We start from the raw sequence: 461373 nt of genomic DNA, 5'->3' as shown, positions 1-461373 counted from the left end.
TATTTTTAAGCTTATCTTACAATATTTTTTAATATTTTACAACAATTTTAGCATAATTATTAAAAAATTTTAGCAATCACTGAGGGGGGATGATTACTGGTCGAGTAGCAAGGGCGCCTCGCAACGCCCGAGCCCTTACAGATCCGTGCTTGCGCGATAAACACACACGGCTCCTCATCTTAAGATTCGCGTCTTGCTAACCATAAATACTTACTCGAATTCTTGGTTGTATCAAAGGGAATACTTTGAGCAAGTTGTTGAACCCTTCCCATGTGTAGCTGCGTTTCTGGCTTCTGCGATTGAGCCATTTGAAGAGCGCCTTGAGCGCCCGGTAATAGTAGGTTTTGATGCTCTTGCTGTTATCCGTAATACCATAGTATTGGTAGTGGCCACGCAGTTTTGCATTGGTTTCTGCGATCATCGTTCTGACTGGCAGATGCCGATTGGTTCTTATCCAGTCGTTCATCTCTGCGTAAATTCCATCCTTTAATTTCTCCAAACTAAATTCTACTTTCCCAAGTGAAGGGGTGGAATTTAGTTTGAAAATTAAGTGCATTGATCAAACTATAAATAGCGCTTGTTAAAATCATCAACTTATCTTAAACTATTTGAAGAACTAATTTTATTGAGGTGATCTAATGAGTCAAGCTCTTAACTCCATCCATCCCAAACTTGCACAATATGTTCCTTTTGCTGATGCTTTGGCGGAAACACTTGGTGCCAGTTGCGAAATAGCTATTCATGAATTCTCTCACCCTGAAAGTTCGGTCGTATATTTGGCGGGCAATGTGGTTGGCCGTCAGATTGGATCTCCCATTACTGAACCATTACAATTGCAACTTCAGTTATATGGTGATAATGTTCCCAATATATGCAACTTTACGCGCAGGTTAAAAGATGGCCGAAACACGAAATGTTCCAACATATTTATTCGGGATGAACAAGGTAAAGTAATCGGCTGCTTTTGCATCAATTATGATCTATCATTAATAGAGGCAATGAAAAAGTTTACGGAGGAATGGATACCTCACGAGGATAAAACCGAAAATTTATCCGAAGAAAAGTATGGTGGCATTTCCCATATCTTGGAGCAAATCATCAGCGATACATTATCCAGGTATTCCAAACCTGTTTCATTAATGCAAAAAGAGCATAAACTAAAAATCGTTGAGGTTTTAGATGAAAAGGGTGTTTTCTTAATTAAAGGAGCTGTCGATGACGTGGCCAATGCGATTGGGGTGTCCCGTTATTCTGTCTATAACTATTTGGATGAAATTCGCGCCGCAAAAAAGTAGATTTTTGAAAGACCAAACCGCTTCCAAGTCTTATTTGAAAGTGGTTTGGTCTTTCTTTGGTTATTACTTTTAGTTCATGGCATTCTTAATGGCTGCGCAAGTGACGGCTGGACCTACCGACGCGCGGCGTTGCGGCCTGCCAGCCAGTCAAAGGTGGTGCTGCGCCCGGCGGCGGTACCGGCCAGCAGATTCCACATAGCTGCCATGAAAATAACCGCCTAAGCAGTCGCCTGCGACGTACAGGCCTTCGATGGGGTTACCGTCTTTCAGTAATCACCTCAAAAATACATTTTATGCGTTTTTTTGCATAAAAAATCAATATGCAATTATTGCATACTATAGAATGAGCTCGAGGTGATTCATAATGTATCAACGGTTGCGCGATTTACGGGAGGACCGGGATCTGACTCAGCAGGATTTGGCAGATTTACTTAAGGTGAGTCAGACGACTTACTCTAGGTATGAAAGCGGGGCACTCGATATTCCCAGCACTTCGCTGATAAAGCTTGCGCGGTTTTATAAAACCAGTGTTGATTATTTGCTGGGGTTGACGAATGATAGGAAGTCCTACCGTTGAGATGGATCTCGCTTCGTTTCATAATAATGTTCATTACAGATGGCCGCAGACTTAAACGGTTAAGCCTCAATACTATAAATAATACATTAGCGGCCAAAGGCACGGCTTAATAGGGAAACTTATTGAACTATACCCCAAACTGGTACGGAAATGCAAGAGATAGGCGTTGTCCCAAAAGGGATGACGCCTATCTCTTTTATGTTGATGACCGCTCGATCAATGCTGCATAGGTATTCCGGTGCAATAGACAGTTCAAACATGACATGTCCCCAAACACGACAACGTTGTCGCGTTTGGGGACAAATCCGATTTCCGAGTTTTTCTTAATTAAGTCCAAAACTTTTTTAGTCATAATCACAGCCTTCATCTTGAATGACCACGGCTTTGCTCTCAGGAAACGGCTCTCCATCCATGAATTCGATTTCTCCCTCCTGCTGTGCCTTTAACAGGATATCCATGGCATCAGCAACTTTAGCCGCCAGTTGAAAATACATTTTTTTATAGTCCGTCATTCCAGTCTCTACCCCCTATTTCAAGCAGCGGCAAGGCTCCGGGCCTTGACCCGGTCCTGCCGTCTGCTTTGATAGGGGAAATTAAAAAGCACATGCGAGGTTTTTTTCACCCTACACATGTGCTATGCTTCGTTATCTGCTGAATCCTAACACCTAACCCCAATCAATCGGAAACAAACCGGCTGTGAACAGAAAAGCGGTCCGCAAACCGGTATGCGAACAATTCCTTTCCGCTGCCTGGGTCAGGAATAGGCTGAATCTCCTGCTGCGTGAAGCCGCACAGTCTGCTCTGTTCCCTGCCGACACCTTACCTTATTACAGTTACTTCACCCGCGGCACAAGCGCTTTGCTTGTGCGGAAAGGGGCGGCATTGTATAATAAGGATGTCGTCGTGGACAGCTGGACTGTTACGTGTAGGTGCTGGTTCACCTGCTCGTGCCTGAGGGTGCTGCAACACTCTTAGGTCACGGCGACTTTTTAATTTCCACCTAGTGTTAATTATAGCTTTTTTGGGGGGAAATGCAAGGTGTGGGGGAGGGGGAATTTGGGGTGGATGTTCAGGCCTGTTAATTTCCAACTTTACAAACAAGTTTTCGCATTAGATAATAATAAATATTCTTTCCCCGTAATGCTCATATAAAAGGTATATCACTCTAGTATGCTAAACCCTTGGGGAATACTCCACTTGATATATTTAATCAATTTCAAAAACACGCTTGACTTTTAGTGTTTAATATGTAAAAATTAGAACATGTAAATATTGGGAGGGAACGTTCTATGGCAACTTTTACTTCTCTTAACATGGAAGACGATGCTCGCCATGCGATAGCAAATGGCATTTTCACCGCTGTCACAAGCGATATTCCTGAACTTGTTCAGGATTATAATCTTCCGACTTCAAATGGTGTGGGTTTATTCAGATGGAATTTTATCAATAAAAATATTTCCGAAAATCTAGGGGGGAGATTCCAACTTAGCTATGCTAAGCGCGGCCCTTGGAAATTCCTGCTTCTCTTCGAGCGTAATAATGGAATTACTTTTTCTATTATGACAGAAAAAAATCTCAGCAAATTACAAAAACGCTTACCAGAGGGAACTCATTATCTGGAATCCCTTATTGCCTCTAATACGGGATATGATATTGTTGAAGGACAACTTTCACTTGAATTTGAGCAAACTTCTCGTGACAGTGATGCAATCAATAAACTCCGAGAAGAATTGCTAAGCGAATTTGCCGGCATTATCAAAAATCATATATTAATTTTGTTCGACTACGATGATTCCCTTGTAATATCCGCAAGAGCAGTATTGCTAACCCCTGAGCTGGGTATCGCATATTCCGAAGATTGGAGTCATCTCCTAAATAGCCCATATATAATTGGCAAGACTTCTATCGTTGAAGATATGAGAGATGATGATAATGAACCTCTGGTTCGCATGAAAGGTCAAAAAGAAACTCCTTCCGAAGATTTGGTCTCAATTTCTGAAAAGCCAGAAACCGCAAACATATAGTATGAGGTAGAGTTGATTATGGATAACTTCAATCCATCGCGCCTTAATGAAGCGCGGTTGTACAGGAAAATGACAATTGAAGAATTGGCCAACAATGTTGGAGTAAAAAAACAAGCCATTTCACAATTTGAAAATGGGAAGAATTCTCCCGAATTCGATACATTAAGATCTATTAGTAGCGTTTTAAATTTCCCTATTCGCTTTTTTATTGAGGATAGTGACAGCAACATTCTTGTGGGAAACACATACTTTCGCGCCCCCTTTTCTAGCAATAAAAAGGATTTAAACTCACAACGCATCAAGGCAAGATATGTGGCCTATATTCAGAGTTGTCTATCTGAATATGTTGATTTTCCGCCGCTTAATTTGCCGCGCTTTGATGATATTGATAACATTGAACAAATCGCAAATCAAGCCAGAGATTTTTGGGGATTAGGTAGAGAGCCTATTTCCGATATGGTTGCACTTTTAGAGCGGAACGGTGTTATCGTATCAGAGTTCTCGACCGAAGGAAAAACTATTGATGCTTTTTATCAGTATGGTGAAGTTTTCGGACAAGAATACTACTGTGTCGTATTAGGCACTGATAAGTTGACATTTACCCGCCGTCAGTTTAGTGCCGCCCATGAATTGGCTCATATATTGCTACATGAAAGAAATAACGATATAGACGAACTGGATAGAGTAGAGTTTCGGAAGCGAGAAGATGAAGCAAACAAATTTGCTTCCGCCTTCTTATTACCTAAAGAAGCCTTTATACGTGATGTTCAGCCATATGCTAATAAACTAAACTATTACATCGAACTGAAACGGAAATGGAAAGTGTCAATTTCTGCAATGATTATTCGGGCGTTTGATTTAGAGGTTATTAGTTCAAATCAATATCAGTATCTAATGCGTCAAATGTCGCGTAATGATTGGCGTAGCCAAGAGCCTTTGGATGATTACATGGCTGTCAAAGGTCCCAAGGCATTAAAACAAGCAATTAATATGTTGATTCTAAACGATTACCTCACACCGAAGCAAATGTTTCAATTATTTGCAAAGTATAAAACGTCTCTGCCTAAAGATGTTATTGATGAAGTTCTTTGTTTAGAACCCGACACCTTGCCAGACGAACCCGATGAAAATTTAGAAGGAAAAATAATAACTTTGGTTCCGCGCATGAATCTTAGTTAGGATGGTGGTGAGAGTTAATGAGAGCAGTATCATTATTTGCAGGTGCCGGCGGAATGGATGTCGGATTTTCAGATGCCGGAGTGTCTATTGTCTGGGCCAATGAATTGGATTTAGACGCTGCGCAAACCTATATAAAAAATAATCCTGATACAATGTTGCGGCAGGGAGATATTAAGAGACTCAAAGAGGAACTCCAACAATTTGATGAAGGTAGCATTGATTTAGTATTTGGTGGACCTCCCTGTCAGGGTTTCTCTGTTGCTGGAAAAATGGACCCGGATGATGAGCGCAGCAAGCTTATATGGGAGTACATGGATGTTGTAAATATACTAAAACCCAAAATTTTTGTCATGGAAAATGTAAAAGCACTTGGTAAATTGCAGCGTTGGCAATCTGTTCGAGAAAAAATAGTTAGCAGGGCACATGACATGGGATACACTTGTTTTTATAAAGTCCTTAATGCTGCTGATTTTGGAGTGCCACAAAAAAGAGAACGTGTATTTTTCATTGGTTTTCTTGACACTGATGCAGACGTAGAAAAAATATTCGAAACAGAAATTATAAAGTTGATTAAACCACGAGTTACAGTGCGCGATTGTTTAAGGAAGCTTCCTCCGGCCGGCACAGAAGGCAACCCGATAACATGCACTGCTAAAATCTCATTAGCGGCTAATCCTGTTATGAGAAAATCGCCATATGCCGGTATGTTATTTAATGGGATGGGACGTCCATTGGATATAAGCAGTCAGGCTAACACTTTGCCCGCCTCAATGGGAGGGAATAAAACACCGATTCTTGATGAGTTGTTGCTAGAAGATCCGGAAGCTGAAAATTGGGTTGTACAGTATCATACCGAACTTGCCCAAGCTAACAAGAAGGTTAGCAGGATAGTGCCCTCCCATATTCGTCGAATTACAACTGTTGAGGCGGCTGCCATACAAACATTTCCTCCCACCTATCAATTTGTAGGAGAAAAATCCTCGATTTATCGCCAGATTGGGAATGCAGTTCCCTGCAATCTTGCATTTGCGATTGCAGAAGCAATAATATCTATCTATAATGAAGCGTATTTGACAAAGGCTCGTGTATATGCCTAAAAAAGAGAGCGGACTATGAGTAGACCGCTCTCCTTTTCTATATTGCTAACACCATTTTGATTGAATCATTCCACTTTACTTTAATAGCCGCCGGTACTTCTCTTGAATCTAAAAGAACCAACATCTTGCTAGAGAAAATTGTCCTCGCATTTGATGGGAGCGCAAGAAAATTATTTATTATGAGTTCAACAATGTTAGCAAAATTTACTTCGTAGCCTTGCGAAAATAGAGTTTTTGCAGCTTGATGCGCAGTATCGTCGGGTTCTGTATTAGTATATATAAACAGATATTCTTTGACATCATTCAGTATAATCTTTGTATTAAAAGTAGATACAATTCGTCTTTGGTCGAGCGGCCTTTCTGTTATCTCTATAGCTAAAAAAGTAGTTCCGTTAGACTTTATAGTCACGTCACCTTCTGCGCCAGTTGCATTATCTGCGACATTTATTCCTTGCCATGTTATTTCCCAATCCAAAGAATGTTGTTCTGAAAGCATTTGAAAAAATGCTATAGTAATAAGAACGGGAAACAGACCGCCACTTTGATGACTTACCAGGTCAAGGAGCAATTTTCTATATTGTTCTATGCTAAATCTTCCAGTTCGAGCTAAACGTATATATGAAGCATTGCGCAGTATAATAAACCTTTGCAACAAACACATAATAAAGTTTTCCGTATCTGCTTCTGTGTTACAGTTTTCTACAACATCTAGCAAATCTAACATAGCAGCATAGCCCACTTTATCCCGAAGCCCTTCTGCCGTCTCGGGTAATAGTTTTACGCTTCGGCGAAACGCTGCTAAGTAAGGGCCTTTGGAGCAAGGGAATAGCTGCTCTTGGAGAAAAGGATTTACACTATATTCATCAAGAGAGCGGCCGTTAAACGAACCCTCTCCGTGCTTTATATATGGAAGCCGTATATTTACACTTGAATCTATTAAGTGTATTAATGCGCAACCTAACAGCGCTTCTCGGTATGATTGAGTATTTGAATTAAATAATGCATCAAGGTTTTCTTTATTTTCCTCTAATGCCTTTTCAACATCATCACTAATGCTGTCAGATACTCGATGATATAGTGAAAGAAGTATTCTTTTCGCTTCTTGATAATCAACTTGAGCCATATAAAATCATCCTTAATATATTTTTTCAAACCTATCTTTTACAATACCAAGTTATGTTTATGGTGAATTTGATTTATAAGTGGCCACAACAACTCCATCCAAGGAGGAAGCTAATGTCTCATAGTGCTATCTTATCAAATATCGAAGCATTGTTCAATTTCTTTAAAAACCATTGACTGTCACTGTATTTCAAGTCTGTTATCAAGAATTTATTATAGCTACTACAGCGAAGGATATCATGGGTAAGATAGCGGACATTACTGATTGGAGTTCAATTCACCGAACATCTATTTGGCATTTTCTCTCCAATTGGGTATAGAATAAACCCTATCGTACGGTTCGGAGAGGGCGGGGTACTTTGTTGTTAATCAGCCCTATTCCATTAGAATCCTCAAGAAGGGATAACTGTTTGTTTCGCAAACCATGATAGGAAAATGGATAGTGTCGAGAGTGCTCGCAACTATTTTTTCAATGAGACTACTAAATGCTTCATACGATATCAGTTATAGTAAATTGTATTTATTGAATTTGAACAAAATTATGAGTAGCCATTTATTTGGGAATGGCGGCTGTATAACATATTCCAGAACCTAGATGGTTCACATGGTTTATTCCACCAAGTGCCATCCTTTTTCGGTATAATTAAAGTCTTTGAACGTACTAGTATACACTTTTTTCTTGCTCGACTCACAGAAACAAAGCAAAGTCTATGAGCTTCATCAATTTCTCGCTGAGAGGTGTTTTTGTAATATGGAAAGCTCCCTTCTTCCATGCCGAGCATAATAACAATATCAAATTCCAAACCTTTAGCTCCATGTCTTGTAGATAAAACAACTTGGTTCTCTGGAAGCCCAAGATTAGTGAACTGGCCTAACGAAAAATCCGTATAAAGTTCATCGCTTAGCAGCTCATTAAGTTTCTTTAGATTTTCGATTTCATCCGGATATATTTCCGAATCGTGCAATAAAGTCTCTATTTGCAGCGAATCAAGAACAAAATCAAACCACTGTACAAGCGTATTCGCATAGTGGCGGCTTTTATCCAGAATGGTATAGAGGTTCCGCTTGGCTAGAATCCCGTTATCATAATCAATTGATTGCCTGTGCTGCATTAACAAGAAGTCCCAATATTCAAAGATATCATCAAATAAGACTTTACGAGAAGATGACACCCATGCAGCGCAGTTTTCCATCCATTTTATAAAATCGCTTCTGATGAAATCTTGCTTGGCTAAGTAATAAGGAATTCCCTTACTCTGACAGAGCTTTCCTAAATCTTTTAATTGATTATTGTAGCCGGCTAGAATAGCAATCTCATGAAACGGTATACCTTCTGCAATACAGTCTTCAATAATACTAGTTGCAACCTGATATTGTTCGTCCATCCCTTCTTCGCATACAAAAAATTCAATGTTCGCCGGGTAATCTTTAAGTGCACCGCGTGCTTTGTAATTGCGTTTAATATTCAAAACAGTCTCCGATGCTTCGATAATACCTTTGGCACTGCGGTAATTGTTCATTAACCGAATACATTGATTAATAGATTTCCATTCGGATAATTCAACGAGATATTCTGGCGAAGCCCCTTGAAAATCATATATTGATTGATCTGCATCGCCAACAGCAAAAATCTTGATATTTGTACTTTGCAAAAGTGATAAAACCATTTCATGCAATGGCTTTCCCAAATCCTGATATTCGTCAATAACAAGCCATGGAAATTTTGCTTCTAGCGCTTGTTGCACATAAGCTTCATTTTGGATAAGCATGGTCGCGATTTTTACCATACTAATATAATCAATATAACCACGGCTGAACAGTTCTCTCTCAAATGCTACGGCAACCCGCAAAGCAACGTCATAACTAGGTATAGACACCTTACTGAACCCACTAATGTCACGAGTTCGCTCTTTATCCATCTCTTCAATAGTTAACTCATCAGGTATTTGTTTTTTTATACGCTGAAACAGCCGTTTTCTTTTCGAATCGGAAATAATTTTAATCGGATAAGGTATTCCATAATTAGGATATAGTTTTGCAAAAGGCATCAATACTTCCGATAAACAAAAGCTATGAACGGTTCCCAAAAATACATTACCACGTCTTTGGAGTCCCAGTAATTTCAAACGTTCCTGGAATTCACGGGAGGCTTCACGGCTAAAGGTAAGACAGGCTAATCCTCTTGGAGGGGTAATGACTTCGCTTAACAGACGCATAACTTTCAGCGTCAAGACCGTGGTTTTTCCACTGCCTGGACCAGCAATAACAACGGTGTTACCTGTGGAATTATACGCTTCAATTTGTTTTTCATCATCGCTAATTTGAGAAAGTTTGATTTTAAAGTACTCATTCATCAAGTTCGCCTCGGACTTCCATACAAATATATTCAATGGCGTCCTTAACGTAGTCTGGAACCATCGTTCTTGTACAAATGGAAGCTAATCTTTGCGAGAATCGCCCTTTGCCCACATTACTATGTGAAGATTCTATTTGAGCAAGGCATTTTTTGTAGTTCTTTGAAACCAGATTAGCTTTAAAATTATCTTTTTGTTGTTGCCCACCCTCTGTTAATTCATTAAAAACAGAACAAATTATTGCTCTATCTGACTCTTTACCAATTTTATTTAATATATCTGTTTCAAACGTATAGAAGCCGACAAAAATCCCATGTTTATTCAATTTTTCATCTTGTTGGGTAATATCAAGCTCCGCAAACCGTGCAAATTCATCTTCATCTATAAATAATTCATATAACTCTTCCATTCGTTCATTTCCGAAATACCCAAAATTTGCATGGCTTTCGTCCGATAAATCTCCAAATATCTTCTCTCCATTGACAGTATGATAATAGTCTCCGTCCGTTATAATTACGTTAGGTATGCCTAGCAAGTCGGCAAACTGTTTGTACGGCCAGAAGTTAGTTGAATTTATGTTACATACAATCACGCCTAAGCGGTCAAGGTCACACCCCAGGCGTTTTGCAAAACTAGGTACGAGATATTCTTCAGCAATTCCTTCTACAAAGATGATGCCTTTAGCTAAATATATTTCGCCTCTTTTTACGTCAATATATCTTTCTAAATCGGAAATTTCCTTATCCGGAGAGTTTAAGTTTGCCGCTGTATAGACTTCTGTGCCAGACTTATTTCCCACTAAGTGAATGATGGATTTGATGGGAGCCACGGACGAGATATGCGTTGAATGTGTTGTAATAATCAATGAGGCATTTGCTTCTAGCACGACATATTTATAGAGCAATCGTTGAAAAATTGGATGAAGGTGAGCCTCGGGTTCTTCAATGGCCAGAATTGTAACTCCGTTTGTATTTGAATTATGCTCATATAAAAAATCATAAAGTTGCGAGTCCACATCTTTTAAATCGTAGGTTAAATGGTAGCCGGTCTGATCGTCACCTCGATAATACCTTTGCACAATCTCGTCCCCGTCTTGTTCCGTCAACTTTTTGTAAAGAGTCGGAGATAAGTAAGTTTTAATCGTATCATCCTGGATCAGCAAAAGAGTAAGGGTAATGTACAAAACATTATTTATACCTAAACTTGTATTTCCGGACTCTCTTTTGTCGATTAATGGGCGCAGAGCGTAAAGCAGTCGAGACGCGTCAATATCCATTGTCCGCAACGAAATGCCAAATTCATCTTCTGAATATGAAATTATAGAGTTAAAGAGCTTACTGATCTTTGTTTGGAGGTCGTTAATCTCCGGAAGGTTAAGCATGTTTGCTCCGGACGATTTTAATGCTTCAGAAATCTCAATGAGATCTTCTTTTCTGATATCATATTTCTGCTTGATTATGCGTGTTAAAGGCGATGTTCTGGAGTTTCGCATTTCGGCTTCTACATCGCGTATCGCTTTGATTACTCGCATATTCAAATATTTCCTATCTCCATGCGTAAAAAAATTAGTTTCATCGTCTCCTTTGTAAATTATATAAGTATAATTAACTTTACCAGACGCATCTTCTTGCGGGAAAAATTTATAGGAGAGTTTTAATACTTTACGACCATCTAAATCGACAGTTGCGTCACTTAATTGGCAAAGTACGTTTTTTATGTGGAAATAATTATCTATGTACAATTCGATTAATATTTCTTGGTTGTTTTCCATAGGAGCTTCAAGCCCGTCAAAGAAATCAGACTCCTCAAGCCGCCTATCTTCATCCGAAAGACTGGGGTCAAGAATCAATTGCATAGCGCGTAATAAATTGCTCTTGCCGACGTTATTTTCACCGATAATAACTTGCCTATCGCTTAAATCAAAACCAACCGATGAAAAGTTCCGGTAATTCTTAATATGAATCTTGCAAATCTGAGGCTGATTCATATCACAAACACCTCCTAATATTGAGAGTTAAGATTTTGTCATTGAATATGCCAACAAAATAGCATTCAGTCTATTCCTTCTGATTCCTAAAATTATAATACCGGTATCAATTCTAGCACTCATTATCAGTCAATACCTCAAGAAATTCTTTGGTTTCTCTTTCATTCTAGGATCAACAAAATACTTCCACAATTGCTGTAAGTCTTCCGGCAGCCCTTCTTGCTGGGAGGATTAGGTCCAGACACATTAATTAATAATCAGATGGTCAAAATTTCGTCCGGACGTCTAGCTTTAACAAGCACATCATACTGGTCGTCCAACTCCTTTAAATAATTTTGGAGTATCATACCCTCCGCATATAGTATTTTTCCCACTGTCTCCGCTACTTTTAGTCCGTTCACAAGGATTATCGGATATTGATCGTCGATAACTTCCTGCTGCACACTGGCTGAAAAATAAGACGTTGTCACATAGACGCCGATCCAACCTCGCTTTAAACGTGCGACTGTTCTTGCGATATTTTGGCCATTTGTAGGTTTATTAGGCGTTTCACATTTTGCTTGTCCAAGAACAACCAATTTTGTACCGGCAAGCCCTTGCCCAATATCGAGTCTCGTTACAAAGTCAACTCCTCCGTCCGACGATTTTTGAGTAACCCATCCATGCGTCAATTCTGAACCCGACTCTTCAAAAATGTATTCCGTTACTCGTAAAGCTAATAACTCGAAACTATGACGCGAAGATTGATAATAATTGTAAATTTGGGTAAGGATCTTTTCTTCTTTTGTACCTGCACTCGGTTGCTGATCATGAGTTTTAACAATTGACAGAGCCGAAACTTTTCTTCTCACTTCGTGGAGATGACGCGATCCCCTTTTTATCCATTTTCTCCACGATTCAGGCGCCAATTTCAATGTCTCGCCAAATCCCAAATCCTTATCTCTTCGCGCATTTATCCATTGCCATGAAAAGTCCTCATTTTCTTTCTGTAAAGAAAAGACACACAAATCAAATACGTAGTTCGTAAAATAATTTCCGTTTGAATCATATTGCGTTACAAGTTCCGCTCTTTCAACTATGCCAAATCCTTGGAACAATAGATTTCCTTTGGAACGTCCATCAAATGGCACGCGGTTAAAGAAAATGATTGGCGTCGCTAATCTGCGATCCTCTTCTTTTGGTGAAGAATGGAGTTTAAACGCTTCAAGTAATAGTTTATTCCCCGCCGTCTCTTCCGGTCTCATAGTATTTGATTTATTGTCGCCATAATAACAAACGTAACCATAGTCGGAATCATAGGAGTCCTCCCATGGCGTTTGTTCGGTTCCTACCTTATGGGGGCTACTTGAAATAATAATAGCCGGCCGGCGAACTAGACCATCCGATCCAGCCACCTCTTGTATCGAGTGAATACCTCGCTGAAATATTAGTTGTGTCATTGATTTTGGATCGTTAGTATAGTAGAAATAATTTGGGAGTCCGTCGACAACGGGAAGAGACGGGTCCTTTTTTAATGCCTGGCTAGAATAGCGATATATTTTTCCGATCTCCATATTTTACGCCTTTCCGTAATCAATTTGATTGATTGTTTAAAGCTAATTGAGTCGTTAAACTCTTTTTGAATCCAATAGAACGAGGCCACACTCTCTCGGAAAATGTGTCAAAGCCGATAGGCATACTCAAAAAATAGAAAAGAGTTGCCGCTCAACCTTGTGAATCCATAAATCAATTACCGTCATTGATCTTATCAAGTTTGGACCCGATGCAAACCTGCAGATTCGAGTCGGCTAAGGAGTTTCACAATGTTTTTCTTCTTTAACTCGCACTCCCAAATGCGAAGAACCGTCCACCCTAGTTTTTCAAGATGCTTTGTTACGGTTTCATCGCGCTCCATATTTCGCGATATTTTACGCCGCCAAAATTCTTCGTTTTGCTTAGGTCGAGTGTTCCGACAATCGTGACCATGCCAAAAACAACCGTCTACGAAAACGGCAACCTTTTCATGATGAAAAACGAAGTCGGGTTTCCCGTATACCTTGTATTTACGTCGCCAACCTTTGATGCCGTAAATACGAAACAAAGCGATAAGTTTTTCCTCCGTGGACGCATTATTTGAACTCTTCACATGGCTCATAATCTCGGAACGCTTATCTCGGTCAAATATATCGCTCAAGTTATTCCGCCTCGTTCCAATTTGGTAAATATATAATCCGCTTGTCGATAGGCAAATTGCGGGGGTAACGCGTTACCAATCATTAAAGCGATGTCCGTTTTTGATACTCCCGGGGGAAATATATAATCCCGAGGGAACGTCTGTAACATCGAGGCTTCTCGCGCTGAAATCGCACGATCTTGTTCAGGGTGTAAAAAACGTCCCTTTGACGGATTTAAACATCCGCCGGTAATTGTCGACGAAACGTCGTCCCAGCGCAATCGTCCATATACGTCTCTAAAACCAATGCCTTCTCTTCTGTGGCATTGCAATATATACTCGTCCGGCAAATCGGTCCGACTGCCGCCGTCGTGCGGCACAAGTCTAATCATCTCCAATATGCGAGGAATATGATGCGCAACGATTGTCTGCGCATAATCGTCGCTTTCTTCGGGGGTCTCAAGATTCCCAATAACATCTCTGACGGTCGTAATACGATCGTCGCCTGCGGGAATCGGAATACGTCCGATTTTTGAGCCAATCATTACAAATCGTTTCCGTCTCTGGGGAACGCCGTAATTGGCTACGTTTACCACTCGATAATCCAATTCATAGTTTAAAGCGGCTAAGCGATTGCGTATTTCAACAAATAAAGGATAACTTTCAATCGCCGGCACGTTTTCAAATATAAAAACATGCGGATTAAACCTCTCCACATATTTAAAATATTCACTTACCAGCGTGTTCCGTGGGTCGTCTATAGGTTGACGACGATTATGGCGACGTATTGAGGAAAAACCCTGACACGGCGGACAACCGGCAAGCAGATGGATTACTTGTCCGTCGCAGGCTGCCGCCACCTCGTCTAGCGATAATTCCGTGATATCGCGCTCGAAAAGCCGTACTTCAGGGTGATTTGCCCTATAGACGAAAGCCGGGGCCGAGCTCTTCTCCACACCGGCCAGTACATTGAAACCCGCATCCTTAAGACCTTGGGTAACACCGCCGCATCCGCAGAACAGATCGATTGCATTATAAGGCATTAGGGGACTCCTCCTTGCTTATTCCGTCCAACCATGAAGAGAAAAACCCAACGTTTCGATCGGTAATGCGGCCGATCAAGAGCGTTCGATCAAGAAGGACGTTAAATTCTTCACAGCTGGTCTCCGGAAGCAACGCACAAGCATGACAAGCGGCTAAGTTCATAGCGTTTCTACCTTGACCTCCACTTTCTCCGCAAACCGGATCGTTGGAACACCAACGCGCGCTTTCTAACGCGGACGCAAATACCTTTCGCAGCCGGCCGGGCAAGCCCTGCCGTACCAAGCCTCCGAGCGTTCCCTCGGAATCGCCGCAGGCCGTATAGATAAAGATGCCGCACATCGGAAACTCGGGATGATCAAGGTCGCAGTATATGCGTTCCCGTAACGACGCGCTGTTGTAACCGCTCTCAAAGCTTAACCGTTGTATAAGTAGGTGAGACAGAGTGTGTAAAAAGATAAATTTAGGGTCGATTTTCATTCCGGATAAACGTTCGTTTAACGCGGCGTTTTTCCGCAACTTGGTTATTTGACTTTCAACATGATCATTGGTCGCAAGCCAATTTACTATGAAGTCATTATCAAATTGAATAAAAATCCCTTCGCCGCGCACTTCGTATCCGGGATACCATCGCGTATCCGGCTTCTTTACGCATTGAAATCGTCCCGCGTCTTGAGGCGGCATACCTAAAGACCCGGTGCTTGCCGGATCAAGGCGCGTGAACCCTACAAGAGCGCGTACCTCTCTGATTTTATGGAGTAAAGCTACCTGCGAGACACCCCGGATGTTGTATTCGTCACCGTTTCGCTCTTCTCTTTCAAAATCGTCATCGACGGACGTTTGAAGCATCGAGCCGTTAAGAGCGCTATATTCCGCCTGCCGATAAACCTCCGAGGACGCGTCGTTTTCGCCTTCGGTATCGAACTGCGTTAATAACGTTATTAATATCGGTCCGATTATTTCGGCTTCAATATGAACGGAAGAGGAAAGCTCACTCACCCAATCGTTTAATCTGGTGTTGATAAAAACCTCTCGGGTTCCCGGATTATACTTATCGTTATCTTTAACTTTTGATAAGAAATCTATATATTCCGCAGAGCTGATTATTTTTGTACGAAGACGATCGGAATACGGCGGAATCACTAGCGAACTGTCCACTTTGGGATAGTAAACGACGGAAGCGCCGCGCTGCTTTGCTTGCGGAATCCGCCCACAGCTTTCCCGCTCGTTACGCCAAGGCATGCGCCCATGGCAATCGTAACCCGGAATTCTACGCAAACCGTTTTTATCAAACGAATGTTCAAGGGTCGCTTTAGCCTTACAATTTTCGTTTTCGCAGCTTACCGTCAATCCCTCCAAACCCGCCGAAGAGTTGACGCCGGTCTTGAACTTAAGGTGCGGATCCCCGCAAACGTCTTTTTTCGCAACGGCGTGTACCCACTCAATCCAAGGAAAATCGTCTATATGACCGGCGTCGCAGGCTACGACAATACGGGCCGGAACAAGGTTTATCCCTTTGCCGCGGGGTCCTCTACACGCTTCGCCGAGGCACACAGGCTTTTCCATATCCGGCTTTTCTTCCGCGCGAGTTCCGCCTTTTTGTCTATATTCCTTTAACCAAAATGATAGCGGCTCCAACCTTCTGCATTTGGGACAAAAGTACCAGCGGGGGAACCGCGTATAGGCGATTCCTTGCTCATTAGGGTGACTTTTATCGTGAGGAATCGCGAAATAATCCACGCCTAGTTGACGTTCCAAGCGCTCGTCGCGAATAAGTCTGAGTTCCTCGCGAATGCGTCTAAGTTCATTATCATTTTCACTCCAATACTCGGGAGCGGCCGTCATAAGCGTTTGGTCTGGGAAATCGACCATTGCCCCGACGCCGTATTGAAGTATGGCTTGAGCGGCCCGGACGTTGTGAGTCACCTTTCCTTTCCCCAATTTCACTTTTTTCGGTTCGTTTACCACTATTATTCCTCCCATATCAGCATTCGAGCGGATAAACTTTGATCGACGTTTCTCATGGAAGTCAACGTTGCATACGACTGTTCCTCTTCCCACATGCCGAACGGGCGCAACAATCTATGCTCGTCTGACCCGGGTAATTTTCGCATGAAACTAAGTCCGTAATAGAACTTATCCGTAACCGGAATGTCTTTGGCTAACTGAGTCCATTCCTCAAAAAAACTTTCTACCCGAGCGGAAACCACGCTTATATCCGCTCGTTCCTCGGGACTTATGTGAGCATATACAGACTCTATACGTCTAAGTAGTTCTTGCTTAACCGTTTCCAAGAATGGATAATCACCTGTGAAATTTTTGGCATCTCCATCCCCAAGCAATCTACGATCACAGTTTCTTATGATTCCAACCAATACCGCATGTAGCGCTCTATCGAGAGAAGGCTTTGAAAACGGCGTTACGCTGGTAGGCTCCACATATCTATAAAAGGATTCATGGTAGGCGTGGAATTGCTCATAGTGAGAACGATCGCGACTTTTGGTCCCGTCATACAAAACACAAACCAGGCCGGGATTTTTGCGACCGACTCGACTCGTTGCCTGAATATACTCGCTTGTCAACTTCGGTTGGCCGACGACCGTCATTAGATTCAAACGATCCACATCCACTCCGACGGAGATCATATTAGTTGCCAACAATACGTTGATCGCAAAATTATTTGAGGCTTGCTTTTCTTTTAAATAGGTTGTCTTTTCCAGTTTTTTTAGGCGTTTTACGAGAGCTGTCGTCGGTACGCGACTCGTTAGTTCCTCCGCCATCGATATTTTGCGAATGAGTCGATCCGTCGCTATTCTACGGCAGAGTCTTTTCATGAAATCTTTGATGTCATCGTCGACAAGTCCCGAACATTTACCTAAGTCTCGTAAACTGTTGAAATAACCCGTAAGGGTCCAATACTGATCCTTAACCATATCGTCGGCATCAAGCATGGACACATATTGCAGTAAAGTCGACATAACCTTGGTTTGCAACATTGCTTTTGTTTTCCCAGATGGGAAAATCCCCACATACATACGTCCCGGCTGCTCGGCAACGTCAGCTTCTTTGGCAAAGAAAGAATCGGCCGCATCGATACCGGACGGGGGAAATTGAAGGACTGGACGATTATAAAGCTGTCTGCATTGATCGCCGGCACGTCGTATTGTGGCGGTCGAAGCGACGATTTTAGGACGAATCCCTTTTGACGAACACAATGAGTCAATTGCGGCTTCATATAGACCTACGATTGATCCCAATGGACCCGATATTAAATGCAATTCGTCCTGAATTATTAACTCCGGGGCTCGATTATTTGAATAAATGCTAAAAAATTTACCTACCTCTCCATTCCACGCCAACATAGCAAACTTATCGACCGTTGCAAATAATAATGTCGGAGGATTACGATATAGTTCTTGATCCACCACCTGTACTGGTAAATTGTTTTCAAATGGACATTGTGGACGAATGCAGTGCAAATAAAAATGTCTTTTATCGTACATTTCATATCCCCATTTTTCTTTGCCATGATCGCTTGCTTTTTCGGAGGGAACTAAACTTGCACCGCACCAAGGGCATGTAAGTACTTGGAACTTATTAAAATAGTCATTTCTATACTCTATGGACCCTTTGCTTTTGTTTTGTAAATCTCTGAGGTGTTCTTTGGCTCCTAGAGGATAATCGTGAGACGTATTTTTATTCGGCGTGTGATCTCCTCCAATCCACAAGCCGATGGAAATCGGCTCTTTCCATCGTTTATCACGCCGCCTACTATTATTCCAAAACTCTTTTCTAATTAAGTCACAGGCACATATTAGGGTGCTCGCCCGTGCAAATTGCTGAGAAGTAAGCAATCTTAACGTATATCGCATTAGAACCGCCGTTCCCTCGGAAGAATCGGGATACTTTAAGCGCCGGTAGAAAATAGTAAACGCCGTCAACGCTAAATAGGCTTCCGTTTTTCCTCCGCCCGTGGGAAACCAGATAATGTCTACGATATCTCTATCACGCTCCATTTGCTCGACTTGCATTAAAGGTTCGGTATCCGTTAAACCGCGTATATTCATTAAGAAGAATGCGGCTTGAAACGGACGCCAGATAAAATCTTTATATTCATTATCCAATCGAGCATAATCCACGCTTTTATACGGCGAATCCGTCGGTTCTTCATCGTCCGGCACGTCTTGAACGATTTTTCGATGTTTCATCTGCATTAACATGGCTCGGTTGGTCAACTCAAAGGCTCTCATCGCATCATCGTCATTACGTAGGCAGGTAATGCCGTCTCTCATTCGAGCGGCCGCTTTTTCACATAAGAGAATATGCTTGGCGGCAATCGCGTCTAATTCTTCGGAAAGGAGCTCCCTTTTCGCACCCTCTTTCAAATCCTCAATCCAGACTTCATAGGCCAATATTAAGGATTCCAGAGCGACATATTTATCTTCCGCGGAGTTCATCGATAAATCGGAAAAGTATTTCAGAGAAAGATATCTTTTCTCTACCCCTCTCTTAAACGCATAGTCGGGGTCCATCTGAGGAACTTCCGTCCTCGGCATGAGGTCCGTATATACATGCCACTCCCCACGATCGATATTCCAATATGCCGATATTCCGTGTCCGGAAGCGTAGCGCGTTCTCCTATGATAAAGAAGCGCAAGAGAACGCTCTTCCTCATCGGCGGAAAATCTCATATTATCGTCGTAAGGCATAATACGAAACGTCGGATTTTTTAAAGACGATACTTCAAGCTTCGGCTGGAATATCGTATTAGTACCGTCATACCGTCCACTCCCTCCATTGTACAGCATGATTGTAACGGTTCTCAACGCTAACCCCAAATCGTTTTTTACGGCGCGTAAATATGCGAATTCTACGCCGCAAATATTTTTGACCGGAGTTCCGTCAAGAGGTAACGTAATCGAATCCGAATGAGAAATCCGTTTAAACCCATATTCTTTATGGCATTGTGCAGCGAGTTTACAAAGCGAATCAAAGAGTATCGAATCGTTAAATTGGTGTAAATTCCATATGTTAATTATTTCGTGTTTATTAACCGACCGTTTCAGGCTAAGTCTATTCCCATCAAGACGTACTATTGATCCGAATACGCTATTTTCAATGTCCTCCGCCGATAAATTTCCCGTGTAAGGAACTAAACAATCCTCAAAAGTGGTATGTCTATATGTGGCAAACGAAACATCCACACATACCGAATCGACGTTTTGATCCACTATAAACGTCATGCCGATTGAAGAGGGTCTATCTTGTGTGGACAATGCCATTACTTCATCCATAGTGTCGTCGGTTTGACCCGGCATGGATGCCAGTGAGCCTCGCCGATCGTCTTCGTCCGGTACCTGACCTTCTTCGGGTTCATCGTCTTGCGCTTCGTCGGCATCGAGACGAGTGGCGTCGTTATCAACTCTCATTTGATCTCCCATCGGAAATAAGACGCCTACGTAATAACGCCTTTCCGGCATGTCGGTAATAACTTCCGTCTCTTTATCGGGTAAACTACAGGATGAGCCGTTCTCGATTGTTTCACCCGAACCGGGACCGACAATCTCCTCGTATAATTTTTCAAACAACATAGCTCGTGCTTCAATGCATTTTTCCCGCATCATATTACCTCCCAAAAGGTCGATTTACTAGATGGCTCGGCGCAAAGCGTTCGCATGGAACAATGCGTTCTATCGTAAGCTTTTTTGCGTACTTTTGAACGTCTCCAAGATAAGACGTCTCATCTCTTGAAAGGGAATCTTGCCCTTTACTCCTCCTAATTCCAGTCACGGATTGAATGATACTCGCTTGAACATAGTTAAGAATTTTTATCCGTTGACTTCTAATATGATCACAGGACTCTTTATAAAGTTGTGCGTGATCGGCGATCTCGTTGTTGTCCGCAGCTAAGCCGATCGCGATAAATGCATCCTCGTCCCGAGGGCCGACGATAATGCTGTCTTCGCGCAACCATGTGCCGATGGTAACGGCATGCCTTGGGTGGCCGAGATCTTTCATGGTCCCCGCTATGTCCCCATATGTAAGATTTTTACTACGCATATAATCGTTTAATATTTTCTTCCAATATTTCGATCTTTCGTAGTGTTCGGCTAACGTGCTATTCCCACGTAAAATAAGGCGTTTGAGAATGTCGTCTACGAAATCCGTTATTTTTTCACTGTCCGCTGAAAAAATAACAATGTCACCCGGCAGGAGATCAATAGGGGATTTTTCAACAAGCTTTTTTTCTTTCTCATCAAAAACGTACGCCGTATAATACTTAGAGAACAACGCCCACTCGCCGGTGTCAAATTGTACGAAACGTATCGCCCGCAGTGTTGTGGTTGAGGAATGGAGGTGGCTTAACGCCTCGCCGATCACTGCGTCCGTTTCAATATTTGTAAGTTCCCTTTCAAGGAATTCGATTTCGTCCAACCCATGCTCGTCAACTTGATCCTCCGTGTCAAACGACTTGGTATCCACCGTTTCCCCAAACATTTCCGGAGCGCTTCTTTTTGCCGCGCTATTGATCGCCGCAAGCGCTCGCTCGTGCATCCTTTGATAACAGTCGTTCTTAGCGACCTCGTCGCCGTATTCCAGAAGCATTGTTTCCGACGCCGCTTTGCCGGCAAGAGGATTAAATCCGTCTCTTTTTATATTTGGGGTTGCCGTGATTATTAAACGATCGAGGACGACATCTTGCGAAAGGCGGGAGGAAAGTATCACTCGCACTTGCGGAAAATCGGAACAAATTTCTTCGATTACGTTCATAAAACTTTTCTTCGGCACAACCACGCCGCATAATTTTCCTTCGTCACTCGCGATTTGTAAGCAACGAAGTAATTCGTCCTTTTTAAAGTTATGAGCCGATATGGATTTATACGCATTTTTCAAAGCGATGGCGACTAATTGCGCGTCTTCTCTATAGCCTTTATCTGATAACGAGTCGGCCAATTCGTATAATCTGCCGACTTGTTTTTGGGGAGAACGTATACGCACTCCGTTACTCTCAATGTACCGTTCATATTCATCCATAGTGAAAGCCGCTTGCTCAAATAAATTAATCAAACCATACGCACATAATATATACTCATCCACGTCCGGGGCTTTTTCACGTATATGAACAAGTTTTTTTAAAAACGTCTTGCAATACTTGAACTCCAAAAAGGCGTCCAGAGATTTAACCACATCACGCCGGATGCTACTATCAATCGTTCTATTGATTATGTCCATAATTGCGCGATCATCGGGGTTTTCAGGCTGATGGTATAGGTCGTCTATTGTCGATAGTAATATTTCCGGCGACCACACGACGGTCCGAGTATTGTCGGATATAACGGCATTGATCGAGTCGGATATTTTATCGGCAGACTGAATAATGATAATTCGACCGTTTTGTCTACGACCGATTAACTCCTTGATATCGTTAATCTCCGAGGCGGATTCAGTAGACTCGATATCGTCAAGAATAACCGCAAATATACGCTTCTCATAATCTTGATCGTCATGCAAGATTTCACGGGCAAGCGATATTCGATTCGTGAATAAGACCGTCGGAACACTTTTTCCAACTTCACCAAAATAAAACCTTTTCTCGTCTACCGAACGAGCCCATGCGGCCGGAAATACGTCGGCAAATCGAAAAACCCCTTCATCGTCGATGAACGTCATTCTATCCATGATATATTGGGCTTTGTCCCTAGAACAAACGACCAGGGTACAGAGCGGTTGAACTATCGCCTGGTTCCGATATGTACCGCCAACAAGGCCTTGAAGATATTCGGAGGCTTTTGCTACTTTTGCTAAAGAACCTCTGCTTCCTTGCGTACCGGTTTTTAACGAAGAGCCGTTATTCGGGCGTATATTAAGTCCGAAATCTAACGGAACCCTTGTCGTGCTATTCACGGCTTTTTTGTTATCATCGGACTTTAATATACATACATCGCCGTCTACGCCGACGAATCTATATCTTTCGATTCCGAGGCTTACCATTTGATCGGGATTAAATCGTCGATAATACTCCTTCACATTTACTTCGCCATAAAACACGCTTGCGAACGCGGCGCAAGCAATGGCACTCGGCAACAGCCTATCTGTTCCCGGGTGAACAACTAACAATTCTTTGGCTTGAGACTTATCATTGAAAACCCTTATGAAAAAATCTCGATTCGTTTGCATATATTTATTGCAAATAAGCGGGTACGAGTTAAGCGTTAAGGGGACGGCGCGCATTATAGAATACGTTTCATTAATGGCGTCCTCCATCATCTTCATCCTCTCTCTAGTTTTTCATCGTATTAATACGATTTCCGGTAGGTGTCGCTGCTGCCCTATTTTTAAAATTCATACCGGGAACAAACCTTATTACCTTTAGATAAATCAACCATACTAACTAAATTTTCAAGGGACCCTATTTAGAGTTTTTGCTTAAAAAGTAAATTAGACATACGGGTCAACCTTTGATATAGAATTATTTCTTAATTTCTATATCCTTCACAATTCACCAAATATTTCTATATTCCTCTTTAATCTTCTTAAATCCTGTTTAATTTTCAAAAAATATATCTGATTCACCTTAAAAACAACTTATAACTCAGTGGCTATTCAAATTTAATCTTAAGAATTGATATAGCACTTATAGATCAAAGTTGTTGATTATTAATTACCTTCTCACCTAAGCTCCTCTCCCGCCTAATAACTCCTGTAAATCTTTAACCAATTTCTCCTTATATACTAATCCCTAATCCAATCCGGTATTAAAGCTTAATTATCACCAGCTTGGACTTACTATTTACTATTTTCTCATACTAATGTAGAGAACTTTTTGGGACAGTATCACCATAATTTGCTGCTGCGGAAAATGATGGTAACCTCAGCCCAGCGTTTTTCTCGGGAGAAAATCTATTTCGATGCGGAATCGAAGCAAGCAGTCAATAAGCAAAACTGTATGGTGCAGAAAATCGACAATCAGGCGGATCCCATGTATTTTACGTCAATGTTGTCACCGCATTGAACGGCTGGACATCTGGTATCCGCGTGGTTTCTATATTAATTTTCCCCCGGAATTTCGCGGAACAGACAGCTGGAAAAGTCGCTGATGACCAGAGCTTTTAATCCAATATTAAGGTAAAGAAACCCATCCGATATCATAAGCTGATGATATCGAATGGGCTTCTTAAATTCATATGAATATAAGGTGCTTGGGACATGTGATGTGATGAGAGTCTACCGTTCCCCTAATTACCCGTAATTCGGCTCCAACTTTTCGACTACTGCTTCAATCGGTATAAAGTAGGGACAAGAGAACCCTATCACCCCTCACCAACCTCCATAATCTTATCACTCACCTTCTCATCATCCACGGCGCCCACCAGTTTTCCCTGAAACTCCCCGTCTTTGAAGAAAAGAATCTGGGGAACCCCTTTGAGGGAAAATCTTTGGTATAAAGCCTGTTCATCTTCCACATCGACATAATAAAACCCGAATTTGCCCTCGTAGTCAGGCTGCATTTCTTCCAGAATCGGAACTACTCCTTTGCAGACATGACAGGTTTTTCTCGAAAAGATCACCAGGCAGGGGCTCCCTTGATCATAAATAATCTCTTCAAAGCTCTTGGCATTTAATCGTTGTAAGGACATATCTTTCCAACCTCCTGTTGGCTTTAAATTTCTTCCGTAAGAATTTGATGGACAGGTGAGCCCTCGGACTGAGCCGGTAAACGAACGCCGCTCAGGAAAGCCATGGTCGGCGCGATATCTACCTGACGAATGACCCGTTCCGTTTTAAAGCCTTCTTTGATTCCCGGTCCGGCTGCCACAAAAATCGGGGAAAGGGATGTATCGGCATAGCCGTTTTGGGTGGATAAGGAGTCCGCGTGGATAACATTGAAGGTCTCTTCTTTGAAGTAGACGATATCCCCGCACTCCGGTCCGCTCAGACCGAGAATCACAGCATCCTTATTGCGCATAGCCAGGGCCACAACCCGTTTGCCGGTTTTGTGATCCCGGTATTGGTACAAATCGGAGATGATCTGGGTTTCCAAATCGTATTGGTCTTTAGGGTCAACGATTCCGTGCTCATCTCGGCCGATCAAGTTGATATAAATATGATTGCCGCGGCTGGCCACTGCTTTGGTATTGGCCCAATCAAATTCGTGAGTCCGGTTGCCGTTTTCATCCAGAAGCATTTTGGTATAACCCAGTTCTTCCATGACCGGTGTGGTGATGCCGCCGGCTTCACCCAATTCCACGCCGTGATTTTCCTGGCAGCTCAAGCCATGATCCGCAGTGACAATGATAGTCCAGCCTTCATCCAGATAAGGCAGGAATCTTCCTATATAATTATCGGTCTGAATGTACATTCTCTCGATAAATACCTTGTAAGCTTCTTCATTATTCTTCCACATCTCCTGATGCTTGGCAAAATGCCAGAACAGATGACCGCCATTATCCACATTATGCAGATGGGAATAGATGATATCATACTTATTATGTTTCATAAAATAGGTCAGGCAATCGGCCTGCCATTGTGAATAGTGGTCCCAGGTGGGAATAAATACTTTGTCAACCAGGATTTCGTTAGCGCCGTTCACTACCGGTCTGTTAGGAACATACCCGATATTATCGATAACTTCCTTGTACAAACTCTTGGGGTGGAATAAGTCATCCCGGCTCACATCCAAGGCCATACCGATCAGCATGGTGACCTGAGAACCGTCAGGACTGATGGTTAAGGCGTGGTAGTTTCTGTTGCCTAAAACAGGTTCTCCGTCATCATTCGTGATGGTATCCACCACATCATAAGCTGATTGTTCGGCTTTAAGAGTCACAAGAGGCTCGGCATCCTTCTTGGATTTATAAACCTGAACCGTATCGTAAACACCCTGTTCGTTTTGTAAAAGCAGGACCGGACGGCGGTCCAGGCCTTTGCCCAGGATAATAGTAAACTCCTTGGCGCCGGCGGGTGCATTAGCCCAACCTGCAGCTTCTTTGATCGGTGACTTGACTGAATCGGCAATCATTTTGGCCAGGACATTGACCTCATTTTCCTCTTCACAAGTAATGATATTTTTAATAACTTTGGCACCGCTTGATATGGCTGCTCTTAAATAACTGACTTCCCCATCATCTTCAAGTAATTCTTCCACATTCTCAATGATACAACCGGCGCCAGGGGTAATAGTGGAAGTATTCGGCAGGAATTGTACCTCTGTAAATTTATCTGAAGCAACGACTATCTTGGAAATATCTATACCGGCAATGCCAGTATTAATGGTCTGGGGCTGAGTACCGTCAACAACATGAAGGTTGGGACTATCCGAAGTGGCAGGCCATGAGCTGCCCGGCCAATGCCATACCAAGGTTTTCTTGTCGGCTTCTTCAGCATAAATATTCCACAGCGGTTCAGCTTTGCAGCGTCTGGAGTCCAGATTATAGACCAGACTATCCAACTGACCATGATTATGCCCAAAGAAGCAGGTAATGCCGTGGGTTCCCGGATAGGCGCCGGTAGACAAGGTTGTCCAGAGAGTCGGTGTAACGGTGGGCACGGCCCCTAATAAGACCAGATCGTCCCGGCAGGAGCCTCTGTCGATGAACTTTTGCAAATTGGGCATTTTGCCTTGGTCCAGGAACTTTTTGGCCAGCCTTGGCTCAAATCCATCGACTCCGATCACTGCGATTTTTTCTGTTAGAGCTTTCCTCTTCATTTTCATAATCATCCTTTCGTCATCTATACTATGCAAATTTTTCAGCTTATCCTGAGTTCATTGCCCAATGCCCCCGGAAATCATCTCTAAAAAAATTATACTATAGTTAATCTGGGGTGATAATTAACGATTAAGGAGGATTGATAAGCTATAGCTATCAATTAAATCAAGAGCTTTATTGGCCATGATGGACAAAACCATTAAATTTTGAACTTCTCCACCATGGTATTCAAGTTTATAGCGTGTTCGGCCTGGATCTGGGCGGCCTTAGCCACGTGCTCCATAACCTTGGCCATCTGGCCCATATTTTGGGCGATTTCCTGGGAACTGCCGGTGGTTTCCTGAACTGAAGCCGAAACAGTTTGAATGGCGTTACTCATTTGTTCGATGGCGGTAAGCATTTGTTCTGAAGTCGCAGCAAAGTCTTCCACCAGCGTTCCTACCTTATGGGCATCTTTGGCGTGCTGTCCTTCCGCCTCCACAAGCATCTCATAATCAGGAATGACCTTTTCCTCAATAAACTTTAAAACTTCCGAGGAATTTCGGGAAAGATGGCCAAATGCTTCTGTTACTTTACTGATCACTGCATGAATTCCAGCCACAGTCTGTGCCGATTGTTCGGCCAGCTTCCGTACCTCCTCTGCGACAACCGCAAAGCCCCTTCCCTGCTCTCCGGCCCGGGCTGCTTCAATAGCGGCGTTCAAAGCCAGGAGATTGGTCTGCTCAGCAATACCGTCGATGGTTTCAGCCATGATCCTGATTTCCTGAACCACTTCACCGTTTTTAATCGCTGCGATGATTTCTGCTTGTTTTTGCTGATAAATGCTCAGGGTCGCTCCTCTTGAAGCTTCAGCATTTTCACGCATCATCTGGGCCTTCTTCTCGATTTCCTGGACAATTCTGCTGCCCTCAGAGGCTTTCCCGGCAAGCATACCGGCGCCTTTGCTGATCTCCGTCCCCGAGGCTAGCATTTCTTCCCCAGAGGCAGCAGTCTCCTCCATTCCTGCCGCAATCTGTTCCGCCCCGGCATTGATGTTTTGTCCCTGAGCGTTCAGTTCCTCAGCCGACACCGATAATTCCGCTCCCACTGTCTTAAGGTCTTCGGCAGCTTCCTTAACATGTTCCAGGAGGCGGCTCATGTTACTGTCGATATCATCATAGGCTCGGGCTAATTGGCCAATTTCATCCTTCCTCCTGATTAAACTTTTTTGTTGATCCGTAGAAAAATCACCTTGGGCAAATAATTTGGCTTGCTCAACTGCAGCTAGAATCGGACGGCTGATCATCCTGCCTAGGATCAGGCTGAGCAACAAGGCCAAAGCAAAACCGCAAGCCGTCAGTATCATAATAATCATTCTGGCTTCAGCAAAATCCTGTTCCGAAGCACGCTGAAGATCTTCGTTGTATGCCAAGGAACAACGAATCATGCTTTCGATGATTCCTTCTACCTTAGCCTGCTGCAGACCGGCTTGCTGATTAAAGTCGCCGGCTAAGGCATAGTTTTTCAGTTCAACTGCTGTCATCGCCTTTTCTCTCAAGTCCCGGTAAACAGTTACCTCACTTTTGAATTCCGCTAACAGTTCTTTTTCTTCTTCGGTTAAGTTAAGCATTTGATACTGCTGGATCAACAGGTCGTTATCCTCGATGGACTGGGCAATAACCCTTCGGGAATCGCCGATCACTGCAGGATCTTCCGAAACCTGGCTCTTCCAGACTACGCTGACCATCTCCGCAGCCCCTTTATCAAAGCTCTTATTCAAGTCTTCCAAAATGAGAATAGGCTGGATGCCATCCTGGGTAATTCTTTTGAGGTTATCGTTGACTTTACCCAGGTTAATCAGCCCGGTTATGCCAACAGTCAGGATTAATAGGGCCATCAGCAAAAAGCATATAAAAAGTTTTCTACTTGTTTTTAAATTAATAAACCATCCCATTTCTACTGATCCCACTTTCTTTTTGAAGTACTTCAGGTAAACGTTCAAAAGAATGAGAATGGATTTTTACATAAAAACCCATTCTCATTAAACAATTACACTATTGGATCTCCAAAGAGTTACTGACGAACGCCTATGGAATCAAACAATTGGGTATAGCGTTCAACCTGTTCTTTAATTGAATTATTATAATCTGCAGTATTCATATAGCTGATATTGGCGTGAAGTTCTTTCATCTTGTCCATAAACTCCGGATCTTTTACCATTTCGGCGATGGTTTCATCCCATTTCTTCACGATATAATCAGGGGTGCCTTTCGGAGCACTTATACCCCCATACCAAGTCACGTTAATATCTATGCCAAGTTCCTGACAAGTAGGTACATCCGGGAATAAAGGGCTCCTCTCTTTGGCTGCGATAGCAAGAACTTTTAATTTACCGCCTGCAGCAAGAGGATAGGTTTCCTGCACGGACTGATCACCCAAAATGGCATGGCCTCCGGCGATCATTGTAATTCCCTCACTGCCGCTCGTTACAAGAATCGGTTGGGTTTCTTTGTAATCCACGCCAATGGCTTTACACAATTCGGCGGCAGTAAGTGCATTCATACTTGTCGCGCTTAAACTGGTATGGGTTAATTTTTCCGGATTCTGCTTAGTCCATTCGACAAGCTCCTTCATATCCTTAAAAGAAGAATCGGCCGCAACAGAAAAACACATGGGGTTTTCCACAAATTTAGATACAAAAATTCTATCCTCAAGCTTTATCGGTGGGTTTTTCATTCCGGCAACCATCAACACGGAAGAGGCAATATTATCTGCCACGACAGTATATCCGTCCGGTTTACCCTGCATTAAACCATACTGCAATCCGGTAACATTACCCGCACCGGGTTTGTTAACTACCAGAATAGGCTGATTCCATTTTTTGCTTACATAATCGGCAACAGCACGGGCTGTCAGATCCGTGAGACCTCCGGGACCGGCCGGAACCACCAGTTCTATTTGCCGTGTCGGATAAGGCGGTTCCTCCTTGGCAGTTTGTGATGGCCCCTGGGCGGATTGTGATGAGCACCCGGCAAGGATAACTGTCAAAAGCAAGATACCGATGACCCAAATCATTTTCTTTTTCATTAATAAATCCCCCATTATTATTTATTTTACTTCAAAACCAGAGTTGTCTATTCTGCTTTGAGTCCGCCGCCTGAGCTTAATGGAAATAACCAGAAAGATACCGGTGGCAACAAGGAGAGTTAAGGAAATCGGGCGTTGAAAGAAAATGAAGGGGTTTTCAAACGCCATCCCAAAGGACTGTAAAAGGGACCTCTCCAACATGGGGCCAAGGATAAAACAGATGATGAAAGGGACGACCGGCCAATTAAATTTGTTCATAAAGTATCCTAAAACGCCGAAGATCAGAGCGACCAGAACATCAAACATATCGTTGCGGACAGTATACGCTCCCACGATAGATATCAGTAAAATAATCGGAGCCAAGATACCATAAGGTATTTGCGTTAACTTAGCCCAAAGTCCAACCAGAGGAAGATTGAGAACCAGACACATCACATTCCCGATAAACATGCTGGCGATGACTGCCCAGACAAAGTCTCCATTCTGTTCAAACAGCAATGGTCCGGGGGTAAGGCCGTAAATCATCAGCCCACCTAAAAGAACAGCCAGAGGCGGGGAGGCCGGAATGCCAAGGGCGAATAAGGGAATGAAACCGGCTGAGCTTGTGGCATTATTGGCGGACTCAGGGGCGGCTACACCTTCAATGGCCCCCTTGCCGAACCGTTCCGGTGTTTTTGAACATTTTTTCTCTAAATCATAGGCCAGAAAGGTGGTTACCGCCGGGGAACACCCGGGCAATAATCCCATAAAGAACCCCAGGGCACCGCCGCGGAAGATGGATTTGATACTTTGCTTCAAATCTTTAAGACCTGGAAAAACCGAGCCGATATTGCCCATGGAGATGGCGATTTTCTTCTCCTCGATCCCGTTCAGCACTTCACTGATGGCAAACAAGCCGATGACGACGCTGATCACATCAAGGCCGCCCCATAAGGAGGTAGAGCCAAAGGTCAGCCGCGGCATATTGGTCATGGTTCCCAAGCCGATCAAGGAGAGAAGGTAGCCGAAAAAGCCCATGGCCAAGGCTTTGCTTATGGATGCTCCCCCTAAGCTTACGACGATGGTCAGGGCCAGCAACATCAGGGCAAAATACTCCGGCGGACCGAACTTAAGCGCCTGCTCGGCAAAAAGGGGTGCAAAAAAGGTCAGGGCAACGATCCCCATGATCCCGGCGATAAAGGAACCAATCGCCGCGATCCCCAGAGCCGGTCCTCCCCGTCCCTGCTGGGCCATGGGATAACCGTCGAGACAGGTGGGCACAGAAGCCACTTCCCCGGGAATGTTTAACAGGATCGCCGTGGAGGAGCCGCCATACATGGCTCCATAGTAGATTCCTGCCAGCATAATGATCGCCTGTGTCGGCGGCAGGACGGCGGTAAGGGGCAGCAAAATGGCAATGGCCGAGGTCGGCCCTAAACCGGGCAGGACGCCGACCATGGTGCCGACAAAAGCGCCCAGGGCAGCCATCAATATATTAGAGGGTTCCAGAGCCAAGGCAAATCCGGAGAACAACATTTGTAATGCTTCCATCTAAATACCCCCGTTAAAAAATAGTGATGAGCGGCTGTGGAAATGGGGTCTTCAGCCACATTACAAAGATTCCGTAAAAGACAATAATAAGCAGCGCCGAAAATACTGTACATCGCAGCCACCCATAATCACCGATGGTTCGGAATAAACCCAGGCCGATCATAAAGGTACTGGCCGGGTAGCCGATGACCTGCAATAACCCCCAATAAGCGAACACTAAACCCATCACGAACAGCATCTTTTTGCGCAGCTGTCCGGTGGGGAACTCCGCCTGTTCATCTCCCTGGGGCTTAAGCACAAAGAGGAACAGCCCTCCGAGAATAAGCAGTGCCACACCCAGAAAGCCGATAAATGTTTCGTCACCGACTATGGAGCGGCCAATATGCATAGGATACAGCCGGATCGCTTCATAAACAGCCAACCCGCCGATAACAAGGAGCATTCCACCGGCGATCCGGTCCGCCAGCAAAGTTTTCACGGCTCCACACCTCCTCCGCAAGGTGCTGGGGAAATTTCAACTGCGGTTTTACCATAACGTTGTATGTTCATAAACTTCCTCCCCTACATTTTGCACTGAGTCTGATCATGGGCTCTAAAGCTGCAGTCATATCACCTTCCCCATGGTTTGATTGATTGAACTGTTGATTAGTCCAAGGGATTACATTCACAACATAGTGTTTATTTATTTCCAATTATCTTTTATATGAATTATACTATAGTTAATCTGAGGTGATAATTAACGATTAGGAATGATTGATAAGCTATAGCTATCAATTAAATGGAGGTGATCAGATGGAAATGCGGCAGCTTCGCTATTTCGATTCTATAGTTAAATATGGAACAATGAGAGAGGCAGCAGCCAAGCTTTTTATAAGTGAACCTTCCATAAGCCAGCAAATCAGTGAATTGCAAAAAGAAATTGGCTTACCGTTATTTGAGAAGCAAGGAAGAAACGTCGTCTTAACTTCGGAAGGCAAACAACTTTTACCCTTAGTACAAGCCATCCTTGAAGCGGTTACAGAGCTTGAAACCGGTATTTCTGAAATACTAAATCCCGGATCCGGACTGATAAGGCTCGGTGTCATTCCTATTACAAGGCTGGATTTAGTTCCTAAAAAGCTCACAGAATTCGTTAAAATTTATCCTGATATTTGTGTTGAACTAATTGAAAGCGGGACATTGGAGATTATTGAGCGGCTGCTTAACGATACCATGGATGTTGCTTTAATTGCTGCAAACAGTAGAATAAAATCACTCATGGAATTGTCAGGTATTAAATATAAAGTAATATCCAATGCCAATTCGGTGGCGGTTGTCTCATGTTCTCATCCTTTAGCAAAGTATGAGAAGATTTCATTCAGCCAGCTCTTGGATGAGCGAATCATTTTGCGTCGTCAAGGGATTTATCGCGAAGAGATTGATAATTTTTTGGGAGACTCCGTAAAACATGATGGCATTTATTCCACAGACACCTATGAAACTTCTATCAAACTAGTCGATTCAAATCTCGGAATTGCCATAATGCCTGAAACCTTTATTAGCGCCTATGGATTAAATGAAGGCTCTAAAATAAAAATACTTTTCCTGGATGACTTCCAAGTATCCTTGGATATATGCTTTATTTATAAAAAGAGAAATTATTACCCATTGTATCTTACCAATTTCATGCGGATATTTACAGATACTCATGATTAATGTGCAGTAAGCCCACCGGAAAATCCGGGGGCTTACTGTTTTTCATCAGCGCTCAACGACAACGGCGATACCCTGCCCGCCGCCGATACAAAGGGTCGCCAGGCCAAGCTTATCCTTGCGTTTTTTCATTTCGTGCAATAAAGTAACGAGAATACGGGTGCCACTGGCGCCGATGGGATGCCCTAGAGCAATGGCGCCTCCATTGACATTCACCTTCTCCGCGGGAAAGCCCAACTCTTTGGCCACGGCCAGGGTTTGTGAAGCAAAGGCTTCATTGGCTTCGATCAGATCGAGCTCATCCAGCGTAACATCTGCCTTCTTCAAGGCCTTTTTTACGGCAGTGACCGGCCCCACTCCCATAATCGCCGGGTCCACCCCTGCCATTCCGTAGCCTTTAATGGTCGCTAGATAAGGGAGTCCCAGAGAATCAGCTCTCTCTTTACTCATCAGCACACAAGCCGCGGCAGCATCATTAATGCCGGAAGCATTCCCGGCGGTTACCGTGCCGTCTTTTTTAAAGGCCGGTTTTAACTTCGCTAAAGTTTCCACCGTTGTTCCCACCCGGGGATGCTCATCGGTATCGAAAATAACCGGTTCTCCTTTTCTTTGCGGGATCGCCACCGGGACGATCTCCTCTGTAAAGCGGCCTCTTTCCATCGCCGCCACAGCCTTGGCCTGACTCCAGGCCGCAAACTCATCCTGCTCCGCGCGGCTGATGCCGTATCTTTCAGCCACATTTTCTGCGGTAATGCCCATATGATAATCATTGAAAGCACACCACAGGCCATCCTTAAGCATGCTGTCCACAATGGTTCCATTGCCCATGCGTTGGCCCCATCTCGCCTGCTCCAAGAGAAAGGTCGCATCCGACATGCTTTCCATCCCGCCCGCTACAACACTATCGGCATCTCCGGCCATAATAGCCTGGGCAGCTAAAACGACCGATTTAAGTCCGGAACCGCAAACCACATTAATGGTTTGGGCTGTCGTTTCCACAGGCAACCCCGCTTTCAAAGCCACCTGGCGGGCAGGATTCTGCCCAAGTCCGGCTTGCAGAACATTGCCCATGATGACTTCATCCACTTGTTCTCCCTTAATACCTGCTCTGTGCACCGCTTCCTGAATAACCAGCGCTCCTAAATTGATGGCACCATATCCTTTCAAAGTGCCTCCGAATGAAGCGATGGGCGTACGAACCGCACTGACGATGACGACGTCCTGCAAATCTATCCCTCCCCGCTGTTCACGTATTAAAGCTTGCCTTCCAAATTTTCGTATTATCTGTACATATAGCCTCCGGCTACCAAAAGTTCCTCGCCGGTAACAAAGGAGGCTTCTTCACTGCACAAATAAGCGATAACGTCAGCCACTTCCGATGGTTGGCCCATTCGCTTAAATGCGGTTTTATTGATATATTCCTCAAGCGCACTTTCCGGCACGGCGCGCATCATCTCCGTATCAATCACCCCAGGGCGCACACAGTTCACGTTGATGTTATATCTTCCGCCTTCTCTGGCCAGACTCTTGGTAAAAGCAATCGTGCCCGCTTTGGTGAAAGAATAGTTGGCCTGCCCGGCTTCGCCGCTGGAATTGGTGGAAGACAAGTTGCAGATCTTGCCGTACTTTTTCTCTTTCATAATCAGCCAGGCTTCCTGGGTGCAGTTAAACAAACCTTTGCCATTCACGGCCATCACATCATCCCATTGCTGCTCCGTCATTTTATGAAAGATGGCGTCCCGCGTAATTCCGGCATTATTGACAAGGATATCCACCGTACCAAACTTCGCCATAATCGCTGCAAAAGCAGCCTTTACTTCGTCACCCCTGACAACATTGCAGCCTAGACCGATAACCTTTTCGCCGCTGGGATCAAGTTTCAGCGCCAGTTGCTGGGCGCCGGCAGCATCCACATCAAGAACCGCAAGCTTTGCTCCCTCCGCGTAAAACTTTTTGACAATCGCTTCCCCGATACCTTTGGCTCCACCGGTAATTACGGCAACTCTGCCCTCAAATCTTGCCATAAACAACACCTTCCTCTTTATGCTTTTTGTCTTTGAGATCCCTCTCAAATAACTTTTGAGTCAATCTTTAGTACAAGCAAAAAGCATGCCAGGTTACCAATGAAGTTCTTTGCTTAGATTTATCAAGTTTTTAGGATTTTTCCAACCGCACTTAAGGATACACCTCTTTGCCTATGGTAAATTTGCAATAAGATATGTAGCATAGCTACAACATGTCTTATTACCACGACTAAATGAAGTCGCTTAAATGGACTGAAGGTAAAAAGCAAGCCCCTCCGGAACCGGCTGGAGAGGCTTGCTTTCTTAATTTATGTTCAACTTTTTTCCCGCTCCCTCAGATGGGCGACCTGAACCTTTCGGTAGATCGCTGAGCGGTCGATACCTAATATCCGTGCGGCTTCACTTACGCACCCATGGCATTCCCGCAAGATATTCTTTATATATTCCTGCTCTACTTGACTCATGATCTTCCTGAGCGGGGCTTTGGAATTTACCTGAATGCGAAAGGTCCCGTTTTCCTCATGATCTTGGCCCGCTGCACGATTTCCCGGCCGATTTGACATGTCCTCAACCTGATAATCGATCACACGGCCCCTGGTCGTGATCACCAGGCGTTCAATCAAATTGCGCAGTTCGCGGACATTTCCGGGCCAGCTATAGTTCAGAAACCCATTGAGGGTTTCGGTTGAAAACACCTTGTCATACCCATATTTTTTATTTAATTCCTTCAGAAACATATGACTTATGGTCATAATATCCTCCGGGCGGTCGCGCAGCGGAGCCAGATGAAGAGGCACAACATTAATACGGTAAAAGAGATCTTCTCGGAATGTTTTATTCTCAACCATCTTCTCTAAATCACGGTTTGTGGCACAAATCAAGCGAAAGTCAATTTTGCGCGAAGTGATGCCCCCTATTCTTCTCACGTCGCCGTTCTCCAGGACACGCAATAATTTGGCCTGCAGGACAAGGGGCATCTCACCGATCTCATCCAGGAAGATCGTTCCCCGATCGGCCAGTTCAAATAATCCGGGTTTTCCTTTGGCATCCGCGCCGGTAAAGGATCCTTTTTCATAGCCAAACAGTTCAGCTTCAATCAAATTTTCGGGAATGGCTGAACAATTCACGGTGATAAAGGCTTCCTTGGCCCGGCGGCTGATACTGTAGATATACTTGGCCAATATTTCTTTGCCCGTACCGGATTCGCCGTACAACAGGACAGAAGACTCTGTGGGTCCTACCCAGTTCGCTTCCAGCACTATATTCTTCATGGCCGTACTCTCAGCAACCAAATGCTTATTTCTAACGCCTTGCTCTCTTAAGTACCGGACCTCCTCTTTATAGCGCTGAACAAGTTCCCGCTCTTTATCCAAAGTCTGGGCCAGTTTCACGAGGGTATCCTGGTCCCGGCTGTTGCTGATGACCATGGTGATATTGCCTAGCCTATCGAATAAGGGCCGGCTGGTGCACATCAGATTGACTCCATCCCTGGTTTTGATCGTCCCGGTCACGGTGGTTCTCTTTTCAATAGCTTCCAAGGCTATGGATTTATCCCAATACCCTTCTTCAACAAGCTCCTGGATATTTTTACCGACCATCTGGTTAATAGACAGGTTCAGCAGCCGTTCGGCCGTCGGATTGGCCATTAAGATATTCCCTTCAGCATCGGTAACAAAAATGGAATCATAAGAATTATCCATGACTTCCTCAAGGGAATAGGCGTTGCTATGCATAGAACTCGGCTCAATCATTGATCGTTCACCCTTTTATTAATTCTCATAATTCGCTTATAAAAACAATCGGTATAAATCATTATAAGTGATTATGATTTTTTGAACAATCCTTTCAGGTTTAATCCGTCGTACATATTACACATGTCGTAAAATAACCACATCCCACGTTGTAGTATTACCATATATCCCGTTACCATGGTCAATCACCTCAACTGTCAGAAATTCCTCTCTGCTGCGTTTTTCCTTGGCCGGCTCGATGGCTGGCACGGTTATTGCTATAGATTGAGTTCAGACAATAATTCTATAGCTGGAAAGGAGCGTCTAACCCATGGATTGGAGAGAAACGTATAAGAAGCGTTTAAGAACTGCTGATGAAGCCGTGAAAGTCGTTCAATCGGGCGATTTTGTTATACCCGGCCATGCGGCAAGCGAATCGGAGCTGCTGGTCAATGCTCTCGTCAAACGTTACCAGGAGTTGGAGAATGTGACCATTATCCAAGGGGTGTCCCTGGGCAGCTCGCCTTACTGCCAACCTGAAATGGAAGATCATTTTATCTTAAGATCCATATTCCTCGGCGCCAATACCCGAAAATCGGTCTGGGATAACCGCGGCACCTTCTTCACGCTGATGTTTCATGAATTTCCCCGGGCTTTCCGCGAAGGTCATTTGAAATCCGACGTCTTTTTGACCATGGTCAGCCCGCCCGATGAGCATGGCTACTGCAGTCTGGGCATGTCGGTCGATCACTCCAAAGAGCTGGTGAAATGCGCCAAAACCGTTATCGCCGAAGTCAATCCCAATGTTCCGCGGACCTATGGCGATACCCTCGTCCATGTTAATGATCTGGATTACATTGTGGAAAACGACAGTCCGATTCTGGAGCTTACCCGTTTTGCGGCCATGAACGAAGTCACGCAAGCCATCGGCCGCAATGTGGCGGCGCTGATTCAAGATGGCGATACCCTCCAAATGGGCGCCGGGACTATTCCGGATGCCATCCTTTATTACCTCAAGGATAAAAAAGATCTGGGTATTCACACAGAGATGTTTTCCGACGGTCTCATCGAACTGATTGAGGCCGGAATCGTCAATGGCTCCAGGAAAACCTTGAATCCGGGGAAAATCGTGGTAACTTTTGCCCAGGGGACGAAGAAGGTTTACGAATATATCCATAACAATCCGGTGTTTGAGTTTCGGGCCGTGGATTATGTCAATAACCCCTGCATCATCGCGCAACATGACAATATGGTGGCGATCAATTCCGCCCTGGAAGTTGACTTAAGCGGTCAGGTTTGTGCTGAAGCCATTGGTCCCCAACAATACAGCGGTATCGGCGGTCAATTGGATTTTATCCGCGGCGCCGGGGCTTCCAAGAATGGCCGGCCTATTATTGTTCTTCAATCCTCAGCCAAAAACGGAACGGTATCCAGAATTTCCTGCCAATTGAAGCCGGGAACCCCTGTAACGACCACCCGCAATGATGTTCGTTGGGTTGTTACCGAATACGGGGCTGTCAATTTATACTGCAAATCGGATAGCGAAAGAGCTGCGGCGCTGATCGGCATTGCCCATCCCAACTTCAGAGAACAGCTGAAACGGGAGTACCGGGCAATATATGGCCGGACTCTATAAAATCAGGAGGTAACTATCATGAGCTTTATAAAAAGTAAAGAGGATATCGTTTGTGTCAGTGCGGTTCGGACTCCTTTCGGTAAATTCGGCGGCTCAATGAAAGATATCGATGTGTACGAACTGGGGGCCATTGCCATGAGAAATGCCATGGCAAAAATCAGCCTGGATCCGGCGCTCATTGATGAAGTATGGTGGGGCAACGGCGATACCAGCAGCACCAAAGATCCCTTCACACCCGTGGTGGCGCGCCAAACCATGCTTAAAGCCGGAATCTCACCCGAGACCCCGTCCATTACCTACGACCAGGCCTGCACCTCAGCCCTGAGCACCGTTAAATACGGCGCGCTCAGCATCAAACTGGGGGAAGCCCAAATTGTCATGACCGGGGGTTCCACGAGTTTCAGCATGGTTCCCTTTTTGCTCCGCAATATTCGCTGGGAAGGCAAAAAGCATTCTTCCTTTCTGGTCGAAGACCCGATTATTCCCTTAGGCTATAAGGATTATGCACCTGTAGCAGTAGACTCCGGCAACGTTGCTATGGAGTATGGAGTATCACGGCAAGAACAGGACGAGCTGGCGCTGGCCAGCCATGTTAAATACGGCCAAGCCTGGGAACGGGGATTTTTCAAGAGTGAAATGGAGCCCCTGGAGATTACGCAAAAAGATAAAAAAGGGAAAGTCCTCTCTGCCAAAGTTTTAGATAAGGATGAGCAATTCCGCCCTGATATCAGTATGGAGAATCTCGCCAGATTAAAACCCATTTTCGACAACCCCACCTGTACCGCAGGCAATGCTCCGGGAATGAATGATGGCGCTGCGGCTCAAATTATTACGACCAGAGAACATGCCGAGAAATTGGGCCTGCCGATTCTGTATACCCTAGTCGGGATTTCTGCGATAGCCCTGCAGCCAAGAATTATGCCGGTATCCCCTGCTTTCGCTATTAAGAAATGCCTGGATGACGCCAAATTGACCATCGACGACATGAAAGTCATCGAAATCAATGAAGCTTTTGCCTGTGTCCCCTTGGTCTCCCTGAAACTCTTAGCCAATGAACGCTTCTTAAAAAGCGACTATAAGGCGATGGTCAAAGAAGCTTCAGCTCAAGCCATCTTGGATCATGATTCTGCGCACTATCTGAAGCTGAAGGAAAAGCTCAACCCGAACGGAAGCGCCATCGCTGTAGGTCATCCTAACACTGCAAGCGGTGCACGCCTTATGATGACAGCTGCCTATCATCTCCGGGAAACGGGCGGAGGCTATGCAGCCTGTGCAATTTGTGGCGGTTTAACCCAGGGTGCCGGAGCGATCATTTGGGTGGAGTAAGCAATTTCTGCGCCTGCTGCTGACCAACAAAGAAGCCCATCCGATATCATGAGCTGATGATACCGGATGGGCTTCTTATGATCATTACTCCGTCCTTTGAGGCTTCTCAGCCTCTCCGCTAAAGAACTTCACCACAGAGGCTTCTGCTATAAATCTGTACTATATCTTCAAACTGCACTTCTTCAGGATGATTCTTCAGTTTATCCTTATTGGAAAGGAAGTTCTGTGCATACTCCATTATTTCTTCCTCAGTTATCTCGACCCTTACATTGATCAGCTTTTTAAAGATTCCTTCCAGGTCTGCCAAGTCATCCAGCTGCAAAAGGTTCAGCATTTTTTCAATCTTTGTTTTATCCTTGAAAGATTTCAAATACTCCATGGTTAAAACACTATTCGCCAGTCCATGAGGCAGTCCCTTGTAATAAGTAAGGGGATAACCCATCCCATGGGGCAGGGATGTCCCACTTTGGGATATGAGCATACCGGCCAAGGTGGATGCCAGCATGATATTCGAGCGGAATTCCCGATCCAGTTCCTTGTCGAGTAATCTTTTAAAGCAGTCTTTAAATAACTCAAACCCTTTTTCAGCATAGATATCGGACATAGTCGTACTTTTGGAGCTTAAAAATCCCTCCACTAAATGGGTAAAAGCATCCAAGGCGGTGTTGACCGTTATATCATAGGGTAAATCATAAGTGTATTTATAGTCCAAAAAGGCGGCCTTGGGGAAGATAATCTGCCCTAAATTTTTCTTTGTCTTTTCTTTGTTTGAAGTGACTATGCTGTATTGAGTGACTTCCGAGCCTGTCCCCGAAGTGGTTGCCACAGCGACCACAGGTATGCTTTCAAGTTCCTTGCCGCTGAAGATATTATCCGCATCAATTTCAGGATTTTTTATAAATACTGCGATAGCTTTGGCAGCGTCCATAGGGGAGCCGCCGCCGATACCTATCACAAAATCCACCTGGTTTGCTTTGCCTATGCCGGCGGCTTTTTCAATGGTTTCTAAGGATGGATTCTCCTCTACTTCATCAAAGAGAAGGTATTCTACTCCTGTTTCTGAAAGGGCTTGCGTTACATCATCGTAAGAACCATTCTTTTTTGCCGAACTTCTCCCTGTGACAATTAATGCCTTACTGCCTATTGCTTTAAATATATCCTTATTTTTCAATACTGCATCTTCACCGAAATATAGTTCAGCAGGCATAAAGTATCTGAATTCCATAATATATCTCCCCTCAATCTACCGGATGGCTCCAGAGCCACCCGTTTTAAAGCCGGCCACCCATGGATTCTCTGTTTTAGGCCGAACTTCAATATTATATCATTATCATCTGAGACAAAGCCAATCTTCTTTAATCCTGGCGGTCCTCTTAAGAGACCATTTCATCATCCTTTACAGCGGGCGGTTTATTCGGTTCATGGGTTCCCACTGCTCCTTTATCGCATTTGTTGCCCCAGGCATCGATCAACGCTTCATTCCTGTAGATACAAATGACTTCACAGTTATTGGGGCAGCCCTGACATTCTACACCCCGGGTATCAAAATGCATCTCCGTCATACTGAAGTCAAAATCCTGCTCTTGGCCGGAGCTTTTGGCCAGCAAAGCCGCGCCTAAGGCTCCCATTAAGTGAGCATGCCGGTCTACATGGATGGTTTCCCCGGTTGCTTCTTCAAAGGCTTTAATCACCCCGACATTTTTGCTGACTCCCCCCTGGAAGACGATGGGGGCTTTGGTGTGTTTGCCCTTGCCGACGTTATTCAGGTAATTGGCCACCACCGCTTTGCACAGTCCGGCCACAATATCCTCTTTTTTATGCCCGATCTGAGCCTTATGCACCATATCCGACTCAGCGAAAACCGTACAGCGGGCCGCTATTTTGGTGGGATTCTGGGAGCGCAAAGCCATTTCCCCAAACTCCTCAACCTCCAGCCCCAGCCGCTTGGCCTGGGAAGACAGGAAAGAACCTGTTCCGGCGGCACATAAGGTATTCATGGCATAATCGACCACAATACCATCTTCGACGAGAATAATCTTGGAGTCCTGACCGCCTATCTCAAAAATGGTCCGGACATCGGGGTACACCGACAGGGTTCCCACGGCATGGGCCGTGATTTCATTTTTGACCACCTGGGCATTGAGGAGGGCCCCGATCAAGCGCCTGGCCGAACCGGTGGTGCCCACGGCCTTAACCTGGATATCCTGGCCTTCAATCTGAGCCTGGAGGTCCCCGATGACTTCTTTAACAGCGTCCACCGGGTTCCCTTCCGTCCATAAGTATTTCTCGGCCAATATCTTGTTGTTTTGGTCAATGATGACACCTTTAGTGGAAATGGAGCCGCTGTCCACTCCTAAATAACATTTTGCCATTGTTCTTTTTCCCTTCTCATCATAAGCATGTCATGGAATGCTTCTAATCTTGTGAGCACACCGGTCTCCGAGGTCTGAGCATCGAAACTGAAATACAGGACCGGCATCTTATAATCACTGCTGATATTCTGGATCATTGGCATGGAATTGACTTCAGGGGTACAGCCAAAGGGCTTAATATGAATGACCCCGTCATATCCGGCTTCGGCCAGCATTCTCGCCCGGGCCACACTGTCTGTACCGTCGGCGCCGATTTCATATTTCAGATAGTTCCCAGCCCACTCCAGCAAGTCACTGGATTTGGGATGATGGCGCAGTAAATAGGATATGGTGATGAAGCGGGTGACCTGGATGCCTTTTTTCGCTAGTTCCTTTTCGATATAACAGCTGCTGAAAGGCTCCATGAGGGTGTAGAGCTCTCCCACGATCCCTACTCTGAGGGGATTTTCCGGTTTATTGACCTCCTGCCGGCGGAACAGAGCATCGTATTTTCGATAGATCTTATCCAGACTCCGGAAGCCATCCACCGCTGGAAGCTCCTTGAGGAATTCCTCGTGCAGCAGCTCAAAGCTGCCCTCCTGGAGGGCAAAACCAATATGGTCCCGTATGTAGTGGTCGATGGAGTCCATGGCCTCGATCATTTTAAAGGTCAATTGAAAGTAGTAGGCGAAGCGGACAAAGGATAGTTGGGGATTCAGACGTTTAAAGCGGTTAAAAAAGGCCAGGGGATTGACATTTTGGTTGTCTATAATGCTGATAAACTCAAACTCATAACCCAGGTCTCTTAAGATCTGTTCCTGAATTTCACCATAATACCCGAACCGGCAGCCGCCCCCGGACTGGACCAGGATATTCGCTCCTTGTTCCAGGGCTTCAAGATAGTTGCCCAGGTTATATTTAAAGGGCACACATACAAAATCCGGACTGTACTTTGCGCCCAGTTCCAAGGTCTTTTTGGTGATTTGGGGTGGGGTCAAAACCTGAATATTTTCTAAGACATGCCTGATCAGAAATTCGATGGGGATATGATAATTTCCCATATGGGGAAAACTCATGATCTTTTCCTGGCTAGCCAATTTGCGCTTTCCTCCCGGCTTTTTTTCTTTCCATAATGATATCGACAAAGCTTTCAATTCTGGTCTGCAAGCCCGCTTCACCCTGAAGTTCATCCACGATGAGATTGGCCATGGGAACACCTTTTATTTTCCTCAGGCATAATTCATTGACCAGGGAATCGGGACCACAGGGGAAGGTGGAAATAAAGATGATCCCATCGATTTCCTTCTGATAATGATGAATCGCGCCGATGAGTTCTTTGTTGAAGGTCCAATACAGGGTGTCCGAGATGAGCCTTGATTTTTCGGAGGTTTTCTTTTTGTCGGCAACATCGGCATAAATCGGCACAATATCTAAGCTTTCCAGGTACTTGATGATGGGATACCCCACCGCCTTATCGTAGGTGTTATAATCATGGGAAATAATCAGGATCTTCAGCTTGTCTCCAGTCCGGATCAGGCTCTCCTGCTCCGCAGCCAACTGGTGTTCCTTATTTTTTTGGATTGCTTTTGCCTTAAGATAGGCTCTTAATACCTGGAGAGGGTTCTTGCCCAGTTCCTTCCCCATCTTCATAAACCCTTTGAATTCACTTTCTTGATGTGCCATATCGACGTTGTAGCTGAGCAGGTTAACCTCTTTAAAGGTATTTTTGACGATATCGTAGAGGGCGTTGAACTTGGTGCACACTTCTTCATTTTTGCCAAAACCTACGATCCTTGGTACTAAAATGTAATCTGCTTTTCCTCTGAGGTAAGCAAGATGGCCCATGTAAATTTTGGCGGAAAGGCAGCTTTCGTCGATGGAGGAATCGATGCCGTCTTTCAGGATTTTCTTATTGGTTTCCGGGCTTAAAATGACCTGGCAGTTTAATTCCGCAAAGAAATTTTGCCATAGGTATTGATATTTAAAGTATAAAAAGGCCCTGGGTATTCCTATGGTGATTTTATCTTTCAATAGTATGTCACTTCTTTCATGTCCGCTTTATTGATCAGGAGCTTTGCCGCTCCTTTATGGACATTCTAACCATTTATGCCAAGAATTCTACATCCTTTGTATTTTTTAATAGTCTTGCTTGTCTCTATTTATTTTCTGGAACAAGAACAGAAACGATTTATGCTTTAAAAAACAACGCCGGCCTATCTGCCGACGTTGTTTTAATGAGTCATTAGATTATATTCTATTTGGATTATGGTATAAATCGGTTGAACACTGGTATACCTAATTCCCGGTCCATGCTTAAGAAAAACTCCTCTTGGGAAAGGACTTTGCCTTGAGCAATTTCCTCTTCTCCTTGAGTCAGCAGCTTTAACAGCCCAACGGCATTTTTAAGCTTCTCGTAGGATTCCGTGTCCAGCAAGACAGCTCTGGCCTCCCCGTTTTGAGTGACATAGACTGGCCGGCGTGATTTGTTGACCTAGTCCAGTACCTCGGCTGCATTGGCCTTTATATAAGAAATAGGTCTAATATCTTCTTTACCGTTCAAGGCTTACCACCACCTATGCAAATATAGTGCCAAATTCAGTCCGATAAATCAAAGATTCTCCATTGAAGATTGCACATCAATCAGGTTACCTGGTTTTAACGGCAAAATAGGTTTGATCAAGAGCAATGATATTTTTTCAGGTATCCCTTTTTTGAATCAGATAATAGGCTTAGCGTGAAAGCATCATATCCTCAATGGATCTTTCGGCAACTGAAACCGATGTTGACCATTTTGCCAACTTTGACAAAATGGTCAGTCATAGCATTGTCACTATTCTGCAAGAAATTCTCCCTTATCACCGGCGGGGCTATAAAACCAAGCCTTTCGCCCGGGTTAAGGCCACATAATATATTTCATTCGTGTAGGATTTCTCAACATCAACCTTTTAGGCAGTGTTTTATAAAACCAGGGTAATAACGACTGAACGTCCACTAAGCCCTATGTCCAGTGTCCTGTCGGGTCTATATTCATGATCGGTTCGTTCATGCAGTACCCATAGAGATTCAAGCTCAATGAATCAGCCGGCTCGCCCGCATAGCCCTGTGGGTAACCAAAATTCGTAACCGGTTGCAAATTTCAGGGGACAAGCTTTTTAGACTTATACTCCTTCCAAGCAGAAAAATATTTTTGCGAAAAACACTTGATTACTCCTATTCTTTACATTTCCTCTTATTTGCTTGGTTACCGTTCAAGTAAGTATTTATTGTCTATCCAGCGTTTTCATTATTTTAATTGAAAGTGTTCTTGCATTATAACTTTGCACAATTCCATATAGCTCATCTCCGCTCTCTATTAAATCAAATACCTCTTCTGAATATACAGCTGGAATGTGCCCAAGCTTAAATCTATGATCAACTGAAAACACACTGACCGCATACATATCGTAGGCATTATCTCTATCCTGCTCTAGAAGAACAAAAGATTCCGGATTAATGGCGTTATTTTCATAAGCTTTGCTATAGTCATAGAAAAATATCCCGACCACGTTACAAGATAAATATTGATTTTTTTCAAACTCATGAGACATTTCCCTACGTACAGACCTGAATTTAGATACTTGGTTTAAGGTATAGTAATCAAAATTTTGGTCCAGCAACTTTGCCAGTTTGTCAGGATAAATTTTTACCAGCCATTTAGTGATGTCATCTTCACTCTTTCTTTCCTTATCTTCGGCATAAAACTTTGATAAGGTTATAGCGAGTTCTCTTGAATCAATCCCCCCAACGCATAATTCAATAGCGTTCCCATCCTTTGTACCGTATTTAATATATTGGGGCATAACACTTAATGTAGTTTTAAGGAACGTATTTTCACAGAATACCAACAAAGCGCTAAACGCCCAAGGAAGTTTATATTGAAACATTTCTCTTATATACTGGGTACAATTTTGTGTTTTTTCTTCAATGCTCCCATTTGTATGGCTAAAATAATTGTCTCTAATATTTATATATGTATCCCCGCTTAACCATTGTTTTAATACCCCATAATTATCAATTTTCTCAAAAGGCGACGTGAATTCTGGGCACGCTAAAATCTCAGAATATATCTCTTCGGATATTATATCTAAGGATGAAAAAATAGCCACATTAAATTCTTGGGATATCTTTTGGACAATTCTGTTTAATTTTATGTTTGTACTGTAAGATAGACCAGTACAATTACATTTTTTTAGGAAGTCACTTGGAATATTTGAAGCGACTTGATAAATTGCTTGTGTTACGGGTTTAATTATCTGCTTGGTAATTTCTGATGTATTAATAAAAAAGCAATTAACATATTCTTGATAAAATGATTCAAAATCATACGTTTCTAATTGTTCATAAAGCGAAAATACAAATACTTGTAATCTCTCAATCATTTTTTGTACATGTATTTCCTGAGAGATTCTTTTTCCTTCAACTATTGATTCTATCAAGTCTACAGTATCGTCCATATTGTTTGTTGCGTCCTCTAATGCGCTTCTTAATGGGGTTTCCAGCAAGCTTGGATTTGTAAACAATAAAATCTTTTCCTTAACATTATCTTTGTAATATTCATCATGCTTGAAAATAAGAATTTTACCTTCAGTATCAGTTAATGCCCTCCCGATTCTTCCAACGATATTTTTATAATCACTGTTATTAATTCCTCTACTACAATCATAATTAAAACAGCTTCCAATAATCAAAGTACTGACTGGCAAATTTACGCCATCGGCCAATGTTGTTGTACAAGCCAGAATCTTAATAACACCTCTTCGATAAGCATTTTCGATTGATGTTCTCACATCTTCCGGCAAATCTCCGTTATGGAATGCGACGCCATAATCAAGAGCTTTGCACAATCTATGATGCGCTCCTAATTTCTTAATGACTGTCCTTTTCAAGTCGTTTAATAACGGTTCATTGGTCATCTTTCCAAGATACTTGCTACTTCTATCAATAAAACTATTGATATCATCTTTCTTAAAAAAATAAATTAATATCGGTCGTTCATTAAGATTTGTAATGGCTTTCCAACAAAGATCAAACTTTGTATCAGAGTTATTAGAATCATAACCGTTTTTTGTCTTTTTTCCGTGAACTTCCTTGTAGAAAACTGAATCCATAACTGCACGATGGTGCTTATACCGGAGAAACAAAGAATATGGTTCTTGAATTACTTGTTTGGCCAAAATATTCTTTTTAGAATATACGAGTTTTTTACTTGAGGGAAGGAAATATACCCCATATAATTTTCTGGTAGGCGACCACTTGCTCAAATGAAAAGAGATATTATCATTTATAACACTTTGTTCGAGATTACTAATTATTGCTGACATCATTATAATTTTGTATTGATAAGTTCTCTGGAAAAACATAAACCACCCAATTAGCGTTTCAAGTAACCAACCCCGCTCTCCATCACCAGCTTTGTGAAACTCATCAAATATTATTAATCTGACCCAAGACAGTATTTCACTCTTTTTTCTTATAATTAAATCTAATTTCTCTGGTGTCAAAACGTAAACTTGGGGAGAAGTAAGATTTAATTCTTCAATCGTGTCAATATCAATTTCTCTTTTTATATCTATTCCAACTTTTCTAAATCTCCTAAAGAAGTTATTTTCTATTTCATGCGTCAAAGCTAAGCTTGGAACTACGTATATTGCTATTCCGGCATTTTTTATTAACGATTTAAATATGGAAAGCTCTGCAATCATTGTCTTACCGGCACTTGTTGGCATTGAAATTATAGAAATATTATTTTTGGGGTTATCTGAAAGGAAACTTTCATCTTCACTCTCTACTTTTATAAGAAATTTCTGAGAAGGCCATAACTCGTAGAGGTTTTTAGTATCAATTTGAGTAACTACTTTTAAGTAACTTTCTAAATCAGGCTCTAACTTCAGGAGATTGCGTATTGAACATCTATACATTTCTAAAGCAACTTTATAAATGAGTGAAAAAGCAAAGAAATATTGGGAATTACTGTTAAAAAGTTGGCTTTTATAGTCTGAAAACTTGACTATAACTTTTTCAACATCTCCTCCGAAAATCATATGTCTTGAAAATTCTTTGAGAATAGTAATTATTTGTGCGGATTCCAGCTCAGACTTTGGCCTTCGATATTTAACGATATATTTATATTCTCTCGACAAAAACTTCAGAAAAAGAAGATATATGAAATCTTTGCCCTGAATTTTACTTAGTTTACCAAACCCTTCTTTTGCAAGTACAATACCATTCGCTTGATTTTCAGATAAAGAATAACATATCGAAGAGAAAAGATTATATTCCCATTGTTCTTCAGGTTGAATAATTGACAATTTTGATAATAATTCAAAACAAAACGCCGCTACGGTCATGCCATATAAACGCATATTATTCTCAGGGCTTTCTGGTTCAAGATTAATATCTATCAAGGCAGAAAGTAAATAGAAACCAATTTTACTTATTATCTCTATGTCATTGTACATTTCCTGTTCCTGACTTTTTTGCCCGAGTAAATTACGTTTAATTACTTCAAAGTGGATTTTTTCTAGGGAAGCGCAAATATCTTTGATATCAGATTTATTTTCAATAAGACTTTTTAAATTTGAAAATAAGCCATCTAAATTTATAATTTGCTCCATATCTCATCTCTCACCTGCCTTATGATATTTTCAATATTATAAATACCAATTAGCTTTATCCTTCTACAATGAGGTGAATCAAAAACAGCATCGGCTAGCTCTGTCTTAAAACCTGAAAACACGCTCTTATGAATATTTCTATGATGGTAATTGTAATTAATAACACCGGAAAATCTTTTTCGAGGTGTAAACGTCTTTTTAATTCCGTAAAATAAAGTTAACATTTCATCGATAAATGTCTTTAATTCTTTATCTTCACATTGCGAATAGTTTTCTTTTATGCCCATATACATTTCGGAAAAAATTTTATTGGCACGTAACTTGAACATAGTCAATATGTCTGTTGGTCTGGTTCCAATACTGTTTTGCGTAGTTTTTATTTCTCCAACAATCATGTAATAACCATTGGCGTCTTTTCTTATCTCGACAAAGTCAATACCCGGCTCTTTAGATGAGAATTTAGGTTTACATGGCTCTATATGGATTTTCTCATCCTCTAGTAGCTGTTCTCGAATTATGTAATAAAAACATTCTCCAATATATCCAGTTATTGCATCATCATCAAAAGAGGAAGAATAGGTTCCTGTTTGGCTGTATTTGCTGTCACTAATAAAACCTTTGAAAAAACAATTTGCAATTCTTTCTTTTTGCTCGTCATCGTTAATTGAATATCCGTCAACTGCACGGTACATAGCATCTCTATCTTGCTCGTTTCCACATCGCAGTCTACATAGATACTTTGCGAACTCCTTGCAGAATGAAGACATATCAACCTTATCTTCAGGCTTCATATTAATTTCTAATTTGTGGCATTCATTAAAAACAGTATATTCACTAACATCAAACCATTGTTTAATATCTGGAAATTCCTTCACGGCATCCTCCACAATACTTATTAAACTATGCGCATCTCCGATAACAAGGAATAAACGTACACCATACAGCTAAAAGTTAATGTATAGGGTATGACTTTAGTAAATTCCAATTTCGACAATAATCCAGTAAATCCTTCCCAGCCATTACAGCTTATACTTGCAGGGAGGATAAGTTCTATGACGAGGAAAGTCGACTTTTAAGCAAGCTGGAATCGGCAACCAGAAGCCCAAAACACTGACTGAAAAGTTCTTGGCTTACCGTTCGGCATTGAGTCTGACAATGATGGACTGCGACATTCCCGGAATCACAGCCGATACCATCTGCAGGTTCCCCCTTTGCGTGACCTTTGCGTGACCTTTGCCGGAACGCACCGTTTTTCCCCCCAAAAACAGATCGGCATCGAGGATCTAGCCGGCGAAAAATGTGTCGTCTGGGGTTCCCCGGAACTGATTATGAGGCCGCTGTATGACGTGAGATTAATTTATTTATAAAAGCAGAAGAACTAAGCCACGGGCTTTATTCCTTCTGCTTTATTTTTGCATAGACGGTTTAACTTGTTTTTTCTCCTTATGAGCCAATTCATTGTAGCGGTAACATTTTATTTTAAAAAATGCCGGCATATCTGCCGACGTTGTTCTAATGAGTCATTAGGTTATATTCTATTCAGTTAAAGGGTAATGCCATAATATCTTCTTTACCGTTCAAGGCTTACCACCACTACAAATATAGTACTAAATATGGTCCGCCAATTCAAAGATTTCTTATACATTCCCCCATTGACTTTATTTACAAGTATTTATTGGAGCCGCTCCAGCCATCCTTTTTTACTTTTAAGAGATATGTACCCGAAAACTGAAAACGCAAGTGCTCCTATGCAGTCTACAATCAAGTCTTTCATTGTGTCTGCAAGAGCGGCCTGTCCTATGAGCGGCGTTCCGTTTTCAAGTGCGTATTTTTGCATGTTGGTTAAAAATAAGCTATCTATTGTAAATTCGTATATTTCCCAAACAACACCTAATGCCACTGCAAAACAAAAAGTAAAAATAGCCACGAACAAAGGTGAAAGATATACCGGGATTCTGTCAGTATTATTTAAGAAACTGATAAGCGTCAGACCCAATGCACCAAGCATGGCTCCGCTGAATGTATGTAAAATCGTATCCCAATGCGGTACTTTATAGTAAAAGGAGCGCACCTCTCCCAAATAAATGGCACAATAAAGGAATACCGCATAAGCGACAATCATACCCGATGGTATGACAATTTTGAACCGTTTTGCGATAAAGCTAGGCAGTAGCAATGCAAGCGTTCCAAAAATACATTGCAGCAACATTAGAGTATAATCGCCCTTAACTCTTGCGCTAAGTTCCCCCTGATCGGCAACGGTCGGCGCTTGAAAAATCTTTACTGTCACAAATAGGGTGGAAAGCACCATAGTAAAAAAGATAAAACCGAACAAGGTTTTTTGATTAAATAGTTTCTTTAACATAAATTTGATTTTCACTCCAATTTAGAATTCAATCGAACATAAATGCTTTGCCAAACTTAAATTCATCAATATCGATTTTTACTTTTCTCTCTATAATCAAGTTGTTCTACCGCCTTTCTTCAATAATATGGTATGTTTTTCACCAATATCATTTCGGCACTCTTAATGTGTGTTTAATAATTATACATCCCTCCTCGTATAATACCAAACTGGCTCCTCGTCTCTAATTATTTGTAAAATTACATTCTCCGTCAAAATAGAACTGAATTGTGTGTAAGTTAAAAGCTCCATATAAAGAAATAGTGCAAGAGGATATACCTCTACACTAGCTAGAATAAAAGAATTCAAAACCACTATTTCTTTTTTCGTAGTAAATGCCGGTTCCTTAATACACGGTACTAGCCTATAAAAAACTGACTACATTCCCTCATTTAAGCCGCTGCTGATTCTGGAAAAAATCCTGCCAAGGATCACTGCCCTCGATCCTCCGCAGGGCCTCCGCCATATCGACCCCATCTGGAGCCACCATATCCAGCTCCTCCCAGAGGATAGGCATGGACACCCCCGCTCCTTTTCTAGCTCTCAGGGAATAGGGGGCAATGCTGGTGGCCCCTCTGCCGTTGCGAATCCAGTCGATAAAGATCTTGTTGGTGCGCTTGGCCTTTCTCACGTTGCTTGTATAGCGATCAGGCCACTTCTGCTCCATAACCTGGGCGACGCCCCTGGCAAAATCGTGAAAGACCTCCCAGGAGACGGCGGGTTTTAAAGGGACCACCACATGGTACCCTTTGCCCCCGCTGGTCTTGAGATAGGAGTTCAGGGAAAGTTCGGCAAGAATATCTTTTATATCCCGCACACCCTGGCGCACTGTACCCAGATCCATTCCCTCATCAGGATCCAGATCAAAGACCAGTAGATCGGGTTTTTCCAGCTCATCAACACGGCTCCCCCAGATGTGAAATTCCAGGGTGCCCATCTGGGCTTCGGCGATCAGCCCGGAAATGTTCTCAATATAGAAGTAATCTTCTGTTCCCCCGTCACTGGTCAGAATCGGGATGGTCACGATTCCCTGGCTGCCGGGACCAGGATGCTTCTTATAGAAGCAGGTCTGGGCTACCCCTTTGGGACAGCGGACAATGCTGAGAACCCTGTGGCTTACATAGGGCAGCATCCGCTCCGCCACCTTTTCGTAATAGCGGATCACATCCACTTTGGTGATTTCGGGCTGGGCGAAGATCACCTTGTCCGGGCTGCTGATCTTGATTCCTTCGATGATAATGCTGTTGCTGTTGGTTTTCATGGGGCTTCTCCCTTTTTGAACAGGCTGAGGCTGTATTTCCTCATCTGCTTTTTCCCTTTGTATTTCCCGGGGATTCTTATCCCCCCGCAGGCCTTTGAAGCTTGCCTGCCTTAGCCGATCCTCTTTGGTCCATTCCGCAAATTGGATTTCCGCCACCAGCTCCGGCTCAAGCCAGGTGATCTTTTCATTAGACCTGGGCTTGGGCGCCGCCTTGAAGGGTGCCACCCTGCTCTTGATGCTCTTAAACTTTTCCTCAAGCTCTTTCATGTCGGCTTCGCTCAGGCCAGTACCGGCACGCCCGGCATAAACCAGTTCCTCCCCTTCATAGACCCCCAGGAGAAGGGAGCTTATCCCGCTGGTTTTTTTATGAGAAAGGGTATAGCCGCCGATGACAAATTCCTGCCTTTTAGCGCATTTAAGTTTGATCCAGTCGCCGTTTCTTGCTCCGCTGTAGAGGGAATCGGCTTTTTTTCCGATGATCCCTTCCATCCCGCCCTCGCAGGCCGCCAGGTAACTTTCTTTTCCCTTTCCTCTTACATGCCTGCTGTAGTGAAGGTTTGGGGGAGCATCCTCCATCAACCCCGCCAGAGTTTCCTTCCTGTCGATCAGGCTATGTCCCCGGAGGTCCGCCCCATCCAAGGCGAGAAGGTCAAAGAGGATATAGGTCAGATTTTTGGCCCGGGGGTTTTTCAGATAGTTTTGCAGGGCCTGAAAATCCGTTTTGCCCTCCGGATCTGTGACGACCATTTCCCCGTCCAGGATCATGGCCCTCCCCTCCGCCCAATCAAGGAGGGAAGAGGCTACATCCCGGAATCGTTCCGTATAATCATGGCCGTTCCTGGTTATCAGCCGGACGCTGTTTCCTTCAATATAGGCCACTATTCTGTAGCCGTCGTATTTCAACTCATAAAGCCAATCTTTTCCCTCAGGAATGGAATGGACTAATTTGGCCAGCTGCACCTCGATGCTGCTGAAGGGGTTCTGGGTGAACTTTTCGTCCTCCCCTTCTTCAATTTCCGCCATAGTGCGTCCGGTCCTGATGCTGGTGGTTAATTCGGCAATCCCGTCAGCAGTTTGGGCATATTCGTCTTTTTCTTTAAGTAAAAGCCAGTTGTCTTTTTTCTCTCCGGCCTTTTCTTTCATCCGCACCAGGGCCCATTTTCCTTTAAGCCGTCTTCCTTTTAGTACAAACTTCAGCACCCCTTCACGGAGTCCCTCATCCACATCTCCATAAGGTTCCCAGGAGCCTTCGTCCCAGAGCATGACCACACCGCCCCCATATTCCCCTTTGGGAATGGTCCCTTCAAAATTCCTGTATTCCAGAGGATGATCCTCCACCTGTACAGCCAGCCTTTTGTCCCGGGTATCGTAGGAAGGTCCCTTAGGCACCGCCCAGCTCAAAAGAGCTCCCTCCCATTCCAGACGGAGATCGTAGTGATCTCTGCGGGCCAGATGGTGCTGCACCACAAATTTCAGATCCTCCTGGGAGATTACTCTTATCCCCTCCGGCTCCAAGGTTTTGGCAAAATTCCTTTTTTGATTGTACGGATTGAGTTCTGCAGTCATAGCATCACGCCGGTTCCTTCTCTTTTTTAGCTAGTGTTTCCCATTGAAGAATAAGTATCCGATAACTTATGCATTCCCATGGCGAAAGCTTAAAAAAAATCAATATACCCCTTGGGGGTATATTGAAATTATTCAATCAACCCTTTATAATACTCTTATAAGGGTGGAAAACAAATCTAAGAGTAAAATACCGATCAGCTAAACAAAATACTGATAAGGAGGGTGATCACATGCATATTTCTGAAAAAGCAGCTGAAAAGTTAAAAGAAATCATTGCTGCCCAGGATAATCCCCAGGACACTCAGCTGAGAATTGCTTTCGGCGGCTTTGGCTGAGGGGGTCCGCAATTAAGTTTAACTCTGGATGAGTTAACTCACCAAGACGATATCTCCGTCGAATCCCAGGGAATTACCGTTGTCTTTAATTCCAGTTTAGAAGACTATATCTCAGATTCAGTAATCGACTATTCGGATAATTACTCTAACAGAGGCTTTTCGATTAGATCGGCAGGACTTTCTTCCTGTTAGCCAAAGTCCGCTAAAAGAACACGAAACAGGCGAGCTCAGGATCAGTACGCTGGAGGTTTAGGTATATTCAAATACTTAAACCTCTATTTTTTTATCCATTGCTAACCAGGATCAGGCAAATTTCTCAATGACGGCTACAGGCTCAAAATCCGTAAGCTTGCAGACCTCTTTGAAGTAGATCAACAGAACAAACATATCCCGCGGCTCTTCAAACTCATCCACATGCTCGATATTGATGTGTTTCCCGGCAAAGAATGTCTTAAGATCCAGGTCCTTGTTCTCTTCCTGCTCTATCAGGACCTTGTATTCATCGACCAGCTTCTGCAGTCTGACTTGGTTCTCATCATTGACCTCGATATCCGGAAAGCGATAATTCTTAGAGTTCTCCCCGAAGCAAATCATCTCCTTGAGGGTTGATTCCCTTTCCGCTGCAGCCTCTTCTTCAGGTCTTAACATCATATATTTCTTCGGCATCCTTCTATCCTTTCTCTATTCAATAGTATTTCATGATACTATACATTCGAGACAGCCCAGCAGTTCCCTCTTTACTTTTATCGATTTTGGGAAAGGCCACATGAGCTCCTTTGAATAAGGTTTTCCCATTTTTGAAGAATGATTTGCAGCCTTTTTCCCGTCTAAAGCGTATATAGGGTGAAGGAGGTGAAGGAAATGGCCTATAAGTCTGCCCGGCCGGAGGACTTTGAGGTGTTGGTAACCACCCATGAAAACAGACTTTACCGCACGGCACTGGCGATTACAGGAAACATCTCCGATACCGAGGATATCGTGCAAGAGGTGTTCCTGCGCGCCTATGAGAAGGCTCCCCCATTTGAATCGGCGGAGCATGAAAAGGCGTGGCTTCTGCGGGTGACCGTAAACTTGTGCAAAAGCCGTCTGCGCTCACCTTGGCACAGGCGAAGGGAGCCTTTTCTCAACTCTTATCCTGCTTCAGAACCAAAGCAGCATGAATTGCTGGAGCAGATCATGGCCTTACCTTCCAAATACCGCACGGTCATCCATTTGTTCTATTATGAGGATTACTCCATTAAAGATATTTCTGATCTGACCGGACAAAAGGAAGCTACCGTAAGAAGCCATCTGACTCGTGCCCGTCAGAAGCTCAAGCTTTCTTTAAAGGAGGACGATTATGAAAGCTTATAAGGAATACATGAATAACATTGAAGTTTCTGAGACCTTACATCAAAGACTTATATCCTGTGCCGGCAAGGCCCAGCCCCAACACCGGCCTCCTCGGATCAGGCGCTATGCCACAGCTTTGGCTTGTCTTGCCTTGGCCATGGTCAGTGTGTTTACCCTCCCCCGCTTAATGGAGCACCCTATAGCGCCGGGACCGAATAATCCAGGGGTTTCCCAGTCCGGTGATATCTTAAGCAAATACCCATTAATGTTTAATCAATCCCGCGACCACCTTGCAGCATCCAATATCGCAATTCCCGGTCATTTTTGGCAGGAGCTGACTGCGGGCGAACTTGATGCTGTTTTCCCTGGCCTTACAAACACCCGGACTATCTCGGCAACCGCAAACTTTTCAAGTGATGGACATGAGGCCACTTTATTCAATATCGACGCCCGTGTGACGTCCCCATCCGGTCTTGAGACCACTATCCAGCTTGCCCCCGGCAATGTGCAGCTTGACTATGTGTTTGATGTGGAAGCCAAAACCTCGGATATTCTCGGCACAGAGGTTACGGCAGGATATTTTGAGACCCGGCCCAACAGTCGGGGGCAGCGGAACATCATCTACTTTGCTTCCTTCAAGCTTTCCGACCTGGCTTACTATGTCGAGCTTGGCGGCCCGGAAACTGAAAAGGAGTCTCTTAAGCGCGAAATCTCAGAGCTGATTGGCCTCCTGATCGAGGGAGGCAAGGCCGATCTTACGGTGCTGCATCCTGTCCTGCCCGAACTGCGGGAAGAGAGGCTCACACTGGAGGAAGCCCGGGCCGATGCAGATTTCGGTGTCTATCTGCCGGCGGCCCTGCCGGAAGGGTTTGCTTTTGAGGATGCTCTGCGCCATATCAATCAGATAGAGGATGCTCTGTTTGTTAATTGGACAAAAGGCATGGGCTATATCGATTGGCGGGTTTCCCTGCTGGAGGATAAGGACAAAGGGCGGATCACATTAATTGCTCATAGACAGAATTATGACCTATCCCTCTATCCCATTCCCCGGGCTGATTCTGTCCCTAAGGAGCTGAGAGAAATCGTGGATAATCCTATCTTCCTTAGGAATGAACTGACTCTGGATACAGTACGGGCAAGGGCCTATGAGGTTGCCGATGCCGGGGATGAGCCGGGTCAGCGGATGGGCTTCAGCGTGTTGTATGGGGATGTCCTGGTGGAGATCGGGGTTAAAGGCGCTTCGCCGGAGGTTGTATTTGGGATTCTGCAGGGGATTGGGAAGTAATATCCCTTGACAACACCTTGTACACTTTGTTACAATATCAAGGAGATACTTAGGAAAGCTTGCGCCCACAAACCCAAAAGAAAGACTTTTGTAATTTTCTACAAAAATAGCCCAGTTCTTTGTAATTTTTCACAAAGACTGGGCTTTTGCTTTGACCATAATGGGATCTTAACTAGCCGATCATGCTAAAGAATTCTTGTCCCTCTTGGCGGGTAATAAAAAGTGGAGGGCTTGGTTAAGCGCAACGTCGGCAAAGGAGCTGTCAGGCGCAGAATCTTGTCCGTCGGATTCCCCTGGATTTCCCTTAACTGCAAGGCTCCCGTGACGCAAGCCTGTACACAGTAAGGACTATTCCCTTTATCCAGCCGCTCATGACAAAGCTGGCACTTGCCGGCTTTACCGGTCTGAGGATTGAACTGAGGAGCGCCAAAGGGACAAGAGGCCACACAGGATTTGCAGGAACCGCATTTATCCGGAAAATGAAGGACGATGCCGTCCCGTCGCTTGGCATAAGCTCCGGAGGGGCAGACCCGCATGCATTCAGGATTAGCACAGTGATTGCAGGCTGTAGAGAGGAAGAAACGGGAAACCTGACCCCGGTCATAATCCGCATTCTCCACCTGCCGCAATTTCCGCCAGGTCAGGGAAGGGGGTAAGCGGTTATGATTAGCGCAGGCTTTGATGCACGCCCCACACCCCAGACACCGGTTCACATCCAAAAAGAAACCCAATTGCTTAGCCATATCTTCCCTCCTCAAGAGGTGGTTTTCCTGATTCCCACAAAGGTCTCGTTCAAGGCCAATCCATAAGCCCCTGTGGCATATTTCCCCATATCGGTTAACTCGCCAAGGTTAAGCAGGTTCAGATGGGGGGACTTTAAATTGGCTCGGTTCTCCTGATAGATCACGATCACTTCCGTTCCGATGCTTGGGTCCGGTTCTATAGTGACCGGGAGGCTCCCTCCCCGATTCCATAGGATGGCTTTGTCCCCTCTGTGCAACCCATAGGTTTCTGCGGTTTTGGGGTTGAGACGGGCTTTCGGAAAGGTGTTGTTCTCACGAAGACTTTCAGCGCCGCCGCTGCTCTCTTCGGAATACAGATACACCTGGGAGTTCAGCCCGGATAAATGATGAGGTGTAAGCAGACGTAGAGGAGTCTCCGCAGGTGGTTTGCGTGAAGGGCGGTAAATGGGCAAAGGAGGGAGGCCCCATTCCTGAGCTTTTTCCGAGTAAAACTCGTATTTGCCCGAGGGAGTTTGAAATTTCCGCTCCTGCCAGGCGGTCCCGGAATAGTTTACTCGTCTGGGGCCCTTAAGGAGGTCCTCTGCCGAGTGGATTCCCAGTATCTCCAGCATCTCCGGCCCGATGGCACCAAGGACCCACTCCTTTTCCGATCCTTCCGTAGGAAAGGCCGAGCTTCCCGGCGAGCTCTGATTAAGGCGTTTGGACAGGTCCCAGGTAATCTGTAGATCGGAGCGGGCTTCTCCCACCGGTTCAATGGCCGGTTCATTGATCCCGATATAATAATGCCAATAGCTGGCATGGAGATCCCAATGCTCATAATGGGTGGTCACAGGGAGAAAGAGGTCTGCGGCAGCGGAGGACCGAGTGTGAAAGAGGTCACTAACCACGATGAGCTCCAGGGTCTCGCTGAGTCTTTGCCACTCGGCATGATTGGCATCCTGCTGAAAAGGGTTGCGGCTGGCTATCCAGAGCATTTTCACAGGGGGATCGGCCTCTAAGGCCAGCTGAGGAAACTGATTAATATCCAGCTCCCGGTCCTGAGCATGGCCGCATTGGGAATGAGCTAAGGGCCCGGAAAAACGCCAGGTTTCAAAATGCCCATACTGAACTCCTCCGCCGGGGCGGCCGATATTCCCGGTCAGGGCACCTAAGGCATCGATGGCTCTCAGATTCTGCCCCCCGTTGGTATAACGCTGAAGGCCAAAGCCTGCCCAGATACAGGCCGGCTTCGTGGCCCCATACTCCAAGGCCAGTTCTTTCATCGTATCTATGGAAACCCCCGTCACTTCCGAGCATTCCTGGAGATCAACCTTCAGCTTCAGGTAATCCATGAATTCTTCATGCCCCAAAGAATAGTTCGGCAGCTCCGGGTCTGTGAGCTGATGGTCCACGATGATTTTTGCCAAGCCTAAGGCTAAGAGCCCATCCGTACCTGGATTTACCCGCACAAATTGATGAACCCGGGCAGCCGTAGCTGAAAAATGAGTATCCAGACAAATGACCTTGGCCCCGTGATCCATAGCCCGAAAAATGATCGGCATTTGATGAGCGGCATTCCAGGCGGGATTGGCTCCCCAGATCCAGATGAGTTTAGCCTTCTCCATATCCAGAGGGTCGGAGCAAAAAAAAGCCCCGAAATCAAAAACTTGAGCCTCTACCCCTGCCGACCAACAAGGAGATCCTACGGCTCGGGTCGTAGGCCCAAGACCTGTCATAAAGGCCTCTAAGGCATTGTGCATGATTCCGAAATTGCCGGAGTATTTGTTATGGGCTATGGGAAGAGTGGTCCTGTATTTTTCTTTGATGGAAACTATTTGCCGACTGATGATATCCAAAGCTTCATTCCAGCTGATCCGTTCCCATTGGCCCGAGAACCTTTTGCGTTGACGCATGGGATATTTGACCCGGTGAGGGCTGTAAACTTTATGGGTCTCATCCATAACCTTTGGGCAGAGCTTGCCACGGGTATAACCCTGGGAAGGATTACCCTCAATGGATACCAGTCTGCCATTGCGGGTCGTGCTGATGATACTGCAGGTATCGTAACAATTCCGGGGACAAATATGGTGATGTAAGGTGTCCATGCTGATCCCCCCTTGCGAAGTATCTCGTCAACCATAATTTCGCTAAGGGTGAGGGATTTCCTGCTTATTATTTATGGGAAGTGTTAATCCTGTCACCATTAGCTTAACCGCTGTTTCGCTGATGTGAATGGTTTCCTCGAAGCAAGCAGCGTTCGAATGATAAAATGTCAAATCACGATAGTTTACATATTTTGCCTCCCCAATCTCTTATTTACTCCTTACTTATGATATAATATTTTATAGCTTTTCATCACGGATAGGAGTGTTAATACGTAGATAGAGGACGCTTAAGATGGACCAAATTGATTTTGATCAAGGATCATTGACCGTAACTTGGGCCGGACGTTCAATTTCCTTACTACCCAAAGAATATGCTCTTTTGGAGTACCTGTACGAGCACTTGCAGCAGACATTTTCTCGAAATCAACTCTTAGATGCTGTATGGCCTTTAGAATCACCCATTGATCGAACTGTTGATGATCATATCTATCGTATTCGAAAAAAATTAACGCCTTGGCACCCCTTGGTTAGGATCGAAACGGTACGAGGGGTTGGTTATCGTTTAATCACGGAGCAGCCAAAGTCTGAGCATAATCTCTTACTTCATGCCCCTACTTTTACGCAGGAGATGCAAAAAATCAGTAAGCTCTACTTAAAATTCGGCCGCGGCGATGCTCTTCTTGCGCTCCGCCGTCACAAGGAAACTTTCGGTGTAGCATGGGATACTTCCTTTGAGATATTAATTCGCATACTGGAGGGAGATGTTCGTTTCCTTGTGGAAGATGAAAGCATCCCCTTTTCTGATCGAGCTTTTCACTTACTTTATTTGAATCAACTCCTCGATCCCCACGAGAATCGCCACTATGTGGAGGCTGTTTTGCAGAAAGAACTTCTTCCGAGGGTATGGCAGTACGAGCTGGAGAATATAATTATCATTTCGATGCTGATGGATTGGGGTGATTACGATAAGGCCAAAGCTAAATTAGACTTCTTATCCGCCGAAGTATCACGCCAAGGTTGGGATGGCCTGATACCCTACGTTGCCAACCTAAAAATTGAACATGATCTACATATTGGGGACTGGGAAAACCTCACAATTGATATAAAGGATGCGGAAAACCTGCTTCAGCAATATCCTTACCAGCGGGAGCAAGGTCAATTCACCATACTAAAAGGTATCGCCCTCTACAGGGTACTTCCCCATGATGCACTGTCCTTTATTGAACTGGGTCATTCACTTTTAACCGAATCGCACTTTTTGCCTCATTTGATCAGAGGCATAAGTACCGTGAGGTATTTTGCAAAAAAGTTCGAGTGGGAGACTCTATCGGGGCGTTATGACAACCAGTGGAACCAGCTGTCTCGCCGCATTGGGCTTGCTCAAAGCAAAGAAAAAATAAATGAGCTGCTACAAAAGCATTTAATACACCTCTGATATTCTTCTGACAAAGTTTTGTTACTTTGAAAGAAAGAACTATTGGAGGTTTTTTCGTGAGTATCATTGAACAGCCGTTTAGCAGTCCACTGTGCATTCGAGGTTTTCGCCGATTAATAGGCGGACAAGTACTCTCAGACCTTGCCAATTGGCTGGACTTTATTGCTTTGAGTACTCTTATTGTTTACACCTGGGGCTATGGTTCCGCGGCTATTGCCGCCTTATCGATCTGTATGGGGCTGCCGTGGGTTATTATCGGCCCTCTGTCAAGTGTAAGGATAGCACGTTTACCCGGAAGGCATGTCTTAGTCGTATGCGACTTGCTGCGGGCTGGGATTGTCTTTGGAATGATATGGGCACCCTCCCTTAACGTTCTATTAACTCTTGTGTTCTTAAAAATGAGTATAAGCGCAGTCTTCGACCCCGTTCGTCAAGGTGCCATTAAAGGTTTAGTGGAGCCGGGACTACTTGCAAAGTCTATTTCCCTAAGTCAGCTTTCCGTAAATTCCTCGAAAGTTCTTGCTCCCATAGCGGGAGGAACACTGATTGGTTGGTTCGGGGCTGAGTCAGCTTTCATCGTTGGGTCAAGCTTCTATGCTTTTTCGGCTTTATTGTTGTGCGGATTGCCTCAATGGGGAGTGCCGGAGGAAACAAAGCCAAGACAAAAGAAAGACCTGCGTGAAGCGTGGAACCATATCTCTTGTCGGCCTTTGTTAAAGTCCGGAATCCTCTATACTGCTGCAAGTTTCTTCTTAATCTTTTTGTATGATGGATTATTCATCATTTTGGCGAAAGCTGCCGGACTAACTGAAGGTCAATTCGGATTACTCCTTGGTTCTGTCGGCATGGGCAGTGTGGTCGGCGCACTATGTGCCGGACAGTGGAGAGGTTGGGAAAAAGATCCTTTATCTCGTATGACTTTGGCGGGAATGACATCAGGCCTGCTTCTTGCTTTTGTCGGTCTTAAAGCTTGGGGGACACTCCCTGGCACTCTGTGGTTTTGGGTTGTCTTATGTGTGTTGATAGGACTATGCAGCGCTCAGACTGCTGTGGCTTTTGGATATATTTTGCAAACCGAAACGACCGATGATACCGTAGGACCTGTGTCAGCTTTAGCTAACGCCCTGCAGACAGTCTCTATGTTGATTGCCCCGATATTAGGTGCTATGGCAGTTCCATTAATAACTCTTGGAGGGGTGTTTTTATCCGCGGGCACTCTTATGTGCGGGTTAGCTTTACTTTACCGGTTGATCTATATGGGTTGCAAATAGGATAGGGTCCATTTTTTCATCCTCGATAAATATTTTTCAATATAATTTTTCACTTTTTAGGTGTATAATTTCCATATATATACTTCTTTCTCAATTAAAATTAATAGATAAAAAGGGGGGAGCGCTATGAACCAACAATTAAGGGAATTGCAAGCAGAACTTCAGGAATTAAAAGACCGGGTTGCCTTTCTTGAGAAACAAGCAGGAGTATCTGGACCGTCCGCTTTAAAACAGCCCGTTTTACCACAAAGAGAGCTGCCCATAGAAGGTCAAAACGAACGACCGCCCATGAGACCCTCTCTCCCTCCCAAAAAAACAAGTCTAAAAGGAATGAGCGAGGAAAAACTCGCTGGCACCTGGTTTAACCGGTTAGGAATCCTGGCGATCATGTTGGCTGTCGCATTCTTTCTTAAATGGTCCTTTGATAACCACTTTATTGGCGAGTTGGGCCGCATCGTCATCGGTCTTGTTATTGGTTTAGGCTTCCTCGGAACCGGCGAATATTTTCAACGCAAAAAGTTTGTTATCTATGGTCAAGGGTTCACTGGTGGAGGCATCGCCATCCTCTACTTCTCTGTCTTCTCAGCATTTGTTTTTTATCATTTAATTTCCCAACCTGTTGCTTTTGTCTTGATGATTTTAATCACGCTAACCGCTTCCTTGCTCTCTGTCCGGTACGATTCCCCTGCCGTCGGCATCATGGGTATTGTCGGAGGCTTTGCCACACCGTTCTTATTAAGTACAGGTCAAATCAGTCAGGTTGTTCTTTTCACTTATGTTGCCATCCTTGATGCCGGGGTTTTATTGGTTGCCTATTTTAAAAAATGGCCAATTTTTAATTACCTTACCTTTCTGTTCACCTATATGTCCTTTATTGCCGGACATATCAGCAGTCCTGAGGCCTTTAATCCCCTGCGTTTCAATACGCTCTCTTTCAGCTATCTTACCTTGTTTTTCCTGATCTACTTAGCCATTAGCTTTACTCGAAATATCCGCTTAAAGGAATCCTTTCTCTGGGCGGACATCAGCCTAATTCTCCTTAATGCCATCGCCTATTTCTCATTATCATATCAACTGTTGGTAGACCATATTGAAGGCTGGATCGGATTCTGGGCAGTTTTCCTGGGGCTAATCTACCTAATCATGGGCGTGTTCATTTACCGACGGTATCCCGGAACCCGAAGCTTAAGCCTGACACTATTAGCACTTGCTGCCGGTTTCATTACCCTGGCAATCCCCTTGCAATTAGACGGCTATTGGGTCACTATATCATGGGCACTGGAAGCCGTGATCATTTTCTATCTCAATCTTAAGATCAATCCTCAGAAGATCCCACTGGCCGGTTTTTTGATCCTGACATTTGCAATTATTTCTTTGTTCACATATCCCTTTACGATTACGGGTGAGGAGTTATGGGTCTTCTTAAATAAGGCTGCGGTTGCGTTTCTTTTTGTTATCATCGCTACGGCCTCCATTGTATGGCTTTTTTACCGACACACCCGTAAATTCGAGGCCAAGGGGAATTCTATTTTCCTCCTCAGTCTCCAAGTTACGCTTAACCTGCTGATTATTATCTTCTTAACTCTGGAGATCAATGCCTATTATGATTATCTCTGGTCTTTGAATAGCGATGCGGATTACTCCCGATTGGACAGTTCTCAGAACTTGATCCTGTCGCTTGTTTGGGGCTTGCATGCTGCGATACTGATCGTTTTGGGATTCTGGCGCCGCCTAAAAGGGATTCGTTGGTTCGGGTTGGGCTTCTTGGGTATCGTGATTTTGAAGGTATTTCTTTACGATCTTTCTAACCTTTCCACGCCCTATCGGATCCTTTCGTTTATGGGATTGGGCATCATCTTGCTGGCTATATCCTGGATCTACCACCGTTATAAAAATCTGATCGTGGGAGATGATGATTTTGAGTAAATCCATCCCGCATATTCTGACCAGCTTTTCGCTGTGTATGATGATCTTGTCCGTAATCTTCCCCATTCCGGCATATGCTGCGATCAGTGACTTTCACTATCGTGCTTCAGTCACTGTTAATTCGACTGCCGCTTCCTATAATCTTCTGGAACTGACCGACGAAGTTCTCGGCCAAACTGAGATTGGATCTCCGGATTTACGCCTCTATAACGGCAATGAAGAGATTCCCTATGCACTCGTTACTGAACGAGATTTTGACATCGCTACCCAAGTTGAACGTGCAAAAATCCTCAATCAAGGAAAAGACGCCCAAGGAAATCTGCAACTTGAAGTGCTTGTTCCTTCAGGCCAATGGATCAAACAATTGGCAATCATCACCTCAGCTAAAAATTTTATCCGCAGCGTAAACGTTGAGGGTAGCCATAATCAGCAGGATTGGATCACGCTTACCGAAAATAGCACGATTTTTGACCTGACTGATGAACAGAAGTCCCGACACTTCGAAGTCAATCTCCCCCAAACGAATTTCCCCTATCTTCGACTAATCATTAATAATGATGGAAAAGGAGACTTCCATTGTGACGGTGTTAGTCTTTCTCTTCAAAACCAAGCTGTTGCACTGAACGCAACTGAACGATCCTTTTCCATGCTCGCTCAGAGCAATAATGATGGCGTTCAGGAATACACGTTTGATTTGCATCAAAGCCATCTTCCCGTGGAAGAATTAGAAATCATCACCGATGCCGTGAATTTTAATCGCAGAGCGGAGATCTATGCCAGTGACAACAATAAGGACTGGGATCAGCTTGCCCAGGGTGAACTCTTTTCCTATCAGCTGGATAAATTAACAGCTAAGCAAAGTATGCTCAAGCTCAACTCAAATGTCCGTTATCTTAAACTGAAAATTATCAATCAGGATAATGCCCCATTAGACATCCGGAGAATACGCATGAGTGGCACAAATCCGTTACTGGTTTTTCCAGTCAATCCAACAAAGGAAACCTCACTCTACTGGGGAAATCATCAGATTCAAGCCCCTATTTATGATATAGAAAAATTCAAGGGTAATATGGACTTTTCAAAAATTCCTCTAGCTTCCCTGGGAGCTGCAACAGAAAACGATGCTTACCAGTTTAAAGACATTCGCCCCTGGACGGAAAGAAATTCTTGGCTGCTGCAGGGGATTTTGGTCATCGTCGTAGTCTCTCTCCTAATCATCATCGTCCGCAGTATCCGTAAGATCTCTTCGGAATGATCCTATACCGCTAAAGCAAAAAACACCCCGGACCCTCCGTATCAACGGTATGGGTCCAGGGCTTTATAAGGGTTACATTAACGCTGTAATGTGTATTCCCACAGCACTGGCATAGAAGAGTCCTCTGCCCAGTAGTTCTCCTACCACACCGCAGGTGAGGGCGAGGAGAATGAGCTGGGATTGGGGATTATTCTTTTTGCTGATGGTATTGAGGATGAGGAGGATGGGGAGAATCCAGCCGGCTACCGCTCTCAGCCAGAATACAGGGCTGGTGAGAAGAACTTGGGCTGTGGTCGCTCCCTCGGGAGTGGCCTCTAGGAGTGAGAAGTAGAGGAGATAGAGGATGGCGCTGACGATGACACTGCCCAAAGCGATGCTGAGAATCTGCTTCATCTCCCCTGCAGCCAATGCCTTGCGGCCTAAAACGGCAGTGACCAGGGTACCCAGGATAATGCCGGTCATCAGGAAGAAGATCGTCGGTCCCAAGTTATTCCAGGCAGGAACCCGGGGCAGGGTGTAAATCAAGGCACTGCTGATAATACCCAGAAAGCCCAGGACCGAAGTAAGGGCTAAAATTCCGGTGAGCTTGCTCCCCGGCTTTCTGGAGAGGAGGGCCAGATAAGCCCAGGCTCCAAAGGTAAAGACGAAGAGAAGGATTTCCCGGCTTAACCAGGAGGTGCCCAGATGGGTTAAAGCCCGATAAGCGGCCAAGGGATGTCCTAAGTGGAAGAGGGAGGCGATCATCGCTGCCGCCAGGAGCACCCCAGAGACCAGGACGGAGCTTTGGATAAAACTTTGATACTCGGGGCTGGCCGGGACAGCCTGTTTACCCCGTTTTCTTTCCAGCAGCCAGAGACAGAAGATGATTCCCACGGATGTTTGACCAAGAACGGTAAAGAGCACTAACGGCCATTCCCAATGTCCCATTATACATCCCTCCTTATTTGCTTCCCTTGTTTCGGGCCGATAAACCGTATGGACGGATGGGTGACTGCCGGATCAGGCATTCCCGGCAAGGTGGTCAGAACGCCGGTCTTTAAATCCAGTTCATCAGTAATCTCCACCATCTGTAAAGCCTCCGGGATACAGGCAGCTACACAGGCCGGCTGCTCCCCCTGATCCAGGCGCTGATAACAGAGATTGCATTTTTCTACTTTTTTCACTGTGGTGTTGAATTGGGGACGGTCATAGGGGCAAGCCATGGTACAGAGCTTGCAGCCGATGCAGCGCTCCTGATCATGGATGACAATGCCATCCTCCCGTTTGGTATAAGCCCTGACTGGGCAGACCCTCAAGCATTCCGGGCTTTCGCAATGGTTGCAGCCTACAGAGATAAACATCCGGGTGGGGAGGGAAAAATCCTTTTCCCGAAGCTGATAGACCTGACGCCAACGGACCGAGGCATCGCTTTGATATTCATTCTTGCAGGCCATTTCACAGCCCCTGCAGCCGACACATTTTTCCGAATTATGCAAGAAACCTAATTGCTTACTCATGCTTCATCCCCTCCTTACGCCTTCTCAATAGCTACAAAGTTATCGTGGAAGGCAATACCATCCATACCTGTGGCTTGTTTACCCATATCAGCAGGAATAGCCTTCACGGTGTAGTTCACATTGAACTTGGAATCTTTGTACCAAGCCTCATAGCTGACGATGACATCGGGAGAGGTGGTCCTGGTCAGGTGTGCTTTAATCGTCACTTCTCCTATATCATTGTAAATCCTCACCTTATCTCCCTCGGCAATACCATGCTTAGCAGCAAGCTCAGGATGAATCTCGACAACGGGTTCAGGGTTGGCCGCCATCATCCAGTCAAGGTTTTGGAATTGTGAGTGGATTCCATGCTGAGGATGGGGTGTCATAAAGCGGATTGGGTATTGGGCAGGGGCTTTCATTTCTTCCACCCAAATGGGGATAGCAGGGAGGCCGTTACCGGCAGCTAATTCGCTATGAATCTCGATTTTCTTCGAGGGTGTACGGAAGTTGCCATCTGCCCAAGCGACCGTGAGACTATTCGCTTTGCGTGGACCATCCAGCAATTCTTTATAACTGGAAATTCCCAAGAGGGCATGAATTCCGTCATTGAATTCTTTTGCTGTCCATTCTTCGGGATCACCCTCTGTGGGGTAGGTACAGGATCCAGGCTCTAAGGCATTCATGGCTTTGGACAAGGCCATGGCGATTTCCACATCGCTCTTGCTCTCATACATAGGTTCAATAGCCCGTTGATTGATGCCTACCCAGTGGTGCCAGTAACTGGCCATAACATCCCAGTCCTCAAAGTGAGTGGTGGCGGGCAGGACGATATCGGATAACTCCACATTCTGATTAAAGAAGGAATCTACAGTGACCACCAGTTCCATGGAGTTAAACATCTTGATAATGTCATTGGTATCCGGGTCTTGGGAAACGGAGTTCCGACAGGCGAACCAGAGCATCTTTACCGGGGGATCAGTTAAGGCTTGGACGTCGGCAGCAAAGTTATTCATGTTAACGGCGCGATCCGTATAGGTTCCGTTAGCCCCTGGCATCCCCACTGAACCTTCCGGCGCAGGCATGACCATGGCATGATAGTTGAAGCCCCAGGTCTCCAGATGTGCGTAGTTGACGCCGCCGCCGGACTTGCCCACATTACCGGTCATTACACCTAAAGCATCAATGATTCGGACATTTTGCCCACCATTGGTGTGCCGCTGCATACCATAGCCCACCCAGATGGAGGCCGGTTTGGCAGTAGCATACTCATGGGCCAGTTGAATGATCACATCCTTGGGGACACCGGTTTTTTCCGCAGCCCAGTCCAGGGTGATATTCTTCTTGACATAATCTGCCCACTCATCGAAACCAATGCTGTTCGCTTTGACATAATCCCAATCCACCAGGTTATTATCTAGGATGTAGCGGGCCATGCCGAGGGCAAGGGCACCATCGGTACTGTTTTTGATCTGAATATAGAGATCCCCTTTGGAGGCAGTTGAGGTCAGAATCGGGTCAATGACAACTAATTTAGCTCCCCGCTCCTTGGCTTTCATAATGAAGGGCAGGGTGTGAATACCAGTCCAGGCACAGTTTGATCCCCAAAGGATGATGTAATTAGCATTGGCCATATCTTCGGGGTCATTATTGACAATGGTACCGAAGTCGTAGGTTTGGGAATCGATACCTGCCGGCCAACAAGGAGTTCCCACTGCTCTCGTAGTGTAACCAATACTGGACATGGTTCCTTCAATGCCATAGTGGGTAATGCCAAAGTTTCCGGAGTATTTATCCATACAGATAGGGAGGGTGGAACCGTAACGCTTTTTCAAATCCAGGATCTTCCCGGCAATGGTATTCATAGCTTCATCCCAAGTGATCTTCTCCCAGTTCCCTGAGCCCCGGGGCACTTGCTTCATGGGATACTTGATCCGATCCGGACTATACACCCGGCGGGTATAGTTATACCCTTTAAGACAAAGCTTACCATTGGTATAGGTACTCTTGGGATCTCCCTCTACTTTTTTTAGAACCCCGTCTTCTACAAAGGAGATCTGGGCGCAGGTGTCATAACAGTTGCGGGGACAGACATTGCGGAAGGTCTTAACTCCTGCTTCAGCCCCGGCAGCATTCACGAAATCCGATTTAGCCAGCATGTTAAAACCGAACAACCCGGCCCCGGCGGTGACTGCTGCAGTACCCCCGATAAATTGACGTCGAGTGATCTTCATAATTTACCTCCTTTTTTGTGCAACTCCATGTGTAGGATTGGATATTGGAACAAATCTCACCGAACAGGTACCACAACCCGCTGTATGATCTCTCCCAAAGCAAGGTAGAAGGGCTCTCTGGCTGAGGCGGATAGGGCCTTGACAAAACCGGGAAGCCAAGCGGCAAGATGCTCCTGACAAAAAGCATTGTAATTCTCGATATAGGCTTCGGCTTTTTTGGGTTGGTTTCTCTGTTCACGTTTTAAAGCCTGAGTCAGAAGATACGCGGCAAATTCCAGTTCTGTGGCGATGAAATCATCCGGTTCGTTGCTTTGACCTGCCAAGGACAGGCCCTGGGAGCGGTACCAGCGGCGGACATCCAGGGTGGATTCCTGCATCACTTGCCTTTCTCCATGGCGGTACACCGACTCATAAGGGGGTGCCGGAGGGGACTGGGGCCCTATGAACAGCCGATTAAATTCGTAGACCCATCTCTTTTTATCATCTTCTGCCTGGACCTTAAGCAGCTGATCAAGCAGCTCCCGATCCTCCTTCTGATCCCCTGCCTTTTCCTTTAACCACTTCCTATAGGCTTCAATTAACCCTGCCAGGGTCTGCTCGAGCTTCTCTCCCCCTGCGGAGAAAACCCGGCTGAGAGCCATCAGTGTCTCGACTCGGATAGCAAGATTCCGGGTGCGTGCCGTTCCTGCAAGGGGACACATCAGCTCTGCCATTGAAATCCCTCCCTCATTCTTAATTTAGTGAATTATTTCTTTTTCCTAACTCCACTTTACTTGTTTGTCTTTATAGAACTTCATGAAAATTTAACACTTCCTTCGTAACAAAAAACAAAACCCTTGCCTCCCATAAGGTGCAAGGGTAATTATTTGTCGAACTTTTTAGACTCTTTTGAAGGGAGAGATTTTAACAGAACGGTTTATTCCTGCCACAAGGACTTAAGCCGGCCTATTTTTAAGGCGATAAACAAATTCATCCGGGTTTCCAGGCTGCTCAGATCCCGATCCAGGACCTCGGCGGCCTTCTTCAAACGATAGCGCAGAGTATTGGGGTGGAGAAAGAGCCGGTCTCCCGCTTGATTCAAATCGCCGTCCGAAGCCAGATAAGCCAGCAAGGTCTCCTCCAGGTGCAGATTATTCTCTTGGTCGAATTTAAGCAAAGGCCCTAATACCTCATTGCGAAAATCCTCCAGCTCCTGCTGCTCAAGCTTGAGCAAAAGCCGCATAACCCCCAAATCCTGAAACAGAATCACTCGCTCCTGGAGATTAAACAATTGCCCCAGTTCCAATGCTGATTTAGCCTCTTGAAAACTACGGTGGATAAAGCGGGTGGAAGGATAAAGATTGCCCACTCCAAACATCATGGACCGCTCCTCATTCAGGCCTTCCAGTAAGATCAAGAGGGGGCTGAGAAGTCTTTTGGCTGTGGCCTCCCATTGACTGAGGGGAATCATCCCTTCCAAGGGATAAAGAAGGACGATCTGATCATTGCGTTCCAGGAAGATGGTCCGGGGCTGATTCCGCAGTACCATGGACACTGCATCCAAAAGTTCCTGAAAAGCCAGCTGGTCCGCCGAGTCCGGGTCGTAGCCGGGAATCTCCCCTACGATCACCAGATGAGGCTTGGTCAGATCCATGCCCCAAAGCTTGCCCCTTGATTGCACTACTTCCAGGGAATCGAAATTATTGTAGAGCAGGTCAAACAAAAAATCCCGATAGTGCTGCCGCTCCGTATCCTCCACGGATTGGGCTTTAGCCAGCTCAAAGTAAAGGAGAACCGCTGTCTTATAGAGGAACAACCTCCCCACAGGGTCCAGTTCCCCATGCTCTATTCCCAAACCGATGTATCCCAACACCCCCTGATGGCCTGCCAAAGGATACCAGCTTAAAGGGATGTCCTTATATTGTGAGTCGTTCCATTTTCCTATGCCCAATGGGGTCTCCATCGTTAAATCCATGGATTTGAAATGGGACAGCTTCGGCGTCACAAAAGAAATGGGATGAACGGGAAGGCATTCCCCTCCTTCCCAGGACAATACCTTAAAGCGTTTATCCAAAAGAAAGAGGTCGATTCCCAGAGTTTTGTTTAGTTCAGCAAGAATACTCAGCCCGTATCCCTGGGTAATCTGCTCGGTTAAATCCCTTGTGAAGGCTTCGCAGGCACCAAGAATTCTTCCTTTTTCCCGCTCCACCCAGTCCGTTGCCTGGGCGCAGAAATCTTCCCAGGTGGCAGAGAGTGCGCAGATAAAGCTGCCCTGAGTACACTGTGTCTTTTCCTTACCTTCTGTTATACAAAGACGAAGGTATTTCCCCTGATACTCCAGGTTCACATGCATACCGGCTAAGGGCAGGCTCAAAGACTTGCCTGAGGGCCCGCCCTCTTGATCCCCAAAGGACAGCGTTTGGATCGCCAGGGTCAGCATCTCTTCCTGAAAAAGGGGATCTTCACGAAGAGGTTCCAGCTTCTGCTGTTCAAGAAAACGCCCCAGGGTCACTCCCTCAGGTAAACTATGATCCAAGCCCCTCACCTTCCTACCGGTATTTTAATCGTATTCGCTTAAGCTTTCTCCTTTCGTTCCATAATTCCTGCTTCTTTCCTTTCACCGGTCCTGGGTAAGTATCCGTTTCGAGCTGAAGTAGGTAAGCAGGAAATACCCGCCGTAAAGCGCGATAATCAGAAGGCCGGAAGCTAAGCAGGAGGCCAGAATATTAACCTCCCCCACCCGCAGAACGAGTTCGCTGGCTACGATAATCGCGACCACGGAGTGGATCACGGACAACACAAGGGGCAGCGCGAAATAGAGGGAAACCTGCTTGAATAAACTGCCCGCCAGCAGCTTTCCGCTCGCCCCGAGCTTGGACAGCAGCTCATACCGCGCACGGTTGTCGCTGGCTTCGGAAAGCTGGGCGATGGCGAGAACGCTGGCGCAGGCAAGTATGAACACGATTCCGATATAGAGGGAAATATAGGTTATCCCCGCCACGGTAGAGCTTTCCTGGGCGCCATAATTGCTGCGGATGCTTTCGGCCACCGCCGAGCCCACCGAAATGGCGGAGATGGCAATAAACAGCATAAGGCAGACAAAGGACATGGACACATAGGCTGTGTTCATTCTGCTGTTAAGCTGTCCGAGGGTGAACAGGTTCAGCCCTTGGAAATAGACCCCTTCCATTCTGCGGACCAGCTTCAGGAAGAAGCCGGAGAAAGAGTAGAAGAACAGAAAGGTTCCGGCAGTGCCGAGAAGAACAGAAATCATCAGGGGCTTGCCTGAGTGGAGCATTCCGTTTTTGATGATGATGGAATAGGCGCTCCCAAGGATCGCCAGGCTGATGATAAACAGGGCGACGGATACGTTAAAGCGTGGAGCGCGGAACCCTGACATCTTTTTGTCGGCATAAATAAGGTCAATGAGCTTTTGTCTGCTGATGTTGGCCGTGTTGAAGACCATAACCAACAGAAAGGCGATGCCAAAGTATAAAGCGCTTTTCCACACTGCCGAAGGGGAAAAGGCCAAAGCAAACCCGGTTACGCTTACCCTGAACAGCTTGGCCGTGAGAAGGGCCAGCCCCTGGGAAAGCACGATGCCGAGAACAACTCCCACCACGAGGGACACCAGGCCGACCAGGGTGGTTTCCCAGATCAGGATGCGTGAAATCTTACCTTTCCCCATGCCCAGAATCAGATAGATCCCCAATTCCTTCTTGCGCCGCCGAATCAGAAAGGCATTGGCATAAAGGATCAAAAAGCCCAAAATCGCGGAAATGAACAGGGACAGATAAGACATGATCTTGTTTACGCCGAGAAGGGCCATCGCCTGGTTCTCGTTCAAATCCATCATGACGCTCCCGCTGTCCAGGGAATTGAAGATATAGAACATAGCCACGCCGGCGATGATGGTAAGAAAATACACCCCGTAATCTTTATAGCTTTTGCGGACATTGCGCACCGCTAACTTAAGCCCGCTCATTCCGCTTCCCCTCCCAAAACGGCCATCACCTCAATGATTTTGTCAAAGAAGTCCTTCCGTGTATCCACCCCGCGCCGCAGCTCGGTGAACAGCCTGCCGTCCCGGATGAAGAGAATCCGGTCGCAGTAGCTTGCGGCGAAGGGGTCGTGGGTCACCATGAGAATCGTGCTCTGCAGCTCCTGCACCATGGCGCGGAAGCTTTCCAGCAAGGCTTTTGCGGATTTGCTGTCCAGAGCGCCGGTGGGTTCGTCGGCCAACACCAGAACGGGATGGGTTACAATCGCCCGGGCTGAAGAGACGCGCTGACGCTGTCCCCCCGACATCTGTACAGGATACTTGGCCAGCACGTCCGTGATGCCGAGCTTTTCCGCGACAGCGCGGATTTTTCCATCCACCTGGCGGGGATTCGTTTTGGCGATCGTCAAGGCCAGAGCGATATTCTCATAAGCGGTGAGGGTATCAAGGAGGTTATAATCCTGAAAAATGAATCCCAGCTTGCGGCAGCGGAAATCAGCCACCTCCGAAGGCTTCAGCTTGGTAATGTCCTTTCCTTCAATCAATATCTGCCCCGCCGTCGCCCGGTCAATGGTGGAAATACAGTTGAGCAGGGTGGTTTTGCCGCTCCCCGATGAGCCCATCACTCCGATATATTCTCCCGGGAACACTTCAAAGCTCACACCGTTCAGGGCTTTCGTAATGTTGCTGCGGTTTCCGTATATTTTTTCTAAATGTTGAACTTGTACAATCGGTTGCATAAGAAGCTCCTTTCGGTTGATATGCTTACAGTATAAATCCCGCCCAACACATCTGCCATGGATGGACCTTACAGCAAACTTACACTAATGTCACATAAGAATTTCTTGGAAATGTAATGGCTATCTCGGTACCCTCATCCGCTGCCGCCGAGAGAGTGAGTCCCAATTTGCCACACAGTTCCTGGCAGAGATAGAGTCCCATCCCTGTGGATTTCCCGGTTATGCGTCCGTTTTCCCCTGTAAAGCCCCGCTCGAACACACGGGGCAAATCCTGAGGGGGAATCCCGATACCGTCATCCTTAAGGGTCAATACTCCGTCCCTGAAACTAAAGGCAATGGTTTGCGCGCCGTATTTCACCGCGTTATCCAGCAGCTGCTGCAAAATAAAGAGCAGCCATTTGGAATCGGTATAGACCATTCCTTCTGCTTGCAGATTTATTTTGACTTTATTGGCGATGAGGTATCCGGCGTTTTTCTTAAGCAGCTGGGCAATCAGGGTTTTCAATTCGGTTTTCCGAATGACATAATCCTTTTCCACGGAGCCGCTTCGGGCGTAAAACAGGGCTTGCTCCACATAGTTTTCGATCTTGTCCACTTCATCTGATACCTTAGCGTATCCATTGTTCTCACAGATCAGCTTTGCCGCGCTGATAGGGGTCTTGATTTCGTGGACCCACAGCTCTACATAGTCCCGATAGTCGCGGATTGCTCTCCCGTGTGCCCCAATCTCGTCGTTCATCGATTTACCGACAGCCTGCAGCACTTCCGCAAGGGCTGCTCCTTCATAAAATGTGGGAGCTTCCATAATTTCAGAGATATAGTGCTTTCTGTCCAAATCGTTAAGCTGGGAGAACAGCTCTTTATAGAATGCTCTTTTGGGGAGGTATTCCCCCAGCAAGGCGGCAAGGCTGCCGGAAAGATACACCACATTGACGACGATTATGGCGGCAGGGGGATCATTCAAGGCGTATAAAACAAAACCACCGATCCCGGCGGTTAACAAGACCATGATGATGAAGAGCAGCTTGTCTCTTAAAAAATCCCTTAATTGCATATCCTATACCCCTGTCCCCGTTTCGTTTGGATGACATCCACCGCCCCTATTTCCCCGAGAGTTTTTCTCAGGCGGTTGATGTTTACCGTCAGGGTGTTGTCATCGACAAATTCGTCCGTCTGCCACAGCTCCGTCATGATCTGTTCCCGCGGGAGGATTTTACCCTGACTTTTCATCAGCAAGGTCATAATCTTCAGCTCGTTCTTCGTGAGTTCCCTGGTCTGTCCATGGAAGCTGACTGTGCTCTCCCCAAGGTTGAGGGTCAGCCCTGCGGCCTGGAGAATGAGCTCGTTCTGATGGCCATATACGCGGCGCAGAACGTTCTCAATCCTCGCCAACAGGATCTGAACATTGTAAGGTTTGGTAATAAAGTCGTCCGCGCCGAGATGCATACTCAGCAATTCGTCCGTTTCCGTGCTCCGGCTGGTGACGACGATCAGCGGTACAGAGGATTGTTTGCGGATTTCCCGGCCGATATGATGCCCGTCATAGAAGGGCAGGTTCAAATCAAGGAGAATCAAATGAGGTGCGGCATTCAGCGCCGTGTTGACCATATCCTCAAAAGCATCCGGCGCGGCAACTTCATAGCCGTGCTTTTCCAGCAGGCTTTTAAGTTCGACCCGGATGATGGGGTCATCTTCAATAATCAGAATCTTGCTCATGGCAACTGCTCCATTCCCTATTCTCCATTCTCCAGCTCAATATCATCTGCCTAAGTCTATTTTTCTTGATATGTTATTTGATCGCAACGGCCTCAAAGGTTATCATCTGTTCCTCCTTCGCCGTAGTGTGCCCATTAATAATCTGAAGAAATCACAATATTTTTGAAGCCCACACGTTTAAGAAGTAACCCTTCACGCCACTTTTCATATCGTCCATGGGAAATGGTGTATTGGTTTATATAGTCAACTTCCACAAGTTTGTTTTCTAAGGTGATGATATCTCCGTTGGCTCCTTCGGGAAAAATAAATAATCCGAACTGAGTATATCATAAAACCCTAAAAAATTTAAAAACTCCCACCTTCCAAGCACCGGAGGCCCCCCCCGCTGTTTCATCGGCTGCAAAAACGGCCGAAACCGGCAGATATCCCACCGGTTTCGGCTTAATTTATTCTTATAGTATTAGGGATACTTTTATTGATCTACCGCTCCACCCCGCCGCTGACAATACTGTAATAAGCCCGGGAGGTAAAGAGATATACCATCACATAAAACAAGGTGAACACCAGATAGCAGCCTACCGTTACGGCAGCGAACAGACGCGTATTGGTCAGGCTGAACAGAGCCAGCAGCTTCGAAATCATCGGAAAGGCAAACGCTATATGAACGCCCGCAGCTGCAAGGGGAAGAAAGAAGATGGTCAGCACCTGGGAATTAATACTCTTCCTGATTTCTTTTTTTGTCATGCCTACTTTCTGCATGATGTCGAACCGGGCCTGATCCTCATATCCTTCACTGATCTGTTTATAGTACATAATGAGCACCGCTCCCAGTATAAAGACAATACCCAGCAAAACCCCGAGGAAAAGAAGTCCCCCGTACAGAGCATAGAAGTCGGCCCGGTCCCGGGCAGCGCACTGGGTGGATACCGCGGGAAACTCAGAGTCCTTCAGCTGCATCTCCCTGACCGACCCCGAAATATCTTCTCCCAGGGCAAACTGCTCTTCCTCAGAAAGGTTCAGATCAAACCCATAGTAATAGTGCAGACTGGAAGCATTATCCCCGTAGATCTCCTTTTGTTTCTCAAAAACAGCATCGATGGCGGCAAAATCCGGGACAACGATATAGAGGGAGGGAATAGTCTGCATAGCGTCCACACCGTTATCCACAAATTCCGGTACACTCTTTTTGATCTTCAGAGTACCGGCCCCTTCCAAGGTAAGCCTGTCATAGGGATAATCCGATTTAGTGCAGTACAGCAGAGCCTCGTTTTTGTCCAGAGTTTCCCTGGTCCCCGTCAGCCGGTTATAGTCCTCCAGGGGAATGATAAACAGCTGCCGAATGTCAGGCGGAAGAATCTGCCCCTTTTCACGATTGAAGCTCACCTGCTCCCCTTCCAGGTATCCGGCCACACCCAGATAGCGGTAATTGAGAATATTTTCCGGCTGGACGCCCTTCTTTTGCAGCGCCTCACCTAGTGCGTCAGTCACGGCAACCGTATAGGCCGGATCGACGGAATAGATATCAACCGCCACGTTCCGCGGATACCGGGAACGCAGGCTGTCTTCCGCCCCTATATACAGGCAGACTGTTGAAGACAGCATCACCAGAACCATGGTGGAGAGTATGCAGATGGAGGCCAGCCCGGCGCCGTTGCGTTTCATACGGTATACCATAGAAGAAACGGAAACAAAATGACTGGTCTTATAGTAATACCTCTTGTTTTTCTGCAAAAGTCTGCAGAACACCACAGAGCCGGCGATAAACAGCAGATAGGTCGCTATGATCACCATCACCACCGCCACAAAGAACCAGAGCAGGGCTTCCAGGGGCTGCTGGATGGCGAGGGCCAGATAATAAGCGCCGGCCAGAATAATGACTCCCAAAAAGGCCACCGCCCAATTGGCTTTGGGGGGCTTCTCACCTACCGTGTCGCTGCGCAGCAATTCCACCGGTTTGGAGACATGAATCTGCCGCAGCCCATTGAACAAAATCAGCAGAAAAATAGCGGCGAACAATGCCGCGGCCTCTAAAACAGAACCCCACTCCACCGAGAATCCGGATTGGATGGTGCTTTTGAGCACATGGGCCAGGGAAAGTTCGGCAACCTTGGCAAAAAGGATCCCGCAGAACAGGCCACCGGCCACCGAAACAACCCCGATCAGGAGGCTCTCCCAGGTAAGAATCCGGGCCAGGTTCCATTTTCCCATGCCAAGAATATTATAAAGGCCAAATTCTTTTTTCCGTTTCCTGATCAAAAAAGAATTGGTATAGAACAGGAAAATCAGGGAAAATACCCCCACGACCCCGCGGCCGAAGGACAGAATCATCTGCAGGGAGCCCCCGCCGGGCATGGCGCTGACGGAAGGATTTACGGTTAAAAAAGAGATAATGTAAAACATCATGACCATACCCATGCAGGTCAGGATATAGGGAAGGTAGATCTTGCGGTTTTTGGCAATGCCGGTCAGGGCCAGTCTGGGATAAAGTCCCTGTGTCATGGTCTGTCGCCCCCCGTCGCCAGCATGGTAAGGGTGTCGGATATCTTCTGATATAACTCCTCGTTGCTGCTGTTGCCCCGGTAAATCTGGTGAAATACCTCCCCATCCTTAATGAACAGCACCCGGCCGGCATGACTGGCCGCCTTGACGGAGTGAGTCACCATCAAAAGAGTCTGCCCCTCCCGGTTGATCTCCCCAAACAGGCGGAGAAGTTCATCGGTGGCCTTGGAATCCAGGGCTCCGGTGGGTTCGTCCGCCAGGATCAGCCGGGGATTGGTAATCAGGGCCCGGGCTACAGCCGCTCTCTGCTTCTGCCCCCCTGATACCTCATAGGGATACTTGGCAAGAAGATTCTTAATCCCCAGCTTCTCCGCAATCGGTGTGAGCCGTGCTTTCATCTCCGGGTAGGGCTTGCCAGCCAGCACCAGGGGCAGGAAAATATTATCCTGAAGGGAAAAGGTGTCCAGCAGATTAAAATCCTGAAACACAAAGCCCAAATTGTCCCGGCGGAAGGCGGCAATTTCAGACTCCCTGATCTTGCTCAGATTGTGCCCCTCAAGAACAACTGCACCGCCGGTAGGCTTGTCCAGGGCCGCCAGAATATTGAGCAGGGTTGTTTTGCCGGAACCGGACTCACCCATAATGGCCACATACTCTCCTTTTTCCACGCTGAAGGACACATTGGCCAGGGCCTGAATTTTCTGGCCCCCAAACCGGGTGGTATATACTTTTTCTAAATTATTGACTTCTAAAATAGTCATTAATTTTTCCTCCTCCGTTTTCTTCAACTATAGTGTAGCGACACGCCCACATTTCGCCCAATGACTTGTCTGAAAGTGAACGTACCACTACACTAGTTTAAGAAAACGGGGAAATATCCGCCATCGCTTTGGCTTACATTTCCCCGTTTAACCTTACCATTTTGAAAGGTTGCCCCTGCGGTTGGCATGGTGATCCCCAGAGAAGCCGCAGCTGTACGCCTAAGCAAATCGATGCTTATCGTGGCAGGATCTCCGGGCCCCTACTGGACCGTTTTGATATGCATGTAGAAGTCCCGCGTCTGGACTATGACGAACTCCACCAGCCGCCCGCCGGAGAAGAGTCACAGGCTGTTCAAGACAGGGTGCATAAAGCCCGGGAACGTCAGTGGTCCCGTCTGGGTGACATTAAAACCAATGCTGAAATGAACGCTGCAGAGACCATAGAATTCTGCAGCCTGGATAAAAGCAGTGAAGAGCCCTTAAAACGAGTGTTTAACCGCCAGCATTTAAGTACCCAGCCATGACCGGATTCTCAGGGTGGCTAGAACCATAGCCGATCTGGAGGGGGAAGCGAATATCCTGTCTCGTCACCTGGCAGAGGCATTTCAATTCCATGCTTTGGATCAGAGTCAGTTTATTATTAATTGATTTTTTATGCCAAATGTGCCTGCAATAATCCAGCGTTCGCTTGATTAACTTGGGTCTACTTCATCATAGACCGCTTTCACAACCTTAGTGTAATTGCCTTTGTTAACATCCTGTATAGAGGCATCCTGGTCTAGATCGCTCCCAGGGGCAAAAGTTGGCTCCTTCAATTTGTTCTTTTGGGTCTGCTTTGGATTCTTTTTCACGGTACTCCTTCCTTTCCTTTAGGTTGACATTCGCACAATTTGCAAGATGATTTTCTGATTTATTGAGGTCTTCTAATCAGGATTTTAAATAAGCCTTAGAGTAATTGTTTCTTCTTTTCTTGCCACCCTTGTACGTCAACAAGAATAGACCTAAATCCTTTTTTGTCAATTCTTTTGGTTGCACCTGACCACCATTTCCAAAAACTTTCACTGTCTAAATTAACAAGAACAGATTCTTCCACTCATAGCACCTCTGGTAAAGTAATATTCCCCAAGCATGAAAACATTAAGACATCTTCTTATCTACGGAATTGCAGGCCTTGTTATCGAGGTCTTTTATACAGGGTTAGCCGCTTTACTGCAAGGGGATCTGAGTATGCACGGGTTTACTTTCCTTGTTATGCTGCCGATCTATGGGCTGGGGGTTTTTCTCGAACCGGTTCATGACCGGATCCGCGAGCAGCCATGGTGGCTGCGTGGGCTCGTTTATTTAACCCTGATCTGGAGCATTGAATATCTCAGCGGTTTAAGCTCTACGGTTCTGCTCGGCACTTGTCCCTGGCACTATAGGGATCCGTTGAATATTAACGGATTTATTACGCTGAGAATGGCTCCGGAATGGTTCCTAGCCGGGCTTGGCTTTGAAGTGCTCCATAATACTTTAGAGGAGGCAGCCATCTAACTCTTTCCCGGGGGTATCTTTAAACGTTCACCTTTCTTTCTAAGCAAGACAGAAATGAATTACACTAAAATTGTAGCAAACAGGCTACCAAAGAACACTCAGCTACGGGCAGGTAGCTGAGTGTTCTTTTATTTTATCTTCTGCGATTAATAACAGAGAGAACTTAAATTCGTTTCTTCTGGTTTTTCGTTTCCCGCTTTCCCAATCTCCAATAGTTCTATGGTTAACTCCAATCGCTGCAGCAAACTCCTCCTTAGTCATGCAACTGATGAGCCTTGAATGGGGAAAGGCTGCTTTTGCTGGCGATTCGAGCGCTGGCCTTCACCGGCTGGGATATTTTAACCGATGCGAGGTTGCTGAGCAGGGCGAAGCGGGAGTTCCTGGCCAGAGGGTAAAGCCCTATTTGTGCCTTTCGTGTTATAACATATGAGATATGCACCTTTCTGTTTGGAATTATGGTGAGTTTGGTTACTCTTCCATTTTACCTATGTACGCACCTTTGCAAATAAATCATGGTACCTTCCTCCAATAGCACACATACATTATGGTTGAGAGAAAAAGGCCATTTTTTTTTTGCAAGGGTGTGATTTATTTTGATCATACATACGGTAAAACGGGGAGACAACATCTACTCCATCGCCAAACGTTATGGAGTATCCATGGAGCAGATCATCAGCGACAACAGATTGGATAATCCTGATCAGATCATGATCGGGCAGGCTATTGTTGTATCGTCGAACACTACCCGGAAATCAGGAACCATCGACGTGAACGGCTTTGCATTTCCCAGCATCAGCAGCAACACTTTAAACAATACCTTGCCCCACCTCACCTACCTGAGCTTTTTCAGTCACCAGGTCAGTGCCGATGGCAGCCTAAGCACGTTAGCGGACGCTTCGGCCCGGCAGAGGGCACGGCAGCAACGCGTCGCCCCCTGGTTCGTGATTACCAATCTCAGGGAAGGCGGGGGTTTTGACAGCGACATCGCTCACGCTGTTTTAGCCAGCGAGCAGGTTCAGAACACCTTAATTGAAAATGTGGTGAACAACCTCGCCCAGGAGTATACCGGGCTGGTAATTGACTTTGAGTATATCCATCCCCAGGACAGGGAGAGCTTTAATAACTTCCTGCGCAGGATAACCGACCGCCTTCATTCCCTGGGCTACACCGTCGCCACCGCCCTGGCCCCCAAAACAAGCGGAAGCCAGCGAGGACTGCTGTATGAAGCACACGATTATCCTGTACACGGGTCGGTTGTGGATCATGTTATTCTGATGACCTATGAATGGGGATACACCTATGGCCCGCCCCAGGCCGTTGCTCCGCTCAATCTGGTGGAAGGCGTGGTCAGATACGCCACGTCCGTTATGCCCAGCCGTAAGATCATGATCGGGATACCGAATTACGGTTATGACTGGACCCTGCCCTTCGTCCAGGGTTCGGCTGCCCGCTCCCTCTCCAACACAGCCGCAATAAAACTGGGCGTTGAGCAAAAGGTAGAAATCCACTACAGCACTACGGCTCAGGCTCCTTTTTTCCACTACTATGACGGCAATGGCCGGCAGCATGAGGTATGGTTTGAAGATGCCCGCAGCATCCAGGCCAAATTGGCGCTGGTCAATAAATACAAGCTGGGCGGAGTCAGTTACTGGACGATCAACAGCTTCTTCCCGCAAAATTGGGTTGTGCTCGAAGGGATGTACACGGTGAGAAAGGTACTCTAAAACTTATGCACCCTTCAGCGCCTTAGCCGCATAATCCCACATGACCTGATACCCTTAGGCATTGGGGTATTTTCCATCCTAAGGTTGCCTATTCTGTTTCCAATTCAGCGCTTTTCAGATCGATCCGGATCTCCGTACCCCTGCCGGGAGCAGAGCTTGCGCTAATGTCATGACCCAGATTGCGGCAGATACGGCGGCAGAGGTAGAGCCCTATTCCGCTGGCTTTCTTGTCCCTGCGCCCGTTAAAGCCGGTGTAGCCCTTTTCAAAAATACGGGGCAGGTCTTCCGGCGCGATGCCAATGCCGGTATCCCGGATACACAGGGTTTTCGGCGCTTCCAAAGTAATGGAAATTGTCCCGGACCGGGTGTATTTAAGAGCGTTGGACAGAACCTGCTCGATGACGAACAGGAGCCATTTTTCATCCGTCAAAACCCGGCTGCCAAGGGGCTCATATTCCAGCCGGATCTTCCGGCGAATAAACTGAGAGGCATATTTGCGCACAGCCTGTTTGAGTATGCCGTCCAAATCATACTCCCGGATCACATAATCCGTTGCGGGGCCCTCCAGCCGCAGATAGCAGAGGACCATTTCCACATACTGCTCAATGCGCTGAAGCTCCTCCCTCAATTCCCGGCTGTGGGCGGTATCCCCGTCTTCCCCTTGCAGGAGAAGCCCCATGGCGGCAATGGGTGTCTTGACCTGATGGGCCCATACCGTATAGTATTCCACAAGATCCGTATACCGCTCCCGCATTTGGTCGGTCAGCTGCAGCTTATCTTCATAAAGAACCCGGATGACAGCCTGATAGTCTTCCTCCAGGGGCCCCCAGGGCACGGGAAGTCCGGCGGCGGTCACCGTGATTTCCCGGCTCAGAGCCTCCAGCCGTCTATGCTTCTCATAAAAAGCCCCATAATCCCAAACCACAAGGATCAAGCCGACGAAAGCACAGATCACCGCTCCGTAACCCACTGCCCCCACCGGCAATTCATAAAGGGCAAACACCCCGGCAAATATGACGCAGAAGCCCAGAAAAGCCCCTATTATTTTGCGATGTGATTTCAGGTAAGAAAAAAACAAGCCCATAGACCGGCTCCTATCCCCCTCACTCTACCAGGTATCCCCATCCTTTTTTCGTAAGGATAAAGTCCTTCAATCCTGCGGCATCCAGCTTTTTGCGCAGGCGGGTCATGTTGACGGTCAGGGTATTTTCATCCACAAAGCTGTCCGTTTCCCACAGCCGCTGCATCAAAGTATCCCGGCTGACCACCCTGCCCTTGTTTTCCATCAGGGCCTGCAGAATACGGTAATCGTTTTTCGTCAGCTCAATATGCTGCCCTTGGTAGGTCAGGCTGGCGTCCGAAGTATTCAGCAGGGCCCCGCGATGTTCCAGTACCTTGACCTGCCCGGCAAAATGATAGGTCCGGCGCAGAATGGCCTGAATCTTTGCAGTGAGCACATTCAGATCGAAGGGCTTGGCGATAAAATCGTCTCCCCCCATGTTCATGGCCATGACAATATTCATATTATCCCCTGCGGAGGAAATGAACATAATGGGAACCTGAGACACTTTGCGGATCTCCCCGCACCAGTGATAACCGTTATAAAAGGGCAGGGAAATATCCAGCAGCACCAGCTGAGGGTCCAGTTCGGCGAACTCGGCAAGAACATTCCGAAAATCCTCCACACAGCGGGCTTCCAGACCCCAGGATTGGATATGTTTCCGGATAGCCTCCGCAATGGTAGCATCGTCTTCGACAATCAGAATTTTATACAAGCTATCCCCTTCTTACACATACAGGTGATTAGAATAAATGGTTTGAAATCTCACTATTTATCATAACTCTTCCAGGCGGGAAAGGCAAAAAAGCAGCTGGTTGTGGAATCCAGGCCGTGCGGATGGAGGATCTTCCATAATACAGCCCGTCCCAAATACGAAGGCGCCTTCGTATTTGGGACGGGCCGGCAGTATATTTCATTCACCCACGGATTTCAAAGGCATTCCGCTAATCTAACCTCAGCAATAAGGTTGCTTATTTTCTGTAAGCCCGACCAGGTAGTCGATACTGGTTTTATAAAACTCTGCGAGCTTAATCATGATATTCAGCGGAACATCACGCTCCCCTCGCTCATATTTGGAGTATAAAGATTGATCGCACCTTAGGTATTTCGCAATTTGTTTTTGAGTTAGGTCATGATCTTCACGAACATCACGTATTCTTAACCGCATCAGCATCACCAAAGCAAGTATATCTTAGGACTATAAGTCCTATTGACGTATTGGACTATTTGTCCTAAAATCATACAACAAAAGTCCCCTATGTGATTGTAATTATTATCGGCATTTATGATGACATTTGCCCACTTCGCATACAAACAGGCTAAAGCTTAACAAATAAAAAAAGTGCGTCTGCACTTTTTCAAAACTATAGTTTTTCATCAACTACCCACGTTATAAAATGGTCAACCAGTTTAAGTTTTTTCTCATCGCAAAGCTTAATCTTTTGATTGATTTGAGCAAGCAGGCTGTCATTCTCGTGTCTGACGATACCTAGCAAAAAGTAATCCGGAGTGATATCCAGGGCCTGGCATATTTTCATCAATGTTTCGATGCTGGGAATAGAATGGTTGTTTTCTATATTGGAAATGTGGTTGTTACTAAGTCCCGTAGCTTCTGCAACATCATCCTGGGTTAGGTTCAACACCTTGCGCCTTTTCGCAATCCGTTTGCCTAATTCTTTATAATTAATCTCCAAATCTTATCACCCTGTTTAACCTTATCAATTATGGATAATATTCTTAACAAAATGTAAGGGTATTTATACACTTGTACTTGTATCCTTATAGATATATAATGGTTTAAATACCTTTTTAGTTGTATCTAAAAGGCTTTGGAGGAGACGAGTATTGCTTACTATCGGTATTTGCGATGACAGGCCCTTGTGTCGCCAGCTATTGGAGGAATTCATCCATTTATATGAAGAAGAAAAGAGAGTTCTATTTGATATTTACCAATTTGGCAGCGGCGAAGAGCTTCTCGAAGAACTTCATAAGCCTGGTATGATTCTTGACCTTCTTTTTCTTGATAATAGCATGAAAAAGCTGACCGGCCTCGAAACCACCCAACGAATACGGCAATCCGATTCCATGTCAGCATGTAGCATCGTATTTGTAACGGCTGATGTTCACGATCAATTCATGCAGGTCCAACAAGTAGTAGGCAAGCCTATTACCCGGGAGTGTATTGATACACTATTAGACAAGGTTCTGGCCAAAAAGACGTAATAGTAAGCTTTACTTTTTAAACCTCATCTTCCATTTTCGCAAAAAAACACCTCCCACAATTTCAGCTTGACATGGTTTAACTATCATTTATTATAGTTACTATGTAAATGATAGGTAGGAGGACAATTATGAAATACGAGCCTAAAATCGAAAAAGAAATCATGTGCCCTATCGAATATGGACTTAATGTTTTCGGAGGAAAATGGAAAGCGAGAATTTTATGTGTACTCTCTACAAACACAGTGATTCGTTATAATGCCATCAGAAAGGAGCTCGGCAATATTACTGATGCGGTCCTTGCCGCTATGCTTAAAGAGCTTATTGCCGATGAATTAATTGAACGAACACAATATAACGAAATTCCTCCCAAAGTAGAGTATGCACTGACAGACAAGGGGCACTCAGTGTTACCGATTCTTCAAAACATCTGCCAATGGTCACGACAGCAGACCAAAGATGAATTGGAGAAAAAACTTCCCCCCTGTAAAACTTGCGACCAGCTTAAAAAATAGTTACTATTAAGTTTATTAGTCACTCATAAAATTCCTAATATATTGAGCGTTCATAGTGGGTTTGTTATACTCCAGTCATGGTCAAACCCATAAAAATTAACGCCAATGGAGGAATGGAATATGAGTGTAAAAGCATATCTTGAAATCACTATGGTGATTAACGAAACCAATCGCCCTGCGGCTGGAAAAGTCTATGCTGACTACCGACAGCCTTTCTTGCGCCAAGTTAAAGGCGCACTTACCAAAGATTTGCTTATCCGTAAGGAAGATGTGCAGGTTTTGCACGGCTTTGACAGCGTAGAAAATGCCCAAGCATACTTGAGTAGTGATATGTTCAAAAATGATGTTTTTGTTGGTCTTAAACCCCTGTGGAGTACAGACCCTGATGTAAAAATTTATACTGTCGCTTAAATTAAGTGCAATCGCCACAACAAAAACCGTTATGGCAGCAAAATTATAATGCCTTTTTATAAGCAATAACGCCATGCGGCGGTTTTGAACTGTTCAAAACCGCCGTTTTTCTATTGAAAAATATCCTTGCCACACCATGGCTGACAGATCCCCGTTTATATTCTCTCCTTCACTCCCTTCGCTAAAAAATCCATGATCTTATTTCTATACACTTCATAGGTCTCCGGCTCCTTGGCTGCGAACTCTTTCATCTCATACAGCAGCTCTCGATAATTCCGTACCATGCTCTCATATAAAAAGGCGATTTGATTGGCTTTAGCCCTGTGATAGGCAGCGTTAAGATTGTTGCTCATTCTTGTGATGGCCTTGGCGGATGTACTCTCTTTTTGGGATTTCAACTCCACGCTCAGCCTCCCGACTTTAGCCGTGACCTCTGCCTGAGACTTGCTTAACTCCCCGTTCTTTATCTTCAGGCTATCCAGCTCCTTGGTCAGCCGATCGATTTGATTTCCCTGATCCTCCACAGTTTCCTGAAGTTCCGTTCTTTCCTCCAAAGCCCGATCCCGATCTTCGACAGCCTGACGCCGCTCCTGAACCGCCTTTTCCAGCTGGCGGGTGGACATACTCTCCAGATCCAACTCCGCTATAAATTGAGTCCGCTCCTCTTCCGGGACACCCAGAAGGATAAAAGCCTGGGTATAGCTCAGATTAGGCAATGCCTGGGCCTCGGGGCCGGGAGCATTCAGTGGGGCCGTGCCGGCAGAGACCGACGGCTGACTCCCATAGGCATCAAAGACGCGCATCAATTTCTGGGCCGTTCTATCCGTGTAATTTACGGACTCCTCCAGCCACTTCAGCCACTCCCCATGGGGAAGCAGCTCCTTGGCCTCCCTCAGGCGGCGGCCGACCTCAATGGCACCGGCCAGAAGGATTTTCTCGGTCTGGTGCCTAATCGTGTTAATTTCAGCCGCGATTAAGTGCGGCGTCCGCCCTGTGGTCAAATCACCCATATGCTGCAAATCCTTTCCTTGGTTGTTTTTACACTCAGCATATGGAATTATGCCCCCGAAGGTGCAAACCTTTCTTAACACAGCAAGTCCCAAATACGAAGGCGCCTTCGTATTTGGGACTTGCCTAGTTGCCGCTTATATTATATTTCTTCATCTTCGACGATTAAATAGTTTGACAAGTCAGAAAACAGAAATGTATATAGCTAGGATAACATATCCAATTGACTCGAACAACACTTGCAGGTTAAATAGCCCTTGTGTGCCAACATAGAACACTGGTTGGTTTCCAATGTACAAAAATGGTGCAGGAGCTTTACCAATTCCAATAAAAAAATCATCGCATTCTGACGGAATAGACGGATATTTCCGAATATTTTGCCCATCGGATGAACTTTTCCTTCTCTAAACTTGAATGGCATGCGAATTGCATTGTAATAATAAAACAACATCCCGAAAGGGAAATAAAACTTACGAGGAGGATAAACAATGTCTGTAGTGCATCAAGTTTATGGCTACTACATGCCAACTGTCAACCTTATGGGAGCGGGTGCAGCCCAAGAGGCAGGGAAACAAGCAAAGATTTTGGGGGGCAAAGTTGCACTTCTGGTGACGGACGCTTTTCTTAATCAGAGCGGACTGGCCAAACAGATTGCGGAGATTATTGAAGCCGAGGGTGTTAAAGTTGTCATCTATCCTGGAGCAGAACCCAATCCTACCGACAAAAATGTTCATGATGGTGTCGCGGTGTTTGAAAATGAAGGCTGTAATATGATTGTTTCACTGGGAGGAGGATCTGCTCATGATTGTGCCAAAGGTGTAGGACTGGTTGCTGGAAACGGCGGCAATATCCGTGATTTTGAAGGAGTCGATAAATCCGAAAAACCAATGGTACCTATGATTGCTATCAACACTACGGCAGGAACAGCCAGCGAGATGACCCGGTTCTGCATTATTACCGATACGGATCGCCATATTAAGATGGCTATTGTGGACTGGCATGCTACCCCCAATGTGTCCATCAATGACCCATTGTTAATGATCGGAAAGCCTGCCCCTCTGACCGCCGCCACCGGTATGGACGCCTTAACCCACGCTGTTGAGGCGTACGTTTCCACTGCAGCTACGCCCATTACCGATTCAGCTGCTTTAATGGCGATTAAGCTCATCAGTAAGTACCTTCGTCGTGCTGTTGCCAATGGCAATGATTTTGAAGCCCGGGATAAAATGGCCTATGCTCAATTCCTGGCAGGTATGGCGTTTAACAATGCCAGTTTAGGTTATGTTCACGCCATGGCCCACCAGCTAGGCGGCTTTTATAATCTGCCTCATGGTGTTTGTAATGCCATACTTCTACCTCATGTATCCCGCTTCAATCTGATTGGAAACCTTGAGCGCTTCGTAGATATCGCAAAAGCTCTGGGCGAGAAAGTAGAAAAATTACCTGCCAGAGATGCAGCAGAAAAGGCTTTGTCCGCAATTACAACATTATCCCAAGACATCAGCATACCCAGCGGACTCTCTGAGCTTGGCGTAAAAGAAGAGGATCTCCAAACCATGGCAATCAATGCAATGAAAGATGCCTGCAGTCTAACCAATCCCCGGCTTGCTAAGCTCGATGATATTATTCAGATTTATAAAAATGCTTTATAAGTCTTAGCACTAAAAGGGGCGGCCCTGTGGCCGCCCCTATGCCCTTTGATTAAGAAAACTCCCTTTAACCTACAAATAATTTGCCGTAATGGACTCCTGACACTCCTTCAATTCACCGGGTGGTCCTTCAAACAGAATCTGTCCGCCTTTGCTGCCGCCTTCGACACCTACGTCAACAATCCAGTCGGCATTACGAATCACATCCAGATTATGTTCAATGACAATTACGGTGTTGCCCTTCTCCACCAGCCGGTCAATGATGGCCAAAATTCCCGTGATATCGGACATATGCAAGCCTGTAGTCGGCTCGTCCATGATATAGATATTGCCTTTTTTGCTCAATTCCTTAGCCAACTTTAAGCGCTGGCATTCTCCTCCGGACAGGGTGTCCAACGGCTGCCCCAGAGTCATATAATGAAGGCCCACATCCACAATGTGCTTCAGCTTGTTTTTGATTTCTTTCTGGCTGAAAAAATCAACCGCTTCAGCAATGGTCATCGCCAGTACGTCAACAATGGAGCGGCCATTATACTGATACGCCAGAACCTCTTGCTTAAACCGTTTGCCGCCGCATTCCTCACAGATCGTTTCTACCGAATCCATAAAGGAAAGATCGGTTTCAATATAACCCCGCCCTTTGCACCCCTCACAGGCCCCCTCCGAATTATAACTGAACAGCCCGGCGCTGACCTTATTTTCTTCCGCAAACAATTTACGGATTTGATCCATAATGCCTGTATAGGTGGCCGGATTGGAGCGCAAATTGGCGCTGACGGCGGACTGGTCGATGATAATGGCCTCCGGATATTCCTTAGCAAAGACCCCATTGACAAGGGTCGACTTGCCGGAACCGGCCACCCCTGTCACCACCGTGAAAATCCCTTTTGGTACTCTTAAGCTAATGTTTTTCAAATTGTGTAAAGTACTCTTTTTCGTTTCATAAAAATCGCTGCTGGTCCTTGGCTTACTCTTAATCGGCAGACTCCTGCCCATATATTCCCCGGTCAGGGTCTTGGACTTCAGCAGGTCGCCGTAAACACCCTCGAACATGATCCGCCCGCCGCTTACGCCCGCATGGGGTCCTACATCAACAATATGATCGGCCACCCTGATCACGTCAGGGTCATGCTCAACCACGATGACCGTATTCCCTTTATCCCGCAATTTGATCAGCAGTTCATTAAGTCTGTGTACATCCCTGGGGTGTAAGCCAATGCTCGGCTCATCAAAAATATACATCACATCCGTCAAGCTGCTGGTCAGGTGCTTGACCATTTTAACCCTCTGGGATTCACCCCCGGACAAGGTGGAAGTTTCCCGGTCCAGGCTGACATAATCAAGCCCGATTTGGATTAAATCATGCAACCGCTCCGTCAGATTTTTGATGATGGGTTGGACGTTAGCATCTTCAATCTTTCGGATTAAACCAAGAAGCTCATCCACCTGCATAGCCGTCAGATCAGCAATGGAATAGCCCATGATTTTCGATGCCAAGGTATTTTCGTTATAGCGTTTACCCCCGCAGTCAGGACACTGCATTTCCGTCGTAAACGGCGCGATTTTCTTCTGGGATGCCTCAGATTTTTCGTACTCGGTTTTGATGTGCTGCCGAATAAAACGCTCCACCAGACCTGCATAAGTGGTGTTCATTCCGTCAACGATAGCCGATTTGATTTTCTCCGGCTGATGATAGACCAGCTTGTGGTACTCCTCCGGAGAGTAATCCTTAATTTTTTTATCACAGTCAAAAAAGCCTGTAGAGGCATATATTTTCCACTGCCATGTCCCAGGGGTAAAGCCCGGCAGCAAAATCGCCCCCTCGTTCAAGGACTTTTCCTTGTCCAAGGCTTTCTCCAGATCCAGAGTAACCGTCCTGCCGATTCCCTCACAGATCTTGCACATGCCATTGGGGTCATTAAAGGAAAAATACTGGGAAGGCCCGATATGGGGCTGCCCGATCCGGGAAAACAACAGCCTGAGCAAGGGATTGATATCCGTGATTGTACCCAGGGTCGAGCGGGAGTTACCCCCGATCCGTTTTTGATCCACAATAATCGCTAATGAGAGGTTTTCAATGGCATCCACATCGGGATGACCATACTTCGGTAAAAAGCCCTGAATAAATTTACTGAAGGTTTCATTCAATTGCCGGCCCGCTTCCTGGGCGATCGTCTCAAAGACAATGGATGATTTACCTGACCCGGATACACCGGTAAAAATGGTGATCTTCTTTTTGGGGATGTTCAAGCTGATGTTCTTTAGGTTATTCGCTCGTGCGCCAACGATTTCAATAGAGTCATGTACCATATTGGGTCTCCTTATATAGAATATTAAGCTGCCCTCTCACAACCAGAAAATGAGAATTTCCTAATATTATGCCATATCTTGGAGTAAAATAATAGAAGGTTCCCCAAAAGTCATAATGGCCACCCCAACTATATAAGTAGTTATGTGTTACTTATCTTTAAATTTGTGTGAAGCCGCTTCTTCTTGAAAATAATCTGCAAAAGCATAATTAACAGCACATTAGCCACAGCAAAAACACCATAAGTCGTAAGATAGGTTCCTGTTACATCAGCCATAAAACCCACTAATGAATTACCTATGGCACCACCAAGGAATATCATAAGGAGTTAAGGTTGAGAATATTTTAACAAGAATCGGGTTGCCCAAACCGATTAGGATCGTTAATAAATAGGCTTTGGCCTGACTTCCATCCACTAAAAAGGCGGAGGCTAAGGCCAACCCCCACATAATAAACAAATACCAATTGGTAGCAATGATCCCAAAGCGGTCGATGATCGCCCCTGCCAAAAGCTTGCCGACGATCAATGCACCCCCGAAAAGTGAAAATACCACTGCAGTAAATATAGGATCATAACCGATAGAGATCAGAAAAGAGGGAAGATGATTATTGATAGGACCTATCATAATTCCTACAGAAAGTACCGTAATTATCAATCTCCAATATCTTTTCGAACGCAGAGTTTCTGCGAAAGTCATCCCTTTAACCTCAAAATATAAAGGCCCTTTCCAGGCCAAAGCCCTCAATCCAATAGGCTACTATAGGGGGAAAAATCATACTCCCAATACCGGAGCCCATAGCGCTGAGGCTTATGGCAATTCCTCTCTTGGTACTGAACCAGCGGGTAATTAAGAGTGATGCAGGAACCATGCCTCCGCCGCCGGAACCAATTCCCACCAACAAAGCAGCCGCATAACACTGAAGCAATGTTTTGCACCAGGCAAAAAGAAGAAAACCTTCAGCCATGCACAAACCAAAAATAAACATAGCTATTCTGGTACTATAACTCGATAGATTCTCCCACTGAACACTAAAATTAAAATACTGCCGACGCTGATCATGGACATAACCGTGGAAACCTGGATTTTCGTCAGGTCTAACTCCTCAGCCAAAGGTGTGACAAAGATCGAAAAGACGTTAATAGCCAAACCTACACAGCAAAACACCATAATCATACAACCGAAAACAATCAACCAGCCATAATGGAATTTCTTCTCAGGCTCATTCATACTGCACTTGCCAACATATATCCTAAACCGGCAAGGGCAAGATCTGCTAAAGTCATTTAAAACCCCTCCATCATTGCTAAAGTGGGACCCGCCATCCTTCCAACCCGCCTTTAGTTATTTATTCGAAATCAGACTGCCAGCTAGCGAACAATCATCAACTATCTGTATCTTACCACAAATATACCGTTAATAAATGCAGGGATCTTTCATTCTCCAATATTTAAAAAGAACACGAGGCAAACGGTTTTTTTGCTAACCTCGTGTCCTATTTTTTTAAACTCGGATAGTTTTTTGGCGGGAACGTGTAGGAGTCGAACCTACCTCGGCCGGATCATCCGCCCGATAACGGATTTGAAGTCCGCAGAATCCACCGGAATCCATTCGTCCCCTTAATTCCTTATATCATAGACTACTTTCTACTGACTTCATTTCAGCTTAAGCTTGTAACTGACAAAGTCTGAATTGTGACCTTACACTACATCACTTGATGTGGAGAGTCCCTCAACTACTAATACTTTTAGAAGACGTCGAGTGGAATACTCTTCTGCTCAGATAAGGCAGCACGAAGAGCAAGACTACTCCCAAGGCGAGAAGAACGATTACGGAAAGCCACTCCATCCCTCCACCCTGATGATAGAGCTGTGTTCCCACCGTCGGCAATTCCTGTCCTCCGAACACAAAATTATAACGGAGAGCAAAAACCCCTGCCAGACTGAATACCCCCACCAGACCTAAGGTCGCGGAAGATTGTTTGAGGGAAAGAAGGATCAGGGGCAATACGATACCCACCGCAATTTGAATTCCCCAGAAAGTAAAGGCCTTTTCCCCTGCCAGAAGATTCATGACCGTCAGCTCTCCTTGGGCTCCCAAGAAAAAGACGGTGAGCAGATGGAAGAAGACAAGGCAAACTTCCAGCACCACAAACCACACTTTTAAGGTGTGCAGGGCACTTTCATAGTCGGCCCCGGGAACCATCTCTTGAGTGAACACTTTCTTCGTCAGGCTGATTAAGCTCAAAGCCGCAACACAGCCGGATACTAAAAACAGAACCGGCAGCAAAGCGGAATTCCAAAGGGGTTTGCCGGGAACGACTGCTAAGAGGAAGCCGGTGTATAGCCCTAGGCAGACTGCCAAAACGGCACCTATTTTACCGAAAAGCTTCACTCTTTTCTCTTGGCCCTGCCACAAGAACCAAATATAGGGCACACAGACAATTCCATAGAACAAGAGGATGAAAGACCCCCAAGACATGATGGAGGTGGGATTAACATTAAAAAATAAATAGAGGGCTCTGAAGGGCCGGCCCAGATCCACAACTAAGGCGAGCAGCCCTGGAACCAAGGCTGCCAAGGCCATGAGCGCCGCAGGTTTGGCTAAAGGTTTGACAGGTTGCCAGCCAAAAACCGTACTTAACGCTGAGATTAAAAACAAGCCTGCACTTAGCCCTGCCAGAAAGAAATAGAGCACGATGAGAGGACCGAAGGCAGCGTGATGCTGTATTTCATAGACAAAGGAAAAATCCATTCTACTTCCTCCCTTCCAAATCCTTTAGGCTTATTCCGTCAAAGGCCTCGTCTAAGCCGATATAGAAAACACTGGGCTGAGTACCCAGCTCTGAGCGCAAGACTTGCGTCGGATGTTCAGCAAGCAAACGAGTAATTTCACTGTCAGGATCATTTAAATCTCCAAAAATACGGGCATGAGCAATGCAGTTGGAGACACAGGCCGGCATAAGTCCTGCCTTAATCCGTCCGATGCACAAATCGCATTTTTCCGCCATTCCTGTTTCCGGATTCAGGAAACGGGCATCATAGGGGCAGGCCGCAATGCAGTAGCGGCAGCCGATACATTTGTCAGGATCAATGACAATGATGCCTCCCTCATCCTTATGAGTCGCGTTGACCGGGCATACGGTTTGACAAGGAGCATCTTGGCACTGATTGCACAGGCGGGGAAGTTTCACTCTCGTCACATTAGGGTAGATACCTTTGTCTCCTTCAATAACCCAGGAACGATACACACCTTCCGGTATATTATTCTCCATTTTACAGCTGACAGTACAGGAATGACATCCGACACAACGGCGTAAGTCGATGACCATACCATAGCGCGGTTCCGAATTAGCACTCAACGCAGATTCCTCCTCTGCTAAAATAATTTTTTACATCTTGATCATCTTCATGGAGCCAAATCTCCAGGGTCTTGATTGCCTGAGAATAAAAACCGTTTTCCAGGGTCCTTAAAGCCTCGGCTAAACTGGGAATCCACATCAAGAGATGTTCAGCCATGAACTCCTTTTGAATCTCAAGCCATCTTTCGGCATTGCCCTCCCGTGCTTCTTTTCTGGCCTCATGTTCCTGTTGGCATAAATAAGCCATATACGCTAATTCAAACCCGACATGGTCTGCCAAGGGAATATTCTTAAGAGGGGAAAACAGCTCCAGGCGATAGGGATCAAACCCGGTTAACTCATATTGCTGCTTGATCTGAGCTGTCAGAGAGGTGTTGATCTTTCCGAAGGACGGTTTGGGCTTTTGTTTAAAACATCGCAGGGCCGATTCATAAGGAGGAACATATTTCCCGGACATCGGAACAAAAAAGCAATCATAGTAATCCTGGCGAAGTCTCTCCATTGTTGCCTGTGCCTCTTCTGGAATCCTTATGCCGTTCTTATCCTCTAAAAGCTCACCTGACAATGAGCTTGAGAGTTTTTGAATGGTGAGCCATTTTTCCAGTGTTGGTTCCTCCACGAGGAGACTGGCAAAAAAGGCATAGGAGTGAAAACGATCCCTTGTCCAGTCCATTACATCTTTCATTTTTCGTCCCCCACTACACCTTGAGGATTTTAAAGGCACCGCCATTACGGCTGGTTCCTCCGGTGGACATTTCACTGAATCCGAAGATCCCATTTTTAACTTTAGGATCGATTAAGCTGATTCCCGAAAGAAAGACTCCTTGCCCCGACCCGGGATAAGCTGACACTTCTTTCTCCCCTAAAGTGTATTTTTTGGCACCATACTCCCAGTGACCATAGCCATAGGCTATACCCACTGAACCTCTGGCGATCCCTTGTCTCACCTGTAAGATTCCCTCAGCTTCCCCTCCGGTAGCGGAAACCAGTCTTACTTTGTCACCGGATACAAGGGCCAATTGCTCAGCATCTTCCGGATTAATCTCTACCTTATTGGCTTGATTCAATTCCCTTAAAATCGAGTTTTCCAGCATAGTCACACTTCTGAATTTTGCTTTATAGGAAACGGCTTTAAAGGGCCATTCTGATTCGGGGAAAACCTGATCAAGGGAGGTGCCATCCGATAATGTCTCCGGATTATAAACAAGAGTACCTGTCTGGAAGTGTTTGCCTGTGAACGAGTTTTTGGCTAAAGCCATCTGCTCTACATACAGATTAAAACACCCTTCATGGGGATATCTTGTGCGATCTCCCTCATAACCTTTGCCAAATTCTTCGAACCTTCCTCCACGGGAAAGGATAAAAGCGGCTTTGCGGTGTTCTTCTAGTTTTAAGCAGTCTTTCCAGTTCTGCATGTAACTTTCCAGATCCTGAATTTTCATTTCCTCATCGGTAATATCGGGAACCGGTTGACCATCAAAAGCCACATTGGCAACGCCCCGCAGGAAGTAATCCTCCGGTGTATTCAGAGCATACGTATTTCCATCCGCGTCCTTTAAGGCATTCTCACCGAAGCCCGGCAAACCTATTGCTTTTGCTACATCAATAATATAATTTTCGTAGCAGGCATAGCGGTTGTCACTGAGCTTGGCCGTTAACGGTGTTACAACAGGCCAACGAAGGGTGGTTACCTTTTCTGAAGTATTTCCCTCACTATTGGCAAGCCCCCAACTTTCATAAGGAGTGGTATCAGGTATGATATAATCTGCCAACGAAGTTGTTTCACCCATAAAAGCGTCAATGGCAATGAGCAGGGGTACTCTTTCTACTTTTTTCAGCTCATCAATAATATCTTGCCGACCTGCTGCAGGAGTGGTCATCAAAGGATTGGACATCCAGACCATCACCACTTTGGCTTGGTATGGATAACTGTTGACCACGGAGAAAAGGGCCTGATTGTCCGAAGCGCTACCAATCGGATGCCAGGGTAATTTTGACGGATAAGGATTCTCCCCTTTGGCAACCTTTTGCTTATATTCAGGCGTCTTCTCATAAGGAACTCCAGTCCGGCTTATAAGAACCCCTTTACCTTTAATATTAGGCGCGTTAGCAACCGTCCCTAAGTCATAACGGGGACCAGCTTCAAGAGACTTATAAGCGACACGGCGTTTAAGCATACCACCCTTTAAGTTATAGCAGCCCACCATTGTGGCCAGGGTGTGCATAGCATTGGCTATATCATACCCATTAGCAGAGGCCGTATTACCCGTTCCATCGACCGCAACTTTAGTTCCATGGGATGTAAACTCTCTGGCTATTTCAATGATTATCTCTTCAGGCACTTTACATATTTTGGAGTAATCAGCAATTCCTTGACTGAAGACACTTTCTTTTAAAAGTGCAAAAGCCGTTTTAACCCGTATAGACCCACCGGACTTATCCTGTACTTCCCCGTCAAAGACCAGATCAGCTCTGGACACTTGATTATAGAGGACAGGCTGGTTCGTCTCCGGGTCGATGACCATGAAATAATCCACTTTTTTCGCCGGATTGGCGTTGGGAGGCACTTCCAAACCCAAATCCTCTGCCCGCAAGAGCTTGCGGTTGTTGGGATGATTCTCATCCACGATCACAAGATGAGAGGCATTGCACCAGCTGGCAAATCCTTTGCTCTTGGCGGCATCCAGATGAGGAGAACTTAAATAATCTTCATTATAGCGCTGATTATCAATAATCCAGTGCAGCATTCCCATAATAAAGGCTGAATCCGTTGTCGGTTTGATGGGAATCCATTTCGTATTTTTACCAACAGGAGAAATGGCACCACCGCACAAAACCGGATCGACTACGACTACTTTGAGTTTCCCTTCACCTGTTTGCTTGGCGACCTGCCTTGCAATAGTAGACATGGGCTTTCCACTATGACCGGGAAAGGCCCCGATATATAGGATAAACTCCGCATGGTTTACATCCGGTCTCATATTTTGACCGCTTGCTAGTACCTGACCCGCAGGTATTTTCGAACCCCCTCAGGTGTAGCCGTGGCCAAAATTATTGGGGGTACCAAAAGCACCGGTAAAACGGCCGGCAAAGGCAGTCCGTCCATCTCCCCGTCCTCCGAAGTGAACCAGTTGAAATGATTTGGGTCCTAATTCAGGATTCGACGTATCCATTGGGGCATTAGGGTTATAAACATTCTTTATCCCCTCAATAGGAGCTGTTTCTCCCAGATGGGCAAATGGAGTGCCCCCCTCCACCGTTTCCTTGACCGCTTCTTCCCAAGTGATAGGCTGCCATTTGGCTTCTCCCCGCTTATCCGCGCGTTTGAGGGGAACTAAAATTCGGTTGGGATCATGATGCGCTGTCAAGGTTGCATTTCCTCTGGCGCATAAAGCCGCTCTACCCTCATTCCCCATGTCCCGATAGGTACTGAAAGACAGATAGGAATCCAGGAGAGAAGTCTTCATGGAGAGATGGGGCTGAGCACTGGAAGGATTATAAGGATTGCCCATAACCCGGGTTGCCAGCCCTGTCTCCTTATTTATTTTTACTCTGTTTCCACATGAACTGTAGCAACCCAGACAAGCACTATTTCTCATTAAAATATTGGGGTTAACCTCCACACTCCCCAACGTTAAATCGATTCTTGCCTCTACCTCCTGACTGCTGGTCTTTTTCGGTATAAACCCTGGAGGCTGTTCGGCTATAATCATTCTGTCATAACCGAGGCCGCTTGCTGTGACAATACCCGCAGCTGCTGTGAGCTTGATAAAATCACGACGCTTCATAGATAAATCATCCTTTCTGCATAATAATTAAGACAGCATCCTATCATTAATGCAAAAAGCTTGCCAACTCGTATTAGAGGTAATAATCACAAGTGTAAGCCTCACCGCCCGGCAAAAAGCGCAAAATGACCCGGTCAAAATGACAAGCATGGGCATTTTGACCGGGTCGAGTAGCTTTACGCGCAACGCACCTTCGGGCGTGATCTCCTGAAACCTTCCACTGGAAGGTTTCTTGATCGGAGACTCACGTTCTCCATAGCTCCAGGGCTGGTTAACTCGCTTACTTAACAGCTTCGCCAAACCCCGCTACTTTCTGCATGTTAACCGATGGCTACACTACGTTAAGAAAGCGACCTTAACCTGACCGCCCCTCCGCTAAATCCGTTCGCTTTTGTGCGCAAAGCTACGCTTGCGGGTCTTTGGGGCTGTGTAGCTACACTGCTCAGGCCTGTAAGGCAACCCAAGGATTTTGCTTTAAGGCAGAGAACGAATTCTAAGCGAGCAGGTAAGCAATCTTCGCAAAAAGACAGCAGCGGAATCGGGTTGGAAACAGGACGTTTCCAACCGGCTATGAGGCAGGAGCCGCACCCGACGCAGCGGAGGTCTTGAGCGATTAGATTGCTCTGCGCGGCTTATGGAGTGAACGTCGAAAGCAAAATCCTGGAGAATTCTCCTTCAGGTTTTTTTATCCCAGGGATTCGATCCCATACTCTTTTACTTTGCGATACAAGGTTTTAAGACCGATTTTCAATTCCTGGGCTGCTTTTGTCTTATTCCCCCCTGTCATTTTCAGTACCTTTAGAATATGTTGACGTTCGCAGTTCGCCAGAGAAAGATCGACGTCTCCCAAGTCAGGAACCTCCCTCTCCATCCCCTCTTTAGGAATGGTTATCCTCTTTTTCATTTGAGGATGAAATAAATGCTCCGCTTCGATCGTTGAACCGTAGGAAAGTAACGAACCACGTTCAAGAATATTGGCCAGTTCTCTGACATTTCCCGGAAAATCATAGTCTAACAGCACTCCGAGAGCCTCCGGGCTCAGAGTTTTATTTTTCAGGCATTTCTTGGTTAGTAGATAGTCTGCCAGCAAAGGAATATCCTCTCTATGATTTCGTAAGGGAGGTACCTCTATTTGCACCACATTTAACCGATGATACAAATCCTCCCGAAACCGTCCAGCCGCAACTTCTTCTTCCAGTTTCTTATTGGTCGCGGCGACTACTCGCAACTTGACTTTACGGGATCGGGTAGCTCCCACACGAAAATATTCACCATATTCCAGCAATCTGAGCAATTTAGCCTGAGTACTCAATTCCATCTCGGCAATTTCGTCTAGAAAAAGAGTTCCCCCTTCAGCGATTTCAATTAAACCCATTTTGGCACCTGTCGCTCCCGTAAACGCTCCCTTTTCGTGACCAAACAACTCACTTTCGACAAGTTGATTCGGTAAGGCCGCACAATTTAACGCTTGAAAAGGCTTATCCTTTCTTGTACTCCAAAAATGCAGGGACCTGGCAATGAGCTCTTTGCCGCTGCCGCTTTCTCCCAGTACAAGAATGGTTGCTTCGCTGTCCTTCACCTTTTCCACCATATGAATAAGTCCTTTTATTTCCGGGCTTTGCCCGATAATCGGTTCGCTCCCGGTTTGACGTCTTAAAGCTTCGGAAAGCCCTGCCGCTTGCTCTGCCAAACGCTTTTTTTCATAAGCTTGGGTCAAGGTGAATTCCAGTTTGGTTGTATTGCAGGGCTTGGTAAGATAATCATAAGCACCTTGCTTGATGGATTGAATAGCCGTCTCCAGGCTGCCATGCCCTGTGAGCACCACAACTTCAACAAAGGGATCGGTCTCTTTGGCGTGTGTTAATAAGGACAGCCCTTCGCCGTCGGGAAGACGCTGATCCAGAAGAATCACATCATAACTGACCTTACCCAACCAATCCAATGCCTGTTCGATAGTATGAGCCAAATCAATATTGATTTTTTTCCTGGCCAGCCTTTGTTTCAGGAGTGTAGCATAATCCACTTCATCTTCAACGATCAGCAGTTTCATCTCATTGCACCTCTTTCGTATGCGGCAGCTTGACCGTTACTGTGGTTCCCTCCCCCAGCCTGCTTGCCATGGCAATCGTCCCTCCTGCCTGTTTGATTAAGCCATAGCTTACAGCGAGTCCTAACCCGGTTCCGAGTCCAGGCGGTTTGGTGGTAAAGAAGGGTTCAAAAACTCGTTTTAAATCCTCGCTGTTGATGCCTTCCCCATCATCTATCACTTTCAAGCAGACGCAGTCAGCCTCATTTTCCGTCACTAACTTCAAAACACCGCCCGGTTTCATAGCCTGAGCCGAATTGCAAAGAAAATTAAATATGACCTGTTGGATCCCCGGGCCATCTCCCCAAATTAAGGGAATAGTCCGATCTAAATCATACTGTACCTGCACTTGCTTTTTTTGCAGCATATAATGATTCAATTCCAGTGCTTTTTGGATGAGCTCATTTAAATTATAAAAGTCATAGGCATTATTCTGGTTACGCTCTTGACGAGAAAAATCCAATAGATTCTGGGTTATCTGAGAGCACCGGTCAGCCTGTCTGGCTATCAAATCCAGATAGCTGTCTATATCTTGTTCTTTCTCCGGTTGATCGGAGTTCGTTTTTTGGAGTTCATAACGCAATTCCTCGACGGAAAGACAGATGGTTGCCATAGGATTATTAATTTCGTGAGCTATGCCTGCAGCCAATAGCCCTACCGATGCCATTTTATCCGCCTGGCGTAAGGCACTTTCCAGTTCGCGCTTCTTCTTCAGTTCTTCACTCAGTTCATTAAAGGCTGTTAACACCTCGCCTATTTCATCCTGGCTTTGAATGGGCAGCACAAAACCTGCTTCTCCAGAGGTAATGCGCTTAACGCCTGTCTTTAAGATATCCAACTGCCGGAGGAAATAGATTACAAAAAACAAACTTATACCCAGAACAAGGAGCATCAAGATCAACGTGCTTAACCCAAAGGTATTTCTCAAATGGATATAGGATGAAAAGGCTTTTGTTTCCGGTTGTTCATAAACAACCGCCCAATCCGTTCCGCTCACTTTCGCATAAGCGCCAACTACCTTTTCACCGGTATAGGACACATATGTTCGAACCAAAGGATTTTCCTTAGTGAATTCTTCCTCTTCCTCCGTCAGAAAAGGAAGGCTTGCCTGTACATTTCTATTAGAGAGTACCTGGCTGAAATCCTCATGCCCAATTAAGTGTCCTTCTTGATCCACCAGGAAAAGGTATGCTCCGGAAGTCCCCGATACTTTAGATAAAAGATCCACAACACTACGCAGGCTGATATCTGCCACAATTGCACCCTTAACATCATTGCCCTGCAAAATAATCGGGATGGCCAATTGAAAATAAGGCTGGCCGTGACTATCTAACAACACTGGACCGATATAGGTTTGATAATCCTTGATGAATTTAAAGATGTTCTCAACATCTTTTTCCTGGATTGTCACACTTCCCCCAACATCGAATCGGGATACTCCAGTGATTTCATAACCTTTTGCATCAAGCAAACTCATTCTTTCCACATAGGGAAGATTGGTAAGACAGCTATAGAGCACACGCTCCTGTTCCTTGGTATCATGACCTATCAGAATATTGCCATTCGCTTCCGAGAGAACAGTTATAGCCCGCTCCGCTTCCTCCAGAAGGAAATTTATCTCTTTGACAACTCGGGAAGTCCCATAAGAATGCTGATATTTTACAGATTCCCAAAGATAATTTTTAGCTCGTGATAAGTTGTATCCTCCCAGAAAAAGCAAAGGAATAAGGGACATAATAATACTAAAAGCGAGGAGTTTAAAGGCAATGCTTTGGAAACGCTTTGCATATTTAGGAATATTCATCAATGGGAATCATCCTTCAACTTAAGCATTGTTTTCTATCGAATGAATTCTGACGCACAAGCAAAACCTGCCGGATCAATCTCAGCTTCAAAAGCCTCCGCCGCCTTGGTATTGATGATAAAATCAACACGAGCCGGCGCTTCCACAGGAATGGCCGCTGGATCCTGTCCTTGAAGTATCTTAGCGACTATTCTGGAAGCTTGAATTCCCTGTTCTCTATAATCCATCCCATAGGAGGCCAGAAATCCTTTTTTCGTCTGATTAGCACTCACCCCAAAGCTTGGGAGCATCTTTTCCTGAATAAGAGGGCTTATGGAATCCGTCACCGACTCCATCAAAAGGCTGCATAGCAGCATCACCCCATCCACTTCCCCAGGCTCGATCCCGCTGATGGCATTTAATGCCTCGACCTCATTCTCAACTCCCACCGGTATCACAGTCATGTCAAATTGAGATGCCACACGATTCAGAAAATCGATGGATGGATCCACTGGAGTGATAGTCTTATCATAGAGTACCATAACTTTTTGTACACCGGGCAGTAAACGTTTAAAATATTCCAAACGCTTACCCGATAATTGTAAATAGTAGTTATCCACTCCCGTTATCTTTCCCCCGGGTTGAGCGTAACTCTTCACAAGGCCAAGTTCTTCTGCGAAACCTACCCCAATGAAGACAATAGGGATTTGGCTGTCTGCCGCAGCCTGTTGGAGGGAAAGTGTCTCTCTTTCTCCCGTGCCAATTAATAGATCGGGACTTTGTCGAACCAATTCTTGGGCAAGCTTGGGAAGGTCTTCAATTCTATCTTTTGCACTGACTATTCTAAGCTGGATATTGACGTTTTCTTCATAGCCATATTTTTTTAATCCCTCGATCATGCCTTTAACTTTATCACTACGCAGATCAGAACCCATTAAGACGCCAACTGTTTTTAGAGGGGTTTCCTGAGGAAAAACATTCTGTTTGTTATAGCCGACCAGCGTAAAGCATAAAACAAAAAGCAAGACAAATAAGATTGCTTTATTTAAGCTAAATCTATAGTTACGGAATTCCATCTTGATGTTCCTCCCTTAAATTTCTTAATCTTTATCTATGTTGAGTTATGTGCAAACTTACGCAATTTGTCCAAATAATTTATGTCATATAGAGTTAAAATTTTAAAATGCTTATTATATCATAACGCGAAAAATTAGTTTATACCAGAGTCAGAGAACAATGCAGCTCACACCTAATTTGGGTAAGCATGAACTTGAACCATCTGAAGGCTTTTTATTTTTTCTCTACTCTGAGGGACAGGGTGTGCCCTACACCAAACTCGTTAAACCAGCCTTTCAATAGTGATATGATCCTGAATATTCTCCACCAAATAAATCTGAGCACGCTTCACCGTTTCCACAAGTTTTCTCTCATAATATTTTTTAGGCTCCCCTGCTGGCTCGGTTTTTCATAAAAAACCTTTCTGATATGCCAATAACAATCCCCTTAGTTAACTTAGGCTAACTAAGGGGATTTAACAAATACCTAAGTAGTGCTTGCTAAAAAGCACAAAATTCCAATAAAAACCTGATATCGCAAGGGTTTTGGTACATAGCTGTCGAATCCTAAGTGCATGGAAATATGAAGTTTAATTAAAAAAACCGTGCACTTAAAGATAGAACGATATACCGTAAACGGAGCCCACAACTTACTGATTAGGACGATCCGGGAAGTCCGCAAGCCGATAGACCAAGCCTGAAGCTTACAGATAGTGGCTTGATTGCTTAAAGCCAAATAAAGAAAATCAGGTAAAGGAGACCTATTTGATTTGGAGAGACCATTAATTGAAATCCGTAACCTTCGCAAAGAATACATTATGGGGGAAGAAGTTGTTGTTGCTTTAAAACGAATAAACTTCTCCATAAATCGCGGGGAACTGTGCTGCATATTTGGTGCCTCAGGTTCTGGAAAAAGTACGCTTTTAAATCAATTGGCAGGGATGGAAAAACCCTCTAAGGGGGGCGTAAAAATAGGCGGCGTTCCCATTTCGCATTTGAATGAAGATCAGCTTGCCGAATTCAGGCAAAAATATATCGGTTTTGTCTTCCAGTCTTATAATTTGCTTCCTATGCTAACCGCCACAGAAAATGTGGCCCTGCCCCTGATGTTTCGAGGTGTTCCGGAAGAAAAACGCAACGCCATGGCACGGAGCATGCTTCAAAAGGTTGGACTTGGGCATCGATTGCATCACTATCCCGGACAGATGTCGGGCGGGCAGCAGCAGCGGGTGGGAATTGCCAGAGCCTTTGTCACAAAACCTGCGGTTGTTTTTGCGGATGAGCCTACCGGGAATCTGGATACCAAAACAACCAAAGAAGTTATGACTATGATCAAAAACTTTGCCGGGACGTTTAAGCAAACCATCATCCTGGTCACCCATGACCCGGAAATGACAGTTTATGCCGACCGCATTGTGACACTGGTGGATGGCGAGATTGTCAGCAATGAAATAAAAAAACAAGCCGATTTAACCGGAATTAAGGAGGAATTATGAAAAGCACTCTGCAAAAATTGCGTTACATAATGGCTATGCTTTTGGCTGTAATTTTGATCGTTTCCCCCTTGACGACTGCTGCAGCATTAGGGGCCGATGCAACCGGTATAAAAAGCAACCTGGTTATAACCGGATATAAGGTTACTGATACTTCTGGAAACATCCTATCATCAGTCCCCTCGGGTTATCCGGTAAACCTGGAAATCACGGTGAAAAATCCAGGCATTAAGAGTTCTGAAGTATCAGGTTCTGCGGATATTGACGTATCCAAATTAGTGGATAGCTTTTCAGGGGATGGTAGTCCTGCAGTTACCATAACCTCTCAAAGCGATGCGCCGCTTGCCATGACCATCAAATTCTCTAATGTTAAGTATACCGGGTCCGGTAAAACCTTTAAGTTCATGGTTGGCTACAAGCGCTTATCCGTAGACTATGACATCACCGACTTATCTATAACGGAATGCGTTGATCAGGAAAACAAACCTGCCGATAACAAAGTAAACCCCACCCCCACCCTGCTGATAACCGGGTCTCTCAACCGGGACACCCTGAAACCCGATCAGCTCATGGATCTGACCATCAACATTGAAAACCTCAGCAACTCGATCCTTCAGGATGCGGTGGTGTCACTCACCCCTTCAGAATCGATTTACCTTGTGGCCGGTAAAACCACTTTCTTTTTAGATACCATTGGCGGCAAACAAACCAGGTCTTTTACCGTGAAAATCCAAACGGGGAGTGAGCTACCCCCGGCATCCCAAAGCGTTGGCGTGGATCTCAAATATAATTATGACAACGGGAATGCCCTCGTCCAAGGTACCGCCAGTGAAAGAGTCAACCTCATCAGCGAAGCCGATGAATCTTCTGAGCCCATTCTCTTCATCAGCGGCGTTCAAACGGACGAAGTCCTGAAAAGCAACGGCGAGCGGGATGTGACGATTCAAATCGTCAATATGAGCGATAAAGCCGTTTCCAAGATCAATGTTGTGCTCACTCCGTCGGACTCCATTTATTTTCCGAACGGCAAAAACTCCTTTTTCTTACCCAACATGAAAGGCCACAGCGAAGAACGCCTCACCGTGAGAATAAAGGCGGCGGGTGCGCTGACCTCGACGCTGCAAAGTATCGGTGTCGAGGTAAAATACTCCTATACCAGCGGCAGCAGCATTATCCAGGACACGGCCACCGGCAAAGTTGCTATTGTAACCGCTGACAAATCCCCTGCGCCCATTCTTTTTATCAGCGGCATCCAAACCAAGGACATCCTGAAAGGCGGCGAAGAGAAGGAGGTCACTCTGCAAATAACCAATATGGGGGAGACCACCGCTTCCGATATTACAGTTTCCCTCAATCCCTCAGACTCCATTTATTTCCCGGAGGGTAAAAACTCCTTTTTCTTAAAAAGCATTAAGGGCTACACGGAAGAAAGCATCACCGTCAAAGTAAAGGCCGCCAGCGAGCCGTCCTCATCCCTGCAAACCCTCGGTGTCGATGCCAGCTATTCCTATGACAGCGGCGGCGGTATGGTACCGGGCACGGCCTCCGGCAAAGTGGCTGTAGTGACTGAAAGCCATAAGGAAGCCGACGCCTCGGTCCCCTATCTCATTGTCAGCAATTACTCTTATGGGGGAGCTCCGGTAGCAGCCAATACAGCCTTCAAGCTGTCCATGGATTTTTACAATACCAGCTCTAACTTGAACATTGAAAATATTGTGGTAACCCTGGAAACAGGTGAGAATTTTTCTGTAGCCAGCTCCTCCAACACCTTTTACTATGAATCTCTGGGGGCGGGACAAACCCTTACCCAAGCATTGGATCTGCAGGCCTTGCTTGTCGCCAATGCCGGTCAAACCAGTATATCGGGTGCCAAAACCGTAGAAGTCAGTTTTAAATATGAGTATAACGCCGGCAGTAAACGCGCCACCAACACAATGAGCGAAAAATTGTCCATCCCCATTTACCTGCCGGATCGTTTTGAACTGGCGCAGCCCCAATTACCTGATTTCGTCTCTGTCGGGCAGGAGTCGGTTATTACTTTAAGCTATGTGAATAAAGGGAAAAATCCTATATCGAATGTCGAGGCGGCGATTGAGGATATTGCAGGGGAAATGGAAACGCCTGCCAAGGTCCAGCAGCTTGGCAATATTGAAGCGGGAAAAAGCAGCACCATCGGCTTTGCTTTTATCCCGTTACAGCCAGGAGAGCTGTCCTTCACCATCAAAATTACGTATGAAGACGCTAATTTAGAACCTGTCATCAAGGAATTTCCGGTGCTGGTCTCAGTTTTTGATGCGCCTCCCCCCATGGATATCGGAATGCCTGAAATGTATCCTGAACAAGAAAGCAAAATCCCTCTCCCTTGGCTGATTGGCGCAGCCATTGTCTTGCTGGCGGGTACAGGAATTGCCGTAAGGCGCATTAAGAAAGCCCGGGCACAAAAGAAAATAAGCGCCATCGACTTTTCCTGGGAAGAAGACGCGCCCGCCCAAGACCTGCCGCTGACGGAGGATAAAACCGACGGCAGCCTACCAAGCACAGATGAGTCTTCCAAATCAGAGGTATAGAGCATGACTTGGAAAGATATTTTAAAAATGTGCCTGCGCAATTTGCGCCGCCGCAAATCCAGAACCTTATTGACCGTGCTGGGGGTACTGATCGGGTGTTGCAGTATTGTCATTATGGTGTCCATCGGCATCGGCACGAAAGTCGCCCAGGAAGAAATGCTGGCTGAAATGGGAGATTTGACAATTATCACCGTTATGGTGCCCAATATGGGCAACGATCAAACTAAACTGGATGACGCCGGCATCAGAACGATTGCTCAGATACCCAATGTCATCGCGGTATCGCCTAAAATCTCTCCCGACGAACTGTTCAACGATATTTACTTTAAGATCTACGCCGGAATCGGTGACAGATATATCAACGATTGGCTCCCGGTGGCGGCCTATGATAGCTCCAGCCTGGAAAAGCTGGGATTCAAGCTTATGGATGGAGCATACCCCGCCAATACTAAGGGTGTGCTGGTCGGCGAAATGTTTGCTTACAATTTCCGAGATTCCTATCGGCCGGAAGGAAGCAATCGGGTTGACCGTTATGCCAATATCGATTTTGAGAATTTCGATATGGACCAACTCAAGAACAATATGCCGGACCCCTACTTCAACCCGCTCACGGCCCCCCTGACTCTGGTCCTGGAAAAGGAAGGCATCGCCAAGTACAGTATCCCCCTTGAAACAACCGGACGCATCAAAGAAGATTACAACAAAGGTTACGAAACCAGCGAAGGTATCTTGCTGGACCTGGCTTTTCTGGAACAGATATTAAAGGATTCCGGTGCAGCAAAAAACACCACCGAAAAGAAAAGCTATCAAAATGCTCTTGTTAAGGTAGACCACATTTCCAAAGTCGCCGAAGTGGAAAAGGAAATTAAGCGGCTTGGGTTTGATACGCGATCTATGGAAAGCATCCGTAAGCCCATGGAAAAAGAAGCGCGGCAAAAACAGCTGATGCTGGGGGGACTGGGGGCTATTTCATTGTTCGTGGCCGCTATTGGGATTACCAATACGATGATTATGTCAATCTCTGAGCGGACCAAGGAAATCGGCATTATGAAAGCGTTGGGCTGCTATGTAAAGGATATCCGACTCATTTTTCTTACGGAATCCGGTATTATTGGCTTCCTGGGAGGAGTTGTCGGCAATATCGTCAGTCTGATCATTTCACTGGTCATGAATTTTGTCTCGGAAGGTGCCGGCGGCAGCAAAATATCTATTATACCCCTCTGGCTTATCGGCTTTGCCGTTGTCTTTTCAATTTTTATCGGGGTAGGCTCCGGGTACTATCCTGCAAACAAAGCAGTGAAAATATCTGCTCTGGAAGCGATTAAAAGCGATTGATTCCCCTCGTGATGGGCACCCCCGGTCTTGGCTATACACTCCCGCGATCCGGGTACGTTAGGAACTTTCAACCCTTGGACTATATCCATGCAGGACGAACAGCTCTTGGGACCGTGCAAAAATTCAGTCTTAAAACTCAAAGTAGGGACAGACAATAAGGAACGGCCTTATCCAGCTGCAAAAGTGGGATAAGGTCGCCTGTTTTTAAATATTATACAGATGAAAGGGAAGCTGTGAAAATCAAGTTTTAACACAGCCCTCTAGTGTCCCATCGCCTTACCGGTTCATCGTAAGGTACTTAGATCTTATCCATTGGCTAAAGCAGCAAATGCACCTGATTGCGCCCCTTTGACTTAGATAAATACAGAGCCTTATCGGCACGCTTCAGTACGTCGGTGAAATCCCCATCGTTCTCTTTAAAAAAGGAAAACCCAATGGACAGGCTGAGACTGATCTCCTCCCCTCCCTCCACAGGAATTTTCAGGGAGGACACCATGCCCAGGATTCTTTCCCCAAAGGCCAGGGCATTTTTTTCCTGGAGCCCGTAAAAAATCACCACGAACTCATCCCCGCCCCAGCGAATGATTTTATCGGAACTTCGGATCATCCCGCTGATGGCCTTGACGACTTCGATCAAAGCCAGATCCCCCACGGAATGACCATACTGATCATTGATGTTCTTAAAATAATCAAAATCAAAGATCATAATCCCGGGGCTGCGACCGCTGGCCTGATACTCCTTAAATGCCCTGCTTAAATCATGAGTCCCGCTCCTGCGGTTGCCGGCCTTGGTCAGGGAATCCTGGTTCATCTCCGATTCCAGCATTTTTCTTGATTTCCCATAACGTATTTTCTCAATCAGCACTACCAGGGAAAAGCTGACAAAAAGGATGACTACAAATAACAGCACCAAGAGCAGGGTAAGCCGGGAAGCGAGGATGTGGCTTTTTTCAGTAGTCTGATCGATATAGGCTTGAATGTCATTCTGATAAACACCCATGGCAATAACCCAGTTGTAATCCTTATACAGTTTGGCATAGGTCAGCTTCAGGGACACTTTTTCACTGTTCAGTTCCTTAAAATAGTACTCGAAATACAACTCGCCATCTTTTTTTACTCCCTCAAGTTCAGTCAAATAGGGTCGATTCCCTTGGATATCGGTCATGTCGGTGGAGAGATACGCACCCTCGGTTTCCGGCAGATTCGGGTGAACCCGCCGGATGGCATAATCAGGTCCGCCTTCATAGTTGAGTATTTCATTGACCCAGATGTAGGTATTGTCTTCAAATCTTGAGTTTCTGATGATATCCGCCATCTCCGCTTTAACAAGCTCTTCCACATAGGTTTTGCTAACACCTAAAAGGATGTTCCTCTCTCCATGAGTCAGAATCGTGTAAGCAGACAAACCGGGGACTACGGCATTAAGGGTGCCCTCCCAGGTAGAACCCGCCAGATTCTGAGAATCATAAATCGCCCCGTTTTCCCCCATGTCCCACAAAATCACGGACATAAAGCTATAGTCCGGATTATCCCTGAAAAAGGAGATCAGGAAATCATTGAATTCCGCATCGGCAAGGCCCATTTTGAGGTTGATGGCAACCGCCGTTCTGCCCACAAGCTTCTCCATGGATTTCGCTCTGGCTTCTCTCCTATGGTCAATTACCGAAATCAGATTATCAATGGTATTAGCCAAAAAATTCTTTTTTAAGCTGTATACTGTTTTTTGGGTCTCCCCAACGTAAATAAGGCCGATTTTATCCAGTGAAAACAAATAAAACAGGATCATTACAAAACAGAGAATACTGCTGATTAGGATTGAGGTTAACGTATATTTGCGATTAATAGCGCAACTCTCCATTTCCCTGAGAAAAAAAGCTCAAGTTATTCAAGTTCATTGTAAACCAAGGAGTCCCTCCTGTCCAACAGCCTCCCACCAAACCATTTTAAAAGCTATAGGCGAATAGCCTTTCACTGCTATCCGCCTACTGCCCTTTTCCGAGTAACCCCTCTGAAGAGTTACTGTCTTTTTTATACCAATGTGCAGGCCTTCCCTATCCCTCGCCCTAAAATAACTCAGGGAAAATATCCTCAGGCAATTCCTCCCCATAATGAACATAGCTCAGTGTGAGCCCTTGGGGAGGTGCCGTGACTCCCCCCCGTGTCCGGTCAAGGGATGTCAGTATATCCGGAATCCCCTCCGGTTGAATGCGTTTTTTCCCCACATAAACCAGGGTTCCGGCAATAATACGAACCATGTTATAAAGGAATCCATCGCCGATGCAGGTGATCCGGATATCTCCCTGATTCTCCGCCACTTGGCACAGATAAAGGGTCCGTTCAAAGGTCTTGCTGGTTCCCCCTGCCGCTGAAAAAGCTTTAAAATTATGCCGTCCCACTAAATATTGAGCCCCTTGCCGCATCCTTTGCCAATCCAGCTTAACGGGCTCATGCAAAGAATACAGCCGAGTAAACACATCCGCTACAGGACGGTTATCGATCTGATAGTCATAACGTTTCCACTTAGCAGAGAAACGGGCATGAAAATCCTCGGCCGCTTCCTGAGCCGCCAGGATACGGATATCCCGGGGAAGCAGACTATTAAAGGCCTTGGGAATCTTATCCACAGGAATCCGGGCGCCTGTCCGAAAATTCACCACTTGACCGGCCGCGTGGACACCGGTATCCGTCCGGCCCGCTGTATTGAGGGTTACTTCTTCCTCCACCAGCTTAGCCCACACCGTTTCCAAAGTACCCTGAATAGTGGGACCATGGAATTCCGGTTGGCGTTGAAACCCATGGTAATGAGTCCCGTCATAAGCAACCTTTAGACAAATATTCCTCTTGTCATCCATCTGAGAGCTATCCTTTCTATCTTTAATATAGCATAGCCTTTCCTATTCATATTAAAACTCCCGCTCACCACCGTCAAGGCACCGTTGACCCCCCAAGTTCCCCCGCCTCCCCATTGCCCTAGGAAAAACGACCGTTCGCCCTCCGAAGGAATTCTTGTCCCAATCATTGTGCCCCGGATAACTTCCCGGAAAGCTCCTCTAATCCCGGCCAGCAGCCCTTTCATTCCCATTCCGTTTTCTTCCTTTTCCCTCTTTGATACAATGCAATAAACATTTTAACCTACGAACTATTGAGGATGGTATGAGAGAAGGAGGATCACTATGGAAGAAAAGAATCTTGAGGCTTTGTTGGAAGAAGATAGACAGTTCGCCCCCGGTGAGGAATTCCGCAAAAATGCGGTCATTCAAAGCGCGGAAATCTATGAGCAGGGGAAGAGCCTCAGCTTTTGGGAAGAACAGGCTAAACAGCTCTCCTGGCTGAACCCTTGGGAGAAAACCCTGGAGTGGAATCCACCCTTTGCCCAGTGGTTTGTCGGCGGGAAACTCAATGCCTCCGCCAACTGTCTGGATCGCCATCTCCATGATTGGCATCGCAACAAAGCCGCCATCATCTTTGAAGGAGAAAATGGGGATAGCCAAGTCCTTACCTATCAGGATCTCCATCGTGAAGTCTCTAAATTCGCCAATGTTCTCAAGGCCAATGGGGTGAAAAAAGGAGATCGGGTCACTATCTATCTCCCCATGATTCCGGAGGCCGTGATTTCCATGCTGGCTTGTGCCCGGATTGGGGCTCCTCACAGTGTGGTCTTCGGGGGCTTCAGCTCGGAGGCCCTGCGGGACCGGGTCATTGATGCTCAGGCTAAAGCCGTGATTACTTCCGATGGCAGCTTCAGACGGGGCAATACCATCCCCTTGAAAGATAACACCGATATAGCCTTGGACGGCGTGGACTGTGTAGAACATGTCTTCGTCATCCAGCGGACCAAGCAAGCCGTGCAAATGAAGGAAGGCCGGGACCTTTGGTATCATGAAGAAATGAAAGAAGCCTCGGCCGTGTGTCCGGCGGAGCCCATGGACGCAGAGGATATGCTCTTTATCCTCTACACCAGCGGCACCACAGGTAAGCCCAAAGGAGTAGTCCATACCACTGGGGGCTATATGGTGGGAGTATCCACCACCCATCGCTGGGTCTTTGATCTAAAGGAAGAGGATGTTTACTGGTGCACAGCCGATGTGGGGTGGATTACCGGTCATTCCTATATTGTCTACGGCCCTTTGGCTAATGGAGCCACCGTCCTTCTCTATGAAGGAAGTCCCGATTATCCCAAACGGGATCGGTTCTGGGAGATCGTCGAAAAATACAAAGTCACCATTCTCTATACAGCCCCCACTGCCATCCGAACCTTTATGAAGTGGGGCCCCCAATATCCACAAAGCCGGGATTTATCCAGCTTGCGCTTATTAGGTACCGTGGGCGAGCCCATCAATCCGGAGGCCTGGATGTGGTACTACAAATACATCGGCGGAGAACGGTGCCCCATCGTGGATACCTGGTGGCAGACTGAAACGGGCATGATTATGATGACCCCTCTGCCAGGCATTACCTCCCTAAAACCCGGTTCCTGCACCGTTCCTTTCCCAGGAGTCCGGATCGAAGTGGTGGATAACAGCGGCAATCCTGTTCCTAAGGGAAGCGGCGGCTACCTGGCCATTAAGGAGCCTTGGCCTTCTATGCTGCGCAATATCTACGGAGACCCGGAACGCTTCGAGCGGACGTACTTTGGCAACTGGCCGGGAGTCTACTTCCCCGGAGATGGAGCCAAGTGGGATAAGGACGGGTATTTCTGGATTCTCGGCCGGGTGGATGATGTCATCAACGTCTCCGGTCATCGGATCGGCACCATGGAAGTGGAAAGCGCTTTAGTGGATCACCCCTCTGTTGCCGAGGCCGCCGTCATCGGCAAGAACCATGAAGTTAAAGGGCAAGCTCTGGCCTGCTTCGTCACCTTGAAGGAAGGCATCGAAATCACCCCCGGTCTGGAAGACGAACTGAAGAAACATGTGGCCAAGAAGATCGGAGCATTGGCCCGGCCTGATGATATCTTCTTCACTGCCGAACTGCCCAAGACCCGCAGCGGAAAAATCATGCGCCGCCTCTTAAGAGATATTGCCGAAGGACGTGCTATCGGTGATACCACCACCTTAGCCGATGCCTCTGTAGTCAATACGCTTAAAGCCAATTACCAGGAGTAAGTCAACCCCATAGTGAGGAGTCCCTCACTACTATGAGGCCAGGGATTCCCCTGGCCTTTCTTTAACCACTGTGACCTTGAATTGCATGAGCCCTGACTCCTGAATCCTGTCAAAGATGACCCCAGTCATAATTTTATAAAGTACTAATATCTTACTCAGATCTAGCTGCATAGTAGTCTGACAAATCCCAACGTTCCCCAAAGGAAAGGAGAGAGATTATGAATAAGAATGTACGCGGGTGGACTGTAACCTTTGCCGGCACAGGCATCAACCTTGCCCTGGGAGTTCTCTATACCTGGAGTGTTTTCGCCGCTGCCTTGACCGAGCAGTTAGCTTGGTCGAAAACTGCTGCCTCTCTTCCCTATACCGTGGCCTGTGCCGTATTTGCCCTGATGATGGTTCCCGGAGGCCGCCTCCAGGACCGCTTCGGTCCCCGCTGGGTGGCTACGGTAGGAGGGCTCTTTGCCGGGGGAGGACTGATCCTCAGTAGCTTGACGGATTCTCTCTTCGTCCTTATCTTAACCTTTGGAATCATCGCCGGAATTGGGATCGGCCTTGGGTATTCGGCAGCAACCCCGGCAGCTGTAAAATGGTTTCCTCCTCAAAAGAAAGGCCTGATCTCAGGAATCGTCGTAGCCGGTTTCGGGCTGGCCTCCCTCTATATCGCTCCCCTGACCAATTTCCTCATCGGGAACTTTGGGGTCAAAAGTGCCTTCCGCATAGAGGGATTGATTTTCCTCTTTGCTATCGTTGCCCTCTCCCAAGTATTGGCGGTTCCCCTCGCTCCCACCCCCTCGGCTGCTCCTTCCTCCCGACAAACCGGCCCCGCTTCCTCAACCTCCGTACCTCCTCAAGCCGCCACCTCCCTCAATGTCTCCCCCTCATCTCCTGCCCCTGCAGCAAAAGCAGATTTTACCTGGCAGGAAATGCTTAAAGATTCCCGCTTCTATCTCCTTTGGGTTATGTTTGCTGCCGGTGCTACAGCAGGTCTCATGATCATCGGGCAGCTCTCCACCATCACCAAGCTCCAAACCGGGGTCTCCTGGGGTTTTGCCATGGTCGCTTTGCTGGCCATCTTCAATGCCGGGGGCCGTGTCTTGGCCGGTTGGCTTTCAGACCGGATCGGCAGAAGCTGGACCATGCGGATCTTTTTCAGCCTCCAGGGACTTAATATGCTGGCTTTCACCCTTTACAGCAGCCCCGCTCTCATAGCCCTGGGAGCTATTATGACCGGCTTAAGCTATGGTTCCCTCCTTTCCCTTTTTCCCTCAGCCACCTATGACTTCTTCGGCACCAAAAACGGTGGTGTCAATTACGGCCTGGTCTTTACTGCCTGGGGTGTAGGCGGGGTCTTCGGTCCCCTGATGGCAGGAGCGGTGGTGGATCTGACCAACAGTTATTTCTATGCTTACTTGATCTCTGCCTCCCTCTGTCTCGTCGCAGCTTTCCTGACCATCTTCTTAAAAAGTGGCCCCCTCGCACTGGAAAAAGCGTAGCTGTTCCATGCCAATACCCAATTTCGACCTATACAAAAGACCGTTGGTTCACCAACGGTCTTACCTCTTTTATACTCTGCTGCACACTTCCGACAAAACGGGGCAGGAAAATCCTTCTAAAAATAGAAGTAGTAATCAACTGAAAAGTAAATGAGGTTTTGAAGGAGTTGGCAAGTTGTTTACGATACCAATTGTCTATGAAGATAATCATTTACTGGTCGCTGATAAGCCACCCAATATCCTGTCCCAAAAAGATAGTACCGGGGATATAGATATGCTCACCTTGCTCAAGCAGGATATTAAAATGCGTTATAATAAACCCGGCAATGTCTATTTAGGACTGGTTCATCGTTTAGATCGGCCGGTAGGAGGGGTTATGCTCTTTGCCAAGACCTCTAAATCTGCGGCAAGACTTTCCGAACAAATCAAAAGACAGGAACTATCGAGAACCTACTTAGCTCTGATTCATGGCCAACCCTCCAAGCACCAAAGCACCCTGGTCCACTACCTGCTCAAAGACGATAAGCGCAATCTGGTATCCGTGGTCAGGAAAGACATGAAGGGGGCAAAAGAAGCCATTCTTGATTATCATGTTGTCCGGCAGCAGGCCGATATCAGCCTGGTCAAAGTCAAATTGCGTACCGGCAGACCCCATCAAATTCGTGTGCAATTTGCTCACCTTGGGCATCCACTCTATGGTGACCAACGTTATGGCCGGAACCCTAAAACCATAGGACAACAGATAGGCCTTTGGTCATATGAAATTTCCTGCCTGCATCCCATCACGAAAAAGAATATGAAATTCAACAGCTCCCCCTTCAAACATAAACCCTGGAGTCAGTTTCAATCCCAGTTGGATATTATTTGACATCACCTATAGTGCCATGGCTGTACAGATTCATCTATGTTTCCCTCAGAATTCAGCTGAAAATGACACCCCCGCGAAAAATGCGGGGGTGTTTTGTTAATTATTTTAATTGCGTTAGAAAAGCCGGCAGGCCACCCAATGCCCCGGAGAAATCTCTTTCAACTCCGGTGCGGTTTCTTTGCATACAGGCATTTCCTTAAAGCAACGGGAACAGAAGCGGCAGCCGTCTGGAGGGTTAATGGGGCTGGGCACATCTCCCTCTAAAATAATCCGCTGCTTCTTTTTCTCCGGATCAATGATAGGAATAGCAGAAAGCAAAGCCTGGGTATAGGGATGTAAAGGATTGGCATACAGCTCCTTCTTTGGAGCTATTTCCACCAGTTTTCCCAGATACATGACCCCGACCCGGTCGCTGATGTGCTTCACCACGTTCAAACCATGGGCAATGAAGAGATAGGTCAGCCCGAATTCATCCTTCAGATCAGCCAAAAGATTGAGTACCTGAGCTTGAATGGATACATCCAAAGCTGAGACCGGTTCATCACAGACAATGAGCTTGGGCTCTACGGCCAAAGCCCGGGCAATCCCTACCCGCTGGCGCTGACCTCCGGAAAATTCGTGGGGGTAGCGGTTTCTTTGATGCTGGGCCAGCCCCACACAGTTCAAAAGGTAAGTGACACGTTCCTCCACTTTATCTGCCGGCAATAAATTATTGATCACAATAGGCTCGGCTATGATGTCGCCTACGGTCATACGAGGGTTTAAGGAGGCGTAAGGATCCTGGAAAATCATCTGAATATCCTTGCAATAGGCTCGACGCTGATTTTCCTTAAGCTTGGTGAGATCCTTGCCTTCAAAAATCATGTTGCCACTTGTAGGACTGTAAAGGTTGACAAGAATTTTCCCCAGAGTGGTTTTTCCACAACCGGACTCCCCTACCAAGCCAAAAGCCTCTCCTTTATGAATGGTAAAAGAGACATCGTCCACAGCTTTCAGCAAACTGCTGGGCTTGCCGAGAAAATTGCTTTCTACAGGAAAGTGCTTAGAGAGATTTTGAATTTCCATTAAGACGCTCATTGGGCATCCAATCCCCCTTCCTTAGCCTCTTCGTATAAAAAGCAGCGCACCTTGTGCCCGTCGATCTCCAGAAGTTCCGGAACTTCCTTGGTGCAGCGTTCCATGGACCGGTCACAGCGGTCGGAAAAAGAGCATCCAGGAGGCATATTTAAAGGATTAGGAACCATGCCCTTGATCATATACAAGCGATCATCGCTGTCATCATCGATCTGAGGGATCGAGTTAAGCAGCCCCACCGTATACGGGTGGAGAGGTTTTTTGAATAAGGCCTTAACCTCAGCCTCCTCCACGATTTTTCCGCAATACATAACGATGACCCGGTCCGCTGCTTCTGAAACCACACCCAGGTCATGGGTGATCAGCAAGACCGCCATATTGAATTTTTCCCGCATATGATAAAGCAGATCGAGAATCTGGGCCTGAATAGTCACATCAAGGGCCGTAGTCGGTTCGTCAGCGATCAACAGCTGGGGCTCGCAGGACAAGGCCATAGCGATCATGACTCTCTGACGCATTCCCCCGCTCATTTGGTGGGGATAATCATCAGCTCGTTTTGCCGCCGAGGGTATGCCCACCATGTCCAGCAACTCAATGGTTCTGGCCAGAGCCTCTTTTTTGCTGATCTTTTTGTGGATCATAAGACTTTCCATAATCTGATCCTTAATCCGCTGGACTGGATTCAAAGAGGTCATGGGTTCCTGAAAGATCATGGAGATTTTGTTGCCCCGAATATCCTGAAGCTCCTTCTTGCTCATCCGGGTTAGATTCTGAGAGTCAAACAGAATATCTCCGCCGGCAATTTTGCCGGGGTTCTGTAAAAGCCCCATAATGGACAGGGAGGTCACGCTTTTACCGGAGCCCGATTCCCCGACAATAGCCAGAATTTCACCTTTATCTACAGAAAAACTGATATCATCGACGGCCCTCACCGTACCGCGCTTCAGTTTAAATTCCGTTTTTAAGTTTTTTACTTCCAATAACATCGTACTCATACCCCTATTTTATTCTGGATTTTGGATCAAGAGCATCACGAAGCCCGTCGCCCAATAAATTAAAGGCCAAAACGGTAATCGTGATGGCGATGCCCGGGAAAATCAAGGTATAGGGTGCGGTAAAAATGAAACCTCTTGCCCTTCCTAACATATCTCCCCACTCAGCAAAGGGCGGTTGGACACCCAGACCTAAAAAGCCAAGGGCTGCTGTATCCAGCACAGCCGTGGAAATTCCCAAAGTGGCCCGCACGACGATGAGGGATACGATATTCGGCAGGATATGTTTAAAGATGATACGGCTGTCCCTGTTGCCAATCACCTTGGCCGCCTGCACATAGTCACTTTCTTTGATAGAAAGAATACTGCCCCGGACGATGCGGGCATACTCCGGAATGGATACAAGTCCAATGGCTATGACCGCTTTATCCAGGCCCTTACCCAGAGCAGCCATGAAAGCAATGGCTAACAAGATGGAGGGGATGGCCAGGATCATATCCATGAATCTCATGATGATGGTATCCGTCCTGCCACCGCGATAGCCGGCGATGGCTCCCAGGACAACACCGACGGTGAGAGAGATTGAAACAGCCGCAACTCCAACAAAAAGAGAAATCTTCGTCCCATCCAGAACTCTGCTGAACAGGTCTCTGCCCAGCTGGTCTGTGCCGAACCAATGCTCGGCATTAGGATGAATAAAGCTTTTGGACATATCGGAATAGTTAGGGTCATAGGGCAAAACCTGGATCCCCAGGAGATTGCTCACCCAGACCACGAGAGAGATAAGAACCAGCATGATGATGATACATAAGCCGACCACTGCGGCCTTATTCTGCTTGAGTGTATCCCACATTTCCTTCAGCTGCGATTCTGGTTTTTCCACGTATTCAGCAGCCTGCAGATTGATATCTGAGCTTGAAACATTAGTGTTCTTCATACAAGCTACCTCCTACCTGGAATATTTAATACGTGGATCTAAAAAGGCATAGATCACGTCGACCAGCAAATTCATCAGTACAAAAACCGTGGCAATGAGCAGTACAACTCCCTGCACCACCGGAAAATCGGACTTAAGGATGCAGGCTACGGTATAGGAACCGATACCCGGCCAGGAGAAGACGGTTTCTGTCAGCACGGCTCCCCCGAGCAGACTCCCCAATTGGAGACCGATAACCGTGACGATCGGTATCAGGCCATTGCGGAAAGCATGCTTGCGTATGACCTTCCCTTCGGACACCCCTTTAGCTCTTGCTGTGCGAATATAATCCTGCTGCAGGGTCTCCAACATGCTGGAACGAGTCATACGGGTAATGATAGCCATGGAATACATGGCAAGAGCTACACCCGGCAAGATCAGATGCTGGAAGGCATCCATAAAGGCCTCCATATCTCCGGCAATCAGGCTGTCGATAAGATAAAACCCTGTAACATCCATAGGCCTCAGCAAAGGATCGATCCTTCCACTGGAAGGAAGCCAATGGAGAGTCCCGGAGAAAAGAATAATCAGCAAAATTCCCAGCCAAAAGATAGGCATGGATACCCCCACCAGGGCTAAGAACATACCCGCGTTATCAAACAAGGAATTCTTTTTCACCGCGGAGATAATACCAATAATAATTCCGAACACAGAGGCGATGATAATAGCAAATAAGGCCAATTCAATAGTGGCCGGAAAACGGGACATAATTTCTTCAATGACCGGTGCCTTGGTATAGTAGGATGTCCCTAAATTACCTTGCAGGGCACCTGCAACAAAATTCAGATATTGAAGGGGAATGGGGTCGTTCAAACCGTTGGCCTGCCTCCAAACATCCACTGTCTCCTGAGTCGCATGCTGCCCTAAGACAATGGGAGCAGGATCAGGTGAGAAAACACGCATAATCAGGAATACAATGATGGATACCCCTAATAATACTGGAATTAACATTAAGATTCGTTTAATGATATATTTTAGCATCTCCAACACCCTTCGGCTCTAAAGATAGAGAAAATCCGGTTTTGCTTATTATGAAAAAGCAAAACCGGGAACCGGTAAAGATACCGGTTCTCGGCAGCCTACTCTTTTTATTGCTTGGATACTCCGGCAAACGGGGTAACACCAGTTACGTGATATAAGAAGTTTTGGACATTTGGTCTGTACGCTGCAAGGGTCTGAGCATGGGAAATGGGGAGCCATGCTGCGTCTTCAGCCGCAATCTTCTCCAGCTCGGTGTAAATCTTATTGCGCCCTTCACCTGCAGGAGCTTTAATTCCTTCTTTAATCAGGTTGTTAAATTCAGGATTATTGTAACGGGCTACGTTCATAGTCGGGTCTTCATGAGCCAACAGATACATAAAGTTGTCAGGGTCCCCGTTATCCCCGATCCAACCATAGAAGCAAATATCATAATCTCCCGCTTTAACTTTCTCTTTATAAGTAGTCCAGTCAAAGGAATCGATGGTAACGGTTACATTGACTTTGGAGAGATAACCTTGAATTGCTTCAGCCAGTGCCTGACCGGTAGCCGCATTATAAGGTCTGGGATTGGTATAGGTGATGATATGAACCTTTGTTACTCCGGCAGCCTTGAGAGCTTCTGCAGATGCCGTAGGATCGTAGGAAACTTGAGCGATGCTTGGGTCATACCCTTCCATAAAGGTAGGAAGAATGGAGGTTGCGGTCTCGGAATAGCCTTGATAGAGACTAGTGACCAATTCCGGGACATTAATGGCTTGAGAAATAGCCTTGCGGACCTTAGCATCATTAAAAGGTGCTCTTGAAGTGTTATAAGCCATGTAATTGGTATTCATCCCGGGAGCTTGGAAGACCTTATTTCCTGCGCCGGTGATCTGATCAACGACGGTGGCATCAATTCCATCGATCATATCTGCTTCACCGTTATTTAAGGCAATCACACGTGCAGAATTGTCTTTAATGAATTTGAAAATGACATTCTTGGTCAATGCCTTATCGCCCCAATATTCATCACTGCGAACTAAAACGATGTTTTCATCTTTTGCCCAGCTCACAAATTTGTATGGACCGGTTCCTACAGGGGCTTGGTTCACATTGTTGTTATTATCCTGTAGGGCCTTGGGGCTAACCATGGGAGCACTCATAACCATTGCCAGGTTATTGAGGAAAGGAGTGCTGGGATCAGTCAAATTGATTTTAACGGTGTAGGTATCTACAACTTCTACATTCTTAACCGATCCATAAACAAAAGAACCATAAGCCATGTCTGGAGTGGCTTGGGGTGGGATTTGACGGTCGATATTGAATTTTACAGCTTCAGCATTGAAGTCTGTACCGTCATGGAACTTGACCCCCTCTTGAAGATAGAAAGTGTAAGCAAGACCATCGGGACTTACATCCCAGCTTTTCGCCAAAGAAGGCTCAACTTTTGTTGAATCCTTGTTGTACTGCAAGAGGCCCTCATAAATATTGATCATGACCTTCGCCGATTCACCATCATCGACAAGGGCTGGGTCGAGTCCTCTTGGCTCAGCACCCTGAGCATAGATTAGGGTTTCCTTTGCTTTGTCCACTTTTTCTCCTGAACCAGAGCCGCCGGTACTTGCACTGCTTCCGCCGCAGCCAGCAATGGAAACGCTGACTAGAAGCGCCGTGAGGGCAAGGGCGATAAACCGTTTTCCTTTTTTCAACTTCTTTCTCCCCTTCTTGTTATATATTAGTTGACCTTATTTTATTCTATCACTCAATAGAATTCTGTCAATAATCTAAATTTTTTCTACATTATAAAACTTTAGACTGATCTAAGGAAAATTCAGCTATGCTATATTATTTCTTAAGTATTTGGAAAAACGATTTATTCTTTGAAGGTCAGGCAAGTCCTGCTGCTCGAAATGATGAAGAGAATAAAAAGGAAGGCCTAAAAGCCTTCCTGCTTCTCCTAATGATTAAATTGCTCCGCTTGAGGAATCAGGATCCTATACATTTCCGGAGGGATACTGCTTTCCCAATGTCCCGTGAACTTTGCAACCCCAACTACCATAAACCAGGTCACGACAAGAATGATAGCCGCCCTTTTGGGGTCGAAGGCCAGTCTCTTACTGCTGAATGGAGGGGAGCTGAATTCCAAGGTCCCTTTTACCGGACAACTCTTAACACAGTTCAGACACCCTGAGCACTCCGGTGACAAAATATCTTTTGCTTTAGCTACTTTGAGTTGATTAGGACAGACTGCCGTACATTTTTGGCATGAGATGCATGTATCCCCATTTCTACGGATCTTCCAAGGGCTGAAAATACTGAGCAGGCTCATCAGCGCACCATAGGGACAAAGATATCTGCACCAGAAGTTCTGGATAACTGCCGAAAGCAAAGCAAGAACTGTAATAACGGTCATGCCCGTCACGGTAAGGTTTTTAAAAAAATCCAGCATTTTAACATCAGCGATCATATTATAAGGAGTCTGCAGAAAACCATAGGCACTGGGGCCATCCATGAAGATCAGGATAAAGGCCATGAAAAAGCTGAGAAGAATATATTTCAGAGAACGCAAAGGATAATCCAGCCAACGAGGAAGAACAAAATTCCTGCCCAAAAGCTTCCTCCCGATGATAGCCAATCCCTCGGATAAGGTGCCAATGGGACAGATCCAAGAGCAGAAGCTCCGTTTGAATACAAGAGAAAGGGCCATAGCCAATAATAAGATGACAAGTCCCGCAGGATGAATACTATCAAATATCCCTGTATACAGCCAGGATTTCAGAGCTACCAAGGCACTAATGGGCAGAAAAGCCTCCACTCCGGCCGGCCGGTGGACCAGCACGGTGGCGCTAGGATCGGCATAAGAGTTGACAAATCGAATGAATTGAATGCCGATAAACAAAATAACCAACACAAATAAAAACTGCACCGCCCTCCGCTCCAGGGGTGCCCGGTCTTGATTGAGCAGGTTCAATCCGGTTATTTTTCTCTTTTTAATATTCATACTGTCCATCCTTCTTCACAATCTTTACTCAAGTTTTTTCACACATCTCATTTTACTTAAAAATTCCATACCAAAGTGTGATTACAATCACTTAATAGCGTTTCTGCTGAGGATGGAAAACGTCTCGGGTCGTGTAGCTTTACGCACAACGCACCTTCGGGCGTGATCTCCTGAAACCTTCCACTGGAAGGTTTCTTGATCGGAGACTCACGTACTCTAAAAGTGAGCGAATTTAAGCGAGCGGAAACAAAACTTCGCGAAAAGCACGCAGCGGAGAAAGGTTGGAAACAGGACGTTTCCAACCGGCCATTGAGCACAAGTGCGAAAGCAGTGCTTTCGAGGAGCGATTTGGCCGGACGAAACCCGGATGAGGGTTTCGCCCAAGCCGCCACGCCACAGAGAAGGACTTAGCGGCGTAGGTCCTTTCGGAGCGGAGAGCTTGAGCGTTAGTTTTGTCCGCGCAGCTTATGGAGCAAACGGTGTAAAGCAAAATCCTGGAGAATCAGCTTTTCGGGCCTTTTTCAGAGCAGCATAATCGAACGAGAACGCAAAAAGCCAGGCTTAATATAGCCTGGCTTTTTTCATAGAGACCAAGAATCATGTTAATCTATCACTAGACGAGTTCAATAAGAACCATTTCTGCAGCGTCTCCGCGGCGAGGCCCGACTTTAACGATCCGGGTATATCCACCTTGGCGCTCAGCATACTTTGGAGCAATTTCTGTAAACAGTTTGGTAACGACATCTTCTTCCAACAGGTAAGACAGAGCATGTCTGCGTGCTGCGAGATCCCCTTGTTTGCCGAGAGTGATCATCTTCTCAGCAATCGCGTTTACCTCTTTGGCACGGGCTTCTGTGGTTTGGATGCGCTCGTGTTTTAAAAGGGAGGTCGCTAGGTTGCGAAGCATTGCGCCTCTGTGACCCATGTTTCTTCCCAATTTACGGTAAGCCAATGTTGTTCCCCTCCTTTTGCACCGAATTAGTCATCGGCTTTGCGGAACCCCAAGCCGAGCTCTCTTAACTTAGACTCCACTTCTTCCAAGGATTTACGACCGAGATTACGCACCTTGATCATATCCTCTTCCGTCTTCTGGGTCAGTTCTTCTACTGAGTTAATGCCGGCCCGTTTCAGACAATTGTAAGAGCGGACTGAGAGGTCAAGATCTTCAATCGTCATCTCCAGGATTTTGTCTTTCGCTTCTTCTTCTTTCTCTACCATGATCTCAACATTATTGAGCTTGTCGGTGAGGCCGATGAAGAGACGCAAATGCTCACTAAGAATTTTCGCAGCCAGGCTGGTCGCTTCTTCCGGTGTGATACTGCCGTTGGACCAGACTTCCAGGGTAAGCCTGTCATAGTCTGTGACCATTCCGACACGAGTGTCCTCAACGGTATAATTGACCTTATAGATGGGTGCGAAGATGGAGTCGATGGGAATGATTCCGATGGCTTGGTCTGGCTTTTTGTTCTTATCAGCCGAAACATAGCCCCGTCCTCTTTCGGCAGTCATCTCCATGAAGAGACGACCATCCTTATCCAAAGTTGCAATCTTCAAGTCCGGATTGAGAATTTCAATATCTGCATCAGTAATGATGTCGCCGGCCTTGATGACTCCTTCCCCTTCGGCTTCCAGACGGAGAACTTTGGGTTCATCCGTATGTCCTTTTATAGCAAGGCTCTTGAGGTTGAGAATGATGTCTGTAACATCTTCCAAAACCCCTGGTACAGTAGAAAACTCGTGGAGTACCCCTTCGATTTTTACTGATGTGACTGCCGTCCCTGGAAGAGAGGAGAGAAGAATTCTTCTCAAGGAGTTACCCAGGGTAATTCCATATCCCCTTTCGAGAGGCTCAACGACAAATTTAGCATAAGAATTATCGTCTGTACGTTCGACACATTCAATCTTGGGCTTCTCGATTTCTAACATCGGAATGCACCTTCTTTCTCGGGAACTTGATATCAACAAGCCATCCTAAGCTCATGATTATTAACGGGAGTATTTTTCAACAATAAGATGTTCTTGGATGGGCAGTTGAATATCTTCTCGATCAGGTAGTGCGATGATTGTTCCGGTTGCAGCATTAGCATCCAAGCTCATCCATTTCGGTGGAGTCCGATCCAAAGAGGATAGGATTTCCTTCATGCGTGGTGAAGACTTGCTGCCTTCTTTGACACCAACGATGTCCCCAACACGAACGAGGAAGGAAGGAATATCAACACGGCGGCCATTGACGGTAAAGTGACCATGACGCACCAGTTGACGAGCTTCCGGACGGGATGTAGCGAATCCCAGTTGGAATACAACATTGTCAAGGCGGCGCTCTAAGAGACGAAGGAGATTTTCACCCACGATCCCTTTTTGACGGTTGGCCTTATCGTAGTAGCTGCGGAATTGTTTTTCCTGAACGCCATAGATCCGGCGAACTTTTTGTTTTTCACGCAACTGAATACCATATTCAGTTGGCTTCTTGCCACGGCTTTGGCCGTGTTGACCAGGGGCATAGGCACGACGATCAATCGCGCACTTGCCTGTATAGCAACGATCTCCCTTAAGGAAGAGCTTCATACCTTCCCGGCGACATAAACGACAAACAGGTCCTGTATATCTTGCCATGATGACACCTCCTTATACCCTTCTACGTTTCGGAGGCCGACAACCGTTATGCGGAATCGGCGTCACGTCTTTAATCATATTAACTTCCAAACCGGCAGCTTGGAGAGCACGGATAGCAGCCTCACGGCCGGCACCCGGTCCCTTAACAAAGCATTCAACTTCTTTCATGCCATGTTCCATTGCCGCTTTGGCAGCAGTTTCGGCAGCCATTTGAGCAGCATAAGGAGTGCTCTTACGAGATCCTTTGAAGCCAAGTGCTCCCGCACTGGACCAAGAGATCACATTACCTTTTGGATCGGTAATGGTGACCATACTATTGTTAAATGTTGACTTAATATGGGCAACGCCAGTAGCGATATTTTTACGCTCACGGCGTTTTGTGCGTACAACTTTACGCGCCATCTCGGTAATCCCCCCTTATTACTTTTTACGTTTTGCGCCAACAGTCTTGATCGGACCTTTACGGGTACGAGCATTCGTCTTAGTACGTTGACCCCGTACAGGAAGTCCACGACGATGACGTAATCCACGATAGCAGCCGATTTCCATCAGACGCTTAATATTAAGGGATACTTCCCGACGCAAGTCACCTTCAACTTTAATTTCTTTATCGATAACTTCCCGGAGGCGGTTCACTTCCTCTTCGGATAAGTCACGAATACGAGTGTCCGGGTTGACGCCGGTTCTGGCGAGGATTTTTTGTGCGGTGGGAATCCCAATTCCATAGATATAGGTCAGTCCCACTTCAACACGTTTTTCCCGCGGTAAATCTACTCCAGCGATACGTGCCATCTAAACTTTACACCCCCATAAGCTGTTACACCATTGGGACAGACATCCCATGGCTGTTAAATTCATTCAAATAAACAAACCATCCGCAACAAACTCTAGTTAAGCAAGTAGACAGCTCCCGCTACATTGGATCTAACTCTAGGTCCAATCAGCCGCGCAACGGTGAGTCATTTTGTCTTACCCTTGCCTTTGTTTGTGTTTCGGGTTTTCACATATCACCATGACTTTGCCATGGCGCTTGATGACCTTGCATTTTTCACAGATTTTTTTCACAGAAGGCCTTACTTTCACTGTAATCCCCTCCCTTTGGTCCTTTACTTAAACCGATACACGATCCGTCCGCGAGATAAGTCATAGGGAGAAAGCTCCACAGTGACCCGGTCCCCCGGCAGAATACGTATAAAATTCATGCGAATCTTCCCGGACACATGAGCCAATACCTTATGTCCATTGGATAATTCCACTAAAAACATGGCATTGGGCAATGGTTCCAGGACCTTTCCTTCAACTTCAATAATATCTTCTTTTGACATGTTCAGCCCTCCTCCGGCACTCTATCGGGTGTACTTAACTCCGAGTTAATATCTCAGGGCCATTTTCAGTAATGGCTACTGTGTGTTCGAAATGGGCAGATGCTTTACCATCCTTCGTCACGACAGTCCAGTGGTCACTCAAAACTTTTACTTCATAAGTTCCCAAGTTAACCATGGGTTCGATAGCCAAAACCATCCCGATTTCGAGTCGTGGCCCTCGGCCTGGCTTACCGTAGTTGGGAATCTGCGGATCCTCATGCATCGCCCGACCGATTCCATGGCCGACATAGTCTCGTACAACGGATAGACCGTGGGCCTCTACATGGGTTTGTATGGCGTGCGATATATCCTGGAGGCGATTGCCCTTAATGGCTTTGGGTATACCCAGCATTAAGGATTCTTCCGTAACCCGCAGCAGCAGCTGCAGTTCTTCGGAAATGTCGCCTACGGGTAAGGTAATCGCTGCGTCTCCCACATATCCATCAAAAACCGCACCACAGTCAATACTGATAATATCTCCAGATTGCAGAGTCCTTAAACCGGGAAAGCCATGAACCACTTGTTCATTGACGGAAGTACAGAGAGAGGAGGGAAATCCGTTATACCCTTTGAAGGCAGGAACGGCACCGCATTTGCGGATATACTCCTCTGCGATTCGATCCAACTCCCCCGTGGTGATTCCGGGCCGTACGTTTTCACGCATCAGCTCCAAGGTATCCGCCACGATCTTCCCTGCCTTACGCATCACGGCAATTTGAGAAGGGTTCTTCAACTCAATCATGCCCATGCTCCATAGCGTCCACAATATCTTGCAATACTTGTGCAATATCCTGATCCCCGTTAATCTCCCTCAGAAGTCCCTTTTCCCGATAATAATCGATCAGGGGCTGAGTTTGATCATTATAGACCTGCAACCGGTTCTTGGCGGTTTCCAAAGTGTCATCGCTGCGTTGGTAAAGCTCTCCACCGCACTTATCGCAAACTGCTTCTGAAGCGGGTGGATTGAAAACCATATGGTAGGTTGCTCCACACTGCCGGCAAATCCGGCGGCCTGTCAGGCGCTCAAGGAGTTTTGCTTCAGGAACTTCGATATTGATCACGCCATCAAGGTTCATCTTGAGCTTGGCGAGAATCTTATCTAAGGCATCCGCCTGAGCGACTGTCCGTGGAAAACCATCCAATAAGAATCCTTTACTGCAATCGGGTTCCGCCAATCGCTCGGCGACGATCCCGATGGTTACCTCGTCAGGGACGAGAGAACCGGCATCCATATATTCCTTAGCTTTCATCCCCAGGGCAGTTCCTGCTTTAATAGCAGCCCGGAACATATCCCCGGTAGAAATATGAGGAATCTGATATCTCGACATTAAATCGGCAGCTTGTGTTCCTTTACCTGCCCCAGGGGGCCCCATGAGGATTGCTCTCATCAGGTAGTCCTCCTTACTTCATGAACCCTTGGTAGTGCCGCTGCATAAGCATGGACTCCAGCTGTTTCATGGTTTCCAGCGCAACGCTCACGACGATCAGCAATGAGGTTCCGCCCAGAGTGATGTTGGGAATTCCAGTCAGCCCGATGACTAAACTCGGAAGAACCGCAATCAAGGCGAGGAAGGTTCCCCCGGCTAAAGTAAGCCGGCTTAAAATCTTAGAAAGATAATCTGAGGTAGCACGGCCAGGGCGAAGTCCAGGAATGAACCCGCCATACTTCTTCAGGTTATCTGCCACATCCACCGGATTAAAGCTGACGGCTGTGTAGAAGTAGGTGAAGAAGATGATCAGCATCGCATACACGATCAGATAAGGAATCGAGGTCAGCGAGCCGTTCATGACCAGCCACTTATTGACGAATTGTACATAACCAGAGGTTGATGGCATCCAGGTTGCGATGGTGCTCGGGAAAGCGAGCAAGCTAATCGCAAAGATGATGGGAATAACCCCGGCTTGGTTGACCTTCATGGGAATATGTGAGGATTGGCCTCCGTAAACACGGCGTCCAACCACACGCTTGGCGTATTGAACCTGGATTCTCCGCTGACCTTCTTGGATAAAGACTACTCCGGCGATGATCCCCAGACCAATCACGATAAGTCCAAGTACGGAGAAAAGTGTAATCTCTCCAACATTGAGGAGTCCGGCGATACGTTTAATCGCATCCGGCACTCCGGCTACGATCCCGGCGAAGATGATCAAGGAGATTCCGTTACCGATCCCATTCTCAGTGATCCGTTCTCCCAACCACATCAGGAAAGCTGTTCCTGCGGTGAGGATCAAGGCCACTAAGAGGTAAATGAGCCATTCCATTCCCGCTTTGGGAATGATGAGGGCTCCCCGCAATCCAAAGGTCATACCGAAACCTTGGATGAAGCCAAGGATGACGGTTCCATAACGGGTATACTGGGTGATCTTCTTTCTTCCGAATTCCCCTTCTTTAGCTAAGCGTTCAAGAGAGGGGATGACGATCGTCAAAAGCTGAAGAATAATCGAAGCTGTAATATAGGGAGTAATACTCAGTGCAAAGACTGAGAACCTCCTAAAGGATCCACCGGAAAAGGTATCCAAGAAATCATATAAAGTCCCCGACCCCAACATGTTTGACAGAACGTCATGATTGATGAAGGGGATCGGAATGTGAGCACCAATACGGAAAACAAGAAACATGAGTAAGGTGAATCCGATTTTTGTCCTGATTTCTGGCAGCTTCCAGGCATTTCTCAGGGAATCGACAATCATCTTATTCCACCTCGACTTTTCCACCAGCAGCAACAATCTTATCTGCTGCGGTTTTGCTGACTTTGTCCACTTGGACAGTCAAGGCTTTGCTCAGTTCTCCTGTTCCCAATATCTTTACGCCATCTTTAACAGTTTTGATGAGTCCTACTTCAAAGAGGCTCTCATAACTGACAACCGCACCATTTTCAAAGCGTTCTTCCAAATCACGGACATTCAACACAACATATTCTTTCTTGAAGATGTTGGTAAAGCCACGTTTGGGGATCCGGCGGTAAAGAGGCTGTTGGCCACCCTCGAAACCGGGACGTACTCCGCCGCCGGCACGGGCTTTTTGGCCCTTATGACCTTTACCGGCAGTTTTACCGGTTCCGGAGCCAATTCCACGGCCTAAACGCTTAGGAGCTTTCGTTGAACCTTGTGCAGGCTTAAGTTCATGCAATTTCATGCTCGTCAACACCTCCTTTTATTCTGCGACGTTTTCCACCGCAACCAAGTGTGCGCATTTGCGGATCATCCCTTGGATATTGGGGGTATCGTCATGAACTACACTAGAACCCATCTTTCCTAAGCCAAGAGACTTGAGGACCTTGCGTTGGTTTTCTGAATACCCGATCGGGCTTTTTACGAGTGTTACTTTAATTTTCACTGCCAACCCTCCTAACCCAGAATTTCTTCTACGGTTTTACCGCGGAGTTTAGCAACGTCTTCCGCCCGCTTCAGAGATTTTAAGGCAGCCATCGTAGCGTTCACCATGTTGTGAGGATTTGCAGATCCCAGGGATTTGGTGAGAATATCGGATACACCGGCAGCTTCAAGAACGGCACGGACTGCTCCGCCGGCGATAACTCCGGTACCTTTTGTTGCAGGCTTAAGCAGAACGGATCCTGCTCCGTAGTTTCCTAAGATAGCATGGGGAATGGTAGTGCCGATCAAGGGTACTGATACCATATTCTTTTTAGCATCTTCAATGCCTTTGCGAATTGCTTCAGGTACCTCTCCGGCTTTACCAAGTCCAGCTCCTACATTACCGTGGCCGTCTCCGACGACGACCAGGGCGCTGAAGCTGAAACGGCGTCCCCCTTTGACAACTTTTGCCACGCGGGCAATATGAACGACTTTTTCAGTCAACTCTAACTTACTCGCATCGATTTTCGCCAATGATTTTCCCTCCTTTACCGTGTCTTAGAACTCTAGACCGGCTTCACGAGCTGCTTCTGCAACAGCCGCGATCCGTCCGTGGTAAATGTTTCCGCCACGGTCGAAAACCACTTTGGAAACTCCCTTTTCCAGTGCACGTTTTGCAATCAGTTCGCCGACTTTTTGTGCTCCTTCAACATTACCTCCAGCAAGCTCGGAAGCTTTGAACTCGGAGTCCAAGGATGAAGCTGCTGCTAAAGTTACGCCAAGATCATCGTTAATCACTTGGGCGTAAATATGATTGAGACTCCGGAATACAGCCAAACGGGGACGTTCTGTTGTGCCGAAAACGCTCTTCCGGACTCGCTTATGCTTCTTCAGGCGAATTGCTTTGCGGTCAATTTGCGTGATCAAAGGAAACTCACTCCTTTCATTTGTGCAAGAGTTTTTGCCCTTGCCTTACGTCTTACTTCTTACCGCCTTTTTTGGCACCGGTCTTACCGGCTTTACGACGGACGACTTCGTTCTCATACTTAATCCCTTTGCCTTTGTAAGGCTCAGGTGGACGTTCCTTACGGATCTCGGCGGCAAAATCACCGACCAGTTCCTTGTCCATGCCTTTAACAATGATTTTGTTTTGGGCAGGGACTTCCACTTCGATTCCCTCGAAAGGAATCAATTCCACGGGATGGGATTTACCCACCGATAGAACGAGTTTGTTCCCTTGCTTCGCAGCACGGTATCCTACCCCTACCATATCCAGACTCTTGCTGAAACCTTTCGTAACACCTTCAACCATGTTGGCGACAAGTGTACGGGTTAAGCCATGCAAGGAGCGGCTGAGAGGCTGATCGTCGGGACGAGTCACGACGATTTGTTGTTCTTCCAAGGCAATGTTGATGAGTGAATGCATTTCTTTCGTTAAAGTTCCTTTAGGTCCTTTAACGGTGACAACATTGCCCTCTATGTTGACGTCGACGCCACTAGGAATACTAATGGGCCGCTTGCCAATTCTGGACATTCTCTGCACCTCCGTAGTGTGTGATTACCAAATGTAGCAGAGCACTTCTCCGCCAAGGCCTTCTTGACGAGCCCGCTTGTCGGTCATAACGCCTTTGGATGTGGAGATAATCGCCACGCCCAGGCCACCGAGAACCTTCGGTACTTCATCTTTTTTCGCATAGACGCGCAGTCCGGGACGGCTGATACGCTTCAGTCCGGTAATGACACGCTCACGATTTGGGCCGTATTTCAGATAACAACGGATGACTCCTTGTTTGTTATCGGAAATATATTCAACATCTTTGATGAAACCCTCTTCTTTAAGGATTTCAGCAATCGCTTTCTTGACATTGGAAGCAGGTACTTCAACTTTATCATGATAAACCATGCCTGCATTACGAATGCGGGTCAAGAAATCTGCAATTGGATCTGACATTGCCACTTGAGTCTTCCCCCTTCCTTACGCCTCTTACCAACTGGCCTTCTTCACGCCAGGAAGTTCGCCTTTATAAGCTAACTCCCTGAAGCAAATCCTGCATATTCCGAACTTGCGGATATACGCATGGGGACGGCCACAGAGTTTGCAACGGTTATGGTGACGAACTGCATATTTCGGTTGACGTGCATTGCGCACGATCATAGACTTTTTAGCCACGCTCTAGGACCCTCCTTTTTCTACTTGCGGAACGGCATTCCCAGCATTCCGAGTAATTCACGAGCTTCCTCATCGGTTTTCGCCGTTGTAACGAAAATAATATCCATACCACGGACCTTATCGATCTTATCGTATTCGATTTCCGGGAAGATGAGTTGCTCTTTAATACCGAGCGTATAGTTACCACGTCCGTCAAATGCCTTATCGGATACACCGTGGAAGTCACGAACACGAGGTAATGCTACGTTCATTAAACGATCAACAAACTCATACATACGGTCGCCCCGTAAAGTCACTTTCGTTCCGATGGGCATTCCCGTACGGAGTTTGAAAGCTGCGATGGACTTTTTCGCCCGGGTTACGACGGGTTTTTGTCCGGTGATTTTCATCAGATCGCCGACGGCAGCGTCGATAGCTTTTGAGTTTTGGATGGCTTCCCCAACGCCCACATTAATAACCACTTTTTCGAGCTTAGGAATTTGCATCACATTTTTATAGTTGAACTTCTGCTGTAATGCAGGAGCTATTTCATTGCTGAACTTATCTTTTAGACGAGCCAACTAAGGTCCCTCCCTTCTCGATTATTTTTTGTCGGGCAGGTTCACACCGCATTTTTTGCAAACACGGACTTTTCCAGCCTCAGTTTCCTTCACGCTGACCCGAGTCACATTATTACACTCGGTGCAATACAGCATGACATTTGAGCTAGCGATGGGTGCTTCTTTCTCAAAGATCCCACCTTGGGGCATGCTTTGAGTAGGTTTGGTGTGGCGTTTTACGATATTGACTTTCTCAATAACCACACGACCCTTTTTCGGGAACACTTCCAGGACTTTGCCTTTCTTGCCGGCATCTTTTCCTGTAATGACCATAACCATATCGCCTTTTTTGACGTGTATCTTTTGCTTTACAGCAGCCACTTCATTCACCTCCACTGGTATGGGGCCTTAGATTACTTCCGGTGCGAGAGAAATGATTTTCATGAAATCCTTATCACGCAATTCCCGGGCAACGGGTCCGAAAATACGAGTTCCCCGCGGGCTCTTATCATCTTTAATAACTACGGCAGCATTTTCACTGAAGCGGATATAGGTGCCGTCTTTGCGTTTGATTTCTTTCTTCGTGCGAACAACAACCGCTTTGACGACATCTCCCTTTTTAACAACGCCGCCTGGTGTTGCTTCTTTAACAGAAGCGACGATTATGTCTCCAATGGATGCATATCGGCGCATCGAACCACCGAGCACCTTGATGCACATCAGTTCTTTAGCTCCAGAATTGTCTCCGACTCTGAGGCGAGTTTGAACTTGGATCATCTGTTGACCCTCCTTCCGAATTAAAAGTTCAGTTCTTAGAGAACAACGGCTCTATCTGTGATCTCAATCACACGCCAGCGCTTATCCTTGCTAAGGGGGCGAGTCTCCATGATGACAACGGTATCGCCGGTCTTGGCTTCGTTGTTTTCATCATGAGCCTTGAATTTCTTGGTTTGGGTGATCGTTCTATGGTAAAGCGGATGGCGGACTTTCATCTCAACGGCAACGACGACCGTTTTATCCATCTTATCGCTTACGACTTTGCCCATTCTAACTTTGCGTTGGGTTCTTTCCATGTTAAAAAGTCTCCTTTCCAACCTTAAGCACGGTTAATTTTTAGTTCGCGCTCACGGAGAATGGTCTTGCCACGGGCAATCCCTTTCCTAACTTCCCGGATTCTGGCAGGATTGTCCAGTTGTCCGGTAGCTAGTTGGAAACGCAAATTGAACAGTTCCGTTTTGTATCCATCAATCTCCTTAAGGAGCTCCTCATCGGTCATATCACGGAAATTCTTAGTTTTCATTTGCGTCACCTCCTTCTAATTCCTCGCGACGCGCAATCTTGCACTTAATCGGGAGCTTATGCATGGCAAGGCGAAGCGCTTCACGAGCGATTTCTTCAGGCACTCCAGCCAATTCAAACATAACACGACCGGGTTTTACAACGGCTACCCAATACTCCGGGGAACCTTTACCACTACCCATACGAGTCTCAGCCGGTTTCGCCGTAATCGGCTTATCCGGGAAAATCTTAATCCAAACTTTACCGCCCCGTTTGATATAACGAGTCATTGCAATACGGGCAGCTTCAATCTGGCGATTGGTAATCCATGCTGGCTCCATAGCCACTAATCCATACTCGCCGAAGGTAATGACATTACCGCGAGTTGCTTTTCCATGCATCCGGCCACGATGTTGTTTCCGGTGCTTTACTCTGGTTGGGACTAGCATTTATTTTCCTCCTTCCACCTGAGCGACCTTCTTGGCGGGAAGAACCTCTCCTTTATATATCCAGACTTTTACGCCAATCTTTCCATAGGTGGTATTTGCTTCAGCAAATCCATAATCAATGTCGGCACGAAGGGTATGGAGGGGAACTTTCCCTTCACTGTACCACTCGGTCCGCGCGATTTCCGCACCGCCTAAACGGCCGCTGCAGGAAATCTTAATTCCCTGACCGCCTTGACGCATAGTGCGTTGTACGGTTTGTTTCATTGCCCGGCGGAAGGATACACGTTTTTCTAATTGTTGAGCAACACTCTCAGCAACCAGTTGTGCATCAAGCTCAGGCTTTTTAACTTCCACGATATTGACAGCTACTTGTTTGCCTGTCATGGCTTCTAATTGCTTGCGGAGATTTTCTACTTCAGCACCGCCGCGGCCGATGACGATTCCCGGCTTAGCCGCATGAATCGAAACCTTAACCCGGTTCGCTGCCCGTTCAATCTCAACTTTAGGAACACCTGCTTGTTGCAATTTGCTCTTCACAAATTTGCGAACCTTCAAATCCTCATGAAGGAGTTCCAAGTAGTTTTTATCTGCAAACCAACGGCCTTCCCAGTCCCGGATAATTCCGACCCGGAGGCCTTTAGGATTTACTTTTTGACCCACGTTTTAACCCTCCTTCTTTTCGCCGACAACCACGGTAATGTGACTGGTCCGTTTCCGGATTTGATCCGCTCGTCCCATAGCTCGAGGTTTAATGCGCTTCAAAGTCGGTCCTTCATCCACGTAAATTTCTTTAACAATCAGAGCGTCGGTATCCATTTCATAATTGTGCTCCGCATTGGCTACTGCGGACTTCAGAACTTTAGTTACCGGCTCTGTAGCACCCTTTGGGGTGAATTGAAGAATCGCGAGAGCGTCGCTGACATTCTTGCCGCGAATGAGATTGACGACTTGGCGCACCTTACGAGGAGAGATCCGCACATATCTTGCAATCGCTTTGGCTTGTTGCATTTCGTTGACTCCTCCTTTTAGCGCAGGCCGCTGGACTTTTCACTGCCAGCATGCCCTTTGTAGGTGCGTGTAGGAGCAAACTCACCGAGTTTGTGTCCTACCATATCTTCGGTAATATAGATGGGAATGTGTTTCCGTCCATCATGAACCGCAATGGTGTGTCCCACCATTTGCGGGAATATTGTTGAACTTCTGGACCAAGTCTTCAGGACACGCTTCTCATTGGAGGCATTCATTCCTTCCACACGTGCGAGCAAGCGTCCTTCTACATAAGGCCCTTTTTTCAGAGATCTACTCATTTAATTGGCCTCCTTTCGATTACTTCTTGCCACGTCGTTTCACAATGAAGCGATTAGAAGGATTCTTCTTCTTACGGGTTTTCGCTCCAAGAGCAGGTTTACCCCAAGGTGTAACAGGGTTCCGACCGATTGGGTTACGGCCTTCACCACCGCCGTGTGGGTGATCGTTGGGGTTCATAACAGCACCACGAACTGAGGGGCGGATTCCTAACCAACGTGAACGACCAGCTTTACCGATGTTAATGTTCTCATGTTCAATATTTCCGACCTGGCCGATAGTTGCCCGGCAGTCGATATGAACCATGCGCATTTCACCGGAAGGAAGTCTCAAGGTAGCATATTTTCCTTCTTTAGCCATGAGCTGAGCAGAGCCACCCGCAGAACGGACCAGCTGAGCTCCTTTGCCAGGCTTCATTTCAATATTATGGAGCAGGGTACCCACAGGAATGTTTTTAATGGGAAGAGCATTCCCTACTTTAATATCGGCATCCGGTCCGGATACGACCATTTGTCCTACTTGCAGGCCGTTAGGAGCCAGGATATAAGCTTTATGACCATCCAAGTAATGAAGCAGGGCAATATGAGAGGAACGGTTAGGGTCATATTCGATAGCAGCGACTTTCGCCGGTACACTATCTTTATTGCGTTTGAAGTCAATCAAACGATATTTCCGTTTGTGTCCGCCGCCTTGGTGACGTACTGTCATCTTACCTTGGTTGTTGCGGCCGGCTTTACTTGTTAACGGCGCGAGCAAAGAGCGCTCCGGTGTTGTTTTCGTAATTTCTTCAAAAGTCGACACTGTCATTTGACGACGACCAGGAGAATACGGTTTAAATCCTTTTACTGGCATGGGTTTCCCTCCTTTGCATCAAGCTTACAGGCCAGCAAAGCCTTCAATGCGATCTCCAGCTTTAAGCGTAACAATCGCCTTTTTACGGTCTGCTGTTCTACCTACGTGTTTTCCGACACGTTTCTTTTTACCATTGACGTTGATCGTACGAACATCAACGACTTTTACTTTAAACATCTTTTCCACTGCATTCTTGATCTCAATCTTGTTTGCAGCTGTGTCCACCCAGAAGGAGTACTTGTTTTCCTCAATAAGCCCAACAGACTTCTCGGAAATCACTGGACGTTTGAGTACATCACGAGCATCGCGCATTACGCTAACACCTCCTCCGTTTTCGTTACCGCTGCCTTCGTCATGACGATGACATCGGAATTGAGAAGATCGTAAACATTCATGCCTTCTACTGCAGTGGTTTTGACTCCTACAATATTGCGGGCAGAACGCTCAATCGTTTCAATAAATTCATCCGTAACGATTAAAGCTTTTTTGCTGACATTAAGGGCTTGCAGAACTTTAACCATTTCCCGGGTTTTTGCTTCGTTCAAGCTCAAATCTTCCAATACGATCAGCTTTTGTTCGTTTACCTTGGAAGAAAGGGCTGAACGCAAAGCCAAGCGGCGGACTTTCTTAGGTAGGCTAAAGCCGTACTTGCGGGGCTTGGGTCCGAAAAGCACAGCGCCGCCTCTCCATAGAGGGGAACGAATGCTGCCTGCACGAGCCCGGCCGGTACCTTTTTGACGCCAGGGTTTACGGCCGCCTCCGCGAACTTCTCCACGGAGTAAGGTGGAGTGAGTACCACGTCTTTGGCTGGCCAGTTGTCCTACCACCGCTTGATGCATGACATGGATATTTGGTTCGATACCGAATACATATTCATTCAGCTCAAGCTCTCCAACAGAAGAACCTTGCATATTAACTACTTGAACCTTTGGCATTGCTTATTCCTCCTTTCTTACAAGTTACTTCGCCTTAACGGAAGGCTTCAGAATGAGCAATGACTTTTTCGCGCCGGGTACAGCGCCTTTAACGAGAATCATATTTTTATCCGCATCCACCCGAACGACTTTTAGATTTTGAACGGTAACCCGTTCGCCACCCATACGCCCAGGCAGGTTGCGGCCCTTAAATACACGAGCCGGGCCTTTCGCGCCGAGGGAACCGGTACGGCGATGATACTTGGAGCCATGCTTCATGGGTCCGCGGCCGGCACCATGGCGTTTAATCATCCCTGCAAAGCCTTTACCCTTGGAGATTCCGACTACATCTACTGCATCTCCTGCAGCAAACAAGTCAGCAGTGATTTCTTGTCCGATTTCGTAAGCATCCACATCATCCACGCGGAACTCACGAATATAGCGCATCGGCTTCAGAGAAGCTTTTGCAACATGTCCTTTTTGCGGCTTATTCGCCAGTCTTTCCCTCAGAGCACCATAGCCAACTTGGATTGCGTTGTAACCATCCGTTGCTTTTGTTTTCTTTTGGATGACATAGCAAGGACCTGCTTCGACCACAGTCACCGGAATAAGATGTCCTTCTTCCGTGAAAACCTGGGTCATACCAATTTTTTTACCCAAAATTCCTTTCGACACGATTGCCACCTCCTGAACACTTTGAAGTGCACCGGCTCTATGGCCGGAGCACGAGAGCGTTCCAAATTTGAATTGATATTTTTGAAGCGAGTTGACCCTGAACACCAATCCACAGTGCCGGGTGTTTCGCGCCACAAACAAAAATATTATATCATAAACTCTAAATGAACGCTAGTTTTTTTCGACTGTCTGAATCTTTAATCTTTCCAGACATTCTACTTGAACCAGCGTTTAATTCTCAGATTTTATGACTTGCCAAAATTAGAGTTTGATTTCGATATCAACGCCAGCAGGGAGATCTAAACGCATAAGAGCATCCACTGTTTTAGAGGTTGGCTCCAGGATATCAATGAGGCGTTTATGAGTCCGCATCTCGAATTGCTCGCGAGAATCCTTGTTAACGTGGGGAGAACGAAGGATGGTATAAATGCTTTTTTCAGTGGGAAGAGGAATAGGTCCACTGACACGGGCACCTGTTCTCTTTGCCGTTTCAACAATCTTCTCTGCAGATTGATCCAATGTTTTATGATCAAATGCTTTAAGGCGGATACGAATTTTTTGACTGCTCATTTTAAAAAAACCTCCTATAGTTCCGTTTAACGGATGTACTGGGTCCAGAAATTCCCCGATGAACAGCGGAGTCACTTTCATCGCAACCTTCTGCACCAAATGATCAAGGCCCGAAGCTCGATGCTTGAGACCTGATTGCCTTTATGACATGAGTCAGGATGCCACAGTTGGACTGTGGCATCCTTCTCATTTAGACTTAAGATCTAATCTAGACTTACTAGACTTAAGTTCCATACCTGCGTAACACTAAAGCCTATTATTCGATGATGCTGACAACTACGCCGGCACCAACGGTACGGCCACCTTCACGAATAGCGAAACGAAGTCCTTCTTCCATAGCGATAGGAGCGATGATTTCGCAAGAGATGGTAACACGGTCCCCAGGCATAACCATTTCAGTTCCTTCAGGAAGGGTTACAACACCGGTAACGTCGGTTGTACGGAAGTAGAATTGAGGACGATAGTTGTTGAAGAAAGGGGTATGACGTCCGCCTTCTTCCTTGCTCAGTACGAATACTTCGCCGATGAATTTGGTGTGAGGCTTGATGGAACCGGATTTGGCAAGAACTTGTCCGCGTTCGATATCTTTACGATCCACACCGCGGAGAAGAGCTCCGATGTTGTCCCCTGCTTGAGCTTGGTCAAGAAGTTTACGGAACATTTCAACACCGGTAACAACAGACTTACGAGGAGCTTCAGTCAAACCAACGATTTCAATTTCGTCACCGACTTTAATAATACCGCGTTCTACACGACCGGTAGCAACGGTTCCACGACCGGTAATGGTGAACACGTCCTCGACAGGCATGAGGAAAGGCTTGTCAGTAGCGCGCTCTGGAGTTGGAACGTATGCATCAACAGCATCCATCAGGTTCCAAATCTTGCCGCACCATTCGCAATCACGGGATCCGCAACCGCATTGGAGAGCTTTCAGGCCAGAACCGGGAACGATGGGAATATCGTCACCGGGGAACTCGTATTCAGATAGAAGTTCACGAACTTCCATTTCAACCAGTTCCATGAGCTCCGGATCATCCACCATATCGGCTTTGTTAAGCCATACAACGATGTAAGGAACACCTACTTGGCGAGCAAGCAGAATGTGCTCACGAGTTTGTGGCATAGGACCGTCAGCAGCGGATACAACGAGGATTGCACCGTCCATTTGGGCAGCACCGGTGATCATGTTTTTAACATAGTCGGCGTGGCCTGGGCAGTCAACGTGAGCATAGTGGCGATTGCCGGTTTCATACTCAACGTGTGAAGTGGAGATGGTGATTCCACGCTCTCTTTCTTCCGGAGCCTTGTCGATTTGGTCGAATGCTTGGGCTACTGCACCGCCTGCTTTGGAAAGAACGGCGGTGATAGCAGCGGTTGTGGTGGTTTTACCATGGTCAACGTGACCGATGGTTCCAACGTTAACGTGGGGTTTAGTACGTTCGAATTTTTGTTTTGCCATTTTAAATTTTCACTCCTTCTAAATAATAGGTAGGAATAGAAGTTTCCTTTTATTTGGGGCGAGGCCCTGCTTCGAGAAAACATCCCGCTCTCGAACCCCGCATCACGAACAATTTATGCTCCAGCACGTTTCGCAACAATGCCTTCAGCGATATTCTTGGGCACTTCCTCGTAGTGGTCAAACATCATGACATAAGTTCCACGCCCTTGAGTCTTGGAACGAAGGTCAGTGGCGTAGCCAAACATCTCGGAAAGGGGGACAAATCCACGAACCACCTGGGCAGTTCCTGTGGCTTCCATTCCCTCAATCCGTCCACGACGGGAGTTCATATCACCAATAACCTCACCCATATACTCTTCAGGCACAGTGACCTCTACCTTCATAATGGGCTCGATAATGGCAGGATCAGCTTTCGCTGCCCCGGCCTTGAAGGCCATGGAGCCGGCGATCTTAAAGGCCATTTCGGAGGAGTCTACATCATGGTAGGAACCGTCATAGACTGTGGCCCGAATGTCCATAACAGGATAGCCTGCCTGGATACCATTTTGCAGTGCCTCTTCGATCCCTTGACCGATGGGAGCAATGTATTCCTTTGGAATCACGCCACCCACAATTTTGTTGACGAACTCAAAGCCACTGCCTTGCTCCAGGGGCTCAATCTCAATCCAGCAGTGTCCGTATTGTCCACGTCCACCGGATTGACGAACGAACTTACCTTCAGCTTTAACAGCACGGCGAATGGTTTCTTTGTAAGCAACCTGAGGACGTCCAACATTGCACTCGACTTTGAATTCACGCTGCAAACGGTCAACGATGATTTCCAGGTGAAGCTCACCCATTCCTTCGATGATGGTTTGTCCGCTGTCTTGGTCGGTATGCATTTTAAAGGTAGGATCCTCTTCAGCCAAACGTGCCAGAGCTGTGCCCATCTTCTCCTGATCTGCTTTCGTCTTGGGCTCAATGGCCACGTTGATAACAGGATCAGGGAATTGCATGGATTCGAGAATAATAGGGGCTTTATCATCACAGAGGGTATCCCCTGTGGTGGTGTCTTTCAAGCCCACTGCAGCTGCAATATCTCCTGCATAGACTTCGGGAGTTTCTTCCCGGTGGTTCGCATGCATTTGGAGGATACGGCCGATTCTCTCCCGTTTGCCTTTGGTTGAGTTATAAACATAGGATCCCGAATTCAGGACTCCCGAGTATACCCGGAAAAATGCCAATTTACCCACGTAAGGGTCAGCCATGATCTTAAAGGCCAAGGCAGAGAACGGTTCTGTGTCGCTGGAATGACGCTCATCAGCTTCACCGGTCTCCGGATGCACCCCTTTAATATTCGGTACATCAGTTGGGGCTGGCATATACTCTACAACCGCATCAAGTAGTGGTTGCACCCCTTTATTCTTGAACGAAGAGCCGCAGACCACTGGGATAAACTTCAGCCCAATTGTTCCTTTACGGATTCCATTACGAATCTCTTCTTCGGTCAGTTCTTCACCTTCGAGATATTTCATCATGAGTTCTTCATCTGTATCAGCAACTGCTTCAAGAAGTTTCTCACGATATTCATTGGCTTTGTCGACTAAGTCTCCGGGGATATCGGCAACGTCACTGGCGGTGCCTAAATCGTCCGTATAGATTCTAGCCGTCATGGTCACGAGGTCGATGATTCCTTTGAAATTCTCCTCAGAACCAATAGGTAGTTGGATGGGTACTGGGTTAGCACCTAACCTGTCAGCAATCATAGATACTCCCCGGAAGAAATCGGCACCCAAACGGTCCATTTTGTTGATATAGGCGATACGGGGTACTCCGTACTTGTCCGCCTGCCGCCATACTGTTTCAGATTGAGGCTCAACACCGCCGACAGAACAGAAAACTGCTACAGCGCCGTCGAGTACACGCAAACTGCGCTCTACCTCGACTGTAAAGTCCACGTGCCCTGGTGTATCAATAATGTTAATCCGGTGATTTTTCCATTGACAAGTTGTCGCTGCAGAAGTAATGGTGATACCACGTTCTTGCTCTTGGACCATCCAGTCCATAGTAGCTGCACCGTCATGAGTTTCCCCGATTTTATGAACACGCCCAGTGTAGAACAAAATACGCTCGGTCGTGGTCGTTTTACCCGCATCAATATGGGCCATGATCCCGATATTCCGCGTTTTCTCTAATGGAATTTGCCTTGCCACTGATAATCCCCCTTTCTGCCGTAGTCATTCCCCATTGTGGATGATTTTAAGCATATGCTTTGATCATCCTACCAACGGTAATGCGCAAAAGCCTTATTGGCTTCGGCCATCTTATGCGTGTCTTCTTTTTTCTTAATAGAGCCGCCGGTGCTATTGGCTGCATCCATCAACTCACCTGCGATCTTCTCTTCCATGGTCTTTTCGCTGCGTTTGCGGGCATAGCTCACAATCCAGCGCAATCCCAAAGTTTGACGACGATCGGTGCGAACTTCGATGGGTACTTGGTAGTTAGCACCACCGACCCGGCGTGCTTTTACCTCCAACACAGGCATGACATTCTTGAGAGCGGTTTCGAACACTTCAATAGGATCCTTACCGGTCTTCTCGCGAATGATATCAAATGCATTATAGCAAATGGATTCTGCAGTACCTTTTTTACCGTCCAACATAATTTGGTTGATAAATTTGGTCAACACCCGGTTCTTATAGATGGGATCCGGCAGAATCTCACGTTTAGCAATATAACCTTTACGTGGCAAATCATTTCCCTCCTTTACAGCGCAATTCGTATTCCCCTCGTTTCATACGGCTTACTTCCCTTTCTTAGGACGTTTGGCACCGTACTTGGAACGAGCTTGCATCCGTTTCTGAACACCTTGAGTATCAAGGGCTCCACGAACGATGTGGTAACGAACACCCGGAAGGTCTTTAACACGGCCACCGCGAACAAGGACAACACTGTGCTCTTGCAGGTTGTGCCCGATGCCTGGGATGTATGATGATACTTCAATCGTATTGGTTAAACGCACACGGGCAACTTTACGGAGAGCAGAGTTCGGCTTCTTTGGAGTTGTCGTGTAAACCCTGGTGCAAACCCCACGCTTTTGAGGTGATCCTCCAGAGGCGAATTGTTTACGTTGTAAAGAGTTATAGCCCCATTGCATAGCTGGAGCTGTTGATTTCTTTGCAATCTTAGAACGGCCATTGCGAATTAATTGATTAATCGTCGGCATAACTACACCTCCTTCCCAAGAGAGAACATATCAAAGGAATTGCTTGCTTCAGCATAAAGCAAGCAATCCCCAAAACCAACACATTTCGGAGCTTCCTTGTCTATTCGGATAACAGGGCTGCTACGGCAGCACCGACTTCAATTCCACAGGCTTTCCCCAGTTCAATCATGTTCTGAACTTCCTGGACTTGAATCCCTTTGTTCCGACACTGTTCAAGAATGGGACGAACCACATGGCTTTCCGCATCCTTTGCTACATAGACTCGGAGTAAACTCTCTTTTTCCAGAGCCCGCAGAGTTTGCTTTACTCCAACGGTTCTGTTTTTCGATTTTTTTAAGGCTTCATCAAGCATTAAGATGCTTTCCTCCTCAAGATTAGCGGTGATTTGTGAAGAAACACCATATTTTTCCCAAAACCGTTAAATCACACTATAGTATTTTATCATTACGAATTTACAGTGTCAAGATTTTCAACTTGTTCTTCATCAAGATTAATAACTTTTACATTCCGATAACGGGACATTCCCGTACCCGCCGGTATAAGTTTCCCGATGATGACGTTTTCCTTGAGCCCCAAGAGAGGATCCACTTTTCCTTTAATGGCTGCTTCCGTAAGAACACGGGTAGTTTCCTGGAAGGATGCCGCAGAAAGGAAGGAATCCGTTGCCAAGGAGGCTTTGGTGATTCCCAGAAGTACCGGGCGTGCTACCGCAGGTTCTCCACCCGCAGCAATGACTTTGGTATTCTCTTCTTCGAAATCAAAGACATCAATCAAACCGCCGGGCAAGAGGCTGGTATCTCCGGCTTCTTCCACTTTAACTTTACGAAGCATCTGACGAACCATAACTTCGATGTGTTTATCGTTAATATCCACACCCTGCAGACGGTAAACCCGTTGAACTTCGCCCAAAAGATAAACCTGGACGCCGCGGATTCCCTTAACCTTGAGCATATCATGAGGATTGATGCTCCCTTCGGTAAGTTCATCTCCGGCTTCAATCCGGTCACCTTCCCGAACCTTCAAACGGGAGCCATATGGGATAGTGTATGTCATACGCTCTTCATTGTCACCGGTGACATCCACTTCACGACGGCCTTTGACTTCGCGAATTGCGACGATACCGTCGTTTTCCGAGATGATGGCTTGACCTTTGGGTTTACGGGCTTCAAAAAGCTCTTCAACACGGGGCAAACCTTGGGTGATATCGTCCCCGGCTACACCGCCGGTATGGAAGGTACGCATAGTCAACTGAGTTCCCGGCTCACCGATGGATTGGGCAGCGATGATTCCGACGGCTTCTCCCATCTCCACATGATGACCTGTCGCCAGGTTGCGTCCGTAGCACTTACGGCATACCCCATAGCGGGTTTTACAGGTGAGTACGGAACGAATGGTGACTTTATCATAAACAGCGGCGATCTCCTGAGCTTGTTCCTCCGTAATCTCGTTATCGGCGGTAGCCAGGATTTCTCCTGTCTCAGGATGCTTTAGGTCTTCCAAGAGGAAGCGGCCCACGAGGCGTTCTTCCAGCTTCTCGATGACCTCCGGGCCATCCTTGACATCATCCACGGTAATTCCTTGGGTGGTGCCGCAGTCTTCGTCCCGGACGATGACATCTTGAGATACGTCTACAAGACGACGGGTGAGGTAACCGGAGTCAGCGGTCCGTAGAGCCGTATCGGCCAACCCTTTCCGTGCTCCATGGGAGGAGATGAAGTATTCCAAAACAGTGAGTCCCTCACGGAAATTGGCTTTAATGGGTAACTCAATGGTTCGTCCCGAAGGATCCGCCATAAGTCCCCGCATACCAGCCAGCTGACGGAGCTGTTGAATATTACCCCGAGCACCGGAGGTGGCCATCATGTATACCGGATTGAATTTATCCAAGGAATACATCAGGGCTTTGGTCACGGTGTCCGTAGCTTTCGTCCAGATATCGATTACCTTCTCATACCGTTCCTCATCGGTAATCAAACCACGACGGAATTGCTGCTCGGTTTTGTTGACCATACCATCGGCGTCAGCAAGAATCTTTTTCTTTTCTTCAGGTACTGTAATATCAGCAAGTCCAACGGTCATCCCGGCGCGGGTGGAGTATTTAAAACCTAAACTCTTGATTCCATCCAAAAGCTGGGCCGTTGCTTTATAGCCGCCGAGGCGATAGCATTTGGCCACCACATTATTAAGAACCTTCTTCCCAGCCACTTCGTTGATATACCCTACCTCCGGCGGGATAACTGAGTTAAAGATGAGACGGCCAATCGTGGTTTCCAAAAGTTCTCCGCTGGGCTGGCGAACTTTAATCATCGCTTGGAGGTTTGCCTGCTTGGTCTCATAGGCTAGAACCGCTTCATCTCGATTCTTAAAGATCTTACCTTCCCCAAGTGCTCCCGGACGTTCCATGGTCAGGTAGTAAGAACCTAAAACCATGTCCTGAGTGGGTGAAGCGACGGGACGACCGTCTTTTGGGTTCAGAATATTATGAGCGGAGAGCATCAAAAGTCTTGCTTCTGCCTGAGCTTCTGCGGAAAGTGGGACGTGAACAGCCATTTGGTCTCCGTCGAAGTCTGCATTGTAAGCAGTACAGACCAGCGGATGAATCTGCAGGGCACGTCCTTCAACCAAGATGGGTTCAAAGGCTTGAATTCCTAAGCGGTGAAGGGTTGGAGCACGGTTCAGAAGCACGGGATGCTCGGTGATCACTTCTTCAAGAACGTCCCAGACCTCGGAACGAACCCGTTCCACCATCCGCTTAGCGCTCTTGATATTATGGGCGTGGCCTTCTTTAACCAGCTTTTTCATGACGAAAGGTTTAAAGAGCTCCAAAGCCATTTCCTTAGGCAGTCCACATTGATGAAGCCTTAGATTCGGTCCCACCACGATAACGGAACGGCCGGAGTAGTCAACCCGTTTTCCCAGAAGGTTTTGGCGGAAGCGTCCTTGCTTTCCTTTGAGCATATCGCTTAGGGATTTCAAGGGACGATTGCCGGGGCCGGTAACGGGACGTCCCCGACGGCCATTATCGATCAGCGCATCCACAGCTTCTTGCAGCATCCGTTTTTCATTGCGAACAATGATATCCGGCGCCCCCAGATCCAAAAGACGCTTGAGACGGTTGTTTCTGTTGATTACCCGGCGGTAAAGGTCGTTGAGGTCGGAGGTGGCAAACCGTCCTCCATCCAGCTGTACCATGGGGCGGAGCTCCGGTGGAATGACGGGAACGACGTCCATAATCATCCAATCGGGACGGTTTCCTGATTCTTTGAAGGCTTCCACTACTTCCAGGCGGCGGATGGCCCGGATTTTCCTTTGGCCGGAGACCTCCTTCAGCTCAACCCGGAGTTCGTCATTAAGCTTATCCAGGTCCATTTCCTCAAGAAGAATCTTAATGGCTTCGGCACCCATGCTGGCTTTGAAGCGGTTTCCGTATTTATCACGGTATTCACGGTATTCGGTTTCCGTGAGAAGTTGTTTTTTCATTAAAGAGGTATCCCCAGCATCGGTAACAATGTAGGATACGAAATAGAGGACCTTTTCCAAGGAGCGGGGAGACATATCTAAAAGAAGTCCCATCCGGCTGGGAATACCCTTGAAGTACCAGATGTGGGAGACAGGAGCGGCCAGCTCAATATGGCCCATGCGCTCTCTACGCACCTTGGAACGGGTGACTTCTACACCGCAGCGGTCGCAGACAATCCCCTTATAGCGAACCCGCTTGTATTTGCCGCAATGACACTCCCAATCACGGGTTGGTCCAAAGATTTTTTCACAAAAGAGTCCTTCCCGCTCAGGCTTTAGGGTTCTATAGTTGATAGTTTCAGGCTTCCTAACTTCTCCATGAGACCACTCACGGATCATCGTCGGAGAAGCCAAACCAATACGCATCCGGTCAAAGTTGTTGACGTCTAGCACGGTTCTCTCTCCTTTCACCCGGGTCTATTCCATATCGTCTTCATCAAAGGTCATGGGTTCATCATCGATCACTTCTTCTTCCTCTTCGAAGAATTCCTCGTCCTCACCTTCAGCGGTTTCATGAGCCGCCGGAGCCGGGAGCTCTTCATGAAGATCGATGCCAAGCTCTTTCGCCGTCTCGGTCACATCCTCATCGATCTCGCGGATTTCGATCTCTTCATCGTTTTCGGAGAGAACACGAACATCAAGTCCTAAGCTTTGCAACTCTTTGATGAGAACCTTAAAGGATTCTGGAACTCCCGGTTCAGGGATATTTTCACCTTTAACGATAGCTTCATAAGTCTTAACCCGTCCGACCACGTCGTCGGACTTGACGGTAAGAATCTCCTGGAGAGTATAGGCTGCTCCATAAGCCTCCAGAGCCCAAACCTCCATCTCTCCGAAACGCTGACCGCCGAATTGAGCTTTACCGCCCAAGGGCTGCTGAGTAACCAAGCTGTAGGGTCCGGTAGACCGGGCATGAATCTTGTCATCCACTAGATGGTGGAGCTTCAGGAAGTACATATACCCGACGGTAATCTTATTGTCGAAGGGTTCCCCCGTCCGTCCATCGTAAAGTATGGTTTTGCCTGTCTCAGGAAGTCCGGCTTGTTTGAGGGTCGCAAAGACATCATCTTCCTGTGCTCCGTCAAAGACCGGTGTTGCCAAACGAAGCCCAAGGGCTTTCGCCGCCCAGCCCAAGTGAGTCTCCATAACCTGACCGATATTCATCCGGGAGGGAACACCCAGGGGGTTCAGGACAATTTCCACAGGAGTACCATCAGGCAGGAAGGGCATATCCTCCTGCTTCATGATGCGAGAGATAACCCCTTTGTTTCCGTGGCGTCCGGCCATTTTATCCCCCACGGAGATCTTCCGTTTCTGAGCGATATAGACCCGTACCAATTCGTTGACTCCAGGAGCCAGCTCATCTCCGTTTTCCCGGGTAAAGACCTTTACATCCACGATCTTACCAGCTTCTCCGTGAGGTACACGAAGGGAGGTATCCCGTACTTCACGAGCTTTTTCGCCGAAGATGGCTCTTAAGAGGCGCTCTTCTGCTGTAAGCTCCGTTTCACCTTTAGGGGTAACTTTTCCCACCAGGATATCCCCAGGGCGAACTTCCGCACCGATGCGGATAATTCCCCTCTCATCCAAATCCTTCAGCACATCTTCCCCTACGTTAGGAATATCCCGGGTGATTTCTTCCGGTCCCAGCTTGGTATCCCGGGCATCGGCTTCATACTCTTCAATATGGATGGAGGTATAGTAATCTTCTTTAACCAGCTTTTCGCTGATTAAGATAGCATCTTCGTAGTTATAACCTTCCCAGGTCATAAAAGCGATCAAAACGTTGCGGCCGAGAGCCAACTCACCATGATCTGTGGACGGACCATCGGCGATGATCTGACCCGCTTCGACTCGTTGGCCTTTCATGACGATAGGACGCTGATTGATGCAGGTTCCTTGGTTGGAGCGCAGGTACTTCAGGAGCTTATGCTTCTCTAAAGTTCCGCCATCATGGCGGATGATGATGTCGTCGGCTGTAGCCCGCTCCACGGTACCATCCTTAGTGGCTAAGACGCAGACCCCGGAGTCCTTAGCTGCCTTGTACTCCATCCCGGTTCCCACATAGGGGGCATCGGTACGCAAAAGGGGTACAGCTTGCCGCTGCATGTTAGCACCCATCAAGGCACGGTTGGCATCATCGTGCTCTAAGAAGGGAATTAAAGCCGTAGCGATGGAAACCATCTGCTTTGGAGAAACGTCCATATAATCAATTCGATCCGGTGCAACCAAAACGAAGTCCGGACCATGGCGCCCATCGATCTTTTCTTCAATAAAGCGCCCTTCATCTGTCAAGGGGGCATTAGCCTGAGCTACGACGAATTTCTCTTCTTCGTCAGCGGTCAGATAGTCGATCTGATCCGTAACCTGGCCGTTGATCACTTTGCGGTAGGGAGCTTCAATGAATCCGTAGGGATTAATCCGGCCATAGGTACTTAAAGAGCCGATCAAGCCGATGTTAGGTCCTTCAGGAGTTTCAATGGGGCACATGCGGCCATAGTGAGAGTGGTGAACGTCACGCACTTCGAAGCCGGCCCGTTCACGGCTTAATCCTCCAGGTCCCAAGGCACTGAGACGGCGTTTATGGGTCAGCTCAGCCAAAGGATTAGTCTGATCCATAAATTGGGATAGCTGACTGCTGCCGAAAAACTCTTTAATGGCCGCCACCACCGGACGGATATTAATCAGAACCTGTGGTGTGATGACATCCACATCTTGAATGGTCATCCGTTCACGGACCACCCGCTCCATACGGGATAAACCGATACGGAATTGGTTTTGCAGAAGTTCTCCTACGGAACGGAGGCGGCGATTGCCCAGATGGTCAATATCGTCCTTGTAGCCTTCTCCGCTCATGAGGGCCAGCATTTGCCGCAAGGAAGCCACGATATCTTCCTTAGTCAAATGATGAACATCGCTGGGAACATTCAGATTTAACTTTTTATTGAGTTTATAGCGACCAACCTTAGCCAGGTCATAACGCTTAGGATCAAAGAATAATGCTTCTAATAGAGAGCGTGCACTATCCACGGTGGGAGGCTCTCCCGGACGCAGACGTTTGTAGATCTCTACCAAAGCTTCCTCTGCAGATTCCGTATTATCCCGCTCCAAGGTAATCCGGATATGCTCGTTATCATCGAAAAGCTCGGCGATCTGCCCATTGGTAGCATAACCCAAAGCCCGAATCAACACGGTAGCCGGAAGTTTACGAGTTCTATCCACACGAACGAAAATATTATCATTAACATCCGTTTCAAACTCTAACCAAGCTCCACGGTTAGGGATAACCGTCGCTCCGAAGACCTTCTTTCCGCTGGGGTCGATGCTTTCGGAATAATAAACACCAGGAGAACGAACCAGCTGACTGACGATAACCCGTTCTGCTCCGTTAATAATGAAGGTTCCCTTAGTGGTCATCAAGGGAAAATCGCCCATGAAGACCTCCTGCTCCTTCACTTCCCCTGTCTCTTTATTAATGAGACGAACTTTAACTCGCAGAGGTGCCGCATACGTTACGTCGCGTTCCTTACACTCTTCCACATCGTATTTGGGCTCTCCTAAGCTATAGTCTATAAATTCCAATACGAGGTTGCCCGTGAAATCTTGAATCGGGGAAATATCTCTAAACATTTCCCTTAACCCTTCATCAAGAAACCACTGATAAGAGTTTTGCTGAATTTCGATTAGATTTGGCATGTCGAGAACTTCTCGAATTCTGGAATAGCTCCAGCGTTCCCGCGTCCCTACCTTAACAGGATAGAACATGTACGCTTCACCCCTCAAGTGTGATGTCCTCGCCCCGAGGATTGTATTATGACATAAACAGCCAAAAGCAAGGCCTCATTTGCAAAACCTCGCTTCGTTGTTTATGGAGATCCCTCTTTCATGATCGAATTAATCAAATGACAATCTCCCCATCGTCACCTTTAGTACTATCTGATAGAAAGTTTCTATCGATGTCCTAAGTTACTGTTTGGAATAGTCTGGATAATTCGTCCATTTTATGTACAGTAACAATTACTAAGGATACCAAGATTATCTTCTATTGTCAAGCAGAAATATTTCTTTTTTTGCAGTTTTATGTCCTTTATGAAAATTATTTTCAAATACTCCCTGTTGCTAAGTAGATTATATCAAAATTGTGTCCAAATAAAAAACCGTTTTCGCGCCGATAGGCTGAAAACGGTTTTCCAAATAGACTAAACTTATTTAACTTCGACAGTTGCACCAGCTTCAACGAGCTTAGCTTTGATAGCTTCTGCATCATCTTTGCTGACTTTTTCTTTAACAGGCTTTGGAGCGCCGTCAACCAGTTCTTTAGCTTCTTTCAAGCCAAGACCGGTGATTTCGCGAACAACTTTGATGACGTTGATTTTTCCAGCACCAGCGTTCATGAGGACAACATCGAATTCAGTTTGCTCTTCAGCAGCAGGAGCAGCGCCACCGGCAGCAGGAGCAGCAGCTACAGCTACAGGAGCAGCTGCGCTAACACCAAATTCTTCTTCGAAAGCTTTGACGAGCTCAGCAAGCTCAAGAACGGTTAAGCCTTTTACGGCTTCGAGAATTTCAGCAGTTTTAGACATTGAAATTTTCCTCCCTAATATCACTTTAAAATAATTTTTGTTTTTGAATCCATTATGGAAATCATTATAATTCAGCTACGACGCCTTTGGGACCATCCCCCGCATCATAACCCGAACATCATGGTGCGAACCTCGCGCCATCGACTCTCGATTAAGCTTGAGCTTCTTTAAGCTTACGCACTTCTTCCAAGGCATAACCCATTTTGCGGATCGGTCCTTGAAGCACGTTGGCCATGCCTGTGAGGGGTGCTTGCATTCCCCGCAGGACTTGAGCAAGGAGTACTTCGCGCGAAGGAAGTTCTGCAAGGGCTTTAACTCCCGCTGGATCAACCACTTTCCCTTCGACCACACCTGCTTTAATGGCAAAGGTCTTAGAGGTCTTAGAAAAATCGGATAATATTTTAGCTCCTGCAACCGGATCAGCACTGAAAGCGACGGCTGTAGGTCCTTCAAGAAAACCATCCAAACCTTCGATACCGACTTCATGAGCTGCACGACGAACCAAGGTATTTTTCAATACATGGTATTCGACACCGGCTTGACGCAGTTGGGCACGCAGTTGAGTTACTTGAGAAACGGTCAGGCCGCGATAATCAGCCAGTACGACCCCTGTGGAGTTTTGGAACTTTTCCTTAATCTCCGCAACCACTTGTGCTTTTTCTTCGATATTTGGCACTTAAGTCCACCTCCTTCCGAAATACCCACACTAGTAGAAAAACCTCCGCTTCGACTGCAGAGGTTAAGAAGGCCCAATATAACTTAAGGCTATCTTTCCAACCTCGGCAGGACATTAAGCTCTAAGAGCACCTGCTGTCTACAGTGGAAGGCTGTTCAATTCTAGTAGAGTATATCTTATCTATGCAAACCTGTCAAGAAATATTCCAGACACATTTTGGAATCCAATTAATTGGCTTTGACCGGGTTAATCCGCACTCCGGGTCCCATGGTCGAAGACACAGTGACGCTACGGATATACTGACCCTTAGCAGCAGCCGGCTTCGCTTTAACCAAGGTCTCAACAAGAACCTTATAGTTCTGATAGAGTTGTTCTTCGCTAAAGGATACCTTGCCGATTGGGGCATGAATGATACCGGCTTTGTCAGCACGATATTCAATCTTACCAGCTTTGATCTCTTTGACAGCTTTGGCTACATCAAAGGTAACTGTACCGGTCTTGGGGTTTGGCATAAGTCCCTTAGGACCGAGCACACGACCCAGTTTACCGACCATACCCATCATATCCGGTGTAGCTACAACCACATCGAAACCAAACCAACCTTGCTCGATTTTCGCAATCATATCTTCTGCGCCAACAAAATCTGCACCGGCAGCCTCAGCTTCTTTAGCTTTTTCGCCTTTAGCAAATACTAACACACTCCGGGTTTTACCGGTTCCGTTAGGAAGCACCAGGGCTCCACGGATTTGTTGGTCCGCATGACGGGTATCAATACCGAGCTTGAATGCTACTTCAACAGTTTCGTCAAACTTTGCCTTAGCGATCTTCTTAACGACTGCTAAAGCTTCCATAGGCTCATGAAGAGCTTCACGATCAAAAGCTTTAACTGCTTCTTGATAGTTTTTACCTACTTTGGCCATTCTTTAACCTCCTAGTGGTTCTTCGGGACGAGCCCTCCCACAAAAATCTTAACCTTCGACGATGGTGATTCCCATACTGCGTGCAGTACCTTCAACCATGCTCATAGCCGCTTCAATGCTTGCCGCATTGAGATCTTTCATCTTGGTTTCAGCAATCTCACGAACTTTAGCTTTGCTCACTTGAGCTACCTTTTTACGGTTAGGCTCTGAAGAACCTGAATTAATGTTCGCAGCTTTTTTCAACAAAACAGATGCCGGCGGAGTTTTGGTAATAAAGGTAAAGGAACGGTCCTCATAAACGGTAATTTCAACCGGAATAATCAATCCCGCTTGATCCTTTGTACGCTCGTTGTATTCTTTGCAGAAGGCCATAATGTTGACCCCGTGCTGACCAAGAGCTGGACCAACCGGAGGTGCCGGATTTGCTTTACCTGCGTTGATAGCTAATTTAACCAAACCAACGACTTTCTTTGCCATAGTTACACCTCCTTAATAGGGTAATTTACTGCTTAGTCGACTTTCTCGACCTGAGCAAAATCAAGTTCTACCGGAGTCTCCCGTCCAAACATGGACACAGAAACCCGCAGCTTCCCTTTATCTTCAAGGATTTCCCGAACAGAAGCGATGAAATCCTTAAAAGGACCTGATGTTACACGTACGTTTTGGCCCACGGTATAATCCACACGTGTGCGGACTTCTTCCACGCCCATTTGCTTTAAAATAGCTTGTACTTCATGATCCAGCAAAGGGATGGGCTTTGCCCCGGTGCCGACAAAACCTGTCACACCCGGAGTATTGCGCACCACATACCATGAATCGTCCGTCATATCCATTTCCACCAGAACATAGCCCGGGAAAACTTTACGCTTGGCGACCTTCTTCTTCCCATTTTTGATTTCAATCTCATCTTCCATGGGAACAAGAACACGGAAGATTTTATCTTCCATATTCATGGATTCTACGCGCTTTTCAAGATTGGTCTTCACCTTATTCTCATAACCGGAATAAGTGTGAATAACATACCAGTTCTTAGTCATATTTCGAACAGGAACCTCCAATACAAGGCCCCAAACTAACTTGCCGTACTTTCAGGGCAACCTGTTTGAGTACCTATCCGAGAATCTTGGTTATTAAAATACTTAATCCGCTGTCGACAATCCATAGCATGACAGATACAATAGCTACAGCGACGAGAACTACTCCTGTATAAGTCAAAAGCTGTTTGCGGTCCGGCCAGTGTACTTTTTTAAGTTCACTCCATACTCCCTTAAAGTACTCTGTCGACTTTTCTTTTGTAGGAGCATTCGTTTGCTTCTTAACTGCGCCCATCCAATCACATCCTTACAAGACTCTGAGCTACCATTACTGACAACGCAGCCCGGCGTACAGACTTTTTGGCAAATACGCAAAGAAATTTTGCCCAAACGCCAAGCTATGAATTACTTGGTTTCTTTGTGAGCTGTGTGGGACTTGCAAAACTTACAATACTTTTTAACTTCCAAACGATCTGGGTTATTTTTCTTATTTTTTATGGAAGCATAATTCCGGTTTTTACATTCGGTACAAGCTAAAGTAATGCCAACACGCATTCACGAACACCTCCCTGGGCACAACTAAAAATCCGCATTCAATCCATGCTCATAATACATTATCACATGTAATTTACCATGTCAAGAATTTGAAAAATTCAGTATGTAATATAGAAAAACCGCAAAGCTATTAGCCATGCGGTTTTTTGTCCTTGGTTGCGGGAGCCGGATTTGAACCGACGACCTTCGGGTTATGAGCCCGACGAGCTACCGCTGCTCCATCCCGCGACGTCAATCGAGATTCGAGGCACGAAGTTCACGATTCGAACTTCATTTCCTCTCAGATGGTTTCAATTTATTCCAGATCCACAGGATCCCGAATTTTGATAATGGTGGGCAGGAATGGATTCGAACCACCGTACCTTTCGGAACAGATTTACAGTCTGCCGCCTTTAACCACTCGGCCACCTACCCAAGTCACTCATTCATTATATACCAAAAGCTAAAAAAATACACCCTTTTTTATAAAAGAAATCTGCAGCTAATGGCTAGACCACAAAATGAAAAACCGACTTCATCAAGCCGGTAACATGATACTCTTTCTTTTTATTAACTTAATATCCTAGTCAAACACCGGTCATAGCAAAGCATAGCTTATCCATCACGACGTTCCAGGTAACGCTCAAGCTTTCTTTTTACTCTTTGGAGAGCATTGTCAATGGATTTCACATGCCTATGTAGGTCTACTGCAATCTCTTGATAGGATTTGCCTTCGAGGTAAGCCATCAGGACTTTCCACTCCAAGGAACTCAAGATCTCACCCATCTTTTCTTCGATATCATCGAATTCTTCCTGACTGATGATCAATTCCTCGGGGTCGGTTATTCTTGTTCCGGAGATCACATCCAGCAAGGTTCTATCCGAGTCTTCGTCATAGATAGGTTTATTTAAGGACACGTAGGAATTCAAAGGGATATGCTTTTGCCGGGTAGCTGTCTTAATGGCTGTAATAATCTGCCTTGTAATACACAGCTCAGCAAAGGCTCGGAACGAGGAGAGCTTATCACCACGGAAATCTCGAATCGCTTTGTAGAGCCCAATCATCCCTTCTTGGATAATATCTTCACGATCTGCTCCAATAAGGAAGTATGATCTTGCTTTTGCTCTGACAAAGTTCTTGTACTTATTAATTAAGTATTCCTGTGCTTCGGCATCACCGTTTTTGGCCAGCTCTACGACTTCTTCATCCACTATGACTTCATTCGTGTCGCACTCTTCCAACACTTCGAGTTGGGCGTTAAGTGTCAAAGCGATCCCTCCCGTATCATGGTGATGAAGATGTTGTAATGGATTATCGCTCTTGTCCGCAAGAACATACTCATTATACCTTGGAAAAAACGGAAGCGTCAAGGCGAAGTTTTAGAGGTTCTGTCGTCTCATGCACTCTACAAGCCGAGTTTGGGCTTTTGGACCCGGGTCTTCGCATTATAGGACCCGGTTACCCTATTTTTTAGGCAAGTTTTTAATGTTTTTTATTTCCCCTCCGCTGACGAAGAACCTCGTACATTAGAATAGAACCCGCCACACTGGCATTTAATGAATTGATCTGTCCTCTCATGGGGAGGCTGACGATCTCGTCACAGGTCTCTTTGATCAGCCGGCTCAATCCCTTACCCTCACTTCCTATGACGATGACCCGTGCTCCTGTAAGGTCGGAGCCATAGACTTCCGTTCCTCCCGCTTCAGCCCCAGAGATCCAGCACCCCGCCTTTTGGAGATCCTTCAGGGTCTGAACCAGATTCCCTACCCGGGCTACCAGGACATGCTCCACAGCACCGGCTGAGGTCTTAGCTACAGTGGCGGTCAGGGAAACACTGCGCCGCTTTGGGATAATCACCCCATGGACACCTGCAGCATCGGCTGTCCGAATGAGGGCGCCTAGATTATGAGGATCTTCCACTTCATCCAAGACGAGGATAAAAGGATCCTCGCCTTTTTCTCCGGCCAGAGCGAGGATATCGTCCACTTCGGCATATTCCCGCGGGGCAACGTAGGCTAAGACTCCCTGATGCTTGGCTTTTTCGGTCAAACGGTCAAGGGCTGCTTTATCCACGAATTGAAAGGGAATCTTCTGGGCCCGGGCATGGCTGACCATGTCCTGGAAGCGGCCAGTCGTACCTTCCGATTGGAAAAGGAGCTTGTTGACAGGCTTGCCCGATTGGAGAAGTTCCCAAACGGCATTGCGGCCGTATACGATTTCGTCGGTCATAGATTAGGGTCATCCTTTCCTTTTTGCTTCTTCAGCGCCTTAATCCGGCCACAGCTCATGGCCCCTTCGTGGCAGATCCCTTGGGTAACGCAGGTGGGTCCGGCTTGGCCAAAGACATTGGGAGCCACTTCCCGGACTAGCTCCAGCATTCTTTGGGCAAGGATGCGGATTTCCCATTGGGCGCGCATGCAGGTTCTATGCTCGAAGAAGTTCATTAAAGAACGGGCATTAAAGGTAGCCATCAACGAGGTGGTACAGGCGTTGGGCAAGATATAGCGGGCATCTTCTGCAGGGACCATAGCCAGCAGGGCTTGGTATTCTTCTTGCAGAGTGGCCATGACATTCTCGAAGCGTTCCAGGGCTTGAGGATTACGGCGTATGGTAGGAGGTATGACGAAGTCAAACCCTTCTTCTTTTACATAACGCTGCGATCGTTGAGAATAGCTGGCGATCCGATGGCGGACCAATTGATGGGACAAAGCACGAGATACGCCATCGATGGAGAATTGAAAGCTGACATGCTCAAAAGGTGAAAGATGACCCATGGAGCGAAGCTTCTGCACGAAATTGGCTACCCTTTCCTCATCCAACTGTTCCATGAGCTCCGGAACCGGATCAGGCGAATAGCACAAACGGGCAGCGGCCGCAATGACTTTTTCCGGATCCGGTGTGTATTGAATCAGTTCAATATTCACTTCTCTCTCCCCCTATAATCAAGTCATCTGTGAAAGACTCTTCTTCCTTGGTGGTTTCACCATTACCTTTTTCTTCATCCTCTTCCCGAATAAACTCGTCCACCTGCTCAAAGGCCCACAGCATACGCTCTGTCCTGCCGGTCAACTGCCAATAGCCCACCAAGGCTTCAAAAGCGGTGGCATGGCGGTAAGTTATGACATCGGTGCTTTTAGGATGGCCTCCTTTGGCATTTCTCCCCCGATGAACCACAGAGGTTTCCTGATCATCGAGAAAGGGGAGAATGTGATGAAGAAGCTTAGCTTGGGTCCCCGCCCGAACATATTTGGTAGCCAGACGGTGAAGGTCCTTAACCTTTTCATAACCGTTATTGAGAAGATGAGTCCTGACCCAAAGCTCATAGACCACATCTCCCAGGTAGGCTAGGGTAAGGGCATTCATTTCCTGCCAGGATCTTGGCATGGGATCGGGCAGAATGCCCTTCCCTCCTTTCTTATTTAAGCGTCCAACGCGCTCCTTGAGGAGTATCTTCCAGGACAATCCCCAGATCTTTCAGCCGGTCCCGGATCAGGTCGGACATTTCCCAGTCTTTCTTTTTCCGGGCAATGGCTCTTACTTCCAGAAGGAGATCCATGACCTGCTCCAGCTTTTCGTTACCGGCTTCAACCTTGTTGGCGGGATTAGCCAAATCAAAGCCCAGAACATCAGCCAGCTTCCAAAGAGTACCCCTGGCCTTAAGCAGTCCTTCGGAGCTGTAAGGATAGGCCTGAACATGGGCGTTGATGACTTTTCCCAATTCAAAGAGACTGGCATAAGCCAGAGCAGAGTTAAAGTCGTCGTCCATGGCCTCTTCAAATTCCTTGCGGGCTTCTTCTGCCGCATCCCTTAGTTTTTCATCCGCAGCTGCATCTGCACAGGCCTGTCCTTTGCGGCCCAGTGCTTCATCGGCCAGACGGATACTGGTTTGCAGACGTTCCAAACCTTTCTGAGCCATACGCAGGTTCTCATCATCAAAATCCAAAGGGCTGCGGTAATGAGTACCCAGGAGATAAAAACGAATCACTTCCCCAGGAAAATGTTCAAGAATCTCACGAACAGTAAAGAAGTTCCCCAGGGATTTAGACATTTTCTGCTGATTGAAGGTTAAAAAGGCATTATGCATCCAATAGCGGGCAAAAGTCTCTCCATGGAGATAGCCTTCCGATTGGGCAATTTCATTTTCATGATGAGGGAAGACCAGATCTCCCCCTCCCCCGTGAATGTCAAAGCCCGAGCCCAAATATTTCAGGGACATGGCGCTGCACTCAATATGCCAGCCGGGACGGCCTTTCCCCCAAGGGCTTTCCCAGAAGGGTTCTCCGGGTTTGGCATTTTTCCATAGGGCAAAATCCATAGGGTTGCGTTTGCGTTCTCCTACTTCCACTCGGGCACCGGCTTGCATATCCTCAAGAGTCCGGCCGGAAAGCTTGCCATAAGCAGAGAGCTTGTCCACTGCAAAATAAACATCCCCTTCCACAGCATAGGCTAAGCCTTGCTCCTCCAGACCTTTAATAATCTCAATCATCTCCGGAATATGATCGGTGGCTTTCGGATGTATGGAAGCCGGCATCAAGTTAAGGGCCTTGGCATCCTTAAAGTACTCTTCAATATATTTTTCTGCCAGCTCCAGGGGATCCCTCCCCTCTTCATGGCCCCGATTAATAATCTTATCATCAATATCGGTAAAGTTTTGAACAAAAGTTACATCATAGCCTTTATATAGAAGATAGCGGCGGATCATATCAAAGACAACGAGCATCCGTCCATTTCCCACATGGAAGTAGTTGTACACCGTTGGGCCGCAGGTGTACATGCCCACCTTGCCCTCTTCCCGGGGTATAAACTCCTCTTTTTGATGGCTCATGGTGTTGAATAGCCTAAGTGCCATTGAATTCAGCTCTCCTTTTCCCCTAATTTTTTCTCCAAATAATTAATTCGTTCCATTAGTATTTGCAGCATTTCCTGAACGGGATCCGGCATTTCTTCCGCACGAATCTCCTTATTGCACACAGATTTCGTAACCACATGCAATTCCTTAATAGGCACTCCATGGCGGGAGACCACTTTTCCAGGAACTCCTACCACAGTAGTATTGCTGGGAACAGGTTTAGTCACTACAGATCCTGCCCCGATTTTAACATTATCTCCAATTTTGATGGAACCTAATATCTTAGCTCCTGAACCGATAAATACATTATTCCCAACGGTAGGGTGTCTCTTCCCTTTTTCCTTACCTGTTCCACCTAAAGTCACCCCTTGGTAGATGGTCACATTATCCCCTACTTCGGCAGTCTCCCCAATGACCACTCCCATACCGTGATCAATAAAGAGCCCCTGGCCGATTTTTGCACCGGGATGAATCTCTATTCCCGTGAAAAAACGAGAGGTCTGGGAGATTAATCGAGGGATTAAAACCATATTCCTTTTATACAAGCAGTGTGCCAGACGATGTGCGATCAACGCATGAAGACCCGGATAACAAAGGATAACCTCAACTATCGTTTTGGCCGCCGGATCTCTTTCAAAAATCACATTAATGTCTTGCTTAATTTGGCCAAGCACCACATATCACCTTCTATATATTAAATCCAAAAGAAACAAACCCAATAAAAAGGAAACCCCTCGTCCAGAGACGAAGGATTTCCGCGGTTCCACTCTGATTGAACAGTTTCCTGCTCCACTTATAGCCTTAACGCAGCTTTACGGAAGAATGTGTCCATCCTTCTAACGCTCCAGGACGCACTTCAAAAGATCCTCCGGGATGGCTTCCACCTTTTCCACCCTCTCTTTGACACAGGTATCTTTCTACTCTTTCCCTTCATGACGTGCATTTCATATTCAGATTGCATTAATGGCAACATCTTATCCAAAAAGAAAAAGGATATGTTGTATTCTATGCAGCTTGAGCTCATGGTGTTAGTATAGAGAATCCTTAGGAACCTGTCAATAAAGGAGAAGTTTGTCTGGGGTGAATGTCAATGGTGTTGCTGCTGTGCGGGGGTAGAGACGGAGGTAGGTGGGTCGGGTCAAGTAGCTTAACGTACATCCGTTCACTCAATAGCTCCAGGGCTGGTTAACTCGCTTTCTTAACAGTCTCGCCAAACCTTAGGGTAGTACCTGGTGTGAACCGGCGGCTCGCCTACGTTAAGAAAGCCTCGTTAACATGGCCGCCCCTCCGCTAAATCGTTCACTCCCGTACGTTAAGCTACTCTGGCGGGTCCCCCCTAAGCCCTTCTTTCATGTTCTTCCGGGGCCTTCTCCGGAGCATCCGGCCCTGCCGCTCAAGCGGCGCCGGTAAAGACGGAAAAAGCGTCTCAGAGCAGTCGGACCTGCTCGACGCTTTCCTCAACGCGCTACTAAAGCCCGAAAAGCACCCCAAGGATTTTGATTTCCGGCAGAGAACGGATTTAAGCGAGCAGGAAAGCAATCTTCGCGAAAAGACAGCAGCGGAGTCGGGTTGGAAACAGGACGTTTCCAACCGGCTATGAGGCAGGAGCCGATTTAGCCGGGTACCCGACGCAGCGGAGGTCTTGAGCGATTAGATTGCTCCGCGCAGCTTATGGAGTGAACGCCGAAAGCAAAATCCTGGAGACTCCTCTTTCAATGCTTGCAGACCTTTGTCAACGCAGTCAGCGCAACCCCCTATGCCTGCCGAACCAGCAACGCCTGCGTTCTTTCCAAGCGGCTCAGGACATTATCCAGTCCTAAAAGAGGAACAATGTCATAGAGTTCCGGTCCATGCATTTGTCCGGTCAGCGCAACCCGGATGGGCATAAAGACTTGCTTACCGCCCAGCTTCATTTCTTTGGTGATCTGCTTAAACAAAGGCTTCACCGTATCCACACTAATTGTATCCAAGCCCTTCAATTTTTCCACAAAGAGGTCTAGCACAGCCGGAACTTGTTCCCCTTGCAGGATCTCCAATGCTTCCCCTTCCGGAGCAGGAACCTCTCCTCCCCGCACATAATGGACAAAATCCTTAACCTGAGCTATATAGGAAAGATGGTTGATGATGGCTTGGACATAGTGAGTCACCCAGGCCCGATCTCCTTCGGAAAGGGTTCCTTGAGAAATGACCCCCATCTCTTGAAGATAAGGCACAGCCAAATCTGTGAGACGGTCGGGATCTGCTTTCTTTATATAATGAGCATTCATATAGTTTAATTTATTCAAGTCAAAAACTGCCGGACTCTTAGAGACCCGATCCAAGGAGAAGGCCGGGATCATTTCTTCCAGAGTAAAGAATTCTTCTTCCCCTGCCGGTGACCAGCCCATTAGAGCAATGAAGTTCACCACCGCCTCCGGCAGATACCCTTTGGCTTGATAATCAATAACCGCTGTATCTCCATCCCGTTTGCTCATTTTTCTTCCTTCAGTATTAAGAATCAAGGAGATATGAGCGAATTCCGGAGTAGGAAGACCCAAGGCTTGGTATATCAGCACCTGGCGGGGGGTGTTGGAGAGATGCTCTTCCCCACGAATGACATGGGTCACATTCATTGTAGTATCGTCGATGACCACGGCAAAATTATAGGTAGGGATGCCATCGGATTTAACAATAACATAATCCCCGATTCCATCACTGTCAAAGATAACTTCGCCCCGCACTCGGTCATTGATCACAATCTGCCGGCCCTCAGGTACCTGGAAACGAACCACAGGCTTACGGCCTTCCTCTTTGTATTTTTTGTGTTCTTCTTCTGAAAGGTGACGGCATTTGCCCAGGTAACGCGGAGTATCCCCTTTAGCAATCAAGTCCTGTCGCTCTTGCTCCAGCTCTTCTTCTGAGCAATAGCAATAATAGGCGTTTCCGCTGGCCAAGAGCTTGTCGGTATATTCCTGATAAAGAGCCAGGCGCTCGGTCTGGCGGTAAGGTCCGTTGTCGCCGCCGACCTCGATTCCTTCATCCCATGGAATGTTTAGCCAGCGCAGAGCCTCCAGGATATTGTGTTCTGATTCCCGGCTGGAGCGCTCTAGATCTGTGTCCTCACTGCGGACGATAAAGACTCCGTTTTCTTTGCGGGCGAGTAAGTAATTAAAGAGGGCGGAACGCGCACCGCCGATATGTAAGGGGCCCGTTGGACTGGGGGCAAAACGAACTTTAAGCATAGGTATCCTCCTTGAATAAATAGTTTAGCTCAAACCTTAACCAAGCACACAATAGCCTGAGAACTGATGCCTTCTTCACGGCCTTCGAAGCCCAAGCGCTCTGTGGTGGTTGCCTTTATTGAGACGTTTCCTATGTCGGTCTTGAGAGCACGGGCGAGATTCTCCCGCATTTGAGAAATATGTGGCGCAAGCTTTGGTCGCTGGGCAGCGATAATACAGTCAACATTACCGATTATATAGCCTTGTTCCTCCAGTAGCTCCATAACATACTCAAGAAGCTTCATACTCGAAACCCCTCGATACCGCTCATCGGTATCCGGGAAATGCTTCCCCAGATCCCCTAGCGCCAAGGCTCCTAAGAGGGCATCCATGAGAGTATGGGTTAAGACATCAGCATCGGAATGACCTAGCAGTCCTTTTTCATGAGGGATATCTATCCCAGCCAGTATCAGTGGACGTCCTTCCACCAGGGCATGAACGTCATAGCCAATTCCTACTCTTAGCATTGGTTATCTCCCTTTGAATTTTTCTAACGATTATTATACCATTACACACATTCTTTTAGCACGGTCTAATGAGTTACGCCTTGCGTTTGGCAAGGATCATTTCGGCTAGATCCAAATCTTCGGGAGTGGTGATTTTGATGTTTTCCAGGGATCCCATAAGGGTTTGGACCGGATGACCCAGCCACTCGATAAGAGCGGCGTCGTCAGTGGTAAGATAACCCACTTCTCTTGCTTTGCGGTGGGCTTCTTCCAGAAGGGAGCGCTCAAAAACTTGAGGAGTCTGGATAGCCCTTAGAGTTTCCCGAGGGGGTGTCTCTATGACCTCACCCCGGGCATCCACTCTCTTAATTGTATCCTTTACCGGAATAGCCATAATTGCCGCCCTAAATTTTGCCGCCTCTGTAAAAAACCGGTTCAATTCCAGACATGTCAAAAGGGGGCGGGCCCCATCATGGACCGCCACCCTTTTGATTAAGGGGCTAAGAGCTTTAACCCCCGCAAATACTGATTCTTGACGTTCTTCTCCACCTAATACGATGGCAGAGACCTTCTGAAAACCTTCTGTACAAACCAGTTCACCGATTCGTTCCCGATCCTTTTTTGAACTAACAATTACAATCTCAGCGACAGCCTCGGACCGTTCAAAGAGTGAAAGGGTATGGGTGAGAATCGGGCGTCCCTGTAAAGAGAGGAATTGCTTATTAATGGAGGCCCCCATACGTTTTCCTTGACCTGCAGCAGGGATAATTACACCCAGCTTAACCAAGGGCATTCACCTCATTCGTCGCTGACAGGCCAATCGACTTTTTTTCAACAAGAGCTTTGGGTTTGGCAAAAATCATTCGTCCCGCGGCTGTCTGCAGGACGCTGGTTACCAAAACGGTAATGGTTTGTCCCATATAACGCCGACCTGTATCCACAACGATCATGGTACCGTCATCCAGATAAGCCACGCCTTGTCCTGGTTCTTTACCCTCTTTCATCACCTGAACTTCCATCTCTTCTCCGGGAAGGACAATAGGCTTCACCGCGTTGGCCAGCTCATTGATATTGAGGACCTTAACCCCTTGCAGCTCTGCCACCTTATTAAGGTTATAGTCGTTAGTGAGGATAGGAGCACCAAGATTTTGCCCTAAGCGGACCAATTTGCTGTCCACCTCAGAGATATCCTCGAAGTCTATTTCCATGATCTCCACATTATTAGCCAACTCTTCTTTGGAGATCTGGTTTAAGATATCCAACCCCCGACGACCGCGATTGCGCTTGAGAAGATCGGAGGAGTCAGCGATATGCTGAAGCTCTTCCAGAACGAAGCCCGGAATAAGAAGGGTGCCTTCGAGAAAACCGGTCTGAACGATATCCGCAATGCGCCCATCGATAATCACACTGGTATCCAAAATTTTATAGTTGGGTTGAGAGGCTCCTATGTTTTGTCTATGGTTACCATCCTTACCCTTACCTTTCTCTCCTTTATCCCCCTTAAATCTCGGAAGAAAGGTAAAAAAGCCCAAGACCTCTTCTTTACGTTTTACTCCAATGATCAAACCTAAGTAACCAAAGGAAACGCTTAAAATAATGGATATCACAGACCCGATAACGGGAATGCCTCTTAAGGCACTACTTAATAAACTAGCAATTATAAGTCCGATAATGACGCCAATTGCTCCACCAATCAAATCGTTTATAGGCACTTTAGTCATGCGAGCATCGAACCAGGAAATCATTTTCAAAAAACCTCGCATGCTCGCCGGAGCAATCAGAAAACCAAGAATAGCAAAAACAGCTACCATCGTTACGTAAGTCCAAATGGGGGAAATCTGCCATCCCAGAGACTGGAGCACATCAAGCCTCAAAAGAATAACATTAAGGTAAAAACCTATGGCACCTGATAAAACCGTGATGATAACGCGCACTATGTTGCGAATCATCATTTCACCTCCTTTATAGTATTTTGGCTGAAACCTTTTTTCATTATACTAGGAATTACCATATATTTTCAATTCTAAAATTTAGGCAAGAAGCCCCCTAATTCGCTCTGTCATCTCATCAGCTTTCACACCCTCGGCCAGAATCAATTCACTGACGAGAATCTGATAAGCACTATCATACATTTTCTTTTCACCTGTCGATAGCCCCTTTTCCCTATCTCTTTGAAAAAGGCTGCGCACCACCTCCGCAACAGAATATATATCCCCGCTTTTTATTCGGTCCATATTGGCCCGATACCTTCTATTCCAGGCCAAAGCAGGAAGAGTACTTTCATTTTCTAGAATTTTTAAAACCTGAGGCACCTCCTCTAAAGAGATAACCTCCCGTATACCCAATTGATTCACATTATTTAAAGGTATATAAACCTTCATATTCCCTACCGGAATATTCATGACATAGTACTGTTGGGACTCTCCAAGAACCTCTCGCTCTTCGATAGCTTCGATGATACCCGCTCCATGCATAGGGTAAACTACTCTATCTCCGATATCAAACATTCAGATCCCCCCTTATACTCATTATAGCAATATTTAAATAGGGGGTCAAAAATTTTTTAATTATATCACAGACAAGCTATTCTGTCAATTTCTTCTTTGTTTCGGTTTTTCTCTTATCAGGATTCCAGGATTGTAGAAAATTGACAACTCTACCAACCGGTCGCTATAATTAAGGTGTCAGAAAGGAGTGAGGAAATAATTCATGGAAAATCTCACGGATCGCTATCAAACACTCGTTGAATCTCTCTTAATCCGCCACCAAAGTGTCTTGGATATCCTGACCAAGGGGCAGGAAACCTCCGCTCGAGTCAATCGAGCCGTAGTGAAGACTGTGACCAATTGTGGCTGCTTAAGTATAGACGCCCACAAGAAGCCCATCCCGGAAGAAGCGAGTTTTAGCGACTTAAAGAATTTGCTGGACAGCCAACTTGATGGTGAACTTTGCGAAAACTGCAAAGACATCATTGAAACGGAACTGGGCAAGCAGCTCTTTTACATAGCCGCCTTAGCAAACGCTCTGGGGATTTCTCTTGACGACGTCATCAAGAAGGAGGAAACACGACTCTCGACCCTCACCATCTTTAACCTCACCTAGATACCACTCAAATCTGACGTTTCCTTTCTCCAAAGGTCCCGGTCAGAATCTTTGCGATTCTCTATTAAGGGTACCATGTGAACCTTAAATAAACCATAAACATTCTCTTAACTTTTAGTGAAAAATCTGTTACAGCCGTATCCTCAGGATACGGCTTATTTTATCCCTCACCGTATCGGTCATTACTGCTCGAACATGACCCGGACAGCCTCCTCAACCGTCTTCACCGGAATCACCGTAAAATTCCCCGGCGCTTTCACCGCTGAGAAATTAATCTGAGGAACAATACAGCCTTCAAAGCCTAATTTTACAGCTTCCTTCACTCGATTCTCGATCTGAGAAATCCCCCGCACCTCTCCTGTAAGCCCCACTTCCCCAATCAAGGCATAGCGCTTTAACGGTCGCTCCCCCAGGCTGGAAGCGATGGCTGCAATGCAAGCCAGATCCACTCCCGGTTCCTCAATACGGATACCACCGGCAATATTGATAAACACATCCTGGGCCCCAAGATGAAAGCCCACCTTTTTATCCAAAACAGCCAACAGCATCAAAATCCGGTTGTAGTCGATTCCCGTAGCCGTACGGCGAGGCGGTCCATAGGTAGTAGGAGTAACAAGAGCTTGAATCTCCACTAACAAAGGTCGGGAGCCTTCCATAACCACCGCCACCGAGGACCCGGGCGCAGTGGATGAATTCTCTCCCAGGAATACTTTCGAGGGATTAGATACCTCCACCAGACCGTCTTCATGCATCTCAAAAACTCCAATCTCATTGGTGGAGCCGAAACGATTCTTCACAGCCCTTAACAAACGATAGACATGATGACGATCCCCTTCGAAATAAAGCACCGTATCCACAATATGCTCAAGAACTCTGGGGCCGGCGATGGCTCCTTCCTTGGTCACATGACCCACGAGAAAAACAGGAATCTCCTCCTCTTTGGCTAACCGCATCAAGAAGGCCGCTCCCTCCCGAACCTGGCTTACGCTGCCTGCCGCTGCCTGCAAATCCTCCAGCACCATGGTTTGAATAGAATCTACAATCAATAAGCCCGGCTGCATAACCATGACCACATCCCGTACAATCTCCAGTCGAGTCTCTGTCAAAATATGCAGACGGGATTCCTTAATCCCCAACCGCTCCGCTCTCAACTTAATCTGCTTTTCCGATTCTTCCCCGGTAATATACAGGACATCCATGACCTTAGCTAATAATCCCGCAGTTTGCAGAAGAAGAGTGGATTTGCCGATTCCCGGTTCACCACCCAAAAGAACAAAGGAGCCGGGAACGATCCCCCCTCCCAAGACTCTGTTCAGCTCCTGACTGCCTGAGCTGACTCGTTCTTCCTCCCGGATCTGAATCTCTGTCAAAGGCGTTGCCTTAACTCCTGAGGGGGTACGTTTGGCGGTGGAACGCTCCAAAACTTCTTCTACTAAGGTATTCCATTCCCCACAGCCCGGACATTTCCCGAGCCAACGAGGGCTTTCCTGTCCGCAGGACTGACAAAAAAACCGCGTCTTCACCTTTGCCAAAACGGTATCCGCCTTTCCTCTGAATATGTTCTATTATACACTAACAATAATATTATACGTCATAAAGGGTTTAAAACCCTTTTCATTCTATTGGAATCCGCTTAAGAATACAAAATTCATAAGACTGGCCTATAAAAAAACCATAGGCCAACCCAAAGGCTGGCCTATGGTTCGTAATTCTTCTCCTAGCATTTAGATTGACTTAACTTTCCGTCAGTCACTCAGCAGCCTCGGCCTTTTTGCTTTTGCGAGCTTTGACTTTGGAGAACTTCATCTTGTTCCCTTCCTCTTCCACCTTAATCTTGTCTCCGGACTTAAACTCTCCGAGAAGAATCTTTTCCGACAAACTGTCTTCAATCAGACGTTGAATGGCCCGACGAAGCGGACGAGCACCGAAGGCAGGATCGTTGCCCTCTTTAGCAATAAGCTCCAGAGCACTCTTTTCTACCTGCAGATCATAGCCTTGCTCCTTGAGACGACCATTGACTTGCTTCATTAAAATCTCGGTAATCTTCATGAGCCCTTCTGCTTGGAGAGAATGGAAAACCACAATTTCATCCACCCGGTTAAGGAACTCTGGGCGGAAGGTCCTTTTCAGTTCCTCCATAACTCGTGAGCTCATATTTTTATACTCGGTCTCTTCATCCCGACGGGATGCAAAGCCCAGAGCTTCTTTTCTCATAAAGGAGGCCCCTACATTGGAGGTCATAATTATTACTGCATTTCGAAAATCCACAGTTCTGCCCTTGGTATCGGTGAGGCGGCCATCCTCCAAAACTTGCAGCAGGATATTGAAGACCTCAGGATGAGCCTTTTCGATTTCATCCAGTAGAATAACACTATAGGGCTTACGGCGGACGGCTTCCGTCAATTGCCCCCCTTCATCATGACCGATGTATCCGGGAGGTGCCCCTACCAGACGGGAAACGGCATGCTTCTCCATATACTCGGACATATCAATACGAATCAAAGCATCTTCCTCACCAAATAAGGCTTCTGACAAAGCCCGAGCCAGCTCTGTCTTACCTACTCCAGTGGGTCCAAGGAAGATGAAGGAACCCACTGGGCGTTTGGGATCCTTTAACCCTGCCCGAGCCCGTCGCACGGCACGAGAAACAGCCTTCACAGCATCCTCTTGTCCCACCACTCGTTGATGGAGGGTCTCCTCCAAGCCCAGGAGCCGTTCACTTTCTTCTTGAGCCAGCTTCTTCACAGGGATCCCTGTCCAACTGGCCACGATCTGAGCGATATCATCGGCAGTGACCTCACTTTGGTTCACATCCCGTTTGCTCTCCCAGGTGTTGCGGAGTTGGGAAAGCTCCTCCCGAAGTTGATGCTCTTCATCCCGGAATTTGGCTGCCTTTTCAAACTCCTGACTTAAGACTGCTGCTTCCTTCTCACCCTTCAGGGTTTCGATCTTTTCTTCCAAAGACTTAAGATCCGGCGGAGCTGTAAAGGCTGCCAAACGCACTCGGGAAGCGGCTTCATCCATTAAGTCGATGGCCTTATCCGGCAGGAAACGATCCGAAATATAACGATCGGACATTTTCACTGCGGCTTCCACAGCTTCATCGGTGATCTTGGTACGGTGATGGGCTTCATAACGATCCCGTAAGCCAAAGAGAATCTGAATGGCCTGCTCCACTGTGGGCTCTCCTACCGTAATGGGTTGGAAACGCCGCTCCAGAGCGGGATCTTTTTCGATATATTTACGGTACTCATCCAAAGTTGTAGCGCCAATGCATTGGAGCTCTCCCCGGGCTAATGCGGGTTTGAGAATATTAGCGGCATCGATGGCCCCTTCAGCCGCTCCGGCACCGATTAAGGTATGGAGCTCATCGATAAAAACAATAATGCGTCCGTCCACACGAATCTCTTCCATGACCTTTTTCAGGCGCTCTTCAAATTCCCCGCGATATTTACTTCCTGCCACCACGGCCGAAAGATCTAAGGTAACCACCCGTTTTCCCGCTAAGGTCTCAGGCACTTTATTACTCACTATCCGTTGGGCTAAGCCTTCAGCAATAGCCGTTTTCCCTACACCCGGTTCTCCGATGAGAACGGGGTTATTTTTGGTACGACGGCTGAGTACTTGAACCACACGCTCAATCTCATCCTCCCGCCCCACTACCGGATCCAGCTTGCCGTCCCGAGCTTGTTGGGTCAAATCCCGACCAAATTCATTCAAAGCCGGAGTATTGGCCGTACCGTTATTCTTAACTGGGCTGGGCCCGGGGGCACCGCCGGGCATGGGAATATCATCCGATTGACCTCCTAAGAGCTGAACCACTTGCTTCCAAATCCTTTCCGGGTTCACGCCGAGATTGCGAAGCACCCGAGCCGCCACCCCTTCTCCTTCCATCAAAAGGCCGAGAAGCAGATGCTCGGTACCGATATAGCTAACCCCATGGCGACGGGCTTCTTCATGAGCCAGCTCCAATACCCGTTTAACCCGGGGAGTCAGGCTCACTTCTCCGGTAAAAGGCTGACCGATACCGGTCAGGTTACCAATTTGTTCCCGAATTTTCTCCGGGGTCACCCCGATTCCGTGAAGGGATTTGGATGCGATACCTTCCCCTTCCGCTACCAAACCAAGAAGCAGATGTTCTGTCCCAATCACACTCGAGCCCATACGCTTAGCTTCTTCCGAGGCAAATTGCAGCGCTTTAAGGGCCTTTTCCGTATATTTCTCATTCATTTTGATTTCACCATCCTTGTTTTAATCCATAAATAATTTATTTCGCTTCAGCCATAGCCTTCCGCATATAACTGGCGCGCTCCTCATCCCTTTGCTCCGGGCTAAGCTCCCGCTCCAAACCATACTGCAGGGAAGCAGGCAGAGTCTCCACCAGCAGAGTGCTGAAACTTTGCTGATGAGGAGGAAGAATTCCCATATCCACTCCCAGACGATCTAGGGACAGGCATTGGAGAGCATCCTCAGAGCTGAGAAGCCTTGCGTTTTCCAGGGTTCCCCGGGCTCTCCAGACCTTATCCTCAAGGGTCAAGGGAGCTTCCCGAACCAAGCCTTCCCTGGCGTGGACTTCCTGCTCGATAATTTGGCGGGTCACCGCTTCCAGGTGGGTGATGGTATCCTCTTCACTCTTGCCTAAAGTAATCTGATTGGATACTTGATAGATATGCCCAAAGGCTTGGGAACCTTCCCCATACAATCCCCGGACGGCTAAGCCTAGATGATTGAGAGCCCCCAGCAGCTGTTGTACACGGTTGGTCATGACCAGTGCCGGCATATGCACCATCACCGAGGCACGCATGCCTGTTCCCACATTCGTAGGGCAAGCGGTCAGATAGCCTTTGGCTTCCCGATAAGCAAATTCCAGGTGTTCCTCCAACTTATCATCCATGGTATTGGCCAAGAGATAGGCTCCCTTGAGTTGATCCCCCGGCAGCAGCACTTGGATTCTCAGATGATCCTCTTCGTTGATCATCACAGAAATCCGATGATCCGAGTTGATGGCTACCCCCCGGGATCCTCGGGAATTCACCAAGGCCGGACTGATCAGGTGTTTTTCCATCAGCACATATTGCTCAATAGGAGTCAAATCCTTCATTGAATAATAGGTTAATTTATCCTGATCGATAGTCATGGATTCCAGCTCACCGGAGACTTTCTGTTCGATATCCTGGGAAGCTTCTTGGGAAAGCCCCTGAGGAAAAGGAACCCCTTCCAGGTTACGTGCCAGACGAATTCGGCTGCTCAACACCACCGGGGTATCCGGGCTTTCCTTCATCCAATCACTATTCTTCAGCAGATGTTCTTTTCTCTTCATGTCTCATCCCCCTAGCTTCTGCTCGAGTTCACGAATTTGGTCACGTACCACGGCGGCTGCTTCAAACTCTTCCTCGCGAATGAGCTCCTGTAGCTTCTCCTTGAGTTTCTCAATCTCCACCTTTTCGCGAATAGCAGCCCCTTTACGGGCAGGAATCTTGCCTACATGACGGCCGCCCCCATGGATCTTGCGCAAGATGGGCTCGAGCTCGGACTGGAATTTATCGTAACAGCCGCTGCAGCCCAGCTTTCCTGCCTGGGTAATCTCTGAAAGCCGACGTCCGCATTGGGGGCAGGATTCTTCCTTTAAGGCTTGGGCATTAGTGGTAAAATTAAAGAGGGACTGTAAAAAATCCGGAATAATCCCCGGGCTAAAGACAAAGCTCACTTCTGGTGCATTTTTGGCGCATTGATCGCAAAGGTAAAATTTGACCATTTCTCCATTGACGATCTTGGTAAACTGGACATTGGCCTCTCTCTGTTTGCAATGTTGACAGAGCATAGCGATCCCCTCCTGTTTTAATGCAAATCCTCACGGCTTAAGGTCAGAAGGATTCGTTTCATCATATGAGCCCTGAGACCATTGATGGTGGGATTTTCCGGTCCCAGGGTATCCCGATGGATAACGGTACGAATGATCTCTTCTTCCCGCCGGGTAATAATCTCATCTTCAACCAGGCGTCGCAGCAGGTTAAAAGCACGACTCTCCCCTAACTGGCTGCCGATAAGCTGTTTCATTATATTTTGAAAATCTCCATCATCCTGAAAGCCCAAGCGGACAATCCGCAAATATCCGCCGCCACCGCGACGGCTCTCTACTAAATACCCCCGCTCAATAGAGAAGCGAGTATCAAGAACATAATTAATCTGAGATGGAGCACATGAGAACTCCTCAGCCAGAACACCCCGTTGCAGAATAACATGGCCCTCCGCCGATTGTTCCAAGATCCGCTTCAAATAAACTTCGATGCGGTCTGCTAGATTTCCCATTACACGACACTCCCTTGATTATGACATTCTCTGACTTTATGACCTTCTTTGACCTTTGATGATATTTTACCCTAAAATTGCATTTTTGCAAATACTTTAAGTGGATTCTTTCTTCATATCCTTATCAAATTATCCTTCCCTATTTCTTACAACTCATTACATAGTGCAGAAAAAGTTCCTTTGAATAAAAAAACTTCGTTTTTGCTAATCAAGCAAAAACGAAGTATGCCCATGTCCCTAGGGTAATGCATCCCATTAAAGATAATACGATGTAGACTTTAGTTCCCGACCAAAAGGGCTGCTCCCTTTCGAAGAAATCTTCATTGATATTCCCTAAAAAATCTTCGTTGGCTTCGTCTTCATTAAAGTCCCTCTTAAAGCTTTCATGTTTATTTTCTTGATTATTAAAACTTCTTTCAAAAGTCTTTCCATCGAAAGGATTTCTCTCCGAAACCTTTGTCTCAATAGTGCTCTTTCCGAAATCTTTAGTCTCCTCAATATCTTTGAAGGGAGCCTTCCTCAAGAAGTCTCTGGACTCAGAACCCTTACTTCCTGTGCCCATAGGTTTTCTCCAGGACCCCGCCGTCCGAGATGCAATATCCTCCCAATGAATCGTACCCTTTAATAGATAGTCAATCTCCTCTGATGTTAAATGAATTTCTTTTTCCTTCATGTCTGTACTACGCTCCTATTGGGTTTAACTTACACATTTTGGTATTCGCTAAAAAAAGAAAAAACCCTGCTTGCTACAACAGGGCTAAAGACCTATTTTTTCTAAGAACTTTATACCAATTAATACGGATCACTGGAATTCATAGTGCAAAACCTGCCGAACAGACAGTGTCAAGCCTACTTCACAAGCAATACAGGAACCGGTGACTTTTGCAATACTCGTTGGCTGACACTGCCCAGAACAGATCCTGTAATGGGTCCATAACCGTGACTGCCGATGACCACCAAATCGATGTCATCCTTCTTAATCTGATCGATAATCTTGATGACCGGATGGCCAATCTCCAGCACTGTTCTGGTCTTCACTCCTTCTGCGGAACCTTCCGCCATAGTCGCGTCCAAGGCCAGCTGGCCGTTCTTGGCAACATCTTCTTGGGAAAAAACATAGCCATATGGTACAGTATTGCCCCAAAGAGTTTGAGGTGTATAGGTCACATGAATGAGTACAATTTCTGATTGAAAAAGTTTGGCCAGCTCAACAGCCGTCTTAAAGGCCCGCACAGAGAATTCAGAAGCATCAGTTGGAACAAGAATCTTTTTATACATAGAAATTGCCTCCTTCCATAAAAGACTCCCGTCAAGGACTCTTCTTACTTTAATTTTAAGTAGTTATTTTTTAAAAAGCAACTTATAATAGTATTTTATAGATATTTTTTAAAATGTAACAAGAACATGCACTGAGGTATGATGCTCAACAGGCCAGCTTGTTTACTATCTTAGAAAGAAGTGGGAAATTTTGCAGCCCTATGTAAAATCATCTCGTTATGGCTGGAGCAGTTGGAGCATCTTAGTCATAGCCTTTATTACCGTCTTTTTTCATCGCTTATCTATTGGTTCCGTAGCCGACGAGCTGACCCGCGAAATTCCCATGAATTCTGTGACTCTGGGAAACCTGACTGCCATGAACTATTACGCCTACGCCCTAATGCAAATCCCCGTGGGCATCCTGGTGGATCGCATCGGGGTCCGCAAAATCAATTTCTGCGGGCTCTTGGTCACAGCGGCTGGAAGCATTCTGTTCGGATTGGCCCATACCCTGGAAGCCGCCTATCTCTCCCGTTTCCTCGTCGGCATCGGCTCCTCGGTGATTATCGTCTCCATCTTCAAGATTCAAGCCACCTGGTTTCCCCTTTCACGCTTCTCCGCGCTGTCGGGTCTGACTTCCTTCTTTGGTAATTTTGGCTCCTTGTTGGCCCTCTATCCCCTGACCTTTCTCTCCTTGACCTTTGGTTGGCGGAATGTCTTTTATTGGATGGCAGGAATCTCCCTTTTGTTGGCCCTCCTGGTACTCTGGGGAGTGCGGGATGCCAGGACGGGGATTTACAGCCCCTCTCGGGAGACAGCCGCAACAGGTCCAATCAGCCGCTTAAGGCGAAAAAATTTCCAAACCTCAGATCATACCACCACTGAAGTAAAGCCCGCCCCTTTCTTGACCTACCTAAAGGAAAGCCTCTCCAGCGTTCTCAAAAACCCCAAAACCTGGCCCAATGTCCTCACCCTCTTCGCCTTTACCGGATCCAGCACCACCTTACTGGGGCTGTGGGGAATTCCCTTGATCACTCAGATATACTCTCTCGATAAAGCCACTGCAGCGGGCTATGTGACCTTTGCCACCTTTGGCTTTATTCTGGGTGCCCCTTTGGTCTCCCTATGGGTCCGTTTATTAAAGGGCATCCGCCCTGCTCTCTTAGCAGGGACAGGACTCAACCTGCTGTTGTGGATATACATCACCATCATTGCCGGTGGCCACCCAGCGGTACAACTCTGGCCCGCCTTTTTCTTCATCTTCGGGCTTCTCATCATGACCCATATTCTTGCTTTTTCCAATGTCACCGCTGTCAACCCGCTCAACTACAGCGGCATCGCTACGGCAATTACCAATATGGCTGAATTCATTGGCAGCGCCATAGCCAGCTTAACTATTGGTTTAATTTTGGATTTCAGCGGCAATCCCACTGCCGCTTGGTGGGTGATCTTGAGCATGGCTGCTTTAGGTTTTATAGCCGCCCTGCTTATGAAAGAGCAGCCCATTCAAATGTAAAAAACGAAGAACCCTCTACGGGTTCTTCGCAATATCACTATCTGGAGTAAATTATAGTTTCGCCTCGAACTTCACCCTTAATATACTTCCGGCAGGGGCTTGAAATAACCTTGAGGATGCTGGCAAGCCGGGCAAAGATCAGGAGCTCCGGAGCCTTCATGAACGTAGCCACAGTTCTCACATTTCCAGGAGATCTTTTCGTCTTTTTTGTAGAGGGTGCCGTTTTCCAATTCAGCAGCCAAGCGGGCATAACGCTCTTGGTGATGAGCTTCTACCGTGGCAATTTTGCGGAAAGCCACAGCGATATCGGCATAGCCTTCTTCGTCAGCACTATCGGCGAATTTATTGTAGTCGACTACTTCTTCCCCTTCGCCAGCTGCGGCGCTCTTTAGGTTGGCCAAAGTATCCCGATAGTTGAGAGGATAATCAGCGTCCACACGGAAAACTTCCGTTTGATCACCGGCATATTTTTGCAGGAACTTATAGAACACTTTGGCATGCTCTTTTTCGTTGTCTGCAGTAGAAATGAAAATGTTTTGAATAGCTTGGTGTCCTTCATTCTTTGCAACACCAGCGTAGAAGGTATAACGATTGCGTGCTTGGGACTCCCCCGCAAATCCATTAACTAAGTTCTGAAACGTCTTTGAATCTTTGAAATCCATTGATACAAACCTCCCTATTTTTGCTTTTGGTAGTATACCAAGTATTGATTTTTCTATACTGAGTCACCTTTTGTTAAATTCTTCATTTAAGATTGCTTTTCCTGCCTTCTTTTACAAAGTTTTTTGAAATAATTATTGATTATCCGATTTCAGGATAATTTTTCCTTGGGAGCGGATTGTTATTTTTTCTTCCCGATGATACGTTATTAGGGCGACTATTTATCTTTATGATTGATCCAATTTTTAGATGTATAAGAGGTTATACTATGAATACGCAGTATCTGAACAAATTCAATATCCCTCGACCTATCCTGGTTCTGGTTATCGGAGGACTTATCCACTCTGTGGGCAGTTCCTTTATGTGGCCCCTAAACAGCATCTTTATGCACAATATCCTGGGCCGTTCCCTCACCGAGGCAGGCGCCCTTATCTCCCTCCAGGCTCTGGCCACCCTAGTAGGGCAATTTATCAGCGGTGTCCTGGCGGATCGTTTTGGTTCCCGAAGGGTCATGATCTGCGGATTGGTCGGAGCGATTCTTCCTCTCATCTTAATCGGTTTTTTCCCCGCTTGGGAAGTGTACGCCCCCAGCATGCTCTTCTATGGTTTTTCCATTGCTTTCATTTTTGTCCCCATCAATGCCTTGGTCTTTACTCTATGGCCTGAGGGCGGGCGTCGAGGGTTTAACCTGCTCTATGTATTCAACAATGCCGGAGTAGCTGTGGGAACAGCTCTAGGCGGATTCATCGCCGCCCTATCCTTTAAATTGGTCTTTTTTCTCAACGGTTTCTTCTTTTCCGTTTACCTTTTAATGGTGCTTTTCCTCTTACCCGCAAAAGATATTCAGGCTAAACCAGTGAGCAAATCCCGAGTCAAAGTGCCCATTTTCCGGGATCGCGGATTTCCTGTTCTTATCGCTCTTTGTGCTGCTATCTTCCTCATGTGGGGTGCCTATATCCAGATCAACACTGTTCTGCCGGTAACCATGACGAATCTGGGGTATTCCTTGCCCCAATACAGCATTCTCTGGACCTTGAACGGCGTGATCATCGTAGCCTTCCAACCGGTCATCCATTGGATTATCCGCCATTGGGCACCTACCCTCTCCCGTCAATTCTATGTATCCTGTCTATTCTACGCCTTAGGCTTTCTGATTCTTCTGGGCAATTTTCCCTACCCCTCTTACTTTATCATGATGATCATCATCACCTTGGGAGAAATGCTGGTTCTGCCCGGTGTTCCGGCTGCGGCCGCCCTCATCGCTCCGGAAGGGAAAACAGCCACCTATCAAGGGGTGGTAGGGGGAGCTTCCTCCGGCGGCCGAGCTCTTGGCCCTATTCTAGGAGGATGGGCCTTTGACCATTATGGCGGAAACATGGCTTGGTCTTTGTCCCTTTTCTTTGTCATCGTCGCCCTATTACCCTTCTATCTCTATCAGCGACGGGAAAAAACCTTCAACCAAGGGACTGAAGTCAAGGAACAGGCAGTATAGAACCTATTCTTCATGGTTTCCTAAGGTTCCAGTACAAAGAAAAATCACCAAAGGATGAATGCTATGCCACTACCTATTGTTGACTATAAATTCTGCCCCCAATGCGGGAAACCCCTCCAAAATGCCGATTTCTCCGGTCAACACCGTCCCCACTGCCCGGATTGTTCCTTTGTTTTCTGGGGCAATTTCTCCTTAGGAGTAGGGGGAGTGGTCTGGCATGAGGGAAAAGTCCTCCTGGTTCAACGGGCCCATAATCCCGGCAAGGGAAACTGGACCATCCCCGGCGGGTATGTGGAGCAAGACGAACAAATCGCCGTCGCCGTCGCCCGGGAAATCAGGGAAGAAACCGGCATCCTGTCCAGACCCCTTTCCGTCATCGCCTTGCGGGATCGCCCCGGGGAAAAGCATGATTCCTATATTGTCTTTCTCCTGGAATACTTAGGGGGTACTTTGCAAGGTGACCCTAATGAAGTAAGCGATCTGGGCTTCTTCACCCTTGAAGAATGCGAAAATCTCCCCATAGCCCAGCTCAGCCTCAGTGTGATTAAAGCCTCCAGTACCCTTCTTGTCCCTGCACCTCTGGGTTTCCTACCCCAGACAGGGGTAAAAATGATCGGTGGCAACAAGGCTATTTTGTATCAGATATCGAAGGAGCAGGCTTAAGGCAGATTAAAGACCGACTATCGCCAAGGATACGCAACAAAAGCAGCATGCCATTACGAAAAATGGCCATGCTGCTTTCTATTTGCTAAATTATTTTAAGTCATCAGAGGCAAGGTGAGTGTGCCTAAATAATCTTAGCTCCTACCTCCATACAAGGTTTTTAATTCCTCTTCTTTCATGGTAAAGCTGTGCTCATCATCAGGGAAATTCATACTTCTTACTTCATCCGCATAGGCTTTCAATCCCTTGATCATGAGTTCATCGGCGTTGACATAAGCTTTGACAAACTTGGGAGCCCGATTCACTCCATAAGTGAGTATGTCATGGTACACGAGAACTTGTCCATCGGTATGAACACCTGCTCCGATACCAATGGTGGGAATTGTCAAGGTCGTAGAAATCTCCTGGGCAAGCTGTTTAGGAATACATTCCAGGACCAGGGCAAAGGCTCCAGCATCCTGGCATTCCTTCACATCCTCCAACATTTTTTGAGCAGCTTCCGCATCTTTGCCCTGAACTTTAAAGCCACCGAGAAGGGCAGCTGTTTGGGGTGTAAGACCAAGATGCGATACTACAGGTATCCCTGCGCGAACAAGGGCTTTAATATGAGGGATCATCTCGTCCGCCCCTTCCACTTTCACAGCGTGGGCCCCCGTCTCCTGAATCAGCCTTGCCCCATTGAGCAAAGTATCCCTGACAGACAGATGGCAGCTCATAAAAGGCATGTCCGCCACGATAAAAGTGTTCGGAGCCCCACGTTTAGCTGCTTTCGCATGATGGACCATATCCTCCATGGTAACATAAACCGTAGAGTCATAGCCCAGCACCACATTGCCCAGAGAATCCCCCACAAGAATCATGTCCGCTTCTGCTTGTTCAGCTTGCCTGGCCGAGGGGTAATCGTAGGCGGTAACCATGACAATCTTTTTCCCCTCACTTTTCATTGCCCAGAAGTCTTTGGTGGTTTTCATCATTTTTCCTCCTTTTTTCAGGAGAGAAGACAAAACAGAACAACAAAAAAGTTCCCCCTTGTCAGAAGGAACTCGCAAAAATGCAGCACTGTTTTATCCCTCTGTCCCGGTCCGTATTGGATACAGGCAGTATAAATTGAATGGTTCTCATGAAAAGGTGCAGTTCGAATGATACTGCCCACATCAAGTATAGCAAATTCTATCCGGCACGGCTATAGTGATAAAGATTAATTTCAGGTTCTACATCTGACTGCTAAACTATATAATCAATACCCCCTTAAAATTTTCAGGCTCTGCGTATATCTTAATAAGCATAATAAATAAACCATCCGTCACCTAAAGACTGATGGTTTATTTATTATTTGACTCTATGCAGCATACAATTCACAATTAAAGGAGGCCAAGAATCTCTATGAAAAATTTCCCGGATATCCTGGGGAAATGCCAAACCCTACTTGGCAAAGCCTTATCCAAATTCCGTATGTTGAATTTGAAATCCTTTTATAAAAAACCTAAGTTTTGGCGCAACCTGATCATCCTTCTTTTGTTCGTTCTTCTTACAGGTCTGGGCTCTGGTATTTACTGGATTTCCACCCTGGATGTAAGTAAGCTGGAAAGTCCCCTGGCCAAGCCCACTTATATCTACGATCAGGCAGGCAACAAAATCTCCCAGCTCTCTTCCTCCCGTATTGAACCTGTGACCCTGGAACAAGTCCCCCAGCATACTCAGGAGGCCATTATCGCTACTGAGGATAAACGTTTCTATATACACCAGGGCGTGGATATCCGCTCCATCCTCCGGGCCCTCGTCCAAGACCTGAAAACCCAGAATTTCTCCGAAGGGGGCAGCACCATCAGTCAACAGCTGGCCAAGAACCTTTTTCTCACCTCAGACAAGACCCTGAGCCGCAAGCTGAAAGAAGCAGGCTATGCCATTAAGATTGAAGCCACTCTCTCCAAAGATGAGATCCTAGAATCCTACCTTAACCATATCTATTTCGGGGAAGGGAACTGGGGGCTTCAAGAAGCCGCTCACTACTATTTTGGCAAAAATACCGAAGAGCTGAATCTGGAAGAATCCGCTCTTCTCGCCGGAATCCTCAAAGGCCCCACTATCTACTCCCCTCTCAAGAATAAGGAGCTGGCCCTCCAGCGCCGGAACCTGGTCCTCTCCATGATGGCCGACCAGGGCTATATTACTGCAAAAGAAGCTGCCCAAGCCACAGCTGCACCCATCGTCCTGCGCACCAAGCCTTTAGATAATCTATCCGGGAAATACGCCCCCTATGTGGACTATGTCATTGAAGAAGCCATCAACCGTTACGGCTTTACCGAAGATCAGATTCTCACCCTTGGTCTGCAGATTTATACTCAAATGGATGCCAAGGTTCAACAAGCCGCCGAAACCGTCTATAAGGATGATCAATTCTTCCCCCAAGGCAAAGATGATCAGAAGGTCCAAAGCGGTATCGCCATTCTTGACCAACATACCGGGGCTATCCGAGGTCTGGTAGGGTATCGGGGAGAAAGCGCTTTTCGCCAGTTTAACCGCGCCTCCCAGCTCAAACGCCAGCCCGGCTCCATCATCAAGCCCTTGATGGTCTATGGCCCGGCCTTGGAAAAAGGCTATCGGCCCGACGCCCTCCTTTATGATGGACCTCTGAATCTGGACGGCTATACCCCGAAGGATTGGGATGGCCAAACCCGGGGCTGGGTGACCATGGAAGAAGCTATTCAGCAATCCTGGAACATCCCTGCAGTCTGGTTATTTGATCAAATCGGCATCGAAGCCGGCAAAGCCTTTGCTCAAAAAGCCGGCATCCCCTTAACCGAAAAGGATGCCCATCTAAGTCTGGCTCTGGGCGGGTTTGCAGAAGGTGTCTCTCCCCTGGACATAGCCCAGGCCTATACTGCCTTTGCCAATCAAGGGCTCATGCATACGGCTCATGCCATCATTAAGATTACCACCGCCGACGGACATGTCTTAGCCCAAATGCAGCCGGAAAGTGTCCAAGTCACGGACTCTCATCATGCCTATACCATGACTCTTCTTCTCCAAAACGTGGTCCAGCAGGGAACCGCTCCCAAAGCCGCTCTGGGCAGTCGTCCCGTAGCCGGGAAAACCGGCTCCGTGGAGCTGCCTCCTACACAAGAGTTTGCAGGCATCAGCAAGGGGCAAAAAGATGTCTGGTTTGTAGGCTACACACCTGAGCTGACCGCCGCCATCTGGATAGGCTATGACCAAACAGACCGGGAGCATTACCTCACCACCTCCGGCGGATCCGGGCCCGCCGTCGTCTTCCATGAAGTCCTTTCCCTGGCCCTCAAAGACACCCCCATCAAGCCCTTCGAGGTTCCTGCCGGGTATGTGAAGGATTGGAATATCTGGCCCGAAGGCTGGGACGATGATGAATACGGACGGGATGATGACAAAGATAAAAAGAATAAGAAAAACACCAAGGATAAAAACCAGAACAATAAAAATAAAAACAAGGATAAAAAACAAGGCAACCAAAGCCCGGAGTATGACTATAACGAGATCTGGGATAACTTTTTTCAAGGGCTCTGGAGGTAGAAACCGGGAATTTCAGTCCTTATCTTTCTTGACGATTCTTAACCTATCCCGCGGAGAAGGTTCCAAGCCTTTGATACCTTGAAGCCGCCGTGGATAGACCAACAAATCCGACTCCAGGGACTTGCACAGGGTCTCGATATCCTCAGGGTTAATAGGGAAATCCATAGAGAAATAAGCAGGTTTACGGCGGGTACGGACCCAATCAGGGCAGGTCTCATGACCTAAGGTAACTTGCAAAGTCTGGATCTCTTCATCTTCTCCTCTAAGAACCTGAAAGAGAAGGTTAGGCTCAATAAATTCCAACACCTCAGACCCCGGTTGTTTATAAAGTATATCCCGTAACCATTTAATCAGAATCCCGACTTCCCAAGTTAAGAGACTCGGGTCTCTTTTAACCCAGGTCTTTTCCCCATGTTTACAATGGACCTCAACGATCAGCCAATTAGAGTCAAATCCCAAATCATTATCCATATCAGGAAACTCATACCCCACAATTCTTAATGAGAATTCGTCTCCATAACTCCCTTTGAGCATAGTGCTAATCCTCCTTCTTCAAAACGTCTTTACCAGTCAAAGAGAATGGACTTCACCACAGCAAAATACTCGCGAAGATAAGCATTGGGTCTGATATACCAAGGGGTAGAGCAAGGTACCCCCACAGGATTCAGCCCATTGCGCCCGGCTAAAATTTTGGAACGAAACATATGAAAGTCACTGGTGATCACCAGTACCGGTTCAGCTGGATCGAAGCCCTCTACCTGATCAAGTACAAAACGGGAAAACCGGAAATTCTCCATCGTACTGGTGGAACGAGTTTCTTTTAGTATTCGTTCCGGGGCAATTCCCTGTCCCATCAAGTATTGAGCCATAGCTTCAGCCTCTGGAACCCATTCTCCCGGTCCTTGTCCGCCGGAAACCACGACCTTCATCTGAGGATTTTCTTCTAAAATCTCTACCCCCTTATTCACCCTTTCCCAAAGTGTCCAGGAAAGTTGGTCCCCATTCAGACCCGCTCCCAGGATGATCAAAACTTCTCCATGCTCGGGTATGGTATCCTCTGTATTCCAAAGCAGTAGCCCCTCAATCATGAAAAAGGAGCCAAGCAACAGGACTATTCCCCAACGGATTAGCTTGCGCAACCATGGATACCGCTCTTTTAAAAGTCTTTTTTTAAACTCATTACCCCATAATCCCCATAGCAAGAACAAACCTCCCGCCCCCGCGGGTAGGATGGTCCCCAGATTGACCCCTCCCTTAAGAGCAGTCACGATGATTGTATCGAGAATCCCGACGATCCCTACCATGATGCAGATCCGGGAACCCCAGCTTCTCTTCACCATATTTACACCTCTAACCCTTTACCAATCTCTAAACTTGTGAATTTATTATTTAATATTCATGTTATAATTATGCCATCCTCAGGCATATTCCTGCTATTTTTCCAGATTTTCAAACAAATATTAAATATAAAAACAGCAGACTGTAAAAAATCTGCTGTTTGTTTAAAAACTCAGTGATATTTTGTAGTATACTGTATCTCTTTTATCTTTTACTCATATATCTCCATATCGTCAGGGCTTTTATCTTCGGGAGAACCGGTCTCAAGCTCTTGATCCTTAGTTCTTTGATTGGGCTGTCTCTTTGGTGGCAAATTAACCTCTGCCGCTGCCTCTTTCTTCAAAGCATTTCACCTCATTGACAAAGACTTCTTCTTCATTATTAACCGACTTCTCCCCCACTATTCACCCTCTGATCCAACCAGCCCACGATATCCGCCAGGACTTCTTCCCGCTCCGGCTCATGGATCAGTTCATGATAAAGCCCCTCATAAAGCTTGAGGGTCTTATCCCGGGAGGAAATCCTAGGGAATATCCTTTGGGAGACCTTATAGGAAACGATCTGATCATCGGTTCCGTGGAGCATGAGGCAGGGCAACCGGTAATGGTCGGCTTTTTCCTGTGCAAAGGCCACCCCTCGGCAGGCAAACTGATAGAAAAAACCAAGGGTTGCATACTTCAAAACTAAAGGATCCCCATCGGAAATTTTGCGCACCTCCATATTCCGGGTTGTCTTGCCGCTCAATTTAGGACGGATCTTGAACCACTTGAGCACTACATTCAAAAATTTGAAGAGAAAGGCGGGAATAGTTTCCGTCCCCGCAGGCCTATCCAAGGCGGCTCCGCTGAAAACCTGTCCCTGTAATTTTTCTGGGTGGAGAATTCCGTAGTTAAAACTGATTAAGCCTCCCATACTATGACCAAACATAAAAAGAGGGAGTGTGGGATGAAGCCCCTGAACATAATCCACGAAGACATCCAGATCCTCTAAGAACACCTCAAACTGGTCCAAATGACCTCGTTCAGCCTCTGAACGCCCATGGCCCCGATGATCCAAAGCATAAGCTCCATAGCCATGCTCAGCTAAAAACTCCATAAACTGAACATAAAAGCTCGAATGCTCCGCATAGCCATGGCTGATCACTACCACAGCCTTAGGATTTGGGGGGAGCATCTGTCGATAATAAATCCTGATTCCTTCTCTATTTTGAATATGGCTATAATCTCGCTCCAAGTGGTGACACTCCTTTGATGTGCTTATATTATGATTATACCATTTCATGTTATCCGAATCCTAGATATGGGTTATAGCATGTCTCATAACCTACATGGCAGCTCCACTGTAAATATCGATCCTTCGTCCAATTCGCTTTCCACGGATACTCTCCCACCGGAAAGCTCAATGATTCTCTTCACTATGGCTAGGCCCAAGCCATTTCCTTCTCTGGAGCGGGATTTGTCTGCCTTATAAAAACGGTCAAAAATATGCTCCTTATCTGCAGCGGAGATGCCTTTTCCCTGATCCGCGATATCCACCCGGATGCCGCCATCCTGTCTCTGGAGACTCACCCGAATAACCCCATTTTGATGGGAAAACTTTATGGCATTTTGAATAAGATTAAGCCATACCTGCTGAAGCAGATGCTCATCTCCCCAGTAGGTTATCCTTTCCAGGTCAATGTCAAAATCAATATTTTTCTTTGTCCAATCCCCTTCCAGAATCAAAATGGATTTCCTTAATTGTTCATCCAACGCGAACTTCGTCCCTTGTTCGCGGATACTTTTACCGTCAAGTTCGGAGAGCCTTAATAAATTGGAAGACAGCAAGGATAACCTTTCACTTTCATTCACAATAGTATCGCTATATTCCTTCAGTTGCTCCTCGGATAATTGCCCTTCTTGAATGAGTTTAGCGAACCCCTTGATCGAAGTAATGGGTGTTTTAAATTCATGGGAAACATTAGAGACGAAATCCTTATGAATCGTGTCGATGCTCCTAAGTTCCTTGGCCATTAGATTAAAATCCGCAGCTAATCGCCCAATTTCATCGTTACGTTTTATATTCACTTGGGTATTAAAGTTACCCTTGGCCACCTCTTTAGAGGCTTCGGAAATAAGCTGAATTGGTTTTACGATTCTTCTTACCGCTAATAAAATAATGATTGTGCCGGTCACTGCACTAATTTGAAAAGTTAACCCGGTGGCAAACCGTATCCTCTGAAATTCTGCGAAAAACTCCATGCGATCTATAGCCAATTCCGTAAAAGCACTATTTCTCATGATTCCCATGACAATCCAAAAGGTTAGGGAATTTAAGAACCACCAAATTCCCAAGAATATAAGTGCAAATTTCGTGTAAATCGATTTTAAATAGAAACGTTTTTTCATTAAAACTTTTCCACCTTATAGCCCAGTCCCCTCACCGTGATGATTTTGAACTCTTCATATTTATCGAACTTCTCCCGAAGCCTTTTAATATGAACATCAACTGTTCGTTCATCGGTATCGCTATCAAACCCCCATATTTCATCCATTAACTCCTGCCGTGTAAAGATTCTTTTAGAATAACTCAGTAGTTTAAATAATAAGTAAAACTCCTTTTGGGGAAGCATAATGGTTTCTGTCTTCGTCGTTACTGTTAATGTCTCATAATCAAGGGTGATGTCGCCGATCACAATTTTATTCTCATTGGAAATTTTGGCCCGACGAAGCAAAGCCGCTACCCGAAGCAGCATTTCATCAAAATCAATAGGTTTGACCATATAGTCATCGGTTCCCACTGCGAAACCTTTTTTCTTATCTTCGATGGTTTCTTTAGCCGTAATCATGAGCAGCGGTAGGTTATACTGCAATGCTCTCAGTTCCTTGGCCAAGGTATAACCATCCATATGGGGCATCATGATATCTAAAATGATAAGATCAATATGCTCTTGAGCCAATAAGTCCAAAGCTTCTAATCCATCGGCAGCAATAAACACATTGTAGCCATCACGAATCAAATAGGTTTTCATGAGCCTTCGGATACTCTCGTTATCATCAACGACTAATATATTGACCATATCTACATCCTTTCTTAACCCCTAAAAACCATTAGGGGCTAAAATTTATGAGTAAAAAACCTTATTCTTATAAGCTTCGCAGAGCATCAATCGGATTCAGTCGACTTGCTTTCCTTGCCGGAGCATATCCAAAGACAATTCCCACTACACCAGAGAACCCTACCGCAAGCGCAATCGTTGCGATCGAAATAGCGAATTCTGTTCCAATCAATAGGGATGCACCGTAAGCAATAAGAGCTCCCAGCACTAATCCTATAACGCCACCGACGATGGACAGGAATATTGACTCGATCACAAATTGCAGCTGAATTCTGTTTGGTGTGGCTCCTAAAGCTTTGCGCAAACCAATTTCCATCGTTCGCTCAGTGATGGATACCAGCATCATATTCATAATGCCAATACCGCCCACCACCAGGGATATCCCCGCAATTCCGGCAAGGAGCATCGACATCATGGACATCATCGTTTCAAAGGATTCAATCATATCTCCCATATTGAAAATAGTGTAAGCATCATCCTTATAGTTAAAAGCCGGATGGAGTACCCCTTTGATTTCCGTTACCGTATCGTCAGCCAGGGTCGCATCCTCCAGAAATACATCTAAACTGGAAATATTCTTTACCCCTAAACTACGCAAAGCCGTTGTATAGGGGATGACCACCGAGTCATTATTGGAACCCATACTAAATCCGCTCGAGGCCTTAAGGGTGCCAATTACAGAATAGGTTGTCCCGTTCACAACCAGCTCTTTACCGATAGGGTCCACCCCGTAATAGAGCTCATTGACAATATCACTGCCAATAATCGCAACTTGGTTTTTGCTCGCTAAGTCCAAAACATTGATGGGCCTTCCACTTTGCAGCAAGCTGGAATCCGTTTGAAAGTAAACCTCATTTTTACCCTGAACGGTTACGTTCTCAAGGACCTTGCCGTCGGTGATAATTCCAGTCTTTCCCGAAATCGTTGGGGATACACCACTTATATTTTCGACTTGAGAAATGTTCCTTAGATCTTCATCATTAAGCCCCTGTTTCAGCGGAGTTCCCATGACATTGACTATGATTTTATTTGCGCCAAGCTCCGTAACCTGATTGCTGATACTGTTGGTTGCCCCCTGAACAATAGTAATCAAGGCGATAATCGATGCCACTCCGATGACGATTCCCAGCATTGTTAAAAAGGAACGTAGTTTATTTCTAACAATGTTTTCATAAGACATTTTTATACTTTCAAGCAGCACCTATTACACCTCCTGTTCAGTTAAATAACCATCCAAAATATTGACAACTCGTTGGGCGTGACGAGCAATACCGATATCGTGAGTAATCATAATAATGGTTCTTCCTTCATGGTTAAGCTCTTCGAAAAGCTCCATGACCTGAGCGCCCGTCTTTTGATCTAAGGCGCCTGTGGGTTCATCCGCCAGGAGAATCGTCGGCTCGGTAACCAGTGCCCGTGCAATAGCAACCCTTTGCTGCTGACCCCCTGAGAGCTGATTCGGCAGATTTTTCATTTTATCGGCTAATCCTACCTGCTCCAGCATTTTCATTGCCCTTTGTTTTCTTTCCGTGGCTGGGATGCCCGCATAGATTAAGGGCAGTTCTACATTTTGAAGTGCACTTAAGCGCGGCAAAAGCTGAAAATTCTGGAAGACAAAGCCAATTTCCTTATTTCTTATGGCGGCCAGTTCGGTTTCATCCAGATCATCAATATTATGGCCAGAAAGCAGATATTCCCCAGCTGTCGGTACATCCAGACAGCCAATGATATTCATCATCGTCGATTTACCGGAACCTGACGGACCAAGTATCGATAGAAACTCACCCGAGTTCACCGCTAAATTAACGTTATGCAAGACCTCCAGCTCTTCCTCACCCATAATGTATTTTTTGAAAATATTTTGCATCTTAAGAACTTCAGCCATTACTCCTCACCTCCAGGTCTATTCATCCCTCCTCTGGAGAAATCCGTCCCTAGCGTGGCAGCAGCTTTTTTATAAAGAATCTTTTCTTCACTGACAACACCGCTTTTGACTTCGACCGTTGTGCCATCATTGATTCCTGTCTCTATATCAGCCTTTACCACAGTATCCTTTTCCCCATTTTTAAAAACGTAGGGCTTGTTATTCTCATCAAATTGAATCGCCGTCATGGGCAAGGTAATGACACCCTTAACTTCATTACTTACCACCTTCACCTCTGCCGACATGCCGATACGAATATTTTCAGCTTTTTCAAGATCGATGGTTGCTGTGAAGAAAGTTACTCCATTGATAATCTGTCCCTCTTTTGAAATGGAGCGGATCTTTCCTTTGATTTCTTTGTTTATTGCCCCGATTTTGATGGATGCTTCTTTACCTTTGTCTAAGGAGGCAATGTCGTATTCATCGACCTTAACCTGAATTTCAAGGTTATCATAATCGACTACTTCTAATAATTGGGTACCTGCCATAACCTGGGCCTTCTCATCCACATTAAGATGAGCAACTTCACCGCGGATTTTGGCTTTAATTTCCTCTCCTGATGTGGTTTTGATTAAGACGGTTCCCTCTTCAACCAAATCTCCTTCTTTTACTTTGATTTCCGAGACTTGCATCATCTTATCAGCAGTCACAGTCTGACGGTCTTTTGTTTCCACATTCCCGGAAAAAGAGTAATAGGTGGTGATGTCCCCAGTTTTAGCAACCACACTTTCATAGGCTAAGGGGGCAGGTTTCATTAAAGCGGTCATTGCTACTCCAACGATAACCACAGCTATCATACCGGTTACTATCCATTTGAACTTAGTGTTTCTTTTTTTGCTCATTAATTAATGACCTCCAATTTAATTTTTAAATTCGAAACTAATCTTAGCTTTGTTTTATGAATTCATCATGAACTAGGATTTAGCAATATTTCTCTCTACAGCTACAAAGCGTCAATAATTCCAGTTGGTAACCAAAAATAAAAACCACCTGAAGTTAAAAAACAACAGATGGTATCCATAAACTCTATGTATATTCTGATCCATATTTTTTCAGTTCGTCCCTTGCGACGCCGATATACTGGGGCTCAAATGCTACAGCAGTCGGTATATAGTCACTATATTCACCCAACTGATCGATTCAAGTCCGCACTTCCTTGCTGATGCCCTCTCCTGTCACTTTGGGATTAAATAACCAGACTATGGCCCTTTTCCCGCAGCCATCGGCGATGAACAGCATGCTCCGGACAATAACGGGCTACATTCTCCCAAAAATCCGGTGAATGATTCAGATAGAGAAGATGGGAAAGCTCATGAATCACCAGATAATCCAGCACCGGCTCCGGAGCCATGATAGCCCGCCAGTTCAGATTGATATTGCCCAGACTGGAGCAGCTCCCCCAGCGGGTTTTTTGCTCTTTTAAGCGGAACTGGTTATAGGTTACTCCCATTTGGCAGCTCCAGAAATTGAGCTTCTGGAGATACACCGCCCGGGCCTTCTGTTTATACCACTTCTCAAGAATCTCCCGAACAGCCTCTTGCCGCTGCTCTCCCTGAAGTTCCTGAGGCATCTTGATCTCTAAGGTTTCAAGGTCCTTTCTGTAAAAGGCACTGATCATTTTATGAGGTGTATCCATGATCTCCAGGTTCAGCTCTTTCCCCAGATAGGAAACCTTTTCACCCGTCTCATACACCCGCAGGGGCTTGACCGCCGTTTCTTGAAGCTTGAGCCAATTCTCCAAGATCCACTCCTGATTCTTCTCAATGAAGGCCTGAATTTCACCCTTGGAGGTACGTACGGGAGCAGATACTCTGACCTTTTCCGGCGTAATGCGTATAGAAATCCGCTTAGTCCGAGGGCTTTTTCTTTCTTCATAAGGAATAATCGTTTTTCCCAGCTTCAAAGACGAAGGCATATTATCCTGCTCCTAATTATTTTCTCCCCAGGTCCCCTTAAATACGATCTGCGACATGTCTTTGCGAGGTCTTGGATTTCTTTCCTCCGCCGGGTAACCCAAGGGAGTCATAGCTAAGACGCGGACATTTTCGGGAACCTTTAGGATCTCCCGCACCTTATCTTCAGAGAACAGACCCTGCCAACAGGTTCCCAGCCCCTGCTCGGCAGCCGCCAGGATCAAATGTTCCATGGCCAATCCCGCATCCAGCATCATATAGTCCTTGCCTTCCCAGACCTCGGACTCCGATGGCACCCCGCAGAGCACCACAATAAGAGGGGCCTGGAGCAACGCTTTGCGTCCGGGGTTGGTCTCTGCATAGGCCGTGGTCAGCTCTTGCCGTGAGGCCTCATCCTCTACCACGATAAAACGCCAGCACTGGAGATTTTTCCAGGAGGGAGCCAAACGGGCGCATTCCAAGACATACTCCAGCTTCTCCTGCTCTACCGGGTTCGGGAGATAACTCCGCAGACTTCTTCTTTTTTGAGCCAGTTCAAGAAAGTTCATATCTATTCCTCCTCTTCCATTGTATACCATTTATTCTTTATTATTACCTTGAATCCTTCTCCATTGTCATTTACTTCTAAATTTTATAAACCCCTCCTAAATACTGTCAAGTATTGCCGGTAATATTCCGATAACATAGATAAGGGTTTTTTAAGGATGAAATTAAAGACAAGGAGGTCGCCCTATGAAAATTCAAAACTCGTCCATCGTCATGGCAGGGGAATCCAAGTATTCTGAGAGTTACAAAAAGGATGTCACCCTGCAGGGCTGGCTGGGCAAAGATGTCGCCGGAAAGCCGACCCTTAGCCTGGAGAATGCAGACATTCTTGATTTATCTGATTCGCTTAAAGGCCTGCAAAGTCCTGCTTCCAATGTCCATCGATCCCAAGAGATCAGCTTGGACATGAGTGAAGAGGACAGGCGCAAGCTGGACCTGCTCCTAATCATGCTTGAAGCCATCACCGGCAAGAAGATGCACTTCTTGGTGCCCAAAAAGCTCGTCCTCAATGATCCGGGCAATCTTCCCTTTTCCCCCAACCGAATTCCCAATCAAAACTGGGGCATCATCTTCGAATCCAGGGAAGAGTATACCGAAGAGCAGTCCATGTCCTTTTCCGCCCAAGGCCAGGTGACCACTACGGACGGCAAGACCATCAATCTGCAACTTCAGTTGAATATGAGCCGCAGCTTTGCTTATCAAAACAACATCAGCTTCCGGGCCGGAGGTGCTGTGACCATCGATCCTCTGGTGATTAACCTGGGGGTCAGCTCCGCCCAGTTAACAGAGCAAAAATACGTCTTTGACATTGACTCTGACGGCAATACCGAGCTCATCTCCTTCCTGGCCCCAGGAAGTGGGTTTATCGCTCTGGATAAAAATCAGGACGGCATCATCAACGACGGCAGCGAGCTCTTCGGGACGAAAAGCGGAGACGGCTTTGCTGATTTAGCCGTCTATGACAGTGATAACAATGGTTGGATCGATGAAAACGACCCTATCTATGATAAGCTCCGCATCTGGACCAAAAACGAAAAGGGAGAAGATGTACTCTTCGCCCTGGGTGAAAAAGGAATAGGAGCCATCTATCTAGGTAACGTAGCCACCAACTTCGGTCTGAAAGATTCCAGCAATCAATCCCTGGGGGAGATCAGAAAGACCGGCATTTACTTGAATGAAAACGGTACTGTGGGAACTCTTCAGCATGTGGATTTGACCATCTAAGCTTCACATATATCTATATCCTTATCTCTGTTTATCTTTCGAACTTCTGACCGCTAGCTTTCTGCTTAAAGAAAGATATTGGGTTCCGCGCATAAGGATCTCAGATCCATATTTATTGCGAATCTCATCCACCGTTCGATCCAGCTCAGTCTGTTCTTGAACCTCTTCTTGAAACAGGCTGAGCTGCTCTATGCCCTTTTGCAGACGGCTGGCAGTTATACCCAGCAAGCGGATGGGTTTGCCTAGAGGCCATTTTTCAAAGAGCTTAAGACTCTCTTGATAGATCACATCAGTAATATCCGTGGGTTCAAAAAGGGTAGTGGAATAGGTCCGGGTCTTAAATTCTGCATCCTTGACCTGTACCGTAAGGGTCTGAGCCTTGGTCTCCTCCTGGCGAATTTTTCTTCCCACACTATCGGCCAGAAAAAGCAGGACCTCTGCCCCCTGCTCCGGGTCTTTTATGTCTTGGGGCAAAGTGATGGACCGCCCAATGGAATGATCCTTAACATGATCTTCCGGTGTCACAGGCCGATCATCACACCCATTAGCCCATTCATGCAGTTTGGTTCCATAAATGCCAAAACGCTTCCGGAGAACTTGAGGAGAAACGTGAGCCAAATCCCCAATGGTTCGGATCCCCATACCCTCCAGCTGTTTTTCCATCTGCCTGCCGATCCCGGACAGCTCCCCTACCCCTAAAGGCCATACCTTACTCTCCAGATCACCCGGAGCGATAATGGTAAAGCTGCGGGGAAGCTTTATCCTGGTCTTTTGATCTCGCTGATAATCACTGGCCAGCTTAGCAAGAATTTTGCAATAGCTAATCCCTACCGATATCCCCAGACCTAACTCTTCAAGAATCTCTTTTTGTACCCGACGGGCTATCTCTTCCGTACTGCCAAAAAGAAGGTGGGAGCCTCGAAAATTCGCAAAGCACTCATCCACAGAGACCCTTTCGATATGATTTTCGTCTGTGTAGCGCTCAACGATCCGCCACATTTTTTCGCTAAGATCAAGATAGAGCCGAAAATCCGGAGATAACACCACCGCTTCCGGACAAAGCTTTAAAGCCTGAAATAAAGGCATGGCTGTCTTAATCCCACAGAGCCGCGCCTCGTAACTGGCCGTAAGGACAATCCCCGTCCGGTTCCTGGGATCCCCGGCCACCAGCAGAGGCTTTCCTTTGAGCTCAGGATTCACTGCCTGATGGCAGCTGGCGTAATAGCTGTTAGCATCGAAGAGAACGATATCAAAGTCCTTGGATTTATGTTCCAGCATCATGGATCCTTCCCGTCTATCCTATATAACAAATTATACCACAGGGGCGGTGAAAATGATGATACACCGACCCTCTAAATCTTAAAGAAAGAAAAGCCAGGTGACTATCCCAAAGAGGGGAAGGAGAATGCAGAAGCTATACGCCATATAGCCGAAAAAGCTAGGCATTTTTACTCCGGATTCTTCAGCAATGGAGCGAACCATAAAGTTAGGGGCATTGCCGATATAGGTAACCGCTCCAAAGAACACCGATCCAGCAGAAATTGCCAGAAGGTATAAGGGCTGGTCGACTAAGAACTGAGCCACTGCAGGGGCTTCAGCCATACCTGGATAGAATTGACCTAAAGCAGTACTAAAGAAGGTTAGGTACGTTGGGGCATTGTCAAGGAAGCTGGACAATGCTCCGGTAATCCAGAAGTATTGAACCGGCTCTTTTACTGCTGCAGTAATAAAAGACAAAGCTCCGGACTCACCAGCCTTCAATATCGCTAAAGCAGGAGCCATGGTTACAAAGATTCCGAAGAAGAGATAAATGATCTCCAAAATTGGCCCCCAGGAGTATTCGTTTTCCTCACGAACTGCCTTGGGTGTGATTTTCATGGAGATAACCACAATAGCTACAAGTACCAGATTACGGATAACATCCTGCCAGCCAAGATGAACCCCCAGAATAGATACTTCGCTCATCTTAACATAACCGCTAAATAGAATCACACCAATAATTGCGGCTAACAGAATAAAGTTTTGAACGCCTAAAACTTCCAATCTTTTTCCCAACGTTGAATCTCCACTGGAGTTATCTTTGGCTGCAACCCCATTGCAAGAAGATGAAGCAAAGGCTAAATTGCCTTCTTTTTGTTCCTTAGCCAGAAAGTACTTATCGAAAACAATATAAATTAGTAGGAGCCCGGCCAGCACTACAGCCATGGGTGTAATAAGGCGTAAGGTCCAAAAGAAAGGTACTCCATGCAAAAAGCCCAAGAAAAGCGGTGGATCCCCTAATGGGGTCAATGCTCCTCCCACATTGGCAACCATAAAAATAAAGAATACTACCATAAAGGCCTTATACTTACGATCCTTATTCACACGCAGGAATGGACGGATTAATAACATAGCCGCTCCTGTAGTCCCCATCCATGAAGCGATAATAGCCCCGATCGTCAGGAAACCTGCATTGACCCAAGTTGTCCCCTTTAAGGATGTACGAACTAAGATTCCACCACCGACTGTAAATAAGGACCCGATAAGAACGATAAAGGGAATGTAATCCGCGATGAGTAAATGGAGCAGCTCATCAACACCTTGTTTTCCATAAGCTACGATCAGTGGAACAGCAAGCAGTGCTGCCCAGGCAGCTGATACCTTACCAAAATGATGATGCCAAAATTTTGGAAACAGAACAGGCCCCAGTGCAATGGACAACAACATACCTACAAAAGGAATGACTGAATACAATGGCAATAAAGTACCTAAAGAATGTTCCATTTTTTCCTCCTTAAATTTTCCAGCAGGCAAAACCGCGTTTTTAAAAACTTAATATATTAATACCTTAAAAATACCCTCCCATGGTCAAGAATATCTCACCATAGAAGGGCATAAGGTTTACTGGTTAATGTATTACCTCACAAATTGAGTAAGGAACATCGAAATGGAAGGCACATAAGTAATCAACAACAAGACGGCAATCATGGCCAAGAGGAAGGGAACAACCGCTTTGGCAATCTCTTCGATCTTTAGTTTCGCTATACCACTTGAGACAAACAAGTTGACTCCTACGGGTGGCGTTATAAATCCAATAGCCAGGTTGACAACCATGATGATCCCAAAGTGAATCGGATCGATACCAACCTTAGTGGCAATGGGAAGCAGAATTGGCGTGAGAATAACAATGGCCGCTAAAGCTTCCATGAATGTGCCAACGAAGAGCAATAATATGGTAACAATTAACAAAATAAGGTATTTACTGTCGGTTATCGCCAACATCCAGGTAGCGATCCTAGTCGGAATTTGTTCAATCGTCAAGATGTTACCAAAGATGGTGGCCATCGCCATCAAAACAATAATGATAGCAGAGGTACTGCAGGATTCCGTAAAGCAATACACGAAATTTTTTCTGGTAATGCCTTTGTGGATAAAAACGCCTACGATCAGACCATAGAACGCCGCTACAGCCGCAGATTCAGTAGGTGTCATGTACCCGGAATAAATACCACCCAGAATAATAATCGGAACCATCAAGGCCCATTTGGCCTCCCAAAAGGCCTTACCAACACTTCGAAAGGTGCGTTTTCGAGCTTCACCTTTCCAGTTGTTCTTTTTGGCATAATAATAACTGACGCCCATCAAAGCGAATCCAACGATTAAGCCAGGAACAATACCACCCATAAAGAGCTTACCAATCGAGACTTGAGCTGAAACGCCATAAACGACAAAGGGATTGCTCGGAGGAATCATAACCCCGATGGATCCGGCAGCTGCAACAAGTGCCGCAGAAAATCCTCGGGAATACCCCCTTTCAACCATTGCCGGAATGGTTAAAGAACCAATGGCAGCTACAGTAGCCGGTCCTGAGCCGCTTATGGCAGCAAAAAACATACAGGTGGCAACCGTAGCCAAGGCCAAGCCGCCGGTAAAGGAGCCTAAGAGTTCATCAGCCAAACCCAAGAGCCGTTTGGATAATCCTCCTTCACCCATAAAGACACCTGCGGCTACAAAAAACGGGATAGCCATAATGGGAAAGCTATCGATGGAAGTAAAGCAAATTTGTGATATATACTCTATCGGCATAGTATGGGCACAGAGAATAGTGGCTAAAGCGGAAAGACCTAGGGACATGGCAATGGGTACACCAATAAAAACAAAAAGCACAAAGTATCCGAAAAGCCAAGCCATGGCTGGGATATCGAAATCCAAAAAAAGCGGAGAAAAAATTACAGCTACTATCAAAACTCCGATCAGAGTATCTTTTAGACCGCTCTCCAGGATTTGCTTAACCAAGTCCTGGAGACATCGAATCGACATTAAGCCAAAGCCAATGGGTAAAATTAAGTAGGGAATAAAAAAGGGTATATTCAATGCCGGAGAAATCTGAGGATACTTTAACATCATTTGCAAATGATCTATTCCCATAAAAAAGATTACTGCTGTTAATATAAGAATGCAGCCATCGACAACGATCCAACTCATTTTTTGCCACCTATCGGAAAGGCGATCATAGAGAATATCAACCCTGATATTATTTCGCTGTTTGATAGCCAATGGAATCGCTAAATAGGATATCCATATGAAGATAAAGCGTGATGCTTCTTCTAATCCAACAATTGCTGTACCGCCGGTGATATTAGAGACGATATAACGATAGATGGTTTGATAAGTAATCAAAACAATAATAGCCAGCATGCCGATCACAAGAAATGGTACTTCAAAATAGTCATCGATCCATTTAAGCCATTTTTTCCAAGAAGCTTCTGGTTTTTTTGAAATATCTATCATAACTAACCTCCTGTCCTATTTGGACAGAGGGAGCAGGAGTTACCCCCCTCCCCCCCTGTCTTCAAATGCTGTTGCTGTTATTGTTGAGTAGCTGTGACTAAATCAATCAATTCTTGAGGAATTTCCGGGAATTTATCCCAAATCGGACGAGTTAAGGTCTTAAATTCTTCTTTTTCAGCTGGAGACAATTCTTTAATCGTCATTCCGTCATCGATTAGCTTTTGTTTGGCTTTATCCTCCAGCTCAATGGTTACTGTACGCTGCCAATCCAGAGCCTCCTTACCGGATTCTACTAATATCGTTTGTAGGTCTTGAGGCAAAGCATCAAAATAATTTTTATTGATCATGAGCAAATGCATGCTGTAGTTATGGCCTGAGTCAATGCCGTAGGATAGTACTTCACCATGCTTCGCATCCGAAAGCAAGCCCCAGGTATTTCCTTCTGCATCAACGGTTCCCTGTTGCAATGCTGTATACGTTTCTCCCCAGGCGACCGGAGTAGCGCTCATTCCTAAAGCCTCAGCCACAGCAACTTCTACAGGTGAATCCGTGGTCCGCACTTTTAAGCCTTTTAAATCGGAGGCATTGGCGATGGGTTTGTTCGTGGTCACAAAGTTACGGTAGCCATATTCACTGTACATAATGGGCTTCAAGCCGACTTTCGCACACACGTTGTCCAAGTACTTGCCTAGTTCACCATTATCTAAAGCGTCGTACAATTTTTGTTGATTTTCGGGTTGGGTGATATAAGGAAGGTCGAAGACCATGAATTCACGGGCAAAACTGGCCATATTGGGAGATGAGCTGGAGGACATTTCCAAAGTGCCCTTTTGGGTGGATTCCATTGTTACACGGTCACTACCTAGGGTTGTATTTCCGAAGATTTGAATTTCAATTCTTCCGCCAGACTTTTGCTCGACGATTTCCTTGAATTTTTCATAACCCACCGTTACATTATTACCAGGTGCCATGGGATGTCCCAAACGAATGACGACTTTTTTATCAGCAACTCCTGATCCTGCGGCTGGAGCGGCGGCTTCATCAGCCTTTTTACACCCTGACAGAGAAAAGACAAGAAGACAGGATAAGATGAGAATCGAAAGCTTAAATAACCTCTTTTTCATATACCATTCTCCTTCCAAACACTCTCTAGTCTAAAATGGACTTTGCGAGCTCCTTAAGTTGTTCAAATTTTGCGTCCCCAAGCTGGGTATCACTTAGTGGATAATCTTTCCCCAAAAAGTGATATTTTTGTTGTCCTAGACGGTGATACTTAAGCAGCTCATAAGTAACATTGAGTTTACCCTTAACAAGATTGGCAATTTCCTTAATATCTTCTTCTGTATCGTTAAAACCGGGGACCACTGGGGTTCTAATAAGTTTTGGCAACTTTGGAAAGCCCTCGCAAAGCTTATTAAAGTTTTCTAGAATAAGCTCATTGGGAGCACCTGTATACTTTTTGTGCTTTTCGGAGTCCATGCATTTGATATCCATAATAATTGAAGTCAGATATTGACAAACGTTTTCCATGCTTGGCCAATCTGCATAACCACAGGTTTCGATGGTCGTTTTAAGTCTTCTCTTACGGGCTTCCTTTAATGTTTCCGTAACAAAGTCCGCTTGCATTAAAGGTTCACCACCGCTAATGGTTAAACCACCTCCGGATCGTGCATAAAACACACTGTCTTTTTCAACTTCCCTGATCGCTTCTTCAACGGTTATGGGTTTGCCGAAGACTTGTAAGGCTTGAGAAGGACAGACATCTACACATTTCACGCAATCCGTACAGAATTTACGATCAACAAAAATCTTGTCGTTTTCCTCTGTATTCAGTTTGATTGCTCCATAGACACACACCTCCGCACATCGAAAGCAAGCTTTTATGCCTATGCATTTATGGGGATTAAATCCAAGCTGTGGTTGTGTTTGCTGAGACTCAGGATTGCTGCACCACTCACATCTGAGGGGGCAACCCTTGGTAAAAATAATTGTTCGTATTCCTGGACCATCATGAACTGAATAGTGTTGAATATTAAAGACTAATCCATATCTACGCTCATCAGAAGCCCTCGACTCCCCCATAAAAGAACCTCCTCCTTAGATCGCCTCATGCTCTGTTCTAGCGATGATATCGTCTTGGAGATCTGAGGAAAGATCTACAAAGTAGGCACTATAGCCTGCGACTCGAACAATCAAACCGCGATATTTATCAGGATCTTTCTTTGCAGCAAGTAATGTTTCTCTATTGATAATATTGAATTGGACATGCCACAATTTCAAATCGCACCATGTTCTAATGAAGGATACTAATTTTTCGCTACCTTCCTCACCGGCTACGCAGGAAGGACTTAATTTGAGGTTCAACAAGCGAGCGGCCCGATTGCGATAACCATAATTCTTCGAGTAGAAATTGGATAGAAGCACTGCTGTTGGACCATAAATATCAGCACCATGGGATGCTGAGGAACCATCAGCCAGCGGAGTCCATGCTTTTCTGCCGTTGGGTGTTGCGCTGACGACCTTTCCGAAAGGTACATGGGAAGTGAACGGTACAAGTCTCAGATCCAAATGGACACCCAACTCTTTTGAATATTTTTTCGTAAATTCAAGGGCCTGACGATCCACTTCTTTAGCAATAGCATCCGGGTAGGGATCATTGTTGCCATACTTCGGTGTATGCATGAGCATTTCACGGATAGCTTCGTACCCTTCAAAGTTATTCTGAACAGCTTCAATCAACTCAGCCATGGTTAGCTTCTTCTCTTCGTAGACCAGTTTCTTAATAGCAGCTAAAGAATCTACCACAGTCCCATAGCCAATTAACTCAAAGTAACCTAAATCAATACCTCCTTTAATCACGGGTTGATGGAGATCGATACAATTCTCCATACAAAGATCGTGCATTAAAGAACCTAAGGGTGAGGCAAAATGTTGAGCACGCAGCCTGATGATGATATGTTGCTGAATGAAAGCATGTTTAAGGAAGTTGGTTTGTTGGGCAAGATAAGCCTCCCAGAATTCATCCCAAGTCTTGAATTGAGTCGGGTCGCCGGTTTCAAGTCCAAGCTGCTCATTTCCGTATTTTATCATTTTCCCGTTGTACAATGTCATCTCCACTGCCGCAGCAAAGTTAATATAGGGATTACCACTGGTATAGGTGTCCCGGTTGGGCATACGACACTCAGCGCAACCGGATACAGCATAGTCCATTGCTTCGTCAAATTTTGCGCCTTTAGAGAGGAGGAGCGGCACAACTTCCTCATCATTGATGAGTTTCGGGAAACCGGTTCCTTCTTTAATGGTCTCTGCAACTTCATGGAGGTACCGATCGGGGGAGCCAGAATGAATCCGCGCAGCCAAGTCAGGATAATTAAGGGGAAATTCTTGTTTGGATTTTAGGAATAGATACGTGAGCTCATTGGTTGCATCCAAACCGTCGGGAGTCTGACCGCCGACAGTAACGGCCTCCCAGTGAGCATACCCTTCATTGAACGCGCCACCTGTGGGCGATAAGTAAAGGTCAATGAATTGGGCCATGCCAACCCACATGCATTCCAGCAGTTCGATGGTTTGCTCATCCGTGAGGATACCGTCTTCAATATCTTTTTTGTAATAAGGATAGAAATATTGGTCCATCCGGCCATTGGAAATAATCGTACCCGTTTTTTGCTCAATTCTGGAGAACATCTGCACAAACCATTGTGATTGAACCGCTTCGCGGAAGTTGCGAGCCGGATTCTCAGGTACCCAGGCACATCTCTCGGCAATACCCAACAATTCCTGTTTGCGTTGGGGATCCCTTTCCTTTTTTGCATAATCTGCAGCTAATTGCGCATGGCGATTGGCCCAAAGGACAATGGCATCACAGGTGATAATTACCGCTTCGAGGAAAGGTTTCTTTTCCATATTATCTACAGGGCTCATGGGATCAAGGTTGGCCAGCTTTTCCTGGGCTTCTTCTTTAATGCCCTTAAAGCCTCTCTTCAGGATCTTTTCATAGTCGTGCACCCATTGAATGGATGACCGGAAGGATGCTGTTTCGTTGACAATGAACCTTGAAATCAATGGATCTTCCGGGTCATAAGTTACCTTCAAGGTGTCTTTGGGAAGTTCCTTAGCTAAATCTTCGTGGAATGTCTTGCCCTTCCAGTAAGGAGCAACATCTTTGATAATAACTTGTGCATCATCGGGATCGATATCAAAGGGAGACTCCACACGTTGGGGCAGCTGTTCAATCGCTAAGCCAAGGAAATCCCCGTCTAACTCCGGGAAAACAATCCCATAGCGTCCCTGACAGCCGGCACGACCTACAATAAGTTGATCACCATCAATATAGACTGTCATGTTCTGAGCAATGTGCATTAATGCTTTTGCCCATCTTAACTGTAAAGGTTGGCCTTCGGTCACTTTAAAGGACTCTGTAAAATATTTTGCGCGTTCGACATCAATTTTAGGGCGAAGGTTTTGGAAACTCGTTAGAATTTTGAATACTCGCTCACGGCCTTCGAAACTGACCTTGCCCTTTTGTTCATCTAAAATTCTTTGCTCGTGAGGGGATAAACAGCATGCGTTCATCTTTGATAAACTCCTTTCACTCATACTAATTCGTGGGAACCCCTTGCCCGGGGTCTGGACGTGAATGGCAAGTGTGATAACTTTTATAGCTCACTAAGCTGCTTTGGTTAAAACCAAGCCGTCTGTCAATCACTCTCCTTTGTTATTAAGATAACCAATTGCGCTCCTTGCCTTTCTTCATTGCAAAACTTATGCCAACCACGAATTCCTTGAAACATGCTGTCTTCGCAATAATGCAGGGAAAACTATGTTGCAACTATGCACAAACTCTTTCATGCAAAGTGCATGTGCTAACTATCCCAATAGGTAGGACTATGTTGTCATCCTGCATCAAGGTTTCCAAACTGCAACATTTATCACAAAAGATTATATTTTTTGGCTTTTCTAAATATTGTTGAGCGGTCTACCCTCAATACCTCAGCAACCTTCGAGCCTGATTTATATTGATCCAAGGCTTTTTTGAGTAAATTTTTTTCATAATCTCTTACAAGTTGATCCAAGGATTTTTCTTGGTGATGATCAGCGGAGTCTTCCTCCATATTGAGATTGATAAGCATATACTGAGGCAAATCCTGTACATCAAGAGCCTTCTTCTCACCGGTTACAACGAGGCTCTGAATAAAATTATCCAGTTGGCGGACATTACCCGGCCATTTATAAGAAAGGAACACTTGCTCCACCTCTTTAGTAAAGGATATCTGCTTACGATACTTAGAATTGTATTTGTCAAAAAAAGCTCGCATCATGGCGCTGATGTCCCCCTTTCTTTCACGTAGCGGTGGAATCTCAAGATCGGCAACACGTAAGCGATAGTAGAGATCACTCCGAAAACGGCCTTTCTTTACTTCTTCTTCTAAATTCCGATTGGTTGCGGCGATAAAACGGACATCGACTTTTCGAACCTTTGTTGAACCGATATGGATTATTTCTTGATCCTGTAGAACACGCAGTAGCTTTACCTGCAGCTGTAAAGGAATTTCGCCAATTTCGTCTAAAAACAATGTCCCTTTATCCGCCATCTCGAACAGCCCGGCCTTCCCTTTTGTACTGGCTCCCGAAAAGGCACCGTAATCATAACCAAATAACTCAGATTCAATTAAGTTCTCAGGGATGGTCGAACAATCAATTTTTAGGAAAAGTTCATTGCGTCTCGCGCTATATTCATGAATTTTGTGTGCTAAAACATCTTTCCCTACCCCAGTTTCCCCCAAGAGCAAAACTGTGGCATCTGTTTTGGCTATCCTTTTCAATTTTTCCATTAGGGTAAGCATTTTTTTGCTTTTAAATATTTCGGAGTTACTTTTTAAGACCTTTTTGCAATGCTTATTCGCTTCACGGTACTTAATAATCGTATCCTGTTGCTCTACAATCTGCTCCTTTAACCGGGACAATAAAGAAATATCTCTGACAAAGGTCAAAACAAAGCAAACTTTACCTGATTCATCACATATGGGATAGCCGTTTAATAAAACTTTTTGCCCTGTCTTCGTGATCTGCACCGACGATTTATGCTCACCGGTGACCACTATTTCCGGATTTAGAGCCACACTGTATATTCCCTTACCTACTAGCTCCTTAACATTTTTCCCTATAACCTCTTTACATTTCAAACCGGTAAGCTGTTCGTACATGGAATTAACCGCAATAGTCATACCCTCGGCATCAGAAATGTAAACTCCCTCAGAAAGCACTTCAATAACTTGCTGATGAAGTCCAGAAATACCCGAATTACTCCAATAATCCTGTGTCATTGAATAATCCCTCCCTGTACTCGTTGCATCATAGCAACAGGTATGCAGTATTGCACCAATCGCCTTGTCCTTATACCCCCATTCACAAACTCAACTCCGAATCCTTTCACTCGTTGCACCTTTACAACAATTTTATCACCGATTTGCTTTATGTAAATCCCCAGAACATTCTTTAGGCTGATTAGAGGGTTGGAATGAATCTTGCAATGTTGTTTACTGAAGTGTGTTAACTTTGACAGACTATGCGCTCCGGTCTGTCTAATAACAAGGAGGAAGCTTCATGACCATTATTGATTTCAGATTTAGACCTAATACTGAAGAAATCTTAAAAGGAATCTCGAGCAACCCTGCTTTTAAAGGGATGTGCCAATCCATCGATTTTAACAAAATGCTCCCTCAAACTGTAGAGGAAGTTGTTCAGGAGCTGGATCATCATCATGTCGTTAAGGCTGTGATTTCCGGCCGGGATTGTGAAACAACTTACGGTGCAAAATCAAATAACACGAGTGTGATCGAGTTCTGTCATCGATTTCCTGACAAGTTTATCGGTTTTGCAGGATTAGATCCCCACAAAGGAATGGCCGCTATAGAAGAACTTAAACATGTTGTTAACAATGAAGGGATCAAGGGAGCCGCAATTGACCCCTACCTGGCCCGTATTTATGTTAACGACGCCAAATACTACCCGATTTATGCAAAGTGTTGCGAATTAGATATTCCTTTAATTATTGCCACCGGCCCTGGAACCTTAGTTCCTAATGCGGTTATCGATCATGTTGCCCCTCGCTACATTGACTTTGTAGCTCGCGACTTTCCCGAGTTGAAGATTATTGTCAGTCATGGTGGATATCCTTGGGTCAATGAAATGATTACTGTCGCACAACGGAATGCTAATGTCTTCCTTGAGTTATCAGAATATGAATTCTTCCCACAAGCGGACGCCTATATAGAAGCCGCCAACTCAATTCTCAGTGATAAAATCATGTACGCCAGCGCTCATCCCTTTGTTGATTTTAAAATTGCTTTGAAAAATTATGAACAACTCCCCTTTAAACCCGAAGTTCGTGAAAAAGTGATGTATAAAAATGCTGCTAAAATCTTGGGGCTTAGTGATAGTGCTTCCTCCGTGAGCAAGACGATGGATAGTCAACAGATACAAGTTATTATCGAAAATGTGATTGCCCAGCTTTCACAGAAAGGCATGTTAGCGAGTCGCTAACTGAGGGCACTCATGAAAACTATAGGAAAAGCTAACCAGCTCATTGAGGCTTTTCAAGAAGTCATCGAGCACCCCAAGCCCTATAGCGGACATAAGAAGCTTTATAGTGGAGTCGATCTGGGCACTGCTTACACCGTTCTCGCAGTCGTTGATGAAGACGGCGCCCCCGTAGCCGGCGCCATGCGCTTTGCACAAGTCGTCCGGGACGGACTTGTTGTTGATTATCATGGGGCCGTTGAGATCGTGGGGGAACTCAAAGCAAAAATCGAGAATTCCCTTGACGCAGAACTCCTCCAAGCGGGAATAGCCTATCCCCCTGGAACCTCCGAAGGTGACCAAAAAGCCTTTCGCTATATTGCCGAGGCTGTCGGCTTTGAAGTGGCCGTTTCCATTGATGAACCTTCCGCCGCCAATAATGTATTGAATATTGAGAATGGTGCTGTCGTGGACATCGGAGGAGGAACCACAGGTATTGCAATCATTGAAGATGGCCGGGTGGCCTATCTTGCCGATGAACCAACAGGGGGGGTCCATGTGAGTTTAGTTATTTCAGGAGCTTGTAAAATCCCTTTTGAAAAAGCAGAAAAACTAAAAAATGATTCTAATCATCATCAGATGCTGTTGCCAACTATCAAGCCTGTTATTGAAAAATTTACGACTATCATCAGACAACATATTCAAAATCGCAACGTCGATAAGGTTTTTCTTGTTGGCGGTACGGGCTGTTTTACACAGTTTGAAACCATTATTGAGGCAGAGCTTCATCTGCCAGTCATTAAACCAGCCAATCCCTTCCTTGTGACTCCCTTAGGAATCGCTTTAGAAGTAACCAAGGCCTGTTCCTGACGACTAAGCAGGCAGCCCTTATCCTGTCTGCAAATCTTAGTAACCATGGGGTGAATTTATGCGAATTGGAAAAGTAATCAACAGTATCTGGGCCACACGGAAAGATGATTCTTTGATAGGGACTAAGCTGATGATTGTCCAGCTCCTTGATCGTCCCAATGATGAATTAGGCCGCATCATTGTTTGTGCCGACATTATTGGAGCGGGAATCGGCGAAAAGGTCTTAGTCAGTGAAGGTAGCTCAGCACGAAATATGGACAGCTTTAATTCCTCGCCCATCGATTCTGTGATCGTCGGGATCATAGACGAGGAAAAAGATAAATCGGACGAGGTGCCTAAGAATGCGTGAAGAATTAATCCAAAAAATTAAAGAAGCAGGTGTAGTAGGTGCCGGGGGTGCCGGTTTCCCGACTCATGTAAAAGTTGCTGCAAAAGCACAAATCGTCATCGTCAATGGGGCTGAGTGTGAACCCCTGCTTCGAGTTGACCAGCAACTGATGGCGTCCCAAGCAGCTAAAGTGGTTATGGGCTTAGAAATAGTGATGTCTATAACGGGTGCCGGCGAAGGAATCATCGCTCTTAAAAGCAAGTATAAGGATGCCATTGCCGCACTGGAAAAAGAAATTGCCGGCAAACCTATCCGAATTCACATCCTGAACGATTTTTATCCGGCCGGTGACGAACATCTTATCGTCTATGAGTCGACTGGCCGTCTCATACCCCAAGGAGGCATTCCCCTAAAAGTCGACTGTATCGTCAATAATGTAGAAACCTTAATCAATATCGTTGATGCCGTTGCAGGTAAACCTGTGACAGATACCTATCTCACCATTACAGGTGAAGTCAATCAACCCATGACCATAAAATTACCCATTGGAACTTCCATCATCGCAGCCTTAGGGTTTGCCGGTTACCATGATTTAGAACATATGAAGATCATTGAAGGCGGCCCTATGATGGGAAACATCGTCGATGATGTGGCCCAACCCATCACTAAAACCACCAAAGGATTAATCCTCTTGCCACAAGATCATCCTTTGATTAAGAGCAAAACTCTCCCCTCAGACAAGGTTCTGCGCCAATCACGGGTCAGTTGTATGCAGTGTCGTTATTGTACGGATTTATGCCCCCGTTACCTGCTGGGACATAAGATTGAGCCTCACAAAATGATGCTAATGGTTAAACATCTCCAAGGGGATGAAAACACGATGAAAATGGCTTTTTCCTGCTCTGAATGTGGTGTTTGTGAACAATACGCCTGCATTATGGGGCTCTCCCCCCGAGCTGTGAATGCCATGCTTAAACATGAATTATCAAAAATGGGCATTAAGCCTGATCCCTCCCCAGCCAACCGAACTGTCGACCCTCTCCGGAAGCATCGTAAAATACCGATTAAGCGCCTTATTTCTCGACTCGCTTTAACACAATATGACCAAAGTGCACCCCTAAATGAACAGAACTATCCCGTTCACAATGTCGCCATAAAATTATGCCAACATATCGGTGCCCCGTGCAAACCTTCCGTTAAAGTTGGAAGTAAGGTTAAGAAAGGCGATGCCATTGCTTTCCCTCCCACCAATGGCATAGGGGCTTGTCTTCATGCCAGTATCGACGGGGTCGTCAAAAAAATTACGAACAGCATCTTTATCTCTTCAAGTGAAGGAAGTGAAAAATAGCCATGGAATCCATAGGTTTGGTGGAAATCAACAGTATTGCTAAAGGGATCGAAGCGGCTGATGCTATGCTGAAAGCAGCCCAAGTGGACCTTCTCGAGGCAAAACCTGTTTGCCCGGGAAAGTATACTATACTGATTTGCGGTGATGTTGCTGCCGTTCAAAGTTCTGTAGACGCTGGAAAAGGCATTGCTGCCAACTCAGTACTTGACGATTTTATCCTTCCCAACGTTCATCCCCAAGTTCTCAAAGCCATCTCATCGACTACACCCATTACGGAGATTATAGCTTTGGGGATCATTGAAACCTTTTCTGTAGCCTCACTCATCGTTGCCGCTGATACAGCTGCCAAAACAGGTCAAGTGGACTTGGTTGAAATTCGGATCGGCATGGGAATCGGCGGAAAATCTTTTGTGACTCTCACCGGCGACGTGGCTTCGGTGGAATCCTCCGTTGCAGCAGGAGCTGCTCTGGCTTCCGAAAGAGGAATGCTTGTAGAGAAAGTCGTGATTCCTTCCCCACATTATAATTTGAAACAGTGCCTCTGTTAGAAATTCTTCTTCGGAAAACTACTACCTAAGGAGGTGAAATGACCATTGAAAGCCTTAATCACAGCTGCTGATGTCAAAACTACAGCTGAAAACCATCAAACAATACTCTATGTTTCTGAAGAAAGTATCATTACCCCTGCAGCTAACGATGCTGCTAAGGAGTTGGGAGTAGAAATTACAGTCCGTTCCCTTTCTTCACCAAATCAACCCTCGGCTTCTTCCCTCGATCCTGCCCTTCTAGCCAAGATCGTGGAAGAAGTCATGGTCTTCTTAAAGCAACCCCAGTGTCCTTTACCGCCCCATAAAGAAGCAGACCCCTGTGGTTTAAGGATTGTCAAGGGAAGCCATCTGATTTTAGAAGACTTTAATACAGGTAACCCCAAGGATTGCATCAAGATCAAAGAGCTATTTAATAAAAAAGAATGCTCCAACTATTCGGTAGGGATTATGACCCTCGAGAAAACCGACTACACTTCAACGACTACAAAGGATGAAATCGATTACATCGTCGAGGGTACCTTGGAATGTTGTGTCGATAACCGCTGCTATACTGCACAGGCTGGCGATACACTGTATATTCCTGCCCATGCCACCATCACCTTGTCTACTTCAGATAAAGTCAAACTCTTGTATGTCTGCTAACTTACCCTTTTTAATCTGCTAAATTACCCTTTAAAAGGAGGATTTAATCATGCAACAGGAAGCTTTAGGAATGATCGAAACCAAAGGTCTCATCGGTTCCATCGAGGCGGCAGATGCCATGGTAAAGGCCGCTAATGTCCATTTAATCGGGGATGTCCTCGTAGGTGGTGGTCTCGTTACCGTCATGGTTCGTGGAGATGTCGGTGCAGTCAAAGCAGCTACAGATGCCGGTGCTGCCGCTGCACAACGTGTGGGTGAATTGATTTCTGTTCATGTTATTCCTAGACCTCATAGCGATGTTGAAATGATTTTACCTAAAGTAAAATAATTAAATTTTAAATTTAGGAGGCGAACGTAATGCAACAAGATGCATTAGGAATGGTTGAAACTAAAGGTTTGGTTGGATCGATTGAAGCGGCTGATGCTATGGTAAAAGCGGCTAATGTTCATTTAATTGGTAAAGTTCTCGTCGGGGGCGGCCTCGTTACCGTCATGGTACGTGGAGACGTCGGAGCGGTCAAAGCCGCTACAGATGCCGGTGCTGCTGCTGCACAACGTATAGGTGAATTAAAATCCGTTCATGTTATTCCGAGACCTCACGCAGAAGTCGAAATGATTCTTCCCCACGATGATTCAGCAAAGGCGTAAAGATGACCAACACCATAGCATTAATCTCCCACTACTAGGAAAGGATGATTCATCGTGGTATTAGATACTGATTTGGCTTCTATTCAAGAATCTCGTCATCTCGTCAAAAAGGCCAAAGAAGCCCAACTCCAATTAGCCCATTTTAATGAGCAGCAAATTGATAAGATATTGGTATCCATCGTTGAAGCCATCGAAGCGAATGCTGAAAGATTGGCACGGATGGCTTGTAAGGAGACTGAATACGGTATCGTTGAGCACAAAATAGCCAAAAATCTTTTTGCCTCGAGGGAGGTCTATGAATCAACAAAACATATCAAAACCATCGGCACGATCAGTGAAGATTCCTACGCGAAAGTCATTCGCTATGCCGCCCCTATGGGTGTATTAGTAGGAGTTACACCTCGTACCAATCCCACCTCAACCATCATTCACAATGCCCTTTGCGCCATCAAGGGAGCTAATTCCATCGTCTTCTCCCCCCATCCCTTTGCTGTCCAATGCGGATGTGCCACTGCAGAGCTTATCAATGAGGCTGCCGTCAGGGCCGGAGCTCCTGACGGGGTGTGTTCATGCCTCAGCCTAACCTCCCTCCAAGCTACCAATGAACTGATGCACCACAGCGATGTGGCCGCGATTATCGCGACAGGTGGACCAGGCTTAGTTAAATCGGCATACAGTGCCGGTAAACCAGCCTTTGGGGTGGGATCGGGTAATGTTCCTGTCTTCATTGAGCGAACTGCAGATGTCAAGCAAGCCGTCTCTGATATTATGGTCAGCAAAACCTTTGATAATGGAATGATCTGTGCTTCAGAGCAGTCGATTATTGTGGACCAGCCTATCCAAGATGAAGTGATAGCCGAACTAAAAAGGCTGGGTGCCTATTTCCTATCTCCAGAAGAAGTGAAAAAAGCCGGTCGCGTCGTGATCACCCCGGCTGGTGGAATGAACAATGCTTTAGTGGGACAACTTCCCGCAGTAATTGCTGAAAAAGCCGGCATCAGCATTCCCCCTGATGCAAAACTGCTCATTGCCCCTATGGATGGTTACGGCAGGGATTATCCTCTATCCCACGAGAAACTCACCACCGTATTAGGCTTTTACGTGGTTAATGACTGGAAAGAAGCCTGTAATCTAAGTATTGAGTTATTAAAGCTCGGCGGGATCGGCCATTCTTGTGCGATTCATTCCCTTAACGAAACGATCATTCACGAATTTCTTCAAAAGCCTGTTTTCCGGATTATCGTCAATACTCCCTCAGCACTTGGTGGCATCGGTCAAACCACCGGCCTCATGCCATCCTTAACCCTAGGCTGCGGTACATGGGGTGGAAGCAGCATCTCGGAAAATTTGGGACCTCAGCATTTAATTAATATTAAACATTTAACCTACGGCATCAAGAAAGCAACCTTCGCTAAAACACAAACTTTTACAACTGCGGCTTCTTCACTTTTACAGCAGCCCAAGGTGGACTCCTTGAACATACAATCAGACGCTATAGAAGATATCGTCAAACAGGTTCTTCAGCAGTTGAAGGTCTGTTAGTATTATGAGTTAGAGCAGGTGAAACACATGGAGAATAGCCAGCTTATTGCGATGATTACTGAAGCAGCTATTAAACAAATCTGTCATAGATCTGAGAACAACAAGATCCCTGTAGCCATATCCAACCGCCATGTTCATTTATCTCAAAGGGATATCAAAATCCTCTTCGGAGAGCATCATACCTTTAAGATCAAAAAAGTTTTGTCTCAGCCTAAGCAATATGCCTGTGAGGAAAAAGTGACCCTCGTGGGGGTGAAGGGAGTCATTGAAAATGTCCGCATTTTGGGACCCTCCCGCACCCACACCCAAGTAGAAATCTCCGTTTCTGACGGGATTAAACTCGGTATCAGCCCTCCCGTCAGAGACTCCGGCGATTTAGCAAACTCAGCCAGTATTACTCTCGTAGGCCCTTTAGGCTGCCTCACTTTACAAGAAGGCGTCATCGTTGCCGCTCGTCATATCCATATGCATACTACAGATGCAGAACGTTTCGGAGTAAAGGATAAAGAGCGGATCAGTGTCACCGCTGCCGGTCCACGAGGATTAGTATTTAACGAAACCTTAATTCGTGTCAGCGAACACTATAGATTGGAAATGCATATCGATATTGACGAAGCTAACGCAGCCAGCCTGCACAATCAGGATTATGTAGAAATACATCAAACGCACTCCAACACTCAGAAGTCATTCCTATAAATTCTACTATCCTAAATTTTTTATATCTTTAAAAGGAAGGAGACGTATGGAAACCAAAGTTCCCACACGTCTCCTTTTGGTAATCTTTTATATTTTTCTGTTTTCCTTGTCTCTTAAATTATGGGCTAGTGGGAAATTTGTAGGCTAACAAAGGAGGATAAGTCATGAACACCTATGCTCTTATACTAATTATACTCACGGCCTCAACCATACAAGCCACCACTGGATTCGGTTTTGCCATCATGTCCATTCCCTTTCTCCTCCTCTTGTTTGACCCCCGTGATGCTATCCAATTAAATATTATACTTGCGCTTATCATCTCCCTCATGATGATTTATAAAATCCGCCATACTGTTAATGTCAGGACTCTGAAACGATTAATCCTTGGCAGCTTATTAGGTACTCTGCCTGGACTCCTCATCTTCACTATGGATGCCCGGCCATTAAAAGTATTCATTAGTGTGTTATTGATGGTCTCGACATGCTTATTGGCCACAAAAGTTCGCATAAAAGAAAGTGACAGGAAGGAACTCCTGGTAGGGGTGTGTTCTGGATTTCTCACCACAAGCATCGGCATGCCCGGTCCTCCCCTGATGATCTATTATGCAGGAACGAACCTTGATAAAGCTACCATACGCAGTACAACCGTCGCTTATTTTGTGTTTATTAATCTGATCAGTATTCTACTGCAACTCTTCCTTTATGGCAGTACTCCCATAGTCTGGGAGGCCACACTGATTTCTATTCCTTTCATGTTGCTGGGCATTATTCTTGGACAATTTGTCTTTGTCCGTCTTAATCAACAACATCTGCAAAAGATTATTTATCTTTTATTACTTTTTACCAGTATCTACTTACTTTTGACGACAATGATAGTCCCGTAAATGTCAAAGAGACCCCCCGAAGGTCTCTTTTCTCTTTCTAAAAAAATACGCTATTTTTCATTTTATGGATGTTATATTTATGCATGGTAATGTATAATTATATAAAGCTCTTGTGCGTACCATTTTCAACACAAAGTAAGGAGGGGTTATCCAATGCCTAAAAGAGAAGATATTAAAAAGATAATGATTATCGGGTCCGGCCCCATCGTCATCGGGCAGGCCGCCGAATTTGACTATTCAGGGACGCAGGCTTGTAAAGCCCTTAAAAATCTAGGTTATGAAGTGGTGTTGGTGAATTCCAATCCGGCCACCATTATGACAGACCCTAGTACCGCCGATGCCACATACATCGAGCCCCTCAATGTCCGGAGAATCACCGAGATCATCGAGAAGGAACGGCCCGATGCCCTCTTGCCCAACTTGGGAGGCCAATCAGGGCTTAACCTGAGTTCTGAACTGGCCAAAGCAGGGATTCTTGATCACTATGGAGTGAAAGTCATCGGGGTACAGCTGGATGCCATCGAGCGCGGTGAAGACCGGATCGCCTTTAAGGAAACCATGGAACGCCTGGGTATCGATATGCCCAAAAGCAGTCCCGCTTACAGTGTGGAAGAAGCAGAGAAAATCGCTCAAGAACTGGGCTATCCCGTGGTGATTCGTCCCGCCTACACCCTGGGCGGCACTGGAGGCGGCCTGGTCTACAATGTGGAAGAATTGAGAACTATCGTAAATCGGGGTATCTCTGCCAGCATGATCGGGCAGGTTCTGGTGGAGGAATCCGTCCTGGGCTGGGAAGAGCTGGAGCTGGAAGTGGTCCGGGATTCCAAAAATCAAATGATCACCGTGTGCTTCATTGAAAACATCGATGCCATTGGGGTCCATACCGGGGATTCCTTCTGCAGCGCTCCCATGCTAACCATCTCTCAGGAACTCCAGGGAAGGCTCCAGAAATACGCCTACTCCATCGTGGAAGCCATCGAAGTCATTGGTGGGACCAATGTTCAATTCGCCTACGATCCCAAAACCGACCGGGTGGTTATCATCGAGATTAATCCTCGTACTTCCCGCTCCTCCGCCCTGGCTTCCAAAGCCACAGGGTTCCCCATCGCCCTGATCTCTTCCTTGCTGGCTGCCGGTCTGACCCTGGATGAAATCCCTTACTGGCGGGAAGGAACCCTGGATAAATATACTCCCTGGGGTGACTACGTCGTAATCAAATTCGCCCGCTGGGCCTTCGAAAAGTTCAAGGGTGTGGATGACAAACTGGGCACTCAAATGCGGGCCGTAGGTGAGGTCATGAGCATCGGCAAAAATTACAAGGAAGCCTTCCAAAAAGCCATTCGTTCCCTGGAAATAGGCCGTTACGGCCTGGGCTTTGCCAAGGACTTTAACGACAAGACTCTCCCCGAACTTTTGGAGCTGCTTAAGACCCCTACCAGTGAACGGCATTTTATGATGTACGAAGCCCTGCGCAAGGGGGCTGACCCGGTGGAACTGACCGCCATCACCCATGTCAAGACCTGGTTCATTGAGCAGATGAAGGAACTGGTGGACCTGGAAGAAAGGCTTCTTACTTACCAGGGCAAGGAGTTCCCCGCCGAACTCCTGATTCAAGCCAAAAAAGACGGTTTTGCCGACCGCTATCTGGCGAAACTCTTAGCCGTCTCCGAAGCGGAAGTCCGCCGACAGCGTCTCGGACTGGGGTTGACCCAAGCCTGGGATGCCGTACCCGTAAGCGGAGTGGAAAACGCCTCCTATTATTACTCCACCTATAATGCGCCGGACAAGGTCACCACCAGCCACAAGGAAAAGGTCCTCATCCTGGGCGGCGGACCCAACCGCATCGGCCAAGGCATCGAATTTGACTACTGCTGCGTTCATGCCGCTTTCGCTTTAAAAGACCTGGGCTATGAGACCATCATGATTAATTGCAACCCCGAGACCGTGTCCACAGATTATGACACGTCAGATAAATTGTATTTCGAGCCTCTGACCGTGGAAGATGTCTTAAGCATCTATGAAAAGGAACGCCCCATCGGTGCCATCGTCCAATTCGGAGGCCAAACGCCTCTGAATATCGCCGCCCAACTTCAGGAGGCTGGAGTAAGAATTCTCGGTACCGTACCGGAAGTCATCGACCAGGCCGAGGACCGGGATCAATTCCGCAAAATGATGGAGAAGCTGAATATTCCCATGCCCCAGGCAGGTATGGCCAGTACCCTGGAGGAAGCTTTAGCAGTGGCGGAGAACATCGGTTATCCCGTCATGGTTCGTCCTTCCTATGTCTTGGGGGGCCGGGGCATGGAAATTGTCTTTGATGAAGAGCAACTGAAAGAGTATGTGGCGGCCGCCGTGGACATTACCCCGGAACGCCCCATCCTTATCGATAAATTCCTGGAAAACGCCATCGAAGCGGAAGCGGATGCCATCTCAGACGGTGCCCATGCTTTCGTCCCCGCCGTTATGGAACATATCGAGCTGGCGGGGATCCACTCCGGAGACAGTGCCTGCGTCATACCTCCTCTGACCATTGCCGACCACCACCTAAATACCATCATCGATTATACCCAGCGGATTGCTCAGGAACTCCATGTCGTAGGACTCATGAATATCCAATACGCCATTGCCGGGGATAAGGTCTACGTCCTGGAAGCCAATCCCAGGGCTTCCCGTACCGTACCTTTAGTCTCCAAGGTCTGCAATATCCCTATGGCACGGCTTGCCACAGAATTGATCCTGGCCGACTATACCGGGCAAAAGACCGATATGGCAGTAAACTTCAAACCCGCTCAGATCGCCCATTACGGTGTCAAGGAAGCGGTCTTCCCCTTTGACAAATTCCCTGAAGTGGATCCCGTTCTCGGTCCGGAAATGCGTTCCACAGGAGAGGTCCTGGGCATGGCCGATACCTTCGGGCTGGCCTATTTCAAAGCCCAGGAAGCGACTCACTCCCCCTTACCCTTCAGCGGAACCGTACTCATGAGCATCGCAGAACAGGACCGCTCTTCAGTGGTGGTCGAGACCGCCAAGGAATTCCTCAAACTGGGCTTTAAGATTAAAGCCACCCAGGGGACCCAAAAATTCCTCAAGGATCATGGAATCGAAGCCGAATTCATCCACAAAATAGAGGAAGGCCGTCCCAACATCCCCGATGGCATCATGAACGGCGAGATCCAATTGATGATCAATACACCGATTGGAAAACTCAGTGTGAAGGATGATTCCTATATCCGCAAAACCGCTATCAAATATAAAATCCCCTATATCACTACCACCCCTGCCGCTCTAGCCAGTGCCAAGGGAATCGCCGCGTCTCAGGAAGCCGCCGCCAATAAGACCGTGGTTAGGTCCTTGCAGGAATATCATGGTGAGATCGTGTGATTTAGACCGTTGACGGTCCCCTTGGTTGACGGGGATACCGCCATGGGCACCATACTGCGCTACGGCTCCGAAGGGGATACCAGCTGCTGCCAGATTCGACTTTTTTTATCCTTATATCGGGTGTTGATTAAGCTTGATTATAAAAAAACAGTAGATCGCGATGATCTACTGTTTTTACATGACTTTATTTAATGTGTAAGCTCATTAAAGACGAACAACTCAACCTGATTAGAAATTGCCGTCTTTTTTCATTTCATTGAGCAGTTGCTGAGCCATTCTTAGATAATTATCCCATGCGGTGTTGCGTGTGGTATAACCACTTTCTGCATAATTACCGGTATCACCAATGGCTGGAAGCTCGGATAGATCCAAGAGGTTTTGTGTTTTGACGACTTGTTCGTTTAAAGCATCCATTTGAACATTAAATCCAATACGGGAAGGCTCTTCATATTCTACACTGTCATATTTGGATTGTCTGTAAAACTTTTTCAAGTTTGTGTTGTCGATTTCTTCTGGAGTGTCTGCAAAGATTTCATCATACTTTACAGAAATGATCTTTTTATCTTCGACAACTATTTTGAGAAGACCTGTGAGTCCACCTTCAAGTTTTTCAGCAATGCTGTAATACTTTTGATTCGATGGTGCATTCAAAGAACCTTTCAGCTGCTCTGCCAGTGGAAGCATGGATTGCTTGATACTGTTGGACGCACCGGAAACCATATCAAATTCTCCAGTAAGGGTTTGCTTCTCGATCATTTGCTTTTCCACCATAACTACACTTTGAATCCAGGCTGCTCCTTTGCGCTCTCCCATTGTGAAGTTATATTCAGACATCCGTTTGGGAACATCTTGATAAATACGATGGTAGTAATTTGGACGCGTCGTTTCGTTAAATTCGACATGAACTATTTTATCATCATTTTTAACCACCTCTAGGGTTCCCAGGTGTCCTTGACGGAAATGTTCTTCGATTTTATAGTAATCCCCTTTGGTAATCCCTAGCTTCGGTTGAATACTCCATTCGAGATCAAATTTCTTTTTTTCCGGCTGAACACTTGCGTTTTGTGTTTCCTGAGTTTTGGGTACCTCTGGCGCCGTACTCTCTTGACCGCAACCTGTCATTGTTGTTACCATCGCAGCAAGTAGCACTCCTGTAAGCCAACTTTTTTTACCTAATACCATCCTTATCGCTCCTTTTTCTATATCGAGCTTGAGAAGCTCTTTGTGATGGTTTTATCATACAAGAGCTTCCCCTGCATGTGAATGTAATTACTAAGGGTTATCCCCTGACAAAACACGGATTCGTATGTTACGTTCCTATCGCTCATCCTTTTTCATGGCCCTGTACACCATAGGTGGCATTCCCGTATATTTCTTAAATAACTTCCCGAAATACTCTGCATCACTAAAACCCAGGAGATGGGCTATTTCATAGTTTTTTAAGGCATCTTTTTCAACCAATCTTTTTGCCCGTTCTATTTTGATAAAAGTAATATGCTCTCCTACGGTTATTCCCGTCTCCTGTTTGAACAGATCACCGACATAATTCTTCGTCAAATAAAATGCTTCTGCAATTTTTCCGAGACTAATCTGATTTTCAATATGCTCAATACAAAAAAGACATACCTCTCTTACTAGGGCACTGCGTTCAGACCGCAAAACAAATCGATTCAGTGTGTCCATCAGCCTTTCAACATGCTCCATGAATCGCTCCTTCAGGACTTGAAGCTCCGCTTTCTGAGGGGAGGGATTTTCCAGATAATGCTCTACTGTGATGTACTTCTCAAGCCAGGGATATGCCTCTTGTATGGACATGAAAACTTCATCATAAATTTTTTGCAATACCAGAGCCCCTTTAATCCGATCATGCCCTACCCCCTCACACACTTCATCAAGCATCATCTCTATTCCCCTTAAGGCTCCCTTTTCTCCTTGATCCAGCTGCTTCAAAAGGCTTCTCAGCTGTGCCTCAGGATAATAGATATCTACCTTTTCAACCAGCTGTTCCTCTAATGTCTTTACATATTCATTGGCCTTTTTCTTGTCCAATAGATGTTTTTTTGCTTTTTCGAGCACCTGTTTTAGGTCATCATGGACAACAGGCTTAATCAAATAATCAAAAACACCGTATTGAATCGCATGTTTTGCAAAGTTAAATTCACTGTGCACGCTCAAAAATACGACGCAAGAAGCTAATCCCCGCTCTTGTACTTCTTTTAATAGTTCAATTCCATTGATGACTGGCATTTCAATATCCGTAATCAAGAGGTCTACAGGATGCTCCCGAAGCTTTTCAAGGGCTTCTTGACCATCCGATGCCTGTGCCACGATGCGAAAATCCGTTTCATCGCTCCATAAGGTTAACCGCTTAATCTGTTTTATCATAATATCCATATCATCGACAATCATTACCTCAAACATTTTCGCCCTCATCTATGTTGTTTTTTTCTAAGGGTAAAGCAAAATAAAGTTGTGCTCCTTCATTAACTCGTCCCTCAATCCAAACTCTTCCTCTATGTTTCTCAAGTATTTTTTTCACAGTAGCAAGTCCTATACCCGTTCCTTCAAAATCCTGCTTACGGTGCATTCTTTGGAATACGTGGAATAACTTACCGGCGTACTTCATATCGAAACCAACACCATTATCTTTAAAGCAGAATACCCATTCTTCAGCATGTTTGACACTGTTTACGTTCAGGATTGCCTGTTGACGCCCTTTAGTAAATTTAAACCCGTTGGAAAGAATATTTTCAAGGGCTTGCCGTAAGAGTACTTTATCCCCTGTTACCATCGGCAATTCATTCTCAATGACCAAATCCACGTTTCGATCAGGATGAGCTACCTTAAGTTCTTCATAAATATTGAGAATAAGGTCTGCTAGGTTTACTGGTTGGAGTGCCAATTCTTGCTTTGACGTTATGGAATACTCCAACAAACGATGAATCAATGTGATCATATCTTGGCAAATTCCTTTAATGCTCCCTAACATTTCATTGGTCTCTGGATTAAGTTGTTTTCCATAATCCTCAAGAATAAAATTGCTATATCCTTCAATAGCTCGGATAGGCGCCCGCAAATCATGGGATATGGTATAGGCAAATCCCTCCAATTCGCTGACTGCATTTTGCAGTTCACCTGTGCGTAAGAGAATCCGTTGTTCCAGCTCGTCATTAAGCACCCGAATATCTCCTAACGCCTCCTCTAATTGGCGCTCTCGAATTCTCAGCTGCGCTTGTGTCTCCACCACGCGCTGAACAAAGCGAATGGTGATCCCACCCATAATAAAAAACAAAATAATTGCAAATAAGAAGGTGACTCGGGTTTCTTCACTGGGATTGAGATTCCATGAAAAAAAGGGGATCTCATCCGAAATATAGTTGTAAATTCCTAATACAGCTAAGGTAAAACATAAACCGAAAAGAACAATTGCGGACAAAATATACGTGTTATATCTTGCTCCACTAGAGATGGGGAGGTTAAAAAATTTGCGAACAAAAGGAAGGAGGAGCACTGCATCGCAAAAGCCTAATAAAATGGATTCGACAATGATTCCCTTGATTACGAATAAAAGAATAATCCCCATATCTATTTCCGTATAGGCTTGAGGATTCCAAAACGGTGTAATCACTTCATTGAATCGAATAAGTATCGGGAATAGAGTGATATAAACCACAAATCGGATAAGCACATATATCAACTGTAGAAAGTAGAGATTATAGACTCTCTTCTTTGATTTCTGGCGTTTTTCACTCCCATATCCGTGAATAAGAACCCAAAGCAAAAGAGATAGGGAAGGAATCAGCGATGCCCAACCGTTATAACTCCCTAGAATAAACGGATAAAAAATAATAGGGCTGGCTACAACACTAATAACACCATACTTAGTCCCCCAGGCTAATGCCACCAACAAGGGAAGCATCAAACTCCATGTAATGTTAATGGAAAACCCATTAAAATCAAATCGACTTGCAAAGAAAACCCCGACAAAACTAATCAATCCAAACAAAATCGATATGAAGGTCCTGTAACGTTGGCTCATCTTTATCTCCTTAAGTAAACTCTCTAACTATCTTCTTAGTTATACCTCTATTTTTATCGATTTATCATCGGATGACAAGTCTTTTACTTTTTGCTTCGGTACATCTGTGATTTAGATCGTTGACACTCTCCTTGGTTTTAGGATATGATTTCATTAAACCTTGGCTCTGATTTTGGTTATAGACCCACTATATATAGTGTCTCTTCACTAATTTTTATCTATATATGGTGTTCGATAGGATTTTGATGTATAATAAAACTGATCCATTGATCAAGGAATCTCATAGGTGACTGTGTGACCACAGGTGAAAAGGGAAGCCGGTTAGAATCCGGCACGGTCCCGCCGCTGTAAGGGAGATATGCTTCTTGGCATGACCACTGAAAAGGTTTTCGGGAAGGTAAGAAGTATAGATGATCCTAAGTCAGAAGACCTGCCTATGGGTATACCACCAACTCTACGGAGTATAGAGTATGTTGGACTGCTAATGGCATGTTGTTTTTAGCTTCTCGACATCTCTGTCGGGAAGTTTTTGTTTCTTTATCAGATGTCAGGAGATTAGATTGAGAAAAGAGGTAGATTTTATTTGATTACTAAGATTCGCAAGCGAGACGGACGAGAAGTTCCCTTTAACATTGAGAAAATAGCCAGCGCCATCTTTAAGGCGGCCAGCGCCACAGGAGGCAAGGACTATCAATCCTCCCTCCTTCTTGCTGAGGAAGTGGTCAACTACCTCGAGATCAACCTACATAAAAGAGTTCCTTCCGTGGAGGAAATTCAGGACGCTGTAGAAAAGATTCTTATCGAAAAAGGCCACGCCCGCACAGCCAAAGAGTTCATTCTCTATCGGGCAGAACGGACCCGGGTCCGGGAAATGGATACCCGGCTTATGAAAGTCTATGAGGATCTCACCTTTAAAGAAGCCAAAGACAACGATATGAAGCGGGAAAACGCCAATATTGACGGGGATACCGCCATGGGCACCATGCTGCGCTACGGCTCCGAAGGGGCTAAACAATTCAATGAGATGTTTGTCTTAAAGCCAGAACACTCTAAAGCCCACAAAGAGGGAGATATTCACATCCATGATATGGATTTTCTCACCCTCACCACCACCTGCTGCCAGATCGACATTATAAAACTCTTCAAAGAGGGCTTTGGGACCGGCCACGGCTTCTTAAGAGAACCCAACGATATCCAAAGCTACAGCGCTTTGGCTTGCATCGCCATTCAATCCAACCAGAACGACCAGCACGGCGGCCAAAGCATCCCTAATTTTGATTATGGCATGGCACCCGGTGTGGCCAAAAGCTATATTAAACTTTACAGACAAAACTTGCTCAAAGCCTGCGAGCTTTTATTCCCTCAGGAGATGGATTCGGAAGAGCTGGAAGCCCATCTTAAGGATGTGTTCTCCACTCTGGAAAACCAAGGGGGATATACGCCCACCCTTTCCCCTGATCCGGGCTATTTTGAGCAGGAATTAGCTCTGCTCCAAAACCTTCCTAACCTTAAACTGGACAAGCCTACCCTTCGGAAGGCCCAGGACTTTGCCGCTAAAAAGGCTCTCGCCGAGACGGATAAAAAAACCTATCAAGCTATGGAAGCCCTGGTCCATAATCTCAACACCATGCACAGCCGTGCCGGAGCCCAGATTCCCTTCAGCTCCCTCAATTACGGCATGGACACCACCCCGGAAGGCCGTATGGTGGTCAAAAATCTTCTCCTGGCTACAGAAGCAGGTCTGGGCAACGGGGAGACCCCCATTTTCCCTATCCATATCTTCAAAGTGAAGGAAGGGATCAATTATAATCCCGGGGAGCCCAACTACGATTTATTCCAGCTGGCCTGCCGGGTGAGTGCCAAAAGACTCTTCCCTAACTTCTCCTTCCTCGATGCTCCCTTTAACCTGCAATACTATGTCCCCGGCAGACCTGAGACGGAAATTGCCTACATGGGCTGCCGCACCCGGGTCATCGGCAATAGTTACGATCCTTCCCGGGAAACCATCTTTGGCCGGGGGAATCTTAGCTTTACCACCATCAACCTCCCCCGTCTCGCCTTAAAAAGCAACAAAAACCGCACTGAATTCTTTACCATGCTGGATGAGAAAGTTGACCTCGTCATCAACCAGCTCTTGGAACGCTTTGAGATTCAAGCCCGCAAAAAAGTCAAGAACTTCCCCTTCCTCATGGGGCAGGGGATCTGGCTGGACTCTGACCAATTGGGCTGGGATGATGAGATCCGCGAAGTGCTGAAGCACGGAACCCTTTCCATGGGCTTTATCGGACTGGCCGAGTGCCTTATAGCCTTAACCGGACGGCATCACGGGGAATCGGAAGAAGCCCGCCAATTGGGACTGGAGATTGTCCAGCATCTGCGCCGACGCATGGATGAAGCCGGGCAGGAATACGGGCTGAACTTCTCTCTCTTAGCCACTCCTGCCGAAGGCCTCTCCGGCCGCTTCATTAAGATGGATCAGGAGCTTTTCGGCAGCATCCCCGGTATCACGGATAAAGAATACTACACCAACAGCTTCCACATCCCCGTCAGCTTCCCCATCCCTGCCTTTCACAAAATTAAAATCGAAGCACCTTATCATGAATTGACCAATGCCGGCCATATCACTTATGTGGAGGTGGACGGCGACCCGGCTCAAAATGTGGAGGCCTTTGAGAAAATCATCCGCTGCATGAAAGAATCCGGCATCGGCTTCGGCGCCGTCAATCATCCTGTGGATCGGGATCCCATCTGCGGATATACAGGAATCATCGGCAACGAATGCCCTCGCTGCGGCAGAGCAGAAGGTGCCACCCCCTTTGAGCGCATCCGCCGCATCACCGGCTATTTGGTCGGCACCCTGGATCGTTTCAACGACGCCAAAAAGGCCGAAGTCCGGGATCGGATTAAACACCTGAATTGCCTCCACTCCTCTGCGGATCAGAGGGAGGTCTGATGATGGACTTCCAGATCCGGATCGCAGGAATCATTGAAGAATCCATTGTCGATGGCCCGGGCATACGTTTGACGGTCTTTGCCCAAGGATGCCCTCACCACTGCCCCGGCTGCCATAATCCTGAGACCCATTCCTATGAAGGAGGAAAAAGCATCCCTATCTCAGAGATTCTCAAAGGTTTGGCGATGAATCCCCTCCTTGACGGCATCACTCTAAGCGGCGGGGAACCCTTTGCCCAAGCTGAAGGTTTTGCCTTATTGGCACAGTCCGCTAAGCAAAGGGGCTTCCACGTCATGACTTACTCTGGGTATACCTATGAAGAACTTACCGCTCAAAGTAAAAAAGAGCCTGCCTGGGCTCTCTTACTTGAGCATACCGATTTATTGGTGGACGGACCATTCGAATCAGCCAACAGAAATCTGCTTCTACCCTTTAGAGGTTCGGAGAACCAACGAATTATCGATGTGCAAGCAAGCCTGAAGCAGGGGAAGGTTGTTTTGGCCTTGGCTTAAATTCGCAAAAGGTTTGGTTAAACTATCCAAGATATGATATATTTAACTTGGAGGAGGGTTAACTATGGATATAGCAGCTTTGTCCGTCGTTTCCAATCAGGTTCAGCTTAAACAGCAAGCTTCAATTTCTGTCATGAAGATGGTTATGAATACCTCTCAGGAACAAACCAATGCCATGCTGGCCATGGCTTCGGGGATATCCAATGAGATGGAGCTATCTGTGAATCCTCAGCTTGGCAGTCAACTTAACGTCTTGGTATAATGATGTCCTTGTGCCCCGATTTATGCGCGGGATAAAAAGGACCGTTGCCGGTGAACATTGTTTTCCGGGCAACGGTCCTTTTTCGTTTATAGGCTTTTTTGTTGATAAGATTATAATCCATATCCTCTTGAATAGTCCTCAAAACAGTCCAGGCAGACCTTTTTCCCCTCCTGGAGCCTGATCTTATGTTCAGGCGCCCCTTCCCCGCAGCTTTCACAGACCACGGTCCTGAAGAGCTGGGCCTGCTTAGGCACAGTAAAACCAGGCTTTTTAAACTCAAACACTTCCTCCACCGGAGCGGTGAGGATATACTTTTGCCGTTCCTGCCGGTCCATTTCCCCTTGAGAGGGTTTCAGAACGATTCTCACACTTTCCCCTGTGGTTCTGTTGAAGAAGCTGAAGGCCATTTTTCCGGTTCCCCGATAGATAAGATTTCCTTTGCCAAAGCTGCATCCCGCAATAACTTGCACAGCATCGACTCCACAGGCATCATTTTCCGTCACGCAAACAATTTCCTCATCACTGGAGAACTTGAGTCCCATTTTTTCCTGGGCCGCTTCACATGCTCTGAAACCAATGGCTAATCCCGGACACTCATGGCCATGAAAGGCCACCGCTTTTTCCCACAACTGCTCATCCATAATCATCCATTCCTTTCTTTATTTATGCATTATGCTTTATTCGTCTTCATAACCTGCTCGGGGAAGGGCACAACCATTTTAACTCCATGGGAATATTCCATAGCCACCGGTATGCCGTACACTTCGCTGATCACCTTAGCATTCATGATTTCTTCGTCGCCATAGGCATAAATTCCTCCGTTTTTAATAAAGAGAAACCGATCACAATAGCGCAAAGCAAGATTCAAATCATGAATGACCATAAGGACACAGATATCTTCCTCCCTGGCGATTTTCTCTACCAGCCCAAGCATATCGTGCTGATTTTTCAGATCCAGGTTGCTGGTAGGTTCATCCAGGAGCAGCACTTTAGGTTGTTGGGTCAAAGCCCGGGCCAGCATTACTTTTTGCAGTTCTCCACCGGAGAGTTCATCGATATAAGAGAGGGCCATATGGGTTAGCTCCAATTTTTCAATCATGGTTTCAACGATCTCATAGTCTGCTTGGGAGGGGCTGAACTTGATATAGGGTTTGCGCCCCAGCATCACGGCATCGAACACTGTAAAGCGGGAGGTTTCACTGTGCTGAGCCACATAGGCCACCTCTTTCGCCACATTGGTCCGGGACATGCTGAACACATTCTGTTCATCCAGTAGAACCTGGCCGGAGCGAGGGGGTAGTATTTTATTGAGGCATTTAATCAATGTACTTTTTCCTGCACCATTATTGCCCAGAATGGCGACACAATGTCCATAGGGAGCTTCGAAGTGTACATCCTCCAGTACAAGGTGGGTTCCATAGTGAAAGCTAAGGTTCTGTACTTTCAGCATCCTATCTCGCCCCCTTGTAAATCAGATATAAAAACAGCGGCGCCCCGAGAAATGAAGTTATAGCACCAATGGGCAAAACCACCGGCGCTACAATGGTTCGGGAACAAAGATCACTTAACAGCAATATACAGGCTCCGGCTAGCATGGAAGCCGGAAGCAAAAACCGATAATCGCTGCCCACGAACCTTCTAACCATGTGGGGAGCCACCAACCCGACAAAATTAATAATCCCCACAAAAGATACGGCACTGGCCGCCAAAAGAGCGGACAACACCATACTGACCAAAATCAGCTGATCCACATGGATCCCCAGACTTCGTGCCGTCTGCAGCCCGCTTTGTATCCCATTGTAGCTCCAGCTTTTGGACATAAAGTAGATAAAAGTCAGACTAAGAATGACAAAGATAAGGACTATTTCATTCCAGCTGGTACGTCCCAGATCTCCAAATGTCCAATAGACCACCGAGGCCAACACTACATCGTCGGCAAAATATTGGGCCAGAGTGGTTCCCCCGCCGAACAGGGAAGAAAGAGCAACCCCGGCTAAGACCATGGAGGCTGGGGTAACGGTTTTAATCCGGGATAAAGCCAGAATGACCAATACGGAAATGATCCCCCCGAAAAAAGCGCATACGGTGACCAGAAAGGGGTTGGTAATACTGATCGCCCCGCTTCCCGTGGCATTATGCTGCACCCCGGCACTAAAGTAGACAATAGCGATGGTGGCACCAAAGGAAGCCCCCTGGGATACCCCCAGGGTTGAGGCAGAGGCCAAAGGATTCCGCAGTACGCCTTGCATGACACAGCCTGCCAGGGCCAAAGCACCTCCCACCACTGTCGCGGTCATGATGCGGGGCAAGCGTACATTCCAAACAATAGCGTTGGCCTGAGTCGTACCTTCCCCTATGAATGTCCGGAAAACCTCTCCCAAGGTCAGACCGGCGGAGCCGGCTGTCATCGAAAACAGGGCCGTACCTATCAGCAGGGTTATCAGGACAAAGAGCACAAAGCGCTTTCTGGCCATATATTTTCCGTAAGCATCCCGATAGTGAAGTTTACCTGAGTTACTGACCAAGTGTAATCTTTCCAAAGGTTAACCCGGCCTCCTTCATTTCGGCATAGATCCCTCTACCCAAAAACTTTGCAATGATTTCATCGGTCTTGGTCTCCATATCAATATCTGCAAACTTCTCAGGGAACAGCACCTTGCCTGCATAATAAGCGTCGGCTATAGCCACCTCACTATTCGTGGAGTAATTATTAAAGCTAATCATGGAATAAACCTTACCTTCTCTCACCGCACGCAAAGAATTGAAGTAATCAGGCTTCTTGGTATATTCCTCATTGACCAGATTCATATTGCCAGGATCGAGAAAGATGTAATCGGGGTCCCAGACCTGGATTTTTTCCCAATCCACATCGAATCCATCTTTCTGACCGGTCTCATCGGCTACATTGATGGCATTAATGGCCTTAAGGGGACCAAAGTTGGCATAGGTTCCGGCGAATCCGTGGGCACCGTTATAGGTTACGGCACCGGTATACACAACCGGTTTGTCCGTATCCGCAATATCCTTGGTCCGGTCATTGAGGTCGGCCCTTAACTGCTCCATATAAGCAGCCAACTCGGCACAGCGTTCCTCTTTGCCAAGAATCTCTCCGATCAATGTCAGGGATTGAGCCGTATCCTCCCCAAACAGGTTGGCCTGAGTCGCAATGGATACTACAGGAATCCCTGTTTTGTTGGCCAGCTGCTCAAGGGCGTCACTATTATAAAAAGTAAAGATGATATCAGGCTGAAGGGCAATAATCTGCTCTTCATAGGCGGTATAACCACGGCCGCCGCCTTTGCCTATACTGGGGAGGTCTTTGAATTGGTCATGATAGACATAGTTATAAGCTCGTTTTATCTCTCTCGTTTTGTCGATATCTTCAATTCCAATTAGAAGATCAGTGGCCTGGGCATAAGCGATTAACCGCAGAGCGCCTGAGCCTGTGCAAACGATGGAATCGATCTTCGCCGGAATCTCCACTTGCCTGCCCATCATATCGGTGACGACCCGGGTAGTGTCCTCCGTCCGGCCAGGAACCGCAGACTCCTGACTTGTACACCCGGTCGCAATAAGCATAAGTGTCAGTAAGATAAGGGTCAATTTTTTCATGGCATTCCTCTCCTTTTTAGAATTTTTTTCTTTTATGGTCTTCAGGCAAATAAGCCGTTTTTTATAAAGAAACTCATTTCATTGATCCCAAACCCAAATGGACCAAAAAATGAGCAAAAAGAGAAGGTATATTGAACCCTGCCAAGGGAATCCAATATCAATTATTTAAAGATTGACCAACCAGAGGAATACAAAAAACCATGAAGCGTCCTCCCTATAGTTAAGGGAAAGAGACCTCCATGGTCTTCGTTATACTATGATGGAGCGGCCCAAGCTGCGGCCCCTTTTAAGCTTAAGTATAGCCTAACAATTCTTTCCTAATCGCACAAGCCCCCTGGGGGGATATTTCTTTCAATATTCTCAACATTTTCATCCCTTGAGGCAAGGCAGATATATTAGTGTGCTGCCATCATTTAATAAAGCGATCAATGGCCTTATTCATATTTTCAAGAGCCTTTTCATCACCGATTTCCCAAGCCTCAACAATACAATGGGCAATATGATCTTTAAGAATGACCTTACCGGTATTATTAAGAGCCGCTATAACTGCCGATAACTGAATCAATACTTCACTGCAGTCCTTCTCCTCTTCTACCATCCGTTTAACGGATTCAAGATGACCAATTGCGCGGGATAAGCGATTGAGAACGGCTTTGGTATTATGATGATGGCTATGGCCCTTTTCGCTCATTACCATGATTCAGCTCCTTACGAACACATTAAAAAGAAATCAAGATGATTTGCTGAAAAATAAAAAACCACAGAGCTAACCCCTTTTAGGTTAAACCTCCATGGTTTAATTCATCTCATTCATTTCTTTTGAGGTATGATATTCGCTGTGATTTAGCTTTTTCCTCTTTTCTTGATTACTAATTTGCTTAATTGGTCCCTATCGGTCTTCTCTTCTGCCGTCATCATCGCGTCTGCCGCCCCGTCTGTGGGGGAACACGCCCCCATAAAAGCCGTGGAAATCGCCCCTGTGTTCTCCAAAGCCGCGGCCATGATAATGCTTCATAAATCTCTCCATCTTAAACAGGGGCAAATTCCCAAGCGCTTGGAAATTTGCCCCTCGTCAGCTATGGATTTCTCCATAGCTATTATTTCGTCTTTGCTGACTCCATTTTTTCAACTTCTTCCATCAAAATAGGCACACCCATGGCACAGGAATGGATGCTCAATAAGGTGGTACTCTCTAAGACAGCCATAATCTCCCTTTGGGTCACTCCCAATTCAAGGGCTTTTTGAATGTGTCTGCGCACACCTGGGGCATACATATGGGTGCAAGAAGCATCCACCGCGATGGCGATCAGCTCTGCTGTTTTGGGGTCCACAATGCCGGACATCGCCTGCATGGCCATATCCAGGTATTTCTCAGTCCATACCGGATCCAAATTATATAAGCCGTTCCAGTCATTGTTCCAATACCCGTTTTCCTGTAATCTGTTGCATATCGGGGTTTCAACCTTGTTATTCATTTGACAAGCACCTCTTTCTACTATTTATAGTCGTTTATTGGAGTGGACTTTAGATAGCGGCTCCGCCATTCGGACTGATGACCTGACCCACCATATAACCGCCGCCTTCTGAGGCCAGCCATACCGCAAGGGAAGCATACTCTTCAGGTTCGCCTAATCTCCCCAAGGGGACCATCTGGAAAAATTCATTTCTCGCCTGTTCTGTCATCCTGCCCAAAATATCACTGAAATCATCGGTCATGATGCCACCGGGGGCAATGCAATTCACCAAAATTCCACCCCCTGCCACTTCTGCCGCAACCGACCGGGTAAACCCGATCAACGCCGCCTTTGATGCACTGTAATGGGGGCTATGAATACTTGTAACCGACATCCCCGCCGTGGAAGCAATGTTAATAATCCTCCCGGATTTTTTAGTTTCCATGATTTTCAGGGCTTCACGCGTACAATAAAAGGCGCCGTGAATATTCACATCAAAATAGCTCTTCCATTCCTCATCGGTGATATTCATCGTAATTTGGAGCGAATGCCGCGGCACCGGCTTGGTCACCAGTTCATAATGGGCTTTTCTGCGCTCTGCGCTTTGCGGGTCCGTGTTTAATTTGGCTGCATTATTCACCAGGATGTCCAGAGTACCAAACCGCTCCACAACCTTGGCAAACATTTCCCTCACCTGTCCACTTGAGCTGACATCGCATTGCAGGGGCAGGTACTCTCCGCCCATCTCGTCTAATTCCCGAGCAAACTCCGGTTTCATCGGATGCCGGCCGGCAAACGCCACTTTCGCACCTTCAGCCAGATAGGCTTTGACAATCGCTCTTCCTAGCCCCCCATTTCCTCCGGTTACCAACGCCACTTTGTCTTTAAGTAACATATCCTTTTGCCTTCCTTTCAGCTTAATTCCCCGAACTTACTCATTGATCTGTTCAAGTGATTTTCCACTGGCGCGCACTCCCCAGACGCCGACGATAATCGCCGTAAGGACATAGATCATTCCCGTCACAGCGAATACGCCAACATATCCATACATCCTATTGATCACCGGAATGGCCACCATAGCGACTGCCGTGGGGATACGCCCCGACGAGTAAATAATGCCTGAAGCAGCATTTCTGATATTGGTTGGGAATAATTCCCCTAAATAGGTCTGCGTTACAGCGCACATAGCCTGTATAATCACGGCGATTAACACAGCAACCACGTAAATCCCGGTTTTGTTGTTTAAACTCGCGTAGACTATGGACAGGACCAACGCGGCGATATTTAAAGCAACGATCGGCCATTTTCTTCCGCCCTTGTCAGATATGGCAGCAGCTACAAAAGGTCCGGCCACAAAACCAAAGGACATCATCATCGAAAGGGTTAAACCATCCTCAATGGAATAGCCCTTGGTAACAAATAAGGTTGGGGCAAAGCTGATGAAGATAAATCCTGCCGCATAAGCAAACCAAAATATCTCCAGCAGCACCAAAGTATTTTTATATAGTTTCTTGCTGAACATTTCTTTTAGAACATACAAAACACTGACCTTCTCCGTATTGCGTACCACGCCGCTTAAATCGGCTTTATAGCCCGTCATTTTTTCCACGATTCTTTCTGCTTCCGCCACTCTGCCCTTTGACACAAGCCACCTTGGAGACTCTTCCAGCCACAATAATCCTAAGGCCGCGATGATCAGGCCGCCGCCGCCGATAGCATAAACATATCGCCAGTTTTCCGGAGCCAAGGGGATGACCTTCTTGCAGAAAATAGCAATGGCCGGTATGCCGATATATCCAAAGCCAATCCCGAGAGCCTGCCACTTACCCCGGCTCTCCGCAGGCAGCATTTCAACCATATAGGGTACGGCCACAATAATCAGGCTGGCAATCCCAACACCGGTCAAGAACCTCATCACCATAAAGGCCTGGACATTGGTAACAAAGGCATTGCTAAGGGAGAAGACGGAAAAAAATACTGAGCTGGCCAAAAAGGCCTTCTTTCTTCCGATATGATCAGAGATGAATCCACCGAACAAACTCCCCACCAGCATGCCGATAAAAAACATCGAATTGATCTGTCCCACCTGCTCCATGGTGATACCCCAGTTTTTCATCAGAGTCGGCGCAACAAAGGAAAAATTATAGTTGTCCATCATGTCAAACAGAAGGCCCATGGCAATTAAAAGTACGATTTTTAAATGCTTGGATGTAACCTTGACGCCATCAAAATAGCTGGTGAGTACTTTTTGATTCTCCATTGATGTTTTCCTCCTTAATTTTTCATCAAAAACTTGGCATAGCCTTCCAATTCCCTTAGTTTTTCCTGTTCAAGTGTTGGAACACCACTCAAGGGGTATATTCTTCCCAGAGAAGGGTATTTGCTTTCCCCCAAGCGGTGATAGGGCAAAATCTCATATTCGATATCCCTTGGCATTCCTTTTATAAACTCTACAATAGCCCTAATCTCCCGTTTGGTATCATTGAATCCTGGAACAATCGGCGTCCGAACCCGAATCGCCATCTCCGGAAACTCTGTACATATCTTTTTAAAATTAAACAAGATCTTCTCATTGGCAACCCCGGTATACTTTTTATGCTTTTGGGAATCCATGCATTTTAGGTCATAGTAGACCGTGTCTGCATAGTTCAAGACCTTTTCGATGGCTTCCCACTCAGCAAAACCGGTCGTTTCAACGGCGGTATTCAGCCCCCTCTGCCTGGCCTCATTTATGAGCTTGCCGGCAAAATCAGCCTGCACCAAAGGTTCCCCGCCGCTCAGCGTGATTCCGCCTCCTGAACGGGTGTAAAAAGCGCCGTCCTCTTCAACACTATTCAGAACTTCGTCCACCGTCATGGGGACACCACAAACCTCCACCGCCTTAGCCGGGCAGGCTTCGGCGCAATCTCCGCACTGAGTGCATCGTTCCCTGTCAATCGCGACCTTACCCTCAGCCTCCGTCATGGCGCCGGCACGGCAAGCCTTCAGACAATAACGGCACTCTCCAATACCGATGCATTTATTATCATTGTAAAATACCTCAGGATAAGGATGCTGACTTTCGGGATTGGAACACCATTGGCATTTTAAAGGACATCCTTTTAAAAATACGATCGTTCTTATCCCGGGTCCGTCGTGGATCGAGTATTTTTGGATATTAAAAACCTGCCCCGAATTTTGACCTTTTTGCTTTTCCTTCATAATCTGTGTCTCCTTTAGGAGGAAGGGCAGGACCCGCCGTCGCCCGACGGGGCCTGCGCTTTTCCTTTAACTATAGACTCTGCTCTGTTCTGGCAATAATCTCGTCTTGCAGTTCTTTGGACAGTTCCGTGAAATAAGCGCTGTAGCCAGCTACACGGATCACTAAGCTCCGGTATTTCTCAGGGTCTTTCTGGGCGGCCAGCAAGGTTTCTCGATTAATGATATTAAACTGAATATGATAGAGTTTCATATCGCACCAGGTTCGGATGAGGGACATCAGCTTCCGGGTTCCTTCCTCCCCTTTGACTGAACCGGGGCTCAGTTTCAGGTTAAGTAGTCTGGCCTGTCGGTTTTTGGACCCTTTATTTTTGGAATTGACGTTAGACATGAGCAACCCGGTGGGTCCCTTTGTATCACAACCATGTGAAGCCCCGGTTCCTTCTGCCAGAGGCATTCCGGCTTTTCTGCCGTTAGGCGTTGCTCCCACCACTTTGCCAAAGGCAATATGGAGGGTTACGGGGACCATACGGAGCGATAGGACCGTTCCGGGAATCTCTTTGTTCTGTTCTTCTAAATAATCCAGATGATATTTTTCCAGTTCCTTAGCTATCGCATCAGCCTCAGGATCGTTGTTGGCATATTTAGGCGCATTCAGGCACATCTGCCGGATAGCCTCTTTACCCTCAAAATTAACCACTAAGGCATCCAATAGCTCACCCATCGTCAGCTTTTTATCATCAAAGACCAGCTTCTTAATGGCTGCCAAGGAATCGGCTGCAGTTGCATAACCAATGGCATCACAATAAATTTCGCGCAGGCCCCTCTTTAACCAATGGTGAAGATCCCGGCATTCCTCCATACAAATATCATGGACCATCGAGGTCATGGGAGCCGCCATAAACTTTGTTTTGACCTCATCCAATACTGCCTGCTGGGTTAGGACATGTTTTAATAAATAGAGATGCTGAGTGCGGTAAGCATTCATCACCTCTTCAAAGGAGGTGAAGTTTCTGGGATCACCGGTCTCCGCCCCAAATTGGTAATCGCCATACAGTTTCATCCGGCCGTTATTCAGGGTTAACTCCACTGCGGCGCCAAAATTAACAGCACCGGCGGGAGTCGCATAGGTGTCCACGTTCGGAATTCTGTTCTCGACACAACCGGCGATACAATAATCCAGAGCATCCTCATAGCTTACACCCTTAGCCAGGTACAGAGGAACGATCTCCTCATCATTGAGCAGCTTCGGATAGCCCTGCCCTTCTTTAATGATCTCTGTTACCGCTCTAAGAAATTTATCCGGAGTTTGCGCATGAATCCTTACCCCCATATCCGGATAGTTGATAGGAATCCCCCGCTTGGAATCAAGGATCAAATACGACACCTCGTTGGTCGCATCCTTGCCTTCCCGGGTCTGTCCGCCTATGGTAACACCCTCAAAGTGAGCATACCCCTCTGTGAAAGAGCCGGCCGCCGGGCTTGCCATAATGAACATCGCTTCGGACATATTGACCCAGACGCTCTCCAGCAATTCCCTCGCTTGATCCCTGGTCATCCGGCCTTCTTCTATGTCCTTTTTATAGTAAGGATAGAGATACTGGTCCATTCTTCCCAGACTCAAGGAAGCGGCACCCAGTTGCTCCAAGCGGCAGAACATATAAGCAAACCACTGGGTCTGCAGTGCTTCATAGAAGGTCCGCGCAGGATTTTCCGGAACCCATTCACAGATTTCGGCAATCTGCAACAGTTCTGCCTTCCGCGCCGGATTGCTTTCCTTTTGCGCCATTTCCCGAGCTGATTGAGCATACCGCTTAGCCCAGATCACAATAGCATCACAGGTGATGATCACGGATTGCAGGAAGGGTTCTTTCTCCACCCGTTCAAAGGGATTTTCTATCTCCGCCAGTTTTTCCTGAGCTTGTTTTTTGATATCCTTGATCCCCCGCTCCGCAACCTTTTTATAATCAATGACCCAGTTATGGGAGGCTCGGAAGTTCCCTGAACAAAAAATAATCCCAAACTGCTGATAGATATTTTCCTGATCGGCACCGAACATCAGGGTTCGGGTATCCTCCGGCAGGGCTGCGACAAAGGTCTCTGGAAAGGATTTGTCCTTCCAATAGGGTGCGATCTCCTCCGTCATGATTTTGTAATCTTCTTTAGATACATAAAAAGGAGTGTCGGGGCGGCCGCATATATTTTCTCCCATGCGATCCAAATACGCTCCGTCGATTTCCGGATAAAGCATCCCACAGCGTCCGGGATGATTCTCTCCTTTCCCGACGATCAAATCATCCTCCCCGATATACACCGGGATATTCTCAGCGATATGCTGCAGAGCTAAGGCCCATCTGAGAATCAGGGGCTTGCGCTCGGTAGCTTTCATGGATTCCGTAAACAAACGCGCTCTATCCGTGCATAGCAGAATTTGACTTTTACGGATCGCCTCCATCCTTCTGAAGGTTCTCTCTCTGCCTTTATCTTCGTCCTTCATCTTTCCCTCAAGCCACATCTCCTGAGGGGACAATACTAACGGTTCACAGCAAGACATAGTTTTCGCTCCTCTCCCAAAAATCATCTTAGGATAAAACCCACATTCACATAAAAGACTTCCTTTATCCCTCCCATACGTCCTTAATACTTTGGATGGCTCGCCAACTGCTACACTATAAATGCAAAAAGTATGCCAAACACCAGAGTGCGCAAATTGGATTGTTTTAACCTTCACAACTGTAACGTTTTGTATTATAATGTCCGTAACCATGTGTGAAATTTAATACAAATCCGAACGAGAGGAATGAAGACCATGTCTGCCAAAGAACTGGGTACCAAAGACTTCCAGGAAATACTCGACAATATTATGGAGTCCGTTTCAGTCATGGACGAAAATGGTGTTGTGATGTGGACTAACAAGGCTAACCGTGAGAAGTTAGGTATTACTACCGAGGTGATTGGGAAAGAAGCGAAATATCTCGTTCAGGAAGGGTTAATCGATAAAGCCGTTGTTTACGAAGCGATAGAAAGCGGCAAATTCACAGCGTCTATTATCTCTAAAGGAAGTGAAAAGGATGTTATTGTCTACTGCAATCCGGTCTACGATGAAGAGGGCAAGATCAAGTTTCTGGTATCCAGCGCTATGACTTGCAGTGAAGTGAATCAAATCTTAGAGACTCTGGAAACCGAGCGCCGTATCAATAAGACATACCTTGCGGAGATAAAACACTTGCGCAATACTTTGTTGCTGGGAGAAGATTTCGTTATCGAAAGTACGAATATGAAGTGTCTGCTGGAAGATGTCCAAAAGCTAGCTCCCATCGATTGCAGCGTCTTGGTTACCGGGGAATCCGGAGTTGGCAAAGAGGTTATGGTCAAGACCATTCATAAAAACAGCATCCGCAAGGAAGGACCATTTATCACCGTAAGCATCCCGTCCATTCCGGATAACTTGCTTGAGGCTGAACTGTTCGGATATGAAGAAGGCGCCTTCACAGGAGCAACCCGCGGTGGAAAAATCGGTCTTTTTGAACTGGCCCAAGGCGGAACCCTTTTCTTGGATGAGATTGGGGATATCCCCTATGCTCTTCAAGTTAAACTCTTACGGGCCATAGAGAACGGAGAAATCCGCAGGGTAGGCGGAACCAAGCTCATAAAGATCGACACGCGGATCATCGCCGCTACGAACAAGCACTTGGAACAGATGATAAAAAAAAGCCTCTTTCGAGAAGACCTTTTTTACAGATTAAGCGTTATGCATCTCCATATTAAACCCTTGCGGGAAAGGTTGGAGGATATAAAGCCTTTAGGAGAGCAATTCATACAGAACTTTAATAACAAATATAAAACCGATAAAAAAATCACCGAACCAGCTTTTAATTTGATGAAAAAGTATCCCTGGCCGGGCAATGTTCGAGAATTAAAAAATTTGGTAGAAAGGCTGGGCATCCTTTCAAACGGAGATTTAATCACTGCGGAAGACGTACAGGCCGTTCTCAGTAAAATCAGCAATACTATCGATGATATCGACCCTGATCACTTGAGTGATGATTGGAAAACAAACTCCCAGCTTACGGAAGAGTATTCATCCTATGAAAGAACCAAAATACTCGAGGCTCTAAAAACGGCCCATGGTAACAAAACCAAGGCCGCAGAGCTTCTGGGGATAAGCAGGACAAAATTGTACCGGAAGCTTAAGAATCTATAGGCCCATGATGTGCCCTTCGATGCAAATCGACAATGTACTTTTTTATGTCATCATACTCCGGTTGGCAGACTAATATCTTTTTCGCGTCTTTCACAAGCTTTTGCCCGCTGGCGTGGCTATTTCATACGAGGATATCTGCTGCAGTCCAGATAAGTATAAAGATAAAAAGCTTTCCTTCACAGGGGAGGTTATCCAAGCCGACGATGGATTCGGATACCAACGCTTGTTAATCTGCACTTCATATGATGGAGATAGCATCGTTTATGTGGATTACAAAGGCGCGGAAGAAAGCGATAAAAGCATTATATGCAACAAATCATTCAGTATAAGTCAGAAACACAGACAATAAACGACTTGCATTTACAAGTTTGCTTTTATAACATTTGCAAATTGCACATCCGCATAAACACAAGAAATCGAGTAGGAGCCTTGGCGGAAGATTATAACCACACATTCACAGCTCAACAAGAAAGCTGTAACCATGAATCTTAAATCCTAAGCTTTCGTAAAATTTGTGGGCATCTTTCCTTTTAACATTACTGGATAAAGCCATTTTGTAACAGCCTTTTTGCTTGCATATCTCCATTGCGGCTGTCATCATGCGCTTGCCAATACCCATTCGCTGATAGTTTTCCGCAACGATGACATCCTCAACAAGCCCAGAAGGCGCACCCCTGTGGGCGACGTTATCCATAATCGCTAATGAAAAGGTACCGACGATGTTACCTTCTATCTCTGCCACATAAATAGAATAGTCCGGGTAGCTGTAAATTTTACTGAAAATAAAGACTGCGGCATCGATATCGATACCGCAGTCTTTATTTTCCTCCAACGTCCCATAGAGCTTTAGAATACCCTCTAAATCATTTTCCGCGGCATGCCTGATAACTATCATCAGCACCTTGCTTTCTTTACATTTCTTCCAGCCATCACCGTCACCACATCTAAAACCCGCATTATGGAATTTCGCTCTAAAATCCACAGGTGACAACCGCAGTTCCTCCCAATACATATACTTTGTCTGCATTTGCATAACGATTTTGATAGTAAGTCCTTGTAGTTGCCGATGTGAAGAATTATTTACTAAAATAATAGGGGCTTTTTCTTTCGAAGCATATACAGTACCTGTTAAAACATCCGCGAACCCCTCTTCTGTAGTTAAGCAAATACTATTAGAATTAAGATCATTGCCGAACTTTTGATTTATTGTAATATTTCGCTTATATTTATCTGCTCCAATAATTCAAAAATCAAAACCGTAGGCCCAAAGAACACCAGCACATACCCCTTAATATGTCTCTTAAAGTGCGGACGCAGATGCATCTTCTGAAACCCTTCTTTGGTGATGAGCCTGGTCAATAAACTGCTTATGGCCGGAGTAAACATCGCCCCTGCCAGGATGGCTATGGACATACCTTGCCCATAGGCCGCCCCCAAAAGTGGGATGAGTAAAAAAGCCGTCCACCCTAAAGCGATGGACAATACTACAAATACCATCAACCGTTTCCTGGTTAGATCTTTTCCCTCTTCTTGTTTCATAAGCTGGCCCCTTTCACTTTTTCCATTACCTAAAATAAAAATCCCTCTAAACTTAGACAAATACCGGCTTATCTAGTAGAGAGGGATTTGAGAATCAGTTTGTGCATCAACTATTTTATATTCCTTCGAAAACCAAACCCAAATCAACAACTAGATCCGGGAAAACAGTAACACGGACTTTTGATTCCTCTGTGTGAAGTTCGAGTTACTCCGCAGCTTAATCTCACTTCACCGTAGGATCTTCCATGATTCCCACAAATAACGGGCTATTTGTCTGCCAATCTATGATGGCATAGACAAAAGGCCGATCAAATACGACTTGGGTAAGATCGATGGGCATGCTGGTCGTACTGACTCCTACCCCTGTTACCGCGGCGGCTTCCGTTCCCTTTTCATCCACTTTAATATAGGTTTTATGCTTGACTTCCCCGATGAAAAGATCCTTGGTATGGGCCTTATTCATTAATGAGAAATCTGCCCGATAAGGATCAAAGGCAATCTCCATTCCCAAGGCATGGAGTTCATCCTGGAGTTCATCTTCATAGCTGCTTTCAAATTTCGGCAGAGAGAGGTCAATGTTCTTCGTCTTTTTCGTGCTAATCAATGTTAACATTTCTGCGGCAGTGATAGTGTTGATAAAATCCCGGGGAGATTGGCCTTCCCCAGGCAAGATCCCTACGAAAGCAAACCGCTCATCGGTATAAGGGAGAATGACTCCAGTGGCCCCTTTACCTTGGATATAGTCCATATTCCCGCTTCGTCTCATAAATGGAGTTTCTACACTGCCTGCCGGAGCAGAGAAGGTACTTTCATAGGTGCTTCCAGCCTTAAATTGATCCTTCCACTCCCCTTTAAAGTAAATCGCATTGATAAGGTACATCATTAAATCATCGTCAATCTTCTCGATGATCTTATCGATGGTCCCCTCCGTTTTTTCCTCCACCCATTGATTGATTATCTTAGGGGCCGAGGGATCGGCAAAATCAATGCTTCTTATTCCCGCTTGATAATAGTCTCCATTGGTCTGTAAAAAAGCCGGGTCCGCCTCAAAACCATCACGAATCCAAATCGAATTGGCAATACGCACATCCGCCTTATTTTCTTTATCCATCAAAGAGGTCATCCATGCGGATAAGCCTAGATTAAAGTCCTCCGGCTTTATGTTTTGAGCAGACAAGGCTTTGAGCATGGCTTCCCTGGTCTCACCATCGGCCCCATTTAGGGTCATTCCTAAGGCCAGATAGACAGAGGGTGCTGAAATCATGACATTACCGGTGTTAGCACCGCTTTCCCTGAATAAATTCCATGTAAAATCCAGCAGAGCTTGATTCAACTCTCCATCCATTTTTTGAGGAAGTTGGACAGGATTTTTATTAATCCCCTTCATCAAATCCCCGGCAGCTACTTTGGAGTTCCCTGAGCAGCCGGTCAGGGTCACCCCCAGCATCACCGCCACCAAGGCCCAAGTTACAATTAATTGATATTTTCTACTCATAACCTTACCTCCTTCTAATATTAAGTCGTTTATTTGGGTCAAAAGCTGACATGGAAAATCAATCTCTTTAGAGAATTTAGGCAACTATTGCTATAGCCACCCAAAATCGGATTCGTGTCCGATTTCGGGTGGCTATTGTTCACCGATTTACCAAGGCCTGCACCAGTTTGGGGAATCGCCATGTTCTCGTGTATCTATCGTATAAAGAGTATGATATTTCCTTGCCGGCATCTCCACCCGCATCCCACCAAAGGCACGAGATACCCAGCTTTTTCGCTTTCTTCAAAATATAATTTGCCCATATGATCCGCTGCTGTTCGTTGTCCTTGTCAACCGCCCCGAATTCCGTAATGATTACAGGAATCTTTTTATCAATAAAAAGCCTCTTGAGATCCGAAAATAGCTGATCAATAGCTTCGGTGTCCGCAGGGCTTTCCGGGGTAAATACATCCGTTCCGGATGAGCTTTGGGCGAAACGATACGGCGTATACAAATGTACCGATAAAATCATTCGGCTTCCTTTCGGCAAATAAAAACCTTCAAACGCTGCCGTTTCTGCCCGCGCACAGTAAGCAGGCAAAAGCAAATACCGCTTGGCGTTTTCTCCGCCAGCCGAACGCACCGTTTCTACAAACGCCACATTCAGCTTGTTTACCACATCTCTAGCCGCAGGGGTACCAGAACCCCATTCTTTATCCGTTCCAATCAGACGCGGCTCATTCATACTTTCAAACATCAGCCGTTCATCATAGCTTTCAAACCGATGGGCAATTTGCCGCCATAACGCCTGCATCATTTCTTCGGCGCGTGGAAGATTCTCTTCATCTGGGTAGTACCACTGGTCGTGGTGGGCGTTAATGATCACATAAAAGCCGGCCTCCAATCCATAGTCCACCACCTGCTGCACACGATCCATCCAAGCCTCGTTTACCTGGAGGTTATCATCCATGTGGTCCTGCCATGTCACCGGAATGCGCAAAACAGAGAAGCCCGCTTGCTTAATATCCTGAAGCATCTCCTTGGTGGTAATGGGGTTGTTCCAGTATGTTTCATATATGGCAGGATCACTGGTTTCAAAATGCAAATCATAGGGCTCCAGGGTATTGCCCAAGTTCCAGCCCACACCTAAACTCTTCACAAAGCGCAAATCCTCTTTTGCCGTCCAACCCGATATCAGAAATCCCCCCAACATCACGATTAACAAGACCACCACGAATCTGAAGCACTTTCCTGACTTCATTGCTTTAGTCCCCCTCCTTGCCCCTGTGGCGCACCCAGAATATTGAGAGCCAAATCAGAAGAACGGGCGCTTGGCATGGACTTGTTTCCTAACACACTCTCTTTGCGCAAAATCTGATCCACCCACTCCCTCAGCAGACGGCTGGCCTCAGCGTTATGAATATCGTCATAATTTGCCACGGCATATAATTTTTTGCCATCTTGCACATCCCGCTCGTAGCGGCACAGCAAAGCAAGCCCCTCCACTGGGTGCAAATACAGCTCATTTGGCAGATCCGGCGAATCTGTCACCACATATTTGTAGTTAAAATTAATGAGGTGAACCGGCCCATAGTCTGAATGGATGGTTTCATCCATGTTGATACGCGGATAGCGACGGTTTTGATAGAATACCCCTTGGGTACGGCGGGTGATGTTACGGCGAATATCATTGTAGCTCCCCTGCGCTTTTTTTAGGTCGGTGGGCAGAGTCGGCACACGGTCATAGACAATTTGGAGGTACTGGCTTTTGCTATCCCCGTAGTCTGTGATAAGGAACGCGTATTTCCAGCCACCTGGAATAGCGCTCACATGGACAATTCGCCCTTTCAGCTTGGCTGAATATCTGTCGGTAAGCAAATGCAAATTGACGGTTTCGTTTTCGTCAATATCTGTCGGCTTTTTCAAAAAAAGAGCCACACCAGTTTCAGAGAAATCCGTGGTTTCACAATGAATAACACCATGGGCGTTCGTCCCCAGACGACATTCCACCACAGCCGCCACCCGCTCGCTCATGCGGTAGAAATTGCGTCCAAGAGTAAAAAACAGTGCCATCACCAGGTTGAACAGGTTGACCGACAACCAAAATAAAACCACGATGGGCGATACGGTTCCGCTTTGGAATATCATGGCGGTACAATTGATAATACCAATCACCGACAGGACAGCCAACAGCACAAAGGGAATAGCGTACAAGACGGTTGTCGCTTTTTCGCTGCGTACCCTTTCCTTTTTCGTTACACGGAATTTCTTCAGAGAAATGCCAAAGAACTCCGCAAGAACAGGAAACAGCATGAATGGGAACAGAACAGTTTCGTATATGCTGGTCCATTTGGTGGTTCGTATGCCCCGGCTCAGCATACGCAGTGTAATATTGCTGGAAATGTACATAGGCAGCCAGAAAATCAGCACCTCCAGCAAGGTGCACTTGATGACCATGAACCCAAAGACAGCGAATAAAATGGGGGACATGATATAGGACAGCCGTTTCAAGGGTGCATACCAATACCAAACAGAGGCCCAATAGTTGGCTTTCTGCCCAAAGGAAAGCTCTGGCGAAAGGATAATATGCATTTTACGTCCTGTTTGAATACACCCGCGCGCCCAGCGGATTCGCTGCTGAATCAAGTTGGGCAGGTCGGTGGGCGATAACCCACTGGCCAAAACTTCATTGATTGCATAGCAGACATATCCCTTTTTCTGCAACAGGATGCCGGTGGCGAAGTCCTCCGTGATCGCCCCTTCAAAGAAACCGCCGATGTCCTCAATAGCAGCACGGCTCAGCATGGTGTTGGAGCCGCCGTAAATGACGCTGTTGGAACGGTTGCGGGACACCTGCACATCTTTGTAAAAGTAATCCTGCTCATTAGGGATACGGTTCTCTGAATACAAAAAGAATTGAAATAAATCAGGATTGTAAAAGCTTTGGGGGGTCTGCACAAACCCCATACGGAGCTTCTTGCCGTCCTCACGGGAGGCATTTTGCAGATCGGCGTCCACAAAGTAGGGGACACAGCTCATTAAAAAACTGTGCTGTGGAATCATATCCGCATCCAGTGTCACAATCAACGGTGCACTGGTTACCGACATGGCGTTGTTCAAATTGCCGGCTTTGGCACCCTTGTTGTCCTCGCGGCAAATATAATTGATCCCCATCTCCATGGCCAACTGGCGGGCCTCAGGGCGGCGCCCGTCATCACAGAGATGAATATGCACCTTGGATTTGTCCGGGTAATCCAGATACTTACATCCATTGATGGTTTTATACAGCAGATCGATGGGTTCCGTATAGGTGGCAATAAAGATATCGACATCGGGGAACAGATGCAGCGGCACTTCGGGTACCGGGTGATTTTCAATGCGATGCATGTTGAAATAGTGCACCAGTGATTCGAGTGCGCCCAAAAACTCTACCACGAGCAAAGACACACCTGCAATGATGGAAATAACGCCATATTCTATGGGTAGGGTATACCGAACGCGCCAGTACAGGTAAATTGCATTCAAAACCATTGTCAGAATCATCCAGGACCGGTAACGAAAGGCTTGGGACCGGCTTGTTGCATTCATTTGCTTCTCAGCTATCATCTTAAGGCCTCCTTTCAACATACACCATGGTTTTTCCGTCACTAACAAACTGTTGTGTTCCGTCTCCTGTGTAAAAAATCCGTGCGCCTACTTGTTTTAGGGCATCTTGGACGGCTTGGTCGCCGTCAGAAGCAGTGATTACGGCGTACTGCGGCCGCAGCTGTTCAATCAATAAGCCTGAGGACCGGCTGGCACGTCCATGGTGCGCCACCTGATACAGCTGCACGGCCGGCCAATGGATCTGCATCAATTCGTTCAGCCGCTTTTCCTCCGCATCCCCCGCAAAGGCCATATCCACCTTCCCATGCTTTATCCAAAGGGCCAGAGAATAATTATTATCCTTCCGGTAGTGCTTCTCCAGCGGCGGATACACAGTCATCTGCATTTGGCCGCAGGTAAAGCTTCTGGGGCGGGTGGGGTAAATCTGCGCTACCCCCAGGGAATCAATGGTTTGCCTCAAGGCGTCGGCCAGGACATTTTCCTTGGCATAATACGGCTGTATCACACAGCGTACTTCAAACTGCTCAAGAAGGGCGGGAGCACCCCCAATATGATCCTGGTCGGGATGAGTCAACACAAGATAATCAATCACGCTTACCTGCTGTTCCTGCAAAAAAGCCGTGATAGCTGGGGCGTCCACTTCTTCCCCAGTATCAACCAGAATGACGGCCTCACCCTGTTTGAGCAGGATGGCGTTAGCGTCGCTTTTGGTCTCGATGAAGAACACTTCCACAGAACCTTCCGTCGTAGGACCGACATTTACCCGCCACACAAAAAAGAAGGCGGCCGCAAGTATGGCCAAAAAGAGGGAAAGTCTCAAGGCGAAACCTATTTTTTTAGCCATAACCATCTCCTCTCCCCCCATAAAGCAAATCATCGTTTAAAGAAAGGGAACATATCTGCCCCAATGCTCTGAGCCTCACAGGCTACTACCACTAACGAATACTCGCCACTTGCCACAAGCTTTTCCATGCTGGCCACGTCATTTGAAGCCACCACCCGCGCATCCACTTCACCGCACATCAAAGCCAGATAAGCGGCGGTCGTCAGGAAAGTGCTGTCGCACAGCAGCAGAACCTTTTCTCCGTCCGGATTGCGGTGATTCACGATGTGCACCCGTGTGACGCCTCCCCCGAAATATGTTTTAGAAGGGTTGTCATAGCGCGGGTCTCCTACATTCAGGTAATCCATATTCAGCACGGATTGGGAAAACGGGCCGCGGCGAAGGATATTTTGGGAAGAAATCCCCAATGTCAGGTCGGTTTCAAAGGCCGGAACTACTGCTACAAAGTCGTCCAAACCAGAAAAAGGCATGCCTGCGCTGTGTCCGTAATCGCCCAACAGTATCTGGGGATAGATGTAGGCTTCATAATTGGCTAAATCGCTGTAGAATCCATCTGAATCCAGCTCAACACCCAACTTATCCTTTGCCGCATCGGCAACGCTGCCCGCTGCAAACTGGGCGGCACGCGCTGTCCATCGGCTGTCGGTGCGGTAATAGTAGTCCGTGTAGTCAAGGGGTGCTGTTTTGAAGCTTTCGCGCAAGTCCAGATTGCTCACGTGGTAGGCCAATAAATCCAAAAAAAGCTCATCCAGATTACGCAGACTGGAGTGATCCGGCAGATAGCCCTCCGGCATTTTCGTGGTGCCGGGCACAAACTTGCCGGTAGTTCCCACAAACAACACCTGTGTCCCCTTGAGCGCAGCTGCTTGCCGCAGTTTACCCAATCGCCGGGCATATTCCTCAATATTGGGATCTATCTCCTGATAGAGGTTGGTTCTCAGCAGATAGCCATCGTTGTCTTTCACAATGAAAAAAGTGCCGGTCTCCCGTTTGCCCTGCGCCACCAGGCCGATTGAGTATATATCGCGTATCTCCAGACGGTATGGGAGCTGGTAGCGGATGGCGCTCTCCATTTCTTCTCTAAGGGAAGAGGGGGTGCGCCAGCTTTTCAGTGGGTCATAAGCCGCCAATGTGCCAAGCACACTGTCATATGTAAACCAAAGGGAAAACCCGCTTGCTCCAATTAGTACAGTTAACATGAGTACGGCTGCTGCGATTTTATGCCAATGCACCTTTGGGGAATTATCCATGTGATCCGCCTCCCTTCCTTACCTGGCTTCACCTTCTGTGATGTGTCTAATATACAGGCGTGATCACTGCCTTGTTTTGAACAATAAAGACCATGCACACTATCAGCAGCCCGGCAATGAAGACCGGGTAGAGGATAGCCGACAACCTCCAAAGAGATTTTCCTTTACCAGGCCGTTGTGCCAAGGCATTCCACTTGGGCGCCAAGGGTATTGCAAACACTACACCAAGTCCGAGAGGCATCCAGTTCTCCCTTAAAAACACGGGGAGCAGGGTGCTCCAAAAACCGTTGTTGTTCAGCCCTAACATGGAGGCGAAATATTGTCCCGCAGTATACAGAGAAGGGCTTCGCAACAATACAAATCCGAGCAAAACCGCAAGCAGCGTGTATACATGCTTTAAAAAGCGTCCCGAAATGCGCTCAGCATAACCAAAAAAGTGTTCCGCCAGCAAGAGAAGAAAATTCCATACACCCCAGAATACAAATGTCCACTCAAAACCTCCGACAAACAAGGCAAACACTATCCATGTAATAAGCAGATTCCGTATCACAAGGTCTTGATTTTCCGTCCTGGGAAGGAACCCAAATACATATTTCCGGAACCAGGCCAGGGGTGTGATGTTCCAACGGCGCCAGAAATCCGTCATATTCGTGGCTACGAAGGGATAGCAAAAATTCTCCGGCAAATCAAACCCGAACATCTCCCCCAGGCCAATGGCCATGTCGGCAAAGGCGGAAAGTTCATAATACAATTGCAGGCCAAAAGCGAACAGCCCCAGCCAGGCCAGGCTTACCGGCAGTTGTACTACGGTATTGTCCATGGCCGCTTGGGTGAAGATGTAGTTCACCAGATAGGAAAGCTGATCCGCCAGCAAAAGCTTTTTCGCAAGACCTACCACAAATCTGCACAAACCCCGGCTAAACTTGTCAATGGTATGTTGGCGTTCAGTGAACTGCCGACGCATCATCCCATAATCCACCAAGGGACCCAAGGTGATCTTAGGAAAAAAGGCCAGGTGCAGCCCCACATAAAGGGGGTTTTTCTCGGCAGTTACCTCGCCGCGGTAGACATCCAGGCAGTAACCCACCGCCTGCAAGGTGTACCAGGCAAGCCCCAAGGGCATCAAGACCTGAAAAGAGGGTGCCACACAACCAAACCAGGAGGGGAGAAAGGCCAGCATTTGGTTTATCCATTGAAATGCCAGTAAAAGTAGCACATTCATCCCGACGGCTATTCCGGTCAAGGCCTTGCTGCTGTGCCCTTTCTTTTGCCGGGTCGCGATGGCCAAGCCCATGGCATAATTCCATGCCATAGAGAGCAAAAGCGCCAACACATAGACAGTCTGGCCAAAGGCATAAAACACCAGGCTGGCCAGCAGCAGTATGACATTTTGCGCGGGCCGGTAAAAGAAGAAAAGGAAGTACAAAATCAAGCAGGTGGGTAAAAAAACAAGCATAAATGCCAAGCTGGGAATTGGCATAACTAAGCCTCCTATTTACGAGATGCGTAGAAAGCGGGGATGAGGAATACCAGCACGGTCACCAACAAAAGTAAGGGAGAATATATGGAAAGCCCGGTGTTTACGATAGTGGATTTTCGCAATATCCGGAGGTAAGGGCCTATGGCTGCGGCGTGCTGTGTAATGCTGGTTTTCAGCCTGTATACCTCCTGGCGGAATTCATCCGTATTTCTTACCAGTTCATGGTTTTCCCCGTAATTTTGCATGCTGTATCTGTTGAAAGTTGTGTACACATGAGCCCACCGGGTCCACTCTCTGTCGGTGGCTGGGCCCAAATGAGCTACAATGGCATCGATGGTGCCGAGATAGTTCTCATCGGAAAGGGGCCCCCGCCTAAGCTGGGTATATCGTTTTTCCAGCTTTGCTAAAAAATCCGAATCACGTATCAGCCGGTCGAACCATGGCTTGATCTGAAAGGCTGTTACATTCACATTCAAAGGTTCGGATTTGTAATTGTCCATTGCGTTATCCAGATCCCATACCGGACCCATATACAGCTTGCCGCCCACCTCCTTGTACATATAGGTGGAGTTGATACCCGCGTCGTAGCTGCCGAAAAATTCATTAAAAATAAAGTAGTCGATGAAAGAATCCACATCGATATAGCGGGGGTAGGTAGAGAAAACATGCTCGTCGTCAGAATACAGAACCTTTTCAATCCGGCTGATGTCTCCTGTGACAAAATCGATAGTTTCCTTTGTAGCGTTTTTCATGGTGGGATAGATCAGCCCCAGATAATGTTCGTTCAATTCATCAGGAGTAAATCTCAATCCCTTTTGCGTGGCCCAGGTGTCCAGGATAGTGTCATCCTCTGCAAACCGATCGCGCCGGACAATGTAGGACGGATAGGGATCGGAGGATTTTGACTCTGAAATAGCAACGCGCTCCTCACCCTGCTTGATGCTTTCAATCAGCAGATACACACCCTCGTAATAATACCGGCCATTCTCGTGGTACACCACCTCGCAGTACCGTGAATCCGGTGTAAAGGGCATGAATTGTGAAGCAAGGCGGTAGGAAAGGTAATTTCGCATCATGCTTTTGTCAGCCATGGAGCCGTTGAGCACCCATTCGCATTCCGCTCCAAGATCCAGCAAATCCAAAAAATTGTCTTGTCCGGATTCTGTCTGCAGCTTGATTAAATACTGGGCTTTTTGGTACAGCATCGAGCTGTTGCCCCTGCGCTTAATGGCGATGGGACTTACATGATCCGGCTCGCTCTTCAGGTTGTTGAGGCCGCCGGTGTCAATCACGTGGATACTCCCGTAGCGGTAGGGTTCTACCCCGGGAATGAGTTGGAAAACGCCATCTTCACCCTGCTGGGTGCTGATGGGCGGACGCTCGTTCCCGGTATCGATGACAATAAGAGGTAGATGGGTGGAAAAGGTGTCGTCCACGCTCCAATCCTCTTGGGATATTCCCTGCATGACGTTTTCGGTTTTGGGCGCCGCTGGCAGCGGAGCATTGTAAGAGTTAGGATGCTCTGTCCGGTGCGGTACTGCGGTCAGAAGACTTAAACCGAGTACTGCCAAAAGCAATGCCGCTATTGAAATGACAGCTATCTTCCGCTCGTTTCTCATGGACATGTCCCCTATCGGTTGATTTCGTCATTTTGGCTGATTAAATTTACTGCCGTCATACCTTCTATTTTATTCAGATAGGAGGTAAGGGAACCGATCTGTTTCTCCGCCTGCTGCACCTGTTTTTGTGATAACTCATAGATATGTTCAATGAAGCTATTCGAGGTGTTCTTCACTTTAAATTGAGCTTTGCCGCCGAAAATCTGATCAATGGCCTTTTCCAGGGCCTGTTCGGCAACACTTTCTCCCCGCAGCACAAGCAGATAACGGTCGTTGCTCTTTACCGCCCCGAACATCAGCATGAACAAGAAGATGATGCCCGAGCCGATGGCAGACAAAAGATACTCCTGAACGCCACAACAAACACCCACAGCGATACCCCAAAAGATATAAGCAGTGTCTCGCGGATCCTTAATGGCCGTGCGGAAACGGACAATGGACAGGGCCCCTACCATACCCAGTGAAAGAGCAATATTATTGCCGATTACATTCATCACCAGCGTGGTGACGAGGGTGAGCATAATCAGCGACACATTGAACTTAGCGCTGTAGACGGCACCCGAATGGGATATGCGGTATGAGATAAAAATCACTACGCCCAAGATTCCGGCAATCAAAAAATTCAAAAGAATATCTTGTAATGTAAGGGCACCGGTACTCGCCTCCAGCCCAGCCAGCAATTGATCTTTCATCGTTATGTAGCTCCTCCTCTATAGATAAGATAGTGCAACACAATCGGGTTTTACTCTAAACTGTGGGTCATAAAACGCGACATGACATACTTGCTGTAGGATACGGGTACTTTGTCAATGTCATCCAGCAAGTCCTTAATATAACTAAACAGGAAATGGTTATATTTAACCTCCAGCGTTACATCATCAGGCCAGCCCACAGGATACAGGAAGGCATCGTCTCTATACAAATCCAAATATCCTTCCGTTGCCATAAGTTTGCTGTCGAAGGTAATACGGATATCGTTGGCCGGAACAATAAAGGCATACCGTCGGTATTGTACGATGCATTTGGGCCGATACATTTGCTCACTCATAAAACGGTACAGCTGTTGGGCAAGAGGGAGTTGCATCCTAGCCAAGGATGTATAGTCCCCTGTCGTCAAATGAAGAGCCATATCCCGCGGAATTGTGATAGATCGCTTGTGTTGCCAAAGACCCTGCTTCTCTTTCAGTTCTAACTTCGCCGTGGTAGCTTCAGGCGAATAAACGCGCAGTCGTATTTTTCTGCGGCTTTCAAGGCCATCTTTTTTTTCTTCAAGATCACGATTCCAAAGCGTGTCAAAATAGAGTGACCGCACAAGATACCCATCAGATCCATTGTGGGGATCACCCTGCAAAACCTTGCCTATGTATTGCTTTGCTCGCGATGCATTGTCAAAGGCAACACGATACTTGATCTCCCGCCTGCGCACATCATGTATATTACTCATAAAAAGCCTTCCCTTTATCTTCTATAGATTGTGAGATATCCAGTGTGTCAATATATAGCCTTAGGCAAAACACCCATCTTTAAATTATAGCAAATTAGCCTGAATCGGCGCTTGAAAAATCTGAACTAGAATGCTCTTCTAATGGACAAAAAAAGAAAATTTTAAGTACTTTTTTCTTTTTTGAATATTTTTTAGCATCAAGTAAATTCAAGAAAATTTAGACAACTGTTACTATTGTAACATACATAAATAAATCCTTGTGCTAATCTAAAACCAAGAAGTGCACAAGGAGGTAATATCAATGATTGAGCAGTATATGGCCTTAGCCATACAACCTACCATGCGTGGTGCAGAAAAAAGGGAGGATATCAAACGGAATATTGCCCACATCTCAGATGTCATCGATGCCGCAGTATGGTTAAGCGGAATTGAAATGCCGGTAAGACTCATTACTATTCCAGAAGGTGCTCTGCAAGGATTTACTGATGAATTATTTGATTGGGATCACCAATACTTTGTAGATCATATGGCCATTGATATTCCTGGTGAAGAAACTGAACTTCTTGGCAAAAAAGCCAAGGAGTACAACGCCTATCTCATAGCTCAGGCCAAAGTAAAGCACCCTGAGTTTCCCGGCCGCTTCTTTAATTCTGCTTTTTTGATTGATCCGAAAGGAGAAGTCATTCTACAAAGTTACAAAATGCAGGTTTTCTGTCAGGAACATTCCACCGTTCCCCATGATGTGTGGGACAAATGGATAGAGCTTTATGGTTATAAATTAGACTCTTTTTACTCCGTAGCCGACACAGAAATCGGCAGAATCGGCCTCTTGGTGTGCCAAGAGGGGGATTACCCTGAACCGGCGCGAGGACTCGCCATGAACGGTGCGGAAATCATCTACCGGTCCAGTGCTCCTGAACCGGCAGTAGCCAATGGGTGGTGGGAACTTCAAAATAGAGCCCGGGCTTTGGATAATACCTGCTATGTGGTGGCACCTAATGTTGCCACCTATTATCCCTCCCAAGCAGCCGAACTGTCTGTCGACACCTTCGGCGGCCAATCCATGATCGTCAACCACCATGGAGAAGTGATCTCCAACCATAAGTATGGTTCAGGAAGTTCCTATGCCGGAGCTATTATCGATATTGAATCTCTGAGGGAATACCGCGAACGTTCCCTCTTCGGAAACTGGATGAAAGACTTGCGTACTGAGCAATTCAAACTCATCTACGAAGAGCCCCTCTTTGAAAAGAATCTATGTATGAACCGCGCTCCCTTAAAACACAAAGACACCCACGAGATTTACCGCCAGCATGTCCGAAAATTGATCGAACGCGGTATTTGGGTCGAATCCGCTCGGTCTAAAAAATAACCCACGATCTCTCATTATGAATCCATAAGCTAAAAGGAGGATAGCTTCGGGTCAAATCCCGAAGTTTCCTCCCTTTATATTTTTCCCGAAAATTGAGGTTTTGCTACCCATTATTATTGTACAATATAATTGTAACGCAATGATTGGGGGTACGATCATGAATTACTTCGTTCCAAATATCTATTCTCAACCAACGGATACAAACCTATGGAATATTCTTTTAAGCAGTGGGATACCAAGGCATTATCAAAAAGGTGAATTTGTATTCGAGAAGAATCAGCCCAGCAACGGACTTATTTGCCTGAAGAAAGGCAAGGTAAAGGTCTCCAGCTTTTTCTCTGAGGGAAGTGAAAAAATCTTTGGCATCCTCGTAGCCCCCGCAATATTTGGGGAAACAGAAACCCTGGACCAAGGCCCGCGCATGGTCTCGGCAACCGCTCTAAGCAAAGTTGAAATCGTCGCTATTTCTGGGGATAGAATGAAAGAGCTTATCTATGCCTATCCGGAAATTGCTCTATATATTATTCAGTCCATTGGGGTTAAATTAAGATGGACAACTTTACAAGCTGAAGATTTGTCCACTCAAAAAATTGAGGACCGGCTGGCAAGATTGTTATTGGATTTTAAACACTATGGTATTTTCACCAGTAAAAATAACGATAACTGCCTGATGATTACCCATGAAGAACTGGCCCACTTTATTGGCACAGCACGTTCCAAAGTAACAACCTATCTTAACGAATTTGCCCAAAAAGGCCTTATCCATCTCAGACGGGGAGAAATAACGATTCTTGACACGGCAGCGCTTAATAAGTATGCTCATAAGAGTTAAGACCTGTAAGGGGCCCTTCATCGTCATAGAATTGATATTAAAAAAATGAGGAGGTTGATAAAATTATGAATCTAGTAAAAATTACTGCCGGTGGGTTTAACTTCATTGCACGACTTGAGGAAAAAGAGGCCCCCCAAACTTGTGCGGCATTTAAAAAGCTTCTGCCATTTAAAAACAAGATTATCCATGTTCGGTGGAGCGGAGAGGCCGTTTGGGTTCCCTTAGGCGATTTCAAATTAGGAGTGGGCTATGAAAATCCTACCAGTCATCCTGCCAAAGGGGAGATCCTTTTATATCCGGGTGATATTAGTGAAACAGAGATTTTCATCCCTTATGGAGGGGCTTGTTTTTCAAGCAAAATTGGGCAATTAGCAGGAAACCATTTCTTAACGATCATTGAAGGGAATGAAAACTTAGGGAAATTAGGCCAAATTGTTCTGTGGCAAGGGGCTCAAGACATACTCGTTGAAGACTATTCGGCTGCCGAAATCCATTAATGCAATGGAGAAAAATTTAAAGAAAATATTCAGAAACATCAAAAACAAAAGAGGATTTCGAAAAGAAACGGCGAAAACATATATCAAACATTGTCGACAAGCGACTGTCGCGCGTCGGTCATTCCCTATATTTTTAATGGAGGGATACTCACATGAAAAAAACTATGTTTGATCCTGCAGAACAAAAGAAGATTGGAATGCTGACCCCATCTTCAAACACAGCCCTGGAGCCTATTTGCTCAAGAATGGTTTCCGGCTTAGAGGATCTTGTTACCATGCACTATTCACGTTTAGAGGTGACAAAGATTTCTTTGGAAAAAGACGCTTTATCTCAGTTTGATCTCGATCCATTTCTACGTGCCTCAGAATTTCTCGCCCATGCCGATGTTGATGCCATTGCCTGGAACGGAACATCAGGTGGTTGGACAGGCTTCGAATTCGACAGGATGGTATGTGAGAAAATCACCGAAACGACGGGGATCCCAGCAACCACCTCCATGCTTGCTATGCTGGAAGCGTTTGAGGAAAACAATGTAAAGACTCTCCACATGGTTACTCCTTACATCCCTTCCATCGATGAGCTCATTGCTAAACAATTTGAAGAAAAATGCGGTTACAAAGTCATTAATTCTCGCGGCTTGAATCAAACCGTTAACCGTTCTTTCAGTTTAGTTACGCCGGAACAGATTGATGAGATGTGTAAAGAAGTCAGCGTTGATGCCGCTGATGGAATCAGCATCATTTGTACCAATTTAAGATCCACTTGGCAAATCGAACAGCTCGAAAGAGATTATGGCATCACTGTTTACGATAGTACCGCAGTCACTGTATGGAAAACCTTAAAAATGGTCGGTGTAGATCCTGGTGTCGTTAAAGGCTGGGGTAGATTATTTGAGGCAAAATAAATAGCCTCTCGGAATGAAAAGGCTGAAAGAAAAGACAACTTTTGCAAACGGTTCGGAAAGGGGCGAATTCTACAGGAATTCGCCTTTTTCATTCTCCTCGCGATGGATACCCTTGCCTTAAGCTCATGGCTGGTCGCTACATATCCCCATAACGGACTTTCGTAGTCTAGTTGATCGCCATGGGTGGCGTACAAAAACGCCTTTTACCCTCCCTGCTCAAATACATGCTATTTATGGCGTGGTGCAAGACTCCAGCGTTCCGAGCTTACTTTACAAGTGTTCATTAGCTTGCCGATCTCTGATATCTCTATTTCGACCTTATCATTAACATCTAAGGACGAACCGTAACCACCAGGTGTACCTGTTAAAATAATATCTCCGGGTAACAGCGTTGTAATATGAGAAACGAAACTTACTAGGTACTCTATGCCAAAGATTAAATCAGCAGTAGTACCTTTTTGTTTTTGCTGACCGTTTACAGAAGAAGTAATCATTAAATTATGGGCATCAATTCCACTGACGATCCAGGGCCCCAAAGGGAGAAACGTATCGAAGGACTTTGAGCGGGTCCATAGGGTGTCGGCCCTCTGCAAATCCTTTGCAGTTACATCATTAGCGATTGTATATCCCCAGATATATTCATGAGCTTCCTCTTCAGGCACTAGATGCGCTTTTTTCCCTATGACAATGGCTAGTTCCGCTTCAAAGGCTAAATCCTCCGTCATTGCCCATTTGATGATATCATCTCCTGGATTTGTAATGCTTGTCGATGGTTTTATAAATAAAAGAGGTTCTTTAGGCCATTGTGCTCCTGGCTCGAGGACTGTGTCTTTATAATTAAGACCAACACAGACTGCTTTTGTAGGGTTACAAGGGGCCAATAGCTTAAGGGAGGAAAGATCATGTTCTATTCCGGATTCTTTAAAATCGGAAAGCTCCTCACCGATCAGCTCTGCAACTATATCTCCTTTGACTAATCCGAAGCAAATCTTATTACCATTATTAAAACGAACGTACCGTTCCATCGGACACCCCCTGCATATAACTACTGGCGCACTATCCTATATGGTGCTTCCATAATCTTTTTCAATCTGACGTCTTCTAAACCCAAAACCACCCTTAAACAAATTGCCTCAAGGGCAGTGTTAGAAGAGGGGGTTATGCATAATCGTGGCAAAGGATTCTAGCAAAAGTATGCTAGAATCCTTTAGTAATATTAGCGTGTGCGATCCAATAGTGCGGCTAGAGCTGCCGGCAATCCCTTATTCGGCTTCAGGGGGGGTTGAGCAAAGCTTCCTTTCACTGCGTAGCCAGGATTTAGTGCAATAAGCGATTCGCAATGACGCACTGCACTAGACACTCCGTCCACTACAGGCACTGGTAACTGTCCTTCAAGGCTACGGGCAAGACCTGCCAGAGGCGCTCCCGCCAGTATGATAACGTCAGCACCATCCTTCTCGACCGCCTCAATCGCCAACTCTTTTAAGCGCTCAGCATGATCTTCCTGTACAGTACCGATATTACGCAGTGTATCATTCAAAGACCGTATGCTTGCAAGACGGGTCGTAAGGTGACTACGTTCGACAGTTTCCAGATACCACGCCTTAATCCGCGAGGAAATAGCAATAATGGAAAAACGCTGACCTAAAAGACATGCCGATGCTAAAGCGGCTTCCGTCATTCCCACCACAGGAACGTTAAGCATTTCTTTGATCCCCAAGAGCCCGGGATCACCAAAAGCGTCAATAATTACACCATCATATTCCCCCTGGCGTTCAGCTGCAACGCACGCCGCAGCATACCCGCCAATAAGAGCCTCTATGCGAGTTTCAATATACTCTACGCCAAAAGGTGCCGTTGCGAACAACAATTCAGTTTCTGGAGAAGCTACACGTCTTGACTCTTGTGCAATAAGGTTTGTAACGCTTTCTGAAATATTTGGATTTATGACTAGAATTCGCATTACATTTCACTCTCCTTTCTTCTCGAAGACATACGCACACTTGGCCCGATATGGGCTTGACTCAAGCAACACCGATTTTCTTTTCATAGTTGATGAGTGAACCAGCAACAGCAAGGAGGATACCTGCAGCAACGAAGATCAGAAGACCTGCATGGAACGATCCAGTGAATTTTACAATTAAACCGATGTAGATTGGAGTGATAACCCCTGCAATGTTACCAGCGAAGTTCATGCATCCACCGAGTACACCGACATGGTGACGTTGTGCGATGGCTGCCGGAACACTCCAGAAGATACCTGCCCAGCGCAAAAAGAACAATGCAGTGGACAACAAAACAATAGCCATGGTTAAGGAACTTGCTCTTGTGAGGAGGAAGATAGAAGCTGAGGTTGCAAGACCTGCTATGCCAATGCAAGTTTTCATAACCGTGTTATATTTACCACCCACTTGACGCCATTTGTCAACGAGTTGACCACCAATAAGCTCGCCCACAAAGCCACATCCAAAGATGAGTAATGTAGAGAAACCAATAGCCTTAATATCAATGCCCTGAGTCTTAGCGAGGAAACTTGGTCCCCATGTTAACAGGCCATAGAATACGGTATTGAAGGAGAACCAGCCTAAGCACATACCCCAGAAACTTTTGTTGGATAGGTATGTGGATGTTTTAAGCTCCGTCTTGGTTTCTTTCTGAGCTTCTTCCTGTTCTTGAGATAGGTGACTTTGGATATATTCACGTTCAGCCTCATTAACTCCTTTGTGGGTAGCTGGATTTCCCCTAAGGACATAATAGCAGATAACTCCAAGAACAATGGTCAAGATACCGGCGCCTATGAGCGCTCCGCGCCATCCACCAAACCACGCCATGAAAGCAATAATGATGGGTCCGCCGACTGCTGTACCTAATGGAGCACCACTATCGATGATTGTCGCTCCTCTGGCTCTTTCCTTACTTGGAAGCCAAACACCCTGCAATTTTGCTCCGGCAGGCATAATTGGAGCTTCTGTAACTCCGAGGAGAACCCGGAAGAACATCAGGGAGCCGGCGCTGTTTACAAAACCGGTCAAGGTTTGTGCGATTCCCCAGCCCACCGCCGAGCCAAGCACTACTTTCGACGGGTTAACCCTATCAAGAAGGAAACCAGAAGGAATTTGCATTAGGGCATAACCCCAGAAGAAGGAACTGAGAATAACTCCGACAATTGCAGGATCCAAGTTTAAGTCCTTTTGAATCGCGGGCATAGCAATAGATAAAACCGCACGGTCAACATAATTGATAGTGACAAGTACCAACATAGCAATGAAAACGTACCAACGTACATTCGTCGGTTTAACGTTACCCACTAGAGTGCTTTTGGATTCATGATCTTGCTTTGATGCATTCGACATGTTCCTAACCTCGCTTCTTTCAGTTTAATTTGTTGGTGGTAAATTGCTAGTGCTCTTTGGTTTCTGAAAAGCTTTTTGAATCGAATTTGAACTCGAGGATATGAGTGTATTCAGTTCTACTCCTTTCCCAAACTTCTGTATACGGTAGTTGATAGACTGTCGACAGTATATATATTCTTTGTTCTTCGCAATAATCCTTCATAAATTTTAGCGAATTCAGAAAAAAAATTTCATTTACAATATTGGGAGTAATGGCTTCATTCTAAATAGGAATATGGGTTAATCCCTGTTGCGGATTTTCCCTACAAGTTTAATAATGATGTTCCCATGATATCATGGATTAATGTTTAAAACCGAGTGAAGCTGCCGCTTTCTCGGTTTTAAACATTAATCCAATAAGTTTTGAGGAGGAGTTAATTAATGGTGCGGAGTTTTACACTTTACCGGTCTAGCTTTTTAAAGTTTGACGAGCTATAAATTTTCCATCCCCCGGCTCGCCAACATATTTTCCTTCGTCAACAATCAATTCTCCTCGCAGCAGAACCTTATCGACCCGGCCTTTCATCCTCAATCCTTCATATGAAGTGTAGTCGGAAGCCTGATGCTGCTCCTTTGCCGTAATCGTCCATTCTATCGCTGGGTCAAAGATCACAAGATCGGCATCGCTTCCCGGAGCAATCGTTCCCTTTTGCGGAAATAAGCCAAAAATCTTCGCAGGTTTTGTTGCAATAAGATCAACAAATCGCGAAAGATCTATTCCCCGTTCGGTTAAGGTATGATACATCAGGGTAAAACGCTGTTCAATTCCCGGCCCCCCATTAGGGATAAGAGTATAATCATCTTTACCGAGTTGCTTATGAGTAGAATAGTTAAACCCATTGTGATCTGACGAAATAATATCTATACCCCTATTCTTAATACCTACCCATAATCTTTCTTTTTCCTCTTTGCTCCGCAACGGGGGTGATATGACATATTTGGCAGTTCCGAATTCGCCTTGCCGATATTCATCATCGTCCAAGACCAGGTAATGCGGGCAAGATTCTGTGTGAATCGGGGCAGGAGCTTGGGCACCAGTTATGATATTAACTCCCTCCAGATTGCTGACATGGGCAACGAGCATAGAACATTTAGCGGTCTTCGCCAGCGCAATGGCCCGATTAATCGCTTCATTTTCGCTGATTAAGGGGCGGCTCAGGAAATGATAATAGGGTTCAAGTTGTTTTTTCTTCTTATGTCCGTTTTGCAGGGATGAGATAATCGCCCCATTTTCCGCATGAACACAGGCCAGTCCACCTAAACGAGCTAATTCTTCCATAAATTTAAGCAGTTGTTGATCATCCAAGGCTAAATCATTGGCCATAAATAGTTTAAAGGAAGTAATGCCGGAATCGATGAGGTCTTCAATCTCTGCTATCGTCTGCTCATCCGGATTGGTTACGATGACATGAAACCCATAATCAATAGCAGCTTGGCTCTCGGCCAAGGCATGAGCACCATCGATACTTTCATGCATGCTCTTGCCATATTCCTGTAAGACATAATCAAGAATCGTAGTGGTCCCGCCTAGTGCAGCTGCTATCGTTTCCGTATCATATCCTGCTGACAAACTGCCATCAGAACAAGGGACATTCATATGGACATGAGCATCGATTCCGCCTGGAAAAATGAGCTTATCCTGAGCATCAATCTTAACATCGGCCTCACCTCCGATGTTTGTCCCGATGCAGGCTATTTTTCCATCTTCAATTAAGAGATCTGCTTTGATATATTCTGAAGCGGTAATTATCGTGCCATTCTTAATAAGAGCTTTCATACTCTAACACCTCCGTATACAGTCGACACTTTCTCGGCTAGTCAGAAAATATAAGTTTCACGGCGCGCAAAGTCAACCAGAGACTTCGCTTTCGCTAAAGCTCGGCAAAGCCGGATTTTCTTTGAGTAGTTTATTTCTTCAATACGTTTTTATAAGCCAAGCTATAGAACTCAAAATCGTTCGTAATATGAATTCTTAACAATCTCTCGGCCTCAGCCCCATTTCTTTCCGTAAGGGCTTTTAGAACCTCTTCATGTTCATCCAGGTAATCCCCTTCTCTCTGGTAACATTCAAACTCTGTTTTCCGCGAAAGAATAATGAGTGAGCGAATTTTTTCAATGATTCCAATCAAGCGTCTGTTGCCGCTGCTCTGAATAATAATATCGTGGAATTGAGTGTTTGACTCGACAACTTTCTCGTAGGCATTTTTATTATGATAGGCCCGAGCTTGTGTCACAAGGTTGCGCAGGGAATCCAAATCTTCGGTCGTTAGTTTATCTGCAGCGATTTTGGCAGCAAAGGGCTCTACCGCCATTCTGCATTGATAGATTTCTTCCATATCCGAAAATTCCATCGGGTTAACAACCAGTCCAGTGGACGTTACCACGACCAATTCGTCCTGTTCGAGCATGCGTAAAGCCTCTCTTACTGGACTGCGGCTAACCCCCAGCTCCTGAGAAATTTTGTTTTCATAAAGTCTTTCCCCACGGCTAATCTCACCATTCAATATTTGGTTTTTAAGAATCTCATATATTTGAAGATGAAATGGCAGGCTTTTCGTTATTGCACTCATAATATCCTCCTCGAGTTCCATGTCGACAGTCTTCCAAATAAATATATTCGTTATTTTTCCCCTAATTCCTGCCTATTCATCCCCTTTTTGTATACAGAATCTCTCCCTACAGCGGTAAGACACTATTCGTAGGTCATGGCAGCTTATACTTTCTGATCTATCTAAAAAGCCCCGTAGTAAATCTACTACGGGGCAATCCATAGACCTATAAAAATCTTACCCTTCACTCCCCATCTCATAAGGCTTAATCAATCCATACAACGTTTCGATGGTGGGCAGTTTCATATCCTTTTTACCAGCCAGACGGATCGCGGCGCCCTGAAGGCTCTCTACTTCCAGAAGCAATCCTTTGCGCATGTCCTGATGCATGGAGGATGTGGAGCCTTTTGCGTATTTCGGCAGACCCTCCACATTTTGTTCCACGAAATCCTCGGATAAAGCTACTCCGTAGGCATCGGCCAGACTTTTCATCTCTTCCAGGGAATGGCGGTAGACTTTTATCGTGGCCTCATGAGCGCAGATTTGATCCGTGGTGAGATCTCCGGCGGAGGTGACCCCGGAGAATACGGCGATAAAGGCATACTTACTCCAGATTTCATTCAAGATATTCTCCGTATATTTTACCTTGATGTTGGCCTTCGACATCGCTTGTTCCAGCTGCAAGCAAAATTCCTTACCGGAGGGTTCCAATTCTCCGAAGATGATCTGGTGGACTTTGCCGGTATGATGAATGGTTCCTTCTGAGTCGAGAGTGGAGATGATTTTGCAGACGCCACCCAGAACATTCTCTTGGCCAAACTCCTTAGCCAGTAGTTCAAAATGCTCTACCCCATTGAGAAAGGGCAGTATTTTGGCCCCTCGAGCCACTAAGACCTTGAGCTGGGGAAGGCTTGCCGCCAGCTGATAGTTTTTCAATCCCAGCAGCACTAAGTCACAGGCAGGAATATCCTCCGCATTGATGGCTATCTGAGGAGCCTCAAGGGTCAGATCCCCTACCCCACTCTTGATCACCAGGCCCTTGTCTCTCAGCTGAGCTGCCCGTTTCTCACGTACTAAGAAAGTTACATTAAGTCCGCTTTCCGCCAATCTTGCGCCAAAGTATCCTCCGGTAGCTCCAGCACCCACTACTGTTATGTTCATAGCCTCTAGTCCTTTCTCTTAGCTTTTTTGATAGAGCGATTTCTCTATATTCTATTTTACTCAAATCTTCGGATATTGAAAAGAATCCGGTTGTGGTTCATATATCGGGTCATGATAATATGCTTGCTCCAGTTCAATCTCCGCTTTTTCAACTTGTATAGCAACTTGGGCCAGGTAATTTTTCGGATTCTGCATAACGACTTCATCAAGGATGTATTCCGTATATATGTCACCACATATGTTCAAGCCATTATCATTAATATATTTTTTAATCCTGCTGTATAAAGCATCTGTTTGTCCATAGCTGGTATATTCATAGCCAATGACATATAGTCCGGCAGGTTTAAGGAAATTGGCACGAATATCATCATTATTCAGCGTGTAATAATAATTGGACAGAAGGTGATAGCCCTTTATCGTTAAAAATTCTCTTTTGATGATACAGCCAATTGGTCTTCCGAATTCAATCTCTTGACGAATACAGGTTTCATGGAATTCAGAAAGATATTCCCAGGCCTCTTCAAGTGATTCTGTTTCAGGTATATCCGGACCTAGAAATAGTTTTTCTTCCGGGAAATATCCGCATTCAATTTTTCCGGGTTCAATATATCGCCCTTTATAAGTAAGTTCAAGGCGCTTATTAATTAAACTATAGATTCTTTCGAGCCTTATCATCTCCTGCTCAATCAGATCTTTGCGCTTCTCCAATAAATGTATAATATTATCCGGAGAACGCTTATTCAAATAATCCCTCACTTCTTTTAAAGGAATACCCATTTCACTCAAGGTTTTTATAATCATTGCTGTATCAATTTGACCGAAAGAATAGTAACGGTAGCTATTATCACTTACTTTTTCTGGAGAAATCAATTTCTGTTTGTCGTAAAAAATCAAAGCTTTTCTAGATATTCCAGTAATAGAACCAAATTTACTTACTCTTATAAAATTCATGCCACTCCTCCTTTGTCTAATGGAGTTCAGTGATAAAGGAAACTTGCTTCAGGTGGAGTTTTAACTCCACCTGAAGCAAGTTTCCTTTATCCAGGATAAAAAAAGGCTTGACTGTATAGCTAGTGTATACTTTAAAATTCAAAAATGTCAAGGCTATTGCCTTTAACAATTTCAGCTAAACTTATTAAAGGAGGAAAGAATGTGAAAGGTCTTAAAAAAATCATTTTATTCATGGCGCTTATCGCACTTGTCTTCTCAAGTACTGCCTGCACCGCGCAAAAAAGCTCTGAGGTAAAAACATACTTAGGTACAGGTGAGGGAATTCACGGTTCTATCGAGGTTGAGGTTTCTCTGCAGGACAAAAAAATAACCGACATTAAAGTTTTAAAGCAAAATGAGACTCCGGATCTTGGAGGCGCAGCTATTACTAAGCTTATCGAAGACATGCTTAAGTATCAGAGTATCGCTATTGATACTGTATCCGGAGCCACCCTATCCAGTAACGGACTTATAGCGGCTGTTACAAAGGCCTTAGAACAAGCAGGGGTAAACCTGGCTGACTATCAAAAAAAACCCGAAAAAAATCAGGCTGCCAATAAAACGATCAACAAAGAAACTGAAGTTGTTATCATTGGCGGAGGCGGATCCGGGCTTGCAGCAGCAGTATCTGCCCATCAAAATGGAGCTAAGGTCTTAGTCCTGGAAAAGATGCCAAACGTAGGCGGTAATACGCTTATTTCCGGCGCCGCCTATAATGCCGTTGATCCAAAAAGACAAGGAGCGGCAGGAATAGAGGACTCAATTGAAAAGCACTATACTCACACATATGAAGGCGGGGACAAGCTTGGTAAGCCGGAGCTTGTAAGAACATTAGTCGAAAACGCCTATCCCACTCTTGAATGGTTAGAAAGTCTTGGCATGAAATATGAAGATACCATCGAGACAATTGTCGGTTCTTTATGGGCCAGGGGTCATATTCCAGTAGAGCCGCTTGGAACCGGTTATGTCAATGCCTATATGAACTATATTAAACAGCATAGCGATGAAATTGAAATTATTACCCATGCTAAAGCAACGGATTTAATCGTAGAAGACGGCAGAATTACCGGTGTAAATGCTGAAGGCGAAAATGGAAAAATCGTTGCCAAGGCCAGCAAAGGAGTCATTATCGCAACCGGCGGATTTAGCGCCAATGTTGAAATGAGGGAGTCCTATAATACAATTTGGCCATCACTAAAAAATCTTAAAACAACGAACCAACCGGGAGCTACCGGAGATGGCATCGTCATGGCTGAAAAAGTCGGGGCAAACCTTATCGGAATGGAATATATTCAGCTGCACCCTACAGGAGATCCCAAAACAGGCGGACTTGACGGGAACGTGGCAAGGGATATCGAAGACAACATTTTTGTCAATAAAAACGGTCAGCGTTTTGTCGATGAAGGATCGCGCAGGGACGTTATGTCTAAAGCCATATTGGAACAAGAAGGCGCTACAATGTGGGTTATTGTCGATAAGCATTCTTATCCGGAAGGATCAGATGACAGTGAGTTCTTTGGATCAATCGATTCTTTAATTGCCGAAGGCAGGGCTTATAAGGCCGATACCCTTGAGGAACTTGCCCAAATGATGGGTATTAATCCGGAGAATCTTGTCAAAACAGTAGCAGAATTTAATAAACATGTTGAGTCGAAAACGAAAGACCAATTTGGCAGAACTCTTTATCGTAATAAAATTGATACAGCTCCTTTTTATGGCGGAGCACGTGTTCCTGTAGTTCACCATACAATGGGTGGGATTGAAATCAATAAAGATGCTCAAGTTCTAGACAAAGACGGAAAAATAATACCTGGCTTATATGCTTCCGGTGAAGTGACCGGTGGTGTCCACGGTTCAAACCGTTTAGGCGGTAATGCAATGGCAGACATCAATGTCTTTGGGAAAATAGCTGGAGCAAGTGCTGCCAAGAATTAATGGAATATCTATCTTTATTACTGAACCAACCCATCCTTCTCGCCGCCTATAGAGGCGGCGGGTGCCCAAGGGCGGCTAAAATTCAGTATGGACTCAGGCTTTCTCTTCAGCGGGAGTCGAATCTCCCGCTGATGGAAGTCTCGTTCAATGTAAAAGGGCTTTATATCAAGGTATATCTGGAGTATAATAAAGTCAGATTAAAAAAGCTGAGATGCAGGAACATCTTAGCCTATATGCAACCTAATCCGCAAGAAGTGGCCATAGTGGGAATATGGATAGCTAAAAAATAGCCTTTATCCTTGCTCATGGGGCTATTTTTTAGTTATCTCAAAAGACAACTTGAGAATTCCTAAGACGAGTGTTGCGACCGCTGTCGCCATTTTAAGGAGGTTTTTTAGTGAAGAAAAATAAAGGGTTGCTATGGATTGCTCTCCTGTTCAGCATCTTGGCTTTTACCGGATGCATGGGCTCAGATGATCAGTATGCCCCCGATAAAGCTGCCATAGAAACCTTAGTCAACGACTACTTTACAGCTGCCTTTAACATTGATTACACTACCTGGACCGGTGAAAATGAGCTCCCCTTTTTAACTCCCGACCGGGCAAAGATCATGCAAGGACTCTTTGCAGATTTCAAACAGTCTTTCATAGATAATCAGCTTACTCAAGAAGTGGATGCTGTGGAGATTATACGTGTTAATATTGAAACCGAAACCAGCGGAAATGTATACTGTATCGTTAAAGTATCAGGTTACGATAATGGCTCGGCCTATAGGGAAACCATTGAGTATTCCATACCAGTCAAAAAAATTGAAGGAAAATGGCTCATTGATGATTTCAAAATTCAATCCATTGAGTAGTTTTCCGCCAACAAAAAAGCCAGAATAAAATCTGGCTTTTTGCATTTATTGATAGGTTTTCCCGCCGCAATCTTTTTATTTCTTAGCTTGATCCGGTGGGTTTGAATGCTTGCAGGAAGTGCAGTCTCCTCCGCAGCCCCCGCATGGGTTATCCTTTTTCCTCCAGATGGAACGTATGGCCGCCAAAAATCCCACCATGATGAGCACAAGAAGAAAACTACTTAATCCATCCATCGGTCTACACCCACCCTATCATTATACCAAAGAGATTGACTAATAGGGCCACCACCCAAGCGATAACACATTGTATAACCACTACACCCACTGCCCATTTTCCGCCAAGTTCACGCTTTACAGAGGCGATGGCCGCCACACATGGAGTATACAGCAAGGTAAATACCAGAAATACAATGGCTGAGAAGGGAGTGAACATACTTGACAGAGAAGCGGCAGATCCTCCCAATAATACGGTCAAAGTGGAAACCACGCTTTCTTTAGCCATGAATCCCGTGATAAGAGCCGTCGAAATCCGCCAATCTCCAAAACCAAGAGGTACGAAAATCGGAGCAATCATACCCGAAACCAAAGCCAGCAAGCTGTCCTGGGAATCGGAGACCACATTCAAGCGCGGGTCAAAATACTGCAGGAACCAAATAATAATCGTTGCCACAAAAATCACGGTAAAGGCTCTGGTAATAAAGTCCTTGGCTTTGTCCCACAGAAGCTGCCCTACATTCTTGAAACCTGGCATGCGGTAATTGGGAAGTTCCATAACAAAGGGGACCGGTTCTCCTTTAAACATCGTTCCTTTTAAAAGCAAGGCAAAAAGTATCCCCACCACGATTCCGGTAAAATACAGCCCGATCATCACCAGGGCTCCGTACCTGGGGAAGAATGCCGCCGTAAAGAGAGCGTAAATCGGCAGCTTAGCAGAACAGCTCATAAAAGGAGTCAGCAGAATGGTCATTTTGCGGTCCCGTTCGGAAGGAAGGGTCCTGCTGGCCATAACCCCGGGAACAGAGCACCCAAACCCGATCAGCATGGGCACGATGCTGCGGCCGGAAAGGCCGATTTTCCTTAAAAGCTTGTCCATGACAAAGGCCACCCGGGCCATATAACCACTATCCTCAAGGATGGATAGGAAGAAGAACAAGGTCACGATAATCGGCAAAAAGCTCAACACACTGCCCACACCGGCAAAGATACCGTCAATAATCAAAGAGTGGACAACAGGGTTAATCCCGTAGGCGGTCAAGCCGAGATCCACCACCCCCGACAGCCAGGTGATTCCCATGTCTAGGATATCCGCTAACCAGGTGCCGATCACGCCAAAGGTCAGCCAGAAGACCAGACTCATAATCCCCACAAAAGCTGGAATGGCTGTAAATTTCCCTGTCAGTACATTATCAATGGCCACACTTCGGGCGTATTCCTTGCTCTCTTTAGGCTTAACCACCGTTGCATCGCATATTTCTTTGATGAATTTAAACCGCATATCCGCAATGGCTGCCCCATGATCCAAGCCTCTCTCTTCTTCCATCTGTTGAATGATATGGTCGAGAAGTTCCAGCTCGTTTTGATTCAAATCCAGCGCTTTGAGAATCTCCTCATCCCCTTCAGCCACCTTGCTGGCAGCAAAGCGCAGAGGAATTTGAGCCTGTTGCGCATGATCTTCAATCAGATGGATGATGGCATGGAGACAGCGGTGGACAGCGCCGTTATCGTGTTCCGGATCGCAAAAGTCCATCCTTCCGGGCCGTTCCTGGTTTTTGGCCACATGGATGGCGTGATCCACCAGCTCCTGGATTCCTTCGTTTTTGCTTGCCACGATGGGGACAACAGGTATTCCCAGCCTATTCTCCATTTCGTTAATGTGAATAGAACCGCCGTTTTCCCGTACTTCATCCATCATGTTCAGGGCCAGTACCATAGGAATGTTCAATTCCATTAACTGCATAGTGAGATACAGATTTCTTTCGATATTGGTGGCATCCACGATGTTAATGATCCCCTTGGGCTTGTCCTGAAGCAAAAACTGACGGGTCACCAGTTCTTCATTGCTGTAAGGGGACATAGAGTAGATTCCCGGCAGATCAGTGACCAGAGTATTGGAGTGCCCCCTGATGACGCCGTCTTTTCTATCCACCGTCACTCCCGGAAAGTTGCCTACCCGTTGATTGGAACCGGTCAGTTGGTTAAATAGGGTCGTCTTACCGCTGTTCTGATTGCCCGCCAGAGCAAAGGTAAGGAGCTCGCTGTCCGGCAGGGGGTTGCCATCCGCCTTCGTGTGAAATATTCCGGTCTCCCCAAGGCCTGGATGCTTGACCTGTTCCCTCTTCTTAGTTCTTTCCGATAACTTTTCCACCTCATCAACCGCTAGGATTTCAATTTCTTCTGCATCGGCCAGGCGCAGTGTCAATTCATAGCCGTGTATGCGCACTTCCATAGGGTCTCCCAAGGGTGCCAGCTTAACCATCGTCACGATGGCACCGGGGATGACGCCCATATCGAGAAAATGCTGACGCAGGGCACCCTTCCCGCCTACGGAGACAATAGACGCACTTTGGCCTGTTCCTAATTCATTAAGCTTCATAATAATCTCCTAGCCTTCTTTTTAGAGCATCTTAGACTAATATTTCTTTTTAAATCTTAACTACTCTTTTCACATTCCAACCTCATATACATTCCACTACAAAAGTTAGTATAGCCTTACTCGTGAGATAATCAATAGGGTTTATCAAATTATTTAAGAATTTAAGGGCCATTAGCAGTTTATTAACAAAGTTATCCCCTTTATCCACAGCTTTGTGGATATTTTTGTGGATAAGTAGGGGCTTTTATGGAAAAATGGGAAAATGTACTTTAAAATATTACCAATCAAGCTCATCCATTGATTATTGTATAATTTAGTTTAGTAAATACTCTCTTGTTTAAAACAAAATTTCACAAATTAATATCTCCGTAATATTTGGGTAATGTTTTGTTACATTCCTTTAATATTTAACGGTTAAATTGAAGATGTTTGTATCACAAGGAAAGGAGGCAGAGGCATGGGGGTACACGAAGGGCGACTCTATGTGTATCAATTACTAAGACTCTTGTTTGAGCAACCCTTAAGCACTGAAGGACTGAAGGCATTGCAGGAGCAATCCGGTTTGAGGGAGCTTGCTCAAATCAGTTCCGGAGCACAGAGTCTTATCGATTTCTTAGATGCCAACAAAGATACCGATTCCGAAACCCTTGGCAAAGCCATGCTGTCCGAGTATCAAAGGCTTTTTGTGGGTCCGGGACCTATACTTGTACCGATCTGGGAGTCCGTCTATTTCGACCCGGAACATTTGATGTTCGGCGAACGCACTATGGAAGTGAGAGAGTGCTACCGCAAGTATCACCTTGAATCGATTCATAAGAATCGACAGCCTGAAGATCACTTGGCAGTGGAATTGGAGTTTATGATGTATCTGATCGGCCACTATCTGGCGAGTGAGGATGAAGGCCAACAAAGAGAGTTGCTCGGGGAGCAAAAAGTCTTTCTCCGGAAACATCTTGCAACCTGGAAAGATGAATTCCTTCAATTGATGAAGGATTCAACCGACTGCCCTTTATACCGGGGCGGCGGGCAGTTATTAAAAGAGTTTTTAGACATGGAATTAGAGATGTTTGAACATCTAGAGGAGGTCAGCTAGTGATGAACTTATCAAGAAGAAGCTTCTTAAAGTGGTCCGCTTCCCTGGGGGTCATGGGAACAGGAGTTATGTCATTAACCGCTTGTAGTCTGAACAGTTCCTTGACCGGCAGTGAAGGAGCTCCTGCAGGGGAGCAAATCATTCCTACCGCCAGCACCCAGGACTGCGGGGGCCGCTGTTTAATCAAAGCCCATGTGAAAGATGGCGTAATCACGAGAATCAGCCCTCGCGGCGCTTATGAAGACGATGAACCCGGTGCTAATATGAAAGCCTGCCTGCGGGGACGCAGCTACCGCAAACATCAGTATCATCCCGACCGCTTGAAATACCCTATGAAGCGGGTGGGCAAGCGCGGAGAAGGAAAATTTGAACGGATTTCCTGGGAAGAAGCCATTGATACCATTGCCAAAGAAACTCAACGCATCTTTAACCAATATGGGCCTGAATCAAGATACTGCAACCTTGGCACCGGAGACACCGGCGGTGTGATTTCCCGCATGTCCTTGGGTAACCGTTTCTTAAATGCTACCGGGGGCTATCTTCCCTGGTATAACTCCGTCAGCATGGGCAATACTGCGGCCGCTACTCCCTACGTCTATGGGGTTGCCAGTACCGCCAGCAGTCTCGACAGCTTGAAAGACACTAAACTGGTTATCCTCTGGGGACATAATACCACCGAGACGATCTTCGGTGCATCCAATTATTACTTCCGTCAAATGAAAAACCGCGGCTGCAAATTCATCTGCATTGACCCACGCAATTCCAATACGGCGGTGGCTTTTGCCGACGAATGGATCCCCTTGCTTCCCACCACGGATAATGCCCTGATGGACGCTATGGCCTATGTCATTGTTAGTGAAAATCTACATGATCAAGCTTTCCTTGATAAATATGTCCAAGGTTTTGACGAGGAGCATATGCCTGAAGGGGTACCGGCCCATGAATCTCTGGTCTCCTATCTCTTCGGAAAAAAAGACGGTGTGGAGAAAACCCCGGAATGGGCAGAAGCGATCTGCAAAGTTCCTACCGGAACCATTCGCCGTATTGCTCGTGAGTATGCCACCACAAAGCCGGCAGCCCTCATCCAAGGCTGGGGCCCTCAACGCCATTCCTGCGGAGAGAGAACCGCTCTCGGCGCCACCATGCTGGCTTCCATTACCGGAAATGTAGGGGTTCTGGGCGGTTGGGCCGGAGGTTATATCGGTCTGAGCCGCAAAGGCGCCGTAGGGCTTCCTGCCGTACCGAACCCTTATCCGGGATCTATCCCTACCTTAGCCTTCATTGATGCCATTGAGTATCCCGAAAAGGTCACCCAGGAAACAGGATTGCTGGGCGTGGACAAACTCAACAGTCCGATTAAGATGATTCTGAACCTGGCCGGAGATTTCCTGGCCAATCAAAATCCTGATATTAATCGCACGATTAGAGTGTTAGAAGATGAGAGTCTTGTGGAATTCATCGTGGTCAGCGATCTGTTCCTGACACCCAGTGCCCGCTATGCGGATATCCTCCTGCCCGGCAACACCTTCTTTGAACGCTATAATATCGGGGCAACTTGGAACAATGGGGATTATTTCATTCTCTCTCAGAAGATTGTGGACAATTATTACGAAAGCCGTTCCGAGTACGAGTGGTTGGCTGAAGTGGCCGATAAACTCGGGGCAGGGGATGTCTTCACCGGCGGCAAAACCGAGGAAGAATGGATTCGCTGGATGGTTGAAGAGACCCGGGCCAAATATCCCGAGACCCTGACCTGGGATGAACTCGTCAAGGTTGGCATCAATAAATTCCACTATGACGGACCCCGGGTGGCTTTCAAGGAACAAATCGAAGATCCCGAAAGCAATCCTTTCAAAACCCCTTCCGGCAAGATCGAGCTCTTCTCCGAGCGTCTTTATGATATGAAAAACCCCGAAATTCCCGCTATTCCCGTCTATGTACCGGCTTGGGAAGGTCCTGAAGATGAATTGACTCAAAAATACCCCTTACAGTTGATTGGCTGGAAAACAAAGGCAAGAGATAATTCCACCTTCTACAATAACCCTTGGCTGCAACAGGCCATGGTTCAGGAATTATGGATCAATCCTGCGGATGCCCAATCCCGGAGTATTGCCACAGGGGATCAGGTCAAAATTATGAACGACCGCGGCACGACCATGATGAAAGCCCGGGTCACCTCAAGGGTCATTCCTGGAGTTATCGCTGCTCCTACAGGGTCCTGGTTCACCCCTGATGGAAAGGGCGGCTGCACTAACGGTAATCTGAATGTACTGACCACATTAAAAATGACCGCATTGACTTATGGCAATACTCAGCATACCTGTCTTGTGGAAATAAGCAAATTATAAAGACTGAATTTAAGGAGGGATATTGATGAGTGTACAGTATGGTTTTTATATTAATCAAAGCAGATGCAGCGGCTGTCATGCCTGTCAGACCAGTTGCAATGATAAAAATAATCTAGAGCCAGGCCGCCTCTTTCGGCGTATCAAGGAAACCGATGGCGGAGAATTTACACCTCTTAATCAAGGATACGCTCACAATGCCTATGCTTTTTTTACATCCATCTCTTGCAATCATTGTGATCATCCAAAATGCACGGAAGCTTGCCCCAGCGGCGCAATGCACAAGGATCCGGAAACCGGCATTGTCTCTGTGAATCCAAACCGGTGTATCGGCTGCCGCTATTGCACATGGGCTTGCCCCTATGGCGCACCACAATACAATAAAGAAGCTGGTCAGATGTCTAAATGTGACTTCTGCGCAGATTTACTTAGCCAGGGTGAAACTCCTGTGTGTGTCGCCGCCTGCCCCTATGAAGCTCTCGATTACGGCCCCATTGAAGAGCTGCGGGCGAAGTACGGCACACTGGCCGATTCTCCGGATTTACCCTCATCGAATGAAACCCACCCTAATATAGTCATCAAACCTCATAAGAGATAATACATCGATCATAGGAGGGATTATCATGCATTCATGGCCATTATATCTATTCACCCTGGCTATTCAGTCCGCCGTGGGCGGCTGCATCATGCTTATGCTTTATAATAGCTTGCTTAAAGATATTGCCGCAAAAGACACCATGCAAAAAACCAATCTTAAAAGCTTAACCGTCTTGACCATTCTTTCCATTCTCGGCCTTGGTCTCTCATTTTTTGATATCGGCTATCCTCTCAATGCCGTCAACGCTATTACCAACCTGGGCTCTTCCTGGTTGAGCCGTGAAATCCTGTTGACCGTCTTATTTATTGCCTTAGTCTGTCTCTCTTTCCTCGTAAGCTGGAAAAAGCAACACCTTTCTCAAGCCTTGCTAACCACTGCCGGTATTGCCGGATTGGCTCTGATCTTCGCTATGAGCTCCCTATATAGTCACACGATTTTTGAACCCTGGAACAGCATCAATACCATGATCGGTTTTTATGGCTCCGCCATCATCTTAGGGGCTGTAGTGGTTAATATTGTCTTCTTCCCTGTCTTTAAAAGCACCCCTGGCTCCTTTGATGCGGTCAAGCTGCCGACCTTGCTTGCCATCTTAGCTGCCTTCATCATCCAGTTCATCTTCATGGCATCCTTAGGCTCGAACCTTGCCCCTCTCAACCCTTCCCTGTCCTTAGTACGTTGGTTCTGTTCAGCCTTTGCCGCTCTCTTGCTGGTCTATTTATATTTTAAGGCCCCTAAGAAGTCAGAGCTGCTCTATATCTCCTTCGGGCTCCTGTTCGTCGGAGAATTAATCGGCAGATATTTATTCTACCTTCCCTTAAGCTAATCCCAGACCCCTTATCCAAAGTTAAAAGGAACTGTCCGGCTTTTCAGCCGCGGCAGTTCCTTTTGTTATGAACCCAGTCTTATTTGGGCCTGAATTTATACCCGACACCCCATACGGTCAATAGATATTGAGGTTTGGCCGGATCGGCCTCGATTTTCTCGCGGATTCTGCGAATAAATACCGTGACGGTATTGGTATCTCCCTCAAAATCCAGTCCCCAGATTCTATCCAGCAATTGTTCCCGGGTAAAGACTTGCCCTCGGTGTTTGGCGAAAAAGGTCAGGACCTCAAATTCCTTAGAGGTCAGATCCACTTTTTCACCACCGGCATAGACCTCATATTCATTTAAGCGTATCTCTAAGTCACCGACCTTTAGCACCTCATCACTGTTGTTGGGCTCATCGTCCACGCGATGAGGTCTGCGCAGCAAGGCCTTGATACGAAAATCCAATTCCATGGAGCTGAAGGGCTTGACGAGATAATCATCTCCCCCCATTTTAAAGCCAATGCCTTTATCGACAATGTCCCCTTTAGCTGACAGAAAGATAATGGGCACATCGCTGAAGGCCCGGATCTTTTCACATACCGCAAAGCCATCCAGCCCCGGAAGCATAACGTCCAGAATGAGCAAATCCGGGGACTCTCTGGTAAAGACCGCAAGGGCCTCCAGACCATTATCCACATAGCAGAACTGATAGCCGTTTTCCCGTACGATATATTCAACAGCCTTTTGAATGCTTCTCTCATCATCGACCAACATGATTTTCATTCTGCATCTCCCCCTTACTGTCTTTCAATGGGCAGTAATACTATGAAGGTGCTGCCTTTATTCAAATCGCTCTCCACGGAAATAACCCCGCCATGCAGCTCGGTAAGTTCTTTAGCTAAGGCCAACCCTAATCCGCTGCCGTTATACTGCCTTGAGGAGGATGAATCCACCTGGATGAACTTTTCAAAGATATGAGCTTGGTTTTCCTGGGAAATCCCTATCCCGTTGTCCTGAACCGTGATCTTTACATAGTGCTGATCCTCAGCTAAGGAAGCATGAATCGTTACGTTCCCGCCCAGGGGAGTGAATTTAATAGCATTTCCGGCCAGGTTCTCGATGATTCTGCGCACTTTCTCATAATCTCCTTGAATGAGGGGCACACCCCGTTCGACCCGGGCTGTTAAGTGAATATCATGACGCTGGGCTAAGGGGCGGATCACGCATTCCACATTATTGATGACATCCACTAAATCCACCGTCTCAATGGACAGAGAATTCTTGCCGGTCTCGATGCGCGCCAGATCCAGGATGTTGTTGATCATATAAAGCAATACTTCACTGTTCTCTTTGATTTCACAGAGGATTTGTTCTTCCGAGGAGTTTTCAAAGGCTTTCTTTTTGAGGAGGATCTCCGAAAAAATGATGATGGCCGTCAAGGGAGTTCTTAATTCATGGCTGACCATGGCCAGAAAATCGGATTTATACTGACTGTCTTCTTTTAATATGAAGTTGACCTTTTCGAGCTGCACTTGCTTGATGCGCAATTGTTCATTGGCTTTCCCCAGCTCTACGGTCCGCTGTTCCACTTTGTGCTCTAAATCAGAGTACAGCTCCTTCAATTGTTTCGCCATGTTGTCAAAATGGGCTGCCAAGTCTTCGATCTCCTCCGATGCGTCGAAATTATGCAAATCGACGTTCAGATCCCCTTCTCCAACCTGTTTCACCGCAGCCTCCAGTTGTTCTATGGGCCTAGTTACCCGCTTAGTAACAAAGTAGTAAATGGCTAAAACACAACCTATGATAAGTAAGGTAAAGGTCATGCACTGCCAGAATATGTTAAAAACAAGGGCCTGATCTTGAATATCAGTGGGCATGGTAATGCTGATAGCACCAGCTAAATCACCGATCTTCATTCCCTCTTTAGCATAGCCTGAAATATCAATTTCTCCCGCCGGTTCACCGTGGCATTCCAGACAGGTTTCATCAATTCGCATAGGGGTGACATAGCGGAAATAGCGCTGTCCCTCTTCCTTGACCAATTCCCAATAGGAATCTATTGCGGTATCATTAGAAAGTTCTTCTAAAACCTCTTTTTCAAAAGGATCAGGCTCATTCAAAGAATTACGCGGATTCGTATTCACATACCGGATCTTATAGCCGTTTTTTTCAGCAAAAATAACACCGATACTCATTCCTGCCGTAGAACAGTTGAGCCCTTTAAAATCAAAGTCGCCTTTGGCACTGGTATTGATCCTGTGTTGATTGATGGATAAAAATTCCCAAGTAGAATCCAATTGTTGGGTCAGGACCAGACCCTTTTCCTTCAGTTCGTTAACCGCTTGATTTTGTTGAATTTGAAACACCAGCAATATGTTGATGCTCATTAAAATGAACACGATGATGACAGTAGGAATAATGAGCTGATATTTTAGCTTTTTGACTCTCAATAAAACACCCCTGTCTATCTTAACATTAAAGCTTGCGCTATAAAACGCTAATAAGAAAAAAACTCTCAAGCAGGTTTAATAAGTTTTTCATAAGCTTGTGGCAAATAGACCTATTCTGTTTTTTAAGTTCGTTTACTATATCTTCATTGAAAAACACCGATACCACCTGTAAAAGGCAGCATCGGTGTTTGTGTATCAGCAGCAAAGCAATCAGGTTCAGTCCATGTTTTGGGTGCTGACGATTTTTCTGACACTATCCGGCGAAAGATAATATTGGGCCGCAATATCCTCAATCCGGCTTCCCACCCGGTACATCCTCATAATACTTTGATTTCTTTCCCGTAAAGCAGCTTTGGTTCCGCTCATTTCGCCCCAACCGGTCTTGTGGGATGTTTTGCGGGGAATGTAAAGAGTTTGCCCCTGTACATATTTTTGGATTTCGTCAACAAGCTTCTTAGGCAATATATTTTTAGCATTCTGATACTCCATAAATCTCCTCCTGAAAATAGGTACAAAAAATGCGGCATAGGACATGGCCTGTCCTCAGCAGTGCTCAGGAAACAACGACCATGCCTCTACACCCGAATATTTATTTAGAGGTTTGCCACCTCATAAATATCCTTGATCAATTTAACCATCCCCTTTCAGCAGAGATTTGTAAATCCGGACTACAAGTTTATTTTAGAAGCTGCCCGATATAAAAGCAATGGAAAGAATAATTATAATCCTAAAGAAGTTCCTTTGCGAAAAACTCTATCTGCTGATCCATAAATCCATCCGGCGATTCATGCCCATATTCCGGATAGACTAGCAGTTTCTTTTCTCCACAGATCGCCTTATACAGCGAATAGACGGTGGAAGGCGGGCAGACCGTATCCTTTAAGCCCATGGATACCAGGCAGGCCGTTTCTTTTCCCAGCCAGGGAGCAAAGTGAACCCCATCAAAATAGTCCAGGGTGGTAAAGACTTTTTCCTCTCGCTTATGTTCTGGATCATGAAGTTGAAAATACCAAGAAAGCTCCTCCATGGGTCCACCGCTTTGCAGCTGGTAGCTTCTGCGGAAATCAGCCAGAAAGGGAATCGCTGCACTCACTGCCTTCACCCCGCCCTTTAGGTTGACCTCTTGCCCTAGAGCGTTGATCACCCCTCCTGCTATGACTGCTAATCCTCCCCCTTGACTTTTGCCTATACAGCCAATTCGCTTTTCATCCACTTCCGGCTGATTGGCCAGGGCTTCCACGGCCCGAACTCCGTCCAGGTAGACTTGGCGAAGATAATGAGTATGAGGAGATTCCAAACCCAAAGTCATCCAACCGGCATAAGCCCCCGCGGGATAGACTCTGGAATCCGGTGTTTTCCCGCATTGCCCTCGGACATCCAAGGCCAGGACAGCATATCCTTGTAAGGCCCAAAAGAGAAGCTCCGAGATCTGACCCCGGTTACCGGAATACCCATGAAAGCGCACCAGACCGGGCAAGGTCTCACAGAGATTAATGGCTCTGGGCCGCAGAAAATAACCTTTGAGTTCTACCTGATCCCCGGATTGCACAGTGGCCGTGAAGACCTCTACCTTGGACAAGGGATAAGGAATCTCTTCAAGCTCCAGGCGGGCCTTGACCCGAGTGTCCCCTCGCAAACCCTCCAGCCAGAATTCTTCAAAGTCTTGGGGTCGCATCCCCAGATAAGGGATGGTTTCTAATGTCTCTATGGCCTCTTGAATGATTGTCATTCGCCTTCACCTCTACCCTGGATTATCCTTTCTAGTATTTCTATATTTCTTCAAAAAAGCCTCCAACACCTTTTTAATGTGCAGACAGTAAAAAGGAGCGGCCCCTCTTTCAGATGGCTCACTCCTCTTAAGCGTTCCCTTGTTTACTTTTTGGTAAATCCATGCATGTTGGATTCAAGCTCTTCGGCCAGATCGGCCAGTTCCTGACTAGCCCCGGCGATCTGATCCATAGCTGCCGTTTGCTCCTGTACCGATGCGGATACTTCCTGGGTGCTTGCCGCACTTTCTTCAGCAATAGCGGAAAGACTCTGAATCATGTTCATGATGGATTGATTCTTATCGGCTATATCCTCAGTGGAGCTGCTGATAATCTCCGTATATTCTTGGATACTGTCGATAGCCTCAGCGATGCCGACGAATTTGGTCTCAGTGGCGGAGACGCTTTCCGACTGAATCTTAACCACAGAATCCATCTCTCCCATCTTGACCACCGCTTCCTGGGTCTTTAGGGACAGGACCTTGGTGATGTTTTCGATCTCTGTGGTGAAGCGATTGGAGTCTTCAGCCAATTTGCGGATTTCCTCAGCCACCACCGCAAAGCCGCGGCCCTGTTCACCTGCCCTCGCTGCTTCAATGGCAGCATTGAGAGCCAATAGGTTGGTCTGGGCGGCGATCTCCTTAATTTTCAGGCTGGCTTCCACGATATTTTCAGCACTTTCATTGGTCTCCAGGATGGTCTCCCGAACCTCCTGGGCACTCTTCCCATTTTGATGAGTAATTTCAATCAGATCCGCCAGGATCGTGGTTCCTTCATCTTTAAGCTGTTCCACTTTATCTGTGGCTCGGCGCAGATCCTCCACCTTCTTTTGATCCTCTGCCACCAAATGTCCCAGGACATCCATTTGGGCGACGCCGCTTTGAATCTCGGTCGCCTGGTCACTGGCGCCATGGGCAATCCCTTCGATAGTTTTGGCAACTTCCATAGATGCATTGGAGGATTCCTGACTGATCGTCTTTAGGAAGGCGGCTGAACCGGCCAGTTTTTCCGAGGAAGAAGCCAATCCTTCCACTAAGCTACGAATATTATAAATCACCCCTTGGAAGGCTCGGGAAAGACCCCCCACTTCATCCTTACGATTCATGAATTGTTCGGGGATATTCTCGGATATGTTGAGATGCTCGATGATGTCTATCAGCTTTTGAATAGGCTGGGAAATCCGGGAGGAGCTCATAAACCAGATGGCGATTAAGAGAATTATATTAAATACCATAAGTACGGACTGAATCATCTTTAGAGCTTTTACTTTTGCGGCAGAGAATACTTCCGCAGCTGCTACTGCTGCATTGGTAGTGGTAAAATAGGATTCGCTTTCTTGAACGAGAGAGGTAAAGTTTCCACTATTCCGGGCTGATTGGATGGTACCCTTTAAGGATTGCCACTCACTTTTTACCTTGTTCATCTCTTGGATAAAAGCCTCGTCGGTGGCCTTAGGCAGCCCCAGGCTCTCATCACCTTGAATTAACCCTTCGATAATTCCATCCAACTTTTGTATAAGTTCATCGTTAGGCTGCTTTGCCAGCTCCAGCTTAATGAGTCTCTGGGTTGCCCCCCGAACGACTCCCGCTGTATTAATGACGGAACCATCCTGCTGCATTTTCTCTAATTGGTAAAAAACGACCACTGTGCTGGTCACAGAAAAGATCAATAAAAGAACTACAATTGCTCTCAATGTGGATCGTATCGTCACCGACATCCCAGCCTTTCAACTTCAAAATCAAAGCTCTGTAGAAAGTATTATCTCATATCATATCAAAGAATTTTTGATTTTCATATCATTATTTTGTAATTATTATAGTTGCAACCAACTAAAAAGACCTTCTCGGGAATTACTCCAAGAAGGTCTTGCTTAAATCTTAGTAACGGTTGCGTGGGGTGAAGCAATCGCGGCAGTAAACCGGTTTGTCACCACTGGGTTGGAAAGGCACCATGGTCTCTACGCCGCATGAAGCGCAGACTGCCGGATGCATTTGGCGCTCCTGGCGTTGGTAACCGCCGTTACCACGGGATTGTTGCTTTCTTGCTGCACGGCAGGAAGGGCAACGGCCAGGCTCGTTGGTGAAGCCTTTTTCGGCGTAGAATTCTTGCTCGGAAACGGAGAATACAAAATCAGCTCCACAGTCTTTACAGGTGATTACTTTTTCTTGATACATAACAAAAAACCTCCAATATTATGATCGCCGCTACTTAAAAGGAATTTTCATTACTTCCCAGCGCTTTAGGCAACCAAAGAAGGTTCTTACCAAATCCAATATTAATTTAACGGACGCATTTACTATACCAGTAATTCGGTGATAAGTCAATTAGATCTTCATCTTATTCATCCTTCTTTTTTTTCCGGGACAGGGACAACCCTCCAAAGCCGCTGATCACAGCGATATAAAAGCCAAAATCATACCACCAGCCGGTGTTAAACACCTCATAGACTCTGACCTTAGCATTGAATATCCCTATAATCAGGGAAAGGGGCGCAATCCAGCCATGCCAGATACCGGACAAGAAACCTGCCGGATTGTCAAAATCATAGGAGCCATCCCCGGGAATACATCCTGTCAGGGTAAACATCATCAAGACCAGGGTTAAACCCAGAAACATAGTGTTCTTTTTCATTTCCGCTCTCCTTCCCATGTACTTTATAGTGAACAACGGCCCGCCAACTTTTCAAGATCCTCAATCCTTGCTATGATAAAGCTAATCACCTCTGGGGATATACTGTGAACTCTGCCACACTGAACCGAAAGGATGCCTGACATGCCAAAAAGCGTTCTCCTTAACGATGGCCTAACCGGCCACTATATGGACATACTAAGATGCCCCATCTGCCATAACTCGATGCAGCTTATTAATAGGAAAAGTTTAATCTGCGGGGACAAGCATTGTTTTGATCTGGCCAAGCAGGGCTATGTTAACTTATTATCCCATGGAATTAAGACCAAATACAATAAGCAATTGTTTGAAGCACGAAAACTCCTTGCCCAAAGCGGCTTCTTCGAGCCTCTGAATGAACAGCTCTGTGAATTAATCCAGAGGGATTTGAATCTCTCGGAAGCAAAGTCCCAGAACTGCTCCCTAAAAATTTTGGATGCCGGCTGTGGAGAGGGATCTCATCTAGCCAACATCCAACAAAAACTAGGGAAGAATACAGGCATGAGGCCCTTAGGAGTGGGGATGGACCTTGCCAAAGAAGGGATTCAACTGGCTGCCCGGGACTGGGAAAGCATTTTTTGGTGTGTAGGGGACCTTGCCCAATGCCCTTTTGAGGATCGTCAATTCGATGTGATTTTGAACATCTTATCCCCCGCCAATTACTCGGAATTCGAGAGAATCCTAACCGATGATGGGCTGGTCATTAAGGTCGTTCCAGGGAAAGAGTATCTCACGGAATTGCGGGAAATCTTTTACGAAGAAACAGAAAAACAGGATTACTCCAATGCCAAAACCGTGGAGCTCTTCGAAAACCATCTGACGCTCTATAAGACGGTGCCCCTCCGCTATTCTATGACTTTGAACCAGCCGCTGATCGCGAACCTGGTCCATATGACCCCTCTAACCTGGGGAGCCGACGAAGATCGGATCGGGAGGGCTCTCAAGTTGGAATCACTGGAGATTACTATCGATTTGACCATCATGGTAGGACGAAAAAAATGCTCTGGACAGGAACAAATGGAGGTAGTGTGATGAAAAAGGAAACAACTCGAATTAATCTAACCAAAGAACAAAAAGAAGAGATGGCTTCTGCCATCCAAAGATACTTCCTAAAGGAACGAGATGAGGAGATAGGGAATTTGGCTTCCAGCCTCATGCTGGATTTTATCATTAAAGAGTTAGCACCGGAATTCTACAATCAAGGAGTCTATGATGCTTACAAGCTGATGAACGATAGGACCGAAGACTTATTGTCCCTGCAGATTTATCACTGAACTAACCCGCCCTAAGACCCCTACCTCTATATAGGGTTGGTTGTCCAAGGGCGGTTAAGTCCAGTATGGACTCGACTAACCTCCAGTGGGAGCGAATCCCCCACTGGAGGAAGTGTCGTTCAATAACTGGACACCCAGGTAAATTCCCCGCTGTCCCCGTCCATAACCTCGACATCCGCAGGAACACGAACCACTATCCCTCCCTCGCCGAAGCTCATGCTGCCGCCCCCGCCGAAATAACCCTGTCTTTCTCTTTTTAATTGCCTTACTATGAAGCTATTGCCATAGAATTTGAACACGAAGCTCTGCTGAACAGGCTCTTCAATCTTCAGGATGCCCTCTTCCCATCTTATTTCGGGGGGAGGGACCAATTTCGTAAAGTCAATGGATTGGAAAGTATCGGTTCTGGCATAATGAGGCGCTGTGTAAGTTCTGACCTCGATCATCCCATCGGCATCTTTCTTTCGTTCCAGGAAGATTCGCCCATATCCTGAGTTTTCTGCGGTTCTGATTTCTAACTGTGGAGTTTCTGCTGGGTAAGTCTGCCGGCTGTTCTCGACAAGGCCACTTTGCGTTGCAAAAGGCTCATTCTCAAGAATATGGTATCTCCGGCCATCCTCCGACCAATCATCGGGGGCTTCGGCCAGCAGCCCTTGAGCCTGAGCATTGCGGGATAGAAAAAGTTCCCCTTGATCGAGAAAGAGGGCCAGGGGCAGGGAGAGGACCAGCAAGGCAAGATAGGTGCCGGAGATAAGGAGATTGGTCTTCCAGCGATACACAGGTTTCAGCCTGGGATGCACAAACTTAATCAAAAAGTAAATGAAGGGTATGATACACAGCAGGAGGATAATATTGGCAAATAAGAGTTTGCTCATCGTTTGACCTCCATTTTCTTCGTGATCAGCACACTGGATCCGAAAAGAAGGAGCGCTGTACAGAATACCTTTAGGCTAAAGATTCCCAGAGAGGCCTCTGCCGTATAGAACTCCAGGACTTTCCCCAGATTGATATCGAAAATTCTCACGTTTCCGAACCCGAAGACGAAGAAGCCTATCCACAGGATAATTCCCAAACCTTTGCTGCGCAAACTAAAGGTCTGAATCAGATAGACGACTGCCCCCAGCAGGATTAAGTAAAGCGTTGCCGCGACTATCCCCAGCAAAATATCCTGGGGCAGGATGTGCAGGCCCCCAAAGAGAAATTCGTTCTCTTTTAAGGTTGCCGCGATCATCAGACGGTGGATTATTGCCGCAAGGGTGCTTGTCACTCCCGCATAAACAGCATAGGTTAGAATCAGCAGGATATTCGATGCGTGGCTGACCGCCTGGCTATTGACCACAGAAAGCTCTATACTCCGATAGGGCTGAGAGCCCAGCAAAGAGGTCACCACAATCATCCACACAAAGGAGAGGAATAATAGGGCATCTCCCGTATAGGTTTTGAGCGCGACGCTTATAAAATCATTGCCGGAGGACATGGTGCCGCTTGAACCGATGGCGAGCAGGGAGCTGAACAGTTGGACAATAATCAAGGGATAGATCAGCCCGGAATGCCCTTTCAGTTTGTATCCGTATTGCTTGAGTATTACTTGGGATAAGGCACCGGGTGCCGGCTTAATCCCGCTTATAGACATCATCTATTCCTCCTTTCCCTGGAGCGGTGAGATAATTACAGAGATCATCCAGAGCTACCGGAAAAATTTCCACATCCCTGGAACGGATGTTCTCAATATCCTCCGGAAGTGCCTCGGTCTTGACCACCAGGCTGAGACTTCCTTTGGCAAACTCCTCCCGATGAAGGATGGCTTCCTCATTAAGCCTGTTCAGCAGATTATCCTGAAGAACCTCAGCGCTCCCCCGGAACCCCAGGGCATACTGCTTCATATCCAGGGTAGGCTTATGCATCAGCAGGCTTCCCTGATCGAGGAGAAGTATATCCTCCAAAATATCCTCCAGCTCCCCAAGCAAATGACTGGATAGAATCATGGTTCGGGGATGCTCCAGATAATCCTTGAGCACGGCCCGGTAAAAATCCTTGCGCACCGCTGAATCCATGCCTGTGGTAGGCTCATCCATAAGGGTGAGGGGACACCGTGCGGCAATGCCCAGGATGGCATTAAAGATGCTTTTGCTCCCTTTGGATAAATGGCTGTGCCGTTGCCGGGGATTAAGGCGAAAATACTCCAACAGGCCCTGGGCTATTTGACTATTCCAATGAGGGTAAAACACGGCCACTTCCTTCAGGATATCCTTCAGATTAAAGGAATCGGGAAAAGTCATGGTTTCATCCACGAAAACGATTTTCCCGGTAACATCCAGGTTATCGAAGGGGCTTTGGGCAAACACCCTCAGTTTTCCTTGGGTAGGCTTAAGATAGCCCGCTATCATTTTTAATAAAGTGGTTTTTCCCGCACCATTCCTGCCGATCAAACCGGTGATGGTGTTCTCTTCTATGGCGAAAGATAGATCCCGCAGGGCTTGAACTTTACCATAGGTCTTATGAATCTCATATCCCAAGATGACACTCATTCTTTTTCCTCCTCTACCTCCTGATGGGCGCGCTCAATCATGTCCAAGAGTTCTTTTCTCTGCACGCCCAGGCGCACCGCCTCATCCACCAGATCCCTGATCATCTGCCCAAGGATCTGATTTTTGCGTTTCTGCAGGATATAAGATTTTGCATGGGGGGATACAAACATTCCCAGTCCCCGTTTTTTATAGACGATCCCTTCCTCGGCAAGAAGATTAAGACCTTTCGCTGCAGTAGCCGGATTGATCGTAAATATCTCCGCCAGTTGATACTGTGAATAGATGCGTTCATCTTCTGTGAGGTTGCCTTTTAAGATCTCTGCTTCAAGCCACTCGGCGATTTGAAGATAGATAGGCTTAATACTATCTGAATTTAAAATGATCGCCCTCACCTCCGGAATCATATGTGCCACAGTACGTTAGTCATGTAATGCACTGTGGTTATAGTGTAAGCGATAAACTTTATTTTGTAAATACTAAAATCAAATTTCCCTACCAAGAAAAGTAAGTATCTTGCTGAAAAAGGATAAAGGATTTAATCCTAAGTGTGTCGAAATAATGACATGAAGAGTAACAGGAGGGGAAGGTGATACCGTGAGAAAAGCGCTCCTAGCCACATTAATTGGAATAACGATGCTCCTGACAGGCTGCGGTGGAAGTAAGGGTGTGGATTCTCCCATTGGAGCAACATCACCCACTCATTCTTCTACTCTGAGTCAAGAGGAAGCTCTCCGGGTTCTCTATCAAGAACTCTTAGCCAAGACAGAACATACTGTAGCTTTTTTGAAAGAAGCAAAAGTTGGTGATCAGACTATCTATGCTTTTCAACATATGGTGAATGGCAGAGCTCCAGTCGTCGATTTTGTTCATAGCAAAACCGGGAAAGTCTATTATGATAGTGTCGAACTGCTTTTGGATATTTTTATTAATAGTGAAGACAAAGAGCCTTACAAAGTGGCCAGCTACATTAATAAAGATATCTATTATCTGGAGATGAAGTCGGTAAATGACCCGGAGCCAACGACCTGGAGCACCTATGTCTTCAACGAAGATGCTTATACCAGTGCTGAAGAAGCTAAAAAGGCCGTTGTTAAGGTCTACGCTGAGAATCATCCCACTTTAAGTCTCTTAGGCAAACCCCTTGCTGAAGTCGAAAAGATTACCAAGGTTGAATCCCAAAAAGTGCCCGTAGAGACTGAAGAGGGGGGAGCCGCTGAGGCCACTCAGATTAATCTTGACAATACCTTGATTCTTTTTAATAATGAGGCCATTTCTTCGGAAATCTTCCTTGAGGGCCAGCAGGAAATCTTAGGAGTAAAAATCGGCGAGGCCTTTAATGAGGTCAGTGACAAACTGGGAATGCCCGATAGTTTCGGTCAAGATTCGGAGTTCGAGGATATCTATACCATGCGTTACCTCTTCGACGGCTTTCAAATCGAGTTCTATGGGGAAGACAAGGATGCTAATACCATAAGTGCCCTGATCAAAAAACTTTAGTTTATGTAGGAAAAAAGGCAGCTGCCTTATGAACCTTACCGTTCATTGGGCAGCTGCCTTTTAAATATCTAACAGCAGAATAATAATAGATAACAAACTGAAGCATACACTCATCAAACTGATAAAGGCTACTGTTTGTTTGGGGTTGAGACCGGAAGAAATCAAGCGATGATGGATTTGCGTTGCATCCGCCTTGTAGATGGATTCCCCACGAGAAAATCTCTTAAAGACCACGATAAGATTATCAAAAATCGGGACTCCGAGAGCAAGTATGGGAATACTCAAGGAGACTAGGGTAGCCTGTTTAAAAGCGCCGCTTAAAGCGACAATGGCAAGAATGAACCCGAGAAAATTGGCACCCGAATCCCCCATAAAGATCCTCGCGGGGTGTTTATTATATCTTAGGAATCCCAAGGCTGCTCCGACCAGCAATGCCGAAAGCAATGCCGAATCCCCTTGTCCCTTTGCCAAGGCGGCCACGTAAAGCGTGGCACCTGCAATAGCAGATAAAATTCCCGCCAGACCGTCAATGCCATCTGACCAATTGATCACCGTAGTAACCCCTACAATCCACATGATACTTAAGATAAGCTGAACTATATAAGGCAATACAATGTAGTTATGTGTCAAGGGGTTCGTAAAGCCGTAGAAAACGATCCCGGAAGAAAACACAATCCAGGCCGCAATGATATGAACCAAGAGTCTGGGTAACGCCGGAAACTCCTTGCCAAGAGTTTTATACCAGTCGTCAAGCAGTCCAATCAATAAGACGAGAGCAGAAGCGATCATGATGGCCATGGATTGCTTATTTATCGGTCTTACGAAAACTAAGTAACCACTCATAAAGCCTAAAAAAATCCCTACTCCGCCCAGTAAAGGAACGGGGCGTTTATGTTTTTTTCTTTCCGTAGGTTTATCAATAAAGTTCCACTTCACCGCAAGCTTTTCCAATAAAGGTATGCTCATGAAAACAATCATAAATACGAAAAGAAAGGGTACTATGAACTCCATGAAAAGCTTTGCCTCCCTCATATCACCTGACACAATACAAATTAACTATAAATCCTTACTATTATAACATTTATATAGCACTTTATCCTCAAAAAGTGATCAAGCCTTATAGCCTATTCCCAGAGCAATGCAGGCTTTATTATCGCCGAAAATTCAGTCATTCTGATCGACACCCTGGACAGCGATGAACGGGCCAAAACCCTCAAATCTCTTATCGCCCGGTATACCGACAAACCGGTTAAGACCATCATCTACACCCACGGTCATCCGGATCACCGTGGGGGGGCCGGCGCCTTCATGGACAGCGATCCGGAAATCATTGCTTTTGCTCCTTACAAACCTGTCCTGGGACGAATGAATGCCCTCCAAGATGTGCTCAATCAGCGCGGTACCCGACAGTTCGGCTACCAACTCAGCGACGAGGAGATCATTACCCAAGGCCTCGGGATTCGGGAAGGCAAGGTTCAAGGGGAGGGGCAATACGCTATGGTGCCGCCGACCACAGTGTATCAAGAGGAACAAGTCAAAAAACCATTGCACTGATGGGAGGAGAAGAGACTGTTCTAACCGCCATCCGCCAGGCCTTGGATAGCCAGGATTATCAATGGGGTATCGTCCTTGCTGATCTATTGATTGCTACGGACCCTTCCCATAAACAAGCTAAGAAATACAAAGCCCAGGGACTCATGAGCCTCGGTCATATGGAGACCAGCGCCAATGGCCGCCACTATTACCTTGCCTGTGCCAAGGAGTTGCTGGCTGAATTGAAAGGTTAAGATTTGCTTTTCCAGCGTTTAGAAATATGATATACTTTCTCCGTTGTCATGCCGTATAGGTCAAGATCATGATCTACTCATAAGCGATACAACGGAAATGGAGACACCCATGAATAGGTCGTATATCAAATACATAGCATCCTTGCTTTTGTTCGGCTTCAACGGAATTGTGGCCAGTCATATTTCTTTAAGCAGTTATGAAATTGTATTTACAAGAACACTTATAGGAAGCTTGTTTCTAGCTCTTGTCTTTGGTTTTTCCAAACAGAAGATGGGGTTTTTAGGTAATAAATCCCATCTTCTCTATCTGAGCCTATCCGGGGTAGCCATGGGCGCCAGCTGGATGTTCCTTTATGAAGCGTATACCCAAATCGGTGTGAGCATTGCCACCCTTGCCTATTATTGCGGCCCTGTGATTGTCATGGTCCTTTCCCCTCTTCTTTTCAAGGAAAGGATGACAAGTGCTAAGCTTTTAGGCTTTCTTGCCGTGCTGGTAGGTATGCTCTTTGTTTCCGGCCAAGCGATGACTGAGGAGAAGACCCTTTTCGGATTGATGTGCGGGCTATTATCCGCAGTGATGTATGCGATTATGGTGATCTTCAATAAAAAGGCGGTCAGTATAACCGGACTTGAAAACTCTATGTTGCAGCTGATGGCAAGCTTTGCCACCGTCTTCCTCTTCCTTTGCCTGAAGCAGGGCCTTGCCGTCCATATTGCGGCGGAAGATTGGATTCCTATTCTGATCTTGGGCATTGTCAATACCGGTATCGGCTGTTATTTCTATTTTTCCTCCATCGGCAATTTGCCGGTGCAGACCGTAGCTATTTGCGGTTATCTGGAGCCTCTTTCCGCCTTGCTTTTTTCGGCCGCTCTCCTTGGGGAAAGATTAAGCTTAGTCCAAATCCTTGGCGCTCTTCTGATATTAGGCGGCGCTGCTTTCGGGGAATTATATCGTCGAAGAATCCCACCAAACTCTTCTCTTACCACGTAAAGAAATAATTACCATTGTTATTTACTCTTAAAATCTGCTTCCTTATCCGTATTAATGGTTGTATTCATTAAAAGGTTAAGGAGGCGTCGGTTTGAAATTACTGAAATTTCGCGTATGGAATAAAGTGTCCAAGAAAATGCATAATCCCCAAGCCATTAGTTTTGATATCCAAAGCTGCAATCCCTTTGCCGTAAGCATACCCACGAAGTCCTGGGATCCTGTTGAGAAATATGAGTTGCTGCAATGGACCGGTTTAAGGGATGAGGATGGCACGGATGTCTATGAAGCGGATTTGGTTCTCATCGACTATGAGATTTACAAAGTTCACTGGAATGAATCCCAGGCGGCCTTTGAGCTTATATCTCTAAAAGGTTCCCCAGCGAAGGATGCCGACATCCTCCCGACGGGCAAAGTCATCGGAAATATGTATGAAACGGAGAATCTTTAAACCGTTATCTCTTCATGAAGTGATTCTATAGAAAAGGCCTACCCACAAGTGCCGGCGCACAAGATGGGTAGGCCCCTTTTTCTTTACTCAAGAATTCTAACGGATAGATAACAGTCCCAGAAACTCCCTCTGGGGAGGCATCGCTAAAAGGAAGTTTCACAACCCAGTTCATAGTATGTATTATTGTTAAACTCAAACTTTTTAATGACGTCAAGACCAAGTTTTTTAGTATGAGCATAATATGACCTAGGATTGATCTGATTAATAAAGGTGATCAGGATCGGATATTTTTGACTCATTTGCCGTCTGGAAAAATCAAAAACCTTCAGGAGCACTTCCGTACCCCTGTAATCTTTGTCAATACAAATCGGCCCATACTGATAAGAGTTTATTGTCGAAAGGATATTCCCTTTATATTCCGTATTCTTCAAATCCTTAATCATATGTTGAAAAAGAGGCCATTTAGCCCAATACTCCCAGGAGGCAGCCATGGCATAAGCCACGATTTTCTTGTTGTCAAAGGCGACTGTAATTCCATTTTCTTTTTCAATTAATTCTTTAAACTGCTCTTCTGTAAATAAGGTGGTGACGAAGCCATCCGGCTTGTCCTTTTCACTAATGGTGGCAATATGATATTTTTTCTGTAATTCTGCAATAGCAGGTATGTCACTAAGAACAGCGTTTCGATAAATCATTGATATCCTCCGATATTTTATATCTAGTAATGTATTAATACGATTATACACCAACTGAAAAACTGGTGCTTAACAACTTTATTGAGATCGGCAAAGGGTTGAAGGTGTCGCTGCCGGAAGAGAACGGCTGACCGGGAGCGCGACAATCTGAAACAGTCGGCGGAGGAAATACAAAAACCCAAGCAGGCCCTTGAACTGGATGTAAATAAAAAACGGTTGGAAAACAAGAAACTCCGGATGATTCCAACTACAAGAAGCATCTGCCTTGATATTCACTGCAAACAATGTTAAGTTATATCTTTAAAACCTTTTTAGGATGTGGTGTTTTTTGAGAAAGGGGTAATTCTTATAAAAAGTTGGCATTATGCGTTAACAGTTTTTCTGGGCGGTTGTTGTTATGGCATGCTGTCAACAATTGTCAAGCTCGCTTATTCAGCAGGCTTCCCTTCATCCGTAGTAACAGGGGCGCAATATTTTTTCGGAACCATCCTTATCTGGAGCCTCGTTCTGGTTACAAAGGCGAAGAAACTAACCCTCAAACAAGCATTAAAGCTACTGGCGTCCGGCATTCCGTTCGGTCTGACAGGCACATTTTATTATCAGTCCTTACAAACCTTGAATGCTTCACTGGCAATTATCTTTTTGTTTCAGTTTGTTTGGATTGGTACATTAGTCGATTGGATATTTAACAAGAAAAAACCTACAAAAGGAAAACTGGTTTCGATATCCATCCTAATCATTGGCTCTGCTTTGGCTGCAAATATCTTTTCAGGGCAGCGAGCTGTTCTTTCGTGGCAAGGAATCCTATGGGGAATGCTTTCCGCCTTAACGTTTACCACATTTATTTTTCTCAGCGGTTCTGTTGAAAAAAACGTTCCCCCTGTAGTAAGGAGCGCTCTTTTTGCCACCGGCGCCTTGATCGTTGTATTTTTACTGTTCCCGCCATCCTTTTTATTCAATTTTCCGGTTTTATTTCGCTTGATGCCATATGGGCTACTTCTCGGTCTTTTCGGAGTAGTTCTACCGCCACTGCTATTCTCCATCGGAATGCCGCACGTTGGCCCCGGACTTGGTACTATACTGCCGGCTTCCGAGCTTCCAGTAGCAATTATCATGTCTTCTATTGTTTTAGCCGAGCATGTGAGCTGGACACAATGGCTTGGAGTTTTTCTGATACTGACGGGAATTATTTGCGGCAATATCCGGCACAAAAAAAGCAGGGTTGATGCCAATGGGATAGAGGTAAGTTTACCATGATGAGCATCATTAGTTGTATGACATTAGAGGGTTTTACATTATATCCTCTATACTATGAGTAAAAATTGTACGAAAAAGGGCCGAGGGAAATTTAAAATTTCCCTCGGCCCCTTCTATATACCTGATCCTCTCATCACCCGCATTTGGAATAGCCGCAATGGGTGCAGACGACGCAGCCGCTTTCGTGGTTGATGCCCATGCCGCATTCAGGGCAGGCGTTGCCTTCGGCCACTGTGGCCCGGGTCTTTTGAGGGGTGGTGATGGAAGCGCTCTTGGTTTGGACCGGCTTTTCTTCCACGGCCGGCTGGGATTGAACCGTTATGGAATTGATCCTGCCTTTGCCCAGCTCTACATGTTCCTTGATCACACGGGCGATGGCATCGGGGCAGGAGGTGACGTTGACCCCTTCCCGGCGGATGCAAGCGGGGCAGCGGATGCCTTTGACTTGCTCAATGATCGCATCCACGGAGATTCCGGAGCGGAGAGCGATGGAGATCAAGCGGGCTGTGGCCTCGGATTGGGAGGAGCAGCCTCCGGCCCGGCCGGTGTTGGTAAAGATCTCGCAGATTCCCTTGTCATCAGCCATAACGCTGACATAGAGGTTACCGCAGCCGATACGGATCCTTTCCGTGACTCCTGTGGTGGTGGTGGGACGAGGGCGGGGTAATACGGTGTTCACTTCTGGAATGAAGGGCACCTTGGGAATGACGACCTCATCTGAATCCTTTTCAGCTCCTGAAGCCTGTCCCTTGGCATCTTCAGCCTTCTTGGTGATTCCTGTGGAGAGGACTTGTTCTTCCCGGCTGCCATCCCGATAAACGGTTAAGCCCTTGCAGTTGAGCTCATAGGCCAGCTCATAGGCCTTGGCGATATCTTCATGGGTAGCTTCATTGGCAAAGTTAATAGTTTTGGAAACGGCGTTATCCGTATACTCCTGAAAAGCGGCCTGAATGCGGATATGCCATTCGGGCTCGATCTCCTGAGCCGTGACAAAGACCTCCTGAATCCAGTTAGGCACTTCCGGGAAGCCCAGAACGGTCCCTTTCTCCGCAATCTTACGCATAAGCTCCGGGGAGTTGAAACCATATTCTTCGGCGAGGCTTTGGAAGATGGGATTAACTTCGACTAAAGGGGTCCCATCCATGACGGTCTTGGTATAGGCCACTGCAAAGAGAGGCTCAACCCCACTGGAAGCACCGCAGATCATGGAAATGGTTCCTGTCGGTGCGATGGTGGTTAAGGTGGCATTGCGCAGGGGACGGACCCCGTCATAGATGGAGCCTTTATAGTTAGGGAAGGTACCCCTCTCTTCAGCCAGGCGCTGAGACTCCAGGCGGGCCTCAGTCTGAATGAAGTTCATGACCTTCTCGGCATACTCTACGGCATCTTCCGAAGCATAGGAGGTCTGAAGAAGAATCAGCATATCCGCAAAGCCCATAACACCCAAGCCGATTTTGCGATTGCCTTTAACCATCTCTTCGATGGCCGGGAGGGGATAGGTGTTGGCTTCAATGACATTATCCAGGAAACGGGTGGCCATGCGGGTAATTTGTCCCAAGCGCTCCCAATCCACTACGGCTTTCCCATTTTTCTCAGTAACCATGAGTTTAAGGTTAATCGAGCCTAAATTGCAGGCTTCGTTAGGAAGAAGTGGTTGCTCACCACAGGGATTTGTGGCTTCGATATCCCCTAACTGAGGAGTGGGGTTGTCCCGGTTCAGACGATCCAGGAAGATGATTCCCGGTTCGCCGTTTCTCCAGGCGTGGTCCACGATCAATTGGAAGACTTCCGGTGCATAAAGCTGTCCGGCGGCTTCCTTGGTATGGGGGTCGATCAGGTTATAATGGCGTTTTTCCTGGACCGCCTTCATAAACTCTTCCGTAACGCCTACGGAAATATTAAAATTAGTAATCTCTTTATTGTTTTCTTTGCAGGTGATAAATTCCATAATATCCGGATGATCCACCCGCAGGATTCCCATATTGGCTCCGCGGCGAGTCCCCCCCTGCTTCACCGCTTCAGTGGCGGCGTTGAAGACCTTCATAAAGGACACGGGGCCGGATGCTACTCCGCCGGTGGAACGGACGGTGCTGTTCTTGGGGCGAAGGCGGGAGAAGCTGAAGCCGGTTCCCCCACCGGATTTATGAATAATCGCTGCATTTTTTATAGCATCGAAAATTTCCTCCATACTATCATCCACGGGCAAAACAAAACAGGCGCTAAGTTGACCCAGGTCACGGCCTGCATTCATTAAGGTCGGGGAATTGGGCATAAACTCCAGCTTCGCCATCATCTCATAGAAGGATTTGGCCAGTTCTTTGACTTCTTTTTTTGTTTTGCCAAAGGTCTCTTCCACTTGGGCTATGACGCTGGCGACCCGATAAAGCATATCTTCCGGGCTCTCCGCAACCTTGCCATTCTCCTGTTTGAGATAGCGTTTCTCCAGGATGACCCGGGCATTGGGTGTTAAATTGGCTCTCAGCCAAGTTTTCGGTGCTGATTCTTGGAAACTCAAAATTAATCCCCAACTTTCTCTAAAACTTTATCTTTTATGTATTTTCTCTTCTATTTTGGAGGATATTCGCTTAATTTAGAATAGGTCCCTGGGCCTATTTTCCTCAGTCTTAGGGACATAGAAGAGATCACCTTTCAGATCAATCATTTGCTGCTCTTTTTTTCCACTAATTCATGAAGCTCCTCTAAAAAACGCTGTACGTCCTTAAATTCCCGATAGACGGAAGCGAATCGTATATAAGCGACTTCATCCAGATGGACCAAAGCATTCATGACCGCTTCACCAATCGCCTTACTCTGCACCTCACGGTCGCTGCCGTTGCGCAGACCTTTTTCGATCTCATAGACCATCGTTTCGATCTGTTCTATAGAGATGGGCCGCTTTTCACAGGCTCTTAAAATTCCGGCTTTCAGTTTCCCCCGGGAAAACTCCTCCCTGCGCCCATCCTTTTTAACTACAATCAACGGTGTATCTTCAAATTTCTCAAAGGTGGTAAACCGTCGGGCACACCGTTCACATTCCCTCCGCCGACGTACAGCGGTCCCTTCTTCCACTTGCCGCGATTCCAGGACTTTCGTCTCATCATTCCCGCAAAATGGACAATGCAATTCCACACCCCCTATATATAGCGTCCAATCTATCTTATCAACACTATATGTAGTATGTCAAAACTCGAATTTCCCTTTTTTCCTTATTGCACTCTTTTTATGTCACTCGTCCCTCTTCACTCTCTTGCGTATGGACTCGTCCAAAATAATTGCTCTGTCAAAACATGAATTTTGAGACCCAGGGCAGACTATAAAAATACACTCTGTTATTTTTCCAGGAAAATCAGTCTTAAAGATGGGAAGGAGGTGTGCCTTATGGTGGAGAAAAAGCTGCCCGACAAATCGGCCAACCCGGATACGAAACCCTCTCAGAACCATAAGCCGGATAAGGCCCCCAGCATGGATTCTCGGGACGGACATGGTCTATCTAAGGACCAGGTCATGCAAGGAAAGGGTTAAGTGCCGCTGTTCAGTGCAAAAGGACAAAGGAGCTGAGGAAAGGTGAACTTCAGGTTCTCTCTCCACAGCTCCTTGATTACATTAGCCAGCTTTTTCAGTCATGAGGCATCTTTTCTATTTCAAGCTCTAAAAGCTCTCTGTAAAGTTCTTTCCGACGGTCCGCCAAGAAAAAAGTGTCGCGCATGGACTGCCGCTTCGGACTTCTTAAAGTATTGATGGGCTTAGCCGGGAGATCAACCACAAAGAGTGACTCCTGTGTATCTTGATTTTCGGCTAACACTTCTCCCTTGGGTCCGAAGACCAAAACCCCGCCGCTGAACTCCTTATCTCTGTTGTTGGGGCCCACAAGATTACAAGCACAAAGATAGACTGAATTATCATAGGCCCGAGCTCCCAGATACCTCTTCCAAATCTCTTTACGATCTCCGGAGACTACAGGGGAAGCATGGGGGGCAAATTGAATTTCTGCTCCCTTTAAAGAGAAGATGGCTGAAAGCTCCGGAAAATGCCAATCCCAGCATATCCCCACAGAAAACTTGACTCCAGCTGCTTCAAAAATGGGGAAGGAATCCCCGGCGGTAAAATAATGCTGCTCAATACGACCAAGATGGACTTTGCGATAGACTTTTGGCTCACGATCCGGAAAGACAATAAGCTGAGAAATATAGGGCTTCTTCTGATCCGGAGATTTTTCGATCATACCCACAAGCAAGTGGAGACCGAGGTCCCGGGCGCATTCCCTGAGACGGCCTACCGCCATGCTATCCAGTGTGTCCGCAATGTCCGAGGCATCCTTAGGAGAGTAACCATGAAGTGCACACTCAGGGTAACATAACAGCCTGACCCCTTGGGAGGACGCACGCTCTGCTATCCGAGTAATCTCCTGCAGGTTTCTCTCCGTCTCCCCCACTTTCGCCTCGAATTGAGTCAGTCCAATCCGAACATCCTGTAACATGCTGCTATTCCTTTCCTTCTATCCTTCCTGACAGCCGCAGGGATAGAGGTCTTTGTCATCTTCACAGTTTCCACTGATGATATCCTCGATAAGATCCCTATCATGAAGCATATTAATAAGGAAGCGTTCATCCTTAGTTTGAGAAGTATGTGCAAGTGTTAATATATTCAAGGGTCTGTACACAGGGGAATCCTGAATCTTTAAGACCTTAAACAAGCCATTTTCACATTCCCGGCTAACCGTCAGGGAGGAAATAATGGTAATGCCAATACCGGCTGCCACTACCTTCTTGATGGCCTGGGTACTTCCCAGCTCCATGGTTACGTTGATCTGAGAGGATTCAAGGCCCCTTTCCTTGAGAGCCAGTTCGGTAACTTTGCGTGTACCCGAGCCTTCCTCTCTCATAATGAGCCGTTCCTTAGAAAGTTCGGCCAAAGTAATGCTGTGGCGGGTAGCCCAGGGATGGAAGGAAGGAACAACCACCACAAGTTCATCCTGCCAAAACTTCTCGACGATAATTTCTTTATTACGGGGAGCCGGACCCTCGATAAGCCCGATATGAATGCGTTTTTCGATAACCTCTTGAGATATAGTCTCAGTGTTGGCGATCTTTACCTTAAAATCCACATCGGGGCGGATCTTATACAGGTAAGCTAAAATACTCGGCAGAATATATTCACCAATGGTCAGGGTAGCCCCAATATAAATGAGTGCCCTCTGATCTTCAGTTAATACACTAATTTGTTGTTGGGCAACGGAGAGAATGTTTAGTATATTATTCACATGATCATAAAAAACTTCCCCTGCTTTGGTTAAGGTAACTCCCTTATTGGTTCGATTGAAAAAACGTGCTCCATAGAGATTCTCCATATTCTGAATCTGCAGGCTGATGCTGGGTTGACTCATATGCAAGCGCTTCGCAGCCAGGGTAATGTTCTTCGTATCCGCAACTTCCTTAAAGACGACAAACTGTTGTTCAAACAAAAGTCTTCGCTCCTTTCTTACCCAAAAGACCTTGTCCATTTAAAATATTTATATCAAGTTCATTATAATACAATCACTTGACAATGACCGACTTTTTTGGTGCATCACACTATTTACCAAAAAGGGCCATCTCTTCCACAACAAAGAGATGGCTCTTCATTTTTATACTATCAGAAATTCTTATCACCAATAAGAGGGAGTCAGCTGCTTTTAAATAATTCAAAAATGATTTTTGAGCGCCGTTCTTTGTGCTGAGCTGCAAGCTTTACCATTTGTTCCGCCCAATCGGGAGAGCCCAGGGCATGAATATGATTATAAGCAGCAAATACGCCCTTATAGCATATCCCCTCATGCTTGCCATCAATACCGTGTCCCCGCTCCACCTCAAAGCCAAACTGAATCTTGGCTCGATCCAGGTTAAGCACACTGGAGTTATGAAACTCATGGCCACGGACCTTCTGTTGACGAAACCAAAGATTGTTCTCCAGAACTTTCATGACAGTATAACCATGTCCTTGGGGCTTCTTTTCCATCTTGGTATCCAAAGGGAGCAATCCTACCATGTCATAGGAACCATCACCGGTTATGATGGACCTTCCTAAAAACATGAGGCCTCCGCACTCGGCATAGATGGGTAAACCGTCCTCTCCTGCTAATCGTATCTCCTCGCGAAGCGTACCGTTGTTGGCTAATTGCTCGGCAAAGACTTCAGGAAAGCCTCCCCCAATATATAGGGCGTCGAGATCCTTAGGCAAATATTTGTTGGAAAGAGCACTGATGGTCACCAATTCTGCTCCCTTAGACTCAAGGGCATCCAAGTTCTCCGGATAATAAAAGGAAAATGCCGCATCGCGGATCACTCCGATGCGCGGTGCAGAGGGTTTTGCCTTAAGTGAATATCCCTGAGATACAGAAAAATTTGGAGTTGAGAAAGAAAGAGGGGCAGCAGTCCGTGCCAGTTCCATAATTTTGGCTATGTCTACGCTTTCACTAACTACATCAGCAAGATTATCCAGAAAGGTATCGGTCTCAGACCATTCTCCATTGGTGACTAGTCCCAGATGACGATCAGGAATCAGAATCCGCGAATCTTTAGGGATCGCCCCGACTACTGGAATCCGGCAGTATTGTTCGATGGTTTCCCTGGCCAGCTTCTCATGCCGGGCACGGGCTATTTTATTCAACACCACGCCTACAATATTAATATTGGGATCAAAGTGTTGGCATCCCATGACAATAGCTCCTAAACTGCGGGTAATCCGGGTTGCATCAAGAACAAGCAGGACAGGAGATGACGTTACTTTAGCTATCTCAGCTGTGGAAGCGCTGCCATTAATATCTAAGCCGTCGAAAAGACCCATAGCACCCTCAATAAGACTGAATTGACAATCCTGAGAGTGCTGCGCCAGGGATCGGCAGATATCATCCTGATTCATCATGAAGGAGTCCAGGTTGCGGGATACTCTTCCGGCGGCGGCAGTATGCCAACTGGTATCAATGTAATCCGGACCTTTTTTGTAGGGTTGAACAGGAATGCCTTGTCGGCTTAAAGCACGCAGGAGTCCAAGGGTAAAGGTTGTCTTTCCGCTTCGCCCCTGAGGGGCCCCGATAACCAAGCGAGGGATACTGAGAGTATTCATTTGTGGATTTTCATTATTAATGGTCATTGCTCTCATCCTTTCTCTCTTACCGGAGCCCGAACTATCCGGGGCAAAGTCTTAGTTTAGATTATACGCAACCGGTTGGTTTGGGAAGTCCGGCGATTTTACAGGCGCCTTTTCCAGGGCCTGTTGGGAACAGATTGTAGATGGTTTTTTGATCGTAGCCGGTATCTTTGAGAAGTTTACGGACCATGGGAGCTACCCCATATTGGTCAAAGTAGTCACGGAGGTAATTGATCACCCTCCAATGCTCTTCGGTAAGTTCTTCTACATCTTCGTTAGGAGCTAAAGCTCTCGCTACGTCCTCATTCCATTCGGAAGCATCTTCTAAGAAGCCGTCTTCGTCGAGTTCGTAGGACACTCCATTTACTACTAATTCAGCCATTTTAAAATTCCTCCTTGTTTCTTTATTTTGAGTTTTCTTGAGAAAACTTTTATATCTCTTCTCTGACACCAATGACGACTTTGTAGAGGATCGTGATGAGCAGGGCACCGATGGCATAGATCATAAAGGTAATCGCCAGTTCCGTGGCCGTCGGGGTGTATTCCACCACATGTTCCAATGGGGTAGGAACAAATCCGCCTAAGACCAAACCTAACCCTTTATCGATCCAAGCCGCTATGAAGACAGAGAGAAGAGCGAAAGGTAAGATTTTTTCGTTTCGCCGGAATTTAGGGACAACCAGTAAGAAGATCCCCACAAAGGCAAGAACGACAGCAACCCACATAAAGGGTACCAATTGACCATATCCATGCAGACCTGCGAAGAGGTATTGCAAAGGATGCATGTGTCCGGGAATATTACTGTAAAATGCGGTGAAGAACTCCAGGATATAGAAGAATACATTGGCAATCATAGCATAAGTGACAATTTTAGCTAAGGATTGAATGGCTTCCTTTCCTGGGTCGAATGTGCTTACCTTGCGGACGATCATGCAGAGAAGAATCAACAAGGCAGGTCCAGCTGCAAAAGCTGAGGCTAAGAAGCGGGCTGCCATGATGGCCGTAAGCCAAAGATGTCTTCCCGGCATCCCGGAGTAGAGGAAAGCTGTTACGGTGTGAATGCTGACCGCCCAGGGAATAGAAAGATAAATCAGAGGCTTAACCCAAGCCGGAGGTGGGAATCCTTTGCGTTCTGATCCTAAAGCAGTCCAGCCAATCACGAGGTTGAGGAGCAGATATCCGCATAATACACACATATCCCAGAACATAACGGAATGGGGTGTGGGATGCAGCAAAACGTTCAGAATTCTGTCGGGACGTCCCACATCCACGAAGATGAACAGGATACACATGATGACGGAAGGTACGGCTAAGAATTCTCCGAGAATCACGATTTTGCCAAACTTCTTGTAATTATGAAGGTAATAGGGAATGGCAACCATAACTGCAGAGGCGGCGACTCCTACTAAGAAGGTAAATTGGGAAATGTAAAGGCCCCAGCTGACATCTCTGCTCATGCCGGTGACTCCCAGGCCCTCGTTATATTGCCTCAGGTAAGCTAAAAACCCTACAAGGATAACTGCCAGCAAGAAGCCGACCCATAGCCAATATCTTTTACTGCCGGATAAGGATTTCTCAAGCACGCTCCTCACCCCCGATCAGATAGTAGACACTGGGCTGTGAGCCCAATTCCGGCTTACGGCGAATGGAATAATGGGTGCTTAATAGTTTTCTCACTTCAGAATGTGGGTCTTCCAAATCGCCAAAGACAAGTGCTCCTTTGGATTTCTCCACACAGACAGGTTCAAGTCCTTGATCCAGGCGATCCATGCAGAAATTGCATTTTTCTACGACGCCTTTTGTTCTGTGTGGATATTCCGGATTGATCTTCGCAATATGAGGTTTGGGATCCCAGTAGTTAAAACTGCGTGCTCCGTAGGGACAGGCGGCCATACAGAAGCGGCAGCCGATACAGCGGTGCATATCCATTCCCACTACCCCATCTTCTCGTCTGAAGGTAGCCTGAGTAGGACAGACGCGGACACAAGGGGGATAGTTACAGTGATTGCAAAGAGTCAGGAAAGGCATCGTCTTTGTCTTTTCGTCCAGATAATGGTTTTCGTCACCAGGGAAGACATGTTCATAGGTATCCGTCCAGATCCACTTGATTTCATCCTTGGGATTCCCCATATCCGGGACATTATGAAGCTCGTGACAGCCTTTGATGATTTCGTCGATATCCCCCTGAGTGAGTTTGCTCATATCGATAACCATGGCCCAGCGCTGAGCAGCTAATTTATTTTCACTTGTAAAATCTGCTGCTTTAAGAGGTTCCAAGAGTTCAAAGGCATCCAGGGTAACAGCTCCGCCTAACCCCAGGGCAGCGATAACTCCGGCTTTCTTCAAAAAATCTCTTCGATTGATGCTCATTTCTCTGCCTCCCTTGGCCCGGTATGGCATGCCCAACAATCAGGCTCCACTGCCGCATAATTGTGGCAGGAGTAGCAGAACTGGTTATCACCCAGGCTGGCTGTTTCGGCTGTGTAGTAAACCGTTTCAGGCGTATCGTTATGACAGTTCAGGCAGGTGTTCTGGAGACTCATTTCAAATTGTTCTCCTTGACTGTTGGTGTAGGTCGTTTTCCCTTCGCGAACTACAGCATCCCGCCATTCCAACAAGAGCTGCATATGGTTTTCTCTCATGAATGCCGTGCTTTCGATGCACTGGGTTGCCCCTAATTCACGTATCACCGGGGTATCCGTGTTGATCTGTGGCTTGGCATCCGCCTTACCCATATTGTAAAGGAAGGGCATGATGGCGATTACCGCAAAGATCAAAAGACCGCCGATTGTTTTTCCTCCCTTATTCATCTGATGTTACCCCCTTTTCGGGTAAATCCTCGCCGCGCAGGTCTGTGGTTCTTTCCTTTTCACCCGTCATGACCAGGGCATTGGCCACTAGTTCATGCACTCCGGTGACACCCACTCCGGGGGTCCAGTAGTCCATGAGGGCCGGGAAAGCAGCTCTGTCCACAGCGCAGATATTGGCTAACATATTGACACCATATTTGTCTTGAACATATTTTACAGCATTAGCTCTGGGGAAGCCGCCTCTCATACGCTCTTCCATATTCTCGGAAGCATTGAGTCCGGAACCGCTGCCACAGCAGAAGGTTTTTTCACGGATGGTGCTTTCCGGCATTTCATAGAAATTATTGCAGACATTTTGGATAATATAGCGGGGTTCATCCAAGAGTCCCATACCACGGGAAGTATTACAGGAGTCGTGATAGGTGACCTTAAGATGGTCGTTGCGGCTTGGGTCCAGTTTCAATTTACCGTGCTTGATCAGATCTGCCGTAAATTCCGCAATATGAATCATTTTGGTGGAAGCCGCGTTATCAAAGCGGGTTCCTGTGATGGGTGATACCGGAACTTCCAGGAAATCAGCCGGTTCGTTCCAAGTACCCATATACTGATTGACGACCCGCCACATATGACCGCACTCGCCGCCAATGATATACTTGACCCCAAGTCGTTTGGCTTCTGCATAGATCTTGGAATTTAAGCGTTTGGCCATTTCGTTGGAGGTAAAGAAGCCGAAGTTTCCTCCTTCAGAAGCATAGGTGCTCCAGGTGTAGTCCAGACCCAATTCATGGAAGAGCATAAGATAGCCCATGCAGGTGTAGATTCCCGGATCCCCCATTAAGTCTCCGGAGGGAGTGACGAAGAGAATCTCTGCACCCTTGCGGTTGAAGGTCGGTTCTACACGAATTCCGGTGATGTCTTCGATATCATCACACATCATTTCTATGTTTCCGGTGATGGCATGGGGCTCCAGGCCCAAGTGGTTACCCTTCATATAACAGTTGGCCACAGGTCCGGCGATCCAGTCAATATTCAGCCCTAAAAGGTTCAGCAATTCCCGGCCGATGATGGTGATCTCCGCCTGATCGATGCCGTAAGGACAGAAGACGGAACAGCGGCGGCATTCTGTACACTGATAGAAATAATACCACCATTCTTTAATAACCTCTGGAGTAAGGTCTCTGGCACCGGCCAGACGTCCCAGAAATTTTCCGGAGGGGGTAAAATATCTTCTATAAACGGAACGCAAGAGCTCAGCTCTGAGAACCGGCATGTTCTTGGGATCCCCGGACCCGATGTAGAAATGACATTTGTCGGCACAAGCTCCGCAACGGACACAGATGTCCATCATGATTTTAAAGGAACGATACTTGGTCAGCCGCTCACCGATTCCTTCGATGACTGTGGATTTCCAGTTCTCCGGCAACTGCCAGTCTTCATCTACAGGAGACCAATCCCGGGCGTTGGGAAACCCTACTGTTTCCAGGTTTCTGCCCTTGGCGCCCCAGCAGAAGGTACCCGGTTCGAAGGGGGTCGTGACAGGGGTATCCATCCAGTCCGTGGAGCCGGGCTTATAATCTATCTTGGACAGTTCTTCCGACTTAGGGAGTTTATATTTTGCCATTGTTTAATTTCACTCCTTCTCCACCGGGATACCCGCCTTCATCATTTTCGTTCTGAAATCGTCCTCATACTCTTCATAAGTATGGACTTCAACGGGATAGTTCCAAGGGTTGATATGTCTTTCCATACGGTTGTTGCACTTCATGTTCCGGGTAGGGTTCATGAAGATCCCCCCCATATGCATCAGCTTGCTTAAGGGGAAATAGGCAAATAAGCAGCTTACAAAGAACAGATGAACATAAAAAATGGTGCCGATTCCTTCAGGGATATGAGGGGTGAAAGTGAGTAACCCAACGGCAAATTCCTTGATGCCGGCGATATCCACTCTGAATATATAACGCATGAGCATTCCTGTTGCTGCGATTCCCATGAGAAGGAAGAGGGGGAAGTAATCAGCGGCCAGAGAGATGGTTTTCACTTGAGGAACCACAACTCTCCGCAGGAAGAGAAAGGTCAATGCGGCGACAATAAGAATGTCGGTAATATAGAGAGCAGGTAAGCCAATCTGGAAGAAACTGTCCAGACTATCCAAGGAACTGATAACCGCCGGAACCGGCTCCAAAAACAATCTTAAGTGACGAATGAGGATGATTAATAAGGACCAGTGAAACATAAGGCCAAAGAGCCAGAGCCATTTATTGGAGCCATGGGCCAATTGGGGGCCATTCTCCCCATTCCTCAGCTCGGTCTTGGAATTTCGGAATAAGGACCGGAAGAGAAAAACTTCCATAGCCATTCTGAGGATGACTCCGATGTTGGAGGTGGGGTTCTCAATCTTATTTTGCTTAACCCAGTCAAAGGACTTGCCTTGACCTACAGTGGTTGGGATTCGGAAAGGCACAGGGGTACGGGCCCAACCGATGACCCGATAGATGAATCCCCCTAAGAATAGGATGATGGCTGCATAGGGAAGAATAATGCCAAATAGACCCTGTAAATTGGCCAGCCCTACTCCTGCCAGAGGAATAAGCATCAATATTAATACAGCGATTAAAGAAAATAAGGCTTTCACGTTACAACCTCTTTTCTCTTGGTATTGACCAGAAAGGGTTCTGGTTCAGAATTTGGTTCCTCAGGTTCCGTATCAGAACGGGGTGTTACTAAGTCCGCTTGTTGCAATAGCCGGTAGGTCATATTTCTTAATTCCATCGTCTTGAGATCCGCTAGCTTATCGCGACATTCTGAATATATATCAAAAGAAGCAAGTGCTAACTGGTCAATTTGAGTTTCAAACTCCAGAAGAGCCTTGGCCATACGCTCTTCTTCAGCCACCTTGCCCAGTTCTTCTCGAATTATCCTTTTTAAGGGGAACACAAAACTCACAGCCTGGGAAGCAGTAAAACTCTGTACCGCCCTCACCTTAATCATATCCTTTAAAAATAAATGCACTTCATCTTCTTTATTTTCTTGGACTAAGGCTGTAAAGGTTTGCTCAATACCCTGGTTGATGGTGTTTCCTATAGGATTTGCAAACTCATCACGTTTTTCTCTTAGAAATTGGGCTGTGTCTTTGGGATAGGTATTGATGATTTCCCGACACCATTTCTCAATGATGAGGGATTTTTTTTCCGTGAGGAGATTTCTTAAGGCCTTATCCATATAAGCCAACTCCTTGATATTTATTGTGAAAGGAGTTTTCTCGTTGCAGGAGGAGTACCTCCTGCAACGAGTTCCATCTGAGTAGTGTTGTTTCGGAAGGCTTAGGTTGGTTCTTTGACTTTGCCTTTGAGGGCGATGAAGGTCGTGGTGATATAGAGATACTCCACTTTGTCCTCCATAGCAAGTTCCTTGACTGCTAAATCCACATCGGATTTCTTTTCTCCGATTTGAGCAGCAATTTCCTTGCTTTTTGCCTTCTCAACGGTGTCCAGAAAAGCTAAGACCTTTTCCTTAATAACGGGGTCGGCAGCTCCTTTTTGCATATCCATTTCCCCCCTAAATGTATTGAAAGTTTAATGGGAACGCTTAATATTTGAACGCTGCAGATGTACGGAAGGTTTCTCTGGAGAAGATGAAGTCGTCGATGAGCTTGTCGGTGAATTCGATACCGGTTAAGGTAAAGAATCTTTCCCAACCAATTCTCTCGATCCATTCACCCATTTTCTCACCTTTATGAGCATGAGCCGCCCATGTCTCAACGATGTTGCGAACGGCTTCGGTGACTTCCGGCCAGCGAGGCGGGTTGTTAGGCAGGAAGGGGATAACCATCCGGGAGAACATGGGGTTAGTCCGGGCATTAGCTACCTTACCACCAACTAAGATGGCGATTCCATCGTTTTCTGGGTCGATAATCTCCATACCGGGTGCCATGGTGTAGCAGTTGCCGCAGTACATACATTTTGCGTCGTTAACTACGACACTCTTTTCCTTGGGATTGGGACGGATGGCGCCTGTTGGGCAGCTGGCCACTAGGCTGGGAATTTCAGTTCCCTTGCGGATCTTATCATGGTCGATGCGAGGTGGTGTTCTGTGAACACCAACGATTGCTATGTCACTGCAGTGGGCAGCGCCGCACATGTTCAGACAGCAAGCTAAGCTCATTTTCATTTGAGCAGGCAATTTCATGGAAACAAAGTACTCATAGAGATCATCCATAACTGCTTTAACCACACCGGAGGCGTCGGTAGCAGGCGTATGGCAGTGGACCCAACCTTGAGTATGAACGATGTTGCTGATGGATGCGCCTGTTCCGCCTACGGGAAGACCTTTTGCGCCAAGAGCTGCGATCAAAGGTTCAACTTTAGCCGCATCAGATACTAAGAACTCCACATTGTGACGGGCAGTGAAACGAAGGTAGCCATCACAATATTCATCAGCCAGTTCACAAATTTCTCGAATGAAATCCAGGGACACAAGGCGGGGAGAACCAACACGGATGCTGTATAATTCTGCACCGGATTCTGAAACGTGTTTCAAAACGCCTGGTTTCGGATTTTCATGGTAACGCCATTTCCCGTAATTCTCTTTAATGATGGGCGGCAGCTGTTCTTTATAATTTAGTGGCCCCTGATCTAAAATTGCCATTATTAACCACCTCTTACTTCTTTATTTCATCTTCTGGCCAGAAGACATAGGGGTTAGCACGTGGACGGTAAACCATTTGTGGTACGGCAGGCAGACCAACTGAAGTGAGGAAATTGGTCATACCCAGACGGTAGATGGTTTCCCCGATTCTCTCACGAGTTTTACCGTTTTCATCCCACCATTCCCAGATACGCTCGATCATATCTTTGAACTCTTGGAAATCACTTTCTGCTTCCATCTTCATGAAGGGTACGATAACCCAACCCATGAAAGCGGATTGAACGATGGTAGATTTTCCACCCAGAAGGATGGTTGCTCCTCTTTCTTTTCCGGGAGCGATGGCTTTGGGCATCCTATTAATGCAATGCATGCAGCGGGTGCACTCTTCAGCAATAACGCTTAATTCTTGAGTCTCAGCATTGAATTTCATAGCTTTTGTTGGGCAACGGTCACATACTACAGCTTGGATATTCAGACCTTCGGCCACATAAGCTTTGACCGCTTCTTGATCGATGGTAAGGGTATCTCTCCAAGTTCCGATGACGGCGCAGTCAGAACGAGCGATAGATGCGGTGCAGTCGTTAGCACAGCCGGAGAATTTAATCTTGAATTTATAGGGCCACATGGGGCGATGCAATTCATCCTGGTACTGGTTGGTGATGTTATAGCAAGCTTCCAAGGTGTCGTAGCAAGCATGTTCACAACGTCCTGGTCCAACGCAGCAGCTGGGAGATCTTAAGTCAGAACCGGAACCACCCAAGTCGAAACCTTCCTCACTCAAATCATCAAAAATGGGTTGAAGTTGGTCAGTGGTTGTCCCAAGTAAGATAGCATCTCCAGTAGCTCCGTGGAAGTTCATGAGTCCGCTTCCGCGTTTTTCCCAGATATCGCAGATTGTGCGAAGGGATTTGGTGTTGTAGAACCAACCGCTTGGGGAATTAATACGTACCGTGTGGAATGCAGCAAGGTTCGGGTACTCTTCTGGCAAATCAGTGTAACGACCGATTACTCCACCACCATAACCTTTAACTCCAACGATACCGCCGTGTTTCCAATGCCCTCTCTTTTCCTCATAGGATCTCTCTAAGAGATGAAGGAGTTCCTTCGAGGCTTCGTTTTTCACGGCAGCCTTTTTGATTTCCGTCACAAAGCTGGGCCATTGTCCTTTTTCTAACTCATCCAGTTGTGGCGTTCTCTTTTCAGCCATGACCTTACCTCCAATTCAAGAATTCTTTTTGTATATTTCTACATCTCCATAATGGATGCAGCCCCAGTTGGGCAAACAGCTACGCAACTTTCACAACCCATACATTCGGTTTCATCGCCGACAACTTCGGTGATTTCCCCGTTGAATTTCAATAGATGTGCCGGGCAAGAATCTGCACAGGCATCGCAGCCGGAACATGAATCGGGATCAATGGTTATGATGAACATCTTCCTTCACCACCTATCTATCTAATCCTTGTGTGAACTTACACTTTCTAAGTCCATTTAACTACGATTCAAGCTTTGTGTAAAATAGAGAATTCCAATCGTGCGATACAAAATACTCATTGTGTATTATTTAGCAATTATATATTCAGGGCAGGCTGCAAGGCCCCCCAGGTAGACATCCCCCCTTCTAGAAAACTGACATCCTGGAACCCCACTCCTTTGAGGAAGCAGGCTGCATCGTATCCGCGAATACCCAGCTCACAGAACGTGACCACTGGGCTGCCCTGGGGTATTTCAGCATATCGTTTCCTTAGTTCCCCTAAAGGTATTACTATGATATGGGAACCTTCCACAGGGTTGGCCTTGGTCTCATCTCCCTCGCGCACATCCACAAAGATGATGGATTCGTCTTTTTTCAAGCGTTCAAGCAGTTCAAAGGGATTCACGGTATCCACAACCCCAAGTTGCTTGTTCTCCAAAGTATTTGCCGCATGAATCAAGACATCAATGGCCGTAGCGAAAGGCGGGGCATAACTCAAATCCAAATTACTGATATCCTTAACCGTTCCATTGAATTTTAAGATGGTTATAAGGACATCCAATCGTTTAATAGCTTCTCCCGTACCGCAGACCTGAGCCCCCAGCAGCCGTCCGCTGGCTCTTTCGGCGATGAGCTTGATGGTCACCGCGCCATGAACGGGATAGTAATGAACCGCGTCAAGACCGGTACTTAGGCTTGTCATCACATCATAGCCCAGCTCCCTGGCCTCTGACTCTCCCAGTCCTGTCCTTCCTACATTGAGCTCGAAGGCCTGAAAGACCGAAGTAGCGCAAATGGCTGGGAACTCTGAAGCCCTTCCGGCAATATTGTCGGCGATAACCCGTCCCTGCTTGTTGGCAGTCGATGCCAAGGGAACAAAGACTCGGTGGCCCGATAACATATTGACCTGCTCGGCACAGTCGCCACCGGCATAGATGCAGGGATCGTCGGTCTGCATAGTTTGGTTCACTTGGATGGCACCCGTTATGCCAAGGGTCAGACCGGCTTGTCGGGCCAGAGTAACCTCCGGTCGCACTCCTACCGCCACAATGACCAACCCGGTCTCGATGGATTCGTTCTCTAAGGTAACTCCATTGACCTTCCCGTCCTCATCTCCGGTCAACGCTTTGACGGGGCAATTCAGTCTTAGATCAATCCCCCGGCTGCGCATCTTGTGTTCGACGAGAAGGGCCATATCCGGGTCAAGAAGTTTGGGAACGACACTGCCTTGACTTTCGCACAGAGTGACTTTTAAGCGCGGTCCGGCAATGGCGTCGGCCACTTCAATGCCAATTAAGCCTGCACCGATGATGGTGGCATGTTGGATCTTCTTTTCTTTAATCAAGGCTTTAATGTTCACCGCATCATCCAAATGATGTACGGTATAGACATTCTGGTGCTGGATTCCAGGAATGGGCGGGACTACTTCTTTAGCCCCTGTGGCCAGAACCAAATAGTCATAGTCCAGATCACTTTCCTCGCCTGTGGCAAGGTTCCGGACCTTGACTTTTTTCTGTTGACGATCGATGGCAAGGGCCTCGGTTTGAGTTAATACGTTGATGCCCTTGGTATCCTCAAAATACTGGGTGTCTCGAATCAGCCCCGCGGAGGTCTTCATAAGGTCTTCTATTTTGGGGACCAGGTTGCCCAAAAACAAGGGCAACCCGCAAGAGCCATAGGAGATGATGTTCCCCTTTTCAATCACGGTTATTTCGGCGTCTATAGAAAGGCGTCGTAAGCGTGCCGCTACCTTAGGGCCGGTAGCAACCCCGCCAATAATCATAACTTTCACTTTACCACCTCATATTCTTACCCCGCTGCGGAGCGGGTACGGCCTACTTTCAAATAAGGCCCGGAAAGCTAGGTCTCCAGGATTTTGCTTTCGGCGTTCACTCTATAAGCTGCGCGGAGCAATCTAATCGCTCAAGACCTCCGCTGCGCCGGGTTCCCGGCTAAATCGGCTCCTGCCTCATAGCCGGTTGGAAACGTCCTGTTTCCAACCCGACTCCGCTGCAGTCTTTTCGCGAAGATTGCTTATCCGCTCGCTTAAATCCGTTCTCTGCCTTAAAGCAAAATCCTTGAGCTGTCTTTCGGGCTTGAGAAAGACCCGCAAGTGTAGCTTTGCGCACAAAAGCGAACGGCTTTTAGCGGAGGGGCGGCCGGGTCAACGAGGATTTCTTAACATAGCGCAGCCACGGTTCACATGCAGAAAGCAGCAGGGTTTGGCTGCGCTGTTAAGAAAGCGAGTTGGCCAGCCCTGGAGCTATGGAGTGAGTGTTGTGCGCAAAGCTACACGACCCGAGCAACACTCTCCCGATACCACCCCGCAGCATTAGTACCTACTCTTCCAGGAACTCAAAGAAAGGAGTCTTCAGATCAGCCATAGCATTGACGACTAATTCGATCAGGCCGCCGTATTGAACATTAAATTTCTCAGTTGCTTCGTAGTACTCCAGGATATCCCGCATGGTTCCTTTACAGTTGGAGCAGGGAGCACAGATGTATTTGACGGTATGGGGATCTTCGATAGTATCCTGAAAAGCGTTAAGGATCTGGGCGAATTTTTTGCGGGCACTGATCTTTTTAAGGAAGTCTCCGAAATTTTGACTATGCATGATCGCAAAACCGCTGCCCCCACCACAACAGTAGTTATCTACCCCATGGGGGGTCATTTCACGGAACTGGGGGGCGAGCTGATGTAAGACTTCGCGTTGCGGCATAACAATCCCCATTTGTCTTACCACGTTGCAAGGGTCATGAAGGGTCACCGGGAAATTGTTCCGGCTGGGGTCAAATTTGATGGCGCCGGATTTGACGATATCCCGCAGTAAGGGGAAGAAACTTTCCACAGGCACCTTATCCGATCCGGGTGCCATTCTATCCGCCGACACGGCTGCTGCTTTATGAGCATGTCCGCATTCACCTTGGACAACCCGCCGTACTCCCAGATCCTTGGCCACTTTCATTTGTGCCAGGGCAATCTTTTTAGCTTGGGCATCATCATACCAAATTCCATAGTTTACGCTGTCATAGCCCATCATTTCACTGCTGATAGTCCAGTCGATCCCCGCGGCTTCAAAGAGAATGGCAAAGGCGATGGGGTTTTCCGGCCATGCTCGGTATTCTCCCGCATTATGCATCAAGAGAATATCGGCACCTTTTTTATCAATGGGGAATTTGATTTTCAAGCCAAACTTTTCTTCGATTTCCTCTTCTAAGAATTCAACGATATCCAAGAAAGCAGGCTTGGTAAGTCCGGTGGAGGAGCCTGTCTTAAGCTGGTTCTCCGTTCCTTTTTTGTGAATCGGGCTGGGGGCAATCCCCATCTCCATGCTGAAAATCTTGCGAATTTCTTTGGCCATGATGCCATTATCTAACCCCAGAGGACAGGTTTGGGCACAGCGACGGCAAAGATTACATCGATAGGCGGATTCGCCGAGACGTGCAATACTTTCCCAAGTTGCCTCGAGGTCGGCACCTACAAGGCCGCCTAAGAGCTTGCCGCTGGTGGTAAAATACTTTTTATAGATTTTGCGCAGAGCTTCTACCCGGAAAATGGGCCGATAAAGTTCATTGTTACCGGACCCTTCATAAATGTGGCAGGCATTGGAGCAGGTATCACATTTAGCACAATACTCAAAGGAAAGCATCAAGGGTTGTCTCATACCATTGTTGGCGTCGGTGAAAAGCTTCTCTAAACCGCTCAAAAACTTACGGACAAACTCCTCTTCTTCTTCTTTGGATTTGGGGCGGGTTAAGGTATCAATACCAACGAAGCCATCCAAGGAAGTACAGTATTTTTCACGCCATGCCGGTTTTACTTCCATGAAATCGGGTTCCATGCCGGGCTTATCGTAAGGACGCGGCAAAGGCATAAGTTCTTCCACTTGGACCAACTGCTCGTCGGGCCGATTTAAATCACTGGGTCTTAGGTCTTTATGATTTATCATTATGTCAAACTCCTCTCCTCGATTTCATTACCCTTACTTAGGGGACTTTTCCGTAGGTGCAGGTGCACCGGCAATATGGGGGGCTGACCATTTATTCTGAGGGCGATATTGAGCAGCCTGTTTTATTTTTTCCTCAACCTTGCTGCCTGCGACATTCGGATCATTATCCCAGATAACCATGTGGAAGCTAAAGAATTTACCCACATAATGGCTCATCTTGCTCATAGGGATGTATATTAGCATAATTCCGGCGAGAATAATGTGAATCGTCAATAAGGGATCCCCATTCAAGGGTTGGAAAGATAGGACATTAGCCATAGCATAGCGAGCATTGCTCATGGTAATATCTGAACTCCAAACCAAAATTCCGGTTAAGGTCACGACGAATAAGAGCAATAGATTGAAATATTCCTGTGGAGTAGTGTATTTCTTGAGGATCGGGTCTACGACTCGGCGCAGCAACAAGCTGATGGCACCAAAGGACGCTAAAAAGAAACCCACCCAGCCAACCAAAGGTGTCACATAGTAAAGGAGTGCGCCCCAAAGGCCGCCATCGGCAGCTACGGTTCCGCCCGCCAACTGTGTTGCAGCCGCAGCCACAAGAATTACTGTCCAAGCGATGATGAAATAAATGCCCAGGTGAAGGGAATAGGATAGCCACCAAAGAGATTTTTGGTTCTGGAAGAGCTTCTTGATGAAAAGAATCTCCTTCAACATGTCGATGAGCTCGGATGCCAGTGAGGTTTCATGAGGCTTAGCCCACCATTCGGCTTGCTCATAATAGGATCCCCCATGCTCATGTCCCTTTTCTTTGGGAACAGGATAGAGATCCAAACGCCCATGCATTGGCATTTTAGTGTACTCATACGCTTTATACGCAGAGATAGCTAAAAATAAAAACATGGCCAGAATCGCATAAAAAACTAGAAACAATGTCTTCTACCCCCTTGATTATAGTAATGATTGTTAATACTATCACTTTTAGTCTAGGTCAGTTTAAAGTCTTTGTAAAATTTGCTTTTGCAATTGTGATAATCAGAATTGTAGATACCTAGTAGGGATCGATACCATAATCCCCATTGGCACCGCCTTCTTCATACCGTATCCGTTTTATTGGTCTTTGCATTAGCCTGTTATCAGCCTTTGCCTACCACTGACCGAAAGGCCTGCTTAGCTTGCAGGCCGGGAAAAAGGTTGTCCTCAATATACTTAAATAGATAGTCTCAATAAACTTTGTGAATTTTCCTCCATAAGTTATCCCTATGTCGTTCATTTTAAATTCATATTTCACATATTTGGTTATAGGTCCTATAATGAAATCAAATAGAACCTTTTTTCACTTTCGCAATCCGCATGTGATTGTGCATGTTTTCCCTATGCTTATTTTGCCTTAATAGTTATATTATGACAGGCACTCTCATCCTTCCATTTATCAGAATTATTAGACATCTGGTGCCGATTTTCATCCCTTGGATGAATACATAATAACTAAGAATATTAAGGGGGTGATTTACAACATCTTTCGATTACTTTCACATTCACAATCCCTTGGCAAAGGAGGAAAGGAGGAGGAACTGAAACTTAAGTAAAATTCGCTAATACGATATTACTTAAATTGTTTCAAACCCGAATTAGGCCCCGATTATCCTCTAAATAATTACCCTACGAAAGTAATAATGCACTATCATTTGATTTTAAAGCACATTTTCAAATGAAAATGCTCACAATTTCAGGGAGGTGGAAAATTTGTCCACAAATACTTACGCAAGAAAAAGAGCACTTCAAAATGAAGACTGGTGGGCAGCCTGGCTAGGGCTATTTATTTTCGGATTAGGTTTAGGACCTTACTTTGGAATGGACCTGTTAGGATGGGTAACAAAAGCAAGCGTATGGATCGAACCAGCAAAAGCTTTTGCTCCTGTATCTAAAGGTACAGGTCTCAATGGTTTCACATCCTTATTGGTGACTTTCTTATTTATTTTAGCTATCACAACATTGGCCGCTAAATTTGTCGGCTCCAATATAAAAAAATACGTCATTGGTTTCTCCATCATTTTCTGGGTAACCATGGGTTGTATCATGTTAGGTAACATTGCCTATATTGGAGCTACACCCGATAAAACTGCCAGCTATGGCATCGGCTGGTCCCTTGGTTTAGGCGAAATGGGTTATATCATCGCCATGGTAGTCGGTCTTATTATTGGTAACTTCTTTATCAAACAAGCCGACTTTTTAAAAGAAGCCGCAAAACCTGAATTATTCATTAAAATCGGTATCGTTGTTCTGGGCGCTTCCATTGCTATTAAAACTCTCGATGCCTTTGGTCTGGCTACAACAATCATCATCCGGGGGCTCTGCGCTGTTGTTGAAGCTTACTTGATCTATTGGCCGGTAGTTTACCTTATCGCTCGTAAGTTCTTCAAATTCACACCGGAATGGGCGGCACCCCTTGCCTCTGGTATCTCTATCTGCGGTGTTTCTGCTGCTATCGCTACCGGTAGTGCTATCCGTGCCCGTCCCGTTATTCCTGTAATCCTTTCCGCAGTTATCATCGTGTTCGTTGCTCTCGAACTCTTACTATTACCTTGGTTAGCACAAGCTTTCCTGTTTAAAGATCCTATGGTCGCTGGTGCTTGGATGGGTCTGGCTGTTAAATCCGACGGTGGTGCTATCGCCAGTGGTGCTATCACCGACTCCTTGATCAGAGGTCGTGCCTTAAGAGAACTGGGCATCAACTGGGAAGAAGGCTGGATCTTGATGGTCGCTACCACCACGAAAGTCTTCATCGACATCTTCATTGGTGTATGGGCCTTCATCCTGGCTATTATCTGGTCCGTATTCCCCATTGATAAAAATGCTGCTACCAATTCCGGCCAAAAGAATAAAGTCAGTGCCAGTGATATCTGGGATCGTTTTCCCAAATTCATCATTGGTTTCGTACTGACCTTCCTTGTCCTGTTCTTAGTTGGTATGAATAATCCTGAGGGCGTAAAAGCATTAAATACGGGTGTCAATGAAGGTAATGCCTTCAGAACCATCTTCTTTGGATTATGTTTCTTCTCCATCGGTTTAGTCACTAACGTTCGTAAGCTCTGGGCAGAAGGAATGGGACGTATCGTGGCAATTTATGGTATTGCTCTCTTTGGTTTCATCCTCTGGTTCGGACTGTTCATCTCCTGGCTCTTCTACCATGGAATTACACCTCCGACGGTTTAATCACTTATAATGTAAGGGGGAATTAAAATGGCAATTAAAACTGAGCAACAAGCGCCTGCTGCTAAGAAGGCTTACGAAGATGAATGGTATGATCTCCTGCCTATCGAAAAGAAACTCATTGGTGGTTCGTTAGGATTAGGGCTTACACTTCTGGTAATCTTCGTGATCATCTTCAAATTCTAGTCTTTACCTAAATCCTAAAATGTCAAAAGGGAGTATCGCAATACTACTTGAGCAAAGTAGTCAGCGATACTCCCTTTATTTTTATTAACCTGAAACTTTTGAGCTATAGACCTTACTTATCCTCAATAGCTAAGCGATGGTATGCTTAAGCTCTTGTAAAGTAAAACTGGTGCCATCGGTTAAGGTGAACCTTTCATTCTCAAAGCACAGAATGAGTTGGTCCAGCAGTTCTTCTTTTCTCGTTGAGAGTAAATCATCTATATACTGATCATCCTCGATATGTCTGATAGCAAGGATTGCAAGTCCTACTTTGGGGATATCCCTTTCTAAGGTTTTCTCTAAATTTCCCCCATCCACTCTGCCAAACATAATGACATCATTATCCATTGAAGATCTTCTAACCATTACATAATATTTGTCCGAATCCCCCATAACATGGAACTTTTCATTCTCAACAGTTATGGCAATATCTCTAAGGGTGTATAAGGTATCCACATCAATGAAATCCCAAGCCGATTCTTGAACTGCCTGCCGGTGATGGCGTATGACCTCTTTGATTGCATAATTAATATCCATTCTTTACTCCTTCCAAATGTTTATTCTTGATATTGATCTCTCAATCACAAGTATACCTTTAATTATAAGGATTTTCCTTAAATTTTACAGCAATAAATACAAATATCCCGTTTATTTTTCGGGAATATACCTGGGACTAAATCGCGCTCTGGACCCCTTGACCAAGATCGCACTCTCTTTCTCTTTCTTTGCCATATTCCATCTGCCACTTGTCCCATAGTGAATCCGTAATGGCTTCCACTACTTCGGGATCGAATTGCGTGCCTTTGTTAGCCATGATCTCCGCTTTGCACTCCGCCCAGGTAAAGGCTTGACGATAAGCCCGATTGGAGGTCATGGCATCAATACTGTCGCACACTCGATTGGAATGACCGCTTGTATAATGGTCCTTTACCTCCAGCGACGCTGTTAAGCAATCAATAATATCATGCAGCATATTATAGTCACTGAACCGTTTTATCAGCCTATAGAACATAGTTTGATCTCCTTACCCGACTAAAGTCCTTTGCCCTCGGAGAAATATCTTCCTTATGATTTATATTGTTAATTATACAGCAAATCATTTTTATTGAGAACAGTTGTCAATTTTAAAAATAGTTTTTTCTAGCACAAAAGGAAGGCTATCCTTAGCCTTCCTTTACTCTAATTATACAATAGTCGTTAAAACTGGTCTATTCGAGGAATAAGTACCTTATATATTTCTGGGGGAATACTGGTGTCCCAATGCCCTGTGAGCTTAGCCGCAGCAACCGCCACAAACCATATCACCACGACTGCTATCGCCCCTCTTTGTGGCGTTATGATCAGGAACTTAAAACGGGATGATGGTGATGGTGATGATATCGAGGAGGTGGTTAATTCCAGTGTTCCTTGAACCGGACAGCTCTTCACACAATTTAAACATCCGGAACATTCAGGCGACCATACCCTTTGGGCTTCCGATACTTTAAGCTGATTGGGGCACGCCACTGTACAGCGTTCACAGGAGATACAAGTGTTGGCATTCCTACGAACCTTCATTGGGCTGAATACTCCAATCAATCCCATAAGGGCACCATAAGGACAGAGATATCGGCACCAGAAATTTTGGCTCACTACCGAAAGCAAAACGAGTAGTACTATGATGCTCATCCCTACTATAGTCAAGTTTTTAAAGAAATCCAGCATGACGACGTCCGAAATCATATTATAAGGTATTTGCAAAAAGGCGTAAGCTGAAGCCCCATCCATTAAGATAAAAATAAAGACAATGAAAAAGGACAGAAGGACGTATTTCAGAGAGCGCAAAGGGTAATCCAGCCACCGGGGAAAGATATAATTTTTGCCGAAGAGCTTTCTTCCCACCATTGCCAGCCCTTCCGATAAAGTGCCAATAGGACAGATCCAGGAGCAAAAGCTTCTTTTCAGCACCAGGGAAATAACCATTGCCAGCAAAAAGATAACCAATCCCTCAGGGTGGATGGTATCAAAAATCCCCGAAACAAGCCAGGATTTTAAAGCTACCAAAGCACTGATAGGCAGAAAGGCCTCCACTCCAGCCGGCCGTGGAACCCATACGGCTGCCTGGGGATCTGCATAAGAATTTACAAAACGTATGAATTGGACACCGATATAGAGAGTCATCGCTGCAAAGAGCAATTGCACCCCTCTTCGCTCCAGGGGGGCTTTATCCTGTTTAGTTGTTTGGGATACGGTTTTTTTTAGTGATTTTAATGAAATTTTCCCTCCCAGGGGGTTAGTATAAAAACAATCTTTTGAGCAAAAGCTTACAGTGAAATTCAGGATGATGGAGCCTCAAAAAAATGCGCAAAATAATGGATCGGGTCAGAAAACCGCAGCCTTTGATAAAAAGCGCCCCTAATGCATCGTCTCAGCAGGAGAGTAACCAGAACACGAAGCCCATAGACAATCCCATAGAGAAGCTGCATGCAGTCGAGGAGCCACAAGATTTCAACTCTATTTCCTTGTCTATCACCCAAAACCTTCAGCGACTTCACCAGACCTTTGAAGAATCTGTCGATGTCACGACCCGCGAATTCGAAGTCGGAACAGAGGCGACTATTCACGCCTTTATTATCTTTATTAACGGGCTTGTGGATCTGGGAGCAGTCAACCTGAACCTCATCAATCCGCTCATGAACCTGGATCGTAACCTGGAAGATATGGATACTATGGCCTTAATCAAAGAGCGTGCTCTTTCCGTAGCCAATGTCAAAGCAACCCATTCCTTTGATGATGTCGTTGATGCCGTATTATCCGGGGATACCGTTCTTTTCATGGATAACTCAAGAACAGCCCTGATCGCCTCCCTAAGAAAATCTGAAAAAAGAACCGTGGATGAGCCGAAGACCGAATCCGTTGTCCGCGGACCACGGGAGGGGTTTGTGGAAAGCCTGGAGACCAATATAGCTTTATTAAGAAAGAAGATGAAAAATCCCGCTCTAAAGTTCTTCACCATAAAAATCGGTCGTGAAACACAAACTGAAGTCTGTGTCGCCTATATCAAGGGCATAGCCAAGGATAAAGTGGTGGAAGAGGTTAAACAACGTCTTCAACGTATCGACACCGATGCCATTTTAGAGTCCGGATATATTGAATCCTTTATTGAGGATGCCCCGCTCTCCTTATTTCCCACCGTTGGCAATACCGAAAAACCCGACATTGTCAGCGCCAAACTTCTTGAAGGACGAGTTGCCATTTTAGTGGATGGAACACCGTTTGTTCTTACTGTTCCCTATTTATTTGTCGAAGGCTTTCAGAACAGCGAAGATTATTATTCGCGACCTTATTACGCCACCTTCATCCGCTGGTTGCGTTGGCTGGGGTTTTTCTTTGCCACCTTCGCCCCTGGGCTTTATGTAGCCATTACCACCTATCATCAGGAATTTTTACCCCCCGCACTGCTGGCAAGTATCGCGGCAGCCCAGGAAGGTACTCCTTTTCCTACGATGGTCGAGGCCCTTCTTATGCAAACCCTTTTTGAAATTTTGCGGGAAGCCGGGGTTCGGCTACCCCGCCCCGTTGGTCCTGCTGTAAGTATCGTTGGAGCCCTCGTCATTGGAGATGCCGCCATCTCCGCTGGGCTTGTCGGCGCACCCATGGTCGTCATCACCGCGTTAACGGCAATTTCTTCCTTTGTCACCCCCTCCTTAACCGATGTCGGGACCCTTTCGCGCTTTTTATTCATCCTTGCTGCCGGAGTATCAGGATTATATGGGGTGATGTTGGCCTTTGTGGGACTGTTGACCCACCAAGTTTCTCTTCGCTCCTTAGGAGCCCCTTATATGTCACCCTTGGCCCCCTCCACAATTTCCGATTTGAAAGATGTCCTGATTCGGGCTCCTCAGTGGTTCACACTTACTCGTCCCCGAGCTATTGGCGTTAACAATCCCAATCGTCAAAAGCCGAACCAAATGCCCTCTCCGCCGGATAATCAGAAAGGAAAGAAGTAGCATGTTGGAACCAGGTCAAATAACCTCCAAGCAGCTTATTCGCTTACTGGTTTGTAGTCGTATTGTTATTGCACTTACTTACTTTCCTGTCTTAAAGGAGATGTCGCCATCCCAGGACGCATGGCTTGCTTGTATTCTATACTTTCCCCTCCAGATAATTATGGCAGCCCCCCTCTACCTCCTTGCCAAGAGGTTCCCACAACAAACTATTATCCAATACATCCCAGCTATTGCCGGAAAAGGAGGAAAAATCGCGGGAGCACTCCTCCTTGGTTACTTTATCCATCAATCCGCCATGAGTTTAGCTCTGTTCAACCTCTTTATTACCGGTGTAACCATGCCTGAAACGCCGATTCTCTTCTTTTCTTCATCTCTCCTCCTTGCTTGTGCCTATGCTGCCCGTCAAGGAATTGAAGTCCTTGGCCGTTTAAGCGAACTACTATTACCCATTATTCTCATTGCTATTACGACGATTATCTTACTCTTAACAAAAGATATGCACTTCAAACTCCTGCAGCCGGTTCTTGAAAAAGGGATCCTCCCTGTCATGGGGGGAAGTCTTTTTCTCGTCAGCAGAACGTATGAGGTCATAGAATTTGCTATGCTTTTGCCTTATTTAAACCAACCTGCCAAAACTAAAACCGTTTATTTAACTTCTTTTTTTATCATAGCCTTCTTTTTAACGATGATTTCAATGTCCATCATTGCCATACTTGGAACAGGAGCCGCAACACGCACCTTCCCTTTTTTATATACCATCCGACTCGTCAGTGTGGGAAATTTTATTGAGCGCATTGAATCCATTCATTTGGCAGTTTGGATCTTAGCAGCCTTCCTGAAAATGTCTTTACAATATTACATTATTATCCTGGGCTTAAGTCAGCTTTTTAATTTAAAAAGCTATAAATCTCTTATTCTGCCTACGGGTTCCATCCTCGTCTCCTTAAGCCTCCTTGTTGCTCCCAGCCTTGTGGAATTGCAATCCTTTGCTTCCTCAATGGAATCTCATTTATATAACATTGTATTCGTTTATTCCTTGCCCTTCCTTCTTCTCCTTCTTGCTGTTATTCGAAAGAAAGGAGTCCGCTCCCCATGAAAAAATGCCTTTGCTTAGCCCTTTGTTTTCTCCTGCCCGTAAACCTATTGCTTGGGTGTTGGGATAGGAATGAATTAAGCACCCTGGCCATTGTCCAGGCCATAGGGATCGATATGATGGAGGATGGACGAATCAGCCTTTCCACCCAAATCCTCAAACCCGGTGCATTGAAAAGCGGAAGCGAAAAAAGTATATGGGTTGCCACAAGCACAGGGGAAACACTTTTTGATGCTGTTCGCAATGCTTCCTTACAAACTGACCGGCGTTTATTTTTTCCTCATAATAAAGCTATCATCATCAGCGAAGAAACTGCTAAAAAAGGACTTGTTCCTTTATTTGATTTTTTAATGAGGGATGTCGAGGTTCGTGATCTAACCTATGTTTTTGTTGCTAAGGGCAAAGCCGTCGATATCCTCAAAGGGGAACATGAACAGGAGACCAACCCCAGCAAAGCCATTGAAAATTTAGCTGAGACAAGTGTTCTTGCCTCAATCCTGCCTAAGCGCTATCTGATCGATTTGTTATCTGCTTTGGAAAACAAAACCACCAGTCCCATCCTCCCAGGTATTAAAATTCATAAAGAAAACAAAGACAGTACGTTCACAGATATGATTGTTCTGGACAATACGGCAGTATTTAAAAAGGACCGGCTCGTCGGGTGGTTTGATCCTTTTGAAGCACGAGGAGCCCTTTGGGTATTGAACGAGGTTAAAAGTGCAACTATTGTGGTGGAATCTCCTCTGGATGAAGATAAGGCTGTAAGCCTTGATGTGATTAAATCCATTGCCAGGTTAAAACCTGAAATTACTGATAGTATCCTTCGTATGACTATCAAAGTCAAAGTAGAAGGAAATCTAACCGAACAGATGTCATCTGTGAATCTGACATCTCCCGAAAACTTCGCTGAGTTAGAAAAAAGAGCGGCCGCCATCGTTGAAGAAGAAATTATGACTGCCATTGTCAAAGCCCAAAAATGGGGGGGCGATATCTTCAAATTCGGAGAAGAGTTTCATCGCAAGTATCCTCAGGAGTGGACAGAACTTGAGCAAGATTGGGACGAACTCTTTCCTGAAATAGAAGTAAAACTTGATGTATCCGTGCAACTTAATCTAATCGGTCTCAGCTCGGAACCTTTGAACAGCGAAAGAATGGAATAAAGTGAGGGAGAAAAATGAAAGTCATAGCCATAATTACTGTCTTTATAGTTATTGGTCTTATTCAAACGCCGAAACTTGTGCGCAAAAAGCAATGGCCTGAGCTCATCGCCTCCTCTCTTCTTCTCTTTATAGGGTTCATTCTTTCTTTTCTCCAGGTCATAGGGGCAGACTTGCCCAATCCCAATAAAGGAATTCAGGCTATCATTCGGTTCTTCATATCCTAACTTCTAAGGTCATTGATGGGAGGCTTATGGCATGTTGGAAGGCGGTAAAATAAGCGCAAAACAGATGATTCTGCTCCTATTTATCGGCAGAGCCATTACTTGGATTGCTTTTCTTTCTATTTTTGTCATGCCCCCCGGAAATCAGGATATTTGGCTCAGCTGTTTAACGACTTTCCCGGTATACTTGCTTGCGGCTTTCCCTTTCTATTTTTTAGCCAAGCGCTTCCCCAACCAGACTTTTTTTGAATACACAGATACTATCCTCGGTAAGGGAGGCAAACTGATAGGAATCCTCTATATTCTTTTCTTTATTCATAATAGTGCCCTTTCCATAAGTCATTTCTCAGAGTTCCTAACGACTGTGGTGATGGTTCTTACCCCTCCCCTTTTTTTCAGAATCACTTTGCTTCTTTTAGCCGCTTATGCCGCCTATAAAGGCATCGAGAACTTAGGACGTCTTTCCGAACTAATCGCTCCCATCATCATGTTTACTCTTTTGATTGTCGTCCTATCTCTCATTAAAGATATGGATCCCAAAGAACTTTCCCCTTTTTTGGAAAGCGGGTTTTTCCCCTCGTTTTTTTCAGGGCTCTATTTAGTGTCCACAATGATTGAGATCATTGCCATGGCAGTAATTTTGCCTTTTCTCAATGACCGAAGTAAGCTAAAAACCGTGTACCTTCTATTTCCCTTATTGTTGGAGGTGTTTATCTTTATGCTAACCACCACAGTCATTGCACTTTTCGGGGATGACTTGGCTAAAAACCTGACCTACCCCTTCTATAACGCAGTGCGGCTCATCCAATTAGGGAATTTTGTCGAGCGTGTGGAATCTATTCATGTCGCCTTTTGGATATTAGGATTGTTTATAAAACTATCCCTTTATCTTTATGTGACAGCCCTGGGGATAAGCCAGGTTTTCCAGCTGAAAGCTTATAAACCACTCTTACTTCCTCTGGTTTCTATCATCATTCCGATGTCCACAATGTTAGGCAAGAATATTATTGAACTTAAGGAATTCAATTCATTTGAAATCTATCCCTGGTATACCATGCCCTTTATCTTTATTATTCCTCTCTTCCTGCTCCTCACTGCCATAGTCCGTAAGCAAGGAGACTATCGTTCATGAAACTTCGAGCAATCTTCTGTCTTCTTTGTATTTTTCTTACTCTCACCCTGCCCGGCTGTTGGGATCGGAGAGAATTAAATACCCTCTCCATCTCTCACGCTTTGGGTATCGATCAATTGGAAGATGGTCAGGTCCAGGTTTCTCTGCAGATGGCTAAACCGGCCTCCATGAAGAGCAGCTTACAAAAAAGCAGCAGTGGTGGCGGAGAGGAAAAAGCCTTTTGGGTTGTAACCACTACCGGAAGAACTCTATTTGAAGCTCTTCGTAACGGACGCGATCGGATTAGTCGCAAATCCTTCTTTGGTCGCAATAAGATTATAATTATCGGCGAAGAGGCAGCAAAATCAGGAATTACGCCTCTCCTTGATATGTACATTCGAAGGGTTGACTTTCGGGAACTTAGCTTTGTTTTTGTCGTCCGGGGAAAGGCTCAACAATTTATCGAAGCGGATAGTGAACAAGAAAAAGACCCCGCCAAAGCTCTTGAGAACTTAGCCGAGGCAACAGATTTGACTTCAAAAGCTGCAAAAACTACCCTCCTTGATGTCATGAAAGCCTTATCGAATGAAACAACGGCTCCCTTTGTTGCCGGCTTAGAGTTGGTAGAACTCCCAGACAGTAAAAAGAAAATTGTTAAACTCTCTGATACCGCAGTATTTAAAGAGGATAAGCTTATTGGCTGGTTCAACGAAAAAGAAACTCGTGGACTTCTCTGGATTATTGGAAAAGTAAAAAGCGGGGTTATCGTCGTGGAATCTCCTGATGATGAATCAAAAAAAGTAGCCTTAGAAATCATCAATGCCTCCAGCAAGTTAAAGCCGGATTTTATAGATGGCAAGCCAACCATGACTGTTCACGTCGAAGAGCTCGGCAATCTTGGCGAACAGATGTCTTCAATAAACATGGCTACCCCTGAGAACTTCAAGAGACTGGAGAATCGGCAAGCCGAAGTGATTAGGGAGGAGATCAATGCGGCCCTGGAAAAGGCCCAAACTTTAGGAGTCGACATCTTTAAATTTGGTTTGGAATTCCACCGCAAGTTCCCCCAGGAATATCAGGAGCTTAAAGAAAACTGGGAGAAAGAATTTGAAAAAATGACCGTTAACATAGAAGTTAAAGCTAAACTTAATGAAATTGGTTTAAGTGTCAAGCCCATAGAAGTCGATGAAGAGTAAGCAGGAAGACCGAGGCATCGACCTCGGTCTTTTAACTTATGTTCACTTTTTTAACTCATAATAATCCATGGTTGAAGCGACCTCAAAACCACATGAATGATATAGATCAAGAGCATTTTCATTCTTGACATTGACTTGAAGCATTATGTCTTTAAAGTTTCTCTGTTTTAGCTCATGGATAGCCGATGCAAGAATACCTCTTCCGTATCCTTTGCGGCGATTCTCCGGAAGCACTCCTAAACCGTAAATACCCCCAACATTAGAGCTAATATCCAAATGAACCTTTCCTATTGCGCGATTATCGATTTCAGCCATATAGATGATCATGCCAGCTCTCTCTTCTTCCTCAGGTATAAGCACGTCCTCTTCTTGGGCCTCTTTATCAAAATAGATGGAATTTTGTCTGGCAATTTCTTTGATATCGTTGCTGGTCGCTTTTCTCAATACCACCTCACAAGAATTCAATTCTTGTTTTGTATCGTTCTGCAAAAACATCTCGTACTCAGTATGCTCATGTTGTGCGCCGGAAATGCTTTGAATAAATGCCTGTCCTGCCAGTGAATTGCGATCACTCAGTAATAGCATACTGGCAGTTCTTCTCTTACTCCATTCATCTTTTACAAAAGAGAATAAAGTTTTAAATACCCCTTTCTTGCGATAATCCGGGTGGACCATACCATTAACTTCAATGGCCTCCCCGCCAAAATCACTGATGCCTATATAACCAATGAGGAGGTCGTCATCATAATACATAAATTCATTAATTACTTTCAGATTTCTGGATTTCCCCTCTGATCGACTCAGCTTATAATCTAGTTCTAATTTCAAAGTTGTCCGATCATGCTCCAGGCACAGTCTCTGCAGATTATCAATATGGGCATAGCTCTTGGGGTCTAAATTTCCTCTTAAGTTTATGGAAGGATTAAATAGGTTATTGATCATAATCTCTCCTCTTATCCGATTTGCCAACTATCACTCACAACTTAAATTGATTTATTCTTTATTTTGCTCCCATGGTCCTTCACAAATACAAAAGTGTTGTCACTCGACAGCTGATCACTATAGAGAAATCCAAGCCTATCGAATGCTTTGATTTGCTCCAAATCTTCAATAGCATTTTCAGCTATGAAACGGACCATCTCACCGCGAGCCATCTTTACATAAACACCCTTCTCAATAACTTCGCCCCCGATCAGCTCACCGAATACGCACTTAATATATTTTATATCGGCAGTCAGGTATTTCTCAACCGTCTTACTGTATTCAGCCGAAGCAAGATTCAGAATCGTGGTCTCCTCTCGGGTCAATTCCCGGTAGATATCGTCTTTCCAATAGTCATACAGATTTCGGCAGAAGATCGTTTTTAACTTGGCCTGCATTTCCAATCGGTAAGGTACAACTCCGTCGAAAGGTTTCAATATACCATAAAATCCGGATAGAATCCGCAGATGCCTTTCTATATAGTCGAAATAGTCATCCTCAAACACCTGAGGTGCCATGTACTTGTACTGAATACCATCGTAAGCTAAAATAGCTGGGCTTGTGTACCCGGACAAATCCATGGTTTGATAGCGCTCATAGTTCAAACTCACAATTTCATCGTTGCAACAGAGCAGCTTTTTGAGCTTCTCGTGGGTCAGGTTTTGCAAGTATTCTTTCAGCTTTTCGGCTTTTTCAAGATATACGGGCGCGTTGCGGGGCGGAAGAAAGTTCGCATCCATATTCATTTTTTTTGCCGGGGAGATAATGATTTTCATAATTTTCATCCTTCGATATGTTCAAAGACGGGCTTATTCCCTCTTGCTACATCAAGATAACTTCTTTTTTATCTCTAGCTTACCTTATATCCGAAAGAGCCTCTATAGCTTCTGACGTTTTGCAGACACATGCTCCGATATTCCTGGAAAGCTTAAATGCATCCATACTCAAGGAAACAAAGAACCTTCCTATTCAGCTACTTTATCACAACTCAATAATATACCAGGTGATAAGTGTAATTGCCAGTTATTATCTCAAAAGGATAATGAAACCGAAGAGTTTTTTATATAACATTTACTTATAGCATTACTCTCTTTTTCTCCTTTCTTTTCAAGGAATATTTAGTGAAGGAATTAAATCCAGTAATTCTACAAATAGCGCCAGCAAAGGAGGTTTTGATATGCATAAGGGTGAGGTTAGAACCGGCAATGGGAAAAGGAATCAAGCCATTCAGCTAATTTCCCACATTGCAAATGAGATGGAAGAGGTTTTAAATCAGTCCTCCAATGGAGACTGGACACAGGTTATTGAGCCCTTACGTCAGGTCATCAACGCCAATATAGGGAATAATGAATTTCTCGTCATCAATAGTTTAGAGGGCCAAGCTTTAGTCCATTCTAACCGCTTTCGCGAAGGCAACTTTGTTACAAAAGGAGAATTGGAAATCTTAGGCACAAAGAAGGCTATATCACAAATCTATCACCGTGATACCGGCGAAATCTTGCTTGATGTCATCTGCCCTATTTATGTTAATGGTGAACATCGTTACGCAGCAAGAATGGGGATTCCAATACAAAAAAATAAACTCAGCTATGCCTTTGCTCTTGGTTTAGTTCCCCTATTAATTCTAGGAGGAAGCTGGACATGGATTTCCCGCTCTCCAGTGGCTATTAGCCTTAGCTTATTTACCTTAGCCTTAGGGACTCTTTATTCCTATTCTCTCCACAGTAAAGTTATTTCGACCCTAAATGAAACTATCAGAGTTACAAAATCGATCACCAGGGGTAATTTGACAAATGCTGCAACAATTAAATCGTCGAATGAGCTATCCACATTATCCTACGAAGTGAATAAGGTCAATAATGGCATAAAATCAATTATTACGGACATCAATACTATCTCGAAAAAATCTTATGAAATCAGCAACACTCAAGCTACTCATACCAAAGCCCTTGCCGAGAATTACGAACATTTAGCTGCTCTATTCCAGGAATTCAGCGCCGGATCTGTTGAACAAATCGATGGCATGAGAAAAGCTGCGGAGCAAGTTGCGGAGATCAAGTCTGCTTCGGAACGGATTCGCCATAGTACACAAGAGGTTCAGTCATCCTCAAACTCAGCACGGCAGATCAGTCATGAAGGATTACTGGCCGTAGATGAGATTGTCCAAGAGATGAAGGTCATTTCTTTATCAACATATCAAGCGAATACCTCAATCCAAAACCTTGAAGAACAGGCCACTAAGATCGGAGAAATTGTTTCCATTATCAATGGTATTTCTGATCAAACGAATCTCTTGGCCCTTAATGCGGCTATAGAAGCTGCGCGAGCTGGTGAACACGGGCGTGGCTTTTCTGTCGTTGCCGAAGAGATCAGGAAATTAGCTAATGACTCTGCTGAATCCGCTCATCAAATTATGGAGCTTATACATGGGGTTCAGGATATGGTACGTTCCGCCTCTGAAGACATGGGGAAAGGGTTAAAAGAAATAGATAGTGGTAAAGCAGTTATTAAAAAAGCTGGAGATGCAATTCATTCACTCGATCAAGTCATTCAAACGACTGGACAAAAAATTCAAGAAAACTTTAATGATGTCAATCACCTACTGCTTCAAAGTCAAAATCTAGCTGAGGTGCAGAATAATTCTGTCTCGATAGCTTCACAATTCTCACTCGCGGCCCAGCAAGCAGCCGCCACAATGGACGGACAAATGCAATCTACTCAGCAAGTCGCTGCAATGGCCGAAGAGTTAGCTAAGACATCGGATCATTTAGATCGCTTTATTAAGAGATTTAAATTGTAAGTTCATAACATAAAAGTAAAGGCTAAGTCTTTAGATTAATTAGAGGTTGATAGATTTTATTATTGTTTTTCCGTAAGGAAAAAAGCTAACAGCATACTTTAACGAAAAGCAAAAAGACCATCTGAATAAGATGGTCTCTTCGTTACCTGGCAACGACTTACTTTCCCAGGACCCTGCGGTCCAAGTATCATCAGCCCTGAAGGTCTTAACTTCCGTGTTCGGGATGGGAACGGGTGGTACCCCTCCGGTATAGTCACCAGATCTTTATGTGGTTATCTTTGAGCGAACTTCCTGTTCCCTCAAAACTACACAGAGTTGAGTTTTCTTCACTGTAATTAAGCTTTCATCTTTCCTCACCTTAGTCTTGAGCCCCTCAGTGAGGTGACCTTTCCATGACCTTTCGTTAGGTCAAGCCCTCGACCGATTAGTACCCGTCCGCTCCATGCGTCGCCGCACTTCCACTCCGGGCCTATCTACCTGATCATCTTTCAGGGGTCTTACCAGCTTACGCTGTGGGAAATCTCATCTTGAGGCCGGCTTCGCGCTTAGATGCTTTCAGCGCTTATCCGATCCGGATATAGCTACCCAGCACTGCCTCTGGCGAGACAACTGGTACACCAGTGATCCGTCCAACCCGGTCCTCTCGTACTAGGGTCAGTTCCTCTCAAATTTCCTGCGCCTGCGACGGATAGGGACCGAACTGTCTCACGACGTTCTGAACCCAGCTCACGTACCGCTTTAATGGGCGAACAGCCCAACCCTTGGGACCTACTACAGCCCCAGGATGCGATGAGCCGACATCGAGGTGCCAAACCTCCCCGTCGATATGGACTCTTGGGGGAGATAAGCCTGTTATCCCCAGGGTAGCTTTTATCCGTTGAGCGATGGCCCTTCCACTCGGTACCACCGGATCACTAAGCCCGACTTTCGTCCCTGCTCGACTTGTTGGTCTCGCAGTCAAGCTCCCTTGTGCCTTTACACTCTTCGCGCGATTTCCATCCGCGCTGAGGGAACCTTTGGGCGCCTCCGTTACTCTTTAGGAGGCGACCGCCCCAGTCAAACTGCCCACCTGACACGGTCCCCAACCCCGATTCAGGGGCCTAGGTTAGAACTTCAGTACAAAAAGAGTGGTATCCCACCTGTGACTCCACCAAGGCTGGCGCCCTAGCTTCTTAGTCTCCCACCTATCCTGTACATTTCATACCAAAGTCCAATGTCAAGCTACAGTAAAGCTCCATGGGGTCTTTCTGTCCTGTCGCAGGTAACCCGCATCTTCACGGGTATTACAATTTCGCCGAGTCCCTCGTTGAGACAGTGTCCAGATCGTTACGCCTTTCGTGCGGGTCAGAACTTACCTGACAAGGAATTTCGCTACCTTAGGACCGTTATAGTTACGGCCGCCGTTTACTGGGGCTTCAATTCAAAGCTTCGCTCTTTCGGGCTAACCTCTCCTCTTAACCTTCCAGCACCGGGCAGGCGTCAGCTCCTATACTTCTCTTTTCAGATTGGCAGGAACCTGTGTTTTTGATAAACAGTCGCCTGGACCTCTTCTCTGCGGCTCTATCTCTAGAGCACCCCTTCTCCCGAAGTTACGGGGTCATTTTGCCGAGTTCCTTAACGAGGGTTTTCTCGCGCGCCTTAGGATTCTCTCCTTACCTACCTGTGTCGGTTTACGGTACGGGCACTAAGTAAGCTCGCTAGAGGCTTTTCTTGACAGCTTGGAGTCGGTTACTTCGCTACTTATTTCGCTCCCCATCACCTTTTAGGTTTATTCGCGAGACGGATTTGCCTATCTCACACCCTACGGGCTTGGGCGTGCTCAACCAACGGCACGCTTAACCTATCCTTCTGTGTCACCCCATCGCTCAAACGCTTCTCAGTGGTACTGGAATCTCAACCAGTTGTCCATCGCCTACGCTTTACGCCTCGGCTTAGGTCCCGACTTACCCTGGGCGGACGAGCCTTCCCCAGGAATCCTTAGGTTTTCGGCGGGTGAGATTCTCACTCACCTTTTCGCATACTCATACCGGCATTCTCACTTCTATTCACTCCACCAGACCTCACAGTCTGACTTCGCTGCGAATAGAACGCTCCCCTACCCCTGGAACGGAATTATTAAACCCTTAGCTTTTCTTGAGCCCCTTGAGGACATTTGGAAATTTTGCTTTCATTCAAGCCTTTGTCTTCCTCATTGGAAGCAAAATTCCTCATGCAACTTCCCTTAGTGCTCCTTTTCTAAAGACTTAATAATTCCGTTCCAAGCCATAGCTTCGGTGATACGCTTGAGCCCCGTTACATTTTCGGCGCAGAACCACTCGACCAGTGAGCTATTACGCACTCTTTAAATGGTGGCTGCTTCTGAGCCAACATCCTGGTTGTCTATGCAATTCCACATCCTTTTCCACTTAGCGTATACTTGGGGACCTTAGCTGATGGTCTGGGCTGTTTCCCTTTTGACTATGAAGCTTATCCCCCACAGTCTGACTCCCAATCTAAATTCTTGGCATTCTGAGTTTGATAAGGTTCGGTAACCCGGTAAGGCCCCTAGCCTATTCAGTGCTTTACCGCCAAGAATCATTAATTGAGGCTAGCCCTAAAGCTATTTCGGGGAGAACCAGCTATCTCCGTGTTCGATTGGAATTTCTCCCCTACCCACAGCTCATCCCCTGTCTTTTCAACGACAGTGAGTTCGGGCCTCCAGTGGGTTTTACCCCACCTTCACCCTGTCCATGGGTAGATCACACGGTTTCGGGTCTACAGCATGTAACTCATCGCCCTCTTCAGACTCGCTTTCGCTTCGGCTCCGACTTCTCGTCTTAACCTTGCTACATACCGTAACTCGCCGGTTCATTCTACAAAAGGCACGCCATCACACCTTTATGGTGCTTTGACTGCTTGTAAGCGTACGGTTTCAGGTTCTCTTTCACTCCCCTCCCGGGGTGCTTTTCACCTTTCCCTCACGGTACTGGTTCGCTATCGGTCGCTAAGGAGTATTTAGCCTTGGGAGGTGGTCCTCCCAGCTTCCCACGGGGTTTCACGTGTCCCGCGGTACTCAGGATACCCTCACAGTCTTTCTCTCTTTCGCCTACAGGAGTGTTACCTTCTTTGCTCGGCCTTTCCAGACCTCTTCGACTAGAGATACAGACTTAATAGAGGGTCCTACAACCCCAACCCCCGAAGGGATTGGTTTGGGCTGTTCCCGTTTCGCTCGCCGCTACTCAGGGAATCGATTATTCTTTCTCTTCCTCCGGGTACTTAGATGTTTCAGTTCCCCGGGTTGTCTTCTGCAACCTATGGATTCAGTTACAGATATCCAGATATGACTCTGGATGGGTTGCCCCATTCGGATATCCACGGATCAAGGCATGCTTACTGCTCCCCGTGGCGTTTCGCCGCTCGCCGCGTCCTTCTTCGACTCTTAGCGCCTAGGCATCCACCGTACGCCCTTAGTAGCTTGACCAAACGTTTTTTGCCGCCACTTCTAGGTTTTAGATGTTATCCTAATTACAGTTTTTTTCTTCTCTGTGCAGTTTTCAAAGAACATAATAAACATTAGAGAAACCAGATATATTATGGTGGAGGTAAGCGGGATCGAACCGCTGACCCCCTGCTTGCAAGGCAGGTGCTCTCCCAGCTGAGCTATACCCCCACAATATTAATCTTTTATGGTGGGCCTAGGTGGACTCGAACCACCGACCTCACGCTTATCAGGCGTGCGCTCTAACCAGCTGAGCTATACCCCCATATAGAAGACTTTATGGTCCCTCAAAACTAAACAACAAGGTAGCTTTTAACTTCAACAGCTTCATTTCTCATACTTTACGGATTGCTCCGTTTTGCCTCTTCGGCTTTTAGAAGTCTCTTAAGACTTCTCCAACTTTGAATCGTTTCACTTCATTGCTTCCGTGACGTCCTTCAAAGCATCGACCTTAGGATATGCTCACTACCAGAGTGAACATGTCTCCTTAGAAAGGAGGTGATCCAGCCGCACCTTCCGATACGGCTACCTTGTTACGACTTCACCCCAATCATCGGCCCCACCTTCGACGGCTAGCTCCCAAAAGGGTTACCTCACCGGCTTCGGGTGTTGCAGACTTTCGTGGTGTGACGGGCGGTGTGTACAAGGCCCGGGAACGTATTCACCGCAGTATGCTGACCTGCGATTACTAGCGATTCCGACTTCATGTTCTCGAGTTGCAGAGAACAATCCGAACTGAGACCAGCTTTCTCGGATTTGCTCCACCTCACGGCTTCGCTTCCGTCTGTACTGGCCATTGTAGCACGTGTGTAGCCCAAGACATAAGGGGCATGATGATTTGACGTCATCCCCACCTTCCTCCGGTTTGTCACCGGCAGTCTGTCTAGAGTGCCCAACCTTACTTGCTGGCAACTAAACATAGGGGTTGCGCTCGTTGCGGGACTTAACCCAACATCTCACGACACGAGCTGACGACAACCATGCACCACCTGTCTCATAGCTCCCCGAAGGGCACTCCCATGTTTCCACGGGATTCTATGGATGTCAAGCCTTGGTAAGGTTCTTCGCGTTGCGTCGAATTAAACCACATGCTCCACCGCTTGTGCGGGCCCCCGTCAATTCCTTTGAGTTTCAACCTTGCGGCCGTACTCCCCAGGCGGAGTGCTTAGTGTGTTAACTGCGGCACAGAGGGGGTCGATACCCTCTACACCTAGCACTCATCGTTTACGGCGTGGACTACCAGGGTATCTAATCCTGTTTGCTCCCCACGCTTTCGCGCCTCAGCGTCAGTTACAGTCCAGAAAGTCGCCTTCGCCACTGGTGTTCCTCCACATATCTACGCATTTCACCGCTACACGTGGAATTCCACTTTCCTCTCCTGTCCTCAAGATAACCAGTTTCCGATGCAGTCCCAGGGTTGAGCCCTAGGTTTTCACACCAGACTTAATCATCCGCCTACGCGCCCTTTACGCCCAATGATTCCGGACAACGCTTGCCCCCTACGTATTACCGCGGCTGCTGGCACGTAGTTAGCCGGGGCTTCCTCCTCAGGTACCGTCATGCAAGTACAATATTTTCATACCTGCCGTTCGTCCCTGAAGACAGTACTTTACAACCCGAAGGCCTTCGTCGTACACGCGGCGTTGCTCCGTCAGACTTTCGTCCATTGCGGAAGATTCCCCACTGCTGCCTCCCGTAGGAGTCTGGGCCGTGTCTCAGTCCCAGTGTGGCCGTTCACCCTCTCAGGCCGGCTACTGATCGTCGCCTTGGTAGGCCTTTACCCCACCAACTAGCTAATCAGACGCGGATCCATCCATTAACGATAGCATGTTCAGAGGCCATCTTTCCTTATCCCATGATGCCATGGGATAAGCTTATCCGGTATTAGCCCTCGTTTCCAAGGGTTGTCCCGGTCTATTGGGTAGGTTATCCACGCGTTACTCACCCGTCCGCCACTAAGAACTCTCTAAGCAAGCTTATTGAGTTTCTCCGTTCGACTTGCATGTGTTAGGCACGCCGCCAGCGTTCGTCCTGAGCCAGGATCAAACTCTCCATAAAATTTATGAAGAAAATTTGATTGCTCAAATTGTCTTTTACTCATTTGACGAGTCATTGGCTGTTCCTTGTTGTTTAGTTTTCAAAGACCATTTAAGACCATTTTGTTTCGCCACTCTCTGTGACGGAATCTTAGTTTAGCAGATTGATTTTTAATTGTCAACTGCTTTTTTCTAAAGTTTCGAATCATTCTTTAGAAGCTTCTTCAAAACGTTTTCCGTTTCTGCGATGCTATATAATACTATCACTTGATTAAGTTGGTGTCAATATTAATTTCGACAAAATCTTTAAGTCTATAAGTCCCCTTCTGGAGTCCTTAAATGTTGAACCAAATTCATCTGGACAACCTTTACTGCCTACCGCCAAAGGTATTTGTAGGTTGTCCAAAATTCCTTAATATATTGACCTCAACACGGCGATTCTTAGCCCTGCCTTCTTCAGTCGTATTGGCAGCGATTGGTTGGAACTCCCCATAACCAATCGACCTAAACCTCGATTGATCCAGCCCATTGGATTGCAGTAGATACTTCATGAAGTTTAAGGAGCGTCGAGAGCTCAAATCCCAATTGGTGGGGAACTCGGCCGTGTTGATAGGAAGGTTGTCCGTGTGCCCTGCCACTTCTACATTATAATTAGGATACTGTCTTAAAATCTCTGATATAATATGAGCTAACTTTTGAGCCTCAGTCTTTACTAAAGCAGATCCTGAATCAAAGAGTGCGTAATCCCGAATACTGATCATCAGCATTTCATCAGTGATCCGTGTCTCAAGCTGTGTGCTCAAATTGTTTTCATTAATATACTGATCTATTTTTTCCTTCATTTCTCTCATGTCATGCTCTTCTCGTGCGCGAGCCGCAGCCAAAACGCTCTCCGTCTCAGCGGTCACCGGATTGTCGTTTTTGCCCATATTATCGTCCGTAATATCAATGCTTAGATCACTTGTAGATTCAAAGACACTTGTTCCCCCGGTAAATGCGCTGTTAAAGCCAGCCATAATGCGCTCATACTTTTTTTGGTCGATTTGCCCAGCGGCAAATAGAATGATAAATAGCGCCAGTAATAAGGTTAAAATATCCGAATAAGGCACCAACCAGGTTTCATCCATGTGTTCTTCATGGTGCTCTTTTTTATGCTTTTTCATTGCCCATCTCCTCGGTTAATTCTCTTCGCTCGACTGCGGAAAGATAGGCAAAAAGTTTATTATGTATTGCATTGACATTGTCCCCTGCTTGAATCGACAAAATCCCCTCAAGCATCATTCTCTTTACTCCCGCTTCCCTTCTCGAGAAAAGCTTCAGTTTATTAGCCATGGGATGCCATAAAACATATCCTGTAAAAATACCCAGCAAGGTGGCGACGAAAGCAGCTGAAATCAGATGCCCGAGGGCTTCTACCTCATTTAGGTTGCTCAAGGCGGATATCAACCCCACCACAGCGCCCAATACCCCTAAGGTTGGTGCATAGGTTCCCATTTGGGAAAAAATAAGGGCACCATCCCGATGCCTTTCCTCCATCGCCGAAATATCCTCGGAGAGAACATCGCGAATGAACTCGGCATCATTCCCATCGATAGCCATGGCCATCCCTTTTTTAAGAAAATCATCGTCAATCTCTTCTAAGCGGTTTTCCAGAGAAAGTATACCTTCCCGGCGACTTACCGTAGTCCATTCGGCAAACTGCTTGACAAGTTCCTTCTTGGATATCAATTGTTGCTTCGCAAACAAGATCTTAAAGAGCTTCGGTACCCTCTTGATATCCTCCATAGGAAAGCCAATAAAGATGGTCGCTATAGTACCAACGATAATAATCAAAATAGCCGCCGGATTAATAAGCGCGGTAAGACTAGCTCCTTTAAGAACCATTCCAACGCCTACAGCAATAAAACCCAAAAGTAAACCTATCAGTGTTGATAACTCCATACTTTTCTCCCTTTATATAAGCTTTTTCGATACTCCAATATTCGCGGAAAACTCCAAATCTCCTGCTGTAATTTCAAATGAATCCTATTTTGCAAGAGTCTTTTTTCCTATAATCATTAGGTCTTTTTTCCTATTTTTAAACTCTATTTTTACTGATCCCGTATTTTTCGACTTTTCTATAGGAAAAACATTCTTTTAAACCGAACTATATATTATCTTAATTAAATGAGGTACAAATTGATGAAGAATCTTATAGTTCTCGGAACCGGGCATGCCGTTGTGACTCAATGTTATAATACCTGTTTCGTATTAGTAGATAAAGATAATTATGTACTCGTCGATGGCGGTGGAGGTAACGGAATTCTCTCCCAACTACAAAAAGCTAACATACCCTATGACAAGATACATCATGCCTTCATAAGTCATTGCCATACAGATCATCTCCTGGGTATGGTTTGGGTAATTCGTATGATAGGAAGCACCATGGTTGCCGGAAAGTATGAAGGAGATTTCAACCTTTATTGTCATGATGAACTTGCTTCAGGTCTTCATTCCCTGGTTGAAATCACTATGGACAAGAAGATCGCTGATTTAATTGGTCGTCGAATTCATATTATTTCTGTAGCTGATGGACAGCAAGCAGATCTGCTAGGTCATACCTTTACTTTTTTCGATCTTCATTCTACTAAAGCTAAACAATTTGGTTTTACACTTCACTTAGACGGTAATAAAAAGCTAACATTTATGGGGGACGAACCCTATAATTCCTTATGTGAGAAGTATGCAGAGAACAGTGATTGGCTCCTATGTGAGGCTTTTTGTCTTTATGAAGAACGAGAGCTCTTTAAGCCTTATGAAAAACATCACAGTACAGTAAAAGATGCCTGCGAACTGGCTACCCTACTCAATGTTAAGAATCTCATCCTATGGCACACAGAAGACAAGAATATCGAGAAGCGTAAAATATTATATACAATTGAAGGAAAACAATATTTTAAAGGTAATCTTTTAGTCCCTGATGACCTCGATGTCATAGAGCTTTAAAACCATCTATATATGATATTCTTTATTGACCCTGATAAAATCGCCATTTTTCATACACATCCAACAGATAGAAAAAGGTTTCATCCAACCACTTTCTATAATCTTCTTTATCACCGGGCTCCGACTGAAATACATCAATACCCTTTTCCACTGCACTTCTCGTCATTTCAACACAGTCTACTATAAATGCTAATTCTAAAAACCTTAAACTAACGATGTAACCCTCCTCAGTTTGGAGCTTAAGCACTTCATACTGAATTCTATCCAGCAGACGATTTACGGTCTCAAGATCCTTTTGGGGTTGTCCACTCTCATCGGGAATCTCCTCTACCTCAATCATAAAGTATTCCCGTCCCAGCCGCATACAGTATATGATCATTTCGGCATCCTCTTGAGTTAACCGCAACTTTCCCTGAAAATCATTTTCAAGGGAGGTCTTTTCTGCAGAGGGAACAGTCCTTTGAATTTTACGTTTTTCCTTATATTGCTGAAAATCAATGATATTGTCTTTACTCGACGACAAATTCTTCTCTCCCTCCACGTCATTTAATCAAAACAACAACTTACATTGTACCATATATAAAAAGAAATGCTTTTCATTCCTGCAGGAACTCTAATTATATCGTTAAATGCCAGAATTGGCGATATTTATGAAGACTTTTGCCAAACAATCATAGCTTAGAAGCAAGAAAGAGGTACAGTATGAATAAAAACTACACCGAAATAAACTCCAAGGTCTTTGACAAATGGGTTGAGGAAGGCTGGAAATGGGGACAACCCATAAACCACGAAACCTATGTAAAAGCGCAAGACCAGGATTGGTTTGTGGTGTTAACCCCTACTAAACCTGTCCCTAAAGAATGGTTCAGCGAAATGAAAAATGCGAAAATACTGGGATTAGCATCAGGAGGCGGTCAGCAGATGCCCATCTTTTCAGCCTTGGGGGCAGCATGTACCGTCATTGATTATTCGGAGAGGCAGCTGCAAAGTGAAAAAGAGGTCGCTGAACGCGAGAACTATGCCATCGAGCTTGTTCGAGGTGATATCACAAACCCATTGCCTTTTGCCGATGAATCTTTCGATTTAATTTTTCATCCTGTTTCTAATTGCTATATCGAAGATATCCAGCCCGTTTGGCAGGAATGTTATAGAGTATTGAAAAAAGGCGGTATCTTGCTCACAGGATTTGACAACGGCTTTAATTACCTTTTTGATGAGGATGAGAACACTGTAAGGTATAAATTGCCTTTTAATCCGTTGAAGGACCCGCAAATGTATGAGCGTTCCTTGGAAAAGATTGGGGAACCTGCTGGAACAAAATCTGAGCACCATGATTGGGTTTGATTGCGATGAGAGCAAAGTGACTGCCATAGCGAAACTGCCCCACTTCATAAGCAAAGCCAATTTAATAATGCAAAAGTGGCATAATTAATAAAAAAGAAGTCGCAGGATAAAGACCCTCGTTCTTTATCAGCGACTTCTTGAATTAACAGGAAATATAATACATTTCTAATTTAATATTCGTATTACAAGAAGAACACACACCCAAGACTAATAGCCATTGTAAATACACAAAGTCCAACTAGGAAGGCAATTGATTTGGGGGATAATTTCGAACTATCATTCATACCATAATCCTCCTCTCTTTGTCTCCAATTGTTGAGGCTTTTTGCAACAACTTATATTGTGATTATTAACACTTGCACTTGAAGTATACTATACTTACTCTTTAAACTCTATTCAAAAAGTCCTATTATTTCCCCAAAATTTCTACAATATCGCTATATTTGACAGATAGACCTACAATATGACAGATTAACCTACAATATGACCGAAAACATTACAAATAGCTGTTTATTACGCGGTAGACCGTTTCAACCAAACTATGCATAATTAATGCATCATAATCTAGATAAGGTTATAAAGATATTGACCATAACTATTATTAGAAAAGAAATCCGCTAATTTTTCCACCCGCTTTTCATCAATATATCCCAACCGGTAAGCAACTTCTTCCGGGCAAGCAATCTTCAATCCTTGACGATCCTCAATGGTCTGAATAAAATTCGATGCCTGCAGTAAGGATTCAGGAGTCCCGGTATCCAACCAGGTGAATCCCCGTCCTAACTTTTCCACACTTAATTCTTGATTCTTTAAATAAATCTTATTTACATCTGTAATCTCCAGCTCCCCTCTGTAAGATGGCTTAAGATTAGCCGCAATATCGACGACTTTATTATCATAAAAATAAAGTCCGGTAATTGCATAATTGGATTTTGGTCTTGAGGGTTTTTCTTCTACACTCGTAACTTGACCGTCCTGATTAAATTCTACAACCCCATATCGTTCCGGATCTTTTACCCAATAAGCGAAGACAGTTGCCCCACTTTCCTGTTTACCGGCGCGAGCAAGAATTTCCGATAGTCTATGTCCGTAGAAGAGATTGTCACCTAATATTAGAACACAATTGTCTCTCCCAATAAATTCCCGACCGATGATAAAAGCCTGGGCCAATCCCCCAGGACTTGACTGGATTTCATACCTTATGCTTATCCCCCATTGACTTCCATCATGTAATATTCTTTGAAACAACGACTTATCCTGGGGTGTCGTTATGATCAAGATTTCCCTAATACCCGTCAGCATTAACGTGGTGAGCGGGTAATAGATCATGGGTTTATTGTATATGGGCAAAAGGTGTTTACTGACAGTTATAGTAAGGGGATATAATCGACTGCCGCTCCCCCCAGCTAATATGATTCCCTTAGTCAACTCCCATCACCTCTCCTTTAATCACAAACAAAGTCCTAAACGGTCAGACCATGCCTTTGCCGCTGATAACTCCCATCAATGACGCGCTGACACCACTCCCTGTTGTCCAAATACCACTGCACTGTTTTTCTCAGCCCACTTTCAAAAGTCTCCTGAGATTCCCAGCCTAACTGAGTTTTTATTTTTGAATAATCTATCCCATAACGCCGATCGTGCCCCGGTCGATCCTTCACAAAAGCAATTTGCTGTCGATAACTTCGACCATCCACCCGTGGAGACATTTCATCCAACAGCTCACACACATTATTCACTACTTCAAGGTTGCTTTTTTCCTGTTTTCCGCCAACGTTATAGGTTTCACCCAATTGGCCACGCTCTATCACAATTTTTATGGCTTCACAATGTTCGAGTACATAAAGCCAATTTCGGATATTTTGACCATCACCATAAATCGGTAATAATTTATGATCGAGAGCATTAAGAATGATTAGGGGAATCAGCTTTTCCGGAAACTGAAAAGGGCCGTAATTATTGGAGCATTTCGTGGTTAAGGTGGGCAGATTATACGTTTTGTGATAGGCCCTCACCAAATGATCGGCAGCAGCCTTTGATGCAGAATAGGGGGAATTGGGGGCATAGGGAGTATTCTCCGTAAAATATCCTTCATTACCCAAGGACCCATAAACCTCATCGGTTGAAACATGCAGAAAACGAAAGTTATCTTTAATATCCAATTCACTCCAATAGCTGCGTATCGCCTCTAGCAGTTCAAATGTACCTAATATATTCGTATGAATAAAATCATCTGGTCGATCAATAGAACGGTCCACATGGGATTCCGCGGCAAAGTTTATTATGCCATCCGGTCTATACTTTTTCAGCAGACTTGTGACCAAGGCCCGGTCTCCAATATCACCCTTAATAAAAACATAATTAGGATGCTTCGATACATCTGCTAGGGAATCGAGATTGCCTGCATAGGTTAACTTATCAAGGTTTACAATGCGAACACTTCCGGTTTGAATCATATAGCGAATGAAATTACTCCCGATAAAACCACAGCCACCGGTAACGATCCAAAGCTTCATCGTTGTCCCTCCATCCCCTTTGAAAAATACCTCATACAATAAAAAGAGCCCAGACTTCTCTTCCCTCTCAAGAATGATACTATTTTCACATTATTTCCGAATAATTGCTATAGTGAAATCATCGTAAGTACTTATATCCGTATAAAGAATTTTTATACTTAATAATTCTTTCATTATGATGTAACATTAAGATAGGCACCTTTGTTGCTAAAAAGTTTCGCGAATCACAACGAAACACATGAGAGAAGGTGAGCATTTGGACACCTACCAGTTGAAAATTTTTCTTGCTGTATCTAAATTCCAAAGCATTTCTAAAGCTGCTAAAGTCATGCATCTAAGCCAGCCTGCAGTGAGTACACATATCAAGAATTTAGAAGAGTATTACATGGGTCCGTTATTTGAACGGACACAACAAGGCGTTTCTCTTACGAAAGCTGGGCAGGTCTTCTATACCTATGCCCAACGAATCTTAGCGCTTCAAGAAGAAATGGAACAGCAATTAGAAATTACCATGCAGCATGAGAGCAACCAAATTATCGTGGGCGCAAGTACAACGATTGGCAATGTTTCCCTTCCCTGTTCAATCTATTTGTTTAAAGAAGAATATCCCGAAGTAAATATTCGACTCGAAATTGCCAATGCAGAAGAAATACTGCGTAAAGTCAAAGCAGAGCAAGTGGATTTTGGTGTGGTAGAAATACTTCCTGAAATGCCAGGAATCAGTACCCATCATGTTACTTCAGATGAATTGGTACTGATTGTTCCCCCATCTCACCCCGCTCAGACCGATAAAATAACTTTAAAGGAATTTCTGAGTCAACCTTTAATTATGCGTGAGTCGGGGTCGGGTACTCACAAAGTGCTGGCACAATTTCTTGAAGCTCAAGGTTATACTTTTAAGGATCTTAATGTAATTACTGAAATGACCACTATAGACGCCATCAAGTCAGCCGTACAAGCGGGGATGGGGGGAGCTGTCGTACCTCGTTTGTCCGTAAAAAAGGAAGTCTATCAAGGATCACTTAGGGCCCTTACTATTATCGATTTGGATATGCCCTTGAATTATAATATCATAAAGTTCGACCATCATTATTTGTCTTCTAAAACCAGACGATTAATCAAATTTCTCACCGATCCGGAAGAACGCTTTTTATGTTAATGATATAAAAACATTAAAAAGAGGATGACTTTATTTCCCGGAATAAGTCATCCTCTTCTTATATCTGAATTCTTAACGAACTAACATCTATCACAACAAAAACCGCACTAAGAGCTTCGCTCCTAGCCAAGTCCCCATGAATACTGCAACAGCGAAAATCCATCCCGACAGCGAACTTGAAGCAATACCATTAAGTACCAATCCAATATTGCATCCATAGGCAACACGAGCCCCATAGCCCATAAGCATTCCACCGATTAACGCAGAAATCGCGAATTTCTTATCCTTAATTGGATGAAAACGTGCCTGGGAAGCAACGAGTGTCGCCCAAAAAGCACCCAGAATCACGCCTAGATTTAAATATGTTCCATCAGATAATAACAATTGCTTAAGGCTAATATCCAAATTATTAACTAAACCGATCTTTGAACCAATCCATACGGACCATTCCTCAATATTAGTGGTAATCCCCCAAGGTCTTTGCCTGATCACCAGAACCAGCATATTTAAAATTGCCAATACCGCCGCACCAACCCAATAAGCCCAAGGTCCCTTATAAATGATTTGCAGTTTTTTTCCCATAAGACCCTCCCTCTTAGTTGTGTCCTTTGGTTATCTCTAGCCTCCATATCCCATTGGAAACTTCACTTTCCTCGATTTCATGCCCATGTTCCCGTGCCCAGAGAACTATAGCCCTGCTCGTACAACTATGATCCGTTTCTAATACCAACCGATCCCCACATGCCATTTCTTTTAATTTACGCTGTGTTTTGATTATAGGTATAGGGCACATTTCACCCCATATATCTAAAGTATAGGTTACCACGGCTCAGCCAACTCCCTTTTGCTTTTTCTGCCACCAGCGAATGACTTCCCATAAAAGGAATAAGATCAATAGCTGGATAAACACAGCAGGAACCCACCCTACGATATCCGGAAGGGATATCCCCGGAAATTCTTGAAAAATCGAAAGCCAATACGGTAAGGAGTATTTACCCAAAAATGCTCCAAGGAATAGCCCGAATAAGGCAATCATTTGCATGGCGAAACCTTCACCAACACGCATGAGAGTACCGGAAGCACAGCCGCCGGCCAAAACCATCCCCGTTCCAAAAAGAAGGCCTCCGATGAAGGTATGGGCACCAAAAGGAGTTACATACAAATTTAACGGGAGATTAAATATATTGGATAAATAAAATACAATTGCAAAACCGGGAATACTAATTGCTAACAATAATATTAAAGCCTCTGTAAGTTTAGTCGTGCCAATTAACAAAGGATCACGGAAAGCGGCTACAAAGCAAAACCTTGATTTTTGCAAAGTAAAACCAATAGCTAAACTTACTGCGAAAATCAAAGCCAGCTGTATACTAACTTGAATCAATAGCAATAGTAGCAATAGTATAAAAATTGAAAAACCTAAGTTAAGTTTTTGTTGTGATTTTTTTAACATAATAACCTCTTTTACACTGAATCCCCTCTAATTTAAGTTTAATGTTTTTTTAAAATTAGTCAATAAATTTATGAGCACTCAGTCATAGACATAAAAATAGCTAACGGAGGCAGAATCTACTGCCTCCGTTATTAATGATATAACCCTTTGCTCTATAGAAAAATCTTGCCCTTTCTCTATTTATAAGAGTTTATTTAAGAAAATTTTATGGATGTCCTTGTAATTTGTCATCATGACATTGAGCACAATTCATTTTTCCTTGCTCGTTATCCAGCATGCTTTTGGCTCCATTATGACATGTTAGGCAACTCGTAAATTCTGATCCGGGACTATACGCCGGGATAAACTTTCCCTCTTTCCACTTGTTGAGAATCAATACAGCTTCGGCTGCAGTATCTCCTGAGACCTTAGCGCAACGATCTGCTTTTTCATCAGAGTTGATTTTAGCGTTTGCTTCATTCGCCCAAAGGCTAACGGATACATGGCATAGTGGAGAATTGGCTATTGTCGTAATTTGGTTAGGGAACTTGGCAAAGCTATCCATTTTGGTGGATGGAAAGGGAAACATCGTATACCAACCCATTAGTTCATTGCCGACTTGATCGATATCTTTTCCAGCAACCAAATTCATAACAAGCAAGCTACCATTCAGAGCCCCACATAATGTACCCCAGGATAACGCTCCGCCTTTACCATATTTAAACATATCCGTGGGAATGGTATTCCACGGTCCGCCTACTTTTTCCTTAGCAGAGTCAACTAAGGCCTTTCCGGCGGCGTAGCAGCAGCCACCTTCAAAGTAGTTTTCATAAGCGCGTTTCCTTACCACTTCCGGATCCAGTGGTTCATAAATCCATGGCACCGGTTGAGCTTCTATATTGGTAGTGGATGCAGTGGCAGGGCTAGCTGCTTCTTTTGCCCCACATCCGACTAAGGCAGCCCCAGCTGCAAAGGTAAGACCTGCCGTGATGAATTTTCTACGAGACACAATTGAATTTGACATAAACGCTCCTCCTTTTGTTTGGAAAACTTTATAAAATCAAACCATCCTGAGATTGGCATCTTGATCGGCCGACTGATACAGATACTTAAGAATGATCCCCTGCACCAGGTTGAGGTTGAGCATTTGCAGGCTGACTACCAGCGGCATTTTCTGAGGTCCCGACAACCGGGAATCCTTTATTTGCCCATCCGGCACCGGCTGTAGAAGGCATGCCCATACCGGAATTCAAAGATACTGCATCATAACCCATTAACCGAAGAATTGCCACGGTCTGGCCGGCCGTTTGGCCGGTATAGCAGTAGACGATTACTTTTTTATCTTTGGGAAGCTGTTCAAAGGAAGTTTGCATTCCCTTCGCGAAGGGAATATTGACTGCACCTTCAATATGGCCTTTAGCAAAATCCTCGGCTTTTCTTACAGATAAGAACATAACGCTTGGATCTTTGGTATCCAAAGCCTTTTTTGCATCGTCTTCACTGATTTTATAATTGGCATATGTCGTTCCTTTAAGTTCAGCCATTTTCGAGAAGTAATCGGCTATAGCTGCTTGAATTTCCGGTTCGACCTCTGCCTTTCCTTCCTGAACGGCATTGGCTGTGATTTCTGTCACATCGGCTACACCTTCGACCTTAGATATGCCGAGATTCCAGCCAAGATTGACCGATTTCGCATTAAAACCAGCCACATTTAAAAGAGCAACAGTCTGGCCTGCTGTTTGACCGGTATAGCAATAGACCATAATTGTTTTGTCCTTGGGTAAATTTGCAAGGTTCTTAGCGATCTCTTCACCCCATGGAATATTTACAGCTCCCTTAACATGACCTGCATCATAATCCTTGGCTTGACGAACGTCCATGATAAACATAGCTTCGTTGGCTTTAACTTTAGCTATAAAGTCTTTTTCCGAAATTTTGTAAACATCATCCGGCATATTCGCAAAATAATCTTCTGCGGCTTCTTGAACCACATTAGCTTCAGGCGTGGGAGACTGAGGAGTCTCAGTAGATGCGGGTTGTTGGGTAGCCGGTTGAGTCGTTGCCGGGGTACTGGGGGAAGAGGCGGAACATCCCGTAAGTATGAGGGATAAAGACAGAAGAATTGAAAGTGATAAGAGCCTAAACTTTTCCATAAATTTTAAACCTCCTTTTTTCTTTACAAAACTGTCTTTGTTAATTTTTATACAAACTCATTATAAGTGAATAATTTAAATCTGTGTTATAAGGCATTACTATATACCTATCATATAATTTGATATCCTCCCCACTCTTTGAGTTGGTGATATTTGATACAATGGAGGATAGAGATATTAAGTACAAATAGAAAAGAATAACCCTATGTTAGTGAGGAACTTATGTTTAAAAACATCATTACATCAAAATTCATCTACTTCCTTCTAACCTTCCTTTACATAACTTGTAATCTCATCATTCTTACCCGCTTTCCTTTCGTTCATTCGGATGAAACCTGGTTAAGCGGTTTATCAAGAAATATTATGGAGACGAAAAATTATGCTGTAACTGAAACCTTTTTTGACCTTTATCCTCGTAACCCTCATGCCATCAAAAGCCTCTTCCATACTCTGCAAATTCTCTCAATAAAGCTAATGGGGTATGAAATTTTAACCATCCGGCTTTTATCCTTTTTATTTGGGTTACTCACTTTAATCTGGTTCTATAAACTTTGTAATACCCTATTTAATTCTAAAAAATGGGCTTTCATTTCAACTCTGTTTTTGTCCATGGATATTCAATTTGTTTATGCCTCACATTTTGCCCGTCAAGAAATTATTCTACTCTTTATCATGCTGTTTTCTTTGAACTATTTTCTATCTAACTTTTTAAACATGAAACCAATCCACCATCTATTTCTTGGCATGATCATCGGACTTAGTATTGGCGTACACCCCAATAGCTTTATCATCTGTTTGGTTATAGTTTTTCTTTATCTATTTCATATTGCTTTTACGAAAAAGCTTAAACTATCCGGATTATTGACCTATGCTATTCCAGTAGGATGTTTTGCCTTAGGCTTTATTGGCCTGAGTTTATACTTTGATGCCAATTTCATCGGCAACTACACTCAATACGGAAGTCAATTTGGGGTTACCAATACTCTTATCTCAAAGGTCTCAGAAATTCAGAATTTCTATATAAAGCTATACTATGGAATTAGTGGAACTTATTATACCCCTGACATCCGACTGGAGTTCTGTCTTTTCTTCATAGCACTAGCCGCATCCATCATCTTTTTGTTTAAAGAAGAGCAAAAAAAAAGAGTGCTGATATTAAGCATCATCCTTGCCATCGTTGCAGTTAATTTAGGGATCATAGTAATCGGCCGCTTCAGTCAACCGAGTATTATCTTTCTTTTCCCTTTGGTCTATATTCTGGCAACCTATGTCCTAATATGTATTAGTAAAAAATCCAGGATATATTTAGCTTTACTTCTTCTTCTCATGATAACTATTAATACTCTTGTCAATGTTCTTCCTTACCTTAATCGTTCCTATGAAAACTATCTCCAAGAAATCGGAAAAATCGTGCCTAAAGAGCACATCGTCCTCGCCAATCTCAATGCTGAAATGTATTTTGAAAACGGTAAGCTTTACGATTATAGAAACTTAGCTCATCTTAAAGAAGATAATTTGACATTTGAACAATATATCCAACGCAATAAAATTTCTTACATTATTTATCCTGATGAAATGGACTTCATTTTTGCCTACAGGCCCCAATGGAACAATGTATACGGAGATATTTCTTTGTATTATGAAGATATGCAAAGGTTCCTTCGGACAAAGAGTCAATTAGTTTATGAGTTTACAGAACCCACTTACGGGATGCGGATAGCCAGATATATTAATCAAAAGGATTGGAAGATTAAGATATATAAAGTAAATGAGTAAGCCGGGGCTTTCCATGCTCCGGCTTACTCATTTCTTACTAGGATATAGGATTTGGACTATCAACTTATGTTCTCCGAATTCAGATCCAGCAAGGAGTAAATTTGATCATACACTTCGGAATATCCCTCGACACCTGCAGTTCTTGGTCTTGGCAGCGGGTTGAGGATTACCTTTTTAATTCCCCCGCTCCCCCTTCTCCCCATTACTGCTATACGATCGGAGAGTATTATCGCTTCTTGAATATCGTGGGTTACCAAAACAATCGTAACCCCTGTTTCCAGCCATACTTTTAGCAGCAGGTTCTGGAGGGATAACCTTGTCAAGGCATCCAAACTCCCAAAAGGTTCATCCATGAGCAAAACTCTGGGGTTAAGTGCCAAAGCTCTGGCCATAGCAGCTTTTTGCTTCATTCCTCCGGAAAGTTGATGAGGATAGCTGTCTGCAAATCCGCTCAACTCCACTAAATTAAGATAGTTAAGGGCTATCTCACGGTTAGCGGCACCACTGTCTCCGATACGGTTTATTTGTAAAGGATAGGCAATGTTCTGAATGACGGTTTTCCAGGGAAAGAGCTGGTTAAAATCCTGAAAAATCATCATTCGCTTCACTTCAGGTTTCATAATCTCTTGCCCATCCATGAGCACACTGCCCGAATGAGGATGATCAAACCCGGCAATTTGCCTCAAGAGTGTGGTCTTGCCACAGCCTGAAGGCCCTAAAATGGACAGTACCTCTCCTTGATAGATATCCAGATCGATATTATCCAATACGCTGAGGGTCTCATTAGATCGATGATAATACTTACTCACTGATTTAAGGCGGATTGTTACGTTTAAGTCATTCCCCATTTTTTAGTGGTCCTTTCTTCTATGGCAGCAAAGAAAAAGTCTTCTACGACAATCCCAATCAGGACAATAACGAATAACCCGGCAAAGATCCCGGGAGTATCCATAAACACTCTTTGTTTAAAAATATACCATCCTAAACCGCCGTTTAAACCAACCGCACCAAAGATCATTTCCGCACTGATCAGGGCTCGCCATGCCCTAGCCCAACCGATGCGCAATCCAGATAACACATAGGGGAAGGAAGCCGGAATCATGATATCTTTAATGATGTGAAAATGATTTAACCCCAGATTAAGCCCTGCTTCTTTGTATATAGGGGGTATAGCTTTAAAACCGGCCATAATATTTAAGATCATAGGCCAAATCACCGAATGCACGATAATAACAATGATTGAAACAGTCCCCGTACCAAACCAAATAATGATTAATGGCAAAAGAGCTATTCCCGGTAGGGGATGAGCAATAGCGGTAAGGGTATCCACCAAACCGTGAACACCCTTATGACTGACAGCCAGAGCACTTGCCAGAATTGCCGCCAACAGGCCAATCAGGAGTCCCTGAAGGATTAGGGCCAGTGAAAAACTTGTCTGTAAAAGAATCTCCCCGCTGACAACCGAATTTCCCAAAGCCTTTGCTATCACTAGAAGGGAGGGGAAAATCGCCTCTGGAAAAATACCACTTTGAGCCGTAATCTCCCAAACTGCAAGGATCACAGCGATCCAAAACAGTCGAGTCTTCTGTTTACTGCCGAAATCTTTATTTCTCATTGCCTATCCCATAATACTTCCTCTAGATGAGTCGGTTTACGATTAATATAGCTATATTTTTGCATGAAGTCAGCGAATTTCATGACGCCCTGAACCTCGATGCTAAAGGTCGTATCCGAACGTTCTAGGTAGTTCAATAACTCTTCTCGGTCCATTTGGTAAGCTCTTGCCAGAATGCTCACCGTTTCCGTTGGATTATCTTCCATAAAGTTCAGGGCCTCTTCCAGTGCTTTGAGAAAAGCCTCATAAACTTCAGGCTGCTCCTTATAGAACTTTCCGGTAGTAACACCCACTGCAAAAGTAAATTCTTCCCCCATGACCGCCTGCCCATCCAGAATTTGATGTATTCCTGGTTCGTCTAATTCTTTAAATAAATAAGGCGGGGTCGTAAAATGTGCACTGACCTCACTTCGGGCCAAAAGAGCGCTCATACCATCCGGATGATCGAGGGTAATCAATTGATTATCCAATCGTTTAGGATCACCCCATTCTTTTTCACAAGCCATAGATAATAAAATGTGTTGAATGCTTCCCGGTTGTGGCAAAGCTATTCTGTCTTCCTTCGTAAAATCCCGGATGGATTGAATCGTATCTTTATTTACCACAAGTCCAATGGGGCTGGAGGAAAGACCACAGGCAATCTTCCAGTCCATGCCTTTATCCCAACCGATTAGAAACGGCGGAATGGCCATAAAGCCAATATCCAACTCCCCCGCCAGCATGGCCTCCCGAATTGCTGCGGTATTACCCAGCTGCCGCCAGCTTACTTCGATTCCTGGCACACTCTTTTCAAGGAGTTGTTTTTCCTTCATAATTTGCAAAGGTGCATAGGCAAGACCATACTGTTCTGCAATTTTGATTTGAAGTCGTTTTTCCTGAGCTTCACTTGTCATATTACAGCCTACCAAAGCTAAGCAAAAAAATGTTGCGACAAGAATACTTAAGATAGTTTTCCTCTTCATAAATTTGCCCCCACAACTGTACCAAATCATCTGTTTGCGGATTTCGCAACCAACTTTTGAATTATTTCCTATATAGCAAATCAATGAGCATATTTTCACCCTGTGTATCCCTAATCTCTATTTTTTCGAAGGCTTTCTCTATTTTTAATCTTAAACTTTCAGCAGAATCACTTAGAAATATCATATAGCCGACTCGCTGGGTAGCGTTTTGAATTTCTTGAATAGTACTGCCTATGTGATAATTATACCTACCTGATATAGCCCCCGGTAAAGCCATGATTTCCTTCATGGGAGTCATCATTCCTACTGTCCCCGGCACAGTAAAGATCATCTGAACAGTAGCATGGTTTGTATTCTTATAATAATCGTATCTTTCCAGTGCAGAATAATTGACTTCATGCCCTGTCGCATGATTGATCAACATTTCGAGAACATCTACCCCGGTGAGCACCGGCAATAATTCATCCTCATAAGCTCCGCCAATTCTGCAGGCAATCTCATTGATCTTAATACCTTCCGAGCCGATGAGCATTTGAAAATAAATGGGCCCATTTTCAATCCCAAAAGCCTTGACAATTTTGTCCATAAGTTCTTGGATCTCTCCATGATAAGCAGGCAGATGCTTCGAAGGGAAGTTATGCGCAATGCAAATACCGATATGTAGGTCCCTAGAAATTGTCTGTCGATCGGTAACCGTCAATAGATGAGTTCTCCCATCTCGGACCCAGCCACTTAAGGTGATCTCCTCACTCTCATAAAATTCTTCAACAAGAATTTCTTTTTCCCGAGAATAACTCATAACATTTGGCAATAAACTGCGAATCTGTTGCAAAGAGGATACTTTATAAACACCACGTTGCCCCTGACTATCAAGAGGCTTGATGACTAAGGGAAATCTTAATCCCTTTAACTCATCATCATGGAAATTATTGTTTATGAATCTGAATTCTGCACTGGGAATTTTGTTTTCTTTAAAAATCTTTTTCATTACTTTTTTATGAGTTACGGCTTTAGCCTGCTCAATATCCAAAAAAAATGAAAGCCCTAATTCATTCGCAACCTTGGCACAGGTCAGAACAGGTTGATCTGTCCCTACGGTCAAAATACCGTCTATTTTATATTTTCGGGCTATAGATAGGCACCCTTCCACATCAAATGTACTGGTCAATTCGCCGTAATCGGCAAATTTCTTGCCAGGTGCATCTTCAAAATAGTCGGCAACGATTACTGTATGCCCTTTCTCTTTAGCACGGAGCACACTATTCAGCTGAGTATTGCTTCCTCCTAAAATCAACAGCCTTGCCAAAGATGTTCCCCCTAACATCCTATTATAAGAGGCCTTTACCTTGAATTTGTGCTATTTCATATTGAGGCCGAGAGGTCCGCGCAAACTTGAAAAAAACCGGACCATAATTCAGTAAAATCTTAAGGTAAAGCTGTGCTAATTGTAACATGCTGTAGTTGGAACGGCCAACCTCCCTTTTATGATGCTCAACTTCGATATTAGCTGCTTTGACTTTATGCTTAAAGATAATCGCCGAGATATAAACAAAGGAAGTTTGGTCCTTAATAATCTTATTAACCAAATCTCTATGTACAATACGAAAAGTGCTTACCTTAATTTGCGGAGGTTTGTTAATCATAAGATTAAAAAGCAGATCTCTCAATATCCCGCCCCAATATCGGTAACCTTGTTCTTTTTTAATGTTCAGCGGTGGCAAACCATAAACGATATCATAACCCTCTCGAATTTTAGACCAGAGTTTAATTATCTCCTCTGGTGGATTCTGTAAATCATCATCCATAATTACTGCATATGTCCCAGTTACATAATGCAATCCACACATTAAGGCATTTTGTTGACCAAAATTTCTTTTTAGCTGAATGATCTTAACTTCGGGATCTTTGCTATGGATCTCCATCATTTTGCTAAAACTGTTGTCTTTACTACCATCATCGACCAAGATAATTTCATATTCCAGAGATAGTCTCTTAAAGGTTTCCTTCAGCCGGTAGCAGAGCACTTCTAATGTCTTCCGACTATTATAGACAGGTACAACCACACTGATCTTTTCCATTACAATGCCCCGATAATTGTTTCAACATTTTGGATGACATAGTGCAGCTCCGATTCCGTCATCCCAGAATAAATCGGCAAACGCAGCAAGCACTTCGCGGCTTTCTCCGTAACCGGTAAATCACACGGTTTATAGCCCATTTTTTTACCCATAGGAGAACTATGGAGAGGAAGGTAATGAAAAGAGGCCGCCACTCCTTTACGATTAAATTCTTTTAATACAAAGTCCCTTATTTCTTGAGTATTGAATATTACCCAAAATATATGATAATTTGGATCGCATTCCTGGGGGATCTTCATGATTTTAAGAATTCCCCGCCTCTCATAGGGCTCAAAAGCATTACGATAAACCTTATAAACGGCTTTCCTCTTTTCCGTAATTTCCTGCATATTCTCAAGCTGAGCCAGCAGAACTGCCATTAACAGGTCGGATGGGGAATAACTTGATCCAGTATCAATCCAATTATATTTATTCACATCACCCCGCGAAAAAAGCCAACGATCAGTACCCTTCTGCCTCATGACCTCTGCTTTTTCTATGATTTGAGTGTTTTCTTGATTGACCAGTAAAGCCCCACCCTCACCACAGATATAATTTTTTGTACCATGAAAGCTATAACACCCAAAGTCAGCAATTGTTCCTAAATACTTCCCCCGATATTTCGCATTAACTCCTTGAGCTGCATCTTCTATCACCTTCAAATTATGATTTAAAGCAATTGCCATAATTCTGTCCATATCACAAGCTACCCCGGCATAATGAACCGGTATAATGGCTTTCGTTTTTTCTGTAATTTTTCTCTCAATATCAATGGAGTCAACATTTAAGCTCTCCTGCTTCACTTCAACAAAGACCGGCTTTGCTCCGTTCAGCAATACTGCATTAGCAGTGGAAGCAAAGGTAAAAGAAGGCATAATAACTTCATCCTCAGGTTCCAGACCGATAAGCATGGCCGCCATCTCCAGAGCATGAGTACCTGATGTAGTCATCAAAACCTTTCTTGCTCCAAAATTATCCTCTAACAAGGCGGCTACTCGTTCAGTGTAATAACCATCTCCACTTATTTTACCTCGTTCCAGAGCATCAAGGATATTCCTCTTTTCTTTTTCTGTCCAATAAGGTTTATTACTTGGAATATTCATAGGACCCCTTCTATTTACCTTTCATCAATTTGGTTATCTCTTCCGTCGTCTGGAATGCTGTTCAATGCAGTATATATTTCGAGACCTTTCTGATTATCCCTCTTAGTTTTAACATAAATTATTATAAGCCCCTCGGCCAACCTGGCAACATGCCGTTAAACACAGCTAGAGCAGGGCCTGGGTTTATGTCAAATTGATCACTGGGGGTCTGTTGACAAAAGCATAGATGCTTGTCAGCCAACATCGAGATATGACAAGTAAGTTCAAGATTAGATCATTTCGAAATTACTCATCTAGATGACTCGTCTCAAAACCGGCGTTTTTTCACCATCACTCCCCTTAGACCCTAGAAAATCAAAGGGTATCTCCTTCGACATGGTATAATGGTGTAGGGGGTGGCGCCAATGATGAAAGAGCAACAACACAAACAAAACCGGATGCTTTGTGTCTTTATGGAGGACCTCGTGCCGAAAGGGCACTTTCTGCGCAAGCTGGACGCAGCCATAGATTTCAGCTTTGTCTATGACATCATGAGACCGTTATACAGCGATAAAGGAAGACCGTCGATTGATCCGGTTGTTCTGGTAAAAATGCTCCTGATCGGCTACCTCTACGGAATAGACTCCGAACGGAAGCTGGAACAAGAGATCCTCGTCAATATCGCCTATCGTTGGTTTCTAGGTCTTGACTTAGAAGATAAGGTTCCGGATCACTCGGTCTTTTCTCAAAACCGCAGACGCCGGTTCAAAGATACGGAAGTGTTTCGGGAGATCTTTAATACCGTGGTTGAGCGTTGCGCCGAAGCAGGACTCATCGGCGGTGAATGCGTTGTCATGGATTCCACCCATATTAAAGCCAATGCCGCTAACGGACATGCAGAGAAAGTCCTTCTTGTGGAAGGTCCGAATGACTACTGGCTCAAGCTCAACGACGAGCATGGCGGTCATATCCGGCAAAAAACAGAAGAGGCAGACATGACCTTGACGGTTAAAAAAAAGTCTCTCTCTGATCCTGAAGCCGGGTGAATGCACAGACATCCCAAGCCGGCAGGCTTTCACTACCTTTGCCATCAAAGCTCAGATATCCGCTATGGTATCGTAACCGACGTCCATGTTACGCCGGGGGATGTGACCGACGCCCCCTATTGTGTGGAACGGATAGCTTACCAAAAGAAAGAATGTCGACTTCCTTTCCGCTATGCCGGATTGGATAGCGGCTATGATACAGTGGCAGTTCATCATGGATTACATCAGCTTGGAATAAGAGCCTATATCCCTGTCAATCCTGGTCATACAGCCCATTGGCGTAAAGAAAGAGGACTGTTTACCATTGAGGATTTTCACTATGACGTTCAGAATGACCGTTATATCTGTCCTAACGACTGCACACTGCGTTACATAGGTGTAAGAAAAGCACATTACAGAGTGGATAAAAACTATGTCACACGATCAGAAGATTGTAAAAACTGTCCTTTGAAAAGCCAATGTATTGCCGGGAAGGCGAATTACAAAGAAGTCAGACGGGATTTCTATCAAGAAGATCAGGAACGCCATCACGCCTTAGTCGGAACAGCCTTATACCGCTACGTCATGCGCAAGCGGCAGGTAATATGTGAAGGGAATTTTGCTCTTCAAAAGCGATGTCACAATCTAAGGTTCACTCGCAAGCGAGGCATTGAGAAAGTCCAGGAACAATGCCTCTTTTCGGCAATGGCCCTGAACCTGAAAAGATTGGTGAAGTATGGGACAGCACCGCTCAGGCCAGCTGTCTCCTATCCGCAAATTAAGCTGAGGATAGTAAGTCTGCAGAGAAATCTCTCAGTTAATTATTGTTGATGGTCCTTAATCGCTATGATTTACCCTATTTGTCAACAGACCCCTGGTGACCAATTTGAGCTGTCGATCCGTCAAAAAAGCTTGACCAAGCTCTTCGCTTCTTTCAGCCGGCGGCCGATTTCAGATTCAGTCCATCCTTTCGAATGCGTTACGAAGTTACTTCGCGCGTTCAGTATCCTTTTCCCACAGCGCGCACGCCGCGAAACCAACCTGCGCCGCTCAGTTTTCGTCTGTGGTCTTGCGGCTTGGGCGAAAGCCTCATCCGGCTTTCGTCACCGGATGGTTTCGTATCAGCCCTGAAGGTCTTAACTGACCTGTTCGGGATACGAAATGATGTAGTACATCATTTCGGCCAAGCCACACGGCCACATAAACCAGCTACGTGGCGCCGGCGTAGGGGTGGTACCCCTCCGGTATGTTTTTTCCGCAAGGAAAAAAGCTAACAGCATACTTTAACGAAAAGCAAAAAGACCATCTTATTCAGATGGTCTCTTCGTTACCTGGCAACGACTTACTTTCCCAGGACCCTGCGGTCCAAGTATCATCAGCCCTGAAGGTCTTAACTTCCGTGTTCGGGATGGGAACGGGTGGTACCCCTCCGGTATAGTCACCAGATCTTTATGTGGTTATCTTTGAGCGAACTTCCTGTTCCCTCAAAACTACACAGAGTTGAGTTTTCTTCACTGTAATTAAGCGTCCATCTTTCCTCACCTTAGTCTTGAGCCCCTTAGTGAGGTGACCTTTCCATGACCTTACGTTAGGTCAAGCCCTCGACCGATTAGTACCCGTCCGCTCCATGCGTCGCCGCACTTCCACTCCGGGCCTATCTACCTGATCATCTTTCAGGGGTCTTACCAGCTTACGCTGTGGGAAATCTCATCTTGAGGCCGGCTTCGCGCTTAGATGCTTTCAGCGCTTATCCGATCCGGATATAGCTACCCAGCACTGCCTCTGGCGAGACAACTGGTACACCAGTGATCCGTCCAACCCGGTCCTCTCGTACTAGGGTCAGTTCCTCTCAAATTTCCTGCGCCTGCGACGGATAGGGACCGAACTGTCTCACGACGTTCTGAACCCAGCTCACGTACCGCTTTAATGGGCGAACAGCCCAACCCTTGGGACCTACTACAGCCCCAGGATGCGATGAGCCGACATCGAGGTGCCAAACCTCCCCGTCGATATGGACTCTTGGGGGAGATAAGCCTGTTATCCCCAGGGTAGCTTTTATCCGTTGAGCGATGGCCCTTCCACTCGGTACCACCGGATCACTAAGCCCGACTTTCGTCCCTGCTCGACTTGTTGGTCTCGCAGTCAAGCTCCCTTGTGCCTTTACACTCTTCGCGCGATTTCCATCCGCGCTGAGGGAACCTTTGGGCGCCTCCGTTACTCTTTAGGAGGCGACCGCCCCAGTCAAACTGCCCACCTGACACGGTCCCCAACCCCGATTCAGGGGCCTAGGTTAGAACTTCAGTACAAAAAGAGTGGTATCCCACCTGTGACTCCACCAAGGCTGGCGCCCTAGCTTCTTAGTCTCCCACCTATCCTGTACATTTCATACCAAAGTCCAATGTCAAGCTACAGTAAAGCTCCATGGGGTCTTTCTGTCCTGTCGCAGGTAACCCGCATCTTCACGGGTATTACAATTTCGCCGAGTCCCTCGTTGAGACAGTGTCCAGATCGTTACGCCTTTCGTGCGGGTCAGAACTTACCTGACAAGGAATTTCGCTACCTTAGGACCGTTATAGTTACGGCCGCCGTTTACTGGGGCTTCAATTCAAAGCTTCGCTCTTTCGGGCTAACCTCTCCTCTTAACCTTCCAGCACCGGGCAGGCGTCAGCTCCTATACTTCTCTTTTCAGATTGGCAGGAACCTGTGTTTTTGATAAACAGTCGCCTGGACCTCTTCTCTGCGGCTCTATCTCTAGAGCACCCCTTCTCCCGAAGTTACGGGGTCATTTTGCCGAGTTCCTTAACGAGGGTTTTCTCGCGCGCCTTAGGATTCTCTCCTTACCTACCTGTGTCGGTTTACGGTACGGGCACTAAGTAAGCTCGCTAGAGGCTTTTCTTGACAGCTTGGAGTCGGTTACTTCGCTACTTATTTCGCTCCCCATCACCTTTTAGGTTTATTCGCGAGACGGATTTGCCTATCTCACACCCTACGGGCTTGGGCGTGCTCAACCAACGGCACGCTTAACCTATCCTTCTGTGTCACCCCATCGCTCAAACGCTTCTCAGTGGTACTGGAATCTCAACCAGTTGTCCATCGCCTACGCTTTACGCCTCGGCTTAGGTCCCGACTTACCCTGGGCGGACGAGCCTTCCCCAGGAATCCTTAGGTTTTCGGCGGGTGAGATTCTCACTCACCTTTTCGCATACTCATACCGGCATTCTCACTTCTATTCACTCCACCAGACCTCACAGTCTGACTTCGCTGCGAATAGAACGCTCCCCTACCCCTGGAACGGAATTATTAAACCCTTAGCTTTTCTTGAGCCCCTTGAGGACATTTGGAAATTTTGCTTTCATTCAAGCCTTTGTCTTCCTCATTGGAAGCAAAATTCCTCATGCAACTTCCCTTAGTGCTCCTTTTCTAAAGACTTAATAATTCCGTTCCAAGCCATAGCTTCGGTGATACGCTTGAGCCCCGTTACATTTTCGGCGCAGAACCACTCGACCAGTGAGCTATTACGCACTCTTTAAATGGTGGCTGCTTCTGAGCCAACATCCTGGTTGTCTATGCAATTCCACATCCTTTTCCACTTAGCGTATACTTGGGGACCTTAGCTGATGGTCTGGGCTGTTTCCCTTTTGACTATGAAGCTTATCCCCCACAGTCTGACTCCCAATCTAAATTCTTGGCATTCTGAGTTTGATAAGGTTCGGTAACCCGGTAAGGCCCCTAGCCTATTCAGTGCTTTACCGCCAAGAATCATTAATTGAGGCTAGCCCTAAAGCTATTTCGGGGAGAACCAGCTATCTCCGTGTTCGATTGGAATTTCTCCCCTACCCACAGCTCATCCCCTGTCTTTTCAACGACAGTGAGTTCGGGCCTCCAGTGGGTTTTACCCCACCTTCACCCTGTCCATGGGTAGATCACACGGTTTCGGGTCTACAGCATGTAACTCATCGCCCTCTTCAGACTCGCTTTCGCTTCGGCTCCGACTTCTCGTCTTAACCTTGCTACATACCGTAACTCGCCGGTTCATTCTACAAAAGGCACGCCATCACACCTTTATGGTGCTTTGACTGCTTGTAAGCGTACGGTTTCAGGTTCTCTTTCACTCCCCTCCCGGGGTGCTTTTCACCTTTCCCTCACGGTACTGGTTCGCTATCGGTCGCTAAGGAGTATTTAGCCTTGGGAGGTGGTCCTCCCAGCTTCCCACGGGGTTTCACGTGTCCCGCGGTACTCAGGATACCCTCACAGTCTTTCTCTCTTTCGCCTACAGGAGTGTTACCTTCTTTGCTCGGCCTTTCCAGACCTCTTCGACTAGAGATACAGACTTAATAGAGGGTCCTACAACCCCAACCCCCGAAGGGATTGGTTTGGGCTGTTCCCGTTTCGCTCGCCGCTACTCAGGGAATCGATTATTCTTTCTCTTCCTCCGGGTACTTAGATGTTTCAGTTCCCCGGGTTGTCTTCTGCAACCTATGGATTCAGTTACAGATATCCAGATATGACTCTGGATGGGTTGCCCCATTCGGATATCCACGGATCAAGGCATGCTTACTGCTCCCCGTGGCGTTTCGCCGCTCGCCGCGTCCTTCTTCGACTCTTAGCGCCTAGGCATCCACCGTACGCCCTTAGTAGCTTGACCAAACGTTTTTTGCCGCCACTTCTAGGTTTTAGATGTTATCCTAATTACAGTTTTCTTCTTCTCTGTGCAGTTTTCAAAGAACATGGGCTGATTTCTCAGCGGATTGTTAGTTTAGCATTTTTCAGCTTTACTTTCAATCTGTAATTTTTGCCAATTCAAAAGATTGCTCAATGAGCTTCCTTATTTTTGGTCAAAAAAATATTGAGTTTCCATTGCTGGTCCCTCAAAACTAAACAACAAGTTAGCTTTTAACTTCAACAGCTTCATTTCTCATACTTTACGGATTGCTCCGTTTTGCCTCTTCGGCTTTCAGAAGTCTCTTAGACTTCTCCAACTTTGAATCGTTTCACTTCATTGCTTCCATGACGTCCTTCAAAGCATCGACCTTAGGATATGCTCACTACCAGAGTGAACATGTCTCCTTAGAAAGGAGGTGATCCAGCCGCACCTTCCGATACGGCTACCTTGTTACGACTTCACCCCAATCATCGGCCCCACCTTCGACGGCTAGCTCCCAAAAGGGTTACCTCACCGGCTTCGGGTGTTGCAGACTTTCGTGGTGTGACGGGCGGTGTGTACAAGGCCCGGGAACGTATTCACCGCAGTATGCTGACCTGCGATTACTAGCGATTCCGACTTCATGTTCTCGAGTTGCAGAGAACAATCCGAACTGAGACCAGCTTTCTCGGATTTGCTCCACCTCACGGCTTCGCTTCCGTCTGTACTGGCCATTGTAGCACGTGTGTAGCCCAAGACATAAGGGGCATGATGATTTGACGTCATCCCCACCTTCCTCCGGTTTGTCACCGGCAGTCTGTCTAGAGTGCCCAACCTTACTTGCTGGCAACTAAACATAGGGGTTGCGCTCGTTGCGGGACTTAACCCAACATCTCACGACACGAGCTGACGACAACCATGCACCACCTGTCTCATAGCTCCCCGAAGGGCACTCCCATGTTTCCACGGGATTCTATGGATGTCAAGCCTTGGTAAGGTTCTTCGCGTTGCGTCGAATTAAACCACATGCTCCACCGCTTGTGCGGGCCCCCGTCAATTCCTTTGAGTTTCAACCTTGCGGCCGTACTCCCCAGGCGGAGTGCTTAGTGTGTTAACTGCGGCACAGAGGGGGTCGATACCCTCTACACCTAGCACTCATCGTTTACGGCGTGGACTACCAGGGTATCTAATCCTGTTTGCTCCCCACGCTTTCGCGCCTCAGCGTCAGTTACAGTCCAGAAAGTCGCCTTCGCCACTGGTGTTCCTCCACATATCTACGCATTTCACCGCTACACGTGGAATTCCACTTTCCTCTCCTGTCCTCAAGATAACCAGTTTCCGATGCAGTCCCAGGGTTGAGCCCTAGGTTTTCACACCAGACTTAATCATCCGCCTACGCGCCCTTTACGCCCAATGATTCCGGACAACGCTTGCCCCCTACGTATTACCGCGGCTGCTGGCACGTAGTTAGCCGGGGCTTCCTCCTCAGGTACCGTCATGCAAGTACAATATTTTCATACCTGCCGTTCGTCCCTGAAGACAGTACTTTACAACCCGAAGGCCTTCGTCGTACACGCGGCGTTGCTCCGTCAGACTTTCGTCCATTGCGGAAGATTCCCCACTGCTGCCTCCCGTAGGAGTCTGGGCCGTGTCTCAGTCCCAGTGTGGCCGTTCACCCTCTCAGGCCGGCTACTGATCGTCGCCTTGGTAGGCCTTTACCCCACCAACTAGCTAATCAGACGCGGATCCATCCATTAACGATAGCATGTTCAGAGGCCATCTTTCCTTATCCCATGATGCCATGAGATAAGCTTATCCGGTATTAGCCCTCGTTTCCAAGGGTTGTCCCGGTCTATTGGGTAGGTTATCCACGCGTTACTCACCCGTCCGCCACTAACTAACGTCTAGCACTCAGTGTTCTTCATGTTCTTTCTAATAAACTGTGTTGGCACTTTATAATGCGTGGAGCTCTCTCTTCGTTCCACTACGTTCGAGCTCTCGCTTTAACCAACTTCACTGAACACTCAGTGCTAAACGTTAGTCCGTTCGACTTGCATGTGTTAGGCACGCCGCCAGCGTTCGTCCTGAGCCAGGATCAAACTCTCCATAAAATTTATGAAGAAAATTTGATTGCTCAAATTGTCTTTACTCATTTGACGAGTCATTGGCTGTTCCTTGTTGTTTAGTTTTCAAAGACCATCTTTTCTTTCGCCACTCTCGGTGACGGAACCTTAGTTTAGCAGATTTGCTCGTTTGCGTCAACTACCAATTTCTTCATTGTTTTTAGCCTCTCGGCATCTTATGAATTCTTGATATTATAACCCTCTTGAGCAACTGCCCCTGCACCATCCGACCCCTTAGTCCGATGATTTTTAAAAGCTCGCCTTACTAGCGGCGACATTTATAGATTTTATCAAAGCGTCTTCGAAAAGTCAACATCTTTTTTTAATTTCTATAAAAGACTTTTAAAAGCTCCCTCATGGCACAAGTTCTTTCCACGAGGCTTTGTCATAATATCACTGAAATATAACTATGTCAACACACTATTTTTAATCACTTAGTTTTCACCTGATTATAGGAACAAAGCTGCAGTCAGAATATTATCCAATATCCTAATATCGCAAAGGAGCTCTCCCCAAACGTCAAAAAAGCACGGCGAGTGTTCCACTGCCGTGCTGATTCCTATCCGAGCAATTTCATTAAGTAATAATTCTTCTTGCCCCGTCGAATGACGATAAACCGGTTTTCAATTTTATCCAACTGGGCCACGGTAAGGGCTGTATCGGTCTGCCGAATACCATTTACATACACCGCTCCGCTCTCCATGGATTCCCGGGCTTGTCTCCTGGAGGATACTGCACCCACCTTAATCAGTGCATCCACGAGAAGCATCTCCTGATTCTCCACATCAGCAGAAGGTACATCACTAAAGCCTTCTTCCACTTCAACGGCGGTTAGATTTTCAATCCCCCCGGTAAATAAAGCCTGGGAAATCTTCTCAGCCCGCTCGCGAGCTTCAACCCCATGGACCAGCTCGGTTACTTCCTTGGCCAGCATCCTCTGGGCATTTCGTTTTTCCGGTTGGTTCTCCACTTCCTGAGCTAAGCCATGGATTTCTTCAATGGAAAGGAAGGTAAAGAAATTAAGGTACTTCACCACATCCCGGTCGTCGGTGTTTATCCAGAATTGATAGAACTTATAAGGCGAGGTCTTATTCGGATCCAGCCAGACCGCTCCGCCTTCCGTCTTACCAAACTTGGTTCCATCACTTTTGGTAACCAAAGGTACCGTCAAGCCGTGAATCTGACGATCTTCTCCCACAGACATCCGGCGAATCAGGTCCGTCCCTGAGGTGATATTTCCCCATTGGTCACTGCCACCGATTTGCATCTCACAGCTATAAAGCTCGTTGAGCTTGAGAAAATCATAAGATTGCAGAATCTGATAGCTGAATTCCGTGAAGGAAATCCCACGACTCATTCTTGATTCCACGGATTCCTTAGCTAACATGGTTCCCAAAGAAAAGTTCTTCCCGATATCCCTTAGGAATTCGATAACATTGATTGTTCCCAGCCATTCATAGTTATTGGCCATAATAGCTGGATTCTCGATTCCGTCAAAATCAAGGAAGCAACTCAGTTGTTCCTTAATCCGATCAGCCCATTCCTGAACCACCTCCGTAGGATTCAGGGTCCTCTCGCTGGTTTTGCCGCTGGGATCGCCGATTAAGCCGGTTCCCCCGCCCACCAGCGCAATGGGGCGGTGTCCCGCAAGTTGAAAGCGTCTGAGCATTAAGACGGGCAGCAGATGGCCGATATGTAAACTATCCGCAGTCGGATCAAAACCACAATACAAGGTCATGGGTGATTCAAGACGCTTATGCAATGCGTCTTCGTCCGTTGTTTGATAGACTAAACCTCTGGCTTTTAAATCATCGAGAATATTCATGCCTTTCATTCCCCCCTAATTCTTATTATTATACTGTTTTATGACTTCCATATCAACTCGTAAAGATCTATACACAATAGGCCTTTGAACTTGTCCCATAATCTAGAGATTTTGTTAATAACGAAAATATGTTATAATTCTGCTGTGACGAAGTACACTTAAACAGTGTACTTTTTCATCATGTTGTTCACCGGAACAAGACTTGGAAAATTATTATTAATTCAGGAGGGACAAGATATGGCATCTCCCCCAAAAAAAACTCCACCGAAAAGACCTCGAAAGAAGAAGCGTGTTTCAAAATTACGGGTCTTTTTAGTGAGTTTTGGCTCCGTATTCACATTGGCTTGTATAGCCTTATTGATTTATGTCCTGTACGTTGTCGCTGGAACCCCGGATTGGCATCCCGATACCTTGACCAACCAAAAGCAAACTTCCTTTGTCTATGATATGGACGAGAATCAAATTGCCGAGCTCCATGCCGCAGAGAATCGGCAGATGGTGGATTCATCAGAGATTCCCCAGCTTGTAAAAGACACGTTTATAGCTGTGGAAGACAAACGGTTTAACGATCATTTTGGTGTGGATCCCATCCGGATTGCGGGTTCCCTGATCGCCGACTTGAAAAGTCAGTCTTGGAAAGAAGGCGCCAGCACCATTACCATGCAGCTTGCCAACAATGCCTTCATTGAGAACCCTCGGGAAAAAACCCTGGTTCGCAAGCTTCAACAAGCAGCTCTGGCTATCCAACTGGAAAGGGAGTACACAAAAGACGAAATCCTCACCTTTTATCTTAATCGCATCTTTTTCGGTGAATCCTCTTTCGGTATTCAAGCTGCCGCCAAGACCTATTTTGGCAAAGATCTCAAGGAGCTGGATCCTGATGAAATCGCACTTCTTGCCGGGTTGCCACAGGCTCCCAGCGGCTATAACCCCTATTATCACCCTGAAGAAGCTAAAAAACGCCGAACAATCGTACTCGGCGTAATGAGGGACGCAGACCTTATTACAGCCGATGAGTATGAGCAATACAAAGACTCGCCTTTTGAGCATGTGGAAAACGTCAAGGCCAACCGGGCCGAATCGGAAAAACCGCTGGTTGCCGGTACTAATTATCAATATCCTTATTTTGTCGATCATGTCATTGAAGAGCTCATCAATGAACACGGTCTTACAGAGGACCAAATCTTCAACGGCGGCTTAAGAATCTATACCACTGTAGACACGAAGATTCAGGCAGCAGCAGAGAAGGAATTTGCCAATGCTGCGAACTTCCCGCAAAGTGTGGACGAAATCCCCGTTCAAGGAGCTATGACCGTCCTTGATCCCAAGACAGGCGCCATTCGGGCTTTAGTGGGCGGCCGGGATCACAGTACAGCCCGAGGATTAAACCGGGCCACCCAAGCCCGCCGCCAACCCGGTTCAACCGTTAAGCCTTTGGTGGTCTATGCCCCGGCCCTTGAAAAAGGCGGCTTTTTCCCAGGAACGGTCCTGGACGATATGCCTGTTAAGTATAATGCCGGCAATGGCCAAGTATGGGCTCCCGTCAACTACGATACCGAGTACGCCGGTTGGCGCGGTCTTATAACAATGCGTTTTGCCGTGCAAAACTCCGTCAACGTCTATGCGGTCAAACTTATGAATCAGGTAGGTATAGAATACAGTTGGAACTTTGCCAAAAACAGTCTTGGACTCCCCTTAGAAGAAAGCGATAAGGTCTTGAGCTTATCTCTGGGAACCAATCATATGTCCACCTTGGATATGGCTTCCGCCTATGGTGTGTTTGCCAATAACGGGGTTCGGGTGGCCCCTCATGCAATAGATAAAGTGCTGGACTCCAACGGCAAAGAAGTCCTCGTTCCACAGATTACCAAGGAACGAACCATGAAGGAAACCTCCGCTTATCTTATGAACAGCATGCTGCGCAGCGTCGTCACCAGCGGAACGGGAACCCGGGCTCAATTTGGTAATTGGGCTGTTGCCGGTAAAACGGGAACCACTTCTCTGGACCCGGATATTTACGGTTATCGTACCGGTAACCCCGATGCCTGGTTTGCAGGCTATACACCTGAGTATGTAGGCATAGTCTGGATGGGCTATGATAAAGACCCTGACAAGAATCACTATCTCCGTAAAGTTTACGGCGGCCAGTATCCGGCCCAAATCTGGAAAAATGTCATGACCACGGCCCATGAAGGCTTGACTGTACAGACAGAATTCCAGCAACCTTCCGGTATAGTCAGCGGTGACTTCGATACAAAATCCGGATTAATACCCAGCAGTTTGACACCCAAGGATTTTATCCGCAGAGAGATTGCTGCTCAAGGTGATTTCCCCACCCGTGTCAGTGATGTTTGGGTAGAAAAAGAAATCGATAAAGATCATCCTGAATATCTTGCCGGTACAGGCACCATTAATAAAGAGAAAAAAGTGTTCCTTAACATCACCGGCCGTGATCCTGAGGTCACTTGGCCAAGCGATGAGCAGCCCTATAAGATGCCTGAGCAAGAATATAACGAAACGCCTCCTCCCAGCGAGACGACCTCCCCGCCGGCAGGGGATCCCAGCATCCCGATTCCGACCCTGGGAGCTGTGGCTTATGATGCAGCCCAAAGCTTGGTAACCATCCCTGTAGCCTTTCCTGAGGGAAGCGAAGGACTCAGCCTCATCGTGTATGTGAAATTCCCTAACCGTGATTTTGTTCAGCCCTTCTCCAGCGATGCCCAGCCCGGAGTATCAGATCAGATTCATATTCCCTTAAGCATAGAGGGTGAACCTCCCTCACCGGGTAATTATAGTTTCTGGGCATGCTTACGAGACCCCGAAAGCGGTGCAACCAGCCCCCCTTCCAAAGTAGCTATCCTGACTATTACAGACTAAAGAATAGCAAAAGTCCGTGTGAAACTTAGATTTTCACACGGACTTTTGCATAACAGATTTTATATGGGCTTTTTCACTTTGTTATGTGTCGAGTTCAAAGCAACTTATGTTTAATAACGCCCATCCTTGGCTTCTGACAGAATCGCTTACTTCTTCTTAATCGCTAAGAAGTAGATGATTGCCAGAATAACGACGACTCCACCAACAACAATCCATGGGCTCATGGGCTCATGGGCCTCTGCAGGCTCTTCAGTAGGTTGCTCAGCTGGAGCTTCTGTTGGAGTCTTATCCGGAGATTCTACTGGTGTTTCAGACGGAGTCTCTGCCGGAGTCCCCGCTGGAGTCTCTGCCCCACCGCCAAAACCTTCTTCGTGACATGGAGTACAGGTTTTGCCATCCGGACTCAAGTCAGGATAAGCGTTTGTGTTCGCTGCCGAACTTAAGAACAGTCCAACGGAAAGGCTTAAAAACAGCGCAAACATCACTAGAAACCGACCTTTTTTACTCATTTCTACTCACCCCCCTAGGTAGTATAATATCACCAACAACTTGCACGAACAAGTACGTTCTTGGAATAATCCAAAAACTTTTTATTTGTGAAAGATAGCATTTTGGATTATTTGACTGCTCTTAAGTCAGGATGCTCTTGTAACTTATTATAAATCGTCTTTCGGGTTACACCTAATTTCTCAGCCGCCGCAGTGACATTACCGCCGACAGATTTGAGTACATGATCGATAATTATAGCCTCGGCTGTGTATAAGAGCCCTTGTTCTTGTTTCTTCAGACCTTTGGTCAGGACATCTTCCACCAAGCCTCTAACTTGATAGTTTTGATAAGATTCTTGGATTCTCTTAGATAAATAGTCAGCCTTCAGAGTCGTACCTGCTCCCATCAAAATGATAGCTCGCTCGATAGAGTGCTCCAATTCTCGGACATTTCCCCGCCAGGAGTAATTTTCAAGGGCGTCCACAAACTCTTGATCCATCTCAATGGTTTGCCTCAGGCTATATTTACGAGAGAATTTCTCGATAAATTCTTTCGTCAAAAGCAGGATATCTTCCCTGCGTTGTCTCAAAGCAGGTAATTCAATAATGAAAGTACTAATGCGGAAATAGAGATCCTCCCGGAATAACCCCTTATCCGACTCTTCCAGAAGGTCCTTCTTCGTAGCCGAGATTAAGCGGATATCCACAGAGATTTCTTTGGTACTCCCCACCTTTTGGACTTTCCCTGTAGAAAGAACCCTCAGAAGTTTAATTTGATCCTGAACGGGCATGCTTTCTATTTCATCTAGAAATAAGGTTCCCCCGGAGGCCGCTTCGATCTTACCTACTTTACCACCTTTTAAGGCTCCTGTAAAGGAACCCTCCTCATAGCCAAAAAGCTCACTTTCCACCAACTCCGCAGGAATAGCCCCGCAATTAATAGCAATAAAAGGCCTCTCCCGGCGTGGACTGGCTGCGTGGATGGCCTGGGCAAACATTTCCTTTCCTGTTCCATTCTCCCCGAAGATCAGGACCGGAACAGAAGTACCTGCCACATTCAACCCAGTGGATTTTGCTTCGTTTAATTCAGCACTGTTGCCTACGATATCTTCAAAGCTATATAAGCCATCAGTAGCCTTGAGATCTTGACCATTCTCCCCAAGTCGTTGAGGGAGTAACTGTTTTTCTTCTAAGGTGATGACTTTGCTCTTTACGATCTTACCTTCATCCAAGATGCTGCTGTTTAATATGAAGGTCTTACCATTCACCTTAATCTCTTGGCGGGCAGACGCTGAATCCCAATCTTCTTGGGAGAAGAACTCGCTTAATTTCTTTAAGGGATTCTTTCCTTTGCTCAGATTCACCAGGGTTTGAAATTTCTCGTTATAGTGAACCGATTTTTTATGATTGACATAAGCCACGCCTTGAGGAAGCAGATCAATAATATCCTTGATTTTCTTTTCATGCTGCTGGGTAATCGGTAAGTAAAGTCTATCAAAGACCTGGGCAAGATAAGTGACCATCCAATAGGCTTCCTGAGCTCTTTCACAATCTCTTAAACCAATGGCGATTGCTCCCAGGACCTCACCTTGGGGATCGTGAATCGGGGCCGCTACCCCAACCCCTTCTATGTAAGGCCGGTCTTGGTAGTTCAGAGGACTGACCAAAGCAACCGGCCTGTTCTCCGCTAAGGCAAGGGCAGTAGTTGTGGTTCCCACCGTTCTCTCTGAACATTCTCCGATGAGATTGGCAAAAGGACTCCCTATATTATCATGGATTTGCTTGGTAAACCCCCCTCTTGCGGCAAAGGAAAAGGTAAACCCTTCATAATCAATTAATTCTATAGCGTGTTTAATAAAGAAATGATACCGCTCTAAGTACTCTATAAGACGGTTAAGGTCATCGCTTCTCGACTTATCTATGGGATGATGACAAGGTTTTTCAAAGGGATTCACCCCGTATTGCTGACTTCGAACCCATGAATTATAAACTCCTTTGGGAACAATGCGCTGATCCACAGGCTTGCCTTTCATAAAAAGCTCCCGCTGATCTCTGCATTTTTCCAGATAGGCTTTTTCTGTCCCTTGACTTATCCTTTGAAAAAGTTCGTGAGCATTCATGGGGCTCCCTCCATTCAACTATATACGGTGAAGCAAGCGCACTTACTCTTGAATCCACTTTCACAACCGATGAGCTGATTAGGGTCTCTTTCTAAATACTATTCTCTTTATTGATTATACTATCCGGACCCCACGAAAACCATAAAAAAAATTGATTATAGCTCTAGGATACATTAATTGCTTCGATTAGAGCAGGGGACAGGCTCCATGTCTTCAAACCATACAACATGAACTATCCCCTGCATTCACTTTATCCGAATCCATGATTTCCTTTGACTAGGCTTATGTTGTTGTCAAATTCTATTTACCGACTATATGCTTTCCGGCAATATAGCCAAAGGTGCCGGCCGAGGCAATTCCACCGGTATAAACTTCTCTGAAAATACCTGCACAAGGGGGGCAGGCATAGAGATTAGGAATCGGAGTTCTTTGAACATCAAGAACTTGAGCATTTTCGTTAATAGCAAGACCACCGAAAGTATGGTAGATATTCGCGGTGACAGGTACAGCATAGAAAGGGCCTTGGGCAATCTTATTGTGATTGAGCAGCCTGGGAACTTCAAGACTATCTGTGGTACCGTTATCAATGGCCTTATTGTATTCGTTAATCGTTTTCAAAAAGGCCCCCTTATGCATACCATGAATTTCTTGGCACTTTGCAGCCAACTCCTCAAGAGTCGCGGCTTCTACAACTTTACCCCCCTGATCCTTATACATTTTAAGAATCGCTTCGGAACCCGCCACTTTGTCATGAATGGCCTTGTCACCAATCATAAAGGCCATCGCTCTTTTTTGCTTTAATAATTCTTGAGGGAGTCTGGCGTATTTGGCTTCGATGGGAGATGTCTCATCTGCAAAACGTTTTCCTTGAAGATTGACTAGAACACCTGTGGTCTCATCAGGGAAAAGGAAGTTGACCCACATGGGAACGGCAGGGCGCCCGCCGCCGATGCCTGGCAGGCTTTGAGGATCGCCGGCACGCTTTTCCTCATAGACCTCCGGATCATCTTCAACCGCTGGCCCTGGAACAATACCGGAAAAAGTTCCAGAGAAGGTTGAGAAGTTTCCCTGTGTCATGGCTCCAACACCTTGGGCCATAAGCATTCCGCTTCCCGTATTATAGGGAGTTCCCATATTGCGGGCTACATCCCCATTAGGTCCAATATACTTGGCCATTAATCCCTTATTGGACTGGAATCCACCCGTTGCTAAAATAACGGCTCCAGCCTTAATGAAGATGGCCTTGGATTCGCCTTTCTTTATCGCCTGAACACCGCAAGGGATGCCAACCTCATCAATGACAAGGCGTAAAACCCGTGTCTGGGTCATGATTCTACTGCCTTTACCTGTGACGAAGTTCGCCAAAGCATCAAAATAGGCCTTATGCCTAAGATATCCCGGTTCGCCGGATCCTAGCCCATAATCATTATTGAACCCCTTGCCCCCCGGATGCTTTGTGAGAGGAATACCGTTTTTTTGTAACCAAGGAAGATATACTTGCCTAAAGGTTTCTACATACTTTTTAGCAAGTACGGGATCATGCAATTCTTCAGTGTGTTCTTTGTACTTTTCCCATGTGTCTAAACCCCAAGAATGGATGGTGCCGCCTGAATAAGCAGAACCGCCACCAAGAAAAGCACTAATTTCGCAGAGGATGACTTTTTTACCTTCTTCCGCGACAGCTGCAGCTGCGCTTAATCCGCCATTACCGCCACCGACGACGACAACATCCGTTTCCTGATCCCAAACTTCGGGAGCCGCTACCGGAGCAACTGCCTCCGTATTATTACAACCGACTAGAAAACCGGATCCCGCCACGACTGCAGCACCGGCAGCGGCCCGTTTAATAAAATCTCTTCTGTTAATAGTCATTACGATTCCCTCCTGGAATTTTTAGGATTAATTAAATCGTTCTTATTGGGATTTTGAAAGATTTTTTGGGGATGCTTTGACAAGGGTACACTTTCACAAACCATCTTGAGTTTTACCGTTTTTTCCTCTTGCACTCCTTTTAATCTCATTCCATTTACCTCTTTGGTGCTATGGATTTACTGCCCCTGCTCACTGTGGGAGCAGCTGTTATGAATTTTTCTCTTCCCTCCTTTATATACCTACTAAAGACTTCCAACCCCGAAGAGTGATTTGACATCTCTATATAATGCAAAAACTATGCCAACTTTATCTCTTTAAACTGGTTTGTTTAAAATGGCACTTTAGTAGGCTTTGGGAGCTCTCCCTTGGATTTTTAAGTATTATTCCTTTGTGAAAAAATTACACAAGATCATATCTGAGTATTTTTGTAACAGCTACTTGTTGCATTAAGGATGAGTATAAAAGGCCTTGCCCAAATCGAAAGCGCTCTTAGGTTTGGGACAGTCATAACAAAAAAAGAAGAATTAGCTTTCCTAATTCTTCTTTCCTTGTCTTATTCCTTATCGCTTTCAGCCGTTTCTTCCTTTTTACTCTCGGCCGGCTCTTCTTTTTTGCTCTCAGCAATTTCTTTTTTCTTTTTCTTACTATCATCCTCTGAAAAATCGGTGGCATCTTTAAATTCTTTGATCCCTTTACCCAAGCCCTTACCCAGTTCAGGGAGTTTTCCAGGTCCAAAAAGAATCAGAGCAATAACCAATGCAATCACCGCAACAGTAGGAGTGATCATAGCAAATGTTACCATATCTTCACCTCAAGTCAATATTTCATATACAAGCATTATATACATATCCAGCATGAAAAATCCAGAGAAAGTTCTTTTATTTTAATTCGACGACGGTTACTCCAAGATCCCCTTCCCCATGCTGCCCTAAGCGGAAGGATTTGACATGGTGATGCCCACGCAGGAATTCATGAATCCCCAGTCTTAAGGCTCCTGTCCCTTTTCCATGAATGACGTAAACTTGGCCAACACCTGTTAGTACGGCGTCATCCAAGTATTTATCCAATTCATAGCTGGCCTCTTCCACCATCATCCCCCGTAGATCGATTTCCGTACGAATGGTTTCGGCTTTTTTCATACCGACTTTTCCCTGTCCGCCTACGGATCGGGTGGGCTTGGCCACCTTCTCTTCCTGGATCAGCCGGATTTCACTGAGAGGGACATTCAGCTTGATCACTCCTGCCTGGACGAAAATCTCCCCTGAAGCATTGGGAAGCTTAAGGACCTGTCCTTTTTGCCGGAGCTTGGTCATATACACCATCTGTCCCAATTTAATCTCTTGGGGGTCCACTCCCTGAGTGGCTCTAGCCGGAGTATCTTGTTCTCCCACCTTATTGGATAATTTACGAATCCCTTGACGGGTCCGTTCAATAGCTTGTTGATCCTTTCGCTCCTCTTTAAGGGCAAGCTTCAGCTCATCAATAAGCCTCTCCGCTTCTCTCCTTGCTTCCCGGACAATCTCTACGGCCTGATCTTTGGCCATGGCCATAAGCTCCTGATACTCGTCCTCCAGCTTTTGGGATTTCTCCTTCAGGCCAATACTTTCTTTCTCAATAGCCTGACGCTCCTCACGCGCCCGGCGTTTTTCCAAATCAATCTCCCGTTGAGTATCCTCAAGGTTTTCGATTAAATCAGCTACCTGCATTTCCCGCTCTGTAACGAAGGTTCGCGCCCTGTCCAAAACCCCTTCCGGCAATCCCAGCCGTCCGGCGATATAAAAGGCATTGCTTTTGCCGGGAATACCTACCAGCAAGCGATACGTAGGCCTTAGGGATTCCGAGTCAAATTCTACAGAAGCATTTTCTACCCGGGTCGTATTATAGGCAAAATTCTTTAAAGCTCCATAGTGGGTGGTGGCTACAATTCTTGCTCCCCGTTCATGAAGTTCAGCGATTATCGCCATAGCCAGTGCAGAACCTTCCGTAGGGTCGGTACCCGCTCCCACTTCATCAAGCAGGATGAGGGAGCGCCGGTCTGCTTTTTGCACAATCTCGACAATATTTTTCATATGGCCACTGAAGGTACTTAAGGACTGTTCCACACTCTGCTCATCCCCAATATCTGCAAAGATCTGGGTAAAAACCCCCACCCGGGAGTCCGATTCGGCAGGAATATGCAAGCCGCACTGCGCCATAGCTGCCAAGAGTCCAATGGTTTTCAACGCTACCGTTTTTCCGCCGGTATTGGGGCCGGTGACCACCACTGTATCAAAGCGAGTCCCTAATTGGATAGTTAAGGGTACCACTTTTCCCGTAAGGAGAGGATGCCGTGCCTGAACAAGGCTTATCTCCTGCTTTTCGGTAAGAACCGGAGCTCCTGCATTCATTTCCTCACTGAGCCGCGCTTTAGCTAGAATGAAATCCACCCGGGCCAGAGCTTCATGAGCATCGGCAATGGCTTCTGCTTCCCCTTCCACACGGGATGAGAGGAGTAAAAGAATCCGCTGGACCTCCCTTTGTTCCTTAAGAACGACTTCCCGCAGCTCATTTCCCAAGTTGACCACAGCCATGGGTTCAATATAGAGGGTCGCCCCACTGGCCGATTGATCATGGACGATGCCCGGAAAGGATTGGCGATATTCCTGCTTGACCGGGACTACATAGCGCTCCGAGCGCTGGGTAATAATAGGATCCTGGAGAATCTTTTGGTAGGCGGGGTTGCGAATGATTCCATCTAAAGTTTCCCTTATCCTCGTCTGCAAGCGGGAAACACCCCGGCGCAAATCCGCCAAAGCGGGGGAAGCTTGATCCGCTACCTGACCATCCTCCGTAATACAGCGGGTAATCTCCTCCTCTATACCCTTGGGCAGAATAACCTGCTCCATGATTCCTTTAAGATGAGGAACCTCTGTTTTCCCTTCTTGAAGACTTTGCTTTATGATGCGGGCTGCTTTTAAAGTATCCCGAATATGCAGCAGCTCATCCGGTGTTAAGGTCCCTCCCTTTAAGCACCGTTCCAGATAGGGTCGAATTTCTCGAGCTCCCCGTACCGAAAAAAGCGGATTAATCCTCAGTATACTCTTGCCTTCACCGGTTTCCTCCAGGGCCCCCCGCACCAAATCCAGATGAGGATAGGGCTTTAACTGTTCTACCAATTCCCGAGCCCGGAGCATAATGCACTGGCTGGCAAGCCGTTCTAAGATTTTATCGAAGTCGAGTTTCTTAATTACCCGTTCATTGAGTACCATGTTCTCTGGTTTTCCTCCCTTTATCTTTGACTCACGAAACCACACCTCGGAAGTAATGCCCCTTGGTGAATCCCTCCGGAAAACGTTCCCCAAGATAAGCACTGACCTTTTCTGCCTGTTCCTCGGATAGACCCTCCCCTTCGAGAGCTCTCCCCCAACCTTCGAGGAAGACTCGCACCGTATCCCGAATTTGGACGGGGGTTGCCCGGTCCAGTTGCAAACGAATCCGTGCCACGCCCATTTTGGCGAGGCTGTCTAACTCCTTGTATAGATTTAACCTCTTTACATTATAGAGATGCATCCGGCAATCCAAATCTGTCTCAATGGGGAAATCATAGTTTAGCCGATCCCTCAAATAATGAGGCTCCTTCACACAGGGCACCGTGCATTTTGACCCTTTTTTGCCTCCCAAAGTAGCACCCACAGGGCAATATTCGCTGACCATCATCTCCATATCCCCGAAGACAAAAACCTCTGTCCTGGGCCAGCGAGCTAAGGTTTCAATCTGACTGCGCTCAAGCTCTGTGGATAGGGTTACCCCTTGAGCTCCTAAACGGAGGAAATGGGCGACAGCTGCTCCATTAAAGATATTGACGGGATAATCCACCTCAAAGGGCCAATCCGGATCTATAGCCTTCGCCATCTCCAGTTCACCCAGGTTGGAAACCATAATGGCAGGCCGGTCCTCCCAATCCTTCACTTTAAGTAAGAGCTCATACCACCAGGCGCTTTGCTCCTCATTCAATATCCGGGGCAAGCGCAGGATACTCGTCCCTCCCTGCTCCTTGCAAAGCCTTACGCCGGCTCGAATATCCTCAAAGCTCATTCCTTTGCGGGAACGCCAACGTTCTCCTCCCATGGCAATCCGCTTAGCGCCTGCCTTTAAAGCCGCCTTCACTCCCTCGAGATCGCTGACGGCAACGGTTAGGCCCATTGCTGCAGAAGCGGAATCCCTTCGGTAATGAACTTTTCCGCACTCTTGAGCAGACCCTATGAGCTGGTCCCGCTCCAGCTTCAGTCTATTTTGCCATTCTTCACGTCTCCGGTTATAGACTTTTCTGGTGACTTTTTCTTTGATACGGGACTTATGGAGCAAGCTTTCAATAGCTGACCGCCGCATCTCATTAAGCTCACTGACCGGCAGCATGAGCCCTTCCTCCACCTCTAGGTTCAATTCCTCCAGCCGGAAGGGAGTCGTCCCTAAGCGCCCCAGCTGCTGGAAGACATACTCCCGGGTTAGGGCCCGTTTCATGGCCTGTTGAGCCGGAGTTGCTGAATTTATCCGGACATGTTTATCCCGATCCCAGGCCTCCAAAACCAAAGGCTCCCCGATCGAGCCTGATAAGCGCATTTTCAAGGGACGCCTCCGCTGCTCTCTGCCCTCTTGAAAGCTCTGGCGGGCTTTTTCCATTAATAGCTCATCATGAGTTTTAAAGACCCGGTCTCCGGGGTGGGATTTACCCGCAAATTCGATCTGAACGATATCTCCCGGTTTTCCTTCTTCGATCTCCCTCTTGCCTTGCCAAACCTTCTGGACCGTGATCCCTTCCCGGCCCCGGCTTGTCCAGACCTCGATTCCGTCTCCAGGTCTGAGGTACGCCTCTAGTTTAATCTCCAGTTGATTGCCTTTATTCCGGACAATCCTGCCCAGACGGATCCCCCTATTGTTGGGGCGGGCATAGCTCATCAGCTCCGCCCCAGGGTGACTATGGAAATAAGCCTGGGAAAAATCCCGATTAAAAATCTGCAGCAGTTCGGTCTTTTCCTCTTCCGTTACCCCTGACCCACCGTTTATGTCCTCCTCTTGAGAAAGCACGTGATCCAGGGCACGACGATAAATACGAATGACTGTAGCCACATACTCCGGCCTCTTCATCCGTCCTTCCACTTTCAAGGAATAGGCCCCACACTCTTTTAAATTGTCAATCTCCTCCACAAAATTCAAATCCCGTGGACTCAAGAGATGATTACCTAAGTTAGCCTCGGCCAGCACATCCTTTTTCTCTTTATTCATCAGCTGGTAGGTCAACCGGCAAGGTTGAGCGCATCTTCCCCGGTTCCCACTTCGGCCCCCAATATAACTGGACATCAAGCATTGACCAGAGTAGCAGATACATAAAGCCCCATGAACAAAAACCTCAATATCCAGAGCTGTCTTCGCCGAAATGGCCTTCATCTCTTCCGCCGTCACTTCCCGGGCAAAGACCACCCGCTGAAAGCCCAGCCTTTCCACATGACGAACACCCCAGGTCGTATTGATGGTCATCTGGGTACTGGCATGACGCTCCATCTCCGGCAAAACACTGCGGACCATTTCCGCCACTCCAATATCCTGAAGGATTAGGGCATCCACCCCAATCTCGTATAAACTATAAATATAATCGTAGAGTTCAGGAAACTCCTGATCGGCAATCAAAATATTCACCGTTACATAAACCATCGTTTCCCGCTCATGGGCATAGTGTACCACCCGCCTCAGTTCATCCAGATCAAAATTAGCCGCACTGGCTCGAGCATTAAAGCTCCTTCCCCCCAGATACACCGCGTCGGCCCCATTCTCTACAGCAGCTTTAAAGGCCTCATAGCTCCCCGCCGGAGCCAGGAGCTCCATAGGGGCCCGGCCTTCCTCCGAATCCATAATCTCTGACATTCTACAATTCCCTCATTCCTAATATCATCCTCACGATCCCCGGCGTCACATCCTCCAGTCTCTCCCACTGTGGCCATTCCACCGGCTTGTTGGACCAGCCCAGAGCAGGCACCGGATTCTGAGTATGACCTTTAACACTAAAATCCTCTATATTCCCATGATCACTGGTTAAAAGCCAGGCCACATCCTCATGGCGGACCAGGTCCATAAAACCCCCAATAAACTCATCAATCTGTTCAACTAAGGCCACTGCTTTTTCCCAGTCCTGTTTATGACCACGCACATCCGTCTGGAAAAACTCATAAAGGGTAAAATCATAGTCCAAAGCCAGGCGGCCCAAGTTTTGCCCTGCTTCGTAAGGAGCTATTATCGGTATATCCGCTTCTTGTTCCAGCTCTCCGAGAATCTCATTGGTCATATCCTGATAAACCCCTTTTCCTTGCAACAGATCCTCTACCTGACGTAAACGCACCCCACCTGCCAGGGCAGATAAGGTAGAAGCAGTATGTCTCCTCTTCCCGGAAGCTATAATCTCATCATAATGACGGGTAAATGTATTGGCAAACGTCACCTTCTTACCTTGGTCGGCTAACTGTTTGAAAATGGACTTTTCTCTTATAATCTCCGCCAGTTTTTCATTGGGATAAGCATTGAGGTGAAAGCCCAGTGCCTTCGCACCATTTATTCCTGTCCATAAAGTAGTCTGGCCTGTAGCACTTTGAGGAATCCCGGTCACAGCCAAGGAGGGGTCCAGGGGTGTAAAAAATACATGCTCCTTCTTAATCCGGCGCTCATGCCCCCAGAGTAAATGTCCCCCCAGCAATTCATCCAAATGGGGAGTGCGGGCAGCGACAATCGGGTTATCCTGCTCTGTGCCCAACCCAAAACCATCAAGAAAAATCATCACAAAGTGCATTGAACCCACCCTCTACTCTCTATAATACACCTATTTAGTTTATCCAAAAAGCTGCAGAAAAGCCAGTTCTTATCGAAACTAAAGCCGCGGCCTTCACTACGGAAGAACGCGGCTGAGCTTCACTTTGTTCATGCCATTATTTTTTCGAAGACTAAACTGTCTACCCATTTTCCATTGACGTCCATATCGTTTTCAATTCTCTTCGTCATCACAAATCCGTTCTTCTCCAAAACTCTTTGCGAACCCCTATTATCCAGGGATGTTCCTGCTTCGATTCTCCTAAACTTATAATATTTAAACCCCTTCTCCAACGCCATTCTCACAGCTTCTGTAGCATAGCCCTTTCCATTTTCATTCTTACCAATTCTATACCCCAATTCTGCTGTTCGAGTTTCATCATTTCTTATGGAGAAGAAATTGACTCTTCCCACCATTTTCCCGGATTTATCTCGGATAATATACATATAGCATTGGCCACACTTTTGTTCTTCGATTATCTCCTTAATGATCTTATAGAATATTTCGGTTTTGTAATATTCATCCCCTCTTGAAGGTAATGTTTCTTCAAAATAAGCTCTATTCTCTATCTCGAAATTATAAATCTCATGTGCATTTTTTTCTGATACCAATTCCAGACTTATATCCATACTAATTCCCCCTATGAGGTTCTTTCCAAAACAAGGTAATGATAATACCAAGAACCATAACGGCTGCTGCGAAATAAAAGGGATAATCGATCTCCACATCGAACAGCATCCCCCCGATGATCGGACCAAAAATATTTCCCAGACTGGTGAACATGGAATTCATTCCACCAACGAAACCTTGTTCATTTCCGGCTATTTTTGAGAGGTAGGACGTTACTGCAGGCCGGAAGAGATCAAAGCCGATGAAAGCCAGAGTGGTTACAAGCAGGATCCACACATAGTCATGAACAACGGTTAACAAGAAAATAAGGATTCCGGATAGAATCAGACTATACCGAATTAACTTGATTTCACCCCATCGCCCTGCCAGCCTATCGAAAAGCAGGATCTGAATCAATGCTCCAAGCAAAGCCCCCCCGGTAATCACAAAAGCAATTTCTTTGGGCGTAAACAAAAACTTGCCATCGACGAAAAGGCCGAAGAAGGACTCAAAAGCCGATAAACCAAAGGATGCAATCAGAATCAAGGTGAACGCAATAATGTACATAGGAGCCAGCATACGCTTAAGGCTCGTCTTAAGCTCTGGAACCTCTTCAGCCGTTTCACTTGGCCGTTCGGGTTCCTTCAATAAAACGATAGACAATAGGGCCGCGACAGCACCGAGTGCCCCCGCGAAGAAAAAGGGGGTGCGCGTACCAAAATCCGCTAAAAAACCACCGATACCCGGGCCGATAATAAACCCCGTGTTGATGGCTGCAGACATATATCCAAGTGCCTTAGGCCGTTTTTCTAAGGTTGTAACATCAGCAATAAAGGCAGTCACAGCAGGCATTATTAAAGCTGAGCTTACACCCCCTAATATCCGAGCAAGGAACAACACTTCAATTTCTTTTCCTAAGCCAAAAAGCACTTCAGAGAATCCAAAAAGAAATAACCCTGCCACCAGAACCTTTTTCCGCCCCATTTTATCTGCAGCTTTACCGGTAAAAGGTGAACATACAAGTTGAGCGATGGCAAAAGCGGCAGTTAAATAGCCTACTACAGTACCGTTCACCCCTAATTCTTTCATTAGGGTTGGTAATACAGGGATGACAAGACCGATACCTAAAAAGGCAATAAAAATGTTCGTCAGCAATAAGGCTAAAGTGGTCTTCTGATCATTCATGCTGTACTTTTCTCCTCAAAACCATGTTGAATAAATTTCTTCTCATGCTCAATAATATAAACCCTCTAGCAGCTAGAGGGTCAATAAGAAATTACAAGTATCGTTTCATACTATCTTTTCTTAGAGCAATTGCACCTTTAATTCGACCATGAATTCATCTTCTTCTTGCTGGGAGTATCTTGTTGGCATAAAAAGTTCATAGACATGATCTGCTACAGGAAGTTTGTTACTGTGGATATAATGATATAGTCGCTGATAATGCTCTATATACTGATCAGGGTGATACCGAAAAGCAACGCACATAAAACGGCTTTCTGACATCAAGCGGATATTCCCCTTATAGGAGGGATTCTTGTTCAACCGATCGGTCATCAATGGGGTGAATATATGGGTGCATTGAACCTCATCCATAGAATTATAGTCGAGAAAAGGATATATACATCCATAATGACTGCTTATTGTACTGCCTTCCGATTCCAACAGCTTAATCAAGACACTGTAATAGGCACTGGGAATATCCGGCAAAGCGTAATTCTCGATTGGTAGTGTGAGTATACATAGATCTTCAGTTTTCTCAAATACATCTGTAGACAAGGCGGCCTTCATTTGCTTTTGAAACTGCTTCTTCGTTTGATGCAAACTCTTTTGAATTTCTTGCAGCCTCTGTATTTTGCCTTCGATAATATCCTCTTGATGCTCAAGGAAGCCAAGGAGCTCAGCAGAAGTATAATTCAGAACGGCTTTTATCTCTTCCAACGGAGTGCCGACGAATTTAAGTGATTTTATCATATCCAATATATACAATTGAGATTCTTTGTAATAGCGATAATTGGTCTGCGGGTCCACATGAGCCGGTTTGTATAAATTAATTTGGTCATAATAACGTAATGTTGGAATTGAGATATTCGAAAGTTCAGCTATTTGACCAATAGAATAATACTGTTCTTTCATTACTCCTCCAATCTTGGAATCCTACCCTATCAGTATCCGAAAAAGGACTCATCCACTCATTGCAGCTAAATCCCTTACCTTACGAAAGATAATGCTTATCCCAATAAGACTTGATGTCTGTGCTAATACTGATTAAATCCCTAGTCAAAGGCTGCACGGGAGAATTCATAATCTCCGCCGAAGTGTTTTCTTCAATAATTTTACCATCACATAGGACAAGTATTCGGTCACAAATTTCACTGGCAAGAAGAATATCATGAGTTACCATTAAAAAAGCTGTATTTTTCTTTTTAACGATGGCCTTTATGACTGAAACTATTTCACCTTTAACCTCTTGATCCAACATGGAGGTCGGCTCATCAAGAAGTAAAAGGGAAGGGCTGGTTATTAAAGCCCGGGCAATGCCTACACGCTGACGTTCCCCTCCACTTAATTGCGCAGGGAGACGATTCCCGTAAACTCCCCAGCCGAGATTAACAAACTCAAGGATTTCTTCCACTTCTCTTTGACATTGGCGGAAGCTTTTTCTCTTTTTCAGAAAAATAAGGGGTTCGGCCACAGCTTTTTCAACAGTCATTGTCGGACATAAGGAGGAATAGGGGTCCTGTCCGACCAAGCCAATGGAGGGGGACTTATGCACACTGCCTGAATCCGGTTTAATTTGACCAAGAATGATATTAATTAGAGTCGTTTTACCGCATCCACTGGGACCGATAATTCCAAGAGATTCTCCTTCATGCAACTCAAAGGACACATGATCAACCGCTTGAATAATATGTTTCTTTTTACCTTCTTTGCGGATGAATTGTTTACTAACATTGTTCACGTGAAGACAACTCATTTCAGCTCCACCTTTCGATCAGAAATAGTGTTGCCTAGTTCTGCATCATGACTGATAAATAATAATGTCATATTCATTTCCCGTTTCATGCGAAGAATAGTTCCCAGGACATCAGCTTGAACCTTAGTGTCCAGTCCGGTGGTGGCTTCATCAAGAATGAGAATTCGGGGCGTATAGACCATAGCCAGGGCAATGGCAGCTCTTTGTTTCATTCCACCGCTCATCTCGTGGGGATAGCAGCTAAGTACCTGTTTATCAAGGTACACCAGCTCCATAAGATACTCTTCGCGTTTCTCCATTTCCTTTTTTGAGACAGTGGGATCTTGGAGGATTATCATTTCCCGGAGCGATCTGCGAATGGTATAAACAGGGTTGAAGGAGTTCATGGAAGATTGGGGCACAAGGGCAATCTCTTTCCAGCGGATTGCCCGAAGCTCTGCTTCTGTACTAGTAAGCAGATTTTTTCCTTGATAGCTTATTTCTCCCCTTGACTGAGCGTGATAATCGGGCAGCATGCCCATGATAGCGGCCACAATAGTGCTTTTACCCGAACCTGAACGCCCGCGAAGGCAGAGAATTTCTGATTCATAGAGATCAAAACTCAAATCCTTAATAATCGGGTCAACATGATTATCGTAGCGAATCGAAAGAGATTTTATTTGCAAGATTGCTTTGCTCATAACCCACTCTCCACTCGTACATCGCTCTTAGCTTCCAGACTGTAAGTAATCATCATAAGACTCATACTGACCAGGCAAATGCAAAGACCTGGAGGAATAATCCACCAAACCCAAGCGCCTGTTAATAGTGCATTCTTGGCTTGCGCATAGTAAATGATTGATCCCCAACTTTTCGCAACGGGATTGCCAAGGCCAAGGAAACTCATGGATGCTTCAGATAGAATACCGGATTTTACACGAGTGACTGCCCGATAGAGAATTAAAGGTACAAGCTCGCGCAAAACATGATGAGTTAATACATAAACATCGCCGGCACCCATGCCCTGAATAATTTTAATATAAGAGCTACCTTTAATCTCCATAGTTGCCGATCGCAAAACACGGGCCACTCCGGGCCAAGACATAAAGCCTAAAATGATGGACATACTCCAAAGACTGCCTTTTGTGAAAGCAGCTAATATAATGACCGCCGGTAAAAAAGGAATTGTCAAAAAGAAGGTCGTGATTTTCATTAAAAGACGATCAGCGGCTCCTCCATACCATCCCGAAATAACCCCTACTAAAACAGCTATCATCATAGCGACGCTGGCTGAAAGAGCACCAACGAGTAACGAATTGCGTGTACCATAGATGAGCTCGCTGAAAATATCCTGACCGATGTCATTCGTGCCAAGAATGTGGGCTGAACTTGGTTTTTGAAAATTTGCTCCCACCTGTTGATAAGGTGAATAAGGTGCGATCTGCTCAGCGAATACGCCAATTAGTATTAAGAATGAAAGTAAAAAAACACCTATTATGCCAATCATCTTACTTTTCATCAGCTACCTCTAAAGTCGGATCAATTTTGTGGTACAAAAGATCGGCCACAAATAACGCCGCAACCGTTAAAAGAGAAGAAAATAAAAAAGTATATTGAATCAGCGGGTAATCTCGAGCAGCAACAGCATCCCGCATCAGCACACCCAAACCGGGGTAAGAGAACACGGTTTCGACCAATACCGAGCCACTTAAAAGATAACCCACATCCATCATCAACACAGTAAATACAGGGATCAAGGTGTTTCTCATAATATAGCCTAGATTAATCTGCATGGGGGGTATTCCCCTAAACTTTGCCATCTTAACATAGTCTTCACTGATAGTTTTTAGGACACTATATCGAGTCGTTGAGAAGTAAGGCATAAGTGATGTAATGACTAAGGCCGTTGCCGGTAAGGTAAGATGCTTTAATAAATCCAGAATATATGGCCATCCCTGGAGATCACTCCACATCGAATAGGCACCATAGGTTGGAAACCATCCTAATCTCGCACCGAATACGGCCAATAATAGGATGGCTATCCAAAAAGGTGGAATGGAGCTGATCAGGACAGTTCCTAGAACAATAGAAAGATCGCGATTCTTTTTCCGCCGCAAAGCGGAAAGGGCTCCGAGAAAAGACCCGATTAATACTGAAAAAAACAAAGTGACCGACGATAAGAGTAACGTCCATAATATCGCCGGTTTTATGATTTGGTTTATGGGCAAGCGTTTGGAGAAGGAAATACCCCAGTCTCCTGTCACAAGATCGGAAATGTAATATCCAAACTGTTCATAAAGAGGGGCATTTAAATGATAGGCATCAAGAATACCCATTTTCTCCTCAGCTGTCATCTCGGCCACACTTTCTCCCATCAGGGTTTTGACCGGAGAACCCGGCAAAAGGCGGGGAATGAAAAAGTTAGCAATAATGATGATAATAAGAATAATGGTGTAGTGGGCTAATTGCTTCTTCAACGCTTCATCCCCCTTTTGCCATATTTGGAACGATTAATAATGGTTATCCTATTTCCCTAAAAAGGAGTGAATGTTTATGACATTGGTGCCTTTTCCAGCTTTCCAACCCGAGTATTGGGTGGTATTGCAAGCCTGAAGGCCATCATCATAACCAAAATTTACCATACCGGGGTCTTCTGCTATAACGTTCTGAAGTTTACGAAGAGCACTATATAATTCCTCCGTTGTTTTGGCCGTACTGAATTCGGAAGCGATAATTTGGTCAAACTCTGAGTTTGTATAACCACATACATTGGATGTTCCGATGCCTAAATCACCAGAGAATAAGGACACGAGGAAGTCGAGGTTTGTGCCGATGCTTGTACCCCAACCCCACATTGCAAAGTCATAATCTCTTCCTTTCGTTACATCAAAATCCGGCCATACAAAGGCATCGACAGTATCCATTTCCATCACTTTGATCTTCATTTCTATTCCCACCGCTTTAAGCTGTTCAGCGATCATTTCAGCGGTACGAATACGTGTGGTGTTCCCGGAGTACACCAGTATTTCAAATGAGCAGGCTTGACCATCGGGTGTGAGACGGATTCCATTGGCATTTTTCTTATCAAAACCCGCTCCATCTAAGATTTCGTTTGCTTTTCCCGGGCTATAAGAGTACTCAAGGCCTGTAACAGAATAGGGCAAATCCGGTCGGATCAAACCCTTTGTTCCCACTGTGGCATATTCGCCATAAAGGGTTTTCATGATGCCATTGACATCAATAGCATAGGTAAGGGCTGTACGGAATTCCTTTGCATCCATAGGTGCTCTGCTATTATTGATATTCATAATTAAAGGTGCAAAACCGGCGCTTGAGAAAACTTCAATCCCTTGCGCCTTATTAAATGTCTCAACCATTTCAACGCCAATATTCGATGTTGCGGCAGCCAGCTGACCTGATAGAAGGCCTTGCTGTATGGCTGTGTTGTCTCCTATAATCGGCATATTGATTGCCTTTACTTTGGGAGTCCCTCTAAAATAGTCTGCAACAGCTTCAAGCTTATAATATTCCCCAACCTTGTACTCACTTAGCTTGTACATTCCGCTGCCAATTGTTTCCGATATCAACGTGGCATCAGCCGCGTTCTCATATTGATTTTTGGAGATGATGCGCATGGCGCTCAACCCACTTCTGAGGAAATTTATATCTGAGGACTTTAGATTGATGGTAACGGTTCTTTCATCAACAGCTTTGATATCTTTAATTTTATTGCATATTTTACGTAAGCTTGAGCTTTTCTGAGTACCTGGGTATGTAAAAGAAAATACGACATCTTCCGAGGTAACAACTGTTCCATCATGAAACTTTTGCCCTTTAAGGAGTGTGAAGGTATACGTCGAAAAATCATTCTCAACCCTGTAATCATCTTCCACCATCCAAGGGATAATCTCATTATCAAGATCCGTTGTAAACAGTGTATCATAAACTAAACGATTGACAATCAGTCCGGTTGAACTCAGATAGGTAAAGGGTGATAGACTATTTTCATCTTTAGAAATGGCAATGGTTAGTATTTCGGCTGTTTCATTATTTGCCCGACTCTTGGGATCCGCTGAATTGACCTTCTCTGCAGAGCAAGCAGCCAATGAAAGGACCATTATACATGCGAGTGCAAGGCTTATTATCTTTTTCATTCTATCCTCCATTTTTCAACCTTTAATGACGCAGACATCTACTCTTAAATAAGCAAGTTATCAAGTACAAAATGTCCATCTCGTCTGTACGGTTCAGCATAAAGTGCTCGGCAATGGCCTGTTGAAGCAGGATACATATAAAATGCCTTGTCCATCTCGCGCTTCCAGAGCATTCCCCGCTCCAAGGGGGACTCAATATCCTCCCAATTAGGGACCGCCATTTTCCGCTGTCTTAGCTGTTCAGGGGTTTCCTCTTCTTTTTCGCCAAAATAAAGAAGCTGGGCTTCAAGGGCATCCATAGCCGCACATTTTTTCTCCCATACAGGCAGGATATCGACCACACAATTAGGGTGCTCAGGAGTCATATAGTAAAGTGTCGCACTGCGGGCGGGCTTAAGGCCAGGCAGCTCATCCAGAGCATATGCTCTGCCGGCAAGGGCAATGGCTTCCAGAACAAGGGTCATGAATGGCCTTCTTCCAGGATCAAGGTCACTCACGCAATGCTCTGGATCTTGGGTAATAATAATGTCCGGTTGGAAAGTGCGGATGATTTTGATGAGGGCAAGCTTCTCTTCATAGGAAGCCGAGATCTTTCCTGCATCCATATTCAAAAACTCTACAGAAGTTCCGAGGATTGCCGCTGATTTTTTTAAGTCCTCTTGCATCTTTGCACTGGCAAAGAGAATTGCTGCATGGGAAATACCGCCCGCATCGGCATTTTTGCATAGTGCCCCCCCACACTCAACAACTTCCATGCTATAAGCACCTAGCAAGAGCATTCTTTTTCCTGATTCCATTTTAACGCTCCTCCTCTAACATAATTTATTAGAAAATAAAAAAAGCCAAATTATCATCACGTTCTCGCGATGGCAATTTGGCTTCATACCAAATAATATACAGACCTTTTAAATTAAGAATAATCAAACTATCTTGTGTATTAGAGTATAAGAAATATTTATCCCTGTCAAGCCTATTTTTTTCTGGTTTCTTTTCCAATCGTCAAAATTTCTGACCGAAAAATGCATTCGTTCCTACGAGCAAAGGCGTAACAATTAACGTTACGCCTTTGCTCGTATAGCTAATAAACCAATCCTTAATTCCTATTCTTCTTGAGCTTCAATGAGCTGCATGAGGGTTTCTTGTTCTTCCCTGATTTTTTCTAACTCGTCAGCCAGATTCAGAGCGGCCAGGATAGCGATTTGATGAATGGCTAGACGTGGTGTCCGTTGGGCAATGAGACGCATCTTTTTATCCACTTCACGGGCAACCTTCAGAATGTGCTCTGGGCTTTCCTGTCCGCGAATCACATGTTTTTCCCCAAATATCTCCACAATGACTTTTTCATTTTCTTCAGCCATATGACACCCCCCAGATACTATACTATTTTCTCCAGGCAGCTCCAAATTCCTTTTCGATTCCTTCAAGAACTTGCTGGTTTAAGGCATTGACCTCTTCGTCCTTCAGGGTTCGATCCAAGGCTTGATACTTCAGCGCAAAGGCAAGGCTCTTACGATCTTCGGGAATGGGTTTCCCGGTATAGACATCGAAAATATTCACCTGGACCAAAAGTTCCCCTCCCAGCTCTTTGATCCGTTTCATAACATCTTGGGCGGAGACCTCCTGAGAAACTACCACAGCCAGATCTCTCTGCATGGCCGGGAATTTAGGAATGGAGAAGGCGCGAATGGTCCGATTGCCGGCCTCTATCAGGGGAACCATGGCCAGTTCAAAAATCAAGGCCCTTTCCAGCTCCCACTCTTTGCCTAAAGCGGGATGAATCTCGCCCATCAAGCCGATCTTCTCCCCGTTGAGGTAGATATCTGCGGAACGTCCCGGGTGAGTAAGTTCCTGATTATTAGGCAGCCGATACTCGAACTCCAGCCCAAACTCACGAGCCACTTCCTCCAGGATCCCTTTCACTGTATAGAAATCATACTCCGTTACCGGGGTTAGCCAATGACGGGAGGATTTGCCCCAGATAACCCCAGCCAAATGCAGCTCCTCATGAGGAAGCTTAACCAGAGGGCGCTCCTTGCTCTTATAAATACTGCCCATCTCGAAGAGACGAATATCCAGGTTCCTGCGGGAGATATTCCGTGCCGCGATCTCCATAATACTGGGAAGTAAAGCGGTCCTCATCACACTTAACTCTTCCCGCAGGGGATTCAGCAAAGGAATAGCCTGCTCCATATCCCCAAATTGCCGATCAGCATCCGGGCGAGTGAAGGAATAAGTCATAACCTCATTCAAACCCAAACGAACCAGGAGATGGCGCAAAGTACGCTTAAACTCCTGCTCAGGAGTTCTCCGTCCCTGGGTTTGATCCCCTTGAGGCAAGGTAGTGGGAATGCGATCGTAGCCTGTCAAGCGGGCTACTTCTTCGATCAAATCTTCTTCAATGGTAATATCGGAACGATAGGCAGGAATCTGAACTTCATATCCCCCATCTTTTTCTTCATAAGGAAAACGCAATCGCTTGAGAACCTCAGTAATCTCTTCCTCAGTGAGAGTAGTTCCCAGGAGGGCATTGGTCTTTTCTACAGTAAGGGAAACCGCCACATGCTCTGAGAGCTGCCCTGCTTGTTCGATAAACCCTACCGGTTTTCCGGCTCCCAGTTGGATAACCAGCTCAGCCACACGGCCTAGGGTTGCCGCTACACCATGAGGATTGACCCCTTTTTCAAAGCGATTGGACGCCTCTGAGCGCAGTCCCAAACGACGGCTGGTACGGCGAATGCTTACACTGGAAAAATGAGCGGATTCTACGAAGATATTTTTGGTGGAGTCGGTAATTTCACTATTTAAACCACCCATGACCCCCGCCAAACCAAGGGCCTTTTCATCATCTGCTATGAGCAGCATTTCCGGATCAAGCTCCCGCTCCAGATCATCGAGGGTTACCAGTTTCTCACCGGCCTGAGCCCGACGAACATGGACAGCACCGGCGATAGCATCCCGATCAAAGGCATGCAGGGGCTGCCCCATCTCCAGCATAATATAGTTGGTAATATCCACTATATTGCTGATAGGGCGCACTCCCGCTGCCTTAAGACGTTTCTGCATCCACTCCGGAGAAGGCTCAATCTTGACATCCTCTACGACTAAGCCGGCATAACGACGGCACAGCTCCGGATCATCCAGGACAATCCTGGCATTGGGATCCACCGGATAATCCGGGCCTTTTGTCCCCTCCGCCCATGTCGGCAGGTGAAGAGCTCCCCCTGTCAAAGAGGCCACTTCTCGCGCCACATTCACCATACCCAGGCAATCGGGGCGGTTGGGATAGAGCTCCAGATCCAAGACGCAATCTCCTTCACCGAGAACGGTATCCAAAGTTACTCCCAAGGGAGCATCTTTCCCTAAGATGAGAATGCCGCCTTCACTGCGTGGGTCTCCCATCTCTGAGTCCAAATGAAGCTCCTCAGTGGAGCAGAGCATTCCCGAAGATTCCACTCCCCGCAGCTTAGAGACTTCGATATGAACCCCATTGGGGAGCGTGGTTCCCGGTAAAGCCACCGGAATCCGATCCTTGACCAATAAATTCTGGGCTCCTGTGACGATGGTCGTGGACCTGTCTCCCAGATTCACTTCGCAGATCCACAGCTTATCCGCATTAGGATGACGCTCCATACGGGCAATCTCACCGACCACGACTGCATCCAGACCTTGATGCAGAAGCTCGACGCCACCGACCTCGATCCCCCCTCGGGTTAAGATCTCTGCTAAATCCTCAGCAGTCTGATCGATATCCACATAGTCTCGTAACCATTCCAAACTGACCTTCATACCCCTGCCTCCTTAAAACTGCTGCAAAAAGCGCAAGTCGTTATCGAATAAAAGCCGCATATCTTCAATGCCATACTTCAGCATGGCGATCCGTTCTACACCCATACCAAAAGCAAAGCCTGTTAATTCTTTGGAGTTATAGCCGCCCATTTCCAGAACTCTGGGATGAACCATACCGGAGCCCAGAATCTCAATCCAACCGGTGCCTTTACAGATTCGGCAGCCAGACCCGCCACAAAGCATGCAGGATACATCCACCTCAGCGCTGGGTTCGGTGAAGGGGAAGAAGCTGGGGCGCAAACGAATCTCCCGGGACTCCCCAAACATCATTCTTGAAAAGCTTAAGAGAATTCCTTTCAGGTCCGACATGCGAATGCCCCGATCCACCATCAACCCTTCTACTTGATGGAACATAGGGGAGTGGGTGGCATCATCATCATTCCGATAGACTTTACCCGGGCAGATAATCTTCACTGGAAGTTGAGGCCGCTGCTTCTCCATAGTTCGTACCTGAACCGGTGAAGTCTGAGTCCGTAAAAGGATCTCTTCCGTTATATAGAAGGAATCCTGCATTTCCCGGGCAGGATGATCCTTAGGAAGATTCAATGCCTCGAAATTATAATAATCACTCTCAATCTCCGGACCTTCAGCAATCTGGAAGCCCATCCCCAAGAAAATTTCTTCGATCTCTTCGATGACCTTTGTCAAAGGATGCTGATGACCCCGAGGAAGGCCTACTCCGGGCAGACTGATATCCAGTTTTTCCTCTTCCAGTTGTTTAATCATCGCCGCTTTGGACAACTCTTCCTCACGACGGGCCCAGGCAGCTTCCAAGACATCCCGGGTCTCATTGACTACCTGACCAAAAATTGGCCGCTCTTCCGGGCTTAAGCCACCCATCTTCCGCAATTGAGCGGTAAGAGAGCCCTTTTTGCCGAGAACTTTAACCTTCAGTTCCTGCAGCCCTTCCAAAGTCGAGACCTTCTGAAGCTCTGCCAGTGTTTCTTCTTGAATACGATGAACTTCCTGTTGCAATGAAAACCCTCCTAAGTTAAGATTTAACCTTTGACCCAAACTCTTTCCTAATAAAAACAAAAATTCTCATCCCTATAAAAGGGACGAGAAATAACTCCCGCGGTACCACCCTGGTTCAGCTCAATGATGAGCCGCAGCTTCCTTCTCCGCTAACGGTGGAGACCGGGTTTACCTAGTTCTTGTTCAGCAAACCGCTCTCAGGGGAAATTTAACACCCCGGACACAAGCCGGAGATGAGGATTTCTCTTGGTTAAGCTTTCAGTCTTGGACTTAACCTCCCTGGAAAAGAAAACATCCTTTTAACCTGATCATTGCATTTTCTTATTCATTGCCAGATTATTGTTCAGAGTGTACTGCTTATAAAGCAAGTAGGCATTTGGAGAACCGGTTGCCTCAAAAATCTTCCATAACCACTCTGCGGGTGACATGGTTTAGCCCACCTTTCGGTCTGGATTCTTAAACCTGTTCACTAAAATTATAGCACCACCCGCGACCGTTTACAAGAAAACCTGGTCCAAAAGCCGCTCTTTTCAAGTTGTTGAGGTTATTCTGCGCCTTATTTCATAGATAATGATTCCTGTCGCCATAGCTACATTAAGAGATTCCACCTGATGGCTCATAGGGATAGTAATCCGCTTCACCCAGGAGCCCCGGAAAGCCGCAGAAGGCCCGTTTCCCTCATTTCCCACAACCAAAGCCATAGGTTGAACGAAATGAGTCTTATACAGATCCGTTCCCTCAATATCCCCGACAAAAACAGGAATTCCTTGACTTTGACAGACCTTAAGAATCTCTTCCGGTTGGCAATGAGTGAGGATCTTCAGGGAAAAAATCGCTCCCATAGTACTCCTTAGAGCCTTAAGATTGTATACATCCACGGTCCCTTCCGTCAGGCAGACTTGTGTTACCCCTGCAGCCAATGCCGTCCGCAGTATGGTCCCACAGTTGCCGGGATCCTGAACCCCATCAAGGATCAAAAGCATGGGGATCTTGTCCCCTGGGCCATGGTTCATTCCTAAAAGATCGTCCCAGGTCCATTGGGGCCGTTTGACAACAGCAAGAATCCCTTGAGGGCTTTCCGTATCGCTCATTTTTCGAAGCACCCGCTCATCCACTTCGATAATCGGTACCTCATTATCTTTTAGAGCCTTTGCAAGTTGTGGCCATGATTCACTTTTCCGCTCAGGGCAGACAAAAACCTTTGTTAAGTGAGCCCCCCGATAAATGCCCTCTTCCACAAAGCGCCAGCCTTCGATCAGGAATTCGCCGGTCTCCTCACGGAATTTCCGCTTATGGAGATTCACCACATATTTAACTTGTTCATTCTGTAAGGAGGTCAGCATATCATCACCCCGGAAACCATTTGCTCACACTATAAATATTCGATAATAGTGTACCCAAATCAAGATGCTTTCTAATAATTATCGAGCACAAAGCTTTCCTTATTCCCTATGTAAAAAGGGTGCCTCAGCACCCTTTAATGTATTCTTTACTTCGCACTCATTTGAGCTTTAGCAACATTGACTAATTCAGTGAAAGCTGCTGCATCATTGATAGCCAGATCAGCCAACATTTTGCGGTTGATGGATACTCCGGCTTTTTTCAGGCCGTTCATCATACGGCTGTAGCTTAATCCGTTCAGACGGGCAGCTGCATTGATACGAGCGATCCACAATTTACGGAAATCGCCTTTTTTGTCTCTACGGTGAGCATAGGCATAGGCTAAGGATTTCATGACCTGCTCATTAGCCGGACGGTAGAGTTTGCTCTTTGCTCCACGGAACCCTTTTGCAAGCTTTAATACTTTTTTATGACGTTGATGCTTCGTTACCCCTCTTTTAATACGGGCCATAGCGAAGACCTCCTTACATGTTAATCTCTGTCATTCTTCTCATCTCTTATCTGCCCGGCTCATGCCGAACAAGGCTTGTCTCATAATGCGCCCTTAGATTCTAAGGCTGAGACATCAGCAATTATCCTCCGAAAACCTCTTCGATTTTCAATCTTATAGATAAGCAACTAAGCGGGCAATACGTTTGGCATCGGTTTTGTGCATAAGGGTAGCTTTGCGCAGATTCCGTTTACGTTTTGGAGACTTCTTCTCCAGGATATGGCTTGTAAAAGCATGATGGCGAACAATTTTACCAGTACCTGTTTTCTTAAAACGTTTCGCAGCTCCGCGGTGGGTTTTCATTTTTGGCATTGGGATATCCCCCTCTCGTGTTAGTCGTGTTTCACAGGCGCTAAAATCATAATCATATTGCGTCCTTCAAGCTTAGGATCACGCTCTATATTAGCCTCAGCTTTACAAAACTCAGCCAGACGCAGGCATAAAGTTCTCCCAAGTTCCGGATGGGTAACCTCCCGACCACGGAACATAATCGTTACCTTAACCTTATCCCCATCATTTAAAAAGCGTTGGGCATTGCGTGCTTTGGTTTCGAAGTCATGGTCCTCAATATTGGGACGAAGCTTCACTTCTTTGATTTCCATGGTCTTCTGTTTTTTACGGGCTTCTTTATCCCGCTTGGCCTGCTCATACTTGTACTTACCATAATCCATGATCTTACAAACAGGCGGCTTAGCAGTTGGTGCAATTTCCACTAAGTCCAGAGATTTCTCAGCAGCAATACGTTGAGCATCTCTAAGTTGGACAATCCCCAATTGCTCTCCCTCTTCCCCGACAAGACGAACTTCCCGGGCCCGGATTTCGTCGTTAATCCGTAAATCCTTACTAATAACGAACCACCTCCAAAAAAAATCACACAAAAAAAGACGGGCAGAGTTTCCACCCGTCTTCCATACAAATCATGAGCAAGTACGATAGGCTCAGGACCCGAAGATACCTCATCGACTCAAGCCATGAGGTGAGAAGCGGATGGCTTCTACTTGAACATCAATATTATATTGGGTTCTGAGGTAATTGTCAAATATTAATTTTTATATATTTTAATGCGATCAGACAGCCAGTTCTTCCATGATCCTCTGATAAATGCTATTCAGTCCCGGTTCTTTCAAGCGCAAGTCAAGTACTTTCAGCACTCCATCCATAACCGCCGCTATGACTTGGGTCTTTTTATCTTTTGGACAATCAATACTTATAGTTCTTCCTTCGACCTGAAAGGTTTCAATTTGCTTTTCTACTAATATTTTCTCTAAATTATCCGGAATCACGGAAAGATCAATTTCAATCTTCGTTGGCATACCTAACTTATTCTGTAATTCTTTCAAAGTGCCTTGAGCAATAATTTCGCCGCGATTCATAATGCCAATCTGCTGTGCCAGTTCTTCGACATCATTAAGATTATGTGAGGAAAATAATATGGTCGTACCTTCCTTATTCCAGTTCCGAATCATTTCTTTTAATTCCAGGATGCCAATGGGATCTAACCCGGTTGTCGGTTCATCCAGCACAAGCAAATCAGGCCTGTGGATAATAGCTTGGGCCAAACCTAATCTCTGCTGCATTCCTTTGGAAAAAGTTCCTACTCTTCGGTGTCGCGCTTCACTTAAGCCGACTTGTTCCAGCACCTCTTCGCATCGTTTCTTCGTTATTCCTTTTAATTTGGCGTAAAAAGATAGTGTTTCCCAAGCCGTTAAATTGTCGTAAAAATTCATTCTCTCCGGCAAATAACCTACCCTTTTCTTAATCTCCTTATTTTTAACATCATAATTTAATCCCTCAATCCCGATCATTCCGACTGAAGGTTTTACCAACCCTAAAATCATTTTTATTAATGTTGATTTTCCAGCTCCATTGTGCCCTAACAGGGCATATATTTCCCCTTTTTTGATAGTTAAGTTAATATCCTTGACTGCTTGAAACTGACCATAAAACTTCTGGGCATGTTTCACCTCTAAAGTATCAATGACTTCCATAGGATCCCCTCCTAATAATCCTGCCTGCGGCCAAATAGTATCGCCGCAAGCAGAAGAGGTATGATCATCCAGAATAAAAGGGCTCCATATAATAAAAATTCCCCCGACCCCTGGGTAAGCATCCTCGTCAAAGCGACCAACGTGGGACCAAAGGTTTCTTCACCGCCAAGCTGTAAGATGACCAGTACACGCACCATATCCGCCGGATTGGCAAGCAGAAGCAGCAGTAACATGGGAATAATAATGGATACATTCGACAGCCCAGCGACCCCTATAGCTAAAAAATCGTAAACTAAAATCATTAAAAACCAAATAAAAATCCCCAAACCAATCCCTTGAGCTCTTCGTGATACAATGACAGAAATGAGTATGGCTATACTGAGAAATACCAGCGCCAAAATCATGGATAAGATCACAAACATAAGATAATCCATAATATTGATTGACCCTGTTTTCCAGGCGATCACTACCCCCGCCCCGCCAAAACCAACTAAAATGGAAGCAATTAAAGCCAAAGCCAAGCCACCAAACTTGCCGATAATTACTTCAGCCTTATTAATGGGCTGGGTGAGCAGAACATGGAGGGACCCAGCCTCCTTTTCACCGGCTACTGTCGCCGAACCCATTACAAGGGCAATCAAGGGCAGCAAATACAGCACCAGATTCAAAAGACTGGCTGTAACCCGGTTAAATCCCTGCTGCCCACCCACACCGAGACTGGACAAGCCAAAAAAAGAAACCAAGAGGGCAATTAAAGCAAAAACAGCGGTAAACGTTCCCAGCCATTTGCTGCGTATGGATTCCAAAAGTTCCTTTTCTGCTATGGTAACTACATTGACCAGCTGCATCTAATCCCCCCACTCTTCCCGATTAAACTCAATATCCAAGCCGATGGTTAATGGCTCCGTCTGCACTTGCTCCCAGGTCATTTGTTTTCCCCCTACCTCTTCGGCAAATTTCTGAGCCGCCCCCTCGACAGCAAAGGCTACGATCCCGAAACTCATGGGGGTATCGATCCGACCCTGTACATAAAAGGCCTCCTGAGCACTGAGCCATTCCATACTTTCAAAATCTTTTACATAAGAGGCTATAATACTATCCTTTTCCCCTGTTTCCAATCTTCGCATAAAAATAGACATGCATCCGATATCATCAAAAATCTCAACTCGTCCCTGGCTATCAATAATCTGTGCCGCAAAGTGCTCATCGATCACACTCATCCTGCATACAGGACAAATGTCGATTGTAGGGTCAATCTTCCGGGGAGTCCCTGCAACTTCCCCCGCAGAACATCCTATAAGCGATAAACACCATAGAATAATCAAAACCATAATCCTGGGCTTCATTTTCGGCCTCCTCTCAGAAAATCCTCAACTAGTTTTACTCCTTGAGAACTTATTCTAAACGCCCGGGCGGCTATTATCCCTGCCATGAGGAGCATAAGCAAGGAGTATGCACCAAGGACCTTATTGGAAACCTGGTTCTTCTCGAGTTGAAACTGTGTATTCATCTCAATCCCCACAGGCTTAATCAAAGGATATACATCTTCGGCTTTAGGAATCTCTATAACCGGAAACATGTTTTCGGCAAACTCCAAAGCTTTAGCTGCAGGACTGTTTAAAAAAAGACGCACAGTAGGGGCTTTATTCATAAGATAGGTAAAAATATCCCCTGTAAGATAGGGCGTATCACCTATACCGTCTTGATCCAGATCAAACCCCCTATAGTCATTCCAATAGTTGCCTTCCCCTTCGTCATAGAACACATTCCCTTCCCCAATTTTTCCCGCCCGGAAAGCGATTTGCTCCATATTATCCACAAAATTGTTTTTTACAAAGGTATTGAATCCCGAACTGGAAATCAGATCAATCCCAATATCATTAGAGGCCACCATATTATTACGAAAGGTGTTGTGGTAGGACACATCGAAGAGGGCCCCCCTGGTATTACCGAAAATAATATTCCCTTCCGCCAGGCAATCGTTGCAACTGGAAAACAGAACTCCAAAAGAGCGGTGACCACGGTTATAAGCGAAGACATTCTGGCGGAAGGTTATTCTTTTCGAATACATGGGAGCCGCCCCTGCCACATTATTCGTAGCTATATTCCCTTCAAAATAATTATCATCGGAATACATATAGTGAATGGCATAGCGTACCCCATTAATGCGGTTATATAAAAGACGATTATCATGAGCGTAGTTGAAGTAGATGCCATCCCTGGTATCCGTAATCTCATTATTCTCAATCAAATTATTGGATGCTGCAAAAAGATGAATCCCGTCACCGCTTTCCCCTTCAAAGAGCGGCAGTAGTTCATAAGTGCCGGCCTCGCTCATTTCCTTTTCCGAGTCTTTTAATTTATTCTTAGCAGGTCTCCCGACAATCGTATTATTGCGGATCGTATTATGGGGAGATTTCAGCAGATAGATCCCAAATAGATTATTGGATAATTTATTATCTTCAATGACATTAAATGCGGAGTGAATTTTAATTCCCGCATCGGAATCCTGTAATCTTTTGCCGCTGCCCACGACCTGAAACCCTTTAAAATTTACCCCATCGGCCTTAAGGCTGACCACATCCCCCTCTCCTCCCCCATCAAGAATCGGAGTGCCGATTCCTATCAAGGATATGGCTTTATCAATCACAATGTTCCCTACGTAGGTCCCGCTATAGACATTGATAGTATCCCCGGGAGCAGCCCTTGCCAAAGCGGATTGAATACTTTCCGCTGAGCCGCCGCCCCGGACCTCCAGGGTAGCAGCCTGAACTACCGCCGGGATGACCCATAGGAAAAAAAACAGACTCAGCCAAAAGCAACGCCTATTCCGTTTGCTTTTCATGTTCCTTAAACCTCCAAGCAGCCAGCAGCATTAGGATAATGCTCAGCCCCAGTAAATATCCTCCTGAATCAAAGCCCGTATACGTAATAAAATTCGCAAGCTTATTTGTACCTATAATCGGAGGGGTAAAAGGATCTATTTTTATTGCCGCCATGGGGTCCAATTGGGTCCCATAATCGCGTAACCAGCGCCACAAATCATACACCCCAATCATGCCGCCCACAGCACCTAAACCGGCGGTCAACCAGGCGACCCACCTTTTTTTAACCAAAGCAGTAATAAAAGCCAAGCCAATGATGATATAGGCTACTTTAGGAATGACTTTGAATTCGGGAAAATCTTCTTCGCTAATCCACTTCATTCCTATATAGTGATTGATATTATTGATAATGTCGATTCGGCCATCCAGTTTGTCCGGATAGACAATTACGGACAGACCTTCCGGATATTGAGGAGCCACTAAATCTAAATGCCACCAAGGCAGGAAAAGAGAAGCCAGGAGTATTAAACCGGCAGCACCAAACATGATTCTTCCTATGATATTAAGGTTTCCCTTTAGAAGCTTTCTTGCAAAATCCATGGTTAACCACCACTTTCCTATCAGTTAAGGGGGGGGAGGGACCCCTGAGTCAGGATCCCTCTCGATTCTTCTATAAAGCTTTAGAGAGCTTTATAGGCCTTTTGGTTTTACAATGAACCAGCCCTGCATTTCCTGGTGGAGTGCCGAGCAGAAGTTGGTGCAATAGAAGGGATAGACTCCCGCTTTATCTGCAACGAATTCAAATTTCACCGTTTCTCCCGGTTGAGCTTCCACATTGAGGTTATACATGGAAATACCGAAGCCATGGGTAATATCTTCATCAAAATCCGTATTTGTCACATACCAGGTCACATGATCTCCTTCATTGACCTCCACATTATCCGGGTAATAGCGGCTGCGGAAGGACATTTGATAGACCGTGACATTATTGCCATCCCGTTCAATGCGGGCATTTTCCTTTTCATAAACAGCACCCGGTCGATTGGGATCCTTCTCGAATACTTCCCAGGTCTTGATCTTATCTGCTTTGATCATCTGAGCGAAGTGAGGCTCGGGATCTACGGGGACATCCATCAAAATCTTCATTTTATCCGTGGTTAAATCGATAAGCTGGGCACTCTCCGGATGGGATGGTCCAACGGACAAGAATTTATCCTTGGCCAGCTTATTCAGGGATACCAAATACTTGCCGTCCGGATCGACGGTATCTCCCTCAGCGGCACACAGGTGACCGGGGCAATAATGAACCGGGATAACATCAACAATTTCAAAGGTATCGAGTCTCCACTTGGCAATGGTACTGTCGATAAATAATGTGGTATAGGCATAACCATTACCGTCAAATTGGGTATGCAGTGGCCCTAAGCCCACGGGCACTTCCGCCACTCTTACCTTCTCATAATTGACAATCGGGAAACCCCGTTCTTCACCCTGGAAGTCTTTGTTCTCAATGCATTCCTTGAATTTCTCGAAGCTGAATACGGTAGCTACCGGAGCAATCTTTCCGTTGGCAATGAAATATTTGCCATCCGGCGTTACATCCACGCCATGGGGACTCTTCATGGCTGGGATCAGGTAGATAGAACCCGGTACATCCAGAGGGTCAATCATTTTCACCCCATCAACCATTTTAAATTTTCCTTCATTGGCCGCCTGTTCAAGCAGTTTCCAGTTTAGAGCGATGACATAATCCATCTCCCGCTGTGAAGCATTGACCTCCAGCAATTCATAGGCTTCCTCAGTATTATATGTTGTCAAAAACGCCCAACCTTCGCTGTCCAGCTTACCGGCATCGGATAAATCGTAAGACCAGGGAGGCAATAATACTTCCCAGCCTATACTCATCTCTCCGCTTTCTTGATTTATAGCTATCGCGGCCAGAACTCCCTTATAGTCCTCGGAATAGTTCTCAATAGGTGAATAGGTCCCATAAGGTATCGGCCCGGCAAAACGGGAGCCCATCATAAAGTATTCCGAATTCGGTGTCATAAACACAGCACTATGAGGCCCGTAAATATTAGGCACCTCTAAAATTTGAGTGGTTCTAAAGGAATCCAAATCGATCCGGGCAGCCCTGCTGTTGGCATTATCATTGACAAAAAGCCAACGCCCGTCATAATCTCCCTTTGTCTCGCTCAAAGCAGGGTGGTGGAGATCTCCCCAGCCCCATTCGCCAAGCATTTCCTTCGATTCCGCCGTCCAGCCATACCCAACAGCTGATTCAGGGGTAAATACCGGAATCGTTCTGATTCGCCGCATGGAGGGCACACCATAGACAAAGACGTTCCCTGAATGGCCGCCTGAGGCAAACATATAATACTCATCCAACTGACCAGGCGGCACATAGGTCTTTAGGGCCGCTTGCACCACATCATCCGATACACCATCGACAGATATATTCTTTCCTAAAACAGCCTCTGAACCCGCTCCAGGATTAAGCTGGGTAGATAAGTAAACAGCTATTACCAGACCAACCAGCAGCCCTGCCAGGGACAACACAATCTTTTTAAATAGTCCTTTTTCCACTTGCTAAAAACCTCCCTATACATTTGCATGATTCTATTGCTGATATCACTCTTCACTCCGGGTTATTCGTATTTTCAGTACCTTTGCTCTCCTCACCGTCTGGTTGCTGGGCCGCCTTTCCGCCGGCTGCAGTTAATAATTCGAGAACCTGATTTTTTTCATCACCTGTAATATCCATTCTGGCGAACATCTCAGCCATTGTCCCTTCCGGTTCTTGTAAAAACTCGGCGAGGGTCTTCCCAAAACGATCCGGCACATCCCCATACGCCTTGGTAAGATCTGGACCCGTCACACCACCGGCTATTCCGTAATAACTTACTTCATGGCACTGTGTACAGCCCTTTTGTAGAAAGAGCTCTCCTTCTCTTGCTGTTTTACCTGAGGCACCGCTCGGATCGCCGCTTTGGGTCCCTGCAGATTTCTGAGGCTGCAAGCCGGATGCATAGACCAGCTTAGCCTCACGATCATCCGGCAAAGCATAATTCGGTGCGGCGATTACACTCCCGGTTATCCCTACCAAGAAACCCATCCCCAGCCAGATGCAGAAAATTGAAAGCAAGTGAAACGATGGATTATTCCGCCCTTTTCCCGTCATTGATTCACCCCCATACCTTTCCGATTCCTAACCCATAATTAAAAATGCAGGGCAATATAAGTTAAAACCACCATGAGGATCAGTACGATTTCCGCTCCGATAATAACCCATGGCCTCTCTTCGGGTCGGCGGGATGTGCTTTTATCCAACCATGGCAATAAGATAACCCCTATAACCAGAAGTGCCGGAATCAGCAATCCCAAAAGTTGAGGGACAATTTTCAGCAGACCAAAAAGCCACATAAAATACCAATCCGGTTCAATATGAGAAGGGGTCATGACGGGATTGGCCGGGGGGCCCAGATCTTTGGGGATTACTCCAGCCAGAAAAAGAACAACTCCAAGGATACCAAGAGCCACGCTTACTTCAGTCGTTAAATGGTTTGGAAAAAAAGGTACCGTATCCTTATCCAATTCCTTTTTATTGATGTCCATCCTCATCACCTCCTATAGTGGACCGGAAATCCCCTGTTTACGAATCATTAAAAAGTGAGCAATCAGCAGGCCTATGGTAACCACAGGCAGTATCACAATATGGATAATAAAGAATCTCATCAAGGTATAGTCCGTAATCTTGGTTCCAGCTTGGCCCAATAGCAAGAGCTGGTCACCGACGATAGGAATTGACCCCAATATCTTGGTTCCAATAATCGCCGCCCAGTAACCCACCTGATCCAGCGGCAAAAGGTAACCCGTGAAACAGAAGAAAACGACTAAAAGCAGCAGGAGTACGCCCACTACCCAATTGAACTGACGAGGCGGCTTATAGGCACCGGTAAAAACAACTCGCAAAAAATGCAGGACCACCATAATCAGCATCAGGTTAGCCGCAATGTTATGAACCGAACGCAAAGCCTTACCCATGAAGACCTCATTATTGATAAACATCACGCTCTGATAGGCGCCTTCCATCGTCGGGTTGTAGTAAACCGCCAGCACGATACCCGTAACAACCTGAACCAAAAACAACAGAAAGGAGATCCCACCAAAACAGAATATGAAATTACGGGCATGCCTGGGGACAGGATGTTCAGCGATTTCCTTAAGCATGTCTTTTACCTCGACTTCTTTAGCCTCAAATGCCACGCTAAACAACCTCCCTTTGTACCATGACATAACCGTCTTCCACCCAGGCCCTCAAACGGGTTAGAGGTTTTGGCGGCGGGCCGTCCAGCACATTCCCGTCTTCATCGAATATTCCGCCATGACAGGGACATTCAAAGCGTTTCTCCGCTTCATTCCACATTACCGTACAGCCGAGATGGGTACAGACCCTGGAAAAGGCTTGATATTCGTTGCCCTTTTTGAAGATCATGGCCGGAAGACCGTCATAGATGATTTCTTTGGGCTTCTCCAATAACTCGTCTTCTTTAAGAATCGCCATTTTCGGAGGAAGCGGCTTTAATGCCTCAGGGGGGCTTATCATTTTTCCTACTGCGGCTGCAGGGGTTCCCACACTCAAAACCAAGGGTACCCCGGTCATGATTCCGAGGAATTTGCGTCTTGATATTTCCCCTTTATTGTTGTTCTCCATTTTCCATACCCCCTTTGCGGTCCAGAATCAATACTCTCCATGTATAAACGGAAAAAGCGGCTGCAAAGCAAATTAATCCCATAAAAATTGCTACCCAATAGGCGTTTCCAGCTGTCCAACTCCTCGCGATCATAAAGACCAGGGTTATAGCCGCCCATATTCCCAATGCCAAAACCACAAAACCTTCCATATCCCCTTCTTCGTTAAAAAAACTCATCTTTTCACCCCCATCTTTTACTTTTTAGGAAAAATTTTTTGTACGCGGCCGCGAAACTTGGTAAGGAGCAAGCCCGCAATAATTATTGCTGATGCAGTACAACTTTGGCATAACTTGCAATTTCCACTACATCCACTACGTTGTAAAGGAAGCAAAGCTGCAGTTAATCCGATAGCTGTACCGGTTAGATTCTGCTTAACACGATTACTGATAGTGTTGAATTTGTTTCTTATCATATGAAGCATTGGCTACCCCCTATTTGCAACAGCTGAAGATGTCGTCCCCTCCAATTGAATAGGTTTATGTGTTTCTGTAATTCCTTTACTGTAACTTAAGGCTTCCTGAGGACATACCGCTACACAATCTAGGCAAACATTACACGAATACGGACTAACAGATATCCCCTTCCCCTGATCCGTTTTCGTAATAGACCACATGGAACATGCTTTAATGCAAGAGCCACAGCCATTACACTTTGAACTGTCGTATTTAAGTTTATAAGTGAATCCCAGCTTAGAGCCGACCGCGTAGAACAAGGATTGAATAGTTCCTATGGGGCAGCCAAAGCTGCACCAACCCCGTCCACCCTTTATAAACAAGCCGAAAAAGACGAACCAAATTACTACTGTAATAATTGCCGTAGTGCTCCAATAGGCTAAAGCCTGCAGTTCGCCGGTCAGCCCGCTGATAAATCTCTGAAAAATACTAAAGTTACAGAAAGCACAGCAGACACTCCCTCCTAAAAACGGCGTGAGAATGAAACCTGCTAAAAACCCATAGCGAATTGGAGTTGGATTTACTGTACGAGAAAGGTCAATTTTGAATCGATCCGGAACTAATTTACTTAAGTACTCGGTAAGTGCTCCAGCCGAACATAACCAGCCACAAAAAAGCGGTCCAAAAAAGAATGCTATGGTAATAACGATTATGAAACTAAGATAAAGAGGGTCGGCTACAATGCGATACCATTCTGTAGGATCAAAGAGCCAATTAATCGGCATCCGCATGCAGAAACTATGAACATCACTTGTTGAAGGATTATTTGTAATCGACTTCACGACCCGGTTTTAAGGGCCAATTTCCGGCCTTTTTGCATCAATCTTCTCCTTTCCATTCCAATCATCTTCCGTGCGTTAACTTCTGATTGAGCACAAGAGAAAGTAGGGTTGCTGCCACTGCGGCAAATGGTTCCACCGCAGTGGCAGATTGTTCTGCCGATGCACCATATGTCTGGCTATCTTCACTTACCTGGGGTACGCTTCTTCCAGATACTGAAGGATCTCCCCTTCCTCTTCTTCTTGCATGAAAGCTCCATAACTTTTCATCAAAACAATAATTTCTGACCAAGTGGAAGAACCCTGATAATTCTGCACAGTGTCCACGGTATGGCATGCTGTACAGGTTGATTGGAAAGTAAGGTATCCGACCTGCCCAGCAGCCTCTGCTTCCTCCGGCAGGGGAATAGCATAGGTTGCAAAAAGGGCAAATCCAATCACCAAACCGACGACAACCATATTTAGACCTAAAGTTTTGCTTAATCTTCCGGTGACCAACCCCCGCAAATGATTCAACCTCCTTTGTCCATCCTCTGAGAGGAGCAAGTTTCCTTTATCAAGCTTTAATGTCTTTAGAAGTCGAAACAGGGATTTTTTCTTGGAAAACCGCAATCAACCCATCAATTATTGTCAAGCCTCCCAGGACATAGAGAACTTTAGCGGTGGTATGGCACTCCATCGGATTCATGCAAACGCCAATCCCCAGATTTGTGGGCAGGATAATAACGCCTAATCCCAGTATCATCAGAACACCGCCCAAACTTTTTTGAGCAAAGATGGTCTTGTTAAACAGATAGATTAAGGAGACCAAAACTATGATTATGCCTAAAAGCACCTCCCCTTGGCCTGTATAATGACAGCGCATATGGACCATCTTCCCTGTGGTTAATTCCAGTAATCGTTGACAAACTGGAGCAAGATGAAACGGAGTCAAGGCGATCAATAGCCCCAGCACTACCCCCAGTCCGCCAATAACCTTAGCTAATTTTCCGTTCAAAGTTCTAACCTCCATTCATTTAACCTCTGGATTGCAACTGCCCCTGACTTAAGCTGTAAACCCGTCCGGCATAAGCTGCCAATTGGGGGTCGTGAGTAGCAACCATAACAATCTTCTTTTTTCCTGCCTGCTCCCCCAGCCACTTTCCCACAAAGTCCTTTTTCTCCTCATCTAGCTCCGCCGTGGGCTCATCGGCCAGGATTATATCCGGGTCATTGACCAAGGCCCTGGCCATGGCCACCCGGCGTCTTTGACCACCGCTTAGCTGATAAGGTAAAAAATCAGCCCGGTCTCCCAATTCCAGCTGTTCAAGCAAAAGCTCTACTGCTCTTTTTTCCATCCTTCTATCCCTTGCCTTCCCTCCCCTAATCCAGAAGGGAAGCATGATATTCTCCTTGACAGTCAGGGTAGGGAGCAGATAACACATCTGGAACATGAAGCCAATTTTTTGATTTCTTAATTCGGCTAAGTCTTTATCCCCATAGTGAAGGAGGGAGCGCCCGTCTATCGTCACCTGTCCTTCCGAAGGCCTTAACATACAACCCAGGATAAACAGCAGCGTACTCTTGCCACACCCTGACGGTCCATAGATTATGAGGGAATCCCCGCTCCTCAGGGTTAAATCAATGTTGCGCAGGGGAGTAACCCGATCACCCATACCGTCCCGGTAGTGGTGTGTAATGTTTTTTAATGATATTTCCATGGATACCTCCCTACTTTAGCTCCCCTTCCGTTAAAGCGATTACGGGATCCAATCGCGACGAACTTCTTGCCGGCCAGAAGGCTGCCAAACAGCAGATGAGAAGAATAAAAGCGATGACCCCTAAAAAAGCTACACAAAGCTGAGCTGCCTCAGGCAGCATAAACGGAAAAGAACTATGCTTGCTGAGGGATTTCGCCAGATAAAGCACCAGACCATATCCGGCCAGGCATCCTATAACTGCAGCCGCCAGTCCGCTGCAAAGGGTTTCCAGCATAACCAGCTTAAATAGGCTTCCTTTCTCTGTTCCCAATGCCCGCAGCAGCGCTAGTTCCTGCTGTCTCTCCAATACCAGGGAAGAATATCGTGAGGCCAGGGAAGCAATTGTGATTCCACAAATAATGACCACCATCAAACGCAGGATTTCTTTAATCAGGAGCAGCTCTTCTTTAAGTTCGGAAAATAACTTCCCTGCCGTCACGCTCTTAATCCCATTGATCCTGTCGATACCTTTGGCAACTTGACTCGGGTCAGCCTCAGCTTTTGTTTTAACAAGCACCGACGAAACCAACTCTTCCGGGTCCCCAGCCTCTTGCCAGTATTCCTGTAAATAGGGACTTTTTCCGGCAAGCCTCCGGGCCGTTTCAATAGGTACAAAAATTGTATCGTCAATACTCCCTCCCATCGGTTCAAGATAACCGGCAACATCAAAGGGCTCAGCCAAAATCACCACCCTGTCCCCCAAAAAAGCAGGCACGTTTCCACCTACAATAACCTCCGTGTTCTTTAAATCCCTGCCCACCCCTTTCGCTAATAATTCCCTGACCAGAAAATCCGTTTGTGGATCATAACCAACCAGCCGGTATTCTTCCGGGAGACTGCAACAGCTCTGATTAAGAGTCTGGCTGAAGAATTGTGCCGATATAGCTTCCACACCAGGGACTTTCTCGATCTCCCTCAACACTTCTGAATTCATATAAATATTGGCGGGTGCCCCGGTAAATAGGACTTGGCCAGGTTCAAAATGAGCATCTGCCGGTATAGCCATAACATCCGCTCCCAGATTATCGACGGCACTTTGGCCTGCTTTCTCAATACCCCAGACCAACAGTATCCCGGCTGCCAGAGCGGCAGCGCAGGCCATGACGACAAATAGAGTAAGTCCTTGCTGCCAAGGCCGTCTTTTGGCATTCCGCCAAATCAATTTTGCAAACATTCTTTCACCTCCCTGCTAGCGTTAAGGCTATACCTTATAATCAGAAGCTTGAGAAGATTATTACTAATTCATTTTGCAATTATCGTGCCAATAGTACCTAAGCTGCTTTTCTGCAGATGTGTGAACGTTTTGTGAATGTTTAAGGATATCTTTGTGAATCTCTTCTCTGATCCGTTGGGGCAAGAATGTCACTCAATTGTCCCAAAGATGTCCCACTTTTCGACCTTAACCTCAGACAAGAGGATGGATTATCCAAAATTAAGTTGGTACGCCATTTGCATTGAAATCTTATGAGGTCTCTGAGCAATAAAAAAACCCTTGCTCAAAAGCAAGAGTCTTTTATTTAGGCCTAATTGTAAGGAGGTTGTATTTATGGAAAAAGTAACAACTAAAATCATCTTCAGCCTTGTCCTAAGCCTGGTTCTCCTCATCAGCGGTTGCTCCTCAGGCCAAGAACCCAGTCCAACCACGACTACGGCTCCACAAGAAAAAGCCGACATCGCGGTTTTTAGCCAAACTAAGGAGCTTAATCAAATCATTGATTTAGATACTATGAAATTAAGAATCATCAATGTTAGTTTGGTAAGAAACACCGATCCCTCCGAAGATGCCCCCTTGGGTAAAATCGCTTTAGGTATAGAAATCGGGAACACCTCCAACAAGGATATTCAATTTTATCCTGAGGAATTTGAAATGACCATCGACGGCCAGGAAATCTCCTCACCGGATCTCACCCTTACTTCATCTTTAGGGGGGACCTACCCTCCTCAGAGGGTGCAACAGGGTTTTATCACTTTTCCCGTTAGGGAACGTGAAGTCACCTCTGTAAAGAAATTGCAATTAACCATTCCCCCCATTACAGATCAGGATGGCGCATCCACTGAAGCAAAAGAATACACCATTTTTATTGACGATTCAGAAGCTTAATTACCTCTGCAAATCATACTTATTCATCAGTCTATGGATTGTTTTACGATCAATTCCGGCTGATTTAGCCGCCTGAGTGATATTGCCATTATGTTTGTCTAAAAGCTCCTTCATGTATTTTACTTCAAATTTTTTCAACCAAAGATCCTTCGCCTCATGAAAGGAAAGGTCCCCCAGATTCTCCTGCTCAGGGAGAATCTTTTTTTGTTCGGCAATGACTTTCTCCGGCAGATCAGTAATCTCTACCATCTCTGACTCCGACAGGGAGATGGCTCTTTCCACAACATTACGCAGCTCACGGATATTCCCCGGCCAGGAATAACTTTTCATGGTCTTCATTGCCTCAGGGGTAAAGCCCCCAACCTTCTTATCCATATCTTGTGAAAATTTCTTACAGAAATGATTCACCAGTAAGGGAATGTCCTGCTGCCGTTCATGCAAGATGGGAAGCTTAAGAGTAATGACGTTGATTCGATAATAGAGATCTTCACGAAACTCTTTCGTGCGGACCGCTTTTTCCAAATCACGATTCGTAGCGGCCAAAACCCGAATATCGATATTGATCAAGCGATTACCCCCAACTCTTCGAATCGCCCGTTCTTCCAATGTTCTTAAAAGCTTGGCTTGCATGGCCAGAGTCAACTCCCCCAATTCATCCAGGAAAAGAGTTCCACCGTGGGCCATTTCCAACAACCCCTGCTTGGTGTTGTTCGCCCCCGTAAAGGCTCCCCTTTCATAACCAAACAGCTCACTTTCCAATAGATTTTCCGGTAAGGATGCACAATCCACGGGAATGAAAGGCCCTGTGGAACGTCTGCTGTTTTTGTGAATAGCCCGAGCGATGACTTCTTTACCGGTACCGCTTTCCCCCAAGATGAGGATGGAGGCATCGCTATTGGAAATCTTGCCAATCGTAGCAAAGACATCTTGCAGCCCTCCCCGGGCACCAATAATATTATCGGTGTTTAGGCCTTCCTGCAGCTGAGCCCGCAGCAATTGGTTCTCTTCCGTTAAGGCGATATGTTGAAGTGCTTTATTGATGGTCAATTGCAGCTGTTCAATGGGAAAAGGCTTGGAAAGATAATCATAGGCTCCTTCTTTCATGGCTTGTACAGCCGAGTCCACCGAAGCATAACCCGTGATTACAATAACTCTCGCCTCGGGGACGCATACTTTGGCTTTTTCCAGCACTTCAAATCCATCGCATTTAGGCATTTTGATATCTGTTATGATCAGGTCAGGCTGTAGCTTATGGATTTCCTCCAAAGCCTCACAACTATCTTCATAGGTAGTGCATTTATATCCCATGCGGTGGATAACCCTGGCACAGGTCTCCAGCATATCCGGCTCATCATCGATGACAACAATATGTCGATCCTCACCCATTCAAATCACCCTCCCGGTCATTTGGCGCACAGGGTAAAATCATGCTAAAGCAACTGCCCTCGTGGGGAGTGCTCTCCATGCGCAAAAAGCCGCCATGCTCTTTCATGATAGTCAGGCTAATCGGTAATCCCAACCCTGTGCCCAGTTCTTTTTCTTTCGTACTAAAAAAGGGGTCAAAAATAGTATTCATAATTTCCTCCGGTATTCCCGTACCATTATCCTCAATATCTATCTGAATATTATTTTCTTCAGTATTATGTTTCGTGGTAATGGTGATCTTCCCTCCTTCCGGCAGGGCATCTTTGGCATTAGTTAAGATATTGACAAGCACTTGCTCCAGTTGGTCTTTGTTGCCGATAACGGTTGGCAGGTGGCAGAGGTTGAGGACAATGATGATATCCTTACGGGAAAACTGTCTTTCCAGCCAAACCACTGTTTCCTTGATCAAATTCTCCAGATCGACTAAAGCTGTTTCATTTTTCGTTCGCCTGGAAAAAGAGAGCAATCCTCGGGTGGTATGAGCGATCCGTTCTGTATGCTTTTTGATAACCAGCAAATCTTTTACGACCTCTTCAGGCAACTCTTTTTCCGGAGCCTCTAAAAGGAGCCATTCCAACCTGGACAAAATGATTCCTGTAGGATTGTTGATCTCGTGGGTAAGGTTAGCTGCTAATCTACCTGCAGCGGCTAACCGTTCAGAATAAATCAGTTGACGCTGCGTCTTTTCCAACTCTTTAATAGTGTCGAACAATGACCTATTGAGCTGAGTGATTTCTTGATTAGCATCTTCAAGGTTGTTCTTTTCTTGGGCCAGGCGATTCAGCAATTGAGAGCGTTGGAGGGTCGCTGCCACTTGGTTGGCTATGGCTAAGAGAATTTCAAGCAAATCTCGGCTTAGCCCTACCTTAAGGGTACTCTTAAGGGTAATCACTCCAAATACTTCCGTACCTGAAACCAAAGGTACACAAACATGGGATCGAAAAATGCCCCGGCAAGCTTCTCCCGTACAACAGGGACAAGTCTGATCCTGATCAGAAATCATCGGCAACTGATCCCGTATAGCTTTGCAGTTCCCTAACTCCGACCTGCTGCAGCTATATCTTTCAGGGAATATATTGAAGCTGCATTCGTAGTGAGCGAAAATATTTTCCATCTCTTCTTTGATTGCCGGTAATAGTTCTTCGATTTTTAAGGGCAAAAAGCCCGTCATATTGTTTATTTTGTGAAGTGCAGCAATCTGTTTTTTTAGTTCTGCTTCAGAAGATAAGGCTGTATTTTGCTTCACGTCCATTCTATCCCACATCCCTTACTGCATTAATTAATGCGGCAAGATTGCCCGGCTTTGTATCCAAAGGTATTTCACACCCGGAACTTAAAATAAACCGCTTGCTACTGGCTGCCAAATTGATCAACTCTTTACCTTCACGGATGATCTCCTGAGGGGTTTTATTAACAAACCGGTAGGGTTTAATATTTCCGGCCACCAAAAAGTCTTCTCCCCACTTCAATGCTTCTTCCAGCGGGACCTCATAATCTATGCTGGCAATATTCACTCCACATTGGCGATAGTAGGGCAAAAGCCCTTGGCTATTTCCCGTTATCATTAACCAGGAAGCCAGCGTCCCCGCTGATTTGAATTGGGAAAAAATATCACGAATATGGGGTAATAGATAGCGGACAAACATCTCACTGGGAAGAATGCTTTGAGATGCACTAGGGTCTATTACTGCCGAGATATGAGCACCCTGGGCAAGTAAGGCCAAGCCAGATTTTAAAGAAATTTCGGCAGTGAAGCTCAACATGTCTGCAAATTCACAAGGCGAGTCAAGCAAGAGATATAAGAGTCTTTCCAATCCCATCAATTGACTGGCAATACTCATAGGTCCCAAGACGACTCCCACAATAGGCAGATTATCACCTATTTCGGCCTTGAGAATTTTAACGGCTTGTAGTAACTCCGGCATCCTACCATCTGTTAAAGGGTTAAAATCCGGTAATTCGCTTAATTGTTTTGGATCTTCCAGTCTATATTTTTCAATATAGGGATAAGCATTTTCCGGAAAACATATTCTTGATCCCAAAGCTTCTGCTTCGATACAATTATCTCCATAGACAAAAACTGCATCATAGTTGAATTTCCGCTGTGAATTCAACTGACATTGCGCCAAAATTTCTCCATTTTGCAGATACTCTTTTAATCTTACATTCGTTAAAAAAGCTGCCCCTCCAAATACCAGCGGCATACAAAGAGTATCGCCAAAAGTATGGCCTACCAGAGCAGACTCTAACCTCTGTAACCTGTTCACTCCACAACATTCCCTTCATGAAGTTGGAGAAATCTTATAAGATCAAACGCATCTTCCGCTATCATATCCACATCGAGATCCTCTTTTCCTAATTGTTTAACAGCAGCCCCCCCAGCTATCACCATAATATCCAACATACCTTCTTCTCTTAACAACCTCTTTATCTCTCTAATGCCCGCCGCTGAAGAAAAGATTAAGCTGCTCACCCCTATAAAATCCGCCTTCTCCGCTTTAGCAGTCATGACGAATTGAGCGGGAGGAACATCTTTGCCTAAATCGATGACCTTATAACCTACAGTTTTCAAAAGAGTCGTGACAATGTTTTTCCCCAGATCATGGATATCCCCTTGAATTGTACCCATAACGAATACTCCTTTTATGCGGAGGGAACCAAACTCGGCAGGCAGTTTCTCGATCTCCGGACAAACCACCTCATCCACAACTTCTTTCATTGCTCTGGCCGCTAATAATATTTCCAGAAGGTTAAATTGATTCATATTGCATTTCACATCGAGAGAATCCAAAGCTCTTGTCAGCCCTTCTACTAATTGAGTTATCCTATAACCTTTGGCTAATAAATCCCTCGCGATAAAAACAGATTCCTTAGCATTCCCTTGTATGACGTTTTCGACTAAGTCAGCAACATTATACAAGTCTTTACCTCCTTCCTATGAACTATTTAGTTTATATTCCAACCTGATTTTGAGCAACAATTGGCGTATTCCTTCCTAACCTTTTTATTTCTCCCAAAAACGACTATATACCTTTATTTTACTAAATACTAAAAAAATTTAGAAAAATTGCTGGCCAGAATATTCCGTCGCCCGCTCAGAGAAGAAATCCTGTCACAATATAATAAAACTATTTGTACGTCTGGAATAATAACAGTTAAAATAGACTCTAAGGAGGAATCGTCTATGAATAAGATCAGAATTGGTATTGTAGGTTATGGAAATCTTGGGCAAAGTGTCGAGTTAGGAATTCGGCAAAACGAGGATATGGAACTTGTGGGAGTATTTACAAGACGTGACCCTTCAACAATCAAAACTGTTACCAAAGGAGTTAATGTCTTCACAATGGATGAGGCCAAACAGATGACGGATCAAATTGATGTGATGGTGCTTTGTGGTGGGAGCATGTCGGACATGCCGGTTCAGGGTCCTGAGTTTGCGGGTCTGTTCAATACCGTCGATGGCTATGATACTCATGCGAAAATCCCGGAATATTTTGCTGTCATGAATAAAAATGCCTTAGAGGCCAAAAAAGTTTGCATTATTGCCAGCGGATGGGATCCTGGAATGTTCTCAATCAATCGCCTCTATGCAGAGGCCATCCTACCTGAAGGGAATACCTATACCTTCTGGGGGAAAGGAATCAGCCAGGGGCATTCGGATGCGATTAGAAGAGTTAAAGGAGTCAAGGATGCGAAGCAGTATACCATTCCTAAGGAAAGTGCCATTGAGGCCGTTAGAAGAGGAGAGATGCCGGAACTGACGACAAGGGAAAAGCATGGTCGAGAGTGCTTTGTGGTGGTTGAAGAAGGAGCCGATAAAGCGCAGATCGAGCATGAGATAAAAACAATGCCCAATTATTTTGCAGACTATGACACAGAAGTACATTTCATTACTGAAGAAGAACTGGAAAAAAATCACCACGGTCTTCCTCATGGCGGTTTAGTGATTCGTCATGGAAGAACAGGCCTTAATGAAGAGCATAATCATGTCATTGAATACCGATTGGATTTGGATTCCAACCCCAATTTCACAGCCAATGTCCTCGTTGCCTTTGTGAGGGCCGCATATCGTTTAAATCAGGAGGGGGTATCCGGTGCCAAAACAGTTATAGATATCGCCCCGGCCTATCTTTCAAGCAAATCAGCGGAAGAGCTTAGAAAATCCCTTATATAATGGACTCAGCCTTATATCAACATCGCCAAGGTTCCGCTAACAATTAACGCCAGTCCAATCGCAGCTTTTTTCGATAATTTCTCATGGAATACAAGATAGGAGAAGGCAATGGTCACGAGAATGCTGAGTTTATCGATTGGCACGACTACGCTGGCCGGCCCATCCTGAAGGGCCTTGTAATAACACAGCCACGATCCGCCGGTGGCCAGGCCTGACAGTGTGATAAAACCAAGTTCTTTCAGAGGTATCTCTTGGGGAGTAATCTTTTTTCCAGTCACAAACACCACAATCCAAGCCATAACCAGCACGACTCCCGTACGAATGGCCGTCCCAAGATTTGACTCCACTCCTTCAATACCGATTTTCCCGAGAATAGACGTCAGGCTGGCAAATACTGCAGCCAAAAAGGCATAAATCAGCCAGGAATTATTGCTTTGGGGCTGCTCATCACCCGTTTCTTTTTTCTGTATCATTAAGTATGTACCTATGCCGATGCCCACGACTCCTGCTGCCTTCCCAACACTTATCCCCTCGTTCAGGACAATGAAGGCCAGAATGATGGTCAGGACCGTACTTGATTTGTCGATGGGAACAACCTTGTTAATATCTCCTAGCTGCAAAGCCTTAAAGTAGCACAGCCATGATGCGCCGGTGGCCAAGCCGGATAAAACCAAAAACAGCAGTGTTTTTCCAGAGATATCTGCGATCGTCGTATGTGACCCCACCATAAATACCATCAACCAAGAAAATAACAGCACAACAATCGTGCGGATGGCCGTAGCAACATTCGAGTCCGTCTTTTTTATCCCGCATTTGGCCAGAATTGCGGTAATCCCTGCGAAGAACGCAGAGCCAAAAGCATATACAACCCACATCATCTTCGCCTCATTTGCATCGTATATTATGTATCTTCTCTCATTATAGGGTGAGATGATTTCCAAAGCAAAAGGATTTGAACCATAGGTTCAAATCCTTTTGCTTAAGTCTTATACCAATTGCTTTTTGCTTGCAATCTCTTCCTGCACGAGAGCCATGAACTCCGCTACAGAGAGTTTTTCTCCTGAATTGGCTTGACTATAACGGCGAACGGAGACCGTATCCGTTTCCGCCTCTTGGTCCCCGACCACGAGGGCGAAGGGGATTTTGTGGGTTTGGGCTTCCCGGATCTTGTAGCTGATCTTCTCGCGGCGTTCATCCACTTCAGCCCGGATGTCCAGATCATTGAGGCGGCGTACGATGTCCTGAGCATAGTCCTCATGACGTTCGCTGATGGGCAGAACCCGGACTTGAACAGGGGCCAGCCAGGTGGGGAAGGCTCCGGCATAGTGCTCTGTGAGAAGAGCAATAAAGCGCTCAATGCTTCCGTATACCACCCGGTGAATCATGACCGGACGATGCTTTTGACCGTCTTCACCGATATAAGTGAGGTCGAACTTCTCGGGCATTTGGAAATCCAGCTGAATGGTGCCGCACTGCCAGGTTCTGCCTAAGCAGTCCCGGAGATGGAAGTCGATTTTCGGTCCGTAGAAGGCACCGTCTCCCGGGTTAATCTTATAGTTGACTCCCTTTGCTTCCAGGGCTTCCTGAAGGGCATTGGTAGCCATTTCCCAAGTCTCATCGGCGCCCATGGAATTTTCAGGACGGGTGGAAAGCTCCACATGATATTCAAAGCCGAAGACCTTATAGAAACGGTCCACCAGGTCAATGACGCCGCTGATTTCATCTTTGATTTGGGAAGGAAGCATAAAGATATGGGCATCATCCTGAGTGAAATTGCGAACCCGCAAGAGTCCGTTTAAGGCACCGGATAACTCATGACGATGCACTAAGCCCAGCTCTCCCATTCTCAAGGGAAGATCGCGATAGCTTCTCAGCTTTTGCTTATACATAATCATACCGCCGGGACAATTCATAGGCTTTACAGCGAAGTCCTCATCATCAATCTTGGTGGTATACATATTATCTTTATAATGATCCCAGTGACCAGAATTTTCCCACAGGTCGCGGCTTAGGATGATGGGAGTCTTGATTTCGTGATAGCCTCTCTTGCGATGCTCCTGACGCCAGAAATCTTCCAGCTGGTTACGCAGAACCATACCTTTGGGATGGAAGAAGGGAAAGCCAGGACCTTCATCGTGAAGGCTGAACAGATCCAGCTCCACGCCCAGTTTACGGTGATCACGGCGCTTTGCCTCTTCGAGCTTAAAGAGGTAGTCCTCCAGATCCTCTTTTTTGGCCCAGACCGTTCCATAGATCCGTTGGAGCATTTTATTCTTTTCACTGCCCCGCCAATAAGCACCGGCCACGTTCATGAGCTTGAAGGCTTTAACTACCCCAGTAGAGGGAATATGAGGACCGGCACAAAGATCAGTGAAGTTTCCTTGAGTATACATGGAAATCACTTCATCCTCAGGTAAGTCTTCAATCAACTCCACCTTGTACTTTTCTCCTTCTTCAGAGAAATACTTCAAAGAATCACTGCGGGAGATTTCTTTTCGTTCATAGGATTTATTCTCTTTAACCAAACGGCGCATCTCGGCTTCGATCTTTTCTAGATCCTCCGGTGTAAAAACATGCTCGGAATCAAAATCATAATAGAAGCCATTGTCAATAGCAGGCCCAATCCCTAATATGGTTCCCGGGAAAAGGTTCCGTACGGCTTCAGCCATAAGGTGAGAGGTGGAGTGCCTTAAAATCTTTAATCCTTCCTCAGAATCCACCGTGATAATCTCTACCTCAGCATCCTGGATTAAAGTATAAGACAAGTCCTTAAGCTCTCCATTCACTTTCCCGGCCACGGCAGCTTTCGCCAGACCTCTGGAGATGGAGGCTGCCAATTCCATGAGACTCTTACCTGATTCGATCTCTCGGATAGAGCCATCCTTTAACGTAATCTTTACCATCTTGGTCAACTCCTTATTCCTTTCAATTTTTAAACTTTATAATACGGAAAATAAAAAAGCCCTCATCCCAATATGGGACGAGAGCATTATTCCCGTGGTTCCACCCAAGTTAAAGCACCTCCCGGTTGCTTTCCCTTTGATCCCTTAACGCGGGCAGACGTCTGAGCATACTTTGCTTCAACTCAGCACTCCGGGGTGGTCTTCCTCTGCTTCTTTGTGAGAGATGCTTGCAGCCGGTGACATCTCCTCTCTAACACAAACAAAAACAAACTACTTTCCCCGTCATCGTTTTCATTTCATTATATCTATCCCTTTGCTCTTTGTCAAATCTTCTCACAGATAGAACAGTTTTCTGTACAATAACTGACGCGGCCTTCAAAAACCTTGCAGATCGTCTGCAGAGTATCTTTATACCCTTCATAACGAATATGCATCACAATTTTTCGCGGGGCCACAGCAATTAAAGCACTGACGAGAAGATCTTCATAAGTGAGTTCCTGAGAGGTATCCATAAAAGACAAATCATCCATGTATTTTTTGGTGATTTTTTTCCCTTCTTCATTATAAAGGTTGAACTTGCCTTGTCTTGTGATTCCTACATGCAAGGTATGAATACGGGGCTTTTGCGAATCCACAAAGCGCCTGAGCAAATTGATAAACTCTTCATATTCCGTTTCAATGACATGTTCGTTCACTACATAGTTGACGGCTTTATGAATCTCTTCTTTATAGTCCTTGGCCCGGAATCGCAAAAAGCCTTCCATATCAAAGAGGGACTGAGCCTCTATGCATTTGACGATTTGGTTGACCAAGGATGCCTTACGATGAATGCGGTAACCCTTCCATTGTTGGGATTCTTGATTAAGGTATTGGAGAGCCTTCTCGAAAATCTGAACAACTTCCTCCCGTTTCATTTTATATTTGCTTTTGAGCAGCCAGCGGATATGATCTTTTTCCCAATGCTGCAAGATCGTTTCCGCAATAGCATTGGCTAAGTAATAGCTATGAATTTTTTTGGTGGTCTCCCGATCCTCTTCGATCGCTTCGAGCTGGAACTCACAATCTATCAACCAGTGCTTGCCTTGTTGATATTCGTGAAGCACCACCGGAAGCTTCTCCTGCTCTTGGAGCTGCCTAAGGCGCTCATAGATGCTCTCTCGATAATATTGAGTTCCAACCTGAACGGAGTGTTGTTCCACCACCCTGGCATCCCCTCCATAGTAGAGTATATGAGCAAGGTTTGCTCATATTGCGGCTTACCTCGAAATACTCAAGCTATTTCGTAAAGCCATATATTTCCTACTATTGCCAGGTTGACTCTCTCTTATTCCCCAAACTGCAGAAGCACTGTACCTTTGCATACAGAAAGGGAGTATCGCTTTAGACTGCTTTAAAAACAGTTTTTGCGACACTCCCTATTTCACCCTGCAGTTGATTATCTCGTTATTTGAATAAAACTCTTAATTCCAAAATCGCTCTTTAAAATATGGTCCAGTACCCAGCCGAAGATAAACTCTAAAAGTTTGCGAGTATGACCATCCTGGTCTTGGTCGATTGCCGAGAAGTCAATGGACTCTACCTCTTTGATGAAATCATCATGAGCTACCTTTTGCTTAAAATAACCCGGGTACTTGATTTTCAGCATAAAATCTTCTTCTGTTTTGAAATGGTTCACGGTATATTCCTTAAGCTCAGTGATGATTTGAATAATCTTATCATACTTATCCGGCAGTAAGTAATTCTCTAATAAATCATAGATCTGATTGCCAATTTCGAATAGATGTTTATGCTGCTCATCGATCTCTTCCACTCCGATAGCATATTCCTCTTTCCATTTTAACACCACAATCACCTCTCTAACTCTCTATTTTCCAGTACCGACTTGAATATCTCCAGTACTATTTTACAACACCAAACTTGTTACAGCCAGTACCCTGAGCATTATCTACTCTGAAAAAGACCCGGAAGCTAATTCTCCAGGATTTTGCTTGCGGCGTTCACCCCATAAGCTGCACGGAGGTTTGGCTCGACTGTTAAGAAAGCGAGTTAACCAGCCCTGGAGCTACCCTTAAAATTATTCTACGGCATTAGCCAATTGTTCTTTGACATAATTAGGCAGAGCAAAGCATCCTTTATGGATCTCTGTATTATAGTATTGCGTTTTAATCTCCAAACCGTTCCAAGCTTGCTCATCAATATCGGTTAAAGGATCATACTTTTTCGAAGCAAAGCCAAAAAGCCAGTGTCCGGAGGGATAGGTTGGAATATGAGCTTGATAGACCCGGCAGACGGGGAAAAACTCCTTGATCCTTTTATGAGCCCGGCCCATGTTCTGTGCATAGCTTTCATAATAAGGACTCTCATGCTGATTCACCAGGATTCCATCATCCTTAAGAGCTTTATAGCAGTTACCGTAAAACTCCTTCGTGAATAGGCCTTCTCCTGGTCCAAAGGGATCCGTAGAGTCCACAATAATCAAATCATAGCTATTTTCTTTCGTCCGTATAAATCTCAATCCATCCTCAAAAAACAAATGAACCCGCGGATCCTTCAGCTTACAAGCCGTCTGGGGCAGATACTCTTTGCAGACATCCACCACCAGTTTATCGATTTCCACCATATCAATGTTCTCGATGGAGTCATAACGGGTTAATTCGCGGACAGTTCCCCCATCCCCGGCACCAATGACCAAAACATCTTTAATTTTGAGATTGGTAGCCATAGGAACATGGACAATCATATCGTGGTAGATAAATTCATCCTTTTGGGTCACCATCATCAATCCATCCAGGGTAAAAAAGGTACCAAACTCTTTGGACTCAAACACATCGATCCTTTGAAACTCACTCTGGCCTGAATAAAGCTGCCGATCCACCTTAATCGAAAAGCGAACGTTTTCCGTATGCTCTTCCGTATACCATAATTCCATAGCTATTCCTCCACGACTTTGATATTTTCAATATCCATATCCTCTGTACCTGTCAGAAAACAGCCTTTAATCTTAGAGTAAGCGATATAATCAATAATATCCTCCGTGATTTTTTCCCCTGGAGCTAAGATCGGTATACCTGGAGGATAGGCCATGACGAACTCCCCACTGACCTTACCTTTGCTTTCCTGGATGGGTACTGAGCGTTGCTGCGCGTAAAAAGCCTTCTGAGGTCCCATGACCACCACAGGATTGATATACTCATGATCAAACATGCCCGCTTTATCCCGCTGATAGCGTCGTTTAATCTCCGCCAAAGCTGAGACCAGACGCTCCAAAGCCAGGGCCCGATCCCCTACGGAGATAATGGCCAGAATATTGCCGATATCTCCAAATTCGATCTGAATCCCATAGTCATCCCGAAGGATATCGTAGACCTCAATGCCTGCCAGCCCGATATCCCGTGTGTGAATGGAGAGCTTGGTGCAATCAAAATCATAGACCGAGTCCCCATTGTTCAGCTCTTTGCCAAAAGCATAATAGCCGCTCAGCTTATTCACTTCATCACGGCCATAATTAGCCAGATAGAGCGCTTTATCAAAGATACGTTGGCCGTTTAACGCTAAGTTGCGCCGGGAAATATCCAGAGAAGATAAAAGCAGATAGGAAGCACTGGTGGTCTGAGTTAAATTAATCATATGCCGAACCCGTCCCACATTCAAGCGTTTGCCGATCAACAAAAAAGAACTTTGGGTGAGGCTGCCCCCCGTTTTATGCATACTGACTGCTGCCATATCCGCTCCCGCCGCCATAGCACTGATGGGCATATTTTCTCCAAAATAAAAATGGGTGCCATGGGCCTCATCCACCAAGACCAGCATATTGTGCTCATGAGCCAGCTCTGTTATGGCCCTTAAGTCGGAACAAATCCCGTAATAGGTTGGATTATTAACCAGAATAGCTTTGGCATCCGGATTTTCTTCGATGGCTTTCTTTACATCAGCTACCGACATTCCTAAGGGAATACCCAGTTCTTTATTGACTCCAGGATTAACATACGCCGGAATGGCCCCGCTGATAATGAGGGCATTAATCGCACTGCGATGGACATTGCGCGGCATGATAATTTTCTCACCCAGCTTGCAGACACTCATAACCATAGCTTGTACCGCTGAGGTGGTTCCATTCACCATGAAGAAAGCATGATGGGCTCCAAAGGCTTCTGCAGCCAGCTCTTCCCCTTCCTTAATTACAGAGACAGGATGGCCAAGGTTATCCAAGGGTTTCATGGAGTTAACATCCACAGACAAACATTTTTCGCCTAGAAACTCCGTCAATTCAGGGTTTCCCCTCCCCTGTTTATGTCCAGGTACATCAAAAGGCACCACACGCATGGATTTATACTTGAGCAGCGCCTCATAGATAGGCGCCTTGCTTTGTTGTAGTGAAGGCATGATACCACCCCCTTTAGGTTATACAAGATATAATAATACAAAATTTAACTTAAAAAGTCGATAATAAATAAGACTCCATTCCATCTTTAGTTCATCTTAAATTCTACTACATCTTCGGTTCACTGACCTACTAAAACTTACTCAGAGAGCATTAAACCTATAGGTTAGCATGTACCATCATCAAGTTTGGCATTCTCTACGTACCAAAGTATAAAAATACAAAAAAGCCTTGAATCCCTTTGGCAGCGATTTCAAGGCTTTTCTTCTTAAGTATATGGTGGGTTTGAGAGGACTCGAACCTCCGACCCCCGCGATGTCAACGCGGTACTCTAACCAGCTGAGCTACAAACCCTAAATGGTGCCGATGACCGGAATCGAACCGGTACGGGCTTTAAGGCCCGCGGGATTTTAAGTCCCGTGCGTCTGCCAGTTCCGCCACATCGGCAATATTAACGTATTATTGGAGGCGGCACCCAGATTTGAACTGGGGATAAAGGTTTTGCAGACCTCTGCCTTACCACTTGGCTATGCCGCCGAAGAAATGGAGCGGGTGACGAGATTCGAACTCGCGACTTTCACCTTGGCAAGGTGACACTCTACCACTGAGTTACACCCGCGTGGTGCCTTAGGACGGAATCGAACCGCCGACACGAGGATTTTCAGTCCTCTGCTCTACCGACTGAGCTACCAAGGCATGAAATGGCGACCCCGATCGGACTTGAACCGACGATCTCCTGCGTGACAGGCAGGCATGTTAACCACTACACCACGGGGCCCTATGAGTTTGGTGGGCGATGACAGGATCGAACTGCCGACATCCTGCTTGTAAGGCAGGCGCTCTCCCAGCTGAGCTAATCGCCCGTGTCAACTGACGAATTTTAGTATACACAAAAAACGGTTTTATGTCAAAGGTTTTTGTATTATTTATGGTTGTCAATTTTTACAGCTTTCGTTATTGAACTAAGTTATGTTAAATAAGCTAATCATTTCATGGTTTATCCTTTAATATCTTTTCACTGTACTCGCAATTAATTCAACTTTATTTTACGAAACTTAAAATCGCTTCTCTCACGATCTTCGCCGCCAAAAGAGCTGTTCGCTCACTGCTATCCATAGCGGGAGATACCTCCACCAGGTCAAAACCCACCACATCCAGCTCACCGAGAGCATGAATGGCCTTGATGATTTCCCGCGAAGTACATCCCCCGGCTTCCTGTGTCCCAGTGCCTGGGGCAAAGGCCGGGTCCACTACATCAATATCCAAGGTCACATAGACCGGTTTCCCTTTAAGCTCCGGAAGGACAGCCTTGAGGGGCTCTAAAACCTCTTCCACCACTAAATGATTGTTCTCCCTAGCAAAGAGGAATTCCTCCCGGGTCCCGGAGCGTATGCCGAACTGATAGACTCGATTGGGTCCCAGGGCTTCCGAGATTTTTCGCATGACGGTAGCATGGGAGTTGGGCTCACCGAAGTAATCCGTACGCAAATCAGCATGAGCATCAAAATGCACTACCCGAAGCTCGGGATACCTCTCCATAAAGGGCTTAAGCAAAGGATAGGTAACAAGGTGCTCTCCCCCCAGGAAAATGGGGAATTTTCCATCCTCCAACACCTGCTGGGCAGCATTTTCGATCACTTGCAGGGATTTCTCCACATTGCCAAAAGGCAGACTTAAATCTCCACAATCGCAATAAGCATAATCAGAGAGATCCTTATCCAGATACACACTATATTCCTCAATACCGATGGAGACATTGCGAATACTCAGGGGCCCCAAACGGGTACCCGGACGAAAACTCACCGTATAATCCATAGGAATCCCTAAAATTACCGCATCGGCATCTTCATAAGGAGTTTCTCCCCCCATAAATACACCGGGGTTTTCTGTCATCTTCATGAGCTTTTCCCAGGACATAGCACTTCACCTCTTTCTTCATAACCTTCAAATGTAATGGCAAAAGGAGATCTCTCTGTGCGGAGATCCCCTTTATGTAGCTTTCTAATTTTATATTTAAGTATCGTTAAGCTAGCTGGATGAAACCTTCTTCTCTTTCACCACATCATCATATTTGATGGAACGAGTGTGCTTGGTATGGGACCATGATTTATCCTTGCGATTGACGAAGCCTAAAAACACGATAGGAATCCAGCTATAGATAAATACGGGGTATAGGATCAATCCCGCATAGGCACGCCAGGGCAGACGTTCAAGGGCCAAGGCCGCTACAGGGTAGACCAGAGAAATCGCGGAAAGAATCTGCCAGCCTGACCAGGGCATAACAATATCAAAAACTTGGGTATAGTAGGGTTGGAGCCCGGAAATCAGGTTAGCGAACATAAAGAAGGTGGCTATCATGACCAAAGCCGGTTGGAACAAATGGACCGCTGCATCAAAATACATGATTTTTCGTTCCTTAAATGCCTTGTACATCAGGGGGAAGAAATACCGACCCGCTACATCCACTTGCCCTTGAGCCCAACGTTTCCGCTGATTCCAGGCCTGGATAAAGGTCAGGGGTTTCTCATCATAGACAATGGCATCATGAGCCCAGGTCGTCTTAATTCCACTAATTAAGGCCTTCATGGTAAACTCTAGGTCTTCCGTAAGAGAGGTAGCCCCCCAGCCAAGATCCTTTAACACTTTGGTGGAGATACACATACCTGTTCCACCTAACACATTATTAAGGAAGCCGGTGTTATAGCGTGCAAGCTGCAAAAGCCTGTTGGAAAGCCAGAATGTAATGGAGAAGGTGTTGGTGACCCAGGTATCATAGGGATTTTTCGAATCCAGGTAGCACTGAACAATCTGATGTCCCTGACAAAGCTTGCTGTTCATCTCGACCAAAAAGGTCTCATTGACCAGATTATCTGCGTCAAAAATAATGACGGCATCATATTCTCGTTCCAGCTTAAATAAACGATGGAACATCCACTCCAGGGCATAGCCCTTTCCTCGTTTTTCATTATTAAAACGTTGATGGACCAAGGCTCCCGCGTTCTTCGCGATCAAGGCTGTTTTGTCGGTACAGTTGTCTGCTACGACATAGACATCGTAGAGCTCTTTCGGATAATCCAGGTTCAACAGATTATCCACTAAAGGCCCGATGACCGCCTCTTCATTATGGGCTGCTACTACCAGGGCAAAGCTTTTTTCTGGTTCCAAAATCTTTTTCTCCGGTCTGCGAAACAAACCAAACATGGACAACACGAAATAGTAAAATGTCATAAAAATGATAATAAGCTGTACTGGAATCATGATCATATTGAACAAGTGAGAACCGGTAACACCAGACATAAAACCCATGTTCCCAACCTCCTTTTAACCTTAATCATAATATCACAGGGTTATTTTCCTCGCAAGGCGAAAGATGTCTAAAAAAGGGACAACTTCTGCTTGTCCTATGCATTTATATGCAAATGTTCTCTGCATTATACCTTTAATCTATCCAGGAAGGCCCGTGTCTTAAACTTTAGCCGGAGGAAACTATCTTACCGCCGGTAATGAGTCTTTAACCAGAGTAAAAGCAGTAAAGAGGTGGCAAAAACCAGAAATACGAAACTCACTTTAAGGGCAAAAGCAATCGAGGACCAATACATTGAACTCACCGAAGTCCCTGTCACCCAAGGTATTGCTGCCCTGAATATCTTAGCGACGCCTTGACCTATGAGCAAAAAAAGTCCCAGCCCGGAAAGAACAGCGATAACGCCAACAATTCCTATGGGGGTATCCAAATGCCAACGGCGGGTTAATTCCTTTTTCATCCAATAAAACTCAATTCGTAACTCTCGAATAAAGCGGTTCAGCATTATCATTCACCTCTTGCTAACAGATTATGTTAGCAAGGTTCCGCAAAGAATTTGGCCCTTCGGGTATAGAATTGCTAATTTTTGGATAGAATTTCTTCCAAGGAGGTGGATTCATTTGCCTAAGTTCTCCGATGACGGTAAATATGTCCATTGCGCTTTTTGTAATCAGAAATTCCGTTTCGAGTTTGATGCACTTCATCATGAAAAAGAGAAGCACGCCGACAAAATATGATTTGACTTAAAAGAAAGCCGCCCATAATCCTCAGGATTATGAGCGGCTTTCTTAAACTCATGAATTAGTGCGGTTTACCCTGTAAAGGCCATGACCGTAATTACGGTAACTACTAAAAGCGCCAGAACAAATAAACCTGATTTTACGTCCAGATGCAGCTTATCGAGCATTCAAGTCCCTCCTCTTCTTTACATATTGGGGAGTTCGATGACATGTTGATAGGGTTGCAAGAGTTACAGTAAAATCTTCCCATCTACTGGTACATCCATTGCTTCAAATGATGGTGTTAATGATTATCAGTATAATACCATACAATTATGATTATTCCAATATGCTTTATAATATTTAAAAATATTTTCCTTACTCTTTCTTCTTGTTTTTATCCTTTGAACCCTCGGTATGATTGCTATAACGAGATAGTACGGCAAATAATACCCCAATGACTATCCATATCAAACCCGAAGTCAGATTTCCCAAAACAATTTTATAAACCCCCGCCGCGATAAAAGCGATTCCCACTAAGAGGTACCATAAATTGATATTCCTATTCATTAAAACCCTCCTTTCCTTAGTCCTGACTACCTCAATTCTACCTGACAACTCCATCTCTGCCAATAAAAAACTGCCAACGACCTCATCTGACGATAAGATAATTGGCAGCCTTTCATCATAACAGAATAGAAAGAACGATAGCTGCTGCAACCGCGACAACAGCAAGGATAAAAATAACAGATTTCGGGTGAAGATTATAATTGTTTTGCACGCGAAATCCCTCCTTCCCTGCCAAATTGGGGTAGGAGATACTCGGGGTGCGTATTAGAAGTTTACACGAATTGCGATGACCCTTTTAAACACCTCCTTTATTCAAATTTAGTCCAGTAAACCTGCTGGGCTACTATAGGTCGTCTAGTCTTAGACAGCATCCCGATTAGGTCCAACCTCACGACAAGATAGTATTTCGCCACAGAAACCTAAAACACCTTCTTCAAAATATGAAATTTTTCCATAACTCAGAAAATTAATTATCTACTATATTATCTACTTATTCATAGAGCACCAGCTCCCCACCTATCATAGATCATGGACAATAAAAACCTTATAGCCTAAATTAATATCTTCTTTAAAATCTCCAGATACTTCCTGGAAAAGGCCCCTTTCTGGCCCTCCAAATAAGCTAAAGCTTCCTCTACCCCCACTGTCTTCCTATATGGCCTTCCTGCCGTTATCGTATCGAATGCATCAGCAATCATAACAATCTTTACATATTCATTAATTTGATCCTCTTGCAGCTGATTTGGATATCCACTTCCATCTAATCTTTCATGATGCTGAAGTATTATATCATGGCTTAACATAGCAAGCGAACACTCCGCAGTGCATTCTACACCTAATTCGCAGTGTTGCCTGAGGATATCCTTCTCCGTATCACTCAGTGATGTCTTCTTATGTATAATTCTTTTCGGGATAAGCAATTTCCCAATGTCGTGAAGGATCCCCCCTAACCCAAGATCCCAGAGTAATTTTTGAGAAACCCCCGACTCCATTGCCATCATCAAGGAAAGAAGAGCCACATCAATAGAATGGGTATAGAGCCAATCAATATGGTTACCTAATGCCGTGAGATACATATACCATGGTTTCTTTTTTGATTCAAATACTATATTGACAAGTAGAACACTTGCCCGATTGAGCAATTGATCGTCCGCTCGTTTGTATCGTTCATCAAGTTTATATATTTGTTTTTTAATTTTTTCATAGGATTCTTCTCCTGTTAAAGGATGCTCAACATTTACTTGTGTTTTTTCGATCTGCTCTAATTCAGATAAAAAGCCATACTTTCTCTGAAGTCTCAAAAACTGTTTTAAAGTAATTTTAGTCCCCTTAGCTGATAAAAGAAGTCCTTGCTCATTGTAATAATCCCTTGGGCAAACAACTCTTTTCATACCTACTGACTCACCTCCACTAATTATGCTCTTAATTCATACAAAAACTAATAGTTATGCAACAATATTACAATATTGTTGCATAATTAATGGATTGTTTAATAAAGAAACTTCAAAATTTGCTTTTATTCTCACCAAGACTCAAAATATTCTTTAGAAATGAGGTATGATTTGACTATTCATAACCTTAGTTCCTAACATAAAGATTATAATGAATAAGAAAAATGCACATAGGAGGAAATATCATGACTGTCGAACCTATTCGAGATAAAATACAAATACTGGCATTGTATAACCATCTAAACCAGTTTCATCCTAAATATGCTATGATCTTTAAATTTGGAATTAACACCGGATTGAGAATCAGTGATATCATTACACTTAAGGTTTCAGATATTTATTTTGAGAAGCGGCAGTTCAGAGATTACTTGGTTTTAACGGAAAAGAAGACTGGGAAGCTAAAAAAAATTAAACTGAATGATACTCTGCGGGAAGCATTGGCACTTTATATTAGTGAGCAAAATTTAGAACTAGGCGACTATTTGTTTCCCAGCCAAAAGGGGGGCTATATAGGTAGAATTCAGACATACCGAGTATTGAAACATTCTGCCGTCACATTAGGAATAGAGAATTTTGGCACACACAGCCTTAGGAAAACATGGGGTTACTGGACATATAAACTATCTCAGTACAATATTGGTTTGGTCATGGATATCTTCAACCATAGTTCACAGAGTGTCACTCTACGCTATATTGGTATTAATCAAGACCAAAGAGATCAGTTGTATGATATGGTTCAGCTTTAATAGAACATTCTTCTTTGTCTCAATGCCTGAAGCTTCGTGATTAATCTGTCATTATTGACATGCATAGACCCAGTAAGGTATATTGAAAATAAGAAATGCAACAATATTGTAATATTGTTGCATTTCTTATTTTTTATCGCTCCGCACTTTATACAAAGCTTTCGATGCATAGGCTTCTTGATTGCTCTAGATTTTCTCTAAGGGTTTTAAAGTGGGCCCTTCAATGGGGTTACCCTCTATATCGTAGCGAGAGCCGTGACAAGGGCAATCCCAGGACATTTCTGCATCATTCCACTGAACCTCACATCCCAAATGAGGACAGGTGGTATCCACCCTATGCAGGTTCTTCTCAGAATCCATATAAATCCCCACACGACGACCATCCATATTGGCAATCACCGCCTCACCAGGGCTTAGGCTATAGATTTCTTTTCCTCGCATGAGCTTCCCCGCAGCAAAGTCAAAAGCCAGCAAGGAACTATTCGCCACGAAGCTTGCTGCGGAATTTAAAGTTATTTGTCGAGAAGGATCATAAACCCCCTGCCAAGGGGAGTAACCCTTCACGATCCGATCCCGGATGATTAAAGCGGCTACGGTACTGTGAGTCATTCCCCATTTCCGAAATCCCGTCGCAATCAATAGATTAGGCTTACTCTTGCTGATTTGTCCAATGTAAGGCACCTCATCCAAGGTGGTGCAATCCTGTGTAGACCAATAATAGGGGAATTCCTCTACGGTAAAAAGTCCCCGAGCGAACTCCATGAGATTTTTATAGTGTTCAGTCAAGTTTTTCCCATGTCCTGTTCTGTGCTTTTCACCAACGACAAGAATTCTCTCCCCATCAGGCGTGGGCAGTCCCCTCAAGGAACGGGCCGGATCTTCGGCATTAATGTACATTCCGCCGGGAAAAGACTCCTTGGCCTTAAGGACTACAGCATATTCCCTTTCTTGATATATTCTGGATACATAAAGACCGGGTAAAATGTGGAATGGGTAGTGAGAAGCTATCACCACATAATCGGCCTTTACCTTGCTGTCTTGCTGGGTTAGCACCAGAAACGGCCCATCCCCTCGAATATCCACAGCTTTAGTCTGTTCAAAAATATGTCCCCCCTTTTCTCCTATCCTTTGAGCCAGGGCCAGAAGATATTTACGGGGATGGAACTGTGCCTGCTGTTCAAAGCGCAAAGCGCCTTTGATTGAAAGAGGGAGGTCCAACTCAGTTACATAATGGGCGTCAATTCCGCATTGCCGAGCCGCTGCCAGTTCCTTCTCAAGCTTCTCTTTGGTTTTATTCTGCTGGGTATAGATATAAGCCGGCTGCCGCGTGAAGTCACAATCAATATTCTCCCGTTCCACCAGCTTCGCCACGAAGTCTATAGCGGATTCATTGGCTTCAGCATATTGCCTTGCTTTTTCCGCTCCTATCTGCCGAAGGATTTTATCGTAGATGAGGCCGTGCTGAGATGTCAGCTTAGCCGTGGTATAAGCTGTCGTACCCTGGAGGATACGATCTGCTTCCAGTACGGCCACCTTAAGGCCTTCCTGGGTGAGAAGATAAGCCGAGCTGATTCCGGCCATTCCCCCGCCGATTACCGCAACATCAACAGAAATATCCCCTGCTAAAGAGGGGTAGTTGGTTTTAGGTGTGGAATCCAGCCAATAAGAGGGTGGCGTCTCAAGACTTTTATCCAGAAAATACTTGCCCGCTGTATGATGAATCTTCATGAGTTTATACACTCCCTAAAACCATAGTTTTTTTACTGTCTTTCTGCATTGACTGCCTTATTTAGGTTACCCCCTTTTTCCATTATCACTCCTTCTTAACTCCACTCCTTTAGTTTGACCTTATTTATATTCTTCCTTCAAACTATAATTATCAAAACTACAATATGCAGAAAATAGCTCTGAAAAGTCGGGCGCACACCCTATGGATTTGCTACTCTATGCATAGGAGGTCATGGTCAATGAATTCCATCCGTTCGTTGAATAGGGCACTGGAGTATATCGAAGAGCATCTAGCGGAAGACATCGATTTGGAGGAAGCGGCGAGGCTGGCTTATTGTTCCGAATATCATTTCAGAAGAATGTTTACCTTCCTGGCCGGAATCACCCTATCAGAATACATCCGTCGCAGACGCCTCTCCCAAGCCGCCTTTGAGCTGAGAGACCAAGATGTCAAAGTCATTGATATTGCTTTGAAGCACGGTTATACTTCTCCCGATTCCTTTACAAGAGCTTTTAGAGAACTCCATGGTATCACACCCTCAGAAGCCCGGAGGGACACCCATTCCTTAAAAATCTACCCTAAAATGATCTTCCAACTCACGATTCAAGGAGGCAATGAAATGAACTGCCGTATTGTTGAAAAAGAATCCTTTCGTATCGTAGGTCTTATGAAAAGAGTAGCCATTCAATTTAACGGTGTGAATCCGGAAATCACAGCCATGTGGGGTTTATTAAACCCTGGGATGATTCAACAGCTGAAAAACCTCTCCAATATAGAGCCTTTCGGTCTTCTACAAGCCTCCACCAACTTTTCCGAAGGTCGTATGGAGGAAAAAGGCGAACTGGATCACTATATCGGCGTTGTTACTACCCAAAAGTGCCCAGACAATCAAAACTATGCCACCCTTGAAGTCCCGGCTTCCACCTGGGCTGTCTTTGAGTCCGTCGGCCCCTTCCCCGAAACCCTACAGGCCGTCTGGGGAAAAATTTATTCTGAATGGTTTCCCTCTACCAACTATCAACTGGCCCAAGGCCCGGAAATCATGTGGATGGAGAATTTTGATTTCGATTCACCGGATTTTAAGAGCCAAATATGGATACCCGTGAGGAAATAGCATCCCATTGACCTTGCGGCACCCGCAAAAAACCCTCAACAGTCCATTCCTATGGAACAACTGTTGAGGGTTTCGTTGCACTATCAGAAGTATTAACCACTCATATGTATAAAAAAAAGCTTTCCAACTCATTGCGATTCCATATTAGACATCAACGCAAATATAGATTATCCTAATAGTAATATAACTATAGAAAACGGGCAAACCGTTAATTAAGGGTTAGATTGATTAAAAAGGGGGATTTACAATGACAACAGCGTTATGGATTTTAGCTGGATTGGTCTATCTTACATTTGTGGTAATTTATCTAAGACGTGAAATGGTGAAATTATGCCATCCTCATACATTGAACCACGAGAACAAAGTGCCTAATCACCAACCTGAACCCAAAACTCACCTCTTCTTAGTTCATACATCTCGGTAAGTACTAATGACTCCATCACTGGAGCCTTAATGATCCTTAACTAATGAGGGACAGTAAATGGGCGGCATTTACTGTCCCTTATATCCTTAAGCTTGCTGCGCTTAAGGGTATGTTACGAAATATCTTCCAAAGCCTTACCACCGGTTCGCATTCCCCACAGCAACAACACCGCCACAGGGATACAGACCATAATGGCGACCATGTTGTACACACCGGAGAAATAGTATAATCCGAACACCACAGGCACTATATTCTGTAATACTGCAGTGGCTAAACGTCCTGAAGCATTGTGGATGCCTGTTGAGGTATTTCTCATCTTTGTGGGGTAATTCTCTGCAATATAGCTAAAGGTAATAAAATTTAAAGCCATATTGGCAGAGATCAAAAGAAACCCACAAACCACAATAGAAATAAATCCATCGACTCTACCGAAAATCACCGCCAAAACAGCTACACTGACAGCCATCGCTGCCATAGGTATCTTTCTTCCTCCCTTATCCGCAATCAAGGAAGAAAAATAACATCCTGCCGGAACACCAAACATAAGCAGGGTGGAGGCTGTTAGAGCATCTTCAACCCCTAAACCTCTTTGACTCAGAAGAGTTGGGGTCCAGTTGGTGATCACAAATCCTGCAGGTACTGTTAACATAACAAAGCATAAAATCACGAGGGTCCGCTTGATGTATTTCCGGGAGAAAAGACCAATGATAACTTCCATAGTCTTCACTTTAGGTTCTACTTTGGAGGCTGCTTCACTTAAGTCAACCTTGACATGACTTAAGTCTTCAATGACCTTTTCTGCTTCTGTGATTCTGCCTTGAGCTACTAACCAACGAGGAGATTCTTTTAAATACTTCAGCCCCAGAAAGAACCCTATTAAGCCCAAGCCCCCAACATAAAAGATATACCGCCAAGCATCAGGGCTCATCGGAACAACGATTCGGCATAAGATTCCTACCAAAGGAGCAGCCATAAAGCCCACTGAAGCCGTTAGACTCTGCCACTTTCCCCGGGTAGCTGATGGTGACATCTCGGCAATATAGACCTGGGAAGTAACCATCATGCAGAAAATACCAAACCCTGTAACAGCACGAGTTAAGGTAAACATTGTAACGTCCGTAGCGAACCCATTAGCAACTGAAGCTATGGAGAATATTAGGATGGAGCCGAGGAAGGTCTTTCTCCGGCCGATAAAATCCGAGATAACTCCTCCTGTTAAGCCGCCAAGGGTCATAGCTACAAAGTAGGCAAAATTAATCTTTCCCACATCCGCCATGGTGATACCCCAGCTCTTCATTAAGGCCGGAGCAATAAACCCAAAATTCCAATTGTCCATTTGCTCGAAAAAATAAGCCAGCATAATAATCAGGAATAAGATCTTATGGACTGATGTGACTTCCAGACCATCGAAGTAGTTGTTTTTAACTTTGTGAGATGTTTTGCTTGCTGTCGTCTGCGAATTCTCTACCAAAGCTGCCATTTCCATTCTCCTTACTAATGTGAAAAATTAAACTTTTGTTGTTTTATTCTTCACATAACTATAGATTTTACTTTATCCTTGGTCTTTCATTACCTTTTGAACTACACGTGCTGTATTTTGCTAAAGACCCGAGACAACAACTCTCCTTTCCTTTGCACTTGTGTTCTCAATCCTAATTATAGTTAATTGTTATACATCTCACAAAACAGCAATTACTTTACTTATTCCACAAGTAAAACTTGTTAATCATTCATGGTCTTTGCAGTGCTCTCCAGACACTCTAAAAACTTTTGTGCCGGAAGTGACACAGGATGTTCCGCAGAAGTGGCCCAAGTATAAATGAGCTTTAAGCGCATATCTGACTGCACTGTAAGCTCCTTCAACAGTCGATTCTCATTGAGTTCCAGCATAGAAAAGGCACCCATTGCCAACCCGTCAATAATGGTTTGACGGAACAATTCGTTGTTTAGGGTTTTTAAAAAAACCTTAGGCGGAAGATCCGCTCTGCTAAAAATCTGAGCGATGATTTCTTCGTATTGCTGTGTATCATAATAGACCATGGGCAATTTCACCATAGCATTGGCGGATCTCAGCTGCTCATTATTTAAAGCCCATGACTTAGGAACGCATACAATCAATTCGTCTCGCAAAATCTCCTTATAAACCAAGCCAGGGTAGGCTTGCAAAGGACTCCCCTTACCCTGTTCCTGTGCTTCCGGATAATTGATAAGGCCCACTACCGTAGGGTTCTCCTGAATCCAGGCAATAGTTTCTAAGGGGGCTTTTTCCTTAATCGTTAAGTTCACATTGGGGTATTTTGTTTTAAATAACTTTAAAGCCTTAGGCAAAACCGCCGTTCCCGAAACATGAGTATGAGAAAGGGTCAAATTCCCCTCCACCATTTGCTCTTGTCCCTGTTTAAGTTGTTCTAACTCTGTCGTTAATTCATCGTATTTCTCGATGATTTCTTTTGCTTTTTGGACAGCTATTTGCCCCGCATCGGTCAGGCTAATTCCGTGCCGACTTCTATGAAACAGCATAGCATCAAGTTCCTGCTCTAACCGTGAAATGACTTGACTCAATCCTTGCTGGGAAATATGCATCCTCCCCGATGTTAATGTAATGGACTTAGAGTGGGATAACTCTATTAGAAAAATTAAATCTGTGATACGCATTTCAAACACTTCCTCACCGCAGTCGCTTATTTATCTGTATAAAGAGATGAGTGACACTTTGGTCCGGATAAGTTGACCAATTTCCCTTTATTGTACCTGCTTGTTATAAAAGGTTCAATCCCTCTGGCTGCAATTCCCTCTAAGTAATTATTGGCATCAGGATTTTTGCTCTTGCCTGAACCTTTAATACTAAAAAAGATGCTCCCCTAATGAAACAGACTGGCATACACTTCTGTCTATTTTTAGGAGAGCATCACTCAATTCGGTCTTCTCATCAGCACTTTAGAAAGCAGGAATCCTAACTGTGCCTACTCTTAGAATTGCGCTGACAAATGAGTGTCATATCTCTTGTTATCGATATTCAGATAAATTTCAAACTCACCGGACAATCCTTCTCTACTTACATAGAATTGAAAGTCATTGTCGTTTTGCTCTTCGAAGGAGACGCAAGCAGCAGTAACATCGTGAACCTCGGTAGGAATATTATAGAATTTGGATTGCTCGGCTCCCTTTAATTCAAGGAATACCTGGGATCCTTCTTTAAAGCTTGCTCGAACCGCTAAGCGGTCTTCTTCAAGAACGATATTGAGATTGTGTTTTTCCGGAAGCTCTTTTTCAGCATCTTTGAATTTAATTTTCATGAATTCAGGGGTTACTCCAAAACCGCCGAGGAGTTCACCTTTTCCAAGGATAAGGTTGGTTTTTTCATCGTATGGGCTAATTCTTCTCGCCCTGTAGTAATTACCCCCTTGAACCTTTAACTCATACTTTAACTCATCATTTTGTACTTCTACTGTGATGGATTCTAAGGTTAAATGGATATGCTCATCTTTGTATTTGTTCAGGAGCATTGCTCCTAAGCCATCGGTGTGCTTACCTCTGTAAGTAGCGATACCGCCGGAGTGAACCATATAATGGCCTTCGCCGTAATAGTCTACATTGCAGATATAAGGGGAGTAGAATTCGGCCCCTCTTTCCTTACCGTACTGCCATACTTGTTCGATCTCCATTTTATCGGTATTGATTCTATAAATTACACCGCGCGAGAAGTTTTGCTCAGGCTCCACGCGGTTAGCCTCGTTTTTAGAACGATAAGTTCCGTTATCAAAGATGAAGACATCACCATTGGGCAGAATTCTTGCAGCATGCTGCTCATACTGCCAATCAAAGTCTCCCTTGGTAATATTCTTGAAGAAGTATTTTTGCCATTCTTCCGACCAACCTTCGGGATCGCCGATAATCCAGTTCAATGCTCCGCTATCATAGTCAAAGTTGATGACAGCGTCCATATGACGGCCTGACATGGTGATGGAATTAGTGGGTTTATCGTACCACACCGAGTTATTGTGGAACCAGTCATGGTGATTCCAGTCTCCCGCTTTGCCTTCGCCTCTGGGGAGGATTTTTTGCAGATCCCAGGACTTAACGATTGCTCCCGTAGCGCGATCGATTTCTACCACGAAGTCTTCCACGGAATCGTTGAAATCGTTATCAGAAGCAGCTAAGATGTTGCCATTTTCCAACTCAACGGCATCATGGTGGTAGCCACCGGGGAGACGATACTCTTTATAAATCTTTCCGCAGAAATCCATCTCCATGACACCAACGGTATAGTAAGGTTTTTGAACGGTTCTATGGGAAGTATAGAGCAATCTTCCGTTTTCTAATTTTTTAATATCCCAGCTCTGCAGATTGGTAATGCACCATCTCAGATCCCCGGCATAGTCAAAGCCAACCGTTCTTGCAGATTCAATAAGAGGTGTTGTGGTAGAAATCAGCATGAAGTCTTTGCCAAAATACCCTGATGTCGTCTTACAATACTGAGCTTTGTTTACATTGAGTTCTTCAATTTGAACTTTAACTTCAGAGGTTTTACCGTTGCCCAGCTTAACCTCCACGGTATTTACATAATCATCATATAATCCGTAGATCGGTAAAACATGCTCTTTAGCTGCGGCAAAGGTATGGTTAAGATCCCCTTCTACTGCTTTCCCTTTAACCGTGATCTCCGCGGTTGTTTCTTCATCGGTGTTAAAACAAATAACTGCTGCGAGGGGGTTAATAATATATGGATTTTTAACAACCAATGGATTCTCTACAGAATAATTCCCCGATCTCAGTTCTGCTAAAAACTTCTCCTCAGACTCAGCTTGCAAAGTAATGAGGTGCTTTTCGGTATCTAAGTAGGTTCTCAAAACTTCCACTCCTTACTAATAAAATTTAAAGTTAGGTTTTGTCAGCATTACCATTTGAGCATTTGCTCTTGTTCCCTCTAGCACAATCATATACCAATTCATTTGCCTTGATAATAAATAGTTTTTTGGCATATTCCACAACGATTTGTTGTGCTTATTAAATAAAAGCTTAAATGGCAGCTATCTGGTCGATAGTCTGCCATTTTTTTCGCTTTAAGAATGCATAATTATGCGTTCTTACTATATCTTATAAACTTAAAACTGATTATAAATAAAATTCACCTCATTGGATTCTGCCAATACATACATCAATATGATACCTAGTATTATCACCGTATAAAGCAGGCTTTCACTGAGCATAGGTAAGAATCGCTTCATTCACTTCCACCCACCCTTTCCACCCCAGGTGCATGGTATCCCGCAAAAAATATTTATCATATTCATGATCGGAAAAATCAGCAAGGTCGTATCCTGCCTTGCTAATAAGTTCCTTCACTTTTTTATAATACTGAGTTCTATCCTCCTGAGGGAATCCGCAATAATCATACCAAAATCCGTTAACCGGAATACTGACGAACAATGGTTCAATCTCTAATTCCTGACACAGCAGAAGCAATAACTCGAAATCCCTATACTCTGGAGAGTCCAGATAAGACTGGTCTTGCATAGTGCCTTTGAGATCAGGAAGCTTTTCTTTCAGATATTCATTAAAATAACTGTTGTCAATTCCAAATTCATTATTATCCGAAAGAGCTTTCCCCACCTCTTGGGCACGCTTCTTTTCAGATTCCCAATCTACCTCCACATTGAATTGCTTCATTGCCGATTTGGAATCACCCCTCCTATCCCCTTTCCAATGAGCAGTATTTTCCATAAGGGTTCGGTAGCCCTGGACACGGTCCTTGGTTAATAACTGGGCCTCCTTTAATCTATAGTAGGGTTGTAAAACTCCCAAAAAGCCTCGGGCATACCCGGCATCATTGTAGGAGAGGTAGGATAGAATTCGCATATCCATACTTTCATCTTGAACTAATAAGGAACTCACCCGTTGGGCAACCAAGCTTTTTAACTGAGGACTGATCCCTTCATTGTTCAAAAAGGCTAGATAGTGCAGTTGGGAAAAATTCTTCTTAAAGTCGTCAGAGGTTATCCCTGTTTTGCCGAACCACTGGGGAGAAAGAAAGAATACGATCTTTTCTCCTTTAAGGGAATAGCCTAAAGCACCGAAATTAATCAGATGAATCAAGCTTTGACAATACCCTCTACCAATCAGGTCATAATAAACGCCTTCGTATTGTCCCGTAAAAAAGTTTACCGGCTGAAAGGGATCTTTTGACCCGCTCAACTCTGAAGAGCCATAAACCAAGATGCTGTTATCCTTTTCTATCCCGGTCCTCTGAAGTACCATGCCTTGGTTCTTCTGAATATTTAATTTATAGCCAAAGGCCGGGTCGTAAGCCTCATTAATTTTAGAGGCTAGGATCTCGTTACCCGCCCAAACTATAAGACATGAAATGACCAAGGCCAAAGCTAAGGGGAGAAATCGTCTCATCCAGCAACCCTCTTACTAAAGGTGGCGATGATTTTCGCCGGAGTCTCAATATCTGTTCTTTCTATCTCTGTGGGCTCAATTTTGATCCCTAACTCTTCTGCGCCTACTAAAAGTTCAATCACTCCTAAAGAATCCAAAATCCCGGCCTCAAAAAGATTCATATCTCGTTCATTTCGCACCTCATCGGTACCACAGACTCGTTCCAATAAACTTAAAATCTTTTCTTCCATTTTTGATCTACTCCTTTATTATCAAGAGGCTTATAGTATTTGATGATGTTAACCGGTGGCACGCTTCCCGCTCCAGCTCATTCTCCTCTACGCCTCTTCGTTGCCATGGGTTCTCTCCTGTATGTAAGCTACCCTTACGGGTCGTTAGGACCACTCTACTTGAATAAATATCCCGAAAAGATTAGAAAACCAAAGCAAACCAGGTTAAATGTAATCAAAGTGGATGCCGCAGTCCAGAGGGGATAGTTCTTATATTTCTTATAAAGGGTACTATGTCTCTGAAAGTAGTCCGTACTTATAATCAGTACCCCGTGATAAAGGCCATAGAGAATGTAATAGATCTCGGTACCATGCCAAATTCCCATGGTTCCCATAGTTAGCAGATAGCCAAGATAAGATGCGGTGTATCTGTTTTTAAAGCGTTTTTTCTTCATGGAAGCCATGACAAAGCGTGTATATAGGTAATCTCTGAACCAAAAAGATAGGGTCATATGCCAGCGATTCCAAAAATCTTTGATATCCTTACTTATAAAAGGTTTATTAAAATTCTCCGGCGTCCTAACTCCCAGGATATAACTTATCCCAATGGCCATCAGGCTATATCCCGCAAAGTCAAAAAACAAATAGAAGCTATACCCATACATATACTTTACGGTTTCGACTAGGTCATAGGCTTCTGTGGGAATTTTACTCAACCAATAGATGTAGATAATATTCCCTATAATAAATTTATAACCCGCTCCAAGGAGAAGCTTTCGCAGTCCCAGATAGACCCTATGGAGATACTCATCCCGTGGAATAATCTGATTTACTTCTTCCAAGAATCTTCTGGAGCGATCAATGGGCCCTGAACTTAGGGTTGGGAAGAATAAGAGAAAATAAGTAAAATCCAATAGTCTTACTTCCTTAATGAGACCGTCGCTTATTTCCAGAAGCATCTGAACGACCTTAAAAGTAAGATAGGAGATTCCCAAAAAACCCAAAAATCTATCCGTAAAAAGATGACCCCATTTGGATAAAGCCAGGGGAAGTAAGGCTAAAAGGACGGCAAGCCATAAAATCCATCTTTGGGGGTACTTTTGCCTCAGAAAGCTATATCCTTTAACGAGAAAGAGCTCCCCCAGGTAAAATAACACCAGACAAAAAAGCTGAAGCTTAGAATCTGAAAAAAGAAGCCCGATGATGAGCAAAGATGCTAAGAGTCCATAAAGTTTAAGACGTTTTTCCATTACCCCTAAGAGAATGCCTGGAAGTAAAATCAATCCGATGACGTAGAAGAAAAAAAGATTACTATAGGGAATCACTGAAACTCCTCCATAAGTGCAACTCGATTCACTTTGCCATTGACCGTCATCGGCAAAGAATCCCTAAACATGATTTTTCTTGGAATCATATAGTCCGGCAGATAGTTTTTTAATTCAGCTTTGATCATCTGCCCCATCTCAAAGTCCTTTTTATCGAACTTTTTGTTCGGAACCACTACCCCTGCCAGATAGTGAACCCTCTCTTCCTTCTTAATGGGCAAGACCACCGCATTTGCAACCCATTCCACCTTGCGCAGGTTATTCTCAATATCCTCTAACTCAATTCGATAGCCATTCAGCTTGATCTGAAAGTCGATTCTCCCTCCATAATGAAGAAGTCCTTCTTTCAGGTAACCCTCATCCCCTGTCCGGTAGCACCGTTTCACATCCCCGTCGAAGGACTGATTAAAAAAAGCCTTATCCGTCATTTCTTCGTTGCGATAGTATCCCGGGCTTACACTATCACCTACGATGACGATTTCACCCCGGTCTCCTTCCTCCTGAGCGACCCCTTCCGAGTCCATGATGAGAATTTTGCAATCCTCCTTAACCCTTCCTACCGGCAAAGGCTCGCCCTTGGCGCACAACTCCAAATCCACTAAGAGAGCTGTCACCGCCACAGTCGCTTCCGTAGGACCGTATGAGTTAATGACCTTGGCTTGGGGAAATCGTCGGTATAATTTTTCCGCACATTGATTGCTCAAGGTCTCTCCACAAAACATAAACACTTTCATATTAGGAAGAAGTTCGCTCTTGAAGCTGGAGTCCCCCAGGCACATCTCTGCAAAGGATGGAGTTGAGACCCAGACTGTTACTCCGGATTCTTTAAAATGAGCAAAAAGTTCCTTCGGCTCAGCGATCATGGCCTTATCAATACTGTACAGGGTAGAACCGGAGGCAAGGGCCAGATAGAGATCCATCACAGACAGATCAAAGGAAAAGGGGGCCTGGTTCAGGAAGACCTCTCCCTCAGGAAACCGACCCACTCCCACACCCCAGCGGACAAAACTCTCCAGATTAGCCAAGGTTATCTGAACCCCTTTAGGTTTTCCTGTGCTTCCCGAAGTATAGATAATATAATAGGTTTCATGGTGTTTTACTTGATAATCTTTAGGTGGAGTCTTGCCTAAACAGGACCGAATCAATCGGTTAATCTCATTTGATTGGACTGTCCTGATCCCTTCCCGTTCCGGGCTCTCGCCAGGTGAGAGAATCAATCTGGTCTGAGAGCTCCGAATAATATCTTCGATTCGCTGACTGGGCAAAGAAAAATCCGCGGGGATATAGGCATGTCCAGACTTTACACAAGCCAAAAAGCAAATGAGCATTTCATGCTGCTTGTGACCATACACAACAATGGGCGTTCTATCGTCCCCAAAAGTTTCAATTAAATAACAGGCCAAAGCATCGGACGCTTCTTTTAATTGTTTATAGGTAAGTCTACTATCCTTATATTGATGCGCCACTCGATCAGGACAGCTTTCAGCATAGCTGTCTATTCTGGATATGAGATTCAACTTTTAATCCTCCACTCAATGCAAAGGTGTTCCTCCTTATCCTATCACGAATCCGCTCATTTGCAAATATTGGCTTTTAAAGCAGCTTATGAGCTATTGCCCGATTACAACTTTTGGGATACTTTAACTGCTCATTGCGAGTGTCTTGAATTATATAACACAGAATATAATCGTGAACATATGTTTCCAGCCATTATGTTTAATATACTTATGTTATTATCTGCCAGGTTATCCAGTTGTACTGACCCATAAAAAATTAAAAACATTCCAGTGTATTTCCTGACTGTTTTACATCCAGGGAAAGGAATGGTTATCAAATGAATAATAAAACCCTCATTGGAATATCTATCGTCTTAATCGCACCAGTAATTTATTACCTATTCTTTATGATGTGGGCTAATAAACCTTAAAGGTTTATTAATTCGAACCTTATACGCATCACTACTCCATGCCCTGCCTCGTTGCGCTGGCATTAAGCCCCACGCTTTGCTTGGAAGACCTGAACAGCTCCAGTTTCGTCATACCGCCCGCATCGTTCTGGGGCATAATTTCCCCCGCTCCTCTCCCAGTAAACTCAGCAAGAGGAGAGGCTGGGTGTAAGTCAAATTCGTCACTGGGGGTCTGTTGACAAATAGGGTAAATCATAGCGATTAAGGACCATCAACAATAATTAACTGAGAGATTTCTCTGCAGACTTACTATCCTCAGCTTAATTTGCGGATAGGAGACAGCTGGCCTGAGCGGTGCTGTCCCATACTTCACCAATCTTTTCAGGTTCAGGGCCATTGCCGAAAAGAGGCATTGTTCCTGGACTTTCTCAATGCCTCGCTTGCGAGTGAACCTTAGATTGTGACATCGCTTTTGAAGAGCAAAATTCCCTTCACATATTACCTGCCGCTTGCGCATGACGTAGCGGTATAAGGCTGTTCCGACTAAGGCGTGATGGCGTTCCTGATCTTCTTGATAGAAATCCCGTCTGACTTCTTTGTAATTCGCCTTCCCGGCAATACATTGGCTTTTCAAAGGACAGTTTTTACAATCTTCTGATCGTGTGACATAGTTTTTACCCACTCTGTAATATGCTTTTCTTACACCTATGTAACGCAGTGTGCAGTCGTTAGGACAGATATAACGGTCATTCTGAACGTCATAGTGAAAATCCTCAATGGTAAACAGTCCTCTTTCTTTACGCCAATGGGCTGTATGACCAGGATTGACAGGGATATAGGCTCTTATTCCAAGCTGATGTAATCCATGATGAACTGCCACTGTATCATAGCCGCTATCCAATCCCGCATAGCGGAAGGAAAGTCGACATTCTTTCTTTTGGTAAGCTATCCGTTCCACACAATAGGGGGCGTCGGTCACATCCCCCGGCGTGACATGGACGTCGGTTACGATACCATAGCGGATATCTGAGCTTTGATGGCAAAGGTAGTGAAAGCCTGCCGGCTTGGGATGTCTGTGCATCCACCCAGCTTCAGGATCAGAGAGAGACTTTTTTTTAACCGTCAAGGTCATGTCTGCCTCTTCTGTTTTTTGCCGGATATGACCGCCGTGCTCGTCGTTGAGCTTGAGCCAGTAGTCATTCGGACCTTCCACAAGAAGGACTTTCTCTGCATGTCCGTTAGCGGCATTGGCTTTAATATGGGTAGAATCCATGACAACGCATTCACCGCCGATGAGTCCTGCTTCGGCGCAACGCTCAACCACGGTATTAAAGATCTCCCGAAACACTTCCGTATCTTTGAACCGGCGTCTGCGGTTTTGAGAAAAGACAGAGTGATCCGGAACCTTATCTTCTAAGTCAAGACCTAGAAACCAACGATAGGCGATATTGACGAGGATCTCTTGTTCCAGCTTCCGTTCGGAGTCTATTCCGTAGAGGTAGCCGATCAGGAGCATTTTCACCAGAACAACCGGATCAATCGACGGTCTTCCTTTATCGCTGTATAACGGTCTCATGATGTCATAGATGAAACTGAAATCTATGGCTGCGTCCAGCTTGCGCAGAAAGTGCCCTTTCGGCACGAGGTCCTCCATAAAGACACAAAGCATCCGGTTTTGTTTCTGTTTTTCCTCTTTCATCATTGGCGCCACCCCCTACACTATTATACCATGTCGAAGGAGATACCCTTTGATTTTCTAGGGTCTAAGGGGAGTGATGGTGAAAAAACGCCGGTTTTGAGACGAGTCATCTAGATGAGTAATTTCGAAATGATCTAATCTTAAACTTACTTGTCATATCTCGATGTTGGCTGACAAGCATCTGTGCTTTTGTCAACAGACCCCTGGTGACCAATTTGAACTGTCGGATCCCTCAGGGAAGCTTGACCAAGCTCCCCGCTTTTTTCAGCCTGTGGCCGGATCGTACTCCTCCGGTATATTTTTTCCGCTAGGAAAAAAGCTAAAACCATACCTAAACAAATTCCCCATACATAACCCACATAACTCAAAAGGACTACGCATCTCTGCATAGTCCATTCGCTTACCTGGCAACGACTTACTTTCCCAGGACCCTGCGGTCCAAGTATCATCAGCCCTGAAGGTCTTAACTTCCGTGTTCGGGATGGGAACGGGTGGTACCCCTCCGGTATAGTCACCAGATCTTTATGTGGTTATCTTTGAGTGAACTTCCTGTTCCCTCAAAACTACACAGAGTCTTCTTCACTGTAATTAAGCTTCCATCTTTCCTCACCTTAGTCTTGAGCCCCTCAGTGAGGTGACCTTTCCATGACCTTACGTTAGGTCAAGCCCTCGACCGATTAGTACCCGTCCGCTCCATGCGTCGCCGCACTTCCACTCCGGGCCTATCTACCTGATCATCTTTCAGGGGTCTTACCAGCTTACGCTGTGGGAAATCTCATCTTGAGGCCGGCTTCGCGCTTAGATGCTTTCAGCGCTTATCCGATCCGGATATAGCTACCCAGCACTGCCTCTGGCGAGACAACTGGTACACCAGTGATCCGTCCAACCCGGTCCTCTCGTACTAGGGTCAGTTCCTCTCAAATTTCCTGCGCCTGCGACGGATAGGGACCGAACTGTCTCACGACGTTCTGAACCCAGCTCACGTACCGCTTTAATGGGCGAACAGCCCAACCCTTGGGACCTACTACAGCCCCAGGATGCGATGAGCCGACATCGAGGTGCCAAACCTCCCCGTCGATATGGACTCTTGGGGGAGATAAGCCTGTTATCCCCAGGGTAGCTTTTATCCGTTGAGCGATGGCCCTTCCACTCGGTACCACCGGATCACTAAGCCCGACTTTCGTCCCTGCTCGACTTGTTGGTCTCGCAGTCAAGCTCCCTTGTGCCTTTACACTCTTCGCGCGATTTCCATCCGCGCTGAGGGAACCTTTGGGCGCCTCCGTTACTCTTTAGGAGGCGACCGCCCCAGTCAAACTGCCCACCTGACACGGTCCCCAACCCCGATTCAGGGGCCTAGGTTAGAACTTCAGTACAAAAAGAGTGGTATCCCACCTGTGACTCCACCAAGGCTGGCGCCCTAGCTTCTTAGTCTCCCACCTATCCTGTACATTTCATACCAAAGTCCAATGTCAAGCTACAGTAAAGCTCCATGGGGTCTTTCTGTCCTGTCGCAGGTAACCCGCATCTTCACGGGTATTACAATTTCGCCGAGTCCCTCGTTGAGACAGTGTCCAGATCGTTACGCCTTTCGTGCGGGTCAGAACTTACCTGACAAGGAATTTCGCTACCTTAGGACCGTTATAGTTACGGCCGCCGTTTACTGGGGCTTCAATTCAAAGCTTCGCTCTTTCGGGCTAACCTCTCCTCTTAACCTTCCAGCACCGGGCAGGCGTCAGCTCCTATACTTCTCTTTTCAGATTGGCAGGAACCTGTGTTTTTGATAAACAGTCGCCTGGACCTCTTCTCTGCGGCTCTATCTCTAGAGCACCCCTTCTCCCGAAGTTACGGGGTCATTTTGCCGAGTTCCTTAACGAGGGTTTTCTCGCGCGCCTTAGGATTCTCTCCTTACCTACCTGTGTCGGTTTACGGTACGGGCACTAAGTAAGCTCGCTAGAGGCTTTTCTTGACAGCTTGGAGTCGGTTACTTCGCTACTTATTTCGCTCCCCATCACCTTTTAGGTTTATTCGCGAGACGGATTTGCCTATCTCACACCCTACGGGCTTGGGCGTGCTCAACCAACGGCACGCTTAACCTATCCTTCTGTGTCACCCCATCGCTCAAACGCTTCTCAGTGGTACTGGAATCTCAACCAGTTGTCCATCGCCTACGCTTTACGCCTCGGCTTAGGTCCCGACTTACCCTGGGCGGACGAGCCTTCCCCAGGAATCCTTAGGTTTTCGGCGGGTGAGATTCTCACTCACCTTTTCGCATACTCATACCGGCATTCTCACTTCTATTCACTCCACCAGACCTCACAGTCTGACTTCGCTGCGAATAGAACGCTCCCCTACCCCTGGAACGGAATTATTAAACCCTTAGCTTTTCTTGAGCCCCTTGAGGACATTTGGAAATTTTGCTTTCATTCAAGCCTTTGTCTTCCTCATTGGAAGCAAAATTCCTGATGCAACTTCCCTTAGTGCTCCTTTTCTAAAGACTTAATAATTCCGTTCCAAGCCATAGCTTCGGTGATACGCTTGAGCCCCGTTACATTTTCGGCGCAGAACCACTCGACCAGTGAGCTATTACGCACTCTTTAAATGGTGGCTGCTTCTGAGCCAACATCCTGGTTGTCTATGCAATTCCACATCCTTTTCCACTTAGCGTATACTTGGGGACCTTAGCTGATGGTCTGGGCTGTTTCCCTTTTGACTATGAAGCTTATCCCCCACAGTCTGACTCCCAATCTAAATTCTTGGCATTCTGAGTTTGATAAGGTTCGGTAACCCGGTAAGGCCCCTAGCCTATTCAGTGCTTTACCGCCAAGAATCATTAATTGAGGCTAGCCCTAAAGCTATTTCGGGGAGAACCAGCTATCTCCGTGTTCGATTGGAATTTCTCCCCTACCCACAGCTCATCCCCTGTCTTTTCAACGACAGTGAGTTCGGGCCTCCAGTGGGTTTTACCCCACCTTCACCCTGTCCATGGGTAGATCACACGGTTTCGGGTCTACAGCATGTAACTAATCGCCCTGTTCAGACTCGCTTTCGCTTCGGCTCCGACTTCTCGTCTTAACCTTGCTACATACCGTAACTCGCCGGTTCATTCTACAAAAGGCACGCCATCACACCTTTATGGTGCTTTGACTGCTTGTAAGCGTACGGTTTCAGGTTCTCTTTCACTCCCCTCCCGGGGTGCTTTTCACCTTTCCCTCACGGTACTGGTTCGCTATCGGTCGCTAAGGAGTATTTAGCCTTGGGAGGTGGTCCTCCCAGCTTCCCACGGGGTTTCACGTGTCCCGCGGTACTCAGGATACCCTCACAGTCTTTCTCTCTTTCGCCTACAGGAGTGTTACCTTCTTTGCTCGGCCTTTCCAGACCTCTTCGACTAGAGATACAGACTTAATAGAGGGTCCTACAACCCCAACCCCCGAAGGGATTGGTTTGGGCTGTTCCCGTTTCGCTCGCCGCTACTCAGGGAATCGATTATTCTTTCTCTTCCTCCGGGTACTTAGATGTTTCAGTTCCCCGGGTTGTCTTCTGCAACCTATGGATTCAGTTACAGATATCCAGATATGACTCTGGATGGGTTGCCCCATTCGGATATCCACGGATCAAGGCATGCTTACTGCTCCCCGTGGCGTTTCGCCGCTCGCCGCGTCCTTCTTCGACTCTTAGCGCCTAGGCATCCACCGTACGCCCTTAGTAGCTTGACCAAACGTTTTTTGCCGCCACTTCTAGGTTTTAGATGTTATCCTAATTACAGTTTTTTCTTCTCTGTGCAGTTTTCAAAGAACATAATAAACATTAGAGAAACCAGATATATTATGGTGGAGGTAAGCGGGATCGAACCGCTGACCCCCTGCTTGCAAGGCAGGTGCTCTCCCAGCTGAGCTATACCCCCACAATATTAATCTTTTATGGTGGGCCTAGGTGGACTCGAACCACCGACCTCACGCTTATCAGGCGTGCGCTCTAACCAGCTGAGCTATAAGCCCATAGAAGACTTTATGGTCCCTCAAAACTAAACAACAAGTTAGCTTTTAACTTCAACAGCTTCATTTCTCATACTTTACGGATTGCTCCGTTTTGCCTCTTCGGCTTTCAGAAGTCTCTTAAGACTTCTCCAACTTTGAATCGTTTCACTTCATTGCTTCCATGACGTCCTTCAAAGCATCGACCTTAGGATATGCTCACTACCAGAGTGAACATGTCTCCTTAGAAAGGAGGTGATCCAGCCGCACCTTCCGATACGGCTACCTTGTTACGACTTCACCCCAATCATCGGCCCCACCTTCGACGGCTAGCTCCCTTTCGGGTTACCTCACCGGCTTCGGGTGTTGCAGACTTTCGTGGTGTGACGGGCGGTGTGTACAAGGCCCGGGAACGTATTCACCGCAGTATGCTGACCTGCGATTACTAGCGATTCCGACTTCATGTTCTCGAGTTGCAGAGAACAATCCGAACTGAGACCAGCTTTCTCGGATTTGCTCCACCTCACGGCTTCGCTTCCGTCTGTACTGGCCATTGTAGCACGTGTGTAGCCCAAGACATAAGGGGCATGATGATTTGACGTCATCCCCACCTTCCTCCGGTTTGTCACCGGCAGTCTGTCTAGAGTGCCCAACTTGACTTGCTGGCAACTAAACATAGGGGTTGCGCTCGTTGCGGGACTTAACCCAACATCTCACGACACGAGCTGACGACAACCATGCACCACCTGTCTCATAGCTCCCCCGAAGGGCACTCCCATGTTTCCACGGGATTCTATGGATGTCAAGCCTTGGTAAGGTTCTTCGCGTTGCGTCGAATTAAACCACATGCTCCACCGCTTGTGCGGGCCCCCGTCAATTCCTTTGAGTTTCAACCTTGCGGCCGTACTCCCCAGGCGGAGTGCTTAGTGTGTTAACTGCGGCACAGAGGGGGTCGATACCCTCTACACCTAGCACTCATCGTTTACGGCGTGGACTACCAGGGTATCTAATCCTGTTTGCTCCCCACGCTTTCGCGCCTCAGCGTCAGTTACAGTCCAGAAAGTCGCCTTCGCCACTGGTGTTCCTCCACATATCTACGCATTTCACCGCTACACGTGGAATTCCACTTTCCTCTCCTGTCCTCAAGATAACCAGTTTCCGATGCAGTCCCAGGGTTGAGCCCTAGGTTTTCACACCAGACTTAATCATCCGCCTACGCGCCCTTTACGCCCAATGATTCCGGACAACGCTTGCCCCCTACGTATTACCGCGGCTGCTGGCACGTAGTTAGCCGGGGCTTCCTCCTCAGGTACCGTCATGCAAGTACAATATTTTCATACTTGCCGTTCGTCCCTGAAGACAGTACTTTACAACCCGAAGGCCTTCGTCGTACACGCGGCGTTGCTCCGTCAGACTTTCGTCCATTGCGGAAGATTCCCCACTGCTGCCTCCCGTAGGAGTCTGGGCCGTGTCTCAGTCCCAGTGTGGCCGTTCACCCTCTCAGGCCGGCTACTGATCGTCGCCTTGGTAGGCCTTTACCCCACCAACTAGCTAATCAGACGCGGATCCATCCATTAACGATAGCATGTTCAGAGGCCATCTTTCCTTATCCCATGATGCCATGGGATAAGCTTATCCGGTATTAGCCCTCGTTTCCAAGGGTTGTCCCGGTCTATTGGGTAGGTTATCCACGCGTTACTCACCCGTCCGCCACTAAGAACTCTCTAAGCAAGCTTATTGAGTTCTCCGTTCGACTTGCATGTGTTAGGCACGCCGCCAGCGTTCGTCCTGAGCCAGGATCAAACTCTCCATAAAATTTATGAAGAAAATTTGATTGCTCAAATTGTCTTTACTCATTTGACGAGTCATTGGCTGTTCCTTGTTGTTTAGTTTTCAAAGACCATTTTGACCATTTTTGTGTTTTTGTGGCTAAACCACATTTATAAATGATACCAGCAAACTTTGGATTTGTCAACTACCATTTTTTATTTTTGTTCCTGCAAGGCACTTGTTGTTTGCGGAACATTTGATACTATACCACAGTCAACTTTGACTTCTCAATCATTAAAATATACCTTATTTTTATATATTTCGTATTTTTACCTACTTTATCTTCTAATATCTCTCTATATTACTTGATTACACAAATATTATTACTTCATTCATGATTTATTTACAGTCTTTCAATCAGTTCATGGTGCGCAATATAGAGAGAAAGGGAGACGATGCTCATCATGCATTCGTCTCCCAGGCGTAACCCAAACAAATTCGTATCCTTATTGTAAATTACTCATACTTTAGTGCATTAGAAACTTGATGTTATTTTATCGATGTGACCATTATAGGCGTCCTTAGTTGTCTTCTCTAGGCCGCATAGTGGGGAAAAGGATGACGTCACGGATGGACGGCGAATCGGTCAAGAGCATCACCAGTCGGTCGATACCGATTCCTAGTCCACCTGTGGGGGGAAGGCCGTACTCTAAAGCCTGGACAAAATCCTCATCCATCATATGGGCTTCATCGTCACCTTTAGCCCGTTCAGACACTTGGGCTTCAAAACGTTGTCTTTGATCGATAGGATCATTTAATTCCGAGAAAGCATTCCCTAATTCTCGGCCGTAAGCAAAGGCTTCAAAACGGTCCGTATACTCAGGGTGCTCGGCGTTTCTCTTGGCTAAGGGAGAAATCTCCACTGGATGACCAATAACAAAAGTCGGCTGTATTAGATTGGGCTCGACAAATTCCTCAAAGAACTCGTTAATGATCTTACCACGTGAACTTCCCGGTTCAACCTTAAGGCCTTTTTCCTTAGCTGCCTGTTGTGCTTCTTCATCCGTATGAATCTGGCCAAAGTCCACTCCCGCATACTCTAAGATTCCATCGAGCATGGGCAAACGACGCCAGGGTGTCTTGAAATCGATCACTTGGCCTTGGTAGGTAACTTCGGTGGTTCCATGAACTTCTTTGGCAATGGTAGAAATCATGTTCTCAGTGAGCTCCATGATATCCTCAAAATTTGCGTAAGCCTGATAGAGCTCCATCATCGTGAACTCCGGATTATGCTTAATAGAAATCCCTTCATTGCGGAAGTTTCTTCCTATTTCAAATACCTTATCAAAGCCTCCGACAATTAATCGCTTTAAGGGAAGCTCCAAAGCAATGCGCAGATAAAGATCTATATCTAAAGTATTGTGATGAGTGATAAAGGGACGGGCTGCTGCCCCACCCGGAATAGTATGGAGAGTAGGTGTCTCCACTTCTAAGAAGCCTTGGCCTTCCAAGAAGTTTCTCATAGTCCGGATAATCTTGCTTCTCATAACAAAGACATTGCGGACTTCCGGATTCATAATGAGATCTACATACCGTTGACGATAACGGAGTTCAACATTGGTTAAACCGTGAAATTTCTCCGGCAGGGGACGCATGGATTTGGATAAAATCTGAACCTCAGTGGCATGCACTGAGATCTCTCCACGCCGTGTCCGGAACGCAGTACCTTTGACGCCAATGATGTCACCGATGTCAAACTTAGAAATCAGCTCAAACCACTCTTCACCTATATCATCTTTGCGGATATAAGCTTGAATCTGGCCGCTAAAATCTTGTATATGAGTAAATATCACTTTACCTTGGTCTCTTTTGGACATCATACGGCCGGCAATCTTGACCACTTGACCCTCGAGGGTATCGAATCCATCCAGAATCTCTTGGGCCATATGAGTTCTCTGATACCGATCCGCATAGGGCTCTACTCCATATTCTCTTAACTGATCCAGCTTGTCCAAGCGAACCCGCCAGAGATCATTTACTTCATCCATTAATCATACCTCCAACAGTAATTCCTTTAACAATTTTACCAAAACTCAATAACATTAAACAACATACTTAGCTAAAAAGTTCTATAATAAATATCCAATATCCAAAGGTATTTTTAATATTTCATTCTCATAGTGAAACAAAGTGTCGGCAAGAATTCTTGCCGACCTTTTGTCAGGATACCACCTGAGTAGTTTCAATCAATTATCGAATATCCACAATCTCATAGTGCAGAATGCCTGCGGGAACGTTGATTTCCACAACCGTTCCTTTCGCTTGTCCCAGAACTGCCTTTCCTACAGGAGATTCATTGGAGATCTTATTGGAGCCCGGATCCGCTTCTGCGGAGCCGACGATGGTATATTCCTCTTCCTCACCAAAATCCTTATCTCTCAGAACAACGGTAGTCCCAAGAGCGACGAATTCGCTACCCTCTAAATCATCAATGACCCGAGCATTCCTTAGCATTTTTTCCAAAGTAATAATACGGCCTTCAATAAAAGCTTGTTCGTTTTTGGCGTCATCATACTCTGAGTTTTCGCTGATATCTCCAAACTCGATGGCCTGTTTGATGCGTTCAGCCACTTCTCGACGTTTTACCGTCTTCAGAGTTTCTAATTCATCTTCTAATTTCTTCAATCCTTCGATGGTCAGAATTACTTCCTTTTCGGCCATTCAATATCGCTCCCTTTTCTCATCCTACGCATGGCGCTTTTTCCGCGCTTCATTTAAATAAATTAGGGCTTTACTGCCATAATATGTAAACCCCGCTATTTGCATTACTCGTATTATATGTTCACTTCAAAATAATGTCAAGGATTCCGCGATGTACCTATCATACGAATACGCTCTAATATTCTTCCTGAAACTATTAATGTTATGCATTTTCTTGCAAAATCCTTTGGAATAGATTCTTCATTTCTAAGGACGTTTTAGTCTGCATAATATGGTCACGCAGCTGTGCGGCATTGCGGATCCCTTTAATATACCAGACAGCATGCTTACGCATTTCGTTAAGGCCAACCCGTTCTCCTTTATAGCTCAGCACACGATCAAAATGTTCCATAGCACCTTTGATTTTCTGCTCTAAGGAAGGCTGTTCAAGTAAAGCGCCATGATTCAAAAACGAATCAATCTGCGGAATAAGCCAGGGGTTGCCAAGACTTCCCCGGCCCACCATAACCCCATCACAGCCCGTTTCTTCCAAAACTTTCTTAGCTTCCTGGGGGGAAAAAATATCCCCATTGGCTATAACCGGGATGCTTACTCCCTCTTTAACCTTCTTTATCCAATCCCGATTGGCAGTCCCTGCGTAAAATTGCTCCCGGGTTCGACCATGGACGCTGACCATCTGAACACCTACAGCTTCCACCCGCTTGGCCAACTCCGGAGCAACAATCGCATCTGCAGTCCAGCCAAGACGCATTTTGACCGTCACCGGAACCTCCACCGCCTTCACAACGGCTTCAGCAATGCGCTGAGCTAAGGGAAGGTCCTGCAACAATGCTGAACCTTCCCCGTTTTTGACGATTTTAGGCGTTGGACATCCCATATTAATATCAATAATCTCAGCATCCCGCTCCACCGCTAAAGCCGCCGCCTTTGCCATGACTTCAGGCTCTGAGCCGAATATCTGAACAATGCGCGGGGAAACCTCCCCGGAAAGATCCAACATCTCCAAGGTCCGCGAGTTCATATAGGTTAATGCTTTATCGCTGATCATCTCTGTCCAGACATGACGCCCCCCCACGGAACGAACAGTCTCCCGAAAAGCCTTGTCCGTAACACCGGCCATAGGGGCTAGAAAAGCGGGGATACCCAGCTCAAATTTTCCTAAACGCATAGTTCTCCAATCTACCAATCAGGGCTGTTGGTTACAATTTTTTTCATAAATTAATAATAAGCCTTCTAATGTTAAAAAGGGGTCCACGATTTCAATTTCCTGAGAATCCTCTTGGATCAATTCCGCTAAACCGCCTGTGGCAATGACGCGGGTTTCTCGCCCTAACTCTTGCTTCATCAACGTCACGATCCGATCCACTTGTCCGGTATAGCCATAGTATATCCCTGACTGCATCCCCGCTACCGTATTTTTGGCAATGACGCTTTTCGGTCTGACAATTTCAATACGGGGCAATTTAGAGGCCCGTTGGAACAAAGCTTCCGTAGAAATTCCTATCCCCGGAGCAATGGCTCCACCCAGATACTCCCCTCGCTTTGATATCGCACAGAAAGTCGTGGCCGTACCGAAATCGACAATGACTAAGGGGCCCCCATATTTGTGATAGGCAGCCACAGCATTGACAATACGGTCGGCTCCCACCTCACGAGGGTTATCGTAGACGATGGGCATACCGGTCTTCACTCCCGGTCCGATGACCAGGGGCTCCACATCAAAGTACTTGCGCGCCAGCGATTCAAGGGTAGGCATGACCGGAGGAACCACGGAGGACATCACTACGGCTTTAATCCGGGACATATCGAGTCCATTAAGATCAAAAAGATTCTTAATAATCACTGCATACTCATCCACTGTACGGGATTTATCTGTAGAAATCCGCCAATGGTAAATTAATTCTTTTTGGTCGTATACACCAAGGACAATATTGGTGTTTCCCACATCAAATACAAGAATCATAGTTATTCTCCTTAGTTTACAATTAGATCTTTCAGCGATTACTGTTTATAAAAATTACTCCGGACTATACTGCTCCTCCGCTCTGAGGCTCACTTCTCCTGAAGAAAAGGTTATCTCCTGCCCTTCCTGGTCAAGGACAAGTTCCCCATTTTCTCTAATCCCTTTAAAAATTCCCCCGTAGGAGATCCCTGCCTTTTCTATCCGCACAGGCCGATTGATACCTACCGCAAAAGAGGTCCAACGTTGGATAAGACCTTGGACATCGCCCTGCTCTAAAGACTGAACTTCCTTTTCCAGATTAAAAAGCAACTCAGCTGTCAGGTGATTCAGATTAACCTCATGGCCCAAGATATCCTGCAAGGTTATAGCGGGTATCTTAGGACTAAGTGTCTGGCCAGAGAAATTGGCATTGACCCCAATCCCCAGGATAAGGGTCTGTACCGTATTCCACTCTCCGGCAACTTCGCCAAGGATTCCAGCAATTTTTCTTCCCTGTATCACTATATCATTAGGCCATTTAATCCTGACTTCTAATCTATAAAGATCCTGCAGAGTTTGAGCCAAAGCCACCCCCGCACTCAGAGTAAGCTTAGCCGCGTCCCCCAAGCTCAGCCTGGGTTTAAGCAACAGACTCAACCAAAGCCCTCCATCTGGGGACTCCCATACCCTCTGCATCCGTCCATGACCTATTGTCTGACGCTTGGCGATAACCACCGTCCCATGCTCTCCCCCTTGACGCGCCATGTCCTTGATTCGGTCATTGGTGGAGGGCAATTCTTCAAAGAGAAAAAGCTGCCTGCCCAGAGCCTGAGTCCTGAGCTCCTGCTGCAGAGCCCATAGATCTATGGCGCAAGGTATCTTAACGAGGCGATACCCTTTCTTGGTCTGGCCCTCTATCTCATATCCCGCTTCCTTTAATCCCTGAATCTGCTTCCAGACCGCCGCTCGGGTGATACTGAGGGCTTGGCTGATACTCTCACCGGAAACAAATTCTTCTCTCTGTTGGTTCTTTAAGATATCCAGAATCTTATTTCGCACAGTTCTCTTCCTTTTCCCAATGCTCCTTGGTTGAAGCCTTAATATCTCCAATATCCAAGGAAAAGTCCATGGCTTTCACCGAATGGGTGATCGCTCCCATAGAAATAACATCCACCCCAGTTTCAGCCACAGCACGAAGGTCGTCTTTCTTGATGCCACCGGAAGCTTCCACCACAGCTCTGCCTTGAACTATCTCCACCGCTTTACGCATGGTTTCTAAATCCATATTATCCAACATAATGACTTCAGCGCCGACAGCCACTGCTTCTTCCACTTGCTCAAGACTTTCACATTCCACTTCTATCTTAACCATATGTCCGATTCTGCTGCGGGCTGCTTCCACTGCAGAGCGGATGCCTCCGGCAGCCGCAATATGATTATCCTTCAACATTACGGCATCATACAGACCGAAGCGATGATTCTGTCCACCACCCATACCCACGGCGTATTTTTGCAGCATTCTCAGGCCCGGTATGGTCTTGCGGGTATCTGTAATGCGAGCGGACAGCCCATGACATTCCTTTACTGCCTCATAAGTCGCAGTAGCCACTCCGGAAAGTTGCTGCAAAAAATTTAAAGCAGTACGCTCCGCACTCAAAATAGAGCCGACGGCACCGGCGATCTCCATAACAACAGTTCCACGCTCAACCTTTTCCCCGTCTGTTTTTATAATGGACACTTCAAGTTGAGGATCCACTGCCTTAAAGACCTGCTTTGTTATTTCCAATCCACAAACAATTCCCGTTTGCTTGGCATAGATCTTGGCATAAGTCTTAGAGGTTCTGGGGAAAATGGCAGAACTTAAATCCCCCGTTCCCAAATCCTCCTGTAAAGCCCGTTCAATCAACTCTTGATACTGGAATGGTGCAAACATCATAGCCCTCCTTTGTTTGAATGGAATGTTTTAAATCCTTTGTATGGGTTTCAGGATAATCCCAACGGTAATGTCCCCCTCGGCTCTCTTCACGTGCCAAAGCAGCCCGAGCTACACAATGACCGATCGCCAGGAGATTTTTTAATTCTAACTGAGCGATCTCCCTTTCAGGTATAAAGGTCCTGTCCCAGTCCCCTATAAGCTTAATGGCCTTCTTCAAGCCTTCTTCTTCTCGGATAATACCCACATATTCCCACATCAGCTCTTGAAGTTCCTCACGTTTAAGTTGATTTCTTAAATATCCCGGACAGGATTCATCTTTTTCTGTATGGATATCACTAAGCTGAGGGTCCATGAGTCCCTTAGACCGGGCCGTATTCACAATATCTTCCACGATACGCCCCCCAAAGACGAGACCATCCAGCAAAGAATTGCTGGCCAACCGATTTGCCCCATGGACACCATTGCAAGCGCATTCCCCACTGGCATAAAGATTGGGGAGGCTTGTCCTTCCCATTTCGTCCGTGCGGACTCCACCCATCATATAGTGTGCGGCAGGTGCCACAGGAAGTCGATCCTCCAGGACATTGATCCCGTAATCCAAGCAGGTCTGATAAATCATGGGGAAACGTTGCTTCACTTTTTCTAAACCTATAGGCCGGAAATCCAAATATACCTCACCCTTAGCCTGCTCTCTCCAGATCTCTCTTGCTACCACATCCCGTGGCGCTAACTCTTTTCCGGAGATATCTTCCATAAAACGTTCTCCTCGAACATTCAGGAGGTGAGCTCCTTCTCCCCGAACGGCTTCTGAGATTAAAAACCGAGGTGCACCCGGAATAAAAAGAGCTGTGGGGTGAAATTGGACAAACTCCATATCCATTAACTGTGCTCCTGCCCGATAAGCCGCTGCCATGCCATCCCCTGTAGCCACTTCGGGGTTGGTAGTATAACAGTAGAGCTGGCCTAACCCCCCTGTAGCCAAAACCACAGCTTGGGCCAAATAAATCTCCAACTCTTGGGTTTTACCATTGAGACTGAGTACCCCGATGACTTCACCCTTTTGGTTTTTTAAGAGATCCAGTAGGAATTGCTCTTCTTTAACGAGAATCCGCTCTTCCCCAAGAGCCTGGGCAATCAGAGTCCGTTCGATTTCTTCCCCCGTAGCATCTCCATTGGCATGGAGAATCCTTCTGCGACTGTGGGCGGCCTCCTGAGTAAAAGCCAGCTTGCCGTTTTTTCTGTCAAAATGGGCTCCCATCCGAATCAACTCTTCGACCCGCAAAGGACCATCTTCCACCAAAACCCGAACGGAATCGGATTCGCATAATCCTGCACCTGCATAGAGAGTATCCTCGTAATGCAAAGAGGGAGAATCCTCTTGGTCTAAAGCTACAGCGATCCCCCCTTGAGCATGCTTAGTGTTGCTCTCCGGAATCCCCTTCTTGGTCAGCACAGTGACCTCAAAATACTCGCTGGCCTTAAGAGCTGTGTATAAGCCTGCTATTCCGCTTCCGAGAACCAACACTCCTGTCGAATAAATACGACATTCCTCAGCGCGCCAAGGCACCAAATATCTTCTCATGGTTATCCTCCTACCCCTATCCTACCCGTACTATCTTTTTCCTCTATTCTTATCGTTCCCTGAGTCCTACGATAATCCTCCTAATACATGCGACCCGAAAATAACCCCAGAAAAAAGCTAAAAAAACCCGCAAGCGTAGCTTTGCGCACAAGAGCGAGAGGATTTAGCGGAAGGGCGGTCGGGTCAACGAGGCTTTCTTAACGTAGCGGGCCACCGGTTCACATGCAGAAAGCAGCGGGGTTTGGCGGAGCTGTTAAGAAAGCGAGTTGACCAGTCCTGGAGCTATGGAGTGAGCGTTGTGCGTAAAGCTACATGATCCGGCCAACACGTTTCATTCAAGCCATCAGCTTTGTGGATTCTAAGACTCTCGTCCGTGTATCTCCTCATGGGCAATCTTCACCGGATTATTCCCTTCATCCACGAAGATAACCTTCGGTTCATAGGCCCGGGCTGCCTCATCAGTGAAAATCCCATAAGAAATAATAATCACCTCATCCCCCACTTGAACTAAGCGGGCTGCAGCCCCATTCAGACATATGGTACGCTCTCCTCTCTTTCCAGGAATAACATAAGTCTCTAAGCGGGCTCCGTTATTATTATTTACAACCTGAACTTTTTCATTAGGAAGGATATCCGCAGCCTCCAGGAGTTCTTCATCAATGGTAATGCTTCCTACATATTTAAGATTGGCTTCAGTGACTGTGGCCCTATGAATCTTGGACTTCATCATGGTTCGGAACATTTACATCTCCTCCAAAACTTTATTATCAATCAGGCGGGTTGAACCAAAGCGCACGGCTAAGGCGATGAGTACTTTTCCTTCGATCTGTTCTACCCGGCGCAGGTTTTCCGCCGAACGAATCTCTACATAATCAATTTCTCCAGAACTTTCATTTCTAATCAATTCCTTAATTCTCTCTTCGATGCTCTGAGCGGAACGATCTCCCTGACGGATCCAGTTCTCTGCCTTCCCAAGGCTCCTCTGCAACACAAGTGCTTCCGCCCGTTGCTCAGGACTTAAGTAAATATTTCTTGAACTCAAGGCCAACCCATCTTTTTCTCTGACAATGGGTACCCCTATGACTTCAATAGGAAAATTCAGATCCATCACCATTTGACGTATGATTAAGTACTGCTGATAATCTTTTTGACCGAAATAGGCGCGATCCGGCTGAACAATATGGAAGAGTTTGCTGACCACCGTAGTCACACCACGAAAATGACCCGGTCGGGAAGCTCCGCAGAGGCTGTCTCCCAGCTCATTTACTTCCACATGGGTGAGATTCTTTGACGGATACATCTCTTCGACTTCAGGATTAAAAATTAAATGTACCCCAGCCCCTTCGGCCTTCTGGGCATCCCGTTCCAAATCCCGGGGATAGCGGGCAAAATCCTCGTTAGGACCAAATTGCAGCGGATTGACAAAAATACTCATCACCACAAAAGCACCGCTTTTCTTAGCCTCTTCCACCAAAGTCAAATGCCCTTCATGCAAATACCCCATGGTGGGCACCAAGGCTATGCTTCTTCCCTGGCTTCGTTGCTCTTTGATGATTTCCCGGACTTCAGAGATTTTTTTACAGATGATCATGATTCATTCGTCCCTTTCTCAATCTAAGTGCTGAAAATCTATTTCATTAGCCTATTCATTTCTTCCCATACTTCTTTAGAATAAGCCCCCCCGTTAAACTCCATCTTTTTTTGCCCGATGTCCAAGGTATAGAGGCCCAAGGCTCGGTATACGGGGTCGATCTTCACCGGCATGTGCTCCAGATGTCCCCGAATCACATCCACATCCCCCCGGGCTATAGGGCCGGTAAGTGCCTGGGGAAGCCCTACATTTTCTAAGTTCTGCAGAGCGCCCTTCATTAGTGGAAGCAAGCTTTCCAAAGCTTCTTGTTTAGTAATGCCCGCTTCCTCAAATAATTGAACGGCCAGGCTCACCAGGGTTACCAGGTAATTGGAAGCCACTACGGCCCCGGCATGGTAGAGGGGCTTTTGCTGAGGATCCAATCGGTGAGGGATTCCTCCTAACTGAGTTACAATCTCGAAGCCGATTTCATCCGCATCCCCTTCAATCCCAAAGTGAGTTCCTGGAATAAGCTCCACTGCCTGATCAATCCCGGCGAAAGCTTGCAAAGGGTGAAGGGATAGATAGTGTATCGGTAAATCCTTATCCACTTGCATGACACGAGAGCTTACAGAACCTGAACAATGAATCCAAATTTGCCCTTCTTTATAGAGTTTCCCCTGAGTCAATTCCTCAGCGGCTATGCGAATCAACCCATCCTGTGTCGTAATAAAGAGAAGATCTGCTTCAGGGATCCATTCCTCCAGCGGACGCTTCTCCCAATGAAGATAGGTGCAAAACCTCTCATAAGATCGCTGGCTGCGAGAGTGTACTCCTATCAAATTGTGTCCCGCTTCCCTCAAACGAATAGCGATGGCCGTCCCTACAATTCCTGCACCAATTATTCCGAAATTCATTTTAACCTCCCCTAACCCGAAAAAATCCCACCGTCTGCTAATGTAAAAAAGCACCCCACAAACGTGAAGGTGCTATGCTATGCCTTGCTTTCCTTCTCCGTCTCGGTCATAACGATCCAAGCGGTATTCTTAAAAGCCAATTCAATCGATTCTTACTATACTATAAACCTATGAGCTCCTTAGGCCCTGAACATCCTTCCCCAGTACAATTCCTTTAGATATTGTCCGGTTTACTCAGATTCCAGTTGCCATACCTCTCCATCTCCGCTAACTTCTGTAACCCTTCTTCCTGAAGGAAGAATATAGTGGGGAGCAATCTCTCGTAAGGGTGCCAGAACGAACTCCCGCTCTTCCATACGAGGATGAGGAAGAATAAGCCGATGATCTTCCCATACCTTATTATCATAATTTAAGAGGTCAATGTCAATGGTTCTTGGCCCCCAACGTATAAGTCTTTCTCTCCCGAGGGATTTTTCAATCTCCTGACAAAGATCCAACAAGTCCAAAGGTGATAAGGACGTCTCAATCTCCAGCACTTGATTCCAAAAATCCGGTTGATCCACATTGCCCCAGGGCTTAGTTTCGTAGGTGCCGGACTTTTTGATGATCTTAACTTCCGGATGAGTCGCCAATTCTTGGCAGCTCTGCAGCAAATAATACCCCCGGTCCCCCATATTGCTTCCGATACTCAAATATGCTCTCACCGGTTTTTCTCCCTATAAATTTCTACAAAGGCTTCATCAAAAATCCCCGGAATAGGGGCTTGAGGCTTATGAATGACGACACGCACCCCTTCACAAGGGAATTCACCAAGAACCTCCTCGGCGATTCGCTCCGCTAATCGTTCAATAAGATGGTATTTTTCCATCTTGACAATGGTTTTTATACGAGCGTAAACCTCAGCATAATTGATGGTATCCTCCACTTGATCGGATTGTCCCGCCTTGCTTAAATCGGCATAAAGATCAATATCCACTATAAAGGTCTGGCCGAGGATCTTTTCCTCACGGAGCACCCCGTGGTAGGCAAAAAACTTTAACCCTCGTAAAGCGATTCGATCACGCGCCACTAAAGTTCTCTCCTCTCTTGCGACGATAGATGGCATCCGCCATCTGTACCGCTCTCTTATTGGCCTGCACATCATGAACCCGAAGAATATCCACTCCAGCGGCTACACCTACCACACTGGTGGCAAGGGTTCCTTCCAACCGTTCCTCCATGGGGAGGTTCAGGGTTTGACCAATCATGGATTTCCGGGACGTTCCCAAGAGTATGGGGTGCCCTAAAGACCGGAACTCCCCTAAACGACTCATGATTTCCAGATCGATATCCAGGCTCTTGCCGAAGGCTGTTCCGCCAATGCCCGGATCGATGATAATCTGGTCACCAGTTAGCCCCTGTTCTTCAGCAAGATGAATGCTCTTTTTTAAGAAGGCCATCATATCCCCCATGACATGGTGGTAGCTGTTCCCTTCTTGGTTATGCATGACAATCACCGGCGCCTGATATTTACCTGCAACCTCCGCCATTTTAAGGTCCTTTTGCAATCCCCAGATATCATTAATCATATGTACCCCAGCGTCCAGTGCCTTCTCCGCCACTTCCGACTTATACGTATCCACGGAGATCGGAATAGAAAGCCGTGGCAATAAAGCCTTGATGACTGCCTCCAGGCGATTCCATTCTTCTTCGGCACTGACCGGATCATGTTTTAAGCGGGTGGACTCTGCTCCGATATCCAGAATATCTGCCCCCTGCTCAACCAAAGCTTCAGCTTGTTTGATGGCATGTTCAAAGGTATTAAATTTTCCTCCATCTGAGAAGGAGTCCGGCGTCAGGTTGAGTATTCCCATAATCAGGGTCCGCTCACCCAGCACAATTTCCTTCCCGCGACAGGAGAGAACCCTTTGCTTAGGAGGTTCCAGGGCTTCAAGAAGGCTTTTTAAGCTCTTGCCCAAATCTTTTAAGCCAAAGGGTTGAGCCGCCAGCTTCTGACTGAGCCGGCGAAAATGTTTCGTCGTCCCCACCAGCAGAATATCGGTCGCTTCAATCTTATTGACAATGACATTACGATGAACTGCTGCGTCCCCTCCCAGAGAAAGCATTTCCTGCTTAATGATATGGGCCGCTGGCAAGGGCACATTCTCAAGCTTGAGAGCTCTCCCAATAGGCTTACCAACCATATGGGCAATTCCCCCTGGGTCGGAACCGATGTGTTGCATAGCCTTTTTAGCTTCCATTTCGTTGTTCAGGTCAATCCAGCGCAGGGAATAATCTTTCATACATATATGACCTCCTTGTTGGAACCTTAAGTTTTAGATTAGAATGTCCTCCATTGCCTTAGTATATTTATAACATGCGGCCTTACTAGGGCAGCTCTTACAATCCCTTGCCCAATCATCGGCTAAAGCCAGGGCTTGCCCAAGGATACTGCTTGTCTTATCCGGATGGAGACGATGTTCTGAAATCCCTATGACAATTCTCTCAATCTCCGCATCCGTGAACCCGCAATCCCTGAGAATAGGCCTTGCCAACCGAGCGCCCGCCAGCGCATGGTCTTCCTGGCTTTCATATTCCACCCACCGGCCGATATCGTGCAAAATCCCCGCCGCATAGATGCTTTCCTTACCTACGCCATAACTCTCTTCCAACCTGATATTGGCATTATTTGTCCCGGCCTCAGAAAGACTGCCCCTGTCTTCTATGTATTTCTCTAAAAGATAAATGTAGGCAATTCTCGCTACTGCGAGGCCATGATCCGAGCCATGACGGCAGTACACTCGCTCCGCTTCAGCTTGTTTATTTTTGTCCGAAAACTCTTCATAACTCCTATGTTGAAGAATCCGGTTCACCCGAGGCATGGAGATCATGCCGGTACTCCTCCTGTCCAAGACTATCTTCTATAATCTGATTATACCTTTCCCACTTCCACTGTAAAACATTAAACTTAACAACCAAGGGGTTTTATAAAAAGCTTATCCGGGTCGGGTAGCTTTACGCACATCGCTCACTCAATAGCTCCAGAGCTGGTTAACTCGCTTTCTTAACAGCTACGCCAAACCTCTGGGCAATACCTGATGTGAACCGGTGGCTCCGCTATGTTAAGAAAGCCTCGTTAACCCGACCGCCCTTCCGCTAAAGCCGTTCGCTCTTGTGCGTAAAGCTACGCTCACGGATTTTCTTTTCGACTCTTTTCTGGGGTCTTTTTTTAAAGTAACCATCCATGCCGCGGGGTGGCATCAGCAGCATGAAAACGGCTCGGGTCAGGTAGCTTGTCCGACATCCGCGCCACTCAAGCCCGAAAAGCAGCCTAAGGATTTTGCTTTAAGGCAGAGAACGGATTCTAAGCGAGCAGGTAAGCAATCTTCGCGAAAAGACTGCAGCGGAGTCGGGTTGGAAACAGGACGTTTCCAACCGCCCATTGAGAACAAGTGCGAAAGCAGTGCTTTCGAGGAGCGATTTGGGCACGAAAGCCGAATAAGGGTTTCGCCCAAGCCGCCACAGAGACTACTTAGCGGCGCAGGTGGACCCGGCGCAGCGGAGGTCTTGAGCGATTAGATTGCTCCGCGCAGCTTATAGAGTGAACGCCGAAAGCAAAATCCTGGAGAATCAGCTTTCGAGAAGCCGATGCCTAACGAAAATAAGCCCCAGAAAATTTCTTCCTGGGGCAAAGCCAGATGACTTATTTTAGAAGAGACCAGTAATGCGCCCTTCAGCGTCAATATCCATTCTTAAGGCAGCAGGACGCTTAGGGAGTCCGGGCATAGTCATAATAGCACCGGTAATGGCTACAAGGAATCCGGCACCCGCGGATAGACGGAGCTCACGGACTGTAATGGTAAAGCCTGTTGGACGGCCAAGAACATTCTGATCATCGGTTAAGGAATACTGGGTCTTAGCCATACAAATGGGTAATTGACCATAACCTAATTCATCATATTTCTTCATGGAGGTTAAGGCCTCTTTAGTGAAGTTCACACCATCGGCACCATAAACCTCTTTACATATGGTCTCGATCTTCTTAGCGATAGGCTGATCCAATTCATAGAGAACATGGAAATTGGATTCTTTATTATCAACAATATCGATAACCGCTTTTGCCAGTTCTATACCGCCTTCTCCGCCTTTTGTGAAGACTTCCGATAAGGCAAACTCAGCCCCCAGCTGGCGGCAACGTTCTGCTACAAACTCTAATTCTGCCTCGGTATCGGTGGGGAAGCGATTGATAGCCACTACAGCAGGCACACCAAATTTGCCGATATTCTCAATATGCTTTTCAAGGTTCACGATTCCTTTTGCTAAAGCTTCCAGATTCTCAGGCCCTAAATCTTCCTTAGCGACTCCACCATTCATCTTAAGAGCGCGGACTGTCGCTACGATGACGGTTGCCGCCGGCTTCAGCTCGGCGAAGCGGCATTTCAGATCGTAGAATTTCTCAGCGCCAAGATCAGCACCGAATCCAGCTTCAGTAATGACATAATCAGCAAGCTTCATTGCCATTTTGGTGGCTACGACGCTGTTACAGCCGTGAGCAATATTTGCAAAGGGACCTCCATGAATAAATACAGGAGTGTTCTCCAGAGTTTGAACTAAATTGGGTTTAATAGCATCTTTCATGAGCAGAGCCATAGAACCTTCAGCTTCCAGATCATGAGCAGTAACCGCCTTGCCGTCATAGGTGTAAGCTACCACAATCCGGCCAAAGCGCTCTTTCAGATCCATAAGATCCTTGGCTAAGCAGAGAATCGCCATAATTTCGGAAGCCACTGTGATATCAAAGCCGTTTTCCCGAGGAATTCCTTCAGTACGACCACCTAAGCCAATCACAATTTTGCGTAAAGCCCTGTCATTCATATCCATAACCCGACGGAATACAATTTGACGAGGGTCGATGTTTAAAAGATTGCCTTGTTGAATATGGTTATCTAAAAGTGCTGCCAACAAATTATGAGTCGAAGTAATGGCGTGGAAATCACCTGTAAAGTGGAGATTGATATCCTCCATCGGCACAACTTGAGCATATCCGCCGCCTGCAGCCCCACCCTTAACACCAAAGCAAGGGCCCAGGGAAGGTTCACGCAATGCAATCATGGCTTTCTTGCCAATCTTAGACATAGCTTGTCCTAAGCCAACTGTTGTCGTTGTTTTTCCCTCACCGGCAGGGGTAGGATTAATGGCAGTCACTAAGATGAGTTTACCATCGGGTTGATCCTTAAGGCGTTCCCAAGCACTGAAATTGACCTTGGCTTTGTATTTGCCATAAAGCTCAATCTCATCCTCCAGAAGATCCAATCCCTGAGCGACCTCCGTAATCGGTTTCATCGTCGCCTCTTGTGCAATTTCGATATCGGTTTTCAATTAAAATTCACTCCTTTTTCCACTCTTTCTTCTCGGACTATGAAAGTCCCTTTTCCAAATCCTTGAAAACTCCAGTCCAATTATACTAATTCGGCGAGAATATAAGATTCCCTGCTTGGATGCTAATAAATTTTTTGAAAATTATAAAATTTCCCCATTGGAAAAAGAACTTTTTATAGAACTAGGATTAAGGGTTTTTTACAGGAGATACTCCTTTATAGGAAGGAATTTGAACGGTTTTTCTGGACACGCTGACACTCATCCCTAAGCGTTTCAAATCTGGGGCTTCCAACTTTGTGAAATAATCCAGGAGTTGATCCTGATTCCCACTGGCGAGGATTTCATAGGGGACTCCTTCCGTTCGAGTGAAGGGAACTTGATTAATAAGTTTGGTGGTCCCGCTGTAAACGATGGAGGTTGAGGCAACAATCCGCTGACCGTTAATGCTAATCGCTTCCGCTCCAGCAAACTTTAGGGTATTGATTATTTTGAGCAAATCATCGTTGCTCAGAGGAAACACCACTTTATGCTCCTGCTGCCGGTCATCAATGGTAATCATGATCCCCGGACCTTGGACATTCACCGTACCGTCCATCATCCGATAGCGGTCCAACTCGGCGAGAAGGGCCGGACTGGTTCCTCCTTGGGTACGGGCTTGTTCCAACTGGGTTGTTAAGGCTGCGTGCTGCTCCTGAAGCAGCTTGTTTTCCTCTTGAGCTTCTGCCAGGAAATCTCTGGCGGAAGCGGCTCTTTGTGCTTGGAGCTTCTCCAGTTCGACTACGCTTTTCTGAGTCTGCATCTGCAATGTGAGTAAGAATCCCAAGACTAAGGCCACCAAAGTCAAGGGTATGGCCAGGGTACGCTTCTTCATTATTTCGCCTCCTTCATAGGTTCAGAATAGCGAAATTGCTGAGTCTTACCTGCCGGTATGACAAGGGGCTCCGTTGGCACCTCAAGTTTTCTTGTGATTCCATATTGTTGCTGATATTCACCTAAGCGGTCCCAGAAGTAAAAGTTCAAGGCCGACTGCAAATAGTTTACATCTCCTACAGCTTCAATCACATAGGGAGGCATTTGACGGGTCTGGCCAATCTGAATGAAGGCCCCGCTGCAAAAAATTTCCGTGCTGCCAATAATCCGCTGCCCATTGACCGCGATAGCTTCAGCCCCGCCGCTCCAGAGCGAGTTGATAATCTGGCGGATGTACTCTTCGTGAATCAGGTAATAATTGATATCCTCGTTATTAATATCCCGATTCGGTGCATCGTCCAGAGTAATTCGTATACCGGGTCCGGTGACCTTTGTCAGCCCGGCATTGCGTTTCGCTGTTTCCAGTTGTTCGAGAACTACTTTAGAGGCATTCTGGCCTTCTTGGAATTTAGCCAACTCTTCTTTAAGCTTCGTAATATCATTTTTTAATTGTTCGTTTTCTTGGCCGGTCTGAATCAATGAAGCTAGGGTTGTATCTGTTCTCGCAGTGGATCCTGTAGCCCCTGTCGCTTTCAGCAAGGATATGAATAAAATACCTAAGATAAGGCTTGCCACCGTAAGGATCATTTTGCCGTTTTTCGGCAAGTTCATGGTTAATACACCTCTAACTCTTATCAAGAATATATTTTCTTAAAAAGGACACCGAAATCGGTGTCCTTTTTAATTCGCTCTATTTATCACTGAACTAACCCGCCCTAATGCTCCGCCTCTATAGGCGGCGGGGCCCAAGGGCGGTTAAGTCCAGTATGGACTCGACTAACTTTAAGTGGGGGACGAATCCCCCCACTTAAAGAAGTCTCGTTCAATCGCTAAGCCACTCTTCGCCAGCTTTACGATATTCACAAAGTTCTTCGGGTTTAAAATAGAGGGCAATCTCCCGCCCTGCACTGGCCACGGAATCCGAGCCATGGATTACATTGCGGCTGATATCCATGCCAAAGCTTCCGCGAATAGAGCCGGGATTGGCATTGGCAGGGTTGGTAGCTCCCATAAGCTCCCGAGCAAGAGCCACTACATTTTTACCTTCCCAAACCATAGCCACTACCGGAGAAGACATAATATATTGGACCGTGGGTTCAAAAAAGCTTTTCCCCTTGTGCTCAGCGTAATGTTGTTCAGCCAAGGTCTGGTCAACACTCATGAGCTTCATTCCTACCAATTTACAACCCTTTGCTTCAAAGCGTGCGATAATTTGCCCAACCAACCCGCGCTGTACAGCATCCGGCTTGAGCATGATAAAGGTCTTTTCCATAGCCATCCTCCCTAGTCAATCTTATTTTTTTCTTCTTCTAAGGTTGACCCGCTTAATCCCCCGACTTCCGTCCTACCTTCTCCCTCCACAGAGGTCTCCCTTGTGGTCGGTAAAAGATCTTCATTTTCTGTTGTATTATTTTCAGCCTCTGACGGATCTGAGACTTGTGCGGTTTCCACTGGTTTATCAAATTGGGCCATAAGTTCGGCAAATTCTTTGGCTTCAATGGTTTCTTTCTCCATCAAAGTCTGGGCGATGGCGTTGAGCTTATGCATGTTCTCCTGAATAATGGTCTGGGCCTTTAAATAGCACTCATCGATAATACGGCGTGCCTCTTTATCGATAGCATAAGCTACCGCTTCACTGTAATTGCGATCCCGGGCAATATCCCGTCCTAAGAACACTTGCCCTTCCTTTTGTCCAAAGGTAAGAGGTCCAAGCTCCTCGGACATTCCCAGCTCTGTAATCATCTTACGCACAAGACCTGTAGCCCGCTCTAAGTCATTGGAGGCTCCGGTGCTGATCTCTTGAAGAACTAAGGCCTCTGCGACCCGGCCACCTAAGAGCATAGTTACTTGATCCAATAAATGAGACTTTGTCATATAGTTGCGATCTTCCTTAGGAAGGAGCAAAGTATAACCGCCGGCCCGTCCCCGGGGAATAATGGATACCTTGTGCAAGGGATCCGTATGGGTCAGCATCTCTCCTACTAAAGCATGGCCTGCTTCATGGTAAGAAACCAATTTCTTTTCAAAGTCACTGATGACCCGGGCCTTTTTCTCCGGTCCGGCAATAACCCGCTCTACGGAATCCTCAAGAGCATTCATCTTGATCTCCTTCTCATTCCGACGAGCGGAAAGCAAGGCCGCCTCATTGACAAGATTGGCAAGGTCTGCTCCGGTAAATCCCGGTGTGCGGCGGGCTAAGACATCCAACTCTACATCACTATTCATGGGTTTACCTTTAACATGAACTTTTAAGATCTCCTCACGACCTCTGACGTCGGGAACATCCACTACCACTTGGCGGTCAAAACGTCCCGGGCGCAACAAGGCCGGGTCGAGGATATCAGGAC

The 461373-nt window shown here is 45.8% G+C and carries 417 protein-coding genes, 14 tRNA genes, 9 rRNA genes, 4 pseudogenes, 1 riboswitch and 4 other annotated features (1 of these 449 cut by a window edge); of the genes and pseudogenes, 93 read left to right on the top strand and 351 right to left on the bottom strand.

Features of this window, described 5'->3' with window-relative positions:
• Nucleotides 1-196 precede the first annotated feature (196 nt).
• Nucleotides 197-499 (bottom strand): group II intron maturase-specific domain-containing protein, encoded by a 303-nt coding sequence (locus DESDE_RS02690; protein WP_242831311.1) that lies wholly within the window; start codon nucleotides 497-499, stop codon nucleotides 197-199.
• Nucleotides 500-638: 139 nt separating this feature from the next.
• On the opposite strand from DESDE_RS02690, the gene DESDE_RS02685 reads away from it, so the two are divergent.
• Nucleotides 639-1295 (top strand): helix-turn-helix transcriptional regulator, encoded by a 657-nt coding sequence (locus DESDE_RS02685; RefSeq protein WP_014792502.1) that lies wholly within the window; start codon nucleotides 639-641, stop codon nucleotides 1293-1295.
• A 364-nt stretch (nucleotides 1296-1659) separates the two neighbouring features.
• Complete coding sequence (locus DESDE_RS02680) at nucleotides 1660-1872, top strand: helix-turn-helix domain-containing protein (protein WP_014792501.1); 213 nt, start codon at nucleotides 1660-1662, stop codon at nucleotides 1870-1872.
• A gap of 344 nt (nucleotides 1873-2216) precedes the next feature.
• On the opposite strand, the gene DESDE_RS21970 is transcribed toward DESDE_RS02680, so the two are convergent.
• Nucleotides 2217-2384, bottom strand: a complete 168-nt coding sequence (locus DESDE_RS21970) for a hypothetical protein (RefSeq protein WP_014792500.1) — start codon at nucleotides 2382-2384, stop codon at nucleotides 2217-2219.
• Between the two features lie 777 nt (nucleotides 2385-3161).
• On the opposite strand from DESDE_RS21970, the gene DESDE_RS02675 reads away from it, so the two are divergent.
• The 3 genes from DESDE_RS02675 to DESDE_RS02665 are packed head-to-tail and all read left to right on the top strand — an operon-like array spanning nucleotide 3162 to nucleotide 6172.
• The gene (locus tag DESDE_RS02675; RefSeq protein ID WP_014792499.1) at nucleotides 3162-3896 is read left to right on the top strand and encodes a DUF5986 family protein; all 735 of its coding nucleotides are present in this window, start codon (nucleotides 3162-3164) and stop codon (nucleotides 3894-3896) included.
• Between the two features lie 18 nt (nucleotides 3897-3914).
• Nucleotides 3915-5075, top strand: a complete 1161-nt coding sequence (locus DESDE_RS02670) for a helix-turn-helix domain-containing protein (RefSeq protein WP_041917197.1) — start codon at nucleotides 3915-3917, stop codon at nucleotides 5073-5075.
• Between the two features lie 17 nt (nucleotides 5076-5092).
• The gene (locus DESDE_RS02665) at nucleotides 5093-6172 is read left to right on the top strand and encodes a DNA cytosine methyltransferase (RefSeq protein ID WP_014792497.1); all 1080 of its coding nucleotides are present in this window, start codon (nucleotides 5093-5095) and stop codon (nucleotides 6170-6172) included.
• Nucleotides 6173-6209: 37 nt separating this feature from the next.
• Here DESDE_RS02665 and DESDE_RS02660 read toward each other — a convergent pair whose 3' ends face one another.
• Nucleotides 6210-7295: a restriction endonuclease, SacI family gene (locus DESDE_RS02660; protein WP_014792496.1), complete on the bottom strand. Its 1086-nt coding sequence runs from the start codon at nucleotides 7293-7295 to the stop codon at nucleotides 6210-6212.
• Nucleotides 7296-7408: 113 nt separating this feature from the next.
• On the opposite strand from DESDE_RS02660, the pseudogene DESDE_RS22325 reads away from it, so the two are divergent.
• Nucleotides 7409-7611 (top strand): annotated as a pseudogene (locus tag DESDE_RS22325) (IS701 family transposase); the annotation flags it as partial.
• A gap of 222 nt (nucleotides 7612-7833) precedes the next feature.
• On the opposite strand, the gene DESDE_RS02655 reads toward DESDE_RS22325, so the two are convergent.
• The 14 genes from DESDE_RS02655 to DESDE_RS02590 form a co-directional block, all read right to left on the bottom strand.
• Complete coding sequence (locus DESDE_RS02655; protein ID WP_014792495.1) at nucleotides 7834-9648, bottom strand: ATP-dependent helicase; 1815 nt, start codon at nucleotides 9646-9648, stop codon at nucleotides 7834-7836.
• The gene (locus tag DESDE_RS02650) at nucleotides 9641-11635 is read right to left on the bottom strand and encodes an ATP-dependent nuclease (RefSeq protein ID WP_014792494.1); all 1995 of its coding nucleotides are present in this window, start codon (nucleotides 11633-11635) and stop codon (nucleotides 9641-9643) included. The genes DESDE_RS02655 and DESDE_RS02650 overlap by 8 nt, the downstream gene beginning before the upstream one ends.
• A 257-nt stretch (nucleotides 11636-11892) precedes the next feature.
• On the bottom strand, nucleotides 11893-13188 hold the full coding sequence (locus DESDE_RS02645) for a restriction endonuclease (RefSeq protein ID WP_014792493.1): 1296 nt from the start codon (nucleotides 13186-13188) through the stop codon (nucleotides 11893-11895).
• Nucleotides 13189-13382: 194 nt separating this feature from the next.
• On the bottom strand, nucleotides 13383-13808 hold the full coding sequence (locus DESDE_RS02640; RefSeq protein WP_014792492.1) for a very short patch repair endonuclease: 426 nt from the start codon (nucleotides 13806-13808) through the stop codon (nucleotides 13383-13385).
• The gene (locus DESDE_RS02635; protein ID WP_014792491.1) at nucleotides 13805-14830 is read right to left on the bottom strand and encodes a DNA cytosine methyltransferase; all 1026 of its coding nucleotides are present in this window, start codon (nucleotides 14828-14830) and stop codon (nucleotides 13805-13807) included. Before DESDE_RS02635 ends, DESDE_RS02640 begins: the two co-directional genes overlap by 4 nt.
• The gene (gene drmB, locus DESDE_RS02630; RefSeq protein ID WP_014792490.1) at nucleotides 14820-16796 is read right to left on the bottom strand and encodes a DUF1998 domain-containing protein; all 1977 of its coding nucleotides are present in this window, start codon (nucleotides 16794-16796) and stop codon (nucleotides 14820-14822) included. Before drmB ends, DESDE_RS02635 begins: the two co-directional genes overlap by 11 nt.
• A 2-nt stretch (nucleotides 16797-16798) precedes the next feature.
• Nucleotides 16799-20452, bottom strand: coding sequence for a helicase-related protein (locus tag DESDE_RS02625; protein WP_041917196.1), 3654 nt, complete (start codon nucleotides 20450-20452; stop codon nucleotides 16799-16801).
• 1 nt (nucleotide 20453) lies between these two features.
• On the bottom strand, nucleotides 20454-23096 hold the full coding sequence (locus DESDE_RS02620) for a DrmE family protein (RefSeq protein WP_041917195.1): 2643 nt from the start codon (nucleotides 23094-23096) through the stop codon (nucleotides 20454-20456).
• Between the two features lie 1043 nt (nucleotides 23097-24139).
• A complete protein-coding gene (locus tag DESDE_RS02615) occupies nucleotides 24140-24466 on the bottom strand; it encodes a thioredoxin family protein (protein ID WP_014792487.1) in 327 nt (108 codons plus the stop codon).
• A 23-nt stretch (nucleotides 24467-24489) separates the two neighbouring features.
• Complete coding sequence (locus DESDE_RS02610; RefSeq protein WP_041917194.1) at nucleotides 24490-26535, bottom strand: alkaline phosphatase family protein; 2046 nt, start codon at nucleotides 26533-26535, stop codon at nucleotides 24490-24492.
• A 200-nt stretch (nucleotides 26536-26735) separates the two neighbouring features.
• Nucleotides 26736-28469, bottom strand: a complete 1734-nt coding sequence (locus DESDE_RS02605) for a methyl-accepting chemotaxis protein (RefSeq protein ID WP_014792485.1) — start codon at nucleotides 28467-28469, stop codon at nucleotides 26736-26738.
• Between the two features lie 119 nt (nucleotides 28470-28588).
• Nucleotides 28589-29602, bottom strand: a complete 1014-nt coding sequence (locus tag DESDE_RS02600) for a tripartite tricarboxylate transporter substrate binding protein (RefSeq protein WP_014792484.1) — start codon at nucleotides 29600-29602, stop codon at nucleotides 28589-28591.
• 21 nt (nucleotides 29603-29623) lie between these two features.
• Complete coding sequence (locus tag DESDE_RS02595) at nucleotides 29624-31132, bottom strand: tripartite tricarboxylate transporter permease (RefSeq protein WP_014792483.1); 1509 nt, start codon at nucleotides 31130-31132, stop codon at nucleotides 29624-29626.
• A gap of 13 nt (nucleotides 31133-31145) precedes the next feature.
• Nucleotides 31146-31610: a tripartite tricarboxylate transporter TctB family protein gene (locus tag DESDE_RS02590; protein WP_014792482.1), complete on the bottom strand. Its 465-nt coding sequence runs from the start codon at nucleotides 31608-31610 to the stop codon at nucleotides 31146-31148.
• A gap of 314 nt (nucleotides 31611-31924) precedes the next feature.
• Here DESDE_RS02590 and DESDE_RS02585 point away from each other — a divergent pair, with 314 nt between their 5' ends.
• Nucleotides 31925-32827 carry a LysR family transcriptional regulator gene (locus DESDE_RS02585; protein WP_014792481.1) on the top strand — a complete coding sequence of 301 codons (903 nt, stop codon included), beginning with the start codon at nucleotides 31925-31927 and terminating at the stop codon, nucleotides 32825-32827.
• Between the two features lie 45 nt (nucleotides 32828-32872).
• On the opposite strand, the gene DESDE_RS02580 is transcribed toward DESDE_RS02585, so the two are convergent.
• The 3 genes from DESDE_RS02580 to DESDE_RS02570 all read right to left on the bottom strand — a co-directional run bounded on the left by DESDE_RS02580 (nucleotide 32873) and on the right by DESDE_RS02570 (nucleotide 36599).
• A complete protein-coding gene (locus DESDE_RS02580; protein WP_014792480.1) occupies nucleotides 32873-34051 on the bottom strand; it encodes an acetyl-CoA C-acetyltransferase in 1179 nt (392 codons plus the stop codon).
• Between the two features lie 53 nt (nucleotides 34052-34104).
• Nucleotides 34105-34848, bottom strand: coding sequence for a glucose 1-dehydrogenase (locus tag DESDE_RS02575; RefSeq protein ID WP_041917192.1), 744 nt, complete (start codon nucleotides 34846-34848; stop codon nucleotides 34105-34107).
• 314 nt (nucleotides 34849-35162) lie between these two features.
• Nucleotides 35163-36599 carry a sigma-54 interaction domain-containing protein gene (locus DESDE_RS02570; RefSeq protein ID WP_041917191.1) on the bottom strand — a complete coding sequence of 479 codons (1437 nt, stop codon included), beginning with the start codon at nucleotides 36597-36599 and terminating at the stop codon, nucleotides 35163-35165.
• Between the two features lie 310 nt (nucleotides 36600-36909).
• On the opposite strand from DESDE_RS02570, the gene DESDE_RS02565 reads away from it, so the two are divergent.
• Both DESDE_RS02565 and DESDE_RS02560 read left to right on the top strand, forming a co-directional pair.
• A complete protein-coding gene (locus tag DESDE_RS02565) occupies nucleotides 36910-38214 on the top strand; it encodes an acetyl-CoA hydrolase/transferase family protein (protein ID WP_014792477.1) in 1305 nt (434 codons plus the stop codon).
• Nucleotides 38215-38232: 18 nt separating this feature from the next.
• On the top strand, nucleotides 38233-39540 hold the full coding sequence (locus tag DESDE_RS02560) for a thiolase family protein (protein WP_014792476.1): 1308 nt from the start codon (nucleotides 38233-38235) through the stop codon (nucleotides 39538-39540).
• Between the two features lie 118 nt (nucleotides 39541-39658).
• Here DESDE_RS02560 and DESDE_RS02555 read toward each other — a convergent pair whose 3' ends face one another.
• The 5 genes and pseudogenes from DESDE_RS02555 to DESDE_RS22320 all read right to left on the bottom strand — a co-directional run.
• A complete protein-coding gene (locus DESDE_RS02555; RefSeq protein ID WP_014792475.1) occupies nucleotides 39659-40765 on the bottom strand; it encodes an iron-containing alcohol dehydrogenase family protein in 1107 nt (368 codons plus the stop codon).
• A gap of 148 nt (nucleotides 40766-40913) precedes the next feature.
• Entirely contained in the window at nucleotides 40914-41912 is a 999-nt protein-coding gene (locus DESDE_RS02550; RefSeq protein WP_014792474.1) for an acyl-CoA dehydratase activase, read from the bottom strand.
• On the bottom strand, nucleotides 41894-42988 hold the full coding sequence (locus DESDE_RS02545) for a hypothetical protein (RefSeq protein WP_014792473.1): 1095 nt from the start codon (nucleotides 42986-42988) through the stop codon (nucleotides 41894-41896). The genes DESDE_RS02550 and DESDE_RS02545 overlap by 19 nt, the downstream gene beginning before the upstream one ends.
• Entirely contained in the window at nucleotides 42981-43922 is a 942-nt protein-coding gene (locus DESDE_RS02540) for an acyl-CoA dehydratase activase-related protein (RefSeq protein WP_014792472.1), read from the bottom strand. Before DESDE_RS02540 ends, DESDE_RS02545 begins: the two co-directional genes overlap by 8 nt.
• A gap of 232 nt (nucleotides 43923-44154) precedes the next feature.
• A pseudogene (locus tag DESDE_RS22320) lies at nucleotides 44155-44370 on the bottom strand (type II toxin-antitoxin system Phd/YefM family antitoxin); the annotation flags it as partial.
• Nucleotides 44371-44645: 275 nt separating this feature from the next.
• On the opposite strand from DESDE_RS22320, the gene DESDE_RS21770 reads away from it, so the two are divergent.
• Nucleotides 44646-44798, top strand: a complete 153-nt coding sequence (locus tag DESDE_RS21770) for a hypothetical protein (RefSeq protein ID WP_158309853.1) — start codon at nucleotides 44646-44648, stop codon at nucleotides 44796-44798.
• A 353-nt stretch (nucleotides 44799-45151) separates the two neighbouring features.
• Here the strand turns inward: DESDE_RS21770 and DESDE_RS02530 are convergent, their stop codons facing one another.
• The 5 genes from DESDE_RS02530 to DESDE_RS02510 form a co-directional block, all read right to left on the bottom strand.
• Entirely contained in the window at nucleotides 45152-48544 is a 3393-nt protein-coding gene (locus tag DESDE_RS02530; protein ID WP_014792471.1) for a DEAD/DEAH box helicase, read from the bottom strand.
• Nucleotides 48529-49419: a hypothetical protein gene (locus DESDE_RS02525; protein WP_014792470.1), complete on the bottom strand. Its 891-nt coding sequence runs from the start codon at nucleotides 49417-49419 to the stop codon at nucleotides 48529-48531. Before DESDE_RS02525 ends, DESDE_RS02530 begins: the two co-directional genes overlap by 16 nt.
• A gap of 797 nt (nucleotides 49420-50216) precedes the next feature.
• A complete protein-coding gene (locus DESDE_RS02520) occupies nucleotides 50217-50909 on the bottom strand; it encodes a DUF2238 domain-containing protein (protein ID WP_014792469.1) in 693 nt (230 codons plus the stop codon).
• 427 nt (nucleotides 50910-51336) lie between these two features.
• Nucleotides 51337-53775 carry a DNA ligase D gene (ligD, locus tag DESDE_RS02515; protein ID WP_014792468.1) on the bottom strand — a complete coding sequence of 813 codons (2439 nt, stop codon included), beginning with the start codon at nucleotides 53773-53775 and terminating at the stop codon, nucleotides 51337-51339.
• A 638-nt stretch (nucleotides 53776-54413) separates the two neighbouring features.
• The gene (locus DESDE_RS02510) at nucleotides 54414-54776 is read right to left on the bottom strand and encodes a hypothetical protein (protein WP_014792466.1); all 363 of its coding nucleotides are present in this window, start codon (nucleotides 54774-54776) and stop codon (nucleotides 54414-54416) included.
• Between the two features lie 195 nt (nucleotides 54777-54971).
• On the opposite strand from DESDE_RS02510, the gene DESDE_RS02505 reads away from it, so the two are divergent.
• Nucleotides 54972-55463, top strand: a complete 492-nt coding sequence (locus DESDE_RS02505) for an RNA polymerase sigma factor (RefSeq protein ID WP_014792465.1) — start codon at nucleotides 54972-54974, stop codon at nucleotides 55461-55463.
• A complete protein-coding gene (locus tag DESDE_RS02500) occupies nucleotides 55450-56727 on the top strand; it encodes a hypothetical protein (protein ID WP_014792464.1) in 1278 nt (425 codons plus the stop codon). Before DESDE_RS02505 ends, DESDE_RS02500 begins: the two co-directional genes overlap by 14 nt.
• Nucleotides 56728-56912: 185 nt before the next feature.
• On the opposite strand, the gene DESDE_RS02495 is transcribed toward DESDE_RS02500, so the two are convergent.
• Both DESDE_RS02495 and DESDE_RS02490 read right to left on the bottom strand, forming a co-directional pair.
• Nucleotides 56913-57470 carry a 4Fe-4S dicluster domain-containing protein gene (locus DESDE_RS02495; RefSeq protein ID WP_014792463.1) on the bottom strand — a complete coding sequence of 186 codons (558 nt, stop codon included), beginning with the start codon at nucleotides 57468-57470 and terminating at the stop codon, nucleotides 56913-56915.
• Between the two features lie 11 nt (nucleotides 57471-57481).
• Nucleotides 57482-59554: a molybdopterin-dependent oxidoreductase gene (locus DESDE_RS02490; protein ID WP_014792462.1), complete on the bottom strand. Its 2073-nt coding sequence runs from the start codon at nucleotides 59552-59554 to the stop codon at nucleotides 57482-57484.
• Between the two features lie 292 nt (nucleotides 59555-59846).
• Between DESDE_RS02490 and DESDE_RS02485 the strand changes: the two genes are divergently transcribed.
• From DESDE_RS02485 to DESDE_RS02470, 4 genes are all read left to right on the top strand, one after another.
• Nucleotides 59847-60989 (top strand): winged helix-turn-helix domain-containing protein, encoded by a 1143-nt coding sequence (locus tag DESDE_RS02485; RefSeq protein ID WP_014792461.1) that lies wholly within the window; start codon nucleotides 59847-59849, stop codon nucleotides 60987-60989.
• 56 nt (nucleotides 60990-61045) lie between these two features.
• On the top strand, nucleotides 61046-62260 hold the full coding sequence (locus DESDE_RS02480; RefSeq protein WP_014792460.1) for an MFS transporter: 1215 nt from the start codon (nucleotides 61046-61048) through the stop codon (nucleotides 62258-62260).
• A 126-nt stretch (nucleotides 62261-62386) separates the two neighbouring features.
• A complete protein-coding gene (locus tag DESDE_RS02475; RefSeq protein ID WP_014792459.1) occupies nucleotides 62387-64186 on the top strand; it encodes a DUF2339 domain-containing protein in 1800 nt (599 codons plus the stop codon).
• Nucleotides 64179-65441 carry a DUF3999 family protein gene (locus tag DESDE_RS02470; protein ID WP_014792458.1) on the top strand — a complete coding sequence of 421 codons (1263 nt, stop codon included), beginning with the start codon at nucleotides 64179-64181 and terminating at the stop codon, nucleotides 65439-65441. The genes DESDE_RS02475 and DESDE_RS02470 overlap by 8 nt, the downstream gene beginning before the upstream one ends.
• A 72-nt stretch (nucleotides 65442-65513) precedes the next feature.
• Here the strand turns inward: DESDE_RS02470 and DESDE_RS02465 are convergent, their stop codons facing one another.
• The 11 genes from DESDE_RS02465 to DESDE_RS02415 all read right to left on the bottom strand — a co-directional run bounded on the left by DESDE_RS02465 (nucleotide 65514) and on the right by DESDE_RS02415 (nucleotide 78845).
• Complete coding sequence (locus tag DESDE_RS02465; RefSeq protein WP_014792457.1) at nucleotides 65514-66368, bottom strand: dimethyl sulfoxide reductase anchor subunit family protein; 855 nt, start codon at nucleotides 66366-66368, stop codon at nucleotides 65514-65516.
• Nucleotides 66368-66937, bottom strand: a complete 570-nt coding sequence (locus DESDE_RS02460) for a 4Fe-4S dicluster domain-containing protein (protein WP_014792456.1) — start codon at nucleotides 66935-66937, stop codon at nucleotides 66368-66370. Before DESDE_RS02460 ends, DESDE_RS02465 begins: the two co-directional genes overlap by 1 nt.
• A 14-nt stretch (nucleotides 66938-66951) precedes the next feature.
• A complete protein-coding gene (locus DESDE_RS02455) occupies nucleotides 66952-69150 on the bottom strand; it encodes a molybdopterin-dependent oxidoreductase (protein WP_014792455.1) in 2199 nt (732 codons plus the stop codon).
• Nucleotides 69151-69206: 56 nt separating this feature from the next.
• Nucleotides 69207-69863: a TorD/DmsD family molecular chaperone gene (locus DESDE_RS02450; RefSeq protein ID WP_014792454.1), complete on the bottom strand. Its 657-nt coding sequence runs from the start codon at nucleotides 69861-69863 to the stop codon at nucleotides 69207-69209.
• Between the two features lie 203 nt (nucleotides 69864-70066).
• Nucleotides 70067-71665 carry a PucR family transcriptional regulator gene (locus tag DESDE_RS02445; RefSeq protein WP_014792453.1) on the bottom strand — a complete coding sequence of 533 codons (1599 nt, stop codon included), beginning with the start codon at nucleotides 71663-71665 and terminating at the stop codon, nucleotides 70067-70069.
• 81 nt (nucleotides 71666-71746) lie between these two features.
• Nucleotides 71747-73114: an FtsX-like permease family protein gene (locus DESDE_RS02440; protein WP_014792452.1), complete on the bottom strand. Its 1368-nt coding sequence runs from the start codon at nucleotides 73112-73114 to the stop codon at nucleotides 71747-71749.
• Nucleotides 73111-73869, bottom strand: coding sequence for an ABC transporter ATP-binding protein (locus tag DESDE_RS02435; RefSeq protein ID WP_014792451.1), 759 nt, complete (start codon nucleotides 73867-73869; stop codon nucleotides 73111-73113). Before DESDE_RS02435 ends, DESDE_RS02440 begins: the two co-directional genes overlap by 4 nt.
• Nucleotides 73870-73948: 79 nt before the next feature.
• Entirely contained in the window at nucleotides 73949-74923 is a 975-nt protein-coding gene (locus DESDE_RS02430; RefSeq protein ID WP_014792450.1) for a sensor histidine kinase, read from the bottom strand.
• Nucleotides 74914-75585 carry a response regulator transcription factor gene (locus tag DESDE_RS02425; RefSeq protein WP_014792449.1) on the bottom strand — a complete coding sequence of 224 codons (672 nt, stop codon included), beginning with the start codon at nucleotides 75583-75585 and terminating at the stop codon, nucleotides 74914-74916. The genes DESDE_RS02430 and DESDE_RS02425 overlap by 10 nt, the downstream gene beginning before the upstream one ends.
• Nucleotides 75586-76065: 480 nt before the next feature.
• A complete protein-coding gene (locus DESDE_RS02420) occupies nucleotides 76066-78084 on the bottom strand; it encodes an ABC transporter permease (protein WP_014792448.1) in 2019 nt (672 codons plus the stop codon).
• Nucleotides 78081-78845 carry an ABC transporter ATP-binding protein gene (locus DESDE_RS02415; protein WP_014792447.1) on the bottom strand — a complete coding sequence of 255 codons (765 nt, stop codon included), beginning with the start codon at nucleotides 78843-78845 and terminating at the stop codon, nucleotides 78081-78083. Before DESDE_RS02415 ends, DESDE_RS02420 begins: the two co-directional genes overlap by 4 nt.
• A gap of 128 nt (nucleotides 78846-78973) precedes the next feature.
• Between DESDE_RS02415 and DESDE_RS02410 the strand changes: the two genes are divergently transcribed.
• Both DESDE_RS02410 and DESDE_RS22955 read left to right on the top strand, forming a co-directional pair.
• Nucleotides 78974-79369 (top strand): ATP-binding protein, encoded by a 396-nt coding sequence (locus tag DESDE_RS02410; RefSeq protein ID WP_050981795.1) that lies wholly within the window; start codon nucleotides 78974-78976, stop codon nucleotides 79367-79369.
• Between the two features lie 13 nt (nucleotides 79370-79382).
• Nucleotides 79383-79493, top strand: a complete 111-nt coding sequence (locus DESDE_RS22955) for a magnesium chelatase subunit ChlI family protein (protein ID WP_371200221.1) — start codon at nucleotides 79383-79385, stop codon at nucleotides 79491-79493.
• 44 nt (nucleotides 79494-79537) lie between these two features.
• Here DESDE_RS22955 and DESDE_RS21965 read toward each other — a convergent pair whose 3' ends face one another.
• Nucleotides 79538-79696 carry a hypothetical protein gene (locus DESDE_RS21965; protein ID WP_014792446.1) on the bottom strand — a complete coding sequence of 53 codons (159 nt, stop codon included), beginning with the start codon at nucleotides 79694-79696 and terminating at the stop codon, nucleotides 79538-79540.
• Between the two features lie 95 nt (nucleotides 79697-79791).
• Complete coding sequence (locus tag DESDE_RS21765; protein WP_019849336.1) at nucleotides 79792-79938, bottom strand: hypothetical protein; 147 nt, start codon at nucleotides 79936-79938, stop codon at nucleotides 79792-79794.
• 35 nt (nucleotides 79939-79973) lie between these two features.
• Between DESDE_RS21765 and DESDE_RS02405 the strand changes: the two genes are divergently transcribed.
• On the top strand, nucleotides 79974-80378 hold the full coding sequence (locus DESDE_RS02405; protein ID WP_014792445.1) for a putative ABC transporter permease: 405 nt from the start codon (nucleotides 79974-79976) through the stop codon (nucleotides 80376-80378).
• Nucleotides 80379-80480: 102 nt separating this feature from the next.
• Here the strand turns inward: DESDE_RS02405 and DESDE_RS21540 are convergent, their stop codons facing one another.
• Nucleotides 80481-80639: a helix-turn-helix domain-containing protein gene (locus DESDE_RS21540; protein ID WP_148269897.1), complete on the bottom strand. Its 159-nt coding sequence runs from the start codon at nucleotides 80637-80639 to the stop codon at nucleotides 80481-80483.
• 332 nt (nucleotides 80640-80971) lie between these two features.
• On the opposite strand from DESDE_RS21540, the gene DESDE_RS02400 reads away from it, so the two are divergent.
• The gene (locus tag DESDE_RS02400) at nucleotides 80972-82102 is read left to right on the top strand and encodes a glycosyl hydrolase family 18 protein (protein ID WP_014792444.1); all 1131 of its coding nucleotides are present in this window, start codon (nucleotides 80972-80974) and stop codon (nucleotides 82100-82102) included.
• A gap of 88 nt (nucleotides 82103-82190) precedes the next feature.
• Here the strand turns inward: DESDE_RS02400 and DESDE_RS02395 are convergent, their stop codons facing one another.
• The 4 genes from DESDE_RS02395 to DESDE_RS02380 form a co-directional block, all read right to left on the bottom strand.
• Nucleotides 82191-83186, bottom strand: coding sequence for a sensor histidine kinase (locus DESDE_RS02395; RefSeq protein ID WP_014792443.1), 996 nt, complete (start codon nucleotides 83184-83186; stop codon nucleotides 82191-82193).
• Between the two features lie 19 nt (nucleotides 83187-83205).
• On the bottom strand, nucleotides 83206-83877 hold the full coding sequence (locus DESDE_RS02390; RefSeq protein WP_014792442.1) for a response regulator transcription factor: 672 nt from the start codon (nucleotides 83875-83877) through the stop codon (nucleotides 83206-83208).
• 240 nt (nucleotides 83878-84117) lie between these two features.
• On the bottom strand, nucleotides 84118-84330 hold the full coding sequence (locus DESDE_RS02385) for a helix-turn-helix domain-containing protein (RefSeq protein WP_014792441.1): 213 nt from the start codon (nucleotides 84328-84330) through the stop codon (nucleotides 84118-84120).
• A 196-nt stretch (nucleotides 84331-84526) separates the two neighbouring features.
• Complete coding sequence (locus DESDE_RS02380) at nucleotides 84527-84856, bottom strand: helix-turn-helix domain-containing protein (RefSeq protein ID WP_014792440.1); 330 nt, start codon at nucleotides 84854-84856, stop codon at nucleotides 84527-84529.
• Nucleotides 84857-85007: 151 nt separating this feature from the next.
• On the opposite strand from DESDE_RS02380, the gene DESDE_RS02375 reads away from it, so the two are divergent.
• The 3 genes from DESDE_RS02375 to DESDE_RS02365 all read left to right on the top strand — a co-directional run bounded on the left by DESDE_RS02375 (nucleotide 85008) and on the right by DESDE_RS02365 (nucleotide 86308).
• Nucleotides 85008-85385: a LytR/AlgR family response regulator transcription factor gene (locus DESDE_RS02375; RefSeq protein WP_014792439.1), complete on the top strand. Its 378-nt coding sequence runs from the start codon at nucleotides 85008-85010 to the stop codon at nucleotides 85383-85385.
• A 128-nt stretch (nucleotides 85386-85513) separates the two neighbouring features.
• Nucleotides 85514-85897: a winged helix-turn-helix transcriptional regulator gene (locus tag DESDE_RS02370; protein WP_014792438.1), complete on the top strand. Its 384-nt coding sequence runs from the start codon at nucleotides 85514-85516 to the stop codon at nucleotides 85895-85897.
• A gap of 120 nt (nucleotides 85898-86017) precedes the next feature.
• A complete protein-coding gene (locus DESDE_RS02365) occupies nucleotides 86018-86308 on the top strand; it encodes a hypothetical protein (protein WP_014792437.1) in 291 nt (96 codons plus the stop codon).
• A 155-nt stretch (nucleotides 86309-86463) separates the two neighbouring features.
• On the opposite strand, the gene DESDE_RS02360 is transcribed toward DESDE_RS02365, so the two are convergent.
• Entirely contained in the window at nucleotides 86464-87318 is an 855-nt protein-coding gene (locus tag DESDE_RS02360; RefSeq protein WP_014792436.1) for a DUF3102 domain-containing protein, read from the bottom strand.
• A 486-nt stretch (nucleotides 87319-87804) separates the two neighbouring features.
• On the opposite strand from DESDE_RS02360, the gene DESDE_RS02355 reads away from it, so the two are divergent.
• Nucleotides 87805-88968 carry an iron-containing alcohol dehydrogenase gene (locus DESDE_RS02355; protein ID WP_014792435.1) on the top strand — a complete coding sequence of 388 codons (1164 nt, stop codon included), beginning with the start codon at nucleotides 87805-87807 and terminating at the stop codon, nucleotides 88966-88968.
• Nucleotides 88969-89037: 69 nt separating this feature from the next.
• Here DESDE_RS02355 and DESDE_RS02350 read toward each other — a convergent pair whose 3' ends face one another.
• The 12 genes from DESDE_RS02350 to DESDE_RS02295 all read right to left on the bottom strand — a co-directional run bounded on the left by DESDE_RS02350 (nucleotide 89038) and on the right by DESDE_RS02295 (nucleotide 103366).
• The gene (locus DESDE_RS02350) at nucleotides 89038-91275 is read right to left on the bottom strand and encodes an ATP-binding cassette domain-containing protein (protein ID WP_014792434.1); all 2238 of its coding nucleotides are present in this window, start codon (nucleotides 91273-91275) and stop codon (nucleotides 89038-89040) included.
• 291 nt (nucleotides 91276-91566) lie between these two features.
• Nucleotides 91567-91971: an MFS transporter gene (locus DESDE_RS02345; RefSeq protein ID WP_041917190.1), complete on the bottom strand. Its 405-nt coding sequence runs from the start codon at nucleotides 91969-91971 to the stop codon at nucleotides 91567-91569.
• A 10-nt stretch (nucleotides 91972-91981) separates the two neighbouring features.
• Nucleotides 91982-92239, bottom strand: coding sequence for an MFS transporter (locus DESDE_RS02340; protein ID WP_148269896.1), 258 nt, complete (start codon nucleotides 92237-92239; stop codon nucleotides 91982-91984).
• A gap of 23 nt (nucleotides 92240-92262) precedes the next feature.
• Entirely contained in the window at nucleotides 92263-92502 is a 240-nt protein-coding gene (locus tag DESDE_RS02335; protein ID WP_041917188.1) for a hypothetical protein, read from the bottom strand.
• Nucleotides 92503-92794: 292 nt separating this feature from the next.
• A tRNA-Sec gene (locus DESDE_RS21535) sits at nucleotides 92795-92891 on the bottom strand.
• Nucleotides 92892-93003: 112 nt separating this feature from the next.
• Nucleotides 93004-94026: an NrfD/PsrC family molybdoenzyme membrane anchor subunit gene (gene nrfD, locus DESDE_RS02330; protein ID WP_014792433.1), complete on the bottom strand. Its 1023-nt coding sequence runs from the start codon at nucleotides 94024-94026 to the stop codon at nucleotides 93004-93006.
• 1 nt (nucleotide 94027) lies between these two features.
• A complete protein-coding gene (locus DESDE_RS02325; RefSeq protein WP_014792432.1) occupies nucleotides 94028-94633 on the bottom strand; it encodes a 4Fe-4S dicluster domain-containing protein in 606 nt (201 codons plus the stop codon).
• A complete protein-coding gene (locus tag DESDE_RS02320) occupies nucleotides 94623-95318 on the bottom strand; it encodes a TorD/DmsD family molecular chaperone (RefSeq protein ID WP_041917187.1) in 696 nt (231 codons plus the stop codon). Before DESDE_RS02320 ends, DESDE_RS02325 begins: the two co-directional genes overlap by 11 nt.
• A 13-nt stretch (nucleotides 95319-95331) precedes the next feature.
• A complete protein-coding gene (locus DESDE_RS02315) occupies nucleotides 95332-98421 on the bottom strand; it encodes a molybdopterin-dependent oxidoreductase (protein WP_014792430.1) in 3090 nt (1029 codons plus the stop codon).
• A 685-nt stretch (nucleotides 98422-99106) separates the two neighbouring features.
• Nucleotides 99107-100471: a sigma-54-dependent transcriptional regulator gene (locus DESDE_RS02305; RefSeq protein WP_014792429.1), complete on the bottom strand. Its 1365-nt coding sequence runs from the start codon at nucleotides 100469-100471 to the stop codon at nucleotides 99107-99109.
• A gap of 1 nt (nucleotide 100472) precedes the next feature.
• Entirely contained in the window at nucleotides 100473-102311 is a 1839-nt protein-coding gene (locus DESDE_RS02300; protein WP_014792428.1) for a sensor histidine kinase, read from the bottom strand.
• 35 nt (nucleotides 102312-102346) lie between these two features.
• Complete coding sequence (locus DESDE_RS02295; protein WP_014792427.1) at nucleotides 102347-103366, bottom strand: ABC transporter substrate-binding protein; 1020 nt, start codon at nucleotides 103364-103366, stop codon at nucleotides 102347-102349.
• 797 nt (nucleotides 103367-104163) lie between these two features.
• Here DESDE_RS02295 and DESDE_RS02290 point away from each other — a divergent pair.
• From DESDE_RS02290 to DESDE_RS02280, 3 genes are read left to right on the top strand one after another with little or no spacing between them, the layout of a single operon-like run.
• A complete protein-coding gene (locus DESDE_RS02290; protein WP_202947932.1) occupies nucleotides 104164-104841 on the top strand; it encodes an ABC transporter ATP-binding protein in 678 nt (225 codons plus the stop codon).
• Complete coding sequence (locus DESDE_RS02285) at nucleotides 104838-107405, top strand: COG1361 S-layer family protein (RefSeq protein ID WP_014792425.1); 2568 nt, start codon at nucleotides 104838-104840, stop codon at nucleotides 107403-107405. The genes DESDE_RS02290 and DESDE_RS02285 overlap by 4 nt, the downstream gene beginning before the upstream one ends.
• A 3-nt stretch (nucleotides 107406-107408) precedes the next feature.
• Nucleotides 107409-108740, top strand: a complete 1332-nt coding sequence (locus DESDE_RS02280) for an ABC transporter permease (RefSeq protein ID WP_014792424.1) — start codon at nucleotides 107409-107411, stop codon at nucleotides 108738-108740.
• Between the two features lie 316 nt (nucleotides 108741-109056).
• Here the strand turns inward: DESDE_RS02280 and DESDE_RS02275 are convergent, their stop codons facing one another.
• The 3 genes from DESDE_RS02275 to DESDE_RS02265 form a co-directional block, all read right to left on the bottom strand.
• Nucleotides 109057-110598, bottom strand: a complete 1542-nt coding sequence (locus DESDE_RS02275) for a sensor domain-containing diguanylate cyclase (RefSeq protein WP_014792423.1) — start codon at nucleotides 110596-110598, stop codon at nucleotides 109057-109059.
• Nucleotides 110599-110803: 205 nt separating this feature from the next.
• On the bottom strand, nucleotides 110804-111592 hold the full coding sequence (gene truA, locus DESDE_RS02270) for a tRNA pseudouridine(38-40) synthase TruA (RefSeq protein WP_014792422.1): 789 nt from the start codon (nucleotides 111590-111592) through the stop codon (nucleotides 110804-110806).
• Complete coding sequence (locus tag DESDE_RS02265) at nucleotides 111565-111822, bottom strand: hypothetical protein (protein ID WP_014792421.1); 258 nt, start codon at nucleotides 111820-111822, stop codon at nucleotides 111565-111567. Before DESDE_RS02265 ends, truA begins: the two co-directional genes overlap by 28 nt.
• A gap of 91 nt (nucleotides 111823-111913) precedes the next feature.
• Here DESDE_RS02265 and acs point away from each other — a divergent pair, with 91 nt between their 5' ends.
• From acs to DESDE_RS02250, 3 genes are all read left to right on the top strand, one after another.
• Nucleotides 111914-113845, top strand: a complete 1932-nt coding sequence (gene acs / locus DESDE_RS02260) for an acetate--CoA ligase (protein ID WP_014792420.1) — start codon at nucleotides 111914-111916, stop codon at nucleotides 113843-113845.
• A gap of 218 nt (nucleotides 113846-114063) precedes the next feature.
• Nucleotides 114064-115341, top strand: coding sequence for an L-lactate MFS transporter (locus tag DESDE_RS02255; RefSeq protein WP_014792419.1), 1278 nt, complete (start codon nucleotides 114064-114066; stop codon nucleotides 115339-115341).
• Between the two features lie 175 nt (nucleotides 115342-115516).
• Nucleotides 115517-116209 (top strand): RluA family pseudouridine synthase, encoded by a 693-nt coding sequence (locus DESDE_RS02250; RefSeq protein WP_014792418.1) that lies wholly within the window; start codon nucleotides 115517-115519, stop codon nucleotides 116207-116209.
• A gap of 114 nt (nucleotides 116210-116323) precedes the next feature.
• Here DESDE_RS02250 and DESDE_RS02245 read toward each other — a convergent pair whose 3' ends face one another.
• From DESDE_RS02245 to DESDE_RS01920, 64 genes are all read right to left on the bottom strand, one after another.
• Nucleotides 116324-117286: an ABC transporter ATP-binding protein gene (locus tag DESDE_RS02245; protein ID WP_014792417.1), complete on the bottom strand. Its 963-nt coding sequence runs from the start codon at nucleotides 117284-117286 to the stop codon at nucleotides 116324-116326.
• Nucleotides 117283-118269 carry an ABC transporter ATP-binding protein gene (locus DESDE_RS02240; protein ID WP_014792416.1) on the bottom strand — a complete coding sequence of 329 codons (987 nt, stop codon included), beginning with the start codon at nucleotides 118267-118269 and terminating at the stop codon, nucleotides 117283-117285. Before DESDE_RS02240 ends, DESDE_RS02245 begins: the two co-directional genes overlap by 4 nt.
• A gap of 13 nt (nucleotides 118270-118282) precedes the next feature.
• On the bottom strand, nucleotides 118283-119212 hold the full coding sequence (locus DESDE_RS02235) for an ABC transporter permease (RefSeq protein WP_014792415.1): 930 nt from the start codon (nucleotides 119210-119212) through the stop codon (nucleotides 118283-118285).
• A 12-nt stretch (nucleotides 119213-119224) separates the two neighbouring features.
• Nucleotides 119225-120232 (bottom strand): ABC transporter permease, encoded by a 1008-nt coding sequence (locus tag DESDE_RS02230; RefSeq protein ID WP_014792414.1) that lies wholly within the window; start codon nucleotides 120230-120232, stop codon nucleotides 119225-119227.
• Nucleotides 120233-120339: 107 nt separating this feature from the next.
• Nucleotides 120340-121920 carry an ABC transporter substrate-binding protein gene (locus tag DESDE_RS02225; protein WP_014792413.1) on the bottom strand — a complete coding sequence of 527 codons (1581 nt, stop codon included), beginning with the start codon at nucleotides 121918-121920 and terminating at the stop codon, nucleotides 120340-120342.
• A gap of 248 nt (nucleotides 121921-122168) precedes the next feature.
• A complete protein-coding gene (locus tag DESDE_RS02220) occupies nucleotides 122169-123212 on the bottom strand; it encodes a 4Fe-4S binding protein (protein ID WP_014792412.1) in 1044 nt (347 codons plus the stop codon).
• A gap of 613 nt (nucleotides 123213-123825) precedes the next feature.
• Complete coding sequence (gene rplQ, locus DESDE_RS02210) at nucleotides 123826-124164, bottom strand: 50S ribosomal protein L17 (RefSeq protein WP_014792411.1); 339 nt, start codon at nucleotides 124162-124164, stop codon at nucleotides 123826-123828.
• 26 nt (nucleotides 124165-124190) lie between these two features.
• A complete protein-coding gene (locus DESDE_RS02205; RefSeq protein ID WP_014792410.1) occupies nucleotides 124191-125138 on the bottom strand; it encodes a DNA-directed RNA polymerase subunit alpha in 948 nt (315 codons plus the stop codon).
• 60 nt (nucleotides 125139-125198) lie between these two features.
• Nucleotides 125199-125825, bottom strand: coding sequence for a 30S ribosomal protein S4 (rpsD, locus tag DESDE_RS02200; RefSeq protein WP_014792409.1), 627 nt, complete (start codon nucleotides 125823-125825; stop codon nucleotides 125199-125201).
• 12 nt (nucleotides 125826-125837) lie between these two features.
• Entirely contained in the window at nucleotides 125838-126227 is a 390-nt protein-coding gene (rpsK, locus tag DESDE_RS02195) for a 30S ribosomal protein S11 (protein WP_014792408.1), read from the bottom strand.
• Nucleotides 126228-126245: 18 nt separating this feature from the next.
• Nucleotides 126246-126617, bottom strand: a complete 372-nt coding sequence (gene rpsM / locus DESDE_RS02190) for a 30S ribosomal protein S13 (protein WP_014792407.1) — start codon at nucleotides 126615-126617, stop codon at nucleotides 126246-126248.
• Between the two features lie 177 nt (nucleotides 126618-126794).
• A complete protein-coding gene (gene rpmJ / locus DESDE_RS02185; RefSeq protein WP_005810119.1) occupies nucleotides 126795-126908 on the bottom strand; it encodes a 50S ribosomal protein L36 in 114 nt (37 codons plus the stop codon).
• Between the two features lie 23 nt (nucleotides 126909-126931).
• Entirely contained in the window at nucleotides 126932-127150 is a 219-nt protein-coding gene (infA, locus tag DESDE_RS02180) for a translation initiation factor IF-1 (RefSeq protein WP_014792406.1), read from the bottom strand.
• A gap of 34 nt (nucleotides 127151-127184) precedes the next feature.
• Nucleotides 127185-127931, bottom strand: a complete 747-nt coding sequence (gene map / locus DESDE_RS02175; RefSeq protein ID WP_014792405.1) for a type I methionyl aminopeptidase — start codon at nucleotides 127929-127931, stop codon at nucleotides 127185-127187.
• Complete coding sequence (locus DESDE_RS02170; protein ID WP_014792404.1) at nucleotides 127924-128577, bottom strand: adenylate kinase; 654 nt, start codon at nucleotides 128575-128577, stop codon at nucleotides 127924-127926. Before DESDE_RS02170 ends, map begins: the two co-directional genes overlap by 8 nt.
• A gap of 13 nt (nucleotides 128578-128590) precedes the next feature.
• Complete coding sequence (gene secY, locus DESDE_RS02165) at nucleotides 128591-129880, bottom strand: preprotein translocase subunit SecY (protein WP_014792403.1); 1290 nt, start codon at nucleotides 129878-129880, stop codon at nucleotides 128591-128593.
• A 1-nt stretch (nucleotide 129881) separates the two neighbouring features.
• On the bottom strand, nucleotides 129882-130325 hold the full coding sequence (gene rplO, locus DESDE_RS02160; RefSeq protein ID WP_014792402.1) for a 50S ribosomal protein L15: 444 nt from the start codon (nucleotides 130323-130325) through the stop codon (nucleotides 129882-129884).
• A gap of 18 nt (nucleotides 130326-130343) precedes the next feature.
• Nucleotides 130344-130526 (bottom strand): 50S ribosomal protein L30, encoded by a 183-nt coding sequence (rpmD, locus tag DESDE_RS02155; protein ID WP_014792401.1) that lies wholly within the window; start codon nucleotides 130524-130526, stop codon nucleotides 130344-130346.
• An 11-nt stretch (nucleotides 130527-130537) separates the two neighbouring features.
• Entirely contained in the window at nucleotides 130538-131038 is a 501-nt protein-coding gene (gene rpsE / locus DESDE_RS02150; protein WP_014792400.1) for a 30S ribosomal protein S5, read from the bottom strand.
• 24 nt (nucleotides 131039-131062) lie between these two features.
• Nucleotides 131063-131431 carry a 50S ribosomal protein L18 gene (gene rplR / locus DESDE_RS02145; RefSeq protein ID WP_014792399.1) on the bottom strand — a complete coding sequence of 123 codons (369 nt, stop codon included), beginning with the start codon at nucleotides 131429-131431 and terminating at the stop codon, nucleotides 131063-131065.
• 52 nt (nucleotides 131432-131483) lie between these two features.
• Nucleotides 131484-132038 (bottom strand): 50S ribosomal protein L6, encoded by a 555-nt coding sequence (gene rplF / locus DESDE_RS02140; RefSeq protein ID WP_014792398.1) that lies wholly within the window; start codon nucleotides 132036-132038, stop codon nucleotides 131484-131486.
• A 24-nt stretch (nucleotides 132039-132062) separates the two neighbouring features.
• The gene (gene rpsH, locus DESDE_RS02135) at nucleotides 132063-132461 is read right to left on the bottom strand and encodes a 30S ribosomal protein S8 (protein ID WP_014792397.1); all 399 of its coding nucleotides are present in this window, start codon (nucleotides 132459-132461) and stop codon (nucleotides 132063-132065) included.
• A 27-nt stretch (nucleotides 132462-132488) separates the two neighbouring features.
• The gene (locus DESDE_RS02130) at nucleotides 132489-132674 is read right to left on the bottom strand and encodes a type Z 30S ribosomal protein S14 (RefSeq protein WP_011459104.1); all 186 of its coding nucleotides are present in this window, start codon (nucleotides 132672-132674) and stop codon (nucleotides 132489-132491) included.
• 20 nt (nucleotides 132675-132694) lie between these two features.
• Complete coding sequence (gene rplE / locus DESDE_RS02125; RefSeq protein ID WP_014792396.1) at nucleotides 132695-133234, bottom strand: 50S ribosomal protein L5; 540 nt, start codon at nucleotides 133232-133234, stop codon at nucleotides 132695-132697.
• A 21-nt stretch (nucleotides 133235-133255) separates the two neighbouring features.
• Nucleotides 133256-133594 carry a 50S ribosomal protein L24 gene (rplX, locus tag DESDE_RS02120; RefSeq protein ID WP_014792395.1) on the bottom strand — a complete coding sequence of 113 codons (339 nt, stop codon included), beginning with the start codon at nucleotides 133592-133594 and terminating at the stop codon, nucleotides 133256-133258.
• 27 nt (nucleotides 133595-133621) lie between these two features.
• Nucleotides 133622-133990 carry a 50S ribosomal protein L14 gene (rplN, locus tag DESDE_RS02115; RefSeq protein ID WP_014792394.1) on the bottom strand — a complete coding sequence of 123 codons (369 nt, stop codon included), beginning with the start codon at nucleotides 133988-133990 and terminating at the stop codon, nucleotides 133622-133624.
• 35 nt (nucleotides 133991-134025) lie between these two features.
• Nucleotides 134026-134286: a 30S ribosomal protein S17 gene (gene rpsQ / locus DESDE_RS02110; RefSeq protein ID WP_014792393.1), complete on the bottom strand. Its 261-nt coding sequence runs from the start codon at nucleotides 134284-134286 to the stop codon at nucleotides 134026-134028.
• A 23-nt stretch (nucleotides 134287-134309) separates the two neighbouring features.
• Nucleotides 134310-134513 (bottom strand): 50S ribosomal protein L29, encoded by a 204-nt coding sequence (rpmC, locus tag DESDE_RS02105; protein WP_014792392.1) that lies wholly within the window; start codon nucleotides 134511-134513, stop codon nucleotides 134310-134312.
• Nucleotides 134503-134940 (bottom strand): 50S ribosomal protein L16, encoded by a 438-nt coding sequence (rplP, locus tag DESDE_RS02100; RefSeq protein ID WP_014792391.1) that lies wholly within the window; start codon nucleotides 134938-134940, stop codon nucleotides 134503-134505. The genes rpmC and rplP overlap by 11 nt, the downstream gene beginning before the upstream one ends.
• Nucleotides 134941-135600, bottom strand: a complete 660-nt coding sequence (rpsC, locus tag DESDE_RS02095; protein ID WP_014792390.1) for a 30S ribosomal protein S3 — start codon at nucleotides 135598-135600, stop codon at nucleotides 134941-134943.
• A 3-nt stretch (nucleotides 135601-135603) separates the two neighbouring features.
• Complete coding sequence (gene rplV, locus DESDE_RS02090) at nucleotides 135604-135948, bottom strand: 50S ribosomal protein L22 (RefSeq protein WP_014792389.1); 345 nt, start codon at nucleotides 135946-135948, stop codon at nucleotides 135604-135606.
• Nucleotides 135949-135965: 17 nt separating this feature from the next.
• Complete coding sequence (gene rpsS, locus DESDE_RS02085; protein ID WP_014792388.1) at nucleotides 135966-136247, bottom strand: 30S ribosomal protein S19; 282 nt, start codon at nucleotides 136245-136247, stop codon at nucleotides 135966-135968.
• Between the two features lie 19 nt (nucleotides 136248-136266).
• Nucleotides 136267-137097 carry a 50S ribosomal protein L2 gene (rplB, locus tag DESDE_RS02080; RefSeq protein WP_014792387.1) on the bottom strand — a complete coding sequence of 277 codons (831 nt, stop codon included), beginning with the start codon at nucleotides 137095-137097 and terminating at the stop codon, nucleotides 136267-136269.
• Between the two features lie 24 nt (nucleotides 137098-137121).
• Nucleotides 137122-137409 carry a 50S ribosomal protein L23 gene (locus DESDE_RS02075; RefSeq protein ID WP_014792386.1) on the bottom strand — a complete coding sequence of 96 codons (288 nt, stop codon included), beginning with the start codon at nucleotides 137407-137409 and terminating at the stop codon, nucleotides 137122-137124.
• Nucleotides 137409-138032, bottom strand: a complete 624-nt coding sequence (rplD, locus tag DESDE_RS02070; protein WP_014792385.1) for a 50S ribosomal protein L4 — start codon at nucleotides 138030-138032, stop codon at nucleotides 137409-137411. Before rplD ends, DESDE_RS02075 begins: the two co-directional genes overlap by 1 nt.
• Before the next feature lie 24 nt (nucleotides 138033-138056).
• Nucleotides 138057-138686 carry a 50S ribosomal protein L3 gene (rplC, locus tag DESDE_RS02065; RefSeq protein WP_014792384.1) on the bottom strand — a complete coding sequence of 210 codons (630 nt, stop codon included), beginning with the start codon at nucleotides 138684-138686 and terminating at the stop codon, nucleotides 138057-138059.
• Between the two features lie 261 nt (nucleotides 138687-138947).
• Nucleotides 138948-139256, bottom strand: a complete 309-nt coding sequence (gene rpsJ / locus DESDE_RS02060; RefSeq protein ID WP_005810163.1) for a 30S ribosomal protein S10 — start codon at nucleotides 139254-139256, stop codon at nucleotides 138948-138950.
• Between the two features lie 256 nt (nucleotides 139257-139512).
• Complete coding sequence (gene tuf, locus DESDE_RS02055) at nucleotides 139513-140715, bottom strand: elongation factor Tu (RefSeq protein WP_014792382.1); 1203 nt, start codon at nucleotides 140713-140715, stop codon at nucleotides 139513-139515.
• A 113-nt stretch (nucleotides 140716-140828) separates the two neighbouring features.
• Complete coding sequence (gene fusA / locus DESDE_RS02050) at nucleotides 140829-142907, bottom strand: elongation factor G (RefSeq protein ID WP_014792381.1); 2079 nt, start codon at nucleotides 142905-142907, stop codon at nucleotides 140829-140831.
• A gap of 68 nt (nucleotides 142908-142975) precedes the next feature.
• Nucleotides 142976-143446, bottom strand: coding sequence for a 30S ribosomal protein S7 (rpsG, locus tag DESDE_RS02045; protein WP_014792380.1), 471 nt, complete (start codon nucleotides 143444-143446; stop codon nucleotides 142976-142978).
• A gap of 51 nt (nucleotides 143447-143497) precedes the next feature.
• The gene (rpsL, locus tag DESDE_RS02040) at nucleotides 143498-143920 is read right to left on the bottom strand and encodes a 30S ribosomal protein S12 (protein ID WP_011459097.1); all 423 of its coding nucleotides are present in this window, start codon (nucleotides 143918-143920) and stop codon (nucleotides 143498-143500) included.
• 100 nt (nucleotides 143921-144020) lie between these two features.
• A complete protein-coding gene (locus tag DESDE_RS02035; RefSeq protein ID WP_014792379.1) occupies nucleotides 144021-144272 on the bottom strand; it encodes a ribosomal L7Ae/L30e/S12e/Gadd45 family protein in 252 nt (83 codons plus the stop codon).
• Between the two features lie 92 nt (nucleotides 144273-144364).
• Nucleotides 144365-147832: a DNA-directed RNA polymerase subunit beta' gene (gene rpoC, locus DESDE_RS02030; RefSeq protein WP_014792378.1), complete on the bottom strand. Its 3468-nt coding sequence runs from the start codon at nucleotides 147830-147832 to the stop codon at nucleotides 144365-144367.
• Between the two features lie 24 nt (nucleotides 147833-147856).
• The gene (rpoB, locus tag DESDE_RS02025) at nucleotides 147857-151204 is read right to left on the bottom strand and encodes a DNA-directed RNA polymerase subunit beta (protein WP_041917183.1); all 3348 of its coding nucleotides are present in this window, start codon (nucleotides 151202-151204) and stop codon (nucleotides 147857-147859) included.
• A gap of 440 nt (nucleotides 151205-151644) precedes the next feature.
• Nucleotides 151645-152022, bottom strand: coding sequence for a 50S ribosomal protein L7/L12 (gene rplL / locus DESDE_RS02020; protein ID WP_014792376.1), 378 nt, complete (start codon nucleotides 152020-152022; stop codon nucleotides 151645-151647).
• Nucleotides 152023-152173: 151 nt separating this feature from the next.
• Nucleotides 152174-152698: a 50S ribosomal protein L10 gene (rplJ, locus tag DESDE_RS02015; protein ID WP_014792375.1), complete on the bottom strand. Its 525-nt coding sequence runs from the start codon at nucleotides 152696-152698 to the stop codon at nucleotides 152174-152176.
• Nucleotides 152699-152725: 27 nt separating this feature from the next.
• Nucleotides 152726-152860, bottom strand: a sequence feature (ribosomal protein L10 leader region).
• 65 nt (nucleotides 152861-152925) lie between these two features.
• Nucleotides 152926-153618, bottom strand: coding sequence for a 50S ribosomal protein L1 (gene rplA, locus DESDE_RS02010; protein ID WP_014792374.1), 693 nt, complete (start codon nucleotides 153616-153618; stop codon nucleotides 152926-152928).
• A gap of 48 nt (nucleotides 153619-153666) precedes the next feature.
• Nucleotides 153667-154095: a 50S ribosomal protein L11 gene (gene rplK / locus DESDE_RS02005; RefSeq protein WP_014792373.1), complete on the bottom strand. Its 429-nt coding sequence runs from the start codon at nucleotides 154093-154095 to the stop codon at nucleotides 153667-153669.
• 32 nt (nucleotides 154096-154127) lie between these two features.
• Nucleotides 154128-154655, bottom strand: a complete 528-nt coding sequence (nusG, locus tag DESDE_RS02000; RefSeq protein ID WP_014792372.1) for a transcription termination/antitermination protein NusG — start codon at nucleotides 154653-154655, stop codon at nucleotides 154128-154130.
• A gap of 73 nt (nucleotides 154656-154728) precedes the next feature.
• Entirely contained in the window at nucleotides 154729-154947 is a 219-nt protein-coding gene (gene secE, locus DESDE_RS01995) for a preprotein translocase subunit SecE (protein ID WP_014792371.1), read from the bottom strand.
• A 110-nt stretch (nucleotides 154948-155057) separates the two neighbouring features.
• Nucleotides 155058-155207: a 50S ribosomal protein L33 gene (gene rpmG / locus DESDE_RS01990; protein ID WP_005810204.1), complete on the bottom strand. Its 150-nt coding sequence runs from the start codon at nucleotides 155205-155207 to the stop codon at nucleotides 155058-155060.
• A gap of 153 nt (nucleotides 155208-155360) precedes the next feature.
• Nucleotides 155361-155435, bottom strand: a tRNA-Met gene (locus DESDE_RS01985).
• A 102-nt stretch (nucleotides 155436-155537) separates the two neighbouring features.
• Nucleotides 155538-155621: transfer RNA gene (locus DESDE_RS01980), tRNA-Tyr, on the bottom strand.
• 180 nt (nucleotides 155622-155801) lie between these two features.
• A complete protein-coding gene (gene sigH / locus DESDE_RS01975) occupies nucleotides 155802-156455 on the bottom strand; it encodes an RNA polymerase sporulation sigma factor SigH (RefSeq protein WP_014792370.1) in 654 nt (217 codons plus the stop codon).
• Nucleotides 156456-156669: 214 nt separating this feature from the next.
• A complete protein-coding gene (rlmB, locus tag DESDE_RS01970; protein WP_014792369.1) occupies nucleotides 156670-157416 on the bottom strand; it encodes a 23S rRNA (guanosine(2251)-2'-O)-methyltransferase RlmB in 747 nt (248 codons plus the stop codon).
• Nucleotides 157413-158111, bottom strand: coding sequence for an FAD-dependent thymidylate synthase (thyX, locus tag DESDE_RS01965; RefSeq protein WP_014792368.1), 699 nt, complete (start codon nucleotides 158109-158111; stop codon nucleotides 157413-157415). Before thyX ends, rlmB begins: the two co-directional genes overlap by 4 nt.
• Nucleotides 158101-158571, bottom strand: coding sequence for a Mini-ribonuclease 3 (locus DESDE_RS01960; RefSeq protein WP_014792367.1), 471 nt, complete (start codon nucleotides 158569-158571; stop codon nucleotides 158101-158103). The genes thyX and DESDE_RS01960 overlap by 11 nt, the downstream gene beginning before the upstream one ends.
• 31 nt (nucleotides 158572-158602) lie before the next feature.
• On the bottom strand, nucleotides 158603-160036 hold the full coding sequence (gene cysS / locus DESDE_RS01955) for a cysteine--tRNA ligase (RefSeq protein ID WP_014792366.1): 1434 nt from the start codon (nucleotides 160034-160036) through the stop codon (nucleotides 158603-158605).
• A 5-nt stretch (nucleotides 160037-160041) separates the two neighbouring features.
• Nucleotides 160042-160713 carry a serine O-acetyltransferase gene (gene cysE, locus DESDE_RS01950; protein WP_014792365.1) on the bottom strand — a complete coding sequence of 224 codons (672 nt, stop codon included), beginning with the start codon at nucleotides 160711-160713 and terminating at the stop codon, nucleotides 160042-160044.
• Between the two features lie 60 nt (nucleotides 160714-160773).
• Nucleotides 160774-160979, bottom strand: a binding site (T-box leader).
• Nucleotides 160980-161790: 811 nt separating this feature from the next.
• Nucleotides 161791-163257, bottom strand: coding sequence for a glutamate--tRNA ligase (gltX, locus tag DESDE_RS01940; protein ID WP_014792364.1), 1467 nt, complete (start codon nucleotides 163255-163257; stop codon nucleotides 161791-161793).
• Nucleotides 163258-163286: 29 nt separating this feature from the next.
• Entirely contained in the window at nucleotides 163287-163763 is a 477-nt protein-coding gene (ispF, locus tag DESDE_RS01935; RefSeq protein WP_014792363.1) for a 2-C-methyl-D-erythritol 2,4-cyclodiphosphate synthase, read from the bottom strand.
• 73 nt (nucleotides 163764-163836) lie between these two features.
• Nucleotides 163837-164529, bottom strand: coding sequence for a 2-C-methyl-D-erythritol 4-phosphate cytidylyltransferase (gene ispD, locus DESDE_RS01930; protein ID WP_014792362.1), 693 nt, complete (start codon nucleotides 164527-164529; stop codon nucleotides 163837-163839).
• The gene (locus DESDE_RS01925; RefSeq protein WP_014792361.1) at nucleotides 164522-165691 is read right to left on the bottom strand and encodes a PIN/TRAM domain-containing protein; all 1170 of its coding nucleotides are present in this window, start codon (nucleotides 165689-165691) and stop codon (nucleotides 164522-164524) included. The genes ispD and DESDE_RS01925 overlap by 8 nt, the downstream gene beginning before the upstream one ends.
• An 81-nt stretch (nucleotides 165692-165772) precedes the next feature.
• Nucleotides 165773-166249 carry a CarD family transcriptional regulator gene (locus DESDE_RS01920; RefSeq protein ID WP_014792360.1) on the bottom strand — a complete coding sequence of 159 codons (477 nt, stop codon included), beginning with the start codon at nucleotides 166247-166249 and terminating at the stop codon, nucleotides 165773-165775.
• Nucleotides 166250-166451: 202 nt separating this feature from the next.
• On the opposite strand from DESDE_RS01920, the gene DESDE_RS01915 reads away from it, so the two are divergent.
• Nucleotides 166452-166844 (top strand): nucleoside triphosphate pyrophosphohydrolase family protein, encoded by a 393-nt coding sequence (locus DESDE_RS01915; protein ID WP_014792359.1) that lies wholly within the window; start codon nucleotides 166452-166454, stop codon nucleotides 166842-166844.
• A 182-nt stretch (nucleotides 166845-167026) separates the two neighbouring features.
• Here DESDE_RS01915 and radA read toward each other — a convergent pair whose 3' ends face one another.
• The 7 genes from radA to DESDE_RS01880 all read right to left on the bottom strand — a co-directional run bounded on the left by radA (nucleotide 167027) and on the right by DESDE_RS01880 (nucleotide 174431).
• Nucleotides 167027-168376, bottom strand: coding sequence for a DNA repair protein RadA (gene radA, locus DESDE_RS01910; RefSeq protein WP_014792358.1), 1350 nt, complete (start codon nucleotides 168374-168376; stop codon nucleotides 167027-167029).
• Between the two features lie 217 nt (nucleotides 168377-168593).
• Nucleotides 168594-171074 (bottom strand): ATP-dependent Clp protease ATP-binding subunit, encoded by a 2481-nt coding sequence (locus tag DESDE_RS01905; RefSeq protein WP_014792357.1) that lies wholly within the window; start codon nucleotides 171072-171074, stop codon nucleotides 168594-168596.
• Between the two features lie 37 nt (nucleotides 171075-171111).
• Complete coding sequence (locus DESDE_RS01900) at nucleotides 171112-172164, bottom strand: protein arginine kinase (protein ID WP_014792356.1); 1053 nt, start codon at nucleotides 172162-172164, stop codon at nucleotides 171112-171114.
• Between the two features lie 3 nt (nucleotides 172165-172167).
• A complete protein-coding gene (locus DESDE_RS01895; RefSeq protein ID WP_014792355.1) occupies nucleotides 172168-172665 on the bottom strand; it encodes a UvrB/UvrC motif-containing protein in 498 nt (165 codons plus the stop codon).
• A 17-nt stretch (nucleotides 172666-172682) separates the two neighbouring features.
• Complete coding sequence (locus tag DESDE_RS01890) at nucleotides 172683-173153, bottom strand: CtsR family transcriptional regulator (RefSeq protein ID WP_014792354.1); 471 nt, start codon at nucleotides 173151-173153, stop codon at nucleotides 172683-172685.
• 208 nt (nucleotides 173154-173361) lie between these two features.
• A complete protein-coding gene (locus tag DESDE_RS01885; protein WP_014792353.1) occupies nucleotides 173362-173826 on the bottom strand; it encodes a hypothetical protein in 465 nt (154 codons plus the stop codon).
• Between the two features lie 176 nt (nucleotides 173827-174002).
• A complete protein-coding gene (locus DESDE_RS01880) occupies nucleotides 174003-174431 on the bottom strand; it encodes a universal stress protein (protein ID WP_014792352.1) in 429 nt (142 codons plus the stop codon).
• Nucleotides 174432-174621: 190 nt separating this feature from the next.
• On the opposite strand from DESDE_RS01880, the gene DESDE_RS01875 reads away from it, so the two are divergent.
• Entirely contained in the window at nucleotides 174622-175926 is a 1305-nt protein-coding gene (locus DESDE_RS01875; protein WP_014792351.1) for an MFS transporter, read from the top strand.
• A 77-nt stretch (nucleotides 175927-176003) separates the two neighbouring features.
• Here the strand turns inward: DESDE_RS01875 and rbr are convergent, their stop codons facing one another.
• A complete protein-coding gene (gene rbr / locus DESDE_RS01870) occupies nucleotides 176004-176588 on the bottom strand; it encodes a rubrerythrin (RefSeq protein ID WP_014792350.1) in 585 nt (194 codons plus the stop codon).
• 266 nt (nucleotides 176589-176854) lie between these two features.
• Between rbr and DESDE_RS01865 the strand changes: the two genes are divergently transcribed.
• Both DESDE_RS01865 and DESDE_RS01860 read left to right on the top strand, forming a co-directional pair.
• Nucleotides 176855-178078, top strand: a complete 1224-nt coding sequence (locus tag DESDE_RS01865; protein WP_014792349.1) for an MDR family MFS transporter — start codon at nucleotides 176855-176857, stop codon at nucleotides 178076-178078.
• Between the two features lie 63 nt (nucleotides 178079-178141).
• A complete protein-coding gene (locus tag DESDE_RS01860; protein WP_014792348.1) occupies nucleotides 178142-178741 on the top strand; it encodes an NUDIX hydrolase in 600 nt (199 codons plus the stop codon).
• Between the two features lie 134 nt (nucleotides 178742-178875).
• Here DESDE_RS01860 and panB read toward each other — a convergent pair whose 3' ends face one another.
• Complete coding sequence (gene panB / locus DESDE_RS01855) at nucleotides 178876-179712, bottom strand: 3-methyl-2-oxobutanoate hydroxymethyltransferase (RefSeq protein WP_014792347.1); 837 nt, start codon at nucleotides 179710-179712, stop codon at nucleotides 178876-178878.
• A 412-nt stretch (nucleotides 179713-180124) separates the two neighbouring features.
• On the opposite strand from panB, the gene DESDE_RS01850 reads away from it, so the two are divergent.
• On the top strand, nucleotides 180125-182287 hold the full coding sequence (locus tag DESDE_RS01850) for a transglycosylase domain-containing protein (protein ID WP_014792346.1): 2163 nt from the start codon (nucleotides 180125-180127) through the stop codon (nucleotides 182285-182287).
• Nucleotides 182288-182299: 12 nt separating this feature from the next.
• On the opposite strand, the gene DESDE_RS01845 is transcribed toward DESDE_RS01850, so the two are convergent.
• From DESDE_RS01845 to DESDE_RS01800, 11 genes are all read right to left on the bottom strand, one after another.
• Nucleotides 182300-182821 carry a WapI family immunity protein gene (locus DESDE_RS01845; RefSeq protein ID WP_014792345.1) on the bottom strand — a complete coding sequence of 174 codons (522 nt, stop codon included), beginning with the start codon at nucleotides 182819-182821 and terminating at the stop codon, nucleotides 182300-182302.
• A gap of 29 nt (nucleotides 182822-182850) precedes the next feature.
• Complete coding sequence (locus DESDE_RS01840) at nucleotides 182851-183627, bottom strand: YdcF family protein (protein WP_014792344.1); 777 nt, start codon at nucleotides 183625-183627, stop codon at nucleotides 182851-182853.
• 209 nt (nucleotides 183628-183836) lie between these two features.
• A complete protein-coding gene (locus DESDE_RS22655; RefSeq protein WP_282433505.1) occupies nucleotides 183837-183968 on the bottom strand; it encodes a hypothetical protein in 132 nt (43 codons plus the stop codon).
• 38 nt (nucleotides 183969-184006) lie between these two features.
• Nucleotides 184007-184798, bottom strand: coding sequence for an alpha/beta hydrolase (locus tag DESDE_RS01835; RefSeq protein ID WP_085938408.1), 792 nt, complete (start codon nucleotides 184796-184798; stop codon nucleotides 184007-184009).
• A gap of 143 nt (nucleotides 184799-184941) precedes the next feature.
• Nucleotides 184942-186012: a sensor histidine kinase gene (locus tag DESDE_RS01830; protein ID WP_014792342.1), complete on the bottom strand. Its 1071-nt coding sequence runs from the start codon at nucleotides 186010-186012 to the stop codon at nucleotides 184942-184944.
• A complete protein-coding gene (locus tag DESDE_RS01825) occupies nucleotides 186012-186683 on the bottom strand; it encodes a response regulator transcription factor (protein WP_014792341.1) in 672 nt (223 codons plus the stop codon). Before DESDE_RS01825 ends, DESDE_RS01830 begins: the two co-directional genes overlap by 1 nt.
• Before the next feature lie 67 nt (nucleotides 186684-186750).
• Complete coding sequence (locus DESDE_RS01820; RefSeq protein ID WP_014792340.1) at nucleotides 186751-187923, bottom strand: ABC transporter permease; 1173 nt, start codon at nucleotides 187921-187923, stop codon at nucleotides 186751-186753.
• A 3-nt stretch (nucleotides 187924-187926) separates the two neighbouring features.
• Nucleotides 187927-188607, bottom strand: coding sequence for an ABC transporter ATP-binding protein (locus tag DESDE_RS01815; protein ID WP_014792339.1), 681 nt, complete (start codon nucleotides 188605-188607; stop codon nucleotides 187927-187929).
• Entirely contained in the window at nucleotides 188607-189488 is an 882-nt protein-coding gene (locus DESDE_RS01810; protein ID WP_014792338.1) for an efflux RND transporter periplasmic adaptor subunit, read from the bottom strand. Before DESDE_RS01810 ends, DESDE_RS01815 begins: the two co-directional genes overlap by 1 nt.
• 344 nt (nucleotides 189489-189832) lie before the next feature.
• Nucleotides 189833-190561 (bottom strand): M48 family metallopeptidase, encoded by a 729-nt coding sequence (locus DESDE_RS01805; protein WP_014792337.1) that lies wholly within the window; start codon nucleotides 190559-190561, stop codon nucleotides 189833-189835.
• Nucleotides 190562-190573: 12 nt separating this feature from the next.
• On the bottom strand, nucleotides 190574-191107 hold the full coding sequence (locus DESDE_RS01800; RefSeq protein ID WP_014792336.1) for a nitroreductase family protein: 534 nt from the start codon (nucleotides 191105-191107) through the stop codon (nucleotides 190574-190576).
• Between the two features lie 184 nt (nucleotides 191108-191291).
• Here DESDE_RS01800 and DESDE_RS01795 point away from each other — a divergent pair, with 184 nt between their 5' ends.
• Nucleotides 191292-192329, top strand: coding sequence for a hypothetical protein (locus DESDE_RS01795; RefSeq protein WP_014792335.1), 1038 nt, complete (start codon nucleotides 191292-191294; stop codon nucleotides 192327-192329).
• 21 nt (nucleotides 192330-192350) lie between these two features.
• Here the strand turns inward: DESDE_RS01795 and DESDE_RS01790 are convergent, their stop codons facing one another.
• The 7 genes from DESDE_RS01790 to DESDE_RS01760 all read right to left on the bottom strand — a co-directional run bounded on the left by DESDE_RS01790 (nucleotide 192351) and on the right by DESDE_RS01760 (nucleotide 203425).
• Nucleotides 192351-193607 carry a DNA polymerase Y family protein gene (locus DESDE_RS01790; RefSeq protein WP_014792334.1) on the bottom strand — a complete coding sequence of 419 codons (1257 nt, stop codon included), beginning with the start codon at nucleotides 193605-193607 and terminating at the stop codon, nucleotides 192351-192353.
• 81 nt (nucleotides 193608-193688) lie between these two features.
• Nucleotides 193689-195092 (bottom strand): sodium:proton antiporter, encoded by a 1404-nt coding sequence (locus DESDE_RS01785; protein WP_014792333.1) that lies wholly within the window; start codon nucleotides 195090-195092, stop codon nucleotides 193689-193691.
• 132 nt (nucleotides 195093-195224) lie between these two features.
• Nucleotides 195225-197099: a TRAP transporter large permease gene (locus tag DESDE_RS01780; protein WP_014792332.1), complete on the bottom strand. Its 1875-nt coding sequence runs from the start codon at nucleotides 197097-197099 to the stop codon at nucleotides 195225-195227.
• 77 nt (nucleotides 197100-197176) lie between these two features.
• Nucleotides 197177-198223, bottom strand: a complete 1047-nt coding sequence (locus tag DESDE_RS01775; protein ID WP_014792331.1) for a TRAP transporter substrate-binding protein — start codon at nucleotides 198221-198223, stop codon at nucleotides 197177-197179.
• A gap of 25 nt (nucleotides 198224-198248) precedes the next feature.
• The gene (gene hpsH / locus DESDE_RS01770) at nucleotides 198249-199181 is read right to left on the bottom strand and encodes a (2S)-3-sulfopropanediol dehydratase activating enzyme (RefSeq protein WP_014792330.1); all 933 of its coding nucleotides are present in this window, start codon (nucleotides 199179-199181) and stop codon (nucleotides 198249-198251) included.
• Nucleotides 199182-199196: 15 nt separating this feature from the next.
• Nucleotides 199197-201674: a (2S)-3-sulfopropanediol dehydratase gene (hpsG, locus tag DESDE_RS01765; protein ID WP_014792329.1), complete on the bottom strand. Its 2478-nt coding sequence runs from the start codon at nucleotides 201672-201674 to the stop codon at nucleotides 199197-199199.
• Between the two features lie 356 nt (nucleotides 201675-202030).
• Nucleotides 202031-203425: a sigma-54 interaction domain-containing protein gene (locus DESDE_RS01760; RefSeq protein ID WP_014792328.1), complete on the bottom strand. Its 1395-nt coding sequence runs from the start codon at nucleotides 203423-203425 to the stop codon at nucleotides 202031-202033.
• Between the two features lie 280 nt (nucleotides 203426-203705).
• Here DESDE_RS01760 and DESDE_RS01755 point away from each other — a divergent pair, with 280 nt between their 5' ends.
• The 13 genes from DESDE_RS01755 (at nucleotide 203706) to DESDE_RS21760 (ending at nucleotide 215699) form a co-directional block, all read left to right on the top strand.
• Nucleotides 203706-204644 carry an amidohydrolase family protein gene (locus tag DESDE_RS01755; protein ID WP_014792327.1) on the top strand — a complete coding sequence of 313 codons (939 nt, stop codon included), beginning with the start codon at nucleotides 203706-203708 and terminating at the stop codon, nucleotides 204642-204644.
• Between the two features lie 12 nt (nucleotides 204645-204656).
• A complete protein-coding gene (eutJ, locus tag DESDE_RS01750) occupies nucleotides 204657-205490 on the top strand; it encodes an ethanolamine utilization protein EutJ (RefSeq protein WP_014792326.1) in 834 nt (277 codons plus the stop codon).
• Nucleotides 205491-205548: 58 nt separating this feature from the next.
• Nucleotides 205549-205839, top strand: a complete 291-nt coding sequence (locus tag DESDE_RS01745) for a EutN/CcmL family microcompartment protein (RefSeq protein ID WP_014792325.1) — start codon at nucleotides 205549-205551, stop codon at nucleotides 205837-205839.
• Nucleotides 205832-207166 carry a 4Fe-4S dicluster domain-containing protein gene (locus DESDE_RS01740; protein ID WP_014792324.1) on the top strand — a complete coding sequence of 445 codons (1335 nt, stop codon included), beginning with the start codon at nucleotides 205832-205834 and terminating at the stop codon, nucleotides 207164-207166. The genes DESDE_RS01745 and DESDE_RS01740 overlap by 8 nt, the downstream gene beginning before the upstream one ends.
• Before the next feature lie 2 nt (nucleotides 207167-207168).
• Nucleotides 207169-207714: a BMC domain-containing protein gene (locus DESDE_RS01735; RefSeq protein ID WP_014792323.1), complete on the top strand. Its 546-nt coding sequence runs from the start codon at nucleotides 207169-207171 to the stop codon at nucleotides 207712-207714.
• A 45-nt stretch (nucleotides 207715-207759) separates the two neighbouring features.
• Nucleotides 207760-208356 carry a cupin domain-containing protein gene (locus DESDE_RS01730; RefSeq protein ID WP_014792322.1) on the top strand — a complete coding sequence of 199 codons (597 nt, stop codon included), beginning with the start codon at nucleotides 207760-207762 and terminating at the stop codon, nucleotides 208354-208356.
• Nucleotides 208357-208405: 49 nt separating this feature from the next.
• The gene (gene eutM / locus DESDE_RS01725; protein ID WP_014792321.1) at nucleotides 208406-208684 is read left to right on the top strand and encodes an ethanolamine utilization microcompartment protein EutM; all 279 of its coding nucleotides are present in this window, start codon (nucleotides 208406-208408) and stop codon (nucleotides 208682-208684) included.
• Nucleotides 208685-208713: 29 nt separating this feature from the next.
• Complete coding sequence (locus tag DESDE_RS01720; RefSeq protein WP_014792320.1) at nucleotides 208714-209004, top strand: BMC domain-containing protein; 291 nt, start codon at nucleotides 208714-208716, stop codon at nucleotides 209002-209004.
• A gap of 54 nt (nucleotides 209005-209058) precedes the next feature.
• Nucleotides 209059-210546, top strand: coding sequence for an aldehyde dehydrogenase family protein (locus DESDE_RS01715; RefSeq protein WP_014792319.1), 1488 nt, complete (start codon nucleotides 209059-209061; stop codon nucleotides 210544-210546).
• Nucleotides 210547-210573: 27 nt separating this feature from the next.
• Complete coding sequence (gene pduL, locus DESDE_RS01710) at nucleotides 210574-211242, top strand: phosphate propanoyltransferase (RefSeq protein ID WP_014792318.1); 669 nt, start codon at nucleotides 210574-210576, stop codon at nucleotides 211240-211242.
• 164 nt (nucleotides 211243-211406) lie between these two features.
• Nucleotides 211407-212126 carry a sulfite exporter TauE/SafE family protein gene (locus DESDE_RS01705; protein ID WP_014792316.1) on the top strand — a complete coding sequence of 240 codons (720 nt, stop codon included), beginning with the start codon at nucleotides 211407-211409 and terminating at the stop codon, nucleotides 212124-212126.
• 153 nt (nucleotides 212127-212279) lie between these two features.
• Nucleotides 212280-215507 carry a carbamoyl-phosphate synthase large subunit gene (carB, locus tag DESDE_RS01700; protein WP_014792315.1) on the top strand — a complete coding sequence of 1076 codons (3228 nt, stop codon included), beginning with the start codon at nucleotides 212280-212282 and terminating at the stop codon, nucleotides 215505-215507.
• A gap of 42 nt (nucleotides 215508-215549) precedes the next feature.
• Nucleotides 215550-215699, top strand: a complete 150-nt coding sequence (locus DESDE_RS21760; protein WP_019849275.1) for a hypothetical protein — start codon at nucleotides 215550-215552, stop codon at nucleotides 215697-215699.
• A 36-nt stretch (nucleotides 215700-215735) separates the two neighbouring features.
• Here the strand turns inward: DESDE_RS21760 and DESDE_RS01695 are convergent, their stop codons facing one another.
• The 3 genes from DESDE_RS01695 to DESDE_RS01685 form a co-directional block, all read right to left on the bottom strand.
• Nucleotides 215736-216689 (bottom strand): hypothetical protein, encoded by a 954-nt coding sequence (locus DESDE_RS01695; RefSeq protein ID WP_014792314.1) that lies wholly within the window; start codon nucleotides 216687-216689, stop codon nucleotides 215736-215738.
• A gap of 135 nt (nucleotides 216690-216824) precedes the next feature.
• Nucleotides 216825-217928 (bottom strand): response regulator, encoded by a 1104-nt coding sequence (locus DESDE_RS01690; protein ID WP_014792313.1) that lies wholly within the window; start codon nucleotides 217926-217928, stop codon nucleotides 216825-216827.
• Nucleotides 217921-219546 (bottom strand): sensor histidine kinase, encoded by a 1626-nt coding sequence (locus DESDE_RS01685; protein ID WP_014792312.1) that lies wholly within the window; start codon nucleotides 219544-219546, stop codon nucleotides 217921-217923. The genes DESDE_RS01690 and DESDE_RS01685 overlap by 8 nt, the downstream gene beginning before the upstream one ends.
• Nucleotides 219547-219813: 267 nt before the next feature.
• Nucleotides 219814-219998, top strand: a riboswitch (cobalamin riboswitch).
• 131 nt (nucleotides 219999-220129) lie between these two features.
• Here DESDE_RS01685 and DESDE_RS01680 point away from each other — a divergent pair.
• From DESDE_RS01680 to DESDE_RS01670, 3 genes are all read left to right on the top strand, one after another.
• Nucleotides 220130-222499 (top strand): anaerobic ribonucleoside triphosphate reductase, encoded by a 2370-nt coding sequence (locus tag DESDE_RS01680; RefSeq protein ID WP_014792311.1) that lies wholly within the window; start codon nucleotides 220130-220132, stop codon nucleotides 222497-222499.
• Entirely contained in the window at nucleotides 222499-223011 is a 513-nt protein-coding gene (gene nrdG / locus DESDE_RS01675) for an anaerobic ribonucleoside-triphosphate reductase activating protein (protein WP_019849270.1), read from the top strand. Before DESDE_RS01680 ends, nrdG begins: the two co-directional genes overlap by 1 nt.
• 64 nt (nucleotides 223012-223075) lie before the next feature.
• Nucleotides 223076-223273, top strand: a complete 198-nt coding sequence (locus DESDE_RS01670; protein ID WP_014792309.1) for a YjfB family protein — start codon at nucleotides 223076-223078, stop codon at nucleotides 223271-223273.
• A gap of 110 nt (nucleotides 223274-223383) precedes the next feature.
• On the opposite strand, the gene DESDE_RS01665 is transcribed toward DESDE_RS01670, so the two are convergent.
• The 11 genes from DESDE_RS01665 to hpsG (DESDE_RS01620) form a co-directional block, all read right to left on the bottom strand.
• Entirely contained in the window at nucleotides 223384-223914 is a 531-nt protein-coding gene (locus DESDE_RS01665; RefSeq protein ID WP_014792308.1) for an FmdE family protein, read from the bottom strand.
• Nucleotides 223915-223943: 29 nt separating this feature from the next.
• A complete protein-coding gene (locus DESDE_RS01660) occupies nucleotides 223944-224723 on the bottom strand; it encodes an ABC transporter ATP-binding protein (RefSeq protein ID WP_014792307.1) in 780 nt (259 codons plus the stop codon).
• A gap of 1 nt (nucleotide 224724) precedes the next feature.
• Complete coding sequence (locus tag DESDE_RS01655) at nucleotides 224725-225813, bottom strand: FecCD family ABC transporter permease (RefSeq protein WP_014792306.1); 1089 nt, start codon at nucleotides 225811-225813, stop codon at nucleotides 224725-224727.
• Complete coding sequence (locus DESDE_RS01650; RefSeq protein WP_014792305.1) at nucleotides 225788-226885, bottom strand: iron ABC transporter substrate-binding protein; 1098 nt, start codon at nucleotides 226883-226885, stop codon at nucleotides 225788-225790. The genes DESDE_RS01655 and DESDE_RS01650 overlap by 26 nt, the downstream gene beginning before the upstream one ends.
• A gap of 409 nt (nucleotides 226886-227294) precedes the next feature.
• On the bottom strand, nucleotides 227295-227582 hold the full coding sequence (locus DESDE_RS01645) for a metal-sensing transcriptional repressor (RefSeq protein WP_014792304.1): 288 nt from the start codon (nucleotides 227580-227582) through the stop codon (nucleotides 227295-227297).
• A gap of 146 nt (nucleotides 227583-227728) precedes the next feature.
• The gene (locus DESDE_RS20915) at nucleotides 227729-227887 is read right to left on the bottom strand and encodes a hypothetical protein (protein ID WP_174270132.1); all 159 of its coding nucleotides are present in this window, start codon (nucleotides 227885-227887) and stop codon (nucleotides 227729-227731) included.
• Nucleotides 227888-227982: 95 nt separating this feature from the next.
• Nucleotides 227983-228360 carry a carboxymuconolactone decarboxylase family protein gene (locus tag DESDE_RS01640; protein WP_014792303.1) on the bottom strand — a complete coding sequence of 126 codons (378 nt, stop codon included), beginning with the start codon at nucleotides 228358-228360 and terminating at the stop codon, nucleotides 227983-227985.
• 49 nt (nucleotides 228361-228409) lie between these two features.
• A complete protein-coding gene (locus DESDE_RS01635) occupies nucleotides 228410-229234 on the bottom strand; it encodes an SDR family NAD(P)-dependent oxidoreductase (RefSeq protein ID WP_014792302.1) in 825 nt (274 codons plus the stop codon).
• 36 nt (nucleotides 229235-229270) lie between these two features.
• Entirely contained in the window at nucleotides 229271-230599 is a 1329-nt protein-coding gene (locus DESDE_RS01630; RefSeq protein ID WP_014792301.1) for an MFS transporter, read from the bottom strand.
• 14 nt (nucleotides 230600-230613) lie between these two features.
• Nucleotides 230614-231540 (bottom strand): (2S)-3-sulfopropanediol dehydratase activating enzyme, encoded by a 927-nt coding sequence (hpsH, locus tag DESDE_RS01625; RefSeq protein ID WP_014792300.1) that lies wholly within the window; start codon nucleotides 231538-231540, stop codon nucleotides 230614-230616.
• 70 nt (nucleotides 231541-231610) lie between these two features.
• Nucleotides 231611-234091: a (2S)-3-sulfopropanediol dehydratase gene (gene hpsG, locus DESDE_RS01620; RefSeq protein WP_014792299.1), complete on the bottom strand. Its 2481-nt coding sequence runs from the start codon at nucleotides 234089-234091 to the stop codon at nucleotides 231611-231613.
• Between the two features lie 246 nt (nucleotides 234092-234337).
• Here hpsG (DESDE_RS01620) and DESDE_RS01615 point away from each other — a divergent pair, with 246 nt between their 5' ends.
• Entirely contained in the window at nucleotides 234338-235741 is a 1404-nt protein-coding gene (locus DESDE_RS01615) for a sigma-54 interaction domain-containing protein (protein WP_014792298.1), read from the top strand.
• A gap of 454 nt (nucleotides 235742-236195) precedes the next feature.
• Here the strand turns inward: DESDE_RS01615 and DESDE_RS01610 are convergent, their stop codons facing one another.
• From DESDE_RS01610 to DESDE_RS01560, 12 genes and pseudogenes are all read right to left on the bottom strand, one after another.
• On the bottom strand, nucleotides 236196-236723 hold the full coding sequence (locus DESDE_RS01610; protein ID WP_148269935.1) for a GNAT family N-acetyltransferase: 528 nt from the start codon (nucleotides 236721-236723) through the stop codon (nucleotides 236196-236198).
• Between the two features lie 147 nt (nucleotides 236724-236870).
• A pseudogene (locus DESDE_RS22950) lies at nucleotides 236871-236948 on the bottom strand (hypothetical protein); the annotation flags it as partial.
• Nucleotides 236945-237280, bottom strand: a complete 336-nt coding sequence (locus tag DESDE_RS01605) for a hypothetical protein (protein ID WP_041917182.1) — start codon at nucleotides 237278-237280, stop codon at nucleotides 236945-236947. The pseudogene DESDE_RS22950 and the gene DESDE_RS01605, both read right to left, overlap by 4 nt.
• 223 nt (nucleotides 237281-237503) lie before the next feature.
• Nucleotides 237504-238775, bottom strand: a complete 1272-nt coding sequence (locus DESDE_RS01600) for a serpin family protein (protein WP_014792296.1) — start codon at nucleotides 238773-238775, stop codon at nucleotides 237504-237506.
• A 139-nt stretch (nucleotides 238776-238914) separates the two neighbouring features.
• Nucleotides 238915-240015 carry a glycoside hydrolase family 5 protein gene (locus DESDE_RS01595; RefSeq protein ID WP_014792295.1) on the bottom strand — a complete coding sequence of 367 codons (1101 nt, stop codon included), beginning with the start codon at nucleotides 240013-240015 and terminating at the stop codon, nucleotides 238915-238917.
• Nucleotides 240012-242360 carry a glycosyltransferase family 2 protein gene (locus tag DESDE_RS01590; RefSeq protein WP_014792294.1) on the bottom strand — a complete coding sequence of 783 codons (2349 nt, stop codon included), beginning with the start codon at nucleotides 242358-242360 and terminating at the stop codon, nucleotides 240012-240014. Before DESDE_RS01590 ends, DESDE_RS01595 begins: the two co-directional genes overlap by 4 nt.
• Nucleotide 242361: 1 nt before the next feature.
• Nucleotides 242362-243204, bottom strand: coding sequence for a ComEC/Rec2 family competence protein (locus DESDE_RS01585; RefSeq protein WP_014792293.1), 843 nt, complete (start codon nucleotides 243202-243204; stop codon nucleotides 242362-242364).
• Between the two features lie 29 nt (nucleotides 243205-243233).
• Complete coding sequence (locus DESDE_RS01580) at nucleotides 243234-244454, bottom strand: alginate O-acetyltransferase AlgX-related protein (protein WP_014792292.1); 1221 nt, start codon at nucleotides 244452-244454, stop codon at nucleotides 243234-243236.
• 46 nt (nucleotides 244455-244500) lie between these two features.
• Nucleotides 244501-245934 carry an MBOAT family O-acyltransferase gene (locus DESDE_RS01575; protein ID WP_014792291.1) on the bottom strand — a complete coding sequence of 478 codons (1434 nt, stop codon included), beginning with the start codon at nucleotides 245932-245934 and terminating at the stop codon, nucleotides 244501-244503.
• Between the two features lie 11 nt (nucleotides 245935-245945).
• Nucleotides 245946-247553 carry a CotH kinase family protein gene (locus tag DESDE_RS01570; RefSeq protein ID WP_014792290.1) on the bottom strand — a complete coding sequence of 536 codons (1608 nt, stop codon included), beginning with the start codon at nucleotides 247551-247553 and terminating at the stop codon, nucleotides 245946-245948.
• Nucleotides 247554-247564: 11 nt separating this feature from the next.
• Nucleotides 247565-248245, bottom strand: a complete 681-nt coding sequence (locus DESDE_RS01565) for a DUF4956 domain-containing protein (protein ID WP_014792289.1) — start codon at nucleotides 248243-248245, stop codon at nucleotides 247565-247567.
• Between the two features lie 50 nt (nucleotides 248246-248295).
• Complete coding sequence (locus DESDE_RS01560; protein WP_014792288.1) at nucleotides 248296-248997, bottom strand: polyphosphate polymerase domain-containing protein; 702 nt, start codon at nucleotides 248995-248997, stop codon at nucleotides 248296-248298.
• 301 nt (nucleotides 248998-249298) lie between these two features.
• Between DESDE_RS01560 and DESDE_RS01555 the strand changes: the two genes are divergently transcribed.
• The 4 genes from DESDE_RS01555 to DESDE_RS01540 all read left to right on the top strand — a co-directional run bounded on the left by DESDE_RS01555 (nucleotide 249299) and on the right by DESDE_RS01540 (nucleotide 252603).
• Nucleotides 249299-250369 (top strand): nitrilase-related carbon-nitrogen hydrolase, encoded by a 1071-nt coding sequence (locus tag DESDE_RS01555; protein ID WP_014792287.1) that lies wholly within the window; start codon nucleotides 249299-249301, stop codon nucleotides 250367-250369.
• A gap of 157 nt (nucleotides 250370-250526) precedes the next feature.
• The gene (locus DESDE_RS01550) at nucleotides 250527-251201 is read left to right on the top strand and encodes a Crp/Fnr family transcriptional regulator (protein WP_014792286.1); all 675 of its coding nucleotides are present in this window, start codon (nucleotides 250527-250529) and stop codon (nucleotides 251199-251201) included.
• A gap of 65 nt (nucleotides 251202-251266) precedes the next feature.
• Nucleotides 251267-251698 carry a DUF3830 family protein gene (locus DESDE_RS01545; RefSeq protein WP_014792285.1) on the top strand — a complete coding sequence of 144 codons (432 nt, stop codon included), beginning with the start codon at nucleotides 251267-251269 and terminating at the stop codon, nucleotides 251696-251698.
• A 152-nt stretch (nucleotides 251699-251850) separates the two neighbouring features.
• Entirely contained in the window at nucleotides 251851-252603 is a 753-nt protein-coding gene (locus DESDE_RS01540) for a maleate cis-trans isomerase family protein (RefSeq protein WP_014792284.1), read from the top strand.
• A gap of 227 nt (nucleotides 252604-252830) precedes the next feature.
• Here DESDE_RS01540 and DESDE_RS01535 read toward each other — a convergent pair whose 3' ends face one another.
• The 7 genes from DESDE_RS01535 to DESDE_RS01505 form a co-directional block, all read right to left on the bottom strand.
• Complete coding sequence (locus DESDE_RS01535; protein ID WP_014792283.1) at nucleotides 252831-253628, bottom strand: fumarylacetoacetate hydrolase family protein; 798 nt, start codon at nucleotides 253626-253628, stop codon at nucleotides 252831-252833.
• 191 nt (nucleotides 253629-253819) lie between these two features.
• Nucleotides 253820-254566, bottom strand: coding sequence for an aspartate/glutamate racemase family protein (locus DESDE_RS01530; protein ID WP_014792282.1), 747 nt, complete (start codon nucleotides 254564-254566; stop codon nucleotides 253820-253822).
• Nucleotides 254567-254627: 61 nt separating this feature from the next.
• Nucleotides 254628-255911, bottom strand: a complete 1284-nt coding sequence (locus DESDE_RS01525) for an MFS transporter (RefSeq protein WP_242831304.1) — start codon at nucleotides 255909-255911, stop codon at nucleotides 254628-254630.
• Nucleotides 255912-256404: 493 nt separating this feature from the next.
• Complete coding sequence (gene hydA / locus DESDE_RS01520; protein ID WP_014792280.1) at nucleotides 256405-257772, bottom strand: dihydropyrimidinase; 1368 nt, start codon at nucleotides 257770-257772, stop codon at nucleotides 256405-256407.
• 130 nt (nucleotides 257773-257902) lie between these two features.
• On the bottom strand, nucleotides 257903-258565 hold the full coding sequence (locus DESDE_RS01515) for a GntR family transcriptional regulator (RefSeq protein ID WP_014792279.1): 663 nt from the start codon (nucleotides 258563-258565) through the stop codon (nucleotides 257903-257905).
• Nucleotides 258566-258781: 216 nt separating this feature from the next.
• Nucleotides 258782-259705 (bottom strand): ketopantoate reductase family protein, encoded by a 924-nt coding sequence (locus tag DESDE_RS01510; RefSeq protein ID WP_014792278.1) that lies wholly within the window; start codon nucleotides 259703-259705, stop codon nucleotides 258782-258784.
• A 60-nt stretch (nucleotides 259706-259765) separates the two neighbouring features.
• Nucleotides 259766-260656 (bottom strand): MerR family transcriptional regulator, encoded by an 891-nt coding sequence (locus DESDE_RS01505; protein ID WP_014792277.1) that lies wholly within the window; start codon nucleotides 260654-260656, stop codon nucleotides 259766-259768.
• A 201-nt stretch (nucleotides 260657-260857) separates the two neighbouring features.
• On the opposite strand from DESDE_RS01505, the gene DESDE_RS01500 reads away from it, so the two are divergent.
• The 3 genes from DESDE_RS01500 to DESDE_RS01490 all read left to right on the top strand — a co-directional run bounded on the left by DESDE_RS01500 (nucleotide 260858) and on the right by DESDE_RS01490 (nucleotide 263489).
• Complete coding sequence (locus DESDE_RS01500) at nucleotides 260858-262630, top strand: flavocytochrome c (protein WP_014792276.1); 1773 nt, start codon at nucleotides 260858-260860, stop codon at nucleotides 262628-262630.
• Nucleotides 262630-262920: a hypothetical protein gene (locus DESDE_RS01495; protein ID WP_014792275.1), complete on the top strand. Its 291-nt coding sequence runs from the start codon at nucleotides 262630-262632 to the stop codon at nucleotides 262918-262920. Before DESDE_RS01500 ends, DESDE_RS01495 begins: the two co-directional genes overlap by 1 nt.
• A 107-nt stretch (nucleotides 262921-263027) precedes the next feature.
• The gene (locus tag DESDE_RS01490) at nucleotides 263028-263489 is read left to right on the top strand and encodes a hypothetical protein (protein ID WP_014792274.1); all 462 of its coding nucleotides are present in this window, start codon (nucleotides 263028-263030) and stop codon (nucleotides 263487-263489) included.
• A 75-nt stretch (nucleotides 263490-263564) separates the two neighbouring features.
• Here DESDE_RS01490 and DESDE_RS20905 read toward each other — a convergent pair whose 3' ends face one another.
• Together DESDE_RS20905 and feoB are read right to left on the bottom strand one after the other, a co-directional pair.
• The gene (locus tag DESDE_RS20905; protein ID WP_019849242.1) at nucleotides 263565-263723 is read right to left on the bottom strand and encodes a FeoB-associated Cys-rich membrane protein; all 159 of its coding nucleotides are present in this window, start codon (nucleotides 263721-263723) and stop codon (nucleotides 263565-263567) included.
• Between the two features lie 4 nt (nucleotides 263724-263727).
• Nucleotides 263728-266082: a ferrous iron transport protein B gene (gene feoB, locus DESDE_RS01485; protein WP_014792273.1), complete on the bottom strand. Its 2355-nt coding sequence runs from the start codon at nucleotides 266080-266082 to the stop codon at nucleotides 263728-263730.
• 457 nt (nucleotides 266083-266539) lie between these two features.
• On the opposite strand from feoB, the gene DESDE_RS01480 reads away from it, so the two are divergent.
• From DESDE_RS01480 to DESDE_RS01465, 4 genes are read left to right on the top strand one after another with little or no spacing between them, the layout of a single operon-like run.
• A complete protein-coding gene (locus DESDE_RS01480) occupies nucleotides 266540-267175 on the top strand; it encodes a TorD/DmsD family molecular chaperone (RefSeq protein WP_014792272.1) in 636 nt (211 codons plus the stop codon).
• 2 nt (nucleotides 267176-267177) lie between these two features.
• Nucleotides 267178-269523: a DMSO/selenate family reductase complex A subunit gene (locus DESDE_RS01475; protein ID WP_041917181.1), complete on the top strand. Its 2346-nt coding sequence runs from the start codon at nucleotides 267178-267180 to the stop codon at nucleotides 269521-269523.
• A 25-nt stretch (nucleotides 269524-269548) separates the two neighbouring features.
• Nucleotides 269549-270118 carry a DMSO/selenate family reductase complex B subunit gene (locus DESDE_RS01470; RefSeq protein WP_014792270.1) on the top strand — a complete coding sequence of 190 codons (570 nt, stop codon included), beginning with the start codon at nucleotides 269549-269551 and terminating at the stop codon, nucleotides 270116-270118.
• Nucleotides 270119-270143: 25 nt separating this feature from the next.
• Complete coding sequence (locus DESDE_RS01465; RefSeq protein ID WP_014792269.1) at nucleotides 270144-270941, top strand: dimethyl sulfoxide reductase anchor subunit family protein; 798 nt, start codon at nucleotides 270144-270146, stop codon at nucleotides 270939-270941.
• 79 nt (nucleotides 270942-271020) lie between these two features.
• Here the strand turns inward: DESDE_RS01465 and DESDE_RS01460 are convergent, their stop codons facing one another.
• The 7 genes from DESDE_RS01460 to DESDE_RS01430 form a co-directional block, all read right to left on the bottom strand.
• Nucleotides 271021-271710, bottom strand: a complete 690-nt coding sequence (locus DESDE_RS01460) for a winged helix-turn-helix domain-containing protein (protein ID WP_014792268.1) — start codon at nucleotides 271708-271710, stop codon at nucleotides 271021-271023.
• 14 nt (nucleotides 271711-271724) lie between these two features.
• On the bottom strand, nucleotides 271725-273377 hold the full coding sequence (locus DESDE_RS01455) for an ATP-binding protein (protein ID WP_014792267.1): 1653 nt from the start codon (nucleotides 273375-273377) through the stop codon (nucleotides 271725-271727).
• A 216-nt stretch (nucleotides 273378-273593) separates the two neighbouring features.
• On the bottom strand, nucleotides 273594-273866 hold the full coding sequence (locus DESDE_RS01450) for a CD3324 family protein (RefSeq protein WP_014792266.1): 273 nt from the start codon (nucleotides 273864-273866) through the stop codon (nucleotides 273594-273596).
• A gap of 238 nt (nucleotides 273867-274104) precedes the next feature.
• On the bottom strand, nucleotides 274105-275106 hold the full coding sequence (locus DESDE_RS01445; RefSeq protein ID WP_014792265.1) for an acetylxylan esterase: 1002 nt from the start codon (nucleotides 275104-275106) through the stop codon (nucleotides 274105-274107).
• Nucleotides 275107-275249: 143 nt separating this feature from the next.
• Nucleotides 275250-276800, bottom strand: coding sequence for a methyl-accepting chemotaxis protein (locus DESDE_RS01440; protein ID WP_242831303.1), 1551 nt, complete (start codon nucleotides 276798-276800; stop codon nucleotides 275250-275252).
• Nucleotides 276801-277020: 220 nt separating this feature from the next.
• Nucleotides 277021-277317 (bottom strand): zinc-ribbon domain containing protein, encoded by a 297-nt coding sequence (locus tag DESDE_RS01435; RefSeq protein WP_014792263.1) that lies wholly within the window; start codon nucleotides 277315-277317, stop codon nucleotides 277021-277023.
• Between the two features lie 163 nt (nucleotides 277318-277480).
• On the bottom strand, nucleotides 277481-277774 hold the full coding sequence (locus tag DESDE_RS01430; protein ID WP_014792262.1) for a hypothetical protein: 294 nt from the start codon (nucleotides 277772-277774) through the stop codon (nucleotides 277481-277483).
• Nucleotides 277775-277915: 141 nt separating this feature from the next.
• On the opposite strand from DESDE_RS01430, the gene DESDE_RS01425 reads away from it, so the two are divergent.
• Nucleotides 277916-278842, top strand: coding sequence for a putative RNA methyltransferase (locus tag DESDE_RS01425; protein ID WP_014792261.1), 927 nt, complete (start codon nucleotides 277916-277918; stop codon nucleotides 278840-278842).
• Nucleotides 278842-279084: a DUF2164 domain-containing protein gene (locus DESDE_RS01420; RefSeq protein ID WP_014792260.1), complete on the top strand. Its 243-nt coding sequence runs from the start codon at nucleotides 278842-278844 to the stop codon at nucleotides 279082-279084. Before DESDE_RS01425 ends, DESDE_RS01420 begins: the two co-directional genes overlap by 1 nt.
• A 119-nt stretch (nucleotides 279085-279203) precedes the next feature.
• On the opposite strand, the gene DESDE_RS01415 is transcribed toward DESDE_RS01420, so the two are convergent.
• The 4 genes from DESDE_RS01415 to DESDE_RS01400 are packed head-to-tail and all read right to left on the bottom strand — an operon-like array spanning nucleotide 279204 to nucleotide 282016.
• A complete protein-coding gene (locus DESDE_RS01415) occupies nucleotides 279204-279959 on the bottom strand; it encodes a hypothetical protein (protein WP_014792259.1) in 756 nt (251 codons plus the stop codon).
• Nucleotides 279956-280720: a hypothetical protein gene (locus DESDE_RS01410; RefSeq protein WP_014792258.1), complete on the bottom strand. Its 765-nt coding sequence runs from the start codon at nucleotides 280718-280720 to the stop codon at nucleotides 279956-279958. The genes DESDE_RS01415 and DESDE_RS01410 overlap by 4 nt, the downstream gene beginning before the upstream one ends.
• On the bottom strand, nucleotides 280698-281612 hold the full coding sequence (locus DESDE_RS01405; protein WP_014792257.1) for an ATP-binding cassette domain-containing protein: 915 nt from the start codon (nucleotides 281610-281612) through the stop codon (nucleotides 280698-280700). Before DESDE_RS01405 ends, DESDE_RS01410 begins: the two co-directional genes overlap by 23 nt.
• On the bottom strand, nucleotides 281609-282016 hold the full coding sequence (locus tag DESDE_RS01400) for a GntR family transcriptional regulator (RefSeq protein WP_014792256.1): 408 nt from the start codon (nucleotides 282014-282016) through the stop codon (nucleotides 281609-281611). The genes DESDE_RS01405 and DESDE_RS01400 overlap by 4 nt, the downstream gene beginning before the upstream one ends.
• A 190-nt stretch (nucleotides 282017-282206) precedes the next feature.
• Between DESDE_RS01400 and DESDE_RS01395 the strand changes: the two genes are divergently transcribed.
• Complete coding sequence (locus DESDE_RS01395; RefSeq protein ID WP_014792255.1) at nucleotides 282207-283109, top strand: hypothetical protein; 903 nt, start codon at nucleotides 282207-282209, stop codon at nucleotides 283107-283109.
• A 60-nt stretch (nucleotides 283110-283169) separates the two neighbouring features.
• Here DESDE_RS01395 and DESDE_RS01390 read toward each other — a convergent pair whose 3' ends face one another.
• A complete protein-coding gene (locus DESDE_RS01390) occupies nucleotides 283170-284120 on the bottom strand; it encodes an MraY family glycosyltransferase (protein ID WP_014792254.1) in 951 nt (316 codons plus the stop codon).
• Between the two features lie 108 nt (nucleotides 284121-284228).
• Between DESDE_RS01390 and DESDE_RS22315 the strand changes: the two genes are divergently transcribed.
• The 4 genes from DESDE_RS22315 (at nucleotide 284229) to DESDE_RS01375 (ending at nucleotide 286335) form a co-directional block, all read left to right on the top strand.
• The gene (locus DESDE_RS22315) at nucleotides 284229-284663 is read left to right on the top strand and encodes an MBL fold metallo-hydrolase (protein WP_345787842.1); all 435 of its coding nucleotides are present in this window, start codon (nucleotides 284229-284231) and stop codon (nucleotides 284661-284663) included.
• On the top strand, nucleotides 284663-284896 hold the full coding sequence (locus DESDE_RS22310; protein WP_050981779.1) for an alkyl sulfatase dimerization domain-containing protein: 234 nt from the start codon (nucleotides 284663-284665) through the stop codon (nucleotides 284894-284896). Before DESDE_RS22315 ends, DESDE_RS22310 begins: the two co-directional genes overlap by 1 nt.
• A 109-nt stretch (nucleotides 284897-285005) precedes the next feature.
• Nucleotides 285006-285887, top strand: a complete 882-nt coding sequence (locus DESDE_RS01380; protein ID WP_014792253.1) for a DMT family transporter — start codon at nucleotides 285006-285008, stop codon at nucleotides 285885-285887.
• Nucleotides 285888-285978: 91 nt separating this feature from the next.
• Nucleotides 285979-286335 carry a YopX family protein gene (locus DESDE_RS01375; RefSeq protein WP_014792252.1) on the top strand — a complete coding sequence of 119 codons (357 nt, stop codon included), beginning with the start codon at nucleotides 285979-285981 and terminating at the stop codon, nucleotides 286333-286335.
• Between the two features lie 143 nt (nucleotides 286336-286478).
• Here the strand turns inward: DESDE_RS01375 and DESDE_RS01370 are convergent, their stop codons facing one another.
• Entirely contained in the window at nucleotides 286479-287030 is a 552-nt protein-coding gene (locus tag DESDE_RS01370) for a GNAT family N-acetyltransferase (RefSeq protein ID WP_014792251.1), read from the bottom strand.
• 321 nt (nucleotides 287031-287351) lie between these two features.
• Between DESDE_RS01370 and DESDE_RS01365 the strand changes: the two genes are divergently transcribed.
• Complete coding sequence (locus DESDE_RS01365; protein WP_014792250.1) at nucleotides 287352-288287, top strand: EamA family transporter; 936 nt, start codon at nucleotides 287352-287354, stop codon at nucleotides 288285-288287.
• 133 nt (nucleotides 288288-288420) lie between these two features.
• Here the strand turns inward: DESDE_RS01365 and DESDE_RS01360 are convergent, their stop codons facing one another.
• Both DESDE_RS01360 and nrdR read right to left on the bottom strand, forming a co-directional pair.
• Nucleotides 288421-290802 (bottom strand): vitamin B12-dependent ribonucleotide reductase, encoded by a 2382-nt coding sequence (locus DESDE_RS01360; RefSeq protein WP_014792249.1) that lies wholly within the window; start codon nucleotides 290800-290802, stop codon nucleotides 288421-288423.
• A 143-nt stretch (nucleotides 290803-290945) separates the two neighbouring features.
• Nucleotides 290946-291410 (bottom strand): transcriptional regulator NrdR, encoded by a 465-nt coding sequence (gene nrdR / locus DESDE_RS01355; RefSeq protein WP_014792248.1) that lies wholly within the window; start codon nucleotides 291408-291410, stop codon nucleotides 290946-290948.
• A gap of 255 nt (nucleotides 291411-291665) precedes the next feature.
• Here nrdR and DESDE_RS21960 point away from each other — a divergent pair, with 255 nt between their 5' ends.
• Nucleotides 291666-291809 (top strand): hypothetical protein, encoded by a 144-nt coding sequence (locus tag DESDE_RS21960; RefSeq protein WP_014792247.1) that lies wholly within the window; start codon nucleotides 291666-291668, stop codon nucleotides 291807-291809.
• Between the two features lie 94 nt (nucleotides 291810-291903).
• Here DESDE_RS21960 and DESDE_RS01350 read toward each other — a convergent pair whose 3' ends face one another.
• From DESDE_RS01350 to DESDE_RS01270, 18 genes are all read right to left on the bottom strand, one after another.
• On the bottom strand, nucleotides 291904-292764 hold the full coding sequence (locus tag DESDE_RS01350) for a nitrilase family protein (protein WP_014792246.1): 861 nt from the start codon (nucleotides 292762-292764) through the stop codon (nucleotides 291904-291906).
• 18 nt (nucleotides 292765-292782) lie between these two features.
• On the bottom strand, nucleotides 292783-293787 hold the full coding sequence (locus tag DESDE_RS01345) for a LysR family transcriptional regulator (protein WP_172637575.1): 1005 nt from the start codon (nucleotides 293785-293787) through the stop codon (nucleotides 292783-292785).
• A 161-nt stretch (nucleotides 293788-293948) separates the two neighbouring features.
• A complete protein-coding gene (locus tag DESDE_RS01340; RefSeq protein WP_014792244.1) occupies nucleotides 293949-295415 on the bottom strand; it encodes a cobyrinic acid a,c-diamide synthase CobB in 1467 nt (488 codons plus the stop codon).
• Between the two features lie 61 nt (nucleotides 295416-295476).
• A complete protein-coding gene (locus tag DESDE_RS01335; RefSeq protein WP_014792243.1) occupies nucleotides 295477-295794 on the bottom strand; it encodes a TusE/DsrC/DsvC family sulfur relay protein in 318 nt (105 codons plus the stop codon).
• Between the two features lie 49 nt (nucleotides 295795-295843).
• Nucleotides 295844-296995 carry a sulfate reduction electron transfer complex DsrMKJOP subunit DsrP gene (dsrP, locus tag DESDE_RS01330; protein ID WP_014792242.1) on the bottom strand — a complete coding sequence of 384 codons (1152 nt, stop codon included), beginning with the start codon at nucleotides 296993-296995 and terminating at the stop codon, nucleotides 295844-295846.
• Nucleotides 296988-297782 carry a sulfate reduction electron transfer complex DsrMKJOP subunit DsrO gene (dsrO, locus tag DESDE_RS01325; protein ID WP_014792241.1) on the bottom strand — a complete coding sequence of 265 codons (795 nt, stop codon included), beginning with the start codon at nucleotides 297780-297782 and terminating at the stop codon, nucleotides 296988-296990. Before dsrO ends, dsrP begins: the two co-directional genes overlap by 8 nt.
• Complete coding sequence (gene dsrJ / locus DESDE_RS01320; RefSeq protein WP_014792240.1) at nucleotides 297779-298222, bottom strand: sulfate reduction electron transfer complex DsrMKJOP subunit DsrJ; 444 nt, start codon at nucleotides 298220-298222, stop codon at nucleotides 297779-297781. Before dsrJ ends, dsrO begins: the two co-directional genes overlap by 4 nt.
• Nucleotides 298215-299843, bottom strand: a complete 1629-nt coding sequence (dsrK, locus tag DESDE_RS01315) for a sulfate reduction electron transfer complex DsrMKJOP subunit DsrK (protein ID WP_014792239.1) — start codon at nucleotides 299841-299843, stop codon at nucleotides 298215-298217. The genes dsrJ and dsrK overlap by 8 nt, the downstream gene beginning before the upstream one ends.
• Nucleotides 299844-299852: 9 nt before the next feature.
• Nucleotides 299853-300854: a sulfate reduction electron transfer complex DsrMKJOP subunit DsrM gene (gene dsrM, locus DESDE_RS01310; protein ID WP_014792238.1), complete on the bottom strand. Its 1002-nt coding sequence runs from the start codon at nucleotides 300852-300854 to the stop codon at nucleotides 299853-299855.
• A complete protein-coding gene (locus DESDE_RS01305; RefSeq protein WP_014792237.1) occupies nucleotides 300851-301441 on the bottom strand; it encodes an RsbRD N-terminal domain-containing protein in 591 nt (196 codons plus the stop codon). Before DESDE_RS01305 ends, dsrM begins: the two co-directional genes overlap by 4 nt.
• A 101-nt stretch (nucleotides 301442-301542) precedes the next feature.
• Entirely contained in the window at nucleotides 301543-301764 is a 222-nt protein-coding gene (locus DESDE_RS01300; RefSeq protein ID WP_014792236.1) for a hypothetical protein, read from the bottom strand.
• A gap of 43 nt (nucleotides 301765-301807) precedes the next feature.
• Nucleotides 301808-302866, bottom strand: a complete 1059-nt coding sequence (dsrB, locus tag DESDE_RS01295) for a dissimilatory-type sulfite reductase subunit beta (RefSeq protein ID WP_014792235.1) — start codon at nucleotides 302864-302866, stop codon at nucleotides 301808-301810.
• 13 nt (nucleotides 302867-302879) lie between these two features.
• The gene (gene dsrA, locus DESDE_RS01290) at nucleotides 302880-304073 is read right to left on the bottom strand and encodes a dissimilatory-type sulfite reductase subunit alpha (protein ID WP_014792234.1); all 1194 of its coding nucleotides are present in this window, start codon (nucleotides 304071-304073) and stop codon (nucleotides 302880-302882) included.
• A 38-nt stretch (nucleotides 304074-304111) separates the two neighbouring features.
• Nucleotides 304112-304300, bottom strand: coding sequence for a 4Fe-4S binding protein (locus DESDE_RS01285; protein WP_014792233.1), 189 nt, complete (start codon nucleotides 304298-304300; stop codon nucleotides 304112-304114).
• Nucleotides 304301-304437: 137 nt separating this feature from the next.
• Nucleotides 304438-306132 carry an FAD-dependent oxidoreductase gene (locus DESDE_RS01280; RefSeq protein WP_014792232.1) on the bottom strand — a complete coding sequence of 565 codons (1695 nt, stop codon included), beginning with the start codon at nucleotides 306130-306132 and terminating at the stop codon, nucleotides 304438-304440.
• A 160-nt stretch (nucleotides 306133-306292) separates the two neighbouring features.
• Nucleotides 306293-306469: a hypothetical protein gene (locus tag DESDE_RS21755; RefSeq protein ID WP_158309852.1), complete on the bottom strand. Its 177-nt coding sequence runs from the start codon at nucleotides 306467-306469 to the stop codon at nucleotides 306293-306295.
• A 210-nt stretch (nucleotides 306470-306679) separates the two neighbouring features.
• Nucleotides 306680-308290 carry a (Fe-S)-binding protein gene (locus DESDE_RS01275; RefSeq protein WP_014792231.1) on the bottom strand — a complete coding sequence of 537 codons (1611 nt, stop codon included), beginning with the start codon at nucleotides 308288-308290 and terminating at the stop codon, nucleotides 306680-306682.
• A gap of 33 nt (nucleotides 308291-308323) precedes the next feature.
• Nucleotides 308324-309223, bottom strand: coding sequence for a respiratory nitrate reductase subunit gamma (locus DESDE_RS01270; RefSeq protein WP_014792230.1), 900 nt, complete (start codon nucleotides 309221-309223; stop codon nucleotides 308324-308326).
• An 813-nt stretch (nucleotides 309224-310036) separates the two neighbouring features.
• Here DESDE_RS01270 and DESDE_RS01265 point away from each other — a divergent pair.
• Together DESDE_RS01265 and DESDE_RS21955 are read left to right on the top strand one after the other, a co-directional pair.
• Entirely contained in the window at nucleotides 310037-311506 is a 1470-nt protein-coding gene (locus DESDE_RS01265; RefSeq protein WP_014792229.1) for a putative sulfate exporter family transporter, read from the top strand.
• Nucleotides 311507-311533: 27 nt separating this feature from the next.
• Nucleotides 311534-311689: a hypothetical protein gene (locus DESDE_RS21955; protein ID WP_005810521.1), complete on the top strand. Its 156-nt coding sequence runs from the start codon at nucleotides 311534-311536 to the stop codon at nucleotides 311687-311689.
• Between the two features lie 129 nt (nucleotides 311690-311818).
• On the opposite strand, the gene DESDE_RS01260 is transcribed toward DESDE_RS21955, so the two are convergent.
• From DESDE_RS01260 to DESDE_RS01250, 3 genes are all read right to left on the bottom strand, one after another.
• Nucleotides 311819-312265, bottom strand: coding sequence for a hypothetical protein (locus DESDE_RS01260; RefSeq protein WP_014792228.1), 447 nt, complete (start codon nucleotides 312263-312265; stop codon nucleotides 311819-311821).
• Between the two features lie 136 nt (nucleotides 312266-312401).
• Nucleotides 312402-312740, bottom strand: a complete 339-nt coding sequence (locus tag DESDE_RS01255; RefSeq protein WP_014792227.1) for a hypothetical protein — start codon at nucleotides 312738-312740, stop codon at nucleotides 312402-312404.
• Nucleotides 312741-312925: 185 nt separating this feature from the next.
• Nucleotides 312926-313903, bottom strand: a complete 978-nt coding sequence (locus DESDE_RS01250) for a 4Fe-4S binding protein (protein WP_242831302.1) — start codon at nucleotides 313901-313903, stop codon at nucleotides 312926-312928.
• Between the two features lie 164 nt (nucleotides 313904-314067).
• Here DESDE_RS01250 and DESDE_RS01245 point away from each other — a divergent pair, with 164 nt between their 5' ends.
• The 6 genes from DESDE_RS01245 to DESDE_RS01220 are packed head-to-tail and all read left to right on the top strand — an operon-like array spanning nucleotide 314068 to nucleotide 320498.
• Nucleotides 314068-315717: a spore germination protein gene (locus DESDE_RS01245; protein WP_014792225.1), complete on the top strand. Its 1650-nt coding sequence runs from the start codon at nucleotides 314068-314070 to the stop codon at nucleotides 315715-315717.
• 1 nt (nucleotide 315718) lies between these two features.
• Nucleotides 315719-316813, top strand: coding sequence for a GerAB/ArcD/ProY family transporter (locus tag DESDE_RS01240; protein ID WP_014792224.1), 1095 nt, complete (start codon nucleotides 315719-315721; stop codon nucleotides 316811-316813).
• A complete protein-coding gene (locus DESDE_RS01235; RefSeq protein WP_014792223.1) occupies nucleotides 316810-317970 on the top strand; it encodes a Ger(x)C family spore germination protein in 1161 nt (386 codons plus the stop codon). The genes DESDE_RS01240 and DESDE_RS01235 overlap by 4 nt, the downstream gene beginning before the upstream one ends.
• 14 nt (nucleotides 317971-317984) lie before the next feature.
• Nucleotides 317985-318194, top strand: coding sequence for a hypothetical protein (locus DESDE_RS01230; protein ID WP_014792222.1), 210 nt, complete (start codon nucleotides 317985-317987; stop codon nucleotides 318192-318194).
• A 31-nt stretch (nucleotides 318195-318225) separates the two neighbouring features.
• Nucleotides 318226-319323 (top strand): GerAB/ArcD/ProY family transporter, encoded by a 1098-nt coding sequence (locus DESDE_RS01225; protein WP_014792221.1) that lies wholly within the window; start codon nucleotides 318226-318228, stop codon nucleotides 319321-319323.
• The gene (locus tag DESDE_RS01220; RefSeq protein WP_014792220.1) at nucleotides 319320-320498 is read left to right on the top strand and encodes a Ger(x)C family spore germination protein; all 1179 of its coding nucleotides are present in this window, start codon (nucleotides 319320-319322) and stop codon (nucleotides 320496-320498) included. The genes DESDE_RS01225 and DESDE_RS01220 overlap by 4 nt, the downstream gene beginning before the upstream one ends.
• Nucleotides 320499-320540: 42 nt before the next feature.
• Here the strand turns inward: DESDE_RS01220 and DESDE_RS01215 are convergent, their stop codons facing one another.
• Nucleotides 320541-321440, bottom strand: coding sequence for a GNAT family N-acetyltransferase (locus DESDE_RS01215; protein WP_014792219.1), 900 nt, complete (start codon nucleotides 321438-321440; stop codon nucleotides 320541-320543).
• A 41-nt stretch (nucleotides 321441-321481) separates the two neighbouring features.
• Nucleotides 321482-322255 carry a peroxide stress protein YaaA gene (gene yaaA / locus DESDE_RS01210; RefSeq protein WP_014792218.1) on the bottom strand — a complete coding sequence of 258 codons (774 nt, stop codon included), beginning with the start codon at nucleotides 322253-322255 and terminating at the stop codon, nucleotides 321482-321484.
• Nucleotides 322256-322656: 401 nt separating this feature from the next.
• Between yaaA and DESDE_RS01205 the strand changes: the two genes are divergently transcribed.
• Nucleotides 322657-324279: a methyl-accepting chemotaxis protein gene (locus tag DESDE_RS01205; RefSeq protein ID WP_014792217.1), complete on the top strand. Its 1623-nt coding sequence runs from the start codon at nucleotides 322657-322659 to the stop codon at nucleotides 324277-324279.
• A 144-nt stretch (nucleotides 324280-324423) separates the two neighbouring features.
• Here DESDE_RS01205 and rrf (DESDE_RS01200) read toward each other — a convergent pair.
• From rrf (DESDE_RS01200) to motA, 7 genes are all read right to left on the bottom strand, one after another.
• Nucleotides 324424-324540: ribosomal RNA gene (gene rrf / locus DESDE_RS01200) — 5S ribosomal RNA — on the bottom strand.
• 143 nt (nucleotides 324541-324683) lie between these two features.
• Nucleotides 324684-327739: ribosomal RNA gene (locus DESDE_RS01195) — 23S ribosomal RNA — on the bottom strand.
• A gap of 113 nt (nucleotides 327740-327852) precedes the next feature.
• Nucleotides 327853-327928 (bottom strand) — tRNA-Ala (locus DESDE_RS01190).
• 17 nt (nucleotides 327929-327945) lie between these two features.
• Nucleotides 327946-328020, bottom strand: a tRNA-Ile gene (locus DESDE_RS01185).
• Between the two features lie 228 nt (nucleotides 328021-328248).
• Nucleotides 328249-329815 (bottom strand): 16S ribosomal RNA (locus DESDE_RS01180).
• The 16S, 23S and 5S rRNA genes sit together here with 2 tRNA genes alongside, the layout of an rRNA operon.
• 346 nt (nucleotides 329816-330161) lie before the next feature.
• Nucleotides 330162-330956, bottom strand: coding sequence for a flagellar motor protein MotB (locus tag DESDE_RS01175; RefSeq protein WP_014792216.1), 795 nt, complete (start codon nucleotides 330954-330956; stop codon nucleotides 330162-330164).
• Nucleotides 330943-331734, bottom strand: a complete 792-nt coding sequence (gene motA, locus DESDE_RS01170; RefSeq protein ID WP_014792215.1) for a flagellar motor stator protein MotA — start codon at nucleotides 331732-331734, stop codon at nucleotides 330943-330945. The genes DESDE_RS01175 and motA overlap by 14 nt, the downstream gene beginning before the upstream one ends.
• 240 nt (nucleotides 331735-331974) lie before the next feature.
• Here motA and DESDE_RS01165 point away from each other — a divergent pair, with 240 nt between their 5' ends.
• Entirely contained in the window at nucleotides 331975-332778 is an 804-nt protein-coding gene (locus tag DESDE_RS01165) for an MBL fold metallo-hydrolase (protein ID WP_014792214.1), read from the top strand.
• A gap of 22 nt (nucleotides 332779-332800) precedes the next feature.
• Here DESDE_RS01165 and DESDE_RS01160 read toward each other — a convergent pair whose 3' ends face one another.
• Nucleotides 332801-333301, bottom strand: a complete 501-nt coding sequence (locus tag DESDE_RS01160; protein WP_014792213.1) for a hypothetical protein — start codon at nucleotides 333299-333301, stop codon at nucleotides 332801-332803.
• 179 nt (nucleotides 333302-333480) lie between these two features.
• Here DESDE_RS01160 and DESDE_RS01155 point away from each other — a divergent pair, with 179 nt between their 5' ends.
• Nucleotides 333481-334122, top strand: a complete 642-nt coding sequence (locus tag DESDE_RS01155) for a class I SAM-dependent methyltransferase (protein WP_014792212.1) — start codon at nucleotides 333481-333483, stop codon at nucleotides 334120-334122.
• Nucleotides 334123-334686: 564 nt separating this feature from the next.
• Here DESDE_RS01155 and rfbA read toward each other — a convergent pair.
• Both rfbA and rfbB read right to left on the bottom strand, forming a co-directional pair.
• Nucleotides 334687-335550, bottom strand: a complete 864-nt coding sequence (gene rfbA, locus DESDE_RS01150) for a glucose-1-phosphate thymidylyltransferase RfbA (RefSeq protein WP_014792210.1) — start codon at nucleotides 335548-335550, stop codon at nucleotides 334687-334689.
• A gap of 35 nt (nucleotides 335551-335585) precedes the next feature.
• Nucleotides 335586-336638 (bottom strand): dTDP-glucose 4,6-dehydratase, encoded by a 1053-nt coding sequence (gene rfbB, locus DESDE_RS01145; RefSeq protein WP_014792209.1) that lies wholly within the window; start codon nucleotides 336636-336638, stop codon nucleotides 335586-335588.
• 256 nt (nucleotides 336639-336894) lie between these two features.
• Here rfbB and DESDE_RS01140 point away from each other — a divergent pair, with 256 nt between their 5' ends.
• Nucleotides 336895-337797, top strand: coding sequence for a LysR family transcriptional regulator (locus tag DESDE_RS01140; protein ID WP_014792208.1), 903 nt, complete (start codon nucleotides 336895-336897; stop codon nucleotides 337795-337797).
• A gap of 90 nt (nucleotides 337798-337887) precedes the next feature.
• On the opposite strand, the gene DESDE_RS01135 is transcribed toward DESDE_RS01140, so the two are convergent.
• The 5 genes from DESDE_RS01135 to DESDE_RS01115 form a co-directional block, all read right to left on the bottom strand.
• Nucleotides 337888-338379 carry a YeeE/YedE thiosulfate transporter family protein gene (locus DESDE_RS01135; protein WP_014792207.1) on the bottom strand — a complete coding sequence of 164 codons (492 nt, stop codon included), beginning with the start codon at nucleotides 338377-338379 and terminating at the stop codon, nucleotides 337888-337890.
• Between the two features lie 13 nt (nucleotides 338380-338392).
• The gene (locus tag DESDE_RS01130) at nucleotides 338393-338590 is read right to left on the bottom strand and encodes a sulfurtransferase TusA family protein (protein WP_242831388.1); all 198 of its coding nucleotides are present in this window, start codon (nucleotides 338588-338590) and stop codon (nucleotides 338393-338395) included.
• Nucleotides 338591-338626: 36 nt separating this feature from the next.
• Complete coding sequence (locus DESDE_RS01125; RefSeq protein WP_014792205.1) at nucleotides 338627-339250, bottom strand: YeeE/YedE thiosulfate transporter family protein; 624 nt, start codon at nucleotides 339248-339250, stop codon at nucleotides 338627-338629.
• A gap of 205 nt (nucleotides 339251-339455) precedes the next feature.
• Nucleotides 339456-340253 carry a cytochrome c3 family protein gene (locus DESDE_RS01120; RefSeq protein ID WP_014792204.1) on the bottom strand — a complete coding sequence of 266 codons (798 nt, stop codon included), beginning with the start codon at nucleotides 340251-340253 and terminating at the stop codon, nucleotides 339456-339458.
• A gap of 85 nt (nucleotides 340254-340338) precedes the next feature.
• On the bottom strand, nucleotides 340339-341382 hold the full coding sequence (locus DESDE_RS01115; protein ID WP_014792203.1) for a rhodanese-like domain-containing protein: 1044 nt from the start codon (nucleotides 341380-341382) through the stop codon (nucleotides 340339-340341).
• Between the two features lie 222 nt (nucleotides 341383-341604).
• Here DESDE_RS01115 and DESDE_RS01110 point away from each other — a divergent pair, with 222 nt between their 5' ends.
• Nucleotides 341605-343158, top strand: a complete 1554-nt coding sequence (locus tag DESDE_RS01110; protein WP_014792202.1) for an ArnT family glycosyltransferase — start codon at nucleotides 341605-341607, stop codon at nucleotides 343156-343158.
• Nucleotides 343159-343217: 59 nt separating this feature from the next.
• On the opposite strand, the gene DESDE_RS01105 is transcribed toward DESDE_RS01110, so the two are convergent.
• From DESDE_RS01105 to rffA, 6 genes are all read right to left on the bottom strand, one after another.
• Nucleotides 343218-343967, bottom strand: a complete 750-nt coding sequence (locus DESDE_RS01105) for an ABC transporter ATP-binding protein (RefSeq protein ID WP_242831301.1) — start codon at nucleotides 343965-343967, stop codon at nucleotides 343218-343220.
• A gap of 23 nt (nucleotides 343968-343990) precedes the next feature.
• Nucleotides 343991-344773 (bottom strand): ABC transporter permease, encoded by a 783-nt coding sequence (locus DESDE_RS01100; protein ID WP_014792200.1) that lies wholly within the window; start codon nucleotides 344771-344773, stop codon nucleotides 343991-343993.
• Entirely contained in the window at nucleotides 344770-345735 is a 966-nt protein-coding gene (locus DESDE_RS01095; RefSeq protein ID WP_014792199.1) for an ABC transporter substrate-binding protein, read from the bottom strand. The genes DESDE_RS01100 and DESDE_RS01095 overlap by 4 nt, the downstream gene beginning before the upstream one ends.
• A gap of 61 nt (nucleotides 345736-345796) precedes the next feature.
• Nucleotides 345797-347041: an ATP-grasp domain-containing protein gene (locus DESDE_RS01090; RefSeq protein WP_014792198.1), complete on the bottom strand. Its 1245-nt coding sequence runs from the start codon at nucleotides 347039-347041 to the stop codon at nucleotides 345797-345799.
• Nucleotides 347042-347063: 22 nt separating this feature from the next.
• Nucleotides 347064-347813, bottom strand: a complete 750-nt coding sequence (locus DESDE_RS01085) for a glycosyltransferase family 2 protein (RefSeq protein WP_014792197.1) — start codon at nucleotides 347811-347813, stop codon at nucleotides 347064-347066.
• Nucleotides 347813-348955 (bottom strand): dTDP-4-amino-4,6-dideoxygalactose transaminase, encoded by a 1143-nt coding sequence (gene rffA / locus DESDE_RS01080; RefSeq protein WP_014792196.1) that lies wholly within the window; start codon nucleotides 348953-348955, stop codon nucleotides 347813-347815. The genes DESDE_RS01085 and rffA overlap by 1 nt, the downstream gene beginning before the upstream one ends.
• A gap of 404 nt (nucleotides 348956-349359) precedes the next feature.
• Here rffA and DESDE_RS22945 point away from each other — a divergent pair.
• Nucleotides 349360-350790, top strand: a pseudogene (locus DESDE_RS22945) (transposase).
• Between the two features lie 498 nt (nucleotides 350791-351288).
• Here the strand turns inward: DESDE_RS22945 and rrf (DESDE_RS01070) are convergent.
• From rrf (DESDE_RS01070) to tyrS, 4 genes are all read right to left on the bottom strand, one after another.
• Nucleotides 351289-351405, bottom strand: a 5S ribosomal RNA gene (gene rrf / locus DESDE_RS01070).
• Between the two features lie 143 nt (nucleotides 351406-351548).
• Nucleotides 351549-354604: ribosomal RNA gene (locus DESDE_RS01065) — 23S ribosomal RNA — on the bottom strand.
• 426 nt (nucleotides 354605-355030) lie between these two features.
• Nucleotides 355031-356712, bottom strand: a 16S ribosomal RNA gene (locus DESDE_RS01060).
• A gap of 571 nt (nucleotides 356713-357283) precedes the next feature.
• Nucleotides 357284-358549 carry a tyrosine--tRNA ligase gene (gene tyrS / locus DESDE_RS01055; protein ID WP_014792194.1) on the bottom strand — a complete coding sequence of 422 codons (1266 nt, stop codon included), beginning with the start codon at nucleotides 358547-358549 and terminating at the stop codon, nucleotides 357284-357286.
• A 237-nt stretch (nucleotides 358550-358786) separates the two neighbouring features.
• Here tyrS and DESDE_RS01050 point away from each other — a divergent pair, with 237 nt between their 5' ends.
• Entirely contained in the window at nucleotides 358787-361426 is a 2640-nt protein-coding gene (locus tag DESDE_RS01050; RefSeq protein WP_014792193.1) for a transglycosylase domain-containing protein, read from the top strand.
• 146 nt (nucleotides 361427-361572) lie between these two features.
• Here the strand turns inward: DESDE_RS01050 and DESDE_RS01045 are convergent, their stop codons facing one another.
• From DESDE_RS01045 to DESDE_RS00855, 39 genes are all read right to left on the bottom strand, one after another.
• Nucleotides 361573-361935, bottom strand: coding sequence for a hypothetical protein (locus tag DESDE_RS01045; RefSeq protein ID WP_014792192.1), 363 nt, complete (start codon nucleotides 361933-361935; stop codon nucleotides 361573-361575).
• Nucleotides 361936-362042: 107 nt separating this feature from the next.
• Nucleotides 362043-364034 carry a sigma-54 interaction domain-containing protein gene (locus DESDE_RS01040; RefSeq protein WP_014792191.1) on the bottom strand — a complete coding sequence of 664 codons (1992 nt, stop codon included), beginning with the start codon at nucleotides 364032-364034 and terminating at the stop codon, nucleotides 362043-362045.
• Nucleotides 364035-364334: 300 nt separating this feature from the next.
• The gene (locus tag DESDE_RS01035) at nucleotides 364335-365906 is read right to left on the bottom strand and encodes an FAD-dependent oxidoreductase (RefSeq protein ID WP_014792190.1); all 1572 of its coding nucleotides are present in this window, start codon (nucleotides 365904-365906) and stop codon (nucleotides 364335-364337) included.
• A 553-nt stretch (nucleotides 365907-366459) separates the two neighbouring features.
• The gene (gene tatA / locus DESDE_RS01030) at nucleotides 366460-366708 is read right to left on the bottom strand and encodes a twin-arginine translocase TatA/TatE family subunit (protein ID WP_014792189.1); all 249 of its coding nucleotides are present in this window, start codon (nucleotides 366706-366708) and stop codon (nucleotides 366460-366462) included.
• Nucleotides 366709-366784: 76 nt separating this feature from the next.
• Nucleotides 366785-369154 (bottom strand): endonuclease MutS2, encoded by a 2370-nt coding sequence (locus tag DESDE_RS01025; protein ID WP_014792188.1) that lies wholly within the window; start codon nucleotides 369152-369154, stop codon nucleotides 366785-366787.
• Nucleotides 369155-369185: 31 nt separating this feature from the next.
• A complete protein-coding gene (locus tag DESDE_RS01020; protein ID WP_014792187.1) occupies nucleotides 369186-371804 on the bottom strand; it encodes a U32 family peptidase in 2619 nt (872 codons plus the stop codon).
• 1 nt (nucleotide 371805) lies between these two features.
• Entirely contained in the window at nucleotides 371806-372720 is a 915-nt protein-coding gene (locus DESDE_RS01015; RefSeq protein WP_014792186.1) for an alkaline phosphatase family protein, read from the bottom strand.
• A gap of 128 nt (nucleotides 372721-372848) precedes the next feature.
• Complete coding sequence (locus tag DESDE_RS01010; RefSeq protein WP_014792185.1) at nucleotides 372849-373367, bottom strand: GNAT family N-acetyltransferase; 519 nt, start codon at nucleotides 373365-373367, stop codon at nucleotides 372849-372851.
• A 1-nt stretch (nucleotide 373368) separates the two neighbouring features.
• The gene (norA, locus tag DESDE_RS01005) at nucleotides 373369-374532 is read right to left on the bottom strand and encodes a multidrug efflux MFS transporter NorA (protein ID WP_014792184.1); all 1164 of its coding nucleotides are present in this window, start codon (nucleotides 374530-374532) and stop codon (nucleotides 373369-373371) included.
• Nucleotides 374533-374652: 120 nt separating this feature from the next.
• Nucleotides 374653-375483 carry a MerR family transcriptional regulator gene (locus DESDE_RS01000; protein WP_014792183.1) on the bottom strand — a complete coding sequence of 277 codons (831 nt, stop codon included), beginning with the start codon at nucleotides 375481-375483 and terminating at the stop codon, nucleotides 374653-374655.
• Nucleotides 375484-375562: 79 nt separating this feature from the next.
• Entirely contained in the window at nucleotides 375563-376324 is a 762-nt protein-coding gene (locus tag DESDE_RS00995; protein ID WP_014792182.1) for an ABC transporter ATP-binding protein, read from the bottom strand.
• The gene (locus tag DESDE_RS00990) at nucleotides 376321-377004 is read right to left on the bottom strand and encodes an ATP-binding cassette domain-containing protein (protein WP_014792181.1); all 684 of its coding nucleotides are present in this window, start codon (nucleotides 377002-377004) and stop codon (nucleotides 376321-376323) included. The genes DESDE_RS00995 and DESDE_RS00990 overlap by 4 nt, the downstream gene beginning before the upstream one ends.
• The gene (locus tag DESDE_RS00985) at nucleotides 377001-377822 is read right to left on the bottom strand and encodes an ABC transporter permease (protein ID WP_014792180.1); all 822 of its coding nucleotides are present in this window, start codon (nucleotides 377820-377822) and stop codon (nucleotides 377001-377003) included. The genes DESDE_RS00990 and DESDE_RS00985 overlap by 4 nt, the downstream gene beginning before the upstream one ends.
• Nucleotides 377812-378780 carry an ABC transporter permease gene (locus DESDE_RS00980; protein ID WP_014792179.1) on the bottom strand — a complete coding sequence of 323 codons (969 nt, stop codon included), beginning with the start codon at nucleotides 378778-378780 and terminating at the stop codon, nucleotides 377812-377814. Before DESDE_RS00980 ends, DESDE_RS00985 begins: the two co-directional genes overlap by 11 nt.
• 48 nt (nucleotides 378781-378828) lie before the next feature.
• The gene (locus tag DESDE_RS00975; RefSeq protein ID WP_014792178.1) at nucleotides 378829-380457 is read right to left on the bottom strand and encodes an ABC transporter substrate-binding protein; all 1629 of its coding nucleotides are present in this window, start codon (nucleotides 380455-380457) and stop codon (nucleotides 378829-378831) included.
• A gap of 44 nt (nucleotides 380458-380501) precedes the next feature.
• Complete coding sequence (locus tag DESDE_RS00970) at nucleotides 380502-381254, bottom strand: PIG-L deacetylase family protein (RefSeq protein WP_014792177.1); 753 nt, start codon at nucleotides 381252-381254, stop codon at nucleotides 380502-380504.
• Nucleotides 381255-381557: 303 nt separating this feature from the next.
• Complete coding sequence (locus DESDE_RS00965) at nucleotides 381558-381815, bottom strand: cell division protein ZapA (RefSeq protein ID WP_014792176.1); 258 nt, start codon at nucleotides 381813-381815, stop codon at nucleotides 381558-381560.
• Nucleotides 381816-381837: 22 nt separating this feature from the next.
• Nucleotides 381838-384243 carry a phenylalanine--tRNA ligase subunit beta gene (pheT, locus tag DESDE_RS00960; protein WP_014792175.1) on the bottom strand — a complete coding sequence of 802 codons (2406 nt, stop codon included), beginning with the start codon at nucleotides 384241-384243 and terminating at the stop codon, nucleotides 381838-381840.
• A gap of 12 nt (nucleotides 384244-384255) precedes the next feature.
• Complete coding sequence (gene pheS / locus DESDE_RS00955) at nucleotides 384256-385278, bottom strand: phenylalanine--tRNA ligase subunit alpha (protein ID WP_014792174.1); 1023 nt, start codon at nucleotides 385276-385278, stop codon at nucleotides 384256-384258.
• A gap of 530 nt (nucleotides 385279-385808) precedes the next feature.
• The gene (locus DESDE_RS00950; protein ID WP_014792173.1) at nucleotides 385809-386621 is read right to left on the bottom strand and encodes a TrmH family RNA methyltransferase; all 813 of its coding nucleotides are present in this window, start codon (nucleotides 386619-386621) and stop codon (nucleotides 385809-385811) included.
• Between the two features lie 146 nt (nucleotides 386622-386767).
• Nucleotides 386768-387130 (bottom strand): 50S ribosomal protein L20, encoded by a 363-nt coding sequence (gene rplT / locus DESDE_RS00945; protein ID WP_014792172.1) that lies wholly within the window; start codon nucleotides 387128-387130, stop codon nucleotides 386768-386770.
• A gap of 153 nt (nucleotides 387131-387283) precedes the next feature.
• The gene (gene rpmI / locus DESDE_RS00940) at nucleotides 387284-387481 is read right to left on the bottom strand and encodes a 50S ribosomal protein L35 (protein WP_014792171.1); all 198 of its coding nucleotides are present in this window, start codon (nucleotides 387479-387481) and stop codon (nucleotides 387284-387286) included.
• Nucleotides 387482-387501: 20 nt separating this feature from the next.
• The gene (gene infC / locus DESDE_RS00935) at nucleotides 387502-388047 is read right to left on the bottom strand and encodes a translation initiation factor IF-3 (protein WP_019849171.1); all 546 of its coding nucleotides are present in this window, start codon (nucleotides 388045-388047) and stop codon (nucleotides 387502-387504) included.
• Nucleotides 388040-388175: a sequence feature (ribosomal protein L20 leader region), on the bottom strand. (Overlaps the previous gene by 8 nt.)
• 61 nt (nucleotides 388176-388236) lie before the next feature.
• Nucleotides 388237-389157: an ABC transporter ATP-binding protein gene (locus DESDE_RS00930; RefSeq protein ID WP_014792170.1), complete on the bottom strand. Its 921-nt coding sequence runs from the start codon at nucleotides 389155-389157 to the stop codon at nucleotides 388237-388239.
• Between the two features lie 11 nt (nucleotides 389158-389168).
• Nucleotides 389169-390005: an ABC transporter permease gene (locus tag DESDE_RS00925; protein WP_014792169.1), complete on the bottom strand. Its 837-nt coding sequence runs from the start codon at nucleotides 390003-390005 to the stop codon at nucleotides 389169-389171.
• Nucleotides 390006-390503 carry a nitrous oxide reductase accessory protein NosL gene (locus DESDE_RS00920; RefSeq protein WP_014792168.1) on the bottom strand — a complete coding sequence of 166 codons (498 nt, stop codon included), beginning with the start codon at nucleotides 390501-390503 and terminating at the stop codon, nucleotides 390006-390008.
• Nucleotides 390500-392002 (bottom strand): NosD domain-containing protein, encoded by a 1503-nt coding sequence (locus tag DESDE_RS00915; RefSeq protein WP_014792167.1) that lies wholly within the window; start codon nucleotides 392000-392002, stop codon nucleotides 390500-390502. The genes DESDE_RS00920 and DESDE_RS00915 overlap by 4 nt, the downstream gene beginning before the upstream one ends.
• On the bottom strand, nucleotides 391983-392582 hold the full coding sequence (locus DESDE_RS00910) for a hypothetical protein (protein ID WP_019849168.1): 600 nt from the start codon (nucleotides 392580-392582) through the stop codon (nucleotides 391983-391985). The genes DESDE_RS00915 and DESDE_RS00910 overlap by 20 nt, the downstream gene beginning before the upstream one ends.
• A 90-nt stretch (nucleotides 392583-392672) precedes the next feature.
• Entirely contained in the window at nucleotides 392673-394568 is a 1896-nt protein-coding gene (gene nosZ, locus DESDE_RS00905) for a Sec-dependent nitrous-oxide reductase (RefSeq protein ID WP_014792165.1), read from the bottom strand.
• 52 nt (nucleotides 394569-394620) lie between these two features.
• Nucleotides 394621-395163, bottom strand: a complete 543-nt coding sequence (locus DESDE_RS00900) for a hypothetical protein (RefSeq protein WP_014792164.1) — start codon at nucleotides 395161-395163, stop codon at nucleotides 394621-394623.
• A 38-nt stretch (nucleotides 395164-395201) separates the two neighbouring features.
• Nucleotides 395202-395597 carry a cytochrome b family protein gene (locus DESDE_RS00895; protein WP_014792163.1) on the bottom strand — a complete coding sequence of 132 codons (396 nt, stop codon included), beginning with the start codon at nucleotides 395595-395597 and terminating at the stop codon, nucleotides 395202-395204.
• A 12-nt stretch (nucleotides 395598-395609) separates the two neighbouring features.
• Nucleotides 395610-396278: a cytochrome b N-terminal domain-containing protein gene (locus DESDE_RS00890; protein ID WP_172637574.1), complete on the bottom strand. Its 669-nt coding sequence runs from the start codon at nucleotides 396276-396278 to the stop codon at nucleotides 395610-395612.
• Nucleotides 396250-396696, bottom strand: a complete 447-nt coding sequence (locus DESDE_RS00885; protein ID WP_014792161.1) for a QcrA and Rieske domain-containing protein — start codon at nucleotides 396694-396696, stop codon at nucleotides 396250-396252. Before DESDE_RS00885 ends, DESDE_RS00890 begins: the two co-directional genes overlap by 29 nt.
• Complete coding sequence (locus tag DESDE_RS00880; protein ID WP_014792160.1) at nucleotides 396680-396913, bottom strand: hypothetical protein; 234 nt, start codon at nucleotides 396911-396913, stop codon at nucleotides 396680-396682. Before DESDE_RS00880 ends, DESDE_RS00885 begins: the two co-directional genes overlap by 17 nt.
• Before the next feature lie 248 nt (nucleotides 396914-397161).
• Nucleotides 397162-397914 carry a 4Fe-4S binding protein gene (locus DESDE_RS20895; RefSeq protein ID WP_242831298.1) on the bottom strand — a complete coding sequence of 251 codons (753 nt, stop codon included), beginning with the start codon at nucleotides 397912-397914 and terminating at the stop codon, nucleotides 397162-397164.
• A 243-nt stretch (nucleotides 397915-398157) separates the two neighbouring features.
• Complete coding sequence (locus tag DESDE_RS00870; RefSeq protein ID WP_014792157.1) at nucleotides 398158-398475, bottom strand: hypothetical protein; 318 nt, start codon at nucleotides 398473-398475, stop codon at nucleotides 398158-398160.
• Nucleotides 398476-398524: 49 nt separating this feature from the next.
• Nucleotides 398525-398980, bottom strand: a complete 456-nt coding sequence (locus tag DESDE_RS00865) for a DUF4418 family protein (RefSeq protein ID WP_014792156.1) — start codon at nucleotides 398978-398980, stop codon at nucleotides 398525-398527.
• Between the two features lie 4 nt (nucleotides 398981-398984).
• Nucleotides 398985-399668, bottom strand: coding sequence for an ABC transporter ATP-binding protein (locus tag DESDE_RS00860; RefSeq protein WP_014792155.1), 684 nt, complete (start codon nucleotides 399666-399668; stop codon nucleotides 398985-398987).
• Between the two features lie 10 nt (nucleotides 399669-399678).
• Nucleotides 399679-400881 (bottom strand): ABC transporter permease, encoded by a 1203-nt coding sequence (locus tag DESDE_RS00855; protein WP_014792154.1) that lies wholly within the window; start codon nucleotides 400879-400881, stop codon nucleotides 399679-399681.
• A gap of 372 nt (nucleotides 400882-401253) precedes the next feature.
• On the opposite strand from DESDE_RS00855, the gene DESDE_RS00850 reads away from it, so the two are divergent.
• Complete coding sequence (locus DESDE_RS00850; RefSeq protein WP_014792153.1) at nucleotides 401254-401808, top strand: hypothetical protein; 555 nt, start codon at nucleotides 401254-401256, stop codon at nucleotides 401806-401808.
• Here the strand turns inward: DESDE_RS00850 and DESDE_RS00845 are convergent, their stop codons facing one another.
• The 4 genes from DESDE_RS00845 to DESDE_RS00830 are packed head-to-tail and all read right to left on the bottom strand — an operon-like array spanning nucleotide 401809 to nucleotide 406153.
• On the bottom strand, nucleotides 401809-403194 hold the full coding sequence (locus DESDE_RS00845; RefSeq protein ID WP_014792152.1) for a sigma-54-dependent transcriptional regulator: 1386 nt from the start codon (nucleotides 403192-403194) through the stop codon (nucleotides 401809-401811).
• A complete protein-coding gene (locus DESDE_RS00840; RefSeq protein WP_028305414.1) occupies nucleotides 403187-404497 on the bottom strand; it encodes an ATP-binding protein in 1311 nt (436 codons plus the stop codon). The genes DESDE_RS00845 and DESDE_RS00840 overlap by 8 nt, the downstream gene beginning before the upstream one ends.
• Nucleotides 404487-405500 (bottom strand): uroporphyrinogen decarboxylase family protein, encoded by a 1014-nt coding sequence (locus DESDE_RS00835; protein WP_014792150.1) that lies wholly within the window; start codon nucleotides 405498-405500, stop codon nucleotides 404487-404489. The genes DESDE_RS00840 and DESDE_RS00835 overlap by 11 nt, the downstream gene beginning before the upstream one ends.
• Nucleotides 405497-406153: a cobalamin B12-binding domain-containing protein gene (locus DESDE_RS00830; RefSeq protein WP_014792149.1), complete on the bottom strand. Its 657-nt coding sequence runs from the start codon at nucleotides 406151-406153 to the stop codon at nucleotides 405497-405499. The genes DESDE_RS00835 and DESDE_RS00830 overlap by 4 nt, the downstream gene beginning before the upstream one ends.
• 264 nt (nucleotides 406154-406417) lie before the next feature.
• On the opposite strand from DESDE_RS00830, the gene DESDE_RS00825 reads away from it, so the two are divergent.
• A complete protein-coding gene (locus DESDE_RS00825) occupies nucleotides 406418-407407 on the top strand; it encodes a diaminopimelate dehydrogenase (protein ID WP_014792148.1) in 990 nt (329 codons plus the stop codon).
• Between the two features lie 11 nt (nucleotides 407408-407418).
• Here DESDE_RS00825 and DESDE_RS00820 read toward each other — a convergent pair whose 3' ends face one another.
• The 18 genes from DESDE_RS00820 to DESDE_RS00735 all read right to left on the bottom strand — a co-directional run bounded on the left by DESDE_RS00820 (nucleotide 407419) and on the right by DESDE_RS00735 (nucleotide 420675).
• The gene (locus DESDE_RS00820) at nucleotides 407419-408282 is read right to left on the bottom strand and encodes an EamA family transporter (RefSeq protein WP_019849161.1); all 864 of its coding nucleotides are present in this window, start codon (nucleotides 408280-408282) and stop codon (nucleotides 407419-407421) included.
• A gap of 111 nt (nucleotides 408283-408393) precedes the next feature.
• A complete protein-coding gene (thrS, locus tag DESDE_RS00815) occupies nucleotides 408394-410310 on the bottom strand; it encodes a threonine--tRNA ligase (RefSeq protein ID WP_014792146.1) in 1917 nt (638 codons plus the stop codon).
• A gap of 70 nt (nucleotides 410311-410380) precedes the next feature.
• Nucleotides 410381-410605, bottom strand: a binding site (T-box leader).
• A gap of 28 nt (nucleotides 410606-410633) precedes the next feature.
• Nucleotides 410634-411509 (bottom strand): putative sporulation protein YtxC, encoded by an 876-nt coding sequence (gene ytxC, locus DESDE_RS00810; protein ID WP_174270156.1) that lies wholly within the window; start codon nucleotides 411507-411509, stop codon nucleotides 410634-410636.
• 236 nt (nucleotides 411510-411745) lie between these two features.
• Entirely contained in the window at nucleotides 411746-412153 is a 408-nt protein-coding gene (locus DESDE_RS00805) for a bacteriohemerythrin (protein WP_019849159.1), read from the bottom strand.
• Between the two features lie 231 nt (nucleotides 412154-412384).
• The gene (gene speE, locus DESDE_RS00800) at nucleotides 412385-413239 is read right to left on the bottom strand and encodes a polyamine aminopropyltransferase (RefSeq protein ID WP_014792143.1); all 855 of its coding nucleotides are present in this window, start codon (nucleotides 413237-413239) and stop codon (nucleotides 412385-412387) included.
• A 2-nt stretch (nucleotides 413240-413241) separates the two neighbouring features.
• Entirely contained in the window at nucleotides 413242-414693 is a 1452-nt protein-coding gene (locus tag DESDE_RS00795) for an aminotransferase class I/II-fold pyridoxal phosphate-dependent enzyme (RefSeq protein ID WP_014792142.1), read from the bottom strand.
• Nucleotides 414694-414968: 275 nt separating this feature from the next.
• Nucleotides 414969-415045 (bottom strand) — tRNA-Val (locus DESDE_RS00790).
• Between the two features lie 4 nt (nucleotides 415046-415049).
• Nucleotides 415050-415138, bottom strand: a tRNA-Leu gene (locus DESDE_RS00785).
• 16 nt (nucleotides 415139-415154) lie between these two features.
• Nucleotides 415155-415228: transfer RNA gene (locus tag DESDE_RS00780), tRNA-Cys, on the bottom strand.
• Nucleotides 415229-415235: 7 nt separating this feature from the next.
• A tRNA-Gly gene (locus DESDE_RS00775) sits at nucleotides 415236-415310 on the bottom strand.
• A 1-nt stretch (nucleotide 415311) separates the two neighbouring features.
• Nucleotides 415312-415387 (bottom strand) — tRNA-Phe (locus tag DESDE_RS00770).
• Between the two features lie 6 nt (nucleotides 415388-415393).
• A tRNA-Asp gene (locus tag DESDE_RS00765) sits at nucleotides 415394-415469 on the bottom strand.
• 9 nt (nucleotides 415470-415478) lie between these two features.
• Nucleotides 415479-415554, bottom strand: a tRNA-Val gene (locus DESDE_RS00760).
• 178 nt (nucleotides 415555-415732) lie between these two features.
• Complete coding sequence (speB, locus tag DESDE_RS00755; RefSeq protein WP_014792141.1) at nucleotides 415733-416608, bottom strand: agmatinase; 876 nt, start codon at nucleotides 416606-416608, stop codon at nucleotides 415733-415735.
• A 111-nt stretch (nucleotides 416609-416719) separates the two neighbouring features.
• Nucleotides 416720-417997: a glycosyltransferase family 2 protein gene (locus DESDE_RS00750; RefSeq protein ID WP_014792140.1), complete on the bottom strand. Its 1278-nt coding sequence runs from the start codon at nucleotides 417995-417997 to the stop codon at nucleotides 416720-416722.
• Nucleotides 417998-418182: 185 nt separating this feature from the next.
• The gene (locus tag DESDE_RS00745; protein ID WP_014792139.1) at nucleotides 418183-418500 is read right to left on the bottom strand and encodes a hypothetical protein; all 318 of its coding nucleotides are present in this window, start codon (nucleotides 418498-418500) and stop codon (nucleotides 418183-418185) included.
• A gap of 592 nt (nucleotides 418501-419092) precedes the next feature.
• Nucleotides 419093-419284, bottom strand: coding sequence for a hypothetical protein (locus tag DESDE_RS00740; RefSeq protein WP_014792137.1), 192 nt, complete (start codon nucleotides 419282-419284; stop codon nucleotides 419093-419095).
• Nucleotides 419285-419835: 551 nt separating this feature from the next.
• Nucleotides 419836-420675, bottom strand: a complete 840-nt coding sequence (locus DESDE_RS00735; protein ID WP_014792136.1) for an HD-GYP domain-containing protein — start codon at nucleotides 420673-420675, stop codon at nucleotides 419836-419838.
• Nucleotides 420676-420920: 245 nt separating this feature from the next.
• On the opposite strand from DESDE_RS00735, the gene DESDE_RS00730 reads away from it, so the two are divergent.
• Complete coding sequence (locus tag DESDE_RS00730) at nucleotides 420921-421481, top strand: tyrosine-type recombinase/integrase (protein WP_014792135.1); 561 nt, start codon at nucleotides 420921-420923, stop codon at nucleotides 421479-421481.
• Nucleotides 421482-421667: 186 nt separating this feature from the next.
• Here DESDE_RS00730 and DESDE_RS00725 read toward each other — a convergent pair whose 3' ends face one another.
• Complete coding sequence (locus tag DESDE_RS00725) at nucleotides 421668-423209, bottom strand: FAD-dependent oxidoreductase (RefSeq protein WP_014792134.1); 1542 nt, start codon at nucleotides 423207-423209, stop codon at nucleotides 421668-421670.
• Between the two features lie 239 nt (nucleotides 423210-423448).
• Here DESDE_RS00725 and DESDE_RS00720 point away from each other — a divergent pair, with 239 nt between their 5' ends.
• A complete protein-coding gene (locus tag DESDE_RS00720) occupies nucleotides 423449-424324 on the top strand; it encodes an AraC family transcriptional regulator (protein ID WP_014792133.1) in 876 nt (291 codons plus the stop codon).
• Nucleotides 424325-424860: 536 nt separating this feature from the next.
• On the opposite strand, the gene DESDE_RS00715 is transcribed toward DESDE_RS00720, so the two are convergent.
• The 29 genes from DESDE_RS00715 to DESDE_RS00580 all read right to left on the bottom strand — a co-directional run bounded on the left by DESDE_RS00715 (nucleotide 424861) and on the right by DESDE_RS00580 (nucleotide 455568).
• Nucleotides 424861-426228 (bottom strand): MFS transporter, encoded by a 1368-nt coding sequence (locus DESDE_RS00715; RefSeq protein WP_014792131.1) that lies wholly within the window; start codon nucleotides 426226-426228, stop codon nucleotides 424861-424863.
• A 242-nt stretch (nucleotides 426229-426470) separates the two neighbouring features.
• On the bottom strand, nucleotides 426471-427403 hold the full coding sequence (locus DESDE_RS00710; RefSeq protein ID WP_014792130.1) for a LysR family transcriptional regulator: 933 nt from the start codon (nucleotides 427401-427403) through the stop codon (nucleotides 426471-426473).
• Nucleotides 427404-427717: 314 nt separating this feature from the next.
• Complete coding sequence (locus DESDE_RS00705; RefSeq protein WP_014792129.1) at nucleotides 427718-429598, bottom strand: aryl-sulfate sulfotransferase; 1881 nt, start codon at nucleotides 429596-429598, stop codon at nucleotides 427718-427720.
• Between the two features lie 255 nt (nucleotides 429599-429853).
• Nucleotides 429854-429907, bottom strand: coding sequence for a hypothetical protein (locus tag DESDE_RS22940; protein ID WP_242831386.1), 54 nt, complete (start codon nucleotides 429905-429907; stop codon nucleotides 429854-429856).
• Nucleotides 429908-429947: 40 nt separating this feature from the next.
• A complete protein-coding gene (gene dltD / locus DESDE_RS00700; RefSeq protein ID WP_014792127.1) occupies nucleotides 429948-431150 on the bottom strand; it encodes a D-alanyl-lipoteichoic acid biosynthesis protein DltD in 1203 nt (400 codons plus the stop codon).
• Complete coding sequence (gene dltC / locus DESDE_RS00695; protein ID WP_014792126.1) at nucleotides 431147-431380, bottom strand: D-alanine--poly(phosphoribitol) ligase subunit DltC; 234 nt, start codon at nucleotides 431378-431380, stop codon at nucleotides 431147-431149. The genes dltD and dltC overlap by 4 nt, the downstream gene beginning before the upstream one ends.
• Nucleotides 431381-431535: 155 nt before the next feature.
• Nucleotides 431536-432684, bottom strand: a complete 1149-nt coding sequence (dltB, locus tag DESDE_RS00690) for a D-alanyl-lipoteichoic acid biosynthesis protein DltB (protein WP_014792125.1) — start codon at nucleotides 432682-432684, stop codon at nucleotides 431536-431538.
• Nucleotides 432681-434201, bottom strand: a complete 1521-nt coding sequence (gene dltA / locus DESDE_RS00685) for a D-alanine--poly(phosphoribitol) ligase subunit DltA (protein WP_014792124.1) — start codon at nucleotides 434199-434201, stop codon at nucleotides 432681-432683. Before dltA ends, dltB begins: the two co-directional genes overlap by 4 nt.
• A 441-nt stretch (nucleotides 434202-434642) precedes the next feature.
• Entirely contained in the window at nucleotides 434643-434846 is a 204-nt protein-coding gene (locus tag DESDE_RS22240) for a hypothetical protein (protein WP_041917179.1), read from the bottom strand.
• A gap of 15 nt (nucleotides 434847-434861) precedes the next feature.
• Nucleotides 434862-436292 carry an IS1182 family transposase gene (locus DESDE_RS00675; RefSeq protein WP_041917178.1) on the bottom strand — a complete coding sequence of 477 codons (1431 nt, stop codon included), beginning with the start codon at nucleotides 436290-436292 and terminating at the stop codon, nucleotides 434862-434864.
• Nucleotides 436293-436691: 399 nt separating this feature from the next.
• Nucleotides 436692-436808 (bottom strand): 5S ribosomal RNA (gene rrf / locus DESDE_RS00670).
• A 138-nt stretch (nucleotides 436809-436946) separates the two neighbouring features.
• A 23S ribosomal RNA gene (locus DESDE_RS00665) occupies nucleotides 436947-440002 on the bottom strand.
• Nucleotides 440003-440114: 112 nt separating this feature from the next.
• Nucleotides 440115-440190 (bottom strand) — tRNA-Ala (locus DESDE_RS00660).
• Between the two features lie 17 nt (nucleotides 440191-440207).
• Nucleotides 440208-440284, bottom strand: a tRNA-Ile gene (locus DESDE_RS00655).
• Between the two features lie 224 nt (nucleotides 440285-440508).
• Nucleotides 440509-442075 (bottom strand): 16S ribosomal RNA (locus DESDE_RS00650).
• A 536-nt stretch (nucleotides 442076-442611) separates the two neighbouring features.
• Complete coding sequence (gene lysS / locus DESDE_RS00645; RefSeq protein ID WP_014792122.1) at nucleotides 442612-444078, bottom strand: lysine--tRNA ligase; 1467 nt, start codon at nucleotides 444076-444078, stop codon at nucleotides 442612-442614.
• 202 nt (nucleotides 444079-444280) lie between these two features.
• A complete protein-coding gene (gene greA / locus DESDE_RS00640; protein WP_014792121.1) occupies nucleotides 444281-444751 on the bottom strand; it encodes a transcription elongation factor GreA in 471 nt (156 codons plus the stop codon).
• A 202-nt stretch (nucleotides 444752-444953) separates the two neighbouring features.
• Nucleotides 444954-445919, bottom strand: coding sequence for a tRNA dihydrouridine synthase DusB (gene dusB / locus DESDE_RS00635; RefSeq protein ID WP_014792120.1), 966 nt, complete (start codon nucleotides 445917-445919; stop codon nucleotides 444954-444956).
• 18 nt (nucleotides 445920-445937) lie between these two features.
• Nucleotides 445938-446714, bottom strand: coding sequence for a type III pantothenate kinase (locus DESDE_RS00630; protein ID WP_014792119.1), 777 nt, complete (start codon nucleotides 446712-446714; stop codon nucleotides 445938-445940).
• Nucleotides 446715-446768: 54 nt separating this feature from the next.
• Entirely contained in the window at nucleotides 446769-447752 is a 984-nt protein-coding gene (locus DESDE_RS00625) for a biotin--[acetyl-CoA-carboxylase] ligase (protein ID WP_014792118.1), read from the bottom strand.
• Nucleotides 447742-448626, bottom strand: coding sequence for a carboxylating nicotinate-nucleotide diphosphorylase (nadC, locus tag DESDE_RS00620; protein ID WP_014792117.1), 885 nt, complete (start codon nucleotides 448624-448626; stop codon nucleotides 447742-447744). The genes DESDE_RS00625 and nadC overlap by 11 nt, the downstream gene beginning before the upstream one ends.
• The gene (gene nadB, locus DESDE_RS00615) at nucleotides 448592-450211 is read right to left on the bottom strand and encodes an L-aspartate oxidase (RefSeq protein ID WP_014792116.1); all 1620 of its coding nucleotides are present in this window, start codon (nucleotides 450209-450211) and stop codon (nucleotides 448592-448594) included. Before nadB ends, nadC begins: the two co-directional genes overlap by 35 nt.
• Nucleotides 450212-450569: 358 nt before the next feature.
• On the bottom strand, nucleotides 450570-450953 hold the full coding sequence (gene panD / locus DESDE_RS00610; protein ID WP_014792115.1) for an aspartate 1-decarboxylase: 384 nt from the start codon (nucleotides 450951-450953) through the stop codon (nucleotides 450570-450572).
• Nucleotides 450954-451802, bottom strand: a complete 849-nt coding sequence (gene panC / locus DESDE_RS00605) for a pantoate--beta-alanine ligase (RefSeq protein WP_014792114.1) — start codon at nucleotides 451800-451802, stop codon at nucleotides 450954-450956.
• A 38-nt stretch (nucleotides 451803-451840) separates the two neighbouring features.
• Complete coding sequence (locus DESDE_RS00600) at nucleotides 451841-452698, bottom strand: Rossmann-like and DUF2520 domain-containing protein (RefSeq protein ID WP_014792113.1); 858 nt, start codon at nucleotides 452696-452698, stop codon at nucleotides 451841-451843.
• Between the two features lie 230 nt (nucleotides 452699-452928).
• Nucleotides 452929-453402 (bottom strand): 2-amino-4-hydroxy-6-hydroxymethyldihydropteridine diphosphokinase, encoded by a 474-nt coding sequence (gene folK, locus DESDE_RS00595; RefSeq protein WP_014792112.1) that lies wholly within the window; start codon nucleotides 453400-453402, stop codon nucleotides 452929-452931.
• Entirely contained in the window at nucleotides 453399-453767 is a 369-nt protein-coding gene (folB, locus tag DESDE_RS00590) for a dihydroneopterin aldolase (protein ID WP_014792111.1), read from the bottom strand. The genes folK and folB overlap by 4 nt, the downstream gene beginning before the upstream one ends.
• Nucleotides 453757-454980 (bottom strand): dihydropteroate synthase, encoded by a 1224-nt coding sequence (folP, locus tag DESDE_RS00585; protein ID WP_014792110.1) that lies wholly within the window; start codon nucleotides 454978-454980, stop codon nucleotides 453757-453759. The genes folB and folP overlap by 11 nt, the downstream gene beginning before the upstream one ends.
• A gap of 33 nt (nucleotides 454981-455013) precedes the next feature.
• Entirely contained in the window at nucleotides 455014-455568 is a 555-nt protein-coding gene (locus DESDE_RS00580) for an HD domain-containing protein (protein WP_014792109.1), read from the bottom strand.
• A 283-nt stretch (nucleotides 455569-455851) separates the two neighbouring features.
• Between DESDE_RS00580 and DESDE_RS22290 the strand changes: the two genes are divergently transcribed.
• Nucleotides 455852-456256: a hypothetical protein gene (locus tag DESDE_RS22290; RefSeq protein WP_050981773.1), complete on the top strand. Its 405-nt coding sequence runs from the start codon at nucleotides 455852-455854 to the stop codon at nucleotides 456254-456256.
• A gap of 129 nt (nucleotides 456257-456385) precedes the next feature.
• Here DESDE_RS22290 and DESDE_RS00570 read toward each other — a convergent pair whose 3' ends face one another.
• From DESDE_RS00570 to ftsH, 5 genes are all read right to left on the bottom strand, one after another.
• The gene (locus DESDE_RS00570; RefSeq protein ID WP_014792108.1) at nucleotides 456386-458056 is read right to left on the bottom strand and encodes a formate--tetrahydrofolate ligase; all 1671 of its coding nucleotides are present in this window, start codon (nucleotides 458054-458056) and stop codon (nucleotides 456386-456388) included.
• Between the two features lie 187 nt (nucleotides 458057-458243).
• A complete protein-coding gene (locus DESDE_RS00565; RefSeq protein ID WP_014792107.1) occupies nucleotides 458244-458927 on the bottom strand; it encodes a DUF881 domain-containing protein in 684 nt (227 codons plus the stop codon).
• Nucleotides 458927-459637 (bottom strand): DUF881 domain-containing protein, encoded by a 711-nt coding sequence (locus tag DESDE_RS00560; protein WP_014792106.1) that lies wholly within the window; start codon nucleotides 459635-459637, stop codon nucleotides 458927-458929. Before DESDE_RS00560 ends, DESDE_RS00565 begins: the two co-directional genes overlap by 1 nt.
• A gap of 211 nt (nucleotides 459638-459848) precedes the next feature.
• On the bottom strand, nucleotides 459849-460298 hold the full coding sequence (gene ndk / locus DESDE_RS00555) for a nucleoside-diphosphate kinase (protein ID WP_014792105.1): 450 nt from the start codon (nucleotides 460296-460298) through the stop codon (nucleotides 459849-459851).
• An 11-nt stretch (nucleotides 460299-460309) separates the two neighbouring features.
• Nucleotides 460310-461373: the 3' portion of an ATP-dependent zinc metalloprotease FtsH gene (gene ftsH / locus DESDE_RS00550; RefSeq protein ID WP_014792104.1), read on the bottom strand. Its footprint extends 910 nt past the window's final position; the window shows 1064 of its 1974 coding nt (coding positions 911-1974); its start codon lies beyond the right edge, outside the window — the gene reads right to left on this strand; the stop codon is at nucleotides 460310-460312.

Source organism: Desulfitobacterium dehalogenans ATCC 51507, assembly GCF_000243155.2.
GTDB classification, from domain to species: Bacteria; Bacillota; Desulfitobacteriia; order Desulfitobacteriales; family Desulfitobacteriaceae; genus Desulfitobacterium; species Desulfitobacterium dehalogenans.
This window is presented reverse-complemented; position numbering and strand designations above follow the sequence as displayed.

Excerpts from the sequence above, each read along its gene's own strand:
- DESDE_RS01890 (WP_014792354.1), bottom strand. The coding sequence starts at position 173,153 with ATGGGAAATCTAGCAGACCGCATCGAAGTTTATTTGAAGCGGATCTTG.
- DESDE_RS01785 (WP_014792333.1), bottom strand. The coding sequence starts at position 195,092 with ATGGAACATTCTTTAGGTACTTTATTGCCATTGTATTCAGTCATTCCT.
- DESDE_RS02435 (WP_014792451.1), bottom strand. The coding sequence starts at position 73,869 with ATGCAACCGATTGTACAAGTTCAACATTTAGAAAAAATATACGGAAAC.
- DESDE_RS02290 (WP_202947932.1), top strand. The coding sequence starts at position 104,164 with ATGGGGGAAGAAGTTGTTGTTGCTTTAAAACGAATAAACTTCTCCATA.
- DESDE_RS01775 (WP_014792331.1), bottom strand. The coding sequence starts at position 198,223 with ATGAAAAAGAGGTTATTTAAGCTTTCGATTCTCATCTTATCCTGTCTT.
- DESDE_RS02610 (WP_041917194.1), bottom strand. The coding sequence starts at position 26,535 with ATGAAGAGGAAAGCTCTAACAGAAAAAATCGCAGTGATCGGAGTCGAT.
- DESDE_RS00985 (WP_014792180.1), bottom strand. The coding sequence starts at position 377,822 with ATGAAAAGTAAGATGATTGGCATAATAGGTGTTTTTTTACTTTCATTC.
- DESDE_RS01445 (WP_014792265.1), bottom strand. The coding sequence starts at position 275,106 with ATGACAATCATTCAAGAGGCCATAGAGACATTAGAAACCATCCCTTAT.
- DESDE_RS01040 (WP_014792191.1), bottom strand. The coding sequence starts at position 364,034 with ATGAATGCTCACGAACTTTTTCAAAGGATAAGTCAAGGGACAGAAAAA.
- rpsJ (WP_005810163.1), bottom strand. The coding sequence starts at position 139,256 with ATGAGCAGTCAAAAAATTCGTATCCGCCTTAAAGCATTTGATCATAAA.
- DESDE_RS01575 (WP_014792291.1), bottom strand. The coding sequence starts at position 245,934 with ATGCCAATTCCCAGCTTGGCATTTATGCTTGTTTTTTTACCCACCTGC.
- DESDE_RS01460 (WP_014792268.1), bottom strand. The coding sequence starts at position 271,710 with ATGAAAATCATGTTGGTCGATGATGAGAGAAGCATTCAAAAGGCTGTT.
- DESDE_RS01260 (WP_014792228.1), bottom strand. The coding sequence starts at position 312,265 with ATGGATATTAATTATGCAATCAAAGAGGTCATACGCCATCACCGGCAG.
- panD (WP_014792115.1), bottom strand. The coding sequence starts at position 450,953 with ATGTTCCGAACCATGATGAAGTCCAAGATTCATAGGGCCACAGTCACT.
- rbr (WP_014792350.1), bottom strand. The coding sequence starts at position 176,588 with ATGGATTTCAAAGATTCAAAGACGTTTCAGAACTTAGTTAATGGATTT.
- DESDE_RS01685 (WP_014792312.1), bottom strand. The coding sequence starts at position 219,546 with ATGAGCCAACGTTACAGGACCTTCATATCGATTTTGTTTGGATTGATT.
- DESDE_RS01540 (WP_014792284.1), top strand. The coding sequence starts at position 251,851 with ATGAAAAAAACTATGTTTGATCCTGCAGAACAAAAGAAGATTGGAATG.
- DESDE_RS00565 (WP_014792107.1), bottom strand. The coding sequence starts at position 458,927 with ATGAAGAAGCGTACCCTGGCCATACCCTTGACTTTGGTGGCCTTAGTC.
- DESDE_RS00975 (WP_014792178.1), bottom strand. The coding sequence starts at position 380,457 with ATGAAAAAGATAATAAGCCTTGCACTCGCATGTATAATGGTCCTTTCA.
- rplF (WP_014792398.1), bottom strand. The coding sequence starts at position 132,038 with ATGTCCAGAATTGGCAAGCGGCCCATTAGTATTCCTAGTGGCGTCGAC.
- gltX (WP_014792364.1), bottom strand. The coding sequence starts at position 163,257 with ATGCTTAAAGTTCGTTTTGCCCCCAGTCCAACGGGCCCCTTACATATC.
- rpmI (WP_014792171.1), bottom strand. The coding sequence starts at position 387,481 with ATGCCAAAAATGAAAACCCACCGCGGAGCTGCGAAACGTTTTAAGAAA.
- DESDE_RS00740 (WP_014792137.1), bottom strand. The coding sequence starts at position 419,284 with ATGAATAGGAATATCAATTTATGGTACCTCTTAGTGGGAATCGCTTTT.
- eutJ (WP_014792326.1), top strand. The coding sequence starts at position 204,657 with ATGAAAACTATAGGAAAAGCTAACCAGCTCATTGAGGCTTTTCAAGAA.
- DESDE_RS00630 (WP_014792119.1), bottom strand. The coding sequence starts at position 446,714 with ATGATTCTTGTATTTGATGTGGGAAACACCAATATTGTCCTTGGTGTA.
- DESDE_RS01545 (WP_014792285.1), top strand. The coding sequence starts at position 251,267 with ATGAATCTAGTAAAAATTACTGCCGGTGGGTTTAACTTCATTGCACGA.
- DESDE_RS02285 (WP_014792425.1), top strand. The coding sequence starts at position 104,838 with ATGAAAAGCACTCTGCAAAAATTGCGTTACATAATGGCTATGCTTTTG.
- DESDE_RS21770 (WP_158309853.1), top strand. The coding sequence starts at position 44,646 with ATGGATCTTTCGGCAACTGAAACCGATGTTGACCATTTTGCCAACTTT.
- greA (WP_014792121.1), bottom strand. The coding sequence starts at position 444,751 with ATGGCCGAAAAGGAAGTAATTCTGACCATCGAAGGATTGAAGAAATTA.
- yaaA (WP_014792218.1), bottom strand. The coding sequence starts at position 322,255 with ATGAAAATCATTATCTCCCCGGCAAAAAAAATGAATATGGATGCGAAC.
- DESDE_RS01885 (WP_014792353.1), bottom strand. The coding sequence starts at position 173,826 with ATGAAGGAAAAAGAAATTCATTTAACATCAGAGGAGATTGACTATCTA.
- DESDE_RS02350 (WP_014792434.1), bottom strand. The coding sequence starts at position 91,275 with ATGGTACATGACTCTATTGAAATCGTTGGCGCACGAGCGAATAACCTA.
- DESDE_RS02485 (WP_014792461.1), top strand. The coding sequence starts at position 59,847 with ATGGACCAAATTGATTTTGATCAAGGATCATTGACCGTAACTTGGGCC.
- ispF (WP_014792363.1), bottom strand. The coding sequence starts at position 163,763 with ATGCTAAGAGTAGGAATTGGCTATGACGTTCATGCCCTGGTGGAAGGA.
- DESDE_RS01370 (WP_014792251.1), bottom strand. The coding sequence starts at position 287,030 with ATGATTTATCGAAACGCTGTTCTTAGTGACATACCTGCTATTGCAGAA.
- DESDE_RS01825 (WP_014792341.1), bottom strand. The coding sequence starts at position 186,683 with ATGGTCAATATATTAGTCGTTGATGATAACGAGAGTATCCGAAGGCTC.
- DESDE_RS01135 (WP_014792207.1), bottom strand. The coding sequence starts at position 338,379 with ATGGGAAAAAAACTGCAAATCATTTATAAGGGACCTTGGGCTTATTGG.
- DESDE_RS00890 (WP_172637574.1), bottom strand. The coding sequence starts at position 396,278 with ATGTCATGGTACAAAGGGAGGTTGTTTAGCGTGGCATTTGAGGCTAAA.
- DESDE_RS01595 (WP_014792295.1), bottom strand. The coding sequence starts at position 240,015 with ATGAAGTCAGGAAAGTGCTTCAGATTCGTGGTGGTCTTGTTAATCGTG.
- rpsL (WP_011459097.1), bottom strand. The coding sequence starts at position 143,920 with ATGCCGACGATTAATCAATTAATTCGCAATGGCCGTTCTAAGATTGCA.
- DESDE_RS02605 (WP_014792485.1), bottom strand. The coding sequence starts at position 28,469 with ATGGGATGGTTTATTAATTTAAAAACAAGTAGAAAACTTTTTATATGC.
- DESDE_RS01735 (WP_014792323.1), top strand. The coding sequence starts at position 207,169 with ATGGAATCCATAGGTTTGGTGGAAATCAACAGTATTGCTAAAGGGATC.
- dsrB (WP_014792235.1), bottom strand. The coding sequence starts at position 302,866 with ATGGCAATTTTAGATCAGGGGCCACTAAATTATAAAGAACAGCTGCCG.
- DESDE_RS01615 (WP_014792298.1), top strand. The coding sequence starts at position 234,338 with ATGAAGACCATGTCTGCCAAAGAACTGGGTACCAAAGACTTCCAGGAA.
- DESDE_RS01560 (WP_014792288.1), bottom strand. The coding sequence starts at position 248,997 with ATGAGTAATATACATGATGTGCGCAGGCGGGAGATCAAGTATCGTGTT.
- nusG (WP_014792372.1), bottom strand. The coding sequence starts at position 154,655 with ATGACTAAGAACTGGTATGTTATTCACACTTATTCCGGTTATGAGAAT.
- hydA (WP_014792280.1), bottom strand. The coding sequence starts at position 257,772 with ATGAAAGCTCTTATTAAGAATGGCACGATAATTACCGCTTCAGAATAT.
- rfbB (WP_014792209.1), bottom strand. The coding sequence starts at position 336,638 with ATGAAGCTTTGGATCGTTACCGGTGGCTGTGGTTTTATCGGGAGTAAT.
- map (WP_014792405.1), bottom strand. The coding sequence starts at position 127,931 with ATGATTGAGTTGAAGAACCCTTCTCAAATTGCCGTGATGCGTAAGGCA.
- rplA (WP_014792374.1), bottom strand. The coding sequence starts at position 153,618 with ATGGCCAAAGTAGGTAAAAACTATCAAGAAGCAGTTAAAGCTTTTGAT.
- DESDE_RS00950 (WP_014792173.1), bottom strand. The coding sequence starts at position 386,621 with ATGCTGACCTCCTTACAGAATGAACAAGTTAAATATGTGGTGAATCTC.
- DESDE_RS02075 (WP_014792386.1), bottom strand. The coding sequence starts at position 137,409 with ATGCGCGATGCTCGTGATGTACTCAAACGTCCAGTGATTTCCGAGAAG.
- DESDE_RS01570 (WP_014792290.1), bottom strand. The coding sequence starts at position 247,553 with ATGAGAAACGAGCGGAAGATAGCTGTCATTTCAATAGCGGCATTGCTT.
- DESDE_RS01550 (WP_014792286.1), top strand. The coding sequence starts at position 250,527 with ATGAATTACTTCGTTCCAAATATCTATTCTCAACCAACGGATACAAAC.
- panB (WP_014792347.1), bottom strand. The coding sequence starts at position 179,712 with ATGAAAACCACCAAAGACTTCTGGGCAATGAAAAGTGAGGGGAAAAAG.
- DESDE_RS01795 (WP_014792335.1), top strand. The coding sequence starts at position 191,292 with ATGAAAATTCAAAACTCGTCCATCGTCATGGCAGGGGAATCCAAGTAT.
- DESDE_RS01340 (WP_014792244.1), bottom strand. The coding sequence starts at position 295,415 with ATGACCATTAATAATGAAAATCCACAAATGAATACTCTCAGTATCCCT.
- DESDE_RS01020 (WP_014792187.1), bottom strand. The coding sequence starts at position 371,804 with ATGTCAGAGATTATGGATTCGGAGGAAGGCCGGGCCCCTATGGAGCTC.
- DESDE_RS02205 (WP_014792410.1), bottom strand. The coding sequence starts at position 125,138 with ATGTTAGAAATCGAGAAGCCCAAGATTGAATGTGTCGAACGTACAGAC.
- DESDE_RS01225 (WP_014792221.1), top strand. The coding sequence starts at position 318,226 with ATGTTGGAAGGCGGTAAAATAAGCGCAAAACAGATGATTCTGCTCCTA.
- DESDE_RS02335 (WP_041917188.1), bottom strand. The coding sequence starts at position 92,502 with ATGAATGAGCCTGAGAAGAAATTCCATTATGGCTGGTTGATTGTTTTC.
- DESDE_RS01245 (WP_014792225.1), top strand. The coding sequence starts at position 314,068 with ATGCGCAAAATAATGGATCGGGTCAGAAAACCGCAGCCTTTGATAAAA.
- DESDE_RS01780 (WP_014792332.1), bottom strand. The coding sequence starts at position 197,099 with ATGATAGATATTTCAAAAAAACCAGAAGCTTCTTGGAAAAAATGGCTT.
- DESDE_RS01515 (WP_014792279.1), bottom strand. The coding sequence starts at position 258,565 with ATGAGTGCAATAACGAAAAGCCTGCCATTTCATCTTCAAATATATGAG.
- DESDE_RS02655 (WP_014792495.1), bottom strand. The coding sequence starts at position 9,648 with ATGAATGAGTACTTTAAAATCAAACTTTCTCAAATTAGCGATGATGAA.
- DESDE_RS02460 (WP_014792456.1), bottom strand. The coding sequence starts at position 66,937 with ATGAGTAAGCAATTAGGTTTCTTGCATAATTCGGAAAAATGTGTCGGC.
- DESDE_RS02660 (WP_014792496.1), bottom strand. The coding sequence starts at position 7,295 with ATGGCTCAAGTTGATTATCAAGAAGCGAAAAGAATACTTCTTTCACTA.
- DESDE_RS02220 (WP_014792412.1), bottom strand. The coding sequence starts at position 123,212 with ATGAATATTAAAAAGAGAAAAATAACCGGATTGAACCTGCTCAATCAA.
- DESDE_RS01120 (WP_014792204.1), bottom strand. The coding sequence starts at position 340,253 with ATGTCAAATTCAATTGTGTCTCGTAGAAAATTCATCACGGCAGGTCTT.
- rplP (WP_014792391.1), bottom strand. The coding sequence starts at position 134,940 with ATGCTAGTCCCAACCAGAGTAAAGCACCGGAAACAACATCGTGGCCGG.
- DESDE_RS02685 (WP_014792502.1), top strand. The coding sequence starts at position 639 with ATGAGTCAAGCTCTTAACTCCATCCATCCCAAACTTGCACAATATGTT.
- feoB (WP_014792273.1), bottom strand. The coding sequence starts at position 266,082 with ATGAAGCTTAATGAATTAGGAACAGGCCAAAGTGCGTCTATTGTCTCC.
- DESDE_RS01580 (WP_014792292.1), bottom strand. The coding sequence starts at position 244,454 with ATGGATAATTCCCCAAAGGTGCATTGGCATAAAATCGCAGCAGCCGTA.
- DESDE_RS02595 (WP_014792483.1), bottom strand. The coding sequence starts at position 31,132 with ATGGAAGCATTACAAATGTTGTTCTCCGGATTTGCCTTGGCTCTGGAA.
- DESDE_RS00860 (WP_014792155.1), bottom strand. The coding sequence starts at position 399,668 with ATGGAAATATCATTAAAAAACATTACACACCACTACCGGGACGGTATG.
- DESDE_RS21970 (WP_014792500.1), bottom strand. The coding sequence starts at position 2,384 with ATGACGGACTATAAAAAAATGTATTTTCAACTGGCGGCTAAAGTTGCT.
- DESDE_RS02405 (WP_014792445.1), top strand. The coding sequence starts at position 79,974 with ATGAAAACATTAAGACATCTTCTTATCTACGGAATTGCAGGCCTTGTT.
- DESDE_RS00900 (WP_014792164.1), bottom strand. The coding sequence starts at position 395,163 with ATGACGGGAAAAGGGCGGAATAATCCATCGTTTCACTTGCTTTCAATT.
- cysS (WP_014792366.1), bottom strand. The coding sequence starts at position 160,036 with ATGGCACTTAGGCTATTCAACACCATGAGCCATCAAAAAGAGGAGTTT.
- DESDE_RS01880 (WP_014792352.1), bottom strand. The coding sequence starts at position 174,431 with ATGTATAAAAAGATTCTTGTTCCAACTGATGCTTCTGAATTCTCTGTG.
- dsrO (WP_014792241.1), bottom strand. The coding sequence starts at position 297,782 with ATGAGCATCAATCGAAGAGATTTTTTGAAGAAAGCCGGAGTTATCGCT.
- DESDE_RS02675 (WP_014792499.1), top strand. The coding sequence starts at position 3,162 with ATGGCAACTTTTACTTCTCTTAACATGGAAGACGATGCTCGCCATGCG.
- DESDE_RS00910 (WP_019849168.1), bottom strand. The coding sequence starts at position 392,582 with ATGGATTTTGCAAGAAAGCTTCTAAAGGGAAACCTTAATATCATAGGA.
- DESDE_RS00885 (WP_014792161.1), bottom strand. The coding sequence starts at position 396,696 with ATGGAGAACAACAATAAAGGGGAAATATCAAGACGCAAATTCCTCGGA.
- DESDE_RS02495 (WP_014792463.1), bottom strand. The coding sequence starts at position 57,470 with ATGGCTAAGCAATTGGGTTTCTTTTTGGATGTGAACCGGTGTCTGGGG.
- carB (WP_014792315.1), top strand. The coding sequence starts at position 212,280 with ATGCCTAAAAGAGAAGATATTAAAAAGATAATGATTATCGGGTCCGGC.
- pduL (WP_014792318.1), top strand. The coding sequence starts at position 210,574 with ATGGAGAATAGCCAGCTTATTGCGATGATTACTGAAGCAGCTATTAAA.
- DESDE_RS02645 (WP_014792493.1), bottom strand. The coding sequence starts at position 13,188 with ATGGAGATCGGAAAAATATATCGCTATTCTAGCCAGGCATTAAAAAAG.
- nrdG (WP_019849270.1), top strand. The coding sequence starts at position 222,499 with ATGATGGACTTCCAGATCCGGATCGCAGGAATCATTGAAGAATCCATT.
- DESDE_RS02550 (WP_014792474.1), bottom strand. The coding sequence starts at position 41,912 with ATGGCAAAATGTTATTTAGGAGTGGACAGCGGCTCCATTTCCACTAAA.
- DESDE_RS00895 (WP_014792163.1), bottom strand. The coding sequence starts at position 395,597 with ATGGACATCAATAAAAAGGAATTGGATAAGGATACGGTACCTTTTTTT.
- DESDE_RS01015 (WP_014792186.1), bottom strand. The coding sequence starts at position 372,720 with ATGCACTTTGTGATGATTTTTCTTGATGGTTTTGGGTTGGGCACAGAG.
- DESDE_RS02620 (WP_041917195.1), bottom strand. The coding sequence starts at position 23,096 with ATGATGGAGGACGCCATTAATGAAACGTATTCTATAATGCGCGCCGTC.
- DESDE_RS02340 (WP_148269896.1), bottom strand. The coding sequence starts at position 92,239 with ATGGCTGAAGGTTTTCTTCTTTTTGCCTGGTGCAAAACATTGCTTCAG.
- DESDE_RS02235 (WP_014792415.1), bottom strand. The coding sequence starts at position 119,212 with ATGAAGAACACTAATGTTTCAAGCTCAGATATCAATCTGCAGGCTGCT.
- rplN (WP_014792394.1), bottom strand. The coding sequence starts at position 133,990 with ATGATCCAAGTTCAAACTCGCCTCAGAGTCGGAGACAATTCTGGAGCT.
- DESDE_RS01495 (WP_014792275.1), top strand. The coding sequence starts at position 262,630 with ATGGAATATCTATCTTTATTACTGAACCAACCCATCCTTCTCGCCGCC.
- rplB (WP_014792387.1), bottom strand. The coding sequence starts at position 137,097 with ATGCCAGTAAAAGGATTTAAACCGTATTCTCCTGGTCGTCGTCAAATG.
- rffA (WP_014792196.1), bottom strand. The coding sequence starts at position 348,955 with ATGAATATTCCAAGTAATAAACCTTATTGGACAGAAAAAGAAAAGAGG.
- rplK (WP_014792373.1), bottom strand. The coding sequence starts at position 154,095 with ATGGCAAAGAAAGTCGTTGGTTTGGTTAAATTAGCTATCAACGCAGGT.
- DESDE_RS01815 (WP_014792339.1), bottom strand. The coding sequence starts at position 188,607 with ATGGCTGAAGTTCTTAAGATGCAAAATATTTTCAAAAAATACATTATG.
- DESDE_RS01025 (WP_014792188.1), bottom strand. The coding sequence starts at position 369,154 with ATGGTACTCAATGAACGGGTAATTAAGAAACTCGACTTCGATAAAATC.
- DESDE_RS02615 (WP_014792487.1), bottom strand. The coding sequence starts at position 24,466 with ATGTCCTTACAACGATTAAATGCCAAGAGCTTTGAAGAGATTATTTAT.
- DESDE_RS02555 (WP_014792475.1), bottom strand. The coding sequence starts at position 40,765 with ATGGAATTCAGATACTTTATGCCTGCTGAACTATATTTCGGTGAAGAT.
- DESDE_RS02450 (WP_014792454.1), bottom strand. The coding sequence starts at position 69,863 with ATGGCAGAGCTGATGTGTCCCCTTGCAGGAACGGCACGCACCCGGAAT.
- DESDE_RS01660 (WP_014792307.1), bottom strand. The coding sequence starts at position 224,723 with ATGCTGAAAGTACAGAACCTTAGCTTTCACTATGGAACCCACCTTGTA.
- DESDE_RS22240 (WP_041917179.1), bottom strand. The coding sequence starts at position 434,846 with ATGATTTACCCTATTTGTCAACAGACCCCCAGTGACGAATTTGACTTA.
- lysS (WP_014792122.1), bottom strand. The coding sequence starts at position 444,078 with ATGGATGAAGTAAATGATCTCTGGCGGGTTCGCTTGGACAAGCTGGAT.
- DESDE_RS02490 (WP_014792462.1), bottom strand. The coding sequence starts at position 59,554 with ATGGACACCTTACATCACCATATTTGTCCCCGGAATTGTTACGATACC.
- DESDE_RS00925 (WP_014792169.1), bottom strand. The coding sequence starts at position 390,005 with ATGCAGCTGGTCAATGTAGTTACCATAGCAGAAAAGGAACTTTTGGAA.
- DESDE_RS01100 (WP_014792200.1), bottom strand. The coding sequence starts at position 344,773 with ATGAGAAATAAAGATTTCGGCAGTAAACAGAAGACTCGACTGTTTTGG.
- DESDE_RS01565 (WP_014792289.1), bottom strand. The coding sequence starts at position 248,245 with ATGAAAGATCAATTGCTGGCTGGGCTGGAGGCGAGTACCGGTGCCCTT.
- rpsD (WP_014792409.1), bottom strand. The coding sequence starts at position 125,825 with ATGGCAAGATATACAGGACCTGTTTGTCGTTTATGTCGCCGGGAAGGT.
- DESDE_RS01840 (WP_014792344.1), bottom strand. The coding sequence starts at position 183,627 with ATGGTGAAGAGAAGCTGGGGTTCCCGGATCTGCATCATGGTAGGGATC.
- DESDE_RS02365 (WP_014792437.1), top strand. The coding sequence starts at position 86,018 with ATGAGTGTAAAAGCATATCTTGAAATCACTATGGTGATTAACGAAACC.
- DESDE_RS00995 (WP_014792182.1), bottom strand. The coding sequence starts at position 376,324 with ATGAGTTGTCTTCACGTGAACAATGTTAGTAAACAATTCATCCGCAAA.
- DESDE_RS01415 (WP_014792259.1), bottom strand. The coding sequence starts at position 279,959 with ATGAGCAAACTCTTATTTGCCAATATTATCCTCCTGCTGTGTATCATA.
- DESDE_RS01830 (WP_014792342.1), bottom strand. The coding sequence starts at position 186,012 with ATGAAAAAACGTTTCTATTTAAAATCGATTTACACGAAATTTGCACTT.
- DESDE_RS01400 (WP_014792256.1), bottom strand. The coding sequence starts at position 282,016 with ATGATTCCGGAGGTGAGGGCGATCATTTTAAATTCAGATAGTATTAAG.
- DESDE_RS00710 (WP_014792130.1), bottom strand. The coding sequence starts at position 427,403 with ATGCGTATCACAGATTTAATTTTTCTAATAGAGTTATCCCACTCTAAG.
- DESDE_RS01430 (WP_014792262.1), bottom strand. The coding sequence starts at position 277,774 with ATGAAAAAGAACACTATGTTTCTGGGTTTAACCCTGGTCTTGATGATG.
- DESDE_RS00825 (WP_014792148.1), top strand. The coding sequence starts at position 406,418 with ATGAATAAGATCAGAATTGGTATTGTAGGTTATGGAAATCTTGGGCAA.
- DESDE_RS02420 (WP_014792448.1), bottom strand. The coding sequence starts at position 78,084 with ATGACACAGGGACTTTATCCCAGACTGGCCCTGACCGGCATTGCCAAA.
- rpmG (WP_005810204.1), bottom strand. The coding sequence starts at position 155,207 with ATGCGTGTTGGCATTACTTTAGCTTGTACCGAATGTAAAAACCGGAAT.
- tuf (WP_014792382.1), bottom strand. The coding sequence starts at position 140,715 with ATGGCAAAACAAAAATTCGAACGTACTAAACCCCACGTTAACGTTGGA.
- nrfD (WP_014792433.1), bottom strand. The coding sequence starts at position 94,026 with ATGGATTTTTCCTTTGTCTATGAAATACAGCATCACGCTGCCTTCGGT.
- DESDE_RS02575 (WP_041917192.1), bottom strand. The coding sequence starts at position 34,848 with ATGGCAAGATTTGAGGGCAGAGTTGCCGTAATTACCGGTGGAGCCAAA.
- DESDE_RS01530 (WP_014792282.1), bottom strand. The coding sequence starts at position 254,566 with ATGCGAATTCTAGTCATAAATCCAAATATTTCAGAAAGCGTTACAAAC.
- rpsK (WP_014792408.1), bottom strand. The coding sequence starts at position 126,227 with ATGGCGCGTAAAGTTGTACGCACAAAACGCCGTGAGCGTAAAAATATC.
- DESDE_RS22310 (WP_050981779.1), top strand. The coding sequence starts at position 284,663 with ATGGGAGGAGAAGAGACTGTTCTAACCGCCATCCGCCAGGCCTTGGAT.
- DESDE_RS01665 (WP_014792308.1), bottom strand. The coding sequence starts at position 223,914 with ATGGATGAGCAGTTGTGGGAAAAAGCGGTGGCCTTTCATGGCCATGAG.
- DESDE_RS01915 (WP_014792359.1), top strand. The coding sequence starts at position 166,452 with ATGGAAAATCTCACGGATCGCTATCAAACACTCGTTGAATCTCTCTTA.
- DESDE_RS01895 (WP_014792355.1), bottom strand. The coding sequence starts at position 172,665 with ATGCTCTGTCAACATTGCAAACAGAGAGAGGCCAATGTCCAGTTTACC.
- DESDE_RS01475 (WP_041917181.1), top strand. The coding sequence starts at position 267,178 with ATGAACTTATCAAGAAGAAGCTTCTTAAAGTGGTCCGCTTCCCTGGGG.
- DESDE_RS01755 (WP_014792327.1), top strand. The coding sequence starts at position 203,706 with ATGACCATTATTGATTTCAGATTTAGACCTAATACTGAAGAAATCTTA.
- DESDE_RS01115 (WP_014792203.1), bottom strand. The coding sequence starts at position 341,382 with ATGGAAAAGTTTAGGCTCTTATCACTTTCAATTCTTCTGTCTTTATCC.
- DESDE_RS02415 (WP_014792447.1), bottom strand. The coding sequence starts at position 78,845 with ATGACTATTTTAGAAGTCAATAATTTAGAAAAAGTATATACCACCCGG.
- DESDE_RS01745 (WP_014792325.1), top strand. The coding sequence starts at position 205,549 with ATGCGAATTGGAAAAGTAATCAACAGTATCTGGGCCACACGGAAAGAT.
- dusB (WP_014792120.1), bottom strand. The coding sequence starts at position 445,919 with ATGCGTTTAGGAAAATTTGAGCTGGGTATCCCCGCTTTTCTAGCCCCT.
- rlmB (WP_014792369.1), bottom strand. The coding sequence starts at position 157,416 with ATGACCGACGAAATCGTATACGGCCGCAATGCCGTTTGGGAACTTCTC.
- secY (WP_014792403.1), bottom strand. The coding sequence starts at position 129,880 with ATGATTGTCGATTCCCTGAGAAATGCCTGGAAGCTGCCAGAAATCAGG.
- DESDE_RS01920 (WP_014792360.1), bottom strand. The coding sequence starts at position 166,249 with ATGTTTGATATCGGAGATAGAGTAGTTTACCCTATGCATGGAGCGGGT.
- DESDE_RS02455 (WP_014792455.1), bottom strand. The coding sequence starts at position 69,150 with ATGAAGATCACTCGACGTCAATTTATCGGGGGTACTGCAGCAGTCACC.
- DESDE_RS01900 (WP_014792356.1), bottom strand. The coding sequence starts at position 172,164 with ATGAAGAGAAAAGAACATCTGCTGAAGAATAGTGATTGGATGAAGGAA.
- DESDE_RS02275 (WP_014792423.1), bottom strand. The coding sequence starts at position 110,598 with ATGGAGAGTTGCGCTATTAATCGCAAATATACGTTAACCTCAATCCTA.
- DESDE_RS02370 (WP_014792438.1), top strand. The coding sequence starts at position 85,514 with ATGAAATACGAGCCTAAAATCGAAAAAGAAATCATGTGCCCTATCGAA.
- DESDE_RS00845 (WP_014792152.1), bottom strand. The coding sequence starts at position 403,194 with ATGGGTGAGGATCGACATATTGTTGTCATCGATGATGAGCCGGATATG.
- DESDE_RS00970 (WP_014792177.1), bottom strand. The coding sequence starts at position 381,254 with ATGGAATCAGGAAAAAGAATGCTCTTGCTAGGTGCTTATAGCATGGAA.
- DESDE_RS02035 (WP_014792379.1), bottom strand. The coding sequence starts at position 144,272 with ATGCTTGATGAAGCCTTAAAAAAATCGAAAAACAGAACCGTTGGAGTA.
- DESDE_RS00725 (WP_014792134.1), bottom strand. The coding sequence starts at position 423,209 with ATGAAGATTCATCATACAGCGGGCAAGTATTTTCTGGATAAAAGTCTT.
- DESDE_RS02395 (WP_014792443.1), bottom strand. The coding sequence starts at position 83,186 with ATGGGCTTGTTTTTTTCTTACCTGAAATCACATCGCAAAATAATAGGG.
- speE (WP_014792143.1), bottom strand. The coding sequence starts at position 413,239 with ATGGAATTATGGTATACGGAAGAGCATACGGAAAACGTTCGCTTTTCG.
- DESDE_RS01350 (WP_014792246.1), bottom strand. The coding sequence starts at position 292,764 with ATGTTACAGGATGTTCGGATTGGACTGACTCAATTCGAGGCGAAAGTG.
- DESDE_RS02240 (WP_014792416.1), bottom strand. The coding sequence starts at position 118,269 with ATGTTATTGGAAGTAAAAAACTTAAAAACGGAATTTAAACTGAAGCGC.
- DESDE_RS01240 (WP_014792224.1), top strand. The coding sequence starts at position 315,719 with ATGTTGGAACCAGGTCAAATAACCTCCAAGCAGCTTATTCGCTTACTG.
- ndk (WP_014792105.1), bottom strand. The coding sequence starts at position 460,298 with ATGGAAAAGACCTTTATCATGCTCAAGCCGGATGCTGTACAGCGCGGG.
- DESDE_RS01465 (WP_014792269.1), top strand. The coding sequence starts at position 270,144 with ATGCATTCATGGCCATTATATCTATTCACCCTGGCTATTCAGTCCGCC.
- DESDE_RS01760 (WP_014792328.1), bottom strand. The coding sequence starts at position 203,425 with ATGACACAGGATTATTGGAGTAATTCGGGTATTTCTGGACTTCATCAG.
- DESDE_RS02320 (WP_041917187.1), bottom strand. The coding sequence starts at position 95,318 with ATGAAAGATGTAATGGACTGGACAAGGGATCGTTTTCACTCCTATGCC.
- DESDE_RS01695 (WP_014792314.1), bottom strand. The coding sequence starts at position 216,689 with ATGGTATTAGGTAAAAAAAGTTGGCTTACAGGAGTGCTACTTGCTGCG.
- DESDE_RS02475 (WP_014792459.1), top strand. The coding sequence starts at position 62,387 with ATGAACCAACAATTAAGGGAATTGCAAGCAGAACTTCAGGAATTAAAA.
- DESDE_RS00560 (WP_014792106.1), bottom strand. The coding sequence starts at position 459,637 with ATGAACTTGCCGAAAAACGGCAAAATGATCCTTACGGTGGCAAGCCTT.
- DESDE_RS01590 (WP_014792294.1), bottom strand. The coding sequence starts at position 242,360 with ATGATAGCTGAGAAGCAAATGAATGCAACAAGCCGGTCCCAAGCCTTT.
- DESDE_RS01450 (WP_014792266.1), bottom strand. The coding sequence starts at position 273,866 with ATGGAGTATCAGAATGCTAAAAATATATTGCCTAAGAAGCTTGTTGAC.
- DESDE_RS01275 (WP_014792231.1), bottom strand. The coding sequence starts at position 308,290 with ATGATAAATCATAAAGACCTAAGACCCAGTGATTTAAATCGGCCCGAC.
- DESDE_RS01425 (WP_014792261.1), top strand. The coding sequence starts at position 277,916 with ATGCCAAAAAGCGTTCTCCTTAACGATGGCCTAACCGGCCACTATATG.
- DESDE_RS02425 (WP_014792449.1), bottom strand. The coding sequence starts at position 75,585 with ATGAGCAAGATTCTGATTATTGAAGATGACCCCATCATCCGGGTCGAA.
- DESDE_RS21960 (WP_014792247.1), top strand. The coding sequence starts at position 291,666 with ATGGTGGAGAAAAAGCTGCCCGACAAATCGGCCAACCCGGATACGAAA.
- DESDE_RS01085 (WP_014792197.1), bottom strand. The coding sequence starts at position 347,813 with ATGGAAAAGATCAGTGTGGTTGTACCTGTCTATAATAGTCGGAAGACA.
- DESDE_RS01230 (WP_014792222.1), top strand. The coding sequence starts at position 317,985 with ATGAAAGTCATAGCCATAATTACTGTCTTTATAGTTATTGGTCTTATT.
- DESDE_RS01380 (WP_014792253.1), top strand. The coding sequence starts at position 285,006 with ATGAATAGGTCGTATATCAAATACATAGCATCCTTGCTTTTGTTCGGC.
- DESDE_RS01000 (WP_014792183.1), bottom strand. The coding sequence starts at position 375,483 with ATGAAAGAACAGTATTATTCTATTGGTCAAATAGCTGAACTTTCGAAT.
- DESDE_RS02430 (WP_014792450.1), bottom strand. The coding sequence starts at position 74,923 with ATGCAATTAAGGGATTTTTTAAGAGACAAGCTGCTCTTCATCATCATG.
- DESDE_RS00795 (WP_014792142.1), bottom strand. The coding sequence starts at position 414,693 with ATGCCTTCACTACAACAAAGCAAGGCGCCTATCTATGAGGCGCTGCTC.
- DESDE_RS02170 (WP_014792404.1), bottom strand. The coding sequence starts at position 128,577 with ATGAGAGCAATCCTCATGGGGCCCCCTGGGGCAGGTAAAGGAACACAA.
- DESDE_RS00675 (WP_041917178.1), bottom strand. The coding sequence starts at position 436,292 with ATGATGAAAGAGGAAAAACAGAAACAAAACCGGATGCTTTGTGTCTTT.
- DESDE_RS20905 (WP_019849242.1), bottom strand. The coding sequence starts at position 263,723 with ATGGATGGATTAAGTAGTTTTCTTCTTGTGCTCATCATGGTGGGATTT.
- eutM (WP_014792321.1), top strand. The coding sequence starts at position 208,406 with ATGCAACAGGAAGCTTTAGGAATGATCGAAACCAAAGGTCTCATCGGT.
- dsrK (WP_014792239.1), bottom strand. The coding sequence starts at position 299,843 with ATGGCAAAATATAAACTCCCTAAGTCGGAAGAACTGTCCAAGATAGAT.
- DESDE_RS01110 (WP_014792202.1), top strand. The coding sequence starts at position 341,605 with ATGTTTAAAAACATCATTACATCAAAATTCATCTACTTCCTTCTAACC.
- DESDE_RS00880 (WP_014792160.1), bottom strand. The coding sequence starts at position 396,913 with ATGAGTTTTTTTAACGAAGAAGGGGATATGGAAGGTTTTGTGGTTTTG.
- DESDE_RS00820 (WP_019849161.1), bottom strand. The coding sequence starts at position 408,282 with ATGTGGGTTGTATATGCTTTTGGCTCTGCGTTCTTCGCAGGGATTACC.
- DESDE_RS02650 (WP_014792494.1), bottom strand. The coding sequence starts at position 11,635 with ATGAATCAGCCTCAGATTTGCAAGATTCATATTAAGAATTACCGGAAC.
- rplL (WP_014792376.1), bottom strand. The coding sequence starts at position 152,022 with ATGTCTAAAACTGCTGAAATTCTCGAAGCCGTAAAAGGCTTAACCGTT.
- norA (WP_014792184.1), bottom strand. The coding sequence starts at position 374,532 with ATGAATGATCAGAAGACCACTTTAGCCTTATTGCTGACGAACATTTTT.
- DESDE_RS02245 (WP_014792417.1), bottom strand. The coding sequence starts at position 117,286 with ATGAGCGTCTTAATGGAAATTCAAAATCTCTCTAAGCACTTTCCTGTA.
- DESDE_RS01505 (WP_014792277.1), bottom strand. The coding sequence starts at position 260,656 with ATGAATTTTATAAGAGTAAGTAAATTTGGTTCTATTACTGGAATATCT.
- DESDE_RS01600 (WP_014792296.1), bottom strand. The coding sequence starts at position 238,775 with ATGAGTAGAAAATATCAATTAATTGTAACTTGGGCCTTGGTGGCGGTG.
- DESDE_RS21540 (WP_148269897.1), bottom strand. The coding sequence starts at position 80,639 with ATGACTAAGGAGGAGTTTGCTGCAGCGATTGGAGTTAACCATAGAACT.
- DESDE_RS01835 (WP_085938408.1), bottom strand. The coding sequence starts at position 184,798 with ATGCTCCCCCCAAATCCTAAGGCTGTGGTAGTGATCAGCCATGGCTAT.
- DESDE_RS00735 (WP_014792136.1), bottom strand. The coding sequence starts at position 420,675 with ATGAAAAGAGTTGTTTGCCCAAGGGATTATTACAATGAGCAAGGACTT.
- DESDE_RS01420 (WP_014792260.1), top strand. The coding sequence starts at position 278,842 with ATGAAAAAGGAAACAACTCGAATTAATCTAACCAAAGAACAAAAAGAA.
- DESDE_RS02530 (WP_014792471.1), bottom strand. The coding sequence starts at position 48,544 with ATGGAGCAAATTATAAATTTAGATGGCTTATTTTCAAATTTAAAAAGT.
- DESDE_RS02385 (WP_014792441.1), bottom strand. The coding sequence starts at position 84,330 with ATGCGGTTAAGAATACGTGATGTTCGTGAAGATCATGACCTAACTCAA.
- DESDE_RS00750 (WP_014792140.1), bottom strand. The coding sequence starts at position 417,997 with ATGGGTTTTATGTCTGGTGTTACCGGTTCTCACTTGTTCAATATGATC.
- DESDE_RS01630 (WP_014792301.1), bottom strand. The coding sequence starts at position 230,599 with ATGGAGAATCAAAAAGTACTCACCAGCTATTTTGATGGCGTCAAGGTT.
- DESDE_RS01510 (WP_014792278.1), bottom strand. The coding sequence starts at position 259,705 with ATGAACATAACAGTAGTGGGTGCTGGAGCTACCGGAGGATACTTTGGC.
- DESDE_RS02570 (WP_041917191.1), bottom strand. The coding sequence starts at position 36,599 with ATGATTGAGCCGAGTTCTATGCATAGCAACGCCTATTCCCTTGAGGAA.
- DESDE_RS01285 (WP_014792233.1), bottom strand. The coding sequence starts at position 304,300 with ATGTTCATCATAACCATTGATCCCGATTCATGTTCCGGCTGCGATGCC.
- DESDE_RS02600 (WP_014792484.1), bottom strand. The coding sequence starts at position 29,602 with ATGAAAAAGAAAATGATTTGGGTCATCGGTATCTTGCTTTTGACAGTT.
- secE (WP_014792371.1), bottom strand. The coding sequence starts at position 154,947 with ATGGGCGCAGTTAAGAAGCAAACGAATGCTCCTACAAAAGAAAAGTCG.
- nadC (WP_014792117.1), bottom strand. The coding sequence starts at position 448,626 with ATGTTTGCACCATTCCAGTATCAAGAGTTGATTGAACGGGCTTTACAG.
- rpoB (WP_041917183.1), bottom strand. The coding sequence starts at position 151,204 with ATGTTCTATCCTGTTAAGGTAGGGACGCGGGAACGCTGGAGCTATTCC.
- dltD (WP_014792127.1), bottom strand. The coding sequence starts at position 431,150 with ATGAGACGATTTCTCCCCTTAGCTTTGGCCTTGGTCATTTCATGTCTT.
- pheT (WP_014792175.1), bottom strand. The coding sequence starts at position 384,243 with ATGAAGGTCAGTTTGGAATGGTTACGAGACTATGTGGATATCGATCAG.
- DESDE_RS02345 (WP_041917190.1), bottom strand. The coding sequence starts at position 91,971 with ATGACTTTCGCAGAAACTCTGCGTTCGAAAAGATATTGGAGATTGATA.
- hpsG (WP_014792329.1), bottom strand. The coding sequence starts at position 201,674 with ATGAACGCATGCTGTTTATCCCCTCACGAGCAAAGAATTTTAGATGAA.
- DESDE_RS01650 (WP_014792305.1), bottom strand. The coding sequence starts at position 226,885 with ATGAAAAAATTGACCCTTATCTTACTGACACTTATGCTTATTGCGACC.
- DESDE_RS01640 (WP_014792303.1), bottom strand. The coding sequence starts at position 228,360 with ATGAATAACAAGGTTGAAACCCCGATATGCAACAGATTACAGGAAAAC.
- DESDE_RS01175 (WP_014792216.1), bottom strand. The coding sequence starts at position 330,956 with ATGAAAAAGCATAAAAAAGAGCACCATGAAGAACACATGGATGAAACC.
- DESDE_RS01690 (WP_014792313.1), bottom strand. The coding sequence starts at position 217,928 with ATGTTTGAGGTAATGATTGTCGATGATATGGATATTATGATAAAACAG.
- DESDE_RS01130 (WP_242831388.1), bottom strand. The coding sequence starts at position 338,590 with ATGTGCCCTATACCTATAATCAAAACACAGCGTAAATTAAAAGAAATG.
- DESDE_RS01205 (WP_014792217.1), top strand. The coding sequence starts at position 322,657 with ATGCATAAGGGTGAGGTTAGAACCGGCAATGGGAAAAGGAATCAAGCC.
- DESDE_RS01300 (WP_014792236.1), bottom strand. The coding sequence starts at position 301,764 with ATGCAAAAAGGAGCTGCCGACCCCGTTATTAAGGAAAAGGTCTTAGCT.
- DESDE_RS02560 (WP_014792476.1), top strand. The coding sequence starts at position 38,233 with ATGAGCTTTATAAAAAGTAAAGAGGATATCGTTTGTGTCAGTGCGGTT.
- DESDE_RS01805 (WP_014792337.1), bottom strand. The coding sequence starts at position 190,561 with ATGCCTTCGTCTTTGAAGCTGGGAAAAACGATTATTCCTTATGAAGAA.
- DESDE_RS01705 (WP_014792316.1), top strand. The coding sequence starts at position 211,407 with ATGAACACCTATGCTCTTATACTAATTATACTCACGGCCTCAACCATA.
- DESDE_RS01095 (WP_014792199.1), bottom strand. The coding sequence starts at position 345,735 with ATGAAGAGGAAAACTATCTTAAGTATTCTTGTCGCAACATTTTTTTGC.
- DESDE_RS01740 (WP_014792324.1), top strand. The coding sequence starts at position 205,832 with ATGCGTGAAGAATTAATCCAAAAAATTAAAGAAGCAGGTGTAGTAGGT.
- DESDE_RS00730 (WP_014792135.1), top strand. The coding sequence starts at position 420,921 with ATGACTGTCGAACCTATTCGAGATAAAATACAAATACTGGCATTGTAT.
- DESDE_RS00840 (WP_028305414.1), bottom strand. The coding sequence starts at position 404,497 with ATGTGGGATAGAATGGACGTGAAGCAAAATACAGCCTTATCTTCTGAA.
- hpsG (WP_014792299.1), bottom strand. The coding sequence starts at position 234,091 with ATGTCTTGCTGTGAACCGTTAGTATTGTCCCCTCAGGAGATGTGGCTT.
- rplT (WP_014792172.1), bottom strand. The coding sequence starts at position 387,130 with ATGGCCCGTATTAAAAGAGGGGTAACGAAGCATCAACGTCATAAAAAA.
- DESDE_RS01960 (WP_014792367.1), bottom strand. The coding sequence starts at position 158,571 with ATGCCAAGATCCTGGCAGGAAATGAATGCCCTTACCCTAGCCTACCTG.
- DESDE_RS00965 (WP_014792176.1), bottom strand. The coding sequence starts at position 381,815 with ATGGCTGAAGAAAATGAAAAAGTCATTGTGGAGATATTTGGGGAAAAA.
- DESDE_RS00855 (WP_014792154.1), bottom strand. The coding sequence starts at position 400,881 with ATGTTTGCAAAATTGATTTGGCGGAATGCCAAAAGACGGCCTTGGCAG.
- DESDE_RS00850 (WP_014792153.1), top strand. The coding sequence starts at position 401,254 with ATGGAAAAAGTAACAACTAAAATCATCTTCAGCCTTGTCCTAAGCCTG.
- DESDE_RS02510 (WP_014792466.1), bottom strand. The coding sequence starts at position 54,776 with ATGCCGAAGAAATATATGATGTTAAGACCTGAAGAAGAGGCTGCAGCG.
- DESDE_RS02300 (WP_014792428.1), bottom strand. The coding sequence starts at position 102,311 with ATGAATATTCCTAAATATGCAAAGCGTTTCCAAAGCATTGCCTTTAAA.
- DESDE_RS02520 (WP_014792469.1), bottom strand. The coding sequence starts at position 50,909 with ATGTTAAAGAAACTATTTAATCAAAAAACCTTGTTCGGTTTTATCTTT.
- DESDE_RS01790 (WP_014792334.1), bottom strand. The coding sequence starts at position 193,607 with ATGCTGGAACATAAATCCAAGGACTTTGATATCGTTCTCTTCGATGCT.
- rpsQ (WP_014792393.1), bottom strand. The coding sequence starts at position 134,286 with ATGGAAAGAACCCAACGCAAAGTTAGAATGGGCAAAGTCGTAAGCGAT.
- DESDE_RS01215 (WP_014792219.1), bottom strand. The coding sequence starts at position 321,440 with ATGATCAATAACCTATTTAATCCTTCCATAAACTTAAGAGGAAATTTA.
- DESDE_RS02265 (WP_014792421.1), bottom strand. The coding sequence starts at position 111,822 with ATGGGAATGAAAGGGCTGCTGGCCGGGATTAGAGGAGCTTTCCGGGAA.
- folP (WP_014792110.1), bottom strand. The coding sequence starts at position 454,980 with ATGAAAGATTATTCCCTGCGCTGGATTGACCTGAACAACGAAATGGAA.
- DESDE_RS00990 (WP_014792181.1), bottom strand. The coding sequence starts at position 377,004 with ATGAGCAAAGCAATCTTGCAAATAAAATCTCTTTCGATTCGCTACGAT.
- truA (WP_014792422.1), bottom strand. The coding sequence starts at position 111,592 with ATGGATGACAAGAGGAATATTTGTCTAAAGGTTGCTTATGACGGGACT.
- DESDE_RS02565 (WP_014792477.1), top strand. The coding sequence starts at position 36,910 with ATGGATTGGAGAGAAACGTATAAGAAGCGTTTAAGAACTGCTGATGAA.
- DESDE_RS02585 (WP_014792481.1), top strand. The coding sequence starts at position 31,925 with ATGGAAATGCGGCAGCTTCGCTATTTCGATTCTATAGTTAAATATGGA.
- DESDE_RS01480 (WP_014792272.1), top strand. The coding sequence starts at position 266,540 with ATGGGGGTACACGAAGGGCGACTCTATGTGTATCAATTACTAAGACTC.
- rpsM (WP_014792407.1), bottom strand. The coding sequence starts at position 126,617 with ATGGCACGTATCGCTGGAGTAGATTTACCGCGGGAAAAACGTGTTGAA.
- infA (WP_014792406.1), bottom strand. The coding sequence starts at position 127,150 with ATGTCAAAAGAAGATATTATTGAAGTTGAAGGAAAGGTCCTGGAACCA.
- nadB (WP_014792116.1), bottom strand. The coding sequence starts at position 450,211 with ATGAGAAGATATTTGGTGCCTTGGCGCGCTGAGGAATGTCGTATTTAT.
- DESDE_RS00580 (WP_014792109.1), bottom strand. The coding sequence starts at position 455,568 with ATGATCTCCATGCCTCGGGTGAACCGGATTCTTCAACATAGGAGTTAT.
- ligD (WP_014792468.1), bottom strand. The coding sequence starts at position 53,775 with ATGACTGCAGAACTCAATCCGTACAATCAAAAAAGGAATTTTGCCAAA.
- DESDE_RS01925 (WP_014792361.1), bottom strand. The coding sequence starts at position 165,691 with ATGATTCGCAACATAGTGCGCGTTATCATCACGGTTTTATCAGGTGCC.
- DESDE_RS01035 (WP_014792190.1), bottom strand. The coding sequence starts at position 365,906 with ATGACTATTAACAGAAGAGATTTTATTAAACGGGCCGCTGCCGGTGCT.
- DESDE_RS01410 (WP_014792258.1), bottom strand. The coding sequence starts at position 280,720 with ATGATGTCTATAAGCGGGATTAAGCCGGCACCCGGTGCCTTATCCCAA.
- hpsH (WP_014792330.1), bottom strand. The coding sequence starts at position 199,181 with ATGGGGGAGTCGAGGGCTTCTGATGAGCGTAGATATGGATTAGTCTTT.
- DESDE_RS00600 (WP_014792113.1), bottom strand. The coding sequence starts at position 452,698 with ATGAATTTCGGAATAATTGGTGCAGGAATTGTAGGGACGGCCATCGCT.
- DESDE_RS02440 (WP_014792452.1), bottom strand. The coding sequence starts at position 73,114 with ATGAGCGGGCTTAAGTTAGCGGTGCGCAATGTCCGCAAAAGCTATAAA.
- DESDE_RS02305 (WP_014792429.1), bottom strand. The coding sequence starts at position 100,471 with ATGAAACTGCTGATCGTTGAAGATGAAGTGGATTATGCTACACTCCTG.
- speB (WP_014792141.1), bottom strand. The coding sequence starts at position 416,608 with ATGTCCTGGGAAAAGCTCATGAAGATGACAGAAAACCCCGGTGTATTT.
- DESDE_RS02505 (WP_014792465.1), top strand. The coding sequence starts at position 54,972 with ATGGCCTATAAGTCTGCCCGGCCGGAGGACTTTGAGGTGTTGGTAACC.
- dsrJ (WP_014792240.1), bottom strand. The coding sequence starts at position 298,222 with ATGAATAAGGGAGGAAAAACAATCGGCGGTCTTTTGATCTTTGCGGTA.
- DESDE_RS01905 (WP_014792357.1), bottom strand. The coding sequence starts at position 171,074 with ATGAATGAGAAATATACGGAAAAGGCCCTTAAAGCGCTGCAATTTGCC.
- DESDE_RS00865 (WP_014792156.1), bottom strand. The coding sequence starts at position 398,980 with ATGGAGGTTAGAACTTTGAACGGAAAATTAGCTAAGGTTATTGGCGGA.
- DESDE_RS01235 (WP_014792223.1), top strand. The coding sequence starts at position 316,810 with ATGAAAAAATGCCTTTGCTTAGCCCTTTGTTTTCTCCTGCCCGTAAAC.
- DESDE_RS01435 (WP_014792263.1), bottom strand. The coding sequence starts at position 277,317 with ATGTATCAAGAAAAAGTAATCACCTGTAAAGACTGTGGAGCTGATTTT.
- DESDE_RS02680 (WP_014792501.1), top strand. The coding sequence starts at position 1,660 with ATGTATCAACGGTTGCGCGATTTACGGGAGGACCGGGATCTGACTCAG.
- DESDE_RS01535 (WP_014792283.1), bottom strand. The coding sequence starts at position 253,628 with ATGGAACGGTACGTTCGTTTTAATAATGGTAATAAGATTTGCTTCGGA.
- DESDE_RS02360 (WP_014792436.1), bottom strand. The coding sequence starts at position 87,318 with ATGGGTGATTTGACCACAGGGCGGACGCCGCACTTAATCGCGGCTGAA.
- DESDE_RS00745 (WP_014792139.1), bottom strand. The coding sequence starts at position 418,500 with ATGCTGAACCGCTTTATTCGAGAGTTACGAATTGAGTTTTATTGGATG.
- thrS (WP_014792146.1), bottom strand. The coding sequence starts at position 410,310 with ATGGTAAAGATTACGTTAAAGGATGGCTCTATCCGAGAGATCGAATCA.
- motA (WP_014792215.1), bottom strand. The coding sequence starts at position 331,734 with ATGGAGTTATCAACACTGATAGGTTTACTTTTGGGTTTTATTGCTGTA.
- DESDE_RS00930 (WP_014792170.1), bottom strand. The coding sequence starts at position 389,157 with ATGGAAGTCATTGATACTTTAGAGGTGAAACATGCCCAGAAGTTTTAT.
- hpsH (WP_014792300.1), bottom strand. The coding sequence starts at position 231,540 with ATGAAGGAAAAGCAAAAAGGTCAAAATTCGGGGCAGGTTTTTAATATC.
- DESDE_RS01345 (WP_172637575.1), bottom strand. The coding sequence starts at position 293,787 with ATGGACAAGGTCTTTTGGGTAAGAAAGGAGCGAAGACTTTTGTTTGAA.
- DESDE_RS21955 (WP_005810521.1), top strand. The coding sequence starts at position 311,534 with ATGGCAATTAAAACTGAGCAACAAGCGCCTGCTGCTAAGAAGGCTTAC.
- tatA (WP_014792189.1), bottom strand. The coding sequence starts at position 366,708 with ATGGTAACATTTGCTATGATCACTCCTACTGTTGCGGTGATTGCATTG.
- DESDE_RS01850 (WP_014792346.1), top strand. The coding sequence starts at position 180,125 with ATGAAAAATTTCCCGGATATCCTGGGGAAATGCCAAACCCTACTTGGC.
- DESDE_RS01720 (WP_014792320.1), top strand. The coding sequence starts at position 208,714 with ATGCAACAAGATGCATTAGGAATGGTTGAAACTAAAGGTTTGGTTGGA.
- DESDE_RS01405 (WP_014792257.1), bottom strand. The coding sequence starts at position 281,612 with ATGAGTGTCATCTTGGGATATGAGATTCATAAGACCTATGGTAAAGTT.
- DESDE_RS02230 (WP_014792414.1), bottom strand. The coding sequence starts at position 120,232 with ATGCTAAAATATATCATTAAACGAATCTTAATGTTAATTCCAGTATTA.
- DESDE_RS01305 (WP_014792237.1), bottom strand. The coding sequence starts at position 301,441 with ATGGATAAGGCCTTAAGAAATCTCCTCACGGAAAAAAAATCCCTCATC.
- rplV (WP_014792389.1), bottom strand. The coding sequence starts at position 135,948 with ATGCAACAAGCCAAAGCGATTGCAAGATATGTGCGGATCTCTCCTCGT.
- rplO (WP_014792402.1), bottom strand. The coding sequence starts at position 130,325 with ATGAAATTGCATGAACTTAAGCCTGCACAAGGTTCAACGAAAGCTCCT.
- DESDE_RS02500 (WP_014792464.1), top strand. The coding sequence starts at position 55,450 with ATGAAAGCTTATAAGGAATACATGAATAACATTGAAGTTTCTGAGACC.
- DESDE_RS02635 (WP_014792491.1), bottom strand. The coding sequence starts at position 14,830 with ATGCCTTATAATGCAATCGATCTGTTCTGCGGATGCGGCGGTGTTACC.
- DESDE_RS21760 (WP_019849275.1), top strand. The coding sequence starts at position 215,550 with ATGGGCACCATACTGCGCTACGGCTCCGAAGGGGATACCAGCTGCTGC.
- DESDE_RS20915 (WP_174270132.1), bottom strand. The coding sequence starts at position 227,887 with ATGGCCGCGGCTTTGGAGAACACAGGGGCGATTTCCACGGCTTTTATG.
- DESDE_RS01670 (WP_014792309.1), top strand. The coding sequence starts at position 223,076 with ATGGATATAGCAGCTTTGTCCGTCGTTTCCAATCAGGTTCAGCTTAAA.
- rpmC (WP_014792392.1), bottom strand. The coding sequence starts at position 134,513 with ATGAAAACTAAGAATTTCCGTGATATGACCGATGAGGAGCTCCTTAAG.
- DESDE_RS02670 (WP_041917197.1), top strand. The coding sequence starts at position 3,915 with ATGGATAACTTCAATCCATCGCGCCTTAATGAAGCGCGGTTGTACAGG.
- DESDE_RS01220 (WP_014792220.1), top strand. The coding sequence starts at position 319,320 with ATGAAACTTCGAGCAATCTTCTGTCTTCTTTGTATTTTTCTTACTCTC.
- DESDE_RS00720 (WP_014792133.1), top strand. The coding sequence starts at position 423,449 with ATGAATTCCATCCGTTCGTTGAATAGGGCACTGGAGTATATCGAAGAG.
- DESDE_RS01605 (WP_041917182.1), bottom strand. The coding sequence starts at position 237,280 with ATGAAACAAGAAGAGGGAAAAGATCTAACCAGGAAACGGTTGATGGTA.
- DESDE_RS01010 (WP_014792185.1), bottom strand. The coding sequence starts at position 373,367 with ATGGATATAAGTCTGGAATTGGTATCAGAAAAAAATGCACATGAGATT.
- DESDE_RS01255 (WP_014792227.1), bottom strand. The coding sequence starts at position 312,740 with ATGTTCTATAGGCTGATAAAACGGTTCAGTGACTATAATATGCTGCAT.
- rpsS (WP_014792388.1), bottom strand. The coding sequence starts at position 136,247 with ATGAGTAGATCTCTGAAAAAAGGGCCTTATGTAGAAGGACGCTTGCTC.
- DESDE_RS01845 (WP_014792345.1), bottom strand. The coding sequence starts at position 182,821 with ATGCTCAAAGGGAGTTATGGAGACGAATTCTCATTAAGAATTGTGGGG.
- DESDE_RS01810 (WP_014792338.1), bottom strand. The coding sequence starts at position 189,488 with ATGAGCAAAAAAAGAAACACTAAGTTCAAATGGATAGTAACCGGTATG.
- DESDE_RS20895 (WP_242831298.1), bottom strand. The coding sequence starts at position 397,914 with ATGCCGATTAATTGGCTCTTTGATCCTACAGAATGGTATCGCATTGTA.
- DESDE_RS02665 (WP_014792497.1), top strand. The coding sequence starts at position 5,093 with ATGAGAGCAGTATCATTATTTGCAGGTGCCGGCGGAATGGATGTCGGA.
- DESDE_RS01800 (WP_014792336.1), bottom strand. The coding sequence starts at position 191,107 with ATGAACTTTCTTGAACTGGCTCAAAAAAGAAGAAGTCTGCGGAGTTAT.
- DESDE_RS02295 (WP_014792427.1), bottom strand. The coding sequence starts at position 103,366 with ATGGAATTCCGTAACTATAGATTTAGCTTAAATAAAGCAATCTTATTT.
- DESDE_RS02280 (WP_014792424.1), top strand. The coding sequence starts at position 107,409 with ATGACTTGGAAAGATATTTTAAAAATGTGCCTGCGCAATTTGCGCCGC.
- tyrS (WP_014792194.1), bottom strand. The coding sequence starts at position 358,549 with ATGAATATTCTCGATGATTTAAAAGCCAGAGGTTTAGTCTATCAAACA.
- DESDE_RS01125 (WP_014792205.1), bottom strand. The coding sequence starts at position 339,250 with ATGTTAAAAAAATCACAACAAAAACTTAACTTAGGTTTTTCAATTTTT.
- DESDE_RS01165 (WP_014792214.1), top strand. The coding sequence starts at position 331,975 with ATGAAGAATCTTATAGTTCTCGGAACCGGGCATGCCGTTGTGACTCAA.
- DESDE_RS01335 (WP_014792243.1), bottom strand. The coding sequence starts at position 295,794 with ATGGCTGAATTAGTAGTAAATGGAGTGTCCTACGAACTCGACGAAGAC.
- rplD (WP_014792385.1), bottom strand. The coding sequence starts at position 138,032 with ATGCCAAAGGTTCAAGTAGTTAATATGCAAGGTTCTTCTGTTGGAGAG.
- DESDE_RS02465 (WP_014792457.1), bottom strand. The coding sequence starts at position 66,368 with ATGGGACATTGGGAATGGCCGTTAGTGCTCTTTACCGTTCTTGGTCAA.
- DESDE_RS00920 (WP_014792168.1), bottom strand. The coding sequence starts at position 390,503 with ATGAAGCCCAGGATTATGGTTTTGATTATTCTATGGTGTTTATCGCTT.
- DESDE_RS02625 (WP_041917196.1), bottom strand. The coding sequence starts at position 20,452 with ATGATGCGGGAAAAATGCATTGAAGCACGAGCTATGTTGTTTGAAAAA.
- DESDE_RS01050 (WP_014792193.1), top strand. The coding sequence starts at position 358,787 with ATGGCATCTCCCCCAAAAAAAACTCCACCGAAAAGACCTCGAAAGAAG.
- dsrA (WP_014792234.1), bottom strand. The coding sequence starts at position 304,073 with ATGGCTGAAAAGAGAACGCCACAACTGGATGAGTTAGAAAAAGGACAA.
- DESDE_RS01865 (WP_014792349.1), top strand. The coding sequence starts at position 176,855 with ATGAATACGCAGTATCTGAACAAATTCAATATCCCTCGACCTATCCTG.
- DESDE_RS02255 (WP_014792419.1), top strand. The coding sequence starts at position 114,064 with ATGAATAAGAATGTACGCGGGTGGACTGTAACCTTTGCCGGCACAGGC.
- DESDE_RS02355 (WP_014792435.1), top strand. The coding sequence starts at position 87,805 with ATGTCTGTAGTGCATCAAGTTTATGGCTACTACATGCCAACTGTCAAC.
- DESDE_RS01045 (WP_014792192.1), bottom strand. The coding sequence starts at position 361,935 with ATGAGTAAAAAAGGTCGGTTTCTAGTGATGTTTGCGCTGTTTTTAAGC.
- DESDE_RS01585 (WP_014792293.1), bottom strand. The coding sequence starts at position 243,204 with ATGGCTAAAAAAATAGGTTTCGCCTTGAGACTTTCCCTCTTTTTGGCC.
- DESDE_RS01645 (WP_014792304.1), bottom strand. The coding sequence starts at position 227,582 with ATGGTAATGAGCGAAAAGGGCCATAGCCATCATCATAATACCAAAGCC.
- DESDE_RS01635 (WP_014792302.1), bottom strand. The coding sequence starts at position 229,234 with ATGTTACTTAAAGACAAAGTGGCGTTGGTAACCGGAGGAAATGGGGGG.
- DESDE_RS01860 (WP_014792348.1), top strand. The coding sequence starts at position 178,142 with ATGCCACTACCTATTGTTGACTATAAATTCTGCCCCCAATGCGGGAAA.
- dltC (WP_014792126.1), bottom strand. The coding sequence starts at position 431,380 with ATGGAAGAAAAGATTTTAAGTTTATTGGAACGAGTCTGTGGTACCGAT.
- DESDE_RS01555 (WP_014792287.1), top strand. The coding sequence starts at position 249,299 with ATGATTGAGCAGTATATGGCCTTAGCCATACAACCTACCATGCGTGGT.
- DESDE_RS01390 (WP_014792254.1), bottom strand. The coding sequence starts at position 284,120 with ATGGAGTTCATAGTACCCTTTCTTTTCGTATTTATGATTGTTTTCATG.
- acs (WP_014792420.1), top strand. The coding sequence starts at position 111,914 with ATGGAAGAAAAGAATCTTGAGGCTTTGTTGGAAGAAGATAGACAGTTC.
- panC (WP_014792114.1), bottom strand. The coding sequence starts at position 451,802 with ATGATCATCTGTAAAAAAATCTCTGAAGTCCGGGAAATCATCAAAGAG.
- DESDE_RS01470 (WP_014792270.1), top strand. The coding sequence starts at position 269,549 with ATGAGTGTACAGTATGGTTTTTATATTAATCAAAGCAGATGCAGCGGC.
- DESDE_RS00915 (WP_014792167.1), bottom strand. The coding sequence starts at position 392,002 with ATGAAAAGCAAACGGAATAGGCGTTGCTTTTGGCTGAGTCTGTTTTTT.
- DESDE_RS00715 (WP_014792131.1), bottom strand. The coding sequence starts at position 426,228 with ATGGCAGCTTTGGTAGAGAATTCGCAGACGACAGCAAGCAAAACATCT.
- DESDE_RS01155 (WP_014792212.1), top strand. The coding sequence starts at position 333,481 with ATGAATAAAAACTACACCGAAATAAACTCCAAGGTCTTTGACAAATGG.